This is a genomic window from Streptomyces sp. NBC_01334 (assembly GCF_035983595.1).
GTDB classification, from domain to species: domain Bacteria; phylum Actinomycetota; class Actinomycetes; order Streptomycetales; family Streptomycetaceae; genus Streptomyces; species Streptomyces coriariae.
On sequence record NZ_CP130718.1, the window covers coordinates 7,438,654 to 7,900,026 of the forward strand.

General features: G+C 71.5%; 364 protein-coding genes, 6 pseudogenes and 1 riboswitch (2 of these 371 cut by a window edge). Of the genes and pseudogenes, 199 read left to right on the forward strand and 171 right to left on the reverse strand.

The features are described 5' to 3' along the window. The 3 genes from OG736_RS33325 to OG736_RS33335 form a co-directional block, all read left to right on the forward strand. Window positions 1–385, forward strand: partial view of a copper amine oxidase gene (locus OG736_RS33325; protein ID WP_327185667.1) — the final stretch only. Its footprint begins 962 nt before the window's first position; 385 of the gene's 1,347 nt are visible here — the last part of the coding sequence; its start codon lies off the left edge, out of view; it ends in the stop codon at window positions 383–385. Between the two features lie 71 nt (window positions 386–456). Beyond that, window positions 457–1,725 (forward strand): DUF5919 domain-containing protein, encoded by a 1,269-nt coding sequence (locus OG736_RS33330; protein ID WP_327187771.1) that lies wholly within the window; start codon window positions 457–459, stop codon window positions 1,723–1,725. Window positions 1,726–1,834: 109 nt separating this feature from the next. After that, window positions 1,835–2,557 (forward strand): 3'-5' exonuclease, encoded by a 723-nt coding sequence (locus OG736_RS33335; RefSeq protein ID WP_327185668.1) that lies wholly within the window; start codon window positions 1,835–1,837, stop codon window positions 2,555–2,557. 150 nt (window positions 2,558–2,707) lie between these two features. On the opposite strand, the gene OG736_RS33340 is transcribed toward OG736_RS33335, so the two are convergent. After that, entirely contained in the window at window positions 2,708–3,571 is an 864-nt protein-coding gene (locus OG736_RS33340; protein ID WP_327185669.1) for a phosphotransferase enzyme family protein, read from the reverse strand. A gap of 176 nt (window positions 3,572–3,747) precedes the next feature. Here OG736_RS33340 and OG736_RS33345 point away from each other — a divergent pair, with 176 nt between their 5' ends. From OG736_RS33345 to OG736_RS33355, 3 genes are read left to right on the forward strand one after another with little or no spacing between them, the layout of a single operon-like run. Then, on the forward strand, window positions 3,748–4,683 hold the full coding sequence (locus OG736_RS33345) for a carbohydrate ABC transporter permease (RefSeq protein WP_442817105.1): 936 nt from the start codon (window positions 3,748–3,750) through the stop codon (window positions 4,681–4,683). Further along, window positions 4,680–5,513 carry a carbohydrate ABC transporter permease gene (locus tag OG736_RS33350; RefSeq protein WP_327185671.1) on the forward strand — a complete coding sequence of 278 codons (834 nt, stop codon included), beginning with the start codon at window positions 4,680–4,682 and terminating at the stop codon, window positions 5,511–5,513. The genes OG736_RS33345 and OG736_RS33350 overlap by 4 nt, the downstream gene beginning before the upstream one ends. Beyond that, complete coding sequence (locus OG736_RS33355; RefSeq protein WP_327185672.1) at window positions 5,513–6,787, forward strand: ABC transporter substrate-binding protein; 1,275 nt, start codon at window positions 5,513–5,515, stop codon at window positions 6,785–6,787. The genes OG736_RS33350 and OG736_RS33355 overlap by 1 nt, the downstream gene beginning before the upstream one ends. Before the next feature lie 9 nt (window positions 6,788–6,796). Here the strand turns inward: OG736_RS33355 and OG736_RS33360 are convergent, their stop codons facing one another. Beyond that, window positions 6,797–7,666 carry a DUF3152 domain-containing protein gene (locus OG736_RS33360; protein ID WP_327187772.1) on the reverse strand — a complete coding sequence of 290 codons (870 nt, stop codon included), beginning with the start codon at window positions 7,664–7,666 and terminating at the stop codon, window positions 6,797–6,799. 251 nt (window positions 7,667–7,917) lie between these two features. Between OG736_RS33360 and OG736_RS33365 the strand changes: the two genes are divergently transcribed. From OG736_RS33365 to mgt, 4 genes and pseudogenes are all read left to right on the forward strand, one after another. Beyond that, entirely contained in the window at window positions 7,918–8,610 is a 693-nt protein-coding gene (locus OG736_RS33365; RefSeq protein WP_327185673.1) for a response regulator transcription factor, read from the forward strand. Continuing rightward, window positions 8,607–10,220 carry a sensor histidine kinase gene (locus OG736_RS33370; protein ID WP_327185674.1) on the forward strand — a complete coding sequence of 538 codons (1,614 nt, stop codon included), beginning with the start codon at window positions 8,607–8,609 and terminating at the stop codon, window positions 10,218–10,220. Before OG736_RS33365 ends, OG736_RS33370 begins: the two co-directional genes overlap by 4 nt. Beyond that, entirely contained in the window at window positions 10,217–10,807 is a 591-nt protein-coding gene (locus OG736_RS33375; RefSeq protein WP_327185675.1) for a hypothetical protein, read from the forward strand. The genes OG736_RS33370 and OG736_RS33375 overlap by 4 nt, the downstream gene beginning before the upstream one ends. A 15-nt stretch (window positions 10,808–10,822) precedes the next feature. Continuing rightward, window positions 10,823–12,065, forward strand: a pseudogene (gene mgt, locus OG736_RS33380) (macrolide-inactivating glycosyltransferase). A gap of 231 nt (window positions 12,066–12,296) precedes the next feature. Here the strand turns inward: mgt and OG736_RS33385 are convergent. After that, complete coding sequence (locus tag OG736_RS33385; protein WP_327185676.1) at window positions 12,297–14,564, reverse strand: MMPL family transporter; 2,268 nt, start codon at window positions 14,562–14,564, stop codon at window positions 12,297–12,299. A gap of 483 nt (window positions 14,565–15,047) precedes the next feature. On the opposite strand from OG736_RS33385, the gene OG736_RS33390 reads away from it, so the two are divergent. After that, entirely contained in the window at window positions 15,048–15,596 is a 549-nt protein-coding gene (locus tag OG736_RS33390) for a DUF1697 domain-containing protein (RefSeq protein WP_327185677.1), read from the forward strand. On the opposite strand, the gene OG736_RS33395 is transcribed toward OG736_RS33390, so the two are convergent. After that, window positions 15,568–16,431 (reverse strand): transglutaminase-like domain-containing protein, encoded by an 864-nt coding sequence (locus OG736_RS33395; RefSeq protein WP_327185678.1) that lies wholly within the window; start codon window positions 16,429–16,431, stop codon window positions 15,568–15,570. The genes OG736_RS33390 and OG736_RS33395 overlap by 29 nt on opposite strands. Window positions 16,432–16,534: 103 nt before the next feature. Here OG736_RS33395 and OG736_RS33400 point away from each other — a divergent pair, with 103 nt between their 5' ends. Then, window positions 16,535–17,569 carry a ketopantoate reductase family protein gene (locus OG736_RS33400; protein ID WP_327185679.1) on the forward strand — a complete coding sequence of 345 codons (1,035 nt, stop codon included), beginning with the start codon at window positions 16,535–16,537 and terminating at the stop codon, window positions 17,567–17,569. A 26-nt stretch (window positions 17,570–17,595) separates the two neighbouring features. Next, window positions 17,596–18,195 carry a TIGR03086 family metal-binding protein gene (locus OG736_RS33405; protein ID WP_327185680.1) on the forward strand — a complete coding sequence of 200 codons (600 nt, stop codon included), beginning with the start codon at window positions 17,596–17,598 and terminating at the stop codon, window positions 18,193–18,195. Window positions 18,196–18,562: 367 nt separating this feature from the next. On the opposite strand, the gene OG736_RS33410 is transcribed toward OG736_RS33405, so the two are convergent. The 15 genes from OG736_RS33410 to OG736_RS33480 form a co-directional block, all read right to left on the reverse strand. Further along, the gene (locus OG736_RS33410; protein ID WP_327185681.1) at window positions 18,563–19,324 is read right to left on the reverse strand and encodes a sirohydrochlorin chelatase; all 762 of its coding nucleotides are present in this window, start codon (window positions 19,322–19,324) and stop codon (window positions 18,563–18,565) included. 6 nt (window positions 19,325–19,330) lie between these two features. Then, window positions 19,331–20,230 carry an ABC transporter permease gene (locus OG736_RS33415; RefSeq protein WP_327185682.1) on the reverse strand — a complete coding sequence of 300 codons (900 nt, stop codon included), beginning with the start codon at window positions 20,228–20,230 and terminating at the stop codon, window positions 19,331–19,333. After that, complete coding sequence (locus tag OG736_RS33420; protein WP_037733517.1) at window positions 20,217–21,029, reverse strand: ABC transporter ATP-binding protein; 813 nt, start codon at window positions 21,027–21,029, stop codon at window positions 20,217–20,219. Before OG736_RS33420 ends, OG736_RS33415 begins: the two co-directional genes overlap by 14 nt. Window positions 21,030–21,039: 10 nt before the next feature. Further along, window positions 21,040–22,152, reverse strand: coding sequence for an aliphatic sulfonate ABC transporter substrate-binding protein (locus OG736_RS33425; RefSeq protein WP_327185683.1), 1,113 nt, complete (start codon window positions 22,150–22,152; stop codon window positions 21,040–21,042). Window positions 22,153–22,387: 235 nt separating this feature from the next. Next, complete coding sequence (locus OG736_RS33430) at window positions 22,388–23,722, reverse strand: sulfate adenylyltransferase subunit 1 (protein ID WP_267021308.1); 1,335 nt, start codon at window positions 23,720–23,722, stop codon at window positions 22,388–22,390. Between the two features lie 2 nt (window positions 23,723–23,724). Continuing rightward, a complete protein-coding gene (cysD, locus tag OG736_RS33435; RefSeq protein WP_327185684.1) occupies window positions 23,725–24,663 on the reverse strand; it encodes a sulfate adenylyltransferase subunit CysD in 939 nt (312 codons plus the stop codon). Next, window positions 24,660–25,259: an adenylyl-sulfate kinase gene (cysC, locus tag OG736_RS33440; protein ID WP_327185685.1), complete on the reverse strand. Its 600-nt coding sequence runs from the start codon at window positions 25,257–25,259 to the stop codon at window positions 24,660–24,662. Before cysC ends, cysD begins: the two co-directional genes overlap by 4 nt. A 5-nt stretch (window positions 25,260–25,264) precedes the next feature. After that, window positions 25,265–25,975 carry a phosphoadenylyl-sulfate reductase gene (locus OG736_RS33445; RefSeq protein ID WP_327185686.1) on the reverse strand — a complete coding sequence of 237 codons (711 nt, stop codon included), beginning with the start codon at window positions 25,973–25,975 and terminating at the stop codon, window positions 25,265–25,267. Beyond that, complete coding sequence (locus OG736_RS33450; protein ID WP_307165989.1) at window positions 25,972–26,151, reverse strand: hypothetical protein; 180 nt, start codon at window positions 26,149–26,151, stop codon at window positions 25,972–25,974. The genes OG736_RS33445 and OG736_RS33450 overlap by 4 nt, the downstream gene beginning before the upstream one ends. After that, window positions 26,148–27,845 carry a nitrite/sulfite reductase gene (locus OG736_RS33455; RefSeq protein WP_327185687.1) on the reverse strand — a complete coding sequence of 566 codons (1,698 nt, stop codon included), beginning with the start codon at window positions 27,843–27,845 and terminating at the stop codon, window positions 26,148–26,150. Before OG736_RS33455 ends, OG736_RS33450 begins: the two co-directional genes overlap by 4 nt. Window positions 27,846–28,024: 179 nt before the next feature. Next, entirely contained in the window at window positions 28,025–28,108 is an 84-nt protein-coding gene (locus OG736_RS33460; RefSeq protein ID WP_309486338.1) for a putative leader peptide, read from the reverse strand. A gap of 150 nt (window positions 28,109–28,258) precedes the next feature. Then, window positions 28,259–28,831, reverse strand: a complete 573-nt coding sequence (locus OG736_RS33465) for a GNAT family N-acetyltransferase (RefSeq protein ID WP_327185688.1) — start codon at window positions 28,829–28,831, stop codon at window positions 28,259–28,261. 17 nt (window positions 28,832–28,848) lie between these two features. After that, window positions 28,849–30,168 (reverse strand): hypothetical protein, encoded by a 1,320-nt coding sequence (locus OG736_RS33470; protein ID WP_327185689.1) that lies wholly within the window; start codon window positions 30,166–30,168, stop codon window positions 28,849–28,851. Window positions 30,169–30,334: 166 nt separating this feature from the next. Continuing rightward, window positions 30,335–31,612: a GAF domain-containing protein gene (locus tag OG736_RS33475; protein WP_327185690.1), complete on the reverse strand. Its 1,278-nt coding sequence runs from the start codon at window positions 31,610–31,612 to the stop codon at window positions 30,335–30,337. 310 nt (window positions 31,613–31,922) lie between these two features. After that, window positions 31,923–33,572: an acyl-CoA dehydrogenase family protein gene (locus OG736_RS33480; RefSeq protein ID WP_327185691.1), complete on the reverse strand. Its 1,650-nt coding sequence runs from the start codon at window positions 33,570–33,572 to the stop codon at window positions 31,923–31,925. 124 nt (window positions 33,573–33,696) lie between these two features. Here OG736_RS33480 and OG736_RS33485 point away from each other — a divergent pair, with 124 nt between their 5' ends. Beyond that, the gene (locus tag OG736_RS33485) at window positions 33,697–34,878 is read left to right on the forward strand and encodes a YihY/virulence factor BrkB family protein (protein WP_327185692.1); all 1,182 of its coding nucleotides are present in this window, start codon (window positions 33,697–33,699) and stop codon (window positions 34,876–34,878) included. Between the two features lie 61 nt (window positions 34,879–34,939). Here OG736_RS33485 and OG736_RS33490 read toward each other — a convergent pair whose 3' ends face one another. Continuing rightward, on the reverse strand, window positions 34,940–35,782 hold the full coding sequence (locus tag OG736_RS33490) for an NmrA family NAD(P)-binding protein (RefSeq protein ID WP_327185693.1): 843 nt from the start codon (window positions 35,780–35,782) through the stop codon (window positions 34,940–34,942). A 104-nt stretch (window positions 35,783–35,886) separates the two neighbouring features. Here OG736_RS33490 and OG736_RS33495 point away from each other — a divergent pair, with 104 nt between their 5' ends. Both OG736_RS33495 and OG736_RS33500 read left to right on the forward strand, forming a co-directional pair. Continuing rightward, on the forward strand, window positions 35,887–36,834 hold the full coding sequence (locus OG736_RS33495; RefSeq protein WP_442817201.1) for an AraC family transcriptional regulator: 948 nt from the start codon (window positions 35,887–35,889) through the stop codon (window positions 36,832–36,834). Window positions 36,835–37,340: 506 nt separating this feature from the next. Continuing rightward, a complete protein-coding gene (locus OG736_RS33500; RefSeq protein WP_327185695.1) occupies window positions 37,341–38,015 on the forward strand; it encodes a helix-turn-helix domain-containing protein in 675 nt (224 codons plus the stop codon). A gap of 10 nt (window positions 38,016–38,025) precedes the next feature. Here the strand turns inward: OG736_RS33500 and OG736_RS33505 are convergent, their stop codons facing one another. Continuing rightward, the gene (locus OG736_RS33505; RefSeq protein ID WP_327185696.1) at window positions 38,026–38,421 is read right to left on the reverse strand and encodes a VOC family protein; all 396 of its coding nucleotides are present in this window, start codon (window positions 38,419–38,421) and stop codon (window positions 38,026–38,028) included. Window positions 38,422–38,731: 310 nt separating this feature from the next. Beyond that, window positions 38,732–39,364: a VOC family protein gene (locus tag OG736_RS33510; RefSeq protein WP_327185697.1), complete on the reverse strand. Its 633-nt coding sequence runs from the start codon at window positions 39,362–39,364 to the stop codon at window positions 38,732–38,734. Window positions 39,365–39,868: 504 nt separating this feature from the next. On the opposite strand from OG736_RS33510, the gene OG736_RS33515 reads away from it, so the two are divergent. The 3 genes from OG736_RS33515 to OG736_RS33525 all read left to right on the forward strand — a co-directional run bounded on the left by OG736_RS33515 (window position 39,869) and on the right by OG736_RS33525 (window position 41,808). Next, window positions 39,869–40,522 carry a ThuA domain-containing protein gene (locus tag OG736_RS33515; protein WP_327185698.1) on the forward strand — a complete coding sequence of 218 codons (654 nt, stop codon included), beginning with the start codon at window positions 39,869–39,871 and terminating at the stop codon, window positions 40,520–40,522. Between the two features lie 168 nt (window positions 40,523–40,690). After that, window positions 40,691–41,554, forward strand: a complete 864-nt coding sequence (locus OG736_RS33520) for an isocitrate lyase/PEP mutase family protein (protein WP_327185699.1) — start codon at window positions 40,691–40,693, stop codon at window positions 41,552–41,554. Next, the gene (locus tag OG736_RS33525) at window positions 41,551–41,808 is read left to right on the forward strand and encodes a hypothetical protein (RefSeq protein WP_327185700.1); all 258 of its coding nucleotides are present in this window, start codon (window positions 41,551–41,553) and stop codon (window positions 41,806–41,808) included. Before OG736_RS33520 ends, OG736_RS33525 begins: the two co-directional genes overlap by 4 nt. 245 nt (window positions 41,809–42,053) lie before the next feature. On the opposite strand, the gene OG736_RS33530 is transcribed toward OG736_RS33525, so the two are convergent. From OG736_RS33530 to OG736_RS33565, 8 genes are all read right to left on the reverse strand, one after another. Continuing rightward, window positions 42,054–42,266: a hypothetical protein gene (locus tag OG736_RS33530; RefSeq protein ID WP_327185701.1), complete on the reverse strand. Its 213-nt coding sequence runs from the start codon at window positions 42,264–42,266 to the stop codon at window positions 42,054–42,056. 30 nt (window positions 42,267–42,296) lie between these two features. Continuing rightward, on the reverse strand, window positions 42,297–43,364 hold the full coding sequence (locus OG736_RS33535; protein WP_327185702.1) for a LacI family DNA-binding transcriptional regulator: 1,068 nt from the start codon (window positions 43,362–43,364) through the stop codon (window positions 42,297–42,299). Window positions 43,365–43,683: 319 nt separating this feature from the next. After that, entirely contained in the window at window positions 43,684–45,276 is a 1,593-nt protein-coding gene (locus tag OG736_RS33540; RefSeq protein ID WP_327185703.1) for a glycoside hydrolase family 43 protein, read from the reverse strand. After that, entirely contained in the window at window positions 45,273–46,187 is a 915-nt protein-coding gene (locus OG736_RS33545) for a carbohydrate ABC transporter permease (protein ID WP_327185704.1), read from the reverse strand. The genes OG736_RS33540 and OG736_RS33545 overlap by 4 nt, the downstream gene beginning before the upstream one ends. Next, window positions 46,187–47,071, reverse strand: coding sequence for a carbohydrate ABC transporter permease (locus OG736_RS33550; protein ID WP_327185705.1), 885 nt, complete (start codon window positions 47,069–47,071; stop codon window positions 46,187–46,189). Before OG736_RS33550 ends, OG736_RS33545 begins: the two co-directional genes overlap by 1 nt. Window positions 47,072–47,081: 10 nt before the next feature. After that, window positions 47,082–48,413 (reverse strand): ABC transporter substrate-binding protein, encoded by a 1,332-nt coding sequence (locus OG736_RS33555; protein WP_327185706.1) that lies wholly within the window; start codon window positions 48,411–48,413, stop codon window positions 47,082–47,084. A 380-nt stretch (window positions 48,414–48,793) separates the two neighbouring features. Continuing rightward, complete coding sequence (locus tag OG736_RS33560) at window positions 48,794–49,888, reverse strand: LacI family DNA-binding transcriptional regulator (RefSeq protein WP_327185707.1); 1,095 nt, start codon at window positions 49,886–49,888, stop codon at window positions 48,794–48,796. 209 nt (window positions 49,889–50,097) lie between these two features. Continuing rightward, complete coding sequence (locus OG736_RS33565; RefSeq protein ID WP_327185708.1) at window positions 50,098–51,111, reverse strand: hydroxyacid dehydrogenase; 1,014 nt, start codon at window positions 51,109–51,111, stop codon at window positions 50,098–50,100. A 932-nt stretch (window positions 51,112–52,043) separates the two neighbouring features. On the opposite strand from OG736_RS33565, the gene OG736_RS33570 reads away from it, so the two are divergent. The 5 genes from OG736_RS33570 to OG736_RS33590 all read left to right on the forward strand — a co-directional run bounded on the left by OG736_RS33570 (window position 52,044) and on the right by OG736_RS33590 (window position 59,964). Beyond that, window positions 52,044–52,190 (forward strand): hypothetical protein, encoded by a 147-nt coding sequence (locus tag OG736_RS33570; RefSeq protein WP_327185709.1) that lies wholly within the window; start codon window positions 52,044–52,046, stop codon window positions 52,188–52,190. Between the two features lie 55 nt (window positions 52,191–52,245). Further along, complete coding sequence (locus tag OG736_RS33575; RefSeq protein WP_327185710.1) at window positions 52,246–53,769, forward strand: glycosyl hydrolase family 28 protein; 1,524 nt, start codon at window positions 52,246–52,248, stop codon at window positions 53,767–53,769. Further along, window positions 53,766–56,894, forward strand: coding sequence for an alginate lyase family protein (locus tag OG736_RS33580; RefSeq protein WP_327185711.1), 3,129 nt, complete (start codon window positions 53,766–53,768; stop codon window positions 56,892–56,894). The genes OG736_RS33575 and OG736_RS33580 overlap by 4 nt, the downstream gene beginning before the upstream one ends. A gap of 47 nt (window positions 56,895–56,941) precedes the next feature. Then, window positions 56,942–58,189, forward strand: a complete 1,248-nt coding sequence (locus tag OG736_RS33585; RefSeq protein WP_327185712.1) for an alginate lyase family protein — start codon at window positions 56,942–56,944, stop codon at window positions 58,187–58,189. 92 nt (window positions 58,190–58,281) lie between these two features. Continuing rightward, window positions 58,282–59,964 (forward strand): carboxylesterase/lipase family protein, encoded by a 1,683-nt coding sequence (locus OG736_RS33590; RefSeq protein WP_327185713.1) that lies wholly within the window; start codon window positions 58,282–58,284, stop codon window positions 59,962–59,964. 191 nt (window positions 59,965–60,155) lie between these two features. Here the strand turns inward: OG736_RS33590 and OG736_RS33595 are convergent, their stop codons facing one another. From OG736_RS33595 to OG736_RS33605, 3 genes are all read right to left on the reverse strand, one after another. Continuing rightward, entirely contained in the window at window positions 60,156–60,737 is a 582-nt protein-coding gene (locus OG736_RS33595) for a LacI family DNA-binding transcriptional regulator (RefSeq protein ID WP_327185714.1), read from the reverse strand. An 81-nt stretch (window positions 60,738–60,818) separates the two neighbouring features. Then, a complete protein-coding gene (gene mmuM / locus OG736_RS33600; protein WP_327185715.1) occupies window positions 60,819–61,760 on the reverse strand; it encodes a homocysteine S-methyltransferase in 942 nt (313 codons plus the stop codon). 134 nt (window positions 61,761–61,894) lie between these two features. Next, complete coding sequence (locus OG736_RS33605) at window positions 61,895–64,099, reverse strand: autotransporter (RefSeq protein WP_327185716.1); 2,205 nt, start codon at window positions 64,097–64,099, stop codon at window positions 61,895–61,897. Between the two features lie 387 nt (window positions 64,100–64,486). Between OG736_RS33605 and OG736_RS33610 the strand changes: the two are divergent. After that, window positions 64,487–64,609: pseudogene (locus tag OG736_RS33610) on the forward strand (alpha-N-arabinofuranosidase); the annotation flags it as partial. Window position 64,610: 1 nt separating this feature from the next. Continuing rightward, the gene (locus OG736_RS33615) at window positions 64,611–66,023 is read left to right on the forward strand and encodes an RICIN domain-containing protein (RefSeq protein WP_327185717.1); all 1,413 of its coding nucleotides are present in this window, start codon (window positions 64,611–64,613) and stop codon (window positions 66,021–66,023) included. Window positions 66,024–66,029: 6 nt separating this feature from the next. On the opposite strand, the gene OG736_RS33620 is transcribed toward OG736_RS33615, so the two are convergent. Next, the gene (locus OG736_RS33620; RefSeq protein ID WP_327185718.1) at window positions 66,030–67,712 is read right to left on the reverse strand and encodes a rhamnogalacturonan lyase B N-terminal domain-containing protein; all 1,683 of its coding nucleotides are present in this window, start codon (window positions 67,710–67,712) and stop codon (window positions 66,030–66,032) included. Between the two features lie 191 nt (window positions 67,713–67,903). Here OG736_RS33620 and OG736_RS33625 point away from each other — a divergent pair, with 191 nt between their 5' ends. Continuing rightward, window positions 67,904–68,950: a rhamnogalacturonan acetylesterase gene (locus OG736_RS33625; RefSeq protein WP_327185719.1), complete on the forward strand. Its 1,047-nt coding sequence runs from the start codon at window positions 67,904–67,906 to the stop codon at window positions 68,948–68,950. A 90-nt stretch (window positions 68,951–69,040) separates the two neighbouring features. After that, on the forward strand, window positions 69,041–70,792 hold the full coding sequence (locus OG736_RS33630; protein ID WP_327185720.1) for a DUF2264 domain-containing protein: 1,752 nt from the start codon (window positions 69,041–69,043) through the stop codon (window positions 70,790–70,792). Here the strand turns inward: OG736_RS33630 and OG736_RS33635 are convergent. Then, window positions 70,737–72,122 carry a hypothetical protein gene (locus tag OG736_RS33635; RefSeq protein WP_327185721.1) on the reverse strand — a complete coding sequence of 462 codons (1,386 nt, stop codon included), beginning with the start codon at window positions 72,120–72,122 and terminating at the stop codon, window positions 70,737–70,739. The two genes, OG736_RS33630 and OG736_RS33635, sit on opposite strands and share 56 nt — an antisense overlap. A 210-nt stretch (window positions 72,123–72,332) precedes the next feature. Between OG736_RS33635 and OG736_RS33640 the strand changes: the two genes are divergently transcribed. Continuing rightward, window positions 72,333–72,704, forward strand: coding sequence for a VOC family protein (locus OG736_RS33640; RefSeq protein ID WP_327185722.1), 372 nt, complete (start codon window positions 72,333–72,335; stop codon window positions 72,702–72,704). 219 nt (window positions 72,705–72,923) lie between these two features. On the opposite strand, the gene OG736_RS33645 is transcribed toward OG736_RS33640, so the two are convergent. Continuing rightward, a complete protein-coding gene (locus OG736_RS33645; RefSeq protein WP_327185723.1) occupies window positions 72,924–73,304 on the reverse strand; it encodes an antibiotic biosynthesis monooxygenase family protein in 381 nt (126 codons plus the stop codon). A 266-nt stretch (window positions 73,305–73,570) separates the two neighbouring features. Here OG736_RS33645 and OG736_RS33650 point away from each other — a divergent pair, with 266 nt between their 5' ends. Further along, window positions 73,571–74,380, forward strand: a complete 810-nt coding sequence (locus OG736_RS33650) for an isocitrate lyase/PEP mutase family protein (protein WP_327187773.1) — start codon at window positions 73,571–73,573, stop codon at window positions 74,378–74,380. A gap of 5 nt (window positions 74,381–74,385) precedes the next feature. Here OG736_RS33650 and OG736_RS33655 read toward each other — a convergent pair whose 3' ends face one another. Continuing rightward, window positions 74,386–74,991: a TetR/AcrR family transcriptional regulator gene (locus OG736_RS33655; protein ID WP_327185724.1), complete on the reverse strand. Its 606-nt coding sequence runs from the start codon at window positions 74,989–74,991 to the stop codon at window positions 74,386–74,388. A gap of 421 nt (window positions 74,992–75,412) precedes the next feature. On the opposite strand from OG736_RS33655, the gene OG736_RS33660 reads away from it, so the two are divergent. Then, the gene (locus OG736_RS33660; protein ID WP_327185725.1) at window positions 75,413–76,117 is read left to right on the forward strand and encodes a CatB-related O-acetyltransferase; all 705 of its coding nucleotides are present in this window, start codon (window positions 75,413–75,415) and stop codon (window positions 76,115–76,117) included. 87 nt (window positions 76,118–76,204) lie between these two features. On the opposite strand, the gene OG736_RS33665 is transcribed toward OG736_RS33660, so the two are convergent. The 11 genes from OG736_RS33665 to OG736_RS33715 all read right to left on the reverse strand — a co-directional run bounded on the left by OG736_RS33665 (window position 76,205) and on the right by OG736_RS33715 (window position 90,513). After that, the gene (locus OG736_RS33665; protein ID WP_327185726.1) at window positions 76,205–77,533 is read right to left on the reverse strand and encodes a jacalin-like lectin; all 1,329 of its coding nucleotides are present in this window, start codon (window positions 77,531–77,533) and stop codon (window positions 76,205–76,207) included. 119 nt (window positions 77,534–77,652) lie between these two features. Next, the gene (locus tag OG736_RS33670) at window positions 77,653–78,186 is read right to left on the reverse strand and encodes a hypothetical protein (protein ID WP_327185727.1); all 534 of its coding nucleotides are present in this window, start codon (window positions 78,184–78,186) and stop codon (window positions 77,653–77,655) included. A 159-nt stretch (window positions 78,187–78,345) separates the two neighbouring features. Continuing rightward, complete coding sequence (locus OG736_RS33675; protein ID WP_327185728.1) at window positions 78,346–79,152, reverse strand: ABC transporter permease; 807 nt, start codon at window positions 79,150–79,152, stop codon at window positions 78,346–78,348. Beyond that, window positions 79,152–79,955: an ABC transporter permease gene (locus OG736_RS33680; protein ID WP_327185729.1), complete on the reverse strand. Its 804-nt coding sequence runs from the start codon at window positions 79,953–79,955 to the stop codon at window positions 79,152–79,154. The genes OG736_RS33675 and OG736_RS33680 overlap by 1 nt, the downstream gene beginning before the upstream one ends. Continuing rightward, window positions 79,955–80,950: an ABC transporter ATP-binding protein gene (locus OG736_RS33685; protein WP_327185730.1), complete on the reverse strand. Its 996-nt coding sequence runs from the start codon at window positions 80,948–80,950 to the stop codon at window positions 79,955–79,957. The genes OG736_RS33680 and OG736_RS33685 overlap by 1 nt, the downstream gene beginning before the upstream one ends. A gap of 101 nt (window positions 80,951–81,051) precedes the next feature. Next, complete coding sequence (locus OG736_RS33690; protein WP_327185731.1) at window positions 81,052–83,925, reverse strand: glycoside hydrolase family 2 TIM barrel-domain containing protein; 2,874 nt, start codon at window positions 83,923–83,925, stop codon at window positions 81,052–81,054. Between the two features lie 12 nt (window positions 83,926–83,937). Further along, window positions 83,938–84,831 carry a carbohydrate ABC transporter permease gene (locus OG736_RS33695; RefSeq protein ID WP_327185732.1) on the reverse strand — a complete coding sequence of 298 codons (894 nt, stop codon included), beginning with the start codon at window positions 84,829–84,831 and terminating at the stop codon, window positions 83,938–83,940. Continuing rightward, the gene (locus OG736_RS33700; RefSeq protein WP_327185733.1) at window positions 84,828–85,793 is read right to left on the reverse strand and encodes a carbohydrate ABC transporter permease; all 966 of its coding nucleotides are present in this window, start codon (window positions 85,791–85,793) and stop codon (window positions 84,828–84,830) included. Before OG736_RS33700 ends, OG736_RS33695 begins: the two co-directional genes overlap by 4 nt. A 20-nt stretch (window positions 85,794–85,813) precedes the next feature. After that, complete coding sequence (locus OG736_RS33705; protein WP_327187774.1) at window positions 85,814–87,070, reverse strand: ABC transporter substrate-binding protein; 1,257 nt, start codon at window positions 87,068–87,070, stop codon at window positions 85,814–85,816. 795 nt (window positions 87,071–87,865) lie between these two features. Beyond that, window positions 87,866–89,119 carry an ROK family transcriptional regulator gene (locus OG736_RS33710; RefSeq protein ID WP_327185734.1) on the reverse strand — a complete coding sequence of 418 codons (1,254 nt, stop codon included), beginning with the start codon at window positions 89,117–89,119 and terminating at the stop codon, window positions 87,866–87,868. 149 nt (window positions 89,120–89,268) lie between these two features. Then, window positions 89,269–90,513: an FAD-binding protein gene (locus OG736_RS33715; RefSeq protein ID WP_327185735.1), complete on the reverse strand. Its 1,245-nt coding sequence runs from the start codon at window positions 90,511–90,513 to the stop codon at window positions 89,269–89,271. Window positions 90,514–90,662: 149 nt separating this feature from the next. On the opposite strand from OG736_RS33715, the gene OG736_RS33720 reads away from it, so the two are divergent. The 5 genes from OG736_RS33720 (at window position 90,663) to OG736_RS33740 (ending at window position 97,648) form a co-directional block, all read left to right on the forward strand. Then, complete coding sequence (locus OG736_RS33720) at window positions 90,663–91,982, forward strand: radical SAM protein (protein WP_020125387.1); 1,320 nt, start codon at window positions 90,663–90,665, stop codon at window positions 91,980–91,982. Window positions 91,983–92,298: 316 nt separating this feature from the next. After that, on the forward strand, window positions 92,299–93,798 hold the full coding sequence (locus OG736_RS33725) for a cellulose binding domain-containing protein (RefSeq protein ID WP_327185736.1): 1,500 nt from the start codon (window positions 92,299–92,301) through the stop codon (window positions 93,796–93,798). A 420-nt stretch (window positions 93,799–94,218) separates the two neighbouring features. Continuing rightward, window positions 94,219–95,367 (forward strand): ribosome small subunit-dependent GTPase A, encoded by a 1,149-nt coding sequence (gene rsgA / locus OG736_RS33730; RefSeq protein WP_327185737.1) that lies wholly within the window; start codon window positions 94,219–94,221, stop codon window positions 95,365–95,367. 362 nt (window positions 95,368–95,729) lie between these two features. Continuing rightward, window positions 95,730–97,139, forward strand: a complete 1,410-nt coding sequence (locus tag OG736_RS33735) for a bifunctional transcriptional activator/DNA repair enzyme AdaA (RefSeq protein ID WP_327185738.1) — start codon at window positions 95,730–95,732, stop codon at window positions 97,137–97,139. Further along, window positions 97,136–97,648 (forward strand): methylated-DNA--[protein]-cysteine S-methyltransferase, encoded by a 513-nt coding sequence (locus OG736_RS33740; RefSeq protein ID WP_327185739.1) that lies wholly within the window; start codon window positions 97,136–97,138, stop codon window positions 97,646–97,648. The genes OG736_RS33735 and OG736_RS33740 overlap by 4 nt, the downstream gene beginning before the upstream one ends. A 68-nt stretch (window positions 97,649–97,716) precedes the next feature. Here the strand turns inward: OG736_RS33740 and OG736_RS33745 are convergent, their stop codons facing one another. Together OG736_RS33745 and OG736_RS33750 are read right to left on the reverse strand one after the other, a co-directional pair. Beyond that, window positions 97,717–98,199: a DUF456 domain-containing protein gene (locus OG736_RS33745; protein ID WP_327185740.1), complete on the reverse strand. Its 483-nt coding sequence runs from the start codon at window positions 98,197–98,199 to the stop codon at window positions 97,717–97,719. A gap of 71 nt (window positions 98,200–98,270) precedes the next feature. Next, window positions 98,271–99,254, reverse strand: coding sequence for a helix-turn-helix domain-containing protein (locus OG736_RS33750; RefSeq protein WP_327185741.1), 984 nt, complete (start codon window positions 99,252–99,254; stop codon window positions 98,271–98,273). Window positions 99,255–99,704: 450 nt separating this feature from the next. On the opposite strand from OG736_RS33750, the gene OG736_RS33755 reads away from it, so the two are divergent. Beyond that, on the forward strand, window positions 99,705–101,933 hold the full coding sequence (locus tag OG736_RS33755) for a protein phosphatase 2C domain-containing protein (protein ID WP_327185742.1): 2,229 nt from the start codon (window positions 99,705–99,707) through the stop codon (window positions 101,931–101,933). 62 nt (window positions 101,934–101,995) lie between these two features. Next, window positions 101,996–103,738 carry a pyruvate dehydrogenase gene (locus OG736_RS33760; protein ID WP_327185743.1) on the forward strand — a complete coding sequence of 581 codons (1,743 nt, stop codon included), beginning with the start codon at window positions 101,996–101,998 and terminating at the stop codon, window positions 103,736–103,738. 24 nt (window positions 103,739–103,762) lie between these two features. Here the strand turns inward: OG736_RS33760 and OG736_RS47340 are convergent, their stop codons facing one another. Beyond that, entirely contained in the window at window positions 103,763–105,241 is a 1,479-nt protein-coding gene (locus tag OG736_RS47340; protein WP_442817106.1) for a helix-turn-helix domain-containing protein, read from the reverse strand. A 222-nt stretch (window positions 105,242–105,463) separates the two neighbouring features. On the opposite strand from OG736_RS47340, the gene OG736_RS33775 reads away from it, so the two are divergent. Together OG736_RS33775 and OG736_RS33780 are read left to right on the forward strand one after the other, a co-directional pair. Further along, window positions 105,464–106,087 carry a hypothetical protein gene (locus tag OG736_RS33775; protein ID WP_327185744.1) on the forward strand — a complete coding sequence of 208 codons (624 nt, stop codon included), beginning with the start codon at window positions 105,464–105,466 and terminating at the stop codon, window positions 106,085–106,087. A gap of 134 nt (window positions 106,088–106,221) precedes the next feature. Next, window positions 106,222–106,740 (forward strand): hypothetical protein, encoded by a 519-nt coding sequence (locus OG736_RS33780; protein WP_327185745.1) that lies wholly within the window; start codon window positions 106,222–106,224, stop codon window positions 106,738–106,740. Between the two features lie 467 nt (window positions 106,741–107,207). Here OG736_RS33780 and OG736_RS33785 read toward each other — a convergent pair whose 3' ends face one another. Beyond that, window positions 107,208–107,426 carry a hypothetical protein gene (locus OG736_RS33785; RefSeq protein ID WP_327185746.1) on the reverse strand — a complete coding sequence of 73 codons (219 nt, stop codon included), beginning with the start codon at window positions 107,424–107,426 and terminating at the stop codon, window positions 107,208–107,210. 279 nt (window positions 107,427–107,705) lie between these two features. Between OG736_RS33785 and OG736_RS33790 the strand changes: the two genes are divergently transcribed. Further along, entirely contained in the window at window positions 107,706–108,194 is a 489-nt protein-coding gene (locus OG736_RS33790) for an ATP-binding protein (RefSeq protein WP_327185747.1), read from the forward strand. A 133-nt stretch (window positions 108,195–108,327) separates the two neighbouring features. Here OG736_RS33790 and OG736_RS33795 read toward each other — a convergent pair whose 3' ends face one another. Both OG736_RS33795 and OG736_RS33800 read right to left on the reverse strand, forming a co-directional pair. Further along, window positions 108,328–109,392: a DUF2637 domain-containing protein gene (locus OG736_RS33795; RefSeq protein ID WP_062648878.1), complete on the reverse strand. Its 1,065-nt coding sequence runs from the start codon at window positions 109,390–109,392 to the stop codon at window positions 108,328–108,330. 314 nt (window positions 109,393–109,706) lie between these two features. Further along, window positions 109,707–110,555 carry a (2Fe-2S)-binding protein gene (locus OG736_RS33800; RefSeq protein WP_327185748.1) on the reverse strand — a complete coding sequence of 283 codons (849 nt, stop codon included), beginning with the start codon at window positions 110,553–110,555 and terminating at the stop codon, window positions 109,707–109,709. A gap of 156 nt (window positions 110,556–110,711) precedes the next feature. Between OG736_RS33800 and OG736_RS33805 the strand changes: the two genes are divergently transcribed. Next, on the forward strand, window positions 110,712–111,536 hold the full coding sequence (locus OG736_RS33805) for a GntR family transcriptional regulator (RefSeq protein WP_327185749.1): 825 nt from the start codon (window positions 110,712–110,714) through the stop codon (window positions 111,534–111,536). A 570-nt stretch (window positions 111,537–112,106) separates the two neighbouring features. Here the strand turns inward: OG736_RS33805 and OG736_RS33810 are convergent. Beyond that, window positions 112,107–112,892, reverse strand: coding sequence for a hypothetical protein (locus OG736_RS33810; RefSeq protein ID WP_327185750.1), 786 nt, complete (start codon window positions 112,890–112,892; stop codon window positions 112,107–112,109). A gap of 171 nt (window positions 112,893–113,063) precedes the next feature. Then, on the reverse strand, window positions 113,064–114,764 hold the full coding sequence (locus tag OG736_RS33815; protein WP_327185751.1) for a PucR family transcriptional regulator: 1,701 nt from the start codon (window positions 114,762–114,764) through the stop codon (window positions 113,064–113,066). A 383-nt stretch (window positions 114,765–115,147) separates the two neighbouring features. Here OG736_RS33815 and OG736_RS33820 point away from each other — a divergent pair, with 383 nt between their 5' ends. The 5 genes from OG736_RS33820 (at window position 115,148) to OG736_RS33840 (ending at window position 121,932) form a co-directional block, all read left to right on the forward strand. Beyond that, a complete protein-coding gene (locus tag OG736_RS33820) occupies window positions 115,148–116,038 on the forward strand; it encodes an FAD binding domain-containing protein (RefSeq protein ID WP_020125405.1) in 891 nt (296 codons plus the stop codon). Beyond that, window positions 116,038–116,637 (forward strand): (2Fe-2S)-binding protein, encoded by a 600-nt coding sequence (locus tag OG736_RS33825; protein WP_327185752.1) that lies wholly within the window; start codon window positions 116,038–116,040, stop codon window positions 116,635–116,637. The genes OG736_RS33820 and OG736_RS33825 overlap by 1 nt, the downstream gene beginning before the upstream one ends. A gap of 2 nt (window positions 116,638–116,639) precedes the next feature. Continuing rightward, entirely contained in the window at window positions 116,640–119,033 is a 2,394-nt protein-coding gene (locus OG736_RS33830; RefSeq protein ID WP_327185753.1) for a xanthine dehydrogenase family protein molybdopterin-binding subunit, read from the forward strand. 158 nt (window positions 119,034–119,191) lie between these two features. Continuing rightward, on the forward strand, window positions 119,192–120,649 hold the full coding sequence (locus OG736_RS33835; protein WP_327185754.1) for an NCS2 family permease: 1,458 nt from the start codon (window positions 119,192–119,194) through the stop codon (window positions 120,647–120,649). 86 nt (window positions 120,650–120,735) lie between these two features. Next, the gene (locus tag OG736_RS33840; RefSeq protein ID WP_327185755.1) at window positions 120,736–121,932 is read left to right on the forward strand and encodes an XdhC family protein; all 1,197 of its coding nucleotides are present in this window, start codon (window positions 120,736–120,738) and stop codon (window positions 121,930–121,932) included. On the opposite strand, the gene OG736_RS33845 is transcribed toward OG736_RS33840, so the two are convergent. The 11 genes from OG736_RS33845 to OG736_RS33895 form a co-directional block, all read right to left on the reverse strand. Beyond that, window positions 121,884–123,179, reverse strand: coding sequence for a lanthionine synthetase LanC family protein (locus OG736_RS33845; RefSeq protein WP_327185756.1), 1,296 nt, complete (start codon window positions 123,177–123,179; stop codon window positions 121,884–121,886). The genes OG736_RS33840 and OG736_RS33845 overlap by 49 nt on opposite strands. Before the next feature lie 38 nt (window positions 123,180–123,217). Continuing rightward, window positions 123,218–123,658: an SRPBCC family protein gene (locus tag OG736_RS33850; RefSeq protein WP_327185757.1), complete on the reverse strand. Its 441-nt coding sequence runs from the start codon at window positions 123,656–123,658 to the stop codon at window positions 123,218–123,220. 88 nt (window positions 123,659–123,746) lie between these two features. Next, on the reverse strand, window positions 123,747–124,514 hold the full coding sequence (locus tag OG736_RS33855) for a polysaccharide deacetylase family protein (protein ID WP_442817202.1): 768 nt from the start codon (window positions 124,512–124,514) through the stop codon (window positions 123,747–123,749). A gap of 97 nt (window positions 124,515–124,611) precedes the next feature. After that, a complete protein-coding gene (locus OG736_RS33860; RefSeq protein WP_327185759.1) occupies window positions 124,612–126,060 on the reverse strand; it encodes a family 43 glycosylhydrolase in 1,449 nt (482 codons plus the stop codon). A gap of 85 nt (window positions 126,061–126,145) precedes the next feature. Then, window positions 126,146–127,636 (reverse strand): family 43 glycosylhydrolase, encoded by a 1,491-nt coding sequence (locus tag OG736_RS33865; RefSeq protein ID WP_327185760.1) that lies wholly within the window; start codon window positions 127,634–127,636, stop codon window positions 126,146–126,148. A 353-nt stretch (window positions 127,637–127,989) separates the two neighbouring features. After that, window positions 127,990–130,209, reverse strand: a complete 2,220-nt coding sequence (gene katG / locus OG736_RS33870; RefSeq protein ID WP_327185761.1) for a catalase/peroxidase HPI — start codon at window positions 130,207–130,209, stop codon at window positions 127,990–127,992. A gap of 67 nt (window positions 130,210–130,276) precedes the next feature. Further along, on the reverse strand, window positions 130,277–130,714 hold the full coding sequence (locus OG736_RS33875) for a Fur family transcriptional regulator (protein ID WP_310434328.1): 438 nt from the start codon (window positions 130,712–130,714) through the stop codon (window positions 130,277–130,279). A 72-nt stretch (window positions 130,715–130,786) separates the two neighbouring features. Beyond that, the gene (locus OG736_RS33880) at window positions 130,787–132,025 is read right to left on the reverse strand and encodes a cysteine desulfurase-like protein (protein WP_327185762.1); all 1,239 of its coding nucleotides are present in this window, start codon (window positions 132,023–132,025) and stop codon (window positions 130,787–130,789) included. A gap of 264 nt (window positions 132,026–132,289) precedes the next feature. After that, on the reverse strand, window positions 132,290–132,973 hold the full coding sequence (locus OG736_RS33885) for a response regulator transcription factor (RefSeq protein WP_327185763.1): 684 nt from the start codon (window positions 132,971–132,973) through the stop codon (window positions 132,290–132,292). Beyond that, window positions 132,970–134,163 (reverse strand): sensor histidine kinase, encoded by a 1,194-nt coding sequence (locus OG736_RS33890; RefSeq protein WP_327185764.1) that lies wholly within the window; start codon window positions 134,161–134,163, stop codon window positions 132,970–132,972. Before OG736_RS33890 ends, OG736_RS33885 begins: the two co-directional genes overlap by 4 nt. Before the next feature lie 124 nt (window positions 134,164–134,287). Continuing rightward, window positions 134,288–136,504: an MMPL family transporter gene (locus OG736_RS33895; RefSeq protein WP_327185765.1), complete on the reverse strand. Its 2,217-nt coding sequence runs from the start codon at window positions 136,502–136,504 to the stop codon at window positions 134,288–134,290. Window positions 136,505–136,776: 272 nt separating this feature from the next. Between OG736_RS33895 and OG736_RS33900 the strand changes: the two genes are divergently transcribed. Further along, a complete protein-coding gene (locus OG736_RS33900; RefSeq protein ID WP_327185766.1) occupies window positions 136,777–137,925 on the forward strand; it encodes an SGNH/GDSL hydrolase family protein in 1,149 nt (382 codons plus the stop codon). A gap of 102 nt (window positions 137,926–138,027) precedes the next feature. Here OG736_RS33900 and OG736_RS33905 read toward each other — a convergent pair whose 3' ends face one another. Genes OG736_RS33905 through OG736_RS33930 form a run of 6 tightly spaced genes read right to left on the reverse strand, consistent with a single transcriptional unit; the run spans window position 138,028 to window position 145,891 of the window. Further along, window positions 138,028–139,674, reverse strand: coding sequence for an FAD-dependent monooxygenase (locus OG736_RS33905; protein WP_327185767.1), 1,647 nt, complete (start codon window positions 139,672–139,674; stop codon window positions 138,028–138,030). Then, window positions 139,671–140,528, reverse strand: a complete 858-nt coding sequence (locus OG736_RS33910; RefSeq protein ID WP_327185768.1) for a fumarylacetoacetate hydrolase family protein — start codon at window positions 140,526–140,528, stop codon at window positions 139,671–139,673. Before OG736_RS33910 ends, OG736_RS33905 begins: the two co-directional genes overlap by 4 nt. Beyond that, on the reverse strand, window positions 140,525–141,478 hold the full coding sequence (locus tag OG736_RS33915; protein WP_327185769.1) for a dioxygenase family protein: 954 nt from the start codon (window positions 141,476–141,478) through the stop codon (window positions 140,525–140,527). The genes OG736_RS33910 and OG736_RS33915 overlap by 4 nt, the downstream gene beginning before the upstream one ends. Then, window positions 141,475–144,363 (reverse strand): family 78 glycoside hydrolase catalytic domain, encoded by a 2,889-nt coding sequence (locus OG736_RS33920; RefSeq protein WP_327185770.1) that lies wholly within the window; start codon window positions 144,361–144,363, stop codon window positions 141,475–141,477. Before OG736_RS33920 ends, OG736_RS33915 begins: the two co-directional genes overlap by 4 nt. A 27-nt stretch (window positions 144,364–144,390) precedes the next feature. Further along, window positions 144,391–145,341, reverse strand: a complete 951-nt coding sequence (locus tag OG736_RS33925; protein WP_327185771.1) for an alpha/beta hydrolase fold domain-containing protein — start codon at window positions 145,339–145,341, stop codon at window positions 144,391–144,393. A 1-nt stretch (window position 145,342) separates the two neighbouring features. Continuing rightward, complete coding sequence (locus OG736_RS33930) at window positions 145,343–145,891, reverse strand: quercetin 2,3-dioxygenase (RefSeq protein WP_327185772.1); 549 nt, start codon at window positions 145,889–145,891, stop codon at window positions 145,343–145,345. A gap of 250 nt (window positions 145,892–146,141) precedes the next feature. Here OG736_RS33930 and OG736_RS33935 point away from each other — a divergent pair, with 250 nt between their 5' ends. After that, complete coding sequence (locus OG736_RS33935; protein ID WP_327185773.1) at window positions 146,142–146,978, forward strand: IclR family transcriptional regulator; 837 nt, start codon at window positions 146,142–146,144, stop codon at window positions 146,976–146,978. A 96-nt stretch (window positions 146,979–147,074) separates the two neighbouring features. On the opposite strand, the gene OG736_RS33940 is transcribed toward OG736_RS33935, so the two are convergent. Next, window positions 147,075–148,544 (reverse strand): MFS transporter, encoded by a 1,470-nt coding sequence (locus OG736_RS33940; protein ID WP_327185774.1) that lies wholly within the window; start codon window positions 148,542–148,544, stop codon window positions 147,075–147,077. Between the two features lie 304 nt (window positions 148,545–148,848). Here OG736_RS33940 and OG736_RS33945 point away from each other — a divergent pair, with 304 nt between their 5' ends. Further along, window positions 148,849–149,958: a winged helix DNA-binding domain-containing protein gene (locus OG736_RS33945; RefSeq protein WP_327185775.1), complete on the forward strand. Its 1,110-nt coding sequence runs from the start codon at window positions 148,849–148,851 to the stop codon at window positions 149,956–149,958. A 178-nt stretch (window positions 149,959–150,136) separates the two neighbouring features. Here the strand turns inward: OG736_RS33945 and OG736_RS33950 are convergent, their stop codons facing one another. From OG736_RS33950 to OG736_RS33960, 3 genes are all read right to left on the reverse strand, one after another. Continuing rightward, on the reverse strand, window positions 150,137–150,928 hold the full coding sequence (locus OG736_RS33950; protein ID WP_327185776.1) for a S1 family peptidase: 792 nt from the start codon (window positions 150,926–150,928) through the stop codon (window positions 150,137–150,139). A 294-nt stretch (window positions 150,929–151,222) separates the two neighbouring features. Further along, a complete protein-coding gene (locus tag OG736_RS33955) occupies window positions 151,223–154,042 on the reverse strand; it encodes a helix-turn-helix transcriptional regulator (RefSeq protein ID WP_327185777.1) in 2,820 nt (939 codons plus the stop codon). 223 nt (window positions 154,043–154,265) lie between these two features. Next, window positions 154,266–155,126 (reverse strand): helix-turn-helix transcriptional regulator, encoded by an 861-nt coding sequence (locus OG736_RS33960; protein WP_327185778.1) that lies wholly within the window; start codon window positions 155,124–155,126, stop codon window positions 154,266–154,268. 185 nt (window positions 155,127–155,311) lie between these two features. Here OG736_RS33960 and OG736_RS33965 point away from each other — a divergent pair, with 185 nt between their 5' ends. Beyond that, window positions 155,312–156,982 (forward strand): AMP-binding protein, encoded by a 1,671-nt coding sequence (locus OG736_RS33965; protein ID WP_327185779.1) that lies wholly within the window; start codon window positions 155,312–155,314, stop codon window positions 156,980–156,982. Next, on the forward strand, window positions 156,979–158,586 hold the full coding sequence (locus OG736_RS33970; protein ID WP_327185780.1) for an AMP-binding protein: 1,608 nt from the start codon (window positions 156,979–156,981) through the stop codon (window positions 158,584–158,586). The genes OG736_RS33965 and OG736_RS33970 overlap by 4 nt, the downstream gene beginning before the upstream one ends. An 89-nt stretch (window positions 158,587–158,675) precedes the next feature. Here the strand turns inward: OG736_RS33970 and OG736_RS33975 are convergent, their stop codons facing one another. Then, window positions 158,676–159,491, reverse strand: a complete 816-nt coding sequence (locus OG736_RS33975; RefSeq protein ID WP_327185781.1) for a hypothetical protein — start codon at window positions 159,489–159,491, stop codon at window positions 158,676–158,678. Between the two features lie 210 nt (window positions 159,492–159,701). On the opposite strand from OG736_RS33975, the gene gcl reads away from it, so the two are divergent. After that, window positions 159,702–161,486, forward strand: a complete 1,785-nt coding sequence (gene gcl, locus OG736_RS33980) for a glyoxylate carboligase (RefSeq protein ID WP_327185782.1) — start codon at window positions 159,702–159,704, stop codon at window positions 161,484–161,486. Between the two features lie 283 nt (window positions 161,487–161,769). Here gcl and OG736_RS33985 read toward each other — a convergent pair whose 3' ends face one another. The 4 genes from OG736_RS33985 to OG736_RS34000 form a co-directional block, all read right to left on the reverse strand. Continuing rightward, complete coding sequence (locus tag OG736_RS33985) at window positions 161,770–162,441, reverse strand: TIGR04222 domain-containing membrane protein (protein ID WP_327185783.1); 672 nt, start codon at window positions 162,439–162,441, stop codon at window positions 161,770–161,772. 134 nt (window positions 162,442–162,575) lie between these two features. Continuing rightward, window positions 162,576–162,824 (reverse strand): hypothetical protein, encoded by a 249-nt coding sequence (locus tag OG736_RS33990; protein WP_327185784.1) that lies wholly within the window; start codon window positions 162,822–162,824, stop codon window positions 162,576–162,578. Window positions 162,825–163,380: 556 nt separating this feature from the next. Continuing rightward, on the reverse strand, window positions 163,381–164,274 hold the full coding sequence (locus tag OG736_RS33995; RefSeq protein ID WP_327185785.1) for a 2-hydroxy-3-oxopropionate reductase: 894 nt from the start codon (window positions 164,272–164,274) through the stop codon (window positions 163,381–163,383). Between the two features lie 25 nt (window positions 164,275–164,299). Beyond that, on the reverse strand, window positions 164,300–165,121 hold the full coding sequence (locus tag OG736_RS34000; protein WP_327185786.1) for a TIM barrel protein: 822 nt from the start codon (window positions 165,119–165,121) through the stop codon (window positions 164,300–164,302). Between the two features lie 225 nt (window positions 165,122–165,346). On the opposite strand from OG736_RS34000, the gene OG736_RS34005 reads away from it, so the two are divergent. The 7 genes from OG736_RS34005 to OG736_RS34035 all read left to right on the forward strand — a co-directional run bounded on the left by OG736_RS34005 (window position 165,347) and on the right by OG736_RS34035 (window position 171,188). After that, window positions 165,347–165,631: a hypothetical protein gene (locus OG736_RS34005; protein WP_327185787.1), complete on the forward strand. Its 285-nt coding sequence runs from the start codon at window positions 165,347–165,349 to the stop codon at window positions 165,629–165,631. Further along, window positions 165,628–165,996 carry a helix-turn-helix domain-containing protein gene (locus OG736_RS34010; RefSeq protein ID WP_327185788.1) on the forward strand — a complete coding sequence of 123 codons (369 nt, stop codon included), beginning with the start codon at window positions 165,628–165,630 and terminating at the stop codon, window positions 165,994–165,996. Before OG736_RS34005 ends, OG736_RS34010 begins: the two co-directional genes overlap by 4 nt. A gap of 188 nt (window positions 165,997–166,184) precedes the next feature. Then, a complete protein-coding gene (gene uraD / locus OG736_RS34015) occupies window positions 166,185–166,694 on the forward strand; it encodes a 2-oxo-4-hydroxy-4-carboxy-5-ureidoimidazoline decarboxylase (RefSeq protein ID WP_327185789.1) in 510 nt (169 codons plus the stop codon). A gap of 8 nt (window positions 166,695–166,702) precedes the next feature. Next, window positions 166,703–167,128, forward strand: a complete 426-nt coding sequence (gene uraH, locus OG736_RS34020; RefSeq protein ID WP_327185790.1) for a hydroxyisourate hydrolase — start codon at window positions 166,703–166,705, stop codon at window positions 167,126–167,128. Window positions 167,129–167,132: 4 nt separating this feature from the next. Further along, entirely contained in the window at window positions 167,133–168,038 is a 906-nt protein-coding gene (gene pucL, locus OG736_RS34025) for a factor-independent urate hydroxylase (protein ID WP_327185791.1), read from the forward strand. A 138-nt stretch (window positions 168,039–168,176) separates the two neighbouring features. Continuing rightward, window positions 168,177–169,556, forward strand: a complete 1,380-nt coding sequence (locus OG736_RS34030; RefSeq protein ID WP_327185792.1) for an 8-oxoguanine deaminase — start codon at window positions 168,177–168,179, stop codon at window positions 169,554–169,556. A gap of 288 nt (window positions 169,557–169,844) precedes the next feature. Next, a complete protein-coding gene (locus tag OG736_RS34035; RefSeq protein ID WP_327187776.1) occupies window positions 169,845–171,188 on the forward strand; it encodes a nucleobase:cation symporter-2 family protein in 1,344 nt (447 codons plus the stop codon). Here OG736_RS34035 and OG736_RS34040 read toward each other — a convergent pair. Both OG736_RS34040 and OG736_RS34045 read right to left on the reverse strand, forming a co-directional pair. Continuing rightward, a complete protein-coding gene (locus OG736_RS34040; protein WP_327185793.1) occupies window positions 171,154–171,756 on the reverse strand; it encodes a 3'-5' exonuclease in 603 nt (200 codons plus the stop codon). The genes OG736_RS34035 and OG736_RS34040 overlap by 35 nt on opposite strands. Window positions 171,757–171,800: 44 nt before the next feature. Then, window positions 171,801–172,619 carry an AraC family transcriptional regulator gene (locus tag OG736_RS34045; protein ID WP_327185794.1) on the reverse strand — a complete coding sequence of 273 codons (819 nt, stop codon included), beginning with the start codon at window positions 172,617–172,619 and terminating at the stop codon, window positions 171,801–171,803. Between the two features lie 96 nt (window positions 172,620–172,715). Between OG736_RS34045 and OG736_RS34050 the strand changes: the two genes are divergently transcribed. Continuing rightward, the gene (locus OG736_RS34050) at window positions 172,716–173,567 is read left to right on the forward strand and encodes an NAD(P)H-binding protein (RefSeq protein ID WP_327185795.1); all 852 of its coding nucleotides are present in this window, start codon (window positions 172,716–172,718) and stop codon (window positions 173,565–173,567) included. Between the two features lie 292 nt (window positions 173,568–173,859). Here OG736_RS34050 and OG736_RS34055 read toward each other — a convergent pair whose 3' ends face one another. Next, window positions 173,860–175,212 (reverse strand): MFS transporter, encoded by a 1,353-nt coding sequence (locus tag OG736_RS34055; protein WP_327185796.1) that lies wholly within the window; start codon window positions 175,210–175,212, stop codon window positions 173,860–173,862. Window positions 175,213–175,427: 215 nt separating this feature from the next. Between OG736_RS34055 and OG736_RS34060 the strand changes: the two genes are divergently transcribed. Beyond that, window positions 175,428–175,823: a winged helix-turn-helix transcriptional regulator gene (locus OG736_RS34060; protein WP_327185797.1), complete on the forward strand. Its 396-nt coding sequence runs from the start codon at window positions 175,428–175,430 to the stop codon at window positions 175,821–175,823. Between the two features lies 1 nt (window position 175,824). On the opposite strand, the gene OG736_RS34065 is transcribed toward OG736_RS34060, so the two are convergent. The 4 genes from OG736_RS34065 to OG736_RS34080 all read right to left on the reverse strand — a co-directional run bounded on the left by OG736_RS34065 (window position 175,825) and on the right by OG736_RS34080 (window position 179,044). Beyond that, window positions 175,825–176,247: an acyl-CoA thioesterase gene (locus OG736_RS34065; protein ID WP_327185798.1), complete on the reverse strand. Its 423-nt coding sequence runs from the start codon at window positions 176,245–176,247 to the stop codon at window positions 175,825–175,827. Between the two features lie 59 nt (window positions 176,248–176,306). Further along, window positions 176,307–177,002, reverse strand: a complete 696-nt coding sequence (locus OG736_RS34070) for a hypothetical protein (RefSeq protein ID WP_327185799.1) — start codon at window positions 177,000–177,002, stop codon at window positions 176,307–176,309. Window positions 177,003–177,048: 46 nt separating this feature from the next. After that, complete coding sequence (locus tag OG736_RS34075) at window positions 177,049–177,648, reverse strand: histidine phosphatase family protein (protein ID WP_327185800.1); 600 nt, start codon at window positions 177,646–177,648, stop codon at window positions 177,049–177,051. A 187-nt stretch (window positions 177,649–177,835) separates the two neighbouring features. After that, window positions 177,836–179,044, reverse strand: coding sequence for a pyridoxal phosphate-dependent aminotransferase (locus tag OG736_RS34080; RefSeq protein ID WP_327185801.1), 1,209 nt, complete (start codon window positions 179,042–179,044; stop codon window positions 177,836–177,838). An 86-nt stretch (window positions 179,045–179,130) separates the two neighbouring features. Here OG736_RS34080 and OG736_RS34085 point away from each other — a divergent pair, with 86 nt between their 5' ends. Beyond that, entirely contained in the window at window positions 179,131–179,772 is a 642-nt protein-coding gene (locus OG736_RS34085; protein ID WP_327185802.1) for a winged helix-turn-helix transcriptional regulator, read from the forward strand. Window positions 179,773–179,872: 100 nt separating this feature from the next. Here the strand turns inward: OG736_RS34085 and OG736_RS34090 are convergent, their stop codons facing one another. The 3 genes from OG736_RS34090 to OG736_RS34100 all read right to left on the reverse strand — a co-directional run bounded on the left by OG736_RS34090 (window position 179,873) and on the right by OG736_RS34100 (window position 183,600). Beyond that, window positions 179,873–180,709, reverse strand: coding sequence for a hypothetical protein (locus OG736_RS34090; RefSeq protein ID WP_327185803.1), 837 nt, complete (start codon window positions 180,707–180,709; stop codon window positions 179,873–179,875). Next, the gene (locus OG736_RS34095; protein ID WP_020125460.1) at window positions 180,709–181,971 is read right to left on the reverse strand and encodes a VWA domain-containing protein; all 1,263 of its coding nucleotides are present in this window, start codon (window positions 181,969–181,971) and stop codon (window positions 180,709–180,711) included. Before OG736_RS34095 ends, OG736_RS34090 begins: the two co-directional genes overlap by 1 nt. Window positions 181,972–182,073: 102 nt before the next feature. Continuing rightward, window positions 182,074–183,600, reverse strand: a complete 1,527-nt coding sequence (locus OG736_RS34100; RefSeq protein ID WP_327185804.1) for an IucA/IucC family protein — start codon at window positions 183,598–183,600, stop codon at window positions 182,074–182,076. A 102-nt stretch (window positions 183,601–183,702) separates the two neighbouring features. Between OG736_RS34100 and OG736_RS34105 the strand changes: the two genes are divergently transcribed. Further along, window positions 183,703–185,268, forward strand: coding sequence for an IucA/IucC family protein (locus OG736_RS34105; RefSeq protein WP_442817107.1), 1,566 nt, complete (start codon window positions 183,703–183,705; stop codon window positions 185,266–185,268). Window positions 185,269–185,378: 110 nt separating this feature from the next. Then, entirely contained in the window at window positions 185,379–186,881 is a 1,503-nt protein-coding gene (locus OG736_RS34110; protein WP_327185806.1) for an amidohydrolase, read from the forward strand. Window positions 186,882–186,951: 70 nt separating this feature from the next. Here OG736_RS34110 and OG736_RS34115 read toward each other — a convergent pair whose 3' ends face one another. After that, complete coding sequence (locus OG736_RS34115) at window positions 186,952–187,623, reverse strand: formylglycine-generating enzyme family protein (RefSeq protein WP_327185807.1); 672 nt, start codon at window positions 187,621–187,623, stop codon at window positions 186,952–186,954. A 188-nt stretch (window positions 187,624–187,811) separates the two neighbouring features. Further along, the gene (locus OG736_RS34120) at window positions 187,812–189,116 is read right to left on the reverse strand and encodes a lysine N(6)-hydroxylase/L-ornithine N(5)-oxygenase family protein (RefSeq protein ID WP_442817108.1); all 1,305 of its coding nucleotides are present in this window, start codon (window positions 189,114–189,116) and stop codon (window positions 187,812–187,814) included. Between the two features lie 96 nt (window positions 189,117–189,212). Between OG736_RS34120 and OG736_RS34125 the strand changes: the two genes are divergently transcribed. Continuing rightward, a complete protein-coding gene (locus OG736_RS34125) occupies window positions 189,213–190,166 on the forward strand; it encodes a methionyl-tRNA formyltransferase (protein WP_327185809.1) in 954 nt (317 codons plus the stop codon). A gap of 97 nt (window positions 190,167–190,263) precedes the next feature. On the opposite strand, the gene OG736_RS34130 is transcribed toward OG736_RS34125, so the two are convergent. The 3 genes from OG736_RS34130 to OG736_RS34140 all read right to left on the reverse strand — a co-directional run bounded on the left by OG736_RS34130 (window position 190,264) and on the right by OG736_RS34140 (window position 193,512). Beyond that, window positions 190,264–191,265, reverse strand: coding sequence for an ABC transporter ATP-binding protein (locus tag OG736_RS34130; RefSeq protein ID WP_327185810.1), 1,002 nt, complete (start codon window positions 191,263–191,265; stop codon window positions 190,264–190,266). Window positions 191,266–191,269: 4 nt separating this feature from the next. Next, a complete protein-coding gene (locus tag OG736_RS34135; protein ID WP_327187777.1) occupies window positions 191,270–192,265 on the reverse strand; it encodes a FecCD family ABC transporter permease in 996 nt (331 codons plus the stop codon). A gap of 167 nt (window positions 192,266–192,432) precedes the next feature. Further along, the gene (locus tag OG736_RS34140) at window positions 192,433–193,512 is read right to left on the reverse strand and encodes a FecCD family ABC transporter permease (RefSeq protein ID WP_442817109.1); all 1,080 of its coding nucleotides are present in this window, start codon (window positions 193,510–193,512) and stop codon (window positions 192,433–192,435) included. A gap of 198 nt (window positions 193,513–193,710) precedes the next feature. On the opposite strand from OG736_RS34140, the gene OG736_RS34145 reads away from it, so the two are divergent. After that, on the forward strand, window positions 193,711–215,895 hold the full coding sequence (locus OG736_RS34145) for a non-ribosomal peptide synthase/polyketide synthase (RefSeq protein ID WP_327185812.1): 22,185 nt from the start codon (window positions 193,711–193,713) through the stop codon (window positions 215,893–215,895). An 87-nt stretch (window positions 215,896–215,982) separates the two neighbouring features. Further along, the gene (locus OG736_RS34150; protein ID WP_327185813.1) at window positions 215,983–216,186 is read left to right on the forward strand and encodes an MbtH family protein; all 204 of its coding nucleotides are present in this window, start codon (window positions 215,983–215,985) and stop codon (window positions 216,184–216,186) included. 91 nt (window positions 216,187–216,277) lie between these two features. Here the strand turns inward: OG736_RS34150 and OG736_RS34155 are convergent, their stop codons facing one another. From OG736_RS34155 to OG736_RS34165, 3 genes are all read right to left on the reverse strand, one after another. After that, window positions 216,278–217,348 carry an iron-siderophore ABC transporter substrate-binding protein gene (locus OG736_RS34155; protein WP_327185814.1) on the reverse strand — a complete coding sequence of 357 codons (1,071 nt, stop codon included), beginning with the start codon at window positions 217,346–217,348 and terminating at the stop codon, window positions 216,278–216,280. A gap of 82 nt (window positions 217,349–217,430) precedes the next feature. Further along, the gene (locus OG736_RS34160; protein WP_442817203.1) at window positions 217,431–219,218 is read right to left on the reverse strand and encodes an ABC transporter ATP-binding protein; all 1,788 of its coding nucleotides are present in this window, start codon (window positions 219,216–219,218) and stop codon (window positions 217,431–217,433) included. 56 nt (window positions 219,219–219,274) lie between these two features. Beyond that, window positions 219,275–221,023: an ABC transporter ATP-binding protein gene (locus tag OG736_RS34165; RefSeq protein ID WP_327185815.1), complete on the reverse strand. Its 1,749-nt coding sequence runs from the start codon at window positions 221,021–221,023 to the stop codon at window positions 219,275–219,277. Window positions 221,024–221,226: 203 nt separating this feature from the next. Here OG736_RS34165 and OG736_RS34170 point away from each other — a divergent pair, with 203 nt between their 5' ends. Beyond that, the gene (locus OG736_RS34170; RefSeq protein WP_327187779.1) at window positions 221,227–222,006 is read left to right on the forward strand and encodes a cobalt-precorrin-6A reductase; all 780 of its coding nucleotides are present in this window, start codon (window positions 221,227–221,229) and stop codon (window positions 222,004–222,006) included. A 7-nt stretch (window positions 222,007–222,013) separates the two neighbouring features. Here the strand turns inward: OG736_RS34170 and OG736_RS34175 are convergent, their stop codons facing one another. The 3 genes from OG736_RS34175 to OG736_RS34185 are packed head-to-tail and all read right to left on the reverse strand — an operon-like array spanning window position 222,014 to window position 224,957. Further along, entirely contained in the window at window positions 222,014–222,832 is an 819-nt protein-coding gene (locus tag OG736_RS34175) for an ABC transporter ATP-binding protein (RefSeq protein WP_327185816.1), read from the reverse strand. Further along, on the reverse strand, window positions 222,829–223,905 hold the full coding sequence (locus OG736_RS34180) for a FecCD family ABC transporter permease (RefSeq protein WP_327185817.1): 1,077 nt from the start codon (window positions 223,903–223,905) through the stop codon (window positions 222,829–222,831). Before OG736_RS34180 ends, OG736_RS34175 begins: the two co-directional genes overlap by 4 nt. Beyond that, window positions 223,902–224,957, reverse strand: a complete 1,056-nt coding sequence (locus OG736_RS34185; protein WP_327185818.1) for an ABC transporter substrate-binding protein — start codon at window positions 224,955–224,957, stop codon at window positions 223,902–223,904. The genes OG736_RS34180 and OG736_RS34185 overlap by 4 nt, the downstream gene beginning before the upstream one ends. A gap of 68 nt (window positions 224,958–225,025) precedes the next feature. Further along, a riboswitch (cobalamin riboswitch) is annotated at window positions 225,026–225,226 on the reverse strand. A gap of 105 nt (window positions 225,227–225,331) precedes the next feature. On the opposite strand from OG736_RS34185, the gene OG736_RS34190 reads away from it, so the two are divergent. Then, window positions 225,332–226,246 carry a HipA family kinase gene (locus OG736_RS34190; RefSeq protein WP_327185819.1) on the forward strand — a complete coding sequence of 305 codons (915 nt, stop codon included), beginning with the start codon at window positions 225,332–225,334 and terminating at the stop codon, window positions 226,244–226,246. Then, a complete protein-coding gene (locus tag OG736_RS34195) occupies window positions 226,243–226,530 on the forward strand; it encodes an Rdx family protein (RefSeq protein WP_327185820.1) in 288 nt (95 codons plus the stop codon). Before OG736_RS34190 ends, OG736_RS34195 begins: the two co-directional genes overlap by 4 nt. Before the next feature lie 22 nt (window positions 226,531–226,552). Here OG736_RS34195 and aceB read toward each other — a convergent pair whose 3' ends face one another. Together aceB and OG736_RS34205 are read right to left on the reverse strand one after the other, a co-directional pair. Continuing rightward, the gene (gene aceB, locus OG736_RS34200) at window positions 226,553–228,187 is read right to left on the reverse strand and encodes a malate synthase A (RefSeq protein WP_327185821.1); all 1,635 of its coding nucleotides are present in this window, start codon (window positions 228,185–228,187) and stop codon (window positions 226,553–226,555) included. Window positions 228,188–228,371: 184 nt separating this feature from the next. Beyond that, entirely contained in the window at window positions 228,372–228,983 is a 612-nt protein-coding gene (locus OG736_RS34205) for a nucleotidyltransferase family protein (protein WP_327185822.1), read from the reverse strand. Window positions 228,984–229,177: 194 nt separating this feature from the next. On the opposite strand from OG736_RS34205, the gene OG736_RS34210 reads away from it, so the two are divergent. Continuing rightward, window positions 229,178–229,492, forward strand: coding sequence for a DUF5955 family protein (locus OG736_RS34210; protein WP_327185823.1), 315 nt, complete (start codon window positions 229,178–229,180; stop codon window positions 229,490–229,492). A gap of 43 nt (window positions 229,493–229,535) precedes the next feature. Here the strand turns inward: OG736_RS34210 and OG736_RS34215 are convergent, their stop codons facing one another. Continuing rightward, window positions 229,536–230,333 carry an IclR family transcriptional regulator gene (locus OG736_RS34215; RefSeq protein WP_327185824.1) on the reverse strand — a complete coding sequence of 266 codons (798 nt, stop codon included), beginning with the start codon at window positions 230,331–230,333 and terminating at the stop codon, window positions 229,536–229,538. Between the two features lie 267 nt (window positions 230,334–230,600). On the opposite strand from OG736_RS34215, the gene allB reads away from it, so the two are divergent. Together allB and alc are read left to right on the forward strand one after the other, a co-directional pair. Next, window positions 230,601–231,938, forward strand: coding sequence for an allantoinase AllB (allB, locus tag OG736_RS34220; RefSeq protein ID WP_327185825.1), 1,338 nt, complete (start codon window positions 230,601–230,603; stop codon window positions 231,936–231,938). Between the two features lie 75 nt (window positions 231,939–232,013). Then, complete coding sequence (alc, locus tag OG736_RS34225; RefSeq protein WP_327187780.1) at window positions 232,014–233,135, forward strand: allantoicase; 1,122 nt, start codon at window positions 232,014–232,016, stop codon at window positions 233,133–233,135. Between the two features lie 166 nt (window positions 233,136–233,301). Here alc and OG736_RS34230 read toward each other — a convergent pair whose 3' ends face one another. Next, window positions 233,302–234,048 (reverse strand): SDR family oxidoreductase, encoded by a 747-nt coding sequence (locus tag OG736_RS34230; RefSeq protein WP_327185826.1) that lies wholly within the window; start codon window positions 234,046–234,048, stop codon window positions 233,302–233,304. A gap of 155 nt (window positions 234,049–234,203) precedes the next feature. On the opposite strand from OG736_RS34230, the gene OG736_RS34235 reads away from it, so the two are divergent. Then, window positions 234,204–235,025: an AIM24 family protein gene (locus tag OG736_RS34235; protein WP_327185827.1), complete on the forward strand. Its 822-nt coding sequence runs from the start codon at window positions 234,204–234,206 to the stop codon at window positions 235,023–235,025. 168 nt (window positions 235,026–235,193) lie between these two features. Here the strand turns inward: OG736_RS34235 and OG736_RS34240 are convergent, their stop codons facing one another. After that, complete coding sequence (locus tag OG736_RS34240; protein ID WP_327185828.1) at window positions 235,194–235,580, reverse strand: guanyl-specific ribonuclease; 387 nt, start codon at window positions 235,578–235,580, stop codon at window positions 235,194–235,196. Between the two features lie 110 nt (window positions 235,581–235,690). Next, window positions 235,691–235,891, reverse strand: coding sequence for a hypothetical protein (locus OG736_RS34245; RefSeq protein ID WP_327185829.1), 201 nt, complete (start codon window positions 235,889–235,891; stop codon window positions 235,691–235,693). A gap of 193 nt (window positions 235,892–236,084) precedes the next feature. Here OG736_RS34245 and OG736_RS34250 point away from each other — a divergent pair, with 193 nt between their 5' ends. The 3 genes from OG736_RS34250 (at window position 236,085) to OG736_RS34260 (ending at window position 239,404) form a co-directional block, all read left to right on the forward strand. Then, window positions 236,085–237,356 carry a histidine kinase gene (locus OG736_RS34250; protein WP_327185830.1) on the forward strand — a complete coding sequence of 424 codons (1,272 nt, stop codon included), beginning with the start codon at window positions 236,085–236,087 and terminating at the stop codon, window positions 237,354–237,356. An 84-nt stretch (window positions 237,357–237,440) separates the two neighbouring features. Then, window positions 237,441–238,121, forward strand: a complete 681-nt coding sequence (locus OG736_RS34255) for a response regulator (RefSeq protein WP_327185831.1) — start codon at window positions 237,441–237,443, stop codon at window positions 238,119–238,121. A 98-nt stretch (window positions 238,122–238,219) separates the two neighbouring features. Next, complete coding sequence (locus tag OG736_RS34260; RefSeq protein ID WP_327185832.1) at window positions 238,220–239,404, forward strand: cytochrome P450 family protein; 1,185 nt, start codon at window positions 238,220–238,222, stop codon at window positions 239,402–239,404. 60 nt (window positions 239,405–239,464) lie between these two features. Here the strand turns inward: OG736_RS34260 and OG736_RS34265 are convergent, their stop codons facing one another. Then, window positions 239,465–240,481: a Gfo/Idh/MocA family protein gene (locus OG736_RS34265; protein WP_327185833.1), complete on the reverse strand. Its 1,017-nt coding sequence runs from the start codon at window positions 240,479–240,481 to the stop codon at window positions 239,465–239,467. Between the two features lie 128 nt (window positions 240,482–240,609). Between OG736_RS34265 and OG736_RS34270 the strand changes: the two genes are divergently transcribed. From OG736_RS34270 to OG736_RS34335, 14 genes are all read left to right on the forward strand, one after another. Beyond that, window positions 240,610–241,347: a GntR family transcriptional regulator gene (locus OG736_RS34270; RefSeq protein ID WP_199876132.1), complete on the forward strand. Its 738-nt coding sequence runs from the start codon at window positions 240,610–240,612 to the stop codon at window positions 241,345–241,347. Window positions 241,348–241,542: 195 nt separating this feature from the next. Beyond that, the gene (locus OG736_RS34275) at window positions 241,543–242,547 is read left to right on the forward strand and encodes a sugar ABC transporter substrate-binding protein (RefSeq protein ID WP_327185834.1); all 1,005 of its coding nucleotides are present in this window, start codon (window positions 241,543–241,545) and stop codon (window positions 242,545–242,547) included. A gap of 29 nt (window positions 242,548–242,576) precedes the next feature. Next, complete coding sequence (locus tag OG736_RS34280) at window positions 242,577–243,626, forward strand: ABC transporter permease (protein ID WP_327187781.1); 1,050 nt, start codon at window positions 242,577–242,579, stop codon at window positions 243,624–243,626. Beyond that, window positions 243,623–244,432: an ATP-binding cassette domain-containing protein gene (locus tag OG736_RS34285; protein WP_327185835.1), complete on the forward strand. Its 810-nt coding sequence runs from the start codon at window positions 243,623–243,625 to the stop codon at window positions 244,430–244,432. The genes OG736_RS34280 and OG736_RS34285 overlap by 4 nt, the downstream gene beginning before the upstream one ends. A 298-nt stretch (window positions 244,433–244,730) precedes the next feature. Further along, window positions 244,731–245,879: an ROK family glucokinase gene (locus OG736_RS34290; protein WP_327185836.1), complete on the forward strand. Its 1,149-nt coding sequence runs from the start codon at window positions 244,731–244,733 to the stop codon at window positions 245,877–245,879. Window positions 245,880–245,951: 72 nt separating this feature from the next. Further along, a complete protein-coding gene (locus OG736_RS34295) occupies window positions 245,952–246,545 on the forward strand; it encodes a sugar kinase (protein ID WP_327185837.1) in 594 nt (197 codons plus the stop codon). A 147-nt stretch (window positions 246,546–246,692) separates the two neighbouring features. Next, complete coding sequence (locus OG736_RS34300) at window positions 246,693–249,527, forward strand: SCO1167/SCO6262 family helicase (RefSeq protein ID WP_327187782.1); 2,835 nt, start codon at window positions 246,693–246,695, stop codon at window positions 249,525–249,527. Next, complete coding sequence (locus OG736_RS34305; protein WP_327185838.1) at window positions 249,527–251,926, forward strand: SWIM zinc finger family protein; 2,400 nt, start codon at window positions 249,527–249,529, stop codon at window positions 251,924–251,926. Before OG736_RS34300 ends, OG736_RS34305 begins: the two co-directional genes overlap by 1 nt. Before the next feature lie 301 nt (window positions 251,927–252,227). Then, on the forward strand, window positions 252,228–253,490 hold the full coding sequence (locus tag OG736_RS34310; RefSeq protein WP_327185839.1) for a sulfite oxidase: 1,263 nt from the start codon (window positions 252,228–252,230) through the stop codon (window positions 253,488–253,490). A 223-nt stretch (window positions 253,491–253,713) separates the two neighbouring features. Further along, the gene (gene pcaDC / locus OG736_RS34315) at window positions 253,714–255,024 is read left to right on the forward strand and encodes a bifunctional 3-oxoadipate enol-lactonase/4-carboxymuconolactone decarboxylase PcaDC (protein WP_327185840.1); all 1,311 of its coding nucleotides are present in this window, start codon (window positions 253,714–253,716) and stop codon (window positions 255,022–255,024) included. Between the two features lie 43 nt (window positions 255,025–255,067). Further along, window positions 255,068–255,703: an MBL fold metallo-hydrolase gene (locus tag OG736_RS34320; protein ID WP_327187783.1), complete on the forward strand. Its 636-nt coding sequence runs from the start codon at window positions 255,068–255,070 to the stop codon at window positions 255,701–255,703. Window positions 255,704–255,742: 39 nt separating this feature from the next. Beyond that, entirely contained in the window at window positions 255,743–256,522 is a 780-nt protein-coding gene (locus OG736_RS34325; RefSeq protein ID WP_327185841.1) for an exodeoxyribonuclease III, read from the forward strand. A gap of 116 nt (window positions 256,523–256,638) precedes the next feature. After that, window positions 256,639–257,058: a DUF6278 family protein gene (locus OG736_RS34330; protein WP_327185842.1), complete on the forward strand. Its 420-nt coding sequence runs from the start codon at window positions 256,639–256,641 to the stop codon at window positions 257,056–257,058. 116 nt (window positions 257,059–257,174) lie between these two features. Next, window positions 257,175–257,918, forward strand: coding sequence for an amino acid ABC transporter ATP-binding protein (locus OG736_RS34335; protein WP_327185843.1), 744 nt, complete (start codon window positions 257,175–257,177; stop codon window positions 257,916–257,918). 48 nt (window positions 257,919–257,966) lie between these two features. Here OG736_RS34335 and OG736_RS34340 read toward each other — a convergent pair whose 3' ends face one another. Together OG736_RS34340 and OG736_RS34345 are read right to left on the reverse strand one after the other, a co-directional pair. Next, entirely contained in the window at window positions 257,967–259,517 is a 1,551-nt protein-coding gene (locus tag OG736_RS34340) for an alpha/beta fold hydrolase (RefSeq protein ID WP_442817204.1), read from the reverse strand. Window positions 259,518–259,615: 98 nt separating this feature from the next. After that, a complete protein-coding gene (locus tag OG736_RS34345) occupies window positions 259,616–260,362 on the reverse strand; it encodes a hypothetical protein (RefSeq protein WP_020125506.1) in 747 nt (248 codons plus the stop codon). 143 nt (window positions 260,363–260,505) lie between these two features. Between OG736_RS34345 and ggt the strand changes: the two genes are divergently transcribed. Further along, window positions 260,506–262,317, forward strand: coding sequence for a gamma-glutamyltransferase (gene ggt / locus OG736_RS34350; RefSeq protein WP_327185845.1), 1,812 nt, complete (start codon window positions 260,506–260,508; stop codon window positions 262,315–262,317). Between the two features lie 45 nt (window positions 262,318–262,362). Here ggt and OG736_RS34355 read toward each other — a convergent pair whose 3' ends face one another. Beyond that, entirely contained in the window at window positions 262,363–264,918 is a 2,556-nt protein-coding gene (locus tag OG736_RS34355; protein WP_327185846.1) for an ATP-dependent Clp protease ATP-binding subunit, read from the reverse strand. 453 nt (window positions 264,919–265,371) lie between these two features. After that, the gene (gene map / locus OG736_RS34360; protein ID WP_327185847.1) at window positions 265,372–266,142 is read right to left on the reverse strand and encodes a type I methionyl aminopeptidase; all 771 of its coding nucleotides are present in this window, start codon (window positions 266,140–266,142) and stop codon (window positions 265,372–265,374) included. A 32-nt stretch (window positions 266,143–266,174) separates the two neighbouring features. Between map and OG736_RS34365 the strand changes: the two genes are divergently transcribed. The 9 genes from OG736_RS34365 (at window position 266,175) to OG736_RS34405 (ending at window position 277,288) form a co-directional block, all read left to right on the forward strand. Further along, window positions 266,175–266,426: a helix-turn-helix domain-containing protein gene (locus OG736_RS34365; protein WP_327185848.1), complete on the forward strand. Its 252-nt coding sequence runs from the start codon at window positions 266,175–266,177 to the stop codon at window positions 266,424–266,426. Between the two features lie 141 nt (window positions 266,427–266,567). Further along, window positions 266,568–268,070 (forward strand): hypothetical protein, encoded by a 1,503-nt coding sequence (locus tag OG736_RS34370; protein WP_327185849.1) that lies wholly within the window; start codon window positions 266,568–266,570, stop codon window positions 268,068–268,070. A gap of 179 nt (window positions 268,071–268,249) precedes the next feature. After that, window positions 268,250–269,092 carry a nitrilase-related carbon-nitrogen hydrolase gene (locus OG736_RS34375; RefSeq protein WP_327185850.1) on the forward strand — a complete coding sequence of 281 codons (843 nt, stop codon included), beginning with the start codon at window positions 268,250–268,252 and terminating at the stop codon, window positions 269,090–269,092. Then, the gene (locus OG736_RS34380; protein WP_327185851.1) at window positions 269,089–270,372 is read left to right on the forward strand and encodes an aspartate aminotransferase family protein; all 1,284 of its coding nucleotides are present in this window, start codon (window positions 269,089–269,091) and stop codon (window positions 270,370–270,372) included. Before OG736_RS34375 ends, OG736_RS34380 begins: the two co-directional genes overlap by 4 nt. A 29-nt stretch (window positions 270,373–270,401) precedes the next feature. Next, complete coding sequence (locus OG736_RS34385; protein ID WP_327185852.1) at window positions 270,402–271,985, forward strand: PucR family transcriptional regulator; 1,584 nt, start codon at window positions 270,402–270,404, stop codon at window positions 271,983–271,985. 181 nt (window positions 271,986–272,166) lie between these two features. Then, window positions 272,167–273,009, forward strand: coding sequence for a nitrilase-related carbon-nitrogen hydrolase (locus OG736_RS34390; RefSeq protein WP_171400333.1), 843 nt, complete (start codon window positions 272,167–272,169; stop codon window positions 273,007–273,009). Between the two features lie 124 nt (window positions 273,010–273,133). Continuing rightward, window positions 273,134–274,537, forward strand: coding sequence for a dihydropyrimidinase (hydA, locus tag OG736_RS34395; protein ID WP_327185853.1), 1,404 nt, complete (start codon window positions 273,134–273,136; stop codon window positions 274,535–274,537). An 11-nt stretch (window positions 274,538–274,548) separates the two neighbouring features. Then, on the forward strand, window positions 274,549–275,568 hold the full coding sequence (locus tag OG736_RS34400) for a TIGR03842 family LLM class F420-dependent oxidoreductase (protein WP_327185854.1): 1,020 nt from the start codon (window positions 274,549–274,551) through the stop codon (window positions 275,566–275,568). 181 nt (window positions 275,569–275,749) lie between these two features. Continuing rightward, window positions 275,750–277,288: an NCS1 family nucleobase:cation symporter-1 gene (locus OG736_RS34405; RefSeq protein WP_327185855.1), complete on the forward strand. Its 1,539-nt coding sequence runs from the start codon at window positions 275,750–275,752 to the stop codon at window positions 277,286–277,288. An 85-nt stretch (window positions 277,289–277,373) separates the two neighbouring features. Here OG736_RS34405 and OG736_RS34410 read toward each other — a convergent pair whose 3' ends face one another. Next, window positions 277,374–278,042, reverse strand: coding sequence for a hypothetical protein (locus OG736_RS34410; protein ID WP_020125519.1), 669 nt, complete (start codon window positions 278,040–278,042; stop codon window positions 277,374–277,376). Between the two features lie 416 nt (window positions 278,043–278,458). Here OG736_RS34410 and OG736_RS34415 point away from each other — a divergent pair, with 416 nt between their 5' ends. The 4 genes from OG736_RS34415 (at window position 278,459) to OG736_RS34430 (ending at window position 283,559) form a co-directional block, all read left to right on the forward strand. Continuing rightward, window positions 278,459–280,285 carry a gamma-glutamyltransferase family protein gene (locus tag OG736_RS34415; RefSeq protein WP_327185856.1) on the forward strand — a complete coding sequence of 609 codons (1,827 nt, stop codon included), beginning with the start codon at window positions 278,459–278,461 and terminating at the stop codon, window positions 280,283–280,285. 176 nt (window positions 280,286–280,461) lie between these two features. Then, the gene (locus tag OG736_RS34420; RefSeq protein ID WP_327185857.1) at window positions 280,462–281,319 is read left to right on the forward strand and encodes an inositol monophosphatase family protein; all 858 of its coding nucleotides are present in this window, start codon (window positions 280,462–280,464) and stop codon (window positions 281,317–281,319) included. Between the two features lie 282 nt (window positions 281,320–281,601). After that, window positions 281,602–283,014 (forward strand): phytoene desaturase family protein, encoded by a 1,413-nt coding sequence (locus OG736_RS34425; protein WP_327185858.1) that lies wholly within the window; start codon window positions 281,602–281,604, stop codon window positions 283,012–283,014. Window positions 283,015–283,049: 35 nt separating this feature from the next. After that, on the forward strand, window positions 283,050–283,559 hold the full coding sequence (locus OG736_RS34430) for an O-acetyl-ADP-ribose deacetylase (RefSeq protein WP_327185859.1): 510 nt from the start codon (window positions 283,050–283,052) through the stop codon (window positions 283,557–283,559). Between the two features lie 141 nt (window positions 283,560–283,700). On the opposite strand, the gene OG736_RS34435 is transcribed toward OG736_RS34430, so the two are convergent. Continuing rightward, a complete protein-coding gene (locus OG736_RS34435; protein WP_327185860.1) occupies window positions 283,701–285,677 on the reverse strand; it encodes a M1 family aminopeptidase in 1,977 nt (658 codons plus the stop codon). 467 nt (window positions 285,678–286,144) lie between these two features. Between OG736_RS34435 and OG736_RS34440 the strand changes: the two genes are divergently transcribed. The 3 genes from OG736_RS34440 (at window position 286,145) to trhA (ending at window position 288,737) form a co-directional block, all read left to right on the forward strand. Next, window positions 286,145–286,666, forward strand: coding sequence for a hypothetical protein (locus OG736_RS34440; protein WP_327185861.1), 522 nt, complete (start codon window positions 286,145–286,147; stop codon window positions 286,664–286,666). Window positions 286,667–287,505: 839 nt separating this feature from the next. Next, window positions 287,506–287,838: a MerR family transcriptional regulator gene (locus tag OG736_RS34445; protein WP_327185862.1), complete on the forward strand. Its 333-nt coding sequence runs from the start codon at window positions 287,506–287,508 to the stop codon at window positions 287,836–287,838. Window positions 287,839–287,942: 104 nt separating this feature from the next. Beyond that, complete coding sequence (trhA, locus tag OG736_RS34450; protein WP_327185863.1) at window positions 287,943–288,737, forward strand: PAQR family membrane homeostasis protein TrhA; 795 nt, start codon at window positions 287,943–287,945, stop codon at window positions 288,735–288,737. A gap of 207 nt (window positions 288,738–288,944) precedes the next feature. On the opposite strand, the gene OG736_RS34455 is transcribed toward trhA, so the two are convergent. Continuing rightward, window positions 288,945–289,292 (reverse strand): hypothetical protein, encoded by a 348-nt coding sequence (locus OG736_RS34455; RefSeq protein WP_327185864.1) that lies wholly within the window; start codon window positions 289,290–289,292, stop codon window positions 288,945–288,947. 410 nt (window positions 289,293–289,702) lie between these two features. Here OG736_RS34455 and OG736_RS34460 point away from each other — a divergent pair, with 410 nt between their 5' ends. The 3 genes and pseudogenes from OG736_RS34460 to OG736_RS34470 form a co-directional block, all read left to right on the forward strand. Next, window positions 289,703–290,200, forward strand: a complete 498-nt coding sequence (locus tag OG736_RS34460; protein WP_327185865.1) for a hypothetical protein — start codon at window positions 289,703–289,705, stop codon at window positions 290,198–290,200. 1,047 nt (window positions 290,201–291,247) lie between these two features. Then, window positions 291,248–292,801 (forward strand): pectate lyase family protein, encoded by a 1,554-nt coding sequence (locus tag OG736_RS34465; RefSeq protein WP_327185866.1) that lies wholly within the window; start codon window positions 291,248–291,250, stop codon window positions 292,799–292,801. Between the two features lie 106 nt (window positions 292,802–292,907). Continuing rightward, a pseudogene (locus tag OG736_RS34470) lies at window positions 292,908–293,003 on the forward strand (IS5/IS1182 family transposase); the annotation flags it as partial. A 108-nt stretch (window positions 293,004–293,111) separates the two neighbouring features. Here the strand turns inward: OG736_RS34470 and OG736_RS34475 are convergent. Then, window positions 293,112–294,011, reverse strand: coding sequence for a TetR/AcrR family transcriptional regulator (locus tag OG736_RS34475; RefSeq protein ID WP_327185867.1), 900 nt, complete (start codon window positions 294,009–294,011; stop codon window positions 293,112–293,114). A 1,556-nt stretch (window positions 294,012–295,567) separates the two neighbouring features. Here OG736_RS34475 and OG736_RS34480 point away from each other — a divergent pair. Next, on the forward strand, window positions 295,568–299,803 hold the full coding sequence (locus OG736_RS34480; RefSeq protein ID WP_327185868.1) for a bifunctional nitrate reductase/sulfite reductase flavoprotein subunit alpha: 4,236 nt from the start codon (window positions 295,568–295,570) through the stop codon (window positions 299,801–299,803). A 178-nt stretch (window positions 299,804–299,981) separates the two neighbouring features. After that, on the forward strand, window positions 299,982–303,914 hold the full coding sequence (locus OG736_RS34485) for a glycoside hydrolase family 2 TIM barrel-domain containing protein (RefSeq protein ID WP_442817110.1): 3,933 nt from the start codon (window positions 299,982–299,984) through the stop codon (window positions 303,912–303,914). Between the two features lie 107 nt (window positions 303,915–304,021). Here the strand turns inward: OG736_RS34485 and OG736_RS34490 are convergent, their stop codons facing one another. After that, window positions 304,022–304,372, reverse strand: a complete 351-nt coding sequence (locus tag OG736_RS34490) for a DUF6980 family protein (RefSeq protein WP_327185869.1) — start codon at window positions 304,370–304,372, stop codon at window positions 304,022–304,024. Window positions 304,373–304,458: 86 nt separating this feature from the next. Between OG736_RS34490 and lpdA the strand changes: the two genes are divergently transcribed. From lpdA to OG736_RS34530, 8 genes are all read left to right on the forward strand, one after another. Continuing rightward, complete coding sequence (gene lpdA / locus OG736_RS34495; RefSeq protein ID WP_327185870.1) at window positions 304,459–305,871, forward strand: dihydrolipoyl dehydrogenase; 1,413 nt, start codon at window positions 304,459–304,461, stop codon at window positions 305,869–305,871. 130 nt (window positions 305,872–306,001) lie between these two features. Further along, window positions 306,002–307,288 (forward strand): hypothetical protein, encoded by a 1,287-nt coding sequence (locus OG736_RS34500; protein WP_327185871.1) that lies wholly within the window; start codon window positions 306,002–306,004, stop codon window positions 307,286–307,288. After that, entirely contained in the window at window positions 307,285–307,749 is a 465-nt protein-coding gene (locus OG736_RS34505; RefSeq protein ID WP_327185872.1) for a DUF7144 family membrane protein, read from the forward strand. The genes OG736_RS34500 and OG736_RS34505 overlap by 4 nt, the downstream gene beginning before the upstream one ends. Window positions 307,750–307,866: 117 nt before the next feature. Then, complete coding sequence (locus OG736_RS34510; protein ID WP_327185873.1) at window positions 307,867–309,357, forward strand: AlkA N-terminal domain-containing protein; 1,491 nt, start codon at window positions 307,867–307,869, stop codon at window positions 309,355–309,357. 9 nt (window positions 309,358–309,366) lie between these two features. Next, window positions 309,367–309,876: a methylated-DNA--[protein]-cysteine S-methyltransferase gene (locus tag OG736_RS34515; RefSeq protein WP_327185874.1), complete on the forward strand. Its 510-nt coding sequence runs from the start codon at window positions 309,367–309,369 to the stop codon at window positions 309,874–309,876. 204 nt (window positions 309,877–310,080) lie between these two features. After that, a complete protein-coding gene (locus OG736_RS34520; protein WP_327185875.1) occupies window positions 310,081–310,971 on the forward strand; it encodes an alkaline phosphatase family protein in 891 nt (296 codons plus the stop codon). A 5-nt stretch (window positions 310,972–310,976) separates the two neighbouring features. After that, on the forward strand, window positions 310,977–312,245 hold the full coding sequence (locus OG736_RS34525; RefSeq protein ID WP_327185876.1) for an MFS transporter: 1,269 nt from the start codon (window positions 310,977–310,979) through the stop codon (window positions 312,243–312,245). Between the two features lie 23 nt (window positions 312,246–312,268). Continuing rightward, the gene (locus OG736_RS34530; protein WP_327187785.1) at window positions 312,269–313,291 is read left to right on the forward strand and encodes a TolB family protein; all 1,023 of its coding nucleotides are present in this window, start codon (window positions 312,269–312,271) and stop codon (window positions 313,289–313,291) included. Between the two features lie 12 nt (window positions 313,292–313,303). Here OG736_RS34530 and OG736_RS34535 read toward each other — a convergent pair whose 3' ends face one another. After that, window positions 313,304–314,038 carry an SIR2 family NAD-dependent protein deacylase gene (locus OG736_RS34535; protein ID WP_327185877.1) on the reverse strand — a complete coding sequence of 245 codons (735 nt, stop codon included), beginning with the start codon at window positions 314,036–314,038 and terminating at the stop codon, window positions 313,304–313,306. 77 nt (window positions 314,039–314,115) lie between these two features. Between OG736_RS34535 and OG736_RS34540 the strand changes: the two genes are divergently transcribed. Next, the gene (locus tag OG736_RS34540) at window positions 314,116–314,316 is read left to right on the forward strand and encodes a type II toxin-antitoxin system VapB family antitoxin (protein ID WP_327185878.1); all 201 of its coding nucleotides are present in this window, start codon (window positions 314,116–314,118) and stop codon (window positions 314,314–314,316) included. Window positions 314,317–314,343: 27 nt separating this feature from the next. Here the strand turns inward: OG736_RS34540 and OG736_RS34545 are convergent, their stop codons facing one another. Together OG736_RS34545 and OG736_RS34550 are read right to left on the reverse strand one after the other, a co-directional pair. Then, complete coding sequence (locus OG736_RS34545; RefSeq protein WP_327185879.1) at window positions 314,344–314,844, reverse strand: NUDIX domain-containing protein; 501 nt, start codon at window positions 314,842–314,844, stop codon at window positions 314,344–314,346. 68 nt (window positions 314,845–314,912) lie between these two features. After that, window positions 314,913–316,001 carry an ADP-ribosylglycohydrolase family protein gene (locus OG736_RS34550; protein ID WP_327185880.1) on the reverse strand — a complete coding sequence of 363 codons (1,089 nt, stop codon included), beginning with the start codon at window positions 315,999–316,001 and terminating at the stop codon, window positions 314,913–314,915. Window positions 316,002–316,211: 210 nt separating this feature from the next. On the opposite strand from OG736_RS34550, the gene OG736_RS34555 reads away from it, so the two are divergent. Next, the gene (locus OG736_RS34555) at window positions 316,212–317,330 is read left to right on the forward strand and encodes a glycerate kinase (RefSeq protein WP_327187786.1); all 1,119 of its coding nucleotides are present in this window, start codon (window positions 316,212–316,214) and stop codon (window positions 317,328–317,330) included. Between the two features lie 7 nt (window positions 317,331–317,337). Here the strand turns inward: OG736_RS34555 and OG736_RS34560 are convergent, their stop codons facing one another. From OG736_RS34560 to OG736_RS34605, 10 genes are all read right to left on the reverse strand, one after another. Next, complete coding sequence (locus OG736_RS34560; RefSeq protein WP_442817111.1) at window positions 317,338–318,570, reverse strand: alpha/beta hydrolase; 1,233 nt, start codon at window positions 318,568–318,570, stop codon at window positions 317,338–317,340. A gap of 201 nt (window positions 318,571–318,771) precedes the next feature. Then, complete coding sequence (gene pssA / locus OG736_RS34565; protein WP_327187788.1) at window positions 318,772–319,590, reverse strand: CDP-diacylglycerol--serine O-phosphatidyltransferase; 819 nt, start codon at window positions 319,588–319,590, stop codon at window positions 318,772–318,774. Window positions 319,591–319,612: 22 nt separating this feature from the next. Continuing rightward, window positions 319,613–320,269, reverse strand: coding sequence for a phosphatidylserine decarboxylase (locus tag OG736_RS34570; protein WP_327185881.1), 657 nt, complete (start codon window positions 320,267–320,269; stop codon window positions 319,613–319,615). Between the two features lie 170 nt (window positions 320,270–320,439). Then, window positions 320,440–321,654, reverse strand: coding sequence for an acyl-CoA dehydrogenase family protein (locus tag OG736_RS34575; RefSeq protein WP_327185882.1), 1,215 nt, complete (start codon window positions 321,652–321,654; stop codon window positions 320,440–320,442). A gap of 2 nt (window positions 321,655–321,656) precedes the next feature. Further along, window positions 321,657–322,181 (reverse strand): MaoC family dehydratase, encoded by a 525-nt coding sequence (locus OG736_RS34580; protein WP_327185883.1) that lies wholly within the window; start codon window positions 322,179–322,181, stop codon window positions 321,657–321,659. 5 nt (window positions 322,182–322,186) lie between these two features. After that, on the reverse strand, window positions 322,187–323,146 hold the full coding sequence (locus OG736_RS34585) for an HpcH/HpaI aldolase/citrate lyase family protein (RefSeq protein WP_020125550.1): 960 nt from the start codon (window positions 323,144–323,146) through the stop codon (window positions 322,187–322,189). After that, window positions 323,143–325,170 carry an ethylmalonyl-CoA mutase gene (locus OG736_RS34590; protein ID WP_327185884.1) on the reverse strand — a complete coding sequence of 676 codons (2,028 nt, stop codon included), beginning with the start codon at window positions 325,168–325,170 and terminating at the stop codon, window positions 323,143–323,145. The genes OG736_RS34585 and OG736_RS34590 overlap by 4 nt, the downstream gene beginning before the upstream one ends. Window positions 325,171–325,187: 17 nt before the next feature. Next, window positions 325,188–326,525, reverse strand: a complete 1,338-nt coding sequence (gene ccrA / locus OG736_RS34595) for a crotonyl-CoA carboxylase/reductase (RefSeq protein WP_327187789.1) — start codon at window positions 326,523–326,525, stop codon at window positions 325,188–325,190. Window positions 326,526–326,956: 431 nt separating this feature from the next. Next, window positions 326,957–327,772 carry a TetR family transcriptional regulator gene (locus OG736_RS34600; RefSeq protein ID WP_200839964.1) on the reverse strand — a complete coding sequence of 272 codons (816 nt, stop codon included), beginning with the start codon at window positions 327,770–327,772 and terminating at the stop codon, window positions 326,957–326,959. Window positions 327,773–327,908: 136 nt separating this feature from the next. After that, on the reverse strand, window positions 327,909–329,714 hold the full coding sequence (locus tag OG736_RS34605; protein ID WP_327185885.1) for a 3-hydroxyacyl-CoA dehydrogenase family protein: 1,806 nt from the start codon (window positions 329,712–329,714) through the stop codon (window positions 327,909–327,911). Between the two features lie 435 nt (window positions 329,715–330,149). On the opposite strand from OG736_RS34605, the gene OG736_RS34610 reads away from it, so the two are divergent. Together OG736_RS34610 and OG736_RS34615 are read left to right on the forward strand one after the other, a co-directional pair. Further along, window positions 330,150–330,725 carry an adenylosuccinate lyase gene (locus OG736_RS34610; RefSeq protein WP_327185886.1) on the forward strand — a complete coding sequence of 192 codons (576 nt, stop codon included), beginning with the start codon at window positions 330,150–330,152 and terminating at the stop codon, window positions 330,723–330,725. A 245-nt stretch (window positions 330,726–330,970) separates the two neighbouring features. Then, the gene (locus tag OG736_RS34615) at window positions 330,971–332,098 is read left to right on the forward strand and encodes a tryptophan dimethylallyltransferase family protein (RefSeq protein WP_327185887.1); all 1,128 of its coding nucleotides are present in this window, start codon (window positions 330,971–330,973) and stop codon (window positions 332,096–332,098) included. A gap of 81 nt (window positions 332,099–332,179) precedes the next feature. On the opposite strand, the gene OG736_RS34620 is transcribed toward OG736_RS34615, so the two are convergent. The 3 genes from OG736_RS34620 to OG736_RS34630 form a co-directional block, all read right to left on the reverse strand. Then, window positions 332,180–332,578: a RidA family protein gene (locus tag OG736_RS34620; RefSeq protein WP_327185888.1), complete on the reverse strand. Its 399-nt coding sequence runs from the start codon at window positions 332,576–332,578 to the stop codon at window positions 332,180–332,182. Between the two features lie 56 nt (window positions 332,579–332,634). Next, window positions 332,635–334,212 (reverse strand): alpha/beta hydrolase, encoded by a 1,578-nt coding sequence (locus tag OG736_RS34625; RefSeq protein WP_327185889.1) that lies wholly within the window; start codon window positions 334,210–334,212, stop codon window positions 332,635–332,637. Window positions 334,213–334,385: 173 nt separating this feature from the next. Next, window positions 334,386–335,429, reverse strand: a complete 1,044-nt coding sequence (locus OG736_RS34630) for an Rv2578c family radical SAM protein (RefSeq protein ID WP_327185890.1) — start codon at window positions 335,427–335,429, stop codon at window positions 334,386–334,388. 201 nt (window positions 335,430–335,630) lie between these two features. Here OG736_RS34630 and OG736_RS34635 point away from each other — a divergent pair, with 201 nt between their 5' ends. The 5 genes from OG736_RS34635 (at window position 335,631) to OG736_RS34655 (ending at window position 342,664) form a co-directional block, all read left to right on the forward strand. Then, entirely contained in the window at window positions 335,631–336,074 is a 444-nt protein-coding gene (locus OG736_RS34635) for an SRPBCC family protein (RefSeq protein ID WP_054241614.1), read from the forward strand. Between the two features lie 153 nt (window positions 336,075–336,227). Then, a complete protein-coding gene (locus OG736_RS34640) occupies window positions 336,228–338,624 on the forward strand; it encodes an MFS transporter (RefSeq protein WP_327185891.1) in 2,397 nt (798 codons plus the stop codon). A gap of 154 nt (window positions 338,625–338,778) precedes the next feature. Beyond that, window positions 338,779–341,331, forward strand: a complete 2,553-nt coding sequence (locus tag OG736_RS34645; protein ID WP_327185892.1) for a SpoIIE family protein phosphatase — start codon at window positions 338,779–338,781, stop codon at window positions 341,329–341,331. A gap of 152 nt (window positions 341,332–341,483) precedes the next feature. Beyond that, a complete protein-coding gene (locus tag OG736_RS34650; protein ID WP_327185893.1) occupies window positions 341,484–342,209 on the forward strand; it encodes a class I SAM-dependent methyltransferase in 726 nt (241 codons plus the stop codon). Between the two features lie 101 nt (window positions 342,210–342,310). Further along, window positions 342,311–342,664, forward strand: a complete 354-nt coding sequence (locus tag OG736_RS34655; RefSeq protein WP_327185894.1) for a DoxX family protein — start codon at window positions 342,311–342,313, stop codon at window positions 342,662–342,664. Between the two features lie 75 nt (window positions 342,665–342,739). Here the strand turns inward: OG736_RS34655 and OG736_RS34660 are convergent, their stop codons facing one another. Further along, complete coding sequence (locus OG736_RS34660; protein ID WP_327185895.1) at window positions 342,740–343,726, reverse strand: sigma-70 family RNA polymerase sigma factor; 987 nt, start codon at window positions 343,724–343,726, stop codon at window positions 342,740–342,742. Between the two features lie 454 nt (window positions 343,727–344,180). Between OG736_RS34660 and OG736_RS34665 the strand changes: the two genes are divergently transcribed. The 6 genes from OG736_RS34665 to OG736_RS34690 all read left to right on the forward strand — a co-directional run bounded on the left by OG736_RS34665 (window position 344,181) and on the right by OG736_RS34690 (window position 350,398). After that, on the forward strand, window positions 344,181–345,014 hold the full coding sequence (locus OG736_RS34665; protein WP_327185896.1) for a M55 family metallopeptidase: 834 nt from the start codon (window positions 344,181–344,183) through the stop codon (window positions 345,012–345,014). Window positions 345,015–345,082: 68 nt separating this feature from the next. Beyond that, window positions 345,083–346,387, forward strand: a complete 1,305-nt coding sequence (locus OG736_RS34670; RefSeq protein ID WP_327185897.1) for a M20/M25/M40 family metallo-hydrolase — start codon at window positions 345,083–345,085, stop codon at window positions 346,385–346,387. Between the two features lie 14 nt (window positions 346,388–346,401). Continuing rightward, window positions 346,402–348,588 (forward strand): S9 family peptidase, encoded by a 2,187-nt coding sequence (locus tag OG736_RS34675; protein WP_327185898.1) that lies wholly within the window; start codon window positions 346,402–346,404, stop codon window positions 348,586–348,588. Then, entirely contained in the window at window positions 348,585–349,508 is a 924-nt protein-coding gene (locus OG736_RS34680; protein WP_327185899.1) for a S66 peptidase family protein, read from the forward strand. The genes OG736_RS34675 and OG736_RS34680 overlap by 4 nt, the downstream gene beginning before the upstream one ends. A gap of 69 nt (window positions 349,509–349,577) precedes the next feature. Next, complete coding sequence (locus OG736_RS34685) at window positions 349,578–349,826, forward strand: LapA family protein (RefSeq protein ID WP_327185900.1); 249 nt, start codon at window positions 349,578–349,580, stop codon at window positions 349,824–349,826. Between the two features lie 20 nt (window positions 349,827–349,846). Beyond that, the gene (locus OG736_RS34690) at window positions 349,847–350,398 is read left to right on the forward strand and encodes a GNAT family N-acetyltransferase (RefSeq protein ID WP_327185901.1); all 552 of its coding nucleotides are present in this window, start codon (window positions 349,847–349,849) and stop codon (window positions 350,396–350,398) included. Here OG736_RS34690 and OG736_RS34695 read toward each other — a convergent pair. Further along, window positions 350,370–350,717: a DUF6204 family protein gene (locus OG736_RS34695; protein ID WP_327185902.1), complete on the reverse strand. Its 348-nt coding sequence runs from the start codon at window positions 350,715–350,717 to the stop codon at window positions 350,370–350,372. The two genes, OG736_RS34690 and OG736_RS34695, sit on opposite strands and share 29 nt — an antisense overlap. Before the next feature lie 86 nt (window positions 350,718–350,803). Continuing rightward, on the reverse strand, window positions 350,804–351,154 hold the full coding sequence (locus OG736_RS34700; RefSeq protein ID WP_020125573.1) for a VOC family protein: 351 nt from the start codon (window positions 351,152–351,154) through the stop codon (window positions 350,804–350,806). A 155-nt stretch (window positions 351,155–351,309) separates the two neighbouring features. Here OG736_RS34700 and OG736_RS34705 point away from each other — a divergent pair, with 155 nt between their 5' ends. From OG736_RS34705 to OG736_RS34770, 14 genes and pseudogenes are all read left to right on the forward strand, one after another. Next, entirely contained in the window at window positions 351,310–351,810 is a 501-nt protein-coding gene (locus tag OG736_RS34705) for a phage holin family protein (protein WP_327185903.1), read from the forward strand. Window positions 351,811–352,052: 242 nt separating this feature from the next. Next, window positions 352,053–353,867 carry an NAD(P)/FAD-dependent oxidoreductase gene (locus tag OG736_RS34710; protein ID WP_327185904.1) on the forward strand — a complete coding sequence of 605 codons (1,815 nt, stop codon included), beginning with the start codon at window positions 352,053–352,055 and terminating at the stop codon, window positions 353,865–353,867. Between the two features lie 4 nt (window positions 353,868–353,871). Then, complete coding sequence (locus tag OG736_RS34715) at window positions 353,872–355,728, forward strand: transketolase (RefSeq protein WP_327185905.1); 1,857 nt, start codon at window positions 353,872–353,874, stop codon at window positions 355,726–355,728. After that, window positions 355,725–356,657, forward strand: coding sequence for a non-homologous end-joining DNA ligase (gene ligD / locus OG736_RS34720; RefSeq protein ID WP_327185906.1), 933 nt, complete (start codon window positions 355,725–355,727; stop codon window positions 356,655–356,657). Before OG736_RS34715 ends, ligD begins: the two co-directional genes overlap by 4 nt. A 291-nt stretch (window positions 356,658–356,948) precedes the next feature. Then, on the forward strand, window positions 356,949–357,233 hold the full coding sequence (locus tag OG736_RS34725) for a gas vesicle protein GvpO (protein ID WP_079073805.1): 285 nt from the start codon (window positions 356,949–356,951) through the stop codon (window positions 357,231–357,233). A 58-nt stretch (window positions 357,234–357,291) separates the two neighbouring features. Then, window positions 357,292–357,729, forward strand: a complete 438-nt coding sequence (locus OG736_RS34730) for a gas vesicle structural protein GvpA (RefSeq protein ID WP_327185907.1) — start codon at window positions 357,292–357,294, stop codon at window positions 357,727–357,729. Then, window positions 357,726–358,478 carry a GvpL/GvpF family gas vesicle protein gene (locus OG736_RS34735; protein ID WP_327185909.1) on the forward strand — a complete coding sequence of 251 codons (753 nt, stop codon included), beginning with the start codon at window positions 357,726–357,728 and terminating at the stop codon, window positions 358,476–358,478. Before OG736_RS34730 ends, OG736_RS34735 begins: the two co-directional genes overlap by 4 nt. A gap of 7 nt (window positions 358,479–358,485) precedes the next feature. Then, window positions 358,486–358,749 (forward strand): gas vesicle protein GvpG, encoded by a 264-nt coding sequence (locus OG736_RS34740; protein WP_327185911.1) that lies wholly within the window; start codon window positions 358,486–358,488, stop codon window positions 358,747–358,749. After that, complete coding sequence (locus OG736_RS34745) at window positions 358,746–359,459, forward strand: DNA primase (protein WP_327185912.1); 714 nt, start codon at window positions 358,746–358,748, stop codon at window positions 359,457–359,459. The genes OG736_RS34740 and OG736_RS34745 overlap by 4 nt, the downstream gene beginning before the upstream one ends. Beyond that, entirely contained in the window at window positions 359,456–360,655 is a 1,200-nt protein-coding gene (locus tag OG736_RS34750) for an SRPBCC family protein (protein ID WP_327185913.1), read from the forward strand. The genes OG736_RS34745 and OG736_RS34750 overlap by 4 nt, the downstream gene beginning before the upstream one ends. Beyond that, window positions 360,652–360,978: pseudogene (locus OG736_RS34755) on the forward strand (gas vesicle protein); the annotation flags it as partial. The gene OG736_RS34750 and the pseudogene OG736_RS34755, both read left to right, overlap by 4 nt. A 71-nt stretch (window positions 360,979–361,049) precedes the next feature. Further along, the gene (locus OG736_RS34760) at window positions 361,050–361,823 is read left to right on the forward strand and encodes a GvpL/GvpF family gas vesicle protein (protein ID WP_327185914.1); all 774 of its coding nucleotides are present in this window, start codon (window positions 361,050–361,052) and stop codon (window positions 361,821–361,823) included. Beyond that, window positions 361,820–362,008, forward strand: coding sequence for a gas vesicle protein (locus OG736_RS34765; RefSeq protein WP_142266908.1), 189 nt, complete (start codon window positions 361,820–361,822; stop codon window positions 362,006–362,008). The genes OG736_RS34760 and OG736_RS34765 overlap by 4 nt, the downstream gene beginning before the upstream one ends. Then, on the forward strand, window positions 361,990–362,289 hold the full coding sequence (locus tag OG736_RS34770; protein ID WP_327185915.1) for a gas vesicle protein K: 300 nt from the start codon (window positions 361,990–361,992) through the stop codon (window positions 362,287–362,289). The genes OG736_RS34765 and OG736_RS34770 overlap by 19 nt, the downstream gene beginning before the upstream one ends. Before the next feature lie 60 nt (window positions 362,290–362,349). On the opposite strand, the gene OG736_RS34775 is transcribed toward OG736_RS34770, so the two are convergent. The 3 genes and pseudogenes from OG736_RS34775 to OG736_RS34785 form a co-directional block, all read right to left on the reverse strand. Next, on the reverse strand, window positions 362,350–362,520 hold the full coding sequence (locus OG736_RS34775; RefSeq protein ID WP_020125589.1) for a hypothetical protein: 171 nt from the start codon (window positions 362,518–362,520) through the stop codon (window positions 362,350–362,352). A gap of 86 nt (window positions 362,521–362,606) precedes the next feature. Next, on the reverse strand, window positions 362,607–363,428 hold the full coding sequence (locus tag OG736_RS34780; RefSeq protein ID WP_327185916.1) for a class I SAM-dependent methyltransferase: 822 nt from the start codon (window positions 363,426–363,428) through the stop codon (window positions 362,607–362,609). A gap of 119 nt (window positions 363,429–363,547) precedes the next feature. Continuing rightward, a pseudogene (locus OG736_RS34785) lies at window positions 363,548–364,138 on the reverse strand (phosphatase PAP2 family protein); the annotation flags it as partial. A 68-nt stretch (window positions 364,139–364,206) separates the two neighbouring features. Between OG736_RS34785 and OG736_RS34790 the strand changes: the two are divergent. The 3 genes and pseudogenes from OG736_RS34790 to OG736_RS34800 all read left to right on the forward strand — a co-directional run. After that, window positions 364,207–364,866, forward strand: coding sequence for a histidine phosphatase family protein (locus tag OG736_RS34790; RefSeq protein ID WP_327185917.1), 660 nt, complete (start codon window positions 364,207–364,209; stop codon window positions 364,864–364,866). A gap of 79 nt (window positions 364,867–364,945) precedes the next feature. After that, window positions 364,946–366,565: an ABC-F family ATP-binding cassette domain-containing protein gene (locus OG736_RS34795; protein WP_327185918.1), complete on the forward strand. Its 1,620-nt coding sequence runs from the start codon at window positions 364,946–364,948 to the stop codon at window positions 366,563–366,565. An 84-nt stretch (window positions 366,566–366,649) separates the two neighbouring features. Then, a pseudogene (locus OG736_RS34800) lies at window positions 366,650–366,904 on the forward strand (DUF6158 family protein); the annotation flags it as partial. 390 nt (window positions 366,905–367,294) lie between these two features. On the opposite strand, the gene OG736_RS34805 reads toward OG736_RS34800, so the two are convergent. From OG736_RS34805 to OG736_RS34815, 3 genes are all read right to left on the reverse strand, one after another. Next, window positions 367,295–367,837 (reverse strand): type 1 glutamine amidotransferase domain-containing protein, encoded by a 543-nt coding sequence (locus OG736_RS34805; RefSeq protein ID WP_327185919.1) that lies wholly within the window; start codon window positions 367,835–367,837, stop codon window positions 367,295–367,297. A 76-nt stretch (window positions 367,838–367,913) separates the two neighbouring features. After that, entirely contained in the window at window positions 367,914–368,294 is a 381-nt protein-coding gene (locus OG736_RS34810) for a DUF2795 domain-containing protein (protein WP_327185920.1), read from the reverse strand. 78 nt (window positions 368,295–368,372) lie between these two features. Beyond that, window positions 368,373–370,169, reverse strand: coding sequence for a thiamine pyrophosphate-requiring protein (locus tag OG736_RS34815; protein ID WP_327185921.1), 1,797 nt, complete (start codon window positions 370,167–370,169; stop codon window positions 368,373–368,375). Window positions 370,170–370,427: 258 nt separating this feature from the next. Here OG736_RS34815 and OG736_RS34820 point away from each other — a divergent pair, with 258 nt between their 5' ends. From OG736_RS34820 to OG736_RS34835, 4 genes are all read left to right on the forward strand, one after another. Beyond that, window positions 370,428–371,222 carry an RNA polymerase sigma factor SigF gene (locus OG736_RS34820; RefSeq protein ID WP_327185922.1) on the forward strand — a complete coding sequence of 265 codons (795 nt, stop codon included), beginning with the start codon at window positions 370,428–370,430 and terminating at the stop codon, window positions 371,220–371,222. A gap of 154 nt (window positions 371,223–371,376) precedes the next feature. Further along, the gene (locus tag OG736_RS34825; RefSeq protein ID WP_327185923.1) at window positions 371,377–372,123 is read left to right on the forward strand and encodes a hypothetical protein; all 747 of its coding nucleotides are present in this window, start codon (window positions 371,377–371,379) and stop codon (window positions 372,121–372,123) included. Between the two features lie 295 nt (window positions 372,124–372,418). Then, entirely contained in the window at window positions 372,419–373,666 is a 1,248-nt protein-coding gene (locus tag OG736_RS34830; protein ID WP_327185924.1) for an aminotransferase class I/II-fold pyridoxal phosphate-dependent enzyme, read from the forward strand. After that, a complete protein-coding gene (locus OG736_RS34835; RefSeq protein WP_327185925.1) occupies window positions 373,663–374,724 on the forward strand; it encodes an MBL fold metallo-hydrolase in 1,062 nt (353 codons plus the stop codon). The genes OG736_RS34830 and OG736_RS34835 overlap by 4 nt, the downstream gene beginning before the upstream one ends. Window positions 374,725–374,923: 199 nt before the next feature. On the opposite strand, the gene OG736_RS34840 is transcribed toward OG736_RS34835, so the two are convergent. Both OG736_RS34840 and OG736_RS34845 read right to left on the reverse strand, forming a co-directional pair. After that, entirely contained in the window at window positions 374,924–375,553 is a 630-nt protein-coding gene (locus OG736_RS34840; protein ID WP_054241583.1) for a DedA family protein, read from the reverse strand. Further along, window positions 375,550–376,323, reverse strand: a complete 774-nt coding sequence (locus OG736_RS34845) for an MBL fold metallo-hydrolase (RefSeq protein ID WP_327185926.1) — start codon at window positions 376,321–376,323, stop codon at window positions 375,550–375,552. Before OG736_RS34845 ends, OG736_RS34840 begins: the two co-directional genes overlap by 4 nt. 84 nt (window positions 376,324–376,407) lie before the next feature. Between OG736_RS34845 and OG736_RS34850 the strand changes: the two genes are divergently transcribed. From OG736_RS34850 to OG736_RS34865, 4 genes are all read left to right on the forward strand, one after another. Continuing rightward, the gene (locus OG736_RS34850; protein ID WP_327185927.1) at window positions 376,408–376,809 is read left to right on the forward strand and encodes a hypothetical protein; all 402 of its coding nucleotides are present in this window, start codon (window positions 376,408–376,410) and stop codon (window positions 376,807–376,809) included. A gap of 82 nt (window positions 376,810–376,891) precedes the next feature. Beyond that, window positions 376,892–379,006: a phage holin family protein gene (locus tag OG736_RS34855; protein ID WP_327185928.1), complete on the forward strand. Its 2,115-nt coding sequence runs from the start codon at window positions 376,892–376,894 to the stop codon at window positions 379,004–379,006. A 141-nt stretch (window positions 379,007–379,147) separates the two neighbouring features. Beyond that, window positions 379,148–380,209 (forward strand): ATP-binding protein, encoded by a 1,062-nt coding sequence (locus OG736_RS34860; protein ID WP_327185929.1) that lies wholly within the window; start codon window positions 379,148–379,150, stop codon window positions 380,207–380,209. After that, entirely contained in the window at window positions 380,206–382,002 is a 1,797-nt protein-coding gene (locus OG736_RS34865; protein WP_327185930.1) for a vWA domain-containing protein, read from the forward strand. The genes OG736_RS34860 and OG736_RS34865 overlap by 4 nt, the downstream gene beginning before the upstream one ends. A gap of 22 nt (window positions 382,003–382,024) precedes the next feature. On the opposite strand, the gene OG736_RS34870 is transcribed toward OG736_RS34865, so the two are convergent. Together OG736_RS34870 and OG736_RS34875 are read right to left on the reverse strand one after the other, a co-directional pair. Further along, a complete protein-coding gene (locus OG736_RS34870; protein WP_327185931.1) occupies window positions 382,025–384,601 on the reverse strand; it encodes a VWA domain-containing protein in 2,577 nt (858 codons plus the stop codon). Continuing rightward, window positions 384,591–385,373, reverse strand: coding sequence for a tetratricopeptide repeat protein (locus OG736_RS34875; RefSeq protein WP_327185932.1), 783 nt, complete (start codon window positions 385,371–385,373; stop codon window positions 384,591–384,593). Before OG736_RS34875 ends, OG736_RS34870 begins: the two co-directional genes overlap by 11 nt. A 222-nt stretch (window positions 385,374–385,595) precedes the next feature. Between OG736_RS34875 and OG736_RS34880 the strand changes: the two genes are divergently transcribed. After that, window positions 385,596–386,021 (forward strand): OsmC family peroxiredoxin, encoded by a 426-nt coding sequence (locus tag OG736_RS34880; RefSeq protein ID WP_020125610.1) that lies wholly within the window; start codon window positions 385,596–385,598, stop codon window positions 386,019–386,021. Window positions 386,022–386,112: 91 nt separating this feature from the next. Here the strand turns inward: OG736_RS34880 and OG736_RS34885 are convergent, their stop codons facing one another. From OG736_RS34885 to OG736_RS34905, 5 genes are all read right to left on the reverse strand, one after another. After that, window positions 386,113–386,520, reverse strand: coding sequence for a hypothetical protein (locus tag OG736_RS34885; RefSeq protein WP_327185933.1), 408 nt, complete (start codon window positions 386,518–386,520; stop codon window positions 386,113–386,115). After that, window positions 386,517–388,250, reverse strand: a complete 1,734-nt coding sequence (locus OG736_RS34890; RefSeq protein ID WP_327185934.1) for a right-handed parallel beta-helix repeat-containing protein — start codon at window positions 388,248–388,250, stop codon at window positions 386,517–386,519. Before OG736_RS34890 ends, OG736_RS34885 begins: the two co-directional genes overlap by 4 nt. 143 nt (window positions 388,251–388,393) lie before the next feature. Then, complete coding sequence (locus OG736_RS34895) at window positions 388,394–389,215, reverse strand: SAM-dependent methyltransferase (protein ID WP_327185935.1); 822 nt, start codon at window positions 389,213–389,215, stop codon at window positions 388,394–388,396. A gap of 139 nt (window positions 389,216–389,354) precedes the next feature. Continuing rightward, window positions 389,355–390,218 carry a Sco1979 family transcriptional regulator gene (locus OG736_RS34900; protein WP_327185936.1) on the reverse strand — a complete coding sequence of 288 codons (864 nt, stop codon included), beginning with the start codon at window positions 390,216–390,218 and terminating at the stop codon, window positions 389,355–389,357. Window positions 390,219–390,327: 109 nt separating this feature from the next. Beyond that, complete coding sequence (locus tag OG736_RS34905) at window positions 390,328–391,176, reverse strand: helix-turn-helix domain-containing protein (RefSeq protein ID WP_327185937.1); 849 nt, start codon at window positions 391,174–391,176, stop codon at window positions 390,328–390,330. Between the two features lie 29 nt (window positions 391,177–391,205). Here OG736_RS34905 and OG736_RS34910 point away from each other — a divergent pair, with 29 nt between their 5' ends. From OG736_RS34910 to OG736_RS34920, 3 genes are all read left to right on the forward strand, one after another. Continuing rightward, a complete protein-coding gene (locus OG736_RS34910) occupies window positions 391,206–392,276 on the forward strand; it encodes an ADP-ribosylglycohydrolase family protein (protein ID WP_327185938.1) in 1,071 nt (356 codons plus the stop codon). An 87-nt stretch (window positions 392,277–392,363) separates the two neighbouring features. After that, window positions 392,364–392,669 carry a 4a-hydroxytetrahydrobiopterin dehydratase gene (locus tag OG736_RS34915; protein WP_327185939.1) on the forward strand — a complete coding sequence of 102 codons (306 nt, stop codon included), beginning with the start codon at window positions 392,364–392,366 and terminating at the stop codon, window positions 392,667–392,669. Window positions 392,670–392,796: 127 nt separating this feature from the next. Next, window positions 392,797–393,561, forward strand: a complete 765-nt coding sequence (locus tag OG736_RS34920; protein ID WP_327187790.1) for a class I SAM-dependent methyltransferase — start codon at window positions 392,797–392,799, stop codon at window positions 393,559–393,561. Here OG736_RS34920 and OG736_RS34925 read toward each other — a convergent pair. Then, entirely contained in the window at window positions 393,509–394,033 is a 525-nt protein-coding gene (locus OG736_RS34925) for a hypothetical protein (RefSeq protein WP_327185940.1), read from the reverse strand. The two genes, OG736_RS34920 and OG736_RS34925, sit on opposite strands and share 53 nt — an antisense overlap. Continuing rightward, a complete protein-coding gene (locus OG736_RS34930; RefSeq protein ID WP_327187791.1) occupies window positions 394,030–394,491 on the reverse strand; it encodes a hypothetical protein in 462 nt (153 codons plus the stop codon). Before OG736_RS34930 ends, OG736_RS34925 begins: the two co-directional genes overlap by 4 nt. 142 nt (window positions 394,492–394,633) lie before the next feature. On the opposite strand from OG736_RS34930, the gene OG736_RS34935 reads away from it, so the two are divergent. Together OG736_RS34935 and OG736_RS34940 are read left to right on the forward strand one after the other, a co-directional pair. After that, window positions 394,634–395,602, forward strand: a complete 969-nt coding sequence (locus tag OG736_RS34935; protein WP_327185941.1) for a helix-turn-helix transcriptional regulator — start codon at window positions 394,634–394,636, stop codon at window positions 395,600–395,602. Between the two features lie 39 nt (window positions 395,603–395,641). Further along, window positions 395,642–397,573, forward strand: coding sequence for a rhamnogalacturonan lyase (locus OG736_RS34940; RefSeq protein ID WP_442817112.1), 1,932 nt, complete (start codon window positions 395,642–395,644; stop codon window positions 397,571–397,573). A gap of 49 nt (window positions 397,574–397,622) precedes the next feature. Here OG736_RS34940 and OG736_RS34945 read toward each other — a convergent pair whose 3' ends face one another. Both OG736_RS34945 and OG736_RS34950 read right to left on the reverse strand, forming a co-directional pair. After that, window positions 397,623–400,301, reverse strand: a complete 2,679-nt coding sequence (locus tag OG736_RS34945; protein WP_327185942.1) for a cellulose binding domain-containing protein — start codon at window positions 400,299–400,301, stop codon at window positions 397,623–397,625. A 276-nt stretch (window positions 400,302–400,577) separates the two neighbouring features. Continuing rightward, window positions 400,578–403,493: a glycoside hydrolase family 48 protein gene (locus OG736_RS34950; protein WP_327185943.1), complete on the reverse strand. Its 2,916-nt coding sequence runs from the start codon at window positions 403,491–403,493 to the stop codon at window positions 400,578–400,580. 265 nt (window positions 403,494–403,758) lie between these two features. On the opposite strand from OG736_RS34950, the gene OG736_RS34955 reads away from it, so the two are divergent. The 4 genes from OG736_RS34955 to OG736_RS34970 all read left to right on the forward strand — a co-directional run bounded on the left by OG736_RS34955 (window position 403,759) and on the right by OG736_RS34970 (window position 409,291). Then, complete coding sequence (locus OG736_RS34955; RefSeq protein ID WP_327185945.1) at window positions 403,759–405,252, forward strand: cellulase family glycosylhydrolase; 1,494 nt, start codon at window positions 403,759–403,761, stop codon at window positions 405,250–405,252. Between the two features lie 154 nt (window positions 405,253–405,406). After that, entirely contained in the window at window positions 405,407–407,131 is a 1,725-nt protein-coding gene (locus OG736_RS34960; protein ID WP_327185946.1) for a glycoside hydrolase family 6 protein, read from the forward strand. A 312-nt stretch (window positions 407,132–407,443) separates the two neighbouring features. Next, window positions 407,444–408,409, forward strand: a complete 966-nt coding sequence (locus OG736_RS34965; protein ID WP_327185947.1) for a class I SAM-dependent methyltransferase — start codon at window positions 407,444–407,446, stop codon at window positions 408,407–408,409. A 162-nt stretch (window positions 408,410–408,571) separates the two neighbouring features. Further along, window positions 408,572–409,291, forward strand: a complete 720-nt coding sequence (locus OG736_RS34970; RefSeq protein ID WP_327185948.1) for an SDR family oxidoreductase — start codon at window positions 408,572–408,574, stop codon at window positions 409,289–409,291. 68 nt (window positions 409,292–409,359) lie between these two features. Here OG736_RS34970 and OG736_RS34975 read toward each other — a convergent pair whose 3' ends face one another. The 3 genes from OG736_RS34975 to OG736_RS34985 form a co-directional block, all read right to left on the reverse strand. Further along, on the reverse strand, window positions 409,360–410,196 hold the full coding sequence (locus OG736_RS34975) for an aldo/keto reductase (protein ID WP_327185949.1): 837 nt from the start codon (window positions 410,194–410,196) through the stop codon (window positions 409,360–409,362). A gap of 181 nt (window positions 410,197–410,377) precedes the next feature. Next, window positions 410,378–412,204: an AMP-dependent synthetase/ligase gene (locus tag OG736_RS34980; protein ID WP_327185950.1), complete on the reverse strand. Its 1,827-nt coding sequence runs from the start codon at window positions 412,202–412,204 to the stop codon at window positions 410,378–410,380. A 307-nt stretch (window positions 412,205–412,511) separates the two neighbouring features. Then, window positions 412,512–414,011, reverse strand: a complete 1,500-nt coding sequence (locus OG736_RS34985) for an MFS transporter (RefSeq protein WP_327185951.1) — start codon at window positions 414,009–414,011, stop codon at window positions 412,512–412,514. A gap of 126 nt (window positions 414,012–414,137) precedes the next feature. On the opposite strand from OG736_RS34985, the gene OG736_RS34990 reads away from it, so the two are divergent. Next, window positions 414,138–415,151, forward strand: coding sequence for an Lrp/AsnC family transcriptional regulator (locus OG736_RS34990; RefSeq protein WP_327187793.1), 1,014 nt, complete (start codon window positions 414,138–414,140; stop codon window positions 415,149–415,151). 165 nt (window positions 415,152–415,316) lie between these two features. On the opposite strand, the gene OG736_RS34995 is transcribed toward OG736_RS34990, so the two are convergent. Beyond that, window positions 415,317–416,228 carry a LysR substrate-binding domain-containing protein gene (locus OG736_RS34995; RefSeq protein WP_327185952.1) on the reverse strand — a complete coding sequence of 304 codons (912 nt, stop codon included), beginning with the start codon at window positions 416,226–416,228 and terminating at the stop codon, window positions 415,317–415,319. A gap of 182 nt (window positions 416,229–416,410) precedes the next feature. Between OG736_RS34995 and OG736_RS35000 the strand changes: the two genes are divergently transcribed. Further along, on the forward strand, window positions 416,411–417,403 hold the full coding sequence (locus OG736_RS35000; protein WP_327187794.1) for a bile acid:sodium symporter family protein: 993 nt from the start codon (window positions 416,411–416,413) through the stop codon (window positions 417,401–417,403). A 156-nt stretch (window positions 417,404–417,559) separates the two neighbouring features. Here OG736_RS35000 and OG736_RS35005 read toward each other — a convergent pair whose 3' ends face one another. Continuing rightward, window positions 417,560–418,477 carry a quinone oxidoreductase family protein gene (locus tag OG736_RS35005; RefSeq protein WP_327185953.1) on the reverse strand — a complete coding sequence of 306 codons (918 nt, stop codon included), beginning with the start codon at window positions 418,475–418,477 and terminating at the stop codon, window positions 417,560–417,562. 82 nt (window positions 418,478–418,559) lie between these two features. On the opposite strand from OG736_RS35005, the gene OG736_RS35010 reads away from it, so the two are divergent. Together OG736_RS35010 and OG736_RS35015 are read left to right on the forward strand one after the other, a co-directional pair. Then, a complete protein-coding gene (locus OG736_RS35010; RefSeq protein WP_327185954.1) occupies window positions 418,560–418,997 on the forward strand; it encodes a MarR family winged helix-turn-helix transcriptional regulator in 438 nt (145 codons plus the stop codon). 19 nt (window positions 418,998–419,016) lie between these two features. Next, a complete protein-coding gene (locus OG736_RS35015) occupies window positions 419,017–419,544 on the forward strand; it encodes an isochorismatase family protein (RefSeq protein WP_327185955.1) in 528 nt (175 codons plus the stop codon). Window positions 419,545–419,615: 71 nt separating this feature from the next. On the opposite strand, the gene fdhD is transcribed toward OG736_RS35015, so the two are convergent. Genes fdhD through OG736_RS35040 form a run of 5 tightly spaced genes read right to left on the reverse strand, consistent with a single transcriptional unit; the run spans window position 419,616 to window position 426,102 of the window. Further along, window positions 419,616–420,464, reverse strand: coding sequence for a formate dehydrogenase accessory sulfurtransferase FdhD (gene fdhD, locus OG736_RS35020; protein ID WP_327185957.1), 849 nt, complete (start codon window positions 420,462–420,464; stop codon window positions 419,616–419,618). A 7-nt stretch (window positions 420,465–420,471) separates the two neighbouring features. After that, entirely contained in the window at window positions 420,472–421,332 is an 861-nt protein-coding gene (locus OG736_RS35025; RefSeq protein WP_327185958.1) for a 2Fe-2S iron-sulfur cluster-binding protein, read from the reverse strand. Window positions 421,333–421,360: 28 nt separating this feature from the next. Then, window positions 421,361–423,184, reverse strand: coding sequence for an NADH-ubiquinone oxidoreductase-F iron-sulfur binding region domain-containing protein (locus OG736_RS35030; RefSeq protein WP_327185959.1), 1,824 nt, complete (start codon window positions 423,182–423,184; stop codon window positions 421,361–421,363). 4 nt (window positions 423,185–423,188) lie between these two features. After that, window positions 423,189–425,114, reverse strand: a complete 1,926-nt coding sequence (locus OG736_RS35035; protein WP_327185960.1) for a molybdopterin oxidoreductase family protein — start codon at window positions 425,112–425,114, stop codon at window positions 423,189–423,191. A gap of 16 nt (window positions 425,115–425,130) precedes the next feature. Next, window positions 425,131–426,102 (reverse strand): 2-dehydropantoate 2-reductase, encoded by a 972-nt coding sequence (locus tag OG736_RS35040; protein WP_327185962.1) that lies wholly within the window; start codon window positions 426,100–426,102, stop codon window positions 425,131–425,133. 288 nt (window positions 426,103–426,390) lie between these two features. Between OG736_RS35040 and OG736_RS35045 the strand changes: the two genes are divergently transcribed. From OG736_RS35045 to OG736_RS35135, 20 genes are all read left to right on the forward strand, one after another. After that, on the forward strand, window positions 426,391–427,728 hold the full coding sequence (locus OG736_RS35045) for an OFA family MFS transporter (RefSeq protein ID WP_327185964.1): 1,338 nt from the start codon (window positions 426,391–426,393) through the stop codon (window positions 427,726–427,728). Beyond that, a complete protein-coding gene (locus OG736_RS47345) occupies window positions 427,694–427,831 on the forward strand; it encodes an MFS transporter small subunit (protein WP_020125643.1) in 138 nt (45 codons plus the stop codon). The genes OG736_RS35045 and OG736_RS47345 overlap by 35 nt, the downstream gene beginning before the upstream one ends. Before the next feature lie 190 nt (window positions 427,832–428,021). Continuing rightward, complete coding sequence (locus OG736_RS35050) at window positions 428,022–428,969, forward strand: beta-ketoacyl-ACP synthase III (RefSeq protein WP_327185965.1); 948 nt, start codon at window positions 428,022–428,024, stop codon at window positions 428,967–428,969. 227 nt (window positions 428,970–429,196) lie between these two features. Further along, window positions 429,197–429,874 carry a GntR family transcriptional regulator gene (locus OG736_RS35055; protein WP_327185966.1) on the forward strand — a complete coding sequence of 226 codons (678 nt, stop codon included), beginning with the start codon at window positions 429,197–429,199 and terminating at the stop codon, window positions 429,872–429,874. Between the two features lie 195 nt (window positions 429,875–430,069). Continuing rightward, window positions 430,070–431,251, forward strand: a complete 1,182-nt coding sequence (locus OG736_RS35060; protein WP_142268154.1) for an ROK family transcriptional regulator — start codon at window positions 430,070–430,072, stop codon at window positions 431,249–431,251. Between the two features lie 139 nt (window positions 431,252–431,390). After that, window positions 431,391–432,962, forward strand: coding sequence for a sugar ABC transporter ATP-binding protein (locus OG736_RS35065; RefSeq protein WP_327185968.1), 1,572 nt, complete (start codon window positions 431,391–431,393; stop codon window positions 432,960–432,962). Further along, window positions 432,959–433,975 carry an ABC transporter permease gene (locus OG736_RS35070; RefSeq protein ID WP_327185969.1) on the forward strand — a complete coding sequence of 339 codons (1,017 nt, stop codon included), beginning with the start codon at window positions 432,959–432,961 and terminating at the stop codon, window positions 433,973–433,975. The genes OG736_RS35065 and OG736_RS35070 overlap by 4 nt, the downstream gene beginning before the upstream one ends. Before the next feature lie 17 nt (window positions 433,976–433,992). After that, on the forward strand, window positions 433,993–435,054 hold the full coding sequence (locus OG736_RS35075; protein WP_327185970.1) for a substrate-binding domain-containing protein: 1,062 nt from the start codon (window positions 433,993–433,995) through the stop codon (window positions 435,052–435,054). 504 nt (window positions 435,055–435,558) lie between these two features. Then, on the forward strand, window positions 435,559–436,767 hold the full coding sequence (locus OG736_RS35080) for a Gfo/Idh/MocA family protein (RefSeq protein WP_327185971.1): 1,209 nt from the start codon (window positions 435,559–435,561) through the stop codon (window positions 436,765–436,767). Window positions 436,768–436,788: 21 nt separating this feature from the next. Continuing rightward, window positions 436,789–437,787, forward strand: coding sequence for a sugar phosphate isomerase/epimerase family protein (locus tag OG736_RS35085; protein WP_327185972.1), 999 nt, complete (start codon window positions 436,789–436,791; stop codon window positions 437,785–437,787). 130 nt (window positions 437,788–437,917) lie between these two features. Beyond that, the gene (locus OG736_RS35090; protein WP_327185973.1) at window positions 437,918–440,416 is read left to right on the forward strand and encodes a carbohydrate-binding protein; all 2,499 of its coding nucleotides are present in this window, start codon (window positions 437,918–437,920) and stop codon (window positions 440,414–440,416) included. A gap of 14 nt (window positions 440,417–440,430) precedes the next feature. Further along, entirely contained in the window at window positions 440,431–441,816 is a 1,386-nt protein-coding gene (locus tag OG736_RS35095; RefSeq protein WP_327185974.1) for a ThuA domain-containing protein, read from the forward strand. A gap of 173 nt (window positions 441,817–441,989) precedes the next feature. Then, window positions 441,990–443,204 (forward strand): inositol-3-phosphate synthase, encoded by a 1,215-nt coding sequence (locus tag OG736_RS35100; RefSeq protein WP_327185975.1) that lies wholly within the window; start codon window positions 441,990–441,992, stop codon window positions 443,202–443,204. 209 nt (window positions 443,205–443,413) lie between these two features. Then, on the forward strand, window positions 443,414–444,388 hold the full coding sequence (locus OG736_RS35105) for an SCO3242 family prenyltransferase (RefSeq protein WP_327187795.1): 975 nt from the start codon (window positions 443,414–443,416) through the stop codon (window positions 444,386–444,388). 98 nt (window positions 444,389–444,486) lie between these two features. After that, window positions 444,487–445,596 (forward strand): sugar phosphate isomerase/epimerase family protein, encoded by a 1,110-nt coding sequence (locus OG736_RS35110; protein ID WP_442817205.1) that lies wholly within the window; start codon window positions 444,487–444,489, stop codon window positions 445,594–445,596. Further along, a complete protein-coding gene (locus OG736_RS35115; protein WP_327185976.1) occupies window positions 445,593–446,393 on the forward strand; it encodes an EboA domain-containing protein in 801 nt (266 codons plus the stop codon). The genes OG736_RS35110 and OG736_RS35115 overlap by 4 nt, the downstream gene beginning before the upstream one ends. Continuing rightward, entirely contained in the window at window positions 446,393–447,241 is an 849-nt protein-coding gene (locus tag OG736_RS35120; protein WP_327185977.1) for a TatD family hydrolase, read from the forward strand. Before OG736_RS35115 ends, OG736_RS35120 begins: the two co-directional genes overlap by 1 nt. Window positions 447,242–447,244: 3 nt before the next feature. Beyond that, window positions 447,245–448,414, forward strand: a complete 1,170-nt coding sequence (eboE, locus tag OG736_RS35125) for a metabolite traffic protein EboE (protein ID WP_327185978.1) — start codon at window positions 447,245–447,247, stop codon at window positions 448,412–448,414. Then, window positions 448,411–449,859 carry an alkaline phosphatase family protein gene (locus OG736_RS35130; RefSeq protein ID WP_327185979.1) on the forward strand — a complete coding sequence of 483 codons (1,449 nt, stop codon included), beginning with the start codon at window positions 448,411–448,413 and terminating at the stop codon, window positions 449,857–449,859. The genes eboE and OG736_RS35130 overlap by 4 nt, the downstream gene beginning before the upstream one ends. Before the next feature lie 70 nt (window positions 449,860–449,929). Beyond that, the gene (locus OG736_RS35135; protein ID WP_327185980.1) at window positions 449,930–450,976 is read left to right on the forward strand and encodes a sugar phosphate isomerase/epimerase family protein; all 1,047 of its coding nucleotides are present in this window, start codon (window positions 449,930–449,932) and stop codon (window positions 450,974–450,976) included. 226 nt (window positions 450,977–451,202) lie between these two features. On the opposite strand, the gene OG736_RS35140 is transcribed toward OG736_RS35135, so the two are convergent. The 4 genes from OG736_RS35140 to OG736_RS35155 all read right to left on the reverse strand — a co-directional run bounded on the left by OG736_RS35140 (window position 451,203) and on the right by OG736_RS35155 (window position 457,807). Further along, on the reverse strand, window positions 451,203–452,594 hold the full coding sequence (locus OG736_RS35140; protein WP_327185981.1) for an OFA family MFS transporter: 1,392 nt from the start codon (window positions 452,592–452,594) through the stop codon (window positions 451,203–451,205). Window positions 452,595–452,714: 120 nt separating this feature from the next. Next, a complete protein-coding gene (locus OG736_RS35145; RefSeq protein WP_327187797.1) occupies window positions 452,715–454,844 on the reverse strand; it encodes an acetate--CoA ligase family protein in 2,130 nt (709 codons plus the stop codon). Between the two features lie 19 nt (window positions 454,845–454,863). After that, entirely contained in the window at window positions 454,864–456,105 is a 1,242-nt protein-coding gene (gene frc, locus OG736_RS35150) for a formyl-CoA transferase (RefSeq protein ID WP_327187798.1), read from the reverse strand. 19 nt (window positions 456,106–456,124) lie between these two features. Continuing rightward, a complete protein-coding gene (locus OG736_RS35155; RefSeq protein ID WP_327185982.1) occupies window positions 456,125–457,807 on the reverse strand; it encodes a thiamine pyrophosphate-binding protein in 1,683 nt (560 codons plus the stop codon). Window positions 457,808–458,005: 198 nt separating this feature from the next. On the opposite strand from OG736_RS35155, the gene sucC reads away from it, so the two are divergent. The 3 genes from sucC to OG736_RS35170 all read left to right on the forward strand — a co-directional run. Then, window positions 458,006–459,136: an ADP-forming succinate--CoA ligase subunit beta gene (gene sucC, locus OG736_RS35160; RefSeq protein ID WP_327185983.1), complete on the forward strand. Its 1,131-nt coding sequence runs from the start codon at window positions 458,006–458,008 to the stop codon at window positions 459,134–459,136. 12 nt (window positions 459,137–459,148) lie between these two features. Further along, window positions 459,149–460,042, forward strand: a complete 894-nt coding sequence (gene sucD / locus OG736_RS35165; protein WP_327185984.1) for a succinate--CoA ligase subunit alpha — start codon at window positions 459,149–459,151, stop codon at window positions 460,040–460,042. A 114-nt stretch (window positions 460,043–460,156) separates the two neighbouring features. Further along, window positions 460,157–461,373: the 5' portion of an aldehyde dehydrogenase family protein gene (locus OG736_RS35170; protein ID WP_327185985.1), read on the forward strand. The gene runs 325 nt beyond the window's last position; 1,217 of the gene's 1,542 nt are visible here — the first part of the coding sequence; the start codon lies at window positions 460,157–460,159; its stop codon lies beyond the right edge, outside the window.

The following is a 461,373-nucleotide window of genomic DNA, read 5'->3' on the forward strand; positions in this document are numbered from 1 at the left end:
CGGCAAGAACAAGGACGGCCACGCCCGCTCCTACGAGCTCGTCCCCGGCGCCACCACCAAGTACTCGGGACGCCGGTTCACCCAGCACGACGTCTACTTCACCCAGTACAACCAGTGCGAGCAGTACGCCAGCAACAACGTCCGCGACTGCGGCAGCCCCCTGCACGGCACCTCCGTCGACAAGTGGGTGAACGGACAGACCCTCACCCACCCCGTGACCTGGGTGAACGTGGGCTTCCACCACATCGCCCGGGACGAGGACCAGCAGCCCATGCCGGTCCACTGGCAGGGCTTCTCGCTCGTCCCCAGGGACGTCACCGCTATGAATCCGCTCACTCCGTCCGCGCTGGCGGGACAGAACGGTCAGTCGAACAGCGGTAGTTGAGAAACGACCTGTCCATCCGGCTGCACCGCCCGCCGCTCCCGGAGTACCCTTCCTTGATCGTTGGGACGGGGATGCTCGGGGGAGCGGAAGGCGGTGCGCGGGTGGGCTCGGGAGGGCTGGAGCTGCCCCCTGGTGACGAGGGTCACGAGGGGGGCTCCGCAGACGTCCCGCCCGGCACGGTGTCCCTGGCCCGGCCGATGGAGACGAACGCCATCGGACCGGAGCTGGACTGGGACGCCGAAGCCTGGCGCGAGGTGCGCACCCGCGCGCAGCGGGCCGGCCGGGCCTACATCTGGCTGAACCTCGTCGAACAGCGGCTGCGCGCCGTCGTGGCCGCCGTGCTGCGGCCCATCTACGAACCCGTCCACGGCGACGAGTGGGTGGTCGCCGCGGCCGGACCCGCCGGCCAGGAGTGGGTGCAGCGCGCGGTCGCCGTACGCGAAGTCAGCCGCCGCAAGGGCTACTTGCTGGACCCGGCCGACGACAACGTCATCTCCTTCCTCACCCTGCCGCAGCTGCGCGAGCTGATGGTGCAGCACTGGCCGTGCTTCGAGCCGTACTTCGACGACCGCCGGGACGTCGAACTCGCCCTGGACGAGCTGGAGGTGACCCGCAACGTCGTCTCCCGCAACCGAGCCCTGTCCGAGGCCGTCCTCGGTCAGGCCGAGCGGGCCTCCGCGCGCCTGCTGGAGATGCTCGGCACCAGCGGCGACGTGCCCTCGGCGCGCCGGCTGCGCGTCGACGCCGTCGAGGACCTCGTCGGCGACCGGTACGCGGACGTGGTCGCCGTCCACTCCGACCGGGTGCGGCTGCTGCGCCGGTTCCCCGCCGAGGACATCTTCGACGGCGCCCGCCGCCTCGACGCCATCGGCATCGGCCTCAACCTGCTCGTGCAGAACTTCTCCGGCCGCCGCCTGGTCCGCCTCGCCGAGGCCGGCGCCCGTGTCCGGCTGCTCTTCCTCAACCCGGCCTCCAGCGCGGTCAAGCGCCGCGAGCGCGAACTCGGGATGAAGCGGGGCGAGTTGAGCCGTGCGGTGGAGATGAACATCCTGCACATGCGCCGGGTCCGCGCCCGGCTGCGCGACCCGGGCGCCTTCCAGATCCAGGTGTACGACGAGACGCCCCGCTTCACCGCCTACCTGGTCGACGGCGACGGCACCGACGGCATCGCCGTGATCCAGTCCTATCTGCGGCGGATGCGCGGCATGGAGGCGCCGGTGCTGGTGCTGCGCAACGGCAACCGGGTGGTCAAGCCGGGCGAGACCGATGACGGCGGACTTTTCTCCGCATACCGCGAGGAGTTCGAACTGGCCTGGGCGGACTCGCGGCCGGTGTCCTGAATTATCCGTTTGGCCGGGCGGGCAAGCGGAACGCGATCCTCTGATTGTCAGTGGTGCATGCGAGGGTGGAGACCACTGGGGGAAAGCACCACCAAGAAGGGGGGCCACCATGGCCTGGTACCGGGAGCTGCTTGTCGGCTTCGACCTGGAGACGACCGGGACGGACCCGCGCGAGGCGCGCATCGTCACGGCAGCCGTGATCGAGGTCAGGGACGGGCAGGTCCTGGGACACCGCGAGTGGCTGGCGGACCCGGGCGTGGAGATCCCGGCCGACGCCGTCGCGGTGCACGGGATCAGCAACGAGCGGGCCGCCGGCGAAGGCGCCCCCGCAGACCGGGTCGCCGACGCGATAGCCGACGTCCTCGCGGGCTACTGGCGCACCGGCGTCCCGGTCGTCGCCTACAACGCCGCCTTCGACCTGACCCTGCTCTCCGCCGAACTGCGGCGCCACGGCCTGCCCTCGCTGCGCGACCGCCTGGGCGGCCTGGATCCGGCGCCGGTCGTCGACCCGTACACCATCGACCGCTCGGTCGACCGCTACCGGCGCGGCAAGCGCAACCTCGAGGCGGTCTGCGCCGAGTACGGCGTCCTCCTCGACTCCGCGCACGACGCCTCGGCCGACGCCCTCGCGGCGGCCCGCCTCGCCCGCGCGATAGCCGGCCGCCACCCCAAGGTCGCGGCCCTCGGCCCGGCGGAGCTGCACCGCCGCCAGATCGAGTGGTACGCCGAGTGGGCGGCGGACTTCCAGAGCTTCCTGCGCCGCAAGGGGGACGCGGACGCGGTGATCGACGGCGCCTGGCCGGTGCGGGAGCCGGCGGAGAAGACCCTCTGACGCGCCCGCGACCCCGACCCGACCGCCTTCACCGGCCGTCGGACGGGGACCTCTCGGAGAGGGATCTGTCGGACGGGGAGCTGCCGCACGGGGACCCGTCGGCGTCCTTCCCGAGCCGGGCGGCGGCCCGCCACGCCCGCAGCACCCGGATCAGAACGGATACCACCGCACCGCCTCGTCCCCGTCCCGCAGCGACGCCACCCGGCGCCGGAACTCCGCCAGCGCCTTGGGGTCGGCGGGCGCGTGCTGGGCGACCCAAGCGCAGCTCGCGGTCTCGCGGGCGCCCCGCAGGACCGTGCAGCCCGCCCACTCCCGCACGTCCCAGCCGTAGGCCTCGGTGAAGGTGTCGTAGGCCTCTGCGGGCAGCCCGTACCGGTCGCGGGAGAGCGCCATGACCACCAGGTCGTGCTCGCGCAGATCGGCCGAGACGGTCTCCAGGTCGACCAGGACCGGGCCGTCGGGCCCGATGTGCACATTGCGGGGCAGCGCGTCGCCATGGATCGGGCCGGGCGGCAGGTGCGGGGTGAGCGCGGCGGCGGCCGTGGCGAAGCCGTCCCGGCGCTCGCGCAGATACGCCGCGTCCGCCGGGTCGATCGCGTCGCCCGCGAGCCGCAGCCAGCGCTCGACGCCCGACAGCAGATCACGCGCGGGCAGGCCGAAACCGGGGGTGGGCAGCTCGTGCACGAGACGCAGGAGTTCGGCCAGATCCCGTGGCTCGGCGGGCCGCACGGGGTCGGGCAGCCGGTGCCACAGGGTCACCGGGTGCCCCTCGACGAGCAGCGGCTCCGGCTCGGCGGCCCGCACCGCCGGGACACCCGCCCCGGCCAGCCAGGCGGCGACCTCCAGCTCGCGCCGGGCCCGGTCGAGGAGTTCGGCGTCACGGCCCACCTTCACCACCAGGTCACCGGCGGCGAACACCGCGTTCTCGCCCAGGGCGAGGAGCCGCGCATCCGCCACCGGGCCCGGCAGCACGTCCGCCGCGCCGAGTACGTCCCGCGCCCGTGCCTCGTCCATCGTCCGCCTCCGTGTGGTGCGCCGCCCGACCCCGCCGGCCGGCGTTGCGATCCGGCCATCCGACGGCCAGTGTCGCATTCGCACAGATCGGGCCGTGCGCACGGTCTCTTGACGGGGTACAGCACCTTCACGACCATGGCGGGGCCCGTCACAGCCGCGGGAAGGGGGCCGATCCGGTGTCGTTGGCGACCGAGAAGAGACGGACCGTGCGACGCGCGTCCGGTACCGGCCCGCCGCGCGGCACCACGGGCCACGGCGCGTGGTTCCTCGTCCTCCCCGCCCTGATCCCCGTGCTGGCCCTGAGCGTCGGCCCGCTGCTGTACGGGATCCTGCTGGCGTTCACCGACGCCCAGTCGGGCCGCACCGCGCCCACCCGGTGGATCGGCGTCCTCAACTTCTCCGACCTGCTGCACGACACGCTGTTCTGGGAGTCGTTCCGGATCGGCCTGGTCTGGGCGGTCGGGGTGACCGTCCCGCAGTTCCTGCTCGCCCTCGGCCTCGCCCTGCTTTTGAACGAGGACCTGCGGCTGCGCTGGCTGGCCCGCGCTCTCGCGATCATCCCCTGGGCGATGCCCGAGGTCGTGGTCGGCGTCATGTGGCGGCTCGTCTACAACCCGGACGCCGGCATCCTCAACGAGACCCTGCGCGACCTGGGTCTGGGGGAGGGGCGGGACTGGCTCAGCGGACTGGCGACCGCCCTGCCCGCGGTGATCGTCGTGGGCGTGTGGGCGGGCATGCCGCAGACGACGGTCGCCCTGCTCGCCGGCCTCCAGAACACCCCGAGGGAACTGCACGAGGCGGCCGCGGTGGACGGCGCGGGCTCCTGGCGCCGCTTCCGGACGGTCACCTGGCCCGCCCTGCGGCCCATCGCCCTCGCCATCACGGCCCTCAACTTCATCTGGAACTTCAACTCCTTCGCCCTGGTCTATGTGCTGACCAACGGCGGACCCGGCGGCCGCACCCGGCTGCCCATGCTCTTCGCCTACGAAGAGGCCTTCCGCTACGGCCAGTTCGGCTACGCGGCGGCGATGGGCTGTGTGATGGTCGCGGTGATCTCGGTGTTCCTGGCCCTGTTCCTGGTGGGCCGGATCAGGGGAGGTGACGACGCGTGAGGACCAGCCCCGCGGCCCGGGCCGGCCAGTACGCGGCCCTGCTCGGCTACCTCGTCTTCCTCGCCCTCCCCTTCCTCTGGCTGCTCTCCGTCGCCTTCAAGCCCGCGCGCGAACTGGGCAGCCTGCACCCCACCTGGATCCCGAAGCACCCCACCCTCGCCAACTTCCGCCAGGCGTTCGACGAACAGCCCCTGCTGCACGCCGCGTTCAACTCCCTGATCGCCGCGGTGAGCGCCGCCGTGATCGCGGTGGCCCTCGCCACCCCGATGGCGTACGTCATGGCCCGGCAGCGCACCCGGCTCGCGCGGGCCGCGTCCGGGTGGGTGGTGGTCAGCCAGGCCTTCCCGTTCGTGCTGGTGATCATCCCGCTGTTCCTGGTGCTGAAGAACCTGCGGCTGATCGACTCCGTGCCGGGGCTGGTGATGGTGTACGTGGTGTGGGCGCTGCCCTTCGCGCTGTGGATGCTCGTCGGATACGTCCGGGCCGTTCCCGTCGAGCTGGAGGAGGCGGCCGCGATCGACGGCGCCGGGCGGCTGCGGACACTGGTCTCGGTGACGGCGCCGCTGCTCGCTCCCGGGATCGTGGCGACGGCGCTGTTCGCGTTCGTCACGGCGTGGAACGAGTTCTTCTTCGCGCTGGTGCTGCTGAAGACCCCGGAGAAACAGACCCTGCCGGTCGTCCTGACCCACTTCATCGGCACGGAGGGCGTCGCCGACCTGGGCCCGCTGGCCGCCGCCGCCTTCCTCGCCACCCTCCCCTCGCTGGTCGTCTTCGCGATCGTCCAGCGCCGGATCACGGGCGGCATGCTCGCCGGGGCGGTGAAGAGCTGATGCGGACCAGAGCGCTGATCGTGGCCGTCCTGCTGCTGCTCGCGGGCTGCACCGCCGACGCCGGGGACGACGGTGGCCCCGTCACCCTCCGCTTCCAGTCCCTGGCGTGGCAGGAGGAGTCCGTCCAGGCCAACAAGGACCTGGTGAAGGAGTGGAACGCCACCCACTCCGACGTCAAGGTCGACTACGTACAGGGGAGTTGGTCGAGCGTCCACGACCAGCTGCTCACCTCCTTCGAGGGCGGCGAGGCCCCCGACATCATCCACGACGCCTCCGACGACCTCGCCGACTTCGCCTACGGCGGCTACCTCGCCGACCTGACCGGTCTGCTGCCCGCCCGTCTCACGTCGGACATCCCGCGGCGCAGTTGGGAGACGACGACCTTCGGCGACGGCGTCTACGGCGTGCCGTTCCTCCAGGAGCCGCGTGTCCTCGTCGCGAACGCCACCTGGCTGAAGCGCTCCGGGGTTCGGATCCCGACCCCCGAACACCCCTGGAGCTGGGCGGAGTTCCGGAAGATCACGCAACAGCTCAGCGGCGACGGGAAGTACGGCGTGGCCTGGCCGCTGAAGGAGCCCGTCTCCGCCACCCTCAACCTCTCCCTGTCGGCGGGCGGACAGCTCTTCCACCGGGGAGCGGACGGAAAGGTCACCGTCCGCTTCGAGGCCGGCGACGAGGTCGTACCGCGCACCGTCCACGACCAGGTCGACACCGACCGCAGCGCCTCGCCCACGACGCTGGGCAGCGGCGGCTCGGACACCCTGCCGGGGTTCTTCGGCGGCCGGTACGCGATGGTCCCGCTCGGCTTCTCCTACCGTCAGCAGATCGTGCAGCAGGCGCCCGAGGGATTCGACTGGCAGGTGCTGCCTGCCCCGGCGGGCGCCGACGGACTCGCCCAGGGGGTCAGCCCGCAGACGCTGTCCGTCGCCGAGGACAGCCCGCACAAGAAGGAGGCGGCGGCGTTCATCGACTTCCTGCTCCGGCCGAAGAACATGGTGCGCCTCGCGCTGGGCGACTGGATGCTGCCGACCGGCACGCAGGCCCTCGCCGACCCCGCCCTCCACACGACGAAGGACGACTGGGCGACCGGCACCGCCCTCGCCGAACACCTGCGCCCGGCGCCCGCCCAGTCCGTGCGGGGCTATGCCGAGTGGAAGGACAAGGTCGCCACCCCCGCGTTCCAGGAGTACTACAGCGGGGCGATCGGTCTCGGTGAACTGCGCGAGCGGCTCGAGGACGACGGCAACCTGGTGCTGGCGCGCTACCAGCGGTGAACGGCCGGTTCAGGGAACGGCGGGACCGGTGACCAGCTGCCCCTGGCCGTCGTAAGGCCAGACGTTGGGGACGCAGCCGTCCATGCCCTTGATCTGCTGCATCATCGCCGGGGCCGGTCTGCCCGGGCCGGGACAGCCGACGTGGCCGTGGCCGAGGAAGTGGCCCACCTCGTGGTTGACGATCAGCGCGCGATAGGCGGTGACGTCCTTGGCGTAGACCGGGGTGGCCAGCAGCCAGCGCTTGAGGTTGACCATGACGTTGTCGGCCACGTTGCAGTTGACCTCGCCGCCGGTGTCCAGTCCGTACTGCCCGCAGATCTTGTCCACGGTGCCGGGTGTGGCGACCCGTACGACGAAGTCGGTGGTCCCGCCGGAGACCCGCTGGAAGGCCGAGCGACCGTCCGCCGTCCAGCCGCGCCGGTCGCCCAGGATGATCTCCACCTGCCGGGCCACGACCGCGGCGGACAGGGAGAGGCCGTCCTCGACGTCGACCCGGTAGCGCAGGGCCGTGCCCTTGCCCACCTTGGCGCTCGAGCCGGAGGCGGTGGTGAAGGTGCCCGGGCCCGAGGCCGGGATGTCCGACTCGGAGGGCCCGGCGGTCCCGCTGCCGGATGCTCCGGTCGACGAACCGCCGGACGGACTGCCGGACGAACCGCCCGACGGACTGCCGGACGCACCGGTGGACGGACCGGCCGACGGGCTCCCCGAGGTGCCCGCCGCGGCCCCGGATCCGGCCGTCGGCCCGGTGGGGGCGGAACCGGACTCCCCGGATCCGCCCGGCTCGGCGGACGCGGTGGCGCGGCCCTCGGCCGAGGCCCCGCCCGCGCCGGCGGACGTCCAGCCCACGGCCGCGAGACCGGCGGCGCCCAGCACGGCCAGTGCGGCCGTCCCGCCCCACACCGAACCCTTCCGCACGCGTCGGCCGGAAGCGTGCGCGGGGCCGCTCCGACGGCGACGGGCGGAGGAAGGAGTTGCTCTGTGCGCGGTCATGGTTGTTCAGATTGTGATCGCCATGTGATCGGATCTGGCCCGAGCGATAACAAAATGGTAACGACCCGACCGGTTCCGTTTCATGTGATCATCCGGTAACAGTTCGCCGAACGGGCCGACGGCGTACGGATACTGAGCGCATGCCACGAGTTCTGCTGATCGAGGACGACCGCGCCGTGCGGGACGGCGTCGCCCTCGCGCTGCGCCGTCAGGGCCACGAGGTCGCCGCCGCCGAGACCGGGGAGGACGGCCTGAACCTGCTGCGGTCCTTCCGGCCCGACGTCGTGGTGCTGGACCTGATGCTGCCCGGCATGACCGGCCTGGACGTCTGCCGCAGGATGCGTGACCTGGACCAGACACTGCCGATCATCATGGCGACCGCGCGGGGTGACGACGAGGACATCGTTGTCGGCCTGGAAGCCGGCGCCGACGACTACGTGGTCAAGCCCGTGCCGGCCCGAGTGCTCCAGGCCCGGATCCGCGCCGTCCTGCGACGGGCGGCCGGCGCGCCCGCCGACGGCGGCATACCGAAGATCGACACCTACGGCGACCTGGCCGTCGACCGGGCCGGACTCTCGGTCACCTGGCAGGGGGAGCCGGTCGCCCTCGCCCCTTCCGAACTGCGACTGCTGCTGACCCTGTCGGCCTCGCCCGGCCAGGTGTTCAGCCGGCAGCAACTCCTCGAGGCGGTCTGGCAGCACAGCTACCACGGCGACGCGCGCCTGGTGGACGCCTGCGTCAAACGACTGCGCGCCAAGCTGGGCGAACCCCCGCGCGAGCCCCGCCACATCCACACCGTGCGCGGCTTCGGCTACCGGTTCGCCTCCCGGTGAGGCCCCTGGGAACGCGGGTCGGGACGCACCGACTGCGTGGTCTGCGCGTGCGGCTGGTGGTGGCGTTCGCGCTGGTCGCCGCTGTCACCGTCACCACCACCGGCGCGCTCACCTTCCGGGAGGCGCGCACCGGAGTGCTCCAGCAGAGCCAGGACACCGTGATCGAGTTGCTGCGCACCCAGGTCACCCGGCTCGCCCCCGAGCTCGTCCTGCCCGCCGGCCGGGACGAACTGCGCCGGTTCGCCGCCGAGGTGGCCGGCGCGGAGCCGTCGGGCGCCTGGCGCGTGCTGGTGGTCTACCGCGGTCTGGAGGCCACGTCCGTCCCCGACGACCCGTTCGAGGAGCTGACGCCCGCCCTGCGCGAGGCGGTCGACTCCCGGTCGGCCACCGTCTTCCAGCGGGTGAACCGCGCGGACCACACCGCACTCGTCGTCGGCATGTCGGTCGCCTTCACCTCCACCGTGTCGAGCAGTTGGCCCCTGTCCGGCCTCCAGGTGTTCCTGACGGTGCCGCAGACCACCGAACAGGCCTACGTGGACGCCCTGGTGACCGCCGTGGAGCGGGCCGCCGTCCCCGCCCTCGCCCTCGCCGTCCTGCTCGCGCTGCTCGCCGCCCGCGGGGTGCTGAGACCGGTACGCGCCCTGCGCGACGCCACCCGCAGCATCGCCGAGGGCCGACTGGACACCCGTCTCGCCGTCGACGGCTCCGACGAACTCGCCGAGTTGTCGCACACGTTCAACGAGACGGCCGCCGCCCTGGAGGAGTCGGTCGCCGAACTGCGCGGCATGGAGGCCCGCGCCCGGCGCTTCGCCGCGGACGTCTCGCACGAGCTGCGCACCCCGCTGGCGGCCATGTCGGCCGTCACCGACGTCCTCGACGAGGACGCGGCCGGCCTCGACCCGGACACCGCCACAGCGGTCCGTCTGATCAGCGAGGAGACCGTGAAGCTGGCCCGGCTCGTGGACGACCTGATGGAGATCTCCCGGTTCGACGCGGGCGCGGCCGTGCTGCATCTGGACGAGATCGACCTCGCCGAGTGCCTCCGGCGCACCCTCGCCGCCCGGGGCTGGACCGACACGGTGGAGGCCCGCCTGCCGGAGCCGGACGCGCTGCGCGGACGCGTCGACCCGCGCCGCCTCGACGTCGTCGTCGCCAACCTGGTCGGCAACGCCCTGCGGCACGGCGCCCGTCCGGTGCGGTTGAGCCTCCACGAGGGCGGCGGGGGCGAGGGGTCCGGCATCGGACGGCGGGCGGTCGTCGAGGTGCTGGACAGCGGGCCCGGTATCCCCGACGACGTGCTGCCCCATGTCTTCGAACGCTTCTACAAGTCGGACGCCGCCCGGTCCCGGACCGAGGGCAGCGGACTGGGCCTGGCGATCACCGAGGAGAACGTTCGGATGCACGGCGGCACGGTCCGGGCGGCGAACCGGCCGGAGGGCGGCGCCGTCTTCACGGTGGACCTCCCGCTGTGGCGGGACGAGCCGACGCCGGACGGCCCGACGCCGGACGAGCCGACACGGGACGAGCCGACACGGGACGAGCCGACACGGGACGAGCCGACACGGGACGAGCCGACACGGGACGAGCCGACACGGGAGGACCGAGCATGAGGGCCGTACGTCGAACCGCGCTGCTGTACGTCCCGGCTCTGTGGACGCTGGTCTCCTGCGGCATTCCGGCGACCGGCGTGGTGGAGGCGGGCGGACCCGCGCAGGGGCTCGTGCCGATGCTGCGGGTCTACCTCGTCGAAAACGGTTCCCTGGTCGCCGTCCCCCGCAGGCCCGCCGGCGTGGTCGACGCCGAGTCGGCGGTGATGAACCTCCTCGAGGGTCCGACGGACATGGAACGGGTGAAGCGAATGACCACGCTGCTGCCCCCGCTGACGGCCGCGCCGACATCCGCTCCGACACCCTTGGCGAGCGTGTCTCCCACCGCCGTTCCGCCCCACGGTTCCGCCGCCGAGGCTGCTGCGTCGGCCGCCGTGTCGGTGAACGCGCGAAGCAACGTGGTGTCGATCCATCTGCGGTATGTCACCGAGGAGTTGAGCGATCTCGCGGTGGCGCAGCTGATCTGTACGGCAGCGGAGGCGCAGCGCACCGCGGACGCCGGCACCGGCACGGAGGCCGTGACCGTGAAGGTGACGAACGCGCGCGGGCGGAGCGTCGAAGGATCCGACGAGCGCTGTCCCGAGGACTGACTCGCGCTATTCAAGTTGCACGAGACGTTTCGTCTCGCTTACGGTCGACGGTATGACCAGTCGCCCCGCTCATGTCGCCATGTTCTCCATCGCCGCCCACGGCCACGTGAACCCGAGCCTCGAGGTGATCCGCGAGCTCGTCGCGCGCGGGCACCGGGTGACGTACGCGATTCCGCCCGTCCTCGCCGAGAAGGTCGCCGATACCGGCGCCGAGGTCAAGCCGTGGAACTCCACGCTGCCCACGCCCGACGACGACCCCTCCGCCTGGGGCAGCACCCTCCTCGACAACGTCGAGCCCTTCCTCGCCGACGCGATCCAGGCCCTGCCCCAGCTGATCGAGGCGTACGACGGGGACGAGCCGGATCTGGTGCTGCACGACATCACCGCCTACCCGGCCCGTGTCCTCGCCCACCGCTGGGGCGTGCCGGCGATCTCCCTCTCACCCAACCTGGTCGCCTGGGAGGGCTACGAGGAGGAGATCGCCGAACCGATGTGGGCGGAGCCCAGGGAAACGGACCGCGGAAAGGCTTACTACGCACGGTTCCACGCCTGGCTGGAGGAGAACGGGATCACCGAGCACCCCGACCCCTTCGTCGGCCGCCCGGCCCGCTCCCTCGTGCTGATCCCCAGAGCGCTCCAGCCGCACGCCGACCGGGTCGACGAAAGCGTTTACACGTTCGTCGGCGCCTGCCAGGGCGACCGCGCCGCCGAGGGGGAGTGGACGCGCCCCGAGCGGGCGGAGAGAGTCGTTCTCGTCTCGCTGGGTTCGGCCTTCACCGACCGGCCGGACTTCTACCGGGAGTGCGTGCGCGCCTTCGGCGAGATGCCCGGCTGGCACCTCGTGCTCCAGATCGGCAGGCACGTCGACCCCGCCGCGCTGGGCACCGTACCCGACAACGTCGAAGTACGTTCCTGGGTACCGCAGTCGGCTGTCCTGAAGCAGGCCGACCTGTTCGTCACGCACGCCGGTGCGGGCGGCAGCCAGGAGGGGCTGGCCACGGCCACGCCGATGATCGCCGTACCGCAGGCCGTCGACCAGTTCGGCAACGCGGACATGCTCCAGGGGCTCGGTGTGGCCCGGCAGCTCGCCACGCCCGAGGCGACGGCCGAGACCCTGCGGGAAGCCGCCCTCGCCCTCGTCGACGACCCGGAGGTGGCCCGTCGGCTCAAGGTGATCCGGGCGGAGATGGCGGACGAGGGCGGCACCCGCCGGGCGGTGGACCTCATCGAGGCCGAGCTGATGAGGCGGCGGTCCTGAACAACCGTCCTGTAGCGCCCTGAACCGGCCCTCGACCGCTGTGGGACCGGTCCCGGACCGGATACGGATACCGGACCGGACACGGACAGCCGACCGGATACGGACACCGGGTGCCGGGCCGGATGACGGAACCCGGCCGGACGCAGAACCGGGCGTGAGTGAGGGCCCGTTGACTCCCCCGGGAGGTCAACGGGCCCTCGGTTCAGACCGCTTCAGCGCGCTTCGACGGCCTCAGACCCGCAGCGGCTCGCCCTCGTCGTCCCGGGCCACCGGCGCGAGCGCCTCGGGCGACTCGTCGTGCGTGAGGTCGGGCAGCCAGTGCAGCCACTTCGGCAGGTACCAGTTGCGCTCGCCCAGCAGCGCCATCACGGCCGGGAGCAGCACACCCCGGATGATCGTCGCGTCGATCAGCACCGCGGCCGCCAGGCCCACGCCCATCTGCTTCATGGACTGCATGGACAGCGTTCCGAAGATCGCGAACACGGCGACCATGATGACCGCGGCGCTGGTGACCACACCGGCCGTCGTGACCACACCGTGCTTGATGGCCTCGTTCGTCGAACGGCCCCGCATCCGCGCCTCACGGATCCGCGAGACCACGAACACGTGGTAGTCCATCGACAGGCCGAACAGGATCACGAAGAGGAACAGCGGCAGCCAGGTGATGATGGCGCCGACGCCCTCCGCGCCCACCAGCGAAGCGCCCCAGCCGTGCTGGAAGACGGCGACCAGGATGCCGTAGGCGGCCCCCACCGACAGCAGGTTGAGCACGATCGAGGTGATCGCGACCGTCAGCGAGCGGAACGACAGCAGCATCAGCAGGAAGGCGAAGACCACGACGAACGCGAAGACGGGAGCGACCGCTCCGGCCAGCTGGTCGTTGAAGTCCTTCGAACCGGCCACCTGACCGGTGATCGGCGCCTGGAGGCCGTCGACCTTGCCCAGCGTCGCGGGCCGCACCTCGTCGCGCAGCTTGTCCAGGCTCGTACCCGCCTTGTCCAGGTCGGAGCCGCCGACCAGCGGAACGTACACGTAGGCGATGTTCTGCGCGTCGTGCAGCTTGATCTCGACCGGACCGCGGGAGGCGCCCGAGCTGACCGCCTGCTCCTTGAAGTCCTCGAGCGCGGTCTTCACCTCGGCGGCGTTGATGTCGGCCGCCTTGACGATCACCTCGGCCGGTTCGGAGCCGCCCGGGAAGGCGTCGTTGACCCGGTTGTAGGTCTGCACGATGGGCAGCGAGTCGCCGAACTCCTGGTCCAGGGTGAGGTTCTGGGTCTTCATGCCGACCGCCGGAGCGGCGATCGCGAGCAGTACGCCGGCCGCCACGACCAGCGACACACCGGGCTTGGCGAGGACGACCTTGAGGACGGCGCTCCAGAACCGGCTGCCCTCGTCGGCGCGCCCGCCGTTGCCGTTCTTGCGGCGCTTCTCGGGGTGCAGGAACGGGATCCGGCCCTTCTCCACCCGCCGGCCGAGGAGCGACAGCAGCGCGGGCAGCACGGTCACCGAACCGACCATGGCGACCGCGACCACCATCAGGGAAGCCAGGCCCATCGCCTCGAACGTCGCGAGCCCGGTGAACAGCATGCCCGCCATCGCCACGCACACGGTGACACCGGAGACGATCACGGCACGGCCACTGGTCGCCGCGGCGATCCTGAGAGCGGTTTCCGGATCACGTCCCGCGGCCCGCTCCTCGCGCTCCCGGCGCAGGTAGAACAGGCAGTAGTCGACGCCGACGGCCAGACCGACCAGCAGCATCACGGAGCTGGCCGTGTCGTCCATCGGCTGGAAGTGGCTGACGATGCTCATCAGGCCCATCGTCGCCATGATCGCGGTGACCGCGAGCGCCACCGGCAGCAGCGCCGCCACCAGCGCGCCGAACGCGATCAGCAGAATGCCCAGGGCCACCGGCACGGCGGAGTACTCCGCCTGCTGGAAGTCGTCGCCGAACGCGTCGTCGAACGTCTTCATCATGCTGGCGCCGCCGATCTCCTCGATCCGCAGCGAGGAGTGGTCCTTCTGGACCCCCTCTACGGCCTCGAGAACCGGCTCGACCCGCTCGCCCGCGGTTTCGGAGTCGCCGCGCATGTCGAACTGCACGAGCGCGCTGCGACCATCCTGGGAGATCGTGTCCGAGTCGTAGGGCGAGGTCACGTCGGTGACCTTGCCGGTCTTCTCCACGGCCGCGACGACCGCCGCGACGGCGGCCTTGAAGTCCGCGTCCGTGGCCTTGAGGGAGCCGTCCTTCGACTGGACGAGGACGGTCTCACTGGCCGGCTCGTCGATGCCGGCGTCCTCGATGATCCGGGCGGCCGTGTGGGTCTCGCCCCCGAGCTGGTCGCTCTCCTTGACCTCGACCGTGCCCACCGCCGAGCCGATCCCCATGGCCAGGACGACGAACAGCACCCAGATGCCCACGGCGGCCCATCGGTGCCGGGCGCTCCAGCCGCCGGCCCGCGCGGCGAAGCCCCGCACCCGTATATCTCCGTTCCCCATGACGGGCCTGCCCTCTTGTGATGCGGTGGCAACCCCCTGCCGCCACCTTCAGATTCGAAGGTATGGGCTGGATAAGGCCATCTCGTCGTGCTGCCCGGTGAGGTGCCGGACACCCGAGTCCTCCCGTCGGACCCCGCCGTCTCACCGCTGGGGAGGACAGAGGTCCCCTACATCTATCCGGGGATCTCGGGGATGACGATCAGGGTGCGGGCGGTGATGCGGGCCGCCGGGACAGGCCGCCGGGACAGACCGACGTTCCGGGCTGCCGGTGCGAGTCGGTGGCGAGGGCCGACGGGCGGTTCGGGAGCCAAGGCCGGAATGGTGATTACGAAAGTCTGTTGAACAAGTCGTGAGCCTGTGGAGATGTCCGGCAGATGTTGCTCCGCATCCCGCCGATCGGCCAGAGTTTCGCCCGAAGCCCCACCCCGGCCGCGGCCGTCGTGCCCACCCCCACGGGGCACGACGGCCGCTTAAGGTGAGCGGATGACGACGACGTACGCGGCACTGCTGCGCGGCATCAACGTGGGCGGCAGCAGGAAGGTCCCGATGGCCGAACTGCGCACCCTGCTCGAGGGGCTCGGTCTCGGGGACGTCCGCACCTACCTCCAGAGCGGCCAGGCCGTCTTCTCCTCCGCGCACGGCGACGAGGAGCGCCTCGCCGCCGAGCTCACGGCGGCGATCGAGAAACACTTCGGCTTCGCCGTCGGCGTGATCGTTCGAGACCACGCCTATCTGCAAGCGGTTGCCGACGCTTGCCCGTTCCCGGCCGCCGAGCTGGAGGCCAGGCAACTCCACGCCACGTATTTCTCCACCCCCGTCGAAGCGGAGCGCTACGCCGGGATCGACCAGGCCGCCCACCTCCCCGAGGAGTTCCGCCTGGGCGACCGGGTCCTGTACCTCTACGCCCCCGAGGGCCTCGGCCGGTCCAAGCTCGCCGAGCAACTGTCGAAGCCGCGGGTGAACAAGGGGCTCATCGCCACCACCCGGAACTGGAACACCGTCGTCAAACTGGTGGAGATGACGCAAGCGTGACCGCGCGCAGGCCGTGGAAGGGCGCCAGGGAGAGGATCTCGCGGGGCACGACGAGCCGCGGATCGGCATAGAGCCGGCGGGCCTCCTCGTGGGTGCGGGCTGCGGCCACGGCGTCCACGAGGGCCAGATCGTCCTCGGTGAGCGAGTCGTGTTTCCGTAACCCCGACAGCCCCCAGCCGTCCCAGGGAAGCGGTTCCGTGCCGTTACGGGCGGCGAGGTCCAGGACCACACTGTTGAGCACGAGCGGCAGACCTCTGAGGCCGGGATCGGCCCACACCCCGAACGTCTCCGGGTCCGCCGCGCCCGCCCGGCAGGCCCGCCACGCCTGCCCGGCGACCAGGAAGCCGTCGCGCGGCACGTCCATCGGGGGCACCTGGTAGAAGTCGGCGGACACCTGAGCGTCGGCCAGCCGCCAAGTACCGTCCGGGAGGCGGTACTCGGTGACCCAGTGGTCGTCGTGGAAGCCCTCGACGAAGTAGGTCGCGTACCCGCCCCGGATCCGGGACGGCGTCCCGGTCGCCCGCAGCAGCGAGCACAGCAGCAGCGAGTAGTCCCGGCACGTGCCCACGAACTGCTCGTCGTACGACCGCCGTCGGGTGAGCGGGGCGTCCTTGCGCGCCCGCAGGATCCGCAGGATCCCGGTCACGTACCGGGACTCGGCGTCGTGGTGCAACCGCTCCTCGGGAATCTCGTACCCGACACGATCCCCCTCCAGTCGATGCACCATCAGATGACGTACGAGCAGCGTGAGTTCGCGAGGATCGGCGGGCAGGTCGGAGACATCCAGCTCGCCCGGGTCGCTGTACGGCGTCTGCCGCAGGCAGAAGTCGTCCATGCCCGGGACCCTTGTCCCTGCCCCAGGGACAAGGTCAACCTCGCGCGGAACGTTTTCCCACGCTCTTGACGGTGCGAGAACACGACTGTGCGAGGCTCGGCCCATGCGTTACATCATCATCGGGGCAGGGGCGATCGGCGGCGCTGTCGGCGGACGACTGGCGGAGGCCGGGCACGAGGTCGTGCTGGTCGCACGCGGCGCACACCGGGCGGCGCTCACGGAGGGCGGACTGCGGCTCAGGGTTCCGCAGGGCGAACGGACGTACCGGCTGCCCGTCGTCGACGGACCGGACGCGCTCGGCACACTGCGCTCCGACGACGTCCTCTTCCTCGCCGTCAAGACCCAGGACACCGAGGCGGCACTCCAGGTCTGGGGCCCCGCCCAGGTCGAGGGCGGCGGCACGGCCGCGGAGCGACTGCCCCTGGTCTGCGCGCAGAACGGCGTGGAGAGCCCGCGCCTCGCCCTGCGCCGCTTCCGGCACGTCTACGGCGTCTGCGTCTGGCTGCCCGCGACCCATGTCGAACCGGGTGTCGTCTCCGCCGCCGGCACCCCGCTCACCGGCATCCTTCACCTCGGCCGGTACCCGCACGGCACCGACGACACCGCCCGCCGTATCGCCGCCGACCTGGAGAAAGCGCACTTCGAGGCGCCGGTCGTACCCGACGTCTCCCGCTGGCAGTACGCGAAACTGCTGTCCAACCTCGGAAACGCCCTGGAAGCGGTCAGCGGCCCGGTGGACGACCCCGAGGCGGAGGCGCTGTACGCGAGGGTGCGGGCCGAGGGCGAGGCCGTGCTGCACGCCGCCGGGATCGTGTGGGCGAGCATCGAGGAGCAGCACGCCCTGCGCGGCGACAAGGTCACCCTCGTCCCGCTCGACGGCGCCCCGCGCGGCGGCGGCTCCTCCTGGCAGTCCCTCAGCCGGGCTGCGGGCAGCATCGAGGCCGACCACCTCAACGGCGAGATCGCACTCCTCGGCCGTCTGCACGGCGTACCGACCCCGCTGAACGAGTTGCTGCAACGGCTTGCCAACCAGTTCGCCCGGGAGCGGAGGGCACCCGGTTCCCTGCCGCTGCCGGAACTGACCCGACTGGCCGAGGGCCGGTCCGCCGGCGCTGTCGCGTTTGTTCAAGAGTCCTGAGCACCCCGCTGCCTAGCGTGGGACCCATGAAGTACGACGAGACGCACCAGTACATGTCCGAATGCGCAGCCGAGGCGTCGCGTGTCGCCCGCGGTGTCCCGGCGGCCCGGTTGAACGACCCGACGCACTGCCAGGGCTGGGATGTCCGCACCCTGGTCGACCACTGGGTCCTCTACACCTCCCACGGCCTCGAGCATCGCGCCCTGCGCAAGCAGCTCCCCGACGACCTCGTCGCCCGCGACTTCACCGCCGACCCGCAGTGGGCCGAGGCATACACCGACCAACTGGAGCGCGCGGTCGCGGCCTGGGCGGAGCCGTCCGTGTGGGAGGGCGAGGTCGACCTGGGAACGGCCGCGATGCCTGCCGCCGAGATCGCCGCGATGATCGTCAAGGAGATGGCGGTGCACGGCTGGGACGTGGCGGTCGCCACCGACCAGGAGTTCCGCATCTCGGACGACGCGGCCCGCTTCGTCCTCGACGTGGTCGAACGGCACGGCGACCTCTACCGCCAGTACGACGGCTTCGCTGCGGTGGTGCCGGTGGCGCAGGACGCCCCGGTGTTCGAGCGGGCGCTGGCAGCGAGCGGCCGCGATCCCCGGCAGGGCGCCGCACGCGTGAACGACTGAGCGATCACCTCGGGCCGACTGCTGCGGGGTGCCGGGTGAGGGTGCGGGTGCGGGGCGCACGCCGGTGCCTGATCGCGGCGGCGCACGCCCGGCCGTCGGGGCTGCCGATGACGCTGCACCGGGGAGGCAGGCGTTTCGAGACCGCCATCGCAACGGAAACCGGTACCGCAACAGAAACCGGCCGCGCCAGAAGACCGGCCGCGACAAATGCCGGTACCGCAACGAAACCGCTGTCGAAAGAGAAGCCGGTCCTGCAGCAGAAACGGGATGAGAAACAGAAGCCGGCACCGCCGCAAATACGGGATCAGACAGAAGCCGGTACCGAAACGGAAGCTTCCCCTCGCGGCACGAGAGAGCCCACCACGGGTCAGGCGCCGACGGCCGCCAGCGCCGGCGTACGCGCCGTGTCGTACCGTTCCAGCAGCACCCGCGCCACCTCCGGCGCCGGACCCAGCACGTCTGCCAGGACGTCTGCCGCGGCCGCGCCTCGCGCGATGCGGTCCGGCAGGAAGCCGGGGGCCAGGACGTACGGCGCGACGGCGACCCGCGAGCACCCCAGCGCCCGCAGTTCGCGGACCGCGTCCTCGGTGCGCGGGAACCCCGAGGGAGAACCGGCGGAGGCGAACGCAGGCCGCACGGCACACCAACCGGTGCGCCGCCACTCCCGCGCGATTTCTGCGATCACTGCGATCGCCTCCGGGTCCGTGGACCCCGCCGAGGCCAGCACGACCCCGGTCGAGGACTTGTCGGCGGGCGTCAGGCCGGCCTCGTACAGCCGTCGTTCGAGGACGGCGAGCAGCAGCGGTGACGGGCCGAGCACCTCGGCCTGTCTGATCCGCAGCTGCGCCGGAGCGTCCCGCAGGACCGCCGGGATGTCCGCCTTCGCGTGGAACGCTCGGGTCAACAGCAGCGGCAGCGCCACGACGTCACGGACGCCCTCCGCCGCCAACGACTCCAGCACCCCATGGACGGAGGGGATGTTGAAGTCCAGGAAACCGGTCTCTACCCGCAGGCCCGGCCGCAACGACCGCACCCGCCGCACCAGGGCGTGCACGGTCGCCGCGTGCCGCGGGTCGCGACTGCCGTGGGCAATCACCACGAGAACGGGAGGAACCGGATTCCTGTACATGGGACGTCAGCTCTTCACCAGCAGACCACGGCTGCGCAGCACCCACCGCTCCAGCGGACTGAAGATCAGCAGGTCGATGGCGATGCCGACGAACAGGATGAGCAGGATCGCCTCGAACACCATCGACATGTCACTGGCGTTGCGCCCGTTCTCCAGCAACTGACCGAGACCGACGCCGAGGTCGGGGAAGGACGCGATGATCTCCGCCGCCATCAGCGAACGCCACGAGAACGCCCAGCCCTGCTTCAGACCCGCGACATAGCCCGGCAGGGCGGCCGGCAACGTGATGTACACGGTTCCCTTCAGCCCCGTCGCGCCCATCGTGCGGCCCGCCCGCAGGAACAGCGGCGGCACCTGGTCGACGCCGGACACCAGCCCGTTGGCGATGGACGGCACCGCACCGAGCAGGATCACCGCGTACATCATCGAGTTGTTCAGACCCAGCCACAGCACGGCCGGCGGCACCCACGCCACCGACGGCAGCGACTGGAGACCGGACAGGATCGGACCGATCGCCGCCCGCACGAACTTCACGCGTGCCACCAGCAGACCCAGCGGGGTGCCGATCGCCAGCGCGAAGAGGAAGCCGAGCAGACCGCGCGAGACGCTGGTCCAGATGTAGCCGAGCAGCTTGCCCTCGAGCCAGGCGTCCTGAAGCGTCCGCCAGACGTCCACGGGGGAGACCAGCTTGGTCGGGTCGTCGACGATCTTGAAGGTGATCTGCCAGACGATCAGCAGCAGCAGGGTCGCCAGGATCGGCGGCAGGATCTTGTCGACGAAGGTCCGCCGAAAGGGCGTACGGCCGGTGGGCGCCACGACGTCCAGCGCGTCGAGCCCCGCCTCCACCCCGGCAAGCTCGGTGGTGGCCGCCTTCGTCACCGTCGTCTTCGTCTCAGTGCTGGCCATGACGGCGGATCTCCCCACGCAGGACTTCGGTGATCTCGATGGACAGTTCCGCCACCGGGGCGTCCTCGATCCGGCGCGGCTGCGGGATGTCGACCGTCCACTCGCGCGCCACCCGGCCGGGCCGGGAGGACAGCAGGACGACCCGCTGCGCGAGCCGCACCGCCTCCCGCACGTTGTGCGTGACGAAGAGGACGGACAGTCCCGTCTCCCCCCAGATCCGGGTCAGTTCGTCGTGCAGCACATCCCGTGTGATGGCGTCCAGCGCCGCGAACGGCTCGTCCATCAGCAGGATGTTGCTCTCCTGCGCCAGCGCGCGGGCCATCGCCACGCGCTGTCGCATACCGCCGGAAAGTTCGTGAACACGCTTTCCGTACGCGCCCTTCAACCGGACCAGCTCGAGGAGCTCCTCCGCCTTGTCGCGCCGCTCGGGCTTGGCGACTCCCCGGAGCTTCAGGGCGAGCTCGATGTTCTTGCCCGCGGTCAGCCACGGGAAGAGGGCGTGCTCCTGGAACATCAGCGCCGGGCGGCCGTCCGTCGTGATGGAGCCGGCGGTGGGCTCGTCGAGCCCCGCCACCAGGTTGAGCAAAGTGGACTTGCCGCAGCCCGAAGCCCCCAGGAGGGTGACGAACTCGCCGGGAGCGACATCGAGAGTGATGTCGTCCAGGACGAGCTGCTGCCCACCCGGCCCGGCGAAGGACTTCGAGACGTGCTCAAGCCGGGCCGCGTACTCCACGGACTCCGCGGACTCGGCGGCCTTGGCGAAGGTCGTGGCCATGGTCGTCACCTCCTGGGAACTCATCGGATTCCGATCAGCTGACGCCGAGACCGGCGTCGTCGACCGTGGACCCGCCCTCGGCCTTGAGGACCTTGTTCAGGATGCTCAGGTCGTAGATGCCCTTGAGGTCGGGCTTCTCCAGCAGACCCGCCTTGACCGCGTGCTCCGCCTCGGCGTTGAGCGTGGAGGCCAGCGGGTCGTTGATGAACTGGATCGACGTCCACGCCGGGTCCAGCACCTCGGTCGGCAGCGCCTTGCCGGAGTCAGCCTCCAGCTGCTTGTTCGCCGCGGCCTTGGCCGCCGCCGGGTTGGCGTTGATCCACTTGTTGGAGTCGACCGAACCCTTGAGCACCGCCTCGACGACCTTCGGGTGCTCCTTGAGGAACTTCTGCGACACGATGATGTTCGTGATCACGAACTTCTTGTCGGGCCACAGCGACGCCTCGTCGAGCAGCACCTTGCCGCCCTCGGCGACCAGCTTGGACGCGGTCGGCTCCGGCACCCAGGCACCGTCGATCGAACCGGCCTTGAACGCGTCCGGGGTCACCTTGTTGTCGCTGCGGACAACGGTGACGTCGCCCTTGCCGCTCTGCGCGTCGACCTTCCAGCCCTGGTCCGCGATCCAGTTCAGGAACGCCACGTCCTGCGTGTTTCCGAGCTGAGGCGTCGCGATCTTCTTGCCCTTGACGTCCTTGAGGGACTTGACCTTGTCCGGGTTGACGACGAGCTTCACGCCGCCGGACGCCGAACCGCCGATGATGCGCAGGCTCTTGCCGGCGGACTTGGTGAAGCCGTTGATCGCGGGGGAGGGACCGATCCAGCCGATGTCGATGGAACCGGCGTTCAGCGCCTCGATCTCGGAGGGGCCCGCGTTGAAGGTCGCGTACGACGCCTTGGTGGCGCCCAGCGCCTTCTGGAAGATGCCCTGCTCACGGCCGACCAGTGCGGTTGCGTGGGTCAGGTTGCCGAAGTAGCCGATCTTGACGGTGTCGAGTCCGTCGATCTTCTCCGATCCGGCGGCGACCTTCTCGTTGGCGTTGTCGTCCTTGGCGTCGGAACCGTAACCGCAGGCGGCGAGGGCGAGCAGGGGAAGGGCCGCCACGGCGGCGATGCCGCGGCGAAGAAGAACTGAGCGGTTGGCAGGCACGGGAGGGGTTCCTCTCGTTGGCCCGGCGGTCACGGATTTTCAGGTCGTGGCCGGGAAATCGGCAAAGGGTTTTCGTCGCTTCCGGGACGGCGGGTGGGGGGACGGGGCGCGCAGGCAGTGCGCGTACGTCAGAGCGCACATCGCGCCACTCCGCCCTGCCCGCTGCCGAGGGCGCCGCTGCCGACGCGGCCGCCCTCCTTCGCGAACGTGGAGTAGAAGTCGGTTGTGGTCATGTTCAGAAGTCCCAACCGTCGTCGTCGGACTCGTCCTTGACCGGCTCCGGCGACGCGAACGACTCGCCGACCATGCCCGCGGTGAGCGTGGTGCCGTCGGCCGGGTCGATCAGGATGAACGAGCCGGTGCGGCGGGAGTCGGCGTAGGAATCCACCGGAAGCGGTTCCGAGGTACGGATCTTCACGCGGCCGATGTCGTTGGCGACGAGCTGTCCCGGGTGCGGGTGCAGGGACAGGTCGTCGAGCGTGAGACGGGACGGGATGTCCTTGACGATCGCCTTGACGGTGCGGGTGCCGTGCTTGATCAGCACCCGGTGCCCGACGGTCAGCGGCTGGTCGGCCACATGGCACACGGTCGCCTCGACGTCCTGCGTGGTGGGCGGCGCGTCCTTGGTGGGCACGATCAGGTCGCCGCGCGAGATGTCGATGTCGTCCGTGAGCAGCACGGTCACCGACTGGGTCGTCCATGCCGCGTCCACCGGCTCGCCCAGCAGGTCGATGCCGGAGATCGTCGAGGTACGGCCGGACGGCAGAACCGTCACCGCCTCGCCCACGTGGAACGTGCCGGCCGCGATCTGGCCCGCGTACCCCCGGTAGTCCGGGTGCTCGGCGGTCTGCGGACGGATCACGTACTGCACCGGCAGCCGTGCGTGGCAGTGCGCCAGGTCGTGGCTGACCGGAACCGTTTCCAGGTGCTCCAGGAAGGTCGGCCCGCCGTACCAGTCCATGTTCGCCGACGGATCCACCACGTTGTCACCGGCGAGCGCCGAGATCGGGATCGCGGTGACCTCGGGAACACCGAGCTCGCTCGCGTACGCCGTGAACTCCTCGGCAATCTCTGCGAAGACGGTTTCCCTGTACTCGACCAGGTCCATCTTGTTGACGGCGAGAACGACGTGCGGAACCCGGAGCAGGGCCGCGATCGCCGCGTGCCTGCGGGTCTGTTCCACCACCCCGTTGCGGGCGTCGACCAGGATCACCGTCAGCTCGGCCGTGGAGGCACCCGTCACCATGTTGCGGGTGTACTGCACATGACCGGGGGTGTCGGCGAGGATGAAGCGGCGCCGGGGCGTGGCGAAGTAGCGGTAGGCCACGTCGATGGTGATGCCCTGCTCGCGCTCGGCGCGCAGGCCGTCGGTCAGGAGCGCCAGGTCGGGAGCTTCCTGGCCGCGGTTCGCCGAGGCGCGCTCCACGGCCTCCAGCTGGTCGCTGAGGATCGACTTGGAGTCGTGCAGGAGCCGGCCCACGAGCGTGGACTTGCCGTCGTCGACGGAACCGGCCGTGGCGAACCGCAGGAGGGTCGTTGCCGAGAGTTCCTCGGAGGTGATCGTGCTCATGCTTAGAAGTACCCCTCGCGCTTGCGGTCTTCCATCGCGGCCTCGGACATCTTGTCGTCGGCGCGGGTGGCGCCGCGCTCGGTGAGCCGGGAGGCCGCGATCTCGGCGATGACGTCGTCGAGCGTCACCGCGTCGGAGTCGACGGCGCCGGTGCAGGACATGTCGCCGACGGTCCGGTAGCGCACTAGGCGCTTCTCGACGGTCTCGTCGTCCTTCGGCCCGCCCCACTCACCGGCGGTCAGCCACATCCCGCCGCGCCGGAAGACCTCCCGGTCGTGCGCGAAGTAGATCTCGGGCAGTTCGATGCCCTCCCGGGCGATGTACTGCCAGACGTCGAGCTCGGTCCAGTTGGACAGCGGGAACACCCGCACGTGCTCACCGGGCGCGTGGCGGCCGTTGTAGAGGTTCCACAGCTCCGGGCGCTGGCGGCGGGGGTCCCACTGGGAGAACTCGTCGCGCAGGGAGAAAACCCGTTCCTTGGCGCGGGCCTTCTCCTCGTCGCGGCGTCCGCCGCCGAAGACGGCGTCGAACTTCTCGGACTGGATCTTCTCCGTCAGCGGCAGCGTCTGGAGCGGGTTACGCGTGCCGTCGGGGCGTTCGCGCAGCGCACCGCGGTCGATGTAGTCCTGGACGGAGGCCACGTGCAGGCGCAGCCCGTGCGCGGCGACGACCCGGTCGCGGTACTCGAGGACTTCGGGGAAGTTGTGCCCGGTGTCGACGTGCAGGAGCGAGAAGGGGACCGGGGCGGGGGCGAACGCCTTCAGGGCCAGGTGCAGCATGACGATGGAGTCCTTGCCGCCGGAGAACAGGATCACCGGGTTCTCGAACTCGCCCGCCACCTCGCGGAAGATGTGCACCGCCTCGGACTCCAGCGAGTCCAGGTGGCTGAGGGCGTACGGGCTGGCCGTGCCCTCCTCGGCCTCGGCGACGGTCGTCGTCATGCCAGTCCCCTCTCGGTGAGCAGGGCGTACACCGACGCCGCGGACTCCTGCACGGTCTGGTCCTGGGACTCGATCCGCAGGTCAGGCGACTCCGGGGCCTCGTAGGGGTCGTCGACCCCGGTCAGCCCGGTCAGCTCGCCTGCCGCCTGCTTCGCGTACAGGCCCTTCACGTCCCGGACCGAGCACACCTCGACCGGGGTCGCCACGTGCACCTCCAGGTAACCGGTTCCGCTCTCCTGATGGCGTTTGCGCACCGCTTCCCGGCTGTCGGCGTACGGTGCGATCACCGGGACCAGGGCCTTGACGCCGTTACGGGCGAGCAGTTCGGCCAGGAAACCGATGCGCTGCACGTTGATGTGCCGGTCCTCGCGGCTGAAACCGAGCCCCGCGGAGATGAACTCGCGGATCTCGTCGCCGTCGAGCACCTCGACACGGTGGCCCTCCTCGCGCAGTCGGCCGGCCAGCTCGTACGCGATGGTGGTCTTGCCGGCGCTCGGCAGACCCGTGAGCCAGACGGTGGCTCCGGTCGTCACGTGGTTCTCCCGGTTCGTTGAAGTGGGGGTGGGCGTGGGGGTGTTCGTCGAGTTCGAGGTCATCGCGGTCAGCCGTGCAGCCCGCACTCGGTCTTCGAGCGCCCTGCCCAGCGGCCGGCGCGCGCGTCCTCGCCCGCCAGGACCCGGCGGGTGCACGGGGCGCAGCCGACGGAGGCGTAACCGTCCATCAGCAGGGGGTTGGAAAGGACGCCGTGCTCGGTGATGTAGGCATCGACGTCGTCCTGGGCCCAGCGGGCGATGGGCGAGATCTTGACCTTCTGCCGCTTGTCGTCCCAGCCGACGACCGGAGTGCCCGCCCGGGTCGCGGACTCGTCGCGCCGCAGGCCGGTGGCCCAGGCCCGGTAGCCCTTGAGCCCCTCTTCCAACGGCTCCACCTTGCGCAACTTGCAGCACAGGTCCGGGTCGCGGTCGTGCAACTTCGGCCCGTACTCGGCGTCCTGCTCGGCGACCGTCCGGCGCGGGGTGAGCGTGATGACGTTGACGTCCATCACCGCCTCGACCGCGTCCCGGGTGCCGATGGTCTCGGGGAAGTGGTAGCCGGTGTCGAGGAACACCACGTCCACGCCCTTGCGGACCCGGGACGCCAGGTGCGCGACCACGGCGTCCTCCATCGAGGACGTCACGCAGAACTGCTTGCCGAAGGTGTCCACCGCCCACTGGAGGATCTCCAGTGCGGAGGCCTCCTCCAGGTCGCGGCCCGCCTGCTCGGCGAGCGCCTTCAACTCGTCGGTCGTACGGCCTTCCTGAAGCGTCGTCATATCCGGTCCCCTCCCGGGTCGGTGTGCTGAACGCCCCGGGCGAGCAGCCCGAGGAACTTCAGCTGGAATGCGCGGTTGCATGCCGCGCATTCCCAGGCGCCATGGCCCTGCTCGCTCGGACGCAGGTCCTCGTCGCCGCAGTAGGGGCAGTAGAAGGGTGCGGCCCGCTCGCTCATGAGAGGGCCTCCTCGCTGGCGCGCGTGGCCCAGACGGCGAACCGCTCGCCGTCCTCGCGCTCGTCCTGGAACCGCTTCAGTACGCGTTCCACGTAGTCCGGCAGTTCCTCCGAAGTGACCTTCAGACCACGGACCTTGCGGCCGAAACCGGCTTCCAGCCCGAGCGCGCCACCCAGGTGCACCTGGAAGCCCTCGACCTGCTCGCCCTGGTCGTTCAGGACCAGCTGGCCCTTGAGGCCGATGTCCGCGACCTGGATGCGGGCGCAGGCGTTCGGGCAGCCGTTGATGTTGATGGTAATCGGCTCGTCGAACTCCGGGATGCGGCGCTCGAGTTCGTCGATCAGTGCGGAGCCGCGCTGCTTGGTCTCGACGATGGCGAGCTTGCAGTACTCGATGCCGGTGCAAGCCATGGTGCCGCGCCGGAACGGAGAGGGCTTGGCGGTCAGGTCCAGCGCCTCCAGCGCCTCGACCAGCGACTCGACCTGCCCCTCCTCGACGTCGAGGACGATCATCTTCTGCTCGACGGTGGTCCGCACCCGGCCCGAGCCGTGCGCCTCGGCGAGCTCCGCGATCTTCGTCAGGGTGGCGCCGTCCACGCGGCCGACACGCGGGGCGAAACCGACGTAGAAACGGCCGTCCTGCTGGCGGTGCACACCGACGTGGTCGCGCCAGCGCTCGACGGGGGCGGCGGGCGCCGGGCCGTCGGCGAGCTTGCGCTCGAGGTACTCGTCCTCGAGGATCTGGCGGAACTTCTCCGGGCCCCAGTCGGCGACCAGGAACTTCAGGCGCGCCCGCGTACGCAGGCGCCGGTAGCCGTAGTCGCGGAAGATGCCGATCACGCCCGCCCAGACGTCCGGGACCTCGTCCAGCGGGACCCAGGCGCCGAGCCGGACGCCGATCTTCGGGTTGGTGGAGAGCCCACCGCCGACCCACAGGTCGAAGCCGGGGCCGTACTCGGGGTGCTCGACGCCGACGAACGCGACGTCGTTGATCTCGTGGGCGACGTCCAGGAGCGGGGATCCGGAGATCGCCGTCTTGAACTTGCGCGGCAGGTTGGAGAATTCCTTGCTGCCGATGAACCGGCGGTGGATCTCCTCGACGGCCGGGCTGCCGTCGATGATCTCGTCCTCGGCGATGCCGGCCACCGGCGAGCCGAGGATCGTCCGGGGCGTGTCACCGCAGGCCTCGGTGGTGGACAGGCCGACCGCCTCGAGGCGGTTCCAGATCTCGGGCACGTCCTCGATGCGGATCCAGTGGTACTGGACGTTCTGCCGGTCGGTGAGGTCGGCGGTGCCGCGCGCGAACTCCTGCGAGATCTCGCCGATCACCCTCAGCTGCTCGGTGGTGAGCCGGCCGCCGTCGATGCGGACGCGCAGCATGAAGTACTTGTCGTCCAGCTCCTCCGGCTCGAGGATCGCCGTCTTGCCGCCGTCGATCCCCGGCTTGCGCTGGGTGTACAGGCCCCACCAGCGCATCCGGCCGCGCAGATCGTTGGGGTCGATCGAGTCGAAACCCCGCTTGGAGTAGATCGTCTCAATGCGTGTCCGCACATTGAGACCGTCGTCGTCCTTCTTGAACTGCTCGTTGCCGTTGAGCGGGGTGAAGTGTCCCGCGGCCCACTGGCCCTCACCGCGGTGACGGCTCACCTTGCGGCGGGGAGTCGCGGCGGCAGGGTTCTGCGGGGTGGCGGCCATGGTTGATACGTCCTTCGGGACAGCGGAGGAGGTGTCGGCGCGTAGCGCCGTCCGGCAGGGGTGGTGGTCGGGAGACGGGCGGGCGGCTCTGACCTGCGCGCGCGGGCGCATGGAGCATACGTGCGCGTCATTGCGCAGGCGGGAGGCTCGAACGGAGATGTCGGCGGTGCTGCGGCTCGTCAGCTCGCCGGACAGATGGCGCTGGACATGCGGCCGAGGTCGACGTGCCGCCGACTCACCAAGGCAATTCCAGTTCCGGACATGGCGAAAGCGTGTCACGGCGATCTGGACACAGTCCAGCTTCGTCCGCGATGCGGACACCCTTGTCCCGAAATGTGAGACAGGGGTGTCGTCGATCACATGACCCGCGGGGCCTCTTGTCGGCGCAGGTCACAGGCGGTATGAGCGAGGAGTCAGGAGGGGAGGGCGCCTGGCCAGGGGCCCGGAGCGGACACCTCGGTCTGCTCCTCGACCTTGGTGTCGAACAGCTTGAAACCGCGTCGCTGATAGTTGTCCATGGCGTGCTCGCCGTCCAGGCTGCACGTGTGCAGCCACACCCGCTTGGTCTGCGGCACACCCGGCCAGCGGTCCGCGAGGTCCCACGCCCGGGCGGCGCCGTACGCCAGCAGGTGCCCGCCGATGCGCCGTCCCCTGAACGCCGGGATCAGACCGAAGTAAACGATCTCTACGGCACCGTCGTCCTGCGGCTCCAGCTCCACGTACCCGGCCGGCGTACCCCGGTCGTAGGCGACCCAGGTCTCGACCCCCGGACGCGCCAGATGCCCCTGCCACTGCGCGTACGTCCAGCGCAGCCGGTCGATCCAGCGGATGTCCCCGCCGACGGACGCGTACAGGAAACGGCTGAACTCGGGGGAGGGGACCTCGGAGCGGACGATCCGGACGTCGCCCTCGGGCGCGGCGGCCGGGAGGACGTCGTTCGGGTCGGTCTGCTCCAGGGACCAGGTGGTCACGGGGGTGTTGGTCATGCCCGTCAGGGAATCATCTACCCGGTTGTTCTGTCGATCGAGGCCAGTGGCAGCGCGAAGAGCGCTCGTCCCGACTGGGTCCAGACCTCGCCGGTCGCCTCCCAGTAGGAAAGGGATTCGGTCTGCGGGCTCCAGCAGCTGTGCGTTTCCTCGGCGCCGCACACGGCCGCCTCGGACCTGTCCGCCTTGTCGTCGTCGTTCTTGCCGGCGTCCTGCCGCCACAGCGTCCCCTGCCTGTCCCGCGGGCCGGCGGCACGGGTCACGTACCACTCCTCCCCGTACGACAGCACGCCCCGTACGCCCGTCACCTTCGTCTCGTACGCCTCCGAGGCCCGTACCCGGCCGGTGGCGCTCGTGGCGAGCAGCCCCTCGTGGCCGGGGGCGGTGCTGAAGGGGTAGCGCCACAGGCGGGCCTTGCGGTCGCCGTCGTCGAGCGTCCACTCCCCGGCGACCAGGCTGTCCGGCGCGGTGCTGCGGTCGAGGGAAACGGTTGCGGGGTGCGGGGCGTCGGAGTCCCCGTTGAGCGCATAGGAACCGATGGCCGGCAGTACGAAGCGGTAACCGTTTGCGGACCAGCCGCCCGGCACCCGGCCGACCGCCGCACTGGCGACGCCGGCCCGCTGGACCCGGTTCATGTCGTACACATAGAGCGCGGCCCGGTCCCCGTCGTCGGCGGTGACCAGCAGTTTGTCCTGGTACCAGACCATCCCGGAGACATGCGAGACCAGCCCCCGGTAGTCCCGCCCCTCGTCCACCGGGACCGCGAGCAGTGCCCAGGTGTAGGTGAGGTGGTTCAGGTCGCCCGCGTTCACGAAGCCGACCCGGGCCAGACCCCGGTCGGCGGCCGTGCCGCCGCTGCGCGACCAGCCGGAGAGGATCACCCGGTTCGAGCCCCAGACGCCGTCGTCGTCCGCGTCCCCCGAGGTGGTGACCGCGCCCGGTTGCCAGCCCTCGGTGTCGTCGGTGTTCCAGCAGTAGGCGCGCGAGGCCGCGGGGGAGACGGGCAGAGCCCTGCGCTCGGTGGCCGAGCAGTCGATCGCGTCCCGCAGGGTGCGGTCGGCGCCGTCCAGGACCGCGCCTACGCCGACCGGGCGCCCCATTCCGGCGGCGAGCCGGTCCAGGGAGGCCTGCGGTACCCGGTTCTCCGTGAGGCGCAGTTTTCCGGTCTCTGCCGAGTTCGTAAGCGGTTTCAGGTCCCCGGGCCCGTCGTCCGTGACCGTTGCCTGGGAGGCGCTGATCATGGTGGCGGCAGCGGTGAGCGCGAGGGCGGTTCCGGACAGGAACGCGCGCAGTGCCCTGCCTCGTCTGCGCCGGCGGTGTCGGCCGCGTTGCTTCATTTGCCCTCCCGAGGCGGGCCAACTGCGCCTGATGATCCGTACGTTGACCGAGGAGCAGGTGGGGTGACCCGTAGGGGGATGCTACGGCAGTCGGGCGCCCTGGGGGACGAAGACTCCGCAAATATGCGGAAGATGCCACCGGAAGGACTCGAGTGAACCATTGTTCCTACGGTGTCGCCGCCCGGTTTCTCACCACCGCGGGCGCGGTCGAATGCGGCAGCAGACCCTTCGGATCCGCGGGAAGGAGCACCTCGAGCTCGGCGTCCTCGCAGAAACGATACGGCCGATGTTCCAGAAAACCCCCGAGATACCGCCGCACCCGGGACATCTCGGCCCGCACCGTCACCGTACGGCCCGGGTCGCCGAACATGTCCTCGGCCAGGCCGGCCGCGCTGCGGCCGCCCCGGTCGGCCGCCAGCAGGTAGAGCAACTCGGCGTGCCGGGGACTGAGTTCGTGGGACCACGAACCCGCGCCTCCCGACACCGTCACCGACCAGCGCCGGGGCCGGGTCAGGTCCAGCACGATCCGGCTCGCGCCCTGCGGCGCCGACTCCGCGGTCTCGTCCACCGACCGCACCAGCCAGCCACCGGCCAGCGGCTCCATCGAGCACAGCCCCAGTGCCGGGAGCCAGCGGCGACCCGGCGACGGCGACTTGGGCAGTGCGATACGGCTCGCGTACGGCATCCCGGTCACCGCGGCCGTCCACCCGTCCCCGTCCACCACCGCCGCCCGGCCGCCCAGCCGGGCCAGCACCGGTGCCGCCACCGCGCGCAACCGCTCCAGTGACCCCAGGTGCCTCTCCCGCAACCTGGACTCGGCGAGCTTCGCCACCGAGTCGACCCAGGCGAGCGTGGCCGGATGCATCGTCTCCAGCGGCCCACTGACATCGACCACACCGAGCAGCCGGCCGTTGCGCGGGTCGGTGATCGGGGCGCCCGCGCAGGTCCAGGCCGCGTGCGAGCGCACGAAGTGCTCGGCGGCGAACACCTGCACGGGACGGCGCACCACCGCCGGTGTGCCCACGCCGTTGGTGCCGACCACGGCCTCGCCCCAGTCCGCGCCCAGCTCGAAGCCGAGCCCGTCGGCCTTGCGCAGCACGGGTCCGCAGCCCTCACGCCACAGCACCCGGCCCTCCTCGTCGGCGACCACCATGATGTGGTGGGCGACGTCCGCGACCGACAGCAGCCCTTCGCGCAGCACCGGGAGAACCTCCCGCAAGGGCGACTCCTCCCGCCTGCGCCGCACCTCGTCGGCGCTGAGCAGCCCCGCCCGGAAATCGTGGTCCGGGTCGACACCGCTGCGCAGCATCCGATCCCAGGACTGCTCGATCACCGGGCGCGGGGCGACGCGCGCCTGCTGACCGGCCAGCCGGGCGTCGCGCACCTCGTTGAGCACCCGCGCCGCCCGCGCGGCATCGACGGCCGCGAGCTGCGGCACGTTCATCGGTGGCATCACCACTGGGCCTCCCGGGAACACACAGTCGGACAACCGGATGTCAAGTTTCTGCGCCGACTGTTTCCGGTCTTGCTGAAGGCCCCATCTTGCCGTCCGCAGGTGACGGAGGGGCATAGTCCGGTCACAACCACCGACAAGTTGCAACCCCCTGCAACCCTGGTGAACATCCACAGGTTGTTTGAAACTTGAGCCACGCCGTCCCGAGCGGCGATTCTGGCCTCGCAGGGCCATTGCGGCGGGGGTGGTGCCGTGTCGGCGCAGCACCACCCCCGCTTCCTGTTCGCGCAGGCCGGCGCGGTCAGCAGCGGGGTTCGGCCCGCTCGACGATCGACGCCAGGTCAAGAGTGTGGGGCAGCGTCCCGAAGGCCGCGCCCCCGTCCCCGCCCAGCCGTGAGGCGCAGAACGCGTCGGCGACCTCCGGCGGCGCGAATCGTACGAGCAGTGCCCCCTGAAGCACCAGAGCGAACCGCTCCGCCAGCCGGCGCGCCCGTCCCTCGACGCCGTCCAGATCAGCCAGCTCCGTCAGCAGACTCTTGATCGCCTTGTCCAGCCGGTGATCGGCCCCGCGCGCCTGCCCCACCTCCTGGAGATAGGCGTTCAGCGCCTGCGGCTCCCGTCGCAGTGCGCGCAGCACGTCCAGTGCCTGGATGTTGCCCGCGCCCTCCCAGACCGAGTTCAACGGCGACTCGCGCACCAGCCGGGGCATCCCCGACTCCTCGACGTAACCGTTTCCACCCAGGCATTCCGACGCCTCCACCGCCACCGGCGCACAACGCTTGGTCACCCAGTACTTGGCCGCCGGAATCGCGATCCGCAGCAAGGCACGCTCCTGCTCCCCACCGTCGTCATAGGCCGCCGCGAGCCGCAGCGCGAGCACGGTCGCCGCCTCCGACTCCAGCGCGAGGTCGGCCAGAACGTTGCGCATCAGCGGCTTGTCGACGAGCTTCCCGCCGAACACCTCACGGTGGGTGCAGTGATGGATCGCCTGCGCCACCGCCTGCCGCATCAGCCCCGCCGAGCCCAGCACACAGTCGAGCCGGGTCGCCGCCACCATGTCGATGATGGTGCGCACTCCGCGCCCCTCCTCACCGACCCGACGGGCCCACGTCCCGTCGAACTCGACCTCGGCGGACGCGTTGGACCTGTTTCCCAGCTTGTCCTTGAGCCGCTGGAGTCGGAAAACGTTACGGGTACCGTCTTCCAGCACGCGCGGTACGAGGAAACAGGTGAGCCCGCCTTCGCCCCGGACAGGGGCTGCCTGCGCGAGCACCAGGAAACCGTCCGACATGGGCGCCGAACAGAACCACTTGTGACCGGTCAGTTCGTACGTCCCGTCCTCGGCGAGAGGAGCGGCGACCGTCGCGTTCGCCCGTACGTCGCTGCCACCCTGCTTCTCCGTCATACCCATGCCGAACAGCGCCCCGGCCTTCAGCCGGGCCGGCCGCAGCTCACGGTCGTAGATCGTGGACGTCAGCCGGGGCTCCCACTCGGCGGCCAGCTCCGGATCGGCGCGCAGCGCGGGCACCGCCGCGTGGGTCATCGACAGCGGACAGCCGTTGCCCGCCTCCACCTGGGTCCACACCAGGAAACCCGCCGCCCGGCGCACATGCCCGCCCGGCCGCACCCAGGCGTCCGTCAGATGGGCTCCGACCCCCTTGCCGAGCAGCCGGTGCCAGGCCGGATGGAAGTCGACCTCGTCGATGCGGTGCCCGTACCGGTCGTGCGTACACAGTTTCGGTGGATACTCGTTGGCCTGCACGGCCCACTCGTGCAGCTGCTCCGATCCGGCCGCCCGGCCGAGCGCCGACAACTCACCGTGCGCCTCGTCGAGCAGTTCCGGATCAAGATGCCGTTCCACGGCCGCCACCAGCGCTTGATCGGCGCCGTACACGTCGTACCCGGTCAGGGGCGGGGGCTGGTTGGTCACGGTGTGCGTGGTGCCTGCCATAGCCCGAACCTACCCCCGGGTACGACGGTCATGGCCACCCGGGAGCGCGCGTGCCGCTCCCCGACCCGGTGAAGTGGCCTTGCCGGAGGTGAGTGCAGCCCCGAACGGCGGATACCTTTAGGGCGTGCAGCCAGGAAGTCAGTCACCCGAGCAACCCGGGAGCCCCACCGGGCGTCTCCACCGGGCGCGTGCCCTTTACCGCAACGTTTCCAAGCGACGGACAGCCTGGCTGCTGTTGAAGGACACCACCAACACCTGCATCGAGTACCGCATCCTCGGTCTCGCCGCCGAAGCCGCTTTCTTCACGTTGCTGTCCGTGCCGCCGCTGCTGCTCAGCCTCATCGGACTGCTCGGCTACGTCGACGACTGGACCGGTACCGACACCATCACCAGCCTGGAGGCCAACCTCCTCGACGCCTCGCGCACGGTCCTCTCGGACAAGGGCGTCAGGCAGATCGCCCAGCCGATCCTCGACGACGTGATGAAGGGCGGCCGCCCCGACGTCATCTCCATCGGCTTCCTGTTCGCGCTCTGGTCGGGCTCGCGCGCGGTGAACGTCTTCATCGACACCATCACCGTGATGTACGGCCTCGACGGCGTGCGCGGCATCGTCAAGACGCGGCTGGTGGCCTTCCTGCTGTTCGTCGGGGCCCTGCTGATCGGCTCGGTCGCGCTGCCGCTGATGGTCGCCGGGCCGGACGCGGTGGTACGGATCGTCCCCTGGTCGACCACGGTGGTGCAGGTCCTGTACTGGCCGGTCGTGATCGTCCTGTCCATCGCGTTTCTGACAACGCTCTACCACGTCTCCGTACCTGTGCGCTCGCCGTGGATCGAGGACGTCCCCGGCGCGCTCGTCGCCCTCGCCATGTGGGTGCTCGGCAGTTTCCTGCTGCGCATCTACCTGACGAACACGATCGAGGGCGCCACGATCTACGGTTCCCTCGCCGCCGCCGTCGCCGTACTGCTCTGGATCGGCGTGTCCGCGTTCGCCGTGCTGGTCGGCGCAGCCGTCAACGCCGCGATCGACCGGGTCTGGCCGGCCGCCGCGACGGCCGCGGCCCGCGCCGCCAACGAACGGCTTCGGGAAGAGGAGGCCGCGGAGTACGTCGCCCGCATGGCGGCGATCCGTTCCCACGAGGACGACGACCCCGACGATCCCGACATGCCGTCCGAGTTTCCCGAGCGGTGGTCCCGCTTTCTTCCCCCGGAGGACGTGACGGGACGTTTCCGGACGCATGCGAAGAGTTCTCCGAAGGGCCACGTGGGAAACGGCGGAAACGGAGAGGAACAGCCCCCGGAGAGGTGAGGTCCCCGGGGAGCGAACCGAGGAGAAGCGAGGCCGCGGAGCGCTCCCGGAAACGCGGAACCTACGCTTTCCAGACGCCCGCCGCCGCCGCCGACTCCTTCGCGAACTCCGTGAAGTCACGCGGCTCGCGGCCGAGCACCTGTCGGACGCCGTCCGAGAGGTGGGCGTTACGACCGTCGAGCAGCGATTCGAACAGCTCCACCAGGAAAGCGACTTCCTCAGCGGGCACCCCGAACCCGATCAACTGCTCACCGTACTGATGCGCAGGTACGGGCGTGTACGTCAGCTCGCGCCCGGCTGCCCGCCCGACTTCCGCAACCGCTTCCCGGAACGTCAGCAGCCGTGGCCCGGACACCTCGAGGGCCTGGCCCACGTACCGGTCGCCCTCGGTAAGCGTTTTCACCACCACGTCGGCGACATCCCGCAGGTCGACGAACGGCTCCGGTACCTCCCCACCCGCGAACACCAGCTCGCCGCTCTGCCGAAGCCCCTCCACCAGCGGCCCCTCACTGAAGTTCTGCGCGAACCACGCGGCACGTACGACCGTCCAGTCCGCGCCCGACGCCCGCAGCGCCTCCTCGGTCGGCAGCGCCCGCTCCTCACCTCGCGAAGACAGCAGCACCAGCCGCCGCACCCCGAGTTCGACCGCCTCCCGGGCCAGCCGTCCCACCGCGTCGGCCGCGTCCGGAGCCCCCACGTCCGAGGGATACACCAGGTACGCCGCGTCCGCGCCGCGCAGCACGTCCGCCCATGTCGAGCCGTCGTGCCAGTCGAACCCCTGGGCCCGCGAGGCCGCCCGCACCGTCAGCCCGGCCGTCTCGGCCGCCTGCGCCACCCGGCTGCCCGTACGACCGGACGCGCCGGTCACCACCACCGTCATCCGCTGTGCCGTGTTCTGTGTCATGCGTTCAGTCAACTGCCGTACGCCGCACGGTCCCATCGCTGAACGGCTCATTCCCATAAGCGCGCGTCTACGCTGGCCGCATGGACGCTCCGCCACGCCCGAACATGCTCACGCGGGGGGACCCCCTTGCAGGCCTGCTGGAGGGTCCACGCGCGCGTGGCGCCCTCATGATCCGCGCGTGCTTCGACCCGCCCTGGGCCGTACGGGTCGAGGACCGCGCCCCGCTGACGGTGATGCTCATGGTGCGCGGCGAGGGCTGGGTCGTGCCGGACGAGGGGGAGGACGTCCGCCTGCGGGCCGGCGACCTAGCCATCGCGCGCGGTCCTGCCCCGTACACCTGCGCCGATGCCCCCGGCACGCCCCCGCAGGCGCTGATCCTCCCCGGCGGACGGTGCGCGTACCCCGACGGGCGCCTCCTGAACGGCTCCATGGACCTGGGCGTGCGCACCTGGGGCGACCGGCTGGACGGCTCCACTGTCGTCCTGATCGGCACGTACCTGATGCAGGGCGAGATCAGCGGCCGACTGCTGGATGCGCTGCCCCCACTGCTGTCGCTGACCTCCGACGTCTGGCGGTGCCCGCTCACCCCCCTGCTCATGGAGGAGATCATCCGCGACGAACCCGGTCAGGAGGTCGTCCTGGACCGCCTGCTCGACCTCCTGGTCATCGCCGCGCTGCGGGCCTGGTTCTCCCGACCGGAAGCGGCTGCGCCGGCCTGGTACCAGGCGCTGGCCGACCCGGTCGTGGGCCGCGTTCTGCGGCTGGTCCAGGACGACCCGGCGCACCCCTGGACCGTCGCTTCCCTCGCCGCGAAGGCCGGTGTCTCCCGGGCGGCCATGGCCCGCCGCTTCAGCGAGCTCGTGGGCGAACCCCCGATGACCTACCTCACCGGTTGGCGCCTCGCTCTCGCCGCCGACCGACTGCGCGACACCGAGGACACGATCGGCGCGATCGCCCGTCAGGTCGGCTACGGAAGCGCTTTCGCCCTGTCCAGCGCCTTCAAGCGGGTGTACGGCGTCAGCCCGCAGGAACACCGGACGCGGGTGGATTAGGGAGGACCCGGGGGAGTGCGCGCCACCTGAGCGGATGGACCACCTGGGCGGATGGCCCGGATGGCCCGGATGGACCGATGGGGACGGCAGGGCGCTGGCACGGCAGGCGCGGTGCCCTGCTGGGTGGGCGCATCGCGGAGGAGAGGCCGGGGAGGGCGAGGGAAACGCGTTTCCGGTCGCATTTCGGTCGCTGGCTGTAGCAAAGCCTGACGCTGTGCCTACGACGATCTCCGGATCGGGGCCGTGAAAGCGCTTGGTAGCCGGCGGTATGCGGTTTCCTCGCGGTGGCCGCGAGGGTCACTGCGGCGGTGTGTTTGTTGCAGCCGCCGGGTGGAGCGTCGGAGCGCCGCGACATGGGGGGAATCCGGTTTCCGGCCGGGTACCGGACGCTGCTGCACTGCACGGACGGCGGCCCTATCCACCCAGGAGACGTTGGTGGAAGCGGGACAGAAAGCGCAGCGGCTCCGTACCGGCGCCCCGGATCCCGGCGGCGTAGCCTGGCGTACATGTACGAGGAGCGGCCCTCCCGGCTGGTCGGAGCGGTGGTGTGGACGAACACGCCGTCCGCGGCATCCGGGGCGCTTCCCGTGCTCCCCGACGGCTGTATGGACCTGCTGTGGCGCGAAGGCAGATTGCTGGTCGCCGGACCGGACACCCGCGCTCACGTACCCGACGGCCCGCCTGTGAGCTGGGCGGGCATCCGCCTGTTCCCCGGCACCGCGCCCGCGCTGCTCGGCGTACCGGCCCATGAACTACGCGACCGCCGTGTCGAGTTGGCCGACCTGTGGACCGTAGCGGAGGTACGTCGCCTCACCGACCGGGTCGCCGCGGCCCCGCACCCGGCGGTGGCATTGGAGGAGCTGGCCCTGGAGAGGGCGGCGCCACCGGACCGGGCGCTGCGCCGACTGGTCGCCGCCCTCGCCGCAGGTCGGGCGGTGGCCGAGACGGCCGACGAACTAGGCCTCGGAGCGCGCCAGTTGCATCGCCGTTCGCTGTCCGCCTTCGGCTACGGTCCCAAGACGCTGGCCCGGATCCTGCGCCTGCAACGGGCTCTGGCGCTGGCCCGGCAGGGTGTGCCGTACTCGGACACGGCGAACCGGGCCGGTTACGCCGACCAGGCCCATCTCTCCCGGGAGGTGCGGGAGTTCACGGGCCTCACGCTGGGCGCCCTCCTGCGCTGAGCGGGCTGCGCTACTGAGGGAGCGGTGCGAACAGGTCGACGCCGTTGCCGTCGGGGTCGAGCACGACGGCGTAGCGCTGGCCCCAGAAGGCGTCCCACGGCTTCAGGTCGCCTCGGTGGCCGGCGCCCAGCAACTCCTCGTACACCGTGTCGACCTCGCCCGGTGTGTCACAGCGCAGCGCGAGCGAGGTCCGACCACCCCCGGACGGCCGCTGCCATCCCGGGTTGAACGAGCGGACGGTGTCCTCGGCGTCCAGCAACAGTCGCAGTCCACCGGGGAGTTCGGCCTCGGTGTGCGGCTCATGCTCGGCCCCCTCGGGAAACGCGAAACCGAGCCGACGGTAGAAGGAGACGGACGCGGCCATGTCGGATACGACCAGGCCGATGGCATCGAATCGTGGACTCATGGGGCAACGGTAGGCAGCACTGCCGCGGCTGGTCTTGAAAGAAACGGACACGCCCCCGGAAAACCGTTCCGTACACCCGGACGGCGCCGGTGGGCGGATGCCCGACGGGCGGACACGGAACCCCGCCGTCCCGATGGCCGGCTGAGCGTCGTTACCGATCACCTTCTCGGCCGCTGGCCACGAGGTCCGCACGAGGAGAGGCCGGTCGCCGTCGCGAGATGCACCGATGCCGACCTCGACCGTGCCGCTCTGCGTCCCTTGAGCGGCCGGGCGCGGACGGCTGCGCTTTCTGAGGGCGGGGGCTACCGGGTCAGCGGAAGGTCACCGGCCCGTTGGGTGTGTCCACCGTGAACGAGAATCCCGCCGGGCCCTCGGTGAGGGCGAGGTCGGTGCCGAGGGTGGTCAGCACGGGGCGGACCTCCTCGGGGTCGGGAGCGGTGGCGGTCAGCTCCAGCAGGGGGCTGACGGGCAGGCCTGAGGCGGAGGGATGGGTGGTGCTGCCCCAGTCGATGAGGAAGGGCACCAGGCCGGACGGATGTGGGGAGCCGCCGTCGGTCAGCCGCCATCGCAGCAGGGTGCCGTCGGGTCGACGCCGGCTCATCTCCCGTACGTCACCGGTGTCGTAGCCCCTCGAGCGGGCGGCCTCGACCGTCGCGTCCAGATCGGGCGGGCTGATGGCCCAGGTGATCGTCCGCGCGGAGGCGAGCGCGTCCACGCCGAAGGGACGCGGGTAGGAGGGCGTCGGCTGATCCGGATCCGGGCCGATGATCTCCAGATATGCGCGATGCCCCAGGTCGACCAGGTAGTTGCGGGTACCGAGCCCGACATGCACCCCGCCCGGCGCAGGGGCCATTCCCGTGCGCCGGGTGAACTCGGCGACCGTCGCCGCCAGATCGGGCGTTGCGAGGACGATGTGGTCGAGGCGTGCGGGAATGGTGTTCATCCTGCCCGAGCCTACGCGCCCGGTCTCCTGAACGGCCGCGCCGATGGAACGCCTGTGCGGCAGGCTGGGGTGCGGATTCCATGCGCTGCTCGGTACCCACGCCTCACCCGCGCGGCCGGCGCGGCTGCTGATCCGCGCTCGTCGTCGGTGACGGCCGGGGGCGAGCGGCGGCGGTCGGCGTCGGAAACCAGATGAAAGCGGTGGACTCGCTTGCACCGGTGCCTCCCGCGGAAGTATCGGGCCCCTCAGGGGAACCTGCGCGAACACGAGCAACCGGATACCACCCCTGCTCAGCAGCCGATCTGAGGTTCAGGTCTTCCGCGGCCTGGCGCGCCGACCGGACGATTGACGACGCATGCGCGCGGGTCTCACCCGGCCTGAGCGCCGACGTCCGGCTCAGGGCCGAGCCCGTCCCACCGATGCCGAGAACAACGCCCACCCTCGAAATTTTCGTCCTGATCATCTCCCTGGGACCCGAACTTCCTTCCGCCTAGGCTCGTCCCCATGACCGCCCGCCTGCTCGTGTACACCCGCACAACCGATTACCGCCACGACTCCATCCCGGACGCCATTGCCGCCGTACGCGGGTTGGGCGAGTTCGCCGTCGACCACACCGAGGACCCGGCGGCCCTGGAGGGCTCGCTGGACGGGTACGCGGCCGTGGTCTTCCTCTCCACCAGCGGCGAGGTGCTGACCACGGCAGGGCAGGAACGTCTCGCCGGTTACGTCGAGGCGGGCGGCGGGTTCGTCGGGGTGCACGCGGCGGCCTGCACCGAGTACGACTGGCCGTACTACGGCGAACTCCTCGGCGCCCGCTTCGCCCGCCACCCCGAGTACCAGTCGGGCAAGGTCGTGATCGAGGACCACGACCACCCCGCCACCCGCTCGCTGCCGGCCGTCTGGGACTTCACCGACGAGTGGTACGACTTCCGCGCCAACCCGCGCGGGCGAGTGCGAGTTCTCGCCGTCGCCGACGAGTCGTCCTACACGGGGGCCGGAATGGGAGCCGACCACCCGCTGGTCTGGTGCCGTGAGCAAGGCCGGGGACGCGTTTTCTACACGGCCCTCGGGCACGCCTCCCAGGCCTACGCCGACCCTCACTTCCGTGCCCATCTGGACGGCGGCATCGCCTGGGCGGCACGGCTTCGGGACCAGTGACGTTTCTCCGGTGAACCGGTTGCGCCATTGGGGTGAGCAAAGCCTTCACATGGAGGAAGCCGCGCGTCGACATAGAGATCCTTTTGTCTTCGTAAAGGGCTGTTGTGTCGCAACGGCTTTCTTGCACCTGGTGTGTTGACCCCTCGACTCCATTGGAGGAGCCGGACGGTGACTTACGGGAACAAGTTGCGGGAGCGGATCGCCGACCCGGGCACGACCCCGCTGATCGGCGTGTACGACATGTACTCGGCGTCGATCGCGGCGGAGCACTACGACGGGATGTTCGTCTCGGGCTTCGGCTTCGCGGCCTCGCACTACGGGCTGCCGGACATCGGTTTCATCGCGTGGCCGGACATGGTGGCGTTCGTCCAGCGGCTGCGGGGCGCGTTCCCGCAGCAGCACCTGCTGGTCGACATCGACGACGGGTACGTCGATCCGGAGGTCGCCTGTCATGTGGTGGAGGGCCTCGAGCGCATCGGGGCCTCGGGCGTGATCCTGGAGGACCAGAAGCGGCCGCGCCGGTGCGGGCACGCCGACGGCAAGCAGGTCCTGCCGCTGAACGAGTACCTGGCGAAACTGGAGATGGTGCTGGCCACCCGGCGCGACCTGGTCGTGGTGGCCCGTACGGACGCCACCGACGAGCACGACATCCTGCGGCGGGCCGCCACGCTGGCCGCCACCGACGCGGACGTGATCCTGGTCGACGGGGTCCGCACCGTGGAGTGGATCCGCCGGATCCGTGACGTGGTGGGGAACAAGCCGCTGCTGTTCAACCAGATCGCCGGCGGCAAGTCCCCCAGGCTCTCGCTGAGCGAACTGTCCGACCTGGGCGTGAACGTCGCGATCTACAGCACGCCGTGTCTCTTCGCGGCGCACGCGGCGATGGACTCCGCGCTCGCCGACCTCAAGCGCGCCGACGGCAGGCTTCCCGAGGTGGACGCGGCGAGCGGCATCGGCGTGCGGGCCTCGACCGAGCTGTTGGAGCGGAACATCGCGCGCCTGCGCACCGCGCCCGAGAGCTTGCACGCGTGAGCCCGGTCGCGCACCGGCTCGGGAAGGCGACGGTCCTGGTGGCCGCCCTGCTGGGCGCCGCCGCGGCGCCGGCGGTCGCCGAAGGCAGCCTGATCACCGTGATCGACAATTCGCACGCCGACTCGATCCTCGAGGTCGACCGGGCGGCCAACGTGCAGCAGGGCAGCAGCGGCACCGCGGGCAGCGACCACGACGGAAGCGCTGTCGACATGATGGAGGCGCTGGTCGGCGCGCCGGACCGGGGTGAGGACTGAGGCGAGGAGATCACCGGCCGGGAGTCACCGTGATGGTGGCGCCCGGCCTTCCGCAGTCTGTTACGACGATTTTCTCGGCAATCCGAGCGAGCGCTCCGCTGCCGGACGGGGCCCCCACGGTGAAGAAACGCATCGCAGCGGTGGCCACGGTGACGGCCGGGCGCACCGGCCGCGGCCGAGACGCTCGTGACGTGCCGACGCACGCGAGCGGCCCGGCCCGGGCGACCAGGTTGCCGAACGGGGTGTCAGTCCTCTTCGACGTCAGGGCGTCCGGCCTCGTCCAGCTCGACGTCTTCGGGCTCGTCGCCGGTCTCGTCACCGGGATCACTGACGGTGGCGTGAGCGGTGGCGTCCCGAGGGACGGCACCGAGAGTCGCGGCCTGGGCCGTCCCCATGACGGTGATGAGGACGGCGGACACAACGACGAACAGGACTGTGGCGCGCGTGCTGAGGTTCATGCCCGGAAAACGATCAGTAACGCCGAGAGGTCACCGTTTCACGTCTTTGCCCGTCGGCGGTGGAGCCGTGCTCGCCCGCTCCACGAGCCGCGTCGACAACTCCGTCCGCGTCCCCTCCGGGTGCTCGCCGTCCATCATCCGCAGCAACAACCGCAACCCCGTTGCTGCCATCTCCGCCAGCGGCTGGCGCACGGTGGTGAGAGCCGGGGTGGCCCATCGGGACTCCGGCAAGTCGTCGAAACCGACCACACTGACGTCGTACGGCACCCTCAACCCCCTTTCCGTCAGAGCCAGATAGGCACCGAGGGCCATGTGGTCGGAACAGACGAAGACCGCTGTCGGAGGTTCGGGCAGATCCAGCAGCTCATGCATACGCCGGTGCGCGACGGACTCGTCGAACCCGCCGTTGCGAAGGTACTCGGGGCGGTAACTGATTCCCGCCGACACCAGGGCCGAGCGGTAACCGGCCACCCGTGCGCTGCTGCACATCTTGCGGCGCGGGCCGGAGATCACGGCGATGCGTTCGTGGCCGAGCGCCAGCAGATGCTCGGTCGCCGTCACCCCGCCCTGCCAGTTCGCCGCGCCCACCGACACCACCCCGGGCGGCGGCTCGACCACCGGGTCGATCAGCACGAACGGGGTGCGGTGCTGCTCCAGCCAGGCGTACTGAGAGACCGTCAACTCCGTCAGGTTGAACAGCACTCCGGCCGACCCGCGCACGGTCAGCTTGTCCAACCAGCCGCGCTGCGGGCGGCCGACACGGGTGCGGGACAGGGCGGCGGAGACGACCACGTCCAGACCCGCGTCATGCGCCGCCTCCTCCACGCCGTGCAGCACCGCGCCCGACCAGGAGCTGTCCAGCGAGTGCACCACGAGGTCGATCAGCCTGGGCGGCTTGGTCGCGTCGAAGCGTGGTCTGCGTACATAGCCCAGCCGGTCCAGCGCTTCCGTCACCCGGCGTCTGGTCTCGGGAGCGACATCCTCCCTGCCGTTGACCACCTTGGAGGCGGTCGGTACCGACACCCCCGCCTCGCGGGCCACGACCGCCAGGGTCGGCCCAGCCGTCACGCTCGCACTCGCACTTGCCGTGCGCACCATCGGGAACCACCTCTCCGGCCCGCCCGAAGGCCAGCGAAAGTTCGACCAGCGCCCTTTCGGAGCCGATTCGGAAACAGACAGCTCACAGAAAGCGCTTGCTATCCTAGGTGTGCCTCGGCTTGACGTGAAGACTCCGGAAAACGCGGGATCTTGAGCGCAGGAACTTCCGAAACACCCGACGCTCGGCGCTGCTCGAGGGGACAGACGCCCGGGAACGAGGGCGGTCTGCAGCGGAGACGGTCGTCTGACGGGGCCGGGTGAGCCGAGTCGGCACATGCCGGCAGGGCCGCTGCCGTGGCTCCCGGACGGCACGGTGTCTTCATGCCGGGGTGCAGGCCAGCCGGAAGTCCCGGAAGTCGGCGGTGAAGGACGCATCGACCAGGTCCCGGACGTGGATCCCGGCCAGGGTGCCGGTGAAGCGCAGCCGGTCGCCGTGATCGTCCGACAGTCGGCCGGCGTCCAGTGGCGGACCGACCGGAGTGCGTACCCCGCCGCGCAGGTACCAGAACTGCGCCTCCGCCCCCGAAACCGTCACACCCAGAGTGACCGGCGCATTCGCGTCGACATCCACGACTGCCGCCTGTCGCGCACCCTTCTCGTCGCGCTCCACCAGACTGAGCACCGTCCGTCCCGCACCGCGCCACTGTTGACCGCGCTGCGGCTCGGCCGCAGGCTCCGCCCATGTCAGATCGAGGGAGAGGTACGCCTCCGCGTCATAGCGAAGGATGAGTCCCGCGGCCTGAGTGAAGGTCGACGGCACTGCCTGCAAGGTGACTTGGGCGGTGCAGCGGTGCTCGGTGAGACGCTGCGCGAGCAGGCTCTGCGTCCATCGCGACTCCGGACCGTGCCGCCCGCGCAGCCGGATCCAGCCGGGACGGGAGACGAGATCCGTCCAGGAGGGGTCCGGCGCTTCGCGCAGCGTGCTCCACGGCCAGCCCAACACAACCCGGCTATATGTCTGTTGGGCAACCTCGTACGTACTCGCTGGGCCCTCCACTTCGACCTCTGGATGCCAACAACCCTGCCGCAAACGGGGTTTGCCCTCCGTGTCCCAGGTCACCGCCTGGATCGCGGTCTCCCTGCCGAGGGTGCAGCGGAGGCCGCTTCCCGTGTGGAGGGGGCGGGCCGCGAGGTGGCTCAGGAACCACTCGCCGTCCGGCGTTTCCACCAGTTCGGCGTGCCCCGCCTTCTGCAGCGGCAGCTGCAGGTCGTCGCGTGACGTGAGCAACGGGCGGTCGTCGAGTGCGTAGGGCCCGGTGAGAGTACGGCTGCGGGCTGTACGGACACCGTGCTCGAAACCGGTTCCACCCTCGGCGACCACCAGGTGGTACCACCCGCCGTGGGCGAGCAACTTCGGCCCCTCGATGAGCTGTTCGTGCTGAAGGAGGAGATGGGTGACACCGAGCGGGGTGAGCGTTCCGCGGTCCAGTTCCGTCAGGACGATACCCGCGAAGCGCGCTCCGCCGGGGCGGTGGTCGTTCTGGAGGTTGAGCAGCCACAGACGGCCCCCCTCGTGGAAGAGGGCGGGGTCGAAGCCGTGACTCGCGACGCGGCGTGGCGGCGCCCAGGGGCCGGTCACGTCAGTGGCCGTGGTGACGTAGGTGTCCTGGTCGAAGTACGGCGTGCCGACGGACCGTACGACTGTGTAGACCACCCAGAAACGCTTGCCGTCCCAGCTCAGCGACGGCGCCCAGATGCCGCCCGAGTCGGGGACACCGGCCAACGTCCCGCCCGGAGCGGCACCTCGGACGTGGCCCGCGTACTCCCAGTGCGCCAAGTCACGTGATCGGTGGATCGGGATCGTCGGGAACCATTCGAAGGAACTGGTCGCCACGTAGTACCAGTCCCCGACCCGGATCAGGGAAGGATCGGGCGCGAAACCACGTATCACAGGGTTGTGCAGGACGGTCACTTCAGCGCCCCCAGCGTGACCCCGGTCCGCCAGTAGCGACGCATCGCGACCATCATGATCGCCATAGGCACGATGGACAGCAGTGCGCCGGTCAGCACCAGGCTCGTGAGGTCGACACCGGATTCCAGCCGCTTGCCGCTCCAGTTGTAGAGACCGATGTTGAGCGTCCAGTTCTCCTCACCGCGCAGCACGGTCAGGGGCAGGAAGAAGGCGTTCCAGGTGTTGACGAAGGCCAGCAGAAACACGGTCGCGCCGCCCGTGGTCATCATGCGTAGCACGATGCTGACGAAGATGCGCAGTTCGCCCGCGCCGTCGAGGCGCGCCGCCTCGAGGAGTTCGAAGGGGATCGTCGCCTCGGTGTACACCTTGGCGAGATACACGCTGAACGGATTGATCAGGCACGGGACCAGCATCGCCCACGGAGTGTCGACCAGGCCGATCTCCGAGAACAGCAGATACAGCGGCAGCGTGAGCAGGGCGATCGGGATCAGGAACGAACCCACCACACAGGCGAAGACCACGGCGCGACCCGGAAAATCGAAGCGGGCGAGGCCGTAACCGGTTGCGAGGGCGATCAGGGTGCCGCCGAACGAGCCGACACCTGCGTACAGAAGGGAGTTGGCAGTCCAACGGAGGAAGATGCCGTCCTCGTAGGTGAACAGCTGATGCAGGTTGTTCCACAGATGCATGCCGGAGAACCACAGGCCGTTGCTCTGAGAGAGCCCGGTGCGGTCCTTGGTGGCGGCGACGATCAGCCACCACACCGGGAACAGACTGTAAGCGCTTGCCAGGACCAGTCCCAGAAGGAGGAACCGCTGGCCGCCCTGCGAACGGGTGGCGAGGTCGGGGTCCGTACGGCGGCGCACCGCCGGCGCAGGGTTCCTCCGCGCGCGGTCTTCGGTGAGCGTCATCAGTCCGCCTCCCTCGAAGTCAGCCGGTAGAAGAGGAAGGAGGCGAAGCCCAGGATCAGCGCGAGCAGAACCGACAGGGACGCCGCGTAGTGGTAGTTGCCCGCGTTGAACGCCTGGTTGTAGATGATCATGATCGGGGTGAAGCTGTCGTTCACGGTCTGCGGAGTGACATTTCGAAACAGCGCGGGCTCGTTGAAGATCTGCAGCATCTGGATGACGGAGAGGAGCCCGGTAAGCACCAACGCCCCTCGCACGTAAGGCACTTTGATACTGCGGGCGATGCGCACCTCCGAGGCGCCGTCCAACCGGGCGGCCTCGAACAGTTCGCGCGGCACGGCCTGAAGCGCCGAGTAGATGATCACCATGTTGTAGCCGATGCCATGCCAGGTGAGCAGGTTGCCGATGGACGGCCAGACCATGGACGGCGAGAAGAAGTTCCAGTCGGCGCCGAGCAGTTTGCCCAGCGGGGTGAGCGGACCGACGTCCGGGCTGTAGAGGTTGATCCACACAAGGGCGGCAACCACCCCGGGGATCATGTACGGGACCAGCAACAGGATCCGGAACCGGCTCGCCGCCCGCGAGCTGAGCGCGTCAAGGAACAGCGCCAGAACCAGACTGACGAAGAGCATCACCGGTATCTGCACACAGGCGAACAGCACCACACGCAGGACAGAGCTGACGAACGCCGAATCGGCGAGGCCCTGCTGGTAGTTGTCCAGGCCGGAAAACTTTTCCGACGCGCCTCCCAGACCGAGCCCGGACTGCTGGGTGCGGAACAGCGACTGGTAGACGGCGTAGCCGATCGGCACCAGATACAGGAACACGAAGCCGAGTTGGAAGGGCAGCGTGAACGCGGCGCCCTTCCAGCGCAGGGAGTGAATCACCGGCTGCGCCTCAGCCTTCGACGCTGATACCGCGGGACTTCAGGTCGTTGACCGTCCACTCCTGCATATGTGCGAGCAGGTCGGTGACCTTCTGGTCCTTGTTGACGACCTTGGCCCAGCCGGCCTGCATCTCGGTGAACATCGCCGTCCAGTCCGGGCCGAAGGTCCAGTCGGTGGTCACCGTGTTCAGGCTGTCTTTCACGATCTGCTGGGCGGGTTCGTAGTTCGTGCCCAGCAGCTTGTCGGAGATCGCCTCGCCGACATAGACGTCGCTGTCGGCCAGCGCCGGCATCACGCCGTTGCCCGTGGTCGGGCTCGCCATGGTCTTGACCGCACCAGTGTCGGTGGACATCCACAGCGCTGCCTCGGCTGCCTGTTGCGGGCTCTTGCACTGCTTGGTCACCAGTGTCAGACCGCCGCTCTGGTTGGTGCCCGCGGGGGTCTTGGCCGCCCCGCCGGCGAACGCAGGCCAGGGCGAGAGCGCCCACTTGCCGAAGGACTTGGTGAAGTTCTGCACCATGCCGGCCATCTGCCAGGTGGAGATCTGCCGGGTCGCGGTGCCGCCGTTGTCGTAGTTGCGCTGCACGGCGGCGTAGTCGGCGAAGGAAAGCGTGGAGTTGAGGTCGTTGTCGACGATCTCCTGGATCACCTTCGCTGCCTTGAGGGTGCCCTCGTCCTGGAAATTCACTTTCCAGGAGTTTCCGTCGATCGCGTACCAGTGGGCGCCGGCCTGCATGGCGAGCACCTCGAGGGTGCTGGGGTCCTCGCCGGCGTAGTTGGTGATCTTGATGCCGTGCTCCTTCAGCGCCTTGCCGGCGGCTATGAAGTCGTCCCAGGTGGTGGGTGCCTTCAGGCCGTACTTGGCGAAGACGTCCGTGCGGTAGATGGTGAAGGCGGGCGCCGAACTGGTCGGCACACCGTAGACCTTGCCCTGCACCTGTCCGGCCGCCCAGGAGCCGGCGTTGAACTTGGCCTTGCTCGGTTCGACGTACTTCGTGATGTCGGCGAGCGCACCTTGTGACACCCAACTGGTCACGTATTCAGTGGTGTTCTGCACGAGGCAGGGCGCGTTGCCCGCCTTGACGGCGTTGGTCAGCTGCTTCTGCATGGTCAACTGGTCGGTGACCTTCGTGTACTTCAGCTGGATGTCCTTGTGGGAGGCGTTGAACGCCTTGACGACCGCCTCCTGCCCGTTGGCCCAGCCCCAGAAGGGAAGGGTGACCGGGCCGGACGCCGAGGAGTTCCCGTCGCCCGATCCGCCGCAGGCGGAGAGCAGACCTGTCAGCGCGATACCCGCCACGGTGGCGCGGGCGAACCTTCTCCGGGGGCTGGTGGAGTTCATCTGACCGTGATCCTTCGGAAAGTAGGCGTCTCGGAACGAGAGAACAGCGGCTCGGTACTGGCCGGGAACGGCGGCTGGAAGGCCGGACGACGTCGGCGTAGCGGAAGTTGTAGAAAACGGTTGCTGCGAAGGTAGGCCGACGGCTTCGGCCGTATCAAGGGGTGTGCAGGAAATTATTGCGCCGGTACGACGCGGTACAGCGTCGTGACGCATGGCGGAGAGAGCCCGTGGCGACCTGCAGAGAAGCAGCTCAGGGGCAGTTGTCTGCGGTGCTTCGAGGTCTGGGGCGGAGCTCTCGGAGAGCTCCGCACGCCATTGCATGCATGGGGTAAACGTTTACGAAAACTGATCGAAGAGCATGTCTCCGTCGACGCAGCGGCTCAGCGTTGCCGCTTCGGAGGTCGCACCGAGTCCCGTACGACGACATGGGTGCCCAGGACAAGGTGCTCGGCGTCTCCGCTCTTGCGCCGGGCGCCGCCCCCGGGACCCTGCCGACGGTCCGCCACCGCGCGCAGGGCGACCCGGCCCATCTCCTCGTAAGGGACGTGGACCGTGGTCAGTTGGGGAGTGAGCTGGGACGCCAGGGGGATGTCGTCGTAACCCGTGATCGACACGTCGTCCGGCACCCGCAGGCCTGCCCCGCGCAGCGCCTGCATGGCTCCCGCGGCGACGATGTCGGTGCCGGCGAGCACGGCGGTGAAGTCCGGCGTCTCATGGAGGGCCGCCTGCACCGCGGCGTACCCGTGCTCGTCGTCGTACGGACCGTGCCGCACCAGGCCCTGGTCGAACGGCACCCCGTATGCCTCGAAGGCTCGGCGGGCACCCCTCAACCTGCCCTGTGCGGTGGTGAGTTCAGCGTGGCCGGGCAGTACCAGGATCCGCCGGTGACCGGCCGAGAGCAGGTGGCTGGCCATGGCGTAGGCGCCGGACTCGTTGTCGTAGTCGATCGTCGTGGCCGGGACGTCCCCCTCCAGCGGCGGCCTGCCGACCAGGACCAGATGCGAGCCGGCCGCGTCCAGGGAACGGGCGAACCGGGCCATTCGCAGCTGGTACTCGTCGTAGTCGTAGGCGCCGCCGAGCAGGACGACGGCGTCCGCGCCCTGCTGGCGCATGAGGTTGACGAGGGCGAGTTCGCGTTCGGGGTCGTCGCCCGTGGTGCCGACGATCGACAGCCAGCCGCGCAGGGTGGCCGCACCCTCGACGCCCTTCGCCACGTGGGCGAACGCGGCACCGGTGATGTTGTTGATCAGTATCGCCACTGTCGGAGTACCACCGCCGGCCAGGGAGCGGGCGTGCGCGTTGGTGACGTAGTCCAGGTCGCGGACGACCTTCATCACGCGGCGCCGCAGCTCCTCGGAGACCGGGTAGTTGCCCGACAACACGCGGGAAACGCTTGCCACGGACACACCCGCGCGTTCCGCCACATCCCGTATGGTCGCCCGGCCGGCGTCACCCGTCGTCCTGCGCTGACTCACGTTGCGGCTCCTTCACTGTTCGTGGGCGCCGACGAGGGTGCCATGGAGGCCACGGTCGCGGACCTCGCCGTTGCCTGATCAGCACGGCAGGGGCCCGGCCCCCGTCGGTGCGGGAACCGTATCCCAAGGGTCCGCCAGGTGGATCGGCCTGTGGACAACCCCGGCCATCGCCGTGGCAAGAAGCGTCGGCAAGGGGGCGGACCTGCGGATCACGCCACCCGGGCCAGGTCAGCGTGCCGTACTTCGTGGGCGAGAGGCCGTCCGTCGGCAAGCCGTTCCAGCTCCTCGACGACGATGCGGCCGAGCCGTTCCAGCTCGTTTCCGAGGGAGCCGGCGATATGGGGGGTGAGAAACACGTTGGGCAACCGGTAGAGAGGAGAGCCCGCGGGCAGCGGTTCGGGTTCGGTGACGTCCAGGACCGCATGCAGTCGACCGGAGACCAGCTCGTCGGTGAGGGCGGAGTGGTCGACGAGGGCGCCCCGAGAGGTGTTGATCAGTACGCCGCCGTCACGGATCAGGGCGAGGCGGGCGCGGTCGAGCATGTGGCGGGTCTCGGGGATGTCGGGCGCGTGCAGGCTGACGATGTCGCTGTGTCGCAGAAGATCTTCCAGAGAGAGCAGCTGTGCGCCGAGTTCGACGGCCTCCGCCGGGTCCACGTACGGGTCGTGCAGGAGGACCTCGAAGTCGTAGGGGCGCAGCAGTTCCAGGAGGCGGCGCCCCACACGCGAGGCGCCGATGACCCCGATCCGGCGGCCGAGGTTGCCGGTGGTCGCGGTCTCGGCGGGGGTCGGCTGGGCGTGGGTGCGCCGGAAGCGCTCACGGTGGACGAAGGCGTCCTTTCCGGCGAGCAGGATCATCGCGAGTGTGTACTCGGCGACCGGGACGGCATTGCCGGTCACCGCGCTGGAGACGGTCACCCCTCTGCTCCACAGGGACTCTCCGACCAGGGAGCGCACCGAACCCGCGGCGTGCAGGACCGTACGGAGTCGAGGTGTCGCATCGAGGATGTCCGGGTCGAGGCGGGGACAACCCCAGCCGGTGATCAGGATCTCGGCGCCGGCCAGCGCCGCCGCCGCGGTGGGATCGGTGAAATCCCTTACGACGAGCGCAGGGGCGATCTCGGCCGACTGCCGTAGCCGGGTCACGAGCGGCGGCGGAAACAGCAGGGGAAGGTGCACCGGATCCATGGCGAACACGGCCCTGGGCAGCTGGGCGCTGGGCATGACTCTCCTGAGGTGCGCGTGGGAAACGTTTTCTGAAAGCGTCTTCTACCGTAGATCTGGCGCAGAGGCGGGGTCAATCAGTCGGGCGATCGCCGGGGCGGAAACCTTCGCGCGGCCACCGAGTAAATGGCCATCTCAGAGCGGTTGTTGAGGTGGCGCTTAGGGCCGGCATCCTTGGATGTGAGGGCAGGCGAGACCTGCTTCCGACCGGTGAGATACGCGGGGCACGAGGGGTGTGAGTGCCGTGTGGGTCTACGTGCGGAAGACGGGTGGGTCCACAACCGGTTGTCACGGTCTCGTCGAAAGCCGCGCACTGGGGCCGATCGTGGCGGCGGCACGCGCCGGTCGCCTCTGTTAAGGCTTCCCTTGGAGTGATCCCTTCGATCTCTGCAGGTCAATGGGCTGTAGTACGCGGCCGACGTGTCAACGGTTCGTGCGCAGGATCGCAGGTGGGCCGCGGGCAGAGTTTTCGAAAGTCTGCGGGGCCTCTTGACGGGCTACCGGGAGCGGAAGAAGCTCTGGCCACCGCTCGTAGCAAACGGTTCCTACCTGTTACTACGCCATCTCTTGCGACCGTAGCGCTCGTGTCCACCGAGTCCGCAACACTCACGCCCTCCCGCAACAGAAGCCGAGGCCCCCATGTGCTCCCACGCCGGTACTCCTCCCAGCCTCCGACACTTCCTCACCTTGGTCGCCGGTGGCGCAGGGGCCGGCGCGGCGGCGCTCAACGGGTGTGCGGTGCAGGTGTCGAGCGGAGTCAGGGGACCGGGCGAGAACGTCACGCTGATGGTCAAGCCCGACGACATCTCCCCGGAACTGATCAAGCGGGTCCAGACGGACATCGGGGTCAAGATCGCCACCGTCAGGTACGACATCACTTCGCCCCGCAACTTCTGCTCTCGCCCGACCGGTCCATGCTTGTCGTGGCCGTCATGTCCACCTACGTCAACGCGGCCGGCACACCCGTCACCAAGCTCCAGGCCGCGGCCTCGGTGATGTATGTCGTGTCCATCCTGCTGCTCTTCCTCGTCGCTCAGCGCGGCTTCGTCGCCGGGACGGCGACGTCCGGCCTCAAGTAGTCCGACGTTCAGCGTCTCGAAGTAACCCCTTACCGACCGTTGCAAGGAGTCATGCATGAACGCGCCCCTGTCCCGTCGCACCGCCCTCCAGGCGGCCGGCGCCACCGTGCTCGCCGCCGGTCTGTCCGGCGGTCTCATGGCCCCAGCGGCTCACGCGGACGACAACAACTCCGCTTCCAGGTTGCTCACGTATCCGCGCCCGGCCGCTCTGCCGACCAACACCAGCTTCAAGGTGCGTGTGCGCACCGCTCCTGACGGCGAGTGGCAGACACTCGACATCTACCGGCCTCAGCTGGAGGAGATCAACGCCACCACCGGTTCCGGCAAGGTCTACAACACCTCGATGGTGTACTTCGACTTCCGCGGTTCCGTGGAGTTGGAGGTCACCTACCTCAAGGGCGGAGCGACCAAGGCGAGAGTGCGGCCGGACGCGCTGGGCATCACGCCGGAACTCCTGGGAGACACCCTCCGGTTCACCCTTGACGAGCCGCGCGACATCGTCGTTCAGATCAATGACGAGATCTTCGACTGCCTGCACGTCATCACTAACCACATCGACCCGCACCCGCCCTGCGCCGACGACCCCGACGTGATCTACTTCGGCCCCGGCGTCCATACGGTCACCGGCAACGTCCTCACCGTGCCCAGCGGCAAAACCGTATACCTGGCCGGTGGCGCCGTCCTCACCGCCCAGATCTTCTTCAAAGACGTCGAGAAGGCCGCTCTCACCGGCCACGGCATGCTCCACGCCGGCCCCGGCGGGATCCTCTGCGAGGGCAGCAAGAACATCCGCGTCCAGGACGTCATCATCATGAATCCCAACGGCTACGCGGGCACGTTCGGCGAGAGCGAGAACGTCCACGTCAAGAAGGCTCGTTCGTTCAGCTCGAAAGGCAATGGAGACGGTTTCGACGTCTTCTCCTCGACCGGGATCGTCTTCGACGGCTGTTTCATGCGCAACTCCGACGACTGCTTCGCCATCTACGCCCACCGCTGGAACTACTACGGCGACACCCGCGACATCACCATCCAGAACTGCACCCTCTGGGCCGACGTAGCCCACCCCGTCAACGTCGGCACCCACGGCAACACCGATGCCCCGGAGGTGATCGAGAACCTCGTCATCAAGAACCTCGACATCCTCGACCACCGTGAGCCGCAGATGGGATACCAGGGCTGCATCGCTCTCAACCCCGGTGATTCCAACCTCATCAAGAACGTCCGCATCGAGGACGTACGGATAGAGGACTTCCGCTGGGGTCAGGTCATCCACATGCGGATCATGTACAACACGAAGTACAACACCTCGGTCGGCCGCGGCATCGAAGACGTCTACGTCAAGAACCTCAGCTACCGCGGCACCCACGCCAACCCGTCACTGTTCCTCGGCTACGACGCCGAGCACTCCATCAAGAACGTCACCTTCGAGAACCTGGTGATCAACGGGCAGGTCATCGCCGACTCGATGAAGAAGCCCAGTTGGTACTACACCACCGATGCCATGCAGTGGTTCTGCAACGAGCATGTGGCGGACCTCAGGTTCCTCACCACGGCAGAGGCGGAGGCGGCCGCGCAGTGAGCGACTTCAGCCGCCGAGGCCTGCTGAAGTCGTCCACGGCACTGCTGCTCGCCGCGGGCACGAACACCTTGTGCGTGACCGCGGCCCGAGCGGCGACCGAGGGGACGGCAGGCGACGGGTCCGCGTTCACCTTCACCCACCCCGGTCTGCTGCACAGCGCTGTTGACCTTGCACGGATGAGGTCCGCAGTCGACGCTAGACAATCACCTGTCCATGACGGATATCTCGTGCTTGCCGCACACAGTCGATCGCAGGCTGCATACACCATTCAGAACACCGGCCAGATCAGCTCCTGGGGTCGCGGACCCGCCAACTTCATGAACCAGGCCGTCGCCGACTCGGCCGCCGCCTACCAGAACGCTCTGCTTTGGGCCGTCACCGGAGTACGCGCGCACGCCGACAAGGCCCGCGACATCCTCAATGCCTGGACGGCCTCCCTCACGATGATCACGGGAGCCGACGGACCACTCGGCGCCGGCCTCCAGGTATTCAAGTTCGCCAATGCGGCCGAACTGCTGCGCCATACCGGCTATGACGGGTGGGCCGACTCGGACATCTCCCGCTGTGAGGAGTCCTTTCTGAACGTCTGGTATCCGGCCATCTCCGGATACATGCTCTACGCCAACGGCAACTGGGACCTGACCGCCATTCAGTCCATCCTGGCCATCGGTGTGTTCTGTGAGCAACGCACCCTTTTCGAGGACGCTCTGCGGTTCGCCGCAGCCGGCGCCGGAAACGGCAGCGTGGCCCATCGCATCGTCGCGGCGTCCGGGCAGGGGCAGGAGAGTGGTCGCGACCAGGGTCACGAACAGCTCGCCGTGGGCCTCATGGGCGACGCCGCGCAGGTCGCGTGGAACCAGGGCGTCGATCTGTGGAGCTTCGACGGCAACCGCCTTCTCGCCGGGGCCGAGTACGCCGCCCGCTACAACCTCGGTGGCGACGTCCCCTTCACCCCCGACCTCGACCGCACGGGCAAGTACATCAAGAAGACGGTTTCGGCGACCGGACGTGGCACCCTGCCTCCGATCTACGAGATGTACCACGCGCACTATGCCGGAGTTCGAGGCCTGGAAGCCCCCTACACGCGGGCGGCGGTCTTCCGTGGCACCGGCGGCGCACGAGTCGTCGAGGGCGGTAACGACGACCTGCCCGGCTGGGGAACCTTCGCCTACGCGGGCGCGACCGCCCCCGCCCCGACCGTCCCAGCATCCCCGGCCGGTGTCACGGCCGTGGGGGAGGAGCGGGCCGTCACGGTGTCCTGGCTGCCGTCCGCCTCGGCGACCAGCTATACGGTCCTGCGGGGCACTACTCCCGAAGGCCCCTTCGAGCGGCTCGCGACCGACGTCCGAAAGCCTGCGTACACCGACACCGGCGTACGCGCAGGGAGTACCTACCGCTACGCGGTCACTGCGGCCAACTCGCTTGGAGAAAGCGGGACTTCGAAGGTTGTCCAGGCTGCCGCCGGGCTGCCAGGGCCCTGGTCGACGACCGACGTCGGCGCTGTCGCGATCCCGGGTTCGGCCGCCTTCGACGGTGAGCGGTTCCTGCTGGAGGCTTCCGGCGACGCCGATTCCTGTCGCGTCGTGCACCTCCCTCTGCGAGGCGACGGCTCGGTCACCGCCCGGATCGTGTGGCCGCTCAGCTCCCAGTACTCCAAGATCGGTGTCACCGTCCGCGCCTCCCTGGACGCGGACGCGGCGCACGCCTCGATGCTGATCCAGGGGCTGCCGCTGCACACCTGGAGCGGCGTGTGGACCGTACGGCCGAGTGCCGGGCTGCTCGTCTCGGCGACCGGGAGTACACCCGTACCTCCGTCGCAGCGGGAGGCGATCACCAGCAGGGCCTCGTTCCCGATCTCCGACGTCGGCGTACTGCCGGAGTCCGCCACCCCGATCGAGGCTCCCTACGTCGAGGGCGCGGGCGACGGATACCGCTTGCGGGCGCCGTACTGGGTGCGGGTGACCCGGAAGGGGCGGCGCTGCACAGGGTCCATTTCGGCAGACGGTATGCAGTGGACCGTAGTCGGCACGACGGACATCCACGGTATGCCGCATATTGCATACGCTGGCCTCGCTCTCACCTCCTCCCTCGGCGTAGCAGAGGAGTATGCCGAGACCGGCACCGGCGCCTTCGACAATGTCAGTGTCACCGGGGCAAGCGGGGACGTCTGGCGCACGCCTCGTCCCACCCGCGCCACGGCCGACCTGGGCGCCGCCGTCGGCTCCGACGGCGTCCGGCTGACGTGGAGCGACTCCGACCTCTCCGCCCGCTACACGGTGCTGCGCGCACCACGAGCGCAGGGCCCCTATCGGCCGATCGCCACCTCAGTCGGTCCGGTCGGATTCGGCGCCCGCATCCGCTACACCGACGCGAGCGGTACCCCTGGGACGACATACCACTACGTCGTATCCAAGACCAACTCAGCTGGTCAGGGCCCCCGTTCGAGGTCGAGCAGCGCTGTCGCGCCGGCTCTCTCCGTGACCGCCGCCAGGGAGCGACGCGTCGCAGCCAAGCCTCTTCCGTCCCCTTGGACGTACAGCGACCTCGGTGATGTGGTTCTCGATCGGCGGGACTACGGAACTCTCGGCGCCGTGGCCGTCCTCACGCCCGGCGACACGGTGTACGACAACGGGACCTTCGTCGTACGCGGAGCGGGTGTCGATCTCAACGTCAACTCGCAAGGGATGACGGGACAGTTCGTCCGGCGCCCCATGTCCGGGGACGGCGAGATCACCGCGCGCCTGCTCTCCCGCGAGGGAGCGGCCATCGACCGGGTCGGTCTTCTGATGGCCAAATCCCTGTCGCCGTTCGATCAAGCGGCCGGTCTGATCGTCACCGGCGGCACGACCGCGCAGCTCATGCTGCGCCCCATGGTGGCCGGCGCCTCCGCATTCTCCGGCACGGTCGACGTCCGACTCCCTCTCCTCTTGAGGCTGAAACGCGTGGGAACCGCGTTCACCGCCTCCGTCTCCGTCGACGACGGCGTCACCTGGAGCGCCCTCGCCGAGGGCTCGATCCCCGGCTTCGGTGACGCCCCCTACCACGTGGGCCTGGTGGTCTGTTCCCGCAGCCCGCTGGCCCTCGGCACCGCACGGTTCAGCGAGGTGATCGTCACCTCGGCATAGCCGACCCGGGATCCCCCACGGATCCGTCACGATGGGAGCCGCACCCCATGAGCCGCACATCCCCCCACCACCTCGACAACCACCATGTGAGCCGCCGCGGACTGCTGAAGTCCGCCGGCGGTCTCACCGCCGCACTGGCCCTGGGCACGAGCGTCACCGACGTCACCACGGCGGACGCGGCGCCGGCTATCTTCACCCACCCCGGCATGCTGCACAACGCCGGGGACATCAATCGCGCGAAGGCCAGGGTCGCCGCGGGCACCGATCCCTGGCTGTCCGGCTGGAACAGACTGACTGCCAACTCCCACTCCCAGTCGAGCTGGACGCCCAGGGCGACAGCGACGATCATCCGCGGCGGCACAGGCGAGAACTACAGCCTGCTCTACAACGACATAGCCGCCGCCTACCAGAACGCCCTGCGGTGGCGGGTCGGCGGCACCGAAGCCAACGCGCAGTGCGCAGTACGCATCCTCAACGCCTGGGCGACCACGCTCACTTCAGTCACCGGAAACGCCGACCGCTTCCTAGCCGCCGGCCTCTACGGGTGGCAGTTCGCCAACGCGGCCGAACTGATGCGGGGGTACGACGGCTTCGACCTCGCCGCCTTCCAGGAGATGATGGCCAACGTCTTCTATCCGCTCAACAACAGTTTTCTGACCCACCACAACGACGCCTGCATCACCAACTACTGGGCCAACTGGGACCTCTGCAACATCGCCTCCATCCTGGCAATCGGCATCCTCAACGAGGACTCCGTCAAGTACGACCAGGCAGTCGCCTACGCCAAGTCCGGCGCCGGAAACGGTTCCGTCGCGCACGCCGTTCCGTACCTGTACACCGACGCGGACGGCTACGACCTCGGCCAGTGGCAGGAGTCAGGACGGGATCAGGGGCACACCGTGATGGGCATGGGGCAGCTGGGCGCGATCTGCGAGATGGCCTGGAACCAGGGCGACGACCTCTACTCCTACGACAGCAAGCGGTTCCTGAAAGCCGCCCAGTACGTCGCCAAGTACAACCTCGGCAACGACGTGCCCTTCACCACCTACACCTGGGGCAGCGGGCAGAACTGTGCGCAGAACTCCCAGACCGCCATCTCCGCCTCCTCACGCGGGCAGGTCCGTCCGGTGTGGGCGATGCTCCACTACCACTACAACCGACGCCTGTCCCTGGACGACAAGTACGTCTCCCAGATGTGCTTCTCCGTCGCCCCCGAGGGAGGCGGCGGGGACTACGGGTCCACCAGCGGCGGATACGACCAGCTCGGTTTCGGCACCCTGATGTACGCCAAATAGCCCTGCCGCAGGCTCGTGCACCGGAATACCGCGCGCTGTTGTGGTGCTCTGGTCATACCGGTGCGCGAGCGCGGCGAAGGGCTGGTGAGCAGATGGCGGCAGACCAGACGGACCAACGGGCCGAGGCCCAGGCGGATCCCGACCCCGATCCCGTCGTCACGACCCCCTACGGGGCCGTACGCGGGAGGCACGAGAACGGCATCGCCGCTTTCCGCGGGATCCCGTATGCGGCACCGCCCTTCGGTCCCCGCAGGTTCCGGCCGCCGGTGCCGCCCGAGCCCTGGAACGGGGTACGCGACGCGGGCGCCTTCGGCGCAACACCGCCGAAACCGCCGTACTCCGAGGCCTTCGCCCAGTACCTGTCCGACCCCGTCGTGGCGGGCGACGACTGTCTCAACCTCAACGTCTGGACACCCGAGCCCGGCCCCGCAGCCCGGCTTCCCGTCCTCGTCTGGCTGCATGGCGGCGCCCTGACCAGGGGGTCCTCGGCAGTGCCGGTGTACGACGGACGGAACTTCGCCCGCGATGGAATCGTTTTCGTCTCGATCAACTACCGGCTGGGGGTGGAGGGCTACGGACTGTTCCCGGACGCCCCCGCCAATCCCGGCCTGCGTGATCAGCTTGCCGCCCTGGAATGGGTGCACCGTTCGATCAGGGCCTTCGGCGGTGACCCCGACAGGGTCACCCTGGCGGGACAGTCCGCCGGAGCCATCAGCACCGGAGCCCTGATCGCGGCCCCGCAGGCACAGGGCCTGTTCCGGCGGGCCATCCTCCAGAGCGGACCGCCGGAGGCCTTCGAACGGGACAAGGTCCGGCGCATGGTCCGCCGCATGGCGACCCGGCTGAAGATCCCCGCCACCGCCGAGGCCTTCGCCGCCGTCGACCGGGATCTGCTGTTGCGTACCCAGGCGGAGGTCGGAAGGCTCAGCAGCCCCGTCCTGGGCGGGCCCGCCTTCGGCATCATCGTCGACGGCGACCTCGTGCCGCGCGACCCCCTGCAGGCACTCGTCGACGGGGACGCGGCCCCCGGCGTCGACCTGCTCCTGGGCTGGACTCGCGACGAGTACCGGCTGTGGCTGGTCCCTGGCGGTCTGATGGAGCGCGTCGACCGACTGGGTCCCGTCGCCCTCGCCGGCGCCATGGCCCGCTGTCACTGCGGCCACGAGGTGCCGCGCGGCTACCGCGTCCTGCACCCCGAGGCCGGCACCGCCGAGATCGTCGGCCAGATGGTCACCGACAACCTGCTGCGCGGCCCCCTGCAACGGCTGGCCGAGGCCCGCCCCGGGGCGTCGTATGTGTACGAGTTCGCCTGGCCCTCGCTGAAGCCCGGTCTCGGCGCCTGCCATGCCCTCGAGCTCGGTTTCGTCTTCGACACCGGCGAGACGGCCGAGTCCGCGAAACTCGCCGGGGGCGGCGCGCCGCAGGAACTCGCCGACGCGATGCACGGGGCGTGGACGCGGTTCGTGGCTACGGGCGACCCCGGGTGGGAGGCCTGGGGGCCGGCGCATCCCGTCCGGATCTTCGGCGAGGTGGACGGCGGGCGGTACTCGGAGGAGGGTATTGCGCACGAGGTCGACGGTATGTCGTATACCGCATACGGACTGCGCGATCGTGAGCTGGCTCTGTGGACCGCGGAGGCAACAACCGCTGCGTCAGGAGAACCCGTCGACGACACGGCGGCGCCGGACCCGCTGCTCGGCAGGACGCTTCGCGGCCCGGAGCTCAGGTCCGCGGTGCGCCGACTGCGCCGGGCCGGGGGAACCAGGGGACGCTGACCGCCGGGCCACTTCGGCCCTCGGAAGCCGGTACGCGACTCCCCTTTCTCGCGCAGGGGCACCGGCGGGTGCTCTTCCTCGGGGGCAAGCCGGACCACACGACGGCGCCGGGACGTGAAAGCGGTTACGCAGAAGCCCATCGGGCGCGGGGCATCGATGCGGATCCGGCGCGCTGGTCCTGCACGGCGACGTCACCCGCGACTGTGCGCGACCAGGGCGAAGGCGCCGCCCTCGTTGTCGTACTCGACGACTGTCACGGGCGCCCCCGGGCTCAATGGCGGCCGTCCGCACAGGACCAGCCGTGAGCCGACGAAGGCGAGCGAGTCAGCGATACGGCGGGTGCGCCGGCGGTATTCCGGAGTGTCTGCGGTCCCGCCCACCAGGATGACGGCGGCGGCCCGCTGGGCACGCGTCGTTTCCACGAAGTCCGGCTCGCGCCGTACGTCGCCCTCCGTGCTGCACACCAGGCACAGGTGCCCGAGCCGGTGCGCCTCGCGTTCCACGCCGCCGGGCGCCATCTGTGCGAACGACGGTCCGGTGATGTCCTCCAGCACGAAGGCCGGCGTCGGCGTCCCGGCCCCCGCGATCGCCTTGGCACGCGCGTCGGCGACGTAGTCCAGCTCGCTCACGGCCCGAAGGACCCGTCGGCGGGTCTCCGCGCTGATCGGATACAGGCCGCCGAGCACCCGCGACACGGTCGACGCGGACACTCCCGCTCGGGCCGCCACATGCCGGCTCGTGCTGCGCGCCGCGTGAGCGGTTTTCCTTGTCATGACGCCCTCCCCCCGGGGAAATCCGGCAGCAACCGTTTTCCCCGAGCGGAGGCCAGCAGCGGTGGGCGGGAGGCCAGGGGGCTATGCGGAGGTCAGTGTCCGGGCGATGGATGCGACCGCCTCCGGACCGACCCGGCAGCAGCCGCCGATCAGGCGTGCCCCCGACTCCCGCCAACCCAGGACCTGTTCGGCCGTGAACGTGGACCGGCCGTTCCAGGCGCGGGCTTCCGCGTCCCACACCTCGCCGCTGTTGGGGTAGACCACGACCGGCTTGCCCGTCACCCGAGCCGCGGTCGTCACGGCGGCTTCCACGTCTTCCGGGGCGCAGCAGTTCACCCCGACCGCGATCACCTCGTCCGCGTCGGCGGCCAGGGCGAACGCCTCGTCCAACGGCTGCCCCGCACGCGTACGGTCACCGGCGATCGAGTACGACAGCCAGGCCGGCACGCCGAGCCCGCGTACCGCGCGCAACAGTGCCTCGGCCTCATCGGCGTCGGGAACCGTTTCCAGCGCCAACACATCGGGCGACGCGGCGGCCAGGACCTCCAGCCGGGGACGGTGGAAACGTTCCAGTTCCGCGATGCTCAGCCCGTAGCGGCCCCGGTACTCGGAGCCGTCCGCGAGCATCGCTCCGTACGGCCCCACCGAAGCAGCCACCCACAACGGGTGGGCGAGGCCCTTGTTCCGGGCCTGCCTGGCGGCCTCCTGGGCCAGTTCCACGCTCAGCGCCAGCAGCCGGGCGGCCTCGTCGTGGTCGATGCCGCGCTTGGCGAATCCCTCGAACGTGGCCTGGTAGCTGGAGGTGATCGCCACGTTCGCGCCCGCCTCGAAGTAGGCGAGGTGCGCCTGGGTGATCGCCTCGGGCTGCTCGGCGAGCAACCGTGCCGACCAGAGTTCGTCACTCAGGTCGTGCCCGGCGGACTCCAGCTGGTTGGACATACCGCCGTCAAGGACGACGGCTCCGGCGGCGAGAGCCGTGGTGAGGGAGGTCTCGGCGGGGGGAGCAGGGATGTCGCTGGTCATGTCACGACGCTAGTCGAACGAGCGGCAGACGGTCGGATCTGTCCGGTGAATGAACAGAGTGACCACGATATGGGATGCGAGAAGGCGGCCAGGCCCACGCTCGCTTCCTCCAAGCACGGGTGTCGCGCGCCGGCTCATCGCCCGTGTGCCGAGTGCCGTCCGCCGCGGCGGCGCCCGTCGACCCGTGTGCGCTTGGTCGCGGGGACCAGCAGTCCGCCGAGCAACCCGGCTGCCAGCACATACGGCCACCAGCCGAACGCGCCGCTCTCGGCCGCGCTCGCACGGCGCGTCTCGGCTGCCACGGACCCCGACGAGGCCTGTCCGGGCGCGCTCGCCGACGGGCTCACGGCTGTCGCAGTGAGGACGACGTCGTTGCCGTCCCCGCCCTTGTAACTGATCCGGTAAACGGTGTCTGCGAGCTTCACCTCGGCTCCCTCGCGCAGCTGGTCGAAGGTGCCGGTCGTGGGGGTGTCCCCGGCGTGGTTCAGCACGGTGATCTCCCGGGCGGAGGAGTTTCCGGCCGCGGGGGAATCCTTGCCGGAAGCGCTACCGGTTCCGGTCGAGGCGGAGGATCTTCCGTGCGGGGTACCGGCCCCGGGTGCCGCGGTGGCCGTTCCTGCCGCGGACAGGTCGAGTCCACCGCCCAGGGTGACCTTGCCGCCCACCTTCAGGGGCTTGTCCGTCAGGACCAGTTGTCCCTTGTCGTTCTGCGAGTAGGCGCCGGTCACGGTCAGCCCGCCCGTGACCACACCCTCGTTCGTCACGGCGCCGCTCACGGTTCCCTTGCCGCTGAGTGCGCTCGTCACCCGTAGTGCCGAGCCACCGGTGTCCAGCCGCGCTCCCGCCGACGTCAGCCGGACCGCCCTGCTGTTGGCGAGAGTCGCCCCGTCCCTGAGTGCCAGGGTTCCGTGCTCGACCGTCGTCGTCCCCGTGTACGTCACCGCGGTGCCCGTGAGAGTCGTCGTAGCCGCTCCGGACTGGATGAGCGAGCCGCTGCCGCCGAGCCGGGAAAGGGAGATCGCGGTCTTCGTGTTGCGCACGACGAGAGTGCCGTCGTTCACGATCCGGCGCCGGTCGGTACCGGTGAGCAGGGAGCCGTCTCCCCGCGCCGACCCCAGCCGCAGGACAGCCCCCTCTCGCACGGTCGTCGAACCGTCGTAGTACTGCGCGGCCGCGAAGGTCACGTCGTTGCCTCGGGTCCCGGCGATGACGACGTCACCGGCGCCGGGCACGGCCAGGGTGTCGTGGTACTTGCCGCCGCCGATCGGCGCACCCAAGGTGACCGGCCCGTCGTAGTCGAAGGTCAGCAGGGACCGCCGTCCGGCGGCCTCGTGCAGGTTGACGTAAACGGTGTCCTTTGTTCCCGGCATGAAGATCTTGTGCGTGGTGCCGTCGCCCCACTGCACGTCGGCGCCCTCGATGTTGGTGCCGCGTTTGTTCAACTGGTGTGCGATGGGCCGCCAGTTGATGTCCGGGTCGCTGAGCGAGGGGCGGGCGTCGCCGCCCTGGTCGCTGTAGCTGTACTGCCCGGTGAGGACGACCTTGCTGCCGGGGCGCGAGTGGACGTTGACGTCGCTGCCGTACTCCCGCTGATAGAAGTCCTGCCGTAGCGTGATCGTCTGGTGGAGCGGGGTGTCGATGATCCAGGAGCCCTGGTTGATGATCGCCCGGGCGTTGGGCAGCGACACCGGGTACTCGGGGCGGCCGACCGCCATCCCGGTGCCGTTGTCGATGACCCCGGAGAACGGGTGGGTGCCCGCCAGGTCGAGGGTGCCCCACATGCTGCGGGGCTGGGTGACGAGGCCGGAGCCGCTGATCGTGCCGATGTTGAACGTGCGGGTCAGCGAGAGCCGGAGCGTGCCGTCGACGCGGACGTTGAGCTGATTGAGCCGGTAGCCGGGAGTGTCGTAGGGGAAGTGCCCGATCAGCCCTGTACCCCCGCCGGTGCCGTACTGGAGGGTCGTCCCACGCTCCACGATGATCGCGGGCGGGTCGGGGTTGCCGACCGTCGTGTAGGGATGGTTTCCGCCCTGTGTGCCTACCACCTGCCGCTGGCGTTCCTCGGGCAACGTGAAGTCGCTGTCCTTGCGCAGGACCAGTGTTCCGCCGCCGCGCACGGTAAGTGTTCCCCGGCCGCGGAAAACGCCGTCGTAGGTTGTCGTCCCGGAGGGCACGGTCACCACGGTGTCGCCGGCGAGCGTCACGTCCCGGTTCGCGAGAACGTCGGCGGTGACGTCCCGGGCGTCGGCGGCCACGGCGGGGGGAGCGGTGGCCACGAGGGCGGCGACGGTCGTGAGGGCAGCGACGACCGCTGCTGAGGTGTGGAGAGGGCTGCGCACGTATCGGAGACGCTTCGGCGCGACACCGATAACAGAAATTTGCTCCCTCGGGCGTCGACGGGGGCTCGTCCCACCCGGAAAACCACCTTCCCGCCGGAAACTTCCGGAAAGGGCTTTCCATCAAGTCCCGTCCGACCCGTTGACCTGCCTGTAACACGCCCTTACCTTTTCGGCGTTCGTCATTCCACTTGCCGTTCGTAGTTCCGAACGTCCCTCTCTCGAGAGGCAGCCGCGTGCACCTCGATCCGCTCGTATCCCGCCGCCCCGCCCCCCAGGCGCATCCCGACCGCTCCCGCGAGGACCGGAGCACGGCGATTCCCCTCTCCTCCATGGGCAATCCATGAATCTGGGAGCCGGGCAAGTCCATTTGCTCATGAAGTACTTCGCCTCGGCGACGCTCCGTTGAACGACCCCGGCCGACACACCCGGATCCAGGCATTCGGCCCGCACCCGGACGGCACCCCCGACTTCGGCGTCCCCGTCGCCGACACCGTGAAGGAGAGTGCGTGAGATGAGACGTGCGTACACGACCCTGCTCGCCCTGTGTCTCGTGCTGATGGGCGCTCTCGCGACCGCGGGACCCGCCCAGGCGGCGTCCGTGACGATCGTCAACGGCACTCAGTTCAGCGACAGTTCCGGCAGCCCCGTACACGCCCACGGCGGCGGAGTTCTCAAAGTCGGCTCCTACTACTACTGGTTCGGCGAGAACCGCAACGCCGACAACACCTTCCGGTACGTGGACGCCTACCGCTCCACGGACCTGAAGAACTGGGAGTTCCGCAACCACGTCCTGACCCAGTCGAGCGCCTCCGAGTTGGCCGGCGCCAACATCGAACGCCCGAAGGTCATGTACAACGCGTCCACCGGCAAGTTCGTGATGTGGATGCACAAGGAGAACGGAACCGACTACAGCGAGGCCCGAGCGGCAGTCGCCGTGTCGGACACCGTCGACGGAAACTACACTTGGCAGGGCAGCTTCCGTCCGCTCGACCAGCACATGTCCCGTGACATCACGGTCTTCGTGGACAGCGACGGCGCCGGATACATGATCTCGGCCGCACGTGAGAACTACGACCTCCAGATCTACCGGCTCACCGCCGACTACACCGGTATCGCAAGCCTGGTCGCCGACCCCTGGCACGGCGGCCACCGCGAGGCGCCGGCGCTGTTCAAGCGGGGCGGTGTCTACTTCATGCTCACCTCGGGCGCGACCGGCTGGAGCCCCAACCAGCAGCAGTACGCCACGGCGACCTCGCTCGCCGGCCCCTGGTCGGCCATGGCGAACGTCGGCGACTCGACGGCGTACGGCTCGCAGACCGCGTACGTGCTGCCCGTCCAGGGCACTTCGGGGACCTCGTACCTCTACCTGGGCGACCGCTGGGGCAACTCCTTCGGCGGGACCGTCAACGACTCCCGGTACGTCTGGTTGCCGCTGACCTTCCCCACGACCACCTCGCTGTCGATGTCCTGGTCACCCGAGGTCACCGTCGACACGGCGGCTGGAACGGTTACCGGAACGAGTGCCACGTACAACACGCTCATCGCCCGGCACAGCGGCAAGTGCGCGGATGTCACGAGTCAGTCCCTCTGGGCAGGTGCCCAGATCAAGCAGTACGACTGCAACGGCGGTAGCAACCAGAAGTACTGGTTCAAGTCCGTCGGAAGCGGTTACTACCAGTTGGTCGTCAGAAGCAGCTCTCTGTGCGTGCAGGAGAACGCGAGCTCGGTCAGTCAGGAGAACTGCGACACGGCAGCCACCGGTCAGCAGTGGTCGCTGACGACTTCCGGCAGCTACGTCAACGTCAAGTCCCGTGCGAGCGGCGAGTGCCTGGACGTGAACGGCGCGTCCACCGCCAACTCCGCCGCTCTCATCACCTACACATGCAACGGAGGAACCAACCAGCAGTGGACGCGCGGAACCTGATCTGCGTCAGGCGAGAAGGTCGATCGCGTCGATCGACGTGCCCGCGCTGAGGTAGGAGGTCGTCCCCGAACCGCTCACCACGTTGATCTTCAGCACGTTGTACTGGCCGGTGTCCGTGAGCCATGCGCTCGCCGGAACGCTGTAGGTGAACGTGTAGTTGTTGCCCCGGTAGGACCCGTTGGTCAGGGACCGGGTGCTCGGCTGGGTGGGCGGGGAGGGGATGGCCGAGGTCCAGGTGTCGTTCACGACGACCTGCGGCCGGCCGTTGGCGTAGGCCGTCGTCACACCGATGCGCAGGGTGTGCGCGGCGGCGGCCTGGGCCGCGGTGAGCTTGAAGTACACGAGCAGACCGCTGTTGACGTCCTTCCAGATGTAGCAGGGGAACGCCGAGGTCTCGCTGCCGCTGCCGATCACCACGTTGCCGGTCCAGGCGGCTGCCCGGACGTCCGACGGGTGCGCGTACGTCATCAGGTCGGCGTTCTTGAAGCCGCTCGGCGTGCCGGTCCAGTCGTTGATCCGCCAGATCGCGCTCGCGTTGCCCGGGTCGTTCGAGGACGGGATCGCGATCGAGTTGAGGGTGGTCGTCCCGCCGGCGGATACGGTCACCTGCGTACTGTATACAGCCAGTTCGCTCTTGTGGACGGTCAGTGTGTACGTCCCCGGGAGCACCCCGGTGATCGAGAAGTAGCCGTCGGACGACCGTGCCGAACCCCAGTACTGCGCGGCCGAGTTGGCCAGCCCGACTGTGTACGGGTACGCCGTGTTGCGTCCCGTGATGCCGACTCCCGCGACCCGGCCCCGGCCGCTCGCCGCGACGTAGCCGGAGATGCCGAGAGAATCCGCCCACGAGGTGGTCAGGGTGCCCGGAAACAGTGACGAGGAGGGGGCGCCGCCGTCGGTGAAGGCGATGACGTAGGGGCCCTGGAGGCCGAAGCGCTGCTCCTCGGTCTGGTTCTGGCCGTAGTACAGGATCTCGTACAGGCCGCCGCCGTCGGCGCTCTGGTGACGCAGGAGGGAGCGGTAGAAGGGGCCGCCCGAGGCCTTCTCGTGGTTGCTGCGCACGATCCAGAGACCGACGCTGCCGGTCGTCCAGCCGATGTAGTTGTAGTCGATGACGCGCAGCTTGGAGTAGTGCTTGGAGCGGGTCTGGCCGTCGGACTTCGCGAAGACGTCGGAGGCCTCGACGGTGCTGGTCGTGTACGTGTAGGAGTCGGGCTCGTCGTTGAGGAACAGGCCCGCCTTGACGCGCACGATGTAACGGGTTGCCGAAACGGACGTGTCGGCCTTGTTGGTCCACAGGTAGACGTTGTTCTCGCCGCTTCGGGCCGCGTAGTAGTGCTTCAGCGTGCCGTGCGTGACCGAGATCAGGATCGTCGAACCGGACTGCGTGATCGTCACGGTGGAACTTCCGAGGCCCGACTCGATGTGCGAGTTCATGCCGCCGTAGCCCTGGTATTCGGTTCCCCTGTAGGTCAGAGAGGTCAGGTCGCCGGTGGACTTGCTGACCTTGAAGACCAGGTTGGCGCCGGTGTCGACGACGTAGTTCGAGCCGTCGTCGGTGTAGCCGAAGGCTGCTGCGGCGGCCGGTGCGGCGAGCGGCCCGGCCAGGGCGGCCGAGCCTGCTGTGGCCGCGGTGCCGAGGACGAAGGTGCGGCGTCGGATCGGCCGGTGGTTCTCGGATCCGGACATGGGGGTGCCTCCTTCGGGAGGTGTGGGGGTGCGGGTGCCTGAGAGAGTGACAGTTGAATCGATTTCGCGAAAGGGCTTTCACTCGCTGGAGGTTGGCAATCTCGTGAAATCCGTCCCAGGTCTAGAAAGCGCTTGCCAGAGACGGTACGGTCCAGCCGCCAGCCCCTGTTGCCGTGACGGAGGAGCCGCAAGTGAGACGTTTCAACATTGCCGTGCTGGCGGCGCTGACCCTGGCCGCCGGTCTGACCGCGGTACCCGCCGCTCAGGCGCACGGCGGTCGCGCACCCCTCGGCATCGACAACTGCACCGAAACCGCGTGCCACTTCGACGTCCCGCCCGGCACCTACGACGTCGAGGTCGTGCTCGGTGGCGACGTCGAGTCGAGTACCGGCATCAGCGGAGAGACCCGGCGCGCCCTGCTCCCCGAGACTGCCGCTCCCGCCGGCGAACGTGTGGTTCGCAGCTTCACGGTGGACGTCCGCACCCCTGAGGGCGAGCCGACGGGTGCGGCCGGAACCGCCGGTCTGGACCTGGCGGTAGGCGGCTCGGCGCCGGCCCTGGCCGACATCAGGGTCACCCGGGCCCGGCACGTACGGCAGGTCTTCCTCGTCGGTGACTCCACTGTGTGCGACCAGCCGGGGGACCCGTACACCGGGTGGGGCCAGCAGTTGCCGCAGTATCTGCGCAGGGGAGTCTCGGTCGCCAACTATGCCGATTCCGGCGAGAGTACGGTCACCTATCTTGGGAACCCGCTGCTCTGGGCGACGGTTCAGCCGCTGATCCGTCCCGGCGACCTCGTCCTGGTCCAACTCGCCCACAACGACAAGACGACCGACGAGGTGACCTATCGGGCGAATCTCGAGACACTGGTGGCGGGAGTGAGGGAGAAGGGCGGTCGGCCGGTCCTGGTGACCCCCATCGTGCGCCGGTGGTTCAATGCCGACGGCACGCTGAACAACGGAACCGCCCTACTGGTCAACGGACTCGGCGTCGACCACCCGGCAGTGATCCGCTCGGTCGCCGCCACCCAGGCGGTTCCACTGATCGATCTCACCGCCAAGACCAAGGCGCTGGTGGAATCTCTGGGCGTCGAGGGCTCCAAGGCGCTCTACCTCTACAACGAGAAACGCGACAACACACACACCTCCGTGCACGGAGCAACGGTTTACGCGGGCCTGGTCCGCGACGAACTCGTCGCCCAGCATCTGGTGCCGAGGGGCACCGTGCGGGTGGGATGAACGCCTGGGGGCGCCCCGACCGGAACCGGGACGCCCCCAGGTCCTGGCACCACCAGGCTCCGCACCGGCCGCGAAGGAAAGAAACAGCAGATGCACCTGCCCCCGCCCGACCTCGCCCGCAGCCCCCGCACCGGCTACACCCGAGCCCACTGGGAGGCCGCCGCCGACGCGCTGCTCGCCGCGGTGGAGCCGTACGCCACCGAGGATCGCGCTCTCTACCACTTTCCCGGCGACCGGGAGAGCTGGTCGGGCCACCTCTCCGACGGCCTGGAAGGGTACGCCCGCACATTGCTGCTGGCGGCCTTCCGTCGTGACGAGACGGCCCTGGAGCGTTACGCAACCGGTCTCGCGGCCGGTGTCGGCGGAGTCTGGCCCCGCATCGAGGACCGCGGTCAGCCCCTCGTCGAGGCCGCGTCGATCGCCCTCGCGCTGCGACTGACCCGTCCGCTGCTCTGGGACCGCCTCGACGACGGCGTCCGACAGCGCGCCGCGGCCTGGCTCGGAGACGCGCTGACCGCCGAGGCCTGGCCCTGCAACTGGGAGTTGTTCCCGGTGACGGTAGGCGGTTTCCTGGAGTCCGTCGGCCACGAGCCGGAGGCCTCCCGCAAGGCGATCGACCGCGGGTTGGAACGCATCGAGCAGTGGTACGTCGCCGACGGCTGGTACAGCGACGGCGCCGGCCGTGCCTTCGACTACTACAACGGCTGGGCGATGCACCTCTACCCGGTCCTGCACGCCTGGCTGGCCGACGACCCCGAGCTGCTCACCCTCTACGGCGGCCGGCTCAGCACCCATCTCGACGACTATGCACGCCTGTTCGGTGGTGACGGCGCCCCCCTGCACCAGGGCCGTTCCCTCACCTACCGCTTCGCCACCACCGCCCCCCTGTGGCTGGGCGCCCTGACCGGCCACACCCCGCTCCCCGCCGGCGAGACCCGGAGCCTCGCCTCGGGAGCGCTGAAGTACTTCCTGGAACGCGGTGCGGTCGACGAACGCGGTCTGCTGACCCTCGGCTGGCACGGACCCGACGAGTCGGTCCTCCAGGGCTACTCGGGACCGGCCTCCCCCTACTGGGCGAGCAAGGGTTTCCTCGGGTTGTTGCTTCCACCGGAACACGAGGTGTGGACGGCGACGGAGGAGCCGGGGCCGGTGGAGCGGGAGAACGCGGTCACCCCCCTTGCTGCTCCCAACTGGCTTCTGCAGTCGACGAGTTCGGACGGGCTGGTTCGCCTGCACAACCACGGCAGTGAGGACGTCCGCTACGACCCGTACTACACAAGGTTCGCGTACTCCACGGTCACACGGCCGCTGGACGCGCCATCGGACAACGTCGTCATGGTCGGCGGCGACCCGCGTCGCGAGGGCATCGTCCCGCTCGGAGTGGGAGCGGACTGGGCGGCCTCCCGGTATGTGCTGAGCTCCGGGGCCGAAGTCACCAGCCTGGTGGTGGCCGAGGGTGCGGTGGAGGTACGGGCCCACCTGGTGGCCGGCGCGGAGCCGGGAACGGAAGTGCACATCACGGGTTGGGCACCGGTGGAAGGCGGGGACGAGCGGGCCGAGCTGGTGCCCGTGCACGGGCTGGCGGGCACGTCCCCCCTGTCGGGTGTGCTGGGCGAAGGCCCTGCGACTCTCTTCGTCGCGCTGGCCCGCCTCACGTCCGAGCCGGACCCCCTGCCCCTCCGGGAACTGGTGTCCGTGGAGGTGCAGAGGGTGGATGCCGACAGCGTTCACGGCGCGTACGACCTGAGCGTCCGCATGTCGACGGGTTCGGAACGCCGTTTCCGCTTCACGGCTTCAGACGCGCAATCCGCAACGTCGTCGTGGTCGGTGAAGCCCCGGTGAGCGGTTTTGCGTAGGACGGTGTCACGGGGGCGTACGCCCAGGTCAGCGTCCCGTCCTTGAGAACCGCGAGGTCGCCCGTGATGCGGGTGCTCACCACCTTGTCCGGGCTCTGGAACTTACCGTTCCAGTCGACGAGACGCAGGTGGGTGCCCGTGAAGGTGCCGGTGCAGGTGCCGTCGGCGCACTTGGCGCCCTTCAGGGATTCCCAGGAGACGAGGAGGCGGTCCTTGCCGTAGGGGGCGACATGCACGTTGACGTTCTCCGTGCCGACGGCGCTGGTGAGGTAGACGGCCTTCCCCGGACCGGAGCTGCGGTTCTTCATGAACGCCAGCGCGACCTGATGGGTGCTCGTCTGCGGTTTCACGGTCCAGCCGCGGCCACTGGCGTCGTCCGGGTTCTTCTTGGCCGAGGCGGCGCCGCGGGATGCGAAGGCGGTTACGTAACGGCCGGTGGACGACTTCACGAGGTCGCCGGTACGGCCGGGGAAGGTGCCGCCGCAGTATCCGGCCCAGCACTGCTCGCGCTGCACCACGGGGGCGGTGTCGGGAGCCCCGATGCCGGTCGAGACGAACAGCCCGGAGCGCCAGTCGTCGAAGCACAGGGAGGTGAAGGCGCCGGTCGTCTCGGCGTGCAGGGCGATGCCCTCGTTGTGGCTGCACCCCCAGCTCCAGCCCCCGGTGAGCTTCGCCCCCTTGGCGCTCAGGTACGCCATCTTGTCCCCGTAGTGCCCGTCGGCGAAGCCACCGGCTCCGTGCACGACGAAGTAGGCGCCGTACTTCGTGCCGTTCCAGGTCAGTTGCCCGTCGAGCAGCGGTGCGGTGTCGTGGGAAGCGGTTCCGGTGAGTTTCGTGAGGAAGGTCCGCCTGCCACTCGTGTAGCGGACGATCGCGGCCGCCGTCTCCTTCCACTTGTTCGTGTCGGCGACTCGAGTGAGCAGTGCGAAACCGTCGTTGTGCGCGACCAGGCCACCGACCTCCTTGGCGCCCTTGACGACCGTGTCGGCGCCCGAGCGTTTCCCGGCAGCGGTGAGCGGGGTGACGTGGACGCCGTCCGCCGCCGGCCAGGCGACGCGGAGCGTGCCGTTCGGCGCCACCGCGGTCGTCGTCCGCGTCCACTCCCGGGTGTTGTTGTAACCGGCCGACAGGTAGGGGAACTTGGCGGCGAGCGTGACGGCGGTGGTGGTGGGGGAGAGATTCGGGGAGGTCGTCGCAGCCCCGGCGGTGCCCCACCAGGCGCCGGCGAGCACCCCCGCAGCCGCGAGGGCGCCGATCGCGGGCTTGCGGGCCGCGCGCATTCGGCGGTGGCGCGTCGTGCCTCGTGCAGTTGTCATGGCCGGTGGTCGCCGCTGGGCAGGAAAAGGTTGCCGTGCCGGGTGGGCAGGGATGGAACCGGTGTGGCGAGTGTGGCTGATGTGGCCAGGGTGAGACCGGAAGGGGCCCGGCCTGGCGGACCCGGCTCGGTCGGCGCGCCTCGATGAGTGCGTGCCGGGGAGGAGGAATCTCCGTTGCCCTGCGGGAACGGAGTACAGAAGAATCCGCGTATGACTTCTGCACTCCGTCACGTGACGATCGACAGCTCCGATGCCTACGCCCTGGGCAGCTTCTGGTCCGAGGTGTTCGGCCAGCCTCTCCACGAGGACGACAAGCCGGGCGACGAGGAGGCGTTGATCGAGGGCGCGGGCATGCTCTTCGTCACCGTCCCGGAAGCCAAGAGCCGGAAGAACCGCATTCATTTCGATCTCCAGCCGCAGGACCGCACCCGCGAGGAGGAGGTCGAGCGTCTGCTCGCGCTCGGCGCCACACTGGTCGACGACCGCCGTAGGCCCGACGGCACGGGTTGGGCGGTCCTCGCGGACCCGGAGGGCAACGAGTTCTGTGTGGAGCGCAGCGCGGCAGAGAGGGCCGCAGGCTGAGGCGGCGGCCACAGGGCACGAACACGGACGGCTGCTGGCCAGTAGCGGGTCAGAGAAGCGTTGCCCTGTGAGCGGCCGCTGGGCGTGAGCCTTCGACACTGGTTGATGAAGAACACCGCACCAGGCGCTTGCTCTCGTTGTCATCGATCTCGGGGCCGCGTACTCGTTCTGCTCCCAGGGACAGCCCGGCGGGGCGGTCCCTGGGGTGCCTTCGGCTGGTCAGACCGCTGTCGGGCCTTGTGGGGCCTCCGCTCGGACGAACCCGTGGCTCCGCTCCACTTTCGCCACATGCAGCGTGTAGCTCTGGTACCACTCGACTTGCCCGCGCCTCTGCGCCGCACGGTGCTCGGCGTTGCAGCGCCACTCCGTGAGGGCGTCGGCATCGCGGAAATATCCGACGGTGATGGACAGCCCGCCAGGAGTCTGCGCGTGGTCCATCCCCAGGAATCCGGGGACGTCCTTCACCAGGTCTTCCATGCGTGCGTTGGTCTCGCTGTAGCCGCTCCGGTTCTGGGTTCGCACCGTAGTGAAGACAGCCACGTAGTAGGGGGGTTCGTAGGCCTCGACAGGCGCAACAGGCGCTTCCGAGTGATTGCTCATGGCGTCACCGTAGGGCGGGATGCGCCCGACGATCCAGCGTCTTTCCTGAACGGGTGACATAAGAGATCGGGCTCTCGGTTCAAAGCTGTGAGAGCTCGGGTGAGCGTTGCCTGACGCGGCACCAGCTGCCAGGCCGGGGCCGGCGAGGAAGGAGAATCCGCCGGAAACGGTTCGCTGGGAAAGCTCGCAGGAAACAGCCCGACGGAAACAGATCAGCGGGAACAGTTCGGCGGCGGCCGAAGGGACGCGCCCCTAGCGTGGACCGCATGCGTGCACTCAGGGCGACCTCGAACCCCTTCGCCGACCTTCACCACGCCGAAACCCCCCTGCTCCTGCCCAACGCCTGGGACCATGCCACCGCGACGGCCATGGCGCGAAAGGGTTTCCGGGCGATCGGCACGACGAGTCTCGCGGTGGCGGCGGCGGTGGGGCTGCCGGACGGAGCGTCGGCCACTCGCGACGAGACCCTACGGCTCGCGCTGATTCTGGGTTCGCAACCGTTTCTCCTCTCGGTCGACGCGGAAAGCGGTTTCAGCGAAGATCCCGACGAGGTGGGCGAGTTCGCCCGTCAGCTGGCGGCGGTGGGTGCGGTCGGCATCAACCTGGAGGACGGCCTGGGGTCGGTCGACCGGCATGCAGCGAAGATCGCCGCGGCCAAGGCCGCCGCGCCCGGCCTCTTCGTCAACGCTCGTACGGACACGTACTGGCTCGGCGAGCAGGGCGAACGCGGGGAACGCGGCGGAGCCGAAACGCTGTCTCGCCTCGACGCCTATCAACAGGCGGGCGCGGACGGGGTCTTCGTCCCGGGGCTGACCGATGCGGGCGAGATCGCGGCGCTCGTCGCACGACTGGACGTCCCCCTCAACATCCTGTATTCGCCGACCGGCCCCACGGTCCCCCAACTCGGGGACCTGGGGGTGAGTCGTATCAGCCTCGGCTCGTTCCTGTACCGGCGAGCGATGGGCGCGGCGCTCGACGCCCTCGACGAGATCCGGGAGGGGCACAGGCCGGGTGGCCGTACGCCGGCGTACGAGGACATACAGAGAAGGGGCGCTGACGCAGCACGCCATGTCTGAGGGCGTCAGCTACCGGCGTCGCCGGGGTCCGTCTCTCGCGGCCAGTGGATCAGGGCCATGTGCAGGGCGTCGATCGCCTTGTCCCACGACCGCTGCACGTCCCGGGGCGCACCGAAGCCGCCGGCGGCCTCCAGCGTGCAGTACCCGTGAAAGGTGCTGCGCAGCAGGCGGACGGCGTCGGTGAGGTCAGGTTCGTCGAGGTCGTAGGCGCGGAGCATCCCGTAGGTGATCTCGGCGGTCCGGCGCGGAGCGGGGGACTCGGCGGCCAGTTCCCGGTCGATCTCCTGGTCGATCCGGATCTGGGTGGCGGCGTACCGGCCCGGGTGCCGGAGGGCGTACTCCCGATACGCCCCCGAGAAGGCGACCAGCGCCTCCTTGCCGGCGAGTCCCACGACGGCCACGGCGATCCGGTCGATCATCTCGCCGCCGACCAGCAGCGCGAGCCTGGTCCGTAGTTCCCGGAGGCTTCTGACGTGCGAGTACAAGCTCGCGTCCTTGACTCCGAACCGTCGGGCCAGCGCCGAAATGCTGACGTTGTCGAAACCGACTTCGTCGGCCAGCTCCGCGGCGGCTTCGACGAGGCGGTCGGTGGTGAGGCCGACTCGTGGCATGGGGACCGCCTTGCGTGCGCTCGGGCCTGGAGGTATCAGGCAGGATCCTAAGGGTTTCGCAGGTGGGACAGCGGACGGCGGGTGGAGACGGCGGGTGGAGAGCCCACCCCGGGGTGGGCCCAGGGCGCCTGGAACCGCTCCGTAACCGCTTTCCTGCTCCGGCCCAGCTCATGTCGCCGGGCCGGGCCCAGGGCCTGCAACGGCGGACGGGTACCGCCGGTCCCCCTCAGCATCTCCTCTGCCCACCCAAGAAATGACGGGCACCGAACGGCAGGCGCTGGGAGCATGATCGGCACACGGACCCCGGAGCTCAGCCGCACAGCCCAGGACCCACCCCCAGAGCCCAGTCCCCAGCCCCGGACCCCGGACTCGGCGCCCAGTGCCGAGGCGTCGGCCCCCGAGCCCCACGAGGACGCATCGCATGCCTGTGCCCGCAGACCCCGCCGCCCTGCACCCCATGCCCGAGCAGCCGCGGGTCGTGCTGCTCAGGGCGCTGGTGAAGTCCCCGCTGATCGAAGTCGGGGAGTACACGTACTACGACGATCCCGACGACGCCACCGCGTTCGAGACGCGCAACGTGCTCTACCACTACGGTCCGGAGAAGCTGGTCATCGGCAGGTTCTGTGCGCTGGGGACCGGAGTGCGGTTCCTCATGAACGGCGCCAACCACCGTATGGACGGCCCCTCCACCTTCCCCTTCCCCACCATGGGCGGTTCCTGGGCCGAGCACTTCGACCTGCTCACCGGCCTGCCGAACCGCGGGGACACCGTGGTCGGCAACGACGTGTGGTTCGGTTACGGCACGACGGTGATGCCCGGCGTCCGGATCGGACACGGCGCGATCATCGGCGCCGGGTCCGTGGTCACCGCCGACGTGCCCGACTACGGGATCGTCGGCGGCAACCCGGCCCGTCTCATCCGTACCCGTTACAGCGAAGCGGACGTCGCCCGGCTGCTGGCGGTCGCCTGGTGGGACTGGCCCGCCCGACACATCACCGACCATGTACGGACGATCATGTCCGGCAGCGTCGACGACCTCGTGGCCGCCGCGCCGAGCTCCGCAGCCCCGCACGCCCCTGCCCCGGAAACCGTTTCCCCGAAGGCATCCCCACGAGGGCCCGCCTAGCCCGCCGGGCGCCTGGGCGCACGTTCTGGCGCAGGACTCCGGCGGAGACCTACTGGGACGGGGCGAGGACAGGGACACGGACGAGGCTCAGCTGATCGGCGCGTACAGCACGCCCAGCTTGTCCACCTCGTCGCCACCTCGGCCGGTGAACCCGACGATCTGCCAGCCGGACGGCGCAGTGAAGGTGGTGGCGTCGGTCGTCGCCGTGCCGGAGGACAGTGTGCGGCTCTTGTCGGTCGTGAAGGCCGCCGAGAAGATCCTGGTACGGCCGTCCTTCTGGCCCTGCGTCAGCTTCACCGAGGTGAGGTGTTCGCCCGTCGCCAGCGTCAGCGATGTCGCCGTGCCGCCCGTGCCGCCGTGGGTGAGGGTCGTACCGCCGTCGTGGGTCAGTGCCACCGCGTCGAGGCGCGCTCCACCCCGCAGGGTCAGGGTGCGCGGGGCCGGGGTGGCCGGCAGGTCGTCAACGTCGTTGAACGCGGTACCGTGCGGGCCGCCGAGGAAGTCGCTCGCCCGCAACGCCGAGTTGAGGGTGTAGGAGAAGTCGACCGTGTGCGGGAAGTGGTCCGACAGGTTGCCGCCTGCGGAGTCCAGGAACGACGCCCACTCGTTGTTGTAACGGGTTGCGTTGAGGCTCAGGAGCTTGCTGCCCCGGTAGAAGACCTTGTCCACGACCTCGCAGTCGTTGGTCGGCGCGGTCGTCGGGCAGAGCAGTGCGTCCGTGCCCTGGGTGGGCCGCGTGCCGCCCTTCACCCGCTGTACCCACGCGTCCGTCAGGCCGTTCTCGTCGGCGAGGGTGCGGATGTTGTCGCCGGCGCGGGTGTAGCGCGTGTTGGTGTCGCCCATCACGAGCACCGCGTTGCCGGACGAGTTCGCCTGGATGAAGTCCGACAGCTGCTCGATGTTGGCGCGGCGGGCGGCCAGCGCGTCGTCCGTGTCGTCCGCGTTGGTGTGCACGTTGTAGAGGTCCACGAAGACGCCCTCGGCCAGCCGGACCCGGGACAGCGTGAAGCCCTTGGGCGTAAGGCAGTTGGTTCCCGTGCAGTTGTTCCAGCGCACCCGCTCGAAGTCTTCGAAGGCGTAGTCCGAGAGCGTGTTGAGGCCGTCGCCGATGGCCGCGCCGCCACTGGTCGCGGTGCGGTACGGATGGTTGTCACCTGCGTAGAGCGCCGCGTGGTAGTTGAAGTCCTCCTGGACGTTGACGATGTCGTACGCGGCCAACCGCGGTGAGATCAAAGGGGTGTTGGTTGCCGGGTGGCCGGAGCTGAGGCCCTCGGGCAGGCCCGCGACGTTGTACGTCAGGACGTTGAAGGTGCCGGACGTGGCGGCGGTGGCCGCCTGGGCGGGGGCTGCGGCGGTCGCGGTGAGGCCGGTGAGGGCCAGGACGCCGGCCGCCAGGGTGCCGATGAGTCGTCTCATGTGAGGGTGTCTCCGGTGGGGGAAGAGCGGCGAAGGAGCTGAACAAAGCTCAGATTGAGGCCGCCCGGAGTGACACACAAGGGCTGTTGAGGAAACAGTGAGTGCGGTGGAGAAAACGCTTACCCCCTCTGGTTCTGCTTGCTCTGCTTGTTCTCTTTGCGTTGCTTGCGGCGCTCCCTCCGGGACCGGTACGACTCCTCCAGCTTCCCGACCGGCGCCTGTACGTGTCCCGGCTCCCGCTCGTCGTTTCCGCCCGCGCAGCTCCACACCGCCTGCCCGTCTTCCTGGCCCGGGTGCATCCCGAGCCGGTGCTCGGCGCAGACGGGCCACACCTGCCACAGGCACTCCAGCACCGTGTCCTGCGCGGCTTCGGCGACAGCCGCGAGCGCGGTGCCGGGCTCGGCACCCGCGTCCGGGGGCAGGTCGTTGCCGTGCCAGCGGCCGTCGGGCAGGGCGACGTACACGTGCTCGGCCGCATGCCCGTCGTCGGCCGACTCCTCCGGCCAGGCGGGCAGCGCCACCAGGCGCAGGGGGCCGCGGTCCGGCAGATGGGCGCTCAGGTCGTGGTTGACGAGGGCCAGCGCCTCGTCCCACACCGGGTACTCGCCGGGCTCGACCGTGCGGGGGCGGGGTGTGCCGAAGGAGTCGTACATGAGGCCATCGTGTATGAGGCACCGCCTCGACGGAACTTCAACAACGCGGCGTTGCTCCTCAGGAGGCGGACAAGGGGGTGCGGATCGCCAACTCGGTGATCGGCATCTCCAGGCCGAGGTCGCTCCGACCGGGCGGGGGCCGGCTCGGCGCTGTGCCGGTCACCCGTTCACCCCCGTGTAGTGCCCCAGACTCCACCGCCACAGCAGCCGCGAGCCGAGGTACGTCAGCAGGCCCAGCAGCGGGGAGGCCGCCGCCAGCCAGTAGGGGACTCCGGTGCCGTGGCCGTGGCCGGTGAGCACGGCGGCCGGGAAGTACGCGACGAACGCGAGGGGCAGGCCGTACGTCAGGAGGCCGCCCACGGCCCTGGGCAGCACGTTGAGCGGGTAGCTGCCGAACGTGCCGAGGAGCTCCTCCAGCCAGCGGCCCCAGTAGTCGGCGGTCGGGAAACGCAGGGCGGCGGAGGCGACCGCCGTGAACAGGGCGGCCTCCAGCAGCATGCCGCCGAGAACGGCCGCCACCAGGTAGGAGATCCGGCCGGCCGTCCAGTCGAGGTGACTGCGGCCGAGTGCCGCCACCATCAGACCCACGGCGACGGTCAGATCACCGATGGCGTTGGTGGGAAACACGCGCAGCTGGACCTGGAGATGCACCGGCAGCGGTCGCACCAGGCAGACGTCGATCTGGCCTTCCTGGATGAAGTAACCGATTCCGTGCATGCGGCCCAGGAAGAGGACGAACAGACCGTGGGCGAGCATCCGGGTCGCCGGGATGAGCAGCACGTCCGAGCTGTCCCAGCCGCCCATCCCGCTGAAGCGGGTCAGCAGCACGGTCGCGAACACGATCACCGAGACCTGCCAGACGGCGCCGATCGCGACCATCATCAGGAACTCGGAACGGTATTCCAGCTGGGCGCGGAAGTTGAGACGTGTGATGCGCCATGCGAGGCGTACGGCTTTCAAGGGCATCAGCCTCCTTGGGAGATGACCCGCCGGGCGGCGAGTCGCCACACCAGCCGGGTGAACAGGGCCAGCGCCGCCACCCAGGCGGCCTGCACCAGCAGCGCGGGGACGGCGTCCGACAGCGGGATGCGACCGACGTAGAGCGACAGCGGAACGCTCAGCGTGGCCTGGAACGGCAGGAAACCGCTCAGCGTGACGAACCAGTCGGGGAAGAACCACAGCGGCGCGTACACCCCGGACAGCAGGTTCTGCGCGAAGATCAGGATGAGCATCGCCGCGTTGTTGCGCAGGGTGAAGAAACACAGTTGATCGATGGCCAGCATGACGTAGTACAGGATCCACTGGCCGAGCAGGAGGCTCAGTGCGAACACCGCTGCCGCGGCGGCCGACCCGGGCGGCTCCACCACCCCGGCAGCGAGGCAGACGGTGAAGCCGGTCAACGCCCACGCCAGACCGTACAGTTGCTCGCCCAGTGCCCGCAGGGCGTAGTAGCGCTGGGGCGACAACGGGCGCAGGTACCAGTAGACGATGGTGCCGAAGTGCATGTGCTGGATCACGGTGTCCCGGGCCGCGTACTGGTCCAACTCCCTTAGCCGGGAAGCCAGTACGGCCAGCACGGCGTAGGTGACCGCCTGATCGCGGGTCATTCCCGCGGTGGTCCCCGTGTGGGCGTACAGCCCGTGCCACAGCGACGCCACCAGCACCACCTGGACGGCCAGTCGCAGCAGGGCGGCCGTCATCCGCGGTGGGGTGTGCAACTCGCCGAGCGGGGTCACCCGGGCCGTGCGCCAGGCGTTCAGGACCGCCATCACGCGTCCCCGGCCTGCACGTACGCGGCCCGCATGACGTCCTCCAACTCGGCTTCGTCGAGGGCGATGTCGGTGACCTCGTACCGTTCGATGACCGATTTCAGCGCCTGGTGCACCGTCGGCGCGCCGGGTCCGTCCGGTCCGAACACCACGCGGGAGCCGTCGTGTCGCAGCACCGCGATTCCCGGCGGGGCCACGACCTCGGCGTGCGGGTCGGCGAGGGTGGCCCGTACCTGCCAGGTCGAGCCGAACCTGCGACGGATCTCGTCGAGGGTGCCGTCCAGGACCAGCCGGCCGTGGTTGATCAGCACCACGCGTTCGGCGAGCCGCTCGACCTCCGTCATGTCGTGCGTGGTCAACAGGACTGTCCGGCCGCGCTGTTCGACCTGGTGGCGCAGGAACTCGCGGACCTGTTCCTTCACCACCACGTCCATCCCGATCGTCGGCTCATCGAGGAAGACGACGGGTGGGTCGTGCAGCAGAGCCGCCGCGAGGTCGCAGCGCACGCGCTGGCCGAGGGAGAGGTGGCGCACGCGGGTGTCCCAGAAGGAGGACAGGTCGAGCAGGGCGTCGAACTCCCCGAGGCGATCCGTATGTTGGGCCTTCGGTACCTCGTAGATGTCCCGCAGGATGGCGAACGACTCGCGCACCGGCAGGTCCCACCACAGCTGGGTGCGCTGCCCGAAGACGGCGCCGATGTTGCGGGCGTTGCGCTCCCGCTCCCGGTACGGCACCACACCGGCGACGCGTGCCTCGCCGGAGGTCGGGGTGAGGATGCCGGTGAGCATCTTGATGGTGGTGGACTTCCCGGCGCCGTTCGGGCCGAGCAGGGCGAGGAGTTCGCCGGCGCCCACGTCGAAGGTGATGTCGCAGACGGCGTGCTTGGCGACCCGCTCCGGGTTGACCAGGGAGCGCAGGCCGCCGGCGAGGCCGGGGCGGCGGACAGTGGTGTGGAAGGTGCGGGAGAGATCGCGTACTTCGATGCTGCCGATCACTTGTTCAACCTCCAGTGCAGCGCGGCCGGCCGGCTGGGGGAGCCGGCCGGCCGCGGGAGACGTCATCACCGTGTCGGAATGTCGATCAAACGGTCAATCGATTAATCGATCTGCGAGAACACGAAGGAGAACTCGACGGGTTCGGCGTTCAGGAAGTACCGCGGGAGCGGGCCCGGGCCGCAGGACTGGGAGCCGATGCCGTGCAGGCCGTGGTCGAGGTTGACCCAGACCGTGTCGCCGGGTGTGAGGTCGGTCAGGTGCCGGGCCGCGTCCAGCTGTTCGGTCGTCCAGCGTCGCGCGGAGAACCAGAACTCCGGGTCGCCCTCGATCCGCAGTCCGCCGAGCTCCGCCCAGCGGACATCGGCCCGGGCGCCGTTCTCCTGCGGGCGCACGTACGGGGTCTGCAACTCCTCGATGCTCGCGTCCCACTGGCCGAGCATGGCCGCGGCGCCGGTGTCCGGGTAGGCCTCGCCGGGGCCGCCGCCGAACCACTGCGCGTGTCCCGCGGAGGACGCCAGCCCGAAACGGATGCCGATCCTGGGCAGCGGAAGCGTCCAGTGGCCGTCGGGTCCGACGGAGACGGTCAGCCTCAGCCGTGTCCCGTCCGACGTCCAGCGGTACACGGTGCGCAGGCCCGCCTCCCGGGCGGCCGGTGCCACCCGGGTCCGTACGGTCAGCGCGTCGTTCCCCGACTCGACGTAGTCCAGGCGGTGTTGCATGCGATGCAGTCCGAAAGTGCGCCACAGCACGCCGTATCGCGTGTCGTCCTGCCAGGGCGCGCCGTCGTCGTTGTCGGTCGGCGCCCGCCACACATCCAGACGCAGCCCGGTCACGTCGACGCCGCCGATCGATTTCGGTTCGCCGGTCCGCGCGTCGAAGGCACCGGGGCCGAGCGTGATCAGCCGCTCACCGGCGACGGGCCTCTCCGAGGCGGCGACGGTCACGGGTGCGCGTGGGGCGACGGTCTCCTGGCCCCACGCCACCACATGACCCCTGGGCGCCCACGGGGTGTCCTTCGCCAGCAGCGCGCGGACCGTCCACTGGACTTCGGCGCCCTGACCTTCGGGGCCCGCCGGGAGCGTGATCTCGGCCGACTCCCCGGGCGCGAGGGGCCCGACCGTGAGTCCCCTCGCCCCGGTGGGAAACCCATCCACCTGGTGGGAGAACTCGAACTCCAGATGGGAGAGGTCCGAGAAGTCGTACGCGTTGGTGACCCGTACCGTCCTGCCTGTGCCGTCGCCCTCGATACGGACCGGCTCGATCACCTTCTTGTACTCGACCAGGCCCGGCGACGGCCTGCGGTCGGGGAAGACCAGACCGTCGCAGACGAAGTTGCCGTCGTGCAGCTCCTCGCCGAAGTCGCCACCGTAGGCGTAGCCCAGCCCGGGGTGCTTGATGCCGTGGTCGATCCACTCCCAGACGAAGGCGCCCTGGAGGCGTTCGTGCGCCTCGAAGATCCGCTGGTAGTCGGCCAGTCCGCCCGGCCCGTTGCCCATGGCGTGGGCGTACTCGCAGAGGATGAACGGCAGTCGGCGTCGCTTCCGGGTGCCGCCGTCCAGGCCCTTCCCTATCCGTTCCACCTCGTCGTGGAAGGCGTACATGCGCGAATAGACGTCCGTGTCGCGGCAGTCGATGTCGCCTTCGTAGTGCACGAGCCGCGAGTCGTCCCGGTCGCGGATCCACGCCGCCATCGCGGTGAGACCGCGCCCGGTGCCGGCCTCGTTGCCGAGGGACCAGATGACGACCGACGGGTGGTTCTTGTCCCGTTCGACCATGCGGGCGGCACGGTCGAGGAGCGCGGGGGTCCAGCGGTCGTCGTCGACCGGGTTGCCCCGCCAGTCCTGCTCGACGAAGCCGTGGGTCTCCAGGTCGCACTCGTCGATCACCCACAGCCCGTACTCGTCGCACAGGTCGAGGAAGGCCGGGTGGGGCGGGTAGTGCGAGGTGCGGACGGCGTTGATGTTGTGCCGCTTCATCAGCAGCACGTCCGCGCGCATCGTCTCCGGGTCGAGGGCCCGGCCCGTCTCGGGGTGCCACTCGTGCCGGTTGACGCCCTTGAAGAGGATCGGCCGGCCGTTGACCTTGATCAGGCCGTCCGCGAGCGCGACGGTACGGAAACCGATACGCAGGGGTATCCGCTCGCCCTCCGTCACCAGTTCACCGTCGTACAGCGTGGGCGTCTCCGCCGTCCACGGCTGAACGGGTACCGTAACCGCTTCCCCGGTCTCGGCATCGATGTCCAGAGCCGGCACGGACACCCGCCCGTCGACATCGGAGTCGACGCGCAGGGTGCCCTCACCAGCGACATGGTCGTACGAGGCGTGCACGAAGAAGTCGAGCGCGCTGCCCGCCGGGCGGTGCAGCAGGGTGACGTCACGGAAGATGCCCGGCAGCCACCACTGGTCCTGGTCCTCCAGGTACGAGCCCGCCGACCACTGGTGGACCCGGACCGCGAGGACGTTGCCCGTCGGCCGGAGCAGGTGCCCCACCGCGAACTCGTGCGGCACCCGCGAGCCTTTGAACTCGCCGATGTCCCTGCCGTTCAGCCAGACACGGGCGCAGGACTCCACACCGTCGAAACGGAGAACGAAACCGCCTTCGGAAACGTCGGGCCATCCCTCGGGCAGGTCGAAGACCTTCAGGTGGTCGCCGGTCGGGTTCTCGGTCGGCACCCGGGGCGGGTCGACCGGGAAGGGGTAGAGATGGTTGGTGTAGACGGGTGACCCGAAGGCCCCGTCGCCCTGGAGGACCCAGTGGCCCGGCACCGCGACCTCGGCCCAGCCTCCGGCGTCGTAGCCGTCCTCGGCGAACGAGTCGTCCTCGGCGTCGGCGGTCGCCGACACGCGCAGACGCCAACTTCCGTTGACCGAGAGTGACTTTGCGTCCGATGAGGCGTACCAGGCGCGGGGCGGAAGGGCCCCGCTGCCGGGCGAGACGTTTTCGACGTAGTCGACGGCGGTGGCGCGGAAGGACATCGGTCTCCTGGGTCAGCCCTTGATACCGGTCTGCGCGATCCCCTGGACCAGCCAGCGCTGGAGGAAGAGGAACACGAACACCAGGGGGAGGATGGAAAAGGCGGTGGCCATGAAGATCAGGTGGAAGACGACGGTCTGGTTGGTCATGTAGTTGGAGAGCGCGACCTGGACGGTCCACGAACTCGGATCCTGGCCGATGACCAGCGGCCACAGGAAGGAGTTCCAGCCGTTGATGAAGGTGATGGTCGCCATCGCCGCGAAGAAGTTCAGCGAGTTGGGCACCACGATGCGCCAGTACGCACCCCAGTAGCCCAGTCCGTCCACCCGCGCCGCCTCCTCCAGCTCCTTGGGGAACCCCAGGAAGTACTGCCGGAATAGGAAACAGGTGAAACCGCTGAACAGGCCCGGAATGATGAGACCCCGGTAGGTGTCCACCCAGCCGAGCGACGACACCAGGACGAAGCTCGGGACGAAGGTGACCGCCGTCGGGACCATCAGGGTGCCCAGGACGGCGTAGAAGACCTTGTTGGCGTGCCGGTAGGGGATGCGGGCGAGACCGTAGCCCGCGAGGGAGCACACCAGCAGGACACCGACGGTGTGCAGGGTGGCCACCACCGCGGAGTTCCACAGGGACTGGCCGAACGGCACCGTCTCGTCGGTGAACAGTTCGCTGATGTTGCCCCACTGGATGTCCGTGGGGAAGAACTTCCAGTTCTCTCCGGTGATGTCGGCGTCGGTGGAGAGGGCGTTGCGGATCAGCAGGTAGAACGGGATGAGGAAGAGGAAGCCGGCGATCCCGGTGGCGATGTAGAGGCCGGTGGAGCTCATCACGCCGCCGCGACCGCCGCGGCGGGGCTTGTCCGACGACGGCGCGGATTCCCGTACTTCGGGCGTCGTGGTGGTCACTTGGACTCCTCCCCCCTGCCGAAGCCCAGGAACTTGCCCTGGAGCAGGGTCACGGCGCAGATCAGCACGGTCAGGATGACCGCGCCCGCGCTGCCGGAACCGTAGTCCTGGCTCTCGCCCAGGGCCTTGTAGTACAGCTCGACGAGGGGCGGACGACCCCACGTGGTCTTCGACAGCAGGTTGTAGAACTCGTCGAAGGCCTGGTACGCGGCGATGAGCAGCAGCAGGATCACCGCGGTGGACGTGGCGCGCAGTTGGGGCAGGGTGATGTACCGGAAGGTCTGCCAGCCCGGCTTGGCGCCGTCGATGGCGGCGGCCTCGTACAGCTCGCCCGGGATGTTCTGGAGCGCGGCCAGGAACAGGATCATGTAGAAGCCGGACTGGAGCCACAGCCGTGCGGTGACGATGACGAACCAGTACCAGGGCGGGCTGGGGTCGGCCAGCCAGGCGATGTTCTCGATCCCGAACCAGCCGAGGACCGTGTTCATCATGCCGAAGCGGACGCCGCTGAAGATGGACATCTTCCAGATCAGCGAGGCGGCCACATAGCTGCACGCGGTCGGCAGGAAGAAGACGGAGCGGAAGAACGCCCGCATGAAGCGCAGCCGGTTCACGAGCAGGGCCAGGCCCAGCGACAGCGCCCAGGTGGTGGGCACGATGAACGCGGCGAAGACGGTGAAGGTGCCGAGCGAGCCGACGAAGTCGTCGTTCGTCAGCATGTACGTGTAGTTCTCGAAGCCGACGAACTTGTCGGGCGTGACGGTGAAGCGGGCCTCGAAGAAGCTGAGCCAGAGGCTCCAGAGGATCGGCGCGTAGACGAAGATCGCCAGGCCGATGAGGAACGGCCCCGTGAAGAGCCAGAAGTTGAAGGTGGGGCTGCCCCGCAGAGCCCGCCGCGGCCTGGCCGGTGTGGCCTTCGCCGCGGCGGGGCGCGCGAGGTCGCGCGTCTTGGTCGTCGACATGTCGTGTTCCGTCCCGCGGCCTATCCGAACAGCTTCTTGAGTTCGCGGTTGACGGCCGTGTCGGCCTTGTCGAGCGCGGCCTCCGGGTCCATGTCCTTGCGGACGCTGTTGGCGAAGACGTCCTCGAGCGAGGTGCGCATGGCCTGCGTCCAGCCGATGTTGTCGAAGTGCCCGAACTCGTTGAAGAGCCGGACGCCTTCGGCGGCGTTGCCCGACTTGAGCTTGGTGGCGGTCTGCGCGAGCGAGGTGCGCGGCGGAATGTGGAAGCCGAAGTCGGTGGCCCACTCCTCCTGGTACTTCTTCTGGTCGATCCACAGCCACTTGACGTATTCCTTGGCGGCTTCGACGTTCTCGCCCTTGGCGTTGACGAACATCGACCACCCGCCGTTGTAGACCGACTGCTTGCCCGAGTCGATGGTCTTCGGGAAGGGGAAGACCCCCCAGTCGTCGCCGAGTGCGGCCTGGATCCCCGGCATCGCCCACATGCCGCAGAACTGGATGGCACACAGGCCCTGGTTGAGCGAGGAGGGGTCCCAGGACTCGGTCGGAGCGCCGAGGAGGAGGTCGCCGCTGGTGAACAGCTTGCGCATCTTCTTCAGGCCCTCGATGACGCCGGGGGTGTGGTAGGCGATCTCGTTCTTGTCGGTGAGGTGGTCGGCGCCGGCCGACCAGATCATCGTGTCGATGACGTTGTGCAGGTCGTTGCCCATGTACAGGCCCTTGACCTTGCCGGTGGTGAGCTTGGCGGCGGCCTCCGCCAGTTCGTCGAGCGTGGTCGGCACCTCGACCTTGGCCTTCTCCAGCATCGACTTGCGGTAGAAGAAGAACTGCGGGTCGTCGATCATACGGACGCCGTAGATCTTGCCGTCCACCGTGTGCGACTTGATGTCGGCCGGGTTGAAGTCGTCCTTGACCGGCGTGACGATGTCGGTCAGGTCCGCCACCTGACCGCTCTTGATCAGCTGGATCTGCGGGTGGAACTCGAAGAGGTCGGGCGCGTTCTTGGTGAGCAGGGTCGCGAAGAGCTTGCTCTCGAAGTCGGCGCTGGTGATCCACTGCGTGGTCACGGCGGCCTTGTCGTAGGCCTTCGCGTACTTCTTGATGGCCTGCTCGGTGCCCTGTTCGCCGTACGCGTGGAAGTACTGCGTGAGGCCGATGCCCGAACCGGATCCGCCACCGCGGCCGTTGTTGCCGCCGCAGGCGGCGAGCGTGCCGGCGGCGGCCATGCCCGCGGCGGCTCGGAAGAGGGACCTGCGGGACCAGTTGCTGTTGCTCATTGCCGACATGGCGACGTCCTTGTCTCGAAGTACGGCTACGGCTCTGTGGCTCGGCGCAGGTGGCTCAATTCCTGTCGCGGAGCGGGACGTTAACCTTCGGCTAAGCCTTCGGCAAGGGGTTGGACGAAGTCTGTTCGAAGCGTTGTGTTCGGTTCGGAATGGCGAACGAGAGGGGCCGCGGCAAAGGGTGTGGCGTGACTGCCGCAGGGGTGACGCGGGCGCTTGGCAAAGAGGTTGAGGGCCGCCGGTGTCAGGGCCGGCGGCCCTCGGTCAGTGGGGTGCTTCCGGCGGCTGTCGCCTGGTCAAGGCCCTGCCGGCCGCGCGGGTGCGGCGGTGCGGGATCACTTCCGAGCCGTCGACGACCGTTCGGTCGCCGGCGTCGGGACACTCGCCGTCCGTCCGGCCGGCGCGCTGTCCGCCGGCGTTCGGCAACCGGCGCCGGGAGCCGTCACCGGCGTGCGTTGACGGTCGCCTCGGCCACCGACTGCCGACCGGCGTCTGTGCGGTGGCGCTCCTGGGTGCCTTCTTCGCGTCGCACGACAGGACTGCTGCTCGCTGCCGCCCGCGCGGGGACGCCGGCACCGCCGACCGCGTCGGCGGGCAGCCGATTGCGAGAACGCTTTCCGGCAAGTGCTCCGTCACGGCAGGCGAATCGCCGGGATTCTCGGAGTTTTCTCGGGCGGAGGGCGGAGGGCGGAGGGCGGAGGGCGGAGGGCGGAGGGCGTACCGGCGTTGTCGGTGCGCGCAACACTGCATCCCTTCCGTCGTCGTGAAGGTGGTGCGGTTCCGCATGGATCATGCGGGTGGTGCGGTACGGCTCCTCGCACCGGCGAAAACGGTGCGCTTGGCGTTTCTCTGACCGACCGACTGCAACGCCCCTTCGAGCGCGAACGTCGCCGCGCCCAGACAGGCCGGGTCGGTGGGGATGGGGGAGAGGACGATCCGGTTGGCGGCCAGCGGCCGCTTCAGCGCGTGCCGGGCGACTGCCTCGCGCACCTCGTCGAGGAGGGGTTCGCCGAGCCGCGCGGCGACCCAGCTGCTCAGGACGACCACCTCGGGGTTGAGCACGTTGACCAGGTTGGCGATGCCCGCGCCGAGGTAGCGGGCGGTGTCGCGGACGACCTTGACGGCCACCGGGTCGTTCGCCGCGACCCCGGCGGCCAGGGCGTCGATGGTGGCCGTCTGGTCGTCGGGATGCAACAGCGGGCTCCGCGGGCTGAGTTCACGCAGGTTCTGCATGATGCCGGGCGCGCCGACGTACGTCTCCACACAGCCGTGGTTGCCGCAGCGGCACAGCCGCCCGTCGAGCACGAGCGTGGTGTGCCCCCACTCGCCGGCGCTGTTGCTGACGCCCCGGTGCAGCCCGCCGCCCAGGACGAGACCGGCCCCGACTCCCGTGCCCAGGTTGACCACCACGGCGTCCCCGTGCCCGCGCGCCGCCCCGAACCACAGCTCGGCGACCGCGCCCGCCCGCAGCGGGTTGTCCAAGTACAGGGGGTACGCGATGTGTTCGGAGAGCAGGTCGAGCAACGGCACGTCGTGCCAGTCCCAGTTGGGCGCGTACTCGGAGATGCCGGTGGCCCGGTCCACCTGCCCCGGCACGCTCACCCCGACGCCGAGCACCCGGGCGGCCTCGACCCCGGCCTGCGCGACCACTGAACCGGCGGCCGCGGCGACATGACCGACCACCTGCTCGGGGCGGCTCTCGCCGGGCCGCATGTTCTCCTCGGCGCGGGCCAGCACGTTCAGCGCGAGGTCGAAGAGCTCGACATGGACGTAGGTCTCCGCGATGTCCACGCCGATCAACGCGCCCCCCGACGCGTTGACGGCCACGAGGCCCCGCGGGCGGCCACCCGCCGAGTCCTCGAACCCGACCTCGGTGATCATGCGGAGGTCGAGCAGCTCGCCGACGAGGGTGGCGACGGTGGCGAGCGAGAGACCGGTGGCGGCCGCGAGCTCCTGCCGGGAGGTGGGCGAGGCGGCGATGATCTGACGCAACACCTCGTAGCGGTTCGCGGTGCGGATGTCCCGTGATGTGCCGCGCTTCATGCAGCGTGCCCCCTCATCCCTTCCGTGCCCTTCCGTGGCGGGCGGGCCCGCACTGCGACGGCACCGGCGCCGCGCCAGGCTATGGGCTGCCGAACCGTTCGACAAGGGGTTAGGAAAGGGGCTTTATAAAGTCGCCCGGACTCGCGCGCTCAGCCTGCCAGCACGTCCCGCACGAAGGCGTTGGTGAACTTGCCGGCCGGATCCAGCACCCGCGCGAGGGCCGTGAAGTCGTCGATCCGGGGATACCGTGCGTGCACCACGCCGGCCGGCATCTCGAACACCTTGCCCCAGTGCGGCCGCGGCTCGAAGGGCTCCAGCGCGGCTTCCACCGCCCGCACCACCGGGAGCACGGCGGCCGTGTCCTCGACCCAGGTGAAGTGCAGCGCCACGGTGTCGCGTCCGTAGGAGGGACTCAGCCACTGCTCGTCGGCGGCCACCGTACGCACCTCGCAGACCTGGAGCACGGGGGCGACTGTCTGCCGGATACCGTCGATCGCATACAGCGCCTCGGTGGCATGCCGGCGCGCCAGCAGGTACTCGCTCTGCAGCTCGTTCCCGCTGCTCGGGGTGAACTCCGCCCGGAAGTGCGGCAGCCGCTCGTGCCACGGCCCCGGCACCCCGAACTGCTCGGTGCAGTTGACCGCCGGCATACCCGGTACCGGATGCAGCGCCTCCACGGCAGGCGTCGCCCACGGGAAGTCGGCGAGGGGCTCGTCCGTGCGCCGTTTCAGCCACACCTGCCGGAAGCCGGGCGCGCCCCAGTCGGTGAACAGGCTGACGCTGTACGCGGCCCCCGCGACGGTCTCGAAGTCCAGCCCGTCCAGGGGCAGTTCGGTGAACGTGTGCTGCTCGACCTCATAGCCCGGCTGCAGGTCGAGGACGAGCGCGGTGACCACCCCGAGAGCGCCCAGCGAGGTGACGGCCCCACCGAACCGCCGGTCGCCGCGTCCGATGACGACGGTCGAGCCGTCGGCGGTGACGATCTCGACCTCCCGTACGGCCGAGGCGAGCGAGCCGTTGCCGACCCCCGACCCGTGGGTACCGGTGGCCACCGACCCGGCGACCGAGATGTGCGGCAGGGAGGCCATGTTCGGCAGCGCGAGCCCGCGCTCGTGCACGCGGCGCGCCAGCTCGGCGTACCGGACCCCGCCCGCGACCCGCACGGTCCGGGCCGCCGTGTCGACGTCGACCTCACCGGCCAGCGCGCCCAGCGACAGCAGCACCCCGTCGGCGCCGGGCTCGGCGATCTCGTTGAACGAGTGCCCGCTGCCCAGCACCCGCACCCGCCCGCTCCCCGCCACCAGCGAGCGGAGCGCGTCGAGAGAGCGCGGACGGTGCAGTTCGCCGGCGGCGAAGGTGATGTTGCCGGCCCAGTTGGTAACGGTTTCGGTCATGCGACTGCTCGCCCCTCCCGAGGAGATCGAGAACCCGGAATTCCCAGGTGGAACCTACCTTGCCCGCAACACGAGGCCCCCGCCCCCACCCCCGCGCGGCCGGGGGCATACCGTGAGGAGTCGTACGCCTGAGCCGGGAGGAGAGACGGATGGACAGCCGTACCGCGCTGGTCGAGGATCTGATGGAGCGGTTTCCGCATGTTCCGCGGGAGGCCGTCTTCAAGGAGGACCTGCTGCGCGGAGGCGTGGCCTTCGACCCCTCCGCCCTGAGTGACAACGAGTCGGGCGAGGTCAAACCGAAGTCCTACTTCATCTTCTCCTTCGACCACGGCACCCTGCCCGAGCTGGGCGAGGCCGCGCTGCGCCGCCCGCCGGAGGAGATCATCCTCACGGGAGGCCCCTACGACCTGCGGCGGACGGTCGTCTCGGTCCGGGTGAATCCGTCCTCCCCGTACCGCGTCGCGGCGGACGACGAGGGTCTGCTCGGGCTCTACCTCGACGGAAAGCGCATCGCCGACGTCGGCGTGCCGCCGATGCCGGAGTACTACCGGCACAAGCTCTCCAACGGGAAGTCCGTCATGGAGGTCGCCCCGACCATCCAGTGGGGTTACCTGATCTATCTGACCGTTTTCCGGGTGTGTCAGTACTTCGGCGCCAAGGAGGAGTGCCAGTACTGCGACATCAACCACAACTGGCGCCAGCACAAGGCGGCCGGCCGGCCGTACACGGGAGTGAAGGACGTCGAGGAGGTCCTCGAGGCCCTGGAGATCATCGACCGGTACGACACCCAGAAGGCGTCCACCGCCTACACCCTCACCGGCGGCGCGATCACCAAGACCGTCGCCGGCCGGGACGAGGCCGACTTCTACGGTCACTACGCCAAGGCCATCGAGGAGCGCTTCCCGGGCCGCTGGATCGGCAAGGTCGTCGCCCAGGCGCTGCCCCGCGACGACGTGCAGCGCTTCAAGGACTACGGGGTGCAGATCTACCACCCCAACTACGAGGTGTGGGACCGCCGGCTGTTCGAGCTGTACTGCCCGGGCAAGGAGCGCTACGTGGGCCGCGACGAGTGGCACAAGCGGATCCTCGACTCGGCGGAGATCTTCGGCGCGCGAAACGTGATCCCCAACTTCGTCGCGGGGGTGGAGATGGCCGAGCCGTTCGGTTTCACCACCGTGGACGAGGCCATCGCCTCCACCACGGAGGGTCTGCGTTTCTTCATGTCGCAGGGCATCACGCCGCGCTTCACCACCTGGTGCCCGGAGCCCACCACCCCGCTGGGCAAGGCCAACCCGCAGGGTGCGCCGTTGGAGTACCACATCCGGTTGCTGGAGGCCTACCGCGCCACCATGGACGAGTTCGGTCTCTCCTCGCCTCCCGGCTACGGACTGCCCGGACCCGGCCGCGCGGTGTTCTCCGTCAGTTCCTTCATGGACAGCCTTCCGGCAGAGGACTCGGCGACCGTATAGTCCGCGCAACGGTCACCACGGTCCGCGGAGCAGCCCGCGCAAAGGTCCGTGAAAAAGTCGGTGAAACCGATGTCGAAACATGGCGTCGGTAGTGAACACAGGGCGGTCCGCGTCCGTACTTGAGGCCGGAGTACCGGGCGCGGCCGCCTTCTCGTCGTCCCGTTCGACTGTCTGTCCTGCTGTCCTGACATGACATCTGAACAGGGCGCTTGTCAGTTGTGTTGGAAACGTGAAAAGCTCTGCCCCTGCCGCGAGGTTCCCCCCAACTCCATTGCCGTCATGGTGAGTTGACCTCGCTTGTGGATGCAGGAGACTCATGCCCGACCTGCCGACCCCGAAGGACGCCGCCGAGGCCGCGCTGTTCTCCGAGTGCTGGGACGCCGTCCTGTCGTACGCCGATCTGTGTACGTCCGGCTCGACCGCGGCGAACCAGCTGGCCCGTGAGGCGTTCGCACTCGGCATACGCGAGGCCCGCGCCGCCGAGGACGGTACCGCACGAGGTGCCGGCCGCCGCTCGTCCCGGCTGCCCCGGATCCCGCTGCTGCTGACCGCCGTACGCACCACCGCCGCCGCCTGGGAAGCCCGGGGACAGGGCCACAAACTCGACCCCGACCTGCGCCTGTGGCTCAACTCCGACAAGGCCGCACGCTACGTCGGACCGCCCCTGAGCCGTCCCATCGCCCTGCGCGGACTGCGTGACATGCAGGAACCGGACGCCGCTCTGCTGTGGCTGGCCGAGGTGGAGGCGCTGCCGCTGCAGGCCGTGGTCCGCAGGCAGGGCCTCGACCCGACCGCCGCGGTGGAGGAGCTGAACCAGGTCCGCGGACTGTTCCGGGACCGCTGCCACCGCAACCATCTCGACACGCCGATGGACGCGGAGTGCCGCAGCTACGTCCGGCTCCTGGACGCCGTCACCCGCTCGCCCGCCGCCGACACGCCCCCCGACCTCTCCCGCCACCTCGCCACCTGCGTGGAGTGCGCGGAGGCCGCCGCCTGTCTGCGGCTGCACGGAGGCGGCCTGCCCGCCGCCCTCGCCCAGGGCGTCATCGGCTGGGGCGGCCTGGCCTACCTGGAGCGCCGCCGCCGGGCCGCCGAGGTGCGCCTCGGCCCCGGCCGCCCGGACGCGCCGGACGCCGTGGGAGCCGCGGAACAGGTCGCCGCGAGCAGGGCGCGCGTGCTGCGCGGCGGCATGCTCGCCGCCGCGGTGCTGGTCTCCGTGGTGGCACTCGCCGTGTCGATGATGCCCGGCGACACCGGCGGCGGCAGCGGCGGCGAGAACGTCGCCCAGGGCAACCCCGCGGACAGCACCCCGGTGGCCGGTCCCGGCTCCGTCCTGCCGTCGGCGGATCCCGTCACCTCCGCCGCGCCGTCCTCGTCCCGCCCGGCGGCGTCCGCGAGCGGTACGCCCTCGGCGACGGGCGGCGACGACGCCGGGAAGCCCGACCCCGAGCCCCAGGGCACCTCCTCGGCCACCGCCGGTGCCGGGGGGAGCGAGGAGGAGGCGGCCTGCGAGGTCACGTACGACCTCGTCAACCAGTGGCCCGACGGCTTCCAGGCCACCGTCACCGTCACCACCGCCGTGACGCTCGACGCCTGGCGCGTGGCCTGGTCCTTCCGCGACGGCCAGAAGGTCGACCAGATGTGGGACGCGAGCCTCGCCCAGAACGGCTCACGGGTCACCGCGACCGCCGCCGACTACAACCGGTCCGTCTCCGCGAACGGCACGCTCACCTTCGGTTTCCTCGCCTCCTGGCAGAACAAGAACAGCGCGCCGTACGCGTTCACCCTCAACGGGCAGACGTGCACGAGCTCTTGACGCACCACGGCTGAACCGGGCACCGACGGAAGCGGAGCGCAGAGGGAGAGGGAGGCGGGAACCCCGCCTCCCTCTCCCTCTGCGGGTCCGAGGACTCTGTGCGTGAAGGACGATCCAGGGGCAGGGCGCAGCCGCGTCGGCCACGCGCGCGTGGCGATGTCGGCGAGTGGGCCGGAATTGGGTGGCAACCGGCTTCCTGCGCCCCTATCCTGAGTGAGCTTTGAGCGGGGCCGACGGCCGCGCTGTCAGTCGTGTGAGGAACATGAGGAACGGGAGGTGTGACCGATGACTGTCGCCGAGAAGGGTGCTGTTCGCAGCGACCAGACGTTCGTTCACTCCACCTCCGCGGTCTCCGGCTGACCACTTCTTCCGCCTCGCGTACGCGAGCGCTGCCGGGGCCGCCCCTGTGAAGGGTCCCCCTTGCATTTCTCCTCCGTCTCCTCCACCTCCCTCTCCTCCTCTTCGGCTTCGCCGCTGCCTCTCGCCGCGTACGGCTGGGACGCCGACCGGGAGACCGAGTTCGCCCCCTACGCCGAGCGGGGCCTGCTGCCCGGCCGCGTGGTGCGGGTCGACCGTGGGCTGTGCGATGTCGTCACCGCGGCGGGCATCGTGCGCGCCGACACCGAGTTCGTCGTTCCCCGTGACCCGCTGAAGGTCGTGTGCACGGGCGACTGGGTCGCCGTCGACCCCGAGGACGCCGATCCGCGGTACGTACAGACACTTCTGACGCGCCGTACGGCCTTCGTACGTTCCACCTCCTCCAAGCGGTCCGAGGGACAGATCCTCGCCGCCAACGTCGACCACGCCGTCGTCGCGATGTCCCTGGCCGTCGAACTCGACCTCGGCCGCATCGAGCGGTTCGTGGCGCTGGCCTGGGAGTCCGGTGCCCAGCCCGTCGTCGTGCTCACCAAGGCCGACCTGGTGCCCGACCCGGTCGCGCTGTCGTACCTCGTCGAGGACGTCGAGGCGAGCGCGCCCGGCGTGCCCGTGCTCACCGTCTGCGCGCGCGACGGCGACGGCGTCGAGGAGCTCGCCGCGCTCCTCGGGCGGGGCACCTCCGTGCTGCTCGGGGCGTCCGGCGCGGGCAAGTCGACGCTCGCGAACGCGCTCGTCGGCGAGGACGTGATGGGCGTCCAGGCCACCCGCGACATGGACGGCAAGGGGCGGCACACCACCACCACCCGCAACCTGCTGTCGCTGCCCGGCGGGGGCGTCCTCATCGACACACCCGGACTGCGCGGCGTCGGCCTCTGGGACGCCGGCACCGGGGTCGGACAGGTCTTCTCTGAGATCGAGGAGTTCGCCCGGGACTGCCGGTTCCACGACTGCGCGCACGAGTCCGAGCCGGGGTGCGCGGTGCGGGCGGCCGTCGAGGACGGGCAGCTGCCGACGCGCCGGCTGGAGAGCTACCACAAGCTCGTCCGGGAGAACCAGTGGATCGTCGCCAAGTCCGACGCCCGCATGCGCGCCGACGTCCGCCAGGACTGGAAGCGCAAGCAGGCAGCCGGCCGGGCCGCGGGAGAGGCGAAGCGAGGGCGCGGGCCGTGGCGACCCGCCCCTCCGCGGTAACACGTGCCTGTTCCGGTAACGCTTGCCGGACCGGCACTGCGTGGGCGGTCCGGCACTGCGTGGGCGGTCCGGCACTGCGTGGGCGGTCCGGTAACGCTTGTCGGGTTCGGTAAAGGCGCGCTTGTTCCGGAAAACGTCGCCCGGCTGTTCCCGTAACGCTTGCCGGTCCGGTAACGCACGTCTGTTCCGGTAACACTTGCCGGTGGTCCGGTAGCGCGTGCGTGGTCCGGTAACGCACGCCTGTTTCGGTAACGCTTGCCGGTGGTCCGGTAACACGTGCCTGCTCGGCAACCTGTTTCCGGTCCAACGTCACGTCCGATTTCCGCTAGCACCGTTTCTCCCGGGCGCGAAGACTGGAGTCCATGACGGACCAGGACACGCAGTACGAGGCGGTCCGCAGCAGGGACGCCCGCTTCGACGGCGAGTTCTTCTTCGCCGTCGAGACCACCGGCATCTACTGCCGGCCCAGCTGCCCCGCCGTGACGCCGAAACGCCACAACGTGCGCTTCTTCGCGACGGCCGCCGCCGCGCAGGGCTCGGGTTTCCGGGCCTGCCGACGGTGCCGCCCGGACGCCGTGCCGGGATCGGCCGACTGGAACGCGCGTGCCGACGTCGTCGGCCGGGCCATGCGGCTGATCGGTGACGGCGTCGTCGACCGGGAGGGTGTCACCGGGCTCGCCGTACGGCTCGGCTACAGCGCCCGTCAGGTGCAGCGGCAGCTCACCGCCGAGCTAGGCGCGGGACCGGTCGCCCTGGCCCGGGCGCAGCGCGCGCACACCGCGCGGGTCCTGCTCCAGACGACGGGCCTGCCGGTCACGGAGATCGCCTTCGCGTCCGGGTTCGCCAGCGTGCGCCAGTTCAACGACACCGTCAGGACCGTGTACGCGACGACCCCGACCGAACTGCGGGCCGCCGTCCGTGCGACCCGCCGCACCGCCACCCCGTCCGCGGGGATCCCGCTGCGGCTCGCCCACCGGGGCCCGTACCACGCGGGCACCGTGTTCGACCTGCTGCGACGGGAGGCCGTGGCCGGGGTGGAGGAGGTGAGCGGGCCGCCCGGCGGTCGCACCTACCGCCGGACGTTGCGGCTGCCGTACGGCACCGGGATCGTCGCCGTCGACGAGCGGGCGGGTGACCCGGGCCGGGCCTCGGCCGTGCACCCCGGCGGGTGGCTCGACGCCCGGCTGCATCTCACCGATCCGCGCGACCTCACCACCGCCGTCCAGCGGCTGCGCAGGCTGCTCGACCTCGACTCCGACCCGTACGCCGTCGACGAGCGGCTCGGCGCCGATCCGAGGCTCGCCCCGCTGGTCGCCGCCCGGCCCGGGCTGCGTGCGCCGGGTGCCGCTGATCCGGAGGAGTACGCGGTGCGGGCGGTCGTGGGGCGGGCGGCGGCCGAACGGCTCGTTCGCGCCTACGGCAAGGCCCTCGACGCGCCCTGCGGGACCCTCACCCACCTCTTCCCCGAACCGGCCGTCCTGGCGCAGTCCGGATCCGAGTCCGGGTCCGGGTCCGGGTCCGAGGGGCCGCTGGGAGTCCTCACCGCCGCCCTCGCCGACGGCACCGTACGGCTGGACCCGGGCGTCGACCGGGACGACGCCCAGGAGGCGCTGCTCGCGCTGCCCGGGCTGGACGCCCGTACGATCGCGGAGATCCGTGCCCGTGCCCTCGGCGACCCCGACGTCGTGCCGCCCGGCGTGGACGTCCCCGACAGCTGGCGCCCCTGGCGCACCTACGCCCTGCACCACCTGCGCGCCGCGGAGGAACGATGACCGACCTGACGTACTGGACCAGCGTGGAGAGCCCGCTCGGCCCTCTGCTGCTCACCGCCGACGCCGACGCCACGCTGACCTCCCTCTCCGTGCCCGGACAGAAGGGCGGACGGACCGTCCAGGACGGCTGGCGGCACGACCCCGGGCCCTTCCGCTCCGCCGAGGAGCAGCTCGCCGCCTACTTCGCCGCCGACCTGAAGGAGTTCCGGCTGCCGATGCGCAGTGACGGCACCGAGTTCCGCGAGCGCGTGTGGGCCGCCCTCGACTCCGTGCCCTACGGCGCGACCACGACCTACGGCGAGATCGCGGCCCGCGTCGGCGCCTCGCGGATGGCCGTACGGGCCGTCGGCGGGGCGATCGGGGCGAATCCGTTGCTGATCGTGCGCCCCTGCCACCGGGTGATCGGCGCGGACGGCTCGCTGACGGGATACGCGGGCGGGCTGGAGCGCAAGGTGCGGCTGCTCTCGCTGGAGGGCTCGCTCGAGGAGCCGTTCCGGACTCTGGCCTGATCGAGGGGCCGCCGCCGGGGCGTGTCATCCCCGGAACCGTCACCCCAGAACGGCCATCCCCGGAACGGTCATCCCCACAGAACAGTCCCCAGCCATGCCCCCATGATCAACAGGCAGGTGAACAGCTCCGTGAGGACGCTGGAGCCGCCCGAGCGCATCGCCGTGCGCAGGGCCGCCCGGGCTTCGCCGTGACGGCCCAGGCGGAGACGTTCGGAGAGATAGATGCCGCCCATGAAGCCCGGGATCGCGCCGATCACGGGGATCAGGAAGAAGCCGAGGAACGCGCCGAGCCCCGCACAGGCCGCCATCCGGGGGGTCGCGCCGCTCTCCCGCAGCCGACGGGGCGGCAGCGTCCAGCGCACCACCTGCGACAGGAACAGCGTGACCGTGGCGCCGACCAGCACGACCCAGGCGGCCGGCTGCGGATCCTCCAGCGCCCACCACAGGACCGCGGCCCACACCAGCCACGACCCCGGCACACCGGGCACCAGCACTCCGCACAGGCCGAGCAGAATGACCACTCCGACCAGCAGGAGTTGACCCACTCCCATCTGCCCAGAGTGCCCGAGTCAGGGAGAACCCGCAGGTCAGCCGTACGGCATCGGGCCGCTGACGGGTACGGTCAGTGCTCCCGGGCCACCCAACCCCGTTCGTATGCGTGCCAGCCCAGTTGCAGCCGGGTCGTCACTCCTGTCAGCTCCATCAGCCCCTTCACCCGGCGTTGCACGGTCCGCAGCCCGAGGTCGAGCTGCTTGGCCGCGCTCGCGTCGGTCATCCCGGCCAGCAGCAGGGACAGGATCTCCAGGTCGGTGGGGTCGGGACCGTCCGGGGCCTGCTCGACCACACCGGCCGCGCCGAGGCGCAGCGGCAGCGCCTCCCGCCACACCGACTCGAACAGGCCCGACAGCAGTTCCAGCAACCCGCTGGCGTGCACCACCAGCGCGGCGGGCTCCGCCGAGCGGCCGGTCAAGGGCACCAGGGCGAGCGAGCGGTCGGCGACGACCAGCTTCGTCGGCACCCGGTCCACCACCCGCACCTGTTCGTCCCGGCGCAGCGCGGCGGTCAGCTCCGCCATGCCGTCCGGCTGGTCGAGCACGGCCCGCTCCAGTACGACGCGGTAGCGCACCCCGCGGGCCGTTGCCCGCTCCTCGGCGTCGTTCTCGCCGCCGGTGACGGCCACCGGGGTGCCGGTGACCAGCGCGCACACCTCCTCGCTCGCCCCGAGCTGGATCTGGAGGAAGCGTTGGGAGACGGCGGCGGCGCCCGTCACCACCTCGACCAGGTCGTGCACCGCCGGTTCGGCCGCCGCCGCCCGGTACTCCTCGGCGAGCAGGGCCGCCGCCAGCTCCGCCTTCTCCAGCTCGTGCCGCTGCTGGGTGAGCAGCGCCCCCAGGGCGACGCCCGGAGGCGCGGCGACCCAGCGGCCGGGGCGACCCGAGGACTGCGCGGCGAGACCGTGCCGCTCCAGCCGCCGCAGCGCGCGTTCGGTGTCGTGCTCGCCGAGCGCCAGCCGACGCGCCAGGTCCGGCACGTCGGCGGCGCCCACGGACACCAGCGCCCGGTACGCCGACTCGTGCGTCCCGTCCAGCCCTATCGCTCCCAGCATCGGGTGCTTCCCTCCTTCTGACGTCCCGTGAATGGCGGGAAACAGCCACGGCGTAAACCCGCCGCCGCACATCATCGCCGTACCGTCGGTCACTCTGCCAAGGTGTGGCCACGGCGGAAACACGTGATCATCCACTGATCATCCACAGCGGAGGTCCAGGAGCGCCGTGCAGACTCGGGCCGGTCGGCCACAACGCCGCGGCGCGGAAACCTTTCGAGAACGTGATCCGGGCTCATGACGCGCAGGGGCGCATAGGGGATATGGGCCTGGGTCACCCCATGTCGCCGGGCGGTTCTCCCGTGGGGGGTGGAACCGCCCGGCGACCTTTGTCGTGCCGTGCTTCGCACTGGCGTTCAGGACGTCACTCGGTCCGCTGTTCGACACACGTGTGGTGGCGCATTTTCCGGATGCCCCGTTTTCATCCGGCCCGCGCAGTGGACAATCGGGGGCATGAGCCAGCAGGGGGGAAGGCCCACCGGTCACGAGGACGACTGGTGGGGGCAGCTGTACGACGACGCCACCGAGGACACGGGGTCCGCGCGCACCGCAGACTCCCTGGACGACCGTTTCGCCTCGGCCGCCGGAGCGGTGCGCTCGGGTGGTGCGGCCGGTGCGGCGGAGAACGCGGGTACGCCGGACGACGTCGGCGGTCCCGGGTCCACGGCGGCCCCGCGGCACCCGAAGGACGCGGGCGACACGGGGGACCGGACGGGCGGCGCGGATGTCCCCGGCGGCGTGGGCCCGTTGCCGGCACCCCGTGCCGAGCGGTCCGGTTCCGCCGGGCAGACCGACTGGTGGACCTCGTCGGCCGCCACGACGGCGGGGGCGTCCCCGTCTCCGGAGGCAACCGTTCCGCTGCCTCGGAGCCGACCGGCCGCCGATTCCGCCACCGAGTCCGCCCCGGGGCGGGACGCCGGGTGGGAGACCCCGTGGGATGCCGGGCCGGATCCCGAGCAGGCTGCTGGTGCTGGTGTCGGACGCGACGGCGACGAGCGCGAGGGCTGGAACGACGAGCCTGGCACCGGACGGGACTCCGGACCGGACTTCTGGCGGGACGGCGGACGGGATTCCGGACGGAACTCCGCGCGGGACGACATCGGGCGCAGTCCAGAGCGTGACGTCGGCGAGCGGGATGTCGGCGTCCGCGCAGGCGCCGTGGGGACGGACCAGGGTGCCGGCCCGTCGGGGCGGCACCGCGCTCCCTGGGAGCCGCCGGCGGACACACCCGCCGGTCCGACGAACCTCCTGCCCCGCCCGCTGCCACCGGGATTCGCCGAGCGGCCGCCCCGCGACCCCGCCCGCTCCACCGCCGACGGCCTCACGTCGACGGAGACACCCCCCGACGCCGCCGAACCTCCGCCGCCGTCCACCCCGCCCGCACTGCCGACGACCTCACCTGCCGAGCAGACGACCTCACCCGCCGGGCAGACGACCGCGCCCGCACCCGGTGAGGGCACCGGGCCGGCCTCACCCGCCGCGCCGCCCCCACCGCCCGCGATGCCCCCCGTGCCGGCCCACGCGCCGCCGCCCCCACAGGCCCCCACCGCCTCCGTCGACGGGTCGGCGGCCCCCCTCTACGCGACGAATCCCGCGCCCGCCCCCGAACGCGAGCCGGACTCCGAACGCGCCCCCGTCTCCCCGAACACCTCCCCACCGGACCATCCCCCCACCGTCCCCAGCCTCTCCGCCCTGCCGGCCGTCCCGCCCCTGTCGACCTCCAAGGACTACGTCGGTTCGGGGCCGCCCACCTACGACGCCGAGCCCACCGCTCTTCCGCCCGCGGACCCGGACGACCTCGCCGACCTGGTCGCCGACACCGTCCTGGACGGGGCCCGGTACGGAGTCTGGGCGCTGCGGGCCGCCTCGGTGCGGGGGGACTCCGCGCGGTACCGGGGGGAGCCGCGCCGTGACTCGTTCCTCACCGCCCGCTTCGGTGCGGGGGAGCAGGCGCTGATCCTGGTCGCGATGGCGACCGGTGCCCGGGCGACCCCGGGCGCGCATCGGGCGGCCGCTGAGGTGTGCCGGTGGATCGGGCGGGCCGTGGGCCGCAGTCACGTCCGGCTCGCGGAGGACATGCGGGCGGCCAGGCGCGGAGACCTGAAGTCGGGCCTGCACCGGCTCACCGACCGCAGCCTCGGCCGGCTCCGCGCCAGCGCCGCGGAACAGGGCCTGGAACCGGAGGAGTACGCGGCCACCCTGCGCTGTCTGCTCCTGCCCGCCGACCCCGCCTGCCGTACGCGCGTCTTCTTCGGCGTCGGCGACGGCGGACTGTTCCGGCTGCGCGACGGTGTGTGGCAGGACATCGAGCCGCAGGTGGGCGAGGTGGCGGGCGCACCGGTCGTCGGGTTCGGCTCGCTGCCCGCCGAGACCCCCGAGGGCGACCGGCTCACCATGGACCTGGGCATCACCACACCGCCGAACCCCTACGACCCGGACCCCGAACCGCCCCGCGAGCCCTTCCGTTTCAGAGCCTCCGTAGCCCGCCCGGGTGACACGCTGCTGATGTGCACGGACGGCCTGGCCGAACCCCTGCGCGGGGAGCGGGAGCTGTCCGCGTACCTGGCGGGACGCTGGTCGGGTCCCACTCCGCCCGGTCTCGCCGCCTTCCTCGCCGACACCCAGGTGAGGGTGAAGGGCTACGCCGACGACCGCACGGCGGCGGCCGTCTGGGAGGCGTAACCGAGTCGCCGCGGCCACTGTGGAGTCAGGGACCCGAGGAGACCGAAGGGGTGCGTCGATCCATGGCCAAGCAGAACGTCGCGGAACAGTTCGTGGACATCCTCGCCCGCGCGGGAGTGCGGCGCCTCTACGGTGTCGTGGGGGACAGCCTCAACCCCGTGGTGGACGCGGTGCGGCGCAACCCCGCCATCGACTGGATCCACGTCCGGCACGAGGAGACGGCTGCCTTCGCCGCCGGCGCGGAAGCCCAGATCACCGGGAAACTCGCGGCCTGTGCGGGGTCCTGCGGACCCGGCAACCTCCATCTCATCAACGGCCTCTACGACGCCCACCGCTCCATGGCCCCCGTTCTGGCCCTGGCCTCGCACATTCCGTCCAGCGAAATCGGTCTCGGCTATTTTCAGGAAACCCACCCCGATCAGCTGTTCCGCGAGTGCAGCCACTACAGCGAGCTGATCTCCAGCCCGAAACAGATGCCCCGGCTGTTGCACACCGCCATCCAGAACGCGGTCGGGCGCAGTGGCGTCAGCGTCGTGTCGCTGCCCGGTGACATCGCCGACCAGACGGCCCCCGAGAAAGCCGTCGAAACCGCTCTCGTCACCGCCCGGCCCACCGTCCGCCCCGGCGACGCCGAGATCGACGCGCTGGTCGCGATGATCGACGCGGCCGACAAGGTCACGCTGTTCTGCGGCAGCGGCACGGCCGGCGCGCACGCCGAGGTCATGGAGTTCGCCGGGAAGATCAAGTCGCCGGTGGGGCATGCGTTGCGCGGCAAGGAACACATTCAGTACGACAATCCGTACGACGTCGGGATGAGCGGCCTCCTCGGCTACGGCGCCGCCTACGAGGCCACCCACGAGTGCGACCTGCTGATCCTGCTCGGAACGGATTTCCCCTACAACGCCTTCCTCCCCGACGACGTGAAGATCGTCCAGGTCGACGTGCGCCCCGAACACCTCGGCCGACGCTCGAAACTGGACCTTGCCGTATGGGGCGACGTACGGGAGACCCTGCGCTGTCTCATCCCGCGGGTGCGGGCCAAGGAGAACCGGCGATTCCTCGACCGGATGCTGAAGAAGCACGCCGACGCGCTGGAGGGGGTGGTGAAGGCCTACACGCGGAAAGTGGAGAAACACGTTCCCATCCATCCGGAGTATGTCGCCGCCGTCCTCGACGAACTCGCCGACGAAGACGCCGTGTTCACCGTCGACACCGGTATGTGCAACGTCTGGGCGGCCCGCTATCTCACCCCCAACGGCCGTCGACGTGTCATCGGTTCCTTCTCGCACGGCTCCATGGCGAACGCGTTGCCCATGGCGATCGGCGCCCAGTTCACCGACCGCCGCCGGCAGGTCGTGTCGATGTCCGGCGACGGCGGATTCGCCATGCTGATGGGCGACTTCCTGACGCTGGTGCAGTACGACCTGCCGGTGAAGGTCGTGCTCTTCAACAACTCGTCGCTGGGCATGGTCGAGTTGGAGATGCTGGTCGCCGGACTGCCCTCGTACGGCACGACCAACAAGAACCCCGACTTCGCCGCCGTCGCCCGCGCCTGCGGTGCCCACGGTGTGCGCGTCGAGAAGCCCAGACAGCTGGCCGGCGCACTGAAGGACGCCTTCCGGCACAAGGGCCCGGCCCTCGTCGACATCGTCACCGACCCCAACGCCCTGTCCATCCCGCCGAAGATCAGCGCCGAGATGGTAACCGGCTTCGCCCTCTCCGCCTCGAAGATCGTTCTCGATGGCGGAGTGGGCCGGATGCTCCAGATGGCCCGCTCCAACCTGCGCAACGTGCCCCGGCCGTAGGACGGTGCCGGCCGGTCGGGGCTGTCAGTCGCCGGTCGGGACCCACTGACGTTCACCGTTCTCGGTGCCGTACCAGTAGCGCGGCAGCCCCTTGATACCGCTCGTGCGGAACGGGCGGCCGCGGTCGTCGATACGGACCGTGCCGGTGCGGCCCTGGGACGACCAGTCCAGTTCGAGGTACCAGTCGCAGGCACAGGTCTCGGTCCGTGCCGTGACCAGCAGCACCTCGGGGTCGGTGCTGGACACGCGGTAGGGCAGGCTCACCGCCGGGATCGGCGTGCCCGCGTCGTTGCCGGCGACCGAGTGCGCCACGGGACGGTCCTTGTCCAGGTCGACCGCGAAGTAACGCTTGCTGAGAGAACCGCCGCAGCCCTGGTCCATGGCGTACGCGGTGCCCGGCACGGGTGCGGCACGACCGACGACCCGCACGCGCAGCGCCGTCAGCACGACGGCCGTGGAGTTGCGGCCCTGGACCGAGATCTCCACGTTGGTCTCCCGCCCGTGCACCGCTCCCTGGGCGGTCGCCCAGGGGCCGGCGTCCTGTTCCGCCGGAGGTGGCGGAACCTGTGTCGGCGGCTTGTCGATGACGTAGTCGTGACCGCAACCGAGCGCCCAGACCTGTGAGTCGACGGTCCAGGCGAGCGGTACGCCCGACGCGGGTTCCGAGGCCTTGCCGCCGGCCGGGGAGGTGTCCGGGGCGGGGGAGCTCCTCGCGGGGCGGGCGGATGGGGAGGCGGTGCCCGGTGTGGGTGAGGTGGTCGAGCCGGCGCCCGGTGCAGGGGAGTGGGTTGAGTCCGTCGTCCGGGGCACGGCCGGGGCGGAACCGGCGGATCGGCCGACGTCGCCGGAGGCCGAGGGGCGGCCGCCGCCGGGCAGCGCGGACAGCGTTCCCAGGGTGGCGAGCAGCGCGCAGGCGACACCGAGGGCGACCGTGGTGCGCCGACGGCGGTACCAACGGCGCGGCGGTACCTGTTTCCCGTCCGGTTTCCGAGCCTGCGTGTCTGCCGTAGGCCGGCCTTTCGCTTCTGCCGGTGTTTCGGAGGGTTTCGCGGTCGCCGAGGACGTTGCGGTTTCCGATGTTTCCGGCGCCCCAGTTGTTACTGGCTTTTCCCGAGTTGCCCGCGTTACCGGTAACGCGGCCGTTCCCGGTGTTTCCGACCGCTCGTAGGCCTCACGTGTTTCCCGGGCTGCCGGTGTTTCCCCGGGTTCCGGTGCCTCCGAAGTCGCCGTGGTCCGGGCCCGCTGGCGGGCCGCCACCGCTCGCAGCCATCGCCGGTGCAGTTCGAGGCGTTCCTCCGGTGCCGCCCCGCAGAACTCCGCGAGCCGTTCGACGGGAGCGAAGTCCTGTGGAACCGCTTCCCCGGCGCAGTACCGGTGCAGCGTCGAGGTGTTCATGCCCAGCCGGCGAGCCAGGGAGCCGTAACTGCGCTCCGTGCGCCCCTTCAGTTCCGTCAGAAGCGCCGCGAACTCCGTCACATCGGCCACACCGTCGTCGGTCGACACCGTTCTCCCTGTGTTCGTCCGGCCCGGCGGTCATCCCAGGCACTCATATACCTGCACGTCAGATGGGCTGGGATGGTTCCACCTCGGCCGATCGGGCGCTGACCGTTGCACCGGGCCGCCCAGACCGCCGATGCTCTTGGTGTCGCACCGACCAGGGCCGACCGACCAACCGGCGTCGTGGTGACGACCCACAGCCATGCACTCACTCACGGGGGACCACCCATGTCCAAGCGCACCCGAGCCGGCACGCTCACCGCACTCACGGCCGCGGGCCTCGCCCTCGGTACCGTACTCGCCGTACCGGCGGGCGCCGCCGCTCCGCGGCCGCCCGGTTTCCTCTCGGCCGCCGACCTTCCGCCGCACCCCAGCTCGTCCTGGACGGCAGGCAAGGTCACCGCCGGCGCGTCCCCGGAGGTGGAGGTGGACCGTTGCCTCGGCATGGCGCTGGGCGACGGCCGGGACTCCTGGTACCGGGACTTCCGGACCGACCTCGACACGAGCGCCCGCCAGGTGAGCGTCGAGCTGTCGAGCGTCAGCGCGGCGAAGGGCCGGTTCGCACGGGTCAACCAGGACATCAAGTCGTGCCCGGCGTGGATCGAGCAGGCCGACCCGGAGGTCGAGGCCACGCTCAAGGACTACGGCAAGCTCAACGTGGAGGAAGGCGCCCACGTCTACGGCCTGCACACCGAGACCTCCTGGGGCGCGACCGACATCCGCCTCCTCTCGGTCGGCCGGGACGGTACGACGGTGACGGTCGTGGACTGGGGCCAGCTGGGCGACTTCGGCGACGCCCCGGTGAAGGCCTTCAAGAAGACGACCGTCACGGCCGTCAACAAGCTCCACTGACATACGACCACCGAGGAAGAACCGGGGCCGCCGCCCTCCCGCCACGGGGGTCGGGAGGGCGGCGGCCCCGTACGACCACACAGCCACCGGTCAGGCCGGACAGGCCGCACACACGACACACGGGGAACACGTACATGACCAGCAACAACAGCACGACCGGCGACAACAGCACGACCGGCAAGGGCGGCGCGACCCGTCTCCGTACCGCCCGCCGCCGTACGGCCGTGGCCGCCGGCCTCGCGCTGGCCCTCGGTCTCGGGGTGACGGCGCAGGCCTCCGCCGGCAGCCCGCGCAGCGTGAGCGGCAAGCCGTCCGACAACATCACGCGCATCGCCGACTTCTACGGCGCCTACATCGACGCGGTGACCGACGAGGGCGGCGGCAAGCTCGCGGACGAACTCCGCAAGCACTACCTCACCCCCGCCTTCCAGAAGGAGTTGGCGGCCTGGGAGGACAAGAACCACGCCAACGGCGTCCTCCAGGCGCAGAACGTCCCGCTCGCGTGGAAGGTCACCGACAACGGCACGGCGAACTACACGGAGGCCGTCGTCACGCTCACCTGGGGCAGCGAGACCACGCAGCTCATCGTCGACATGACCCGCGGCACCCACAAGATCTTCCACATCGGCACGAAGGGAGTCGAGGCCGGCTAGGTCGCCGCCGCCCCGACGCAAGCGGTATCGGCTGGCCGGACGCCGGTACCGCGGCACGGGCGGCACAGGTCGTGGTGGAGTGCCGGGAGGCCAACAGTTCGATCATCGATCCGTCCAACCCTCTTCCCTGCCGTGGCCGTTCGCGCACCGGCGGATTCCGGCCAACCTCATCGGCCGCGCGAGGGCGCGCTCGGCGCGGCGGCGCGGTGCGGGTCGGCGGACGACGCGGTGGGGGCGGTGCCTGCTGCCCCACTCTTCTCCGCATACGGCCAGGTAGACAGGGGCGGGTCGGTAGGCGGCCCGATCCCCGGCGGTCGGCGCGCCGCCTGAGCGCGTAGCTACGGAGGCGGCCGGGGCGGCGGCCGTATCGCACCGCGGACACGCCGGCTCGCTCCCGCGCGCGAGGGAGGTGAGGGTCAGGTGCCGTTGCGCGGGGGCACGCCCCCCGGAGGCACATAGGCGGCGTCCTACGGCAGCCCCTTCGCCCGGAATCCGGGGCCGATCGCCGCCTCCGCCCGGCGGCCCGCCCTTTGCGCCAGTGCCTGCCCCGCCGAGCGGAACCGGCCCGTCGACCAGGGCTTTCCCCGCCGGGCGCCGGGCGCGGCGGGATCAGGGGCGGCGTGCACGGCCCGGTCCACCGGCAGCGGCTCGTCCGGCTCGGGCCACGCCGGCGTCGCCGGCGGCACAGGGGCCACATGCAGTGCGGGACGTACGAACCGTCACAGCGCTCGCTCCGGACGCGCTCGGGCGAGGGTGGGACGCGTCGTGTGCGGCCCCTCCCGGACGGCCCGAACAGTGCCGTCGTACGGTCCCGTTCCCGGCGGAGTCCTGGGCTCCCGCTGGAACATGGCCGAACACCCGGGCGTCGATGATTCGACATGACTGGCGCGGTGTCGACCGGGCAAGGATCCCCGTGAACGTGTTCGAGCAGGAGGGGAACCCACATCGACACGCGGGCGGGGGTCATGGAGAGGCAGGCACGGGGAAGCGGTCCGACGGCGATCGCGGGCACCTCGGCGACGAGACAGGCGGGGGAGAGCAGGGCCGAGGACATGGCGGAGCAGGACAGGGCGTCGCAGCTCAGTCGCCGACTCGGACGGGCCGACCTGCGGGCGGTGCCCGAGACACGCCGGGCGCTGAGGGAACTGTTGCGGGGCTGGGGGAGGCCGGGGCGGTCGGAGACGGCGGAACTGCTCACCAGTGAACTCGTCACCAACGCGCTCGTGCACACCGACGACGACGCGGTCCTGACGGCCACCGTCTCACCGTCCGGCCTGCGGGTGGAGGTGCGGGACTCCGTGGCCCACCGTCCCCGGCCGAGGGTGCCGAGCGCCGACGAGGCCACGCACGGCCGGGGTCTGGTCCTGGTGGAGTCCCTCGCGGACACGTGGGGTGTACGGGCGCAGGGCGGCGGCAAGGTCGTCTGGTTCGAACTGGGCGCCGGAGCCGCGTGAGCGAAGACAGCCGGGCGACCGACCGTTGACCGACGGTTGCCGAGCGCCTGGCGCCGAGCGCCGAGCAACGAGCAACGGGAAGGGGGCGCGACCTCGGCGGTCGCGCCCCCTTCCCATGACATCTGATCGTTCGTCAGCCGAACTGCTGCTCCAGGTCCTTGAGCTTGCGCTCCAGGGAGTCGAGGCGCGGCAGGGCCATGGTGTCGTCCTCCGCGGTGAGGTCGACGGTGATCGAGGAGTCGGCTCCGTGGCGTACGGGCTGAAGGGAGTGCCGTGAACGTACGGGCAGCTGCTCCGCCGAGTTCGCTATGGCAGGCTCCGCTGAGACCCGCTCGGCCGTGGCCGGTTCCAGGGCGGCCGGGGCCTCCACCGGACGGCCACCGCCGCCACCGCGGCCGGGGAAGCGGGGGCCGTGACCCCGGCTGATCGCCTTCAACTGCGCCCGTTCGACGCGGTGCTGCTCGCGGCGGCGCAGCTTCGTCTCTTCCTTGCGGGCCTTGTCCTCACGCACCTCGTCGACGGCCTCGTCCAGGCTGCGCACGTTCTCGAGCAGCATCAGCGACCAGGCCTTGTAGGTCTCGCGGGGGGCACGCGCCCAGCGCACGACGCGGATCTGCGGGAGCGGACGGGGCACGAGACCCTGCTCGCGCAGCGCGGCCCGGCGGGTCTGCTTCAGGGCCCGGTCGAAGAGTACGGCCGCCGAGAGGGACATGCCGGAGAAGAACTGCGGCGCGCCGTCGTGACCGAGGCCCCTGGGCGCGTGCACCCAGTTGAACCAGGCGGCCGCGCCCGCGAACGTCCACACGAGTATCCGGGAGCCGAGGGCCGCGTCGCCGTGACTGGCTTCGCGCACCGCGAGCACGGAGCAGAACATGGCCGCGCCGTCGAGGCCGAACGGGACCAGGTACTCCCAGCCGTTGGTCAGGCCGAGGTTCTGCTGGCCGAAGCCGACCAGGCCGTGGAAGGAGAGGGCGGCGGCAACGGCCGCGCAGCAGAACAGAAGAACGTAGGAGGCAGTGCCATATATGGCCTCCTTGCGCCTGCGGCGCTCCTCGGTACGCTCCCACGAATCGTCCGCGCTCGCGTTTGCCCCGGAGGAGCGCTTGCCGCGCGCGAGCACCGCCACCGCCGCCAGCATGCCCAGGAGCAGTACGGCGCCGGGAAGCAGCCAGTTCAGCGATATGTCGGTCAATCTCATCAGGGGTCCCTTGCATTGGGATAGGGCGTAACGCCCGCCATAGTGGCGCAATCCCGCCGTCCCTCAGGGGGTTTCGGGGCAAGAGGCCGCCAAGGAAGTGCAAGGGGATGCCCAGGGCGACGTTCTGCTCGAACTGCCGCTTGAGGGGCGGGAGTTGAGTTCGAATAAGACTACCCGTACGGGTGGTTCCTCGGAAAGTTCCCGGGGCAAGTGAGGAAATTGTGAATTGCCTGTAACCCTGGGAGGAGTCTCGTCCGGGTGATCTTACGGGACGCCCGGCGGCGCCCGGCCCCCGGGGGGCACCTGAGGCCGCCTCAACTGGCGGCGGCCGCAGTGAGCTTGGTGACGCGGTCCGTGTCGCAGGTGCGCGGGCAGGTGGCGCAGGTGTCCTCGGGGCGCAGTGTGTAGAACATGCAGCAGCTCGCCCGGTCCCGGGTGGGCAGCGTCTCGCCGTCCGGTCCGGTCAGCTCGCGGAAGGACGCCGCGCCGACGTACGGCCGGGTGGCGCCCGGCAGGAGGAGCTCCAGTTCCCGTTGCGCCCGGTCCTTCTCGCCCTCGCCGAGCAGTTCGGCGACGTACCAGAGGCTCTCGACGATCTCGTCGGTCACCATGCCCCACAGGGCCCGGCCGCGGCGTCGCGCGGGTGGTCCGAACCCGGCGAGCACCGGCTCGTGGTGCTCGGCTATCGCGGCCCGCACCTCCGCCCGCAGCGCCTCCTCGTCCGGGACCACCCGGGCGCCGGTCAGCAGTGCCGCCGGATCGCCCGGCAGGCAGGCGAAGGAGGTGGGCGGCCGGACGGCCATCCGCATGCCGTCGCCGGTGCGGTCGTACGAGACATGCGTCACGGGGAGGCGGGGCACCCGGCGGTGCAGGAACCAGGGGACGGTGATCAGCAGGCAGGCGGGCCAGGAGTACCGGTGCAGCCCGAAGCTGGCCACGACGTCCGGGCGGGCGGACTGTCCGTAGTCACGGACGACCTGGGCGTCGTCCCAGGCGAGGAAGGCCTCCAGTGCCGCTCCGCCCTCCGCGAGGTCGGCCGCCGTGACCCATCCGCCGCCTTGCGGAAACGGTTCCCGGTGTTCCAGCTCCGTGACGGTCAGGCCGGGGAAGACCTCCGCGAGGCGGGCGTAGGCCTCCGCTGTGGCCGACGGGGCTGTGGGCATGCCGGGACCGCCGTTTCGAGAGGAACTAAAGGTAAGCCTTACCTTACTCAGTATCGTCGGGATTTGAACTGACGGCCAGTACGCCTAAGGTGCTTGACGGACGAGTAACAACCCGCCGTAATGACCCCAAGTACCGACAAGGCCGGAGGAGGCCCCGTGGAGCAGGGTGCGCAGGGCTCCACCGGTACCGGAACCCCGGCCGTGCCGGGGGCCGAGGGCCGTGCCCGGGTCCCGGCGCAGTCACGGGGGTCAGCCGGGTACGGCGAGGACGCGGACCGGGAGAGATGCGGTCCCGCGGGCGCCGCACGCGGTGAGCACACGCACAGCGAGACCCCTGTCCCGCGCCCCCGGCCGGTGGTGCAGCGTTCCTCGGTGCGCGGCCAGATCCTCGACGCCCTGCGCACCGCGCTCGTCGCCGGGGAACTGCTGCCGGGCGAGGTGTACTCGGCGCCGGTCCTCGGTGATCGCTTCGGGGTCTCCGCGACGCCGGTCCGCGAGGCCATGCAGCAGCTCGCACTGGAGGGCGCCGTCGAGGTCGTCCCGAACCGGGGCTTCCGGGTGATCGTGCGGGGCAAGCGCGAGCTGGCCGAACTGGCCGAGGTGCGCGCGCTGATCGAGGTTCCCGTGATGCTGCGGCTCGCCCGTACGGTGCCCGCCGAGCGCTGGGCGGAGCTGCGGCCGGTCGGCGAGGCGACCGTGCGCGCGGCGGCCTCCGGCTGCCCTGCCACGTACGCGGAGGCCGACCGGGTCTTCCACCGGGCGGTGCTCGCCCTGTCCGGCAACGAGCAACTGGCCGGCGTCGCCGAAGATCTGCACCGACGCTCGCAGTGGCCGCCGGCCGGCGGTTCGGTGCGGCGCGGGCGCGCGGATCTGATGGCCGACGCGGCGGAACACATGGCACTGCTGGAAGCGCTGACGGCCGGCGAGCCGGACCGGGCGCAGGCGCTGGTGCGCGGGCACTTCACCGGCACACGCGGCTGAGCCGACCACTGCCGGGCGGCGACCCTGCCGCCCGCGGCCCGATCAGCGCCAAAAGCACCCGCGCCGCGCGCCGCCCCGCCCACGCGTCGCCACCCCTGCGTCGCCCCGCCCGAGAGGTGGCCCGCCCGCGGTGCGCGCAAGACCTCGTCGGCCGGCTGCGCAGAGGCCTTGTCCGCTCGGGCTCCCCAGGGAGTCGGCCTGCTCGGGCCGCCAGAGGGTCACGGCCCCTCGGACCGTGCGAGGGTCTCGTCCACGCGAGCCGTGAAGAGACCTTGTCGCTCCGGGGGCGTGAAGGCGCCTCGCCCCCTTGGGCCTTGGGAGGTCACGTCCCCTTGAGAACCTTGTAAGGGCCTTGTCCGCTCGGGCCCAGAGGAGGCGCCCACCGTCCGAGCCGCGAGAGCGTCACGTCCTCTTGACGCGTAGAGAGCTCTCGCCTGCTCGGGCCGTGCGAGCGTCACGTCCCCTCAAGTCGTGAAGGGGGCCTCGCCCGCTCGGCCCGTCAAGAGGCCCCGCTCCCTCGGGCCTTGAGCGCGCTGCCTCCTTCACCCGCCCCCTGGCGGGGCCTTGTCCTCAGACTCCGGACGGGCTGGGTGCCGGCGGTGGGGCCAACTGCCGTGCCAGCCAGGTCGGTACGCCGCCCAGGAGCCGGAACAGCCGTCGCGCCTCCTCCCGCAGCCGCGAGGCCTCCGGGTCGACCTCAGCGTCCGCCAGTGAGGCGAGCGCCGGGGCGGTGCCCACCAGGTAGCCCAACTCCTCGCGGATGCGCAGGGATTCGGCGAAGCCGTGCCGGGCCTCCGCCACCTCGCCGTCGCGCAGGGCGAGTCCGGCGAGGTGGCGCCAGGTGAAGGACAGCAGCAGCAGGTCGGAGTGGGCCGCGGCGGCGGTGTGGGCGCGCCGGTACGCGGCCCTCGCGGCCTGCGGGGAACGTGAGATGTTCTCGGCGAGCAGACCCCGGCGGAAGTCCAGCAGCGCCCGTCCGGGCGCGTCCGGCGGGATCAGCGCCGCCGCCCGGCCGAGCGCGGCCCGCGCCTCGTCCACCCGGTCGCGCACCCCGTGCAGCGTGGCCGCGTAGGCAAGTTGCCCTCGTTCACAAGCGGCCGCGCCGCGCTCCTCGTCGTCGTGGGCCAGCGCCTCCGCCGTGCGCAGCGCGTCCTCGGCGTCCTGCCAGCCCTGCTCGGTGTACAGACACCGTTCCACGAGCAGCGCGGCCCGCTGGACCGAGCCCGCCGCGCTGTCGGGCGGCAGCAGAGCCGCCGCGTCGGCCCAGCAGGCGCGCGAGCGCAGCCGCCATACCGCGGTCTGGAGGGGATCGTCACCTGAGGTCGTTCCGGTACCAGACATGGCGGTGTACGCCACGTTGCCCTCCCCGAGCGCGCCGTCGAGCTTTGAGTGGTGGCCGCATCTCAGCACGAATCGCGGGACCGGGCCAAGGGGGCGGGTGAAGGATTTCACAAAGTCGTGGGACTCCGCGCCCCAAAGGCTCCGACAGGTGGTGACCCAGGGATGGTGACCGGTGTCGCCTCGGTGTCAGCTCATCCGCAGCGCAAGGAAGAAATCGAGCTTGTCCTCCAGCCGCGAGAGGTCACGGCTCGTCAACTGCTCGATCCGTCCGACCCGGTAGCGCAGCGTGTTGACGTGCAGGTGCAGACGGGACGCGCACCGGGTCCACGAACCGTCGCAGTCCAGGAACGCCTCCAGGGTCGGGATCAGCTCCGCGCGGTGCCGTCGGTCGTAGTCGCGCAGCGGGTCCAGGAGACGGGCGGTGAACGCTTTCCGCACATCGTCCGGGACGAACGGGAGCAGCAGCACGTGCGAGGCCAGTTCCTGGTGGCCCGCGGCGCAGACCCGGCCGGGGCGGGCGGCGGCCACCCGCCGGGCGTGCCGTGCCTCCTCCAGGGCCCCGCGCAGCCCCTCCGCCGAGTGCACGGCCGCGCTGACGCCCAGCGTGAGCCGCCCGTCGCCGTCGAGGCCGGAGGACAGCGGCTCCCGAACAGTGGCCAGCAGCGCGTCGGCGAGGAGGCCGGTCTCGGAGCCGTCGTGCTCGCTCGACACCGCCGGCAGCGGGACCAGGGCGATGGCCTCGTCGCCGGTGTGGGCCACGGCGATGCGGTCGGAGGGCTCGGGTCCGGTGGCGAGCGGGTCGACCAGGATCTCCTCCAGGAGCGACTGGGCGACCGGGCCTGCCTCCAGCCCGCCGTCGTCCCACTCGACACGGGCCACGACCACCTGCCAGTGCGGGGCGGCCCCCAGCCCCGGCAGCAGCACCGGCGCGGCCACCCGCAGGCGGGCCGCGATCTCCGCCGGGGCAGCGCCCGTCTGGACCAGCTCCAGCACCTCCTGTGCGAGCCGCCTGCGCACCGTGCGCGCGGCGTCCCGGCGGTCCCGCTCGACGGCGATCAGCTGAGTGACGCCCTGGAGGAGGTCGAGGCGCTCGTCCGCCCAGTCCCCGGCGTCCGACTCGACGGCCAGCAGCCAGTCCGACAGGACGCTCTCGCGCACGTCCCGCGGTGCCTGGGCGGCCTGTGAGGTCCGTGGGGCCTGCGCGGCGCGGCCGCCGCTGCCGATCGGGAACAGCGAGTAGGTCGTCTGGCCCATGATCACCCGGTGCGGTCCGCGTCGCCCGGTGCGGACGGCCGCCAGGTGCTCCGCGGCCAGCTTCGCGCACGCGTCGGGCGGCAGGCCCGGGCCCGCGACCTTGGGGCCGGCGATGAGCCGTCCGGTGGGGGACAGGACCCAGGCCCGCAGGTCCAGGTCGGAGCCGAGCAGGTCCAGGACCACGTCCGGGCCGCCGCCCGCCGGGCCCGAGGTCATCATCCGGCGGTGCCGGTCCACGACGGCCGCGAGGTCCCCGGCGCGCTCGCCGGACACCTGCCGTACGACGTGCTCGGTGATCGTCGCGAAGGCCACCGACTCGTGCACCGCGAACAGCGGGAGACGGTGCCGGGCGCAGGCCACGGCCAGGTCCTCCGGAACGGCCCCCAGCTCCGCCTCACCGGCCGCGAGCGCCGCCACCCCGGCCTGCACCAGGATCCGCACGAACGGCTCGGAGTCCGCCGCGTCCCGGCGCCACGCCAGGCCCGTCAGCACCAGCTCACCCCCGGAGAGGTAGCGGCTGGGGTCGCGCAGGTCGGTGGTCATGACACCCCGTACCGTGCGGTCCAGCTCGTCCTCGCCGCCGAGGAGCCTGAGGCCCAGCGCATCGGTGTCCAGCAGTGCGCGCAGCCGCATCTCGTCGCCGCCGTTCTTTGTCTCGAAAACTACGATGAATCCCGAAGGACGTGGTGGGAGAGGACCCGCCGTCGGCCCCGCCCCGGGGAGTCCGACCCGCGCGGCGGACAGTCACGAACCGCATTCTTCGGTGGCCAGGTCGTTTCCTACGTTTCCACAGGAAAACGAGGAGGTTACCGAGGGCCTCCGTTCATACGAATCTACAAGATGCCTGGGCCGACCAGCCAACTCCTTCATGGTTTCCGTGACTGACCCGGTCGGAGCAAGGCGCTGTGTACTGGCCTCACTCCGCGTGAACACCACATGAACGAGCCGGGCCCGCCGCACCCGATTCTGGCTCGATACGACTCACGAGACTCAAGAGACGAAGAAGAGAGCCGGTCATGGACTTCCTTCGCCCCGCCAGCTGGGAGGACGCGCTCGCCGCCAAGGCCGAGCACCCCACCGCTGTGCCGATTGCGGGTGGCACCGACGTGATGGTCGAGATCAACTTCGACCACCGGAGGCCCGAGTACCTGCTCGACCTCAACCGCGTGGGTGACCTCTACGAATGGGAGGTCGGCGAGGAGAGCGTGCGGCTCGGCGCCTCCGTCCCCTACACCCGGATCATGGAGAACCTGCGCGCGGAACTCCCGGGCCTCGCCCTCGCCTCGCACACCGTGGCCTCCCCGCAGATCCGCAACCGCGGCGGCGTCGGCGGCAACCTCGGCACCGCGTCCCCGGCCGGGGACGCCCACCCCGCCCTGCTGGCGGCCGGTGCCGAGGTCGAGGCGGAGTCCGTGCGCGGTACCCGCCGGATCCCGATCGACGCCTTCTACACCGGCGTGAAGCGCAACGCGCTCGCCCCCGACGAGCTGATCCGCGCCGTCCACATCAAGAAGGCCGACGGCCCGCAGCAGTACTCCAAGGTGGGTACCCGCAACGCCATGGTCATCGCCGTCTGCGCCTTCGGTCTCGCACTGCACCCGCAGTCCCGGACCGTCCGCACCGGCATCGGCTCGGCCGCGCCCACCCCCGTCCGGGCGAAGACCGCGGAGGACTTTCTCAACGCGGCACTCGAAGAAGGCGGTTTCTGGGACAACGGAAAGATCATCGCCCCGTCGGTCGCCAAGCAGTTCGCGGACCTGTGCGCCGCCGCCTGCAACCCCATCGACGACGTCCGGGGGACGGCGAGTTACCGACGGCACGCGGTGGGCGTCATGGCCCGCCGCACGCTGACCTGGACGTGGGAGTCGTACCGCGGCCCCCGCCGCACCGCAAAGGGAGCCGCGTGATGCGCGTCAACTTCACTGTCAACGGACGTCCGCAGGAAGCCGACGACGTGTGGGAGGGCGAGAGCCTGCTCTACGTGCTGCGGGAGCGGCTCGGGCTACCGGGCTCGAAGAACGCCTGCGAACAGGGCGAGTGCGGCTCGTGCACCGTGCGACTGGACGGCGTCCCGGTCTGTTCCTGCCTGGTCGCCGCCGGGCAGGCCGAGGGCCGCGACATCGTCACCGTCGAAGGCCTCGCGGACTACGCCAAGCAGCGCGCCGGGCACGGCGGTTGTGGAACCGGTTCCTGCGGCACGGCGGGCGCCTCCCCCTCCCTCGACGGGGCCGACGGCCGGCCCACCCAGGCCGCCGACTCCCACACCGGTGAGGGAACCGAACTCGCCCCGATCCAGCAGGCGTTCATCGACGCAGGCGCCGTCCAGTGCGGCTTCTGCACTCCGGGGCTGCTGGTCGCCGCCGACGAGATGCTGGAACGCAACCCGAACCCGAGCGACGCGGACATCCGCGAGGCGCTCTCCGGCAACCTGTGCCGGTGCACCGGATACGAGAAGATCATGGACGCGGTCCGCCTGGCGGCCACCCGTCAGGGAGAGGCGGTCTGACGATGCCTTCCAACGGCGCTCCCCTCGGCACTCCCACCAAGGTCACCCAGGCCTCCCGGACCAAGGGCGGCATCGGCGAGTCCACGCTCCGCCCCGACGGCACCCTCAAGGTCACCGGCGAGTTCGCGTACTCGTCCGACATGTGGCACGAGGACATGCTCTGGGGCCAGATCCTGCGCTCCACGGTCGCCCACGCGGAGATCGTCTCCATCGACACGTCCGAGGCCCTCGCCCTGCCCGGTGTCTACGCCGTGATGACGTACGACGATCTGCCGACGGACGTGAAGAACTACGGCCTGGAGATCCAGGACACCCCGGTCCTGGCCCACGGCAAGGTCCGCCACCACGGCGAGCCGGTCGCGATCGTCGCCGCGGACCACCCCGAGACCGCCCGCCGCGCCGCCGCGAAGATCAAGGTCGAGTACCGCGAGCTGCCCGTCGTCACCGACGAGGCCTCGGCGACCGCGCCGGACGCGATCCTGATCCACGAGGGCCGCGACGACCACCACGTCGGTCACGTCCCGCACCCGAACATCGTCCACCGCCAGCCGATCATCCGGGGCGACGCGGCCGCGGCCGCCGCGCGCGCCGATGTCGTCGTCAGGGGCGAGTACACCTTCGGCATGCAGGACCAGGCCTTCCTCGGTCCCGAGTCCGGCCTCGCCGTGCCCGAGGAGGATGGAGGCGTCCACCTCTACATCGCCACCCAGTGGCTGCACTCCGACCTGCGCCAGATCGCGCCCGTCCTCGGCCTGCCCGAGAGCAAGGTGCGGATGACGCTGTCCGGCGTCGGCGGCGCGTTCGGCGGCCGCGAGGACCTGTCGATGCAGATCCACGCCTGTCTGCTGGCCCTGCGCACCGGAAAACCCGTCAAAATCGTTTACAACCGTTTCGAGTCCTTCTTCGGCCACGTCCACCGCCACCCGGCGAAGCTCTTCTACGAGCACGGCGCGACCCGCGACGGCAAGCTCACCCACGTCAAGTGCCGGATCGTCCTCGACGGCGGCGCGTACGCCTCGGCCAGTCCGGCCGTCGTGGGAAACGCCTCCTCGCTCGGCATCGGTCCGTACGTCGTCGACGACGTCGAGATCGAGGCCATCGCCCTCTACACCAACAACCCGCCCTGCGGCGCGATGCGCGGCTTCGGCGCGGTTCAGGCGTGCTTCGCCTACGAGGCGCAGATGGACAAGGTCGCGGCCGAACTGGGCATGGATCCGGTGGAGTTCCGCCGGCTCAACGCGATGGAGCAGGGGACCCTGCTGCCGACCGGGCAGCCCGTCGACTCCCCGGCGCCGGTCGCCGAGATCCTGCGCCGGGTCAAGGCGATGCCGCTGCCCCCGGAGCGCCAGTGGGAGAGCAGCGAGGGCGCGGACGTACGGCAGCTGCCCGGCGGTCTGTCCAACACCACGCACGGCGAAGGCGTCGTACGCGGAATCGGTTACGCGGTCGGCATCAAGAACGTCGGTTTCTCCGAGGGTTTCGACGACTACTCGACCGCCAAGGTCCGTATGGAGGTCATCGCCGGCGAGCCCGTCGCGACCGTCCACACGGCCATGGCGGAGGTCGGCCAGGGCGGTGTCACCGTCCACGCGCAGATCGCCCGCACCGAGCTGGGTGTCTCGCAGGTGACCATCCGGCCCGCGGACACGCAGGTGGGCAGCGCCGGCTCGACCTCGGCCTCCCGGCAGACGTACGTCACCGGCGGCGCCGTCAAGAACTCCTGCGAGCTCGTCCGGGAGAAGGTCCTGGAGATCGGCCGCCGCAGGTTCGGCTCCTACCACCCCGCCTGGGCCACCGCCGAGCTGCTCCTGGAGGGCGGCAAGGTCGTCACCGACGGCGGTGAGGTCCTCGCCGACCTGGTCGACGTGCTCGAGGACGGATGCGTCGAGGTCGAGGCGGAGTGGCGGCACCGGCCCACCGAGCCGTTCGACCTGCGTACCGGGCAGGGCAACGGACACGTCCAGTACTCCTTCGCCGCGCACCGCGCCGTCGTCGAGGTCGACACCGAGCTCGGTCTGGTGAAGGTCATCGAGCTGGCCTGTGTCCAGGACGTCGGCAAGGCGCTCAACCCGCTGTCCGTGATCGGCCAGATCCAGGGCGGCACGACCCAGGGGCTGGGCGTGGCGGTCATGGAGGAGATCATCGTCGACCCCAAGACGGCGAAGGTCAGGAACCCGTCGTTCACGGACTATCTGATCCCCACGATTCTCGACACGCCGACCATCCCGGTCGATGTGCTCGAACTCGCCGACGACCACGCCCCCTACGGGCTCCGTGGCGTCGGCGAGGCACCCACCCTGTCGTCCACCCCGGCGGTCCTCGCGGCCATCCGGAACGCGACCGGGCTGGAGCTCAACCGCACGCCGGTACGTCCGGAGCACCTCACCGGAACGTGACCCCACGGGGTCCGATCAGGGTGTCGTCCGGGGGTGCCGCACCCCCGGACCACCCTCCCCTTGTTCGTCTCGGGCCGTCCCCCGGGTCGTCCATTCCCAAATCCCGCGACCAGCCGAAGGCGCACGCGGGTGTCCCTTTGAACCTTGGGAGATGGCCCATGACCCAGCAGTCACTGGAGCCGAGGACCACAGCCGAAGACGCGGGCGAAGGCACCCGCGTCCCGGCCGGACGGTCCTGGCTCGATCGGTACTTCCACATATCCGAGCGGGGATCCACGGTCGCCCGCGAAGTGCGTGGCGGCGTCACCACCTTCATGGCGATGGCGTACATCCTCCTGCTCAACCCCCTGATCCTGTCCGGCAAGGACGCGGCCGGGGACACCCTCGGTCCGCAGGCGCTGATCACCGCAACCGCTTTCGCAGCGGCTTTCACCACGCTGTTGATGGGCTTCTTCGGCAAGGTGCCGCTCGCGCTCGCCGCCGGGCTCTCGGTCTCGGGCGTCCTGTCCTCCCAGGTCGCCCCGGAGATGACCTGGCCGCAGGCGATGGGCATGTGCGTGCTGTACGGCGTCGTCATCATGCTGCTGGTCGTCACCGGCCTGCGCGAGATGATCATGAACGCGATCCCGCTCGCGCTCAAGCACGGCATCACCATGGGCATCGGTCTGTTCATCGCGCTCATCGGTTTCTACAAGTCCGGCTTCGTGCACCAGGGCGAGGCGACCCCGGTCACCCTCGGCCCGGCGGGCGAACTCGCGGGCTGGCCCGTCCTGCTGTTCGCCGGCACGCTGCTGCTGATCTTCATGCTCCAGGCCCGGAACATCCCCGGCGCCATCCTCGTCGGCATCGTCGGCGGCACGGTCGTCGCCGCGGTCCTCAACGCCACCGGGGTCGTCGACCCGAAGCAGTGGGCGGCCGGCGCTCCCGAACTGCACGGCAGCGCGGTCTCGATGCCCGACTTCTCGCTCTTCGGTGACGTGGAGTTCGGCGGCTGGGGCGAGGTCGGCGCGATGACCGTCGGCATGATCGTCTTCACGCTCGTCCTCGCCGGCTTCTTCGACGCGATGGCCACCATCATCGGCGTCGGCACCGAGGCCGGGCTCGCCGACGACAAGGGCCGGATGCCGGGCCTGTCCAAGGCGCTGTTCATCGACGGCGCCGGCGGAGCGATCGGCGGGGTGGCGGGCGGCTCCGGCCAGACCGTGTTCATCGAGTCGGCGACCGGCGTGGGCGAGGGAGCCCGTACGGGTCTCGCCTCGGTCGTCACCGGCGCCTTCTTCGCGGCCTGTCTGTTCTTCACCCCGCTCACCGCGATCGTCCCGCAGGAGGTCGCCTCCGCCGCTCTGGTCGTCATCGGCGCGATGATGCTGATGAACGCCCGCCACGTCGACTGGGCCGACCGGGCGACCGCGATCCCGGTGTTCCTGACCGTCGTCCTGATGCCGTTCACGTACACCATCACCACCGGTGTCGCCGCGGGCGTCATCTCCTACGTCGCCATCAAGGCGGCGCAGGGCAGGGCGCGGGAGATCGGCGCCTTCATGTGGGTCCTGACGGCGATCTTCCTCGTCTACTTCGCCCTCAACCCGATCGAGAGCTGGCTGGGCGTGCACTAGCACTCCGGCCCGACGGGCGCCCGCCCCCGCACCACCGCACTTCGCACCACCGTCCTCCACGCAACCGCAGTCAAGGAGACCGAGAGATGCTGGACATCGCCGAGGAGCTGAACCGGTGGGTCGAGCAGGGCCGTGACTTCGCCGTGGCCACCGTGGTGGCCGTCGGCGGCAGCGCGCCCCGCCGGCCGGGCGCCGCCCTGGCGGTGGACGCCGACGGAACGGCGATCGGCTCGGTCTCCGGTGGCTGCGTGGAGGGCGCGGTGTACGAGCTGTGCCGGCAAGCGCTGGAGGACGGGGAGTCCGTCCTCGAACGCTTCGGCTACAGCGACGACGACGCCTTCGCCGTCGGGCTCACCTGTGGCGGGATCATCGACATCCTCGTCACCCCGGTACGGGTCGGTGACCGGGTCCGGCCGGCGATCGCGGCCGGTCTGGAGGCCGCGGCCTCCGGCGGGGCCACGGCGCTGGCACGGATCGTGACCGGCCCGGCGGACCTCGTCGGCCGAGCGCTGGTCGTCCGCCGCCGTGAGGCTGACGAAAACGGTTCCCGCAACAGCGCCCCTTACGACGGCGGTTTCTACGAAGGCGGCTTCGGCGCCCATCCGGAGCTGGACCGTACGGTCGCGGCCGAGGCCGGCGCCTTTCTCGACGCCGGGCGCACCGGCACCCTGGAGATCGGCGAGCAGGGCTCCCGCTGCGGGGCGCCGCTCACGGTCCTGGTCGAGTCGTCCGTCCCGCCGCCCCGGATGATCGTGTTCGGCGCGATCGACTTCGCGTCGGCACTCGTGCGGGTCGGCAAGTTCCTGAACTACCGCGTGACGGTGTGCGACGCGCGTCCCGTCTTCGCGACCGAGGCCCGCTTCCCGGAGGCCGACGAGATCGTCGTCGAGTGGCCGCACCGGTACCTGGAGCGCACGGAGGTGGACGCGCGGACCGTGCTCTGCGTCCTCACCCACGACGCCAAGTTCGACGTCCCCCTGCTGCGGCTGGCGTTGCGGCTCCCGGTCGCCTACGTCGGCGCGATGGGCTCCCGCCGCACCCACCTCGACCGCAACATCCGGCTGCGTGAAGTGGGCGTGACCGAGCTGGAGTTGGCCCGCCTGCGGTCCCCCATCGGCCTCGACCTGGGGGCCCGTACGCCCGAGGAGACGGCGCTGTCGATCGCCGCCGAGATCGTGGCCGACCGGCGCGGTGGCAGCGGGGTCTCACTCACCGGCGCGCACACGCCCATCCATCACGACGCGACCTCGGTGCCGACGGGCCGGATCGGCTCGGTGGCCTGAGCCGCCGCACCGCGCACGGCCGGCTGGTCCGGCCAGGTGAACGCGTAGCGCGGGTCGCCGCCCCGGCTCAGCCGGACGTGGCGCAGCAGTTCGCGCGCGATGCCCGCGTTGCCCATCGCCCAGCCGGTCTGCGGTTCGAGGCGGTCCGGGGCGGGCCGGTGCGCGAGGTTGGACCAGCGCGCGCCGACCGCGTCCCGGGTCGCGCGGGAGACGAGGTCCGCCACGAGCGTCCGGGCGAAGCCGGGGGAGTCGCCCTGCTCGGCGATCCGGTCCGAGGCCAGCGCCAGCACCCCCGCCGTTCCGCAGCAGCGGCCGTTGTTGTCCCAGAACCCGGGCCGCAGCGGGCGCGGCAGCCCGGACCGGGTCACGGTGTGCCAGCAGCGGTCGGCGAGCTCTGCCCACGCGGGATCACCGAGCACGTCCCGCAGCAGCCGGAAGACCTGGGCGTCGCCGGCCGGTCCGTGACACCAGCCGTAGCTGTACCGCTCGACCACGTCGGGCCGGTGGTGCGGGTCGGAGTGCGGCACGAGGAATCCGTCAGGACCGTCCTCGTTTCGGGCGACGACGTCCGCGACGCCCGCCCGCCCGAGCTCCACCAGGTCCGTACGGCCGGTGGCGGTTCCGACGGCGGCCAGGGCGTACGCGATCCCGAGCGTGCCGTGCGAGACATGGTGCAGCCGGGCCGGCGCCCCGAGCTTGAACTCCCAGGTGACACCGCCCTCTCGGGTGGGCTCGGCGGTTTCCAGGTACGGCTCCAGCGCCCGCACGGCGAGGTCGGCGTCGCCGGCCGCCAGTGCGCCGAGGCCGATGCCCGCGTTGCCGCCCATCAGTTCGAACAGCACGCCCCAGCGCACTCCGTCGAAGTGCGACCGCACCCGCTCCAGGGCGCGGTCGGCGGCGGCGCCGGCGGTGTCGTCGCCGAGTTCGCGGTGGACGGTCCGCAGCATGAGGGCGATGCCGGTCAGCCCGAAGTACAGGGAGTGGTCCGGGTGGTCGTCGACGGCGTCCGCGAGGCTGCGGGCGGCGCGCAGGGCGGTGTCGGCCCAGGAGTCGTCGCCGAAGTGCCGCCAGGCCTCCAGGAGTACGGGTACGACCCCGGCCGTGCCTTTGTAGAGCTGCGGATCGATCGTGTCGTCCGAGGGTCCGACCGGCCAGCCGAGCCCGCCGCCCCCGGTGTCACGGGCGGTGCCCCGCAGCCAGCGCAGGGCGTCCACCGCGAGTTCCTCGATGTCGTCGGCTGCCGTCATGCCCCCAGCCTGGCACGGGCCTTGCGACTCTCGCACCGTCACCGGCCGCGGAGCAGCCGGTTGACCGCGCGCCCGAACACCGAGCGGGCCGTGGTCCGCAGAAGGGGGTCGAAGAGGGACGGGAGAAAGCGCACGCGCAACTCCTCCCGCCAGAGCACCCGGGTCCGCCCGCCGGGGCCCGGCAGTACCTCGATCTCGGCCCAGCCCAGGACGACCCGGCCGCGTTTCTCCAGCCGGCACCGGCCCGGCTCGTCCTCGGACGGCGGCTGCCACACGGTCACCTCCATCCGGTCGGCGAAGGCGAACGGGCCGAGACCCGAACGCGCCACGAAAACCGTGCCCTCACGGGTCGGCGCGGGGGTGAGCACGGCGACGTGGGTCAGCGGTACCACGTCACCGTGCCGGGACCACTGCGTCAGGCGACGCCAGGCGTCGTCCAGGGAGAGCGGTACCGTGCGTTCGAGCTGGAAGAAGACCACGCGCTGATCGTAGGGAGCAGAAGCCGTCCGACGGCGGATTACCCTCCGGCTCACAGGTTCGGACTCACCTTCGCGTGTGCCGGCCGGGTCAGCGGTAGACGTGCCCGGGCACCGCCGTCCCCGGCGCCAGCAGTTGGGGAACCGTCACGAAAACGTATCCGCGCCCTTTCAGCGCGTCGATGATCCCCGGTACGGCCGGCACGGTCCCGTCGTAGATGTCGTGCAGCAGGATGATGCCGTCCCGGTCGGCCTGGGCGAGCACCCGGCGTTGGATCAGTGCGGAGTCGGTCGTCGTGTAGTCCTTGGCGGTCACCGTCCACAGCACCTCGGCGAGGCCCAGTTCGCGGCAGATCTCGTGCACGGTCTCGTCGGTGCGGCCCTGCGGCGGACGCATCAGGGTGGGGCGCCGGCCGGTGAGGCGCTCTATCTCGTCGTTGGGGCGCTGGAGTTCCTCGCGTATCTCCCCCGGCGCGATCCTGGTGAGGATCTTGTGGTCCCAGGTGTGGCTGGCCACCTCGTGTCCCTCGGCGGCCATGCGGGTGACGAGCTCCGGGTACTTCTCGATGTGCCGCTCGCCCAGCAGGAAGAAGGTCGCCGGGACCTGTTTCTCCTTCAGGATGTCGAGCAGGCGGGCCGAGTTCTCGCTCGGGCCGGCGTCGAAGGTGAGGGCGATGCACTTCGCCTCACGACAGTCGACGGTGCCGAAGCGGGCGGCCTGGGTGGTGGCCGCGGGGCGGGCGCGGGCGGTGCTCGGGTGCGTGATGTCGGCGCCGCCGCAGGCGGTCAGCGTGACCGCCAGGCAGATGGCCGCCGCCGAGATGGCAACGGCCCGCAACCTGGCCCCCGTTTTCTTCATCTTCCTGGTCAGAGAAGGCATGTCGCGACTATACATAGAGCGTATACACCCTATGTATAGTCTCGGTCGTCATGCGCTCCTCAGGCCGGGCAGGGCCCTATTGGGCGTAGAACGTCGCGTCTCCCTTGTCCGTGGCCGTGCTCGGCGTCTGCACGTACAGCACGTAGTTGTAGTGACGGACATAGCGCCCGGCGTAGTTGTACGACTCGTACGAGACCCCCGCGGAGTCGGCGAGACCGGCCCGCCGGTAGAAGCTCGCGTCGGACGCGAACGCCGACGTGCCGTCGCTCTTCTCCAGCCACACCTCGAAGTTCTTGTGCCGCAGGTAGTAGCCCGGGAAGTTGGCCGACTCCAGGGAGACCGTGCCGGTGCCCGCGAGACCGGTGACCACCCGGAACTGCGAGTCGGCGAGCGGGCTGACCCCGGCCTCGATGCGGGCGCGGTACTCCCAGTGCCGGACGAACCGGTCCGCGTAGTTGTACGAGGAGAAGCGCTGGGGGGTGACCCCGTCGGCCACCGGGATGCCGAAGTCGGGGGTACCGTCCGCCTTCCAGTACACCTTCTGCACGCGGGTACGGCGGTTGGGGTCGTTCAGCGGGTCACCGGTGATGTCCTTGTAGCTGCGGTCGTGGTAGACGAGGATGTCGGACTTGCCGTCCTCGGAGACCGTGAACGAGTTGTGGCCCGGCCCGTACTGCGAGGTCGAGGCGTTCGAGGTGAAGACGGGCTGCGTCCCCTTGGTCCAGGACGCGGGGTCGGTCAGGTCGGCCGTCGCGGAGGCGGTCAGCATGCCCAGGCAGTAGTTGGCGTCGGTCGCGCTCGCCGAGTAGGTCATGAAGACCTTGCCGCCGTGCTGGATCAGCGCGGGACCCTCGTTGACCTTGTAGCCGATCGTCTCCCAGGAGAGCGTCGGCTGCGAGATCTCCGTCGGAGTCCCCGAGATCGTCCAGGGGTTGGTCATCTTCGCGATGAACAGACTGGTGTTGTTGTCCTCGGACGGGTTGCGCTGCGCCCAGGCGAGATAGCGGACGCCGTTCACCACGAACGTGGTGGAGTCCAGCGAGAAGCTCTCCCACGTGGTCTTGATCTGGCCCTTCTCGGCCCAGGTCGCGGTGAGCGGGTTGGTGCCGGTGCCTTCGAGGACGTACATCCGGATCGCCCAGACGTCGGTGGTGGACCCGGCCGCGAAGTACACGTACCACTTGCCGTCGATGAAGTGGATCTCCGGCGCCCAGATGTGGGCGCCCATGACCCCGCTGCTGTGCTTGGTCCAGATGGTGACCTCCTGGGCCGTCGACAGGCCCTGGATGGTCGTCGCCCGGCGCAGCACGATGCGGTCGTACGCGGGGACCGTGGCGGTGAAGTAGTAGTAGCCGTCGGTGTGCTTGAAGATGTGCGGATCGGCGCGCTGCTCCGCGATCGGGTTGGTGTACGTCACCGCGGGGGAGTCGGGCACGGCGGCCTGGGCGGGGGCGCCCACACCGGTGAGGACGGCCGCGAGGGCGACGAGGCCGGCCAGGATCAGCCGAACGGCGTTGCGTCTCAAGGGAGTTCTCCTGACGGAGGGAGTGGGGAGGGAAGGACGGGGAGGAGGAAGGGGGAAGGGGAGGAAGGGCGAGAAGGTGCCGGGCTCAGCTGGTGGGCACGAGGCGCCACTGCTGGCAGGTGTTGTTCAGCCACGTCCACTGCCGTACGTCGGTGCCGTTCGCGGTCCCGCAGTCGGCGACGTCGGCGACCTTGCCGCTGTTCTCGTTCACGAGCCGGACGTAGTCGCCGGTCGCGGTGAAGACGGGACGGAAACGCTGGCACTTGTTGTTCAGCCATGACCACTGGCGCAGGTCGGCGCCGTCGGCGGTGGAGCAGTCGGCGGTGTCCAGCACGCCACCGGTGGCCACGTTCACCAGCCGGCTGGTGTCGTCACCCTGGTCCTCGATCCGCCACTTCTGGTTGGTCCCGCCGGTGCAGGTCCACTGGAGGATGTTCGTGCCGTTGGCCGTGGAACCGCCTTCGACATCGAGGCACTTGCCGCTGTTGCGGTTGACGAGGGTGTACGAGGTCGGGGTGACCGCCGTCTCGCCGGACGGGCCGGGGAGCGTCGTGCCCAGGGCGACGGGGGTGCCGAAGTTCGGGGTGCCGTCGGCGTTCCAGGTGAACTTCTGGGCGCGGGTGGTCCGGCCGTTTCCGCAGCCGCCGCTCGCGGAGGAGTTGGCGTGGTAGACGATCCAGTTCTCGGTGCCGTCGGGTGAGGTGAAGAAGCCGTTGTGGCCCGGGCCGTAGACGCCGGCTGTGTCGTTGCGCTGGAAGACGGGCGTCTGTTTCTTGGTCCAGGACGCCGGGTTCAGCGGGTCACTGCCCGTCAACTCCAGTTGGCCGAGCTTGTAGTCGGCGGTCTGGCAGTAGCTGGCGGAGTAGCTGAGGAAGGTGCGGCCGTTGTGGTACAGCGGTTCCGGGCCCTCGTTGACGGGCGCGCCCACCCGTTCCCAGTCCAGGGTGGGGCTGGAAATCACCGTGAACGTGTTGCTGGACAGCGTGTACGGGTTGCTCATCGGCGCGATGACCAGGCTCTGCGCGCTGCCGTTCACGAAACCGCTTCCGACGAGATACAGGTTTCCGTTGGCCTGGAGCACACTGGCGTCGATCAGCCAGCCGCCCGGTGTGAGGTTGGAGCCGGTGAGGGAGCCCTTGTAGGTGTAGGGGCCCAGCGGGTCGGTGCCGGCGCTCTCCAGGACGTGGGTGCGCTGGGAGTCGCAGCAGGCGGTGCCGCCCTGGCCGGCCGAGTAGTACAGGTACCAGTGACCGTTGAACCGGTGGATCTCCGGCGCCCAGATGTTGGTGTTGCGGGTCGAGGTGGTGTCCGACCACACCTGCACGGTGGGCGCACTGGCGAGGCCCGCCAGGGTCGGCGCCTTGCGCATGCCGAGGACGCCCGTGAACGTCGTGGTGATCAGGTAGTAGTTGCCGTCGTAGAACTCCAGCCAGGGGTCGGCGCCCTTGGCCGACTTCAGCGGGTTGGTGTACGGGCGGCCGTCGGCCGCGGCCACCGGCTGGGTCGCCGCCACCAGGGCGACGAGGAGGGCCAGGACGCAGACGAGCAGGGGTCTGCGGCGGTACTTCCGAGGCATACAGGACCGTCCCTTGTCCGTGAAACTGCCTGTCCGGGATTTCGAACATGGTTCGTAACTTCGGCCAGAAGATAGGGGGCCCGCATGTCCTCGTCAATGGTTTCGACAGCCTCACCGGCACCGGCAACCCGTCGGGCAACAGCCGTCACCGCACGGCCGGGCGGCGGCGCAACGCGCCAGGGCGCCCGGCCCGGTCGCTGTGGACCGGGCCGGACGCCCTGGATGTGCCGGCCGTGTTTCTGCCGTTGTGCCGCAGTTCTGTTGTTCCTGTTGTTCCTGTTGTTCCTGTTGTTCCTGCTGGTCGTGCTGGCCCAGCTGGTCCTGCTGTTTCCGATCCTCCGGGGAGGCCGGGATCAGATCAGGTCGAACCGGTCGAGGTTCGAGACCTTGACCCACGCGGCGACGAAGTCGTTCACGAACTTCGCCTTCGCGTCGTCGCTCGCGTAGACCTCGGCGAGCGCGCGCAGCTCCGAGTTCGAGCCGAAGACGAGGTCGGCGCGGGTGCCGGTCCACTTGACCTCGCCCGTGGCGGCGTCGCGGCCCTCGAAGGTGGTCTGGTCCGAGGACGTCGACGACCACGTCGTACCCAGGTCGAGCAGGTTGACGAAGAAGTCGTTGGTCAGCTTGCCCGGCGTGTCGGTGAAGACGCCGTGCGAGGACTGGCCGTGGTTGGCGCCCAGCACGCGCAGACCGCCGACCAGGACGGTCAGTTCGGGGGCGCTCAGGGTCAGCAGGTTCGCCTTGTCGAGCAGCAGGAACTCGGCCGGCAGGCGGTTGCCCTTGCCGAGGTAGTTGCGGAACCCGTCGGCGGTCGGCTCGAGCGCGGCGAACGACTCGACGTCCGTCTGCTCCTGCGAGGCGTCCACGCGGCCCGGGGTGAAGGGGACCTCCACGGCGTGACCGGCGTCCTTGGCGGCCTTCTCCACGGCGGCGGCACCACCGAGGACGATCAGGTCGGCCAGGGAGACCTTCTTCGCGCCGGAGTTGAACTCCTGCTGGACGCCCTCCAGGACGCGCAGCACCTGGGCCAGCTCGTCCGGGTTGTTGACCTCCCAGCCGCGCTGCGGCTCGAGGCGGATGCGGGCGCCGTTGGCACCGCCGCGCTTGTCGCTGCCCCGGTGGGTGGAGGCCGACGCCCACGCGGTGGACACCAGCTGCGAGACGCTCAGCCCCGAGTCGAGGACCTTGGCCTTGAGCGCCGCGATGTCCTCGGCGCCGATGACCTCGCCCTCGGCCTGCGGCAGCGGGTCCTGCCACAGCAGGGTCTCCGCCGGGACCTCCGGGCCGAGGTACAGGGACTTCGGGCCCAGGTCACGGTGGGTCAGCTTGTACCAGGCGCGGGCGAAGGCGTCCGCGAACTCGGCCGGGTTCTCGTGGAAGCGGCGCGAGATCTCGCCGTAGATCGGGTCGAAGCGCAGCGCCAGGTCGGTGGTGAGCATCGTCGGGAGCTTCTTCTTCGACGGGTCGTGCGCGTCGGGGATGATCGCCTCGGCGTCCTTGGCCACCCACTGCTTGGCGCCGGCCGGGGACTCCGACAGCTCCCACTCGAAGCCGAAGAGGATGTCGAAGAAGTCGTTGCTCCACTGGGTGGGCTTGGAGGTCCAGGTGACCTCCAGACCGCTGGTGATGGCGTCGCCGCCCTTGCCGGTGCCGTAGGAGGACTTCCAGCCCAGGCCCTGCTGCGCGAGGGCGGCGGCCTCGGGGTCGTCGCCGACGTGGTCCGCCGGACCGGCGCCGTGGGTCTTGCCGAAGGTGTGACCACCGGCGATCAGGGCGACGGTCTCCTCGTCGTTCATCGCCATGCGGCGGAACGTCTCGCGGATGTCGCGGGCCGACGCCAGCGGGTCCGGGTTGCCGTTCGGGCCCTCGGGGTTGACGTAGATGAGGCCCATCTGGACGGCGCCGAGCGGGTTCTCCAGCTCACGGTCGCCGGTGTAGCGCTGGTCGTCGAGCCAGGTGGTCTCCGGGCCCCAGTACACGTCCTCGTCGGCCTCCCAGACGTCCGCGCGGCCGCCGCCGAAGCCGAAGGTCTCGAAGCCCATCGTCTCCAGCGCGACGTTGCCCGTGAGGATCATGAGGTCGGCCCAGGAGATGGACTGGCCGTACTTCTTCTTGACCGGCCACAGCAGACGGCGGGCCTTGTCGAGGTTGGCGTTGTCCGGCCAGCTGTTCAGCGGGGCGAAGCGCTGCTGACCGCGACCGCCGCCGCCACGGCCGTCACTGATGCGGTAGGTGCCGGCGCTGTGCCAGGCCATCCGGATCATCAGCGGGCCGTAGTTGCCGAAGTCGGCGGGCCACCAGTCCTGCGAGGTGGTCAGCACCTCGGCGATGTCCTGTTTCACGGCCGCCAGGTCGAGGGCCTCGAACGCCGCGGCGTAGTCGAACTCCGCGCCGAGCGGGTTCGCCACGACGGGGTCCTTGGCGAGGATCTTCAGGTTGAGGCGCTCCGGCCACCACTGGCGGTTGCCGCCGCCCTGGGTGGGGTGCGCGGCGCGACCGCCGTGCGCGACCGGGCAGCCACCTGCCTCCGCCGCCTTCGAGTCGGTCACGATCGCATCATGGTTCTCGGTCATGGGGGAATCCTTCTGGGCTGGTCGGATCACATGCTCAGGTACCGCAGGCGTCGGGTCCCGCGGGCGCTCAGGTGCTGGGGGCGGTGGAACAGTCGGGGCACAGGCCCCAGTAGATGACCTCGGCCTCGTCTATGGCGAAGCCGCGGTCGTCCGAGGCGGTCAGACAGGGGGCGTGCCCGACGGCGCAGTCGACGTCGACGACCGCGCCGCAGGACCGGCAGACGAGGTGGTGGTGGTTGTCCCCCACGCGTCCCTCGAACCGGGCGGGGCTGCCCGGGGGCTCGATGCGGCGCACCAGCCCGGCCGTGGTCAGCGCGTGCAGGGCCTCGTACACGGCCTGGAGGGAGATGTGGCCCACGCGGCCGCGCACCCCCGTGGCGATCGCCTCGACACCGAGGTGGTCGCCCTCCCGGACGGTCTCGAGCAGGGCCACACGGGCGGCCGTCACCCGCAGGCCGACACCGCGCAGCTCCTCGGCGGTGGTCGGTGTACGGGGTGCTGTCATGGCGTCGAACCTACTTCATAAACACGAACCATTCAAGAAAACGAACGGTGCAAGTCTGGGAAACGGCACACGTCAGAGAAACGAGGCGAGCCCGTCGAGGAGCCTGTCTACGTCCTCGGTGTCGTTGTAGGGCGCGAGCCCCACCCGCAGCGCGGGATCGTCGAGCTTCAGCGCGGTGAAGGCCTCGTAGGCGTAGAACGAGCCCGCCGGGGCCACGACACCCCGTGTGGCGAGATGCGCCTGTGCCTCGCGTGCGTCCCGGCCCTCGAAACTCATCAGAACGGTCGGGGTGCGGTCCTGCGCCCTCGAGTGGACGGTGACGGCGTCGCCCAGCGCGCGCAGCCCCTCCTCCACCCGGGCGCGCACCACGTTCTCGTGCTCGTGCAGGGACCGCAGCGACCGCGCCAGCCGCTCCCTGCGCGACCCCGCCGTCCCCGGGGCGTCCCCGGGCACTCCCGGCCGCCCCGGCTCGATCGGGTCGAGCGCGGCCAGGAAGTCCACGGCGGCGGTGGCGCCGGCCAGGATCTCGTAGGGCAGCGTCCCGAACTCGAAGCGCTCCGGCACGGTGTCCGGCGACGGCAGCAGCTTGTCCGGTACGAGCGCTTCGAGGACGTCGGGCGAACCGGCGAGCACCCCGCAGTGCGGACCGAGGAACTTGTACGGCGAGCAGACGAACAGGTCGGCTCCCAGTGCGGGCACGTCCACCAGGTGATGTGCGGCGTAGTGCACCCCGTCCACGAACACCACGGCGCCCACCTCGTGCGCCCGGTCCGCGATCCGGCGCACCGGGGGCCTGGTGCCCAGCACGTTCGAGGCCGCCGTCACCGCGACCAGCCGGGTCCGGGCCGACAGCGCCCGCTCGTAGGAGCCGAGGTCGAGTTCCGTGGTCGCGCCGTCGATCTCGATCCAGCGGACGGTGACCCCGGCGCGCTCCGCCGCCTGGATCCAGGGGCGCACATTGGCGTCGTGGTCGAGCCGGCTGAGGACGATCTCGTCGCCGGGCCGCCAGCCCTTGGCCAGCGTCCGGGAGAAGTCGTACGTGAGGTGGGTGGCGCTGCGCCCGTGCACGACGGCTGTCTCCGGCACGCCCAGCAGGTCGGCGTAGGCGGCCCGGAAGCCGGCGACGGCCTGTTCGGCGTTGCGCTCGGACGCGCTGACCAGCCCCCGGTTGGACAGCGGACCGGTCATCGTGCTGGTGACGGCCTCGGCGACGGGGGTGGGCGTCTGGGTCCCGCCCGGTCCGTCGAAGAAGGCGAGACCCTGTGCGAGGGACGGGAAGTGCGCCCGGAGGGCGGCGACATCGATGGCCATGGCCCGACTCTGGCACCCGGGCCCGCGGCCCACCAGGGAGCCACGACCGGCTCTCGCGGTCCGTCGTGTCGCGAGGGGCTGGACGGGAGCGAAGACTTCGGCGCGGCCGTGGTGATCGCGGGGCCGGCCCCGACCCGGGCCGAGGCCGCGCACCTCGCGCACGACCCGGCGCGCTCCACGCCCTGGCCCGCGAGGGAGAGCGGACCGACGACCTCCTCTTCGGGCCGCTCGCCCCGCGGTGCCGTGGTCATCGGAGTGCCGCGGTCAGTCGCGCTGTCCCGGGGGCGGTTTCACCAGCCCGCTCCGGTACGCGACGACGACGAGCTGGGCGCGGTCGCGGGCGTCGAGCTTGGTCATGGCGCGATGGATGTGACTGCGTACCGTCAGCGGGCTCAGGAAGAGCTCGGCGGCGATCTCCGCGTTGGACCTGCCGTACGCGGCCAGGGCCATCACCTCGCGCTCGCGGTCGGTCAGGGCCTTGAGGACGTCGGGGAGCGCGGGGACGTCGTCGGTGTCCGGGCCGGCCAGGAACCGGGTGATGAGGGCCCGGGTGGCGAGCGGGGAGAGGAGGGAGTCACCGGCCGCCACGGTGCGGATGCCCGACAGCAGGACCTCGGGGCTGACGCCCTTGCCGAGGAAGCCGCTCGCGCCCGCGCGCAGCGCCTTCGCGACGTTGCGGTCGTCCTCGAAGGTGGTGAGGACGAGGATCCGGGTCCCCGACAGCTCCGGCCGGGCGCAGATCGCGGCGGTGGCCGCCACTCCGTCGACGTTCGGCATCCGGATGTCCATGACCACCACATCGGGCCGGTGCGTCTCGGTGCGGTCGACGGCTTCCTGCCCGTCGGCGGCCTCCGCGACGACGGTCATGTCCGCGACCGACTCGATGAGGATGCGGAAGGTGGCCCGGAGCAGGGCCTGGTCGTCGGCGAGCAGGACACGGATGGTCATGAGGCGGGACTTTCGTCGGGACGGTCGAGCGGAAGGGTGCAGGCGACCTCGAAGCCGCCCCGCGGGCGGTGACCGGCGTGGAAGGTGCCGCCGGCCGCCGCGGTGCGCTCGCGCATGCCGAGCAGCCCGAAGCCGCGCCCCGGACCGGGCACGGGTGCGGGACGGCCGGGGACGGTGTCGTTGGTGACGGTCAGGGTCAGGTAGTGCGGGGTGTGGGCGACCCGGACCCGCGCGGTGCGGGTCGCCGCGTGCTTGCTGACGTTGGTGAGCGCTTCCTGGACGATCCGGTAGGCCGTCAGGTCGAGGACGGGGGGCAGCGGGCGCGACGGGCCCTCGACGGTGACGGTCACCTCCAGGCCGGCCGCCGAGCAGGCGTCGACCAGGTCGGGCAGCTGCCCGAGTCCCGGTGCGGGCGTCAGGTCGGTCGCGGGGTCGGTGTCCTCGCGCAGCAGTCCCACGGTCGCCTTGAGCTCGCGCAGCGCCGCGGCCGTCGTCTCCGGAAGCCTGCCGATGATCTCGAGGGCCTTGCCGGGGTCGGCCCGTGCGAGGTGGGCGGCGGTGCCGGCCTGGGCGTCGGCCAGGGTCAGATGGTGGGCGACCACGTCGTGCAGCTCCCGCGCGATGCGCATCCGTTCCTGGATCACCCGGTGCCGTGCCTCCTCCTCGCGTCGGCGGTCGGCGTGCTCGGCACGGGCCACCGCGTACTCGCGACGGACCCGGACGTAGGCGCCGAAAGCCGCGGACATCAGCACCCAGGCCGCCGGGTTGACGATGGACAGCATCGGCGAGTCGTGGAACGAGGGGACGAACAGACCGGTGACGGCGATGCCACCGGCCGCCGTCAGCGCGCTGTTCCGGGCGGCGCGGCGAGAGGTCCGCACGCTCGCCGAGTACTGCGCCCACAGGAGCGGCCCCATCACCAGCGGTGTCAGGAGGTAGCCGAGGGCACCCTGGCCCATCGTGCACAGCAGGGTGACGGCGAGGACCGGAAGGGGGCGGTCCAGGCGCCGGTGCAGGGCGGCGCAGGCGACGACGGACAGGGCGACACCGGGCCACAGGTCCGGCGTCTCGGGCATCACCGCCCGGGTGAGGACGACACCCGAGACGGTGAAGACGGACAACAGGACCAGCGTCGTCGCCTCGACGGCCCTCGGGCGGGTCGCTGCCCGGCGCTGCCAGCTTGTGCTCATCACGCTCCGAGACGTTCAAAGGCAGACATACTCACACACCCTCGGCCACGGCGCCGTGCTGTCCGGCGCCTTGGCCCGGGGCGGGTGGGGAAGGGGTCACCGGGGACGCACCCGGGGCCGGACCTCAGGTGCGGGCCGGTTCCTGCGGCGCGGGCTCGCCCCCCACCCGTCCGGCGGCGGGCACCGGCGGCACGGTGAGCCCGACGCCCTCGACGTCGACCCGCGGCAGCAGCCGGTCGAGCCACCCGGGCAGCCACCACGCCCGGTCGCCGAGCAGGGCCAGCACCGCGGGGACGAGCGCCATACGGACGACGAAGGCGTCGAACAGCACGGCGACGGCCAGACCGAAACCGATGGTCTTGATCATCGACTCGGCGGCGCCGACGAAGCCGGAGAAGACCGCGATCATGATCACCGCCGCCGCGACGACCACCCGCGCACTGTGCCGGAAACCGGTGACGACCGCCTGGGGAGCCCGGTCCCCGTGGACGTACGCCTCCCGCATCCGGGCCACCAGGAACACCTCGTAGTCCATCGCCAGGCCGAAGACGATGCCCACCAGGAAGATCGGCATCAGGCTCATGATCGGACCGGTCTGCTCCACCCCCAGCAACTCCGCGCCCCAGCCCCACTGGAAGACCGCCACGACCGCGCCGAGGGCGGCCAGCACCGACAGCAGGAACCCGAAGGCGGCCTTGACGGGCACCAGCACGGACCGGAAGACCACCAGCAGCAGGAGCAGCGCCAGGACGACGATGACGGCCAGGTAGGGGACGAGCGCGTCCTGAAGGGCCTGCGCCACGTCGACGTTCATCGCGGTGCTGCCGGTGACCTCGAAGGTCGCCCCCGTCTCCCGTTCGAGACCGGCCCGTTCCGCGCGGATGGCCCTGACCAGGTTCTTGGTGTCCTCGGTGTTCGGACCGGCGGTCGGGACCGCCGAGAACAGCGCGGTGTCACCGGCCTCGTTGAACCGCGGGGCGGAGACGGACACGACCCCGCGGGTCGCGCCGATCTCCCGGGCGATCGACTGCGCGGCCGCCTTCGGTCCGGCCGCGCCCCTGACGTCCGCGACGATCGTCAGCGGCCCGTTGAAGCCCGCGCCGAAGCCGTCCGCGAGCGCGTCGTAGGCGCGCCGTTCCGTCGACGAGACCGGCTTGGACTCGTCTCCCGGCATGCCCAGCTCCAGGTCCGCGGCGGGCAGCGCCAGCACGCCGAGGCCCACGACAGACGCCACCAGCACGGCCACCGGGCGGCGCAGCACGAACCGAGCCCACCGCGAACCGCCGTTGTCGGCCGGCCGTTCCGCGCGGCCGACCTTGCGCGCCGCGCGGGAGAGGACGGCCTCGGGCCACATGCCGAGCAGGGCGGGAACCAGGGTGAGAGCGATCAGGACGGCGACGACCACGGCGCCCGCGGCGCACAGGCCCATCTTGGTCAGCATCGGAACGCCGACCACCGACAGGCCGGCCAGCGCGATGACGACGGTGAGACCGGCGAAGACCACGGCGGAGCCGGCCGTGCCGACGGCGAGCGCGGTCGCCTCGCGCGGGGCGTGGCCGCCCGCGCGTTCCTCCCGGTAGCGGGAGACCACGAAGAGGGCGTAGTCGATGCCGACCGCGAGGCCCAGCATCGTGGCGAGCGTGCCGGTGGTCAGGGACAGGCCGAAGGCGCTGCCGAGGGCCATGATGGACGCCATGCTGATTCCGACGCCGATGACGGCGGTGAGCAGCGGCAGGCCGGCCGCCGCGAGCGAGCCGAAGGTGATCAGCAGGACGACGGCGGCGAGGACGATGCCGATGGCCTCCGAGGAGCCGCCCGCCGCGGGCTGGGTGGCCAGCGCGGTGCCTGCGACCTCGACCGTGAGGCCGGAGGCGCGGGCCTTGGCGACGGTCGTCTCCAGGGCCGTCCTGTCGGCGTCGGTGAGGTCGTCGGCCTTCACCTTGTAGCTCACCGTGGCGTAGGCGGTCGAGCCGTCCTTGCTCACCGCGCCCGCCTCGAACGGGCTCACGACACTCGCGACCTGCGGTTCTTCGGCCGCCTCGGTCACCAGCGCGTCGACGGCGGCGCGGTGGCCGGCCGCGGTCACCTGCCGGCCGTCGGGCGCGACGAACACGATCCGCGCGTCGGCACCGTCGGCGTCCGAGCCCGGGAACCGCTCTCCGATGAGGTCGAACGCCTTCTGCGCCTCGATGCCGGGCATGAAGGAGGTGCCGTCGTCGGAGGCGGCGGGAGCCTTGGCGGCGCCGAGTCCGACGGCACCGAGGATCACCGCCCACAGCAGTGTCACGAGCCGGCGCCGCTGGAAGGCGGTCCGGCCCAGCCGGTAGAGCAGGGTAGCCACGGGAAAGGGATCTCCAGGTCTGGGTTCGGGTGGACGACCAGCCTGGCTCGTGGGGGTGCTCCGGGGCATCGTGCCCGTGTGGGCACTCCCGCCTGGTGCCGGTGTATGAGCCGACGCTCCGCCGTCCTCCTCCAGGAGGACCCCCGCGTACCGCTCGGGCAGGAGGCCCGGGACCGTTCGTGGACCGACGCGACGAATTACGCGACGAATGCCGGACAGAGGACTACGACTGACCTGACCTGACCTGACCTGTGCCGTCGAGAGGTCCTCGCATGCATTCCGTACTCGACCGCGCGCTCGACTGTGTCGTCGGCGCGCTCGGGAAGACCACCGATACGACCGGAGTCACCCTGCACCGTTCCCCGGACACGGGACGGGCGCGGCTGGCCGACCGGGCGTTCGACTTCAACAGCGCCGTGCCGTCCGGAGTGCGGTTGGAGATGCTCACGGACGCCACCGAGCTCGAGCTCGACGCCCGGCTGACCGTGGTCCTCCCCCTGGGCATGCCGTCCACCGGCAGCGCCTTCGACCTGGTGGTCGACGGTGAACTGCGCGAACCGGTGGTGGCGACGGAACAGAGCCCGATCGACCCGGCCTTCTTCGACCCCGCCACCGGCTCGCCGGAGGCCGGACCGGCCGAGCCCGCGACCGTGCGCTTCCGTATCGGCCCGCGGGCCGGCGAGCGACGTGTGGAGATCTGGCTGCCCGTCACCCCGGCCGTCACGCTGATCGACGTCCGAGTCCCGGACGGGGCGTCGGTGCGTCCGGCTCCGCCGAGCGGCCCCCTGTGGGTGCACTACGGCAGCTCCATCAGCCAGTGCTCGGACGCGGACCGCCCGACCGCCACCTGGCCGGCCGCCGTGGCCCGCTCGGCCGGCCGGTCCCTGGTCAACCTCGGCCTCGGCGGGCAGTGCCAGCTCGACCCCTTCATGGCCCGTGCCGTCCGCGACCTGCCCGCGAGCGCGATCAGCCTCGAACTGGGCATCAACGTCCACAACGCCGACAGCATGCGGGAACGGGCCTTCGTCCCGGCCTTCCACGGTTTCCTCGACACGATCCGCGACGGGCACCCGTCCACACCGGTCCTGGTCATCAGCCCCATCGTCTGCCCGGCCGCCGAACAGCGGCCCGGTCCCACGCTGGTGGGCCCCGACGGGATGGTCCGCACCGTCGACCGCCCCGTCGAACTCGCCCTCGGCGCCCTCACGCTCGCCCGCATCCGCGCGTTGCTGAGCGAGCATGTCGAGCAGCGTCGCAAGGACGACGACGACCGGCTTCAACTCATGGACGGGACAACGCTGTTCGGGCCGGATGACGTGGCCGACCTGCCCGACGGCCTGCACCCGAACGCGGCCGGCTACGCCCGTATGGCCGAGCGCTTCCTGCCACTTTCCTTCGGTGGGGCAGGCGCGTTCGGGTGACCGGGAGGCGGTGGCGGGGGCGACTCCCTCGCGTGATGCCGACCTTCACGTGCGGGTGCGGCACCCGGGCACGACCGCCCGTGGCAGCGGAGCACGCGATGATCACACGACGTCAACTGTGTTGCCAGGCAGGGGTTCTGGCGGCGACGCGCCGCGGACGACATCGAGCACGTCCCCGGCCTGTGTGCCGTCCGCACCCCGCCACGCGATGTGCTGGTCGGGCCGGATCAGCAGCATCGGGGCGCCGTAGCGTTCGCGCGGGACCAGGCCGGTCAGGTCGACGGTGGTGAGGGGGACGCCCCGGGCCGCGGCCTCCTTGGCGAAGGCGGCGCGGTCGGGCTCCCTGTCGCCGGCCAGGAGGAGCAGCGTCAGACCGTCGCCGAGCAGGTCGTAGAGGGAACGGCCGTCGGGGAGCCAGCTGTGCGGCAGCCGGGCGCCCGGGAAGGACAGGCCGTGATAGCTGCGCGGCACCAGGGGCGGGATCGCGGAGCCGTCGTCGACGACGACGGGGGAGGAGGCGTAGTGCTGGCCGAGTACGAGGCCCTCGCTGTGGAACTCGCCCGCCTTGGCCTGGAGGGCGGCCGCGGTCCGCGCACGGCGGCGACCGGCCTCGGGCGTGTCCCCGAGGAGTGCGGGGTCGGCGAAGGACGGGGCGAGCAGCCTGTCCTGGGCGGCACTGCCGGCGATGATCTGCTGAGCCACCGGGCGCCGTTCGCTCTGGTAGCTGTCCAGCAGCTCCGCGCCGCCCCAGCCCTGGAGGACCGCGGCGAGCTTCCAGCCGATGTCCACCGCGTCGCCGACACACGTGTTGAAGCCGTGCCCGCCCCACGGGGGGTTCAGATGGGCGGCGTCGCCCACCAGGAAGACACGGCCGCGCCGGTAGCGGTCTACCAGGAGCATACGGGCGGTCCAGGGGTCGGTCGCGAGCACCTCCACGGGCCAGGGGTGCCCGGCGCCGACGAGAGCGCGTACCAGCGCCTCGGGTGCCACCGGGTGGTCGGGGTCGGTCCGCTGGACGATGGCCCACCACCGGTCGTCCAGGTCGAGACGGCCCATGAGACCGGAGGCCTCGGGGCTCACCACCCAGTACTGCACCGCTCGGTCCAGACCGACCGCCTCGCCCAGACCCGGTGCCCGGAAGACGATGCTGAGGTTGGGCCGTTCACCGGACGAGCCGGCGTAGACCGCTCCGACGGCCTGCCTGCTGACTCCGCCGCCGCCGTCACAGCCCAGCAGATAACCGGCCGTGAGCACGCGGACGGAGCCGTCGGCGGCGGCGACCGTGGCGCGCACGGCGTGTTCGTCCTGCTCGACGGCGGTGACCCGACGGCCGGTCAGGCAGGTGACCGAGGGCAGTCCGGCGACCGCCGTGCGCAGGAGCCGCTCGACGACCGGCTGCGGGACCTGCTGGCCCGGCTCCGCCCAGCGCTCGTCGCGGCCGTCGTACAGGCCGAACACATTGCGGAACCGGGTCAGTTCGGTGCCGAGCAGCCCGGTGCAGAAGATGACGTCCTGGGACCAGGCCACGGGCAGCGGGGCGGCGGCGCGCAAGCGGTCGGCCAGGCCCCAGCGGCGGAAGTGCTCCATGGTGCGGATGCTGGTGGTCTTGGCCCGCGGCCGGTCGTCGTCGACGGTGGTGCGCGGTTCGACGAGCACGACGGCGATGCCGCGGCGGCCGAGCTCGACCGCCGCGGCGAGACCGGACGGCCCGCCGCCGGCGATCAGCACCTGGACGGTCGTCCCGGTCACGCGCCGGACCTCGCGGACGCGTCGGTGACGGGCGTACGCAGCGTCCCGAGGCGGTCGACCTCCACCTCGACGACGTCACCGGAGCGCAGCAGGCGCGGCGGCGTACGGACGTAGCCGACGCCCTCCGGGGTGCCGGTGGCGATCACGTCCCCGGGATGCAGGGTCAGGGTGGCGCTGATCCGCGACAGCAGCTCGGGAACCCCGAAGATCATGTCGCGGGTGTTCCCGTCCTGCATGACCTCCCCGTTGACGCGGGTGACCAAGCGCAGCCCGTCGGCGAGGCTGCCCGCCTCGTCGGCGGTGACGACCGTCCCGATCGGGCCGCTGAGATCGGCGTTCTTGCCCAGCGTCCACTGGGCGGTGAGCTTCTGCGCGGTACGGGCGGTGAGGTCGTTGAAGACGGCGTAGCCGAGGACTGCGGCCTCGGCCTCCTGCTCCCCGGCGTCGCACAGCCGGGCACCGACGACCGCCGCGACCTCGCCCTCCCAGTCCAGGCCCGGTTCGTTCGCGGGCACCGGGACCGGCACGCCGCTCACCGACAGGGAGGCCGTCCAGCGGCCGAACAGGGTGGGGTGCTCCGGTGCCCGGAAGCCGCCCTCGGCCGCGTGCGCACGGTAGTTGAGACCCACGCACAGCACCCGCGCCGACGCCGGTACCGGCGGGGCGAGGGTCACCTCCGCCGACGGGACCGTGCCGTGGCGGACCGCGCGGGCCCGCTCGAGCCAGTGGGGGAGGTCCGCGTAGAAGTCGTCCACGTCCGTGAGCGGGGTGACCCGACCGTCCACGACGACGCCGACCACGATCCGCCTGCGGCCGGATTCCCGGCCCGCATCCACCATGCCGACGAGCTTCATGCGCGCGTGCCTCCTGTTTCCTCCGCGGGTGCCGCGGCCAGACGGATGTCGAACTCGGCCGCCAGGAACGGTCCGTCCATGCCGAACCGACGAGCCGTGTCCTCGTCGCCCGGTGCGAAGGGCGCGATGAGCGCGTCCTTGACGGCGAACGCCGCGTCGGAGCCGAGGTAGGGGTCGTCGGCGGCGAACACATGGGTGGTGAGCGACCGGTGACCGGCCGCCTCCACCCGCAGGTGGACATGGGCGGGGCGCATCGGGTGACGGCCGAGCGCCCGCAGCAGCTCGCCCACCGGGCCGTCGGTCGGCACCGGGTAGCTGGCGGGCTTGACCGTACGGAACCAGTAGGCGCCGTCGGGACCCGTGGTGAACAGACCGCGCAGATTGCCGTCGGGCTGCTCGGCGTCCTGGCTGTCGTACAGACCCGTGTCGTTCGCCTGCCAGACGTCCAGCACGGCGCCGGCCAGTGGACTGCCGTCGCAGTCGGTGATGCGGCCGTGCACCACGGCCCGCTCCCCGCGCCGCAGCTCGGGGCCCTCGGCGATCCAGGCGCCCATCGGGCGGGGCGGCGCCGGCGAGTGGAAGGGGCCCTCGACCGAGCTGGGCGTCATGGTGACCGGGCCCGTGTGGTTGACCTCGTCCACGGCCGAGGTGAGGCCCAGCATGTCGGAGAGCAGGATGAACTCGTTGCGGCGTTCGGTGCAGGCCCGGCCCGTGCGGACCAGGAAGTCCACCGCGCGCAGCCACTCGCCCTCGGAGGGCCGGGTCTCCCGCACGAAGGCGTGCAGATGGGTCACGAGGCCGCCGATCAGCTCCCGCAGCCGCTCGTCGTCGCCGCGGACGGTGGAGAGGACCTGTCGCAACAGGGCGTCCGGCCCGGGGTCGTGAGCGGAGCCGGGGCCCACCGCCCCTCCCGCGGGGGCGGGTCGAGCCGTACCGGTGGTGTCGGTCATGAGGTCGCTCCCGTGGGCGTCAGGGCGGCGTCCGGTGCCGCACAGCCGTAGGTGTGGGTGCCGGCCCCGGCGTGGTGCCGGGCGCCGTCGGGCAGGACGACGTGCGCGGTGGTGCCGGGCGGCACGGTGACGGAGAGGTGGAAGCGGCCGTCCTCGATGTGCCAGGACGAGCGGATCGGCCCGTACGGCGAGCGGTGTTCGGCCCGGGCCCGGGTCAGGCCCCCGCCGGGGCGGGGCGCCACGGTGAAGCGGCGGTAGCCCGGAGCGTCCTCGTCGGGCCTGATCCCGGCCGTGCAGCGGTGCAGGAAGGAGACGACCGCGCCCTTCGAGTAGTGGTTGAGGGAGTCGTGCGGGGTGCCGTCCGCGCCGACGCCGTCCCAGTGCTCCCAGACGGTCGTCGCGCCCCGGTCGATCATGTGGAGCCAGGACGGGGCCGTGTCCTGGAGCAGCAGCTCGTAGGCGACGTCCAGATGTCCGGAGTCCGCGAGCACGGGCAGCAGATCCGGGGTGGCGAGGAAGCCGGTGCCCAGGTGCGTGTCCGCGGCGCGGACGAGTTCCACCAGCCGTTCGGCGGTTTGGGCCCGCAGTCCGGCCGGGACCAGGTCGAAGGCGAGCGCCCGCACATGGTGGGCCTGGGTGTCCGGGCGCAGCGAGCCGTCGGCCGCGAGGAACTCCGTCCGCCAGGCGGCACGCACCCGCTCGCTCAGTTCCCGGTAGCGGTCGGCGTCCTCGTCGCGGCCCAGGACACGGGCGATGCGCGCCGCCAGCCGGGTCGAGTGGGCGTAGTAGGCGGTGGCGACGTCCGCCTTGTCCAGGGCCGCGTAAGCCGCCAGGTCGCCGACCTTCTCACCGGGCACGAGCCACTCGCCCCAGTGGAACCCGGTGTCCCACAGATACCGCTCGTGCCGCGCCGGGCGGGCGGAGCGCCGGATCCGGTCCGGGTGCCGCTCCTCGCGGGCGGCCCGTTCGACCCGGCCGAGCCAGGCGGTCATGGCAGGCCACAGCTCCTCCAGGATCCCCGGGTCGCCGTAGGCCAGGTACAGCTGCCAGGGCACGATGACCACCGCGTCGCCCCAGCCGGCCGAGCCGTTGAGATGCGCCACCGGCCCCTTGGGCCCCTCGGTGCGGCAGGCCGGCGAGATGTTGGCGACGGTGCCGTCCGGCCACTGGTCGGCGGCGACGTCGCGCAGCCACTTCGCCGAGAAGCCCGACACGTCGTAGAGGAACGCGGCGGTCGGCACGAACAGCTGCCAGTCCCCGGTCCAGCCGGCGCGTTCGCGGGTCGGGCAGTCCGTGGGGATGTCGCAGACGTTGCCGCGCAGACTCCACCGGGCGGCCTCGTGCAGCCGGTCGACCCGCTCGTCGTCGCAGTCGAACCAGCCGGTCCGCCGCAGGTCGGAGTGGACGACCACACCGCGCAGGTCGTCGGCGGTCAGCTCGCCGGGATGACCCTCGACGCGGACGTAGCGGAAGCCGTGCGTGGTGTGCCGCGGTTCGAAGGCCTCGCCGGGCCGGCCGGCCGAGACGACCCGGTCGATCTGGCCGGCCGGGAGCGGCTCGGGCAGGAACGGCATGTCCACGCGGAGGTGATCCGTCGTCACATCGCCGTCGGGGCCCAGGGACTCGCCGTGCGTGAGCGTGAGACGGGTGCCCGCCGGACCGAGGTCGGTCAGCCGCACCCAGCCGTTGATGTTCTGTCCGAGGTCGAAGACCTGCCGGTCGGGGTGCGGGCGGGTCACCGAGACCGGGGCGAGTTCCTCGACGCGCCGCACGGGCGGGGCGGGTGAGGCGACCAGCCCGGCATGTCCGTGGTCGGCGACCTCCACCGGCGTCCACGCCGAGTCGTCGTACCCCGGCAGGTCCCAGCCGACGGGGGTGCGACGCAGGTCGGTGAACTGCCCCGCGATCAGGTCGGCGGCCACGACCGGCCCCGGAGACCAGCGCCAGTGCCGGTCGGTGGACACGACGGACGTGGTGCCGTCGGCGTGCTCGAGGTGCAACTGCGCCAGGAACGAGACCCGCTCGCCCCACTGGTCGTGGGCCCGGGTGACCCCGACCTGGCCGCGGAACCAGCCGTCGGAGAGCACCGCCCCCAGCGCGTTCTCGCCCTCCCGCAGCAGCGCCGTCACGTCGTACGCCTGCACCTGGAGATGTACGTCGTACTGCGTGAACCCCGGTGTCAGCTCGGCGTCCCCGACCCGCTCCCCGTTGAGGAAGACCTCGTAGAGACCCTGCGCCGTGGCGTAGAGCCGGGCCCGGCGGACCGGGGAGCCCGCGGTGAACGCGGTGCGCAGCAGCGGAGCGGGCCGGTGCCCGACGGGCGGGACGCCGGGTCCGCCGGACGTGCCAGGGCCGCCGGGGCCGCTGGGTCCGCTGGGTCCGCTGGGTCCGCCGGATGTGCCGGGGCCGCCGGGGCAGCCGGACACGGGTTCGCCAGGTGTGCCGGGCGCACCGGCCTCGTCGGACACGGGTGCACCAGGCACGCCGGGTTCACCGGGCAGGCCGGGCACACCGGCTGGGACGGGCCCACCGGTCTCGCCGGGTACGACGGGCTCGATCCACCGTGCCTGCCAGTCGGTGGGATCCAGCAGGCCGGTCTCGAACCAGGCCTCCCGCGACCACGCGCTCTCGCCGAGGTCGGTCCAGACCTTGACCCGCCAGGTGATCCGCTCCCCGGAGCCGGGCGGTGGCCCCCCGTACGGCACGTGCGTGCTCTCCGCGGAGTCGACACGGCCGGAGTCCCAGCCCGTGCTCGTGCCGATGCGGTACGCGAACTGCTCGCGCGAGCCGGGCGGCAGCCACCAGGACAGCCGGGGGCGGCGGTTGCCGAGGCCCAGCGGCTGTTCCAGCTCGTCGGCACGCAGACAGGTGGGAGCGGCGTTCATACAGGTGACCAAACGTTCGAGGGGGAGTCAGGCCGGGGCGGGAAGCCCGAGAGGGCCGCAGACCTGGGTGGCGAACTCCAGGGCTTCGGCGAACACGGGATCCGGATCGGGCAGCCCGGCCCAGAGGTGGTCCGCGTCGTCGACCAGGCGCAGGCTCACCCGGCACCCGTGGGCGCGCAGGGCCGCGGCGAGCTGTTCGCTCTGCCCGCTGGGGACGAACCGGTCGGCGGTGCCGTGGGCGAGCAGGAAGGGCGGGGCGGCGGCGGACACATGGCTCACCGGGCTCGCCGCGGCGGCGCGTTCCGGTGCCGCCGGTACGGGCGCGCCGATGAGCAGCGCCTCCCGGGAGTCCACGGCGTCCGGGGCGCTCACCGCGTCGGGCCGGGACTGGCGCTGCATGGTGCGCAGGTCCGCGGGCCCGTACCAGTCGACGACCCCGGCGACTCTCACGCCCGGACCGGGCTCGCCGACGTCGCCCTCCCACTCGGGCCTGCCGTCGGTCAGCGCGAGCAGGGCCGCGAGATGACCGCCCGCGGACTCGCCCCACAGCACGACCCGTCCGGCGTCGATCCCCAGCTCGCCGGCGTGCGCGCGCAGCCAGCGCAGCGCGGCCTTGCCGTCGTGCAGCTGGGCCGGGAAGACGGCCTCGCCGCTGAGCCGGTAGTCGAGGGAGGCGACCGCGAAGCCCGCCCGGACGAGCCGGTCGAACGGACCGACCGCCCACCCGGCGAAGGCCGGGCCGAACTGGTCCCGCCGTCCGGTCCGCCAGCCGCCGCCGTGCAGGAAGACGACCACCGGGGCCGGGTGCTCCGGGTCACGCGCGGGGCGGTACAGGTCGAGCAGCAACGGCCGGAATCCGGGCGGCGAGCCGTACTCGACCCCCCGGAGCACGCGGGTGCCGGCGGACGTGGTCTGCTCCGCCGGAAGCGGGGCTGCCGGAACGGGAGAAGCCGGAACGGGGGAAGCGTTCGCGTCCATGTCAGCCGTCCAGGGGACGGAGGTCGAACCGGAACTCCTGCCGGTGCTCGCGGGCGACCCGGGCCAGCTGCTCGTGGGAGGGGATGTACGGCGGGTGCGGAATCTCCGACGAGTCCGTGCGGGTCCCGGCCTCGCCGAAGAACCGCTCGAAGCCGCCGCTGGACGCGCCCATGATCTTCGTGTCGTCCGCCTCGACCCGGAAGGTGTGCAGACAACCGGCGGGCACGTAGCCGAAGTCGCCGGGCTTCAGAAGCTTCTCGTACGTCTCGCCGTCGCCGTCCTGGATCCACACCCGGGCGCGGCCGGACAACAGATAGAAGGTCTCGTGCACGTCGGCGTGGCTGTGGGTGGGGATCGCGTCGCCCTTGGGAGCCGCGTAGGTGAACAGGCCGAACTGGCCGTCGGTCTCGTCCTTGCTCAGCAGAACGGTGATGAGGGCGTCGAACAGGTGGGATCGCTCCCCCTCTCCGGCTTCCAGGAAGAAGGGCACCGGCTTCCCCGGCAGGGCGAGGCGCTTCGCACCGCCGCTCTGGGCGAACTCCGCAGTCATGGGGTCTCCTCGGAAATCTGGTCGGCTCTGCCCGAGGCGGGCAACCCGTCGGGACGGGCGACCCGTCGAGGGGGCGACCCCTCGAGGTCGGCCGGGAGAACGGGTGCCGAATCGAGGGGGCCGTAACGACGGGGTGCCGTAAGGATGGGGCCGCCGCCGACGTCCCACCAGGCGGAATTCCATTGAATGGCATGCGATCGAAACCTGGACGCAACGCGTTTCTGGTCACCGGGTGGGTCACACTGCACGGGTGACGAACAACGCGGGCACGTCCGGTGCCGCCGCCCGGGGAAGACGGCCGCCACAGGGCGAGCCGGTGATCGACCGTGCGTTCGCGCTGCTCACGGCCTTCTCCGAGGACCGTCGCTCGATGACCCTCGCCGAGCTCAGCCGCGTCACGGACACGCCGCCGAGTACGACGCTACGCCTGGCCCGGCGGCTCGTGCACTGGGGCGCTCTGGAGCGGGACGCCGACGGCCGCTACGTCGTGGGCCTGCGGCTGTGGGAGGTCGCCTCGCTCGCACCGCGTGCGCACGGGCTGCGCAGGGTGGCGCTGCCGTACATGGAGGATCTGTACGAGGCGACCCACCAGCACGTCCTGCTGGCCGTACGGGACGGCACGGACGCGCTGCTCGTCGAGCGGCTGTCGGCCCACACCGCCATCGACGTGCTGTACCGGGTGGGCGGCCGGCTGCCGCTGCACTCCACGGGCGTCGGTCTGGTGCTGCTGGCGCACGCCGAACCCGACTTCCAGGACGAGATCCTCGGGCAGGCCCTGACGCACGAGCCCGAGGGCGTACCGCTGTCCTCCGCCGCGCTGCGGCGTTCCCTCGCCGAGATCCGCAGCACCGGGGTGGCCGTCGTCAACCGCGCGGAGCCCGTCCCGCTGCACGCCGTCGCGGCACCCGTGCGCGGGGCCGAAGGCGAGGTCGTCGCGGCGCTGTCGGTCGTCGTGCCGGCCGGCCACGCCGAGCCCCGCGTGCTCGCCCCGGCCCTGCGTGCCACGGCCCGGGCCCTGTCCCGCAGCCTCGGCGCGGTCACGGCCCCGCCGGCTCCGGCGCAGGGCAGCCTCCGCCGACGGCAGTGAGGCCGGTGGCGGAGCCGTGAGCGGATCCGCGCGAGGCGATGGCGTCGCCCCCCGCCCGGGGACTCGGCGGGGGGCGACGGTGGCGGTGCGGCTCGGTCAGGCGGCGGCCGGGGTCGCGTCGCTCTCCGGATCCCGCAGTGCCGGAATGAACAGGGACACCGCCAGCGCCGCCAGCAGGATCAGCGCTCCGGTCCAGAAGACCCAGGTGTAGCCCCCGTCCAGGTAGAACGCGGTGCCCTTGAGGACCGTGCTGTGCGCGGCGAGGACGGCGAAGCACACGGCGGGGACGACCGTGCCGAAGAAGTTGAAGAGCATCTGCATCAGGCCGCTGCCCTGCCCCTGCTCCTCCACCGAGACCACGCCGAGGACCAGCACGGGAGCGATGGAGACGATGAGGCCGGTGCCGAGGTTGGCCAGACACGCCGTCAGGACGAGTTCGGTGGCATCGGCGTGGAAGAGGCCCATCAGCCCGTATCCCGCCGCGCCCAGCCCCAGTCCGATCCCCCACAGCAGGCGGGCGTCGGCCTTGCGCAGCAGGCGGCCGGCGGCGAATCCGGTGCCCAGCATGACCAGGTTCCAGGTCAGGCCGATCCGCGCGTTGTGCGTGCTGGTCCAGCCCAGTCCGTCGGAGACCCCGGGGATTGCGGGGTAGAGGGCCAGCAGGATGCCCATGGAGGCCATCGCCAGCGCGGTGGCCTGGCCCACGGCCGCGGCGCTGACGGTCAGCGCGACCGGCCGCCGGCCGAGCACGCGCAGATCGAGGATCGGATGGGCGCTGCCGCGCTCGACGAGGACGAAGACCACGAGCGCCAGCAGCCCGCCGGCCGTCCAGCCGAGGGTCGCGCCGCTCGTCCAGCCCCGGCTCCCGCCCTGGCCGACCGCGTACACCACGGCCGTCAGGCCACCGCCGAGCAGCGTTCCGCCCAGCCAGTCGAAGCCGTTCTGGAAGTCGTGCCGCGGGGTCTCGGGCACCAGCAGGGCCACCAGGACGAACGCCACCGCGGTCGCCCCGGCGATGAACCACAGCGCGGCCCGGTATCCCCCGGCGTCGATCAGCCAACCGGCGAGCAACGGCCCCACCACACCCACCAGACCCATGCTGCCGCCGAGGATCGCGCTGGCCTGCTTCACCATCCGGGCGGGGAAGAGGTCCCGCACGGCAGGGAAGGACAGGGCGGCGAACGGGGCGTAGCAAGCGGCGATGCCCCGGCCGACCAGCAGCAGCCAGAAGCTGCCCGCCATGGCCGCGATGATGTCGCCGACGACCCCGAGACCGATCATGGCGAGCATGATCCGCCGCCTTCCGTACCGGTCACCCGCCTTGATGACGAACGGGATGAGCAGGGTGGACACCATGGTGACGATCAACGAGAACCAGGCGACCTGGGTGGTGTGGAAGCGTTGCGCGATGTCGGCCGTCGTGTTGGCCGTGACGATGCCGGCGACGGCCAGCAGCTGCGTCGGCCAGATCAGGGCCACCAGCAAGGCCACCAGACGGCGGTTCCAGCGTTCGGAGGTCCGGGCGGACGATGCCGTGAGCGAGGGGCTTGCAGACGTCGATGTCACGCAGCCGCTCCTTTCGCGAGCCGGGCGGGAAGGGCAGAACGCTCGGGAGCGGCACGTCCGACCCATGGCGGTCGGCCCCCCACGAGGCGTGCGGCAAGAATGAGCGCCCGCCGCCATGGCCACCAGGCAGATTTCCATTGAATGGCACGCGACCGAAACGTGGCCGCAACGCGGGATCGACGACCGGGCGAGTCCACCCGGTCCGGCGCCGACGGCCTTCTTCCGCCCTTCCGTCCACCGTCGGTCCGCACCCGCGGCTGCGTTGCGGACGAAAGGTGTCCGCAAGCCCCGCTACGTTGCGTACATGACGAAGACGACCCACCCGGCAGGCCCCGTGCTCGGCGCTCGTGCCCTCAATCGCGCCACCCTCGACCGGCAGTTGCTGCTGCGGCCGGCGTCGATGTCCGCCGGGGACGCCGTGGAGCATCTGCTCGGGCTCCAGGCGCAGAACGTGAAGCCGCCGTACTACGCGCTGGCCGCCCGTCTCGACGGCTTCGTCCCCGAGGAGCTGTCGACGCTGATGGCCGGCCGTGAGGCCGTGCGCATCGTCAGCATGCGTTCCACCATCCACACCCACACCGCCGACGACTGCCTGACGCTCCGGCCGTTCGTCCAGCCCGCCCGCGACCGTGAGCTGACGTACTTCCGCAAGGGCCTCACCGGAGTCGACCTCGACCGGCTCGCCGTCCTCGCCCGCGGCCTCGTCGAGGCCGAGCCGCGCACCATGAAGCAGCTGCGCGAGGCGCTCTCCGTCGAGTGGCCGGACGCCGACCCCCAGTCCCTCGCGGTCGCCGCCCGCTGCCGGCTGCCCCTCGTCCAGGTCACCCCGCGGGGGCTGTGGGGCAGGAGCGGGCAGGTCGCGCTCACCACCGCCGAGCACTGGCTGGGGCGGCCCGCGCAGAGCGCCCCGACGGCGGACTCCGTCGTCCTGCGCTATCTGGCCGCCTTCGGCCCGGCCTCCGTCAAGGACATGCAGACCTGGGCCGGCCTGACCCGGTTGCGCGACGCCTTCGAACGCCTGCGCCCGGAACTCCTCACCTTCCGCGACGAGCACGGCGTCGAGCTCTTCGACCTGCCCGACGCACCCCGCCCCGACCCGCGGACCCCGGCCCCGCCCCGCTTCCTCCCCGAGTTCGACAACCTCCTCCTGTCCCACGCCGACCGCACCCGGGTCGTCCCGGCCGAGTACTGGGGCCGCTCCTGGCAGGGCAACCAGGCGTACTGCACCCTCCTCGTCGACGGCTTCCTGGCGGGTGTGTGGAAGCTGGAGCAGGACGCCCTGGTCATCGAGCCCTTCGGCACCCTCACCGAGGCCCAGCGGCAGGACGTGGCCGCCGAGGGCGAGCGGATGCTGGCCACCATGCACCCGGGGCAGCCCCACGACATCCGGTTCGGCACCGTCGTACGGTCGTGACCACCCGCGCTCCGCCCGCAGCACACGCCGGGCAGACGAGAAGCCCCCACCGGGGACCGGTGAGGGTTCGGACCTTGGATAGGGGGCGCTGCGGGCCGCTCGTGGAGGCTCGCAGCGCCCCCCGGTCTTTCCCTGAGGGGTGCTCAGGAGTTCTCGGAGACTGCTACGCGGTGACGGGCTACGAGTTGACCTGCGTCGTCACCAGGCTGGAGAAGGTGGTCAGCCGGGTGTACACACCCGGGTAGCCGGCCTCCGCGCAGCCCTCGCCCCAAGAAGTGATCCCTGCCAGGACGCCCCCGATGAGCAGGGGACCGCCGCTGTCGCCCTGGCAGGTGTCTACGCCGCCGGATGTGTATCCGGCGCAAACCATGTCGGTCGCGACGAAGTCGGAACCGTAGGAGCTCTTGCAGCTGGTGTCGGACACGATCGGGACGGTCGCGGTCCGCAGCTGGTTGGAGGAGCTGCCGTTCTCCGAGGTGGTGCCCCAGCCGATGATGCGGGCGGTGGTGCCGGCCGCGTACACGCCGGTCTGGGACGAGGAGACGTACGACGCCGTGGTGTACGGCATCGACGTCGACAGGGTCAGGACGGCCACGTCGTCACCGTTGGTGGCGTCCGTGTAGCTCGGGTTGATCCAGATCTTGCTGACCCGGCTGACCGTGCCGTTGGTGCCGTTGAGGTAGGTGCGCCCACCGACGACACGCACACTGCTCGTGGTCTCGCCGACCATACAGTGGGCGGCCGTGACCACCTTGGTCGCCGAGACGAGGGTGCCGCCGCAGAACTGGTTCTGCGAGGCGTCCGTGATCTGCATCATGAACGGGTACGTCGTGGTCGTGGTCGTCGTGCCGCCGACGATCGGCTGCGGTGCTGCGACAGCGGTGGGGGCGCTGAGCAGTGCGGTCGCCGCCGCCGCGGCGGTCGCCGCGAGGACGGCGGCGGTCTTCTTGAACCGGTTGAGCCCGAACATGGATCTCCTCGGTGGGGGATTGCCGGTGGGGGGTCGCACGGGTGTGGGGGGTTACACGGGGGTCGCGGGACCGACCCCCGTATGCCCGGGCGAGCGGCACGTCCCTTAAGCTAGGACCCGGCACCCGCTTCCCCCAATGAGGGAACCCCCTAAGGGAGTTGGGGCAGGGAAAACCCTCGGTCGGCTCAGGCGAGCCACAGTCGCCGCCGAGGGGGCGCTCAGAGAACCCGCGCGCGGGGCACAGCACCCGCTGAGGGCGGGGAACCCTTCAGGGGCAGTTAACCCGCGGATTCCTCACTTCGCGTGACGCCCCGCCGCCAGTCGGACGATGTCCACCCGCGAACGGATCCCCAGCTTGCGGTAGACCCGGGTCAGGGTCGCCTCGACCGTCTTGACGCTGATGAACAGACGCGCGGCGATCTCCCGGTTGGTCGCGCCCTCCATGACGAGCGCGGCGACCTGACGCTCCATCGAGGCGAGCCCCTCCAGCGCGTCGGACGGGGGAGCCGTCTGCGGGGGCACGGCGACCGTCTCGGGCGCGGCCGCCGCGACCGCCGCGTCCACCTGGCGCAGCCAGGGCAGCGCCCGGCACCGCCGGAACAACCGCGCCGCCTCGTCGTACGACGTCGGGCCCGGCCGCCCGGTGCGCAGCATGGCCAGCGCGAACGCGGCCCGCGCCTCCTCCAGGCCGTACCCCAGCTTGGCCAGCCGGTCCTGAACGGACGTCAGCCGGGACAGCGCCGCCTCGTGGTCGCCGCGGGCGGCCCGCACCAGCGCCTCCGCCCGGTCCAGCACGGCCAGCACGCTCTCCCGGCCCAGCCGGAGCGCGTGCTCGCGCGTCACGTCGATGACGTCCTGTGCCTCGCCCGGCTCGCCGACCCGGACCAAGGCCTCGGCGAGGTCGCCCTGCCAGCGGCCCCGGGCGGGGTCGGTGATGCCCAGTCCCTGCTCCAGCTCCCGCACCCGGCGCAGCGAGCCGACCGCGCCCGCCGCGTCCCCGGCCACCAACTGGGCGTGGCCCAGCGCGGCCAGCGCGCGCGAGACGTACATCTGGTCGCCGTCCTCCTCGGCCTTACCCGCCGCCTCCCGGGCCAGTGCCAGCGCCCGGTCGACGTCACCGCCGGAGGCCTCGGCGAGGGAGGCCAGCATCGCGGAGGCCCCCAGGCCGATGCCGGAGTCCCGGGCCAGCCGGAGGCTCTCGCGGGCCAGGTCGAGGGCGCGCCCGCAGTGCCCGGAGCGCAGTTCGGTCTCGGCGAGGAAGCGCTGGAAGTGCACCTCGCTCTCGACCATGCCGCGCCGACGCACCTCGCGCAGCAGCGCGGTGATGGTCGACCGGGCCTCGGGAAGCTGATCGCTCATCAGCAGCCAGCGGAACCGGGCCGCCCCGACGCCGTTGTGATGGCACGCCACGTAGGGGTCCTGGGGTTCTCGCAGGGCCCGCTTGATGGTGGTCGGGGCGTTCGGGTGGCCCATCAGGGTCTCGGTCGAGGCCTGGAAGGAGAGCGCCATCAGCTCGGTGCGCCGGTCGTCCCCGCGGGCCGCAAGGTCGGCCGTGTGCGCGGCCTCCTCGCGGGCCTCGGCGAAGTCGCCCTCGACGATCAGCTTGCGCCAGGCCAGCCGGTAGTGGACCAGGGCGAGCAGCCGCGGGTCGTCACCGGCGTCGGCGAGGGCCTGCGGGAAGACGGCGTCGACCTCGCCCAGGGACTGCCCGGCGGCCTCGATCACCACTTCCCAGGCCCGGATCCGCTCGGCGGGCACGGTCGCCCGGGTCAGCACCTCACGCGCGATGTCCCGGGCGAGGTCCACCTCGCCGGCGGTGATCGCGTCCTCGGCGGCCTGGAGCCGCCGGTCGTCCGGGGCGGGGGCGCCGTCCGGCGGGGTGTGCCGGGCGGCCAGCAGCCCGAGGGAGGCGGCGACCGAGGGGGCGCCCCGGTCGCGGGCGAGCGCGGCGGCCTCGGCGAGCCGGGCGGCGACCTCCGGGTCGGTGCCGGTGGTGGCCAGCGCGAGGTTGCGGGCCCGCTCGATCGGATCGGAGGCGGCGGTGGACAGCGCGGCGTGCGCGGCCCGGCGCTCCTGGGCGGGCGCCTCCGCGTACAGCGCGGCCGAGATCAGCGGATGCGCGAAGCGTACGGCCGGCCCCTCGGGCTCCGTCGCCAGCAGCCCGAGGGCCGCCGCCTGCGCGGTCTCGGCCTCGGCGTTCTCACGGCCGGCCGCGTGCAGCAGGGCCAGCGTGGGGCGGGCGCCGGCGCTGGCCACGAGCAGGGTGCGGCGGGCCTCGTCGGACAGCATGTCGAGGCGGCTGAGGACCAGGGCGCGCAGCGAGGTCGGCACCGGCAGGGGCTCGCCGGGCCGGGGCGGCGTCGGGCTCTCGCCGAGGGCGCGGCCCAGTTCCAGGGCGAAGAGCGGGTTGCCGCCGCTGGTGCGGTGGATCTCCCGCATCGTCGAGCGGGGCAGGTCGGTGTAGCCGCGGTGGTCGAGCAGCGCGGAGACCTGGGCGCGGGAGAGGGGGTTGAGCCGGACGGCGAGGGTGTCGGGCGGGGACGCGCGTAGATGACGGTCGTACTCCTGTTCCTCCGTCCGCACCGCGCACAGCAGCTGGACGGGGGTGTCGCCGAGGCGGCGGGCGGCGAAGCCGAGGAGTTCGGCGCTGGCCGAGTCCAGCCACTGGAGGTCGTCGGCGACGAGCAGGACGGGACCCGCGGCGGCGAGCGCGCGCAGGGCCGACAGCACGGCCAGACGCAGGGCCAGGCCGTCGCGTTGCAGAGTCGATTCGCCTCGGCCGGTGAGCGCCGACTCCAGGGCCGTGCGCTGGGCGACGGGCAGCTTGTCCGAGATCTCGTCCAGCACGAGGCCGAAGAGGTCGGCCAGAGCCAGGAAGGGGAGATGGGATTCGGACTCGGTCGCCGAGCAGCGCAGGACGGTGCGGGCCGCCTCCCCGTAATCCGCGGCCAATGCCCGCAGCACGGTCGACTTTCCTATTCCGGCCGGGCCGTGCAGCAGCACACTGCCGCCGCGCGTCAGCTGGTCACGGGCGGCCGTGAACAGCTCGTCCCTGCCGATGACCAGGTCGGGGCGGCATCTGGCAGGCTCCTTGAAGTCCCGTCGCACGGTCACCGCTCCCCTCCGAGTGTCGTGTCCGGGCCAAATTCTAGGCAACGTCCCTTTGAAATTCGGAGACACGGCGTGGTGAGGCATATAACAACGTGACGCATAGGGAAATTCATGGAGACGATGAATGAATGGTCTCTTGTCGTGAGGGGCCTCCCTGGCTTGATGTCGTCGCTGCTCCCCCGCATCTTGCACCGCCCGCGCTACGGGCATGTTGCGCGCCCCGCGATCAGGGCAGCAGGCCCGCCCTCCGGGCCGCGACCACCGCCTCTCCCCGGGTGCGCGCGCCCAGCCTGCGCATCGCCGACCTCAGATAGCCCTTGACCGTCTCCGGCCGCAAACCCAGCCGCTCGGCGGCCGCCGCGTTCGTCGCCCCTGCCGCCACCCACGCCAGCACGTCCAGCTCACGGGGGGCCAGGGCGACCGGTTGCCCCGCCGGCCGCTCCGCAGGCCTCGACGCCAGCAGCCCGCAGACCCCGAGGAGTTCGGCGCGCAGGGCCGGATCGGCGATCCGCGGGGCCAGGGCACGCAGGGCCGTGTGCGCCTCACGCACCTGTTCCCAGCCGGCCCCCGCCCCGGTGTCCGGACCGGGCCCCGCGCCTGCGTTGCCCGGCCGGGCCGCCGTCAGCAGGTCCCGCGCCTCGTCGCCGACCACCAGCGCCTGCTCCACGTCCCGCGCCGCCTGCACGGCCGCGGTCAGCGTGCGGTCGCCCAGCGGCTGGGCCGTGCGCAGGGCGCCGTACAGCACCCCGCGCACCCGGCGCCGTACGACCACCGGGATCGCCAGCACCGAGCGCAGGCCCTCCTCCGCGACGGCCGCGTCGTACTCGTGACTGATCTGCCGGGAGAGGGAGTAGTCGGTCACCGCGCACGGGCGGGCCAGCGCCACCGCCTTGCCGCCGAGACCGTTGCCGGAGGTCACCGCCAGTCCGCGCAACGCGAGACCGGCCGCGCCGCTGAACTCGCTGATCCGCATCCGCTGCCGCCCCGGCTCCACCAGACCGCCGAAGGCGACCGGCAGCCCCGTCGCCCGCCGCAGCCGCGCCAGCGCGCCGCGAATCTCCACCGTTCCGGCCGCGTCTGCCGCCACGTTCTCGCCCTTTCCGCGCGGCTTGGTGCCGCACACCCCCGTCCGGGGGTAGTGAGACCTGCATCACGGATTACACGATGGCAGAGAGCCGCCCGGCAATGGTCCGGCACCACGGGAGTGAGCCGCAGGGGCTGAGCGAGCCCCGGAGGCGCCGACCGAGCAAGCCAAGAAAGCACGGAGGACAGATGACGACGGCGACGGAGCGTTTCCGCGGAGCCCGCGACTTCCTGCTGGAACACCGCGAGGACTACACAACCGCTTACGAGCATTTCGAGTGGCCCCGCCCGGAGCGCTTCAACTGGGCCCTCGACTGGTTCGACGTCATCGCCGACGGCAACGGGCGCACCGCCCTGCACATCGTGGAAGAAGACGGTTCCGAAACCCGTCTCAGCTTCGCCGAACTGTCGGAGCGCTCCGACCGGCTCGCGAACTGGCTGCGCGGGCGCGGTGTCGCCGCCGAGGACCGGATCCTCGTCATGCTCGGCAACCAGGCCGAACTCTGGGAGACCGCGCTGGCCGCGATGAAGCTGCGGGCCGTCGTCGTCCCGGCCACTCCGCTGCTCGGCCCCGCCGACCTCACCGACCGCGTCGAACGCGGCCGCATCCGGCACGTCCTCGTCCGCACCGAGGACACCGGCAAGTTCGACGCGGTCCCCGGCGACTACCGGCGCATCGCGGTCGGCGGCGCACCCGAGGGCTGGCAGCGGTTCGAGGACGCCTACACGGCCCCGGCCGGCTTCACGCCCGACGGCCCCACCCTCGCCGACGACCCGCTGATGCTCTACTTCACCTCCGGTACGACCGCCCGCCCCAAGCTGGTGGAACACACCCACACCTCGTATCCGATCGGGCATCTGTCGACGATGTACTGGATCGGGCTCCGGCCCGGCGACGTGCACCTCAACATCTCCTCGCCAGGCTGGGCCAAGCACGCCTGGTCCAACCTCTTCGCCCCCTGGAACGCCGAAGCAACCGTTTTCATCCACAACTACACCCGCTTCGACCCGGCCCGGCTGATGACCGAGATGGACCGGGCGGGGGTCACGACGTTCTGCGCCCCGCCCACCGTCTGGCGCATGCTCATCCAGGCCGACCTCACCCAGCTGCGCACCCCGCCCCGTGAGGCGGTGGCCGCGGGCGAGCCGCTCAATCCCGAGGTCATCGAGCAGGTGCGGCGCACCTGGGGGGTGACCGTCCGGGACGGTTTCGGGCAGACCGAGACGGCCGTGCAGATCGCCAACAGTCCCGGACAGGACCTGAAGACCGGCTCGATGGGCCGGCCGGGCCCCGGCTACCGGGTGGAGCTCCTCGACCCGGTGTCGGGCGCGCCGGGTGCGCAGGAGGGCGAGATCGCGCTGGACCTGGCGTCCCGGCCGGTCGGCCTGATGACCGGTTACCACGGCGACGCCGACCGCACGGCGGAGGTGATGGCAGGCGGTTACTACCGCACCGGCGACATCGGCAGCCGCGACGAGAACGGTTACCTCACCTACGTCGGCCGGGCCGACGACGTCTTCAAGGCCTCCGACTACAAGATCAGCCCCTTCGAGCTGGAGAGCGCGCTGCTGGAGCACGAGGCGGTCGCCGAGGCGGCCGTCGTCCCCGCCCCGGACGAGCTGCGCCTCGCCGTGCCCAAGGCCTACGTCGTGCTGGCCGAGGGCTGGGAGCCGGGCCCCGACACCGCGAAGGTTCTGTTCGAGCACTCCCGCGAGGTCCTCGCCCCGTACAAGCGCGTGCGCCGCCTTGAGTTCGCCCCGCTGCCCAAGACGGTGAGCGGCAAGATCCGCCGGATCGAGCTGCGGGAGGCGACCGAGGCGGGCTCGCCGGACGAGTACCGCGAGGAGGACTTCCGGTGAGCGGGGCGTCGTACGCGCACGGGACGAGCGCGACCGCGCTGCTCGGGGACACCATCGGCGACAACCTGGACCGGACGGCGGACCGCTGGCCGGACCGCGAGGCGCTGGTCGACGTGCCGTCCGGGCGGCGCTGGACGTACCGCCGATTCGTCGAGGACGTCGACCGGCTGGCGTACGCGCTGCTCGCGAGCGGGGTCGCCAAGGGCGACCGGGTGGGCATCTGGGCGGTCAACTGCGCGGAGTGGGTGCTCGTCCAGTACGCCACCGCCCGGATCGGCGCGATCATGGTGAACATCAACCCGGCGTACCGCACGCACGAGGTCGAGTACGTCCTCCGCCAGGCCGGGATCTCCGTGCTGTTCGCCTCGCTCAGCCACCGGACGAGCGACTACCGGGCGATGGTCGAGCAGGTACGCGGCAGATGCCCGCAACTGCGGGAGACCGTTTACCTCGGTGATCCGAGCTGGGACGCCTTGCTGCGGCGCGCAACACCCGACCTCGACGAGGCCTTCCGCACCCGCAGAAACGAGTTGTCCTGCGACGACCCCGTCAACATCCAGTACACCTCGGGTACGACGGGCTTCCCCAAGGGAGCCACCCTCTCCCACCACAACATTCTCAACAACGGTTACTTCGTGGGTGAGTCGATCGCCTACAGCGAGCAGGACCGGATCTGCATCCCGGTGCCCTTCTACCACTGCTTCGGCATGGTGATGGGAAACCTGGCGGCCACCTCGCACGGCGCCTGCATCGTCGTCCCGGCCCCGTCATTCGACCCGAAGGCCACGCTGGAGGCGGTCCAGCAGGAGCGGTGCACCTCCCTGTACGGCGTGCCGACCATGTTCATCGCGGAGTTGAACCTGCCCGACTTCGCGACCTACGACCTCTCCTCCCTGCGCACCGGCATCATGGCGGGCTCGCCCTGCCCGGTCGAGGTGATGAAACGGGTGGTCGCCGAGATGAACATGGCGGAGGTGTCTATCTGTTATGGCATGACCGAGACCTCGCCCGTCTCCACCCAGACCCGTCGCGAGGACGATCTGGAGCATCGCACCGGCACCGTGGGCAGGGTCCTGCCGCACATCGAGGTGAAGGTCGTGGACCCGGTGGACGGCGTGACCCGGCCGCGCGGCCTCGCGGGCGAGCTGTGCACCCGCGGCTACAGCGTGATGCTCGGATACTGGAACGAGCCCGAGAAGACCGCCGAGTCGATCGACGCGGGACGCTGGATGCACACCGGGGACCTGGCGGTGATGCGTGAAGACGGTTACGTCGAGATCGTCGGCCGGATCAAGGACATGATCATCCGGGGCGGGGAGAACATCTACCCGCGCGAGATCGAGGAGTTCCTCTACAGCCACCCGGGGATCCGGGACGTGCAGGTCGTCGGCGTCCCGCACGAGAAGTACGGCGAGGAGGTCCTCGCCTGTGTGATCCCGGCCGACGCGGCGGACCCGCTGTCGCTGGAGGAGTTGCGCGCCTACTGCGAGGGCCGGCTGGCGCACTACAAGATCCCGAGCAGGCTGCGGATCATGGAGGCCTTCCCGATGACCGTCTCGGGGAAGGTACGGAAGATCGAGCTGCGCGAGGGGTACGGCGTTTAGCGGGGTTTCCGTGCCTGGGGCTACTCGGGTTGCTCGGGCCACCCCGACTGCTCGTGTTGTCCGGGTTTCTTACGGCGATGGCCTTCGCCTCAGGCGTCTCCGGCGTCGAGGGCGTCGGCCATCGCGTTGACCGGCTGCGGGGTGCCCGTCAGGTCCAGCACGAAGAGCGGTACGCGCAGCTGGTCGGCGCGGGCGCGGGCCTCCTCGGCGTATCCGGCCAGGGAGAAGTAGACGCAGTCCGCGGATTCCGTCATGGCCGTCAGCCACAGGCACTCCACGTCCCGCAGTGAGGCCGGGCGCACGCTGGGGTCCACCTGTGCCACGAGCCCGCGGGCGGCGAGGCCGATGCCGGAGGTGGGCCGTTGATCGGCCCGCCGGATGTCCCCGTGCCCGAGCCAGTTCAGATAGAGCGCGGCGGCCGTGACCGCGTCACGGGCGGTACGGATGGCGACGGGTCGAAAGGCACGCCGTTGTGCTGCCGGTGCCGGTGCCGGTGCCGGTGCCGGTGCCGGTGTTGGTGCAGGTGGGGATGACGGCGGCGGTGTCGGCGTCGACGTCGGCGCGGTTGTCCCGGGCCCCGTCCTCTGCCCCGGCTCTGGCCCTGGCTCCCGCTCGGGTCCCGGCCCCTGCTCCCGCTCGGGGGCCGGGTCGGTCACCGGGATCCGCATCACCGCTCCGCAGGCGCAGCCCAGTTCAGGGTGCGGCCACTGGTGCCGGCGGTGGCAGGCGGGGCAGCGCAGGGCGACCCACTCGTCGTCCCACGCCCGGTGCACGACGGTCGTCGGCGCCGTCCGCCGGTCGAGCACAGGCGTGACGGGAGCACCGCACGCGCACGGGTAGCAGGGCGCGGTGTAGAGGCGCTCGCGCCGGCAGGCCGGGCAGCGCACCGGCACGCTCTCGGGCATGGCCCCATCGTCCTCCTCCGGCCTCCGCTTGTCCGTCTCTTGACGACCTTCGCGTCCCCACTTACATTGCTTCCAGATAGTAGAAAATATTTTCCGCATCACGGAAGTGAGCGGAACGCTGTACACCGATGGAAGGGCTCACCGCGGGGCGCGACGGGAGAGCGAATCCGACAGCTAGAGCAGCTGAAGCAGTCGAAGCAGGAGTAGCCCATGGCTCGTATGACCGCTGCCCGCGCGGCAGTCGAGATCCTCAAGCGCGAGGGCGTCACCAGCGCGTTCGGTGTCCCCGGCGCGGCGATCAACCCCTTCTACGCGGCGCTCGAGGCTTCCGGCGGGATCAACCACACCCTCGCCCGTCATGTCGAGGGCGCCTCGCACATGGCCGAGGGCTACACCCGTACCCACCCGGGCAACATCGGGGTCTGTGTCGGCACCTCCGGTCCGGCCGGCACCGACATGATCACCGGGCTGTACTCCGCCATCGGCGACTCCGTCCCGATCCTGTGCATCACGGGCCAGGCCCCGACCGCCGTGATCCACAAGGAGGACTTCCAGGCCGTCGACATCGCCTCCATCGCCAAGCCGGTGACCAAGATGGCGGTCACCGTCCTGGAGGCGGCCCAGGTGCCCGGCGTCTTCCAGCAGGCCTTCCATCTCATGCGTTCCGGCAGGCCGGGCCCGGTCCTGGTCGACCTGCCGGTCGACGTCCAGCAGGCGGAGATCGAGTTCGACGTGGACACGTACGAGCCGCTGCCCGTCTACAAGCCGGCCGCGACCCGTGCGCAGATCGCGAAGGCGCTCTCGATGCTGAACGCGTCCGAGCGTCCGCTGATCGTCGCGGGCGGCGGTGTCATCACCGCCGACGCCGCCGAACTCCTCCTGGAATTCGCTGAGTTGACCGGAACTCCGGTCATCCCGACCCTGATGGGCTGGGGTGCGATCCCCGACGACCACGAGCTGAACGCCGGCATGGTCGGCCTCCAGACCTCGCACCGCTACGGCAACGCGACGTTCCTGGAGTCCGACTTCGTCCTCGGTATCGGCAACCGCTGGGCCAACCGCCACACCGGCCGCATCGACGTCTACACGGCCGGCCGCACCTTCGTCCACGTCGACGTCGAGCCCACCCAGATCGGCAAGATCTTCGCCCCGGACTACGGGATCGCCTCGGACGCGAAGGCGGCTCTGGAGCTCTTCGTCGAGGCGGCGAGGGAGTCGAGGGCGGCGGGCACGCTTCCCGACCGTTCCGCGTGGGCGGCCGCCGCGCAGGAGAAGAAGGCGACCCTCCAGCGCCGTACGCACTTCGACGACATCCCGATCAAGCCGCAGCGCGTCTACGAGGAGATGAACAAGGCCTTCGGCCCGGAGACCCGGTACGTCACCACCATCGGACTCTCGCAGATCGCCGGCGCCCAGATGCTGCACGTGTACCGGCCGCGCCACTGGATCAACTGCGGCCAGGCGGGGCCCCTCGGCTGGACGATCCCGGCGGCACTGGGCGTGGCCAAGGCCGACCCGGAGGCGCAGGTCGTGGCCCTGTCCGGGGACTACGACTTCCAGTTCATGATCGAGGAACTGGCGGTCGGCGCGCAGCACAAGATCCCTTACGTCCATGTCCTCGTCAACAACTCCTACCTGGGGCTGATCCGGCAGGCGCAGCGGGCGTTCGACATCGACTTCCAGGTCAATCTGGAGTTCGAGAACATCAACTCGCCCGAGCTGGGCGTGTACGGCGTCGACCACGTCAAGGTCGCCGAGGGCCTCGGCTGCAAGGCGATCCGGGTGACGGACCCCGCCGAGTTGGGGGCCGCCTTCGAGCAGGCCAAGAAGCTGGCCGCCGAGTTCCAGGTGCCGGTCGTCGTGGAGGCGATCCTGGAGCGTGTCACCAACATCTCGATGAGCGGCACCAACGACATCGGCAACGTGGTGGAGTTCGAGGAACTCGCCACCGAGCCGGGGCATGCGCCGACGTCGATCAGGACGCTGAAGGTCTGAGGCGGGAGGCGGGAGGACTGAGGCTGAGGGGCCGGGGCTGAACGGCTGATGCCGAAGGCCCGAGGCCGAACAGCTGATGCCGAAGGTCTGATGGCGGAGGTCTGATGCCGAGGCCCGTCGTCGCGAAGGGGCGGCCCGTCCTGTGGGACGGGCCGCCCCATTCCGCGATTTCCGTATGCGCTTTCCCGAAAGGCGTTGCCGTGCGCAAGTCCGGTAGGCGTTTGCTGAACCCGTTTCCAGAACCCGTTTCCTGAGCCCGTTTGCTGAGCGTGTTTCCGGGGGTTCAGTCCGAGCCGCCGCCGCCCCCACCGCCGCAGCTGTACATCACCCCGCCCGTGCCACCGCCCCGCGGTGAGCGTCGGTGGAACCCCTTGTCCGCCACCTCGGCCCGGGCGATCAGGCCCGCCCGCAGGGCGAAGCGCGCCGCCAGAACGCTCAGGGCGGATTCGCCGTGCAGCGCCACCGCCATCAGGACGTCGTCCGTCGACAGCCCCTTCCTGCCGGCCGGCAGGGGGTGTCCGTCCCGCAGGGCGCGCAGAGCGCGTCGAGCGGCGCGGGTCCGCCGCGGCGGAAGGGAGCGCAGCATCCCGGCCGCCACCAGCCCGGCCCGCAGCCCGGACAGTGCCTCCCGCACATCCGGCCGGTCCTCCAACTCCGTGGAGCTCGCGGGCCGTTGCAGCGCCGCGTAGACCGCCTCGGGCAGGGCGTCCAGAGCGGGCAGGGCATCCAGGGCGTCCTGGGTGGGCCGGCCGTCTCCCGCGTCCCCGGCCGACGGCGCCCCTGTCGCCCTCGGCGCCCCCGTCGTCCCCGTCGCCCGGATCCTGCCCGGCCGGCCCGCGTCGACCAGCCCCCTCAGCTGCAGGGCGAGCGCGGCCACCGTGACCGCCGCCCGCGGACCGCCCCGCAGCAACGCGACCTCGTACGGCCCCAGCCGGACCGATGTACCACCGCTCATGTCCTCACCCCCGGAGCGAGGCCCGCCGCCCCCGTGTCGGCGGGCCCCGCGTGACCACAATGTGCCCTTGCCGGGGGGCGGTTGAAGCCTCTTGAACAGATTTCAGAGGTTGATTTGAGCTTGGCGGGCCCGGTCTACTCCTCGTGTCGGTGCCCGTGCTCCTCCGACAGTCCCGGCCAGTCGTCGGGGCCGCCGCCCTGCCACTCGATCAGGTCGTTCTCCTCCACCTCGATCCGGTCCAGGTCGGCCAGGCGGAGGATCTCGACGACGTCGTCGAGATGGGAGGCGAGCCCGAGAACGGTGTCACCCGAGGTGACCCGTCGGGACCCGTCCAGTGCCGGAGGGTGGACCACGATGTGTGGATATTGCGGCGAATTGTTCATATTCGTATTCATATCCGGACCGGCGCCCTTGTCCACAGGGCAACGCGCGGCGCTCCCTCGTCGGTCCTGCTGACGGGGGAGCGCCGGTGCATGAATGGCCGTCCGACGGCGCGAGGCTGGGCGCGACAGGACGTTCGCGCCGCCGGACGGTGCTTTCGGGGTGGGGGCGAGGGGTGGGGGTGTGGTGGGGTCGAGGTGGGGGCAGGGACCGCGGCGGGTTGCGACGGAGCCGGGAGCGGGCTTCCCTCAGGTCGAGAAGCGGGCCCCGTCCCTTCACCACCGCACTGGCTCGCACGCCGCCGCGGTCCTCGCCCTGCCCGCGCCCGTGTCCGGCGACCACCCCTCATCCGGGTCGCGCGGCACGGCCGCGGGCCGCGCGTACGAAGTCGTGACTCACCGTCAGGACCTGTACGCGAGCTCGGTGTTCTCGGTGTTCGGTTGTCGTCCGCCGGTGTCGGGCGAGCCGGGCGGCAACAGGTTGCAGCAATGGTTTCCGGGCGGCGTCGCCGCCTGGGCGCGACAGGACAGATGTCAGCGACGGCGCCGCCCGGAAGTCTCAGAGTCTCGCGCCCGAGAGGCGCTCGACGGCCCGCAACAGGGCCGAGTGGTCCAGTCCGCCGTCGCCCTGCGCGCGCAGGCTCGCGACCAGCTGGGCGACGACCGCGCCGACGGGCAGGGCCGCGCCGACGTTGCGGGCGGCGTCCGTGACGATGCCCATGTCCTTGTGGTGCAGGTCGATCCGGAAGCCCGGCTTGAAGTCACGGGTGAGGAAGTTGTCCTTCTTCCGGGCCAGCACGGTCGAGCCGGCGAGTCCGCCGCCCAGGACGTCCAACGCCGCCTTCAGGTCCACGCCCGACTTCTCCAGGAAGACCACGGCCTCGGCGCACGCCTGGATGTTCACGGCGACGATCAGCTGGTTGGCGGCCTTCACGGTCTGGCCCGAGCCGTGCGGACCGCACAGCACGATGGTCCTGCCGAGCGCCTCGAAGAGGGGCTCCGCCTCGTCGTAGTCGGCCTGTTCGCCGCCCACCATGATGGACAGCACGGCCTCTACGGCGCCGGCCTCACCCCCGGACACGGGGGCGTCGAGCACCCGGATGCCCTTGTCCCTCGCCGCCCGGGCCAGGTCGATCGAGGTCTGCGGGGTGATCGAGGACATGTCGATCAGAAGCGCCCCGGACCGCGCGTTCTCCAGGATGCCCTCGGGCCCGTAAGCGATGGCCTCGACCTGCGGTGAGGCAGGCACCATGGTGATCACGACGTCGGCGTCGCGCACGGCCTCGGCGATGGACCCCGCGGCGCTGCCGCCGGCGGCGGCCAGCCGGTCCAGCTTGTCCTGCTCCAGGGTGAAGCCGGTGACGTCGTAACCCGCCTTGAGCAGGTTCTCGGACATGGGCGAACCCATGATGCCGAGGCCGATCCAGGCGATCTTGGGAAGTGCGTTGCTCATCGGGGGTGCCTCTCGGTACGGGGGATCAGCGGGGCAGCCAGTCGAAGGCCTCGGCGCTCGGCCGGTCGCCCGGCTTGTACTCGAGGCCGACCCAGCCGTCGTATCCGGCCTTGCGCAGCCGGTCGAGGAGGTCCTCGAGGGGGAGTGAGCCGGTGCCCGGCGCGCCACGGCCGGGGTTGTCGGCGATCTGCACATGGCCGGTCCGCGACGCGTAGCGCTCGATCACCGACGGCAGGTCCTCGCCGTTCATCGACAGGTGGTACAGGTCCATCAGGAACTTCGCGTTGCCGAGCCCCGTCGCGTCGTTGACCTTGTCGACGATCCCGATCGCGGCCGGCGCGCTGACCAGCGGGTAGCGGGGCGACTCGGGCCGGTTCAGTGCCTCGACGAGCAGGATCGCGCCGATCCGGTGCGCGGCCCGGGCCGCGAGGACCAGATTCTCCAGCGCCAGGGCGTCCTGCTCGGCCGGGTCCACACCGTCGAGACGGTTGCCGTACAGCGCGTTGAGCGCGCGGCAGCCCAGCAACTGCGCGAAGCCGGCGGCCACGTCGATGTTGGCGCGGAACCGCTCCGACTCCTCACCGGGCAGCGACAGGGCGCCGCGGTCGGGCCCCGGGAGCTGTCCGGCGTAGAAGTTGAGGCCGGTGAGCTGTACGCCCGCGTCCTCGATCGCCTTCTTCAGGGCGTCGAGTTCGGACGGCTCGGGGGTGGGGGAGTCGATCCAGGGCCACCACAGCTCGACCGCGGTGAAGCCGGCCGCGGCGGCGGCCGCGGGGCGCTCCAGGAGCGGGAGTTCCGTGAAGAGGATCGACAGGTTGACGTTGAAGCGCTGGTCTTCGAAGCCCATAGGGGTTCCGCGCTCCCTTCCGTGTCGAGTGTTTCCGTATTGCGGAAGTTATTTTCTGCTTATTGGAAGATTGCCGGTCGGTCGGGCGGCTTGTCAAGGGGATGAGGGGGTGCCCGAGCCCGACCGAGGTGGAATCCCGAGTCCGGGGTGATCGTCCGTCCGGTCCGTTAAGGTCGGGGTCCGGGCGCCGAAGGTCCGGTCCCGTTCAGAGAGGTGTGGGGCGCGATGCGACTGAAAGTGGAGTTCACCACCGAGCCCTTCGACCTCGACGAGGCACCCGCGCACGCGCTGGTCGCCCGTGAGGTGATCGAGGCGGCCGATCTGGACACGGTGGACGTCGGGCCGTTCGGCAACACCGCGGAGGGGGCCGCCGACGCCGTGCTCGCCGCCGTGGACGCCCTGCTGCGCAAGTCCCTCGGCGCGGGCGCCACCCGCATCTCGCTCCAGGTCAACGTCATCGGGGACGCGGACCGGGACACGGCCGGCGATGTCGTCGGGGAGGGTGTGTGAGCACCTCCGGTGACGAGGCCTTCATCGCGGCCGTGAAGCCGCTGATCGACGCGATGGGCGGGGAGATGATCCCGCCGGACGAGGCCGGCGTCGACGACGTCGTCCTGGCCTGGGAGGGCGCCGACGCCGTCGCCGTACGCCTGCCCCAGCTCGCCGACTCCCTCGATCACATCCTCGCCGCCATGGAGCGCAGGAAGGGCAGACCGCTGGCCGACCTGGACCGCAAGGCCAAGCAGGAGGTCGTACGGATACTCGAGGCGCGCGGCGCCTTCTCCGTACGGCACGGCGTGGAAACCGTGGCGAGCGCGCTCGGGGTGAGCCGCTTCACGGTCTACAACTATCTCAACCGGGAGAAAGAGGCCTGAGCGGTCTCCTGGGGGCGTCCCCGAGGACGATCGGGGGCGGATGGCGGGTCGCTGGTGGGCCGGTGGGGGGCGGCCGGGTTTCGTTACCCGGAATTTTCAACAAAGTGTTGACGTGATGTCGCGGACAGGCGTTAGCTGGCCGCAGCCCGCTCAAGCACGAAGGCCGTCTCGCGGCCACGGAGGCTCCCGTGACTTCGACTTCCCCACCCCCGGGCCTGGCCCGGTTCAACGACCTCGAGGAGTCCGTGGCCCGCGCCGCGCTCCACGAGGCGTGCGCCTCCACGGCGTGGGCCACCCGACTGCTCGCGGCCCGCCCCTACGCCACCGTCGCCGACCTCTGCACCGCCGGCGACGCCGCCATGGCCGGCCTGACCGCCACGGACCTGGCGGAGGCGATGGCCGGGCACCCGCCGATCGGCCGTCCGAAGCCCGGCGACCCGACCTCGGCCCGTGAACAGCGCGGCATGGCCGGCGCCTCCGAGGAGCTCCGGGCCGAGATGCTCGAACTGAACCTGGCCTACCAGGAGAGGTTCGGCCATGTCTTCCTGATCTGCGCCACCGGTCGCACCGGCGAGCAGATGCGCGACGCGCTCAAGGAACGGATCGGCAACGCGCCGGAGCAGGAACGGGAGGTCGTCCGCGTCGAACTGGGCAAGATCAACCGTATCCGCCTCGCCCGACTCGTCGAAGAGGACTGACACACCCCATGAGCACCAGCAGCACCGCATCGGTGTCCACCCACATCCTGGACACCTCCGTCGGCCGACCCGCCGCGGGAGTCGCCGTCCACCTCTCCGCCCGCCCGGGACGGGGTGCCCGGCCCGGGCAGGAGGGGGACTGGCGGGCGCTCGGCGGTTCCGCGACCGACGCGGACGGCCGCTGCAAGGACCTGCCGGCGCTGCCGGAGGGGACCACCCATGTACGGCTCGACTTCGCCGTGGAGGCGTATTTCGAGCGATCCGAGAAGAAGCAAGCCGATGCGCAGCAGGACGCCCCCGCGAATCGGGACAGCGGTCCCACGCCAGTGTTCTTCCCGGAGGTGGCGATCACCTTCGCCGTCGTGCCCGGCGAGCACTACCACGTACCGCTGCTGCTCAACCCGTTCGGCTACTCCGTTTACCGAGGGAGCTAGCTAGATGCCCACCTACCTGGGACAGAACCAGTACGGCAAGGCCGAGAACCGAGTCGTCAAGATCACGCGGGACGGCACCACCCACCACATCAAGGACCTCAACGTCTCCGTGTCGCTCAGCGGCGACATGGACGAAGTCCACTACTCCGGCTCGAACGCCAACGTGCTGCCGACCGACACCACCAAGAACACGGTGTACGCGTTCGCCAAGGAGCACGGCATCGAGTCCGCCGAGCAGTTCGGCATCCACCTCGCCCGCCACTTCGTGACCTCGCAGGAACCGATCAGGACCGCGCGGATCCGCATCGAGGAGTACAGCTGGGAGCGGATCGTCACGCCCGGCGAGGACGAACACTCCTTCGTCCGCCAGGGCCAGGAGACCCGCCTCGCCCAGATCACCTACGACGGCTCCTCCTGGGAGGTCCTCTCCGGGCTCAAGGACCTGACCGTCATGAACTCGACGAACTCGGAGTTCTGGGGCTACGTCAAGGACGAGTACACGACGCTGCCCGAGGCGTACGACCGCATCCTGGCGACCGAGGTGTCCAGCCGCTGGCGCTTCAACTGGTCGGACGACGCCCAGCAGGCGCCGGACTGGGAGGAGTCGTACGCCCAGATCAAGCAGCACATGCTGCTGGCCTTCGCGCAGACGTACTCCCTCTCCCTGCAGCAGACCCTGTACGCCATGGGCGCACGGATCATCGACCACCGCGGCGAGATCGACGAGGTCCGCTTCTCGCTCCCCAACAAGCACCACTTCCTGGTGGACCTGAAGCCGTTCGGGCTGAAGAACGACACCGCCGACGGAGCCGTCTACTACGCCGCCGACCGTCCCTACGGCCTGATCGAGGCCACCGTTCTGCGGGACGGCTGCGAGGCGAAGATCCCGGTGGACCTCACCAACCTCTGAACCGCCCCTCTGACCAGCTCCCTCTATTTTCGGCACCCGTGGCCGGCGAGCCCGCGCCTCACCGGCCACGGCACTCAAACTCCCAGGGTCCTGCCGTGCCCTCTCCACCAGAGTCCACTGAGTGAAAAGGACGACACCATGGCAGCAGACCGGCGCACCGTCATCGAGAACTGTTCGATCGCGACCGTCGACGCTCAGGACACCGAGTACGCAAACGGTCACGTGGTTCTCGCCGGCAACCGGATCGAGTCGCTCGGCGCGGGCAGGGCCCCGGACGGCCTGGAGGACGTCGAGCGCCGCATCGACGCCACCGGGCACCTGGTCACCCCGGGCCTGGTCAACACCCACCACCACTTCTACCAGTGGATCACCCGGGGCCTGGCCACCGACCACAACCTCTTCGACTGGCTCGTCGCCCTCTACCCCACCTGGGCGCGTATCGACGAGCAGATGGTCCGCGCGGCCGCCCAGGGCTCGCTGGCGATGATGGCCCGCGGCGGCGTCACCACCGCCATGGACCACCACTACGTCTTCCCGAAGGGCTCCGGCGACCTGTCCGGCGCGATCATCGGCGCCGCCCGCGACATGGGCGTCCGCTTCACCCTCGCCCGCGGTTCCATGGACCGCAGCGAGAAGGACGGCGGGCTGCCCCCGGACTTCGCCGTCGAGACCCTGGAGGGCGCCCTCGCCGCCACCGAGGAGACCGTCCGGCAGCACCACGACGCCTCCTTCGACGCGATGACCCAGGTCGCCGTCGCTCCTTGCTCGCCCTTCTCCGTCTCCACCGAACTGATGCGGCAGGGCGCCGAGTCGGCCCGCCGGCTCGGTGTGCGTCTGCACACCCACGGCTCGGAGACGGTCGAGGAGGAGAAGTTCTGCCACGAGCTGTTCGGCATGGGCCCGACCGACTACTTCGAGTCCACCGGCTGGCTCGGCGAGGACGTGTGGATGGCCCACTGCGTCCACATGAACGACTCCGACATCGACGCCTTCGCCCGGACGGGGACGGGTGTCGCCCACTGCCCGTCGTCCAACGCCCGGCTGGCGGCCGGCATCGCCCGGGTCCCCGACATGCTGAAGGCCGGCGTCCCGGTCGGCCTCGGCGTCGACGGCACGGCCTCCAACGAGTCCGGCGAACTCCACACCGAGCTGCGCAACGCCCTGCTCATCAACCGCCTCGGCGCACACCGCGAGGCCGCCCTGAACGCCCGTCAGGCACTGCGCCTCGGCACCCACGGCGGCGCCCGGGTCCTGGGCCGCGCCTCGCAGATCGGCTCGCTGGAGCCGGGCAAGCTGGCCGACCTGGTGCTGTGGAAGCTGGACACCCTCGCCCACGCCTCCATCGCCGACCCGGTGACCGCCCTGGTCTTCGGCGCGGCCGCCCCCGTCACCGCCTCCTTCGTGAACGGCCGTCAGATCGTCGAGGACGGACGCCTGTTGCACGCCGACGAGGACGCGATCGCCCGCTCGACGCGGGAAGAGGCGCAGCGGCTGGCGCGCATCGCCGCACAGGGCTGAACACGCCTGCTCCGTGAGGGACTCGGTCCCCGCGGGCACCGAACTCCGGTCGAGGGGGACGGCCCTCGACCGGTAGCCGTGGCCGGGGCGCGCGTGGAACGCGCGTGCCCCGGAACGGTTCCCCACCGTCCCCGTTTCCGAGTACCTCCGGCTTCCAGGTACTTCCGCACCGCCGCACCACCTCCCTGACACCCGCGTCAGAGCCGACGTGTACCCGACCGGAGGAGAGCCGCCGTGTCCCCGCATGCAGTCGACCACCCCGTCGACGAGAAACTCCCCGCACTGAGAATGGCGACGAGCGGCCTCCAGCACGTGGCCGCCATGTACGCGGGCGTCGTCGCCCCGCCCCTGATCGTCGGCGCGGCCGTAGGCCTCACCGGCACTGAACTCACCTTCCTCACCGGCGCCTGCCTGTTCACGGCCGGCCTCGCCACCTTCCTCCAGACCCTGGGTGTCTGGAAGATCGGCGCCCGCCTTCCCTTCGTCAACGGCGTCACCTTCGCCGGGGTCGCGCCCATGACGGCGATCGTGGCCGCCACGGACGACAAGCGGGACGCCCTGCCCGTCATCTTCGGCGCGGTGATCGTCGCCGGTCTGCTGGGCTTTCTGGCCGCGCCCGTCTTCTGCAAGGCCGTGCGCTTCTTCCCGCCAGTCGTCACCGGGACGGTGATCACCCTGATCGGCGTCTCCCTGCTCCCCGTCGCCTTCGGCTGGGCGCAGGGTCCCGCCCCCGCGGCACCGGACTACGGTTCGACGACGAACCTGGGCCTGGCGGCGGCGACCCTCCTGATCGTGCTGCTCCTGCGCCGCTTCACGCGCGGCTTCGTCAAACAGATCGCCGTACTGCTCGGGCTGCTCGCCGGCACGCTCGTCGCGATCCCCTTCGGTGTCACGGACTTCGGCCCGGTGGCCGACGCGGACGTCATCGGCTTCCCGGCCCCCTTCCACTTCGGCGCCCCGCAGTTCCAGCTCGCGGCGATCCTGTCGATGTGCGTGGTCATGGTGGTCTCGATGACCGAATCCACCGCGGACATGCTGGCGTTGGGCGAGATCGTCGAACGCCCGGCGGACGAGCGGACCATCGCGGCCGGACTGCGCGCCGACACCCTGGGCTCGGCGCTCAGCCCCGTCTTCAACGGCTTCATGTGCAGCGCCTTCGCCCAGAACATCGGGCTGGTCGCGATGACGAGGATCCGCAGCCGCTATGTCGTCGCCACCGGCGGCGGCTTCCTCGTCCTGATGGGCCTGTGCCCGATGGCCGCCTCACTCATCGCCGTCGTACCCCGACCGGTCCTCGGCGGCGCCGGCGTCGTCCTGTTCGGGTCGGTCGCCGCCAGCGGCATCCAGACCCTGGTCCGGGCCGGCCTGGAGAAGGACAACAACGTCCTGATCGTCGCCGTCTCCCTGGCCGTCGGCATCATCCCGATCACCGCGCCGGACTTCTACCACGCCTTTCCGGAGACGGCGAAGATCGTCCTGGACTCCGGCATCTCCACGGGCTGCCTGGCCGCGGTCCTGCTCAACCTGGTCTTCAACCACGTCGGCCAGGGGCGGAACGCGGCGGACGTGACCCACCCGATGGAGGCGGGGGAGGAGATCACCGGCGCGTCCCGGGCCCCGGCCACGCCATGAGGTTCGCGAGCAACTCGGCCTGTTCGACGGCGTCGTCCAGCGCGTGATGCGTGTGAGGACGCCTCGGCAGCAGATGCGCCGGCATCGTCCGCTTCGCCACCGCCCGCAGCGGCAGCCCCGCCTTGGTGGCGTACAGCGTCTTCATGTCGAGGCAGCCGGAGTGCCCGAAGGGGCTCTCCCCGGTGAAGCGGATCAGGTACCAGTACAGGAACGTCCAGTCGTACGACGCCGGATAGCCGCACATCACCGGCTGCGCGTCGCCGCTCACCTCGCGCACCCAGCGGGTGAACTGGGCCAGCACCAGGGCGGGTTCGAGACCCTCCACGACCAGACGATCCCGGTCGAGCCCGCTCACGGCCAGCGCCTCGGGGGCGAACTCGTCGCTGATCGGCCGCAGTTCACGGTAGAAGGTCTGCCGGGTGGGGTCGGCCGCGGTGAACCCGTCGGCGTCCTGCCGCCCGGCGACCGCCGCGCCCAGGCTCAGCAACGAGTACGGTCCCGGTATCGGACCGTCCGCCTCGACGTCGACGGAGAGGTAGAGGCTGGGTTTCACGCGTCGTACTGCCATGGGACCGGAGCATCGCAGGTCCGCGCGGCTCTCCGCATCCGAATTCACCTCTGCCGGAGCGCCTGGCAGGGTGTGGCCCGGGGCAGCCGCCCGGTGAAGAACGCGCCCGGCGGGACACCCATCAGGGTGCGGAAGTCGGCCGTCATGTGCGACTGGTCGTAGTAGCCGGTGGCGGCGGCGAGTTCGGCCCACGGGGCGGAGGCCGCGTGGGTGAGGACGTGGCGCAGCCGGTCGATACGGGCGTAGTGCTTGGGGGAGACACCTACGCCGTCGGCGAACAGGTTGCGCAACTGGCGTTCGCTCACCGCGAGTTCGCGCGCCACGTCCCGTACGGGGGCGGGGGTGCGGTACGGACGGGTCGACAGGGCGTCGACGGCGGCCCGCAGCAGCCGTTCGCGCGAGCCGTCGCCGGCGGGCGGGAGCAGGTCCGCCAGACGTGCCGTGATCCCGTTCCGCTCGACCCCGGTCAGCTCGCGGGCGAGGCGTCGAGCCGTCCCGGTCGGCAGGTCGCCGAGCGGGACGACCCGGCCGACGAGATCCACCGCCGCCACGCCGAACAGCGGGCCCACCACTCCTGGTTCCAGGCGCAGTTGGACACACGACACCGACCGCTTGTGCAGGTCCGTGTGGTACGAGGCACGGGTGCGCGGGCCCACCACCAGGGTGTCGCGGCGGCCGTTCCCCTCCTCGCGGACGACCACCTTCGTGTCCGTGTCCGGCACATGCGCGAAGGCGTCGTCGAAGGGGCCATCGACCGTGACCGCCCCGATGCCGGTGAACCACGGACGCAGCGCGGAGGGGACGGGCATGGCCCGCTCGGACGGGGACGACGGATCTGCCGGAAGCGCGGGGCTGTTCGTCACGCCTCCACGGTAAGCGCGTCCCGGGTTCCCCCGGGCGGCCGAAGCGTGCCGGAATTTCCTAGAGACGCGGCGGGGGCGGACGTCAGCGTGGTCGACATGATTCTTGTGACCGGTGCCACGGGCACCATCGGCAGCGAACTCGTACGACACCTCGCCGCGCGCGGCGAGAAGGTGCGTGCCCTGACCCGCGACCCGGCGAGGTCGCAGCTGCCCCCGGAGGTCGAGGTGGCACGTGGGGACTACCTCGACCGCTCCTCCGTGGAGGCGGCGATGTCCGGAGTGACGGCAGCCTTCCTGGTGGGTCTGCCGGGACCGTCCGTGCAGCACGACGGCGCCCTGGTGGCGGCCGCGCGGGCCGCGGGCGTGCGGCGGCTGGTCAAGCTGTCCGCGATCGCCACCGGGGACCCCGAGGTGGGTCCGAGCGGGGAGTGGCATGTCGCCGGCGAGCGGGCCGTCCGGGAGAGCGGGGCCCGGTGGGTGGTGCTCCGGCCCTCCTCCTTCGCCTCGAACACGCTCGGTTGGGCGCAGGCGATCGGCGCCGGCGAGCCGGTACCGAACCTGAGCGGCGACGGGCTCCAGGGCGTCGTCGATCCGCGGGACGTGTCCGAGGCGGCGGCCGTGGCCCTGCTCGACGAGCGGTGGGCGGGGCGGACGTACACGCTGACCGGACCGGAGACCGTCAGCGTGCCCGGCCAGGCCGCTGTCCTCACGGATGTCCTCGGCCGGCCGGTGACGACACACGACCTCGCCCCGGACGAGGTGCGCGAGCACCTCCTCGGCTGGGGGCAGGACGAGGCCGTCGCGGACGGAATCGCGCGGGGCTCCGCGTACGTCCGCCGAGGCGGGAACGCCGTCGTCACCGAAGACGTGCCGGAACTCCTGGGGCGTCCGGCGCGGACCTACCGCGAGTGGGCACGCGACCACCGGGAGGCCTTCGGCGCGGCATGAGGCCCCGGGGGCGGCCGAGCAACCGGGCCCCGGACCCCACCGCTCACCCGCCCCCCGGGCCTTCGCCCCGCCGGACGCGCCGCCGGGCCTTCGGCCGGGCCGGTTTCGCTCCGCCGGGCCGTCGGCCCGCCGAGCGCGCCTCGCCAGGCCTGCGCTGCGCCGGGCTCGTGACATCGGCCCCTGCCGCGGTCGGCCTCGGCCTCGCTGGGCCCCGCGGCACTCGCCGCTCTCAGCCACCGGCCCCCTCAGCCCCGGCCGCTCGGCGCCCGCCGACTCTGATCCACAGGCGCCCTCAGCCCCTGTCTCCCTCCGGGCGCCTCGTCCGGAGGGTCGCTGCTGCGAGTGCCAGTGCCGTTGCTGCGATCAGTGAAGCCACCCGGAATGCCAGCTGGTAGCCCTCCGCCGTGGCCGGCAGGAGTTGTGTGCCCCCGCCGAGCAGGTCGTCCGTGTGGCTCGCGGCCAGGGTCGACAGGACCGCGAGGCCGAGCGAACCGCCCACCACCTGAGTGGTGTTGAAGAGGCCGGAGGCCAGGCCGCCGTCCTCCTGACGGGCTCCCGACATGGCCAGTCCGGTCAGCGCGGGCATCGCGGCGGCGAAACCGGCGGCCATCAGCAGCATGGGCGGGAGGAAGTCGGCGGCGTAGGAGCCGTCGGCCGGTGCGCGGCTCAGAAGCGCCATTCCCGCCGTGATCAGCACCAGACCGCCGAGCAGGACGCGGTACGGGCCGAAGCGGCCGATGGTCCGCGCGGACAGGACCAGCATCAGCAGGCCGATCAGGACCGGCGCGGGCAGGAACGCCGTACCGGTCGCCAACTCGCTGTATCCGAGGACGCGTTGCACGTACAGCGCGCCGATGAACTGGAAGCCGAACATCGTCGCGATCATCAGCACCTGGACGGCGTTCGCCCCGCTGAGCAGCCGGGAGCCGAACAGCCGCAGGCGCAGCAGCGGGCGTGCGGCCCGGGCCTGGCGCAGGACGAACGCCGTGAACAGGGCCGCGGCGAGCAGGGCCAGGAGCGCGGTCGCGGTCCCGTCGCGGCCGCCGACGCCGACGATGACGTACACGGTCAGCATGAGCGCGCTCGTGACCAGAGCAGCGCCCGGGTAGTCGGCGCCCTTGCCGAGCCCGGCGCCGTTCTCCGGAGCGAGGACACGGACGGCCGCGAGCCAGGCCACGATGCCGATCGGCAGGTTGATGAGGAAGATCCAGTGCCAGTTGACGAGTTGGGTGAGCGCCCCGCCCAGGAACGTGCCCAGCGCGCCGCCCGCCGCGCCGACCGCGCTGAACACCGCGATGGCGCGGGCCTGTTCACGCGGCTCGGGGAAGAGGGTCACGAGCATGCCCAGGACCACCGCCGAGGTCATCGCCCCGCCGACACCCTGCAGTGCACGTGCGGCGATGAGCATCCCCTGGCTGCCGGCGACCCCGCACAGCACGGACGCCGCGGTGAACACCGCGAGGCCCGCCGTGAACATCCGCTTGCGTCCCACCAGGTCGCCGAGCCGGCCGACCAGCAGGAGCAGACCGCCGAAGGGGATGAGATACGCGTTGACGACCCAGGCCAGCCCCGGCGCGCTGAACCCGAGGTCGCTCTGGATGGCGGGCATCGCCACGGTGACGATGTTGCCGTCCAGGATCGTCATCAGGGTTCCCGCGCACAGGACGACGAGGGACGCCCAGCGGGAGTAGGTTCGTTGCGATGCCGATGTGTGTGTCGGTGTCGGTGTCGGTCTCGGGGACTCGGCGATGGCCGTCATGGCGGCGTGGCCTCCACATTCTCCTGGGGAACCCTTGGTGCACGACTTGTAACGGGGACCATCGTGGATAACCATGGAGAACGGCATAAGGAGGCACTTCGATGTCCCAGGGGAACACCGGTGTTACCTCGCAGGTCGTGAACGCGCACGCCTGCCCGGTGCGAGAGGTTCTTGACAGGGTCTCGGGGAAGTGGAGCGTGCAGATCCTCGTCGCGGCGGCGCACGGCCCCATCCGTTTCACGGAGCTGGAGCGCAGTATCGAGGGCATCAGCCGCCGCATGCTGACGCTCACCCTGCGCAACCTGGAGCGCGACGGGCTCGTCACCCGCACGGTGCACCCGACGGTGCCGCCCAAGGTCGAGTACGAACTGACCCCGGTGGCACTGGAGTTGCACGAGACCCTGCAACGTCTGACGAACTGGGCCGAGCGCAACAGGGTCTACATCGCCGAGGCGCGGGCGGCCTACGACACCGAGCGGGAAGCGGAGCCGGTCTGAGCTAAAGCCCGAACAGGCCCGGATCCACGGCCAGTTCCTTGAAGTATGCCGTCGGATCGGCCACCATCCGGCGTTCCTTGAGGTCCAGCAGTCCGCCGACCGAGGAGAGTTGGGCGGACACGGTGCCGTCCGCCTTGCTGATGGTCTGCTGGATCCGGAACGTCTTGCCGCCGCCCCACTCGAAGACGCAGGTCACGTCGACCTCGTCGCCCGCCAGCAGTTCGCGTTGGTAGCGGATGGTCGTCTCCAGGGCGACCGGGCCCACCCCCTTGGCGAGCAGGCCGGCCTGGGTGATGCCCGCGGCCTGGAGCAGTGACCAGCGGGCGTGCTCCGCGTAGTTGATGTACACGCTCTGGTTGAGGTGCCCCTGCACGTCGGTCTCGTATCCGCGTACGGTGATCCGGACGGAGAACGGCTCGCTCACGGTGTCCCCTTCTCGCTTTCTCGATGTCGGTGCCCTGCCCATTGATCTTGGCATGTCCCTCACACCCGGCGTGGGGAGGCCAGCAGATAGCGCGCTCGCGTGCGGGGATCGGTGTGCTCGCCGGCCTGCCAGCCCGCCTTCTCCAGGGTGGCCGCGCAGGCGCGCAGTGTCGTGTCGTCCGGTCCGTGCACGGCGACCGCCTCCGGCTGCGGGGTCGCCCGCACCCGGTAGCCGTCGGTGCCCCGCGGCCCGGCGGGACGGTGGCCGGCCGCCTCCAGGGCCAGCGCGGCGGCCCGCACGAGGTGGGTGCGCTCCCAGCCGCACGGCCGGTCCGTGCCTCCGTCCGGGTTGGTCATCCGGCGCAGCTCGATCAGGCCCTGCCAGGCGCTGTGCACCTCGCGGGCCCGGGAGGGAGCGGCGGTCGGCCCGCTGTCCTCCTCGCCGCCGACGCGCGCGGCGAAGACGCCGGTGTCCGCCGCCGGCGGTTCGGGAGCAGCCTGCGGAGCGCCTGCTGCGGTGCCTGCTCCAGCGCCTGCCGGAGCGGCTTCGGGTACGGCCTCGGGCGCCGTGACGGCCTTTCGTGTCCGGTGCCCCGCCGGTGTCAGGAAGTGGTCGTGCGGCGGGCGCGGGTGCCGGAAGGCGAGCCCGTGCCGTACCAGCGCCGCCAGCTGTGTCTGCGTGCCCCGCAGCCGCCCGGTGACCGGGTCGGCGGCGTCGATCACACGCCGTTGGGCGGCGGTCGGCGGTCGTGTCACGGCGTGCTCCCTTCGAGTGCCGCCCCGGCGGGGGCTTCATCGAAGGCTACGGCCCGGGTCTGACATTCCAGGCGGCGATCACCGGCCGCCCGTGCTCCGTGCCCAGCCGGCACAGCGTCCCCGTCGCCAGCTGGAACAGTGCTCCGGCCGACGCCGGCAGTCCGAGTCGGCGGGCGGTCAGCACCCGCAGGAAGTGTCCGTGCGCCACCAGCACCACGCTGTGCCCGGCGTCGGAGTGCGCCGCGTCGACCAGGGCCAGCACCCGGTCGGCCCGCTCACCGACCTGCTCGGGCGTCTCGCCCGGATGGTCGGGCGGGCCGGGCGGGACCCCGTCCGTGAACAGGAACCAGTCCGGCCGCGTCCGCTGGATGTCGGCCGTCGTGATGCCCTCGTACCCGCCGTAGTCCCACTCCCGCAGGCCGACGTCGACCCGGGCCTCGTGCAGTCCGATCAGCTCCGCCGTCTCCCGCGCGCGCTGCGCCGGGCTGACGAACGAGGCCCCGATCCGCTGCGCACGGATCAGCGGCACCAGCCGTCGTGCCTCGTCCCGGCCGTGCTCGGTGAGCGGGACGTCCGTCGATCCGGTGTGCCGGCCCGAGCGTGACCATTCGGTCTCCCCGTGCCGCACGAGAAACAGGTCGCCCACGCGCGCGTGCCCCTTCCTGCCGTGCCTCCCAGCACCGTGACACAGGACCTGGGCGTGCGCACGTCAGCGCTCGGCTACGTGCGGGAGAAGCGTCGGCCCGGGAAACCCCGTCGGGCGAGGTCAGTCCGAGCTCCTCGGCCGCGCGCTCGGCCTCGCCGGTTCGCCCGCGGGCCCAGGGCCCCGCCCCCTACTGGCGGTACCCGCTCAGGAACCGCCCGATCCGGCCGATCGCCGCCTCCAGGTCGTCCGCGTGCGGCAGGGTCAGGATGCGGAAGTGGTCGGGGGTCGGCCAGTTGAAGCCGGTGCCCTGGACGACCTGGATCTTCTCCCTCAGGAGCAGGTCCAGGACGAACTTCTCGTCGTCGTGGATCGGGTGCACCTTGGGGTCGATGCGGGGGAACGCGTACAGCGCGCCCTTGGGCTTCACGCACGACACGCCCGGGATCTCGTTGAGCTTCTCCCAGGCCGTCTCGCGTTGGTCGTAGAGCCTGCCGCCCGGCACCGTCAGCTCGTGGATGGACTGGCGGCCGCCGAGCGCCGCCTGGATGGCGTACTGGGCGGGCGCGTTGGCGCACAGGCGCATGGAGGCCAGCATCGTGAGCCCCTCCAGGTAGTCCTTGGCGTGCTGCCTGGGGCCGGTCACCACGAGCCAGCCCGAGCGGAAACCCGCCACCCGGTACGTCTTGGACAGGCCGCAGAAGGTCAGGACCACCAGGTCGGGCGCGAGCGCGGCGGCGGAGTGGTGGACGGCGTCGTCGTAGAGGATCTGGTCGTAGATCTCGTCGGCGAAGACCATCAGACCGTGCCGGCGGGCCAGGTCGAGGATGCCCTCGATGATCTCCTTCGGGTAGACCGCGCCGGTGGGGTTGTTGGGGTTGATGATGACGACGGCCTTGGTGCGGTCGGTGATCTTGGACGCCATGTCGTCCAGGTCCGGGTACCACTCGGCCTGCTCGTCGCAGAGGTAGTGCACCGCCTTGCCGCCGGCGAGGGTGGTGACCGCAGTCCAGAGGGGGAAGTCCGGGGCCGGGATCAGCACCTCGTCGCCGTCCTCGACCAGGGCCTGTACGGCCATCGAGACCAGCTCCGACACGCCGTTGCCGAGGAACACGTCGTCGACGCCGACCTCCAGGCCCCGGTCCTGGTAGCGCTGGGCCACGGCGCGGCGGGCGGAGAGGACGCCCCGCGAGTCCGTGTAGCCGTGCGCCCGGGGGAGCATCCGGATCATGTCCTGGAGGATCTCCTCCGGCGCCTCGAAGCCGAAGGCCGCGGGGTTGCCGGTGTTCAGGCGCAGCACGCTGTGGCCCGCCGCCTCCAGCGCGTCGGCCTGCTCGATCACCGGGCCGCGGATCTCGTAGCAGACCTCGCTCAGCTTGTTCGACTGCCGGAACTCCATGCGCGCTCGCCCCTCCGGTTCGTGTGTTGCTTGGTTTTACCAAGTTCCAGCTTGGAAAGTCCAACGACATGTCTAGACTGCGTGCCATGTCACCTCGCCGAAGCTACGACCAGTACTGTTCCGCCGCCCGTGCGCTCGACACCGTCGGCGACCGCTGGACCTTGCTGATCGTCCGGGAGCTGCTCGCCGGCCCGCGCCGTTACACGGACCTGCACGCCGATCTGCCGGGGGTGAGCACGGACGTGCTCGCCTCACGGCTGAAGGACATGGAGCGGGACGGGCTCGCCACCCGACGCCGGCTGCCCCCGCCGGGCGCGGCCTACGTGTACGAACTCACCGCACGCGGGCGGGGATTGCTGCCCGTCCTGCAGGCCCTGGGGGAGTGGGGTGAAGGCGAACTCGGGGAGCGGCGGCCCACCGACGCCCTCCGCGCGCACTGGTTCGCGCTGCCGCTGCTGCGCAGGCTCGACGGCGAGGTGTCCGGGAGCGTGGGCCTCGTCGAAGTCCGGCTCGACGAAGGGGTCTTCCACCTGGACGTCGGCGCGGAGGACGGGCCGGTGTACGGCGACGGGCCCGCGCCCGGGGAGCCCGACGCGCGACTCGTCCTCGACACGGACACCTGCACGGCCGTCGCGCAGGGCGGGTTGGGCGTGCTCGACGCGGTACGGGCCGGGCGGATCGAGGTCGACGGCGACGGCACCCTGGCCAAAGCGCTGCGGGAGGCCTGAGCGGGCGGGTAGGGGGTGTCACGGACGGCGGGGCGCAGCGCATGACGGAAGGCCCGCCGCTGTGCCGCGGCGGGCCTTCCGGTGAGGCGTCAAGTGAGCGTCAGGCGACCGGCGGTACGTGCCGTGGGCGTCCCGAACCCCGGGTCAGCGTGTATCCGCCGATCCCGGCGAGGGCGGCCAGCACCGCGCCGATCGCGGTCCACACCCAGCGGTCGGACCACCAGCCGGACGCCCAGCCGTCGTCCGGCTCGATGCTCGACAGCACGGCCGTGGCCGACGAGTCGTCGGCGTCGTCCTCCTGCGCCGGGGACGTGACGGCGATGCCCGGAACCAGGGGCTCCGCCAGCGAGCCGTCCACGGCCGCGGCGCCCCCGATGTCCTTGGAGTCCACCCGCAGTTCCGTGCTGACCGGCAGGCCCAGGTCGGCCGCCTCGAGGTCGAGAGCCGTCAGCCGGACGTAGTACGTGCCCGGCAGCGGGTCGTCGGCCCACGGCTCCGACCAGGCGCGGACCGTGCGCAGCACACAGGCCAGTTCCACCGAGGCCGTGCCCTGGCCGGCGGTGCGCGTCTGGGCGCCGTACTGGCAGGCCTGACGGCGCCGCAGACCGTCGTACACGTCGACCTGCCAGGTCTGCGTGGTGTGGGTCCGAGGCAGCTTCACCGTCGCCTTGACGGTGGGGCGTTGCCCGGAGTCCGCCGGGAACGACCAGTAGAGGTAGTCGCCCGCGGACCCGCTCGCCGTCGCCGTCTGCCCCTGGTCGATCTCCGTCGCCGTACGGAACGACGTGCCCGCCTCGGTCGGCGCGGAGCTGTCGTCGGAAGGGCTCGCCGACGGGGTGGAGTCGGCCGCGGCCGGTGCGGCCGCCGGTCCGAGCGCCAGCCCGAGCACCGGCCCCAGCGCCAGCAGGGTGCTGCTCAACACACGTGTGATTCTCATCAGTTGGTCCTCCAGACCGCGACCCGCCAGCGGGACACCCAGCCCCACAGCACACCCGCGAGGAAGCCGAACAGCACCAGGACACCCAGCAGCCACCAGCCGCGGCCGAGGCCGAAGGAGGCCACGTCGCTCGCCTGCGAAGGGCCGTCGACCACGTCCACGGTCAGCTCCAGCGGCATGCCCGGCGTGGTCTTCACCCCCGAGGCCGCCGAATAGGAGTTGGTGACCTGCACGCACACCGTCTCGGCGGGCGCCTCGTCCTCGTCGCTCTCCGCCTTCGGGTAGCGCAGACCGGTCGAGATGACGTCGGTACGGCCGTTGCCGGCCGCCTCGCCGCGCACGATCTCCCGGCCGTGCACCGTGACCGCCCGCAGCAGCACCCCGTAGTCGGGGTTCATGGTCCGGTCCGCCGACACGCTCACCGAGGCGCGCAGCTCCTGGCCCGGCTCGACGTCGACCTTGTACCAGCGCTCCTGGCCGAACTCCTCGCGGTCGGTGTACAGCCCGGACTTCAGGGCCGGGGCCGCGGAGCAGGAGGCCGCGCCCTCGGTGGCGACCGGCGTCACCACGGGGTCGGCGGCCCGGTCGACCAACTGGTTGACACGGTCGGTGAGTTCGTCGGTGTGCTCCACCGAGGTGTAGGTGCCGCCGGTCGCCTCGGCGATGCAGCTGAGCTGCTGACGCATCTTGACGTTGGGCACCAGGCCGAGGGTGTCGATCGTCAGGCCGATGCCCTTCGCCGCGATCTCACGGGCCACCTCGCACGGGTCGAGCGGAGCGCAGGTGTCCTCGCCGTCGCTGATCAGCACGATGCGCTTGGAGCCCGTGCCGCCGTCGAGGTCGTCGGCGGCCTTCAGCAGGGCCGGGCCTATCGGCGTCCAACCGGTCGGCGACAGGGTCGCCACCGCGGTCTTGGCCTCCGTCCGGTCCAGCGGGCCGACCGGGTAGAGCTGCGCGGTGTCCTTGCAGCCCGTTTTCTGGTCGTCGCCCGGGTAGTTGGCGCCCAGGGTGCGGATGCCCAGGAGAACGTTCTCCGGGGTCGCGTCCAGCACCTCGTTGAACGCCTGCTTGGCCGCGGCCATCCGCGTCCCGCCGTCCATGTCCTTCGTCCGCATCGAACCGCTGACGTCGAGGACCAGGTCGACCTTGGGCGCGGTGGCGGTGGTCTCGTCGGCGACCGCCCCGGCCGGGAACGCGATCCCCGCCGTGAGCGCGGCGAGCAGGGCGCAGACGCCCGCCGCCAGCCGTTGTGTTCTGATCATCGGCGGATCCTATTGATCGGAGGCGTCCGGCCACAAAACGGCGGGGGAACCGGTTTCGACATCCGGGCCGGACCTCGTCCCCGGCCGGCGCTCGTCACCGGCTCAACGTGCGTCCCCGGTCAGCGGGTTGGGCAACCGGGCCCACTGGTCCCCGGGCACCCCCGCCGACAGCCGCATCAGCGTCAGCGCCTTTGCCGGAAGCGGTTCCTCGCACAACGCCACGAGGTCCGGTGAACGCGGGAGATCCCGGACGGCCGTCTCCAGGGCCGCCCGCAGCGTCGGGCGGCTGCCCGCCGTCCCGGCCAGCGCGCCCGCCACCAGGGACCCGAACAGCTTGCGCCGCAGCGCGGTCACGCCGTCCGTGCGGATCCGCTCGGGCAGTTCGTCCGGCAGCGGGATGCCGTGCCGGGCCAGTCGGGCCGGACTGACCCGGATGTCGGCCAGGTCGCGATAGACCAGCCGCAGCGGGGCGCCGGACGCCGACAGCACGACCAGCAGGTTCTGGCCGTGCGCCTCCAACGCCACGCCCAGCTCCAGCAGCCGCAGCCCGACGGTGAGCGCGAGACGGGCGAACTCCGCCAACCAGGCCGGGGAGGCGGGAAGTTCGGTACCGGCGAGGGCGGCGACCGGGACGACGTGTTCGCCGGGCGCCCCGAACACGCGCGGCGACTCCCGGAACACGGCCGCCAGATCGGGGGAGTTCGCGGTGGCCGCGCCGAGGGTCCGGGTCATGTGCAGCAGGCCGTCCGTGTGCGGAGTCAGGGTCTCCGCGAACGCCGAGAGGGCCGCGGAGGCGGCGATGGAGCCGACGGAGATGTCCCGCACGGAGGAGGTCAGGCGGGTGCTCAGCGCGGTCTTGACGTGCGGGCCGTCAACGAGGGCGAGGGTGCGCAACGACATCAGAGGATGCGCGCCGGTCTCCCGTTCGCAGGTCCGCTTGAGCACGTGCGCCGCCTGCCACGGATGCACCGGGATCACCAGCCGCGTTCCGTCGCGCAGCTCCCGTGGCCACTCGCCCGACACCAGGCACTCGTCGGCCGGCACCGGCAGCAGCCCCAGCCGCACGCAGGGCCGGTGCTCGGGTCCGTACGCCAGCTGCTCGGCCACCGAGAAGCCGGGCCGCGCACGGCAGTTGGGATGGTAGGGATGCCCGTCGACCACCCGCTGCTCCCACTCCCAGTCGTGCACCGGCCACTCGCCCGGATCCTTCAGGGCGGCGAGGCCGGGCTCCTGCCCGGCCCGCGACAGCGCCAACGACGCCACGCTGTGGCCGAGTTCGGCGGCGAAGCCCGCGCCGTGCGGCACGGCGAGCTCCGTCATCAGCCGCGCGGGATCGTCGTACGCCACGCCGTCCAGCCGCACGTCCGCCACATAGGCGGCGGTCGCGTACGGATCCGCGCGCGGGCCGTGCAGACGGCGGCCGTCGCGCAGCCGCAGCAGGCTCTCCCCGCCGGACCCCCCGCGGTGCGCGATCCACGGCAGGGGCTCGTGGACGAGCGCCCGCCACAGCCGGGTCAGCACGGCCGCCCTCGCCCCGGGCAGCGCGGCCGTGTACCGCGGGCCGAGGAAGGGGCGTACGGCGGCCAGTTCCGTGGCCAGCTCGGCCTCGGCGGTGGGGGGACGGTGCACGGGTGGGCTCCTGAGGGTGCGGGTACGACGTCACGGAGGGGCTTGTGACGACGCGATAATGATCGTCTCCGCCCGGAAGAACCGTAGGGAACCAGGGAACCAGTGGATCGCGTGGACCTCATCCCCCCGCCCGCCGAGGCCGCGGCGTCCGCCGACGGCGTCGCCGAGCGCGCCGACGCCTACGCGGCTGCGCCGCTGCTCAACTGTCTGCTGCGGGAGGTCGCCGAACCGCTGCCCGGCCCGCCGGGCGGCGACGGCCGGTTCGTGTACCGGCTGCCCGGCGACGGGTCGCCCGGCGGCGCCCGGCTGCTGCGCGTGCGCGGCACCCGGCGGCCCGCCGAGCCCGAGGTGTACACGGCGGGCGCCTGGCACCGCCTCGGCCATGCCGCGCTCGTCGGGCTGGTCGCCGAGGTGCTGCGCGGGCACACCGGGCCGGCCGGCCAGGAACTGCCCGCCGAGATGACCGACAGCAGGGACGTGGTCGCCGCGATGCTCACCGCACGCGCGCGGGCCACCCCGCCGCCCGGCCTCTACCTGCGCTCCGAGCAGTCGCTCCTCACCGGCCATCCCCACCATCCGGCCCCCAAGGCGCGCGGCGGCGGCCCGCCGGCCGGCTGGCTGCCGTACGCCCCGGAGGTCCACGCCCGCTTTCCGCTGGTCCTGCTGGGGCTGCGCGAGGACGCGGTCGTCGAGGAGGGCGACACCTGCGCGCTGGACGCCCTCGGCACGGCCCCGCCCGGCTACCGGCTGCTGCCCGCCCACCCCTGGCAGCTCGAGCTGGCCGGCCGGGAGCTCGCGCCGGCCTTCGCCGACGGCCGCCTGGTCCGGCTCGGCGCGACCGACTTCGAGGCCTGGCCGACGGCCGCCGTGCGGACGGTCTACGCACCCGAGCGGGATCTCTGTCTGAAGTTCAGCCTCGACGTCCGCATCACCAACGACATCCGCCGGCTGTGGCGGCACGACCTGCTGAAACTGCGCCGGACCGACGAGGCGGCGGTCCGGGCCTTCGCGGCGGGCGCCGGCTCCGCGGCGCGCCGCCCGGCCCCGGCGGTCTGGCTGAGCGACCGCGGCTACCGCACCGCGGACTTCGCCTTCGAGGCGCTCGCGGTCCTGGTCCGCGACGGGCTGGCGGACGCTCTGCCGCCCGGCGCGACCCCGCTGCTCGCCGCGGGACTCGTGGAGGGCTTCGACGGCAGCCCGTTGGCCGCCGCGGCGGACCCGGCGGCCTGGTGGGAGGCCTATCTGGCCGTCGTCGTCCCCCCGGCGCTGACGGCCTTCGCGGACCACGGTGTCGTCCTCGAGGCGCATCTTCAGAACACGCTCATCGCCGTGGACGCCGACGGCACCCCCGTGCAGGCCCTGTTCCGGGACGCCGAGGGCGTGAAACTGCTGCCGGACGTGGAGCGGTCGGCCGGCTGGGAGCGGCTGGTGTACTGCCTGGTGGTGAACCATCTGTGGGAGGTCGCGGCGGCGCTCGCCGAACGTCACCCCGGCTTCGACCCCTGGCCCGCCGTACGCCGTGAACTGGGCCGCCACGACCTTCCCGAGGCCGCCGCCCTGCTGACCGCGCCCACCCTGCCCGGCAAGACGAACCTGCTGCTGCGCTGGACGGGCGCGGACGGCGCCGACGCCCGCTATCTGCCGCTGCCCAACCCGCTCCTCCGGTGAGGCCGAGGCCGATCGGGGGACGGAGAAGCGATCATTGGATAAGGTAAGCCTAACTTTACCTTGACGGGTTCCGGGGTGTCGAGAGACGCCCGTCGCAGAGGGAGGCTCCCATGGCGGACCACGCAAGCGCCGCGCTGACGCTCGACCGGGTGCGGCTCGGCGCCGGCGGGCCGCTCACCCGGCTGCGGATCGCGGACGGCAGGGTCACCCATGTCGTCGCGGAGGCCGCGACCGGGGGACGCGCGGGGGAGGCCGACGGCGGGCGGGTCATCGACCTGGACGGCCGGGTGCTGCTGCCGGGCCTGTGGGACGCCCACGTCCACATGGCGGAGTGGGCGAGCGCCCGGCACCGTCTGGACCTGGCCGGAACCGCCTCCGCGCGGGCGGTGGCCGACCTGGTGCGGGAACGCGGCGGCGCGACGCCCGACGGCACGGTGCTCTTCGGATACGGGTTCCGGGACGGGCTGTGGCCCGACGCCCCGCACAAGCGGCTCCTCGACGCGGTCCTGCCCGACCGGCCGGTCGCCCTGGTCAGCGCCGATCTGCACGCCGCGTGGCTGAACTCGGCCTGTCTCGCCCTCGTCGGCCGGGGCGACCACCCCACCGGCCTGGTCAGGGAGACCGAGTGCCACGAGGTCCTGTCCGCGCTCCCCAAGGCGCCGGCCGCGGTGGTCGACGGCTGGATCGCGGACGCCTGCGAGGCCGCCGCCGCACGCGGGGTCACCGGTGTCATCGACTTCCAGTTCGGCGACACGGTCGCGGACTGGGAGCGGCGCTCGGCCGCGGGCCGGCCGGCCGTGCGGGTGGCGGCCGCGATCTACCCGAGCCGCCTGGACGCGGCCGTGGAGCGTGGGCTGCGTACGGGGGACGAGGTCGGCGCGCCCGGCGGCCTGGTACGGGTGGGCCCGCTGAAGCTCTTCACCGACGGCTCGCTCAACACCCGTACCGCGCTGTGCCGTGATCCCTATCCGGGGCTGGAGGGCACGGACGGTTCCCACGGCATCGAGGAGACGTCACCGCACGAGCTGGTGCGGCTCATGCGGCGGGCCGCCGCGCACGGTGTCGAACCCGCGGTGCACGCCATCGGCGACCACGCCAACACGCTGGCCCTGGACGCCTTCGAGGCGGTGCGCTGCCGGGGCCGGATCGAACACGCGCAGCTGCTGAGCCCCGAGGACCTCCCGAGGTTCGCTCGCCTGGGCGTCACGGCGGGGGTGCAGCCCCGGCACGCGACGGACGACCGTGACGTGGCGGACCGGCACTGGGCCGGACGCACCGGACGCGCCTTCGCCTACGCCGATCTGCTCGCCGCCGGGGCCCGGCTGGAGTTCGGTTCCGACGCCCCGGTGTCGGCCCTCGACCCGTGGCTCGCCATCGCGTCGGCCGTCGGCCGGACCGACGACGAACGCCCCGCCTGGCACCCGGAGCAGCGGCTGTCCGTCCAGGACGCGCTGGTCGCGGCGGCCCGCGGACGCCGGCTCATCCGGGTCGGCGACCCGGCCGACCTGGTGGTCGTCGACGTGGACCCGTCGGGGGCCGGCCCGGACGCCCTGCGCGAGATGCCCGTGCACGCCACGATGACGGACGGCCGCTGGACCCATGGACCGTACTGAGCGCAGAGCGGGCGGCGCGGCCCCGCGCCGCCCGATGCGTCCGCGGGCGGAGGCCGACGCGAACCGGTCGTCACACGTGGGAACGCGCGATGCGGAAACCTACGTCGTCGACCTGGAAGGTCGGGTGGCTGCGGCGCCGCGCGGAGGCCCGGCAACTCCACTGCTCGTCGAACCAACCACCGCCGCGGAGCACCCGGTAGGTGCCGTAGACCTCGGCGTCGTAGACGTCCCAGCACCAGTCCCAGACGTTGCCGAGCATGTCGTGAAGTCCCCACGAGTTGGGGCGTCTGCCGCCCACTTCGTGCATGCGTTCGTGCGAGTTGCCGCGGTACCAGGCGATCTCGTCGAGCTCCCCGTAACGCGGCCCGGCCGTACCGGCACGGCAGGCGTGCTCCCATTCGGCTTCGGTCGGCAGCCGGTACCCGTCGGCGGACGCGTCCCACTCGATCCCTTCGTCGTCGGCGCCGAAGCGGTACGCGGGCGTGAACCCGTCGCGCCGGGAAAGGGAGTTGCAGAACCTCGCCGCATCCCACCAGGAGACGCACTCGACGGGCAGCCGGTCCCCGTGGGCGTTACTCGGCCGCCGGCCTGTGATCTGTGCGTACAGCGCCTGGGTGACCGGGACTGCCGCGAGTTCGTAGGGCGCAAGCTCGACCGACCAACTGCGCTGTGTCCGCCGGTCCGACAGTGTCACCTGCCCCGGCGGGACGGCGATCATCTCGTTCCCCGTCATCACGTCCATGATCAGGAGATCCTAAACGACCGGCCGCAGCGAGACGGCCGAGTCGAGTCCGTGCTTCCGGTGCGACGCGCCGCCGAGCGCGTCGTCCCGGGGCGGGGCGCCGACCCCTCGGGCGGACGCACGAAAACCCGGGCGGACCCCGGGCCCGGAAGGGACCGTATCCTCCGGGCCCGGGGAGTTCGGGTGGGTCAGGCCGTCGGGCTTCCGGCCAGTACGGAGCGGTGGATCTCCTCCGCCCGGACGGCGACGGTCGACAGCAGGGTGCTGGTCAGCCCGTGGGTGTGCTCGGTTCCGCCCTGCAGATAGAGGCCGGCCGTCACCTCCGGCACGGTCTCCACCCGGTGGTCCCGGCCCACGCGGACCGCGTCCCCGTCGTCCCGGAGGCAGAGCTTGGCCGCCTCGCCGAGCAGCGACGCCAGATCGCGCGGGCGGTATCCCGTGGCGAGCACCAGCACGTCGGCGGCGAGCACCTGCCGCTCACCGGTGGGCAGGAACTCCACGGCGACCTCCAGACCGCCGTCCGGACCGGGGTCGACGGCGCGGACCCGCGAGACGTTGAGGAAGCGCAGCCGCTCCCGGCCCGCCACCTTCTCCCGGTACGAGGTGGCGTACAGGGCCTCGATCAACTCCATGTCGACCACCGAGTAGTTGGTGGAACGGTGGTAGTCGATCAGCGACTGCTTGACTTCGGAGGGCGCCGAGAAGTAGACGTCGACCGCCTCCGGGTCGAAGATGCGGTTCGCGAACGGGCTGTCGTCGGCCGGGGTGTAGCCGTACTTGGCGAAGACCGAGCACACCTCGGCCTCGGGGAAGGTGCGGTGCAGATAGTCCACCGCCTCGGCGGCGCTCTGGCCGGCGCCGAGCACGACGGCCCGCCGTACCGGCTCGCCCGCCTCGCCCAGTCGCGTGGCGCGGGGGATCAACTCGCTGTTGTGCCACACGCGTTCGGCGAGGTCCAGACCCGGCGGCACATGCGGCTCCAGCCCCATGGCCACGCTGACGTTGCGGGTCCTGCGGGTCACGGTCTCGCCGGAACCGGTGTCACGGCAGGTGACGTCGAAGAAGGCCACCTCGCCGTCCTCGTCGCGCACCGGGTCGACGGAGACCACCTCGCTGCCGTACGAGACCAGGTGGGAGACCCGGGCGGCGGCCCACTCGAAGTACTCGTGGAACTCCATCCGCAGCGGGAAGAGGGTCTTCTGGTTCAGGAAGTCGATCAGTCTGCCCCGCTCGCGCAGGAAGCAGAGGAAGCTGTAGTCGCTCGTCGGATTGCGCAGGGTGACAAGGTCCTTGAGGAAGGACACCTGCATGGTGGCGTCGTCGATGAGCATGCCGCGGTGCCAGCCGAAGCGCGGCTGGCGCTCCAGGAACAGGGCGTTGAGGCGGCGGTCCGCCGGAAGGTTTGTGTTGTGCTCCTCGACCGCTATGGACAGAGCGAGATTTGATGGACCGAATCCGATTCCGATGACGTCGTGGATGACGTCGGTACCCATGAGCGGTGACTTCACCTTGGCATCGCCTCCTCAGGCAGGCCCATGCTAGATAAGGTAAGGCTTACCTTGCAATGAGTCGTTGAAGGGAAGGACGTCATGCGGGTCGTCATGCTCGGCTACCAGACCTGGGGTCACCGCACGCTTCAGGCGCTGCTGGACTCCGACCACGAGGTCGTCCTCGTCGTCACCCATCCGAAGAGCGAGCACGCCTACGAGAAGATATGGGACGACAACGTCGCCGAACTCGCGGAGAAGAACGACGTCCCCGTCCTGCTGCGCAACCGTCCCGACGACGCCGAACTCCTGGCCGCGGTGGCGGACGCCCGGCCGGACATCATCGTCGCCAACAACTGGCGGACCTGGCTGCCCCCCGAGCTGTTCGACCTGCCGCCGCACGGCACCCTCAACATCCACGACTCGCTGCTGCCGTCGTACGCGGGTTTCTCGCCGATCATCTGGGCTCTGCTCAACGGCGAGGCGCGCGTCGGCGTGACCGCGCACCGGATGAACACCGAACTCGACGCCGGGGACGTCCTGGTGCAGCGTTCGGTGCCGGTGGGGCCCACCGACACGGCGACCGACCTGTTCCACCGGACCGTCGACCTCATCGCGCCCATCGTGCGGGAGTCGCTCGACCTGATCGCCTCCGGCCGGGACGCCGGCCAGTGGGTGCCGCAGGACCGTGCCCGGGCCAGCTTCTTCCACAAGCGGTCGGCGGAGGACAGCCGGATCGACTGGAGTTGGCCCGCGGAACGGCTGGAACGGCTCGTGCGGGCCCAGTCGGACCCGTACCCGAACGCGTACGCCTACCACCGGGGTCAGCGGCTGAGGATCGTCTCGGCGGCAGTGTCGCAGGGGTGCTACGGCGGCACGCCGGGCCGGATCTTCATCCGGGAGGGGGACGGCGTCGTCGTGGTGGCGGGCGCCGAGTCCTGGTCGGGCCGCTGCCGGGGTCTCCTGGTGAAGCGGGTGCGCACCGACGACGGCACCGAGTACGCGGCCGCCGACTGGTTCCGCACCATGGGCGGGTATCTGACGTCGCGGCCCTGAGGACCTGGACCTGGACCGGAACCTGAGCGGGAGCGGGAAGGCGAACGGCTGAACCGGACGGGTCCCCGGCCATGCGGGGCGGGGGCCCGTCGCCGGGTCAGTCGACGATCGCCGCCGGCCTCGCGTCCTCGGCCGGGACCTCGCCGTCGTGGTGGTGCCGGCCCAGCGGGATGACCAGCGGAGTCCCGCTGACCGGGTCGGGGGTGATCCGGCAGCGCAGGTCGAAGACGTCCTCGACGGTGGCCTCGGTGACCACCTCGGCGGGCGGGCCCTCGGCGACGATCCGGCCCGCCTTCATGGCGATGACGTGATCGGCGTACCGGCACGCCTGGTTGAGGTCGTGCAGCACCATCACCACCGTGCGTCCCTCACGCCGGTTGAGGTCCGTGATCAGGTCCAGCACGTCGATCTGGTGGGCGAGGTCGAGATAGGTCGTCGGCTCGTCCAGGAGCAGGACGGGGGTGCCCTGGGCGACGGCCATCGCGATCCACGCGCGCTGCCGCTGGCCGCCGGAGAGCTCGTCGACCGGACGGTCGGCGAGGTCGGTCAGACCGGTCGCCGCCAGCGCCCCGTGCACGGCCTCCTCGTCCGCCGCGGACCACTGCCGCCACCAGGTCTGGTGCGGTGAGCGGCCCCTGCCCACCAGGTCGAAGACGGTCAGCCCCTCCGGCGCCACCGGCGTCTGCGGCAGGATGCCCAGGGTGCGCGCGAGTTCGCGGGTCGGCACGGACCGCAGGGCGACCCCGTCCAGCTCCACGACGCCCTGGCGCGGTGTCAGCAGGCGGGCCAGCGCGCGCAACAGGGTCGACTTGCCACAGGCGTTGGCCCCGACGATGGCGGTGATCCGGCCGGTCGGCACGCTGAGGTCCAGATCCTCCACCACCGACCTTCCGTCGTAGGCGAGATGCAGGCTCCTGGCCCGCAACTCCGGCCCTGAGGACGGTGGGTGAGAGGTGCCCGGGCCCGGGCCCGTGCCCGGGCCCGTGGCGTTCGCGTCGGCGCCGGACGGGAGAGGGGTGCCGGCGCCGGACGGGCGCGGAAAGCCCGCGCCGGTCTTCGGCTCGGTCGGCCGCGGGGTGCGCGGGTCGGTGGTCGACATGGGATCAGCCTCCAGAGCCCGCGCGGTTGGCGCGGATGAGCAGCCACAGCAGGACCGGCGCGCCCAGGGCGCCGGTGACGATCCCGACCGGCAGTTCCGTCCCGGGGATCGCCTCGCGGGCGAGGAGATCCGAGCCGAGGACGACCAACGCGCCGGTGAGACCGGAGACGATCGGGGGTGGCGACGCGGTGCCCGCCAGCCGCTGGGCGATCTGCGGACAGGCCAGGGCCACGAAGGCCACCGGACCGGCCGCCGCCGTGCCGAAGGCGACCAGCCCCACCCCGGCCAGCAGCAGGGCCAGCCGGACCGGCTGGACCGGCGTGCCGAGCCCCGCGGCCACGTCGTCGCCGAGCTGGAGGGTACGCATCCAGCGGCCCATGGCCAGGGTGACCGGCAGCAGCACGGCCATGGCGAGGGCCAGCGAGTCCACCTGGTCCCAGGTCCGGCCGTTGAGGTTGCCGACCAGCCAACCGATGGCCTCCTGCGCCTGGAACCGGCTGCCGCGCGCCACGAGGAAGTCGGTGGCGCTGGTGCAGATCCAGGACACGCCGATGCCGACGAGGATGATGCGGTACCCGGTGGTGCCGCCCTTCCAGGCCAGCGCGTAGACGAGGAGCGCGGTCGTCAGGGCGCCCAGCAGCCCCAGCGTCGACAGCCCGAGGCCGCCGGTCCAGCCGAGAACCACGGCCGCCACCACGGCCGTTCCGGCGCCCTCGGTCAGCCCGATCATGTCGGGGCTGGCCAGCGGGTTGCGGGTCATCGTCTGGAACACGGCCCCGGAGACGCCGAACGCGATGCCGACCAGCAGCCCGGTCAGCGCGCGCGGCAGCCGCAGATCCTGTACGACGACGACCGTGCCGGGGTCGCCCGCGCCACCGAGCGCCTTGACGACGTCGGTGAAGGGCACGGGGTAGTCGCCGAGGGTGAGGCCCCAGCAGAACAGCAGGAACGCGCCCGCGGCGACGAGCACGCCGGTCAGCACCAGGCGCGGGCGCAGCATGCCGGAGACCGGGGGAAAGGCCAGCCGGAACGGCCGGCCGTGCAGCGCGGGGTGCGCGGGGACGGTGGGGGACGCCTCGACGGCCGGTGCGGCCGGGGACTGCGCTGTGGCGGGCGACTGTGCTGTGGTCGGGGACTGTGCTGTGTCCGGGGACTGTGCGGGCACGCTCACACCTCCGCGAGCTTACGGCGGCGGACCAGGGCGATGAAGAACGGGCCGCCGAGGAAGGCGACGAGGACGCCGGCCTGGATCTCGGTGGGCCGGGCCAGCGTCCGGCCGAGGATGTCGGCGGACAGCAGCAGTACGGGCGCGAGGGCGGCGGACAGCGGGAGCAGCCAGCGGTGGTCGGGGCCGATCCCGGCGTACTGGGCGAGCACCCGCGCGATGTGCGGCACGACCAGGCCGAGGAAGACCACGGGACCGATGACGGCGACCGACGCGCCGGTCAGCAGCATCACCGCGGTGACCCCCTGGAGGCGGACCAGGCCGAGCCGCCGGCCCAGCGAGGCGGCCACGTCGTCGCCGAGGGCCATGCTGTTGAGGGCGGGTGCGCAGGACAGGGCGAGGACGGCCCCGACGGCGAGGAAGGGCAGGATGCGCAGCAGTTCACCGGAGTCCTGGTCGGCCAGTGAGCCGGCCGACCAGAAGCGGTAGCGGTCCAGGGCGTCCTGGTCGGTCAGCACCACGGCACTGGTGAGCGACGACAGCAGCGAGGTGACGGCGACCCCGGCGAGCGCCAGCTTCACGGGCGTGGCACCGGAACGGCCCAGCCGCCCCAGGGAGAAGACCAGGACGCTCGCGGCGAGCGCTCCGCCGAACGCGAACCACACATAGCCGTAGAGCGATCCGACCCCGAACACCGCGACCGCCAGCACGATCGCGAAGGACGCCCCGGCGCTGACGCCGAGGATGCCGGGGTCTGCGAGCGGGTTGCGGGTGAGGGCCTGCATCAGCGCGCCGGACAGGCCGAGCGCGGCGCCCGTCGTCAGGCCCAGCAGGGTGCGGGGGACCCGAACCGACCAGACGATGTTGTCGACGAGGCGGCTCGGCGGACGGCCCAGGACCGCGCGGACCACCTGGTCGAGGGGGACGTTCAGCGCGCCCAGTGCCACGGACAGCAGGGACAGGGCGATGAGGAGGGCGACGACGAATGTCACCAGCGCCGCGGTGCGAAGCCTTCTGCCTGAAGCCACTTGCCGGTCTCCATGTCGCGGTCCGGGGGTCTCGCCGGGGTGCCGTCGGGTCATCGCCCCTCGCGCAGACCCCTGTTGGCGGACCACCGGACAATCCTGTCAGCAGGTTAGGTGAGCATAACCTCAGCCAAGGTGACTTGGGCCCGTGGTTCCGGAAGGGGGCTATCAAGTAAGGCAATGCTTACCTTACTATTCGAGCGGTCGCGGCTCCGCTGAGCCGTTCCACACCGCACCTGGGAGGCACGGGCAGCTGTGTCGGGCAACACGCGTTCTTCTGCACAGGCGACGGCGACGGACTACTGGCGGCGGCGGTTCGCCGCACCGGTGCCGCAGCCCGCACTGCCGCTGGACTTTCCGCACCCGCCCCGCCAGGAGGGGACGGCGCCGCGCGCGCGGCGCGCCGCCGCGCTGGGGATGACCGCCGACGGGATGACCGGACTCGCCGCCCTGGTGGCCCTGCTGCACCGCTACGGCGGTGCCGCCGCGACCGGGACGGCGGTGGCGCACGAGGGGCTGCCGCTGCGCGTCGCGGTCGACGGCGACACCCCGTTCGCCGAACTGTGCGCACGGGTCGGGGCGGCGCGCGCCGAGGCCGCGGAGCACCGCCTGGCGACCGCCGAACTGCTGGACCTCCTCGCCCCCGAACCCTTCCGCGGCGGCGGGCTGTTGTGCGCCACGGGCTTCGGCGACGCGCCCTGGGACGAGGGCGGCCCGCTCGACCTGGCCCTGACCGTGGCCGACGGGGAGGTGTCGGCGGACTACCGCACCGACCTCTTCGAACCCGCCACCGTCGACCGGATCCTCGGCCACTACCGCACGCTCCTCGCCGACGCCCTCGCGCGCCCGGCCACCCCGGTCGCCGACCTCGAACTCCTCGACGACGGGGAACGGCACCGGATCCTGCACGACTGGAACGACACCGCGCACGACGTACCCGCGCTCACCTGGCCGCGGATGTTCGCCGACCAGGTCGCCGCCCGCCCCGACGAGGTGGCCCTCGTCCACGAGGACGTCCGCCTCACCTACGCCGAACTCGACGCGCGCGCGGCCCGGCTGGCGCACGCGCTGGTGGCCCGGGGCGCAGGTCCGGAGACCGTGGTCGCCCTCGCCGTACCGCGCTCGGCCGACATGATCGTCGCGGAGGTCGCCGTCCTGAAGGCGGGCGCGGCCTATCTGCCGGTCGACACCGACTACCCGGCCGACCGCATCGCCTACATGCTCGCCGACGCCCGGCCGGTCTGCCTCGTCACCACCGCCGAGATCGTGCCCGACCTCCCCCCGGACATCGATGCGCTGGTCCTCGACGCCCCGGACACGATCGCCGAGCTGGCCGCCCGCCCCGCACAAGGTCCCTCGGCCGCGGACGGGTTGACGGCCGCGCACGCGGCCTACGTGATCTACACCTCCGGCTCCACCGGCCGCCCCAAGGGCACGGTGCTCTCGCACGCCGGTGTGGCGGGGCTGGTCGCCACGCAGCGGGAGCGCTTCGGGATCGGCCCGCACAGCCGGGTCCTGCAGTTCGCCTCGCCCAGCTTCGACGTGGCGTTCTGGGACCTGTGCCTCGGACTGCTGTCCGGCGGCCGGCTGGTCGTCGTGCCCGCCGACCGCCGGGTTCCCGGCGCGCCGCTCGCCGACTACGCGAACGAGCACGGCATCACCTTCATGATCCTGCCGCCCGCCCTGCTCGCCGCCATGCCGGACGACGTGCAACTCCCGCCGCAGGCAACGCTGCTGGCCGGTACGGAGCGGGTGTCCCCCGAGCTGGTCGGCCGGTACGCGCGCGGCCGGATGATGTTCAACGCCTACGGCCCGACCGAGGCCACCACCAACTCCACGCTGGGCCTGTGCGATCCGGACACCCCGCCCGGCACCATCGTGCCGATCGGCGTGCCCGACCCCGGGACCCGCGCCTACGTCCTCGACGACCGGCTGCGGCCGGTCCCCGCCGGTGTCACGGGAGAGCTCTATCTCGGCGGCGCCGGTCTCGCCCGCGGCTACCTGGGCCGCCCCGGTCTGACCGCCGAACGCTTCGTCGCCGCCCCCGACGCCCTCGCCGCCGCGCCCGGCGACCGGCTCTACCGCACCGGCGACCTGGTGCGCTGGAAGGCGGACGGACGACTGGAGTTCCACGGCCGCGTGGACAGCCAGGTCAAGATCCGCGGCTTCCGCATCGAGCCCGGCGAGATCGAGTCCGTCCTGCGCTCCCACCCGGCCGTCGACCAGGCCGCGGTCGTCGTCCGCGAGGACCGCCCCGGCGAACGGCGCCTCGCCGCCTACGTCGTGCCCTCGCTGGACGCCGGCCCGGACACGGACGCCGAGGCCGGAGTCGCCGACTGGAAGGACCTGCACGAACTGCTGTACTCCGCGGCGGGTTCGGAGGGCTTCGAGGAGAACTTCGCCGGCTGGAACAGCATGTACGACGGGCTGCCCATCCCCCTCGCCGACATGCGCGAGTGGCGGGAGGCGACCCTCGACCGGATCCGCGCCCTGCGGCCCCGGCGCGTCCTGGAGATCGGCGTCGGCTCCGGCCTGCTGCTGTCCCGGCTCGCCCCGGACTGCGAGGCGTACTGGGGCACCGACCTGTCCGAGGAAGCCGTACGGGCCCTGGACGCCCAGGTGTCCGCCGTCCCCGGCCTCGCCGGCCGGGTCACCCTGCTGGCCCGGCCCGCGCACGACCTCGCCGGGCTGCCCGAGGGCCACTTCGACACGATCGTCGTCAACTCCGTCGTCCAGTACTTCCCCGGCGGCGACTATCTCACCGGCGTGCTGCGCTCCGCCGCCGCGCTGCTCGCGCCCGGCGGCGCCCTCTTCGTCGGCGACGTACGCAACCTGCGGCTGCTGCGCACCCTGAGCGCGGCCGTCGAGGGCGGGCGGGTGCGGGAGCAGGGGGACGAGGCGGAGGCGGACAAGGAGGCCCTGCGCGCCGCCGTGGACCGGGCGCTCGCCTGGGAGGGCGAACTCCTCGTCGACCCCGACTACTTCACCACCCTCGACGGCCTCACCGCCGACATCCGGATCAAGCGCGGCACGCACCACAACGAACTCACCCGGTACCGCTACGACGTGGTCCTGCGGCCGCGGGCCGACGGGGGCGCGGAGGTGCCCGAGTCGCCCTGGCCCGCGCTCGGTTCGGTCCACGCCCTCGACACCCTGCTCGCCGGGCACCCGGACCGGCTGCGCGTCACCGGCATACCCAACGCCCGGCTCGCCGACGACCTGGCCGCGCTCGACGCCCTCCGGGACAGCAGCAGACCGGCCGACGCGACGCACGGAGTGGACCCCGAGTCCCTCCACGAGAGCGCCGCCCGGCACGGCTACGAGGCGACGCTCACCTGGAACGGGGACGCCGAGGACGGCAGCCTGGACGCCGTGTTCGCGCCCGCCGGGGACGACCTCGCGGCCCCGTACCGCCCCGGCGGCGGCCGGCCGCTCACCAACCGTCCGGCACCGTTCCGCAACGTCACCGCGCTGATGACGGCCCTGCGCCGACACGCCGCCGCGTACCTGCCCGACTACATGGTCCCAGCCGCGTTCGTCCCGCTGGACCGGCTGCCCGTCACCCCCAGCGGCAAGCTCGACGCCGCGGCCCTGCCCGTGCCGGACCTCACCCGGACCGGCGCCGGACGGGCCCCCGGCACGGACCGCGAGCGGCTGCTGTGCGATCTGTACGCGCGGGCGCTGAGGGTGCCCTCGGTGGGTGTCGACGACGACTTCTTCGCGCTCGGCGGCGACAGCATCGTCGCCGTCCAGCTCCTCGTCCTGGCCCGCCGGGCCGGCCTGGAGCTGACCCCGCGCGACGTCTTCCGCCACCGCACGGTCGCGGAGCTGGCCGGCGCCGCCCGCACCGCCGCGGCCGGTGCCGTGGACGACAGCTCCTGGCAGCTGAGCGAGGACGAACTCGTGTCCCTGCAGGGAGAGTCCGCCGTCACCGTCGAGGAGACGCTGCCCCTCGGTCCGCTCCAGGAGGGCTTCTTCTTCCACGCCCTGATGGACGGCGCCGAACACGACACGTATGTCGTGCAGCAGGTCGTCGAGCTGTCCGGACCGGTCGACGGCGCCCTGCTGCGCCGGGCGGCGCAGCGGCTCCTCGACCGGCACGCCCCGCTGCGCGCCTGCTTCCGGCAGACGCCCGACGGCCGCCCCGTCCAGATCGTCGCCACCGGTCTCGAACTGCCCTGGCGCGAGGTGGACCTGGCCGCGCAGGACGATCTCGCGGTCCGGCGAGCCCTCGCCGAGGCCGTCGCCGCCGACGAACGGGCGATCCGCTTCGACCTCGCCCGGCCGCCCCTGGTCCGCTGCGCCCTGATCCGCTTCGGGGACGAGCGCAGCCGACTGGTCCTGACGTTCCATCACATCGTCGCGGACGGCTGGTCCCTGCCGATCCTGCACCGCGAACTGCTCGCCCTGTACGGCGACGACCCGGCGCCCCTGCCCGAAGTCGCCCCGTACCGCGGCTACCTCCGCCGGATCGCCGGCGCCGACCGCGAGGCCGCACGGGCCGCCTGGCGCACCGCGCTCGCCGGCGTCGAGGAGCCCACCCGGCTGGTCGAGGTCCCGGCGCCCGCCGGGCCCGTCGAGCCCGCGCAGATCCGCGTGGAGCTGTCCGAGCGGGTCACCGCCCGGCTCGCCGCCCGCGCCCGGGAGCGCGGGGTGACTCTCGGCACCCTCGTGCAGGGCGCGTGGGGACTGCTCGTCAGCCGCATGACGGGCCGTCAGGACGTGCTGTTCGGCACCACCGTGGCCGGCCGCGACGCCGCCGTCGACGGCATCGAGTCGATGATCGGCCTGTTCATCAACACGCTGCCCACCCGGCTGCGCTGGAACCGGGGCGACACCCTCGGCGGGCTGCTGGAGCGGCTCCAGGAGGAGCAGAGCGCACTGCTCGACCACCAGCACCTCGGACTCGCGGACATCCAGCGGGCCGCCGGGCACACCGGGGGCGGCGAACTCTTCGACACGCTCGTGGTGTTCGAGAACTACCCCGGCGGCGACGGCGCCCCGGGCATCACCGACCCCACCGGCACGATCGCCGTCGCCGGGCACGCCTTCCACGACGCCGTGCACTACCCCCTCGCCCTCATCGTCAAGCCCGGCCGCCGTCTCGACCTGCGACTGAAGCACCACGCGAGACGCCTGGACGCCGACGCCGCGCAGTCCCTCGCCGACCGCCTCACCCTGGTCCTCGAGGCCCTGGCCGACGACCCCGACGCCCGGGTCGCCGACCTCGAACTGCTCACCCCGCGCGAGCGGGCCCGCGCCCACCCGGCGGGGGAGTCCCGGCCGGTGCCGGCCACCACGCTGGCCGCCGCGTTCGCCGCCCAGGCCGCGCGCACCCCGGACGCCACCGCCGTCGTCCTCGACGGCACGACCCCCCTCACCTACGCCGAACTGGACGCGCGAGCAGAGCAGTTGGCCGTCCGCCTGCGGGCCCGGGGGGCGGGCCGCGAGCGGTTCGTCGCGGTCGCCGTACCGCGTTCGGCCGAGCTGATGGTGGCGCTGCTCGCCGTCCTGAAGTCGGGGGCCGGCTATCTGCCCCTGGACCTGGACTACCCGGCCGAGCGGCTCGCGTACATGCTGACCGACTCGGGGGCGACCACGGTCGTTTCGACGGCACGGGACGCGGGACGGCTGCCGTCGGTCGAGGGCCTCGACGTGATCGACGTCGACGACGCGACCGGCGTGGCCGCGGCGGCGGGCGACCTCCCGCCGGCCGCCCCCGTGGAACCGGCCCGCCCCGACGACCCCGCCTACCTCATCTACACCTCCGGTTCCACCGGCCTCCCCAAGGGCGTCGTCGTCACCCACCGCGCCATCGTCAACCGGCTGGCCTGGATGCAGGGCGAGTACGGCCTCGACCCCGGTGACCGGGTGCTCCAGAAGACGCCGTCGAGCTTCGACGTGAGCGTCTGGGAGTTCTTCTGGGCGCTGTGCGAGGGCGCCGCCGTCGTCCTCGCCGCGCCGGACGGACACCGCGACCCCGCCTATCTGGCCCGCCTGATCCGGGCCGAGGGCGTGACGACGATGCACTTCGTGCCGTCCATGCTGGAGGCGTTCCTCGCCTCGGACGAGGTCACCGCCGACCCCACGTGGGCGGGCGGCCTGCGCCGGGTGTTCAGCAGCGGCGAAGCCCTGTCCGGAGCCGCGGCCCGCCGCTGGCACGACCTGACCGGGGTGCCGCTGCACAACCTGTACGGCCCCACCGAGGCCGCCGTCGACGTGACGTACCACGCCTACGACGGCGCGTCCGACACCACCGTGCCCATCGGCCGGCCCGTGTGGAACACCGGCCTGCGCGTCCTCGACCCCTGCCTGCGCCCGGTCCCCGACGGGGTGCCCGGCGAGCTGTACCTGACCGGCGTCCAGCTGGCCCGCGGCTACCACCGGCGCCCCGCGCTCACCGCCGACCGGTTCGTTGCCGACCCGTACGCCGGCGAACCCGGCGCCCGTATGTACCGCACCGGTGACCTGGTGCGCCGCCGGCCCGACGGCACCCTCGACTACCTCGGCCGCACCGACCGGCAGGTCAAGCTGCGCGGCAACCGGGTCGAACTCGGCGAGATCGAGGCCGCGCTGACCCGCCGACCGACCGTCGCCCGGGGCGCGGTCGTCGTCCGCGACCAGCGCCTCGTCGCCTACGCGGTCCCCGCGGCCGGAACCGCCGTCGACCCCGCCGAACTGCGTGCCGCCCTCGCTGACGCGCTGCCCGCGCCCCTGGTCCCGGAGGCGTACGTCGTCCTCGCCGACCTCCCGCTCACCCCCAGCGGCAAGCTCGACCAGGCCGCGCTGCCCGCCCCCGAGGCCGAGCGGGCCGCCCGCCGGGCACCCGCAGGACCGCTGGAACGCCGGCTCACCGAGATCTTCGCGGCCGTCCTCGGCATCGAGGACGCCGGCCCCGACGACGACTTCTTCCGGCTCGGCGGCGACAGCATCAGCTCCATCGGCGTCGCCGGCCGGGCCCGGGCGGCCGGCCTGGACCTGAGCCCCCGCGACGTGTTCACCCACCGCACCCCCGCGGCCCTGGCGACGGCGGCCGCAGCGGTGACGGCGGCCCCGAGCGCCGGCCGGGCCCCCGCCGCCCCCTTCACCCTCACCGACGCCGAACGCGCCCGCGTCCGCGCCCTGGCCGCCCCGGCCGCCGTCGCCGACGTGTGGCCGCTGGCCCCCCTCCAGGAGGGCCTGTTCTTCCACTCGGCGTACGACGAGGGCGCCCTGGACGTCTACACCGTCCACGAGACGTTCGACTTCGCGACCCGGCTCGACACCGGACGGCTGCGCGCCGCCGTCCGCACCCTCCTCGCCCGCAACCCGGGCCTGCGCGCCGGCTTCACCAGCGAGGGCCTCGACCAGCCCGTGCAGTTCATCGTCGAGGACCCGGAGGTCCCGCTCGAGGAGGTCGACCTCTCCCACCTCCCCGCCGCCGAACAGGACCTACGTCTGCGGGAGTCGACGGACGCGGAGCGCGACCGGCGGTTCGACCTCTCGGCGCCCCCGCTGTTCCGGCTGCTCCTGTTGCGCCTGGGCGCGCAGCGCGGCGACCGGCTCGTCATCGGCCGTCACCTGATCCTCTGGGACGGCTGGTCGGCCTGGCTGTTCCTCGACGAGCTGTTCGCGCTCTACGAGACGGGCGGCGAGGCGAACGCCCTGCCCGAGCACGGCAGTTACCGTGACTACCTGACCTGGCTCGAGGAGCAGGACGACTCGGCCGCCACGGCCGCCTGGCGCGCCGCCCTGGCCGGTCTCGACGAGCCCACGCTGCTGGCCCCGGCCGCGGCCGACGGCCTCGAACCGGTCATCCCCGACCAGCTCGACATACGCCTGTCCGCCGAGCTCGGCGACCGGCTGCGCGAGACGGGCCGCGCCCACGGTCTGACCCTGAACACGCTCCTCAACGCGGCCTGGGGGCTCACCCTCGCCTCCGCCACCGGACGCCCCGACGTGGTGTTCGGCACCACCGTGGCCGGCCGGCCCAGCCAGGTCCCGGACGTCGGCGACATCATCGGGCTCTTCCTCAACACGGTCCCCACCCGGATCGTCCTCGACCCCGCCGAACCGGTCCTCGCACTGCTCCGCCGCATCCAGGGCGAACGCCTCGACCTCATGCCGTACGAGCACCTCAGCCTCGGCGTGCTCCAGGCCGAGACCGGACACCGCAGGCTCTTCGACACCCTGTTCGTGCTGCGCAACAACGACACCGAGGAACGGCTGGCGGACCTGCGCACCCGGCACGGCGCCACGGCCGTCGCCAACGTCGACGCCACCCACTACCCGGCCAACCTCGTCATCACCCCGGGCCGCCGGATCGCCGTCACCCTCACCCACCGCCCCGACCTCGTCCCGGCCGACCGGGCGCGCGCTCTCCTCGACCGGTTCGCGCTGCTCCTCGACCGCCTCGGCGCCGACCTCACGGTGCCCGTCGGGTCCCTCGACCCGCTGCTGCCCGCCGAACACGAGGCGCTGCGCGCGGAGTCGGCGGCGAGCCGGGTGCCCGACCCCGAGGACACCATCGCCGACCTGCTGGCCGCGCAGGCCGGACGCACCCCGGACGAGCGGGCCCTCGTCTTCGGGGAGCGCACCCTGACCTACGCCGAGCTCGACGCGGCCGTGAACCGCATGGCCCGGCTGCTGATCGACCGGGGCGCCGGCCCCGAGCGGGTCGTCGCCCTCGGCCTGCCGCGCTCCCTGGACATGGTGGTCGCGCTCTTCGCGGTCCTGCGCACCGGTGCCGCCTACCTGCCGCTGGAGCTGGACCATCCGGCCGACCGGCTGTCCCTGATGCTGGCCGACGCCCGCCCGCTCCTGCTGCTCACCACCCGGGCCGTCTCCGCCACGCTGGACGGCGACATGGCCCGTGTCCTGCTCGACGACCCGGCCACCGGGAGCGAGCTGGCCGGGCTGTCCGAGGCCCCGGTCCGGCTCCGCTTCAGCCTCGAACACCCCGCCTACGTCATCTACACCTCCGGCTCCACCGGCCGCCCCAAGGGCGTCGTCACCCCCTACCGGGGCCTGACGAACATGCAGCTCAACCACCAGAAGGAGATCTTCGCCCCGGCCATCGCCTCGGCCGGCGGGCGGCGGCTGCGCATCGCGCACACCGTGTCCTTCGCCTTCGACATGTCGTGGGAGGAACTGCTCTGGCTGGTCGAGGGCCACGAAGTGCACGTGTGCGACGAGGAGTTGCGCCGCGACGCCGAGGCGCTGGTCGCCTACTGCGAGCGGCACCGCGTCGACGTCGTCAACGTCACCCCGACCTACGCCCGGCTGCTGATCGAGCAGGGCCTGCTGACGGGCCATGTGCCGCCGCTGGTGCTGCTGGGCGGCGAGGCCGTCCCGGAGGCGGTGTGGACGGCCCTGCGCGACACCGAGGGGACGTACGGCTACAACCTGTACGGGCCGACCGAGTACACCATCAACACCCTCGGCGGAGGCACCCTCGACAGCGAGACGCCCACCGTCGGCCGCCCCATCCGCGGCACCCGCGCCCACATCCTCGACGCCTGGCTGCGCCCGGTGCCCGACGGCGTGCCCGGTGAGCTGTACATCGCCGGCATCGGCCTGGCCCGCGGCTACCTCGGCCGGCCCGCGCTGACCGCGGAACGCTTCGTCGCCGACCCGTTCGGGGAGCCCGGCGAGCGCATGTACCGCACCGGCGACCTGGTGCGCCGCAACCCCGACGGCAACCTCGACTTCCTCGGCCGCACCGACGACCAGGTCAAGATCCGCGGCTACCGCATCGAACCCGGCGAGATCGAGACCGCCCTCAGCCGTCACCCGCTGGTCGCCCAGGCCGCCGTCGTGGTCCGCGACGAACGCCTCGTCGGCTATGTCGTGCCCTCCGGCGCCGACTCCGAGGAGCGCTCCGCGGCCGAGGCCGCGCAGGTCGGGGAGTGGCAGGAGATCTACTCCGACGAGTACGAGGAGATCGGCACCGCCGTCTTCACCGAGAGCTACGACGGCTGGGACAGCTCCTACGACGGGCAGCCCATCCCTTTCGAGGAGATGCACGAGTGGCGCGAGGCCACCCTCGCCCGCATCCGCGCGCTCGAGCCTCGCCGCATCCTCGAGATCGGCGTCGGCTCCGGCCTGTTGCTGTCCCGGCTCGCCCCGGAGGCGGAGGCGTACTGGGCGACCGACTTCGCCGCCCCCGTCATCCGCAAGATCGGTGAGGAGGTACGGCGCGACCCGGCCCTCGCGGCCAAGGTCGAACTGCGCTGCCGGCCGGCCGAGGACCTGAGCGGTCTGCCCACCGGCTACTTCGACACGATCGTCATCAACTCCGTCGTCCAGTACTTCCCGAGCGTCGACCACCTCACCGCCGTACTGCGCGGCGCGATGGACCTGCTCGCGCCCGGCGGCGCCCTGTTCGTCGGAGACGTCCGCAACCTGCGGCTGGCCCGCACCTTCCACACCGAGATCCAGCGCGCCCGCGGCACCGCCGAGGCCGACCTGGAGGCGGCGGTGGAGCGCGGCCTGCGGCTGGAGAAGGAACTCCTCGTCGACCCCGACTTCTTCACCACCCTCGGCTACGGGGTCGACCTGCGCACCAAGCGCGGCCACCACCACAACGAGCTGAGCCGGCACCGCTACGACGTCGTCCTGTACGCCGGCGAGCCGGACCTACGGCTGGACGGTGTGCCGGTGGTCGACTGGGCCACGGCCGACACCATCGGCGAACTCGTGCGCGGGGACTGGTCCGGCGCCGAGAGCATCGGCGCACTGCTGGGCGGCAACTGGTCAGCGACCGGGGGCACCGGCAGGCACCCGCGCGGCGAACGGCCCGCGGGCCTGCGTCTGACCGGCGTGCCCGACGGCCGTACCCGCGCAGCGGGCGTCGACCCGGAGCACCTGTGCGAACTCGGCGCGGCCGCCGGATACCGGGTGCTGACCACCTGGTCGGCGCGGACCGGAACGTTCGACGCGGTGTTCCTGGCGACCGCCACGGCCGAACCGCGCCTCACCGGCGGCCTGTTCCGCGCCGGCGGCGGCACCCATCCCTACGCCAACGACCCCACCGCCGCCCGCGAGGCGAGCGCCCTGGTGCGCCGGCTGCGCGAGGACCTGGGCCGCGAACTGCCCGACTACATGGTCCCGGCCGCCTTCGTCACCGTCGACGGCCTGCCCATGAACGCCAACGGCAAGCTCGACGTGCGCGCCCTGCCCGCCGCCGAGCCCGCCGTCGCCCTCGGTGGCGGACGCGGCCCGCGCACCCCGCGGGAGGAGGTGCTGTGCAGGCTGTTCGCCGAGGTGCTGGGGCTGCCCGAGGTCGGCGCCGAGGACAACTTCTTCGACCTCGGCGGACACTCGCTGCTCGCCACCCGGCTGGTCAGCCGCGCCCGCACCGAACTGGGCGCCGAACTCGCCATCCGTGACCTCTTCGAGGCGCCCACGCCGGCGCTGCTCGCGGGCCGCGCCGACCTCGGCAAGCCCGCCCGTCCCCCGCTCACGGCGGTCGCGGAGCGGCCCGAGCGCATCCCGCTGTCCGCCGCGCAGCGACGGCTGTGGCTGGTGGAACGCCTCACCGGCTCCCCGGCCGAGGACACCGGCGGGGGAGCGGCCTACAACTTCCCGCTCGTCCTGCGGCTGCGCGGACGACTCGACGTGCCCGCGCTGCGCGCCGCGCTGCGCGATGTGACGGCACGGCACGAGTCACTGCGCACCCTGGTCGCCGAACACGAAGGCGTGCCGTTCCAGCGGATCCTGTCCGCCCGGGAGGCGGAGCCCTCGTTCACCGTGACCGACTGCGCCGAGGACGACCTGCCGCCGCTGATCTCGTCCGCCCAGCGCCGCCCCTTCGACCTGACGCGGGAACTCCCGCTGCGCGCCGAGGTGTTCCGGCTCACGGCCGAGGAGCACGTGGTCGCGATCGTGCTGCACCACATCACCACCGACGAGTGGTCCGACCGGCCGTTCCTGGCCGACCTGAACACCGCGTACGCGGCCCGCACGGCTGCCGTCGCCCCCGACCGGGCGCCGCTGCCCGTGCAGTACGCCGACTACACCCTGTGGCAGGACCGGCTCCTCGACCAGCTCGGCGAGCGCCAGCTCGGCTACTGGCGCGAGGCGTTGCGCGGACTGCCGGAGGAGCTGGCGCTGCCCCTGGACCGGACCCGTCCGGCCGAGCCCACCGGGCGCGGCGGCACCGTACGCCGCGCCGTGCCGGCGGAGACCGGCCGGGCCCTGCGCGAGCTGTCCGCCGCCACCGGCACCAGTATGTTCATGCTGCTCCAGGCCGCCACCGCGGCGCTGCTGCACCGGCTGGGCGCGGGAGACGACATCCCGCTCGGCGCCCCCATCGCGGGCCGCACCGACAGCGAACTCGACGACCTGGTCGGCTTCTTCGTCAACACCCTCGTCCTGCGCACCGACCTGTCCGGCCCGGACGGCACCGAGCTGACGTTCCGTCAACTCCTGTCCCGGGTGCGGGAGTCGTCCCTGGCCGCCTTCGAGCACCAGGACATCCCCTTCGACCGCGTCGTGGAGGCCGTCAACCCGCCCCGGGTGGCCGGCCGCAACCCCCTCTTCCAGGTCATGCTCGGCTACCACCACCGCCCCGACGGTGACCCGGAGACCCTGCTCGGGCTGCCCGCCGACTGGTACGACATGGACACCGGCACGGCCAAGTTCGACCTCGACTTCACCTTCGTCGACGAGTCGGACGCCTCCGGGCGCATCACCCTCCTGCTGGAGTACGCCACCGACCTGGCCGACCCCGGCACCGCGGAGCTGCTCGCCGAACGCCTCGCCCTGCTGCTCGAACGGGCCGTCGGCGCCCCGGACGCCCCGCTCGCCGGCCTCGACATCCTGACGCCGACCGAGCGCGCGAACGCCGTCGGCGCCTGGAACGACACCGCCCACCCGGTCGAGACCCGCTCCGTCCCGGAGATCCTCGCCGACACGGCCCGCCGCCACCCCGAGCGCACCGCCCTGGTCACCGGCCCGGCCGACGCCCCCCGCCGGACCACCTTCGGCGGACTCCGGGCCCGGGTGGACGAGCTCGCGGCGCGCCTGCGCGCCCACGGCGTCACGCCCGGCACGGTCGTGGGGCTCGCGCTGCCCCGCGACGAGATGGTGCCCGCCCTGCTCGGCGTCCTCGCCGCCGGGGCCGCCTATCTGCCCCTCGACCCGGAACTCCCGGCCGACCGGCTGCGGTTCATGCTCACCGACGCGGCACCCGTCTGCCTGCTCACCACCACCGCGCTCATGGACCGCCTCCCCGCAGCCCCGGCCGTGCCGCGGCTGCGCCTCGACGCCCCGTGGCCGGCGGCCGAACGGACCGCGGACGGCCCGCCGCCGCACCCGCACGAGGCGGCCTACACCATCTACACCTCGGGCTCCACCGGCCGCCCCAAGGGCGTCATCGGCACCCACCGCGGCCTGAGCAACCTCTACGCCTCCCACCTGCGCGACCTGATCGAACCGGCCGTCCGCGACACCGGACGGGACGCGCTGCGCGCCGTCCACGCGGCCTCCTTCAACTTCGACGGCTCCTGGGAACCGCTGCTCTGGCTGCTCGCCGGCCACGAACTGCACGTCGTCGACGAGGCGACCGTGCTCGACCCGGCCGCCCTGCTGAGCCGGCTCACCGACGCGGCGATCGACTTCGTCGACCTGACCCCCACCTACCTGCGCGAACTGCTCCACCACGGCTTCCTGGCCGCCGACGGCCCGCACGCCGTCCCGGCCGTCATCGCCGTCGGCGGCGAGGCCACCCCGCCCGCCCTGTGGCAGCGCCTCACCGCCCTGCCCGGCACGGCCGTGCACGACCTGTACGGCCCCACCGAGTGCGCGGTCGACGCCTACGGCTGGCACCACGGCGAGGACGACTGGGCCGCCCCGCTGGACAACATCCGCGCCCACGTCCTCGACGAGCGCCTGCGGCCCGCCCCCGTCGGCGTGCCCGGCGAGCTGTACCTCGCGGGCGAGGGCCTGGCCCGCGGCTATCTGGGCCGCCCGGCGCTGACCGCCGAGCGGTTCGTCGCCGACCCGTTCGGGGAGCCCGGCGAGCGCATGTACCGCACCGGGGACCTGGTGCGCCGCCGCGGCGACGGCACGCTCGTCTTCCTCGGCCGGGCCGACGGCCAGGTCAAACTGCGCGGCTTCCGTGTCGAGCTCGGCGAGATCGAGGCCGCGCTGACCGGGCACCCCACCGTCTCGGCCGCCGCGGTCGTCGTCCGCGAGGACCGGCCCGGCGCACCGCGACTGGTCGCCTACGTCGTCGCGGACCGCGTGAGCGGGACGGAGCCCGACCCGGCCGCCCTGCGCGCGCACACCGCCGCCGCGCTCCCGGAACACATGGTGCCCGCCGCGTTCGTCGCCCTCGACGCGCTGCCCCGCACCGTCAACGGCAAGCTCGACACCGCCGCGCTGCCCGCCCCCGACCCCACGACGGCGGCCCCCGCCGGCGGACGCCTGCCCCGCACCCCGCGCGAGGAACTGATGTGCGCGGAGTTCGCCGCCGTCCTCGGCGTCGAACGCGTCGGACCCGACGACGACTTCTTCGCGCTCGGCGGCCACTCGCTCGTCGCCATGCGGCTGGTCAGCCGGATCCGCACGGTTCTCGGCGCCGCCGGGGGAGGGGTGTCCCTGCGCGCGGTCTTCGACGCGCCCACGCCCGCGCGGCTCGCCGCCCGCCTCGACGCGGACCGCGCGGCGGTCCGTCCCGCGCTCGACGCCGGACGCCCGCTGCCCGAGCGGCTGCCGCTGTCCTTCGCCCAGCGGCGGCTGTGGCTGCTGCACCAGGTGGAGGGCCCGAACCCGGCCTACAACATCCCGGCCCTGTGGCGGCTCACCGGCACCCTGGACCGGGCCGCCCTGGAAGCCGCCCTGAACGACGTCGTCGCCCGGCACGCGCCCCTGCGCACCGTGTTCCCGGCGGTGGACGGAGTGCCGTACCAGCACGTCCTGGACCCGGCGCAGGCCCGCGTCCGGCTCGACACCGCACCTTGCGCGGACCTCGCGGCGCAGGCCGCCCACCCCTTCGACCTCGCCCATGAACTCCCGCTGCGCGCGGTGCTGTTCACGACGCCGGCACCGGGCGACGGCACCGACGGCGGCGGCGCTGCCGAGCCGCAGGAGCACGTCCTGCTCCTCCTGCTGCACCACATCGCCACCGACGAGTGGTCCGACCGTCCGCTGCTCGCCGACCTCGGCACCGCCTACGCGGCCCGCACGGCCGGCCGGGCCCCCGACTGGGCTCCGCTGCCCGCGAGTTACTCCGACTACACCCTCTGGCAGAGCGACCTCCTGGCGGAGACCGGCGACGGCCTGCTGGCCCACTGGACCGAAGCCCTCCGCGGGCTCCCGGCCGAACTGACGCTGCCCACCGACCGGCCGCGGCCGGCCGAGTCCAGCGGGCGCGGCGGCACGGTCGGCTTCACCGTCCCGCCCCGCCTGGAACGCGCCCTGCGCGCCCTCGCCCGCGACCACGGCGTCAGCATGTTCATGGTCGCCCAGGCGTCCGTGGCCGCGCTGCTGCACCGGCTCGGAGCGGGCGACGACCTCCCGCTCGGCGCCCCGGTCTCCGGCCGCGACGACGAAGCCCTCGAGGACCTCGTCGGGTTCTTCGTCAACTCCCTGGTCCTGCGCACCGACCTGTCGGGCGATCCCACCTTCGCCGGCCTGCTCGCCCGCGTCCGGGAGACCGACCTGGCCGCCTACGAGCACCAGGACCTGCCCTTCGAACGGCTGGTGGAGGCGCTCAACCCCGAACGCTCCCTCGCCCGGCACCCGTTGTTCCAGGTGATGGTCGTCCACCTCGCGGGCCAGGGCGACAGCCCCGCCCTGCCCGGGCTGACGGCCCGCCGGGAGAGCGTGGGTCAGGACACCGCCAAGTTCGACCTCAGCTTCGACTTCGTCGAGCAGGGCGACGGCGGCGGCATCCAGGGCTGGATCGAGTACAGCGCCGACCTCTTCGACGAGTCCACCGTCGAACTCCTCGCCCGGCGGCTCGAATCGCTCCTGGAGCAGGTCGCCGCCGACCCCGGCCGCCGCGTCGGCAGCCTCGACGTGCTGCGCGACGACGAACGCGCCCTCGTCCTCACCGAGTGGAACGACACCGCGCGGCCCGTCCCCGGTCTCACCCTGCCGGAGCTGTTCCGCGCGCAGGCCGCCCGCACCCCCGAGGCCACCGCGGTCGTCCTCGAGGACACCGCCCTCACCTACGCCGAACTCGACCTGCGGGTGGAGCGTCTCGCCCACACCCTCGCCGCGCACGGGGCGCGGGCCGAGGCCACCGTGGCCGTCGCCCTGCCGCGCTCCCTCGCCCTCGTGGTGGCGCTGCTCGCGGTCCACCGCGCGGGCGCCGCCCATCTGCCCCTCGACACCGGTTACCCGGCCGAGCGGCTCGCGTACACGCTCACCGACGCCCGCCCGGTCTGCCTGGTCACCACCGAAGGGGTCACCCTCCCGGACACCGGCGTGCCCACCCTCACGGTGGACGCCGACGGCGCCCCCGACCGCCCGGCGCACGCGCCCCTGCCCACCGCCCACGACCCCCGTTACCCCGCCTACGTCATCTACACCTCCGGCTCCACCGGCCGCCCCAAGGGCGTGACGGTGCCCCACGAGGGCATCGCCAACCGGCTCCTGTGGATGCAGGACACCTACCGTCTCGACTCCGGCGACCGGGTCCTCCAGAAGACCCCCGCCGGGTTCGACGTGTCGGTGTGGGAGTTCTTCTGGCCGCTCGTCACCGGCGCCACCCTGGTCGTGGCCCGCCCGGAGGGCCACCAGGACCCGGCCTACCTCGCCGACCTGATACAGCGCGAGCGCATCACCACGGCCCACTTCGTGCCGTCGATGCTGCGTGCCTTCCTCGACGAACCGACCGCGGCCGGGTGCACCGGACTGCGCCAGGTGATGTGCAGCGGCGAGGCACTGCCCGCTCCGCTGGCCGCCCGCTTCCACCGGACCCTGCCGGGCAGCCGTCTGCACAACCTGTACGGCCCGACGGAGGCGTCCGTCGACGTCACCGCCCACGAGGTGCCCGCCGATCCGGCCTCCGTGCCGATCGGCCGCCCGGTGTGGAACACCCGCACCTACGTCCTGGACGCCGCACTCCGCCCGGTCCCGCCCGGTGTGGCCGGCGAACTGTACCTGGCGGGCGTCCAGTTGGCCCGCGGCTACCTGGGCCGCCCCGGCCTGACCGCCGAGCGGTTCGTCGCCGACCCGCACGCCGACGGGCCCGGCGCCCGTATGTACCGCACCGGGGACCTGGCCCGCTGGACCCGGGACGGCACGCTGGAGTACCTCGGCCGCGCCGACGACCAGATCAAGCTGCGCGGCTTCCGGATCGAGCTCGGCGAGATCGAGACCGTCCTCGCGGCGCACCCGTCCGTCGACCACGCCACCGTCGTCCTGCGCGACGCACACCTGGTCGCGTACGTCGTCACGGCCGGTGACGGCACGCCGGTGAACGCGACCGCGCTGCGCGCCCACGCCGCCGCCGTGCTGCCCGACCACATGGTCCCGGCCGCCGTCGTCGCCCTCGACACCCTCCCGCTCACCCCCAACGGCAAGCTGGACCGCCGGGCGCTGCCCGCCCCCGACTTCGCCGCCGAGGTGACCGACACCCGGCCGCGCACGGCGCTGGAGGAGACTCTCGGCGCGCTCGTCGCGGACGTCCTCGGCCTCGAACGGGTCGGTGTCGAGGACGACTTCTTCTCCCTCGGCGGCGACAGCATCGTCGCCATGCAGCTGGTCGCCCGGGCCCGCGCCGCCGGGCTGGCGTTCAGCCCCCGTGACGTGTTCCGGCACAAGTCCGTCGCGGGCCTGGCCACCGTGGCCGCCCCCACCGGCACCGTCCCCGCCGACGGGGACCCCGACGACACCGCCCTCCTGCTCGACCTCACCGACGACGAGCGCGCCGAACTCGCCGCCCTGCCGGCCGGGACCGAGGTCCTGCCCGTCTCGCCGCTCCAGGCCGGCCTGCTCTTCCACGCCGCCCTCGACTCCGGCGAGGAGGGCCCCGACGTGTACACCGTCCAGGTCTCCTACGACCTGGAAGGACCGCTGGACGCCGACCGGCTGCGCGCCGCCGGACAGGCGGTGCTCGACGCGCACGAGAACCTGCGCAGCGGCTTCCGGCACCTGTCCTCCGGGCGGCCCGTCGCCGTCGTACCGCGCACCGCCGTACTGCCCTGGCGGCAGCTCGACCTCACCGGCCCGGACACCGACCGGACCGACGACCCGGACGCGTGGACCCGGCTGCTCGGTCAGGAGCGGCGTCGCTTCGACCCCGAACGCCCGCCGCTGCTCAGGCTGTTGCTGGCCCGGCTCGGCCCGGACCGGCACCGGCTCGTGCTCTCGCACCAGCACCTCCTGCTGGACGGCTGGTCGCTGCCGCTGCTCACCGCCGAGCTGTGGGCGCGCTACGAGGGCCGCACCCCCGCCGCGCCGGCCCCGTACCGCGAGCATCTGCGGCTGCTGGCCGCCCAGGACCCGGCCGCCTCGGCCGCCGCATGGGCCGAGGTCCTCGGCGGTCTCGCCGAACCCACCCGGCTCGCGCCCGTCGACGCCGACCGCGCCGCCGCCGTGCCGCACACCCACACCGTCGAACTGGACGCCGTCCGCACGGCGGAGCTGGAGGCGTTCGCCCGGCGTCGGGGCGTCACCCTGAACACCCTCGTCCAGGCAGCCTGGGGTGTTCTCCTCGGCCGGCTCACCGGACGGGAGGACGTGGTGTTCGGCGCGACCGTCGCCGGCCGCTCGCCCGAGCTGGCCGGGGCCGAGTCGATGATCGGCCTGTTCATCAACACCGTGCCCGTCCGGGTGCGGGTCCGTCCGCAGGAGAGCACGGCCGACCTGCTCGCCCGGCTCCAGGACGAGCAGTCCCGGCTCATCGCCCATCAGCACCTCGGCCTCGCCGACATCCAGCGGGCCGCCGGACTCGGCGAACTCTTCGACACCCTGGTGGTGTTCGAGTCGTACCCGGTGACCGAGGCGGACGGGGAAGGCGCCGGACCGCGCGTCACGGTCCGCGACCACGAGGACTCCACCCACTATCCGTTCGCGTGGGCCGTCGAGCCCGCGGAACGGCTGCGGCTGACCGCCGAGTTCCGCCCCGACCTGTTCACACCGGCCACCGTACGGCGGATCACCTCCGCCCTGACCGCCCTGCTCACCGACATGGCGGCCGACCCCGACCGCCCGGTCGGACGGCTCGACCTGCTGGGCCCCGCCGACCGGCACACCGTCCTTCGGACCTGGAACGACACCGCGCTGCCCGAACCGGCGGACGAGCGGCCGGGCACCGTGCCCGCGCTGTTCGCCGCCCGGGCCGCCGCCGCACCGGACGAGGTCGCCGTCACCGACGGCTCGGTGACCTGGACGTTCGCCGAACTCGACGCCCGCACCGACCGGTTGGCGCGAACCCTCGCCGGACACGGCGCGGGCCCCGAGCGGATCGTGGCCCTCGCCCTGCCCCGCACCGCCGACCACATCGCCGCGATCCTCGCCGTGATGAAGGCGGGCGCCGCCTATCTGCCCCTCGACCCCGACCTGCCCGGGTCCCGGCTCACCGGCATGCTCGACGACGCCCGCCCGGTCCTGCTCCTGGCCACCGAGGAGACCGCCCGCGCGCTGCCCGCCAACGAGATCCCGGTGCTGCTCCTCGACGCCCCGACCGACGCCCCGACCGACGGACTCCCGGAGGCGGATCCCACCCCTCCCGCTCCCGACCACCCCGCCTACGTCATCTACACCTCCGGCTCGACGGGCCGCCCCAAGGGTGTCGTCGTCACCCAGCGCGGTATCGCCAACCTCTTCCACAGCCACCGCCACGACCTGCACGAAGTGGCCCGGCGCCGCACCGGACGCCGGCACCTGCGCGTCGGGCACGCCTGGTCCTTCTCCTTCGACGCCTCCTGGCAGCCGCAGCTGTGGCTGCTGGACGGCCACGCCCTGCACATCGCGGACGACGAGACCCGCCGCGACCCCGAACTCCTCACCGCCTTCGTCCGGGACCGGGGCATCGACTTCATCGAGGTCACCCCGTCGCTGCTGGCCCAGATGGCGGACAGCGGGCTGATCGGCCCCGAGGGCGACTGCCCGCTCTCCCTGGTCGGCTTCGGCGGCGAGGCCGTACCCCCGTCGCTGTGGGCACGGCTGGCCGCGCTGCCGGACACCGATGCGGTCAACCTGTACGGCCCCACCGAGGCCACCGTCGACGCCCTCGTCGGCCGGGTCCGCGACAGCGCGAGCCCGGTCGTCGGACGCCCCGTCCACCACTCGCGCGCCTATGTGCTGGACACCGCGCTGCGCCCGGTCCCGCCCGGTGTCACCGGCGAGCTGTACCTGTCGGGACCGGGTCTGGCCCGCGGCTACCTCGGCCGGCCGGACCTGACCGCCGAGCGCTTCGTGGCCGACCCGTTCGGTCCGCCCGGGGAGCGCATGTACCGCACAGGTGACCTGGCCCGCTGGACCGAGGACGGCCTGCTGGAGTTCGCCGGCCGCACCGACGACCAGGTCAAGATCCGCGGCTACCGGGTCGAACTCGCCGAGATCGAGGCCGCATTGGACACCCACCCGGCCGTCGCGCAGACGGTCGTCGTGGCCCGCGAACACCGGCCGGGAGTACGGCAGCTCATCGCGTACGCCGTCGTCCCGGACGGTACCGAGGACCCGGCCGCCCTGCGCGCCCACGCCGCCGCCGCGCTGCCCGACTACATGGTCCCGGCCGCCGTGGTCGTCCTGGACCGGCTGCCGCTGCTCTCCAACGGCAAGCTCGACCGGGCCGCCCTGCCCGCCCCGGACTTCACCGCCGCGGGCGGCGGCCGGGCCCCTGCGAGCGACGCCGAGCGCACCCTGCGCGACCTGTTCGCGGACGCCCTCGGGCTGCCCGCCGAGGCGGTCGGCACGGACGACGACTTCTTCACCTTCGGCGGCGACAGCATCGTCGCCATGCAACTCGTCGCCCGGGCCAGGGCCGGCGGCCTGCGGGTCACCCCCCGTCAGGTCTTCCAGCACCGCACCGTCGCCGCGCTCGCCGCCGTCGCCGTCCCGCTCGGCGCCGACGAACGGCACGCCGCTCACGACGACGGCACCGGCACCGTCCCGCTCACCCCGATCATGCGCGCCCTGCTCGAACGCGGCGGCCCCATCGCGGCCTACCACCAGGCGGCCCTGGTCCGCACCCCGGGCGACCTGACCGGGCCCGCACTGCTGGCCGTGCTCACGGCGCTCGCCGCCCGGCACGACATGCTCCGTGCCCGGCTCGTCCGTGACCCGGAGTGGACCCTGCGGGTTCCCCCGGCGCAGGAGACCGACGTCAGCACCTGGCTCACCCGGGCCGACGTGCGCGGCGCGGACGAGGCCGCCCTGCGCGCCGCCGTCTCCGCCCACGCCGCGACGGCACGGGCCGGGCTGGACCCGGAGGGCGGGGCGATGGTGCGGGCGGTCTGGTTCGACGCCGGGCCCGGGCAGCCCGGACGGCTGCTGATCCTCGTCCACCACCTGGTGATCGACGGCGTCTCCTGGCGCGTCCTGCTGCCCGACCTCGCCACCGCCTGGGCCGCCGTCCGCACCGGCCGCCCCGCCGAACTGGCGCCCGTGGAGCTGTCGTTCGCCCGCTGGTCACGGCTGCTCGGGACCCGCGCAGGCGATCCGGCGGCCGAGGACGAGCTGCCGTGGTGGACCTCCGCCCTCGCCGAGGGCGCCGGCCTTCCCCTGGCCCGCCCGCTGGACCCCGCCCGGGACACGGTCGCCACCACCCGCTACCTCTCGCTGACCCTGCCCGCCGACCTGACCGGCCCGCTGCTGAGCCGGGTCCCGGCCGCCTTCGGCGCCACCGTCAACGACGTCCTGCTCACCGCGTTCGCCCTCGCGATCGCCGACTGGCGGGCCCGGACCCCGGGTGCGCGAGGACCGGGCGGACCCGTCCTGGTCGACCTGGAGGGCCACGGCCGCGAGGAGGAACTCGCGGGCGGCGCCGACCTGTCCCGTACGGTCGGCTGGTTCACCAGCGTCGTGCCCGTACGACTCGACCCGGGCGAGGCCGACCTGGCGGACGCCTTCACGGGCGGCCCCGCGCTGGACGAGGCCCTGGCCCGGATCCGCGCCCACCTCGCGGCGCTGCCCACCTCCGGGATCGGACACGGCCTGCTGCGCCGGCTCAACCCCCGGACCGGCCCCGGGCTCGCCCGACTCGGCGAGCCGCAGATCGAGTTCAACTACATGGGCCGCTTCGAGCACCCGGAGGCCGTCGACTGGTCCTACGCCCCCGAGGACGACGCCGCCGACCTCGACGCGGACCCCGGCATGCCGATGTCCCACGCCCTCACCCTCAACGCCCTCACCGAGGACCGTCCCGAGGGGCCGGAACTGAGCGCCCACTGGGCGTACGCGGCCGAACTCCTCACCGAGGACGCCGTACGGGACCTGGCGAGGACCTGGTTCCGGGCGCTGGAGGCGCTGGTACGGCGGGCGTCCGAGTCCCGCCCTTAGCCACGGCCCCACGGCCACGACCACGACGACCACAACGAGCACGCCAACAACGGCAGCGGATCAGACCAGAAAGACAGGGACCCCGACATGAGCAACCCGTTCGAGAACCCCGACGGCGTCTACTCCGTCCTCGTCAACGACGAGGGCCAGTACAGCCTGTGGCCGGACTTCGTGGACGTCCCGGCCGGCTGGACCGTCGCGCACGGCCCGGCCGCCCGACAGGAGTGCCTGGACCACATCGAGACCCACTGGACCGACCTGCGGCCCAAGAGCCTCGTCGACGGCGCCTGAGCCCGGCGGCGCCTGACGAAGGGGGCGGCCCGCACGGGCCGCCCCCTTCGTCAGGCGTTTCGTCATGCGTTTCGTACTGCCGTGGAACCGGTCAGGACGCCGGCTGCTCCACCTTGGTGTCGGTCTTGCCGTCCACCGCCGCGGCGAGCTGCGGCACCAGGCGGTCGATGACGTAGGGGAGGCTCAGCACGGTCGACAGCGACACCGCGTTCCCGTAGTCGCCGGTCTCCTGGATGAAGACCTCACGGCCCTGCTTCACCACGTTCAGGTCGGAGTAGATCTTGTCGCTGTGCAGCTTGGTGACCGCCGTGGTGAGGTCCGGCACGATCCACACGGCGACGTCCTGGTCGAGCAGGTCGAAGCGCTCCTTGCTGATGTTGGCGCCGAACGTGTCCCCGATCACCTTGTCGAGGTCCTTCGGCAGCGAGAAGCCGAGGCCGGACAGGATCCGCGAGCGGGTGTCCTGGCTGCCGTAGACGAACGTGCCCTCGTACGGGGTCGCCATGACGGCCGTGGCCCCGGCGAAGGCGGGGTTGGCCTTCTTGGCCGTCGCGAACTTGTCCTCGACGCCCGACACGAGCGTCTTGGCCTCGGTCTCCTTGCCGAGCGCCTTGCCGATCTCCTCGGTCTGCTGCTGCCACGGCACGCCGTAGTCGTTGTACGCCTTCGGCTGGGCGACCACCGGCGCGAACTTCGACAGGCTCTCGTACTGGGCCTTGGTCAGGCCCGAGTACACGGCGAGGATGAGGTCGGGCTTCAGCGCGGCGATCTTCTCCACCTGGGGGCCGGTGCCGGTGTCGGTGAGGACGGTCGGCGCCGCCGCGCCGCCCAGCTTGTCCTCGGCCCACGGGCCGACGGCGCCCTTGTAGCCGCCGAGCCACTCGGTCGTGCCGACCGGCACCTTGCCCAGCGCGAGGACGGCGTCCTGGTCGGTGAGACCGACGGTGACGATCCGCTTGGGCTCGGACTCGATCGTCGTAGTGCCGTACTTGTGGTCGAGTGTCACGGGGAAGGCGCCGGCGGCGGACGAGGAGTCCGACCCCTTCGCGTCGGAGGACGAGGAACCGGAGTCGGAGTCGCCGCAGCCGACCGCCGCGACGGCGAGCAGGACTACGGAGGCGAGCAGGCCGGACAGCCGTGAGGCTCTGAGGGCGCGGGGCATCGGATGATCCTTCTGTTCGTCGCGGTGCGTTCGGCGGGGGGTGGCCGGTTCCGGGGCGGGGGGATGGCGGGCAGGGCTCTCGTCAGGGGCCGTCCGGGGCGGGGGAGCGGCTGCCGGACCAGGCGTGCCACAGCGTGGCGTACGCGCCGTCGGCGGTGAGCAGTTCGTCGTGCGTGCCGCTCTCCACGACCCGGCCGTCGCTGAGGACGACCACCCGGTCGGCGGTGGCGGCCTGGCTGAGCCGGTGCGCCACGACGAGCGCCGTACGGCCCCGCAGGGCCTGCTCGGCGGCCTCGTCGAGCTGGCGGGCGCCCGAGCTGCCCGCTTCGGCGGTCGCCTCGTCGAGGACCACGACCGGCGGGTCGGCCAACAGGAGGCGGGCCAGCGCGAGTTGCTGGGCCCGGTCGGCGGTGAGCCGGTGTCCGCCGTCACCGACGACGGTCTCCAGGCCCTCCGGCAGCGCCTCGGCCCAGCCGAGGGCGCCCACCGTGGCCAGCGCCTCCCGCAGCTCCTCGTCGTCCGCCCCGGGGCGGGCCAGCCGCAGGTCGTCGGCGAGCGGTCCGGCGAAGACGTGCACCTCCTGCGTGACGAGCCCCACCAGGCGGCCGGACTCGTCCGGTTCGACGCCGCCGACGTCGATCCGTCCGCTCTCCGGCCGGTGCAGCCCCGCCACCAGCTTCGCGAGCGTCGTCTTGCCCGCCCCGGTCGTACCGACCAGCGCGACCCGTTCCTTGGGCCGGATCTCCAGATCGACGCCGTGCAGCACCGGGCGGCCGGGCACGTACGCGTGGGAGACCGCGGTCAGCGTCACGGCCGGGGCGCCGGCGGCGGTCGAACGGTCGTCCGCGCGCTCGGCGAACGTGGGCGCAGGCTCGTCCACCACCCCGACCAGCCGGGCCAGTCCCGCCGTCGCCGACTGGGCGTCGTCGAGCAGGACGAGCGCGGTGTTCACCGGTCCGAAGAGGCTGTGGAAGTACAGCGCGGCGGCCGTGGCGGTGCCGACCGAGGCGGAGCCGGAGCGCACCAGGAGGAACCCGGTGACCAGGACGGCGCTGAGGCCCGCGTACTCGGCGATGTGCAGACGGCTGTAGAAGCGCAGCACCAGCTGCACCCCGCGCAACGTCAGTTCCACCGAGGCCCGCGAACGGTCGGTGACCCGCCGGGTGTGGTCGGCCTGAAGCCGGTACGCCCGTACGGTCCGCGCCCCGCCGATGGTGTCCAGCAGCTGCTGCTGCTGGGCCCCGGTGGCGATGCGCTCCTTGGCGTACAGGGGCACGGCGTTGCGCACGTACCACCGCGCGGTGTGCGCCTGTACGGGCAGGGCGACGAGCGCGGCCAGCAGGAACCGCCAGTCCAGCAGGGCGAGCGCGCCCAGGGTCAGCACGATCGACAGCGCGGAGCGCGCCAGCTCGGGCAGGGCGCCGCGCACCGCGTCGGCGACCCGGGACACGTCCCGGGTGACCCGGGCGTTGAGGTCGCCGGAGCCCGCCTTCTCCAGCCGCCCCAGCGGCAGGGAGAGCGCACGCTCCACGAACAGCTCGCGCAGCCGGGCTAGCACGGTCTCGCCGAGCCGGGACACCAGCGACATGCCCAGCGCGGTCGTGACGCCCTGCACCACGGCGACCCCGGCCAGCGCGAGGACGGGCAGGGTGAGCGCGTCGGGGGAGCGCCGCTCGGTGACCACGTCGACGATGTGACCGAGCAGGGGCTGGGTGAGCAGCCCGACGGAGGTGGCGAGCACCATCAGCCCGAACCCGGCCCAGGCCAGCCCCCGATGCGGCCGCAGCAACTCACGCACCGCCGCCCGGGTACGAGCGGGACTCGCCGTCGGCAGCAGGGCCCGATCGGGTTCCACCTGCCCGGCCTCCACCTGTCCCGCCTCCGCCCGGGCGGCTTCCGTCTGCCCGGCTTCCGTCTGTTCCGTCGTCACGCCAGCACCGCCGTCCGGTAGGTCGCGTCGGCCTGTACGAGTTCGGCGTGGGTGCCTTCGGCGCCGACCCGGCCGCCGTCGAGGAGGACCACCCGGTCGGCGACGGCGAGCAGCGCCGGGCTGTTGGTCACCACGACCGTGGTGCGGCCTCGCCGGATCTCGCGCAGTCCCTCGGCGATGCGTGCCTCGGTCACCGCGTCCACGGCCGTCGTCGGATCGTGCACGACCAGGACGGGCGGCCCGGCGCGCAGGGCACGCGCCAGCAGGACGCGCTGGCGCTGACCGCCCGACAGGGACCGGCCGCCCTCGCCGACACCGGTCGCGGCGCCGTGCGGCAGGGAACGGGCCACCTCGTCGGCGTGGGCGGCGGCCATGGCGTGCTCCGTCCGGAGATCCGCCGTGCCGTCCGCCGCCCCGTCCGCCTCACCGCGGTGCGCCGGGCCGCTGCGCGGATCCGCCTGCGGAGTCACGTTCGCGGCCAGCGAGCCGTCGAACAGCACGGCGTCATGGGCGGCCACCAGCACCGCCGCCCGCAGCCCCGCCGGATCGAGTCGGGTCAACGGCACTCCGTCCAGTTCGACCGAACCCGAATCCGGGTCGGTCTCCCGGCCCAGGCAGCGCAACAGGGCCTCGGCGGACGCCGGATCCGTCACGGCGATCCCGGTCAGCCGACCGGCCGGCAGGTCGAGGTCGACGCCGTCCGGCCCGCCGAGCCGCACCCCGCGCAGCCGCAGTTCCCCGCGCACCGGGTCCGGCACCGGGTCCTGGCCGCCCACCACGGCGGGTTCCGCGGCGAGGACCTCCGCCACCCGGGCAGCCGAGGCCCGGCCCTGCGCCAGTTCGGCGTTGACCCAGGCGAACGTCTCCAACGGCCCCAGCAGGAACAGTGCGAGACCCACCGCGGACACCAACTGCCCCAACGTGAGCGAGCCGTCGAGCGCCAGCCGACCGCCGACCAGCGCTATCAGCGCGATGAACCCACCGGTCAGGGCGAGGACGAGCCCGGTCTGCCAGGACTCGGCACGGGCCGCGCGCAGGGTGGCCGCGAGCGAGGCGCGGCTGGTACGGCGGTACCGCTCGACGGCCGCCTGCTGAGCGCCCAGCCCCTTCAGCACCCGAAGCCCGGCCACCAGGTCGGCGGCCACTCCCGAGGCGTGGGCGGCCCGGTCCTGCTCGGCCTCGCTGCGACGCTCCAGCGGCTTGCTCAGCAGATGCCCCAGCCACAGCAGCACCGGCGTGCCCAGCAGCACGATCAGCCCGAGCGGCACGGACGTCAGCAGCAGCCACACGGCGCTGGCGGTGATGCCGGCGGCCGCCCATATCCCGCTCATCAGCGCCATGTTCACCGCGCCGACGCGCTTGGCGTCCTCGGTCGCGACGTTGGCCAGCTCGCCGGGCAGCCGTCCCTCCTCGGCGCCGCCGCGGGCGTCGAGCACCCGGCGCACGATCGCCAGGCGAAGGGTGTGCGCGGCCTCTTCGGCACCGCGCTCACCGGCCCGCGCGCCCAGCCGGAAACTCCACGACAGGGCCACGTACATCACGGCCAGGACGACCAGCCAGAGGGCGAGCCGCCCGGCGTCCTGCCCGGCCACGGCCTGGTCGATGACGACACCGATGAGCACCGGTACCAGGGCTTCCCCCAGTTGGTGCACACACCCAAGCGCCGCGCCGAGACCGACGCGGCGCGCCTGCCCCCTGACCGAGCGCGTCAGGACGTCCCGCCCCGACTGTTCCCCTGATCTCACCAGCCACCCTCCGGAAACCGGTCAACTTAGGCAAGGCTACTCTAAGTGAAGGCGGGCGAGTCAATGCCCTGGCGGACCGCGCACCGCGTGGCGCGCTCCCGGGGCACGACGCCGGCCGGCCGGGCCGGGACCGGTGTGCTTCAGTGGGCGCCGTGACCATCCCCGGCCGCGCCCCCCTGCTCTCCGGAAGGGACCGGACTCTCGTGCACGTACTGATCCTGGGCGGGACCACCGAGGCCCGTCGCCTCGCCGAACTCCTGGCGGCCGACGCCGTGCCCGGGATCCGCGTGACGACCTCCCTGGCCGGACGGGTGGCCGCGCCCCGGCTGCCGCCCGGCGAGGTACGCGTGGGCGGCTTCGGCGGGGCCGAGGGGCTCGCCGCGTGGCTGGACGAGCAGGCGGTCGACGCGCTCGTCGACGCCACCCACCCCTTCGCCGGGACCATCAGCCTCAACGCGGCGAAGGCCGCGGCCCACGCCCGTGTTCCGCTGCTCGCGCTGCGCCGTCCGGGCTGGGTCCCGGTGGCGGGCGACGTCTGGCACGAGGCCGGTTCCCTGGCGGAGGCCGCCGAGCTGCTGCCCTCGCTCGGCCGACGGGTGTTCCTCACCACCGGGCGGATGGGGCTGGCCGCCTTCGCCGCCCTGGACGACCTGTGGTTCCTCGTACGGTCCGTCGACGCACCCGAGGAGCCGGTCCCGTCCCGCATGGAGCTGCTGCTCGACCGCGGGCCCTTCACGCTCGACGGGGAGCGCGAACTGCTGCGCCGTCACCGGATCGACGTCGTCGTGACCAAGGACAGCGGGGGAGCGGCCACCGCCCCGAAACTGACCGCCGCCCGTGCGGCGGGGCTGCCCGTGGTCGTGGTGCGCCGACCGCCGGTCCCCGCGGGCGTCCGGGTCGCGGCAGGGCCGGAGCAGGCCCTGGAATGGATCGGGAACGCCGAACGGGGAGGGCCGGACGAGGCGGGGAGCAGCGGGCGCTGATGCCGTGTCAGGGAGTCGGTGCGGCGCCCAGGAAGCGTATGTGCGGGCGGCCGTCGGGGCCGTCGGCGGTGACGGTGGCCCGGACGCCGTAGACGTCGGCGACGACGGCCTCGGTGAGGACGTCGTGCGGGCTGCCGCAGGCCACCACGCGCCCCTCCTTGAGGACGACGAGCCGGTCGCAGTACATCGCGGCCAGGTTGAGGTCGTGCAGCGCGACGACGCTGGTGACCCGGAGTTCGGTGATCAGGTCCAGCAGGGCGAGCTGGTGCCGGATGTCGAGGTGGTTGGTGGGCTCGTCCAGGAGGAGTTCGCGGGGTTCCTGGGCGAGGGCGCGGGCGATCTGGACGCGTTGGCGTTCGCCACCCGAGAGGGAGTGCCAGGGCCGGTGGGCCTTGTCGGCGAGCCCGGTGCGCGCCAGCGCGGAGCGGACGGCCTCCTCGTCGGCGGCGGTGGCGGCCGCCCAGGCGCGGCGGTGCGGGATGCGGCCGAGGCGTACGACGTCGTGGACGCTCAACGCGAGCTGGGTGTCGGCCTGTTGCTCGACGACGGCGATGCGCCGGGCGACGGCGCGGCGGCTCACCCGGGCCAGCGGGCGGTCGTCGAGGGTGACGACGCCGGAGTCCGGGGCGAGCACACCGGCGAGCAGCCGCAGCAGGGTGGACTTGCCGGAGCCGTTCGGGCCGAGCAGGCCGGTGACGGCGCCGGGGCGTGGCGTCAGGCTGACCCCGTCGAGGATCAGGGTGCCGCCGGCGGCCCGGCCGACCCGCTCGGCGCGCAGCCCCTCGGAACCGGTCGTCTTCGAGTCGGCCGTCTCCGAGCCGGTCATCGGGTGCCCTTCGCGCGGTACAGGACGGCAACGAACGCCGGGACGCCGATGAGGGAGGTCACCACGCCCACCGGCACCTCCTGCGGGTCGAGCACGGTGCGGGCCAGGGTGTCGACCCAGACCAGGAACACCGCGCCGGTCAGGGCGGTGGCGGGCAGCAGCCGGGTGTGGCCGGGGCCGGTGAGGACGCGTGCGGCGTGCGGGAGCACCAGGCCGACGAAGCCGATCGCCCCGGCCGAACTCACCAGGGCGGCGGTGAGCAGCGCCGTGGTGCACAACAGCACCAGACGGGTGCGGGCCACGGAGACACCGAGGGAGAGGGCCGCGTCCTGCCCGAACGCGAACGCGTCCAGGGTCCTGGCGTGACCCAGGCAGACCGCCAGCGCCACGACCAGCGCGGCCGCGCCGACGGTCACGTCCGTCCAGTCGGCGCCGCTGAGCGAGCCGAGCAGCCAGAACAGGATGCCGCGGGTGGTCTCCGCGTCGGCGGCCGTCATCACGACGAAGGAGGTGAGCGCGGAGAACAGCTGCATGGCGGCGACACCGGCGAGGACCACCCGGTCCGTGGTGCCGCCGAGGGTGTGGCTGAGCAGCAGTACCAGCGCGAAGGAGACCAGCGCGCCGAGGAACGCGCCACCGGAGACCGACAGGAGGCCGCCGCCCGCGCCGAGGACGACGACCAGCACCGCGCCGGTCGAGGCGCCGGAGGAGACCCCGAGGACGAAGGGGTCGGCGAGCGGATTACGCAGCAAGGACTGCATCACGGCCCCGCACACGGCGAGGCCGGCGCCGCACACCGCGGCGAGCAGGGTGCGCGGCAGCCGCAGGTTCCACACGATGCCGTCCCGCAGCGGCGTCAACTCCGCCTGTCCCCAGCCGAGATGGGCCGCGACCGCGGACCACACGTCACCGACGGCGATGTCCGCGGGGCCGATGGTGATGGCCACGGCGACCGAGGCGCACAGCAGCGCGAGACCGGACGCCCACAGCAGCGCGCGGCGCAGTCCGCCCACGGCCGACGCCCCGGACGCCGACGTCCTGGACGCCCCGGACGCCGACGGCGCGCCGGTCATCCCGCGAGGCCGTGGCTGCGCAGCGCCGCCGCCACCTTCTCGATGCCCTCGACGGTCCTGACGGTCGGGTTCATGGCCTGTCCGGACAGCAGCACGTACCGCTTCTTCTTCACCGCGGTCATGTTCCTGGTGACCGGGTTCGACTCCAGGAACTCGATCTTCTTGGCGGCGGTCTCGGCCGTCTGCTGCTTACGGGTCAGGTCGCCGATGACGAGGAGGTCCGGGTCGCGGTCGGCGACCGTCTCCCAGTTGACCTGGGGCCACTCCTCCTCGGTGTCGTCGAAGGCGTTCTTGGCGCCGAGCGCGTCGGTGACGATGCCCGGTGCGCCGCAGCAGCCCGCGAGATACGGGGACTGGGAGTTGGCGAACCAGTACATGAGGGTCACGCCCCGGGCGTCGAGGCCGGCGGTGGCCCCGGTCACCCGGCTCTTCAGCCCGGCCACGAGCCGCTCGCCGCGCTCCCGGACGCCGAAGACCTCGGCCAGGTCGCGGACTTCGCCGTAGACCGAGTCCATGGTCAGCGGCTCGGTGCGGACGCCGTCGCCGTCACCGCTGTTGTCCTTGCCGACACAGTCGGAGGGGGAGAGGTACGTGGGCACGCCGAGCTTCTCGAACTGCTCGCGCGGGGCGACCCCGCCCTTGCCGAGGGTGGAGGCGAAGGAGGCGGCGACGAAGTCGGGTTCGGTGTCCAGGACCGTCTCGAAGGAGGGGGCGTTGTCGGCGAGGCGCTTCACCTTCGCGTTGGCCTTCTCCAGGCCCTTCGCCACCGGGTCGGTCCAGGTGGCGGTGCCCACCATGCGGTCGGCCAGCCCGAGGGAGAGCATGATCTCGGTCGTGCCCTGGTTGAGGGAGACGGCCCGCCGCGGAGGGCTGTCGATCGCCACCTGCTGCCCGCAGTTGTCGAGACGGACCGGGGGGCCGGCGGCCCCGTTCTTCCCCGCCGAACCGGAGGAACCCGCCGGGCCGGAGGAGCCGCAGCCGGCCAGCAGCAGGACACCGGCCAGGAACAGAACGGCAGGCCGGGCAGAACGGACGGGACGTGCGAACGGCACAGGGATTCCTTCGGCGTCGAGGGCTCAAGCGCGAAGCCCGGTCGTACGGTGCTCCCCCCGCCCGTCTCACGGCGGCGGGGGTGCCAGCAGGTCTTCGGACTCGGGGTCACCCGGACGAGGCGCCTTCCCGGACCGCTCACGCCGTCCAGTGGCCGTTGCCCCGCCCGTCGCCCTCACCGCTGCGCGTCAGCTCCGGATTCGCACCGGATTCCCTGACCCGTACACACTCGCGTGCGCACATGGGTTCGACTGGCCTTGGCAAGCTACCACAGCCGCGGAGGCCGCCCGCGGGCCTTTCCGCGCGCCGGCTCGCGCCCTCTCGTCGGCTGTCGGGCCCTGGTTACTATGCTCATTCAGGCCAGAGGGAGAGAGTCATGTTGACCGAGGTCACAGCGACCCGCTACCTCGCTCCGCTGCGGGCGGGCGGCTCCGTGCCCGCCGTCGTCGAGGCCGACGACCTGGGCACCTACGTCGTGAAGTTCACCGGCTCCGCGCAGGGCCGCAAGGCGCTCGTCGCCGAGGTGATCGTGGGCGAGCTGGCCCGTGCCCTCGGGCTGCGCTTTCCCGAACTGGTCCTGGTCCGGTTCGACCCGGCGATCGCGGAGCGGGAACCGCACCAGGAGGTACGGGAGCTGCACGCCGCGAGCGCGGGGCTCAACCTCGGGATGGACTTCCTGCCGGGTGCGGAGGACTTCACGCCGGAGGTCGCCGAGGCCTTTCCGGTGGAGCCGCTGGAGGCCGGGAGGATCGTCTGGCTGGACGCCCTGACCGTCAACGTCGACCGGACGGTCCACAGCTCCAACCTGATGGTCTGGCCGACGTTCGGCATCGTCCCGCCCCGGCTGTGGCTCATCGACCACGGCGCCGCCCTCGTCTTCCACCACCGCTGGGACGGCGCCGACCCCGAGAAGCGCTACGACTTCCGCCACCACGCCCTCGGCCGCTGCGCCCCGGACACCCGGGCGGCCGACGCCGAGCTGGCGCCCAGGGTGACCGAGGAGCTGCTGCGCCGGATCGTGGCGGAGGTGCCGGACGCCTGGCTGACCGGCGAGGCGGGGTTCGCGACCCCGGACGCGGTCCGGGAGGCGTATGTGCGCTATCTCCACGCGCGGGTGCGGGCTTCGGCGGCCTGGCTGCCCACCGACTTCCCCGCCCCGGAGGAGCTCGCCGCCGACGAGGCGCGGCGCGCGGCGAGGACACGGCAAGGACGGCCCGACTGGCTGAAGCGGGTCCCCGACCTGCACGGCAAGCCGGCCGCGGAACAGGATTGGTCGGTGCACCTCGGATGAGCGAACTGAGCGACGCGGGCGGACGGGTCGAGATCGAGTACTGCACCCAGTGCCGCTGGCTGCCGCGCGCGGCCTGGCTGGCGCAGGAGCTGCTCACGACCTTCGAGGCCGAGTTGACGGAGCTCGCCCTGAAGCCCGGCAAGGGCGGGGTCTTCGTCGTCCGGGTGGACGACGAGGTGATCTGGGACCGCCGCGAGCAGGGCTTCCCGGAGCCGACCGCGGTGAAGAAGCTCGTACGTGACCGAGTGGCCCCGGGTCGGTCCCTGGGCCACTCGGACAGGTGAGCCTTCCGGCCGGTGCCGGTGCTCAGCCCTGGAGCTGCTCGTACGCCGGCAGGGTGAGGAAGTCCGCGTAGTCGTCGTCGAGGGCGACGGTCAGCAGCAGGTCGTGCGCCTGCTGCCAGTGGCCGGCCGCGAAGGCCTCCTCGCCGATCTCCGCGCGGATCGCGGCCAGCTCCCCGGCGGCGACCTCACGGGCCAGCTCGGGCGTGGCCTTCACGGTGGTCCCGTCGCGCTCGAACTCCACCCCCGCGTTGATCCACTGCCAGATCTGCGAGCGGGAGATCTCGGCGGTGGCCGCGTCCTCCATCAGGTTGAAGATGGCGACCGCGCCCAGGCCGCGCAGCCAGGCCTCGATGTAACGGATGCCGACCTGCACGGCGTTGACCAGTCCCGGGTAGGTCGGCCTGGCCTCCAGCGAGTCGACGGCGATCAGGTCGGCCGCCTTGACGTCGACGTCCTCGCGAAGGCGGTCCTTCTGGTTCGGCCGGTCGCCGAGCACGGCGTCGAAGGAGGCCATGGCGATCGGCACCAGGTCCGGGTGGGCCACCCACGACCCGTCGAAACCGTCGTTCGCCTCGCGGTCCTTGTCCGCCTTGACCTTCTCGAAGGCGACCTTGTTGACCTCCTCGTCGCGGCGGGACGGGATGAAGGCCGCCATGCCGCCGATCGCGTGTGCGCCGCGCTTGTGGCAGGTGCGGACGAGGAGTTCGGTGTACGCCCGCATGAACGGGGCGGTCATCGTGACCGCGTTGCGGTCCGGGAGGACGAACTTGGCTCCGCCGTCACGGAAGTTCTTGACGATGGAGAACAGGTAGTCCCAGCGGCCGGCGTTCAACCCGGAGGCGTGGTCGCGGAGTTCGTACAGGATCTCGTCCATCTCGTACGCGGCCGTGATCGTCTCGATGAGCACGGTGGCGCGGACGGTGCCCTGCGGGATGCCGACGTGGTCCTGCGCGAAGACGAACACCTCGTTCCAGAGGCGGGCCTCCAGGTGCGACTCCGTCTTCGGCAGGTAGAAGTACGGGCCCTTGCCGAGGTCGAGCAGGCGCTGGGCGTTGTGGAAGAAGTAGAGGCCGAAGTCGACCAGGGCGCCGGGGACCTGACGGCCGTCCGCGTCGACGAGGTGACGCTCGTTCAGATGCCAGCCGCGCGGGCGCATCACGACCGTGGCGAGCTCGTCCGCGTCCTTCAGGGCGTACGACTTGCCCGACCTCGGGTCGGTGAAGTCGATGTTCCGGGTGTAGGCGTCGGCCAGGTTGATCTGACCGAGGACGACGTTCTCCCAGGTCGGCGCGGAGGCGTCCTCGAAGTCCGCGAGCCAGACCCGGGCGCCCGAGTTGAGGGCGTTGATGGTCATCTTGCGGTCGGTCGGGCCGGTGATCTCGACCCTGCGGTCGTCCAGGGCCGCGGGGGAGGGGGCGACCCTCCAGGAGTCGTCCGCGCGGATCGCCGCGGTCTCCGGGAGGAAGTCCAGGGTGGAGGTGCGGGCGATCTCGGCGCGGCGCTGCGCACGCCGGGCGAGGAGCTCGTCGCGGCGCGGGGTGAACCGGCGGTGCAGCTCGGCCACGAAGGCGAGCGCCGCCTCGGTGAGGACCTCCTCCTGCCGCGGCAGGGGCTCGGCGTCGACGATGGCCAGCGGGGACGGCGCTGGTGCGGACATGAGCGGTCACTTCCTTCAGCGGTGGCACCGGGTGCCGGTCGAACCGAGTACGGCGGGCGGGGCCCCGGACGGGCCGGGTCCCTTCTGATCAGTGGATACTAGTTTCCTCATCGTGGAACTTCAATGATTTGTTGATGTCGAGATTCTCCGCGTCGAGGCAAGGTGGCGCTCAGTGCCAGGCTCCTCACTCAAGGTGCGCGAGATCCTGCGGGGTGTCGATGTCGAAGGGCCGGGCCACGTCCCCGCACTCGACGAGCCTGATCGCCTCCTCGTGCTCCTTCAGATAGGCGCGTGCCCCGCGGTCGCCGGTGGCAGTCGCCGCGATGTCCGCCCAGTGGTCGGCTCCGAACAGGACGGGGTGGCCGCGTGCGCCGTCGTAGGCGGCGCAGACGAGCGAGGACTCGTCCTCGTACGCGGCCAGCACCCGGGTCACGGCCTGCGGCCCGATGCCGGGCTGATCGACGAGAAGGACCAGCGCGGCCCGCGCCCCCGTCCCGGCGAGCGAGCCGAGCCCGGCCCGCAGTGATGTGCCCATGCCCTGCTCCCACGCCGGGTTCGGCACGAGCACGCACCCCTCGAGCCGTGCCCGCTCCCGTACGGTGTCGGCGGCGGCCCCGAGCACCACATGCACCCGCGCGCAGCCCGCCGTGCGCAGCACCTCCACCGCGTGTTCGACCAGCGGCCGTCCCCGGTGTTCGAGCAGGGCCTTGGGGCGTCCGCCGAGCCGGCGCCCGCCGCCCGCCGCGAGGAGCAGGCCGGTCACCTGGTCCGCGGCCCGGTCTTCCTTGTGCGTCATGAGTCCTGCATACCTGACGTGGCGTCGGCCGTGCGGTTCCGTGGGGCTGAATTTCGGTCCGCGCAGTGGCGCACGCCGCGTCGGGTGGCGTTTACTGACCCGCGCGTCCTCCGGTGCCCGGTGCCGGTACCGCGGGGCTGCGGGGCGGCTGAGCGCGCACGCGCGCTCAGTGGAGCGCGCGTGGGGGGAGAGCTGTGTTGCGGAGCTTGAGGCAGAGGGCAGTGACCGGCAGCGACGAGGATCCGAGGGTGGCGGAACTGCGGACCGCGGTGTCCCGGCTGCGCCGCGAACTCGCCACGTATCCGGTCGAGTTCCCGGACCGGGCGATCGCCGAGGACGAACTCGCCGCGCTCGCCGCGATGGTGACCCACGGGGTCCCCGAAGTTCCCCGGTTACGCCGCTCCTTGCTGCTGATCGCGGGTGCGATCGGCTCGGTCAGCGCACTGGCCCGGAGTCTGTCGGAGGTGCGCCGGGCCGTGGAGCTGTTCGGAGAGACACCGCGCCGCTGAGCCCCGGCGGGCGCGCTCGGACGTGGTGCGGCGAGAGCCCGCCCTAGACCGCGGGGCCGGAGCTCGTCAGTGCCTGTGACAGTTCCACCGCGACCTGGCGCAGTACCGGCACGATCTTCTCCGTGGCCGACTCCGTGACGCGGCCCGCCGGGCCGGAGATGGAGATGGCCGCGGGCGTGGGGGAGTCCGGCACCGGCACCGCCAGGCAGCGCACGCCGATCTCCTGCTCGTTGTCGTCGACCGCGTAACCGGACTGCCGCACGTCCGCGAGGGCCGCGAGGAAACCGTCCGGGGTGATGATCGTCTTGTCCGTGGCGGCGGGCATGCCGGTGCGGGCGAGCAGGGCGCGCACCTCGTCGTCCGGGAAGCCCGCGAGCAGGGCCTTGCCGACCCCCGTGCAGTGCGGCAGGACCCGGCGGCCGACCTCGGTGAACATCCGCATCGAGTGCTTGGACGGCACCTGCGCCACGTACACGATCTCGTCGCCGTCGAGCAGCGCCATGTTGGCCGTCTCGCCGGTCTCCTCGACCAGGCGGGCCAGGTAGGGGCGGGCCCAGGTGCCCAGCAGCCGGGCGGCGGACTCGCCGAGCCGGATCAGCCGAGGGCCCAGCGCATAGCGGCGGTTGGGCTGCTGGCGGACGTAACCGCAGACCACCAGGGTGCGCATCAGGCGGTGGATGGTGGGCAGCGGCAGCCCGCTGCTCGCGGACAGCTCGCTCAGGCCGACCTCGCCGCCCGCGTCCGCCATCCGCTCGAGGAGATCGAAGGCGCGCTCGAGGGACTGGACCCCGCCGCTGGCGGACTTGGCGGAGTCGGTGGTGCTGGCGCTGGACGTCGGCACGGCGCGTTCCTTTCGAAACTGGCGGAAGGGCTGAAGCCTACCCGGCGGTCGGTTGACTCCTCGCTTGCGCGTAGTTAGATTCTGCTGTCCGGAATCGTAATTCCATTATGTGGAAACGTCCAGAGTGTCGGGGGTGGGTGCACTCTGGGGAGTGGGCCCTTGACGGCGCGAGGGCAGGAGGGGAAGACTCCTTCAACAGAACGTTGAATTCCGTTACGTGGAAGTTTCTCCGGCGTAACCGGAGGAGAACGGAAGAGAGGGGCCCGGGTGTCCGAGGCTGAACTGGTGCTGCGTTCGACGCGCGTCATCACTCCCGAGGGGTCACGGCCCGCCGCGGTCGCGGTCGCGGCAGGCAGGATCACGGCGGTACTGCCGTACGATGCCCCCGTCCCGGAGGGGGCCCGGCTGGAGGACTTCGGCGACGACGTCCTGCTGCCCGGTCTGGTCGACACTCATGTGCACGTCAACGATCCCGGCCGCACCCACTGGGAGGGCTTCTGGACCGCCACCCGCGCGGCGGCGGCCGGCGGCATCACCACCCTCGTCGACATGCCCCTCAACTCCCTCCCGCCGACCACCACGGTCGACCACCTCCGGGTCAAGCGGGAGGTCGCCGCCGACAAGGCGCACATCGACGTCGGCTTCTGGGGCGGAGCCCTGCCCGACAACGTCAAGGACCTGCGCCCGCTGCACGAGGCCGGCGTCTTCGGCTTCAAGGCGTTCCTCTCCCCGTCGGGCGTGGACGAGTTCCCGCACCTCGACCAGGACCGGCTCGCCCGCTCCCTCGCCGAGATCGCCGGATTCGACGGCCTGCTGATCGTGCACGCCGAGGACCCGCACCACCTCGACGCCGCCCCGCAGCGGGGCGGCCCCCGGTACGCCGACTTCCTGGCCAGCCGTCCCCGCGACGCCGAGGACACCGCCATCGCGAACCTCGTCGCGCAGGCGAAGCGCCTCCACGCGCGCGTGCACGTGCTGCACCTCTCCTCCAGCGACGCGCTGCCGCTGATCGCCGCCGCCAAGGCGGAGGGCGTCCGCGTCACGGCCGAGACCTGCCCGCACTACCTGACCCTGACCGCCGAGGAAGTCCCCGACGGCGCCAGCGAGTTCAAGTGCTGCCCGCCCATCCGCGAGTCCGCCAACCAGGATCTGCTCTGGCAGGCCCTGGCGGACGGCACGATCGACTGTGTGGTCACCGACCACTCCCCGTCCACGGCCGACCTCAAGACCGACGACTTCGCGACGGCGTGGGGCGGCATCTCGGGCCTCCAGCTGAGCCTGGCGGCCGTGTGGACGGAGGCCCGCCGACGGGGCCACGGCCTCGAGGACGTCGTCCGCTGGATGTCCGCACGCACGGCCGACCTGGTGGGCCTCTCCCACAAGGGCGCGATCGAAGCGGGCCGCGACGCCGACTTCGCCGTCCTCGCCCCCGACGAGACCTTCACCGTCGACCCGGCGGCGCTCCAGCACCGCAACCGTGTCACGGCGTACGCCGGGAAGACCCTGTACGGCGTCGTGAAGTCCACCTGGCTGCGCGGCGAACGCATCGTCTCGGACGGCGAGTTCACCGAGCCGAAGGGCCGGCTCCTCACCCGCACCCCCTGAGCCGAAGGAGTGCCCGACCTGCCCGTTCCCCTGTCACCCGCACCCGCACCGGCCGACTCCCGAAAGGCAGACCTGATCACCGTGACGGCGATAGAGAGCTTCACCGGCGACGCGAACCCCTACGGCGGCGGCGACCCGTACGCGGACTACCGCACCGCCGACTTCCCCTTCACCCGGTTCGTCAACCTCGCCGACCGGCAGCTCGGAGCCGCGGTCGTCGCCGCCAACGACGAGTTCTTCGCCCAGCGCGAGAACCTGCTGGTGCCCGGACCCGCCGAGTTCGACCCGGAGCACTTCGGGCACAAGGGCAAGGTGATGGACGGCTGGGAGACACGCCGCCGCCGCGGTGCCTCCGCCGACGACCCGTGGCCGACCGACGAGGACCACGACTGGGCGCTCGTCCGCCTCGGCGCGCCCGGGGTGATCCGGGGCATCGTCGTCGACACGGCGCACTTCCGCGGCAACTACCCGCAGGCGGTGTCGGTCGAGGGCGCCTCGGTGCCGGGCTCGCCGTCCGCCGAGGAACTCCTCGGCGACCATGTGAAGTGGACGACGCTGGTCCCGCGCACGCCGGTCGGCGGCCACGCGGCGAACGGTTTCTCCGTGTCGGTGGAGCAGCGCTTCACCCACCTGCGGGTCAACCAGCACCCCGACGGCGGCATCGCCCGCCTGCGCGTGCACGGGGAGGTCGTGCCCGATCCCGCGTGGCTGGCGGTGCTCGGCACCTTCGACGTCGTCGCCCTGGAGAACGGCGGCCGTGCCGAGGACGCCTCCAACCTCTTCTACTCGCCGGCGAGCAACACCATCCAGCCCGGCCGCTCCCGCAAGATGGACGACGGCTGGGAGACCCGCCGCCGCCGCGACCGGGGTCACGACTGGATCCGCTACCGCCTGGCGGCCCAGGCGCGGATCCGCGCGCTGGAGATCGACACGGCCTACCTGAAGGGCAACAGCGCGGGCTGGGCCTCGGTGTCGGTGAAGGACGGCGAGAGCGGGGAGTGGACGGAGATCCTCCCGCGCACCCGTCTCCAGCCCGACACCAACCACCGTTTCGTCCTGCCGTCCTCGGCGGTCGGCACGCACGCGCGCGTGGACATCTATCCCGACGGCGGCATCTCCCGTCTGCGCCTGTTCGGCTCCCTCACGGAAGCGGGCACGGCGGCGCTGACGGCCCGCCACCAGGAACTCGGCGGCTGAGCCGACCGCCACCGCCGTGCACACCCCGGGCGCGAGAGGGGTGTGCACGGCGGTGGCGACGCGTCGGCGGCCGCCCTCCCGCGCGAGCCTCGCCCGATCCCGATCCCGATCCCGATCCCGACCCGGATGCGGACTCCGACCCGGATGCGGATGCCGATCCGGATCGCTAGGCGGCGTGCCCGCCGTCCACGGCGAACTCGGCGCCCGTGACGTACGCGGCCCCCGCCAGGTGCGCGACCGTCGCGGCCACCTCCTGTGCCGTGCCGAAGCGGCCCAGCGCGGTCATCGTCGCCTGACCGGCCGCGTACGGGCCGTCCGCCGGGTTCATGTCCGTGTCGATCGGCCCGGGGTGGACGAGGTTCGCGGTGATCCCGCGCGGGCCCAGCTCCCGGGCGAGGGCCTTGGTCAGACCGATCAGGGCCGACTTGCTCATCGCGTACAGGGTCCCGCCGGGGCCGGGCACCCGCTGGGTCATACAGGTGCCGATCGTGATGATCCTGCCGCCCTCCGCCATCCGCCCGGCGGCCGCCTGCGAGGCCAGGAACACCGCGCGCACGTTCACCGCGAGCACCCGGTCGACGTCGGAGAGCCCGAGCCCCTCCAGCGGTCCGAGGACGCCGACGCCCGCGTTGTTCACCAGCACGTCGAGGCCGCCCAGCGCCCGGGCCGCACGGTCCACCGCCCCGGCCGCCTCCCCGGGGTCCGCGGAGTCCGCGCGCAGCGCCACCGCCCGCCGTCCCAGTGCCTCCACGGCCGCCACGACGTCCTCGGCCGCCTCCTTGCCGTTCACATAGGTCACCGCCACGTCCGCGCCCTCCCGGGCGAGCCGCAGCGCGGTGGCCGCTCCGATGCCGCGGCTGCCGCCGGTCACGAGGGCCACCTTGCCGTTCAGGGTTCTGTCGGTCGTTGTCATGGGTCCATCCCAGCGGCCGGCGCCCCCGCGCGCTGGCGGCGAACGGACGTCGAGACCGCCCGGGGCGACAGGACGGTGCCGGACGCGCGGGCGTGCGGATCGTGCGTTCCGCGCAAGAGCGGAACTCTTTCCTCCGCCTGCCGCGTTCTCCCCATGTGACCCTTCAGCAAGAGATCGTCGGCAACGCCATGCAGATGGCGGTCGTCAACCTGTCCCCCGGCCAAACCGTGTACTGCGAAGCCGGAAAGTTCCTGTTCAAGACGGTCAACGTGAGCATGGAGACGCGTCTCGGCGGCCCGTCCGGCGGGGGTGGCGGGCAACCCCAGGGCGGCTCGTCCGGCGGTGGCATGGGCGGCATGCTGCGCCAGGCCATGGGCACGGCCATGCAGGTCGGCCAGCGTGCCCTCGCGGGCGAGTCGCTGGCGTTCCAGTACTTCACCGCCCAGGGCGGAGAGGGCACGGTCGGCTTCGCGGGCGTGCTCCCCGGTGAGATGCGCGCCCTGGAGCTGGACGGCACGCGCGCGTGGTTCGCCGAGAAGGACGCGTTCGTGGCCGCCGAGTCCACCGTCGAGTTCGGCATCGCCTTCCAGGGCGGCCGCACCGGGATGAAGGGCGGTGAGGGCTTCGTCCTGGAGAAGTTCACCGGACGCGGCACGGTGATCATCGCGGGGGCCGGCAACTTCATCGACCTCGACCCCGCCGACTTCGGGGGCCGTATCGAGGTCGACACCGGCTGCGTGGTCGCCTTCGAGGAGGGCATCCGGTACGGCGTCCAGCGGGTCGGCGGTCTCAACCGCCAGGGCGTCATGAACGCGGTGTTCGGCGGCGAGGGCCTGTCCCTGGCCACCCTGGAGGGCAGCGGCCGCGTCATCCTCCAGTCCCTCACCATCGAGAGTCTCGCCAACGCCCTGAGGAAGGCCCAGGGCGGCGACAAGCAGGGGCCGACCGGCGGGGTGTTCTCGACGAACGCGGGCTGAGCCGCGGGCGCCGGGGCCGGTCCGGTCCGAGGAGCAGCGCCGGCACACCGGCGGCCTGCGCGCCGCGCCGGGCGGCTCCGTCCGGACGTGCCTCGCCCCGCGGCATGGAGACGTGGGGGGTCCGCGGGGCGAGGGTCTGTGGATCGGACGGGCGAACGGTGCCGTCGGTCAGCAGCCGTAGTTGATCAGCTTGAAGGTGACGTAGTGGTCCGCGGTGTAGTAGTCCTCGGCGGACTTCTTCCCGGTCACGATGCGGCGCGCGCCGCGCGTCGAGGAGCCCGGGGTCTTCACCGTGTACTCGTGGTAGTAGCCGGACGTCTGGCTGGGCAGGACGCCTTCCCGGTTCTGGAACACCGCTCCGTCCTGCGAGTACGGGAACGGCCCGCCCGCATCGATCAGGTCGAGCGTGTCGTACGCCTGGGAGGGCAGCTTCGTGTAGCAGACGCTGCCGACGGCGGCGTGGGCCGTGGTGGCGGAGACGGCGCCGCCGACGAGGAGGGCGGACAGGACGGCCGCCGACGTGACGGTACGAGTGATCCGTGGGGGGAATCTCATGGCCTCATGATGACGCGCGTAGACAGTGTCATGTCAATGACAAGGCGCGGGAATTTGCCTTCGGGTCCGAGAAGTTTTCACGGCGTTAACCGGAGTCCGGCCTCCTGCGCTCAGCCCGGTTTCCGGCTCTCCGCGGCGGCGAACAGGGCGAACGCCAGCACGATCAGCGCGACGCTCGCGTACACCTCGTAGCCGTCGAGGAAGCCGAGGCGCTGCACGAGGCCCACGTGCCAGCGGGTGAACTCGTGCAGCAGGCCCAGGACACCCTGCACCAGGGCGAGAAATCCGAGTAGTCCCAGCAGTTCCTTCATGCTCGTGACTCTCGCCCCGCGGAGCCCGCGCGGACCATCGGCCGGCGGGCGGGACCTGTGCGACGGAAGGCTGCGGACCGGCGGTCCGGCCGCGCCGAAAGTAGGCGGCGCCGCGACGTGGGTCGGTCCTTCCCCGCCTTCGGTAGGGGATGCGCGTCCACGGGGAGGTGTCGCGGTCCCGCGCTGCGTAGATTTGTCGACCGTGAGGGCAGACGACAGCACGGCACCGGCGGCACCCGGGCTCACGGGGCGTCGATGGCTGCTGCCGTCGGCCGTGGTCGCGGAACTCGCCCCGGACGCCGGGCGCCCGGGCCGGCCGCACCGGCGCACCGCGCGCGACTGGATCGTCGACTTCCTCTGTTTCCTCGTGGCCGTGGCCGTGGGCCTGACGGTCGCGGACTCCTTCCCCGGCGAACGGGACCTCCCCGAGGTCGTCGCCGCGGCCGACCAGCTCCTGGGCGCCCTCGCCTGCGCGGCGGTCTGGCTGCGCCGCCGGTGGCCCCTCGGCCTGGCGATCGCGATGGTCCCCCTCGGCTTCCTGGCGACCACCTCGGCCGGCGCCTGCACGGTCGCCCTCTTCACCCTCGCCGTGCACCGGCCGTTCCGGTACGTGGCCTGGGTGGGCGGTGCCCAGGTGGCCCTGATCCCGCTGCTGGCCTGGGCCCGCCCTGACCCCACCCTGGCGTACGGGCCCTCGGTGGCGTGGAGCGTGCTGTTCACCGTCACGGCCATCGGCTGGGGCATGTTCGTCCGGTCCCGGCGGCAGCTGATGCTGAGCCTGCGCGACCGCGCCCGGCGCGCCGAGACGGAGGCCCGGCTGCGCGCCGAGCAGGCACAGCGGCTGGCCCGCGAGGCCATCGCCCGGGAGATGCACGACGTGCTCGCGCACCGGCTGACCCTGCTCAGCGTGCACGCGGGCGGGCTGGAGTTCCGCCCGGACGCGCCCCGCGAGGAGATCGCGCGGGCGGCGGGCGTCATCCGCGAGAGCGCCCACGAGGCCCTCCAGGACCTGCGGGAGATCATCGGCGTCCTGCGGGCCGCCGAACCGGACGACGCCGGCCGCCCCCAGCCGACGCTGGCCGCCCTGGACACCCTGGTCGCCGAGTCCCGCGAGGCCGGCATGAAGGTCACCCTCGACCAGCGCGTCACCGACGCCGGAGCCGTCCCCGCCTCCGTCGGCCGCACCGCGTACCGCATCGCCCAGGAGTGCCTGACCAACGCCCGTAAGCACGCCCCGGGCGCGGAGGTGGCGGTCACCGTCACGGGCGGCCCCGGCGAGGGCCTCGACGTGAGCGTGCGCAACCCGGCCCCCGTGGGCGAGGTACCGCCCGTTCCCGGCTCCGGCCAGGGCCTGATCGGCCTGACCGAACGGGCCACCCTGGCCGGGGGTCGACTGGCGCACGGGACGTGGGGGGACGCGGGATTCGAGGTACGGGCGTGGCTGCCGTGGCGGGCGACGCCCTGACGGGGGCCGGGAGTGACCGCCCCGGCCGGCCCGTTCGTCGCGAACCGTGAACCCGCCCGCCCGCCAAGTGATTACGTGAGGTCCATGACTGCGATCAGACTCCTCCTCGTCGACGACGATCCCCTCGTGCGGGCCGGCCTGGCTTTCATGATGGGGGGCGCCGCCGACATCGAGATCGTCGGTGAGGCCGCCGACGGGAGCGAGGTCGAGGGGCTCGTGGAGCGCACCCGCCCCGACGTGGTCCTGATGGACATCCGGATGCCGTCCGTGGACGGACTCACCGCCACGGAACGGCTGCGCGGACGCGAGGACGCCCCGCAGGTGGTGGTGCTCACCACCTTCCACGCCGACGAGCAGGTACTGCGTGCGCTGCGCGCGGGGGCCGCCGGGTTCGTCCTCAAGGACACCCCGCCCGCCGAGATCCTCGACGCCGTGCGCCGGGTGGCGGCCGGTGACCCCGTCCTGTCGCCCACGGTCACCCGGCAGCTGATGGACCACGCGGCCGGTACCACGGCCGACACCCGGCGTACGCACGCGCGCGTGCGTCTCGCGGCCCTCGGCGAGCGCGAACGCGAGGTGGCCGTCGCGGTCGGCCGGGGACTGTCCAACGCGGACGTCGCCGCGGAGCTGTTCATGAGCGTCGCCACCGTCAAGGCCCACGTCTCCCGGGTCCTGGCCAAGCTCGGCCTCAACAACCGGGTGCAGATCGCCCTGCTGGCCTATGACGCGGGGCTCCTGGAGGAGGGAGCGGACGGGCCCGGGTGACGGGCCGCGAAGAAGGCGGCACGGCGGGCACCGGTCGGGCGTCCCGCTCGTTGCCGTCATGACGGAGGAACTGCAGTCATGACCGGAGGGGGAGGGGCATGACCGAGGTGATCGACCTGGGGGAGTTCGGCGACGGCTTCCGGAGGAACCCGCATCCGGTGTACGCGCGACTGCGCGAGCGTGGCCCGGTGCACCGGGTGCGGCTGCCCGTGCCCGACGCGCACCATGTGACCTGGCTCGTCGTGGGGCACGAGGAGGCGCGCGCGGCGCTCGCCGACCCCCGGCTGGCCAAGGACTCCGAACGGATAGGCGTCACGTTCCTCGACGAGCAGCTGATCGGCAAGCACCTGCTGACCGCGGACCCGCCGCGGCACACGCGCCTGCGCGCGCTGGTCTCCCGCGCCTTCACCGTGCGCCGCGTGGAGGAACTGCGGCCGAGGATCCGGCAGATCACCGACGGCCTGCTCGACGCGATGCTGCCGCACGGCCGCGCCGACCTCGTCGAGTCGCTCGCCTACCCCCTGCCCCTGACGGTCATCTGCGAGCTCCTCGGGGTCCCCGAGGCGGACCGCGCGGCGTTCCGCGAGCTGTCGAGCGAGGCCGTCGCGCCCACCGGCGCGGAGACCGAGTACGACGCGTTCGTGCGGCTCGGCACGTATCTCACCGAGCTGATCGAGGACAAGCGCTGCGCCGGCCCGAGCGGTGATCTGCTGGACGACCTGATCCGCACCACCGCGCGGGACGGCGACCGGCTCTCGCCCGGCGAGCTGCGCGGCATGGCGTTCGTCCTGCTCGTCGCCGGACACGAGACCACCGTCAACCTGATCACCAACGCCGTCCACGCCCTGCTGACCCACCCGGACCAGCTGGCCGCCCTGCGCGCCGACATGGCCCTCCTCGACGGCACCGTCGAGGAGGCCCTGCGCTACGAGGGGCCGGTGGAGAACGCCACGTACCGGTTCGCCGCCGAACCGCTGGAGATCGCCGGCACCTCCGTCGCCCAGGGCGAGGCGGTGATGATCGGCCTGACCGCGGCCGACCGCGACCCGGAGCGCTATCCGGCCCCCGACGGCTTCGACATCCGCCGGGACAGCCGGGGCCACCTGGCCTTCGGGCACGGCATCCACTACTGCCTGGGCGCCCCGCTGGCCCGACTGGAAGCCCGCACGGCGATCCGGTCCCTGCTCGACCGCACCCCCGCCCTGGCCCTCGACGGCCCGCCCGGCGACTGGCTGCCCGGCCCCCTGATGCGCGGGATGCGCAGCCTCCCGGTGCGCTGGTAGCACGGCGGGCGCGCCGTTCCACGTGCCGGCCGGCCCCGGTGTTTCCGAGGCCGGCCCCGCTCAGCCCGTCCCGGAGGTCGCCGGGATCTCCGAGAGCCACACGGCCCTCCGGTCTCGCCGGGACACCTCGCAGGCCTCGGCTATCCGGAGCGCCTCGAGTGCCTCACGGCCGTCGCAGGGGTTGGCCCGCTCGCCCCGCACCACGTCCACGAAGGCGTTCAGCTCCGCCGTGTAGGCGGGCTCGAACCGCTCCAGGAACCCGGTCCACGGTTTGTCCGCGGCCGGTGGACCGGTGGGTTCGGTGGACGCGATCGGGGTGCGGTCGTCCAGACCCACGACGATCTGGTCGAGCTCTCCGGCCAGTTCCATGCGGACGTCGTAGCCCGCCCCGTTCAACCGCGTCGCCGTCGCCGTGGCGAGGGTGCCGTCGTCGAGGGTGAGGACCGCGGCCGCCGTGTCCACGTCCCCCGCCTCGCGGAACATCGCGGGCCCGGCGTCGGAGCCGGCGGCGTACACCTCCGTCACCTCGCGGCCGGTCACCCAGCGCAGGCAGTCGAAGTCGTGCAGGAGCGCGTCCCGGTAGATCCCGCCTGACACCGGCAGCCAGGCGGCCGGCGGCGCGGACTGGTCGGAGGTCAGCGCCCGTACGGTGTGCAGCCGCCCGAGCCGCCCCGAGAGCACCGCCTCCCGGGCCCCGGTGTACCCCGCGTCGAAGCGGCGCTGGAACCCCATGTGAAGGATCGTTCCGGCGCTCTCGACCTCGGCGATCGCCGCTAACGTGCCCGCCAGATCCAGGGCGATCGGCTTCTCGCAGAAGACCGGAAGCCCGGAGCGTGCTGCCCGACCGATCAGTTCGGCGTGGGCCGACGTGGCCGTCGTGATCACCACGGCGTCCACGCCCCAGCGGAAGATCTCGTCCACCCCTGGGGCGGCCGTCTCGCCCAGCCGATGCGCGAGCTCCTGGGCCCGCGCGTGGTCCGCGTCCGTCAGGATCAGGGATCCGACCTCGCGGTGACGGCTGAGTGTGTTCGCATGAATGGTGCCTATGCGGCCCGTCCCGATGACCCCGATGCGCATGAGACAAAGGTGCGTTGCGGGCCGGGCGCTGTCAATGCGTATGTCCGGACAACCGAACTACACAACTTCCCGTCAACCGGTCACGGAGCTACGCTCGGGCCGTGCCGAAACCAGAAGTGGACCCGACCGTGCAGCTAGAACTACGTGTGGACCGAAGTTCTCCGGTGCCTTTGTACTTCCAGCTCGCCCAGCAGCTGGAGGCCGCGATCGAGCACGGATCGCTGACCCCCGGCAGCCTGCTGGGCAACGAGATCGAGCTCGCCGCCCGGCTCGGCCTGTCCCGGCCGACCGTCCGCCAGGCGATCCAGTCGCTCGTCGACAAGGGCCTGCTCGTCCGCCGCAGGGGCGTGGGGACGCAGGTCGTGCACAGCCAGGTCAAGCGCCCGCTGGAGCTCAGCAGCCTCTACGACGATTTGGAGGCCGCCGGGCAGCGTCCGGCGACGACGGTGCTGGTCAACACCATGGTCCCGGCGTCCGCCGAGGTCGCGGCCGCGCTCGCGGTGGCCGAGGGCAGTGACGTGCACCGGGTGGAGCGGCTGCGCCTGGCGCACGGGGAACCGATGGCGTACCTGTGCAACCATCTGCCCTCCGGCCTGCTCGACCTGGACACCGGGCAGCTCCAGGCCACCGGCCTGTACCGGCTGATGCGGGCCGCCGGGATCACCCTGCACAGCGCCCGCCAGTCCATCGGCGCCCGCGCCGCCACCACCGCCGAGGCCGAGCGGCTCGCCGAGGAGGAAGGCGCCCCCCTGCTGACGATGCAGCGCACCACCTTCGACGACACCGGCCGGGCGGTGGAGTTCGGCGACCACATCTACCGGCCGACCCGCTACTCCTTCGAGTTCCAACTGCTCGTCCGCCCCTGAGACCCGTCTGTGCGATCGGCCCGCCTTGGTCGCATTGTCCAGACAATGTGGCCGGATGTCCGGACAAGGCGAGTGATGGACGGTCCCCGGCCCGTATGTGCGTGATCCCTGTGTTCGATAATGGGTCGTTTGTGTCCGGTGAGAGGTCACCGGACGCGGGCGTTCGACGGAACACAGCAAGAAGGGCACCGCCTCGTGGCACGGTTTCGGACCTGGGCAGGGATCGCTTTGGCGGGGGCACTCACCGTGTCCCTGGCAGGGTGCAGCGCGACCGGCGGCAAACGCGCGGAGGACGCCCGCAAGGCCGCGGCGGCCCACGGCGGGGCCGCGGTGGACACGCCTCGCTGGACTTTCGCGATGATCACCCACTCGGGTGACGGGGACACCTTCTGGGACATCGTCCAGAGCGGCGCGGAGCAGGCGGCCGACAAGGACAACATCAACTTCCTGTACTCCCACGACGACGAGGCCCAGCAACAGGCCCAGCTCGTCGACGCGGCGGTGGCCAAGAAGGTCGACGCGATCATCGTCACGCTCGCCAAGCCGGACGCGATGAAGGCGGCCGTGGCCCGCGCCGAGAAGGCCGGCATCCCGGTGATCACGGTGAACTCGGGTTCGGCCGAGTCGAAGGCGTTCGGCGCGCTCGCCCACATCGGCCAGGACGAGACGATCGCCGGCGAGGCCGTCGGCGAGGAGCTGAACCGCCGGGGGCGGGGGAACGTGATCTGCGTCCTGCACGAGCAGGGCAACGTCGGCCACGAGCAGCGCTGCGCCGGCGTGGCGAAGACCTTCGCCGGCAAGGTCGAGAACCTCTACGTCAACGGCACCAACATGCCCGACGTGCAGTCCGCGATCGAGGCGAGGCTCCAGGCCGACACCTCGGTCGACGCGGTCGTCACCCTCGGTGCCCCGTACGCCGACACCGCCGTGCAGGCCGGGCGGGGTGCCGGCAGCAAGGCGGAGATCGACACCTTCGACCTCGACGCCAAGGTGGCCGCGGGGCTGCGGGACGGCACGCTCGGCTTCGCCGTCGACCAGCAGCCGTACCTCCAGGGCTACCAGGCCGTCGACCTGCTGTGGCTGTACAAGTACAACAGTGATGTCCTCGGCGGCGGCAAGCCGGTCCTCACCGGCCCGCAGATCATCACCGAGGACCAGGCTGCGGCGCTGGCGGAGTACACCGAGCGGGGCACCCGATGAGCGCGGTGACGGACAAGGCGACCGAGGACATGGTTCCGAAGAGTCCGAACGCTCGCCGGACATCTGACGAAAGGTTTCTTCAGGCCTCGCCCCTGCGCCGGCTGCTGGGCCGCCCGGAACTGGGCTCCGTCGTGGGCGCGATCGCGGTCTTCGTCTTCTTCGCGCTGGCCGCCGACAGCTTCCTGCGCGTCGGCAGCCTCAGCACGGTCCTCTACGCGTCCTCGACGATCGGCATCATGGCCGTCCCGGTCGCGCTGCTGATGATCGGCGGCGAGTTCGACCTGTCGGCCGGGGTCATGGTCACGTCCTCGGCGTTGATCTCGTCGATCTTCAGCTACCAGGCGACGGCGAACGTCTGGGTGGGCGTCGGAGTGTCCCTGCTGGTCACCCTCGCCATCGGCGCCTTCAACGGCTTCCTGCTCACCCGTACGAAGCTGCCCAGCTTCATCGTCACGCTGGGCACCTTCCTGATGCTGACCGGCGTCAACCTCGGCTTCACCAAGCTGATCGACGGCACGGTGTCGACGAAGACCGTCGCGGACATGGAGGGCTTCCGGTCCGCCCGGGACGTCTTCGCCTCCACCCTCACGATCGGCGGCGTCGACTTCAAGGTCACCGTCCTGTGGTGGATCGCCCTGGTCGCGGTCGCCTCATGGGTCCTCCTGCGCACCCGCGCCGGTAACTGGATCTTCGCGGTGGGCGGCAACAAGGAAGCCGCCCGCGCGGTCGGCGTCCCGGTGACCCGGACCACCGTCGGCCTCTACACGGGCGTCGCCCTGGGCGCCTGGATCTCGGGCCAGCACCTGCTCTTCTCGTACGACGTCGTCCAGTCCGGCGAAGGCGTCGGCAACGAGCTGATCTACATCATCGCGGCCGTCATCGGCGGCTGTCTGATCACCGGCGGACACGGCAGCGCGGTCGGCTCGGCGGTCGGCGCGCTCCTCTTCGGCATGACGAGCAAGGGCATCGTCTTCGCCGAGTGGAACCCGGACTGGTTCACGTTCTTCCTCGGAGCGATGCTGCTCCTCGCGACCCTGCTCAACGCCTGGGTCCGCAAGCGCGCGGAGGCCTCCAAGTGACGGCGACGCACGAAGCGAAGGAGACCGCGGTGCGCACGGCACTCGTCGAGCTGTCCGGTGTCGGCAAGCGGTACGGCAACGTCCGCGCCCTCGAAGGGGTCTCCCTGGAGGTCCACGGCGGCGAGATCACCTGCGTCCTGGGCGACAACGGCGCGGGCAAGTCGACCCTGATCAAGATCGTCGCGGGACTCCACCCGCACGACGGAGGGGTACTGCGTCTCGACGGCGAGGAGACCGCCCTGTCCTCCCCGCGCGAGGCCCTCGACCGCGGGATCGCGACGGTCCACCAGGATCTTGCCGTGGTCCCGCTGATGCCGGTGTGGCGGAACTTCTTCCTGGGCTCCGAGCCGCGCAAGGGCACCGGCCCCTTCAAGCGCCTGGACGTCGGCCTCATGCGCAGGACCACCCGCGAGGAGCTGCTGCGGATGGGCATCGACCTGCGCGACGTCGACCAGCCGATCGGCACCCTCTCGGGCGGCGAACGCCAGTGCGTGGCGATCGCGCGGGCCGTGTACTTCGGCGCGAAGGTCCTCGTCCTGGACGAGCCGACGGCGGCGCTCGGCGTCAAGCAGTCCGGCGTGGTCCTCAAGTACGTGGCGGCGGCCCGGGACGCGGGTCTGGGCGTTGTGCTGATCACCCACAACCCGCATCACGCGTACCTGGTGGGGGACAGGTTCGTCCTGCTGCGGCGGGGCGCCATGGTGGGCGCTCACACACGTGACGGGATCACCCTGGAGGAGCTGACGCGCCAGATGGCGGGTGGCAACGACCTGGACGACCTCCGCCATGAGCTGCGGCGGACCTAGTCCTCTGCGGCGGGCCTGGTCCTGGCCGTGCGGACCGGGTCGCAGGGCGGTGGCGGGACCGTTCCGCGCCGGTGAGCGGGGTCCGGCGCGTGCCTCTGCGGGGCGTCGCAGGCACGCGCCGGACCCCGCGTCCGCGGCATCGTCCGCCCGGGAGGCCCCAGGGGATCCCGGGGCCGCGCCGACGTCCGGCCGTACCGGGTGCGACCGGCCACGACGCGTCCGGGCACGGCAGAGGCCGCCCGCCCCCGCCGCCGCCCGGCTCGGCACCCGGCGGGAGGGTGAGGCAGAATCGGCGGCGATGAGCACCTACGGCAACTTCACCGCCCCCATCGGCTCCCGCCGCGCGCCCGCACTCCGCACCGTGGGCACGAGGGAGCGCCGATCGCACCTCACCGCACCCCGCGTGCCGACGGTCGGCATCGACATCGGTGGCACCAAGGTGATGGCGGGGGTGGTCGACGCCGACGGCAACATCCTGGAGAAGGTCCGCGCGGAGACGCCGGACAAGTCCAAGAGCCCGAAGGTCGTCGAGGACACGATCGTCGAGCTGGTCCTGGACCTGTCCGACCGCCACGACGTGCACGCGGTCGGCGTCGGCGCGGCGGGGTGGGTGGACGCCGACCGCAACCGCGTCCTGTTCGCGCCCCACCTGTCGTGGCGCAACGAGCCGCTGCGCGACCGCCTCTCCGGCCGTCTCGCGGTTCCCGTCCTGGTGGACAACGACGCCAACACCGCCGCCTGGGCGGAGTGGCGCTTCGGCGCGGGCCGTGGCGAGGACCACCTCGTCATGATCACGCTCGGTACCGGCATCGGCGGCGCGATCCTGGAGGACGGTCAGGTCAAGCGCGGCAAGTACGGCGTCGCCGGCGAGTTCGGCCATATGCAGGTCGTGCCCGGCGGCCACCGTTGCCCGTGCGGCAACCGCGGCTGCTGGGAGCAGTACAGCTCCGGCAACGCGCTGGTCAGGGAGGCCCGTGAACTGGCCGCCGCCGACTCCCCGGTGGCGTACGGGATCATCGAGCACGTCAAGGGCAACATCGGCGACATCACCGGCCCGATGATCACCGAGCTGGCCCGCGAGGGCGACGCCATGTGCATCGAGCTGCTCCAGGACATCGGCCAGTGGCTCGGCGTCGGCATCGCCAACCTGGCCGCCGCCCTCGACCCGTCCTGCTTCGTGATCGGCGGCGGCGTCTCGGCCGCCGACGACCTGCTGATCAGCCCCGCGCGGGACGCGTTCAAGCGCCAGCTCACCGGCCGCGGCTACCGCCCCGAGGCCCGTATCGTCCGCGCCCAGCTGGGCCCCGAGGCCGGTATGGTCGGCGCGGCCGACCTGGCCCGCCTGGTCGCCCGCCGCTTCCGGCGCGCCAAGCGCCGCCGCGTGGAGCGCTACGAGCGCTTCGAACGGTTCACCGACGCGGCCCGCCGCACCCAGGACACGGCGTGACCGCCGCACCGCCCCGCACGACCCAGGACACCGCATGACCGCCGCACCGCCCCGCACGACCCGGGACATCGCATGACAGCATCGCTGCCCCGCCAGGCCGCGCCCCCCGACGAGCCGCACCGCCCGCCGGAGGACCGCCGGCACGTGATCCGCCGCAGGGCGCTCACCCTGCTGATCATCGTGCTGCTCATCGGCGTCCCGGCCGGCTACCTGGTGATCTCCGCCAACCAGAGCCGCGACAGCGGCAAGGACAAGGAGGCGAAGTACTCGGCGACCGGCCTGACCGAGGGCTGGCCGTCGAAGGTCCAGCGCCGCCTGTACCAGGTGCCGATCCCGCACCCGTCGAACCAGGTCGCCTACTACGAGACGAACAACTGGAAGACCAGCCGTCTGTACGCGCAGTTCCAGACCACACAGGTGGGACTCGACGAGTTCCTCGCCGGCATCGGCGTCAGCAGGGCCGACCTGAAGAAGGGCGAGATCACCATCAGCGCCCGCGACCAGGAGGTCACGGGCTGGAAGTTCACGGGCCCCGGCTCACGCCCCGGGGACGACTTCGGCATCGTCCACGAACAGAAGAAGCCGATGCCGACGCTGGACGTGGTGGTGAACACCGGCAACGCGATATACCCCTTCGTCTACGTGGTCTCCCGCACGGTCCCCTGACCGGTCCCGCCCCGCCCGGAAGGCCGTGACCGGGCCGGAACGCCGTGACCCGGCCGGCCGCCGGGACCGATTGTCAGACCCCGCCCGTAGAGTCGAAGACGACTGATCCGACATGCGGGCGGGAGGTGGACACACGGCATGAGCGTCATGGCCGACGGCACGGCCGCGGCGGAGCCCGGCTCCGTCTCCGTGCGACTCGCCGCCGTCTTCCTGCCCGCGCCCCTCCCGCGCGAGGGCCGCGTCGCCTTCTGGGACCCGGCGGACGGCCCGCTGCCCACCACGGCGGACGCGGAGCACACGGAGCTCACCGTAGTCCGCCGCCACGGCTCCGCCATCCGCCGCGGGCAGGCCCCCGCCCTGTCCCTGCCGCTCGACAAGGCGCTCCCGCTGCTCGTGCGGGCCCGCCGCGACCCCGCCGCCCACCCGGCGACCGCCTGCTGGGGCGCGGCCGCGCTGCACGCGCTGCGGCTCACCGCCCGCGGCCGTCTGCTGCCCGGCCTGACGCCCACGGGACACGACGCCTGGCGGGCGGGCCCGCTGGACCCGGAGGACATCGCCCATCTGCGCGCGGTCGCCGCCGCGCTCCCGCACGAGGGCCACGCGGTGCCCCTCCCCGGCCCCGGGCCGCTCCTGCTGCCCCGGCCCGAGGCCCTGATGCGGTCCTTCCTGGACGCCGTGGCGGACACCCTGCCCCGCACCCCGGCCGCGCCGCACGCGTGCGGGAAGCCCTTCGCCGACCGCCGGCCCCAGCGGCTGCCCGGCGCGCACGACTGGGCCGCGGAGGTCGCCGCCGGCATGGACGCGGGCGTGCGGATCTCGCTCCGCCTCGACCTGTCCGCCTACGACATGTTCGACCGGCTCGACGACGGCGAGCGGGCGCGCCGGGCGGGTGCCGCGATCGTCCAGGTGCACAGCCTCGCCGACCCCACCCTGATGACCGACGCCGCGTCCCTGTGGGCGGGCGAGGCCGACGCCGCCTTCGGGGCACGCGCACGCGTGGACGCCGCCCTCGCCGTACGGCGCGCGGCCCGCGTCTGGCCGCCGCTCGCCCGGCTCGCCGAACAGGACGCGCCGGACGTCCTGGCCCTGTCCGAGGACGAGCTGAGCGATCTGCTCGGGGTGGCGGCCACCCGGCTCGCGACGGCCGGGGTCGCCGTGCACTGGCCGAGGGACCTGGCGCAGGACCTCAGCGCGGCCGCGGTGGTCAGGACCGCACCCGGCTCGGCGACCGACGGCACCGGCTTCTTCGAGAGCGAGGAACTGCTCCAGTTCCGCTGGCAGCTGGCGCTCGGCGGCGACCCGCTCAGCGAGGCCGAGATGGACACCCTGGCGGAGGCCCACCGTCCGGTGGTCCGCCTCCGTGACCAGTGGGTCCTGGTCGACCCGGCGCTCGTACGCAAGGCCCGGAAGCGGGAACTGGGCCTGCTCGACCCGGTCGACGCCCTGTCCGTCGCCCTCAGCGGTACCGCGGAGGTCGACGGCGAGAGCGTCGAGGCGGTGCCCGTGGGCGCCCTGGCCGCCCTGCGCGACCGCCTCACCGCCGGCGTGCACCCCGCCGATCCGCCGGCCGGTCTGCACGCCACCCTGCGCGACTACCAGCTGCGCGGACTGGCCTGGCTGGACCTCATGACCTCCCTCGGCCTCGGCGGCTGCCTCGCCGACGACATGGGCCTCGGCAAGACGATCACCGTCATCGCCCTGCACCTGAAGCGGGCCCGCACCGAACCGACCCTGGTGGTCTGCCCGGCCTCCCTGCTGGGCAACTGGCAGCGCGAGATCAACCGCTTCGCGCCCGGCGTCCCGGTCCGCCGCTTCCACGGCCCCGACCGCAGCCTGGCGGACCTCGGCGGCGGCTTCGTCCTCACCACGTACGGCACGATGCGCTCGGCGGCGCCCACCCTCGCCGGGCAGCCCTGGGGCATGGTCGTCGCCGACGAGGCCCAGCACGTGAAGAACCCCTACTCGGCGACGGCGAAGGCCCTGCGCACGATCCCGACCTCCGCGCGCGTGGCCCTGACCGGCACCCCCGTCGAGAACAACCTCTCCGAGCTCTGGGCCCTGCTCGACTGGACGACACCCGGACTTCTCGGCCCCCTGAAGTCCTTCCGCGCCCGGCACGCGCGCGCGGTCGAGAACGGCGAGGACGACCAGGCGGTGGAGCGCCTGGCCCGGCTGGTCCGCCCGTTCCTCCTGCGCCGCAAGAAGTCCGACCCCGGAATCGTGCCCGAGCTGCCGCCCAAGACCGAGACCGACCATCCGGTCCCGCTCACTCGCGAACAGGCCGCGCTGTACGAGGCGGTGGTGCGGGAGTCGCTGCTGGCCATCGAGACGGCGGACGGCATCGCCCGGCGCGGCCTGGTGCTGAAACTGCTGGGCGCGCTCAAGCAGATCTGCGACCACCCGGCCCTGTACCTCAAGGAGGAGACCACCTCCGTCGGCGACGCCCTGGCCGCCCGCTCCGGCAAACTCGCCCTGCTGGACGAGCTGCTGGACACCCTGCTCGCCGAGGACGGCTCGGCCATCGTCTTCACGCAGTACGTCGGCATGGCCCGCCTGATCACCGCCCACCTCACCGCCCGCGCGGTCCCGGTCGACCTGCTGCACGGCGGCACCCCGGTCCCCGAGCGGGAGCGCATGGTGGACCGCTTCCAGGCCGGTGCGACCCCGGTGCTCGTCCTCTCCCTGAAGGCCGCCGGCACCGGCCTCAACCTCACCCGCGCGGGCCATGTCGTCCACTTCGACCGCTGGTGGAATCCCGCGGTGGAGGAACAGGCCACCGACCGCGCCTACCGCATCGGCCAGACCCAGCCGGTCCAGGTGCACCGCCTCATCACCGAGGGCACGGTCGAGGACCGCATCGCCGAGATGCTCCAGGCGAAGCGCGCCCTGGCCGACGCGATCCTCGGCTCCGGCGAGTCGGCCCTCACCGAACTCACGGACCGCGAACTGACCGACCTGGTCAGACTCCGGAGGGAGGCGTGATGGGGGAGACGGAGAAGGCCGAGACCGCCGCCGACACCGCCGCTGCCGTCGCGGCCGGGGAGCAACGGGAGAAGGGCGCCGGCCCGGCCGACGAGGCTCGCCGAGCGCTGCGGGCGGCTCGGGAGCGCTCGCAGGAACAGGAGCCGACACAAGCACCCCGCCGACCGTCGCAAGCACCGCCGCACGGAGCACCGTCGCACGACTCCACGGCGCGGCCCGGCGATCCCGCCCCCAGGCCCGCCGACGCGGCCCGCGCGGCGCTGCGGCGCGCGGCGGAATCCGCGTCGGCGGTGGAGTCTGCGTCCGTGGTGGAGCCTGCGCCCGTCGGCGACGCGGCGCGAGCGGTGCTGCGGCGTGCGGCGGAATCCGTGTCGGCGGCGGAGCCCGCGTCCGGCGTGGAACCTGCGCCCGGCGTGGAACCTGCGCCCGCGGTGGGCACCGAGACCGCGGCCGACCCCGAGACCGTCGTGGCGGACTCGCCCCCCGGGGAAGCCGCCCCGGCCGCCGACGCCGACCCCGTAGCGCCCCCCACTCCGCCGGCGAGGGCCTCGTCGGCGGAGTCCTCCCCGGCCGATACGTCGTCGACGGAGGTCTCGTCGGCCGTTGCCTCGCCGGTGGCCGCCGAATCGCGCGCCCCGCAGACCGGCGCCGGCTCGCGCCCCGGGGACATCGCGCGGGAGGCCCTGCGTGCCGCTCGCGCCGAGGCGCGCCAGAACCCGGCCGAGACCCGGACCCGGGCAGGCCGACGGACCCCGCGCGGCGACGCAGGTCTGCGCCCACGCCCCGACGCGCGCCCCACCGAATCCCGGCGGCACCCCGCCGCACCCGACCAGGTGGCCGACGAACGGGCGCGTGCCGTACGGGAGTTGCTCGCGGGCGCCTTCCAGATGCCGTCGGAGGATGCGGCCGAAGCCGAGCCCGAGCCCGAGCCCGAGCCCGAGCTCAAGGCCGAGCCCGAGCTCAAGGCCGAGCCCGAGTCCAGGGCCGAGCCCGAGTCCAGGACCGATCCCAGGGCCGAGCCCGGGGCCGCCACCGGCAACGTGCCGACGGCCGAGGGAAGTTCACCCGACGCTGCGGCCTCCGTGATGCCCCTCGGCGGCGGACCTTCCCTGCCTCCCGAACCGCCCCGCACCCCCCGCTCCATGGCCGCCCCCGCGCGGGACGGCGACCACCGCCGTACCTTCCCGGCCTTCCCGCCGCGCACCGGCGGGAACTTCGCCGGGACGTGGTGGGGCAACGCCTGGGTCACCGCGCTGGAGGAGGGCGCCCTGGACGCCAAGCGCCTGACCCGCGGGCGCGGTTACGCCGAGCAGGGAAACGTGGACGCGATCACCGTCACCCCCGGGCTCGTGCTGGCGTACGTGCAGGGCAGTCGCCCCCGTCCCTACCGCGTCCAGGTACGGCTGCGCACCCTCGGCGCCGAGGACTGGGAGCGCTTCCTGGAGGCCGCCGTCGAGCGCCCCGGGCACATCGCCGCGCTGCTCGACAAGGAGATGCCCGAGTCCCTCGCCGAGTGCGGGGTGCCGCTGCTCCCCGGCCCCGGCGACCTCGAGCCGCAGTGCAGCTGCCCCGACCGCGGTCACCCCTGCAAGCACGCCGCCGCCCTCTGCTACCAGACCGCGCGGCTGCTCGACGCCGACCCGTTCGTGCTGCTCCTGCTGCGCGGCCGGGGCGAGCGCGAGGTGCTCGACGCGCTGTCCCGCCGCAACGCCACCCGCGCGGCCCGTGCCGCCCAGGAGCAGGAACCGGAACCTCTGCCGGGCGTCCGGGCCGCCGAAGCCCTCGCCGAGCGCCGGCTCCCGCCGTTGCCCGCCCCGCTGCCCGTGCCCCCGCACCCCGAGCAGCCCCCGGCCTACCCGTCCGCGCCGAACGGCCCCGACTCCTTCGCGCTGGACCACCTCGCGACCGACGCGGCCGCCCGCGCCCACGCCCTGCTGGTCACCGGCCAGGACGAGATCGGCGAACTCACCCTCTGGCGGGACGCCGTACGGCTCGCCGCGTCCCGACCCGGTTCGGGGCTCACCGTCACCACCCGCGCCCTCTACGCCGCGCTCGCCTCAGCCGTCGGCCGCACCCCTGTCGAACTGGCCCGCGCGGTGGCCGCCTGGCGGCAGGGCGGGCCGGACGGGCTCACCGTCCTGGAGGAGACCTGGGACCCGCCGGCCGGCCGCTTCGACCGGGCGCGGCCGCTCCTCCTCGCCGCCGACCTCCCGGCCTTCCGCCCGCGCCGCAACCACCTCACCCACCCCCGCGGCCACGTCCAACTCCGCTTCGGCCGCGACGGGTTGTGGTACGCCTACGAGTCCGAACCGGGCCAGGAGGACTGGTGGCCGCGCGGCACCCCCGACCCGGACCCGGTGGGCGCGCTGACCGGTCTGGGCGGCTCGGACGAGCTCTGAGGCGCCCGACCCGATCGGCCCGCAGAGCGCCCGGCGGAGCCGGTCAAGGGCCGCCGGTTTCCGCGCCCCGCGGCCGCCCAACTAGCCCGAACCGCTCCCCACTTCTCCGCCCGCCTCGTACGATGGCGCCCGTGACTCTCGACGACCACCGCCCCGCCCCGCGGTACCGCGCACTGCTCTCGCGCGGCTGTTGTTGATCCTCACCTCACCCCCCTCCGCCCTCCTGCCGTGGACGCGCCGCGCCTTCTGACGCCCTGATCGCGTCCCGGTCCAGGCGCCCCGCTCCCGGAAAGGCCGGTCCATGCCCACGTCTCCCACGCCCGAATCCGCCTACGACCGCCGCAGACTGCACCAGTGGCTGGCCGGCGAGGCCCGCGCCGACGGCGTCTCCCGGCGCGATCTGCTCCGCCTCGCCGCCGCCGCCGGCCTCGCCACCGCCGCGGCCCCGGCGTTCTCCGCGCCGGCCGCCGCGGCGACGTCACCCGGTATCGTCAAGGCGCTCCCCGACGACCGGTTCACGGTCCGGGGCACCAACGCCGAGACGAAGTTCGCCTCCCTCGCCGGGACCGGCTACCACACCCCCGTCGACCACTTCTTCGTCCGCAACCACACCTCCACGCCCGTGCTCGACGCCGCCGACTGGACCCTCACCGTCCACGGCGACGGCCTCACCCACGCCACCCCCGTCGAGTTCACCCTCGACGACCTGAAGAAGTTCCCCGCGGTCACCCGCACGGCGTTCGTGGAGTGCGCGGGCAACGGCCGCAGCTTCTTCACCTCCCAGCAGGGCCAGACCGTCAGCGGCACGGCGTGGACGCTGGGCGCGATCGGCACCGCGCGCTGGCGCGGGGTCCGCCTCGCCGACGTCCTGCGACGGGCGGGGCTCTCCCGGCACGCCGTCGACGTCCTGCCCCGCGGCCTCGACCCCGACTACGTCACCGCCGACGGCACCGACCTCGGCCGGGTCCGTCGTCCCCTGCCGGTGTCCAAGGCGCTCGACGACGTCCTCCTCGCCTACGAGATGAACGGCGAGCCGCTGCCGTACGACCACGGCTTCCCCGTACGCGTCCTGGTGCCGAACTGGATCGGCATCGCGTCGATCAAGTGGGTGGGCGACATCGAGGTGTCCGCTCAGCCCCTCTACTCGCCCTGGAACACCGACTTCTACCGGCTGTTCGGCAGCGCCCACCCCGACGGCGGCAGCGCCCCGCTGACCCGGCAGACCGTCAAGAGCGCCTGGGAGCTGCCCTGGGACGCGAGCCTCGGGGCGGGTGCCGTGCACCGTCTGACCGGACGCTCCTGGTCAGGGGCCGGCGCGGTCGTACGCGTCGACGTCAGCACCGACGGAGGGACCCGCTGGCGGCGTGCCCGGCTGCACGACGCCCCGCGCCGCGCGGGCTGGGTCCGCTGGTCCACCGACTGGCGCCCGTCGGCCCCGGGCGGGTACACCCTGCTGGCCCGGGCCACCGACAGCACCGGCCGCACCCAGCCCGACACGACCGTCCCGAACACCCAGGGCTATCTGTTCGACGCCGTGGTCCGGCACCCCGTCCGGGCGGTGTGAGGGGAACGCGCGTGCGGCGGACAGGCGTCGGCCGAGGTTTCGGGACGGGTTTCGCAGGGTCCGTCTGTACGATGCACGCGCATCGGGTCTCACGGACCGCCCGGCGCGGGCAGGTGAAGCCCGGTGCAGAGGATCTTCGCGGGGCTGCCACAACCTGGGACGGCTTGCACGGGGTTCCGACCCAAGCGCGTGAGAAATTGTGAGATGTGGGAGCGTGAACCGGGTGAGCGAGAGTACGACCAACACCCTGCAATACCGCTTCGACGGGCCGGAGGACGCCCCTGTCCTGATCCTGGGCCCCTCACTGGGTACGACATGGCACATGTGGGACCGTCAGGTTCCCGAGCTGGCCCAGCAGTGGCGGATCTTCCGCTACGACCTGCCCGGCCACGGCGGCGCCCCGGCCTACCCGGTCGGCTCGGTCTCCGACCTGGCCGGGCGGCTGCTCGCCACCCTCGACGGGCTCGGCGTGCAGCGCTTCGGCTACGCGGGCTGCGCGTTCGGCGGCGCGGTCGGAGTGGAGCTGGCGCTGCGGCACCCGGAGCGGGTCGCCTCCCTCGCGCTGATCGCGGCCTCGCCGCGGTTCGGCACGGCCGACGAGTTCCGGCAGCGGGGCGTGATAGTCCGCACGAACGGTCTGGACCCCATCGCCCGCAGCTCGCCCGACCGCTGGTTCACCACCGGCTTCGCGGCCGCGCAGCCCGCGATCACCGAGTGGGCCGTGCAGATGGTGCGCACCACCGACCCCGGCTGCTACATAGCGGCCTGCGAGGCGCTCGCCGCCTTCGACGTGCGGGCCGAGATCGGTCTCGTGGGTGTGCCTACCCTGGTCCTCGTCGGCTCGGACGACCAGGTCACCGGCCCCGCCGAGGCGCGCACCCTGGTGGCCGGCATCCCGGACGCCCGGCTGGCCGTCGTACCGGGCGCCTCGCACCTGGTCCCGGTGGAACAGCCCGCGGCCGTGACCGACCTGCTGGTCCGCCACTTCTCCACCGCCTGGCAGCCCGCCTACGACTCCGGCACCGGGCAGACGGCCGTGCCGGGCATCCCCGTCAGGGCGGTCCTGACCGTGCCCCAGCAGCCTCCGCAGCCGGTGGCCATCGCGGAGATCGCGCCCGCCCCCGTCCTCGAACCGGTGCAGGCCATGGGCCGCCCCGATCCGTACGACGCCGGTCTGAAGGTGCGCCGGGAGGTCCTCGGGGACGCCCATGTCGACCGGGCGCTGTCGCAGGCCGACGACTTCTCCGGGGAGTTCCAGGAGTTCATCACCCGCTATGCCTGGGGCGAGATCTGGGACCGGCCCGGCCTCGACCGGCGCTCCCGCTCCTGCGTCACGCTCACCGCGCTGGTCGCGGGCGGCCACCTGGAGGAGCTCGCATTCCACATCCGCGCCGCGCTGCGCAACGGCCTCACCCCGGACGAGATCAAGGAGGTCCTGCTCCAGGCGGCCGTCTACTGCGGCGTACCCGCGGCGAACAGCGCGTTCAAGGTGGCACAGCAGGTCATCCGGGAGGAGACCACCCCCACCGAGTGAGCCCCGCACCGGACGCGGGGGCAGGATGGATCTCATGACGGCTCTGAAACTCACCAAGAAGTCGCACGCGTGTGTGCGCCTGGAGAAGGACGGGCGCACGCTCGTCCTCGACCCGGGCGGATTCAGCGAGGCGGACGCCGCGGTCGGGGCGGACGCGATCCTGGTCACCCACGAGCACCCCGACCACTTCGACGAGACGCGGCTGCGGGCGGCCCTGGAGGCCGACCCGGCCGTCGAGATCTGGACCCTGAGGTCCGTCGCGGAGAAGCTCTCCGCCGCGTTCCCCGGCCGGGTGCACACGGTCGGCCACGGCGACACGTTCACCGCCGCGGGTTTCGACGTCCAGGTCCACGGTGAGCTGCACGCCGTCATCCACCCCGACCTTCCGCGCGTCACCAACGTCGGCTTCCTCGTCGACGAGGGCCGCGTCTTCCATCCCGGAGACGCGCTCACCGTCCCCGGGCGCCCGGTGGAAACCCTGCTGGCCCCGGTCCAGGCCCCCTGGAACAAGATCTCCGAGGTCATCGAGTACGTCCGCGAGGTCCGGCCGCAGCGCGTCTACGACATCCACGACGCCCTCCTCACCGACCTCGCCCGCCCGATCTACGACACGCACCTGGGCAACCTGGGCGGTGCCGACCACGGCCGGCTGGCGCCCGGGGCCTCCGCCCAGGTCTGAGCGAGGGCGTTGTCGGACCCGCCGGGTAGGTTGTGAGGCATGCGTATCGCGACCTGGAACGTGAACTCGATCACCGCCCGCCTGCCGAGGCTGCTGGCCTGGCTGGAGAGCAGCGGCACCGACGTGCTGTGCCTCCAGGAGGCCAAGGTCGCCGAGGCGCAGTTCCCGCTCGACCAGCTGCGCGAACTGGGCTACGAGGCGGCGGTGCACGCCACGGGCCGGTGGAACGGCGTGGCGGTGATCTCCCGCGTCGGCCTGGCGGACGTGGTCAAGGGCCTGCCCGGCGACCCCGGCTACGACGGGGCGCCGGAGCCCCGCGCCATCTCGGCGACCTGCGGCCCGGTCCGCGTCTGGTCCGTGTACGTGCCGAACGGGCGCGAGGTGGACCACCCGCACTACGCCTACAAGCTCCAGTGGTTCGAGGCCCTCAAGGCCGCCGTCGCGGGCGACGCGGCGGGCAGCCGGCCCTTCGCGGTGATGGGCGACTACAACGTGGCGCCGACCGACGACGACGTGTACGACGTGGCCGCCTTCGAGGGCCTCACCCATGTCACCCCAGCCGAGCGCGCCGCCCTGGCGTCGCTGCGCGAGGCCGGCCTGTCGGACGTCGTCCCGCGCCCCCTGAAGTACGACCACCCCTTCACGTACTGGGACTACCGCCAGCTCTGCTTCCCCAAGAACCGTGGCATGCGCATCGACCTGGTGTACGGCAACGAGCCGTTCGCCAAGGCCGTCAAGGACGCATATGTCGACCGCGAGGAGCGCAAGGGCAAGGGCGCCTCGGACCACGCTCCGGTCGTGGTCGACCTCGAGGTGTAGCGGGAGCCGGTGCCCGTCCGTCTACGCGCGATGCCCGCCCGGACCGGGATCGCGGCCCTCGGCAGGTGCCAGCGCGCCTGTGGTGCGCACGCCGGTGCGAATGTCACGCTGGGCTTATGAACATCCCTTTCCTGGGCAACAGGAGCAAGAAGTACCGTGCGGCGGTGCTCGCCGAGGACCCCGAGGGGATCGCCGAACTCCTCTCCGAATGCGAGCTGTTGCGTTCCCAGGCGGCCCGGGAGGGGATCGGACTCGACGACACGGCCGCCTCGTTGGAGGCACTGGACCAGCTTCCGCCGCGCTGGCGCGAGGACGAGGAGACCCTGCCCTGGTTCGGTCACGACGCCGGGCTCTACCTGGGGACGGTCGTCGTGCGTACGGTGCCCGGTTCCGTCTGGGTGATCTGGCCCGGCGGGGAACCCGTCGTCCGGCTGGCGTCCGGCCGGGAGGTCGACGTGGTCACCGCAGGGCGCGAGTGGGCCGCGACCGGGACCCCCGAACTGTCCCAGCTGTACGCCGAGGTGGCCGAGAACTGATGTACGAGCGCGTAAATACGGCTAATGACAGAAAAGTGCGTGTCGTGCCTCAACTGCACTCTTGTGTGGATAGTTTGCGGCAACCACGACACAGCTGAAAGTGAGTAGGGCTGCGCATGGCCGTCGATCCGTTGATCGAGCTGCGTGACGTCAACAAGTACTTCGGGGAGCTGCATGTCCTCCAGGACGTCAACCTCACCGTCGGCAGGGGGGAGGTGGTCGTGGTGATCGGCCCTTCGGGGTCGGGGAAGTCGACACTGTGCCGCGCGATCAACCGGCTGGAGCCCATCCACTCCGGTTCGATCACGCTCGACGGACAGCCGCTGCCCGAGGAGGGCAAGGCGCTGGCGGGACTGCGTTCCGAGGTCGGCATGGTCTTCCAGTCCTTCAACCTGTTCGCCCACAAGACGGTCCTGCAGAACATCTCGCTGGGCCAGGTGAAGGTACGCAAGCGCAAGAAGGGCGAGGCGGACCGGCGCTCCCGTGAACTGCTCGACCGGGTGGGCCTCGCCGACCAGGCCGACAAGTTCCCCGCCCAGCTCTCCGGAGGCCAGCAGCAGCGCGTGGCCATCGCCCGCGCCCTCGCCATGGACCCCAAGGCGCTCCTGTTCGACGAGCCCACCTCCGCCCTGGACCCCGAGATGATCAACGAGGTCCTGGAGGTCATGCAGCAGCTCGCCCAGGAGGGCATGACCATGGTCGTGGTCACCCACGAGATGGGCTTCGCCCGCTCGGCCGCCAACCGGGTGATCTTCATGGCCGACGGTCGTATCGTCGAGGACCGCACCCCCGAGGAGTTCTTCACCGACCCGCGCAGCGACCGCGCCAAGGACTTCCTGTCCAAGATCCTCAAGCACTGAGCGACGGCGCCAGCCGCAGAGCCCACCCGCCCCGGCGGCGGCCGGAGATCACTGCCCGCGCAGCGGAACCGACACGTACGACGGGTCGTTCGCCGGCGAGGAGAAGGTCAGCCGCGCGCCGGACGGGTTGTGCTCGATGTAGAGCGGGTCGACGGTGTCGACCACCAGGGCGAGCCGGTGCCCCGCCGGGACGTCGTAGGCCGTGGAGAACAGGTCCAGGTCGAGACCGAACGGCCGGCCCGGTGTGTGCCCGTGGAAGGTGTACGGCGCGTTGGCGACCAGTCTGCCGAGGCCGAGCGGCCCCACGTCGTAGAGGTAGGCGACGAGGGTGCCGCTCTCCTCGGTCGGGGTGACGGTGGTGTGCACCTTCGCGGTGCCGCGCACCTGCTGGGCGGTGGGGTACTTCCCGGACTGCCACACGGCGGCCCAGCGGCGGGGGAGCAGGGGGATCGCGGCCATCGGGGGCAGCTTCGCCACCTGGTCGAGGATGCTGGACAGGAAGACGATCCCGCCGTCGGCGCCCGAGTCCACGTTGGTGTGGATCGTGGGGGAGCCGGCGAGAGCGATCTTGTTCCGGGTCGCGTTCACCGACTTCCAGTCCGGATATCCCTCGTATCCGCTTGTGGAACGGGATTTGAGCCGGACGGGCTGCTCGCGGTCGATGCCGTTGTCCTCGCCCTTGAGGTAGTGGTCGAACCAGCGCTCGGTGTCGGTCCACACGTCGTTGGGCACCCCGAACAGACCGGTGAGCTCGGCGGTCGCGTGGTCGCCTGGGCGGAACTCCAGCCGCTTCGGGCCGGTCAGCCGCTCGTAGAGGGCGGCGGACTGGTTGGGCGGGAAGATCGTGTCGCCCCAGGCGCCGGCGAGCATGATCGCCGCGCCGTTCTTGTTGAGCTGGTCCAGGTAGGTAGCGGGGGAACGTTTCTGCCCCCAGGCGACGATGTCCTTCTCCTTCGACAGGTCGGAGGAGTAGAAGGCCGAGAAGACCTCCCGGGACTCGGCGCTCCGGCGACCGGTGACCGTGCCCACGGTGTCGAGCACGGCGGCGGCCTGGACGTGCTGGGTGCGGCCGGAGTAGATCGAGTCGATCAGGTCGCCCCAGCCGCTGAGCGAGGCGACGGCCTTGACGCGCGGGTCGTGGGCGGCGGCCAGCAGGCTGATCCCGGCGCCGTACGAGACGCCCGCCATGCCGATGTGCTCCGGGTCGCTCGGGGTGTTCGCGAGTGCCCAGTCGACGACCTTCGCGGCGTCGGCGACATCGTGCGGCCCGGCCACGTCGATCTCGCCGCCGGACTGCCAGAAGCCGCGCACGTTGTAACTGAGCACGACATACCCGGAGTCGGCGAGCCGCTGCGCCTGGGCGAGGTACTCGACCTGCGGGAAGCCCCAGCTCGTCGGCAGCACGATCAGTGGGTGGCGGCTGCCGTCGGCGCCGGTGGGGGTGACCACGTTGGCCTTGAGGACCGTGCCGCCGTCCCCGGCGATGTCGACGTACCGGACCCCGCCGGCGGCGGCCTGCGCGGTGGGTGCCAGGCCCAGTACCCCGCCGGCGACCAGGGTCGCGGAGACGGCGCCCATGGCGGTCGTGCGAAGGGCCATGCGGTGCGGTCGTCCCACGGGTCACTCCTCTTGCCTGCGCCATCGCAAAGTGACCCGACGGTAACCGCTGTGCCCCGCCCGAGGTAACCGTCGGTAAGTTACGTCGCAGTAACAATTGTCGTGTCCGGCAGGGGTGCCTGCGCCGCCCGGGTCACGTCCGCGACCAGTTCGACCACGTCGGGGCCGTACACCTGGGAGTTGATGACCTTCAGGAGCAGCACGAAGGAGTCGTACCCGTGTTTGCGGGCCAGCCGTTCGTGGTTGCGGACCAGGTAGCGGGTGGCGGCCTGGTTGTTGATCGCGCGCTGGCCGCAGAACAGGAACACCGGCCGCGCCTCGCGCCGCCGGCCGGCGGTGAGCCGGGCCAGCAGGACGTACTCGGTGACGCCCGGTTCCATGCGGTGGTGCTCGCTGCCTATCTGGAACGCCAGTCGGTCCGGGCCCGGTTCCCGGTCGGTGTTGATGCGTACCCCGGGCAGCATGGCCTGGATGTGGGCCGCCATCCGCCGGTTCGAACCCGGGCCGCCGACACAGAACTCCGTCCGCTCTCCGAAGCCCTGTCGGGCCGCGTCCTGGGTGACCACCTCGGCGCCCGCGCCGCAGTCCTTGATGAGCGCGGCGAGTTCCAGGAGCGCGAACACGTCGTGGCGGTGCACCGCGAGGTCGGGGCTGCCCGCGTCGCGGTTGACGACCAGCAGGCACTCCGAGTTCTCGGGCAGCCCGAAGAAGGCCTGCTTGCGCCGGAGTCTGCGCTTCCACAGGTAGGTGCGGGTCAACCAGCCGAGCGCGGCGCTGATGCCGGCCGCGACCACGCCCAGGACGATGTTGCGCACGTCGTCGTTCATGGGCGCGCATGGTAGCGGGCGAGCACGGCCGGGGCGTACCCGTGTTCGAGGTGTGGCGTTCGTATGACAGTGCCCGGAAGGAGGCTGTCAGGGTCCCGTGAATGTGGTTACGCTGCGCGGACGGTCCTGGACTGGAGGTACGGATGCGTCGCCCTGTCGCGCGGAAACTGTCGGTCCTGGCGGTCTCGGCCGCCGTGGTCACGGTGGGGGCCGCGGCGCCACCCGCCGCTGAGAGAGCCACTGTTGCGAAGGTCCCGGTCGCCGTCGGCTACGGCGGTGCGGTCGCCAGCGTCGACGCGGACGCCTCCGCGGCCGGCATCGAGGTGCTGCGCAAGGGGGGCAACGCCGTCGACGCGGCCGTCGCCACCGCCGCCGCCCTCGGCGTCACCGAGCCCTACTCCTCCGGTATCGGCGGAGGCGGCTACTTCGTCTACTACGACGCCGAGTCCCGTGCGGTGCACACCATCGACGGCCGTGAGACCGCGCCGCTGACCGCGGACTCCGGTCTCTTCCTGGAGAACGGCAAGCCGCTCGCCTTCGCGGACGCCGTCAGCAGCGGCCTGGGCGTCGGCACGCCGGGGACCCCCGCCACCTGGGCGACCGCGCTGAAGGAGTGGGGCAGCGAGAAGCTCGGCACGGTCCTGAAGCCCGCCCAGCGCATCGCCCGCGAGGGCTTCACCGTCGACGACACCTTCCGCACCCAGACCGCCGCCAACGAGACCCGCTTCCGCTACTTCCCCGACACGGCGAAGCTGTTCCTGCCCGGGGGGCAGCTCCCCGTCGTGGGCTCGACGTTCAAGAATCCCGACCTCGCCCGCACCTACGAGGAGCTGGCGCGCAAGGGTGTCGGCGCGATCTACCGCGGCGACCTCGGCGAGGACATCGTCTCCACGGTGAACAAGCCGCCCGTGGACCCGGGTTCGGGCTGGAACGCCCGGCCGGGCGAGCTGTCCGCCAAGGACCTCGCGGCCTACCGGGCCAAGCTCCAGGCGCCCACGAAGACCTCCTACCGCGGCCTGGGCGTCTACTCCATCGCCCCCTCGTCCTCGGGCGGCACGACGGTCGGCGAGGCCCTCAACATCCTGGAGAGGACCGACCTCTCGAAGGCGAGCGAGGTCCAGTACCTGCACCACTACCTCGAAGCCAGCCGGATCGCGTTCGCCGACCGCGGGCGCTGGGTCGGCGACCCCGCCTTCGAGGACGTCCCCACGAAGCAGCTGCTGTCGCAGAAGTACGCCGACTCACGCGCCTGCCTCATCAAGGACGACGCGGTCCTCACCAGCCCGGTGGCGCCCGGCGACCCGCGCCACCCGGCCGCCTGCGACAAGGGCGGCACGGCGGCGCCGACGACGTACGAGGGCGAGAACACCACGCACCTCACCGTCGCCGACAAGTGGGGCAACGTGGTCTCCTACACGCTCACCATCGAGCAGACCGGCGGCAGCGGCATCACGGTGCCCGGCCGCGGCTTCCTCCTGAACAACGAGCTGACGGACTTCTCCTTCGCCCCCGCCAGCCCGGCCGTCCACGACCCGAACCTGCCCGGCCCGGGCAAGCGGCCGCGCTCGTCGATCTCGCCGACGATCGTGCTCGACCGCCACGACAAGCCGGTGGTGGCGCTGGGTTCGCCCGGCGGCGCGACCATCATCACCACCGTGCTGCAGACCCTGACCGAGTTCCTCGACCGCGGACTGCCGCTCGTCGACGCGATCGCCGCCCCGCGCGCCAGCCAACGCAACGCCGCGCAGACGGAGTTGGAGCCCGCGCTCTACGACGACACCAGCCCCGACGGGCTGCGGGCCCGGCTGGAGGCCATCGGGCACTCCTTCAAGCTCAACCCGGAGATCGGCGCGGCGACCGCCGTGCAACGGCTGCCGAACGGCAAGTGGCTGGCCGCCGCCGAAACCGTACGACGCGGCGGCGGCTCGGCACAGGTGGTGCGTCCGGCGCCCTAGGGCCCGGAGCAGCCAGATCGGGCGTCCGATCTCGAGCGTCGGGCGTCAGAGCCCAGGGGCGGGTGGTTCGCCGGTACGCGTACGGAACGCGAGCCTCCCGTCCTCGACCTCCACCGTCACCCGGTCGCCCTCCTCGACCCGCCCGTCGAGGAGCAGCCGGGACAGCTGGTTGTCGACCTCGCGCTGGATCGTGCGGCGCAGCGGGCGGGCGCCGTACTCGGGCTGGTAGCCGCGCTCGGCGAGCCAGTCGACGGCCGCGTCGGTGAACTCGGCCGTGACGCCCCGGGCCTGCACCAGCCGCCGCGTCCGTTCCAGCAACAGGTCGGTGATCCGCCGCAGTTGCTCACCCGTGAGCTGCCGGAACACGACGATCTCGTCGATCCGGTTGAGGAACTCCGGCCGGAAGTGCTCGCGCAGCGGCCGCAGGATCTGTTCGCGTCGCGCCTCCTCGTCGGCGTCCGCGCCACCCGCTCCGAAGCCGATGCCGGCGCCGCGCCGGGTGATCGCCTCCGAACCCAGGTTGCTGGTCATCACGATGACCGTGTTGGTGAAGTCGACCGTGCGCCCCTGGGAGTCGGTGAGCCGGCCGTCGTCGAGGACCTGGAGCAGGATGTTGAAGACATCCGGGTGCGCCTTCTCCACCTCGTCGAGCAGGAGCAGGGAGTACGGGTGGCGGCGGACGGTCTCCGTCAGCTGCCCGGCCTCCTCGTGGCCGACGTAGCCCGGCGGAGCGCCGACCAGACGGCTCACCGTGTGCCGCTCCTGGTACTCGCTCATGTCGAGCCGGACCATGCGCTCCTCGCTGCCGAACAGCGACTCGGCGAGGGCGCGGGCCAGTTCGGTCTTGCCGACGCCGGTCGGGCCGAGGAACAGGAAGCTGCCGATCGGCCGGTCCGGGCTGGCGAGCCCGGCGCGCGAGCGCAGCACCGCGTCCGCGACGACCCGTACGGCCTCCTCCTGGCCCACGACCCGCTCGTGCAGGTGCTCCTCCAGGGCGAGCAGGCGGTCCTTCTCCTCCTGGGTGAGGCTGGCGACCGGGATGCCGGTCTGGCGGGACACCACCTCGGCGATCGCCTCCGCGGTGACCTCCAGATGCCGGCCCTCGTCGGAGGTGACCTCACCGGTCGCGTCCGCGATGCGTTGCTTCAACTCGACGATGCGGTCGCGCAGCCGGGTGGCCTGCTCGTACTGCTCGTCCGCGACCGCCTGGTCCTTGTCGCGGGCCAGTTCCTCGGCCTCGCGCTCCATCGCCCGTACGTCCGTGCCCTTGGTGCGGGCGCCGAGCCGCACCCGGGCGCCGGCCTGGTCGATCAGGTCGATCGCCTTGTCGGGCAGGCGGCGGTCGGTGAGGTAGCGGTCGGACAGCTCCACGGCCGCGACGAGCGCCTCGTCGGTGTAACGGACCTGGTGGTGGGCCTCGTAGCGGTCGCGCAGCCCGCGCAGGATCTCCAGCGCGTCCGCGACGGACGGCTCCGGGACGAGGATCGGCTGGAAACGACGGGCGAGCGCCGCGTCCTTCTCGATCCGCCGGTACTCCTCCAGCGTCGTCGCGCCCACGATGTGCAGCTCGCCTCGGGCCAGGGCCGGCTTGAGGATGTTGCCGGCGTCCATCGACCCGCCGCCCTCGCCGCCGCCGCCCGCGCCGACGACGGTGTGCAGCTCGTCGATGAAGACGATCAGCTCGTCGGAGTGGGCGCGGATCTCGTCGACGATGGTGGTCAGCCGCTCCTCGAAGTCGCCGCGGTAGCGGGTGCCCGCGACCACCGCCGTCAGGTCCAGGGAGACCACGCGCCGCGCGACGAGGACGTCCGGCACGTCCCCGTCCGCGATCCGCTGGGCCAGTCCCTCCACGATGGCGGTCTTGCCGACGCCGGCGTCACCGATCAGCACCGGATTGTTCTTGCCGCGCCGGGAGAGCACCTCGATGGTCTGCTCGATCTCGTCCTCGCGGCCGATCACCGGGTCGATCCGGCCCTGACGGGCCAGCTCGGTGAGATCGGTGCCGTACTTGTCCAGGGTGGGTGTACCGGTGGGCCGCTGCCGGTCGCCGGGGCGAGTCGTCTGCGAGGTGTCCGGGGGCTCGCTCGGCAGGCCCGCGGCGGCGAAGCGGGCCGCGTTGAGGATGTGCCCGGCCGCGGAGTCCGGGTTCGACGCGAGGGCGCTCAGCACGTGCTCCGGGCCGATGTAACCGGCCCCGCGCGAGCGGGCCAGGTCGTGCGCGTCCAGCAGGGCGCGTTTGGCGGCCGGGGTCAGCGACAGCGACGTGGGCGGTGGCACCTCGCCCGGCGGGTGCTGGACCGGGCCCGAGCGCTCGTCGATCTCCGACGCGAGGGACTCGGGGTCGGCGCCGGCCTGGCTGAGCAGAGTGCGGGTCGGCTCCGCGCCGAGGGCCGCGCGCAGGAGATGCTCGGTGTCCAGGTCGCGGCTGCCGTGCTCGGCCGCGTACTGGGCCGCGCCGCGCACGAGCTCCCTGGCGGGCCGGCTGAGGAGCTGGCCGATGTTGATCTGCCGAGGGCCGGGGCGGGGCCCGCCGAAGAAGCGGGCCAGGAACTCGCCGAAGGGGTCGCCGTACCCCTCCGGGCTGGAGAAGCCGCTGGTCATGGCGTTCCGTTCGATCGACTTGCGCTGCCGGTGCGGACGGGTGCCCTGTCCGTGCCGGGCTACACCACGATGGCACGATCCGCAGACCGCGGCATGTCCTGGGACCGTACGGCGGCCGCGGGTCGTGCGTGGGCGGTCGCCCGTGGGGCGGGGCCGCAGACCGGTACGGCCCTGCGTCTGCCGGAGAGGCGGCTGCGGGTGGTGCGTGGGCGGCGGTGCCTACGGGGCGGGGCCGCAGATTGCTACGGCCCAGCGCCTGCCGGAAAGGCGGCCGCGGGCCGTGCCAGGGCGGTCGTCCGGCGGAGCGGCGGGGCCGCAAGTTGGAATCGCCCTGCGTCTGCCGGCGGCAGCGGCCGCGGGCCGCGCGTGTTGGGTGACGCCTACAGGGCGGGGCCGCAGATCGCTACGATCGATACGGCCCGCGCCCGTCGGAGGCCCGTCGGCGGAACGGTCCTACCGGCGCTCGGTGAGGACCCTCGGTCCGCTTTCCGTGATCGCCACCGTGTGTTCCGCGTGGGCCGCCCGGGAACCGTCGTTCGTGCACAGCGTCCAGCCGTCCGGCGCCTCGTGGTAGCCGTCCTTGCCGCTCGCGATCAGCATCGGTTCGATCGCGATGACCATGCCGTGGCGCAGGGGATAACCCCGGCCCGGGCGGCCCTCGTTGGGGACAGCGGGGTCCTCGTGCATGTGGCGGCCGATGCCGTGGCCTCCGAAGCCCTCCGGGATGCCGTAGCCCGCCGTCCGGCACACCGTGCCGATCGCGTGCGCGATGTCGCCGATGCGGTTGCCGACGACCGCCGCCTCGATACCGGCCGCGAGGGCCCGCTCTGCGGTCTCGATCAGCCGGACGTCCGCCGGGCGCGGCGTGCCCACGATGAAGCTGATCGCGGAGTCGCCGGCCCAGCCGTTCAGCGCGGCGCCGAAGTCCGCCGAGAGGAGGTCGCCGTCGCGCAGCCGGTAGCCGGTGGGGATGCCGTGCACGATCGCGTCGTTCACGGACGCGCAGAGCACCGCAGGGAAGGGCGTCGTGGCGAAGGACGGGCGGTACCCGAGGAAGGGGGACGTCGCCCCCGCCTCCCGCAGCACGTCGTGTGCCAGTTCGTCCAGTTCCAGCAGGGATACGCCCACGTCGGCGGCCTCGCGCACGGCTGTCAGTGCCCGTGCGACGACCTGTCCCGCTTCGTACATGGCCTCGATCGATGTGTCTGTCTTGAGCTCCACCATGCCAATTACTATACCGGTATTAGAATGGTGGCATGGTGCGTACCCCCCTCACCCCGGAAGAGCGCGAACGCGGCGAACGACTCGGTCGGTTGCTGCGCGAGGCCCGTGGCGGCCGGAGCATGGCCGACATCGCGGCGAGCGCCGGCCTCTCCGCCGAGACCCTTCGCAAGATCGAGACCGGCCGCGCCCCGACGCCGGCGTTCTTCACCGTCGCCGCGCTCGCCCGCGTGCTCGGTCTGTCGATGGACGAGTTGGCGGGGCTGTGCGTGCCCGCCCCCGCGTGACACCCTGGGGTCGCTGTCCGCGCCCGTTCGGGATCGCGCACAGGTCGTCGCGTCGGTTTCGAAAACTGGCTGTAGCCGCGCTGTAACACGGTTGGTGTTTTCTACGAACCGGAGTGTTCCGGTCGGGGCGGGAGTCGAGCGATGGCTGTGGATCAACTCCCGGGCCGGGTACGGGAGTTCGCGAGCTACCTGAACGGACTGCTGTCGCGCCTCGATCAGGGCGCCGGCTGGTGCGCCGTGTTCTGGCAACGCGATCCCGACGGCATGCAGGCCTGCCTCGACGGGCGCGAGGTGCCGCCCTGGGACGTGGTGGAGGCGGTGCTCCAGGACCTCGCCGCCGAGTACGGGACCGCGGTCGCCGCGCAGCAGGCGGAGCGAGTCCGGCCCCTGCACGCCGCCGCCCTCGCCGCCCACGACGCCCGGCCCGGTGGCCGCGACGCCCTCGGGGACCGGCTCGACGTGATGCTCCGCGAACAGCGTTACGCCGCCGAACGGCTGGCCGAGCTGGGGCGCAGGCTCCCGTCCGCGGTCACCCACGAGCAGGCCGAGGCCATCCGTCTCGACCTCGCCTGGGCCCACGACGACCATGAACGGGCCACCGCGCGCTGCGCCGAACTCCGCTACCGGATGGCGGAGTCGGACCGGCTCCCGTCGTCGGGCGCGAGCCCCGGGGCCGCCGCGCCGCACACCTCCGCAGCCGACCCCGCGCACGAGACGGCTGCCGGGTACGACGCCCGTGCCGGACACGAGGCTCCTGCCGGGTACGACACTCCTGCCGGGTACGGCACCGCCGGGTCCATGGCCGGAGCGCCGGTCGACGCGTACGAGGCCGAGGCGCCGACGGCCGAAGCCCTCGCTTCCCGGCCGGCTCCCGACGAGGACACCCCCGCCCCGGCCGTCGTCCCCAAACAGCGCAAGCGCCGCCGCGGCAGCGCCCGTTTCGCCGGTATGGCCGAGGAGGAGGACGCCGCCTCCCTCGCCGTACCGCCCGCCGCCGAACCGGTGGCGCCCGCGCCCGCCCCGACCGGGCGCCGCACCCCGCGCGGCGCCCGCTTCGCCGGCGCCGCCACCGAGAAGGCCGAGCGGTCCGAGCCGCGGCGCGAGCCGCTGGACACGGCGGCCCGGCGGGAGACCGTCGAGACGGTCGAACGGCTGGTACGCCTGCGCGGCGAAGGCCGCAGCGGAGAAGCGCACGCCCTGCTCGTCGAGCTCGCCTACTGGCCGGCCGCCCGCATTCCGCTGCTGGCGGCCGAACTCCAGCGCGCCGGGCTCACCGCCGACTGGACCACCCTGCTCTGGGAGGCCGCCTCCCTCCCCGCCGACCGGCTCGTCGCCGCGGCCGACGCGCTGGTCGCGGTGGGGCGCACGGCGGACGGCGAGCAGATCCTGCGCCAGGGCGTCGCCCGGCCGGCCACCGAGATCGGGCAGGCCGTCCTCGGCCTGGTCGAGGAGGGCCGGCGACGCGAGGTCAGCGCGCTGCTCGACGCCTACGTCCGGGTCCGCACCCCCGAGGAGGCCGCCCGCAGCGTCGCCCCGGCCCCGGGGACCCTCGTCCCCCTCGTGCTGGAGGCCGCCCGGACGGTCTCGGAGGAACGCCACTGGGACCTGGTGCACGCCCTCAGGGTCGCCGGCTTCACCGCCTGACCCGGGCCACCCCTTACGCCGTACGCCCGGCGACTCACCCACCGGAGTGTGAAACGCGATCGACTCGGCGGGTTAACGACGATGGTCTTGGCAAGCCCGTCCCGGAGGCTTACGTTCGTCCCTCTACGACCTTCGTCTACGGGCGTAGAGGCTCTGACGTCCCGTCGAAGGAGCAGCTCATGGCCAACGTCGTACGTGCCGCACTGGTCCAGGCCACCTGGACCGGCGACACCGAGTCCATGGTGGCGAAACACGAGGAGCACGCCCGCGAGGCGGCCCGCCGGGGCGCGAAGATCATCGGGTTCCAGGAGGTCTTCAACGCTCCCTACTTCTGTCAGGTCCAGGAGCCGGAGCACTATCGCTGGGCCGAACCGGTCCCCGACGGGCCGACCGTACGTCGTATGCAGGAGCTCGCGCGCGAGACGGGCATGGTCGTCGTCGTGCCGGTCTTCGAGGTCGAGCAGTCCGGTTTCTACTACAACACCGCCGCCGTGATCGACGCCGACGGCTCGTACCTCGGAAAGTACCGGAAACACCACATCCCGCAGGTAAAGGGTTTCTGGGAGAAGTACTACTTCAAGCCCGGCAACATCGGCTGGCCCGTCTTCGACACGGCCGTCGGCAAGGTGGGCGTCTACATCTGTTACGACCGGCATTTCCCGGAGGGCTGGCGGCAACTCGGTCTCAACGGCGCGCAGCTGGTCTACAACCCGTCCGCCACCCACCGCGGCCTCTCCGCCCACCTCTGGCAGCTGGAGCAGCCCGCGGCCGCCGTCGCCAACGAGTACTTCGTCGCCGCGATCAACCGGGTCGGCGTCGAGGAGTACGGGGACAACGACTTCTACGGGACGTCGTACTTCGTCGACCCGCGCGGGAAGTTCGTCGGCGAGGTCGCGAGCGACAAGGACGAGGAACTCGTGGTCCGTGACCTCGACTTCGACCTGGTCGAGGAGGTCCGGCAGCAGTGGGCCTTCTACCGCGACCGTCGTCCCGACGCCTACGAGGGGCTGGTGCGGCCGTGAGCGACCTCCACGCCCGTCACCGCAAGGTCCTGCCGGACTGGCTCGCCCTCTACTACGAGGACCCACTGGAGATCACCCACGGCGAGGGCCGGCACGTCTGGGACGCCGAGGGCAACAAGTACCTCGACTTCTTCGGCGGCATCCTCACCACCATGACCGCGCACGCGCTGCCCGAGGTCACCAAGGCGGTGAGCGAGCAGGCCGGGCGGATCATCCACTCCTCGACGCTCTATCTCAACCGGCCCATGGTCGACCTCGCCGAGCGCATCGCCCACGTCAGCGGCATCCCCGACGCCCGCGTCTTCTTCACCACCTCGGGCACCGAGGCCAACGACACCGCGCTGATGCTCGCCACCACCCACCGGCGCAGCAACACCGTCCTCGCGATGCGCAACAGTTACCACGGCCGTTCCTTCAGCGCGGTCGGCATCACCGGCAACCGCGGCTGGTCACCGACCTCGCTGTCCCCGCTCCAGACGCTCTACGTGCACGGCGGGGTACGCGGACGCGGCCCGTTCGCCGGCCTCGGCGACGCCGAGTTCATCGAGGCCTGTGTCGAGGACCTGAAGGACCTGCTCGGTCACACCCGCCCGCCCGCGGCCCTGATCGCCGAGCCCATCCAGGGGGTCGGCGGGTTCACCTCGCCGCCGGACGGACTGTATGCGGCATTCCGGGAAGTGCTGAACGCATACGGGATCCTGTGGATCGCCGACGAGGTGCAGACCGGCTGGGGCCGCACCGGCGAGCACTTCTGGGGCTGGCAGGCGCACGGCCGCAGCGGACCGCCGGACATCGTCACCTTCGCCAAGGGCATCGGCAACGGCATGTCCATCGGCGGCGTCATCGCCCGCTCCGAGATCATGAACTGCCTGGACGCCAACAGCATCTCCACCTTCGGCGGCACCCAGGTCACCATGGCGGCCGGCCTCGCCAACCTCTCCTACCTGCTGGAACACGACCTCCAGGGCAACGCCCGGCGGGTCGGCGGCCTGCTCATCGAGCGGCTGCGGGCCGTCGCCGCCCAGGACCCCGGGGTACGGGAGGTGCGCGGGCGCGGCCTGATGATCGGCGTCGAGCTGACGAAGCCCGGCACCGACCTGGCGGACCCGGACCGGGCGGCCGCCGTGCTGGAGGCGGCCCGCGCCGGCGGGCTGCTGATCGGCAAGGGCGGCGGCCACGACACCAGCGCCCTGCGGATCGCCCCACCGCTGTCCCTCACCGTCGCGGAGGCCGAGGAGGGCGCCGCGATCCTCGAAGGCGCGCTGAGGAGCACGCAGTAGCGCAGGCCTGAGCAAGGGAACACAACACCATGACCATCACCCTGGAGCCCTGGGGGCCCGTAGAACCCCTGGAACCCGCCCTGTCGGTCCGTCAGGTCCTGGCCCTGGAACGGGTGCTGGCCGGGGAACCCGAGGTGGTGGCCGGTGCGGGCCAGCTCGACCGGCCGGTGCGCTGGGTGCACGTCGCCGAGGCCGCGGACGTCGGCGTGATGCTCAGCGGCGGGGAGATGGTCCTCACGACCGGAGTGCTGCTCGCCGGCGACGAGAACGCGCAGACCGAGTACATCCAGTCCCTGCACCGCGCGGAGGCCGCCGCCGTGGTGCTGGGACTGGGACGGGCGTTCCCCGCCCCGCCGGACGTGATGCGGCGCGCCGCCGAGCGGTGCGGACTGCCGATGGTCGTACTCCACCGACCCTTCCCCTTCGCCGAGTTGACGGAGGTGGTCCAGTCCCGGCTGGTCCAACGGAAGTTCGCCGCCGTCAGCCTGTCGGAGGCCGTACGGACCGCCCTCACCGGTCTGATCACCGCGGGCGCGCCGCTTCAGCTGCTGCTCGACGAGGTCGCCCAGCACGCCGCCTGCCCCGTGGTGGTCACCAACCTCGCCCACCGGGTGCTGGCGACCGCGGGGGAGCGGTCGGCGGTCGACGACGTGCTGCGGGACTGGGAGCGCATCGCCCGCCAGGCCGGCGGCAGCGAGGGCGACGGCTGGATCCGCGCCGAGCTGGGCGGACGCGGCGAGCGGTGGGGACAGATCATGCTCTGCGGCCACCGTGGCGACACCGCCGGCGGACGGCTCCTCGCCGACCGGGCCGCCGAGGCCCTCGTCCTGCACCGCATGCTCGGCGGCACGTCCGCCCACACCTGGGAGGAGCAGTCCGCACAGAGCCTGCTCACCGACCTGGTCTCCGGTGTCGTGCCGGCCAGGCAACTGCTGCCCCGGGCCCGGGCGGCGGGGCTCCCCGTCAACCGGCGCACCTTCGTCCCCCTGGTCGTCCGTGACGGCGATCCCGCCCAACTGGAGCGCATGCTGCGCCTGTTGGGCATGCCCGGGTTGGTCGCCGAGCTGGCCGACGGGGCCACCGCCGTGCTGCTCAGCCTCGCCCGCGACCAGGACGCCCAGGCGCTCACCGCGCACTTCGCCGCCCGGCTGCGGACCGAGTCCGGGGAGAGCCGTACGGTCGTCGCGGCGGCCGCCCCGCGCATCGTCTGGGACGACGTGTCCGCCGGGCTGCGCGAGGCCCAGCATGTCGCGGACGCCGTGGCCGACTCCTCGGCCGCCCTCGACCTCCCGGCCGTCGTCCGCCTCAAGGACGTCCATCTGCGCGGCCTGGTCCGGCTGCTGCGGGACGACCCGCATGTGCAGTCCTTCGCCGAGCGGGAGCTGGACGGGTTGCTGTGCGCGGCCGGGGACGACCTCCTCGCCGTGCTGCGGACGTATCTGGCCACCGGCCGCAACAAGTCCCGCACCGCCCAGCTCCACCACGTCTCGCGGCCCGCGCTGTACCGCCGGCTGGAGGCGATAGAGGGACGGCTGGGCGTGGACCTCGACGACTTCGAACAGGCCGCCTCGGTGCACATCGCGCTTCTCGCGCACGACGCGCAACAGGGCTGACCGCAGACGGTCGGCAACAGCCAGGAAACATGGAACGACCAGGGAAAACGGTGGTGAAACATGGGTCCGGAAAGACGTGACACGGTGGCACGCCGGACGCCCGCAGGCGTGACACCGTGCAACTCAAAGCAGGCTCGCCGGCTTCCTAGGCTCCTCGTACACCGAGCGACCGGAGGTCCCGATGAGCAGAGTGATCCGTGCCGCCGTCTTCCAGACGGCCTGGACCGGCGACAAGGAATCGATGATCCAGGTCCACGAGCAGGCGGTCCGCGACGCGGCCGCGCAGGGCGCTCAGGTCCTGTGTTTCCAGGAGCTGTTCTACGGACCGTACTTCTGCCAGGTCCAGGACCCGCAGTTCTACGAGTACGCCGAGCAGATCCCGGACGGCCCGATCGTCAAGCGTTTCCAGGCGCTCGCCAAGGAGCACGGCATCGTCCTGGTGCTGCCGATGTACGAGGAGGAGCAGCCGGGCGTCCTCTACAACACCGCCGCCGTGATCGACGCGGACGGTTCGTACCTCGGCAAGTACCGCAAGCACCACATCCCGCAGGTAAAGGGTTTCTGGGAGAAGTTCTACTTCCGTCCCGGGAACGTGGGCTGGCCCGTCTTCGAGACGGCCGTCGGCAAGGTGGGTGTCTACATCTGCTACGACCGCCACTTCCCGGAGGGCTGGCGCGCGCTGGGGCTGGAGGGCGCCGAGATCGTCTTCAACCCGTCGGCGACCTCGCGTGGTCTGTCCGCGTACCTGTGGCAGCTGGAGCAGCCGGCCGCGGCCGTCGCCAACGAGTACTTCGTGGGCGCGATCAACCGGGTCGGGGTCGAGGAACTCGGCGACAACGACTTCTACGGGACCTCGTACTTCGTGGACCCGGAGGCCCAGTTCGTCGGCGAGGTGGCGAGCGACAAGGAGACCGAACTCGTCGTCCGCGACCTCGACATGGCCAAGCTGCGCGAGGTCCGCGACCGCTGGCAGTTCTACCGGGACCGCCGCCCGGAGGCCTACGGCCCGCTGACCGCACCGTAAGACCCGAGGCCCCCGCGTCCCTCTCCGGGGCGCGGGGCAGCGTCCGTGTGCGGCTCCGCCGCGGGGCGCGACCGGCCTCGAACGACCCGCACGTCACGACCACAACCCAGCGGAGCGTCCACGCATGAGCACCCGTACCGTCATCCGCGGCGGCCTCGTCGTCACCGCGTCCGACGAGATCCACGCCGACGTCCTGATCGAGGACGGCCGTGTCGCCGCCCTCGCCGCCTCCGGTACCACGGCCGCCGAGGCCTGGACCGCCGAGAAGGTCATCGACGCCACCGGGAAGTACGTGATCCCGGGCGGAGTCGACGTCCACACCCACATGGAGCTGCCCTTCGGCGGCACCTTCGCCTCCGACACCTTCGAGACCGGCACCCGGGCGGCCGCCTGGGGCGGCACGACGACCATCGTCGACTTCGCCGTGCAGAGCGTCGGACGCAGCCTGCGCGACGGGCTGGACGCCTGGCACGCGAAGGCCGAGGGCAACTGCGCCATCGACTACGGCTTCCACATGATCGTCTCCGACGTGAACCAGGACACGCTGAAGGAGATGGACCTGCTGGTGGAGGAGGGCGTCACCTCCTTCAAGCAGTTCATGGCCTATCCCGGCGTCTTCTACAGCGACGACGGTCAGATCCTGCGCGCCATGCAGCGCTCCGCCGAGAACGGCGGACTGATCATGATGCACGCGGAGAACGGCATCGCCATCGACGTCCTGGTCGAGCAGGCGCTGGCCCGCGGCGAGACGGATCCGAGGTACCACGGCGAGGTCCGCAAGGCCCTCCTCGAGGCCGAGGCCACCCACCGCGCCATCAAGCTCGCGCAGGTCGCGGGTGCTCCGCTGTACGTGGTGCATGTATCGGCGATGGAAGCGGTTGCGGAACTGGCCCGGGCGCGCGACGAGGGGCTCAACGTCTTCGGCGAGACCTGCCCGCAGTACCTGTTCCTGTCGACGGACAACCTCGCGGAACCCGACTTCGAGGGCTCGAAGTACGTGTGCTCGACGCCGCTGCGGCCCAAGGAGCACCAGGCCAAGCTGTGGCAGGGCCTGCGGACCAACGACCTCCAGGTCGTCTCCACCGACCACTGCCCCTTCTGCTTCGTGGGCCAGAAGGAGCTCGGCCGGGGCGACTTCTCGAAGATCCCCAACGGTCTGCCGGGGGTCGAGAACCGGATGGACCTGCTGCACCAGGCCGTCGTCGACGGGCACATCAGCCGCCGCCGCTGGATCGAGATCGCCTGCGCCACCCCGGCCCGCATGTTCGGCATGTACCCGAAGAAGGGCACCATCGCCCCGGGCGCCGACGCCGACGTCGTGATCTACGACCCGCACGCCGAGCAGATCGTCTCCGCGGACACGCACCACATGAACGTCGACTACTCGGCCTACGAGGGCAAGCGGCTCACCGGCCGTGTCGAGACGGTCCTGTCGCGGGGCGAACTCGTCATCACCGAGCGGGAGTACACCGGACGCGCCGGTCACGGCGTCTACACCCCGCGCTCCACCTGTCAGTACCTCAACTAGGAGCAGCGCACATGGACTTCGGACTCGTCCTGCAGACCGACCCGCCGGCCTCGAAGGTCGTCGAGCTGATGAAGCGCGCCGAGGGCAACGGCTTCACCTACGGCTGGACCTTCGACTCCGCCGTGCTCTGGCAGGAACCGTTTGTGATCTACAGCCAGATCCTGGCGAACACCAGCAGGCTGACGGTGGGCCCGATGGTGACCAACCCGGGCACCCGCACCTGGGAGGTCACCGCCTCCACCTTCGCCACCCTCAACGACATGTTCGGCAACCGCACCGTGTGCGGCATCGGCCGCGGCGACTCCGCGATGCGCGTCGCGGGCCGTGCCCCGAACACCCTCGCCCGGATCAGCGCGGCCATGAAGGTCATCAGGGCGCTCGGATCGGGCCAGGAGGCGGACCTCGGCGGCACGGTCGTCAAGTTCCCGTGGATCAAGGAGGACGCCCGGCTCCCCGTCTGGATGGCCGCGTACGGCCCCAAGGCGCTGAAGATGACCGGCGAGGAGGCCGACGGCTTCATCCTCCAGCTCGCCGACCTCTACCTCACCGAGTACATGGTGAAGGCCGTCAAGGACGCCGCCGTCGCCGCCGGCCGTGACCCCGCCGAGGTGAAGATCTGCGTCGCCGCCCCGGCGTACGTCACCGAGGACGACTCGCCCGAGGCGCTCGCCCACGCGCGTGAGCAGTGCCGCTGGTTCGGCGGGATGGTCGGCAACCACGTGGCCGACCTCGTGTCCAAGTACGGCGCGCACTCCGCCGCCGTACCGGACGAACTGACCGACTACATCAAGTCCCGTGAGGGGTACGACTACTCGCACCACGGGCGCGCCGACAACCCCGACACCGCGTTCGTGCCCGACGAGATCGTCGACCGGTTCTGCATCGTCGGACCGGTCGAGAAGCACATCGAGAAGCTCGAGGCGCTCCGTGCGCTGGGCGTGGACCAGTTCGCCGTCTACGACATGCACGACGCCCAGGAGGCCACCATCGACGCCTACGGGGCGCGGGTGATCCCGGCCGTCAACGGCTGACGTACTCACGACCGCCGTACGGCGCACGCACCGCCGTACGGCGTCGGAGTACCGCAAACCGCAGGAACCGCTCGACTCCCCATCCCCCCACTCCAGTTCTCCCCTCCTCCGACGTCCCGGGGGAGGGGGCCGGAGCCCGCACGGCCTTTCCGGATCCGCCCCTCGTTTGATTGGCCTGCCCATGACCGACACCGCTCCCACGGCCATACCGCCGACTTCTCAAGTCACCCTCGCCGACGGCCGGGTGGAGATCGCCCCTGGTTCGCCGCAGCCCAGCGGCCCCTACGCCAACGAGGACCTGCTTCCGGTCCCCGTGGAGAAGCGCACCTGGACCACGTACAACTTCTCCGCGCTGTGGGTCGGCATGGCCCACAACACGGCGTCGTGGACGCTCGCCTCCGGTCTGATCGCCGTCGGCATGGACTGGAAGCAGGCGGTGCTCACCATCGCCCTGGCCAACGTCATCGTGCTGGTCCCGATGCTGCTCACCGGGCACGCGGGGCCGAAGTACGGGATCCCCTTCCCGGTCTTCGCCCGCGCCTCCTTCGGCATCCGAGGCGCCAACCTGCCTGCCGTCGTACGGGCGTTGGTGGCCTGCGGCTGGTTCGGCATCCAGACCTGGATCGGCGGCGAGGCGATCTACTTCCTCGCCGGGAAACTGATCGGAAACGGCTGGAGCGACGCCGGTGAGATCGGCGGCTACGCCTGGACGATGTGGCTGTCGTTCGCGATCTTCTGGGCGATCCAGGTCGCGATCATCTACCGGGGCATGGAGACGATCCGGCGTTTCGAGAACTGGGCGGCGCCCTTCGTCCTGGTCGGCGCGCTGGTGATGCTGATCTGGATGAGCAACAAGGCAGGCGGTTTCGGCCCGTTGCTCGACCAGCCGTCCAAGCTCGGCTGGGGCGCCGACTTCTGGAAGCTGTTCTGGCCGTCCCTGATGGGCATGATCGGTTTCTGGTCGACGCTGTCGCTGAACATCCCGGACTTCACGCGGTACGGAAAGTCGCAGAAAGCGCAGACCTGGGGGCAGGCGCTCGGCCTGCCGACCACCATGACGCTGTTCGCGCTGCTGTCGGTGATGGTCACCTCCGGTTCGCAGGCGGTGTACGGCGAGACGATCTGGGATCCGGTACAGCTCGCCGCCAAGACCGACAACGTCTTCGGCCTGCTGTTCGCGCTGGTGACCGTGCTGGTGGCGACCCTGTCCGTGAACGTCGCCGCCAACCTGGTCTCGCCGGCCTTCGACTTCTCCAACATCGCGCCCCGGAAGATCAGTTTCCGTACCGGCGCCCTCGCCACCTGTGTCCTCGGGGTGCTGATCTTCCCGTGGAAGCTGTACTCCGACCCGCAGGGCTACATCTTCACCTGGCTCGGGCTGGTCGGCGGTCTGCTGGGCACGGTCGCCGGCATCCTCATCGCCGACTACTGGATCCTGCGCCGCGGCAAGCTCGACCTGGCCGATCTGTACCGCACGGGCGGCCGTTACTGGTACGACGGCGGCTGGAACTGGCGGGCCGTGGTGGCCTTCGTGACCGGCGGAGTGCTCGCCGTCGGCGGCGCCAGCTTCAAGCCGCTGGTCGACGGACGGCCGATCCCGGCGCTGGAATCCCTCGCCGACTACGGCTGGGCGGTCGGGCTCGGCACCTCGATGGTGCTGTACCTGGTCCTGATGCTGCTGCTGCCCGCACGGCAGGAAGAGCACGCGGACGCCGTCTGACGTGTGGCGCGAGAACGGCCGGAGGAGCGACTCGGCTCCTCCGGCCATCTCGTGTCCCGGTCCGTGCGGTGCGCGGCGGGAGCGCTCAGCTCTTCTGGCCGTTCGACAGGGCGGCCACCACTTCCTTCGCGGCCTTGATCGCACCCTTGTTGATCTCGTCGGTGCTGGGCGCCTTCTTCGTCTCGAAGTCGCTGCCGTTGTAGTTGACGATCACCAGCGCGTTGGACACCCGGGCGATGACGACGCCCTCACGGGTCTGCTGCTTGTCCTCGGTCGTGAGGTTCACCACCGAATAGGCCTCGTTGCCGAGCCCCGGGACCGCGCCGCCGCCGCTCTTCTCGCCGGTCCGCTCCTTGTACGACGTCTGTGCCGCGTCGTCCGACTCCGTGATCTCGAAGGAGACGTCGAGCCACCGGTAGTCGTATCCCTTGAGCGCGTTCCAGGAGCAGGTCCGGCGCAGATCGGTGTCCGTGGAGGGGATCTCCTTGCCCGCCGTCTTGGCGCCCGGCACGAGTGCGGTGACCGTCTTCGCGGCGATGCTGGTGCACGGGGCGGGCGCGGCGGCGTACGTCTTGGACACGGCCGTGGAGGAGGGGCCGGACGCCTTCTCGGACTGGGTCTTCTGCGTGTCCTTGGCCGCCGTGTCCTGCTTTTCGGTGAGCGGGCCGGACGACATCGCCCAGCCCGCGCAGGCGAGCACGACCACGGGGGTCAGGCGCGCGGTCAGGGCGAGCGGCAGTGGGAGTGAGCGCACGGCGCACTTTCGTGGGGGACGGTGCGGACGGAGTCCGCAGTGCGGACAGGGGACGCCAGTGTCACACGACTCCCTGTGGGGCGGAAGTGTGAACTCGCTCCGTGGCTGCGCGGTGACGAAGGGGCCCGGCCCAACCGGGACATCACGGCCCTTCCTGAGACATCTTCACGAGACGCCTTCGAGCGGGACTCTCATGCGACACCCCATACGACACCTTCTTGCGGCCGCCTCGTAACGGCACCCTCTTGCGGCTTCCTCACGCGGCCCCTTCACGCGGCCCCTTCACGCGGCCCCTTCACGCGGCTTCTTCACGGAGCCTCTTCACGAGGCTTCTTCACGGGGCATGGGACGGTGCGGGTGCCCGCCGGGTGGGTACGTACGATCCCGGGAACGGCCGCAGCGCAGTGAGGAGCCCCGTGTTCACCACCCGCCCCACCCTCCAGGGCACCTTCGGCATGGTGTCGTCCACGCACTGGCTGGCCTCGCAGTCGGCGATGGCCGTCCTCGAGGGCGGCGGCAACGCCTACGACGCCGCCGTGGCCGGGGCCTTCGTGCTGCACGTCGTCGAACCGCATCTCAACGGGCCCGCGGGCGAGGTGCCCATCCTGCTCGCCCCGGCAGGCGGCGAGGTGCGCGTGCTGTGCGGGCAGGGAGTCGCGCCGGCGGGCGCGACCGTCGCCCGCTACCGGGCGCTCGGCCTGGACCTCGTACCCGGCACCGGACCGCTGGCCGCGGCCGTGCCCGGCGCGTTCGACGCCTGGATGCTCCTCCTGCGCGACCACGGCACCAAGTCCCTCGACGAGGTGCTGACGTACGCCATCGGGTACGCCGAACACGGGCACGCGCCCGTGGAGAACATCGGCGCGACCGTCGAGACCGTACGGGAGTTGTTCGAGACGGAGTGGACCTCTTCGGCGGAGGTGTACCTGCCGGGCGGGAGGCCGCCGCGCCCGGGCGCGCTGCTGCGCAACCCCGCCCTCGCCGCCACCTGGAGGCGCCTGCTCGCCGAGACCGCCGGGGCGGGCGACCGGGAGGCGCGGATCGAGGCCGCACGAGAGGTGTGGCGGACCGGGTTCGTCGCCGAGGCCCTCGTCCGGCAGGCGGCTCGGCCCACCCTGGACACCAGCGGGGAGCGCCACACCGGCACGCTCACGGCCGCCGATCTCGCCGCCTGGTCCGCGTCCTACGAGGCGCCGGCGACGTACGACTGGAACGGCTGGACGGTGTGCAAGGCCGGCCCCTGGAGCCAGGGCCCGGCCCTCCTCCAGCAGCTCGCCCTGCTCCCGCCCGAGCTGCCCGCGTACGGCTCCGCCGACTACGTCCATCTCCTCATCGAGGGCTGCAAGCTCGCCATGGCCGACCGCGAGGCCTGGTACGGCGACGCGGGCGAGGTCCCGTTGGGCGAGCTGCTCGCCGCCGGCTACAACGCGGAGCGGCGTGGGCTGATCGGCGACAAGGCCTCGTACGAGCTGCGGCCCGGCAGCCCCGGCGGCCGCACCGCGCGGTTGAGCACGCACGCGTACGTGGTCGCCACCGACGACCCCGCCTTCAACCCCCTGGGCGCCGGCGAGCCGACGGTCGCCAAGCGCACCACGTCCCCCGTGCCGGGCGAACCCGAGGTCGGCGCCGAGGGGGCCACCCGGGGCGACACCTGCCATCTCGACGTCGTCGACCGCTGGGGCAACATGGTCGCCGCCACGCCCAGCGGCGGCTGGCTGCAGTCCAACCCGGTCGTGCCCGAGCTGGGCTTCCCGCTCGGCACCCGGCTCCAGATGACCTGGCTGGAGGAGGGCCTGCCGAACTCGCTGACGCCCGGCCGCCGCCCCCGCACCACCCTCACCCCCTCGATCGCGCTGCGCGACGGGGTGCCGGTGCTGGCGTTCGGCACACCCGGCGGCGACCAGCAGGACCAGTGGCAGCTGCACTTCCTGCTGGCCGTCGCGCTGCGCGCGCGGGTGCGCGGCGGTCTCGACCTCCAGGGCGCGATCGACGCCCCGAACTGGCACAACGACGCCTTCCCCGGCTCCTTCTACCCGCGCGGCATGCGGCCGGGCAGCGTCACCGTGGAGTCCCGGATGCCGGCCGGGGTGGTGGAGGAGCTGCGGCGACGCGGCCATGACGTGACCCTGGGCGACCCGTGGTCCGAGGGCCGGCTGTGCGCGGTCGCCCGCGACCCGGAGACCGGGATCCTGCTCGCGGCCGCGAACCCGCGCGGGATGCAGGGATACGCGGTGGGTCGCTGAGGCCGGGCGCGGCTCGGGTCGCCGGCACGCGTGCGGGGCGGGCTGCTCACGCACGCGTGCGGGGCGGGTTGCTCACGCGGGAGAGCGGAGGGATGCGTTCCTGTTCTTCATCCCGATTCCACCCGGGATGCACCGGGCAGGTGGGGATTGTCAGTGGGGCGTGCTCTCATGGAGGCATGATCGAAGACACGGAAACCATCGACGAGTTTCTCGCCCGCCACTCGGCCGACGTGGAGGAAGCGGTCCGCAAGGCCGCCGCGGCCGAGATCATGCCCCGCTTCCGGCAGCTCGGCGCGCACGAGGTCGACCAGAAGAGCGGACCGCACGATCTGGTGACGGACGCAGACCGCAATGCCGAGCTCTACCTCACCCGGGCCCTCGGCGCCCTTCTGCCCGGCTCGGTCGTCGTCGGCGAGGAGGCCGTGCACGCCAACCCGGCCACGTACGAGGCGATACAGGGCGACGCGCCGGTCTGGATCGTCGACCCCGTCGACGGAACACGGCAGTTCGTGCACGGCGACGACGGCTTCTGCACCCTCGTCGCGCTCGTCCGGCACGGCGTCCTGCTCGCCTCCTGGACCTACGCCCCGGCCAGGGACCAGCTGGCCACGGCCGTCCGCGGCGGCGGCGCCTTCCTGGACGGCGAGCGACTGTTCGCCGGCCCGCCCGAGCCGGGCCGCGACCTGGTGGTGGCCACCTCCCACCCCGACTACACGACCGACGAGCAGAAGAGTGCCCTGCTGGGGCTCTGGACGGACGGGGTCGCACCGCGCGCGTGCGGATCGGCCGGGCTCGAGTATCTCGCCATAGCCCGGGGTGAGTTGGACGCCACGGCGTTCTCCTGGGAGGCGGCCTGGGACCATGCGGCCGGGCTGCTGCTGGTGGAGGAGGCGGGCGGCGCCCATCTCACCCTCGACGGCGGACCGTTCCGGGTCACGGGCGGCAACTCCCTGCCCTTCACGGCGGCCCGGGACGCGGCGACGGCCCGTCGCGTGGCGGGACTGCTGTCGGGCGCCGGACCTCAGCCGAGGTGAGGCGGGCCGGGGAGGTTCCCGCCCCGGGAACGCGACGGGAGCGCAGCCACTCCGGCCGCGCGCGAGCGAGTCACCGCTGCGTCGAGAGACCCTGGGCCGCGTCCGGCCGCCGACGCACAGGATCCTCCGGCGGATGCCCCCTGGGCACGGTTCGATCGAGGCATTCGGGGATGTATCGAGGGCCCCGCGCCGCAGGTGTTGTCGTACCCCCGGCATATCCTGATCGTGGTGGCCGCCGGTCTACGGAGGTCACCGGCTGACGAAGGGGTCGAAGTGCCGTCGATGCTCGATGCGGTCGTGGTGGGAGCGGGGCCCAACGGGCTGACCGCGGCGGTGGAGCTGGCCAGGCGTGGCTTCTCCGTGGCGCTCTTCGAGGCGCGGGACACCGTGGGCGGAGGAGCCCGCACCGAGGAGCTCACCCTGCCGGGCTTCCACCACGACCCGTGCTCCGCCGCGCACCCCCTCGGCATCAACTCACCCGCGTTCCGCGCACTGCCCCTGGAGCGCTACGGCCTGGAGTGGCTGCACGCCGAGCTGCCCATGGCCCACCCCTTCCTCGACGGCAGTGCCGCGGTGCTGTCGAGATCGGTCGCCGAGACGGCCGCCTCCTTCGGGCCGCGCGACGCGGGCACGTACCGTCGGCTGGTCGAGCCCTTCCTGCCCAAGTGGGACACCCTGGCCCGCGACTTCATGTCACTGCCGCTGACCGCGCTCCCGCGCGACCCGGTCATGCTGGCCCGTTTCGGCCTGGTCGGCCTGCCGCCGTCCAGCTGGCTCACCCGCCGCTTCCGTGACGAGCGGGCCAAGACCCTCTTCGCCGGACTCGTCGGGCATGTCATGGCCCCGCTGAGCGGTTTCGCCACCGGCGCCATCGGCCTGGTCTTCGCCCTCGCCGCGCACGCCCGCGGCTGGCCGGTGGCCCGCGGCGGCTCCCAGTCCATCTCGGACGCCCTCGCCGCCTACCTCGAGGACCTCGGCGGCAGCATCCACACCGACTACGAGGTCAAGCGCCTCGACGACCTGCCCCCGGCCCGCGCCTACGTCTTCGACACCTCGCCCACCGCGCTCGGCCGCATCGCCGGCTTCGGCAACTACTACGAGGGCTACCGGTACGGACCCGGCGTCTTCAAGATCGACTACGCGCTCGACGGTCCGGTCCCGTGGACCGCGAAGGAGGCCCGCGCCGCCGGGACCGTGCAGATCGGCGCGGACAGCGCGGAGATCGGCGCCGCTCTCAGAGCGGTCTCCCGGGAGGACCGGGCGCCCGACCGGCCCTTCATGATCACGGTGCAGCCCGGCGTCGTCGACCCCGGCCGCGCCCCGGCCGGCCGGCATGTCTTCTGGGCGTACGGCCATGTGCCGAGCGGCTGGACCGGCGACCTCACCGACGCCATGGAACGCCAACTGGAGCGATTCGCCCCCGGGTTCCGTGATCGCGTCCTCGCCCGGGTGACTGCGGGCCCGGCCGAACTCGCCGCCCGCAACGCCAACTACGTGGGCGGGGACATCGCCTCCGGGGCGGTCTCCGGGCTCCAGATCCTGCTGCGGCCCAAGCTGACGCCGTTCCCATACGCCACTCCGCACCCGGCCGTCTTCATCTGCTCCTCGGCCACCCCGCCCGGCCCGGGCGTGCACGGCATGTCGGGCCACAACGCGGCGAAGGCCGTATGGCGCAGGCTGCGGCAACAAGGGTGAGCGGCCGTCCGCTGCTTGTTGGTATACACGCAGGCATGACCACGATCACGCTCGTCCAGGGCGACATCACCCGGCAGTCCGTGGACGCCGTCGTCAACGCGGCCAACTCCTCGCTGCTCGGCGGCGGTGGCGTCGACGGAGCCATTCACCGCCGGGGCGGCCCCGCGATCCTCGCCGACTGCCGACGGCTGCGCGCCTCGCAGTACGGCAAGGGCCTGCCCACCGGCCGGGCGGTGGCCACGACCGCGGGGGAACTGGACGCCCGCTGGGTGATCCACACCGTGGGCCCCGTGTACCAGGTCTCCGGCGGCGACCCCGCCCTGCTGGCCTCCTGTTACCGCGCATCCCTGGAGGTCGCGGACGAGCTGGGCGCGCGTACCGTCGCGTTCCCGGCCGTCTCCACAGGGGCGTACGGCTGGCCGATGGCGGATGCCGCCCGTATCGCGGTCGAGGCGGTGCGCGCGGCGGAGACGGCGGTCGAGGAGGTGCGGTTCGTGCTGTTCGACGAGCAGGCGTACCAGGTGTTCGCCGAGCTGATCGGCTGACCGGAGGGCTCTAAGGCCGGAAGCCGGAAGGTCGGTGACCGGTGACCGGTGACCGGTCACCGGCGACGGGACCGCGGGGACGCCGGAGGGCGCCCCCGCGGAACCTGTGGCCGGTGAAGGGGGCCGGTGGCCCGGGCCGGGTCAGCCCTCGATGCGGTGGGTGGTCCAGAACGACGTCAGGTCCGTGGTCGTGGCGGCCTGGGCGGCAGCCTTGAACTCGGCCGTGGTCGAGACGCCGTACCAGTGCGCAGTGGCGTAGTCCTTCAGCAGCTTGGTCATCGCGGTCTCGCCGATGAGCCGCCGCAGGTCGTGCAGGGCGCACTTGCCGTAGCCGTAGACGACGGTGGAGTACCGGGAGGAGTGGGTGTCCCAGTAGGCCATCGAGTTGGTGATCTTCTCGGCCGACGAGGCCCACGAGACGCTGCTCCAGCAGCTGGTGCCCGTCTTGCCCAGCGCCAGGTCGGTGGCGTAGTCGGTGAACGACTCGTCCAGCCAGGGGCTGTTGTACTCGTCGTCGCCGACGATCCCGTACCACCACTGGTGGCCGATCTCATGGGTCAGCGCCGTGGTGCTGACCAGGTCGAGTACGAAGCCGGGGTATTCCATGCCGCCGAACCAGAAGTTGTTGTCTATGACGGCGTCCAACTCGCCGTACGGATAGGCGCCGAAGCGGGCGGCGTGGGCGTCCACGGCGGTCTTGGCGGTGGTGAGCATCGACTGGGCGTTGGCCGAGCTGATGCCGGTGACGGAGTAGACGTTGATCGGGGTCCCGGCGGTCGAGGTGCCGGAGATCTTGCTGAACGGGCCGGCCGCCCAGGCGAAGTCACGGACCTTGGTCGCGGTGGCCGTGGTGACGGTGCGGCCGCTGGTGCCGGCGGCGTCGACCGAGGCGCCGGTGGCCGGCACCAGGAGGGTGGTCGGATGGTCGAGGGTCACCCTGAAGTCCGCGGCCAGCGAGTAGAACGACTCGCCGTTGTTCGTGTACGGGTCCAGGTGCCAGCCCGCGCCGTCCTTCACCGCCAGCAGGGGCAGCGCGTTGCCGATGAAGCTGAACGCCCCGTCGTAGCCGAACCGGTCGGCGCCGCTGGGCACGGTGATGCCCAGATCGAAGCCGATCGTGGCGCTCTGCCCCTGGGCGAGGGGACTGGCGAGGGTGATCTGGAGGGCCGTGCAGCCCACCGACAGGGCGCCCGCGGTGCCGCCGGTGAGGTTGCTGACCGCGATCGGCATCGACGTGCAGGTGCCGTGGTAGTTGTCCCAGAGCCGCAGATACACCTCGCTGAGCGCGGTCGCGGAGGCGTTGGTGAAGGTCGCGCTCTCGTGACCGGTCCAGACCGTGCCGGCCGTGTTGCTGGTCAGGCTGACGGTGTACGAGGGTGCCGCCGGGGTGCGGGTGGCGTCGGCGGGGGGAGCGGTGTCGCCGGAGGTGTTCAGCGCGAGGTCGTCGAGGACGAAGCTCGACTGGAGGCTGGAGTCCTCGGTGCCGGTGAAGGCGAGGCTCACGGTCTGACCCACGAACGCCGACACGTCGAACGACTTCTGGACGTAGCCGGTGTTCTTGTCGAGGTTCGAGTACGTGGCCAGTGTCGTCGTGCCGATCTTGGCCGTCAGCTTGTCGTACGCGGTGGACGAGGTCGTCTCGGCCGTGTCGATGTGCAGCCAGAACGTGAGGGTGGCGGCGGCGCATCCGGACGGGATCGTGACGCTCTGCGAAAGCGTGTCGGTGTGGGTGCTGCCCACGCCGTCCAGCCAGGCGAAGGCGGTGCCGCCGTGGGCACTCTGGCCGGTGCGGCTGGTGATCACACTGGTCGAGGACTGGGTCCACGGCGAGGTGCCGCTCTCGAAGCCACCGTTGGTGATCACCTGGGCCGGGGTGCAGGCGTCGGCCGCGGCAGCCGCCGTCGCGGGCGCGACAGCCGCGTTCCCGGGCGTGGCGACGTTGGTGGAGGCGATGCCGTCCGGTGCGCCGGCTGCCGCCGGGGCGGCAGCCGGCGCGGCCGCGACCGAGGCGGCCCGCTCCGGCGTGGCTGCCGCGGGCGTGGCGGGGAGCGAGACGGCGGCCAGTGCGGCGAGGGTGAGCGCGCTCGCGGCGACGGCCTTGCGGGGGGTGGGTCTCACACGTGGCTCCTTTGCGGCGGCCGGGATTCCGGCCTGCTCGGTGGCTGTCCCTGACGGCGTGGGTGTACCGGAGGGCGGTGCGCGACGGCTGCCGGAAGCCTGACAGATTTGACGCGGGCATGCCATCAGGCACGGGTAAAGGGTCCACCCCGGAACCGGACCCGACGCCCCCGCTCGCGGCCTCCGAGGTCTCCGCGTGCCGCCCTGGAGGGTGCGCCTTGTGTGCCCCGAGGGGTGGTGGCGTCATCGACCCCGGGGTGTAGCCGTTGAACTCGTCTGCCGGAGCGCGCTCGGCTGTGGTCGGAGCGATCCGCGGCCGCGACCGGAGTGATCCATGGCCGCGTCCGGAGCGACTCATCGCCGCGTCCGTACTTCCGTGCGACCGGGCCGACGGCCCTGTGGGAGTCGGCTCGCATCGGAGGGAGGGGGGTTTTGAACGTGTTCAATTGCGGGCGTAGGCTACCCCCATGAGCGACCGAGCCGCCCTGGTGAAGGGCATCCGCGCATGGTTGGGCTTCTTCGTCGTCTGTCTGGTGCTCAGCGGGGCCACTGCCTTCCCGCTGGTGCACGAACTGCGCTGGACCGAGGAGCTGTTGGGTCACCTTTCCGTCCCCGAGCATCTGCCCGGCCTCATGGAGTGGATCGAGCGTGTCCGGCACGGGCTCGACACCGCCGACGCCGACTACCCCTTCCTCCTCTACGGAACGGACTGGCTGGCCTTCGCCCATCTCGTCATCGCCGTCGCCTTCTACGGCCCCTACCGCGACCCGGTCCGCAACATCTGGGTCGTCGAGTTCTCGATGATCGCCTGCGCCGGGATCATCCCGCTCGCGCTGATCTGCGGACCGCTCCGGGGGATTCCCTTCTGGTGGAGCGTGACCGACATGTCGTTCGGGGTGTTCGGAGTGATCCCGCTGTATGTGGTGCGGCAGAAGATCAAGCGGTTGGAGTCGATGGCCGTCGGCGATCCCGCACCGGCCGTTGCCTGAGCGCGACCGTCGCTCACGTTGGCCGACCGTCAGGAGGCGGTCGTCGTGCGGCCGCCCGCCCCTGCCGTCGAGGAGTGACTCGGGGCCCGGAGTCGTACCTCACCACCGAGCGCACGAAAATCTATGCCGACGAGAGTAGACATTGGGCGATGGCGTGGTTATGGTTTCTCTCGTAGCCCAGAGAGACAGCAGGACCGGCAGACACGAACTGCCGGGTAGCAGTACCGCAGTTGCAGTTCGCAGGACGGTGCGGTGGTGGAGTTTCGAAGCCAGGGTTGTCGCAGGACGGCGACGGGGCTGACGACCGGACCGGGTGGCCCGCAGTGATCAGGGGCCGCCGTGAGCAGTGCCGCAGTGGCAGTACCCAGTAGTACCCAGCAGTGCAGTCAGTGAGCGGTACCTCGGTGAAGGCGTCGGCTGCGGGCGCGCGCACCGGGAGGTTCGGCAGTGGGGTTCCAAGCCAGAGCAGACGCAGGACGGGCGACGGGGCTGGCTGCCGAAAGAGTGGCGCTGCCACAGGCCACCGAGCAGTTCGCGTCACCAGCAGTACGCAGTCCCCGATTGGCAAGCAGTTGATCAACCAGGGAAGAACGGAGGAGCCGAACGCCATCAGGATCGCCCGGGCGTAAGTCTTGAGCCCGGGTACCGCAGGACATCGACAGTGAGGTGGTCTCCGGTCAAGCAACCGCGATCCCAGCACGCCCGACTGCATCCCGGTCGGGTCTGCGGAAACAGAAGGCCGGCGCAGTAGAAGGGCCGGCGGATGGTGTAGCAGTTCCTTCGGGCCCTGGCGCCGTACGGTGCCAGGGCCCCTCTACGCGTTCCACAGAGAGGTGCAAGTGACAGCAGACGACTCCTACGACCGTCTCGACGACGATGACTACCCCGCCTACACCATGGGCCGGGCCGCCGAGATGCTCGGCACCACGCAGGGCTTCCTCCGCGCCATCGGCGAAGCCCGCCTGATCACCCCGCTCCGCTCCGAGGGCGGACATCGCCGCTACTCCCGCTACCAGTTGCGGATCGCCGCCCGCGCCCGGGAACTCGTCGACCACGGGACCCCCATCGAGGCCGCCTGCCGCATCATCATCCTCGAAGACCAACTCGAGGAAGCCCAGCGCATCAACGCCGAGTACCGCCGCGCCGCCTCCGGGCAAACGGCCGGCATCTGACCCGCAGCAGCCAGCAGCCGGCAGCCGGCGGCCAGCACCCGAAGCCCTCAGCCCGCAGCGACGCGCCAGTCCGCACTGATCAGCCGATTCGAGAATACGAGCGCATGATCGCCGAAGATGCTCAACCGCCGGTACACGGACGGGAATCCCAGCCCGGCCCCGAAGCCCCGCCCGACGTCCCGCTCGCCCCGGCGGTCGATGCGCCTGCCGGTACAGCCGGCCGGCTGACCGCCGCCGTCGGGCTCGAAGGCGGGGTGGATCGTGCGGCGGCCGTCCTGAAGCCCCGGCTGCGCGGGTGGCTGCACGCCGGTGTGTTCCCCCTGGCGCTGGTCGGCGGGATCGTCCTGATCGCCGTCTCGCGCTCGGCGGCGGCGGTGGCGGCCTGCTCGGTGTACGCGCTGTCGGCCTGCCTGCTGTTCGGCACCAGCGCGGTCTACCACCGCGGCACCTGGGGCCCGCGCGGGGAGGCGGTCCTGCGGCGGCTGGACCACGCGAACATCTTCCTGATCATCGCCGGCACCTACACCCCGCTGGCGGTACTGCTGCTGCCCGCGGGTCAGCAGCGGGTGCTGTTGGCCGCGGTGTGGGCAGGCGCTCTGGTCGGCATCGCCTTCCGCATCCTGTGGATCGGCGCTCCCCGCTGGCTGTACACCCCGTGCTACATCGCCCTCGGCTGGGTGGCCGTCTTCTACCTGCCGGACTTCGCCCGCACCGGCGGCATCGCGGTTGTCGTACTCGTCATCGCCGGCGGCCTGCTCTACACCGCGGGCGCCGTCGTCTACGGACTCAAGCGCCCCGACCCCTCACCGTCCTGGTTCGGCTTCCACGAGGTCTTCCACGCCCTGACCATCGCCGCCTTCACCGCGCACTACACGGCCATCCTCCTGGCAGCCACCTGACCGCGTCGACGGTCGGCCACGGCCGCTGTTTCCCGGGACTCACGGGGCATTGGCGTCCGTAGCACCGCAGTGTCTGGTTCACATCGGCAGTGACGGCAGTGACGGCAGTGACGGCGCAGACGGCAGCGACGACCGTCCTGTGCCCACCGCCGGGTCCTGGCGCCGGAGGAGTCCGGGTGGGCCCGCCCGCCCCTGCTCCTGGTGGGATCAGGCGTGGCTGAGGATGACGAGCAGCGCGGTGCCCTCTGCGAGGAACTGGGCGACGAGCGCCGCCTGCCGTACCCGCAGGGCCGGGGCGGCCACGGCGATGAGGAAGGCCACAGCGCCGACGCCCGCACTCCATGCGAACAGCCAGCCGGGCAGCGCGGGGGTGCACTGCTCGCCGTACGTCAGACACCGCCCCGCCCGCTCCGAGGTCAGCGTCGACACGGCGGTCGCCACGACTGCCGGTACGAACAGGAGGGCGGCCACGGCGGCCCACCGCCGTGTGCGGTCCGTCGGCGACGCGGACTGGACCGGGGGAGCGGGGACGGAGGTGGAGGTGGATGCGTTCATGCCTCCATCCCATCCGGGCGGCCGCTGCCGCACAGCCGTCCGGCTACTCAGATCCCGGGTGCCGCGTACTCAGGCGGTAGGCGGACTCCCGCCGTTGCGTGCCGACCGGGCGGGCACATCGGTTCGACACACAGTGAGCGGTGCACTCTTCCCCCTCCGGTCCGAGACCGCGCTCACCCTGCGCTGACGCCATCCGCTGTCTCGGGTTCGCTGCTCGAGGACATCCGTAGGGGGCCGGGGCGAGTGGCGCCCGCCCGAGGTGTCGGGACGGCTCGTGGCACCAGGTGTTCGAAGACCGCCCGTCCTCTGGCGAACGCGCGTAGAGGTCGGGCACCATCTCCCTGCACTGCCTTCACCGTCTGCACAGCCATTCCACAGGAAGCACGGTCGTCCGCAGGAAGGGTTCCTTCATGAAGTTCCGCTCCGCACTGACCGCCCTCGTGCTCGTGGTCGCCCCCGGCGTCGCCGTCCTCGGCACTGCGACCGACGCCTTCGCCGTCACCAAGGTCAGTCACGCCACGGCCACCTCGATGTTCCGCGAGGTGGGTATCACCTGGTCCTCGTCCGGCAACTGCTCCGACCGCAACAACTCCACCTGTACGTCCTTCGAGCAGCTGAACCTGTCCACCGCCCAGGGTGCGCAGACGCTGAAGCGGGCCACCGGCTGCGCGCTCAACATCACCGGCGGCACGGAGACCGGCCACGCGAGCGGCACCTACTCGCACTGGAACGGCTACAAGCTCGACTACGGCAAGAACACCTGCGTCACCAACTACATCAAGAGCGCCTTCACTTACATCGGCCTGCGCGGCGACGGCGCCCCGCAGTACCGCTCGGGCTCCGGCAACGTCTACGCCGACGAGGGCAACCACTGGGACGTCCTGTACTACAACTGCGGCGGTTGCTGAACGCGTTGTCGGAAGTCCGGTGCGCCGCCCCGGACGCGCAGTTCCTGCGCCCCCGCGGACGCCGCGGAACCGCACCGGACTTCCCCGAGCGAACATCGAGCATTGATCAGCGGTGAGTGTTGTCGTGCGGTCGAGCCGATCTGGCCCGGCATCGGCATCGGCATCGGCATCGGCATGCGGGTCAGGGGTCGCCCGCGCCCGCCCGCCCGCTGGGCCGGGCGGACGAACAAGGGGGGTGCGCCGGTACCGAGCTTCGACTCCAGGCGCACACGGCGAGGCCTTCGGCGGCGTGGGCAGGACTCCATCTAGCCATCGTGTGTTCATGTATGTGAACTGTGGAGCAGGTTGAGCAGGGCGCCAAGGATGCGAGGGTCCATCGCCCTCCATGGCGTTCAGTGCCGCCGGGGCGTCCGATCGGGTAGCAGTGAGAGTTCGACAGATCGATCGACGTTCACATACTTGTCACCCCGTGGCGACCGCCCTATCCTCGCGTGGAGAAAGCGCTTTCCCGGCACCTGTTGACCGTGCCGGGGGAGCGGCCCGCGGTATTGGCCGTGGAGCAGCCCGCGCGCCGCAACCGATCCGGCGCAAGGCTGGCCAGGGCTGACCGTACCGAGGTGCCGACGCGCCAGGACTCCGGGATGCGCTCCGGGGCGCGGACGCATCGCGCTCGTCGCCGTGGCCGCGGCGGCGGGCACCCGCACCAGGGGCCGGCCGGGGCCTTGACGGCTCCGTTCCCCCGTCGTCCCGCTCTCCGCGGCGTTCCCGCCCGCGTCGCCTCGGCATGCATGCGTCCCGGCCTGGTCCCGACCGCGTCGCCCGCATGGCCTTCGCGCCGCAGACATCACAGCGGCACCGCCCGCACCACATCGGCATCACCGTCCCTTCCGGCCCGTGGCGCATACGGCATCCGCACCGGGTCGGCAGAGGCCCGCTTCAGTACCCGCATGGCATGAACATGGCATGGGTGCGCGACCTCGACGGCCCCCGGATCCGGGTACCGACTGCGCCGCACCCCCGTACGCGATGACGAAAGACGAGGCAAGGATGAGAAAGCCAGTCGCTCTGCGACTCTCCGCGGCACTCGGCACGCTGGCCCTGGCGGCTGCGACAGGCGTGGTCCTGTCCATGCCCACCGCGTCGGCGGCCAGCGCCGGCGCGACCGGATACGCCACCCAGAACGGCGGCACCACCGGCGGCGCCGGCGGGACGACGGTCAAGGCCACCACGGGCACCCAGATCCACGAGGCCCTGTGCGGCCGGGCCAGTACCAGCACCCCGATCACCATCCAGGTCGAGGGGACCGTCACCGTCGGCAACACCGCGAAGGTGTCGGGCGCAGGCTGCAACACCGCCGCCGGCGTGATCGAACTGAAGGGCATCAGCAACGTCACGCTCGTCGGCGTCGGCAGCGGAGCCGTGTTCGACCAGATCGGCATCCACATCCGCCAGTCCAGCAACATCATCGTCCAGAACGTGACCGTCCAGAACGTGAAGAAGTCGGGCTCGCCCACCTCCAACGGCGGTGACGCCATCGGCATGGAGTCCGACGTGCACAACGTCTGGGTCGACCACGCCACGCTGATCGCCTCGGGCGGTGAGTCGGAGGGCTTCGACGGCCTGTTCGACATGAAGGACGGCACCCAGTACGTGACCCTGTCCTACAGCATCCTGCGCAACTCGGGCCGCGGCGGTCTCGTCGGCTCCAGCGACAGCGACCTCGCCAACGGGCCGGTCACCTTCCACCACAACCGGTACGAGAACATCGACTCCCGCACCCCCCTGCTGCGCGGCGCCACCGCCCACATCTACAACAACTACTACGTCAGCCTGAACGAGTCGGGCATCAACCCCCGGGCCGGCGGCAAGGCCAAGGTCGACAACAACTACTTCAAGGACTCCAAGGACGTCCTCGGCACCTTCTACACCGACCTGCCGGGGTACTGGCAGGTCAGCGGAAACATCTTCGACAACGTGACCTGGTCGGCGCCGGGCGAGGACAACAACCCCGCAGGACCGAACCCGACGTCGAACACGACCGTCGGCATCCCCTACGCCTACAGCCTCGACGCCGCCACCTGCGTGCCGTCGATCGTGACCGCGACCGCGGGCGCCAACAACGGCCTGAAGGTGTCCGACGGCAACTGCGCCGCGACGACACCCACCGCGACCGCCACTTCGACTCCCACGTCGACCGCCACCGCCACGCCGACCGCCACCGCGACCTCGACGCCCGGCGGGACCAACCTGAGCATCGGCGCCGACTCCGACGGTTCCAGCAAGGCGTCCGGCACCAGCTACGGCAACGTCCGCGACGGCGACACGAGCACCTACTGGTCACCGGCCGGCTCGACCGGCTCCATCTCGATCAAGTGGGGCTCGGCCACCACCGTCTCCAAGATCAACATCCGGGAGGCCTCCGGTGCCACCGGCAACATCGGCTCCTGGCGGGTGTTCAACGCCGACACCGGGGCGCAGCTGACCTCGGGCAGCGGAGCGGGCACCATCTCCTTCGCGTCCACCTCGCTGAAGAAGGTCACCTTCGAGATCACGGGCTCGAGTGCCACCCCGAGGGTGGCCGAGTTCGAGACCTACGCCTAGGAGCTGTCCGGCCGATCGTGTGGCCTCCGCCTGATCAGCTCGTCGTCCCGGCCATGGCGCGGGGGAGGGAGCAGGGGAGGGGGAGGGGGCGGGGGAACGCGGTGATCTGTCGGACGCGGAGCAGGAACGGCTGCGACCGTTCCTGCCCGTGAGCAGCGGCCGGTGCGGGCCGTGGCGCGACCACCGCCAGGTGATCGACGGAAATCCCGGCGGGGTCCTGAGGGGTTCCGGCCGCGGTCCGCAGAGGGATCCTCGCGGGGCCCCGGGAGGGATCCTGGCGGGGTCCGGGGAGGGATCCTGGCGGGGATTCCTACGCCCTGAGGTCGTCCGGGGGCCGGTATTCGGCCCCCAACCCCATGCGGGTCACGCTTTCGTGCATCAGCAGTTCGAACATCGGCTCCTGGTCGGTGATCAACGGGGTCAGGTGCTCGAAGACTTCCAGCGCCACCTGTCCGTAGAGAGTGCGCCAGCACGACAGCATGACGACCAGTGCGCCGAGCGGCATTTCCACGCCCGTGGCGGCGCGGTAGTCGGCGATCTGCCGGCGCATCCGTGGGGTGAGGTCCTCGTCGGCCAGGATGGGGTAGGGGCGAGCCGCCCACAGCCGCATGTGCTCGGCTCCCCAGAGGGCGGCGAGGTGCCGGATCCACTCGGCGGTCACATCGGTGTGGGTCACACCGGCGGCCACGGTGGGCGTGCCGAAGAGCAGACGGAACTCCTGGCGATGCGCCAGGGCCCAGTGGCGGAACACCCGGGCCGGGGCGATCAGCCGGGCCGCGAAATCCGTTTCACGCTCGCCCTCGATGGCCTCCCGCAACTGGTCCGTGAGCTCGGCGACGATGTCCCGGGCCGTGCGCCGCACGATGTCCCCGAGATCGGCGAAGTGCCGGTAGAGAGCCGCCGGGGTCACCCCCACCCGACGGGCGATCTCGGCGAGCGTCAACGCCTCCACACCCTGCCGGGTGATGACCTCCCGCGCCGCCGCGCGGACATCCCTCGACATCTGCAGGCGCAGCCGTTCGCGGCGCGTGGGAGCAGGCATCGTACGGTCGTCCTCCTCCGGACGCTCACGCAGCACGACGAACACGTTGACGGTCCTCACGTCACCACCGCCGGTGATGTACTGCGTGCCACCGTGCTGCGCCGCGTTGCTCTGCCCCGGCACAGCGGTCGCCGTCGACGTGCTCGCGTGCCCCACCTCGCCGCTCACCGCGGGCCCCGGCTTTCCCGGCCGATGCTGATGTTGAGGTCCCCGTTCAGGGTGATGTGCTGGGTCCCACCGTCGCGGGCGATGTTGTGCTGCAAGCAGCTTCGCCGGGACCGGGACCGGGACCCGGGCCGCTGACCGGGCTCCCGCTCCGTCGTACCGGCCCCCGCGTTGTCCGCGGCCGCCCGACCGAGTCGGCCCGACCCGACGCGCACCGTCTCGACCACTTCCGTCTCGACCCGCGCCGTCTCGATTCGCACCGTGTCGACTCGCTCCGGCTTGTCCCGTGTCGCCTTGACCGGCTCCGCCTTGACCGGCTCCGCCTTGACCTGCTCAGGCTTGACCTGCTCAGGCTTGCCCCGAGGCGCCTCACCCTGCGCCGCTGCGCCCCGTCCCCTGGTCGATTCCTCCTGGCCGGCCCGGCCCGTGAACCGCAGTCGTGCAGAACGCCAGACGTCTGTCGCCACGGCCCCCGCCATCGCCGTTCCGCCGGCTGTCGCCAGCCCCCACAACGTTTCCGTGAGCACTGTTTCTCCTGTCGCGCCCGCGGCACCGCGTGTGCCGCTGCCCGAGAAACGTTCAGGGGCATGACCAAGTAACGGGCCGTAACTTTGCAGAGGGTCGTTGCTGGGTGTGCGAGGAACGTGCGTACCGGCTCGGCGTACGCCGGCTCGCCGGGGGCGCACGCACGTACCGGGCTTCCGGCACAGATGGCCGGTGGTGGCCGGTAGTGGCTGAGGCTGATGGTGGCGGCGCACTGCGTGCGAGCGAGCCCTGGTGGCGCACAGGGAGACGGCAGGGCTGGGGTCGAGTTCGTGTCCGCAGTCATCAGCGCGGGGCCGGTGACGCCGGTCGCCGTCCCGCGGCCGAGTCGTCTGCCCAGCAGTCGCAGAGCGGGCCCCGCGCAGCCCGGAACCCGACCGCTCGCGCAGCGGGCTGGAACGTAACCGCTTGTGAAACCCAAACCTGTTCCGCGCAACGGCTCGCAACCGGTTGTGATGCCGGAACCTGTCCCCGCGCAACGGGTCCGTAACCGGTTACGTGCGCCCCCGGGCCCCGTCCCCGCACAACAGGTCCGTAACCGGTTACGTGCGCCCTCGGTCCTGTCCCCGCGCAACGGGTCCGTAACCGGTTTCGCGCGCCCTCGGTCCTGTCCCCGCGCAACGGGTCCGCAACCGCCTACGTGCGCCCCCGGGCCCCGTCCCCGGACAACGGCGACGTAACCGCATACGCCCGCCCCCCGGGCCCCGTCCCCGCACAACAGGTCCGTAACCGCTTACGCCCGCGCCCGCACCCCGTCCCCGCACAACGGCACCGCAACCGCCTACGCGGCCGAAACCCGCCCCCGCACCGTCACGGAACGTGCTCGCTCGCGCCCCGGGTAGCCTGCCCTCCTGCGGGCGGCAGCGGCTCGCTCACATCAGCCCGCCCCCCGGTGTGCGCCGGGCTTAACTCCTGGCGGCCGGTCCGGGAGACACCTGTGTAATGCACGGTTCGTACCGTCAGAGAGGCTTGCAGAGGCTCTCACCAGGCTGATCGTCAGAAGGAAAGGGGCGCCCGTGGCCGCGTTGGACCCGCGGACCGACAACGCGACCACGACGAAGGTGCGCACGGTCTGCTCGTACTGCGGTGTGGGCTGCGGCATGCTCCTCGACATCGGCCGCGGACCGGACGGGCGCCGTACGGTCCTGAAGGCGTCCGGCGACAAGCGGCACCCGGCGAACTTCGGCCGACTGTGCACCAAGGGCGCGACCACCGCCGACATGCTCGCCGCGCCCGGCCGGTTGGCCGGCGCGCTCGTCCGCCCGGACCGCGGCGCGGAACCCGAGCCTGCCCCCGTGGACGAGGCGATCGCCGAGACGGCACGACGGCTGCGGGCGATCGTCGACGAACACGGCCCCGACGCGGTCGCCCTCTACGTGTCCGGTCAGATGAGCCTCGAGGCGCAGTACCTGGCCAACAAGCTGGCCAAGGGCTATCTCCGTACCAACCAGATCGAGTCGAACTCCCGACTCTGCATGGCAAGCGCCGGAACCGGTTACAAGCTTTCTCTCGGTGCCGACGGCCCGCCCGGCTCCTACGAGGACCTCGACAAGGCGGACGTCTTCCTCGTCATCGGTTCCAACATGGCCGACTGCCACCCGATCCTGTTCCTCCGGATGATGGACCGGGTGAAGGCGGGCGCCAAGCTGATCGTCGTCGACCCGCGCCGCACCGCCACGGCCGCGAAGGCCGACCTGTTCCTCCAGGTCGCGCCGGGCACCGACCTCGCCCTCCTCAACGGCCTGCTCCACCTCCTGCACGAGAACGGCCACACCGACCCCGACTTCGTCGCCGCGTACACCGAGGGCTGGGAGGCCATGCCGGAGTTCCTCGCCGACTACGCGCCCGCGACGGTCGCCGAGATCACCGGCATCCCGGAGGACGACCTCCGTGCGGCGGCCCGGCTGATCGGCGAGGCGGCGGAGTGGACCAGCTGCTGGACCATGGGCCTCAACCAGTCCACGCACGGCACCTGGAACACCAACGCGCTCATCAACCTCCACCTCGCCACCGGCGGGATCTGCCGCCCGGGCAGCGGCCCCTTCTCCCTCACCGGCCAGCCCAACGCCATGGGCGGCCGGGAAATGGGTTACATGGGCCCGGGGCTGCCAGGCCAGCGCTCCGTCCTCGTCGACGGCGACCGTGCCTTCGTCGAGGAGCTGTGGGGGCTCGAGCCGGGCACGATCAGGGCCGACGGCGTCGGCAAGGGCACCGTCGAGATGTTCCGGAAGATGGCCGAGGGCGACATCAAGGCCTGCTGGATCATCTGCACCAACCCGGTCGCCTCCGTCGCCAACCGCAGGACGGTCATCGAGGGGCTGGAGGCCGCCGAGTTCGTCGTCGCGCAGGACGTCTTCGCCGAAACCGAGACAAACGCTTACGCCGATGTTGTCCTGCCGGGCGCGATGTGGACCGAGACCGAGGGCATCCTCATCAACAGCGAGCGCAACCTCACGCTCGCCCGGCCCGCCGCCGACCCGCCCGGCGAGGCCATGGCGGACTGGCGGCTCATCGCGGCCGTCGCCCGCGCCATGGGTTACGAAAGCGGTTTCACCTACGACACCGCAGAGCAGGTCTTCGAGGAGATCAAGCGCGCCCACAACCCGCAGACCGGTTACGACCTGCGCGGAGTGACCTACGACCGGCTGCGTGCCACCCCCGTGCAGTGGCCGGCGGCCGCCGCCGACGGCCCTGACCGCAACCCGATCCGCTATGTGAACGACGACGGCTCGCTCACGTTTCCCACGGCTTCCGGCCGCGCTGTCTTCCACCCGCGTCCGCATGTCCCGCCCGCCGAGATGCCGGACGACGACTACCCGTTCTTCCTGAACACCGGCCGCCTCCAGCACCAGTGGCACACCCTGACGAAGACCGCGAGGGTCGCCAAGCTCAACAAGCTGGATCCCGGCCCGTTCGTGGAGGTGCACCCCGAGGACGCCGCCGCGCTCGGCATATCCGACGGCGACTCCGTCGAGGTCGCCTCGCGGCGCGGCCGGGCCGTGCTGCCCGCCGTCGTCACCGACCGTGTCCTGCCCGGCTCCAGTTTCGCGCCGTTCCACTGGAACGACCTGTTCGGCGAGTACCTCAGCGTCAACGCGGTCACCAGCGACGCCGTCGACCCGCTGTCCTTCCAGCCCGAGCTGAAGGTGTGCGCGGTCTCCCTGACGAAGGTGTCGACACCGGTTACCGTGCAGCCGCCGGCCACGGAGGCGCCGACGCCGGAGTACCCGCTCGGCAGCGCACCGGGCACCCGGACCCCGGTGCCGGAAGGGCCCGGCGCCGTGCTCGTACCGACCGCCGTCCTGCCCGCCGCCGCCGAGGTCTTCGGTCTGCGCCCCGCCCCGCCGCCGGTCCTGACCGAGCGCGAACGGCAGTACCTGGTCGGTTTCCTCGCCGGGATCCCGGCCGGCGCTCCCGGGGTACCGGTGCTGCCGGCGGACGTCCCCTTCAGCCCCGAGCACGCGCTGTGGGTCAACGGCACCCTCGCCGGCATGTACTCCCGCACCGCCACCGCCACATCGCCGCAGCCCCCGGCGCGCCGGGTCGTCATCCTGTGGGCCTCGCAGACCGGCAACGCCGAGGACTTCGCCACCACCACCGCCGAGCGGCTCACCGCGGGCGGTCACCCGGCGTCCCTCGTCGCCATGGACGAGGCCGACCCCGCCGCGCTGCCCTCCGACGCCGACCTGCTGCTGATCACCAGCACCTTCGGCGACGGTGACGCCCCCGACAACGGCGCCGGCTTCTGGGACGGCCTGGACGCGCTGGACACCGGCCGTCTGGAAGGCCACCGCTACGCCGTCCTCGCCTTCGGGGACTCCTCGTACGACGACTTCTGCGGGCACGGCCGGCGGCTCGACCGTCGGCTGGACGAACTCGGCGCGGTCCGGCTGGCCCCCCGCACCGACTGCGAGCCGGACTACGAGACGGAGGCGGAGGCCTGGCTCGACCAGGTGGCCACCGCCCTGAAGGAGGCCACGGAACCGGTGCCCGCGGCCCCGGGCGGCGGCCAGGTCCCGGCCACCGGGGTTCCTGCCACCCGGGTTCCTGCCACCGCTCAGGCACCGGTGACCGTTACGGAAGCCGTTTCCGTCGCTGTGCCGAAGGCGCCCGCCGCGCCCCGCCCCAAACGCCCCGCTCCCGTCACCGCGCGCCTGACCGGCAACCGGTTGCTGAGCCTGCCGGGCTCCGGCAAGGAGGTCCGGCGCTTCACCTTCGACACCCGCGACAGCGAGACCCCGCTCGTCTACGAGGCGGGCGACGCCCTGGGCGTACGCCCCCTCAACTCCCCGGACGTGGTGGCGGAGTGGCTGAGCGTCACGGGCCTCGACGCGCACGCGCCCGTGCAGGTGAACGGCGTCGGTCAGGTCGCTCTCGGGGAGGCCTTCCTGCGTCACCTCGACATCACCCGGATCACCCCGGCCCTGCTGCGCTTCACCGCCGACCGCACCCGCGACCCGCGTGAACTGCGCAAGCTGCTGCGCCCCGACAACAAGGACGAGCTGGCGAAGTGGTCCTGGGGCCGCCAGGCCGTCGACGTGGCCGCCGAGTTCGGTGTCCGCGCCGACGCGCAGGAGTGGGCCGAGTTGCTGGGGCGGCTGCAGCCGAGGCTGTACTCCATCTCGTCCAGCCCGCTGACCGACCCCCACCTCGTCTCGCTCACCGTCTCCGTCGTGCGGTACGAGAACCTGGCCGGCCGTCCCCGGCAGGGCGTCTGCTCGCCCTTCCTGGCCGACGCCGAGCCCGGCACCGAGGTGGCCGTCCATGTGCAGCGCTCCCCGCACTTCCGTCCGCCGGCCGACCCGGCCACCCCGATGGTGATGGTCGGCCCCGGCACCGGCGTGGCGCCCTTCGTCGGCTTCCTCCACGAGCGCCGGGCGCGTGGGCACCGGGCTCCCAACTGGCTGTTCTTCGGCGAGCAGCACCGGGCGACGGACTTCTACTACGAGGAGGAGCTGGCCGCCCTCCTGGACGACGGCACCCTCGCCCGTCTGGACACCGCCTTCTCCCGCGACCAGCGCGCCAAGGTCTACGTCCAGGACCGGATCCGCGAGCACGGCTCGCACCTGTGGTCCTGGCTCCAGGACGGCGCCCACTTCTACGTCTGCGGCGACGCCTCCCGGATGGCCAAGGACGTCGACCTGGCCCTGCGCGACGTCGCGGTCCTGCACGGCGGCCTGAGCGAGCCGGAGGCGGCGGCCTATGTGAAGCAGCTCGCCTCCGACAAGCGGTACGTGCGGGACGTGTACTGACGGGAGTCACCAAAAGGCCCGTGGGAGGCGCGGGCACCAAGTGGCGTTGCGCCGAAGAGAGTTGATATTCGGTCATCGCGGCGCGTCTATGTTCGTTTATTCAACAGGAGTGGACAAGATCTGACGCACCCTCCGTCCGTGCGAAGCCGCACGGGTCGCCCCGAGGAAGGTCGTGGTCATGTCGCACCCGCATGTGTCGTCCATGGACCGGCCGGACCGCCCCCAGTGGGTGGAACCGGACCACCCCCGGCGGACGGCCGTCAGCCGTCGTCGTCTGCTCGAAGGGTCGGCCGCCGTCCTCGGCGCGCTCGCCCTGTCCGCGCCGTCCACCGCCCACCGGGCCGTCGCGGCGGACGGCACCCCGGAGTGGAACGGCGCCATCGACGTCTTCCGGCTCGGTACCGAAGCCCCGCACACCACCCTCATGCCGTACGCGGATCTCGCCCAGGCCCTCGCCGCCGACCGCACCCGCTCGCCGTACCGGCTGAGCCTCGACGGCACCTGGAAGTTCGCCCACGCGGACCGTCCCGACGACCGGGACCCCGACTTCCACCGCACCGACGTCGACGACAGCGGCTGGGACGCCATCCCGGTTCCCGCCGCCTGGCAGTTGCACGGTTACGACCGCCCGATCTACATCAACATCACCTACCCGTGGTGGGGCGCCAACGGGCTGGGGGAGGAGGCACAGCCGCCGGCCGCCCCCACCCGCTACAACCCCGTGGGCCAGTACCGGCGTAGCTTCACGGTCCCGCGCGGCTGGGCGGGACGGCGGACGTTCCTTCACTTCGAAGGGGTCAAGTCCGCCCACTACGTGTGGATCAACGGCGAGTTGGTCGGTTACCACGAGGATTCCTACGACCCCGCCGAGTACGACATCACCCCGCACCTCAAGCCGGGCACCAACCAGATCGCGGTGGAGGTCTACCGCTACTCGGACGGCGACTGGCTGGAGGACCAGGACATGATCCGGCTGAGCGGCATCTTCCGCTCGGTCTACCTGTACTCCACACCGGCCGTGCACCTGCGTGACTTCAGGCTGGACACCCCGCTGAGCGATGACCACAAGGCGGCCCGGCTGTCGGTCACCGCGAGCGTGCGGGACTACGGCGGACAGGGTGCCGGCCGCTACTCCGTCGAGACACAGCTCTACGACGCGGGCGGGCACCCGGTGTGGCCCCGGCCCCTGCAACAGGCCGTCGCGCTCGGCGCCGGGGAGGAGACGGCCGTACAGGCCGCGAAGGCCGTGCCCGCGCCGCGCCTGTGGTCGGCCGAACATCCGTACCTCTACACCGCCGTGCTCCGGCTGCGCGACCCGTCCGGAAAGGTGATCGAAACCCTTTCCCACCGCGTGGGCCTGCGCGAGTTCGCGCTCCAGGACGGACTGATGCGCATCAACGGCAAGCCGGTCTCCTTCCGGGGCACCAACCGGCACGAGATGCACCCGACCCGCGGCTCGGCCCTCACCCGCGCCGACCTCGTCGAGGACATCGGGATCATCAAGCGGCTGAACATCAACACCGTCCGCACCTCGCACTACCCCAACAACCCGCTCTGGCTGGAGCTCGCCGACGAGTACGGCCTGTACCTCGTGGACGAGACCAACCTCGAGACCCACGGCATCCGCAGCGAGTACCCCGGCAACCACGCCGAGTGGACGACGGCGTGCGTGGCCCGCGCCCAGAACATGGTCCACCGCGACAAGAACCACGCGTCGGTCGTCATCTGGTCCCTGGGCAACGAGGCCGGCGGCGGCACCACGTTCAACGCCATGCACGACTGGATCCGCTCCTACGACACCACCCGCGTCATCCAGTACGAGGGCGACGACCGCCCGGGGATCAGCGACATCCGCTCCGAGATGTACGACACCCCCGCGCGCGTCGAGGCGCGGGCCGGGGACACGAGCGACACCCGGCCGTACGTGATGATCGAGTACTCCCACGCGATGGGGAACTCCAGCGGGAACTTCAAGAAGTACTGGGACCTGATCCGCCGTCACGACGTGCTCCAGGGCGGTTGGATCTGGGACTTCGTCGACCAGGCCCTCGACTGGCCCACCCCCGTCCGCAAGCTGTTCACCGAGGCGGGGCCCGCCGCACTCGGGGGCGAGCTCATCGCCTCCAGCGGCACCTTCACCCGCGAGGAGGGGGTCTCCGGCGGAACCGTTTTCGCCCGCGACACATCGTTGGACCTCACCGGCTCCCTCACGCTGGAAGCCTGGATCACCCCGCACGTAACCGGTTACCACCAGCCGATCCTCGCCAAGGGCGACACCCAGTACGCCCTGAAACAGACGAACAGGACCCTCGAGTTCTTCATCTACGGCAGCGGCCAGTGGATCACCGCGAGCTGGGCACTGCCGGGCGACTGGACCGGCACCGAGCACCAGGTCGCGGGTGTCTTCGACGCGGCGGCCGGCACGCTGACCCTGTACGTCGACGGCGCGGTCCGGGCCACCCGCACCACCACGGTGCGCCCCGGCAACAACACCGCGCCGCTGTCCCTGGCCACCGACGTCGACAACCCGACCCGGGAGTTCAGCGGCACCGTCCGGCGGGCACGCGTGTACGCCCGGGCGCTGAGCGCGGCCGAACTGGCCTCCGCCGACCGCGGTCCCGGCGACGACGGCGTACGGTTCTGGTTCGACGCCGCCACCGTCGGCCTCACCGAGAAGCGCCCCCGCGAGAAGTCGTTCCGCGCCTACGGGGGCGACTGGGGCGACAACCCCAACGACGGTGCGTTCTCCGGCGACGGCATCGTCACCGCCGACCGCGGGGCCACCGGCAAGTCCGCCGAGGTCAAGCGCATCTACCAGGCCGTGGGTGCCGCCCCGGCCTCCGGCGGCCTGCTCGCGCCCGGAGCCGCGGTCACCCTCACCAACGAGTACCTGTTCACCAACCTCCGTGAATTCGACGGACATTGGGAACTCGTACGGGACGGGGAAGTGGTCCGGCGCGGAAAGCTGAGCCGTGCCCAGCTCGATGTGGCCGCGCTGTCGAGCAAGGACATCACGGTGCCCTTCGAGCTGCCGGACCATCCGGCGCCGGGTGCCGAGTACTTCCTCCAACTGTCGTTCACCACCAGGGAGAAGACGCAGTGGGCGAAGTCCGGCTTCGAGGTGGCGCGCCAGCAACTCGCCGTCGACGCCGGGAGCCCCGCCGTCACGCCCGTGCCCCTGGCCGGCGTCCCGGCGCTCAGTCACCGGGACAGCGCCGGGTCGGTCACCGTCAAGGGCGGGAACTTCTCGGTCACCGTCGACAAGAAGACCGGCGTCATCACCTCCTACGAGGCCCACGGCACCCGGCTGATCTCCTCGGGACCGGCCCCCAACTTCTGGCGTGCCCCCACCGACAACGACCGGGGAAACGGGCAGCACACCCGCAACCAGACCTGGCGCGACGCCGGCGCGCGTCGCAAGGTCACCGAGGTGAGCGTGCGGGCGCTGCGCGACCGGGCCGTGGAGATCAAGGTGGCCGGCACGCTGCCCACCACGACGGAATCGACGTACACCACCACCTACACCGTTTTCGGAAACGGTGAGATCAAGGTCGACAACACCCTGCACCCGGGCGCCGCCTCCTTGCCGTACATCCCGGAGGTCGGCACGCTGCTGTTCCTGCCCGCCCGCCTGGAGAAGCTGCACTACTACGGCCGCGGTCCCGAGGAGAACCACTGGGACCGCAACGACGCCACCGACGTGGGCCGGTACTCCGGCACCGTCACCGGGCAGTGGACCTCCTATCTGCGGCCCCAGGAGAACGGCAACAAGACGGACGTGCGCTGGGTCGCCCTCACCGACGGCGACGGCAACGGCCTGCTGGTCTCCGGCGAGCCGCTGCTGGAGTTCAACGCCTCGCACTTCACTCCCGAGGACCTGTCCGTCGGAGCCCGCCACGACTACCAGCTCACCCCTCGCAAGGAGGTCGTACTGCGCCTGAACCACCGGCAGATGGGCGTCGGCGGTGACAACAGCTGGGGCGCGCACACCCACGACGAGTACAAGCTGTTCGCCGACCGCGACTACGCGTACACCTACCGGCTCCGGCCGTTGACCGACGTGGACAGGGCGACGTCCGCGTCGCGGCGGCCAACGGCAACCTCCGAGTAACCGCTTCCACCGCTTCCACCGCTCCACCCCTGCCGGCGGTACGGACCGGGTACGGCAACGCATGCCGGACCCGCGTGCCCGTACCGTCGGCGCGCCTCTCCGACGCCTCAGCGAGAACGCGGCAGGTCTTCGCCGGGCGACCGCGGGTCGGCACTGCCTTCGCGCAGCCACCGGTCGTCCTCGAACTCCGGCGGCACCTCGTCCTCCCAGGGATCGATCCCCCGTTCCTCGAGCGCGTCGAACCACCGGTCCCGTCGCGACTCCGGCAGACGCGCGCCGCACCACGGACAGAAGGCGATCTCCCGGGAGGCCGTCCCTCCGTCGTGGACGATCAGCCCGTACTCCCGGAACTTCGGTTCGAACCGCACCAGCGCGTCCGGGCAGGCGAAGACGTCGGGGTGCGCTTGGCATCGCAGGTCGGCCTGGCGGGTCATCTCGGCGCAGCAGTGATCGATCACTCACACATTCTCCCCGTCGGCGCGCGAGAATCGGAACGGCAGCACGCATCACCCGTATCGCACTCCACGGAAAAGGAATCGAATCCATGACCGAGCAGGACGAACGCTTCGACGTCGTGGTCCTAGGCGCCGGTCCGGGCGGCTACGTCGCCGCGGTCCGCGCCGCCCAGCTGGGCAAGCGCGTCGCCGTTATCGAGGAGAAATACTGGGGCGGCGTCTGCCTGAACGTGGGCTGCATCCCCACCAAGGCCCTCCTGCGCAACGCCGAGCTCGCCCACATCTTCACCCGTGAGGCGAAGACCTTCGGGATCAAGGTCGACGGACAGGTCTCCTTCGACTACGGAGAGGCGTACCGCCGCAGCCGCAAGGTCGCCGACGGCCGGGTCAAGGGCGTCCACTACCTGATGAAGAAGAACAAGATCACCGAGTTCGACGGCCGCGGCGCTTTCGTCGACGACCACACCCTGCGGGTAACCGGTTACGACGGGGAGACCCGCACCCTCGGTTTCGACCACTGCATCATCGCCACCGGCGCCACCCCCAAGCTGCTCCCCGGCACCAAGCGCAGTGCGCGCGTGGTGACGTACGAGGAGCAGATCCTCGCCGACGACCTTCCGCAGTCGATCGTCATCGCGGGCGCCGGCGCCATCGGCATCGAGTTCGCGTACGTCCTGCACAACTACGGTGTGAAGGTCACGATCGTCGAGTTCCTGGACCGGGTCGCGCCCCTGGAGGACGCCGAGGTCTCCGCCGAACTGGCCAAGCAGTACCGCAAGTTGGGCATCGACGTGCTGACCTCCACCCGGGTGGAGTCCATCGACGAGTCCGGTCCGCGGGTCCGCGTCACGGTCACCGGCAAGGACGGCGCCCAGCAGGTCCTGGAATCCGACAAGGTGCTCCAGGCGATCGGCTTCGCCCCGAACGTCACCGGCTACGGCCTGGAGAACACGGGCGTGCGGGTCACCGAGCGCGGCGCGATCGACGTCGACGGCCGCTGTCGCACCTCCGTCCCGCACATCTACGCCATCGGCGACGTCACCGCGAAACTGATGCTCGCGCACGCCGCCGAGGCCATGGGCGTCATCGCCGCCGAGACCCTCGCCGACGCGGAGACCATGGAGCTGGACTACGCCATGATCCCGCGCGCCACCTACTGCCAGCCCCAGGTCGCCAGCTTCGGCTACACCGAGGCCCAGGCGCGGGAAAAGGGTTACGACGTCAAGGTGGCGAAGTTCCCGTTCACCGCGAACGGCAAGTCGCACGGCCTCGGCGACACCACCGGTTTCGTGAAACTGATCAGCGACGCCAAGTACGGCGAGCTCATCGGCGGTCATCTGATCGGCCCCGACGTCACCGAGCTGCTCCCCGAGCTGACGCTCGCCCAGCAGTGGGACCTCACCGTCCACGAGGTCGCCCGCAACGTCCACGCCCACCCGACGCTGGGCGAGGCCGTCAAGGAGGCCGTGCACGGCCTGGCCGGGCACATGATCAACATGTAGCGGCCCTCCGCGGACGGGGTCGTTCACCCGAACGGCCCCGCCTCGCTCGCCGTCGCCGCACGGCCGGGATGTGCTGGCATCCACCGGACCGACCCCGGGCCGGACCCGACCGACGGCGAGGGAGTCCGCCATGCCGGAAAGCGGTGTTCCCCCCGACGCGGAGCTGGACGCACTCAAGGCCCGGATCGCGGCACTGGAGGAGGAGCGCACCCGTCGTCCCACCCACCACCGGGTCCGCTCGTTCTTCGCGGTCGTCCTCATCGTCCTCGGCTGCGTCCTGGCCCCGCTGGGCCTGGTGGCGGCCTGGACCTCGAGCATCGTGGGCGACACCGACCGCTACGTCGACACCGTCCGCCCGCTGGCCTCCGACAAGGACGTCCAGAACGCGGCCGCCACCCGCGTCACGGACGCGGTGATGGGGCGCCTCGACCTCACCGCACTCCTCCAGGACGCCGTCCCGGCCCAGCGTCCCCTGCTGGAGAAGGCCCTCGGCAGGCTCGGTCCCTCGCTCGAGAGCGCGATCCGCAGCTTCGTGCACGACAAGGCGCAGGCGGTCGTGGCCTCCGACGCCTTCGAGAAGATCTGGACCGACGCCAACCGCAGGGTCCACAGTGCCGTCGAGAAGGCCCTCACGGGCAGCGGCGGCGGCGCGGTGAAGATCGAGAACGACACGGTCACGGTCGACCTCGCGCCGGTCGTCGACCAGGTCAAGCAACGGCTGGTGGACTCCGGGATGACGGTCGCGGGGAAGATCCCCGAGATCCACACGAACTTCACGGTCGTCAGGTCCGAGGACATCGGCAAGGTCAAGACCTACTTCCGGCTGCTCCAGCTGGCCGGTTTCTGGCTGCCCGTCATCGCGGTCCTGCTGGTCGCGGCAGGCGTCCTGCTCTCGGCGCACCGCCGCCGCGTCCTGATCGTCGCCGCGCTCTGCTTCGCCTTCGCCACGCTCCTGCTGGGCGTCGCGCTGACCGTTTTCCGGGTCGTCTACCTGGACGCTCTCCCGGCCGGTGTCTCCCAGCCGGCCGCCGGGTCCGTGTACGACACGCTCACCCGTTTCCTGCGCACCTCCGTGCGGTCGGTGATCGCCCTCGGTGTGGTGATCGCGCTCGCCGCCTGGCTCACCGGGCCCGGCCGCCATGCCGCTCTGGTGCGGCGGCTCTGGCACTCGGGCATCGGCGCCGTGCGCGCGACCGCCGACCACGCCGGACTGCGCACCGGCCCCGTGGGCCCGTTCGTCGACCGCTACCGCACCTGGATCACCTGGATCCTGGCCGCGGGAGCCGTCCTGGCCTTCGTCCTGTGGCCGTATCCGACCGGCTGGGTCGTGGTCGGCCTCGCCCTCGCCCTGCTCTTCGCGCTGGGGATCGTCGACTTCCTCGCGACCCGGCCCCGCCGAAAGGACAGCCCCGCATGAGCTCGCACTCCCCGACCGGAGAGCCGCACGGTGAGATCGGCACCTCCTGGTCCACGCCCCCCGGCGGCCCGTCCCGGCCCGCCGCGCACGACGGCCTGGCCGGCGGCGTCGTCTTCGCCGGTGTCCTGCTGCTGTGCAGCGGTGTGCTCGCGGTTCTCCAGGGCATCGCGGCCATCGCGAAGGACGACATCTACGCCCGTGTGGGCTCGTACGCCTACGAACTCGACCTCACCGGCTGGGGCTGGATCCACCTCGTCCTCGGTGTCGTCGCGGCGGCGACCGGCGCGGCCCTCCTCAAGGGCGTGACCTGGGCGCGCTTCGCGGGCATCTTCCTCGCCGCGCTGAGCCTGGTCACCCAGTTCCTGTTCCTGCCCTACGAGCCGCTCTGGTCGATCGTGGTCATGGGGATCGACGTGTTCGTGATCTGGTCGCTGGCGTCGTGGCCGGAGAGGACGGGCTGAGGCCGGCGCCACGGCGTCCCGGCGCCCCCACGGGGAGCCTGCGGGCGGTGCCGGCCGGGCGAGGCCGATGTCGGATTCTCGCCAGCGCCGGATCGGCGACTGGCCGATGCTGGACGTATGCAGAACGGGATGTACACCGATCGCGAGCGCTGTGTGCGCGCCGTGCAGTCCAAGGACGCGCGGTTCGACGGCTGGTTCTTCACGGCGGTCCTGACCACCGGCATCTACTGCCGGCCCAGCTGCCCGGTCGTGCCGCCCAAGCCGCGGAACATGGTCTTCCACCCGAGCGCCGCCGCCTGCCAGCAGGCGGGCTTCCGCGCCTGCAAGCGCTGCCGGCCCGACACCACACCGGGCTCCCCGGAGTGGAACCAGCGCGCCGACCTGGTCGCCCGCGCCATGCGGCTGATCGCCGACGGTGTCGTCGACCGTGAAGGCGTGCCCGGACTCGCGGCCCGCCTCGGCTACAGCACCCGCCAGGTCGAACGCCAACTCCTCGCCGAACTCGGCGCGGGCCCGCTCGCGTTGGCCCGTGCACAGCGCGCACAGACCGCTCGCCTGCTCATCGAGACGACCGAACTGCCCATGGCGGAGGCCGCGTTCGCGTCCGGCTTCGCCTCCATCCGCACCTTCAACGACACCGTGCGCGAGGTCTTCGCGCTCTCCCCGAGCGAACTGCGCGCCCGTGTGCCGCGCAAGAACCCCTCGGCCCGCCCCGCCACGCCCGGCACGCTCGCCCTGCGCCTGCCCTTCCGGGCCCCGCTCAACCCGGACAACCTCTTCGGGCACCTCGCCGCGACCGGCGTCCCGGGGGTCGAGGAGTGGCGGGACGGCGCGTTCCGCCGCACGCTCCGGCTGCCGTACGGGCACGGCATCGTGGCGCTCACCCCGAACCCCGACCACATCGGCTGCCGCCTCACCCTCAGCGACATGCGCGACCTCACGGTCGCGATCAGCCGCTGCCGGCGCATGCTCGACCTGGACGCCGACCCGGTCGCCGTCGACGACCAGCTGCGCACCGATCCGCTGCTCGCGCCCCTGGTGGGCAAGGCCCCCGGCCGCCGGGTGCCCCGCACGGTCGACGAGGCGGAGTTCGCCGTACGTGCCGTGCTGGGCCAGCAGGTCTCCACGGCGGCCGCCCGCACCCACGCGGCTCGTCTGGTCATCGCGCACGGTGAACCGGTCGACGACCCGGAGGGCGGCCTCACCCACCTCTTCCCGACCTCCGAGGCGCTCGCCGCCGTCGACCCCGACACGCTGGCGATGCCCCGCACCCGCCGCACCACCTTCACCACCCTCGTCGGACAACTCGCCGACGGAACACTGAACCTGGGCGTGGAGAGCGACTGGCCGAAGGCGCGCGCCCTTCTGCTCGCGCTGCCCGGTTTCGGACCCTGGACGGTCGACGTCATCGCGATGCGCGCCCTCGGCGATCCCGACGCCTTCCTCCCCACCGACCTCGGAATCCGGCGCGCCGCGAAGGAGCTGGGCCTGCCCTCCACCCCGGCGGCGCTCACCGCCCGTGCCGCGGGCTGGCGCCCCTGGCGGGCGTACGCCGTCCAGTATCTCTGGGCGACCGACAGTCACCCGATCAACTTTCTCCCCGTGTAAGGAACTTCAGTGAAACAGCACACGATCGTCGACAGCCCGTACGGCCCCCTCACGCTCGTCGCCGACGACGGCGTCCTGTGCGGCCTCTACATGAACGGACAGCGCCACCGCCCGCCCGAGGAGAATTTCGGCCCTCGCGACGACACCCTGTTCGGGGACGCGGAGGAGCAGCTGGAGGCCTATTTCGCAGGCGAGCTGAAGGAGTTCAGCCTCGAACTCCGCCTGCACGGAACCCCGTTCCAGCGCTCCGTATGGGACGGGCTGCGGAAGATCCCGTACGGCGAGACCCGCACCTACGGCGAACTCGCCGAAGCCCTCGGCAATCCGACCGCCTCCCGCGCGGTGGGCCTCGCCAACGGCAGGAACCCCATCGGCATCATCGTGCCCTGCCACCGCGTGATCGGGGCCGGCGGCGGCCTCACCGGCTACGGCGGCGGCCTGGACCGCAAGCGGCGCCTGCTGGACTTCGAGGGCGGCACCGCCCCCGGCGACACGGCCCTCTTCTCGCTCGAGGCGTAAGGACTCGTGTCCCCGTGACGGCCGTCGAGCAGGTGGGCGGGGGTTCCCGCTGTACATGACCTGTGCATGACCTGTGCCTGGGGGGACCTTTGCCCGGTGGGGCCCACCGTTCGTCCGGCCTTCACCCAGGCCCGGTCCGGGGCTCCTAGGGTTTGCGGCGCTGCCCCCCCCCGCACGTCCGTCACTTCTGTCCGGAGGACAGTCATGGCCGCCGTCAAGGCTTCCCAGCGCAACCGACGCCCCCTCGCCGCACTCACCGGGGCCGTCGCCCTCACCGCCACGTCGATCGGCGTGTGGACCGTCACGGCCTCCACCGCCGAGGCGGCCGCTCTCCCGACCCCCGACCACGTGGTGGTCGTGGTGATGGAGAACCACGCCTACTCGCAGGTGATCGGGAGCTCCAGCGCCCCCTATCTCAACAACACCCTCAAGGCGGGTGGCGCCGACCTCACCCAGTCATACGGTCTCACCCACCCCAGCGAGCCGAACTACTACATGCTGTTCTCGGGCTCCAACCAGGGCCGTACCGACGACAGTTGCGTCTCGGTCGGGTCGCTCTCCAAGCCGAACCTCGCCTCGGAGCTGATCGCGGCCGGCAAGACCTGGGCCAGCTACAACGAGTCGCTGCCCAGCCAGGGCTCCACGACGTGCAGCAGCGGCAACTACGCCCAGAAGCACAACCCGTGGTTCGGCTTCTCCAACGTGCCGACGAGCACCGCGAAGACCATGGCGCAGTTCCCGACCGACTACACGACCCTGCCCAAGGTCTCCTTCGTCGTACCGAACCTGTGCAGTGACATGCACGACTGCTCGGTCTCCACGGGCGACACCTGGATCAAGAACAACCTGGGCGCCTACGCCACCTGGGCCAAGACCCACAACAGCATCCTCGCCGTCACCTTCGACGAGGACAACAAGCTGTCCGGCAACCGCATCCCCACCGTTTTCTACGGGCAGCACGTCACTGCCGGCAGCTCCAGCTCCACCACCTACAACCACTACAACGTCCTGCGGACCGTGGAGGACCTGGCGGGTCTGTCCGCGCACGCGGGCAACGCATCCTCGGCGTCCGACATCACCGGCATCTGGAACTGACGCCCGTGTATCTCGCGGACTCCCGCAGTACCAAGTCCGTCGCCGCCCCGGACTCCCGTCCGGGGCGGCGCCCGGCCGCCGTGCCCTCCACCGTGCTGGCCCTGGGCGCCGTCAGCCTGATCACGGACGTCTCCTCGGAGATGGTCACCGCCGTCCTGCCGCTCTACGTCGTCGCGGGCCTCGGCCTGTCACCGCTCGGGTTCGGGCTCCTCGACGGCATCAACAACGGCGTCGGGGCCCTGGTCCGGCTGGCCGGGGGCCATCTCGCCGACCGGGGAGGCCGTCGGCACAAGGTGGTGGCCGGCCTCGGCTACGGCCTGTCGGCGTTGTGCAAGCCGTTGCTGCTGCTCGCCCACACCCTCCCCGTGATCAGCGCCGTGCTCGCCGCCGACCGCACCGGCAAGGGGCTGCGCACGGCCCCCCGCGACGCGATGATCTCGCTGGCCACCGAACCCCGCCACCGGGGACGGGCGTTCGGGGTGCACCGGGCCATGGACACCACCGGCGCGCTGCTCGGCCCGCTGGTCGCCTTCGCCGTGCTGCGGGCCACCGTCGACGGCTACGACGCGGTCTTCGCGGTCAGCGGCTGTGTCGCCGTGCTCGGAGTCCTGGTGCTGGTGCTCTTCGTGCCCCGCCACATCGTCCCCGCCGGCGCCGTGCAACCACCCGAACCGGCCCGGCCGGTACTCCGGGACGCGCTCGGGCTCCTGCGCCGCCCCGAGCTGCGCGGGATCACGATGTGCGCGACCCTGCTGGGCCTGACCACCGTCAGCGACTCCTTCCTCTATCTGCTGCTCCAGCGCGAAGGGGCCCTGCCCGCCCATCTCTTCCCGCTGCTGCCGCTGGGCACCGCCGCCGTCTTCCTGCTGCTCGCGTTGCCGCTCGGCGCACTCGCCGACCGCGTCGGCAGCCGCCGGCTCTTCCTGGCCGGCCACGGCGTCCTGCTGCTCGGCTACGTCCTGGTGCTCTCCCCCTGGCACGGCGCGCCTGCCGTGGTCGCCGTCCTCGTCCTGCACGGCACCTTCTACGCCGCCACCGACGGGGTCCTCGCGGCCGCCACCGCCGGCGTCGTACCGGACCGTCAGCAAGGAGCCGGTCAGGCACTGGTCGGCACCGGCCAGGCACTGGCCCGCTTCACCTGCTCGCTCGCCTTCGGCGCGGCCTGGAGCCTGTGGGGCGGGCGCACCGCCCTCGCCGTCACCGCCGTCGCACTGGCCGTGAGCGCCGTCGTGGCCTCGTTCGTCCTCCGAACCACCGATGAGGTGCCCGCATGACCCGCATGACCGGCATGACCGGCATGACCCGGACGAACCGCCTGATGGTCCTGCTGGTCGCCGTGGTGCTGCTCGGCGCGGTCGGCACCGGCTCGGTGCTGTACGCAGCCCACCGGTCGGGTCTGCGGGACGAGCAGCAGGCCGACGGTCCGACCGTGCGGGCCGGTGCCGTCTCGCTCCGGCCGACGTCCGGCCGCCGGCTGCTGGTGCGCAACCTGGCCTGGGGCCCGCATCGCGACGAGATCGCCACCGTGCCCGCCGACGACCCGCAGGGGCCGCGCACCGCGTCCGGCGTCAAGTGCCTGCGCTTCCACGCGGCGGCCGGCACCGGCATCTGCCTCCAGGCGGTGCACGGCGCGCTGGAGGACACCTACCGGGCGGTGGTGCTCGACGCGCACCTGCACGAGCTGCACCGCTTCCCGGCGGCGGGCATCCCCACCCGCGCCCGGGTCTCCCCCTCCGGCCGTCTGGTGGCCTGGACGGTCTTCGTCAGCGGAGACTCCTACGCCGGCACCGCCTTCTCCACCCGTACCGCCGTCGTCGACACCCGGACCTGGGCCGTCGACGACAACCTGGAGACGTTCCGCATCGTCAAGGACGGCCGGACCTACCGCGCGGCGGACGTCAACGTCTGGGGGGTCACCTTCGCCGACGACAACCGCTTCTACGCCACCGTGGCGACCGGCGGCCGGACCTACCTGGTCCGCGGCGACCTCGCCGCCCGCACCCTCACCACCGTGCACGGCAACGTGGAATGCCCCTCGCTCTCACCCGACGGCACCCGGATCGCCTACAAGAAACGCGTCCAGGGAGCCTCGCCCGACGCCCCCTGGCGGCTGTACGTCCTCGACCTGCGCACCCTGAAGGAGACCGCGACCGCCGAGCCGCGCAACATCGACGACCAGGCTCTGTGGGCCGACGACTCCACCCTCGTCTACGCCCTTCCCGGCGACTACGGCTCGGACCTGTGGACCGTCCCCGCCGACGGCAGCGGCGCGGCCCGCACCCTCATGACCTCCGCCGTGGCCCCCGCCTACCTGGGGTGACAGGACGTACCGTCAGAGCTCCGTCCGCGTCAGCTCCCGCAACAGCCTCGGCAGCGCCGTCCCGATCGGCTCCCGGACGACGTCGTCGGCGATCTCGTCGTACGGCGTCGGCTCGGCGTTGACGATGACGAGCCGGGCCCCGTGGTCGGCGGCGACGCCGGCCAGCCCGGCGGCGGGCTGGACCTGCAGACTCGTGCCGACGGCGACGAAGACCTGGCAGGCCTTGGTGACGGCGACGGCCTCGCCCAGCACCACCGGGTCGAGCCGCTCGCCGAACATCACCGTGGCCGACTTCAGGATCCCGCCGCACGCCAGGCACGCCGGGTCCTCCTCACCGGCCTCGACCCGCGCCAGCGCGTCCTCCATGGGCCCCCTGGTGTGGCACCGCGTGCACACCACACTCCGCGCGCTGCCGTGCAGTTCGAGCACCTTGCGCACGGGCATCCCGGCGAGCTGGTGCAGCCCGTCCACGTTCTGCGTGATCACCCGCACCGGCACCCCGGACCGCTCCAGCTCGACCACGGCCCGGTGCGCCGCGTTCGGCTCGGCCGTCAGGGCCCGATTGCTCCGCCGCATCCGCCACGACCGCCGCCGGATCTCCGGATCTCCCATGTAGTACTCGTACGTGACGAGCTTCTCCGCCTCGGGATCCTTCCGCCACAGCCCGTTGGGGCCGCGGTAGTCGGGGATGCCGGAGTCCGTGGAGACACCGGCCCCGCTGAGGATGGCGACGAGAGGCTTGCTCATGTGTTCGAGCGTAGGGCCGGGAGGCACGGGGTCGCGAGCCTATATCGCGGCGCCCCGGCCGGTGTTACCGTCCCCGCATGGCCAAGGTCGATGTCTCGCTCGACGCCGAACTCGTCGTCGAAGTCATGGTGCTCACCGGTGTGGGCAACCCCCGGGACGCCGTCGAACTGGTCGTGCGCGACTACATCGAGCGCGGCCATCGCACGGAGGCCAGGACCGCCGTCCGGGACGAGGCCCTGCGCGAGGTGGACGGCAAGCCGCGCGACGTCGAGGGCTGAGCGGGCCGGGGGTCGGCGGGCCGCGGGTCAGCGGGCGGGACGGCCGTTCTCCAGCTCCGCCGTCGTCGAGCCGTCCGCGAGCGCGTCCAGGGCGGCCAGGACACGTGGACCCAGCGCGCCCAGCAGGTAGTCGGTGAGCTCCTCGCGCGGGACCAGCCGCCAGGACAGCAACTCCGACTCCTGGAGCCGGATCGCCTTGCAGTCGTCCGCGCCGAGGACCCCGCCGTCGTACACGTACGCCATCAGCGGCGGCCGGTCCGGGCCGAGCACCCAGTCCACCGCGAGCAGCCGGCCCAGCTCGCGGTCGAGACCGATCTCCTCGAGCGTCTCGCGGCGCGCGGCCTGCCGGGGGCTCTCGCCGGTGTCGGACTCGATCGTGCCGCCCGGCAGCGCCCAGCCCGCCCGGTAGTTGGGCTCGACGAGCAGGACCCGCCCCTCGGCGTCCCGGAAGATCGCGGCGGCGCCGGCCAGGACACGGGGCAGGGAGGCGATGTACGCCGCGAAGTCGGGCGTGCCGGGGATGCTCATCCGGCAAGGGTAAGGGCGGCCGGCGAAGGGGTGCCGACGAAGGGGTGCCGGGCCGGCCGCGTACCGGCTCAGATCTCCGCCGGGCCGTCCCGCTCCCCGACCAGCCGCAGTGTCCGCCGCGCCAGCTCGCTGATGCGGACGCCGTCGAAGCCGAACACCGCGCTGCGCACGGTGTCCTCCAGCGGTTCCGTCCACCGCGGCGGGATCGCCGATGCGCCGGTCAGGACACCGGCCACCGAACCGGCCGTGGCGCCGTTGGAGTCGGTGTCCAGGCCGCCGCGCACGGTGAGCGTGACGGTCCGGGTGAAGTCGCCGTCGCCGTACAGCAGCCCGGCGGTGAGGACGGCGGCGTTCGGGACGGTGTGGATCCAGCCCAGGCCCGCCGTCTCCTCGCTCACCGTGGCGAGCGTGTCCTCCCAGGTCATGCGGGTGTCGTGGAGGGAGGCGACCCGGCGCACGGTCCGGGCCAGCCGGCTGCTCGCCGGGACGACGGCCAGCGCCTCGTCCAGCGCGTGGCGCACCGTCGGCGCGGTGAACGCCGCGGAGACCAGCGCCGCCGCGAACATCGCGCCGTACACGCCGTTGCCGGTGTGCGAGAGCACCGCGTCCCGGCGGGCGAGGGAGGCGGCGCGGCGGGGGAGCCCCGGGCAGGTCCAGCCGTAGATGTCGGCGCGGATCAGGGCGCCGATCCACTCCTGGTACGGGTTGTCGTACGTCGCCGTCAGCGGCGGCTTCAGCCCGGCCGTCAGGTTGCGGTAGGCGGCCCGCTCGGCGGTGAACGTCTGGAGATACGGCAGCCGCAGCAGCCACAGGTCGCCGACCTGCTCGGTACTGAAGCCGAAGCCGTGGGTCTCCAGGAGGTCGAGCCCGAGGATCGCGTAGTCGACGTCGTCGTCGCGGCAGCTGCCGTGGATACGGCCGCGCACACACTCCCGCCACTCCGGGCGCAGCCGAAGGCCGTCCTCCTCGGTGGCCGGCTCGGGCAGGTAGTCGGTCAGCGGCAGCGCTGCGGCCCGCCGCAGATAGCGGTCGATGCGCTCGCGCGTCCACAGGTCGCCCTGCTCGACCGGTTTGCCGAGCATGTTGCCCGCGATCCGGCCCAGCCAGCCCCCGAGGACGCGGTCGGCGAGCTCCGGCTCGCCGCCCACAGGGGTCATGGGTCCGGTCTACCCGATTCCGGTGACACCCGCGAGGGTTGCGACGGCCCACAGCCGCCGCTCAGGGTTGTTCCAGGGTCCGGGCACCGCATGACGGCGGGGCCGCCTTCCGGTTAAGGTCGCAGCGGCGCGACTGGCCCTGACGTGCGCGGGGCCCGGAGAGCAAGGGGATGCAAGGTGACGGACGCTCCAGCGCGGGGCACCCGACGGGTGCTCGTGGCCGCGGACAAGTTCAAGGGGTCGCTGACGGCGGTGGAGGTCGCCGAGCGGGTGACGGCCGGGCTGCGCCGGGTCGTGGCGGACCTCGAGGTGGAGGCCCTGCCCGTCGCCGACGGCGGTGACGGGACCGTCGCGGCGGCGGTCGCGGCAGGCTTCGAACGCCGGGAGATACGGGTCGCCGGGCCTCTCGGGCAGGAGGTGACCGCAGCGTTCGCGGTACGCGGCGACACCGCGGTCGTGGAGATGGCGGAGGCGAGCGGCCTGCAGCGGCTCCCGGCCGGCGTCTTCGCGCCCCTCACGGCCTCGACGTACGGCTCGGGCGAGCTGTTGCGGGCCGCGCTGGACGCGGGAGTGCGGACGATCGTCTTCGGGGTCGGCGGCAGCGCCACCACGGACGGCGGCGCCGGCATGCTGTCCGCGCTCGGCGCGCGGTTCCTCGACGAGGACGGCGAGCCGGTGGCTCCGGGCGGCGGCGGTCTCGCGGAGCTGGCCCGCGCCGACCTGTCGGGGCTGGACCCCCGGCTGGCCGCCGTGGAACTGGTCCTGGCGAGCGACGTCGACAACCCGCTGACCGGCCCCAAGGGCGCAGCGGCGGTGTACGGCCCGCAGAAGGGCGCCTCGCCGGACGACGTGGAGACGCTGGACGCGGCGCTCACGCACTATGCGGAGGTACTGGAGACGGCGCTCGGGTCGAAGGCGGCGGAGTACGCCGCCGCGCCGGGCGCGGGCGCCGCGGGCGGCATCGGCTACGGGGCGCTGCTCGTCGGCGCCCGCTTCCGCGCCGGCATCGAGGTCATGCTCGACGTGCTGGGCTTCGCGCCGGCGCTGGAGCGGGCCGAGCTGGTGATCACCGGTGAGGGCTCGCTGGACGAACAGACCCTGCACGGCAAGGCTCCCGCGGGCGTCGCCGCGGCAGCCCGGGCGGCCGGCAAGGAGGTCGTCGCCGTCTGCGGTCGCCTCGCCCTGCCCCCGGCGGCGCTGGGCCGGGCCGGAATCCGCCGCGCCTATCCGCTGACGGATGCCGAGCCGGACATCGCCAGGTGCATATCGGACGCCGGGCCGATCCTGGAGCGGGTGGCGGAACAGATCGGCCGCGACTTCCTGAGCTGAGCGGAGGCTACGGCAGGGGGATCAGTTCGCCGTCGGTCTCCCTGAAGTAGCTGCCGTTGGCGAGGCCCTCCACCTTGCTGTGCTTGAACCACTGCTTCGAGAAGTGATGGACGGTCTTCGCGGTGGTCTCCCAGACCAGGGAGTGACCCGCGCCGGCAAGGCAGAACATCAGCGTCTTCGGTCCCTTGACGGCGTCGTAGAGGGCCGGCACGGAGAAGCGCAGGATGTCCGGGAACGTCGCGGGGCTGTTCGCCGTCCGGTCCAGCTCCCCGTACGCGATGAGTACGGGGACCCTCTTGCCGAGCACCCGCGTGCCGACCGGGTTCTCGTACGCCGCGGTCTGGCTGTTCCAGCCCCACGAGTACGTGTTCCGGTACCGCAGGACACCCTCGTACACGCCCGGTGCCTCCTCGGGGCCCCACTTGCCGGCGAGGGGGTCGTCCTGCACGCAGGCGTCCCACACACGCTCCTCGATGCCGGGCTCCCACAGGGTGGGGGTGCTCGCCAGCGACGCCTTGAACCCGGTCTTGCCGGCGACGTGCATCGGGAAGCCGAACAGGTTGGGCGGCAGGGACACGGGCAGTGTCGATACACCGGACGGGCGTCCGAAGGGATCGGCGGGGTTCCCCGACCACCGCCCCTTCGGCGGGAACACCGGGGCGAGCAGGAACAGGCTCTCGACGTCCTCGGGACGGCGGAGCGTGTAGGGGCCCATGACGAGCGCGGCCGCGGACCAGCCGACAAAACGAATCGGCTTGTCCAGGCCGGGCACGGCCCTGATGTACTTGACCACCGTTTCGAGCTCTGCCGCCTCGCTCTCCGTGTTGCCCAGCTCGTGCGGGTACGGGGGCTGGGCGGAGCAGGGTTCCGGAAGCGGATGGGGGACGAGGACCGCTTGTTGCTGCGTCGGGTTGGCGTTGCACGGCTCGTCCATCACCTTCGGGCGTGGTGACCGGCCGGACCCCTGGAGATCCATGATGAAGACGTCGTAACCGTCCTGCGCGAGTTCCTGGGCCCAGCTGTAGCGGGTGGCGTGCCCGTTGGGCACCGGCGCCAGGTCGAACCCTGCCAGTGCCGGGACGCTTCTGCCGTGCAGCATGAGGACCGGCTTGTGCGGGTTGCTGCCGTGGGTGCCGTCGTACTCCCGGACGGGGAGCAGCACCGGGTCTCCGAAGTTCGCGGGGATCTTCGAGATGTGCGGCACCAGATGTTCCTTGAGGACGAGTGAGGCCATGGCCATCTCCCGAAGGGTGCAAAGGGGGTGATTCTCGTACAATCCCCCCTGCTTCTACCGTCCTCTTCTTCCTCACGCTCTGCAACCGCGCGTGGATCGCCGGTAGTTGACGGGGCAAGGGCACACGACGGACGTCCTTGAACGCAAAACGGGTGCGGCCCGGACCTTCGAGGTCCGGGCCGCACCCGTCGAGCGGTGGAGCGAGGGTCAGGGCAGCTGTGCCGCCCGCGCCTCGCGCCGGTTGTCGCGGAAGTTGTTCACCCGGCGGGCCGTGGCGAACAGCGGGATGACCGCGCCCATGACGAGCTGCAGCGCGCAGCCGGTCTGGAGCAGGAGCTGACCGCTCGGGGCGTCGAACGCCCAGGCCGCCAGCAGGCCCATCGACAGCACGATCCAGCAGAGCATCGCGCCGGCGAGGCGGCCCCGCGGCTTGGGGTACTCGACCCGGCTCACCATCAGCCACGCGGTGCCGATGATCGCCATGAGCGTGGCGACGAACGGCAGCTCGAGGAGCACGATCGAGACGACCGTCAGCGCGCCGAACGGCGACGGCATGCCCTGGAAGGTGCCGTCCTTGACGGTGACGCACGAGAATCTCGCGAGCCTCAGCACCACCGCGAGCAGCACCACGATCGCCCCGACCGCCGCCACCCGCTGGTGGGCGTCGTCGGCGACCATGCCGTAGACCAGGACGAAGTACGCCGGGGCCAGACCGAAGCTGATCAGGTCCGAGAGGTTGTCCAGTTCCGCGCCCATCGGGGACGAGCGCAGCTTGCGTGCGACCAGGCCGTCGAACAGGTCGAAGACCGCCGCGCACAGCATCAGGATGACCGCCGTGGCCGCGCTGTGGCGGGCCATGCCGGATTCCTGGCTGCCGGTGAGGTGCGGGATCAGGATGCCGGTGGTGGTGAAGTACACCGCCATGAAGCCGCACGTTGCGTTGCCGAGGGTGAGGGTGTCCGCTATCGACAGGCGGAGAGAGAGGGGCATCTCCTCCTCTTCGTCCACCTCGTCGGCCTCGGGCACCCAGCCCGCCTGGGTCTCCGGGTCAATCACGGTCAATGCGAGTCACCCCTGCCACGGTCTTCTGCCCCACCTCGACCGCGACGTCCACGCCCTCGGGGAGGTAGATGTCGACACGCGAACCGAAGCGGATCAGGCCGATCCGCTCGCCCTGCTCGACCTTCGTGCCCTCGGGGATGTAGGGGACGATGCGGCGGGCGACGGCTCCGGCGATCTGGATCATCTCGATGTCACCGAGCTCGGTGTCGAAGTGCCAGACGACGCGCTCGTTGTTCTCGCTCTCCTTGTTGAACGCCGGCACGAACCCGCCGGGGATGTGCTCGACCGACGTCACGGTGCCGGCCAGCGGCGCGCGGTTGACGTGGACGTTGAGCGGGCTCATGAAGATCGCGACCCGGGTGCGTCCGTCCTTCCACGGCATGATGCTCTGCACCACACCGTCGGCGGGGGAGATGACCCGGCCCGAGGCGATCTCGCGCTCGGGGTCGCGGAAGAACCACAGCATGCCCGCCGCGAGAGCGCTGGCGGGCACGGCGACGGCCTTCGCGGCACCCGAGCGGCGGGCGCGCAGCAGGCTGACGGCTGCGGTGGCGACGGTCGGCAGAAGCCACGGCGATGCTCCGCGCGCGAGGCGTGCGCCTACCAGGCTGTCGCGGTGTGCAGAGGTTTGGCTGTGGGGCATGGATGACCTTCGTAGCGGATGATGCCGCGCTTCGACGGGGGGACGGCGGCTTTCCGCGATCGTAGCGGTTCGGGGCCACAACTGGGTAAGCAAGGAAGCCGAGTCGACGGCAGAGGGAAGTTGACGGGGTGTGATCTTCTTCTCGAAGAAAACACCCCCAACCCGGACAATCAGCCTTGGAACCGGTACTCCTCGAGCAACCTGCGCCCGATGATCATTTTCTGGATTTCTGCGGTGCCTTCACCGATCAGCAGCATCGGGGCCTCGCGGTAGAGGCGCTCGATCTCGTACTCCTTGGAGAAGCCGTAGCCTCCGTGGATCCGGAAGGCATCCTCCACGACCTCCTTGCAGTACTCGGAGGCGAGGTACTTCGCCATCCCTGCCTCAAGGTCGTTTCGTTCCCCGGAGTCCTTTTTGCGTGCGGCGTTCACCATCATGGCATGGGCGGCCTCGACCTTGGTAGCCATCTCGGCGAGCTTGAACTGGATCGCCTGGTGCTGGGCGATCGGCTTGCCGAAGGTGTGACGCTGCTGGGCGTACGAGACGCCCAGCTCGAAGGCACGCTGGGCGACGCCGCAGCCACGGGCCGCGACATTGACGCGACCCACCTCGACCCCGTCCATCATTTGGTAAAAACCTCGGCCGGTGACCCCGCCGAGCACCCGATCGGCGGGAAGGCGCAGGCCATCCATGATCATCTCGGTGGTGTCCACCCCCTTGTACCCCATCTTGTCGATCTTGCCCGGGATGGTCAGGCCGGGGCGGACCTCACCGAAGCCGGGTTCCTTCTCGATCAGGAAGGTCGTCATCGACTTGTGCGGCTTGGCGGCCGCCTCTTCGGGGGAGTGTCCTTCGTCACTTCGGACCAGAACGGCCACCAGCGACGACGTGCCGCCGTTCGTCAGCCACATCTTCTGGCCGTTGAGGACGTACTCGTCGCCGTCCTTCACCGCCTTCGAGGTGATCGCGGACACGTCCGAGCCGAGAGCCGGCTCCGACATGGAGAAGGCGCCGCGGACGTCGCCGGCCGCCATCCTCGGCAGGAAGTGGTCCTTCTGCTCCTGCGTGCCGTGCTGCTTGAGCATGTACGCCACGATGAAGTGCGTGTTGATGATGCCGGAGACAGACATCCAGCCGCGGGCGATCTCCTCGACGCACAGCGCGTACGTCAGGAGCGACTCGCCCAGACCGCCGTACTCCTCGGGGATCATCAGACCGAACAGGCCCAACTCCTTGAGGCCGTCGACGATCTGCTGCGGGTACTCGTCGCGGTGCTCCAGCCCGGTCGCGACCGGGATGATCTCCTTGTCCACGAAGTCGCGGACGGTGGAGAGGATCTCCTGCTGGATGTCGGTCAGACCGGCGGTCTGGGCGAGGCGCGCCATGGCTACTTCTCCGTCTTTTCCGAAGGGTCGTTCAGCTCCGGGCGGCCCGGCTGCTCACCGCCGCGCTCCTTGATGTACGTCTCGGTCGGCACCATCACCTTGCGGCGGAACACGCAGACCAGGGTGCCGTCCTGCTTGTAGCCCTTCGTCTCGACGTAGACGATCCCGCGGTCGTTCTTCGACTTCGACGGCCACTTGTCGAGCACGGTCGTCTGCCCGTAGATCGTGTCGCCGTGGAAGGTCGGCGCCACGTGCTTGAGCGACTCGATCTCCAGGTTGGCGATCGCCTTGCCCGAGACGTCCGGCACGGACATGCCGAGCAGCAGCGAGTAGATGTAGTTGCCCACGACGACGTTCTTGCCGAAGTCGGTCGTCCGCTCCGCGTAGTTGGTGTCCATGTGGAGCGGGTGGTGGTTCATGGTGAGGAGACAGAACAGGTGGTCGTCGTACTCCGTGACCGTCTTGCCCGGCCAGTGCTTGTACGTCGCCCCGACCTCGAACTCCTCGTAGGTGCGTCCGAACTGCATGGCGCTCAGCCCTCCGGGATCTCGAACTTGCTGGTGCGCTGCATGCCGGCGGCGCGGCCCTTGCCGGAGATGACCAGCGCCATCTTGCGGCTGGCCTCGTCGATCATCTCGTCGCCGAGCATCGCCGAGCCCTTCTTGCCGCCCGCCTCGGACGTGTAGTAGTCGTACGCGTCCAGGATCAGCTCGGCGTGGTCGAAGTCCTCCTGCGACGGCGAGAAGATCTCGTTGGACGCCTCGACCTGGCCCGGGTGCAGCACCCACTTGCCGTCGAAGCCGAGCGCGGCAGCACGTCCGGCGACCTCGCGGTAGCCGTCGACGTTGCGGATCTGCAGGTAGGGGCCGTCGATCGCCTGGAGGTCGTTGGCGCGGGCGGCCATCAGGATCTTCATGAGGATGTAGTGGTACGCGTCCGCCGGGTAGCCGGGCGGCTGCTCGCCCACGACCAGCGACTTCATGTTGATCGACGCCATGAAGTCGGCCGGGCCGAAGATGATCGTCTCGACGCGCTGGGAAGCCGTGGCGATCTCGTTGACGTTGTTGAGGCCCTGCGCGTTCTCGATCTGCGCCTCGATGCCGATGCGGCCGACCTCGAAGCCCATGGTCTTCTCGATCTGCGTCAGGAGCAGGTCCAGCGCGACGACCTGCTGGGCGCTCTGCACCTTGGGCAGCATGATGCAGTCGAGGTTGGGTCCCGCGCCCTCGACCACCGTCACGACGTCGCGGTACGTCCACTCGGTCGTCCAGTCGTTGACCCGGACCACCCTCGTCTTGCCCGTCCAGTCGCCCTCGTTGAGGAACTTGACGATGGTGTGCCGTGCCTCGGGCTTGGCGAGCGGCGCGCACGCGTCCTCGAGGTCGAGGAACACCTGGTCCGCCGGGAGGCCCTGCGCCTTCTCGAGGAAGCGGGGGTTGCTGCCCGGGACCGCGAGACACGAGCGGCGGGGACGCAGACGGTTGACGGTCATGCGGGGACCTCCAGGGGGTCGAGCTTGTTCGCTTTCCGGATCTCGTCGACGATGCGGCCGATGATTCCGGTGATGTCGAAGTCCTTCGGGGTGAAGACCGCGGCCACGCCGGCAGCCCTGAGCTGTTCGGCGTCTCCATTCGGGATGATGCCACCGGCGATCACCGGGATGTCTGTGGCACCGGCCACACGCAGCCGTTCGAGGACGTCCGGCACCAGCTGGGCGTGCGAGCCGGAGAGGATGGACAGGCCGACGGCGTGCACGTCCTCCTCCAGCGCGGCGTCCACGATCTGCTCGGGCGTCAGCCGGATGCCCTGGTAGACCACCTCGAAGCCGGCGTCCCGAGCGCGTACGGCTATCTGCTCGGCGCCGTTGGAGTGCCCGTCCAGGCCCGGCTTGCCGACCAGGAAGCGCAGCTTGCCGACGCCCATGTCCTTCGCGGTCACATCGACCCGGCGGCGGACGTCGGCCATGGCCGAGCCCTCCTCGGCCGGGACCGCCACCGGCGCCGACGACACACCGGTCGGGGCGCGGAACTCGCCGAACACCTCGCGCAGCGCCCCGGACCACTCGCCGGTCGTGACCCCGGCGCGGGCGCACTCCAGGGTGGCCTCCATGAGGTTGGCGGTGCCCTTGGCGGCCTCCTTCAGCTTCTCCAGCGCCTTGCACGGGCGCGGGTGGTTGAAGGGCGGCTGGTAGCGCGTGTCGCGCCAGTTCTCCAGGGAGGCGATGACCCGGGCCTCGACCGCCGGATCGACCGTCTGGATGGCCGTGTCGAGATCCGCGGTGAGCGGGTTGGGCTCGGTCGTCTCGAAGACGTTGACGCCGATGATCTTCTCCTGCCCGGACTCGATCCGGGCCCGGCGCTCGGCGTGCGAGGAGACGAGCTGCGACTTGAGGTAGCCGGACTCGACGGCGGCCATCGCGCCGCCCATCTCCTGGATCCGCTCGATCTCCGTGAGGGACTCCTCGACCAGCTCGCTCACCTTGGTCTCGATGACCTTCGAGCCCTCGAAGATGTCCTCGTACTCCAGCAGGTCGCTCTCCAGGGCGAGCACCTGCTGGATGCGCAGCGACCACTGCTGGTCCCAGGGGCGGGGCAGGCCGAGGGCCTCGTTCCAGGCGGGCAGCTGCACGGCACGCGCGCGTGCGTCCTTCGACAGCGTCACGGCGAGCATCTCGAGGACGATCCGCTGGACGTTGTTCTCCGGCTGCGCCTCCGTCAGGCCCAGGGAGTTGACCTGGACGCCGTAGCGGAAGCGGCGCTGCTTGGCGTTCTCGATGCCGTAGCGCTCGAGGGTGATCCGGTCCCAGATGCGGCCGAAGGCGCGCATCTTGCACATCTCCTCGACGAACCGGACGCCCGCGTTGACGAAGAAGGAGATACGGGCGACGACATCGCCGAACTTCTCGGCCGGCACCTGTCCGGAGTCACGGACGGCGTCCAGCACGGCGATCGCCGTGGACATCGCGTACGCGATCTCCTGGACCGGCGTGGCCCCGGCCTCCTGCAGGTGGTAGCTGCAGATGTTGATCGGGTTCCACTTCGGGATGTGGGACACCGTGTACGCGATCATGTCCGTGGTGAGACGGAGGCTCGGCCCCGGCGGGAACACGTGCGTGCCCCGGGACAGGTACTCCTTGACGATGTCGTTCTGGGTCGTGCCCTGGAGCAGGGTGATGTCCGCGCCCTGCTCCTCGGCGACGACCTGGTAGAGCGCCAGCAGCCACATGGCGGTGGCGTTGATCGTCATCGAGGTGTTCATCTGCTCCAGGGGGATGTCCTGGAACAGCCTGCGCATGTCACCGAGATGGGCCACCGGCACGCCGACCCGGCCGACCTCGCCGCGGGCGAGGACGTGGTCGGAGTCGTAGCCGGTCTGGGTGGGCAGGTCGAACGCGACCGACAGACCCGTCTGGCCCTTGGCGAGGTTGCGCCGGTACAGCTCGTTGGACGCCTCGGCCGTGGAGTGACCGGCGTACGTGCGCATGAGCCACGGCCGGTCCTTCTGACGCTCAGTCATCAATGACCCCGGGTGTCTCAGATGTTGCGGAAGCGGTTGATGGCGTCGATGTGCTGGGCGCGCTTCTCCTCGTCGCGCACACCCAGACCCTCCTCGGGGGCCAGCGCGAGAACACCGACCTTGCCCTGGTGGAGGTTGCGGTGCACGTCGTAGGCGGCCTGCCCGGTCTCCTCCAGGGAGTAGACCTTCGACAGCGTCGGGTGGATCTTGCCCTTCGCGATCAGCCGGTTGGCCTCCCAGGCCTCGCGGTAGTTGGCGAAGTGCGAGCCGATGATCCGCTTCAGGGACATCCACAGGTAGCGGTTGTCGTACTCGTGCATGTAGCCGGAGGTCGAGGCGCAGGTGGTGATGGTGCCGCCCTTGCGGGTGACGTAGACCGAGGCGCCGAAGGTCTCGCGGCCGGGGTGCTCGAAGACGATGTCGATGTCCTCGCCGCCGGTGAACTCGCGGATGCGCTTGCCGAAGCGCTTCCACTCCTTCGGGTCCTGGGTCCGCTCGTCCTTCCAGAACCTGTAGCCCTCGGCGTTGCGGTCGATGACCGCCTCGGCGCCCATGGCCTGGCAGATGTCGGCCTTCTCGGGGGATGAGACGACACAGATCGGGTTGGCGCCGCCGGCCAGGGCGAACTGCGTGGCGTAGCTGCCGAGTCCGCCGCTGGCGCCCCAGATCAGGACGTTGTCGCCCTGCTTCATGCCGGCGCCGTTGCGGGAGACGAGCTGCCGGTAGGCGGTGGAGTTGACGAGGCCGGGGGCCGCCGCCTCCTCCCACGACAGGTGGTCCGGCTTCGGCATCAGCTGGTTGGACTTGACCAGGGCGATCTCGGCGAGGCCGCCGAAGTTGGTCTCGAAGCCCCAGATGCGCTGCTCGGGGTCGAGCATCGTGTCGTTGTGGCCGTCCGACGACTCCAGTTCCACGGACAGACAGTGCGCGACGACCTCGTCGCCCGGCTTCCAGGCGTTGACGCCCGGGCCGGTGCGCAGGACCACGCCCGCCAGGTCGGAACCGATGACGTGGTACGGCAGGTCGTGCCGCTTGGTGAGCTCGCTGAGCCTGCCGTAGCGCTCCAGGAAGGAGAACGTCGACACCGGCTCGAAGATCGAGGTCCACACGGAGTTGTAGTTGACCGAGGAGGCCATGACGGCCACCAGGGCCTCGCCCGGACCGAGCTCGGGCAGGGCCACCTCGTCCAGGTGGAGGGACTTGCGGGGGTCCTTGTCGCGGCTCTCGAGGCCGGCGAACAGCTCTGCCTCGTCCTTGTGCACGGTGATCGCGCGGTAGGACTCGGGGAGCGGCAGAGCGGCGAAGTCGTCCGGCGTCGAGTCCGGCGACTGGATCGCGTCCAGGATCTTCTGCATGGTCACGGTGTTGCCTCCGGCGGTGAGCGCCCTGAGGGCGGGGCGCTGAGGGTTACGTCGGTGCTGCTGAGGGTTTGGGGTGAACGTGCCGTCGGTTCGGCGGATGTGCTGTTCGGCAGCGCTTTGTGGCGCGGGAGGTTGCCTGTGACGCAGGCGTCCGGGCGCGCAAACCATGAGCTTGCGGGGACAGCCGACGTACGAAAGGTCTCTGCACGCCGGCCGCCCGGACACCTTCAACGTATGACACCGCGTGTCACCCCGCAAGGCACTGAGTGCCAGAACTTGGTCTCAGCTGAAATCTTTACGTAACAAATGAGCGATGATCGATCGAACGGGCTCTGAAATGTGCGCGAAAAGGGGCTCTGACATGCCAAAACGGCCACCCGGTGGGGTGGCCGTCGTCACAGCGTGAAAGGGGTTCCGAGGGGTGCTCAGCGCTCCTTGAGAGCCTGCTCGATGGTGCGCATGACCTCGTCCAGCGAGGCGTCGGTGCGGGCGACCGTCACCAGCACCTCGCCCTGGGCGGAGACCGCCGCCGGGGCCGGCTGAGGGGCGCCCGCGCTGCTGCGGCCGGCTCCTATGCCCGTCCCGAACGTCTTCCGCACGATCGCGAAGGCATGGTCGAGCTGGGTCTCGACGTCGCCCTGGCCGCCGGCTCTGAGCCAGCGCCGCAGCACGTGGTTGTGGGCGGTGACCACGGCGGACGCGGCGACCTCGGCGAGCAGCGGATCGTCGTTGGCGTCGTCGTCGTGGGCGTGCTCGTCGAAGTGCCCGAGGAGGTAGCGGGTGAAGAGGCGCTCGTAGCGGGCCACCGACGCGATCTCCGCCTCGCGCAGGGTGGGCACCTCGCGCGTCAGCTTGTAGCGGGCGACCGAGATCTCCGGCCGGGCCGCGTACATCTTCATGACCTCCTTGATGCCGCGGCACACCGTGTCGAGCGGATGCTCGTGCGCCGGGGCCGCGTTGAGCACGGCCTCCGCCCGGATCAAGGTGTCGTCGTGGTCGGGGAAGATCGCCTCTTCCTTGGAGCGGAAGTGGCGGAAGAAGGTCCGGCGGGCGACTCCGGCCGCGGCCGCGATCTCGTCGACCGTGGTCGCCTCGTACCCCTTGGTCGCGAACAGCTCCATCGCCGCGGCCGCCAGTTCTCGGCGCATCTTGAGTCGCTGGGCTGCCGCTCGGCTGCCCGCGGCACTCTCCGGCGCGTCGGGCGTGGCTGGTGTACGTGAGGACCTGGCGGGCTGGGGCATGACCCGAACGTACTGCATGTGCGCAGCTCGGTGCGCCTGTCCGGGGTTTCCCCCGCCCTCGGTGGGCGGGGGCCCGAGGGCGGGGTCGAGCAGCCCGCCCCAGTCCTCGTCCGCGCGGAGCCGGTCGCCGATGCCCTCAGCGGCGGGCATATTCGCGGAAGCCGCGGCCGGTCTTGCGGCCGAGGCAGCCCGCGGCCACCAGGTGCTCCAGGAGCGGGGCCGGGGCCAGGCCCGGGTCCCGGAACTCGCGGTGCAGCACCTTCTCGATCGCCAGGGAGACGTCGAGGCCGACGACGTCCAGCAGCTCGAAGGGGCCCATCGGGTAGCCACCGCCCAGCTTCATCGCCGCGTCGATGTCGTCGAGGGACGCGTAGTGCTCCTGGACCATCTTGATCGCGTTGTTGAGGTACGGGAAGAGCAGCGCGTTCACGATGAAGCCCGCGCGGTCTCCGCAGTCCACCGCGTGCTTCTTGATCCGCCCGCACACCTCGCGGACCGTCGCGTGGACGTCGTCGGCCGTCAGCACCGTACGCACGACCTCGACCAGCTTCATCGCGGGCGCCGGGTTGAAGAAGTGCATCCCGATCACGTCCTGCGGGCGCGAGGTGGCGCGGGCGCAGGCGACGACCGGCAGGGAGGAGGTCGTCGTGGCGAGGACCGCGCCGGGCTTGCACACCTTGTCCAGCGTCGCGAACAGCTGCTGCTTGACCTCCAGGTCCTCGGCGACCGCCTCGAGCGCGAGGTCGACGTCGGCGAAGGCGTCGTAGGAGCCGGCCGGGGTGATCCGGTCCAGGATCTGGGCCGCGTTCTCCGCGGTCAGCCGGCCCTTGTCGACCGAGCGGGAGAGCGACTTGCCGATCCGGGCCTTGGCGGTCTGCGCCTTCTCCTCGCTGCGGGCGGCGAGGACGACGTCGTAGCCGGCCTTGGCGAAGACCTCGGCGATGCCGGAGGCCATGGTGCCGGAGCCGGCGACACCGACCGAACGGACCGGACGGCCGGGGGCCGCGCCGTCGCCGGACAGGGGGGTCAGCGCGTCCGGGACGACCGTCGCGCTGTTCGGGGCGTCGTAGGTGTAGAAGCCGCGGCCCGACTTACGGCCGGTCAGGCCCGCCTCGCTGAGCTGCTTGAGGATCGGCGCGGGGGCGTGCAGCCGGTCGTGGGACTCGGCGTACATGGCCTCCAGGACCGTACGGGCCGTGTCCACGCCGATCAGGTCGAGCAGGGCGAGCGGGCCCATCGGCAGTCCGCAGCCCAGCCGCATCGCGGCGTCGATGTCCTCACGGGAGGCGTACCGGGCCTCGTACATCGCGGCGGCCTGGTTGAGGTAGCCGAACAGCAGGCCGTCGGCGACGAAGCCGGGGCGGTCGCCGACCGCGACCGGCTCCTTGCCGAGGTCGAGGGCGAGGTTGGTGACGGCGGTGACCGCGGTGGGCGCGGTCAGCACCGAGGAGACGACCTCGACCAGCTTCATGGCCGGCGCCGGGTTGAAGAAGTGCAGGCCCAACACCCGCTCCGGACGCGCCGAGTCGGCGGCGAGCCGGGTCACGGAGAGCGCGTTGGTGCCGGTGGCGAGGATGGTCTCGGGCCGCACCAGCCCGTCCAGCTCGCGGAAGATCTGCTGCTTGATCTCGTACGACTCCGGCGCCACCTCGATGACGAGGTCGGCGTCGGCCGCCGTGCGCAGGTCGGTGGAGACACGGACCCGGGCCAGGACCGCGGTGCGCTCCTGCTCGGTGATCCGGCCGCGCTGCACGGCGCGGGCGGTGGAGGCCTCCACCGCGGCGAGGGACCGCGCGGCCTGGGCCTCGCTGATGTCGATGCCGATCACCTCGCGACCGGCCTTCGCCAGGACCTCGGTGATGCCGGTGCCCATGGTGCCGAGGCCGATGACGGCGATCGTCCGGAGCGGGGACAGAGGGGTGTCGGACAGGGGAGCGACCATCGCGGGACTCCAGAAATGAGGTGACGACTGGGAACGCGCCCGGGTGCGCCGAACGGCCTCTGCGAGGCTTGGGCGCACCGGATGCGGTGAAGGATTCGCGGGTGTTGCCGGGCTGACGAGCGCACACGCCCGGTGCCGTCGCCGAGGGCGCGCACACGCCCGGAGCGAACGGAAGATCCGACCGGCCCTGTCCCGTGGCCGGGTCGTACAGCGGTACCTGTGGTACCGAACCGACTTCTCGCGGCGACTGCGTCACCAGGCCACCACGAGGAGGTGAAGCGAGTGATTGACTCGCTCGTATGAGCTTAACCGGTGGGTAACGAGCGCGCCAGCCCCTGGGACTGTGACCTGTTTCGCTCGAACGGCCCACCCGGCCGCGCGGGCCAGGTGCCCGGTTTGCGCCTCCGCGCCCAGCCCAGCCCCTACGCTCGGCACATGGACGAAGAGTTGCGATCACTCACGGAGCGCTTACGGCGCGAGTCCGGCGCGACGGCGGCGTACGAGCGGCTGGCAGGTGTCGCGGACCACGACCTACTGGCCGACGTGCTCACCGAGTCGGGGCAGCCCCTCTGGGCACGCGAGCTGGCCGCCTTCCGGCTGGGCTGCGCCGGGGACCGGCGCGCCTTCGAGGCCCTCGTCCTGCTGCTCAACCACCGGGATCCGCCGCGCTGCGCCTCCGCCGCCCACGCGCTGGCCCGCCTCGGCGACCCCCGCACCGCCCGCGCCGCGGCCGCCCTGGCCACCAACGAACTGCGTGTCGCCTACGCTCTGCACCCCGTCCGGCTGCTGGTGGAGCTGCGCGCGCCCGAGTCCGTGCCCGCGCTGATCACCACGCTGCGGCGACGCCTGAGCCCGCACGACCCCTATCGCCGGGTGGCCCTCGCCTGCGTGGAGGGGCTGGGCACGCTGGGCGACGGCCGCGCCCGCCCGGTGCTGAACGACGCCCTCGCCCATCCGGTGCTCGCGGAGGCGGCCGTACACGCGCTGGCGCGGATTCCCAGGCAGCGCTGAGCCGCCGCCGGACCGCGGACGCCGCGTCCGGCACCCGACCCGCCCCGGCGTCAGCGGTCCGCACGCATGCGGAAGCAGGGCGTGCCGAAGCATGACGGTCTGTCGCCCATTAGTTCGAGATTCGAATAACTTCGCGATGGGAAGATCGCCTTCCGCCGGACTGCAGAGGGTCGGCGCGCCCGTCGGGCGGCTGCCGAAGTGACCGCGGACGAGCCGGATCAGTCCGGCTGTGGAGGGTATAGGCCGTGACCAGCACACAACTGCCCGATGAGATATCAGTCCTGAGATCGCCTCAGGATCCGACCAAGACATTCGGGCAGTTCCTGGAAGACAAGTGGTCGGCGGTCTGCGGGGGTCTGGGAACAGACCTGTGGGAGACGGAGAGTGTGCTCCAGGACCTGCGGGAGGCACTCCACCCGTGGGGCGAGCGGCCCATGGGAACGCGATGCGATCCGCCTTCGTTCGTCTCGGCCGACGGTTTCCCCGCCGAACTCTCCGTCAGTTGGAAGGCCGGCCGGCCCGAGGTCCGCATCCTGTTCGAGTCGCTCGGCTCCGACGGCACCCCGCTCGGCTGCCAGGAGGCCGGCCGCGAGCTGACGCGAAGACTCGCCGGGCGACCCGGGACGGACATCGCGCGATACCTGGATGTCGAGGACCTGTTCCTCACGTCCGCCCCCGATCGCTACCGGGCCACCATCTGGCACTCCCTGGCCTGGCGGCCGGGGGAGCGGCCCCACTACAAGGTCTACCTCAACCCGCAGGTGCACGGCCTGGACCGCGCGTACGACGTCATGACGCAAGCCATGCACCGGCTGGGCCTGGCGGAAGCCTGGGAACCGGTGGCGCGGCGCGGCGAGGAACTGGCCGGTCGGGGACACGAGTTGGAGCTCATGGCCCTCGATCTGGACGGCGGCGGCACCTCCCGGGTGAAGGTGTACTTCCGGCACCTCCCCATGCCGATGGACGAGCTGGACACCGTGGCGGCCTTGGCGCACCGCCACGACCCGGCCCGGGCGGCCCGGGCGCGCACCGTGATCTACGGGCGGGACGGCGGCGCCGTGAGCAACGAGCCGATGACCTGCCTGGCCTTCCGGGAGGGCGTGCCCGGTCCCGAGGAGGCCAACGTCTACCTGCGGCTGCCGAACAACACCCGCACCGACGCGGAGGCAGCCGTACGCATCGCCCGGCTCATGGAGCTGGAGGGGATCGACCCGCGTCCGCACGCCGAGGTTCTGCGGCGGTTGACGGCGGAGCTGCCGGAGGGCGCCGGGCAGCTGCAGGAGTTGTGCAGCTACCGGACGATCTCGCAGGACCTGCCCGCGGACATCGGTCTGTACCTGCGGTTCAACACGTACGCCGACCCCGCGATCTGACCCTGAACCACAGATGACGGCCCCTCCACAGCCGCTCCGGCACCCGCGTGCGGGCTCCGTCGGCGGGGCCGGTCGGCGGGGTCAGTCGCCCACCACCGCGAACGCCTCGATCTCCATCAGGAAGTCCGGGTGGACCAGGGCGGCGACCTGTACGGCCGAGGCGGCGGGGAGGCGGTCGTCGGGTATGTGGGCGGTGCGGGCCGCGCGGATCGCGGGCATGTGGGCCATGTCCGTGACGAAGTAGGTGAGTTTGACGACGTCGTCGAAGGTCGCGCCGGCCGCGGCGAGGCAGCGGCGCAGGTTCTCGAAGACCTGGCGGGCCTGGGCCTGCGGGTCGCCCTCGCCGACCAGCCTGCGGTGTTCGTCGAGCGGAAGCTGACCGGCGACGGCCACGAAACGGCCGGTGCCCATGACGACATGCGAGTACTGGGCCGCGGCGGCGACTCCGTCGGGGGCGGGAATCCTGGTCGGTTCGCTCATGCGTCCATGGTGGACCACGGGTCCGACAACGCCCCCGACGGGTCGGTGATCACCGCTCAGCCACGGAACCCCAGCAGCCCGTGCAGCGTCGAGCCGTGGGCGGTGGGCGAGGCGGTCTTCGAGGCCGACGGCTTCGGGTCGGGCTGCGCCTTGCACACCGCGTCGACCCCGCCGGTCCCGCGCGGCACCGTGCCGTCGGCCAGGTACGCCGCCAGGTGCTTGTCCAGGCAGGTGTTCCCGCTCAGCGTGATGCCGTGGTTCTGTCCGCCCTCCTCGACGACGAGGCTCGAACCGCGCAGCAGCGCGTGGACCGTCGCGCCGCCCTCGTACGGGGTGGCCGCGTCGTTCGTCGCCTGGAACAGCAGGGCCGGCGGCAGCTCGCCGTTGGTGAGGTTCACCGGCCCCACGGACCCGGTCGGCCAGAACGCGCACGGCGCGTTGTACCAGGCGTTGTTCCAGGTCATGAAGGGGGCCTTCGCGTACACCGACCAGTTGTCCGTGCGCCACTCGTCCCAGTCGCGCGGCCAGAAGGCGTCACGGCACTGCACCGAGGTGTAGACGCTGTAGCCGTTGTCCCCGGCGGCGTCGACGGCGGCGAAGTTCCCGTACGCCGCGACCAGCGGGGCGGTGTCCTTGCGGTTCGCGTACGCCGCGAACGCCTCGGCGAGATGGGGCCAGTAGCCGTTGTAGTAGCCGCCGGGCAGGAAGGTGTCCTCCAGCTCCGAGGCGCCCACCCTGCCGCCGGCCGGCCTGGCCGCGAGGGCCGCCCGCATCGCGTACCACTTGGTCTCGACCTGTTCCGGGTCGGTGCCGAGCCTGTACGTCTTGTCGTTCCTGGCGATCCAGGCCATCAGGGCGCGGTGCCGGTCGTTGAAGGCCAGGTCCTGGGTGAGGTTGTCCTCGTACCAGACGCCCGTGGGGTCGACGATCGAGTCCAGGACCAGGCGCCGTACCCGCTGTGGGTAGAGCTTGGCGTACACCGCGCCGAGGTAGGTGCCGTACGAGTAGCCGAAGTAGTTCAGCCGCCGCGCACCGACCGCGGCACGGATCGCGTCCATGTCCCGCACGGCGCTGACGGTGTCGATGTACGGCAGCACGCGCGCGTATTTCTTGGCGCAGGCCGTCGCGAAGGACCGCGCGCGGGCGACGTTGGCCTTCTCGATCGCCGCGGTGCTCGGCACGGAGTCCGGGCGCACGGCGGCGAAGTGACCGGGCGCGCAGTTCAGCGCGGGCGTGCTCTTGCCCACCCCGCGCGGGTCGAAGCCGATGACGTCGTACTGGGCCGCGACCGCCTTCGGCAGCGCCGAGGCGACGAATCCGGCGAGGCTCAGCCCCCGGCCGCCGGGGCCACCGGGGTTGACCAGGAGCGGGCCCTGGTACCTCTTCGCGGTGTGCGGGACGCGGGAGAGCGCCAGCGTGATCCGCTCACCGCCCGGCTGCGCGTGGTCGAGCGGCACCTTCAGGGACGCGCACTGGAGCTTCGGCTGCCCGGTGGTGCCGCAGTTCTTCCAGGAGAGCGCCGCGGGGCGGGCGGGCGCCGCGGCGGGTGAAGGGCTCGCGGCGGCGGGCACGGCGGTGACCGTCCCGGCCACGACGACGGCGGCAGCGCACAGCACGGCTGCGCGTTGGTTCATGGAGTGCTCCAGAGGCGACGAAGGGGCCGGAGGTGGTCGGACCGCAGGTCACGGCCCTCGCCGCATCGTCCCGAAATGAGCGTCCGTCAGAACCTGTTCCGCCGTTGATTGACCCGATCGGGTAGCCGGATGCGCTCGAACGCGCTCAGATCGACGGGCTCGGATCGACGCGCTCAGATCAGCGAGAGCTGCGTCGGCCCGGACCCGGTCGGCTCCTCCTCCGGCTCGGGCCGTGGGATCCGGCGCGGCATCCCCGCGCGCGTGGGGCCGATCCCGTACTCCTCTGCCAGCTCGTGGACCTGACGGGTGATCCGCCGCTGGTACCACTTCGGGGCGTAGGCGCCGTCCGCGTACAGCCGCTCGTACCGGCGCACCAGGTAGGGGTGGTGCTGCCCGAGCCAGGCCATGAACCACTCGCGGGCGCCGGGGCGCAGATGCAGCGCGAGCGGGGTGACCGAGGTGGCCCCGGCGGCCGCGATCGCCCGCACGGTGGCGCGCAGCTGGGCCGGCTCGTCACCGAGGAACGGGATCACCGGCGCCATCAGCACTCCGCAGCCGATCCCGTGGTCGGTGAGGGTCCTGACGACGTCGAGGCGCCGCTGGGGAGCGGGCGTGCCCGGTTCCACGGTGCGCCACAGCTCGGTGTCGGTGAAGCCGACGGAGACCGAGACGCCGACGTCGGTCACCTCGGCGGACTGCCGCAGCAGGTCGAGGTCGCGCAGGATCAGGGTGCCCTTGGTCAGGATCGAGAAGGGGTTCGCCCGGTCGCGCAGGGCGGACAGGATGCCCGGCATCAGCCGGTAGCGGCCCTCCGCGCGCTGGTAGCAGTCGACGTTCGTGCCCATCGCGACGTGCTCCCCGTGCCAGCGGGGCGAGGCCAGCTGGCGCCGCAGCAGCTCCGGCGCGTTCACCTTGACGACGATCTGGGTGTCGAACCCGGTCCCGGTGTCGAGGTCGAGATAGCTGTGCGTCTTGCGGGCGAAGCAGTACACACACGCGTGCGTGCAGCCCCGGTAGGGGTTCACCGTCCACTCGAACGGCATCCGGGAGGCCCCCGGCACCCGGTTGAGGATCGAGCGGGCCCGGATCTCGTGGAACGTGATGCCGGCGAACTCGGGCGTGTCGAACGTCCTGGTCGTGACCGCGTCCGCGCCGAACAGCGCGGCATCGGCCGGCCGGTCGTGACGGGTCTCCACGGTGAGGTTGTCCCAGCGCATGACGCCTCCTCGGTAGTACTGGCCCCACAATAGAACATGTGTTCCCATGATCGTGCGAGGAACCTTTCGGGAACCGATTTCGATCGCCCCGCGATCGCTTCCGGGACCCCGATTTGGGCGGCCGTGGACCGGGGTGGTTGGCTTGCCCCGAACCTGAGGAACCCCGAACAACCCTGAGCAACACAGACGTGGAGGAACCCCATGGCGCAGGTCGAGGCCACCACCGAGCGGGTCGTCGCCGCGGATCCGGAGAAGGTGTTCGACACCATCGCCGACTACAGCGGCGCGCGCGGGAAGCTGCTGCCCGAGCACTTCAGCGAGTACGAGGTGCGCGAGGGCGGCGACGGCGAGGGCACCCTCGTCCACTGGAAGCTCCAGGCCACCAGCAAGCGTGTCCGTGACTGCCTCCTGGAGGTCGCCGAGCCGACCGACGGCGAGCTCGTCGAGAAGGACCGCAACTCCTCGATGGTCACCGTCTGGCGCGTCACCCCGGCGGGCGAGGGCAAGTCCCGCGTCGTCGTGACCAGCACCTGGAACGGCGCCGGCGGCGTCGGCGGCTTCTTCGAGAGGACGTTCGCGCCCAAGGGTCTCAACCGGATCTACGACCTGATCCTCGCCAACCTCGCCACCGAGGTCGAGAAGTAGAGCAACACCCGTGCGCCCCGCGCGCGTTGACTCCCCTCACCGGTTCGAGTGGATCTCCCTTGTGACCGGGATGGCGCCGTAACCCGTCGCGCTTGCTCGTAGTTGTCGCTTTACGCGGGAATTGCGTGGCAGGCGCGACGAGGGGAGCGGCACATGGGCGGGACCACGCCGGCACGGGACGAGCCCTTCGCGGCACCTGCCGCGAAGAGCCGGCCACCGATGCCGGCCGGCCCGCCCGAACCCGGCCGACGCCGGGTGCGGCTGATCTTCTTCGCCCTGATGCTCGCCCTGCTCCTCGCGGCCCTGGAGCAGATGATCGTCGCCACCGCCCTGCCGAAGATCGTCGGCGAACTGCACGGCCTGGACCGGATGTCCTGGGCGATCACCGCCTACCTGCTCACCGCCACCGTCGGACTGCCGGTCTACGGCAAACTCGGCGACCTCCTCGGCCGCAAGGGCGTCTTCCAGTTCGCGATCGTGGTCTTCGTCATCGGCTCCGCGCTCGCCGGGCGGGCCCGGACCATGGACCAGCTGATCGCCTTCCGCGCGGTCCAGGGCGTCGGCGCGGGCGGACTCATGATCGGCGTACAGGCGATCATCGCGGACATCGTGCCGCCCCGGCAGCGCGGCCGGTTCATGGGCCTCGTCGGCGCCGCCTTCGGCCTCGCCTCGGTCGCCGGACCGCTGCTCGGCGGCTACTTCACGGACCACCTCTCCTGGCGCTGGTGCTTCTACGTCAACGTCCCCTTCGGCCTCCTCACCCTCGCCGTCGTCACCGTCGTGCTGAAGCTGCCGAAGCCGACGGCGAAGCCCCGATTCGACGTCCTCGGCGCCCTGTTGCTCGCCGCCGCCTCCACCTGCCTGGTCCTGCTCACCAGTTGGGGCGGCACCCGGCACGCCTGGGACTCGGGCGTCATCCTCGGCCTCGGCGCGGGAGCGGCCGCCGCGGCCGTCCTGTTCCTCGCCGTGGAGCGCGCCGCCGCCGAACCCCTCATCCCCCTGCGGTTGTTCAGGGACGCCGTCTTCAACGTCACCGCGCTGGTAGGCCTGGTGATCGGCGTCGCGCTGTTCGGCGCCGCGAGCTATCTGCCGACCTTCCTGCAGATGGTCGACGGGGCCACCGCCACCGAGTCGGGGCTGCTGATGCTGCCCATGATGGGCGGCATCGTGGGCGCCTCGGTCCTCTCGGGGCAGCTCATCACGCACACCGGCCGCTACAAGGTCTATCCCGTCCTCGGCAGCGCCCTCGCCGCCCTCGGCATGTGGCTGCTGTCCCGGCTGGAGGTCGACACCCCCCGGCTCCAGTACAGCCTCTGGATGGCCGTCCTCGGCGCCGGTATCGGGCTGGTGATGCCCGTGCTCGTGCTCGCCGTGCAGAACTCCGTGCGCCCCGCCGACCTCGGCACCGCCACCAGCGCCAACACCTACTTCCGGCAGATCGGCGGCAGCGTCGGCGCCGCGATCTTCGGCACGCTCTTCGCCGACCGCCTCACCGACGCCCTGCACACCCGCCTGCCCGCCCGCACGGGCAGCGGCCTCCCGGACCCCGAGTCCCTCACCCCGCAGCTCGTCCACGCCCTGCCCCCGGAGCTGCGCGACACCTACATCCGCGCCTACGCCGACGCCATGCCGCGGATCTTCCTCTACCTCGTGCCGGTGCTGCTCCTCGGCCTGCTCATCGCCTTCTTCCTCGAGGAGAAACCGCTGGTGTCCCACCACACCGCCGGAGCGGAACCCGCGCCCGGCAACACGACGGTCCCGCAGGCCCTCGCGCTCCACGCGCCGCAGACCGCCGGCGTCCCCGTCCGCGGCACGGTGCGGCACCCCGACGGGACCGTGGTGCTCCGCGCGGCGCTCACGCTCATCGACGTGACCGGGCGGCAGATCGGCCGGGACGCCTGCGGCGAGGACGGTCGGTTCGCGCTGGCCGCGCCCGGCTCCGGGGCGTACGTCCTGATCGCCGCCGCCGGCGGCCACCAGCCGCGGGCCGTCTCCGTCACCGTCGGCGAGCGCCCCGTCGAACTGGACGTCGTCCTCGGCGGCGCCGGACGCCTCGCCGGGAGCGTGGTCACCGCCGACGGCTCCCCGGTGCGGGAGGCCACCGTCACCCTCACCGACGCGCACGGCGAGGTCGTCGCCGGCACCCGCAGCGGGCGCGAGGGCGGCTACGTCCTCACCGAACTCGTCGCCGGGGAGTACACCCTCGCCGTCGGAGCGCCCGCCTTCCGTCCGGCCGCCGTTCCGGTCAGCGTCCAGGCCGCCCGGGAGACCCGCCAGGACGTCGAACTCGCCGGCGGGGCCCTGCTGCGCGGCACCGTCCGGGCCACCGGCGGCCGGCCGGTCGAGGACGCGCGCGTGACCCTCCTGGACGCGGCGGGCAACGTCGTGGACACCCTCACCACGGGCCCCGACGGCGCCTTCCGCTTCGTCGACCAGTCCTCAGGCGAGTACACCGTCATCGCCGCCGGTTACCCGCCGGTCGCCGCCGTCCTCCAAGTGGCGGGCGGCGGACGCACGGAACGCGACCTCCAGCTCGGCCACGAGGACTGATCCCGTCGCGAGCGGACGCCGGGACGGGCGGCGTACCCCGGCGCGCCCGGCCGAAACCAATTCCAGGATTGCCGCACATGCCGACGGACGTGCGCCGTACGGTGGTGACGGCGGGACAGATCTTGCACAGCTCTGGGGAGAGAGGGCCTGGGCCATGGACCGTGGCACCGAGAGGGACGCACCTCCCAGCCGCGGAGCCGGCAGCGACCCGGCCGGCACGGCGGGCGAAGCGAGCTGGGAGTCCCCCCGCCCGGAGGGTGGGGGAGAGTCCGTCGACGCCGGGCGCGTCCCCCTGGCCGTGGTCGTGGTGGACCGCGAGGGACTCGTCTCCCACTGGAGCACCGGCGCACGCCGGATCTTCGGCGTGGTCAAGGAGGAGGCGATCGGCCGGCCCGCGATCGACCTGCTCCCCGTCTCCGGGGCACTCCCCGAGCCGGACGACGATCTTCCGTACGGCGGGTACGACGACTACGGGGACTACGCGGCCTGCGACGGACTCGGGCCCGGCCTCGACTCTTCCCTCGACCGGGGCCTCGGCTACCCGGCCGCCGGACGGGCCCGGCTGACCGTGCCCGGCCGGGACCGCGACGGTGGCCGGGCCGACGTGCTGTGGTGGGCGTACCCCCTGGTCGGGCCGGGTACGGAACGGCTGCTGGTACTGGCCGCGGACGCGGCGGCACTGCACCAGGACGAACCGGCGGACCCTCTGGCCGTCGAACGCATCGCGCCCGCCTTCGCCCTGCACACCGACTTCCCCGGCGCCGCGGAACTCGCCCGGCGGCTGCCCGAGATCCTGCCGAGCATGAGCGTCGGCGAAGGCGCCCGCATCGTCGCGCAGATCCTCGAACTCGGTTACCCGGTACTGGAGTTCAGTCAGAACGACCGGGTGCCCGTGACCCCCGACTGGGGAGTGGCACGGCGCGTCGAGCGCCGAGCACGCCGCGAGCGGGCCGCCCGCGTCGCCGCCGAAGGGATGCCCGTACCGCAGGAGCTCGTCGACGAGGGCGAGGACCTCGAATACGTCGCCGTCCGTGAGCGGCTGGAGTTCCTCAACGAGGTGAGCGGGAAGATCGGCACCTCTCTCGACCTCTCCCGCACCATCCTCGAGGTCAGCAGAGCCGTCGTCCCGCGCTTCACCGACGTCGCCGGCACCTATCTGCGCGAACAGGTCGTCGCCGGGGAGGGATTCCCCGACGGCGTGCCGGACACGACCACCATGTGGCACCGGGTCGCCGTCGAGCACACCGACGAACCCGGCCGCTGGGACGACGTCGTACCCGTCGGCGAGGCCATGCCGTTCCCCGCGCACACTCCGTTCTTCCAGTGCATGACGACCGGACAGCCCGTCCTGGTGCCGCGCATCAGCGAGCAGATGGGCCACGCCATCGCCTCGCAGTTCGAGAAGCGCGACATCCGGCCCCTGATCACCGGCCGTTCCATGCTGGTCGTCCCGCTCAAGGCACGGAACGTCGTCCTCGGCTTCATGATCCTGCTGCGCCACCCCGAGCGCGCGCTCTTCAACGACATGGACCGGGTCACGGGCGCCGAACTCGCGGCCCGCGCGGGCCTCGTGCTCGACAACGCGCGCATGTACACCTACCAGGAGAGCGTCGCCGAGACCCTCCAGGACAGCATGCTGCCGCACATCCCGCCGCGGATGGCGGGCTGCGACATCGCCACCCGCTATCTGCCGGGTACGTCGCTCGGGCGGGTCGGCGGCGACTGGTTCGACTCGGTGAAGCTGCCCGGCGCGCGCACCGCCCTCGTCGTCGGCGACGTCATGGGGCACGGGCTCAACTCGGCCGCGATGATGGGACAGTTGCGGACCGCCGTGCAGACCATGGCCGCCCTCGACCTGCCGCCCGCCCAACTCCTGCGCAATCTAGACGACTTGGCGCAACGGCTCGGCGACACCCACCTCGCGACCTGTCTGTACGCCGTCTACGACCCGATCGAGGGTGAGCTGCACCTCGCCAACGCGGGCCACATCCCACCCGTGTTGGTGCGTGCCGTCGACGGCCGCAGCGAACTCCTCGACCTGCCCACCGGAGCGCCCATCGGGGTCGGCGGGGTGCCCTTCGAGGCGGTACGCGTGCGCGTGGAGCCGGGTGACCGGCTGGTGATGTGCACCGACGGGCTGGTGGAGGTGCGCGGCGAGGACATCGGCGTAGGGCTCGCGACCCTCTGCGAGTCCGCCGCGCACCCGGCCGCCTCGATGGACGACGCCTGCGACACCATCATCCGCGCCCTCAACACCCGCGGCGGCCGCAAGGACGACGTGGCCCTGCTCCTGGCCCGCCTCAACGGCATCGAGCCGGACGACGTCGCCGAGTGGCGGTTCCCCCTCGACCCGGCGCAGGTCGGCCGGGCCCGCGCGGTGGTCCGCGAACAGCTGCACGACTGGGGTCTGGCGAAGTCGGCCGACACCGCCGTGCTCATGGTGAGCGAGCTGGTCACCAACGCCGTACGGCACGCCCGCCGCAGCCCCGTGGCCCTGCGCCTCGTCCGCGGCGACGCACTGCTGTGCGAGGTCGAGGACGACGACCACGAACTGCCGACCCTGCTGAGCGCCGGTCCCGGTGACGAGGCCGGGCGGGGGCTGCGCGTGGTCAGTGTGCTGGCCCGCGAGTGGGGCACCAGCCGTACGGGAGCGGGGAAGTCCGTGTGGTTCGAGCTGACGCTGCCGCGCCGCCCCGCGGGGCGCTGAGCACGACCGGCCGGGATGCGCCGGACGGCGGACGGATCTCGAACGCGGCGTGAAGGAAATGCGCACCACGCTTGTCGCGCCGACCGGGGAGCGATAGACCGTACTCGCCCGTCACTTGAGGCGGATCGGCCTTGCATTCTGGGGAGTTGTGCATGAGCGTGACGAGTCGATACCGGGAGGCGTGGGAGGGCTTCTGGCGCGAGGCTCCGGAGGAACCGGGCAGTGTCTTCTGGGACGCCGACCCGAAGGTGACCGCCGCCCTCCACCTCGCCCTCTTCGAGCCCCATCTCGCCGACCCGGGGCTGGCGTTGGTGGACCTCGGCTGTGGCAACGGCACCCAGACCCGGTACTTCGCCGACCGCTTTCCGCACGTCGTGGGCGCCGACCTGTCCGCCGCGGCCCTCGACCACGCCCGCCGCGCGGACCCCGCCGGACAGGCCGCGTACCGGCTGCTGGACGCGGCCGAGAAGGGCGCGGCCGAGACGCTGCACGCCGAACTCGGCGACACCAACGTCTATATGAGGGGTGTCCTGCACCAGTGCGAGTCCGACGACCGGCAGCCGCTGGTGGACGGGATCGCCGCGCTGCTGGGAGAGCGCGGCCGGGTCTTCCTCGTCGAACTGTCGGAAGCCGCCCGCCCCGTCCTCGGCGGACTGGCGCAGAGCCCGGCCGGCCCACCGCCGAAGCTCGCGCCGATCTTCCGGCACGGCATCGCCCCCGGCGAAGTGGCCGACGACGCGGTGCCCAGGTATCTGCGCACCGCCGGTCTCACGGTTCTGGCCTCCGGTGAACTGCCCCTCGTCACGACCGAGTTCGCCCCCGACGGCACCTGGATCGAGCTGCCGTCGAAGTGGCAGGTGGCCGCCCGCGTCGAGTGACCGTCGTCACATCGAATGCGGCTCCTGCGGCTGTCACACTTCCGCGGCGCACCGTGTCAGGGGTTCAGGAACGCACGGAAACCCCTTGAGGAGCTGCTGAGATGTTCACCGACCACTCCACCGCCTACGTCGTCGTCACCGCCGTCGGAGCCGTCATGGCGGGCTTCTCCGCCGCCTCGATCTTCCTCGGCGCCGAGTGGACGGTGAAGCCGCTGGCCGACTACGGAGTGCCGCGCTCGTGGTGGCCGTGGCTCGGCGCGGCCAAGGCCGCGGGCGCGGCCGGTCTGCTGGCCGGACTGTTCGTGCCCGTGGTCGGCGTGCTCGCCGCGATCGGTCTGGTCCTGTACTTCCTCGGCGCCGCCGCCACCGTGCTGCGGGCCCGCTGGTTCGCGCACCTGCCGTTCCCGCTGGTCTACGCGGCACCGGCGGTGGCCTCGCTGGTGCTGGCGTTCTGAGAACGGGCGAGCGACGGGTGGGGGGCCGACCGGGAACTCCGGTCGGCCCCCCACCTGTTCGTCAGTCCTCGGCGCTCACGGGCGCGGTGTCGACGGGTCCGGCCCCACGGGTTCGGCCCCGACGGTGTCGAGCACCGCCACCTCGATGTCGTCCAGCCGCTCCCGGTCCGCCACCACGTCGATCCTGGTGATCCCGCCCTCCGCGAGCGTGAACAGCAGGACCAGCCGCAGCCTGCCGTGCGGCGCCATCGCGAGGCCGACCCGGCCGTCGAGCAGGGCGAGGCCGGTGAACCGGGCCCGGCCGGTCGCCGCCATCGCCCCCTCGGCCACCGGGCGGGCACCGCTGACGGTGACGGGCTCCGGCGTCGGGACGACGAAGCGGTCGGCGGTGAGGACCACGTCCGGGTGCAGCAGGGCGAGCAGCGCCTCGAAGTCGCCGCCTCTCGTGGCGGCCAGGAACGCGTCGGCGACCTGGCGTTGCCGGGCCCGGTCGGCGACGGCCGTGGGCACGGCGGGGCCGGGGCCGGCGGTGTCGGGAGCCCCGCCGCCCCGGCCGACGGGCGCGCCGCCCCTGACGCGGCGGCGCGCCCGGCTGGCCAGTTGCCGTGTCGTGGCCGGAGTCCGCTCGATCATCGGGGCGATGGTGTCGAACGGCACGGCGAACAGGTCGTGCAGCACGAACGCCAGCCGCTCGGCCGGGGCGAGCGTGTCCAGCACGACCAGCAGCGCCACCCCGACCGAGTCGGCGAGCAGCGCCTCCTCCTCGGGGTCGCCGCCCTCCGCCGTCCCGACGGCGGGCTCGCTCACCTGGGCGTCCAGCGGCACCTCGGGCCGCGTTCTCCGGGCGCGGAGCATGTTCAGGCACACCCGGCCGACGATCGTGGTGAGCCACCCGCTGAGGTTCTCCACAGCACCGATGTCCGCCCGGGCCGCCCTGAGCCAGGTCTCCTGAACGGCGTCCTCCGCCTCGCCGAGCGAGCCGAGCATGCGGTAGGCGACGGCACGCAGATGAGGCCGGTCGGCCTCGAAGTGCTCCGGTGGCAGGGCGGTGTACGTGGTCATGGCCGGGTCCCCGTTCGTGTCACTGCGGTGCGGGTGTGCGTGCCCAGATCACCACACGCGCGGGGTCAGCCGCATCGGAGTCTCCTCGGACGAAGAGGCACCCCTGGGCGCGCGGTTGTGCGGCAGCCCGGCCAACAGGACGGGCGGACCGGAGGAGTTGGTGACCACCGAGAAGGCCGGGACCGCGCCGACCGGCCCGGACGGCCGGTGTGGGGTCGGCCGGGTCGGCCGGGTCGGCCCGCGGGCTCGGGGACGGGGGCGGTCATGCGGTCGGTCACGGAGCATGGCCCGGGGGATTTTCGAGGACGGGTCGAACGCGGGGCGGGCGCGAGGCGGGCGGCGGTCGGAGGCGGTGGTCGCCGTGGGGGAGCTCCCGTGCGAGGGGAGTCGCTCCCCGGAAAACCCGGGGGCGGCCCGATAGGCTCGGGTCTCCTTGAGAGGACGGGGGCCGGACGTGAAGATCCTCATCAGCGCCGACATGGAGGGCGCCACGGGCGTCACCTGGCCGGCGGACGTACTGCCCGGGGCGCCGGAGTGGGAGCGGTGCCGGTCGATGTTCACCTCGGACGTCAACGCCGCCGTGCTCGGCTTCTTCGACGGCGGGGCGGACGAGGTCCTGATCAACGAGGCCCACTCGACCATGCGCAACCTGCTCCTCGAGCAGCTCGACGACCGGGCGGAGATGCTCACCGGCCGGCACAAGTCCCTCTCCATGGTCGAGGGCGTCCAGCACGGGGATGTCGACGGCATCGCCTTCGTCGGCTACCACGCGGGCGCCGGCATGGAGGGCGTCCTCGCCCACACCTACCTGGCCAACTCCCTCACCGGTGTCTGGCTGAACGACGTACGGGCCAGCGAGGGGCTGCTCAACGCGCACGTGGTCGCCGAGTACGGGGTGCCGGTCGTCCTCGTCACCGGAGACGACGTGGCCTGCGAGGACGCGCTCGGGTACGCGCCCGAGGCGTTGAAGGTCGCGGTCAAGGACCACGTCTCCCGGTACGCGGCCGTGTGTCGCACCCCGGCCCGCACGGCCGCCGACATCCGGGCGGCGGCGAAGGAGGCGACCCAGCTGGCGATCCGTCAGGAACCGCTGAGCGGTGGGCCGTTCACGGTCGCCGTGGAGTTCGACGCCGAGCACCTCGCGATGGCGGCCACCGTCGTGCCCGGCGTCGCCCGGGTCGGCGAGCGGAAGATCGCGTACACCAGCGGCACCATGTACGAGGGCATCCGTACCTTCAAGGCGGTCACCACGATCGTCTCGGCCGCGATCGAGGAGCAGTATGGCTGAGGAGCAGCACCCGGGGCACGGGCGGGAGCGGCGGCAGGGGCCGGGGCGACGGCGGAGGCGGGAGCGGCATGGCTGACGCGCAGGCGCGGGACGAGGTCGTGCGGTTCACCTCCGATCTCATCCGCATCGACACCACCAACCGCGGCGGCGGCGACTGCCGGGAACGGCCCGCCGCCGAGTACGCCGCCGCGCTGCTCGCCGAGGCGGGCATCGAGCCGGTGCTCCTCGAACGCACCCCGGGGCGGACCAACGTCGTCGGGCGGATCGAAGGCACCGACCCGGCCGCGGACGCGCTGCTCGTCCACGGTCACCTGGACGTGGTTCCCGCGGAAGTCGCCGACTGGAGCGTCCACCCCTTCTCCGGGGAGGTGCGTGACGGGGTCGTGTGGGGGCGCGGCGCCGTCGACATGAAGAACATGGACGCGATGATCCTGGCCGTGCTGCGGTCCTGGGCCCGGCAGGGCGTCCGGCCCCGGCGCGACCTCGTCGTCGCCTTCACCGCCGACGAGGAGGCCAGCGCCGAGGACGGCTCCGGGTTCCTCGCCGACCGGCATCCGGGACTCTTCGAGGGCTGCACCGAGGCCATCGGCGAATCCGGGGCGTTCACCTTCCACGACGGCGCCGGGCGCGAGATCTACCCCATCGCCGCGGGTGAGCGCGGCACCGGCTGGCTGAAACTCACCGCACGCGGGCGCGCCGGACACGGCTCCAAGGTCAACCGGGAGAACGCGGTGACCCGCCTGGCCGCCGCCGTCACGCGCATCGGCGAGCACGAATGGCCGCTGCGGCTCACCCCGACCGTCCGTGCCGCCCTCACCGAACTCGCCGCGCTGTACGGCGTCGACGCCGACCTCCACGACGTGGACGGTCTGCTGGCGAAGCTCGGCCCGGCGGCCGCCCTGGTCGAGGCGACCGTCCGCAACAGCGCCAACCCGACCATGCTGGGCGCCGGTTACAAGGTCAACGTGATCCCCGGGGAGGCCGTCGCCTTCGTCGACGGCCGCTATCTCCCCGGCGGCGAGGACGATTTCCGCGCGACGATCGACCGCCTCACCGGGCCCGACGTCGACTGGGAGTTCCACCACCGCGAAGTCGCTCTCCAGGCACCGGTGGACGCCCCGCTCTACGCCCGTATGCGGGCCGCCGTGGAGGAGTTCGCGCCCGAGGGGCACGTGGTGCCGTACTGCATGTCCGGCGGCACGGACGCCAAGCAGTTCTCGCGGCTCGGCATCACCGGCTACGGCTTCGCACCGCTGAAGCTCCCGGAGGGCTTCGACTATCAGGCCCTCTTCCACGGTGTCGACGAACGGGTCCCGGTGGAGGCGCTGCACTTCGGCGTCCGGGTACTCGACCGCTTCCTGCGAACGGCCTAGCGAACGGGGAGAATGTGCAGGTCCTGCCGTACGGTTCCTGGCCCTCGCCCATCGACGCGACCCTCGCGGCCACGCACGACGGGCGCCCCGAGTACGTCTGCTTCGTCGGCGACGAGGTGTGGTGGACCGCGCCCCGGCCGGCCGAGCACGGCCGCCGCACCCTCGTCCGGCGCCGGCCCGACGGTACGGAGGAGTCCCTCCTGCCCGCCCCCTGGAACGTCCGCAGCCGGGTCGTCGAGTACGGCGGACAGCCGTGGGCCGCCGGCGTGTACGACGGGCGGCTCCTCGTGGTGTTCGTGCACTTCGCCGACCAGCGGCTGTACGTGTACGAGCCCGGGTCCGAGTCCGCGTCGGGTGGTGGGCCGCGCCCGCTGACTCCCGTCTCGTCCGTGGGTGGCGGACTGCGCTGGGTGGAGCCGCAGTTGCTGCTGGAGCGGGGCGAAGTGTGGTGCGTGCTGGAGGAGTTCACGGGCGAGGGGCCGACCGACGTGCGCCGGCTGCTGGCCGCGGTGCCGCTGGACGGCTCGGCCGCCGACGATCGCGCCGCCGTGCGCGAACTCACCGACGACCGGCGCCGGTTCGTCACCGGGGCCCGCCTGTCGTCCGACGGCCGCCGGGCCGCCTGGCTGGCCTGGGACCATCCCTCGATGCCGTGGGAGGGCACGGAGGTGGTCGTCGCCGACGTCGGGGGTGACGGCACCCTGAGCGGCGCCCGGGTGGTGGCCGGCGGGCCGGGGGAGTCGATCGCCCAGGTCGACTGGATGCCGTCGACGGGATACGGGCGACAGCTGCTGGACGACGGTCGACGGTCTGTGGTCGACGACGGACGGTTGGCGGTCGTCGGTGAACCGTCGACGATCGACGGAGGGCGGTCGACGGGCGACCCAAGGCAGTCGACGGGCGACGGCGGGCGGTCGACGATCGACGGTCGACGGTCCACACGCGACCGAGGACAGTCGCCGTACGACGGACAGCAGTCCGCAGGAGACTGTCTTCTGTATACGAGCGACCGAAGCGGCTGGTGGAACCTGTACCGCGACCACCAGCCCGTCTGCCCCCGCGAGGAGGAGTTCGGCGGAGCCCTGTGGAAGCTGGGGCAGCGCTGGTTCGCGCCGCTGGAGAGCGGACTCGTCGCGGTCGTGCACGGTCGGGGGGCCACCGTGCTCGGGATCCTCGACCCGGAGACCGGGGAGCTCGTCGACGCCGCCGGACCGTGGACGGAGTTCGCGCCCACCCTCGCGGTGCAGGGGGAACGCGTCGTCGGCGTCGCGGCCAGTCCGCGCAGCGCGTACGAGGTGGTGGAGCTGGACGCCAGGACCGGCCGGGCCCGGGTGGTCGGAGCCGCGCACGACGACGCGGTGGACCCGGCCTACTACCCCGAGCCCCGGATCCGTACCTTCACCGGTCCCGACGGCCGTGACATCCACGCGCACGTCTACCCGCCCCACCACCCCGGACAGGCCGCGCCCGGCCACGAACTGCCGCCCTACGTCGTGTGGGCGCACGGCGGGCCCACCGATCGCGCCCCGCTCGTACTGGATCTGGAGATCGCCTACTTCACCTCCCGGGGCATCGGGGTCGCCGAGGTCGACTACGGCGGCTCCACCGGGTACGGGCGGGAGTACCGGGAGCGGCTGCGCGAGCAGTGGGGCGTGGTCGACGTCGAGGACTGCGCGGCCGTCGCCCTGGCGCTCGCCGACGAGGGCAGCGCCGACCGCCGGCGGCTGGCCGTGCGGGGCGGCAGCGCGGGCGGCTGGACCGCCGCGGTCTCGCTGGCCGGCACCGACGTCTACGCCTGCGGCACGATCCGCTACCCCGTGCTGGACCTGGTGGGCTGGGCGACGGGCGAGACCCACGACTTCGAGTCGCGCTACCCGGACAGTCTCGTGGGGCCCCTCGCGCAGGTGCCCGCCCGGTACGCGGAACGCTCGCCGATCGAGCACGCCGACCGGATCACCGTGCCGTTCCTGCTCCTCCAGGGGCTGGACGACGTGATCTGCCCGCCCGCCCAGTGCGAGCGGTTCCTGGCCCGGCTGGCCGGGCGGCAGGTGCCGCACGCGTACCTGGCGTTCGAGGGGGAGGGGCACGGGTTCCGGCGGGCGGCCACGATGGTGCGCGCCCTGGAGGCCGAGCTGTCGCTGTACGCTCAGGTGTTCGGGCTGTGCCCGCCCGGAATTCCCAGGTTGGAGCTTGTGCGGTGAAGGAACTCGTGCGGCCGTCCCGGCTCGCCCCCGGCGCCCGGGTCGCGGTCGTCGCGCCCAGCGGGCCGGTGGCGGAGGAGCGGCTGGAGGCCGGCCTCGACCTGTTGCGCGGCTGGGACCTCGACCCGGTGGTCGCCCCCCATGTGCTGGACCGGCACGACCGGCTGCCGCACCTCGCGGGCACCGACGCCGACCGGGCCGCCGACCTCCAGCGGGCCTGGTGCGACCCGGGCGTCGACGCCGTGCTGTGCGCACGTGGCGGCTACGGTGCCCAGCGGATCGTCGACCTGCTCGACTGGGACGCGATGCGGGCGGCCGGACCGAAGGTGTTCGTCGGCTTCAGCGACAGCACCACCCTGCACGAGGCGTTCGCCCTCCGCCTGGGCCTGGTCACGTTGTACGGGCCCGCGGCCGCGGGCATCGACTTCATCAAGAGCGCCCGGGGGCAGGAGCACCTCAGGGCCACCCTGTTCGCCCCGGAGACCGTCCGCACACTCGCCTCCACCGGTACGGCGATCGCCCCCGGCCGGGCGCGGGGCGTCACCCTGGGTGGCTGCCTGGCGCTGCTGGCCACCGGCTACGGCACCCCGCACACCCGGGCCGGCACCCGCGGCGGGCTGCTGCTGATCGAGGACGTCGGGGAACGGCCGTACAGCGTCGACCGGGCACTCACCCAACTCCTGCGCACCGGCTGGCTCGACGGCGTCGCGGGTGTCGCGCTCGGCTCCTGGGACAGGTGCGGCCCCTACGAGGAGCTGCGCCCGGTCCTCGTGGACCGGCTCGGCTGCCTCGGCGTCCCCGTCGTCGAGGAGCTCGGGTTCGGTCACTGCGAGGGGGCGCTCACCGTGCCCTTCGGCGTGCCCGCCGTGCTCGACGCCGACGAGGGCACGCTGACCCTCGACACCCCCGCCCTGCGCTGACTCCCGGCCGCCTCACCCGGGGGCGCGCCTCACCGTGCGTGAGCGCGGTGCAGGGCTCACGCTGGTCGTATGAGTCCGAAGACCTCGAAGGCGTCCCGGAGCGGTGGCAGGAACGAAGCGCTGACGCCGGGCCGGATCGTCGTCCTGGCGCTCGCCGTCCTCACCCTGGTCTTCATCTTCCAGAACACCCGCCCCACGAAGATCCGGCTGCTGATCCCCGAGGTGACGGTGCCGCTGTGGACGGCGCTCCTGGCGATGTGGGTCATCGGCGTCCTGTGCGGCGCCTCCTTCGCGTATTTCAAGAAAAGGCGCAAGTGACCTCGTCGTAGGCTGTCCCGATGCCGCACACCGCATCCCGATACCTCGCCGAGGGCCCCCGCGTGGGCATACGCCACTTCACCTACGAGGACGGGCCGGAGTTCACCGCCCGCGCGCGGGAGAGCAAGGATCTGCACCACCCGTGGCTGTTCCCGCCGGCCACCGCCGCCGCGTACACGGCCTACGCGGGCCGGCTGATCGAGGACCCGTCGAAGGCCGGCTTCCTCGTGTGCACCCTGGACGACGGGGCGGTCGCCGGGTTCGTCAACATCAACAACATCGTCGAGGGCGGCTTCCAGTGCGGCGCGCTGGGCTACGGCGCCTTCGCGCACGCGGCCGGGCGCGGGCTGATGCGCGAGGCGCTCGACCTGGTGGTGGGCCACGCGTTCGGACCGATGCGGCTGCACCGGCTGGAGATCAACGCGCAGCCCGGCAATGTCGCCTCGATCGCCCTGGCCCGCGGCTGCGGCTTCCGCCGGGAGGGCTTCTCCCCGAAGATGATCTACGTCGACGGGGACTGGCGGGACCACGAGCGGTGGGCGATCACCGCCGAGATGCGGACTTGCGGTTGATCTTCATCGTGTCGAGGTCGGTGACCGTCGACCGCAGCCCGGTGAAGCCGTGGCCGAGCTCCCGCAGCGTCGCCTCGGCGCGCTCCTCGGCGAACGCGCCCGCCATCTCCTCGCCGTCCGCCGCGTCCGACACCACCACGTAGCGCATCGAGAAGTGCTTCAGCGGCGACGGCTCGTACGACAGCGTGCCCTCCTCGGTGAACCGCATGCTCGTCAGGCCGTGGTCGGCGGCCTCGGCGAGGAGACGGGTCCGGCCCTCGTCCGTGAGGCCGTCCCAGGTGCCCCGGACGATCACCCGGTAGGTGTGCTGCTCACTCACTGCCGCTCCTTCGCGCCTGTTGTCGAACGCCCGACTCTACGTCCGCGACCACCCGCCGCCCACGGAATTTCGTCGGGCCCGGCGCCTCACGAACCGCGCCGGTCGACGTACTCGTACACCGCCCCGTCCGGGTGCCGGGCGATCAGGTTGCGGCCCACCGGGGTCGGCACCGGGCCGGCGATGACGTCCGCGCCCAGCTCGGTGAGGGTCCGGTGGGCCTCCTCCACGTCCGCGACGGCGATCGTCGCGGCCACCTTGCGCAGCAGCTCCAGCTCGGCCGGAGGCCCGCTCATCAGCAGGAAGCAGCCGACCGCGGCCACTTGCACACCGCCCCGCTCGAAGCGGAGCGCGCCGGTGCCCGCCAGCCGCTCGTAGAAGGAGACCGAGGTCTCCAGATCATCGACACAGACACGCAGTGTGGCTCCCAGAATGTCCATGCGGACGAGCCTAGTTGGGGCGGCCGCGGTGAGGTGATCCCTTCACCCGATCCCCGCCCGGCCCCCTCCCTGGCCCGCTTCTCGATCCGCTCCCCGCCGCTCCGGCAGGCGGGTCCGTGGAGTTAAGCGTCCATGACAGCGGGTACCCGAGGTCCATGGAGCGCATGGATCACCTGGAGCATCTGGACAAGCATCTGGTCGACGAGCTGGCGCAGGTGGCGCGCGAGACGATCCGCGAGGAGCTGCGCGAGCAGACCCGCAAGCAGCGCCGCACGGCCATGCTCTACGCGGCGTCCGGCGCCGTCGCCCTCTATGCGGGCGCGGCCGTCGCACTCGCGGTGGGGCTCGCCCTCGGCATCGGTCTGCCGGACTGGGCCGCGGCGCTGATCACCGCCGCGATCCTCGCAGTCGTGGCGTACCTGCTGCGCGGCGCCGCCAAGCCGCACGCGTCGTCCCCGCCCACGGCCGGGCTCGAGGCCGCACCGGGCAAGGGCCCCGGCCGGGTCATCGGCGGTACGCCGCCGGCCGGGCCGCCCGGTGGTACCGGGCTGCCGTACCCGCCGATGCCGCCGACCGCGCCCGGCGCCCAGGTGCCGGAACCGGGCGGGGCGCCGCGCGCCGACGACATCGATCCCGAGAGCCCGCACCGGGCCTGACGGGCGGTACGCGTCCGCCGAAGTGACGTATCCGCGTCACGTGTTCGGCATCCGGGCGGCCCCGCGGCACACGCTGCCGCGGGGCCGCCCGGTGCGTGAGGGCGCACCCCGGTTCCTCCGGGGCCGTCGCGCTCCGGACACCGGGCGCCCGGAGGGGACACCGGAGAACGTTTGGCGACTCCTGCCAGGGGGACGCGGAAACCTTCGTACGACAACCGTCCGAACTCCTTCGGAGGCCCACCGTGAGGCGTCCCCGCATCGTGATCGTCGGAGCCGGCTTCGCCGGGTACCGGACGGCCCGGACCCTGGCGCGGGCGGCCAAGGGCCGGGCCGACATCACTCTGCTCAACCCGACCGACTACTTCCTGTACCTGCCCCTGCTGCCCCAGGTGGCGGCCGGCATCCTCGAGCCGCGCCGGGTCACCGTCTCCCTGTCGGGGACCCTGCGCGAGGTGCGGCCGGTGCTCGGCGAGGCCGAGCACGTCGACCTCGACGCGCGCACCGTCCACTACACGAACCCCGAAGGGGACCAGGGCACGCTCGGCTACGACCGGCTCGTGCTGGCCGCCGGCAGCGTCAACAAGCTGCTGCCCGTCCCCGGGGTCGCCGAGCACGCGCACGGGTTCCGCGGCCTGCCCGAAGCCCTCTACCTGCGCGATCACCTCACCCGGCAGGTGGAGCTGGCGTCCTCCGGCATGAACGCCGAGGAGTGCGCGGCGCGTTGTACGTTCGTCGTGGTCGGCGCGGGTTACACCGGTACCGAAGTCGCCGCGCAGGGACAGCTGTTCACCGACGCCCTGGTCCGCGCCCACCCCCTGCGGCGAGGCATCCGGCCGCGCTGGCTGCTGCTCGACCTCGCGTCGCGCGTACTGCCCGAGCTGGACGAACGGCTCTCCCGCACCGCCGACCGGGTGCTGCGCGCGCGGGGCGTCGAGGTGCGCACGGGGACCTCCGTCAAGGAGGCCACCCGCGACGGAGTCCTGCTGACCGACGGCGAGTTCGTCGACACCCGCACCCTGGCGTGGTGCGTGGGCGTACGGCCCGATCCCCTCGCGGAGTCGCTCGGGCTGCCCATGGAGCGCGGGCGGTTGCTCGTCGAGCCGACGCTTCAGGTGCCGGGCAGGCCCGAGGTGTTCGCGTGCGGTGACGCGGCCGCGGTACCCGATCTGGAGCGGCCCGGGGAGTACACCCCGATGACCGCGCAGCACGCCTGGCGGCAGGGCAAGGTGGCCGGGCGGAACGTCGCCGCCTCTCTCGTCGAGGGCGGCGGCGCGGCCGGTCTGCGGCCCTACCGGCACAGGGACATGGGATTCGTCGTGGACCTGGGCGGGGTGCAGGCCGCCGCCAATCCGCTCGGCGTCCACCTGTCCGGCCCCGCGGCCGGCGCCGTCGCCCGTGGTTACCACCTCGCCGCCATGCCCGGCAATCGGGTGCGCGTGGCCGCCGACTGGCTGCTGGACGCCGTGCTCCCGCGGCAGGACGTCCAGTTGGGCCTGGTCCGGTCCTGGTCGGTACCGCTGGACACCGCGTCGCCGGAACTGGCGCGGGTACCCGGGGACCACCGGCACGAGCCTGCGGCCTCCGGCCCCGGCGCGGCCACCGAGGAGGACGTGAACGCCGGGAACGACGCGGACGGTACGGACGACCGGAACGCGTACGGCACGAACGCGTACGGCGAGAACACGGACGACAGGAATGAGGGGATCGACGTGAAGGACGTGAACGACGTGAACGACGTGAAGGACGTGAAGGACGTGAAGGACGGGGACAAGGCGACCGACGGGGCCGGCGAGCATCACCCCTCCCCGGAGGACGGCTCCCAGTCGATCACCTCGCCGACACCCGAGGTGGGACGGCATTCGGGCGGTGAGGAGGGGTCCCGTGTGGGGCAGTCGTCGCCGGAGGAGGGCTCCCAGTCGATCGACTCGCCGACGCCCGAGGTGGGGAGGCACAGCTCCGGGCCTGCGACCGCACGGAAGGACGGGACCGCCGAGGACGAGCCCGCCCCCGGCCCCGTCGAGCGCGGTGACGCCCGCGACGCGAAAGGGGACCGGTAGCCAGATGGACACCGCCGAACTCATCGAACTCGGACAGCAGTTGCGGGTCGACAGTGTGCGTGCCTCCGCCGCCGCGGGGTCCGGGCATCCGACGTCCTCGATGTCGGCCGCGGATCTGATGGCCGTACTGTTCGCGAACCACTTCCGCTACGACTTCGACCGCCCGGCGCACCCGGGCAACGACCGCTTCGTCCTCTCGAAGGGCCATGCCTCCCCCCTGCTGTACTCGGCCTACAAGGCCGCCGGGGCCATCGACGACGAGGAGCTGCTGACCTTCCGCGCACTCGGCAGCCGGCTCGAGGGACACCCCACCCCGCAACGGCTGCCGTGGGTCGAGACGGCCACCGGCTCGCTCGGCCAGGGGCTTCCGGTGGGCGTCGGCATCGCGCTGGCCGGGAAGCGGCTGGACCGCATCGGCTACCGCGTGTGGGTGGTGTGCGGGGACAGCGAGCTCGCCGAGGGCTCGGTCTGGGAGGCGGCCGAGCACGCGGGTCACGAACACCTCGACAACCTCACGGTGATCGTCGACGTCAACCGGCTCGGCCAGCGCGGACCCACCCGGCACGGCCACGACCTCGGCGCCTACGCCCGCCGCTTCCAGGCCTTCGGCTGGCACACGATCGAGATCGACGGACACGACGTGGACGCCGTCGACCGCGCCTACGGCGAGGCGGCCTCCACCCTGGGGCAGCCCACCGCGATCCTCGCCCGCACCCTCAAGGGCAAGGGCGTGAGCTCCGTAGAGGACCGCGAGGGCCTGCACGGCAAGCCGCTGCCCGACGCCGACGAGGCGATCGAGGAACTGGGCGGCATCCGTGACCTGCGGGTCGACGTGCACGAGCCGGCCGACGCCCGCATGCTGCACTCCGTCCCGACCGGGCCCCTCGTGCTGCCCAGCTGGGAGGGGGAGGACCGCGAGAAGGGCGTGGCGACCCGCGACGCCTACGGCAAGGCCCTCGCCGCTCTCGGCGCCGCCCGCGAGGACATCGTCGCCCTCGACGGCGAGGTGAGCGACTCCACCCGCGCCGAGGCCTTCGCCAAGGAGTACCCCGACCGGTTCTTCGAGTGCTACATCGCCGAACAGCAGCTCGTCGCCGCCGCGGTCGGCCTCGCGACACGCGGCTGGGTGCCGTACGCCTCGACGTTCGCGGCCTTCCTGACCCGGGCCCACGACTTCGTCCGGATGGCCGCGGTCAGCGGGGCCGGCATCAACCTCGTCGGCTCGCACGCAGGGGTCGCCATCGGACAGGACGGGCCCTCGCAGATGGGTCTCGAGGACCTGGCGATGTTCCGGGCCGTGCACGGCTCGACCGTGCTGTACCCGTGCGACCCGCACCAGACCGCCCGGCTCGTCGCCGCCATGGCCGGTCTGGACGGTGTCCGCTATCTGCGCACCTCACGCGGCGCCGACCCGGTCCTCTACGGGCCGGACGAGGAGTTTCCCGTCGGCGGCAGCAAGGTGCTGCGTTTCTCCGACCGGGACCGGCTGACGATCGTCGCGGCCGGCGTCACCGTGCACGAGGCGCTGAAGGCCGCCGAGGCGCTCGACGGCGAGGGCATCGCGGCCCGGGTGATCGACCTGTACTCGGTCAAGCCCGTCGACCGGGCCACGCTGCGCCGGGCGGCCGAGGAGACCGGCCTGCTGCTGAGCGTGGAGGACCACCACGAGCAGGGCGGCCTCGGGGACGCGGTCCTCGACGCCTTCCTCGACGGGCGGCCGGTGCCCCGGCTGGTGCGGCTCGCCGTCCGGACGATGCCCGGCTCGGCGAGCCCGGCCGAGCAGCTGCACGCCGCGGGCATCGACGCCGAGTCGATCGCCGCGTCCGCCCGGCTGCTGGTGGAGCAGGCGATCGCGCCGTGAGCGGTGACGCCGTGCGGAAGGTCCGGGTGGGCCGCCGCAGCGTCGAGGTCCACCGGCCGGACAAGGTGCTCTTCCCGGGCGGCGCGCAGGCGAAGCAGTACACGAAGGGCGACCTGGTCGCGTACTACCGGTCGGTCGCCGCGTTCATGGTTCCGCAGCTGCGGGGCCGTCCGCTGATGCTGGAACGGCACCCGGACGGGATCGACGGGCCTCGCTTCATGCAGAAGAACACCCCCGAGCACTACCCGGAGTGGATCCCGCGCGCCGAGGTGGCCAAGGAGGACGGCACGGTCCGTCACACCGTCTGCGACGAGTCCGCCACCCTCGCCTACCTCGCCGACCAGGCGTGCGTCACCCTGCACCGCTGGCTGTCCCGGGTCGGCCGGGTCGACCGTCCGGACCTGATGGTCTTCGACCTCGACCCGGCCGACGGCTCCGGCTTCGCCGCCGTCCGGGAGGCCGCCGAGTGGCTCGGCGAGCTCCTCGACCAGCTGCGGCTGCCGTCGGCCCTGATGACGACCGGCTCGCGCGGTCTGCACGTCGTCGTCCCGGTCGACGGGCACGACGACTTCGACACGGTGCGCGGCTTCGCCCGGGACGCCGCCGAACTGCTCGTCGCCGAGCACCCCGACCGGCTGACCACGGCCGCCCGCAAGAAGGACCGCGGCGACCGGCTCTACCTGGACGTGCAGCGCAACGGTTACGCGCAGACCGCCGTCGCCCCCTTCACGGTGCGCGCGCTGCCCGGGGCGCCCGTCGCGACGCCCCTCACCTGGGAGCAGCTGCACGATCCGGAGCTCGGCCCGCGCCGCTGGACCATCGCCGACGCCGCCGAGCAGGCCCACGCCCGTCCCTGGTCGGCGCTGACGGGCCGCGGGCGCGCCCTGGGCCCGGCCCGGCGCCGGCTCGACGCACTCCGTGCGGCGTGAAGGTTTGGCCAAGAGCCTTTGGGCCACCCGGAAGAAGAGGTGGCCATGGTGAACACAAAAAGCTCAGCACAGTCACACACGTCACGTAATGCACATAACAAGCACGAATCACCTGCATCACACGATTCGCAAAGTTCAGGAACCTCACGGAGTGCGGAGACCTCAGGGACCTCGCGCGCTTCACAGGGTTCACCGCGACCGGCTCAGAGACCGAAGAGACCGCAGAGATCACCACGTTCGCAGAGTCCGCAGAGTTCGCGAACTCCGACGAGCGAGAAAGGCAAGGACGACGTGGCGGACGACCGGCCGAGCCCCATGGAGGTGCTGCGCGAGGCGCGCGCCCAGCTCACGGAGCTGACGGGGATGACCGCCGAGAGCGTCTCGTCCTTCGAGCAGACGGAAGACGGCTGGTCCCTGGAGGTCGAGGTCCTGGAGCTGTCCCGCGTGCCCGACACGATGAGCCTGATGGCGAGCTACCAGGTCGAGCTCGATCCCGGTGGCCAGCTCACCGGCTACCGGCGCGTTCGCCGCTACGAGCGCGGACGCTCCGACGCACATCGGCCGGGCGGCCGCTAGGCCGCCGGCCCGCAGTCGTTCCCGATCATCCAATCCCAGACAAGGAGGCGCGGTCGACATGACCGTTGTTCCGGCCCAGCAGTCCGGCGGTGGAGGCGGCTCAAGCGGCCTCTACGACGTGCTGGAGCTCGTCCTCGACAGGGGTCTCGTCATCGACGCGTTCATACGGGTCTCCCTGGTCGGTATCGAGATCCTCAAGATCGACGTACGGGTCGTGGTGGCCAGCGTCGACACCTACCTGCGCTTCGCCGAGGCGTGCAACCGGCTGGACCTGGAGGCGGGGCCGCGCAAGAGCCCGGGCCTGCCCGACCTGGTCGGCGAGATCACCGAGTCCGGCGCGCGCGGCAAGTCCAAGGGCGCCCTGTCCGGCGCCGCGGAGACCATCTCCGGCGCCTTCAAGCAGGCCCGTGACGAGGGCTCCGAGCAGGAGGAGCGGGCCTCCAGGCCGCGAGCCCGCAAGAGCACGACCGCGCGCAGGAAGGAGGAGCAGGAGTGAGCACCTACGTGTACGGCATCGTCGCGAGCTCGCACCCCGACCTTCCGGACGGCCTGGCCGGTGTCGGCGAGCCGGCCCTGCCGGTGCGCGTCCTGAAGGAGGGCGCGCTGGCGGCGGTCGTGAGCGACGCCCCCGAGGGGCTGCGGCCCAAACGCAGGGAGCTGCTCGCCCACCAGACCGTGCTCGCCGAGGCGGGCGCCGAGGGCTGCGTGCTGCCCATGCGGTTCGGCAGCGTCGCCCCCGACGACAGCTCCGTCACCGGGGTCCTCGCCGAGCGCACCGAGCACTACGAGGAGCGCCTGCGGGCCCTCGAGGGCAGGGTCGAGTACAACATCAAGGCCTCGCACGTCGAGGAGGCCGTCCTGCACCAAGTGATGGCCGAGAGTCCTGAACTGCGGGGCCTCGCGGAGGCCAACCGGCAGGCGGGCGGCGGCAGTTACGAGCAGAAACTGCAGCTCGGCGAGATGGTGGCCGCCGCGGTGAAGGCCAAGGAGGCCGAGGACGCGGCCGACGTGCAGCAGAACCTCGAGCCGCTGGCCGCGGCCACCAGTGTGGGCCCCGAGTCCACCGGCTGGCTGCTCAACGTCTCGTTCCTGGTGGACCGCGACTCGGCGGCCCGGTTCCTGGAGGCCGCGGAGGAGCTCCGCAAGGGCCGTCCGCACCTCGAACTGCGTGTCAACGGGCCGCTGCCGCCGTACAGCTTCGTCGAACCCGGCCCGGCCGAACCGGCGGGCACCAGCTCGGAGTAGGTGCGCCATGGGACTCATCTCGGAGGTGCTGCTGTTGCCGTTCGCCCCGGTGCGCGGCAGCGGCTGGGTGATCGAACAGGTGGTCAAGGAGGCCGAGCGGATCTACTACGACCCCGCCACGGTCCGGGCCGAACTGGGGCGTCTGGAAGAGCGGTTGGACGCCGGCGAGATCACGGAGGAGGAGTTCGACGAGCAGGAGGACGAGCTCCTCGACCGACTGGAGAGCGCGACGCGCAGAAGCGCGGGGACGGACGACGGGTGGACAGGATGAACCGAACGGCATTGGGCCTCGCGGTCGGGGCCGGGTATCTCCTCGGACGTACCAAGAAACTGAAACTGGCCTTCGCCGTCGGCTCCTTGGTGGCCGGGAAGCGGCTGAACCTGACCCCCAAGGGCATCGCGGACCTGGTCTCCCAGCAACTGCAGAACAACCCGCAGTTCAAGGAGATCGGGGACCAGCTGCGCCAGGACCTGCGCGGGGTCGGCAAGGCCGCCTCCGGCGCCATGGTCGAGCGGCAGATCGACGCGCTCGCGGACCGGCTGCACGGCCGCACCGCCGAGGTGCGCGACCAGCTCGAGGGCGTCGTGCCGGGTGAGGACGCGGACGACGAGGCCGAGGACGAGGCGGACGAGGAGTACGAGGAGGAGCCGCAGGACGCCGAGGAGGACGAGGAGCCTCAGGACGCCGCCGCGGAGGACGAGGACGAGGAAGAAGAGGAAGAAGAGGAAGAAGAGGAACAGCCCAGGAAGACGGCGGCGAAGAAGGCACCGGCGAAGAAGACGGCCAAGAAGGCGCCCGCGAAGAAGGCCCCCGCGAAGAAGACCCCTGCCAAGAAGGCGCCCGCCAAGAAGGCCGCGGCCCGCACGCCGGCCGCGAAGAAGACCGCGTCGGCCCGCAGGACGGGCACGAGCACCGCAGCGAAGACCGCCTCGGGTACCGGTTCCCGGGCCCGGCGGCCGAAGGGAGGCGGTGACCGATGACCGAGACCCTCGGATCCGCCAAGTCCGCGACCTCCGCGGCAGGCAAGGAGGCGGGCGGCAACCCGCTCTCCGGACTGGCTCACAGCGAGGCCGCCGACCGGCTCAAGGAAGAAGTGCAGGAGTACTTCGCCGCGCAGGCCACGCGCCTGCTGGCCGGTGTCGGCCACAAGCTCGGGGACACCACGGCCAAACTGAACGACATCGCCGAGGGCAACAGCCCGGGCTTCGCCAAACTCGCCCTCGAAGGCGGTCGCAAGGTCGCCGAGGGCAAGGGACCGCTGCGCACCGCGCTGGAGCTCGGTGCCTCGCGGGCCAAGGACAAGGTGACCAGCGCGTTCAAGAACCTCGGTGGCAAGGGCGGCAAGGGCAAGAAGAGCGCGGGCAAGAAGCCGACCGTGATCATGGAGACGATCGACGTCGGCGTGCCGCTGCGCACCGCCTACGACCAGTGGACGCAGTACCAGGATTTCAGCACTTTCGCCAAGGGCGTCAAGAGCGCGAACCGCGCCGACGACACCACCAGCGACTGGCAGGCGAAGGTCTTCTGGTCCAACCGCAGCTGGAAGGCGAAGACCACCGAACAGGTGCCGGACGACCGGATCGCCTGGACGTCGGAGGGCGCCAAGGGCACGACGAAGGGCGTCGTCTCCTTCCACGAGCTCGGCGAGAACCTCACCCGGATCCTGCTGATCATCGAGTACTACCCGACGGGTCTGTTCGAGAAGACCGGCAACATCTGGCGCGCCCAGGGCCGCCGCGCCCGCCTCGACCTGAAGAACTTCGCCCGCTTCATCACCATCAAGGGGGAGGCGGAGGACAGCTGGCGCGGTGAGATCCGCGACGGCGAGGTCGTCACCTCCCACGAGGACGCGGTCGCCCAGGAGGAGGAGGAGAACGAGGAGAACGAGGAGAACGGCGAGCCCGAGGAGGGTGCCGAGGCGCGGGATGCCGAGGACACCGCCCCGGAGGACGATGAGGAGTACGAGGACGAGGGCCCGTACGCCGAGGACGAGGAAGTCGAGGACGAGGAAGCCGAGCCCGAGGGCGAGTACGAGGAGGAGGACGAAGCCGAGGAGGGCGAGCCGGAGGCCGCCGAGGACGAGTACGAGGAGTACGACGAGGAGGAGCCCGAGGAGGAGCCCGAGGAGGAGCCCCGGGCCGAGGACACCCGTGAGAAGGCCAGGGCCCGACGATGAGCATGCCGAGCCGGATGCCGGAGCCGTACGGCCAGGGCGGCGGAGCCAACCTCGCGGACATCCTGGAACGCGTCCTCGACAAGGGCATCGTCATCGCCGGCGACATCCGGATCAACCTGCTCGACATCGAACTGCTCACCATCAAGCTCCGCCTCATCGTCGCCTCCGTCGACAAGGCCAAGGAGATGGGCATCGACTGGTGGGAGGACGACCCGGCCCTTTCCTCCGGCGCCCGCCGCAACGAACTGGCGCGTGAGAACGCCGAGTTGCGAGAGCGGCTGGCGCGGCTGGAGGAACTGGAACTGGGCCGCGCCCCGGAGGAGAGCCGCGCACTGAAGAAGGGCCGGACCCCGAGTGAGAGCCGCGCCCCCAAGGACGTCCGAGAGGAGTCACCATGACCGGACTGCGGTACGTGTACGCCGTCTGCCACCCCCTCGGCGCGCCCCTCCAGGCCGACCTGCCGGGGGTGGCGGGCGATCCGCCCCGACTGCTCACCCACCGCGGCCTGATCGCCGTGGTCAGCCATGTGCCGGAGCGGGACTTCGCCGAGGAGCCGCTCCGCCGCCGCCTGGAGGACCTGGACTGGCTGACGGAGACCGCCCGCGCCCATCAGCAGGTGATCGACTCCCTCACGGCCGTCACCACCCCGCTGCCGCTCCGGCTCGCCACGGTGTTCCGGGACGACAGCGGGGTCCGCGTGATGATGGAGGAGCGCGAGGAGGACTTCCGGCGCGTCCTGGACCGGCTCGCGGGGCGGGTCGAGTGGGGGGTGAAGGTCTACGTCGAGCCCGAGGCGCAGGAGGCCGAGCAAGCCGTGACGAAGCCGGCTTCGGGCCGGGACTACCTGATGCAGCGGCGCTCGAAGGCCCGGGCCCACGACGACACCTGGCAGCGTGCCGAACGGTTCGCCGGAAATCTCCACGAGACGTTGTCCGCGCACGCCGAGGACGCCCGCCTCCACCCGCCGCAGAACTCCGCCCTTTCCAAGGCGTCCGGACAGAATGTGCTGAACGCCGCCTATCTCGTTCCGCGCGCGGAGTCCGAGGAATTCGTGGAAATGGTGGACCGCACCAAGGGGGAGGAATCCGGAATGCGTGTCGAACTCACGGGGCCATGGGCGGCCTATTCCTTCGTGGAGTCCGCCGGTGAGCCGGGGGAGGGCTCATGACCGTGGTGGAGCGCCGTGAGGTCGCCCTCGTCGACCTGCTCGACCGGCTGCTGGCCGGCGGGGTCGTCATCACCGGGGACATCACGCTGCGCATCGCGGACGTCGACCTCGTCCGCATCGACCTCAACGCGCTGATCAGCTCCGTCAATGAGCAGGTACCGTCGCCATGGGGGGATTCGCCGTGACCGAACGCCGCAACCATCTCGACCTCGAGCCCGACACCGTCGAGCGCGATCTGGTGAAACTCGTGCTGACCGTCGTGGAGCTGCTGCGCCAGCTGATGGAACGGCAGGCGCTGCGCCGCTTCGACACGGGCGACCTGAACGAGGAGCAGGAGGAGCGGATCGGGCTCACCCTGATGCTGCTCGACGACCGCATGACCGAGCTGCGCGAACGCTACGGACTGCGGCCCGAGGACCTCAATCTGGACCTCGGGCCGCTGGGACCGCTGCTTCCCCGGGAGTGAGTCGCTCACGCCCGGGGAAGCGGGTGTTGCTTTATTGCCTTATTGCTTCGGCGCCTCGGTTCACCACCTGTACCAGCGACCCCTGCCTCCCGCGGAAGTGGTTCCGCGAGCCAGGAAGCCGATCAGCCAGAGGACGAGGACCGCGAGTGCGATCCACCAGAGCAACTTCACCGCGAATCCGGCGCCGAAAAGAATCAGCACCAGCAGCAGAACCAGCAGAACGGGAACCATAGTGTCAACCTCCTGCAATGCGTGTTTCCCGGATTGCAGGAATCATTCGCGCTTCATTTGCTGATGGTCCGCGATTCGTCCGCGGATCAGCCGGACTTTCGGCACAGGATCTCCGCGTGCAGGACGCTGAACCAGCCGTCCTCCCGCCGTCCCCACTCCCGCCAGGCCTCCGACACGGCGTGCAGTTCGTCCGCCGTGGCGTGGCCGCCCCGGGTGGCGCGCTCGGCGTACGCCGAAGCCACGGTGCGGTCGGCCCACAGGCCGCTCCACCAGGCCCGTTCCTCGGCGGTGCTGAAGGTCCAGGTGGCGGAGGTGGCCGTGATGTCGGTGAATCCCGCGGTCAGCGCCCAGGACTTCAGCCGGCGCCCGGCGTCCGGTTCGCCGCCGTTGGCCCGGGCCACCCGGCGGTACAGGTCCAGCCAGTCGTCCATCCCGGACGAGGCGGGGTACCAGGTCATCGCCGCGTAGTCCGAGTCGCGGACGGCGACGTAGCCGCCCGGCTTCGTCACCCGCAGCATCTCGCGCAGCGCCTGCACGGGGTCGCCCACGTGCTGGAGCACCTGGTGGGCGTGGACGACGCAGAAGGTGTCGTCCGGGTAGGCCAGGGAGTGCACGTCGGCGACCGCGAAATCGGTGTTGGCCAGACCCCGCTCGGCGGCCGTGGCCCGCGCCTGCTCCAGGATCCCCGGCGCATGGTCGACGCCGGTGACGTGCCCGTCGGGGACCAGGGCGGCCAGGTCGGCGGTGATGGTGCCGGGGCCGCAGCCGATGTCCAGGATCTTCATGTGGGGCTTCAGCGAACCGAGCAGGTAGGCCGCGGAGTTGGCGGCGGTCCGCCAGGTGTGCGAACGCAGCACCGACTCGTGGTGTCCGTGCGTGTAGACGGCCGTCTCCTGTGCTTTCGGCATGGCTCTACCTCTTCTCGACGAACCGGATCCCCGGGTCCCCCACGGTACGCCGATGCTCGAATGGTGAGACCGATTGTCTTGGGATGTGGGCTGACGGCTCGTCAGTCGCCCTCCGTGCCCGGCCGGCTCCGCCGACGGAGGCGCGCGGCGTGCCGGACGGTGAACGCGGCGCCGACGCCCAGTGCCGCGCCCGCGAGCACGTCGCTCGGGAAGTGGACGCCGGTATACACCCGGGACATCGCCACCGAGAACGCGACCGGCGCCACCACCGCGCCCCAGGCCGGCGACTCCAGGGCGATTCCGGCCGCGAAGGCCGCCGCCGACGCGGAGTGACCGGACGGGAAGGAGGTGGTGATCGGCTGCCGCTTCAGCCGCCGCCCCAGCGGCACCGCGTCCAGCCCGGGCCGGGACCGGCGCACCGAGCGCTTGCCGACGGTGTTGATGGTGAGGGACGCCAGGCCGAGGGAGGCCAGCCCACGCACGGCGGCGCGGCGGGCCCGGGGCGTGCCGGACACGGCGAGGGCCGCCGCCGTCGCGAACCAGAGCACGCCGTGGTTCGCGCTGCGGCTCAGTCGCGGCAGGATCGGTTCGGCGGCCGGCCAGTGCCGCTCGGCGGCGAACACGAACACCTGGTCGTCGAGGGCGAGAAACAGATCGCGCAGGCCGTGCCGGCCGGGCTTCAGGACGGTGAGATCGACGTCGGGCATCATGCGCTGCGGGTACCCTGAAGTGGCCGTTTCTTGTGCGGGGGCGGCTTTCGACATCGGAGGGTCACTGCATGCGCCTGCTGCTCGTCCGCCACGGCCAGACCCCCACGAACGTGGACTACCTCCTCGACACCGCCGTCCCCGGCCCCGGCCTCACCGCACTCGGCGCACAGCAGGCCGCCGCCCTGCCGCAGGCCCTCGCCGACGAGGACATCGAGATCCTCTACGCCTCCACCCTCGTGCGCACCCAGCTCACCGCCGCCCCGCTGGCCGCCGCCCGCGGCCTCGACGTCCTCGTCCGCGACGGCATCCGGGAGATCTCCGCGGGCGATCTGGAGATGGCGTCCGGCAACTCGGAGCACGGCGAGATCTACATGCGCACGGTGTTCGCCTGGGCGGCGGGCGACGTCGGGCTGCGCATGCCGGGCGGGGAGAGCGGCGCCGAGTTCCTGGCGCGGTACGACGCCGTGGTCGCCGAGGCCGCGGCGAGCGGCGCGGGGACCGTCGCGATGGTCAGCCACGGCGCCGCGATCCGCGGCTGGGCGGCCACCCGCGCCGACAACGTCGACGTTCCCTTCGCCGCGGTCAACCGCCTCGCCAACACCGGCACCGTCGTCCTCGAGGGCTCCCCGGCCGACGGCTGGAAGGCCCTGTCCTGGGCGGGCGCGACGGTCGTGCCCGCAGGCGAGGGCGGCCCGGCGGGGCAGCCGGTGGCGGGCGCCGGCGGCTGACGGTCGGCGGCGCGCTTCCCCGGCCCGCCGCGCATAACGGTTTGCCGCATCCCGCGGGCGGACCGCAGAATGCGTCCCCATGGGACACCTGGAAGCCGCGCACCTCGAGTACTACCTCCCCGACGGGAGGGCGTTGCTCGGCGACGTGTCCTTCCGGGTGGGAGAAGGGGCCGTGGTGGCGCTGGTCGGACCCAACGGCGCCGGCAAGACGACCCTGCTGCGGCTGATCTCGGCCGAGCTGAAACCGCACGGCGGGACCGTCACCGTGTCCGGCGGCCTCGGCGTGATGCGCCAGTTCGTGGGCTCCGTGCGGGACGAGACGACCGTCCGCGACCTGCTGGTGTCCGTGGCCTCGCCCCGCATCCGTGAGGTCGCGCGGGCCGTCGACAAGGCCGAGCACGCGATCATGACCGTCGACGACGAGGCCGCGCAGCTCCAGTACGCGCAGGCCCTCTCCGACTGGGCCGAGGTGCGCGGGTACGAGGCCGAGACGCTCTGGGACATGTGCACCACGGCCGCCCTCGGCGTCCCCTACGACAAGGCCCAGTTCCGCCTCGTCCGAACCCTCTCCGGCGGCGAGCAGAAGCGGCTCGTGCTGGAGGCGCTGCTGCGCGGCACCGACGAGGTGCTGCTGCTCGACGAGCCGGACAACTACCTCGACGTGCCCGGCAAGCGGTGGCTGGAGGAACGGCTGAAGGAGACCCGCAAGACGGTCCTCTTCGTCTCCCACGACCGCGAACTCCTCTCCCGCGCCGCCGAGAAGATCGTCTCCGTCGAGCCCGGCCCGGCCGGCGCCGACGCCTGGGTGCACGGCGGTGGTTTCGCCACCTACCACGAGGCCCGCCGCGAACGCTTCGCCCGCTTCGAGGAGCTGCGCCGCCGCTGGGACGAGAAGCACGCCCAGCTGAAGAAGCTGGTCCTGAGCCTCCGTCAGGCCGCCTCCATCAGCCACGAGTTGGCCTCCCGCTACGCCGCCGCCCAGACCCGACTGCGCAAGTTCGAGGAGGCCGGTCCGCCGCCGGAGCCGCCCCGCGAGCAGGACATCACGATGCGCCTCAAGGGCGGCCGCACCGGCGTCAGGGCGGTCACCTGCAAGGGACTGGAGCTCACCGGTCTGATGAAGCCCTTCGACCTGGAGGTCTTCTACGGCGAGCGGGTCGCCGTCCTCGGCTCCAACGGCTCGGGCAAGTCGCACTTCCTGCGGCTGCTGGCCGGCGACACCGTGACGCACACGGGGGAGTGGAAGCTCGGCGCGCGTGTGGTGCCCGGGCACTTCGCCCAGACCCACGCCCACCCCGAGCTCCTGGGCCGCACCCTCCTGGACATCCTGTGGAGCGAACACTCCCAGGACCGGGGCGCGGCCATGTCCCGGCTGCGCCGCTACGAGCTGACCCAGCAGGCCGAACGGAGCTTCGACCGGCTCTCCGGCGGCCAGCAGGCCCGCTTCCAGATCCTGCTGCTGGAACTGCAGGGCGTCACGGCCCTGCTCCTCGACGAGCCGACCGACAACCTCGACCTGGAGTCCGCCGAAGCCCTCCAGGAGGGTCTGGAGGCCTTCGACGGTACGGTCCTCGCCGTCACCCACGACCGCTGGTTCGCCCGTTCCTTCGACCGCTACCTGGTCTTCGGCAGCGACGGCCGGGTCCGGGAGACCCCGGAGCCGGTGTGGGACGAGCGGCGCGTGGAGCGGGCCAGGTAGGGAGCCGGCCCGCACGGAGGGCCCGGGGGCCGGAATGTTCGTACAGTGGAGGCGGAGACGTGCTCCCGGGGGTACCCGAACCGCATGGACGAACACGACGAGCGGGGCATGACCATGACCGGAGTCGACCCGGACCGGCTGGACGACCAGCAGCTGATGAAAGAGCTGGAGACGATCCACCGCACGCGCCACGACACCCTGCTGTACGGCTCGAACGACGCCCTGCGCGCCCACAACGGTCGCATGGCCCAGCTGGAGGGCGAGTACCTGCGCCGTAACCCGCGCCGCTTCGTCTCGCCGGGCCGCACCCGGGACGGGGCGAGGGAACGGGCCGTCGGAGTCGACGAGGTCCGCTCGCGCCGGACTCCGGCCGGGCGCAGGGCGCCCGGGGAGGGCGGCGGTCCGGCGGGCACCCCGGTCGGCAAGTGGGGTCCGGGACGCCCGGGAACGACGAGCGGCCCCGGCGGGACCTGAGCCCACCGGAGCCGTCCGACCGCTTGCGGTCTCTCGGGTCCCTCGCGGTTTCCTCCGTCTGGTGCGGTGCTCTGGTGCGGTGCTCTGCGATGCCTGTGGGCGTCCGGATGTCTGTGGGTATCCGGTCGGTCGCAGACTGTCTACAGTGTCCCGCAGACCGCAGACCGCAGACCGCAGACCGCAGACCGCAGACCGCAGACCGCAGACCGCAGACCGCAGACACTCGGTCGTCGGCTAACGGTCGTCGGTCAACGGTCAGCGCGCTTCCTGTGTGAACACGTCCAGGAACGCCTCGCAGAAGGCCTTCAGATCGTCCGGCTTGCGGCTGGTGACGAGCTTGTTGGGGCCGTGGTCGCAGATCTTCACCTGCTCGTCGACCCAGGTGGCGCCCGCGTTGCGCAGATCCGTCGCGAGGCTCGGCCATGAGGTCAGGACCCGGCCCCGTACGACGTCCGCCTCGACGAGGGTCCACGGGGCATGGCAGATCGCGGCGACCGGCCGGCCCTGCTCGAAGAAGTCCTTGACGAACGCCACGGCCTTGCCGTCGGTGCGCAGGAAGTCGGGGTTCGCGACGCCGCCCGGCAGGACCAGCCCGCCGAAGGACTCCGCGGACGCTTCACCGACGACCTCGTCCACCGAGAACGTGTCCGCCTTGTCGAGATGGTTGAACGCCTGGATCTCGCCGGATTCGGTCGACACCAGGACGGGCTCGTGGCCCGCGTCCACCGCCGCCTGCCAGGGGTCGGTGAGCTCGACCTGCTCGACGCCTTCGGGTGCCGTCAGAAACGCGATGCGCATGAGGTTCAACGTCCTTTCCGTGTCCTTGCGGCCCTTACGTCAGTGGGCCCGTTCCCGTCGGCCGGGTCCCGCGCCGTCACCGGCCGCTCCCGACCAGCGCCTCGGCCAGCTCCTGGACATTGGTGTAGCGGTCCTTGCCCGGCAACTGCCGGACCGCATCCACCAGCGCGTCCGGCGCGTTCTTGCGGCGCAGACCCACGGCCAGCGCGCTCGCGCCCGCGGGGAAGGAACTCCGTACCAGGGTCCTTGCCAGCTCCAGCCGCACGGTCTCCAGCGTCGCCCGGGAGCTCCCGGGCACCACCGGCCCGCCCCAGATCTCGGGGTCGTCCTCGGCGGACGGCTCGGGGTCGTGCCACTCCTCCACCCGCGTGGGGTGTCCGGACCTCAGCAGACCCTGCAATTCGTGCTTCATCTCGTCGTCCCGGTGCACGCTCAGCCGGTCGCTGCCTCGCTGCATGTCTCTCCCTCCGGGTCTTCGTCGGTGTCGGTGGCCACCGCGTACCCGAGGACAGGGAGCCGACACGGGGTCGCCGGGCTACTTCTCCTGCCGCCCCGGCAGGAACTCCTGCACCTTCGCCCTGAAGCCCTGCTTGATCATGGAGCCCCGGTCGGGGTCGCCCTTGAGGGCCGAGGCGACCGTGGCCTCGATCTGCTCCCAGGTGGCGTGCGGCGGGACCGGAGGCACGGCCGGGTCGGTGAGGAACTCGACGACCGCGGGGCCGTCCGCCTCGAGGGCCGTACGCCAGCCCGGCTCCACGTCCTCCGGCCTCTCCACCCGCACCCCGGTCAGCCCCAGGGAGCGGGCGAACGCCGCGTACGGCACGTCCGGCAGCTCCTGCGAGGGCAGGAACGACGGGGCGCCGCCCATGGCGCGCATCTCCCACGTCACCTGGTTCAGGTCGCGGTTGTTCCACACCGCGACGACCAGCCGCGGGTCCGGCCAGCGGTCCTGGTACTTGGCGGCCGTGATCAGCTCCGCGAGTCCGTTCATCTGCATCGCCCCGTCCCCGACCAGCGCGATCACCGGCCGGTCCGGATGAGCGAACTTCGCGCCGATCGCATACGGCACGCCGCAGCCCATCGTCGCCAGCGTGCCGGAGAGGGAACCGCGCATGCCGGGGCGCATCGTGAGGTGGCGGGCATACCAGTTCGCCACCGAGCCCGAGTCCGAGGTGACGATCGCGTCCGGCGGGAGCAGCGGGGACAGCGTGCGGGCCACGTACTCCGGGTTGATCGGGTCGGCCGACAGCCGCGCCCGCCGGTCCAGCACGTCGTCCCAGCGCCGTACGTTGTCACAAACGGTTTCGAACCATTCCCGGCCGCGTTCCTCGCCCCTGATCATCGGGATCAGCCGGCGCAGGGTCTCCCGGGCGTCGCCGACGAGGTTCACCTCGTACGGGTAGCGCATCCCGATCATGTGCGGATCGATGTCGATCTGCACGCCCCGCGCCTTGCCGAACTCCGGCAGGAACTGCGTGTACGGGAAGGACGAGCCGATCGTCAGCAGGGTGTCGCAGTCGCGCATCAGCTCGTAGGACGGCCGGGTGCCGAGCAGGCCGATCGAGCCGGTGACGTAGGGGAGTTCGTCGCTCAGCGCATCCTTGCCGAGCAGCGCCTTCGCGACGCCGGCGCCGAGCAGTTCGGCGATCCGCTCGACCTCGTTCCGGGCGCCGGCGGCGCCCTGGCCGATCAGGATCGCCACCTTGTCACCGGAGTTGAGGATGTCGGCGGCCGCGCGCAGGGACTCCTGCGACGGGATCGTCGTCCCACCGCTCAGGCCGAGACTGGACGGCACCATCTTGAACTCGTGGGTGGGCGCATCGTAGGCCAGTTCCTGCACGTCGCCGGGGATGATGACCGCGGTCGGGCAGCGGCGGGCGCAGGCCGTGCGGATCGCCCGGTCCAGGACGTTCGGCAACTGCTCGGGGACCGTCACCGTCTCCACGAACTCCGAGGCGACGTCCTTGAACAGCGTGTGCAGGTCCACCTCCTGCTGGTACGAGCCGCCCATCGCCGAGCGGTGCGTCTGGCCGACGATCGCGAGGACCGGCACATGGTCGAGTTTCGCGTCGTACAGGCCGTTGAGCAGGTGGATCGCACCCGGCCCCGAGGTCGCCACGCACACCCCGAGGCGGCCGCTGAACTTGGCGTAGCCGACCGCCTCGAAGGCGGACATCTCCTCGTGCCGCGACTGCACGAAACGGGGTTCGTCCCCCGCCCGGCCCCAGGCGGCGAGCAGGCCGTTGATGCCGTCGCCGGGGTAACCGAAGACCTGCTCCACCCCCCACTCCCGCAGCCGCTGAAGGACGTGGTCGGAGACCTTGACGCTCATGGAAGTGACCTCCTGGGCAGGGGACATGGACACGATGTGAAGGTCGTGTCCCGTTCCGTGTGACCCCTGGGGCCGCCGGAAAACCTGGGCGGGAGTTTGGCGGGGGTAGTCCGGGGCAGGCGCGCCACAGTGCTTCGGACCGGAGGCACGTCCGTGGGAGGCAGCGACTTCGCGCCCCCGGGCGGTCCGGTCGGGCTGCTGTCGTGCTCCCTCGGTGACCGGCCAACCCAGAGCACTTCCGAGGAGTTGCCACACCCCATGCCGAACAGAGCGAACGCGAAGCGCCATCCGCACGACGACGCCCCCGACACCGCCGACGCCTTCCGCAGGCTCGCCGCCCTGCCCCCGGGGCCCCAGCGCGACACGCTCCGCTCCCAGATCGTCGAGGCCTGGCTGCCCATGGCCGACCGTCTCGCCGGCCGTTTCCGCAGCCGCGGCGAAGCCTTCGACGACCTGCGTCAGGTCGCCGCCCTCGGCCTGGTCAAGGCCGTCGACCGCTACGACCCCGAACTCGGAAACGCTTTCGAGAGCTACGCCGTCCCCACCGTCACCGGCGAGATCAAGCGGCACTTCCGCGACCACATGTGGACCCTGCACGTGCCGCGCCGCGTCCAGGAACTGCGCAACCGGGTGCGCTTCGCCGACCAGGAACTGGCCCAGACCGTCTCCGGGCGGCGGCCCACCGTCGCCGAGATAGCCGAGCGCGCGCAGCTCAGCGAGGAGGACGTGCGCATCGGGATGGGGGCGCTGGAGAGCTTCACCGCGCTGTCGCTGGACGCGGAACTGTCGGGCGGCGAGGACGGCTACTCGCTCAGTGACGTGCTGGGGGCGGTGGACCCGGCGCTGGGCACGGTCGTCGACCGGGAGGCCGTCAGGACACGGCTCGCCGCGCTTCCCGAGCGGGAGCGGGCGATCTTGTACATGCGGTTCTTCGAGGACATGACGCAGAGTCGGATCGCGGAGCGGCTGGGCATCTCGCAGATGCATGTGTCGCGGCTGATCAACCGGTGCTGCAACCGGTTGCGGGAACAGGTCATGCACGACGTGGCGTAGCAGGAACCCGCAGGGCGGGGGCGGCGGTCACCCGGTTGGTGGCCTGTTGTCCCGCCAATGGCGTCCGGCCGCGCGCGGCCGGCGGGTCCTCGGGCTCTGATGGCTGTGGGGTGGCAACGCCCCGCCCGCAGCCGTCGGCCGAAGGAACCGTCCCATGCGTCGCACCGCTCACCTCCTCTCCACCCTCGCCGTGGCCGGCGCCGTCCTGGTGGCCGTCGGTCCGGCGGCGTTCGCGGACCCGGCGGCGGAGGTCAGCCCGGGCAGCGTCGCCCCGGGCGGCAGCGTCACCGTGTCCGTCTCCTGCGGCCCCCTCGGCGCCACCGCGCCCGAAAGCCTCGACGCCACCTCGCAGGCCTTCGCCGAGGGCACTGTCAAACTGAGCAAGGTCCCCGGCGCCGACGGCGCGCAGTCCGGGCCCGCCTACCAGGGCACCGCCCGCATCGCGCCCGCCGCCGATCTCGAGGTGAGCCCGGAGGCGGTCGGACCCGACGCCGCCTGGACCGTCGACGGCAGCTGTCCGGCGGCGCCCGGCGGACAGGGCAAGCCGTGGAGCGCGACGCTGGACGTCGCCCGTGGCGTCCCACAGCCGTGCGGGTCCGCGTCCGCCGCGTCCTGCGCCACCGGCCGGCCGTGTCCGCCGGAGCAGGGCACCTCCTCGGGGCACACCGACACCTGCCGCACCGTCGAGCCGTGCGCCCCGCCCGAGTCCCAGCCCCGTGCCGCCGCGTCCCACGAGGCCGGTTGCGCCCCCGCCACCGTCGGGCACGGTGTGCAGGCCGGTGAGGGCGGCGCCTTCACCGACTCCGTCCCCGCGCTCGCCGCCGGTGGCCTGCTGATCGCCGGCGCGCTCGGCGCCGCCGTGCACCGGCTGCGCCGCCGGGACCCCGAGAGCGGCGTCTGACCCGCCGGAGGGCGGGTCCGGCCCGGGCTGTGACCGGCGCAACGTGCCCGACGGCCATGGGGTGCGGTCCCACGGGGTACTCAGAGCCCAGGGGCACGACCGGCCCCGTACGAGCGCCCGGCCCCCGCACGGCCGCCGGGCCCCGCACGGGACGCGACGCCCCGCCCGGCCCACGACGACGTCCGACAGCCGGGTGCGGCACCGCGCCACGGGCATGGCACCGGGCACGGCACCAGGACCAGGCAGGACACCAGGACCAGGCAGGGCATCGGGGACGGACTGCGCGGAGGACGGCATGCGGCGGACGGCAGTGGAGGACCACGGGCCCGTACGCTACGGCCCGCCACTGCCCCTGGACGGCCTGCCGGTGCTGCCGGAACTCGTCTCGGTGCTCGCCCGGGCCGCCGGCCGCGCCGACGCCGAGCCGGTCGGCGGCGGCCCCGACCTGCTCGATGCCGCCCACGGCTACTGGGAGCGGCGTGGGACCCCCGCCGAGCCGGGACGCATCGTGGCCGGCCCCGGCGCCCCCGCCCTGCTGCTCGCGCTGACGGCCGCCCTGGGCGGCGACGTCCTGGTGCCCCGGCCCTGCGCGGCCTGGTGGGCGCCGTACGCCCGGCTGCTGGGGAGACCCGTCTTCCATGTGGCGACACCCGCCGAGTGCGGCGGCGTCCCGGACCCCTACGCCCTGCTGGAGACCGTGCGCCGGGTGCGCGCCGAGGGCGGCGACCCGCGGCTGCTGGTGCTGTCCGTCGCCGACGACCCCACCGGGACCGTGCCGCCGCCCGAGGTGCTGCACGAGGCGGTGGAGGCCGCCGCGGGCGAGGGCCTGCACCTGGTCAGCGACGAGACCTGGCGCGACACGCTGCACGCCCCGCAGGACACCGTGCTGGTCAGCCCCGCCGAGATGCTGCCCGAGCAGGTCACCGTCGTCAGCGACCTCGCCGGTGCGCTGCTGCCCACGGGCTGGCCGGCGGCCGTCGCCCGGTTCCCCGCCTCGGCCGTCGGCGACGACCTGCACGCGCGTGTGCTCGACGTCCTCACCGCGCTCGGCGCGCGCGTGGCCGCTCCGGTCGCCGCCGCGGCCGCGTACGCCCTGACCGAACCCGAGCCGGTCACCGCGCGCGTCGCTGCCGCCGTACGACTGCACGCGCGCGTGGCGGACGCCGTGCACGCCACCGTGGTCGCAGCGGGCGGCCTCGCCCTCCCGCCCCGGGCCGGCCGTCACCTGTACGTCGATCTCGGTCCGCTGCGCACCGCGCTTGCCGCGCACGGCGTCGGCGACGCACAGGACCTGGAGGACTTCCTCGCCGCCCGGCTCGGGATGCCCGCGCCGGGCGGACACCGCTTCGGGGACGAGCTCGGTGCCCTGCGCGTCCGGCTCTCCACGGGCATGCTGCTGGACGGTACGGACGCGCAGCGCACGGAATGCCTCACGTCACCCGCACCGTTGGAACTGCCACACGTGCAACGCGCGTTGATGCTCTTGAGGTCGGTCTTCGACGATCTCCGTGACGACGCTCAGCGATGGGAGCCTCCTCGATGACGCAGCAGTCCGAGTCGACCACCACCGGCACGGTGACCACCGAGAACGCCGACGCCCCGGCCCCCCTGGCCCCGCTCGCACCCGCCGCCCCGCCGCTCGCCGAGCCCCGCCCCCTGGGAGAGCGGCGGGTGTGGCCGCGGACCTTCCACGACCGGCTGACCTCACCCCTGCCCAACCTCAAGGCCTTCGCCCGGTTCGCCCGCGAGGGTTCCGTGCGGCCCGGCAGGGACGGCCTCGCCGACATTCCCCGGCTGCCCTTCGCACCCGCCCCGCTGCCCCGGGTGGACGCCCGCACGGTCGCCGTCTCCTGGGCGGGGCACGCCAGTTGGGTGGTGAGCGTCGGCGGCCTCACCGTCCTGACCGACCCGGTCTGGTCCCGCCGCATCCTCGGCACCCCGGCCCGGATCACTCCCGTCGGCGTCCCCTGGGAGGCGCTCCCGCGCGTCGACGCCGTCGTCATCAGCCACAACCACTACGACCATCTCGACGCCCCCACGCTGCGCAGGCTCCCGCGCGACACGCCCGTGTTCGTGCCGGCCGGGCTCGGACGCTGGTTCCTGCGCCGCCGGTTCACCCGGGTCACCGAGCTGGACTGGTGGGAGGCGGCCGAACTCTCCGGCGTGCGCTTCGACTTCGTGCCGTCCCACCACTGGTCCAAGCGGTCCCTCACCGACACCTGTCACTCCCTCTGGGGCGGCTGGGTGCTCACCGACCCCGACGGCCGCCGCGTCTACTTCGCCGGTGACACCGGCTACGGTCACTGGTTCTCCCGGATCGGACAGCGCTACCCGGGCATCGACCTCGCCCTGCTGCCCATCGGCGCCTACGACCCCCGCTGGTGGCTCAGCGACGTCCACTGCGACCCGGAGGAGGCGGTCCGCGCCACCCTCGACCTCGGGGCGCGGCGCATGGCCCCGATGCACTGGGGCACGTTCGTGCTGTCCGCCGAACCCGTCCTCGAGCCCCTCACGCGCGTGCGCGCGGCCTGGGAGAAGGCGGGGCTCGACCGGGACGACCTGTGGGACCTGCCGGTGGGAGGCGCACGGGTACTGGAGTGACGCGGGTACCGGAGCCGTACGGGTGCTCAAGTGACGCATGTACTGGAGCAGTACGGGTACCGGAGAGGCTCGCGTACCGGAGCACCTCGGGTGCGGGAGCGGCACGTGTACCGGTGTGGCAGGCGTACGGGTGTGAGACCGGTCCGGCACACCGCGGCTGCCGTACCGGCACGGGCGCCGGACCGGCACGCCTCCCGGACTACGCGGCCCTGGTTCCCCGGGCCCGGCGCCACAGGCTCGGGGCCGCGCTGATCACCACGGTCAGCGCGACCGCCGCGACCACGCCCTCCCAGGGCTCGGGGAACAGCGAGCCGCCGAGGATCCCGATCAGCTGGTAGGTCACCGCCCAGGCCAGGCACGCCGGGAGATTGCCCCGCGCGAAGCGGCGCAGCGGCCACTCCGCCATCAGACAGGCCAGCATCACCGGTATCCGGCCCGCAGGCACCAGTCGGGACAGCACCAGTACGGCCGTGCCGTGGTGGGCGAGTTTGTCCTGCGCCTGCTCGAGCCGCTCCTCGGGAGCCCGCGAGCGGATCGCCTCCAGCCAGCGCGAGCCGTTCTTCGACCGCATCCCGCGCCGCCCCAGCCAGTACAGCGCCGCGTCCCCGCAGAACGCCGCGAGCGACGCCGTCAGGAACACCATCGCCAGCGCGAACGGCACCGTCTGATGGACGGCGACCGCCGCCGCCGTACTGACCAGTGCCCCCGTCGGCACCACCGGGACCAGCGCCCCGATCAGCACCAGGAGGAACAACGACGGATAGCCGAGGGCCTGCTGCGTGGCCTCCGTCGGCACGACCGTCACGGTCGCGGCGAGCCACCACTTCACCGGGAGACCTCCGGGCGCACACTCTCGCCGTGCCCGAGCCGGTGCACCACGACCCCCGGCGCGCGTTCCGCCGCGAGCCGTACGAACTCCTCGCCGGGAGCATGGAATTCATGGGGGCGCACGGCGTCCATGCCGATCGGCCAGTACGTGCCGTAGTGCACCGGCACCGCGGTGCGCGGCGCCAGGCGGACCAGTGCCTCGGCCGCGCGCCCCGCGTCCAGGTGCCCCTCGCCGAGATGCGGCCCCCAGCCGCCCACCGGGAGCAGCGCCACGTCGACCGGCCCGACCTCCTCGGCCATGTCGTCGAACAGGCCGGTGTCCCCGGCGAAGTACGTCCGGGCCTCGCCCTCGACGACGTACCCGAGCGCGGGGGAGCGGTGCCGTCCGACCGGCAGCCGGCGCCCGTCGTGGCGCGCGGGCACGGCCCGTATCCGCACGTCGCCGACGGTGGTCTCGTCCCCCGGTGCCATCTCGCTCAGCCGCAGATGCCGCAGGCGGCGCAGCCCGGGGACGGCGCGCGGCGCGCCCCGGGGCACCAGCAGGCGCGTGCCCGGCGCAAGGAGCGCCAGCGAGGGCACATGCAGATGGTCGGCGTGCAGGTGGGAGACGAGCGCCACGTCCGCGCGCCGGGCGCCGGGCGGGGGCAGCGCGCCCCGGCGGCGGCGCAGATGCGCGAGGCGGCGCGCGAACAGGGGATCGGTGAGCACGCGTACGTCCGAATCCTCGACCGTGCAGGTGGCGTGCCCCCACCACGTGATCTCCACCGCCACCTCTTTGCCTCCTTCGCGCGACTCCCCCGAAGCCTACGGGCAGGAGTAGGGTCGGCGGCGAAACCCGGAGGTGAGGGGGACGCCATGGGACCGGTGCGGGTCACGGCGATCGCGAGTCTGACGCCGCTCGAGGAACTGGACGCCGATCCCTTCCTGGTGGACTCCCGCAGCCAGCACGCGATGTGCGCGCGGTGGGCCGCCGAGCGCGGATACGTCGTCAGCCGGGAACTGCTGGTCAGCGGGCTGCGCGCCGACCACTGCGTGCTGTGGGACGGCATCCGGGCCGGCGTCGACCTGTTCGTCGCGCCCAGCCGCCGGGTGCTGGAGAGCGCGCTGTCGTCCGTGGAGGAGTTCTCCGCGGAGTGCGCGCGGCGCGGTGTGCGGGTGGAGACGGTCGGCAGCGCCGAGCCCGCCTACGACGCGCAGATGAAGGCCCGGGTGCACCGGCGACTGTCGATGCCGACGGCCGGCTACGACGGGCGGTAGCCCCGGGGTGCCCGTCACCGCGATATGACAGGGTGGAGGGCGGCCCCCGGGCGTCGGGGCCGGAACGTGAGGTGTACGGGGCGTGCGTGGGGTGCGGTGGCGGCGGGCCGTCAGTCAGGCCGGGCGGAGCGCCGCGGTGTGGGGCGTCTCCACGCTCACGATGCTGGTGCTCGCGGGGATCCTGCCCGACTTCCGGCTCCAGTCCGCCGACGGCGCCAGCGCCACCACCATCGCCAGGACCGCAGCCGTCGGCGCCGGGGTGTTCGGTGTGCTGTCGGCCCTGGCCTGGCCCCTGCTGGTGCGCCTGCTGTTGCTCGTACCGGCGCTGGTCCTCGGCCTGCTGGTGTTCTTCCTCAACGGCTCGCTGCTGCTGCTCGCCCTGCGCCTGAACCCCTCCGGGCAGAGCGAGGCCGCCCCGGAGACCGCCGTGATCGTCGCCGCCGTGATGTCCGCCGTCGCCTCCGCGACGGGCGGCGCCCTGGCCGTACGCGACGACGACGCCTACCGCCGCCGCCTGTACCGGCTCGCCGACCGCCGCCGAAGAGGCGGCGCCGCCTGCCCCGCCACGCCCGGCACCGTCTTCCTCCAGCTCGACGGCGTCGGCCACGACGTGCTGGCCGCGGCGGTGCGCAAGGGACTGATGCCGACCGTCGCCGGATGGCTGGGCAGCGCCCCGCAACAGGGCCGTGGGCAGGGCCGCGCGGGCGGCGGCGCCCCTCGCGCCAGCCACCGGCTCACCCGGTGGCACACCGACTGGTCCAGCCAGACCGGCGCCAGCCAGCTCGGCATCCTGCACGGCAGCAACCACGACGTGCCCGCCTTCCGCTGGTACGAGAAGGACACCGGGGAGGTGATGGTCTGCAACCGCCCCACCAGCGCCGCCGAACTCCAGCGCCGCGCGGTCGAGCGCACCGGTGACGGCGGACTGCTGTCCGCCGACGGCGCGAGCCGCGGCAACCTCTTCGGCGGCGGAGCGGACGAGCAGGCCCTCGTGCTGTCCATCGCCGCCCGCCGGCGCAGCCGGGAGACGCGGTCCAGGGCCGGCTACTTCGCCTACTTCTCCGACCCGGCCAACGCCGTGCGCACCGCGCTGTCGTTCGTCGCCGAGGTCGGCCGCGAGACGGGCCAGTCCACCCGCGCCCGGCTGCGCAAGGAGCGCCCACGCGTCGGACGCGGCGGCCTCTACCCGCTCGTCCGCGCCTTCGCGACCGTCGTCGAACGTGACGTCGTGGTGGCCGCCGTGATGGGCGACATGCTCGCCGGCCGCACCGCCGTCTACGCCGACCTGGTGGCGTACGACGAGGTCGCGCACCACTCCGGGCCGCTCGGCCGGGACACCGAGCAGGTCCTCGGCCGCCTCGACCGGGCGCTCGCGCTGATCGAGAACGTCGCCGAGCACGCGCCCCGCCCCTACCGGATCGTCGTCCTGTCCGACCACGGCCAGAGCCCCGGCGAGACGTTCCACACCCGCTACGGCCTCACCCTCGGCGACCTGGTGCGGGCCGGCTGCGGGCTGCCCGTGCCGCGCAAGGCCGAACGCACCCACAGCGGCGCCGAGGCCCGGGCGGCCGTCCGCGCGGCGCTGCGACGGCCCGTCGAGGAGAGCGGCGAACGCCACCGCCCGACCGGCCGCCGCTCGGAACCGATCGTGCTGGCCTCGGGCAACCTCGGCCTGATCTCGTTCCCGGACGTGCCGCACCGGATGAGCAAGGAGGAGATCGACGCCCGCCATCCCGCCCTGCTCACCACCCTCGCCAACCACCCCGGCGTCGGCTTCCTCCTCGTCCGCAGCGAGGAGCACGGCGGGGTCGTCCTCGGCGCGTACGGCGCGGAGATACCGCTCGACCGACTCGACCGGACGCCCGGCCCGCTGGCCGCCTTCGGGCCCGGAGCCGCCGACGCCGTGCGCCGCACCCACTCCTTCCCGCACACCGCCGACATCATGGTCAACTCCTTCCACGACCCGGCCGACGGCGAGGTCCTCGCCTTCGAGGAGCAGATCGGCTCCCACGGCGGCCTCGGCGGCGCCCAGGCCAGGCCGTTCCTGCTGTCCCCGCTCGCGCTGTCCGCACCCGTCGAGGACGACGAGGAGCTGATCGGCGCGGAGCATGTGCACCGCGTCCTGCGCCGCTGGCTGCGCGAGTCCAACGGGCCCCAGGTACCGCTCGAGACGGCGCCGGAGGAGCGCGCCGCCTGAAATTGGGCTGCGCCGGAGGAGCGCGCCGCCTGAAATTGGGCTGCGCCGGAGGAGCCGTACGCACACACTGTCCGTACCGGTCCGGTCGTCCGGATCCCGCGCGCTCGCGCCCCCTTCCGCATCTCTCGAGGAGCCTCTGCTTTGCAGGCTGCCGTCACGGTCACGCCCTCCCGTATCCCCGAACTGCTGCTCGGTCTCGCCACCGTGCGGCCGGTGTTCCTCTGGGGCGCCCCCGGTATCGGAAAGTCCTCCCTGGTCAGGGACTTCGCCGAGTCGCTGGGGCTGGAGTGCGTGAGCCTGCTCGGTACCCAGCTCGCGCCCGAGGACCTGATCGGCGTCCCCCAGATCCGGGACGGGCGGTCGGTGTTCTGCCCGCCGGAGGCCATCGCCCGTGACGAGCCGTACTGCCTCTTCCTGGACGAGCTGAACGCGGCCACGCCCGACGTCCAGAAGGCGTTCTACTCCCTCATCCTCGACCGGCGGATCGGCAACTACGAGCTCCCCGAGGGCTCGATCGTCATCGGCGCCGGGAACCGGGCCACGGACAACGCGCTCGCCCGGCCCATCGCCTCCGCGCTCGTCAACCGCCTCACCCATGTCCACCTCGAGGCGTCCGCGAAGGACTGGCTGACGTGGGCCGCGAACAACGACATCCACCCGTGGGTCCTCGACCACCTCACCGACCGGCCCGACCACCTGTGGTCCAAGCCGCCGAAAACCGAGGAACCGTTTTCCACCCCCCGTTCCTGGCACATGCTCTCCGACGCACTGCACTCCTTCGGGCCCGACGTCGACGAGGACACCCTCACGGTGCTGGCGCACGGCACGCTGACGCCCACGCACGCCACCGCCTTCCGCGGCTACGTCAAGATCGTGCGCAGCCGGTACGGCATCGAGGCCATCCTCAAGGGCGAGGCCCCCTGGCCGCGCCGGGTCGAGGACCGTGACCTGCTCTACTACCTCGCCGACTCGTTCCGCGGCCGGCTCGTCAAGGAACTCCCCGCCGTCCGGGAGCACATGTCGGCGAAGGGCCGGCAGACCGCGTACCGCGCCAAGTCGCTGCTCGTGCAGCTCGCCGAGATATCCGTCGAGGTCGCCCAGACCGTCATCGCCTCCGACGCCGACGGCAACCCGGTGCTGCCCGCCTGGTTCCTGGTCGAGGCGGCCCGGGACATGCCCCGCCTGGTGGAGGCACGCCGGTGAAACGGGAGGACCGCGACAAGAAGAAGCGGGACCTCGCCGCTGAGGCGTTCGAGGCCGGGCGGCTGGCGCTGCGCGGCAACCCGGCGCTTGCCGCCGTCGACTTCGACACCTGCCGCCGCGAGGAGTGCACCCTGGCTCCCCGCGACGGACTCGTCCGCGCCGACTCCAACGGCACTCTGCACGCCCACGCCACCCGGCTCGCCGACCCCGACCTCTGGGCCTGGTCCCTCGCGCACGCCGCCCTCCACCTCGGCTTCGGACACCTCCCGGCGGCCCCGGGCGAGCGTGCCCAGCCCGACCGGTACGACCTCGCCGCGCGCTGCATGGTCGTCAACCGCTTTCTGCTGACGTTTCCGGTCGGCCGCGCCCCCGACGAGCTGCCGCTGTCGTACCCGGGCGGTGACGAGGAGCAGCTCGCCGCCCGCTGGCGGCGCACCGGGCTGCCGGCCGCCTACGAGCACTGCGGCACCGCGGGGACGGCAGCCGACCAGGTGCTCGTGCGGTGGACCTGGTCCGGGCGCCGGATACCGGACTGGCCGCTGGCCTTCGCCACCGCCCTGACCCGGACCGTGTCCGCCGCGATGGACATGGCGGGCGGCCGCCGCGCCTCCCTCCACGGCGAGGTGACCCCCCTGCGGCCCTGGGAGCGGGCGCTGAGCTGGTTCGTCTCGTCCTACCCCCTGCTCGGCGGTCTCGCGGCCGGCATCAAGCTCGTCGCCGACGCCGAACTCGCCCGCGCGCACGGCATCTCGATCGCCGCCGTGAACGCGGAGGCGGGGGAGATCTACATCAACCCGCTGCGCCGCTACGAGGACGAGGAGTGGCGGTTCGTCCTCGCCCACGAGATGCTGCACGCCGCCCTGCGCCACGGCGACCGCTGCGGCACCCGAGACCCCTACCTCTTCAACGTCGCCTGCGACTACGTCGTCAACGGCTGGCTGCGCGAGATGCAGGTCGGCACCATGCCCGAAGGGCTGCTGTACGACGCCGAGTTGGCGGGACTGTCCGCCGAGGAGGTCTACGACCGCATCACCGTGGACCTGCGCCGGATGCGGCGACTGGCCACCCTGCGCGGCAAGGGCCTCGGCGACATTCTCGGCGCCCCGCTCGGCCCGCCCTGCGACTATGTCGACCTCGACGGCTTCTACCGGCGCGGTCTCGCCCAGGGCCTCGAGCTGCACCAGCGCCAGGAACGCGGCTTCCTGCCCGGCGGGTTGGTGGAGGAGATCCGTGCCCTCAGCCACCCTCCGCTGCCCTGGGACGCCCGACTGGCCCGCTGGTTCGACGAGTTCGTGCCGCGCCCCGAGCCGGTGCGGACCTACGCCCGTCCCGCGCGCCGGCAGGCCTCCACACCCGACATCCCGCGTGCCGGCCGCTGGTTGCCGCCCGAGGAGATCGCCCGCTGCACCTTCGGCGTCGTCCTGGACACCTCCGGCTCCATGGACCGCACCCTGCTCGGCAAGGCGCTCGGCGCCATCGCCTCGTACGCCGAGGCCCGCGACGTCCCGGCCGCCCGCGTCGTGTTCTGCGACGCGGCCGCGCACGACGCAGGCTATCTGCCGGTCACCGAGATCGCCGGCCGGGTCCGTGTGCACGGCCGCGGCGGTACGGTCCTCCAGCCCGGCATCGACCTGCTGCACCGCGCCGACGACTTCCCGCCGGGCGCGCCGCTGCTCGTCATCACCGACGGCTGGTGCGACGTGCTGCGGGTACGGCGTGAGCACGCGTACCTGATCCCGCAGGGCCGGCGACTGCCGTTCACCGCGCGGGGGCCCGTGTTCCGCGTGCGGTGAACGACTCGCCGTACCGGGCGCGTCAGTGGCGGGCCCAGTGTCCGGAGCGGACCCTCCCGAAGTCGTTCATCAGATGGACCGCGGGGCCGCCGAAGCCGCCCCCGGGGGAGTCGGTGAAGGACACCACGGTGCCCAGGGAGTCGGCCAGCGACATGAACTTGCTGAGGGTGACCCGGTCGTCGCGGAACTCCTGGGCCGGATGGTGGGCGTGTGCCGCCTCCAGCGCCTTCAGGTGGCGTTCGAGGCGGCGCTTGGCCGCTTCCTTGTCCCGTTCGTACAGGTCGTCCAGCGCATGGAAGGTCACCTCGCTCGTCCACAGTCCGATGCCGTGCACCAGGACCGTCTCCGCGGCGAGGGAGGTGTCCCGCGCCAGGTCGAACTCGTGCCGACGGCTCTCGCGGGCCAGGGTGTCCACGTACTGCACGGTCGCCGTCCCCAGCGCGGACGGCTCCCGGCCGGTCGGCACCCGTACCTCCAGGACCACCCAGTAGGTCTCCTCGAAGGCGAGGTCGGGTGCGAAGATCCGCATGCCCTTCTCGGCGGTGATGATGTCGGGCAGGGCGTCGGCGCCGTAGTCGCTGCGGGCGCGCTCGGCTGCCTGCCGGGCCTGCTGGAACACCTCTGCCCGGGCTCTCGGGTCGGTGACCGGGTCGTGCCCGTACACGTGCCGGATCTCCACCGCCGGGTCGATGTCCAGCCGGAGCTGGATGTCGACCGCGGCCAGGTGGTCGCGTCGGCCGAGGTCCTCCAGCAGATCGGCCTTGACCTGCTCGGGCCGGGTGACGAAGGTCGAGTGTCCGCCGGCCACCCCGGCGAGCGCCGACAGTTCGGGCATGCGCGCGTCGGAGCCGAAGCCGAAGCACGACACGGTGAAGCCGCTGCGCACCCGGGCCCCGATGTTCCTGCGGATGTTGACCCAGTCCCGTTCGCCGGAGTTCGGGGAGCCGTCGGACAGGAGATACAGGCAGTTGACGGTGCGCCCGCTCACCGCGTTGCGGCTGATCTCGTCGATGCCGTACTGCACCCCGAGGTTGATGTCCGTGCCGCCGTCCGCCTCCAGTCCGGAGACGACCGACGCGAAGCTCCCCGACCGCTCCAGTTCCTCCTTGGTGGCCGCGGGCAGGACGGTGCGCACCCGGTGGTCGAAGGTGATGATGCCCAGGCAGTCGGTGGGACGCAGCTGTCCGTAGATCGTGTGCAGCGACGACTTGACGGTGTCGAGCTTCTCGCCGTGCATCGAACCGCTGGTGTCCACGACGAAGACGAAGTTGACGGGCAGCGGTGCGGAGGCGAGAGCAGGGTCCGCGGGCGTCGGGCCGGCCTTGAGGGCGATCTCCACGAAGTGGGTCGTCGCCTCGTGCGCCTTGAACTCACCCGTCACCGCGGTGAGTCCATGACTGACGGCGATGGCCTCCCCGCTCCGCGGTCCGGGAACCTGCCCGTCCCGGGACACCACGAAGTCGTCGAACCTGATGTGCTCCTGCCCGACGATCACGCCCTGCTCGATGAGTTCCTTCACCCCGAGCGCGGAACGGGTGCCGAAGGCGTTGTTGCGGCGCACGTAGAGGCCGTCGTGGGGGAGGGGACGGGAGATGTCGCGGGGGGTGTGGGGACGGCCGGGGGGACCGGCCGGCCACCCGGCGGAAGCGGGCGTCGAGGGGGGCGGCAGCATGAAGTCGGCGTCCGGCCGGAGGAAGTCGGGGAGCGGTGCCGAGTCATGGGAGGGCTGCGGGCTGGCGTAGCTGGGCGGCGGCGCGGCCTGGGCCCTGTAGGAGTCGGTGTAATAGGTGGGCTCGCTGTCGCCGTCGAAGGGCAGGCAGCGGTCCTCGACGGGCGCGGCGTGGGCAGCCCCTGCAGCTTGCGGGGGCGGGTTCTGGGCGGCCCGGCGGCCCCTCGGCATCAACCGGTCCGACAGTCCGGTGTCCGAGGACTCGTCTCGAAGTTCGGCAGAGGAACGCCAGGTGGCCTCGGGCGCCGTGGGCCACGGCCGGATCACCAGCCCCTGCCGCAACCAGTGCCACAGGGGTTCGTCGGGACTTCCCGGGGGCGGAGTCGTGACGTCGCGATGGATCACGACGGTGAACCCGTCCGACGGCGCGTACAACGGGTCGAACGCCGTCGTCAGGGTGGGGGCGGCCGACAGACCGCGGGCTTCCGCGAACGCCCGGCACTCCGCCTCCCGCCCACTGTGACGGTGACGGGACAACCATCCGCGCCCCGGTGCCGACGGTAACCGGGTGAGCAGCAGCGCCGGGCCCGGCAGCGGCGGCCCCGGCACGGGCGCGGTCCCTCCCGCGCCCGTGCCGCACATCACCAGCACGCCCCGGGCCCGCAGGAAGTTGGACAGGACCTCGCCGTTCGGCGGCGACGGTGCCGGGGCCCCGTCGCCGGGATGGACCAGGACGACAGCGCCGGGCCGGTTCGCGACGAACGCGTCGACCTCCTCGGGTGTCCGGGCGATCATCGGGGCCGGTGACCCTGACCACCGGGACTGCCGCCGGAACCTCCTCTCCCATGCCTCGCCGGTGCCGTCTCCGGCGAGCGGCCCCACGTACAGGACCGTCTCCGCGCTCGCCGCGGCGTTCGGTTCAGTCGGCATGCACACCCTCCGTGGTTCTTGTGGGAAGCGGACAGCGCGTCTCGAAACCGGTCCGGGTACGCATCCCGCCGTCGAACATGTTCTCGGCCCGCAACCGCCGCAACCACGTGTCGAGTTCGGCGCTCAGCCCGGTGCTCTCCCCGGCCAGCCGCACCGCCTGGTCCCGCTGCGCCGGATCGTTGCCGAGCAGCAGAAGCATGATCTTCAGGGCGAGGGCGTGCGGGCTGCGGGCGTCCAGGCCCAGTGCCTCGTCGGCATAGCGGGCGGCCCCCTGCTGGTTTCCCCGGGCGAGGGCGATCCGGGCCTTCCAGTACCAGAACTCCTCCGACTCCCGGTCCAGACGTGACGCCTCCAGCGCACGCTCCGCCGGCTCCGGCTCGTTGCGCTCCACATGTCTGCGCACGGTGGTGAGCGACCGCTCGACACCGGTCGTTCCGGCGGCACGCGGTGCCCGGCGGGAGCCGCCCGTGGCCACCCGGGCCGCGATGAACAGCACGGCCAGCAGGAACACCAGGAGCATGCCGACGAGCACGACGAACTGCTGGACGCTCTTGCTCTCGGCGAGCGTGGCGAAGATACCGAGGATCGCGACGGTGAAGGTGAGCACGATGACAGCGCCGAAGAGGGCGGTCGCCTGGGTCGCGGTGAGCGCACGGAACATCTTGTTGCGGATGATGTCGCGCACGAAGTCCCGGTAGAGCAGGTACAGCACACCGAGCGCGACGCCGCCAAATCCCGCTATGCCCCCGAGGACTTGGAAGAGTTCGAGCATGTATGGACTGTATGGCTTCACCATGTCGCCCGTCAGGACTTCCGAGGGCAGTGATGCCCGGCTGTGATATCCGGCCGAAACGGGCGAAGCCCCGGCGACGCGCCCGGCGGTGGCCGCCCTGTCCGGTGGGTGGATCGACGCCGGGTGTGATCGGATGGGTGCAAGGCATCCGTCCACGGAACCGCCCGCTGTCTCCACCGTCACAGTTCGAAAGGATTCGTCGTGGCAACCACGCGCTCCGCACACACCGTCTGGGAAGGCAACCTGCTCGAGGGCAACGGGGTCGTGACCTTCGACTCCTCCGGCATCGGTCAGCAGCCGGTGTCGTGGCCTTCGCGCGCCGAGCAGGCCAACGGCAAGACCAGCCCGGAGGAGCTGATCGCCGCCGCCCACTCCAGCTGCTTCTCCATGGCGCTGTCGCACGGCCTGGCCGGTGCCGGCACGCCGCCCACCAAGCTCGTCACGTCCGCCGACGTCACCTTCCAGCCGGGAGAGGGCATCACCGGCATCCACCTGACGGTGGAGGGCACCGTCCCCGGCCTCGACGACGACGCGTTCGCCGCCGCCGCCGAGGACGCCAAGAAGAACTGCCCGGTCAGCCAGGCGCTCACCGGCACGACCATCACCCTGTCGGCCAAGCTCGCCTGAGCCGCCGCGTCGGGTCCGGGGCGCGGGAGCCGTACGAGGCCCCCGCGCCCCGTCGTGCCGTCAGGACCACGCCGGGCAGGGCCGCCCCGGGTCAGACGAGTCCCGTCAACCCCCGGATCGCGGACTGCGCCCACTCCTGCGCCCCGACCGCCGTCCCGGCCGCGAGGCCGGTCGCGACGGGCGCCAGGGCTCCCTTGAGCATGGTCACCGAGCGGCGGAGCCTGCCCGGCTCGGGCGACTCCGGGCCGGTGATCTCGGCGAGCACCTCCTGGGCCGCGCTCTCGGCGTCCTGGCGCTCCTGGTCGCCGAGCCCGGCCGCGGGCAGCTGCCGGAGCAGCTCGGTCACCAGCGTCGCGAGGGCCTCATGTCCCGGGGCGACCGTGTTGTTGAGCTGCTGGTTCTGGGTCGCCGTCTCGTTGTTCCAGGCGAACTGGGAGTTCGACACACCCCCGTTGAACACCGGACCGTCGTAATGGTGCACCTGCTGCGGGTCGTTCATCGGCCGACTCCGTCCTGATCGCTCTCGTTGTTCTCGTTGTTCTGGTCGGTCTGCTGCTGGATGACGTTGGTGTTGTTCCACGCCAACTGGGCGCTGTGGACCGCCTCGACGAAGACCGGCCCGTGGTAGTGGTTGACGATCGTCGGCGGCGGGGGCGGCTCCGTGATCTCCTTGACCGGCAGCGACGTCCGGAGTTCGACCAGTTTGACGCGGCCGTTGTGCTGCACCGCCACTCCCGTCGCCCCGGTCACGGCGCAGCCCGCCAGTCGGCCGCCGCAGGCGTCGTCGCAGAGCAGCCCCGTGGCCGCGCAGTCCTCGAAACGGCTGTCGGCGACGTCCAGATACGCGGAGCCCGTGCCGCACAGGCCGTACGACTCCGCGCCGGTGACGGTGAGGTGCCGTGCGACGAGCCGCGCCGTGCCGAACGCCAGGGCCCCACCGGTGCTCACGGCGGAGACCTCGCTGTCGTGCACGTGCAGCTGCGCCTCCTCGCCGGCGCCGAACCCCAGCAGCCCGCGCTCCGCCGACACCCTTCTCAGGGTCACCCGGGACTGGCCGACGGCGGCCACGGCGGCCATGTCGAAGTCGAGGATCCTCGCGTCGGTGAGCTCGGCCGTCGTACCGCCGTTGCCCCGCGTCTCCAGGCCGAACGGGCAGCGCTCGACGCGGACCTGCGCGAACTCGGCCTTGCTCTCGTCCCAGACCCGCAGTGCGACGCCGGTCAGGTCGCGCACGTCGACGCGGGTGAAGTGGCCTCTGGCCTTGTCGGTGACGGCGATGCCGACATTGCCCGCCGAGACGCGGCACCCGGTCACCCGTGGGGCACCGCCCCGGGTCGACAGCACCGCGACGTTTCCCGCGCCGGTGATCTCGCAGTCCTCGAACGTGCCACGGCCCGAGTCCTGGACGTGGATGCCGGTGTCGCGGCAGTCGGCGAACACACAGCCGCGCACCGTCGGGTCGGCACCGCTCGCCACCAGGACCCCGTTCTCGGCGTCGGTGACGCGGGTGCCCTGCACGGAGCCGCGGGACTGCTCGATGAAGGCCAGACCCGCCAGGTGCGTGGCGACGACCGTGCACCCCTCGACGGTCAGCTCCGCCCGCGTGTCCGCCATCACGGCCGCCTGCTCGGCGCCGGTGACCTCGCACCCGACGAGGTGGGCCCAGGCGTCGCTGACGCGTACCCCGTGGATCCGGCTGCCGTCGAACCGGCTGTCCCGGACCAGCACCCGGGCGTTCTCGATCACCGCGAGCCCGTTGTCGGCGGCGTCGGTGAACCGGCACCGCTCGACCTGCCCGGCGGCGCCGGCGAAGACGGTCCGGCCGTACCGGAACTCGCTGTCCGTCAACGTCACGGAGGTGCCCGGCCGGGCGTGCGCACAGACCCCGTTGTGCGCCCGGATCGCCACCCGGTCCAGGGTGAGGGTTCCCGCGTGGCAGTCGACGACGCCGGCGTCGGCGTCCCGGCCGACCAGCACCAGGCCGCGGACGGTGACCGAACCCGAGACGTCGAGCACGGTGCCGCGGGGAACGCTCACCACCACGGAACCGGCGTCACCGAGCGCGGCCAGCTCGATCTCGCCCCGGACGGAGAGCCGTTCCTCGTAGTGGCCGGGAGTGATCTCCACCCTCGCGGCCCGGCCCCGCGCGGTCGCGGCGCGCAGCGCGGACCCGATGTCGGGGTGGGTGCCACGACCCCCGTGCGGCGCGACTACGTACCTCTTGACCATGCCCGCGTCCCCCGCAGCGCCCGCCCGTGACGAATCGTCGACTCCCGGTCACCGATGCTACCGGAGGGGTCGATGGCGCCGGGGGTGCAGGCGGTGGCCTCCACCCGACCTCCCCCTGGCCGCGGACGCGCCCCGGTAATGGTTCAGGGCTTCCGGGCGACCCCCGCGTACACCGGCACGATGCCCTCCGCCTGGACCGCCACGTCCTCCGGCTCCGGGCGCCAGCCGGAGACCGGGATGACGCCCGGTCCGAGCAGCTCCAGGCCCTCGAAGAAGCGGGCGAACTCGGCCAGGGAACGCGGGTAGAAAGGCGTTCCGCTGCGCCGGAAGTTCTCCGCGGCCTTCTCGATGGCCGCAGGGTTCAGGTCCGGCGTCACCTGGGAGAGGATCAGCCAGCTGCCCGGCGCGAGCGCGGCGACGTACTTCTTCAGCAGGCCGTGCACGTCGTCGCCCGCCGGGTCGTCGCCCAGGTAGTGGGTGAGCGCCACCAGCGACAGCGCGACCGGCCGCGTGAAGTCCAGGGTGTCGGCGGCCCGGTGCAGCAGCGTGTCGAGGTCGCGGACGTCGGCGTGCGCATACCGGGTGGAGCCCTCCGCCGAACCGTGCAGCAGGGCCTCCGCGTGCCGCAGCACGATCGGGTCGTTGTCCGCGTACACGACCTTGGACTCCGGGGCCACTTCCTGCGCCACCTGGTGCAGGTTGGGTTGGGTGGGGATGCCGGTGCCGATGTCGAGGAACTGGCGTATCCCGGCCTCGGCGGCCGTGCGGACGGCCCGCTGCATGAACCGTCGGTTGGCCCGCGCCCCGCGCAGCACCGTGCCGTCCACGGCGAGGATCCTGCGGGCCAGCTCCTCGTCGACGGGGTAGTTGTCCTTGCCGCCCAGCCACCAGTCGTAGACGCGGGCCGGATGCGGCCTGCTGGTGTCGATGCGGGCGGGTGCCTGCTCGGCCTCGTATCCGGTCACGCGGGTCTCGCCTCCAGGAGAGTCAGGAGCCAGGGGTCAGAAGTCAGGAGCCAGTGCTCGGGAGCCAGGGGTCAGGATCCAGGGGTCAGGAGTCAGGGGCCGGGAGTCGGGAAGAGGCCCGGCGGGCGACGGGACGTGCTCAGAGGCTTTCGCGGGCGTCCCGCAGGATCTTCTTGGTGTGCTGCGCGGACGCGGCGTGGGTCGTCATGTGGTCGAGGACCTCCAGGTGCGCGGACACCTCTTTGCGATCGTCGAGGTACAGCGCGCCGGTCAGGTACTCCGTGACGACCATGTCGGGCAGTTCGGGCTCGGCGAAGCGGAACAGCGAGAACGGCGCGGACGTCCCCGGATGCGGGCCGGCCGCGAACTCGGAGACCTGCAGGGTGACCCGGTCGCGCTCGGCGAACTCCACGAGCCTGTCCAGCTGTTCGGACATCACGGCGGCGTCCACGCTCACCGGACGGCGCAGCACCGTCTCGTCCATCACCACCCACAGATGGGGCGGGTCGCCGCTCTCCAGCAGCCGCTGGCGAGCCAGGCGCAGCGACACATGCCGCTCGATCGACTCCGGGGTCGTCTGGCCGACGGTCCCGGCCTCCAGTACGGCGCGCGCGTAGGCCTCCGTCTGGAGCAGCCCGGGCACGAAGTGCGGCTCGTACGAGCGGATCAGCCGGGCCGCGCCCTCCAGGCTCACGTACAGGCTGAACCACTCCGGCAGCACGTCGTGGTAGCGCTGCCACCAGCCGGGCCGGTTCGCCTCCTCGGTGAGCGAGACGAACGCCTCGGCCTCCTCGTCGCCGACGCCGTAGGCCTCCAGCAGCACCTGCACATAGGGGACCTTCAGGGCGACGTCGGCCGTCTCCATGCGCCGCACGGTCGCCGGGGCCACGCGCAGGGCGCGGGCCGCCTCCTCGCGGCCGAGGCCGGCCGCCTCACGCAACTCCTGGAGCCGCCTGCCCAGTACCACCTGGCCCACCGTGGGTGCGGGCCGTCGTTCACTCACCCCACGTCTCCCCTACGCCTCGAGGCACGCGGGCCAGTGTGCCACGTTCCGGCGTCACTCTCACGGGAACGGAGTCGAACATTCATCTGGATTCTGATCTGAGGTGACGTCAGTTGACGAGCGAGTGGAGGTACTTGACCGTGGCCGGATCCGCCGGGAGGAACGTCTCGACGGCCAGCTCGGCGACCGTCACGTCCATCGGGGTGTTGAAGGTGGCGACGGACGAGATGAAGGAGAGCACCCGCCCCTCGTGCTCGATCAGCATCGGCAGCGCGAAGTGCTGGACGGGATCGGCGGGTTCGTCCACGGGCCCGCCTGCCGTCGCCGGCCCGTCCTCCGCCACCGGGTACGCGGCGACCTCCTCGTACAACTCCCGCAGCGGTGCCGAGCGGTACAGGGCGATCTGCCGCTCCATCTGCGCCAGCAGGTGACCGCGCCACTCACGCAGGTTGCGGATGCGCGGTGCGAGACCCCGCGGGTGGAGGGTGAGGCGCATCGCGTTGAGCGGCGGCGCGAGCAACGACTCCGGGACGCCCTCCAGCAGCATCGTGATCCCACGGTTGGCCGCCACCACGTCGTACCGCGCGTCCATCACCAGCGCCGGATACGGCTCGTAGCCCTGGAGCAGCCGCTCCAGACCCGCGCGCAGCGCGTCCAGCGCCGGGTCGTCCAGCGGGGTCTGCGGGTAGTGCGGGGCGTAACCGGCCGCCAGGAGCAGCGCGTTGCGCTCACGCACCGGCACGTCGAGGTGCTCGGCGAGCCGCAGCACCATCTCCTCGCTGGGCCGGGACCGGCCCGTCTCGACGAAGCTGATGTGCCGGGCCGAGGAGTCGGCGCGCAACGCCAGCTCCAGCTGGCTCATCCGCCGCCGCTCCCGCCAGCCCCGCAGCAGCGGGCCGACGCGCTGGCCTGCGGGGGCGGCGGAGGAGGCGTTCGTACTGGGCGGGACAATGGTCATACGCAAGACCGTAGTTGAGGAGCGCTTGGATGAACGACTGGCGGAAGTCTTCCCTGGAGTCGACGGCGGTGTACCGCGCCCGGGTACGGGGCTGCCTCCTCGGCGGGGCGCTCGGCGACGCCCTCGGCTACGCGGTCGAGTTCTCCTCCCTCGACCGGATCCGCGCGGCCCACGGACCGAGGGGCCTGACCCGGCTCGTGCCCGACGACGAGGGCGTGGTCGGCCGCGTCAGCGACGACACCCAGATGACCCTGTTCACCGTCGAGGGCCTCCGTACGGCGGCCAGGAGGGCCCGGCTCAAGGGGATCGGCGGAGCGGAGACCGCCCTGGTGCGCCAGGCCTACGGCCGCTGGCTCGAGACCCAGCAGCGGCCGGGGCCGGCCGACGGGGTCACGGGCGGCCTCCTCGCCGAACGCTGGCTGTACGCCCGCCGCGCCCCCGGCAACGCCTGCCTGTCCGGGCTCGCCCAGAGCCACGTTCCCGACCCGCGGGCCGAGCTGAGCGGTGCGCCCGGGCCGGTCAACCCCGGCTCCAAGGGCTGCGGCACCGTGATGCGCTCGGCGCCGTTCGGTCTGGCCCACCCCTGCGCCGACTTCGCCTTCGGCATGGCCGCCCGCTGCGCCCAGACGACCCATGGCCACCCGACCGGCTACTACGCGGCCGGAGCCCTGGCCGCGATCGTGGCGCACCTGACGCGGGGGGAGTCCGTCGAGGGCGCCACCCTGCGCGCCCTGCGGCTGCTAGGCCGCCACCCCGGCCACGAGGAGACGTCGGCCGCCCTGGACCGGGCCCTCGACCTGGCCGCCGAGGGCGACCCGAGCCCCGAGAAGGTGGAGCGGCTGGGCGCCGGCTGGGTCGCCGAGGAGGCGCTCGCCATCGGGGTCTACGCGGCGCTGGTCACGCACAGAGTGGAGGACGCCCTGCTCCTGTCCGTGAACCACTCCGGCGACAGCGACTCCACGGGTTCGATCTGCGGCAACATCCTGGGCGCGCGGCACGGCGACGGCGCGCTGCCGCACGAGTGGCTGGAGCAGGTGGAGGGCCGGGCCGTGATCGCCGCGCTGGCGGACGACCTGGCGGCCGAATGCCTGCGCGACTGAGCCGAGAGCCGCACTGGTGACCAGGGCCGTCACGGCCTTCCTGTGGCACGCTGGACAGGTACGCGACATCAGGAAGGGAGCCGTGCCATGGCCGTCGAACCGCTGTCGCAGAAGGAGATCGAGGACCGGCTGTCCGAGCTGCCCGGCTGGTCCCTGGACGGCGACCGCCTCACCCGCGCCTACCGCCTCGACTCCCATTTCGCCGCGGCCGCCCTGGTCGTCCATGTCGCGCGGATCCAGGACGAGCTCGACCACCACTGCGAGCTCACCCTCGGCTACAACACGGTGTCCCTCGCCGTGAACACCCACAGCGCGGGCGGCACCGTCACCGACCTGGACGTCGAACTCGCCCGCCGCGTGGAGGCCGTGGCCCCCGCGCACGGAGCCCGCTGACCTGCGCCGACTCGCGCCGACCCGCGCGACGGACGGGGGTGCAGGCGGGGCGGGCCGCGCGGGCCCGTACGAGCAGGGGGCGGTGGTCGGAGGTCGGCGGTCGGTGGTCACGGAACGGGGGGCGCGGGTGCTGGACTACGACGAGGAAGCCGAACGCTACGACGCCTGGCGCGGCGGCGAGCCCAGGGCGGCGGCCGCCGCGGAGGGCGTCCTCGGTCTCGTGCCGGCCGAGGCGCGCAGCCTGCTGGACGTGGCCTGCGGGACGGGCATCGTCACCCGGCGCCTCGCGGCCGGGCGGCCCGGCCTGCGGGTGACGGGCCTGGACCGGGCACCGGCCATGGTCGGCCACGCCGCCGCCCGGTTGCCCGGAGCGGTCGTCCTCGCCGACGGCCGCCGACTCCCCTTCCGGGACGGGGAGTTCGACGCCGTGAGCAGCGTGTGGCTGCTGCACCTCGTCGAGGACGCCACGGACGCGCGGCGGATAGTCGCCGAGTGCGCCCGGGTGCTGCGGCCCGGCGGGGTGTACGTCACCACCGTCGACAAGGGTGCCTCCCACAACGTGGGCAGCGACATCGATGTCGTGCTGTCCTCGCGCCCGCACCGCCCGGCCTCCGACACCGCGGCGCTGGTGGAGTCGTACGCCGTCGGAGCCGGCCTGGTCCCGGCCGGGCAGGCCCGTTTCGCCGGGCGGGGGCAGGGCCGCAGCCCGCGCCGGGCCATCGCGGACCTGCGCCGCGGCTGGTTCGTCACCCTGCCGCCCGGTCACCCCCTGGCCGACGGGTTCGCCGCCCGCCTCGCGGACCTGCCCGAGCAGGACCGGCCCCGCCCGGACCCCGCGTTCACGCTGAGGGCGTTTCGGAAACCGGTTCCCGGTTCGCTTCCGGACGGCTGAAGTCCATGACCCAGTTGGTCAGCCAGGTCTCCCCGCCGTCCAGCGAGAAGGCCTGCTCCCAGCGGGCGGACGTGTCGCACACCCCGGACCAGACGAACCGGGCCCGCACGTCCTTGCCGTCGTGCGTGTCGTCGCCGTAGAACTCACCGCGGTCGCGACGGCCGCCGTGGTGTTCGTCGGCGTCGCCGAAGCCGCCGGTCATCGGCGGGAACAGCCTGCCGCTCCGGCTGGACGACCAGTTCAGCGACCACCGGCCGCTCTCCCGGTCGAAGAGCCTCAGCGTCAGCCCCTTCGCTCCGAGGTGCGGCATGTCGATCTCGTCGATGTTCGCGGCCCCGTCGAACAGCGGCCGGCAGTGGGCCGTGGACGAGAACTCCTCCCAGTCGCTGTCGGGGTCGAGGAACTCGGTGCGCCGGCGGTGCCGTACCTCCCACGCGCCGTGGAGGAAGTCGAAGTCGTGCGGGCTGCTCATGAGCGGTCCCCGGTCGTTCCCTCGGACAGGGAATCGGTCAGGTAGGCGTCGAGGTCGGGGACTCCGGATGCGCGGCAGGCCAGCATGTGCCGTACCCACGCGTCCCGTTCGTGCAGGATCGGCGGCAGTTCCCAGACGCAGCCGATCCAGGGCCGGTCGGTCGTCACGAAGTGGCTCGGGTCGTCGTCCGGGCAACCGAGCACCGGCTGGCCCGCGGCCGCGCCCCGGAAGTGCAGGACGTTGTCCCACACCCAGCTGTAGGCGTTGAGGTAGGCGCCGTCGTCGCCGCCCCGGTGCAGCACGACGAAGGTGGCGGGCGGCGTCCCGTCCGGCGCCGGCAGCAGCTCGGGAAGGATCGCGTACGCCGCCCGCTCCACCTCGGGCGCGATGCCCGCCGGGTCGGAGGTGACGTGGTATCGCTTGATCCACCGTCCCGCCACCTCGATCGGCGGGGGCACCGTGAGCAGTTTCTCCGCGAAGGGGAGCGTGGGGGAGGGGGATGGGGAGGGGGAGGGGCCGAGGGGACGGAGATCGGGGGAAACAGGGGAAACAGAGGTCATGGGCAGGACGCTAGGCCGGCTTCACTGACATCCTGTGTCAGTGAAGTCCAGCCGACTCGTGTCGATCCTGCTGCTGCTCCAGACCCGGGGCCGGATGACCGCCGCCCAGCTCGCGGAAGAGCTGGAGGTGTCGGTGCGTACCGTCTACCGGGATGTGGAGGCACTGGGCGCGGCGGGTGTCCCGCTGTACGGCGACGCCGGTCATGCCGGCGGCTACCGCCTGCTCGACGGTTACCGCACCCGTCTGACAGGACTGACCGCCGACGAGGCGGAGGCCCTCTTCCTGGCCGGCGTCCCCGGCCCCGCCGCCCAGCTGGGCCTCGGTCCGGTTCTGGCCGCCGCGCAGCTGAAGGTCCGCGCCGCGCTGCCGCCGGAACTGCGGGCGCACGCGGACCGGATCAGCGGCCGCTTCCACCTGGACGCTCCCGGCTGGTACACGGACGCGGGGGCGGACGAGACGCCGTATCTGGCGGCGGTCGCCGACGCGGTGTGGAACAACAGGATTCTGCATACCGTATACCGTCGCTGGCGTGAGCCCACCGACGTCGAACGCCGGCTCGAGCCCTACGGCCTGGTCCTGAAGGCGGGACGCTGGTACGTCGTCGCCGGCCCTGGACCACGCACCTTCCGCGTCGACCAGATCCTCGAACTCACCGCCACCGAAGAGGTGTTCACCCGGCCGGACGACTTCGACCTGGCGGCCCACTGGACGGCGTACCAGCAGGGCTTCCACGAGCGGTTGTACCAGGACAGGGCGGAGGCGCTGGTGCGACTGGCCCCGGGAGTGACCCTCGCCCGTGCGGTGCGTCTCGACGGGCCCGCCGGGGCGGACGGCTGGACGGTGGCCAGGGTCCCCATCGAGTCCCTCGAGCACGCCCACGCCGAATTCCTGCGGCTGGGCGCGGACATCGAGGTGCTGCAGCCGCCGGAACTGCGTGAGCGGATCGCCCGGACGGTGACAGAACTGGCCGCCGTGTACGGCAACTCGCCTGTGGGCGGCGGCAACTGAGAGACGGAACCTGTCCGTCCCTCCCTGGAGGTACGTCTCGTGCAGCACCCGCATCCGCACCCGCCTTCCCATCCGCACCCGGAGCCTCATCCGCACGCGGATCCCCCTTCGCGCAGGCACCGCAGACGAAGGGTCGTCCTCTCCGCGCTGACCGCCACCGCGGCTCTGGTCGGCGCCGGACTGACCACGCTCGGCGCCGGCACGGCCGAGGCCGCCACGGCCCGCCAGGTGGAGGCCCTCGACCGGGGCGTCGTCAGCGTCCACACCGACAGCGGCAACCTGGTCAGCTGGCGCTGGCTCGGCACCGACCCCGACAGCGTCTCCTTCAACGTCTACCGGGCCGGCACCAAGGTCAACTCGACCCCGGTCACCGGCTCCACGAACTACTTCCACTCCGGCGCCCCGTCCCAGGCCGACTACACGGTCCGCGCGATCGTGAACGGCGTCGAACAGGCCGACTCCGTCCACGCGATCCAGTTCCGCACCGGTTACAAGGACGTCCCCGTCACCCCGCCGGCCGGCGGCACGACCCCCGACGGCGTCGCCTACACCTACGAGGCCAACGACGCCTCCATCGGAGACCTGGACGGCGACGGCGCCCTGGACATCGTCCTGAAGTGGCAGCCGACCAACGCGAAGGACAACTCCCAGTCGGGCTACACCGGCAACACGATCGTCGACGGCGTCAAGCTCGACGGCACCCGCCTGTGGCGCGTCGACCTCGGCCGCAACATCCGCTCCGGCGCCCACTACACACAGTTCCAGGTGTACGACTACGACGGCGACGGCAAGGCCGAGATCGCCATGAAGACCGCCGACGCGACGGTGGACGGCACGGGCGCGGTGATCGGCAGTTCCTCCGCCGACCACCGCAACACCAGCGGCTATGTGCTGTCGGGCCCCGAGTACCTGACCATGTTCAACGGCCAGACCGGCAAGGCGATGAGTTCCGTCGACTACGTCCCGGCCCGCGGCACGGTCTCGTCCTGGGGCGACTCGTACGGCAACCGCGTCGACCGCTTCCTCGCGGGAACCGCTTACCTGGACGGTTCCCGCCCCTCGCTGATCATGGCACGCGGCTACTACACGCGTACCGTGATCGCCGCCTGGGACTGGCGGAACGGCGCCTTCACCCGCCGCTGGACCTTCGACACCAACTCCTCCAGCAACACCGGCAAGGGCTACGACGGCCAGGGCTCGCACAGTCTCTCCGTCGGGGACGTCGACGGCGACGGCAAGGACGAGATCGTCTACGGAGCCATGGCGGTCGACGACAACGGAAACGGCCTGTGGACGACGAAGACGGGACACGGCGACGCCCAGCACCTCGGCGACCTCGACCCCTCGCACGCCGGCCTCGAGTACTTCAAGGTCTCGGAGTCGACCGGCCAGCCCGCCGAGCTGTACATCAACCCGGCCAACGGCACCGTCAACTGGAAGCTGGCCGCCTGCTGCGACAACGGCCGCGGAGTCGCCGGTGACATCTGGGCGGGCAACGACGGTGCCGAGGTCTGGTCGGCCTCCGACACCTCCATCCGCGACGAGGCGGGCGCGACCAAGGGCCGGGAACCGTCCTCCGTCAACTTCCTCTCCTGGTGGGACGCCGATCCCGTCCGCGAACTCCTCGACGGCACCCACATCGACAAGTACGGCACGTCCTCGGACACCCGCCTGCTGACCGGCTCGGGCGTCCACTCCAACAACAGCACCAAGGCGACCCCGTCGCTGTCCGGCGACATCCTCGGCGACTGGCGCGAGGAGGTCATCTGGCCGACCAGCGACAACACGGCCCTGCGCATCTACTCGACGCCTTACGAGACGACGACACGCATCACGACCCTGCTCCACGACACGATGTACCGCACAGGGCTGGCCTGGCAAAATACTGCCTACAACCAACCCCCGCACCCGAGCTACTTCCTCGGCAACGGTATGCAGACGGCGCCCCGCCCGACGGTCTACACGCCCTGAGTGAGCGAGGGGTGCGCGTCCCGGTCCCCGGGGCGCGCACCCACGGTCGTCAGCTCACCGTGCAGCTCTGCTCACCCAGCTTGAACGCCGCCGGTTTCGTGTTCGATCCCGACCAGCCTCCCGTGAAGCCGAAGCTCACGGACGAACCGGCCGCCACATTGGCGTTCCAGCTCACGTTCTTCGCCGTCACCGTCGAACCCGACTGCGTGTAGTCGGCGTTCCACAGTTGTGAGACGGTCTGGCCGTTCGGGAAAGCCCAGTTGAGGTTCCAGCCGGACCAGGCGCTCGTGCCCGTGTTGGCGAGCTTGACGTCCGCCTGGAAGCCCCCCGACCACTGGTTGGTGATGGTGTACGTCACCGCACAGGCACCGGTCGGTGGGGGGTCGGTGGGATCTGTCGGGTCCGTGGGATCCGTACCCCCGTCCCCGCCGCCGGTGTCGGAGGTGTCGCCGTAGATGACGCCCCGGCCGTTCGTCGAGACATAGACCCGCCCGTACACCCTCGGGTCACCCGTGATCGCCGCGCCCGTCCAACCCCACTGATGGACATCGTCGTTGACACGGGTCCAGGTCACGCCCTTGTTGGTCGAGCGGAAGATGCCACGCACCCCGGCGATCTTGGCGCTGGTGTAGAGGGTCTGGTACGACGCTCCCGTCGCCGCCTTGCCGAAACCGATCGTGTCGGCCTGCTCGACTCCCGACAGCTTGGTGAAGGTCGCGCCGGAGTCCGTGGAGTGCCACAGCCCGTACGCCCCGTCGCTCGCCCCGCCCGCCAGCCAGACATCCCCCTTCGTGCCCGGCAGCGCCTTGAATCGCACGCTGTCCCCACTGGGCAGACCGGTCGCCGCGGACCCGGTGAAGGTCGCTCCACCGTCCGAACTCACGTAGAACTTGCCCGACTTGAACCCGTAGAAGGTCTTGGGGTCGACCCGGTCGGACTCGACGATCGCGTCGGCCGGGATCCCGCTCGACGCCTGCCACGAGGTGCCGAAACCGGTGGTGTACTGCACACCGGCGCCCGCCGGGCTCCAGACGAAGCGGCTGCCGTCCGCCGCCGCGGCGACCGTCCCGCCACCGCTGACCCCCGAAGGGTCCGTCCCCGCGAACCAGTTGGCGCCGTTGTCCGTCGAGAACGCCACGTGCGGACCCGAGTCCAGGTTGCCGACGCGCACCACGGTGTTCGGGTTCGACTCGGCGTAGTCCAGGCTCGTCGTCGACGTGAAGTTCGGGGAGGTGAACATCATCGACGGCACCTTCGTCAGGTCCGTGTGGCGGAAGCCGCCGATGTCGCCCAGCGCGCTGAGCAGCGGAGCGCCTGAAGGAGGAGAGGCGATGTCCAGGACCGCCGTCTCCTCCAGCCCCTGCACCATCGGCTTGATGGTGAACTGGCCCCCGCTGTCCCAGTCGGCCAGGTTCTCCGTGCCGTAGACCGTCGCCCCCGTGCCGTACATCATGCGGCTGGAGTTGAACGGGTCGATCTCCAACGCCTCCGTCATCCAGCCGAGTTTGGGCGTCTGCTCCGGCGGCGACGGGTTGGCGCCCCAGGTCAGCCACGGCGACGACGAGACATCCATCGTGTACCGGTTCGCGCGGTTGGGATACGACGTGTAGTCCCACGCCTTCGTCCAGGTGCCACCACTGTCCGTCGAACGGAAGATCTGGGTGTCCGGCCACCAGGAACTGTAGGCGGTGGCCATGACGGTGCCCGGCTTCTGCCGGTCGATCGTCAGCCCGCTGAAGCCGTAGTACGTGTCGGCCTCCGCCACCGGACTGATGTCCGTCCAGGTCCCGGTCGCCGTCGCGTATCTCCACAGCCGGCCCTTGCCGCCGTCGTACGGCCCGCCCTTGTCGCTGTATGCGATGTACAGATAGCCGTTGACGGTATCCAGTACACCCTTGTGCGCCAGGTATCCCGTCGGCTGCCCGGCCAGCCGGGTCCAGGTCGCGCCCGCGTCCGTCGACCGGTACACCGCGTTGTCCTTGTCCGCCACGCCGACGTAGATCGTCTTCGTCGCGGTGCCGGACGTCCCCGTGGACTCGTCGAAGGTGACCCAGACGATGCCCTGGTTGTCGGAGGCGTACCCGCTGGTGTCGGTCGGATCCTGCTGGTAGTTGCCGACATTGGGGAAGTTCGTCACCTGCGACCAGGTGACTCCCGAGTCCGTCGACCGCCACAGGCCCTTGCCGCTCGGCGCGCCCAGATACAGCACGCTGTTCCTGTTCGGGTCGACCGCCAGGCGCTCGCCCATGCCGCGGCCGGGCATGTTGCCGCCCAGCTTGTAGGGCAGGTCCGTCTTCTGCCAGCTCGCGCCCCGGTCGGCGGAGCGCAGCACGGCCCCGTTGCCCGGATCCCAGCTGTTGGTGTACGTGCCGACCGCCGCGTACACCTTGTTCGGGTCGACGGAGTCGGAGGCCAGACTCACCACGCCCGTGTGCCCCCAGTCCGCCCAGCCGACCGAGTCCAGCAGCGGCGTCCAGGTCTTGCTCGACTCCTGCCAGCGGTACGCGCCGCCGATGTCGGTGCGGGCGTAGGCGAGGTTCTTCTCCTTGCGGTTGAAGACGATGCCGGGCACGAAGCCGCCGCCGTCGATCCGGGCGTTCTTCCAGGTGTACGACTCTGCGGCCAGCGTCGTCTGCGGGCTGCCGTCCGCGGCCAGTACGGGCGGACTGCCCGCGATCAGGCCGGCGGCGAGCGCCGACACGGCCATCAGGATGCCGGTTCTTCGCACGGTGGGGGTCCTTCCTCGCGAAGCCATGTGTGCGGGGGGATACGGGACGTGCGACTGCCGGGCGGCCCCTGTGCGGTAGGGGGCCGCCCGGCCTGGGCCCCGCCGTCAGGTGGCGGGGCCACGTACGCGAAACCTCGAGCGACCGCGCCGACGGGCGGTGCCACCCCGCGCCCCCGAGCCCCGAAGGGGCGACCAGGGGGCGCGGGGAGCTGCGTGACCGGCCACATCCGGCCCGCAGACGAACGCCGTCCGACGCGCGGAGCGCTCAGCGGGGGCCTATTCGAGAAGCTCCGCGTACGAGCCCATGGCCAGGGCGATGTCCGCCTGGGCCCAGAAGCGGTGGTACGTGAACACGGGTGCGGCTCCGCCCGCGAGATAGCTCTCGATCTTCGACCAGGCCGGGTCGTTCTTGTAGAAGGACCGCAGCGAGGCGAAGGTCGAGGAGGAGTTGATCGCGTCGCCGTTCGGCATCTTGCCGCTGAAGGTGCTCGGGACGTACACGCCGTCGTCGAAGCGGTTGTAGTCGGCGCGGGTCTCCGGCACCGCGATGCCGAGGGCGTCCTGGTTGTTGGCCCACATACCGTCCAGGAGAGCCTTCGCGGTCGTCTTCGCCTCCGTGTCACCGGACTTGGCGGCGTAGTACGTCAGGGTCTTGGCGTACGCGGCGGCCACGCCGACGTCGTTGGTGTAGTCGGCGACGGTGACGTGAAGTCCCGTGTTGGCGCCGGGACTTGACGCGTTCCAGGTGTCGGGCTGGCCGGACCACTGGAGCGTGGAGGGGATCAGGAAGCTGCCGTCCGGGTTGATCGTGGTCTTGGACAGCGCCCAGTCGACCCACTTGTCGAGGACCGCCTTGGCGCTCGCGTTCCCCGTCTGCTGGTAGTACTCGGCGACCCGCTCCATGGACCACGCCTGGAAGCCGAACCACTGGTTGGACGGCGGGTCGTGGTAGACGGGCTGCTGGTCGTAGTACATGCCGTAGAAGGTCGACGTGCCGGTCGGGGGAGTCGCGTAGCGGCCCGCCCAACTGTTCGTCGCCCCACCCGCGATGGCGCCTTCGCTGGACTGCAGCCAGCGGTAGAACTCCATCTGCCGGGACAACGACTTCGCCCAGTCCGCCTGGCCCGTGGCCGACTTGGGCTTCAGGTCGGCGTAACTGCTGAGCGCGTAGGCGGCGAGGGGGTTCTGGTAGCCGCCGTGGGTGTGGCTGGACCCGATGCGCCAGGCCCAGCCGGCGCTGGTGTCCGTGGCGCCGCCCCAGGCGTAGTACCAGGACATCAGGTAGTGCGAGGCGTCCTTGCCGGTGCCGGCCGCGCAGGCGGTCGGTCCGACGCAGTTGCCGATCTTCTTGAAGTACTTGTCGTACATCGAGTAGCGCAGGTAGTCGCCCATCTTCGCGGCCTTGCCGACGGTCGCGGAGACGTCGCTGCCCTTGCCCTGCGCCTCGGCCCAGATGTCCGCCCAGTACGCGGCCTGCACGGCCCGCGCGTCGGCGTCGGGGGCGTTGGTGAACTTCCACTGCTTGGCGTACGAGGCGTCGCCGGTGAACAGGTCCAGATACCCGTTCGTACCGCCGTACTTGAAGGCGTCGCAGGTCGGCTGCGGCACCGTCTCCCACACCGACTCCTGCGAGCCGCGCTGGAAGGTGTTGATGTACGACGGGCCGGTGTCGGTCGGGCCGGCCTCGCACTTGCCGGGCGCGTTGCCGTAGCCGTAGGTGTTGTCGACGTCCTGAAGCCAGTGCATACCGTAGACGTCGTCCGTACCGTATGCGGTCTTCAGTTCACCGGCTATGGGATCCGACCCCACGGACACACCGGTGTCCAGCTTCGCCGGATACTCGTTCGGAGTGTCCAGCTCGGGCGCGTACGTCGCCGGCTTCGAGGCGTTGTAGAACGAGTTGGTCGGCTGGTCGGCGTGGGTGGGGATCATGTACTTCTCCATGATGTCCCAGGCGCCGTTGAACTTGGTCCAGTCGCCGGTGATCTTCCCGTACATCGCCTGCAGCCAGAGAAGGTAGCTGTAGGCCTCGGAGGTGGTCTCGTGCCCCTGGTCCGGGGCCTCGACGATCAGTGTCTCGACCGAGTGGTACGGGATGCCCTCGGGGGAGAAGTAACCGTTTGCCGGGTTGGTGATCTTGCCGTAGAGGTCGAGGAACCGGGCGTCGTACGCCTTGGTGCCCGCGATCTCGGTGGCCGTGACCGAGGCCTTCGCATGCCCGGTGGCCGTCGACTCGAAGGTCGCGGCGCCCGTGCCCGAGGCGTTGGCCGTGATGGTCACGTTCTGGGCGGCGCTCCAGTTGGACGGCGTGAAGGTCAGGCTCGCGCCGCCCGTCACCGTCAGGCCCGTGTTGCCGGTGGTGCGAGCGGTCGTGACGGTCACGTTGGCCGACGGCTGGGTCGACAGCTTCAGCGAGTAGGTGCCCGTCTTGCCCTGCTGCACGGCGAGTTGGTTGGTGGAGGCGACCACGGCCGGTCCCGAGGCGACCGTGATGCCGACCGGGGTCGACGACGCAGAAGCGCCCAGGCTGTCGTACGCTTTGGCGACCAGAGAGTGACTGCCCACGGACAAGCCGGAGGCGGACAGGGTGTACGGCGAGCTCGTGTCCGTACCCAGCAGGGTCGTGTCGTCATAGAACTCGATCTTGCTGATGGTCGCGCCGTCGGCGGCCGCGGCGGTCGCCGCGAGCGGCACCGCGTTCCCCTGCGTGTAGACCGCGCCCGCGGTCGGGCTGGTCAGCACGGTGACCGGCGGCTGGTGCGCGCCGACACACGGGGTGCCGTTGACCGCGAAGCTCGCGGGAGCGGCGTTCGTCCCGCTGTAGGTGAACTGCCCACCCGTGCTGACCGCGGCTCCGGCGGCGATCGTCCCGTTGTAGGAGGCGTTGTTCACCGTGATCTGCTGACCGGACTGCGACCAGCTGCCGTTCCATCCGTTCGTCAGCTTCTGGTTGCCGGCGTAGGAGTACGTCAGGGCCCAGCCGCTGATCGGGTCGGTGCCCCGGTTGGTGAGGGTGAGGTCTGCGGTGAAGCCGGAACCCCAGTCATTGGTCTTGTAGTCCACGCTGCACTGAAGTACCGCCGCCTGGGCGGGAGTTGTGCTTGTGCTCAGCATGGCGAGGGGAAGCGCGAGGGCCGCCAGAGCGGCGGTCCACAGGCGCCGCGCCCCGCGGCGTCTGCGTGAGGGATCCATGGTGCTGGTTCCTCCTTGCGGCTCGGAGAAGTGGGGGAGGAGCAACAAGCCTTGAACCAGTGGGAGCGCTCCCATAGTGGGGATGGGGGTGGGGGCGGTCAAGATGCTTGAAGAGTCGAAAAGATTCGACGAGGGACGTTGAGGGAAAGTCAGTGACGCCTCTGTTCTTTGCCGACACTTGGCGCTAGCTTCGAGACACCAGTGGGAGCGGTTCCATCAGTCGACGCGTCGGTTCATGACGCGCCTGAGCTGCAAGGAGTCGCTCATGCGACACCCCCCGCGTTCAGTACTTTTAGCCGTGGCCGGCACGGTCGCCCTCGTTGCGGGCGCCCTGTTACCGGTCGTCACGGCGCAGGGAGCCGTGCCCGCGTGCACGGTCGAGTACTCGGTCACCAGTCAGTGGGACACCGGCTTCCAGGGCGCCGTGAGGTTCACCAACAATGCGGCAGCCCTGAGCAGTTGGAACCTCACCTTCGACTTCGCGGACGGCCAGAAGGTCACTCAGGGCTGGAGCGCGAAGTGGTCCCAGTCCGGTACGACCGTCACCGCCGCGAACGAGAGCTGGAACGGCTCCCTGGGTACCGGCGCAAGCGTCAGCGCGGGCTTCATCGCCTCCACCTCGAGGACGAACGCCGCACCGACGACGTTCAAGCTCAACGGCACGACCTGCAACGCCGACTCCGAGCCGACCCCCACGCCCACCCCCACCGCACCCCCCACGACGGATCCGCCGGACACCGGTGACGGGCCGCCCGCACTGCACGTCTCCGGAAACAAGCTCGTGGACGCCGGCGGAAACACCCGTCGTCTGCTCGGCGTGAACCGTTCCGGCGGCGAGTTCATGTGCGTACAGGGGCGCGGCATCTGGGACGGACCGGTCGACGACGCCTCCGTCGAGGCGATCGCCGACTGGAACGTCGACACCGTGCGCATCCCGCTCAACGAGGAGTGCTGGCTGGGCCTTTCGAACATCAACTCCGCCTACGGCGGCACCAACTACGTCAACGCCGTCAAGGAGCTGGTGGCCCGCGTCGAGGCGCACGGCATGACGCCGATCGTCGAACTGCACTGGAACTACGGTCAGTACACGGGAAATTCGGCCGGCTGCTCGGATGTGCACGCCAGCTGCCAGAAGCCGATGCCCGACATGCAGTACACCCCGTCGTTCTGGACCTCGGTGGCCAACGCCTTCAAGAGCGACCAGGCCGTCGTGTTCGACCTGTTCAACGAGCCCTACCCGGACCGCGCCACCTCCACGACCACCCAGGCGTGGCAGTGCTGGCGGGACGGCGGCACCTGTCCCGGCATCGGGTACGAGGTCGCCGGTATGCAGGATCTCGTCGACTCCGTACGGGCGACCGGAGCCAGGAACGTCATCCTGGCCGGCGGGCTCGCGTACTCCAACGACCTGAGCCAGTGGCTGACGTACAAGCCCACCGACCCGACCGGCAATCTGGCCGCCGCGTACCACGTCTACAACTTCAACACCTGCGCCAACGAGAGCTGCTGGAACTCCACCCTCGCCCCCGTCGCTGCCCAAGTGCCGCTCGTGGCAGGGGAGATCGGGGAGAACACCTGCTCGCACGGTTTCGTCGATCAGGTCATGAAGTGGTTCGACGACCGCGGCCTGTCGTGCCTGGGCTGGACCTGGAACACCTGGGACTGCTCCACCGGTCCGTCCCTGATCTCCGGCTACGACGGGACGCCCACGGCGTACGGGGCCGGCCTGCGCGACCATCTGCGCGCACTCGACGGATAGGCGCCACGGGACCGATCAGTCGGACCGACCAGTCGGGTCGATCAGCCGGGTCGATCAAGCCGGGCCGAAACCGGTCTGTTCGAACCCGATCGACGGCCGATCGGAAACACCGAAGAAACGGACACCACCCGCAACCGAGAAGGAACCCGCACTCATGAGCCGTAGCAGAACAGCGGTACTCGCCGCGCTGGCGCTGGTCGCCGGCGCCTCCGGGACGGCGCTCGCCGTCGTCCCCGGCGATCCGGGCATCGCCGCCATCCCGTGCAGCGTCGACTACAAAGTGCAGAACGACTGGGGCAGCGGCTTCACCGCCGCCGTCACTGTCACCAACAACTCGGCCGCGAAGTCGAGTTGGTCGGTGAAGTGGGCGTACGCCGGCACCCAGAAGGTCACCAACGGGTGGAACGCGAAGATCACCCAGGCCGGTACGGCGGTCACCGCCAACAACGAGACCTACAACGGGACGCTGGCGACCGGCGGTTCGGTCAGCTTCGGATTCCAGGGCACCTACAGCGGCACCAACGCGATCCCGACCACGTTCACCCTCGACGGCGTGACCTGCAACGTCGACAGCGGTACCGGGACCCCGACCGACCCCGGGACCCCGACGGACCCCGGCACCCCGTCCACCAAGGTCGACAACCCCTACGTCGGCGCCAAGGTGTACGTGAACCCCGAATGGTCGGCGAAGGCCGCCGCCGAGACGGGCGGCAGCCGCATCTCCAGCCAGCCGACCGGCGTCTGGCTCGACCGTATCGCCGCCATCAACGGAGTGAACGGCGGCATGGGGCTGCGCGCCCACCTCGACGCGGCCCTCGCCCAGAAGGGCAGCGGTGAGGAAGTCGTCCAGCTGGTCGTCTACGACCTTCCCGGACGTGACTGCGCCGCCCTCGCCTCCAACGGCGAACTCGGCCCGACGGAGATCGACAAGTACAAGACGCAGTTCATCGACCCCATCGCGACGATCCTCGCCGACAGCAAGTACGCCGGCCTGCGGATCGTCACCACCATCGAGATCGACTCGCTGCCCAACCTCGTCACCAACACCGGCAGCCGGCCCACCGCCACCGCGGCCTGCGACACCATGAAGGCCAACGGCAACTACGTGAAGGGCGTCGGCTACGCGCTGGACAAGCTCGGCGCGATCCCCAACGTCTACAACTACATCGACGCCGGTCACCACGGCTGGCTCGGCTGGGACGACAACTTCGCCCCCTCCGCCCAGCTCTTCTACCAGGCGGCCACCGCCGAGGGTGCGACCGTCGACGACGTACACGGCTTCATCACCAACACGGCCAACTACAGCGCCCTGAAGGAGAACAACTTCACCATCAACGACTCCGTGGCCGGCAAGTCGGTCCGCGAGTCCAAGTGGGTGGACTGGAACCGCTACGTCGACGAGCAGTCGTACGCCCAGGCCTTCCGCAACCAGCTGGTGACCACCGGCTTCAAGTCGAACATCGGCATGCTGATCGACACCTCCCGCAACGGCTGGGGCGGCACCGCCCGGCCCACCGGCCCGGGCGCCACGACCAGCGTGGACACCTACGTCGACGGCGGCCGCTACGACCGCCGCTTCAACACCGGCAACTGGTGCAACCAGTCCGGCGCCGGCCTCGGTGAGCGTCCCAAGGCGGCTCCGGCCGCCGGGATCGACGCGTACGTGTGGATGAAGCCGCCGGGCGAGTCCGACGGTGCCAGCTCCGCCATCGCGAACGACGAGGGCAAGGGCTTCGACCGGATGTGCGACCCGACGTACACGGGCAACCCCCGCAACAACAACAACATGTCGGGCGCGCTGCCGAACGCGCCGCTGTCCGGACACTGGTTCTCGGCCCAGTTCCAGCAGTTGATGCAGAACGCGTACCCGCCGCTGTAGGTCCGTGGCCGATACGCGAGTCGCTCCGCACGACATCGAGGTGAGACGAGATCGAGGTGAGATGACGGTGAGGTGAGCGACGGTGATCCGTCGGGGTCGGGGGACGGTCCTCCCGGGCCGACCGACCCCGGCGGTCGCGAACTCCACCGGTGAGCAGTTCCTGTCCGGTCGCTCCAGCTCGTCGGGAGCGGCCGGACAGGCTCGATCCGGTTTGCCGTCGGCGTCACGCCTTTTGCCGCACCGGCAACAAAGGTGGCCCCGGACCGGTGCGTCGGCGCACGCTGACGGCACACCGGACGAGAGGCTGACACCATGGCGCACCACCCACACGAGCCCCGCGACGACCGGCACACCCCGGGCCAAGGCCACGCCCCTGGTGCTACGCACGGTGACGGTCAGGGTCACAGTCACGGCCATGGACACGGCCAGGACACCGACATCGACTGGGCCGAGATGGCCCCGCATCTCGAAGCGCAGGCCGAACTCTTCACTCCCATGTACGAGCGGGCGCTGTCCTGGCTCGGGAGGGAGGTGACCGAGCCGGGGCTGATCGTGGACGTGGGCAGCGGTCCGGGGGTCGTCTCCTGTCTGTTCGCCGAGACGTTCTCCGGTGCGCGGGTCACGGCGGTGGACGGTTCCGCGCCGCTGCTGGAGCGGGCGCGGCAGCGAGCCGACCGGCTCGGGTACAGCGACCGTTTCGACACCTTGGCCGGTGAACTTCCCGATGTGTTGGCCGAGTTGGACTACCCGGCCGACCTGTTGTGGGCCGGCCGCAGTCTGCACCACCTGGGCGACCAGCGCGCTGCTCTGGCCGCCTTCGCGGAGCGCCTCGCGCCCGGCGGCACGCTGGCGATCATGGAGGGCGGTCTGCCGACCCGGTTCCTGCCGCGGGACCTCGGTTTCGGGCGACCCGGCCTGGAGGCACGGCTCGACGCGCTGCAGGAGGAGTGGTTCGCCCGGATGCGGGCCGACCTGCCCGGCTACGTCGAGGAGGCCGAGGACTGGGCGGCGCTGCTCGGCGCGGCCGGTCTGAAGCACGCCCGCACCCGCAGCTTCCTGCTCGACCTGTCCGCGCCCGCCTCCGACCGGGCCCGCGCCTATGTCGCCGCGTCCCTGTCGCGGCTGCGGGACGTCTTCGGTGACGCCCTGGGCTCCGATGACCGCGCCGTGCTGGACCGGTTGCTCGACCCGCAGGACGAGGCGGGCGTGCACCGCAGGGCGGACGTGTTCGTGCTCGCCGCGCATACCGTGCACACCGCGGTGAAGCCGGTCCAGTAGACGGCCCGAGTCCCAAGTCGGTCTGACAGGGCTTGACTTGGAGAGTGCTCCAAGTGATGGACTGCGTGCCGCGCATCGTACGTCGAGCAACGAGCAGCCACCGACACGGTACGGCCGACGTACGCAGCCAGGACGCGCAGCCGACGCAATGGGGGGCACACCATGAGCAACGTCTCGGGCACTTCGGATGCTCCGGTCGCACTGATCACCGGCGGCGGCAGCGGCATCGGTGCCGCCGTCGCGCGGCAGCTGCTGGCCGCCGGGTACCGGGTCACGGTCACCGGCCGCGGCGAGGAGCGGCTGCGCGCCTTCGCCGCGGAACTCGGCGAGCCGAAGGGGCTGCTGACGGTGGCCGGGAATGCCGCCGACTACGACTGTGTACATTCGGCGGTCGCCCGTACGCTCGATGCATACGGGCGACTGGATACAGTCGTCGCGAACGCGGGGACCGCCACCCACGATTCGGTCGCCGAGGGTGACCCGGCCGGATGGACCGACATGGTCCTGACGAACGTACTCGGACCCGCGCTCCTCATCCGTGCGTCGATCGACGCGCTGAAGGAGACCCGGGGACGGATCGTGCTGATCGGCAGTGTCGCCGGCTTCGTGCCCACCCCGGGCAACATCTACGGGGCGACGAAGTGGGCGGTGACCGGCCTCGCGGAGAACACCCGCCGCCAGGTCACCGAGTGGGGGGTCGGCGTGACGCTGATCGCGCCCGGCCGGGTCGAGACCCCCTTCTGGGACAGCTACGGCAGCCTGCCGCCCGGGCAGCTGCTGACCGCCGACCAGATCGCCGACTCCGTCGTGTGGGCCATCGGGCAGCCGGCGGGCGTCGACATCAACACCGTCGTCGTACGGCCGATCGGCCAGCCCAACTGACCGGCCTGCCGACACGTCGAGGGCGCCCCCCGGATCGGGGGGCGCCCTCGACGCATGCGGGGGAACCCTCAGCCGACGTCGAACGTCGCCGGGTCCGGACCGATGCGCCGGTCCTCGTTGAGGGCGCTGATCGCCGCCAGGTCCTCGGTGTCCAGGCTGAAGTCGAACACGTCGATGTTCTCCTTGATCCGCGACGGCGTCACGGACTTCGGGATCACGACGTTGCCGAGCTGGAGGTGCCAGCGCAGCACGACCTGTGCCGGGGTGCGGTTGTGCTTCTGGGCGATGGCCACGACCGCCGGGACCTCGAGGAGGCCCTTGCCCTGGCCGAGCGGGGACCACGCCTCGGTGGCGATGCCCTGCTCCGCGTGGAACTCGCGCGAGGCGTGCTGCTGGAGGTGCGGGTGCAGCTCGATCTGGTTGACGGCGGGGATGACCGACGTCTCGCCGATCAGCCGCTCCAGATGCGCCGGCAGGAAGTTGGACACGCCGATGGCGCGCACCCGGCCGTCCGCGAGGAGCTTCTCGAACGCCTTGTACGTGTCCACGTAACCGTCGCGGGAGGGCAGCGGCCAGTGGATGAGGTACAGGTCCAGGTAGTCCAGGCCGAGCTTCTCCAGCGAGGTGTCGAACGCGCGGAGCGTCGAGTCGTATCCCTGGTCGCTGTTCCAGAGCTTGGTGGTGACGAAGATGTCGTTGCGGGGCACGCCGGAGGAGGTGATGGCCTTGCCGGTGCCCTCCTCGTTGCCGTAGATCGCCGCTGTGTCGATGCTGCGGTACCCGGCCTCCAGCGCGGTGGAGACCGCCTGCTCCGCCTCGTCGTCCGGCACCTGCCAGACACCGAAGCCCAGCTGGGGCATCTCCACGCCGTTGTTGAGGATGATCGGGGGGACCTTGCTGCTCACGAGCTCTTGATCCTTCGGTTGTCCGTCAAAGTGGTACTCCCATCGTCAACGATCACGGCGAGTGATGCATTCCTGACCCCCGAATTCGTCTCGGGAGCCGGTTTGGGGAGCCGGCTTCCGGAGCCTGCCTTGCCCGTTTCGGGAGCGGTCGGAAACGTGTTCCACGTCGCCGCCGGAAGCCTTACGAGCGGTACAGCGCGTCGACCTCGTTCGCGTAAGCGTTTTCGATGGCCTTGCGCTTCAGCTTCAGCGACGGGGTCAGCAGTCCGTGCTCCTCCGTGAAGGGCTGGGCGAGGATGCGGAACGTGCGGATCGACTCGGCCTTCGAGACCAGCGTGTTGGCCGCTACGACGGATCGGCGCACCTCCGCCTCCAGATCGGGGTCGCTCACCAGCTCGACCGGGGTCAGCTGCGGTTTGTTGCGCATCTGAAGCCAGTGCTCGACGGCCTCCTGGTCGAGGGTGACCAGAGCGGCCACGAACGGCCGGTCGTTGCCGACGACGATGCACTGGTTGACCAGCGGATGATCACGCACCCGCTCCTCCAGCAGCCCCGGCGAGACGCTCTTGCCGCCGGAGGTCACCAGGATCTCCTTTTTGCGGCCGGTAATCGTGAGGTAACCGTCTTCGTCGAGTGATCCCAGGTCACCGGTGGCCAGCCAGCCGTCGTGCAGGGTCTCGTCGGTGGCCTTGGGGTTGTTGAGATAGCCCTGGAACACGTTTCCGCCGCGCAGCCAGATCTCGCTGTCGTCCGCGATGTGCACGGTCATGCCGGGGATCGCCTGGCCGACCGTGCCGTATCTGGTGCGTCCGGGCGGGTTGGCGGTCGCGGCCGCCGTCGTCTCGGTCAGGCCGTAGCCCTCGTAGATCTGCACACCCGCGCCGGCGAAGAACAGGCCGAGCTTGCGGTCCATGGCCGAGCCGCCGGACATGGCGTGCCGCACCCGGCCGCCCATCGCCGCGCGCACCTTGGAGTAGACGAGCTTGTCGAACAGCTGGTGCTGCATCCGCAGACCCGCCGAGGGGCCCGGTCCGGTGCCCCAAGCCTTCGCCTCGACCGCCTCGGCGTAGTTCACGGCCACGTCGACGGCCTTCGCGAACGGTCCCGCCTTGCCTTCCCGCTCCGCCTTGCGGCGCGCCGCGTTGAACACCTTCTCGAAGATGTACGGCACGGCCAGGAAGAACGAAGGTCTGAAAGCGGCCAGGTCGGGGAGCAGGGCGGCCGCGTGCAGCTGGGGCTGGTGGCCGAAACGGACCTTGCCGCGGATCGCGGCGATCTGCACCATCCGCCCGAAGACGTGCGCGAGCGGCAGAAACAGCAGGGTCGCGGCCTCGTCGCCCTTCTTCGAGTGGAACACCGGCTCCCAGCGTTCGATGACCGTGTCCGCCTCGAACATGAAGTTGCCGTGCGAGATGACACAGCCCTTGGGCCGGCCGGTCGTGCCCGAGGTGTAGATGATCGTCGCGGTCGAGTCGGGGGTAACCGCTTCCCGGTGCCGGTGCACCACGTCGTCCTCGATGGCGGCGCCGGCGTCGTACAGCTCCTGCACGCAGCCCGAGTCCAGCTGCCACAGCTGCCGCAGCCGGGGGAGGCGGTCGATGACGGTGGCGATCGTCATCGCGTGGTCCTCGTGCTCGACGATCGCGGCCGTGCACTCGGCGTCGTAGAGCATCCAGAAACACTGCTCGGCCGAGGAGGTCGAGTAGACCGGTACCACCTGGGCGCCGATGGTCCACAGGGCGAAGTCGAAGAGCGTCCACTCGTAACGGGTGCGGGACATGATCGCGACGCGGTCGCCGAAGCGGATGCCCTGCGCGAGGAGACCTTTGGCCAGGGCGAGGACCTCGTCGCGGAACTCACCGGCGGTCACGTCCCGCCACTCGCCCCCCTCGTCCTTGCGGCCGAGAGCGACGTAGTGCGGGTCCTCCTGGGCATGCCGGAACACGACGTCGGCCAGACCGCCCACCGGCGGTGCCAACGCCAACGGAGGGTTGGTGAACTCGCGCAAACCCGCACCCCGCTTCTCATGGCCGCACAGCGCCGTGAAAGCTACCCCACCCGACGGCGGGAGGGGAGGGGGGCGGAAAACGAGTGATGCTCTCGTCTGCGCTGGTCAGTGCCGGAAAATGGGCTCACATGGGGAAGGGTCGGACAGAAAACTGACGGAAGAGTAAGTTTCGGCACCGTAATCTCCACCGAATCTGCCCGTACCGCTTACTCTGCCCGCCCCTTCCCACGGCGGTCACGGTCCGCGTCACCCAACCCCTGCTGTCGAGACCACGGGCGGGGGGCTTGTGCCACGACCGGGGGCTCCGTCACGGCCGGGGGGCCGCTCCTTCCTTCGACGGCGCGGTCGCATCCGTTTCCCCTGTGCCGGCCACGGCCGCGGGTGGTGTCCTGACCAGGACGAGGACGAGTGCCGCGGCGACCAGGCCCGCACAGCCGGCCGTCACCAGCGCCGCGTCGAGCCCGGAGGCGAACGCGGACCGCAGGGTGTGCTCGGAGAACGTGCCCCGCAGCGCGCCGGCGCCACCGCCCGCCAGCGCGTGGGAGGCGTCGTGCGGGAGGGTGTCGGTCATCCGGGCGGTCACCACGGTGCCGAATACCGCGACCCCGAGCGCGTACCCGAGCTGCCGTACGGTGTTCACGGCCCCGCCCGCCATCCCGGCCCGCGCCGGTTCCACCGCGGCCAACGCGGCTCCGGCCACGGTAGGCGCGACGAAACCGGTTCCTATGCCCACCAGCACGAACCCGGGCACCAGCGCCGTCCAGTCCGAACGGGCGCCGAGCACGGCCTGGCAGAAACAGCCCGCGCCGATCAGCAGGAGTCCGCCACCGATGGTCAGCCGGGCAGAAACGCCATGGAACCGCTTCCCCACCACGACCGCCGTGACCATGGCCGCCACCGTCATCGGCAGCAGCGTGAGCCCACCGCGCACCGGGCTCATCCCCAGCAGCGTCTGCATCCAGATGGACAGGTACGGCGTCACACCGAACGCCACGCCGTTGAAGGCGAGCGCGCCCACCATCACCCCCACGAACGCGGGCCGGCGCAACAGCGACAGGTCGAGCAGCGGATGCGCCGCCCGCCGCTCCGCCAGCACGAAGCACACCAGCGCGAGCGCGGCGAGCCCGAACGAGGTGAGCGTCGCCGACGCCGTCCAGCCGTCCTCACCGGCCCGTACGACGGCGTACGCCGTCCCGCCCGCGAAGACCGCGAAGGTCGCCGTGCCCGCCCAGTCGACCCGCATCCCGCGCGGCCCCCTGGACTCCGGCACCGCCTTCAGCGTCAGCCACACCGCGACCACGCTCACCGGAAGGTTCACGTAGAAGATCCATCGCCAGCCGGGCCCCTCGGTCAGCAGCCCGCCCAGCACCGGCCCGACCGCCGCGGCCGCGCCGCTCACCGCGCCCCACACCCCGAGCGCGGCCGACCGCTGCCGGCCCTGGTAGACCGAGCCGAGCAGCGGCAACGTCGTCGCCAGCATCGCGGCCGCCCCCACCCCCTGGAGGGCCCGAGCAGCGACGAGGGTGTCCGGCCCGCTCGCCAGCCCGCACAGCAGCGACGCCGTCGCGAACACCACCACTCCCACCACGTGCACCCGGCGGCGCCCCAGGATGTCGGCGGTGGCCCCGGCCCCCAGCAGCAGCGCGGCCAGCGCGAGCGCGTAGCCGTCGACGACCCACTGCAGATCGCTCAGCGAGGCGTGCAACGCCCGCGCCATGTCCGGCAGCGCCACGATCACGATCGTCACGTCCAGCAACAACATGAACGTGCCCAGGCACACCGCTGTCAGGGGCCCCCATGTGCGCATGTTCTTCTCCTCGATATTTCCTCTGCGATGGATGCGAAGCGCTCCGTACGATGGACGAGACGCGGCCGATCACCGTGGTATCCGGTGCCCAGCCGACGGAATCCGACGGGGGAGAGTGCAGTGGAGATGGAATTCCACGCCGATGGCAAGCTGGACGGACTGGATCTCCGGTTGCTCTCGGCGCTGGAGGTGGACGGGCGGGCTTCCTTCAGCAGACTCGGCGGGGTCCTGGGCGTCTCCGACCAGACGGTCGCGCGCCGCTTCCGCCGGCTCAGCGCCGAGGCCGGCCTGAGGGTCGTCGCCCTCCGGGACGCGGAACGCCTCGGCCAGGACCAGTGGATGCTGCGGCTGCGCTGCGTACCCGACAGCGCCACGGTCATCGCCGACGCGCTCGCCAAACGCCCCGACACCTACTGGATCGGGCTGGGCTCCGGTGGCACCGAGATCGTCTGCATGACCCGGCCCCGCCATCCCGGCGACCACGACGACCTGCTCCTCGGCAAGCTCCCGCGCACCCCGAGCGTCGTGGAGATCCGCGCCCAGCAACTCCTCCACCGCTTCTACGGCGGGCCGACCGGCTGGTTGCGGAAGTTCGGGGCGCTGGACGAGGAGCAGATCGCCGCCCTCACGCCGCGCCACGACGCGAACGCGTCGGCGGGGCTGACGGGGCCGGGGCTGACGGGACCGGCCCGGATCGAACCCGAGGACGAGCCGCTGCTCGCCGTCCTGGAACGCGACGGCCGGGCCACCTATCCGGAACTCCAGCGCGCCACCGGTCGCTCCGAGTCCGCCGTCAAACGCCGCCTGGCCGCCCTGCTCGCCTCGGGCGCCGTCTACATCGACGTCGAGTACCACTCCGAGTTCCTCGGCTACCCCCTGGCCGCCGTCCTCTGGATCACCACGGCGCCCTCCGCCATGCACGAGGTCGGGCAGGCGCTCGCCACCCACGACGAGATCGCCTTCGCCTCGGCCACAGCCGGACCCTCCCACATCGTCGTCACGGCGGTGGTCCGGGGCACGGCGGGTCTCTACGCCTACCTCAGCGGGCCTCTGGGGCGCCTGGAGGGCGTCCAGCACGTGGAGGCGACGCCGTTCATGCGACGGGTGAAGCAGCTGACGTATCAGCATGCTGGGCGGTAGGCGGTAGGCGGTAGGCGGTAGGCGGTAGGCGGTAGGCGGTAGGCGTAGGGCGGGCGGCGGGCCTGCCGTAGGCGGTATGTGGGATTCGGTATGCAATGTGCGGCATGCCGCATTTCGGTGCGCCGCATACCGGATACGGCATGCCGCACGCGGTATGCCGACGGTTCAGCCGGCGCCGCCTCCCGGCGGGTCGAGCCGTCGACCGGACCCTGCCGCCCGGCGGTGCAGTCGGTCGCCGCCCGCCAGGATCGCTGCCGCCAGCGCGTCCGCAGCACCCTGGGCCGAGGTGCGTCTGTGTCCGTGCACCAGCACGAAGTCGACCTGCCCCAGCTCCGGCAGCCCAGCCCGCTCCGGGACCCGCACCAGGCCCGGCGGGATCAGGCCTCGCGAGTGGGCCATCACGCCGAGGCCGGCCCGGGCCGCCGCGATGAGGCCGTTGAGACTGCCGCTCGTGCATACGATCCGCCAGGCCCGCCCTTGCCGCTCCAGCGCCTCCAGGGCCAGGGCGCGGGTGATGCCAGGAGGCGGGAACACGATGAGCGGGACCGGGCGGTCGGCGTCCAGGCGCAGCCTCTCCGCGCCGATCCACACCAGCCCGTCGTGCCACACCAACTCCCCCCGAGGATCCTCGGGACGTCTCTTGGCCAGCACCAGGTCCAGTTTCCCGGCGGCGAGTTGTTCGTGCAGGGTGCCCGACAGCTCCACCGTCAGTTCGAGGTCGACCTCGGGATGGTCGTAGCGGAAGCCCTCCAGGATCTCCGGCAGCCGGGTCAGTACGAAGTCCTCGGAGGCGCCGAAGCGCAGCCGACCGCGCAGCCGGGTGCCGGTGAAGAACGCCGCAGCCTGCTCGTGGACGTCCAGGATCCGGCGCGCGAACCCGAGCATCGCCTCGCCGTCCTCCGTCAGCTCCACGGAGTGCGTGTCCCGGGTGAACAGCGCCCGCCCGGTGGCGTCCTCGAGGCGTCGTACGTGCTGGCTGACCGTGGACTGACGCAGCCCGAGCCGCCGCGCGGCCTGTGTGAAGCTCAGGGTCTGGGCGACGGCGAGGAAAGTACGCAGATGGGAGGGCTCGTACACGAGCGCCACAGTAGTCCGTCGGAGGCTTTGTTTATCGCAATACGTGATGACAGTGAGAGCGGTATACCGGATTCCCGATCACGACGCGGAGGAGGACGATGGGGAGGGGCTCCCCGAGCCCGGACGCACGCCCATCGAACCGCACGTGGAGCACCGTGAAACGCCTGCACTGGCCGAGTTGGATGCCGGTCGACCCGTACATCCTGCTGTTGCTCGGCACCGTCGGGTTCGCGGCGCTGCTCCCGGCGCGCGGCGCCGCCGCCGATGTGGCCTCGGGCGCTTCCACCGCCGCGATCGCCTTCCTCTTCTTCTTCTACGGCGCCCGACTGTCGACCCGTGAGGCACTGGACGGGCTGAAGCACTGGCGGCTCCACGTGACCGTCCTGGCCTGCACCTTCCTGATCTTCCCGCTGCTCGGCCTCGCCGCGCGCGGCCTCGTCCCGGTGTTCCTCACCCACCCGCTCTACCAGGGGCTGCTCTTCCTCACCCTCGTGCCGTCGACCATCCAGTCGTCGATCGCCTTCACCTCCATCGCCCGGGGCAACGTGCCCGCCGCGATCTGCGCGGGCTCCTTCTCCTCGCTGGTCGGCATCGTCGTCACCCCCCTGCTCGCGGCGGCCCTGCTCGGCAGCAGTGGCGGTGGTTTCTCCGCGGACTCGCTGGTCGAGATCGTGGTCCAGTTGCTCGTGCCGTTCGTCGCGGGACAGCTGCTGCGCCGTTGGATCGGCGGGTTCGTCGCGCGGCACAAGAAGGTGCTCGGGCTCGTCGACCGAGGCTCGATCCTGCTGGTCGTCTACACGGCGTTCAGTGAGGGCATGATCCAGGGCATCTGGCACCAGGTCAGCGCCGTACGGCTGGGTGGGCTGCTCATCGTCGAGGCCGTTCTGCTCGCCGTGATGCTCGTCCTGACCTGGTACGGCGGCAAGGCGCTGCGGTTCAACCGCGAGGATCGCATCGCCATCCAGTTCGCGGGCTCCAAGAAGTCCCTGGCCTCCGGGCTGCCGATGGCGAGCGTCCTGTTCGGCGCGCATGCGTCCCTGGCGGTGCTGCCGCTGATGCTCTTCCATCAGATGCAGCTGATGGTGTGTGCGGTCATCGCCAAACGCCGGGCGAGGGATCCGCTGGAGGCGTCCCGGGAACCTGCCGACGAGAGGGCGCCGGCGGCTGCGACGTGAGATTCTCGCCGGTCGCCGCTCGCCGGTCGCCGCTCGCCGGTCGCCGGTCGCCGGTCGCCGGTCGCCCGTAGACAGTCGGCGGTGGTCCGTGGGTGCGCGCGGGGCGACGATATGCAATGTGCGGTCGACCGCATCCTGACCTCCGTCGACCCCAGCTCACGGCACCAGGACGACCTTGCCCGAATTGGCGCGTGACTCGATCGTCGCGTGCGCCTCGGTGGCGTCCTCCAGGGCGAATTCCTTGTGCACGACGGCTTTCACCACCCCCTCCGCGAACAGCTGCCACAGCTCTTGGCGCCACCGCTCGTACAACTCCGGTTTCCCGCGCGCGATGTGGGCCATCTGGAAGCCGATCACGGACTTGGCGCCGACCAGCAGGTCGTATGCCTGGACCGTCCCGCCCCCGGAGCTGTACGCCACGAGTCGTCCGCCGGGCGCGAGGGACGCGATGGCGGGCGTGAGCAGCTCGCCGCCGACCGCGTCGAGCGCGTAGTCGACGCGGACGCCCCAGTCGTCCTGGTCGTAGGTGATGACGTCGTCGGCCCCCAGCGCCCTCACGAAGTCGGCCTTCGAGGGGTCGGACACGGCGCCCACGACGCGGGTCGCGCCGCGCGTCCGCGCGAGCTGTACGGCGAGGTGGCCGACCCCGCTCGCCGCCGCGGTGACGAGGGCCGCCTCGCCCGGCTCGGGTCGGGCGGCCGTGAGGGCGCCCAGCGCGACCAGGCCGCTGCGTACCAGGGCGACCGCGTCGACCGCGCCGGCGTCGTCCGGGACGGGGGAGGCCATGACCTCGTGCAGGAGCGCGAAGTCGGCGTAGCCGTGGCCGAAACACAGGCCGGTCACGCGATCACCCACCCGGAATCGGCTGACCCCGCCCCCGACGGCCACGACCTCCCCGGCGATCTCGCCCCCGAGAGGAATCGGTTCCGCGGCCTCAGCGACCTTACGGACGACGGGAAGGGTGGCGCCGATCGCCTCGCAGCGCACGAGGAGTTCGCCGGAGCCCGGTTCGGGGACAGGTGCCTCCTCCAGGAACAGGGGGCCGCCGGTGGAGCCGTATCGGACGCGGCGCATCACACCTCCAGGACTCATTGGGAGTCCCAACGGTATCCTGAAGGTCATTGGGGCGTCCAATGAATTGTCGTAGGGTGTGACCATGCCCGAAGCACCCCTCTCCGCCATTCGCTCGCTGCCCAGCTGGCTCCTGGGCCGGGCCGCCGGCCGGGGTCGCGCACTGGTGGCCGAGGCCCTCGCCGTCGAGGGCCTCAAGATGTGGCACCACGTGGTGCTCTCCGCCGTTCGTGACCTCGCCCCTGTCGCCCAGGCCGACCTCGGTCGCAGTGTCGGACTCGACCCCAAGGACCTGGTCGGCATCCTGAACGACCTGCAACTCGCGGGACTCGCGGTGCGTGAACCGGATCCGAACGACCGCCGGAAGAACGCGGTGTCACTCACCGAAGAGGGACGACGGCTGCTCCGGCGCTGCGAGAAGGCCGCCCGGGAGGCGAACGAGGCGTTGCTCGCCCCGCTTTCCGCCGCCGAATGCGACCAATTCATGGGCATGTTGATCCGGATTTCCGGTACGGAGGGCTGACGGCGGATAACGTTCCGTCATGACCGCAGCTCTTCCACTCGTCCCCGCGCGCAGCGCCCTCGTCCTCGTCGACCTGATGGACCGCATCGTCGCGTTGCCCCTGGAGCCCCACAAGGGAAGCGAAGTACTGGCCGTCGCAGAGGAGTTGGCGGCGGGGTTCCGATCGGCCGGCGCGCTCGTCGTCCTCGTCCGCGTCGAACGTCCCGGCGTCACCGAGCAGCCGCCCGGCAGCGGGTTGGTCCAAGGGCTCTACCAGGACGGTGACTTGGAGATCGTCAAGCGGACGATCGGCGCCTTCCAGGGGACCGGCCTGGACGATCGACTCCGCGAACACGGGGTGACGACCCTCGTCTTCGGCGGCATCGCCACCAACCTCGGCGTCGAGTCGACCGCCCGTGCCGCCGGTGACCTCGGCTACGACCTGGTCTTCGTCGAGGACGCGATGGCCGCTCTCACCCGGGCCGAACACGAGGCTTCGGTGAAGCTGGACTTCCCTCGACTGGGGACCGTGGCGCGCGCGACCGACGTGCGATTCACGAGCGGCTGAGGCGGGACCCCGCGGCGCAGGGGGCGCTCCCCGCCGGCCGGGGCCCCGCCGCCGTGCCGCGGGGAACCGGGTCAGCCCTGGGCGGCCGCGGTCCGCAGGGTGATGCGGCCCTCACCCGCGTACACGTTCATGGAACTGCCCCGCAGGAAGCCCACCAGCGTCAGCCCGGTCTCCGCGGCCAGATCCACGGCCAGGGAGGAGGGCGCCGAGACCGCCGCGAGCATCGGGATGCCCGCCATCACGGCCTTCTGCGCCAGCTCGAACGAGGCCCGGCCCGACACCAGCAGGATCGTCCGCGACAGGGGCAGGTCCCCGTTCTGGAGGGCGCGGCCGACCAGCTTGTCGACCGCGTTGTGCCGTCCCACGTCCTCGCGTACGTCCAGCAGCTCGCCTTCCTCGGAGAACAGCGCCGCCGCGTGCAGCCCCCCGGTCCGGTCGAAGACCCGCTGGGCCGCGCGGAGCCGGTCGGGGAGGCTCGCGAGCAGTTCGGGTTCGATCCGGAGCGGGGGAGAGTCGGCGATGGGCCACCGGGCCGTCGTACGGACCGCGTCCAGGCTCGCCTTGCCGCACAGGCCGCAGGAGGAGGTGGTGTAGACGTTCCGCTCGAGGGTGATGTCGGGCATCGTCACGTCGGGGGCCGTCCGGACGTCCACCACGTTGTAGGTGTTGGATCCGTCGACCGTCGCGCCCGCACAGTAGACAATATTCAGCAGATCGGATGCGGCGGCCAGTACGCCTTCGCTGACCAGGAAACCGGCCGCCAGCGCGAAGTCGTCACCGGGCGTGCGCATGGTGATGGCCAGGGGCTTGCCGTTGAGCCGGATCTCCAGTGGCTCCTCGGCGACCAGGGTGTCCGGCCGGGCGGAGACCGCCCCGTCCCTGATGCGGATCACCTTGCGTCGTTCGGTGACTCGTCCCATGTCGTGATCAGCCCCGGTTCTGTACGTGCTGGTAGCCGAAGCGGCCCTTGATGCAGAGATTCCCGTGGGTCACGGGGTTGTCGTGCGGTGAGGTGACCTTCACGATCTCATTGTCCTGCACATGGAGCGTGAGGTTGCAGCCCACCCCGCAGTAGGCGCACACGGTCGTGGTTCGGGTCTGTGCTGATTCATCCCAGTTTCCGGCCGCTCGGCGGTCGTACTCGGACTTGAACGACAGTGCTCCGGTCGGGCACACCTCGATGCAGTTCCCGCAGTACACGCACGCGGATTCGGTCAGCGGGGCGTCGTGCTCGACGGCGATCCGGGCGTCGAAACCGCGTCCCGTGACAGAGATCGCGAAGGTGTTCTGCCACTGGTCACCGCAGGCGTCCACGCACTTGTAGCAGAGGATGCACTTGTCGTAATCGCGTACATACAGATCGTTGTCGATCTTCGGTTCCTCGTTCAGCCGGGCCGCGTCGGCGCCGAATCGATCCGGCTTCGCGTCGTACTCCTTGATCCATTCCGCAACCATCGGTGTCGTGGACAGGTCGACCGAGGACGCGAGCAGCTCGAGAACGATCTTGCGGCTGTGCCGGGCGCGCTCGGTGTCGGTACGGACGTCCATGCCGGACTCCGCCCTGCGGGAGCACGCCGGCACCAGGGTCCGGGAGCCCTCGACCTCCACGACGCAGACCCGGCAGGCGTTCTTCGGGGTGAGCGTGTCGCCCTGGCACAGGGTCGGGACGTCCTTCCCGGCGGCCCGGCAGGCGTCGAGGATCGTCGATCCCTCGGGAACCCTGGCTTCCTGCCCGTCGATCGTGAACTCCACCAGCCGTCGTGGCACTCCCAGCGGTATCGCGGTCACAGGGCGGCTCCTGTGCGGACGGTCTCGGTCATTCGTATGCCCCCAGACGGTCGATGGCGGATTCCACGGCGTTCCAGGCAGTCTGGCCCAGGCCGCAGATCGAGGCGTCCCGCATGGCGCGCCCGACCTCGCGCAGCAGGGCGATGTCGGTGGCGGCGTCGGAGCCGGTCCGTTCCACGATCCGGTGCAACGCCTCTTCCTGCCGTACGGTCCCGACCCGGCAGGGCACGCACTGCCCGCACGACTCGTCCCGGAAGAACTCGGCGATGCGCAACAGCAGTCGGGGCAGCGGGACGGTGTCGTCGAAGGCCATCACGACCCCGGAACCGAGCGTCGTGCCCGCCTCCCGGGTCCCCTCGAAAGTCAGCGGGATGTCCAGTTCGTCGGGCCGTACGAAGCCGCCGGCCGCGCCGCCGAGGAGTACGGCGCGCAGGTTCTCGCGCACCCCGGCGAGGGTGAGGAGTTCGCCCAGCGTCGCTCCGAAGGGGAGTTCGTACACGCCGGGGTGCTCGACGCTGCCCGACACGCAGAACAGCTTGGGGCCGGTGGACCCGGTCGTGCCGATCGCCGCGTAGGCCGGAGCGCCCATGGTGAGGATCGGCAGGACGTTGACCAGCGTCTCCACGTTGTTCTCGACCGTCGGCTTGCCGAACAGGCCCTTCTCCACGGGGAACGGCGGTTTCGAGCGTGGCTCGCCCCGGTACCCCTCGATGGAGTTGAACAGGGCTGTCTCCTCGCCGCAGATGTACGCGCCGGCGCCTCGCCGGATCTCGATGTCGAAGGCGTAGCCCTGGCCGAGGACGTCGTCGCCGAGGAGACCGCGAGCGCGTGCACAGTCGACCGCATATTGCATACGGTGCAAGGCGCGCGGATACTCGCCGCGGAGGTACAGGTACCCCTTGTGCGCGCCGACCGCGTACGCCGCGACCGTCATCGCCTCCACCAGCGCGTACGGGTCGCCCTCCATGAGCACGCGGTCCTTGAAGGTGCCCGGCTCGGACTCGTCCGCGTTGCACACCAGGTAGTGCGGATGGTCGGGCTGGGACGCCGTGGCCTGCCACTTGCGTCCGGTGGGGAAGGCGGCGCCGCCGCGACCGAGCAGGCCGGAGTCGGTGACCTCGCGGATGACCCCGGAGGGGCCGAGCGCGAAGGCGCGGCGCAGGGCCGTGTAGCCGCCGTGAGCCCGATAGTCGTCGAGCGACGACGGATCGACCACGCCGACCCGGTCCAGCAGGATCAGCGACGGGTCCCCTGCCTGGGGCACCGCGGCCGCCGCCGGTTCCTCCTCGGGCGCCGAGTCGGGGGCGCTCGCGGCGAGTACGGCCGCGTCGACGCTCGCCGGCGCCGACACCGCCGTACGCACCGGATCGCCGGCTCTGACGGCGAGTGCGGCCGGGGCGCGCTCGCACAGGCCGAGGCAGGGGCTGCGCTCGACGGACACCCCACTGCCACTGCCCAGACGTGACTCGATCCCGGAACACAGCGCGGCGGCGTCCGCGGCGGCGCAGGCGAGGTCCGTGCACACGTGGAGCACGGTGGCCGGCCGCGGCTCGACCGAGAACATCGCATAGAAGGTGGCGACGCCGTAGGCCTCCGCCGGGGGCACGGTAAGGCGGCGGCACAGATAGTCGAGGGCGCCCTCGCTGATCCAGCCGATTCGGTCGTTGATCGCGTGCAGTCCCGGCAGCAGCAGGTCGCGGCGGTCCCGGGCCTCTCGTCCGCCCCGCGCCCACCGCAGGTCCGCGTCCGAACGGTCGGCGCCCTCCCACGAGGACTCCGGTGGACCGAACACGGCGTCCACGGCTGCCCGTTCGTCGTCCGTCGGCTTGCTGTCACCGAAGTGCAGGTCCACGACATCACCTCACACAGGTCGGGGCCGGGAGCTTCTCGATCCGGATCGCCGACGCTTTGAACTCCGCCGTCCCCGCGATCGGGCAATTCGCCTCGATCGTCAGTTGGTTGGTGTCCACCTCGTCGGGAAAGTGCATGGTCATGAAGGCGAGGCCGGGCCGCAGGGCGGTGTCGATCCAGACCGGAGCGACCACGGAACCGCGCCGTGAGCTCACCCGGACCTCCTCGCCGACGACGATCCCGTAGTGCTCCGCGTCCTCCGGGCACAGCTCGACGTACTCGCCGCGGCGCAGTGGGGAAGCGAAGCTCCCGCTCTGGACACCGGTGTTGTAGGAGTCGAGTCGCCGACCGGTCGTCAGCCGGATCGGGTACTCCTCGTCCGTGAGGTCGACCGGCGGATCGTGCCGGACGATTCCGAACGGCGCTCTCCTGCCTCGTCGTTCCGGTTCCTTCTCCCACAACCTCCCGTGCAGGTACGCGGGTTCGAGTTCCTCGGTGCTCGGGCACGGCCACTGGATGCCCTGATGATTCTCCAGCCGGTCGTACGTCATTCCGTAGTGGTCCGGGGACACCGACCTGAGCTCGTTCCAGACGGCCTCGGCGTCCGGGTACTTCCACTCGTGACCGAGCCGTGTCGCCAGGTCGCAGAGGATGTCGATGTCCTCGCGCGCCTCGCCGGGCGGCGACACGGCGCGCCGCACGCGCTGAACTCTCCTCTCACTGTTGGTCGTTGTGCCGTCGGTCTCCGCCCAGCCGGCCGTGGCGGGCAGCACGACGTCCGCCAGCTCGGCGGTCTTCGTGAGGAAGATGTCCTGCACGACGAGGAAGTCGAGGGACCGCAGACGGCGTACGGCCTGCTCGCTGTCCGCCTCCGACTGCGCGGGGTTCTCGCCGATGCAGTAGACGGCCTTCAGCGAGCCCTCCGCCATCGCCTCGAACATCTCCGTGAGGTTCAGTCCGTAGTGCGGCTGGATGACGGTGCCCCAGGCGGACTCGAACCTCAGCCGGGCCTCGGGGTCGAGGATGTCCTGGAACCCGGGGAGGCGGTTGGGGATCGCGCCCATGTCGCCACCACCCTGGACGTTGTTCTGTCCGCGCAGCGGCTGAAGGCCGGATCCGTAGCGGCCCACGTGGCCGGTCAGCAGCGAGAGATTGATGAGCGCGCGCACGTTGTCTGTGCCGTTGTGGTGCTCGGTGATGCCGAGCGTCCAGCACAGTTGGGCACGTTCGGCGCGGGCGTAGGCATGCGCCAACTCCCTTATGGCGGCGGCCGGTACGCCCGTCACCTTCTCCGCGAGGGACAGTGTCCAGGGCTCCACGAGCGCCTTGTACGCCTCGAAGTCACTGGTCGCGCGTTCCACGAACGCCTCGTTGGCGAGACCCGCGTGGATGATCTCGCGGCCGATCGCGTGCGCCATCGGGATGTCCGTGCCGACGTTGAGGCCGAGCCAACTGTCCGCCCACTCGGCGGTCGACGTCCGGCGCGGGTCGACCGCGTACATCCGGGCGCCGTTCCTGACCCCCTTCAGCACATGCTGGAAGAAGATCGGATGCGCGAAACGCGCATTGGACCCCCACATCACGATGACGTCGGTGTGCTCGATCTCCTCGTACGACGACGTCCCGCCACCGGAGCCGAAGGCCGCCGACAGGCCGGCGACGCTCGGCGCGTGGCAGGTCCGGTTGCACGAGTCGACGTTGTTGGTGCCCATGACGACCCGGGCGAACTTCTGCGCCACATAGTTCATCTCGTTGGTCGCGCGGGCGCAGGAGAACATGCCGAACGCGTCGCGGTTGCGCTGGAGGCCCCGCGCGGTGCGCTCCAGGGCCTCTTCCCAACTCGCTTCGCGAAAGGCTTCGTTGCGCGAGTCCCTGATGAGCGGTCGGGTGAGCCGGGTGTAGGTCTTCGGGGTCCGGTCGCGTTTCCTCATACGTGCTCCCCAGCGATCATGCGGCGCTCCTCAGCGCGAGCAGGTCCGAGATGGCGTGCACGGTGCGCAGGGTGGGCACCTCCACGCCGGTGATCTCCGCCAACTCGACGACGGCCGCCAGGAGCACGTCGAGTTCGAGCGGCTTGCCACGCTCCAGGTCCTGGAGCGTGGAGGTGCGGTGGTCGCCGACCCTCTCCGCGCCCGCGAGCCGGCGCTCGATGGAGACGCCCACCTCGCAGCCCAGGGCCTCGGCGACCGCGAGCGTCTCGCGCATCATCGTCTCGATGACCTGGCGGGTGCCGCCGTGCAGACACATCTGCCGCATGGTGGCGCGGGCCAGCGCGCTGATCGGATTGAAGGAGATGTTGCCCAGCAGCTTGAGCCAGATGTCGTTGCGCAGGGCCGGTTCCACCGGGCACTTCAGCCCGCCGGCCTGCATGGCCTCGCTGAAGGCCAGACAGCGCGTCGAGACGCTGCGGTCGGGCTCGCCGACGGAGAAACGGGTTCCTTCCAAGTGGCGTACGACGCCCGGCCCTTCGAGCTCGGTGGCCGCGTAGACCACACAACCGACGGCCCGTCCGGGCGCGAGCACCGCACTGACCGCGCCGTCCGGGTCCACACTCTCGATGCGCAGTCCGTCGTAAGGGCCGTCGTGGCGGTGGAAGTACCACCAGGGGATGCCGTTCTGGGCGGCGACCACCGCGGTGGAGCCGTGCAGCAGGGGCTCGATCAGCGGCCCGCACGCCGCGTACGAGTGGGCCTTGAGGCCCAGGAAGACGAAGTCGACCGGGCCGATCTCGCCCGGGTCGTCGGTGGCGTGGGCGCGGGCCGTGAAGTCGCCGCGCGGACTGAGCACCCGCACCCCGTCCCGCCTCATGGCCGCGAGATGCGGTCCACGGGCGACGAGATGCACGTCGGCGCCGGCGCGGTGGAGCGCTGCGCCGACGTAGGCGCCGATCGCACCGGCGCCGAGGACTGCGACTTTCATTGCGGGGGAGCTCCGTTCGGTCGAGGGTACCGAGGAACTGTCGAATCCTGTCGACGAAATATTGTCTACAGTATGGAGGATGGGGCGGCAAGGGTGCGCGCAGCGTTCGAGACGGTTCGCGGCAGGCCCGGGGGTGGCGTCGGAATGGGCGAAGTCCGGCAACGAGCGCGGAAGCGGTGACGGAAACCGGCCGGTCCGACCGTTCGGCGCAGGCTGGATACCGTTCACCGCATACCGTCGACGCGCCGCCTTTTCAACGCCCGCGCCGGTTCCTACCGTTCAGGACTCATGAGTCCCCCTGTCGCACCGGCCGGTTGGAGCCGCTGGCTCGTCCCCCCGGCCGCTCTCTCGGTCCATCTCTCCATCGGCCAGGCCTACGCGTGGTCCGTGTTCAAGCCTCCGCTGGAATCCTCGCTCGGCCTCAGTGGCACCCAGAGCGCGCTCCCGTTCCAGCTCGCCATCGTCATGCTCGGCCTGTCCGCCGCCTTCGGTGGCACGCTGGTCGAGCGCAACGGACCGCGCTGGGCGATGACGGTCGCCCTGGTCTGTTTCTCGTCCGGTTTCCTGATCTCCGCGCTCGGAGCCGCCACCGAGCAGTACTGGCTGATCGTCCTCGGCTACGGCTTCGTCGGTGGAATCGGCCTCGGTATCGGTTACATCTCGCCCGTCTCCACATTGATCAAGTGGTTCCCGGACCGGCCGGGTATGGCCACCGGCATCGCCATCATGGGCTTCGGCGGCGGCGCACTCATCGCCTCGCCCTGGTCGGCGCAGATGCTGGAGTCGTTCGGATCCGACAGCTCCGGCATCGCCCTCGCGTTTCTCGTACACGGGCTTTCGTATGCGGTATTCATGACGCTGGGTGTCCTGCTGGTGCGGGTACCGCGCGGCGCGCAACCGGTCGCGGGCGGGACCAGCGTCGTCGAGGGCGTCCAGGTCTCGGCGAGCAGGGCGGTGCGCACTCCGCAGTTCTGGTGCCTGTGGGTCGTGCTCTGCATGAACGTGACCGCGGGAATCGGCATTCTGGAGAAGGCCGCCCCGATGATCACGGACTTCTTCGCCGACACCTCCACCCCGGTCTCGGTGTCCGCGGCCGCCGGCTTCGTCGCCCTGCTGTCCGCGGCGAACATGGCGGGCCGCATCGGCTGGTCGTCGACCTCCGACCTGATCGGACGCAAGAACATCTACCGGGTCTACCTGGGTGTCGGTGCCCTGATGTACGCCCTCATCGCGCTGATCGGCGACTCGTCGAAACCCCTGTTCGTGCTGTGCGCGCTGGTGATCCTCTCCTTCTACGGCGGCGGTTTCGCGACGATCCCCGCCTATCTCAAGGACCTGTTCGGGGCCTACCAGGTCGGCGCGATCCACGGGCGGCTGCTCACCGCCTGGTCCACCGCCGGCGTGCTCGGGCCGCTGATCGTGAACTGGATCGCCGACCGGCAGGAGGACGCCGGAAAGCACGGCTCGTCCCTCTACACCCTGTCCCTGTTCATCATGATCGGGTTGCTGGCCGTCGGCTTCGTCGCCAACGAACTCGTCAGGCCCGTCCACGCCCGCCACCACCACGTCCCCGCCCCGAGGGAGGCCGCCGATGTCGAACGACAGCAGCCCGAGTCCGCAGCCTGACAGGCGCCCGCTGATCGCCTTCGCCTGGCTGTGGGTGGGCGCACCGCTGGCCTACGGGCTCTATGAGCTGGTACAGAAGGCGACGCAGCTGTTCACCAAGTAACCGGGTAGCCGTGTTTCTCGGGGGGCCGGTGGGCGGCGGGTATGCGTTCGGCGGATGCTCGGGCGTCCGAGGGCTATGGGGAAGCCGACAACCCGGGAACGCGTTTCCTGTTGCTTCACGCGCCCTCGTACCCGTGAGTCACTGATCAGACTGGTGGATCCCGCTACCCAAGGCAACGAGGGGACCCCCCATGAACGGCTCGCGCATCGCCGCCGTCGGCCACTACCAGCCCGCCAAGGTGCTCACCAACGAGGATCTGGCGGGCCTGGTCGACACCAGTGACGAGTGGATCAGGAGCCGGGTGGGCATCCGCACGCGCCACATCGCCGGCCCCGACGAGCCCGTGGACGAGCTGGCCGCGCACGCCGCGGCCAAGGCGCTCGCGGCGGCAGGCCTGGCGCCGAGCGACATCGACCTGGTGCTGGTCGCGACCTCCACGGCCGTCGACCGCTCGCCGAACATGGCAGCCCGGGTCGCCGCCCGCCTCGGCATCCCGCAGCCGGCCGCGATGGATCTCAACGTCGTCTGCGCCGGTTTCACCCACGCGCTGGCCACCGCCGACCACACGGTCCGCGCGGGCGCCGCGACCCGTGCCCTGGTCATCGGCGCCGACAAGATGTCCGAGGTGACCGACTGGAGCGACCGCACGACGTGCGTGCTCGTGGGCGACGGAGCGGGCGCCGCCGTGATCGAGGCGTGTCCCGACGGCGTGGAGCCCGGCATCTCACCGGTGCTGTGGGGCTCGCTGCCCGAGATGGGACACGCGGTGCGTATCGAGGGGCAGCCGGCACGGTTCGCGCAGGAGGGCCAGAGCGTCTACCGCTGGGCCACCACCCAGTTGCCGCCGCTGGCGCGACAGGCCTGCGAGCGGGCGGGCCTCACCCCCGCGGACCTCGCCGCCGTCGTCCTGCACCAGGCGAACCTCCGCATCATCGAACCCCTCGCGCAGAAGATCGGCGCCGTCAACGCGGTGGTCGCGCGTGACGTCACCGAATCGGGTAACACGTCCGCCGCCAGCATCCCGCTCGCCTTCTCCAAGCTCGTCGAGCAGGGCGCCGTCTCCACGGGGGACCCGGTACTGCTGTTCGGCTTCGGCGGCAACCTGTCGTACGCGGGACAGGTCGTGCGCTGCCCGTGAGCGGGGGCGGGAGGCGGTCGCGGGTGGATTCGCGCGGGTGGGGCGCGGCGTAGTGTGACGCGATCGACTGTGCCCGGCTCTGGCTACTGTGCGCCGTAGACTGTAGACGAAAGACAATCGATACTCGGCTGTAGACAGTCGATCGGCTGCGGACAGCCGAGTACGTCAATCGATATGTGGCTTTCCGGTCGCAGTTGCCCGGTGCTGCCCAGGAGGGGGACCGACCGATGTTGTCGACAGGACTGCCGCAGGGCGCGGTGCCCAAACTCGAACGCCCCGGCCCGCTGCGCGACCGCGTCTACGAGGCACTGCTCGAACTCATCACCACCCGGGCCCTCCAGCCCGGCCAGCATCTCGTCGAGAGCGAACTCGCCACGCACCTCGGCGTCTCACGGCAGCCGGTGCGCGAGGCGCTCCAGCGGCTGAACACCGAGGGCTGGGTGGACCTCAGGCCCGCCCAGGGCGCGTTCGTGCACGAGCCGACCGAGGACGAGGCGGATCAACTCCTCACCGTGCGCACGCTGTTGGAGGCGGAGGCCGCGCGGCTCGCCGCGGCGCACGCGGACAAGGCCGGCATCGAGGCCCTGGACGAGATCCTGGCCCAGGGCATGCTGGCCGTGGCCGGTGACGACGTGGACACCGCAGTCGCCCTGAACGCCCGCTTCCACGCGAAGATCATCGAGCTCGCGGGCAACGCGGTGCTCGCCGAACTGGCGGCCCAGGTGGACCGCCGGGTGCGCTGGTACTACACGCCGATCGCCCGGCAGCGCGGTCACCAGTCCTGGATCGAGCACCGCGACCTGATCGCGGCGATCGCCGCCCACGACGAGCAGTCGGCCACCCGGCTGATGCGTGAACACACCGAGCACACCCGGCGTTCGTATCACGACCGCCCCAAGTCCTGAGCCTGCTCGGGACAGGTGTCTCACCGGGCTTCGACCGGTTTCGGGTACGTCGCATCCGCTCTTTGTCCTGTGAGTGGAGAAAGTTGACGGCAATCCGTGCACAGCTTCTTCCCAGGTTCGGCAGGCGCTGCTACGTTCCCTTCGAAAGCGCGACACCGGTGGCCGAACTGAGGCGGGGAGGGGCTCGTGAGACGTATGACGGCGCGACCCGCGAACGCCCATCAGGCCCGTCTGCTCAAGCTGTTGCGGGACGGCGGCCCCAACTCCCGAGCCCAACTGGGTGATCAGGTCGACCTGTCGCGGTCCAAGCTGGCCGTGGAGGTGGACCGGCTCCTGGAGACGGGACTGGTCGTGGCCGACGGACTCGCCGCCTCGCGCGGCGGCCGCCGCTCCCACAACGTCCGGCTCAACCCCGGGCTGCGCTTCCTCGGCGTCGACATCGGCGCGACCTCGGTCGACGTCGCCGTCACCAACGCCGAACTGGAGACCCTCGGACACCTCAACCAGCCCCTCGACGTACGTGAGGGTCCGGTCGCGGTCTTCGAGCAAGTCCTGTCCATGGCCGCGAAGTTGAGGGCGACGGGACTCGCCGAGGGCTTCGACGGCGCCGGCATCGGCGTACCCGGGCCGGTTCGTTTCCCCGAAGGCGTGCCGGTGGCACCGCCGATCATGCCCGGCTGGGACGGCTTCCCCGTGCGGGAGGCGCTCAGCCAGGAGCTGGGCTGCCCGGTGATGGTCGACAACGACGTGAACCTCATGGCGATGGGGGAGCAGCACGCGGGTGTCGCCCGAACCGTCGCCGACTTCCTCTGCGTCAAGATCGGCACCGGGATCGGCTGCGGCATCGTCGTCGGCGGCCATGTCTACCGCGGTACGACCGGCAGCGCGGGCGACATCGGGCACATCCAGGCGGTGCCCGACGGCCGGCCGTGCGCCTGTGGCAACCGGGGTTGCCTGGAGGCCTACTTCAGCGGTGCGGCCCTGGCCCGGGACGCGCTGGAGGCGGCCCAGCAGGGCCTCTCGGCGGAACTCGCGGCACGGCTGGCGACGAACGGCGGCCTCACCGCCGTCGATGTCGCCGCCGCGGCGGCCGCGGGAGACGCCACCTCGCTGGAGATGATCCGCGAGGGTGGCAACCGTGTCGGCCAGGTCATCGCCGGACTCGTCTCGTTCTTCAACCCCGGCCTGGTGGTGATCGGCGGTGGGGTGACCGGCCTCGGCCACACCCTGCTCGCCGCGATCCGCACCCAGGTGTACCGCCAGTCGCTGCCCCTGGCGACCGGCAACCTACCCATTGTCCTCGGGGAGTTGGGCCCCACCGCCGGTGTCATCGGCGCGGCCCGGCTGATCAGCGACCACCTCTTCTCGCCCGCCTGAGCCGCTACCCGCACGGTCTCACAACACAGCTTGTCGCTCCGCCCTGCCCTGCTCCACCCTGCTCAGCCCTGCTCTGCCCTGAGAACAACGACTTGTTCTGCCCTGACTCCGGCCCGCACGTCCGCCGAGGGGAACCCACATGGCAACAGAACCACCCCTGCTCAGCATGTCCGGCATCACCAAGTCCTTCCCCGGAGTACGGGCGTTGGACGGCGTAGACCTCGCCGTCCAGGCCGGTGAGGTGCACTGTCTGCTCGGCCAGAACGGTGCCGGCAAGTCCACCCTCATCAAGGTTCTGGCCGGCGCCCATCAGCCAGACGACGGCGTCATCCGCTGGCAGGGCGACCCCGTCACCCTGCGCTCCCCGATCGCCGCCATGCGCCTCGGCGTCGCCACCATCTACCAGGAACTCGACCTGGTGGAGCACCTGTCGGTGGCCGAGAACGTCCACCTGGGACATGAACCCACGGCCGCCGGATTCGTCGTACGGGGCAAGGTGGCGCGCGCCTCGACGGGCGCCCTGCTGAAGCGACTCGGGCATGCCGAGATCGATCCCGCCCGGCTGGTGGGGGAGTTGTCGGCGGCGCAACAGCAGATCGTCTCCATGGCGCGTGCGCTCTCCCACGACGTGCGGCTCATCGTGATGGACGAACCGTCCGCCGCGCTCGACCCGGACGAGGTCGACAACCTGTTCCGTATCGTCGGCGACCTGACCGCCGACGGAGTGGCCGTCGTCTACATCTCGCACCGGCTCGAGGAGATCCGCCGCATCGGCGACCGCGTGACCGTACTGAAGGACGGCCGCGCGGTGGCGGGCGGGCTCCCGGCGAAGACGACGCCGACCCGTGAGGTCGTCGCGTTGATGACGGGGCGCAACGTCGAGTACGTCTTTCCCGAGCGTCCGTCGGGTGACGTGGTCGCCGTCACGGACAGTGCCGCAGGAGTGGCCGGCGTCGGTGCCGGGTCCGCCGCCGGGACACCCGTGCTGGAAGTGCGGGGGCTGGCTCGGGAGGGTGAGTTCGCATCCCTCGACCTGACCGTGCGGCCCGGGGAGATCGTCGGGCTCGCCGGGCTGGTCGGCTCGGGGCGGTCGGAGATCCTGGAGACGATCTACGGAGCGCGGAAGCCGAGTGCCGGTCAAGTCCTCGTCGACGGCAAGCCGTTGCGTCCAGGCAGTGTGCGGGCGGCTGTACGGGCGGGGCTCGGACTGGCCCCCGAGGAACGCAAGGCGCAGGCCCTGCTGATGCTGGAGTCCGTCACCCGCAATGTCTCCGTCTCCTCCATGTCCCGCTTCTCGCGCGGGGGTTGGATCGACCGGCGTGCCGAACGGGGGGCGGCGCGGGCGGCGACGCGTGAGCTGTCGCTGCGCCCCGACAATCCGTCCGTCCCCGTGCGCACGCTGTCCGGCGGCAACCAGCAGAAGGCGGTCCTGGCCCGCTGGCTGCTGCGTGGCTGCCGGGTCCTGCTCCTCGACGAGCCGACGCGCGGCGTCGACGTCGGTGCCCGCGCCGAACTGTATGCAGTCGTCCGTCGACTGGCTGACGAAGGCCTCGCCGTGCTGCTGGTCTCCAGTGAGGTGCCCGAGGTGCTCGGCCTCGCCGACCGGGTGCTGGTGCTCCGCGAAGGCCGCGTCGTCCACACGGCGCCTGCCCGTGAGCTGGACGAACACCGCGTACTCGATCTCGTCATGGAAGGAAGCCCGGCGTCATGACGCAGCCCGTCTCCCCACCGCGGGACAGCACCGACAAGGTGCCGCAGATCCCGCTCCCCGCCTGGCGCACCGCAGTGGCCCGCGCCGACGTCCGCACCCTCTCCCTGCTCGGCGTGCTCGCCGCGCTCGTCGTGATCGGCGGGATCACCAAACCGGACGAGTTCCTCGACACCCGCAACCTGCAACTCGTCCTCACCCAGGGGTCCGTGATCGGCGTCGTCACCGTCGGGATGACCTTCGTCATCACCTCCGGGGGCATCGACCTCTCGGTCGGCGCGATCGTCGCGCTGGCCTCGGTGTGGGCGACCACGGTCGCCACCCAGGAATACGGTTTCGCGGGCATCCTCTTCACGGCGGTGATGGTCGGCCTGGGCTGCGGCCTGGTCAACGGTCTGCTCATCGCCTACGGCGGGATGGTGCCGTTCATCGCGACGCTCGCCATGCTGGCCTCCGCCCGCGGACTGGCCCTCCAGCTCACGGACGGCCGGACGCAGATCGTGACCGTGGACGGCGTCCTCGACCTGGGCGAGCGTGACGCCTATGTGCTCGGTGTCCCGCCGCTCGTGATCGTCTTCGCGATCGTGACGGTCATCGGCTGGTTGGTGTTGAACCGCACCACGTTCGGTCGCCGCACCGTGGCCGTCGGCGGCAACGCGGAGGCCGCCCGGCTCGCCGGCATCGACGTACGCCGCCAGCGGCTGTACCTCTACCTGCTGTCCGGCCTGTGCTGCGGCATCGCCGCCTTCCTGCTGATCATCCTGTCCGGCTCGGGACAGAACACCAACGGCAACCTCTACGAACTCGACGCCATCGCGGCCGCGATCATCGGCGGCACGCTGCTCACCGGGGGGCGCGGCACCATCACAGGCTCCGTGCTCGGCGTACTGATCTTCACCACGATCACCAACATCTTCGCCCTGAACAACCTGCAGAGCGACGTCCAGCAGATCGCCAAGGGCGCGATCATCGTCGCCGCCGTGCTGGTCCAGCGCCGTACCGCGAGCACGACCTGAGGAAAGGGTTCACCGTCATGCCGGAGCCGACACCGTTCACGAACCGCTTCACCAGTCGCAGAGGAATGCTCTTCGGGGCCGCCGCAGTCTCGGCCGGGACCCTCCTCGTGGGTTGCACCAGCAACGATTCCAAGGACGAGGAGCCGGCCGCGAACGACCAGCCGGCCGCCGACGACAAGCCCGGCAAGCAGGTCACCATCGGCTTCGCCGGACCACAGGCCGACCACGGCTGGCTCAACGCCATCAACGACAACGCGGAGAGCCGCGCGAAGAAGTACTCCGACGTGACGCTGGAGATCACCGAGGGCTCGAACGACACCGCCCAGCAGATCGGCCAGATCGAGACGCTCATCAACAAGAAGGTCGACGTCCTGGTCGTGCTGCCCGCCGACGGCAAGGCCCTCACCCAGGTCGGCCTGAAGGCGATGCGCGCGGGCATCCCCGTCGTCAACCTCGACCGGATCTTCAACACGCCTCAGGCGTACCGGTGTTGGGTCGGCGGCGACAACTATGGGATGGGTCTCAACGCCGGGCACTACATCGGGGAGAAACTCAAGGGAAAGTCCGATGCCCGCGTGATCGAGCTGGCCGGTCTGGACAACCTGGAGCTCACCAAACAGCGCACCCAGGGCTTCGACGACGCTCTGAAGAACTACCCCAACATCAAGAAGGTCGCCCGACAGGCCGCCGAGTTCACGGTCGAGTCCGGGCAGGCCAAGATGGCCCAACTGCTCCAGGCGCAGCCCAAGTTCGACGCACTGTGGAACCACGACGACGACCAGGGTGTGGGCGCGCTGCGTGCCATCGAGCAGGCCGGACGTGGCGACTTCCTGATGGTCGGCGGAGCGGGCGCCCTTGCCGCCTTCCAGGCGATCAAGCAGGACAACGGTGTCCTGAAGGCAACCGTTCTCTACCCGCCGACCATGGCCGCCTCCGCCATCGACCTCGCCCGGGCGCTCGGTCAGGGCAAGGGCGTCGGCGGTCTCGCCGAGTACGAGATCCCTGCCTCGATCACCCTCTACTCGGCGGTCGTCGACAAGACCAACGTCGACCAGTACATGTCCACCGGCTTCAAGTAGGGCGTGCTCTTTCCGGAGGACGGTCGCACGCCACCCGGTTCGGCAGCGGTACACGGGCCATCGGCTACGGGATACGAAGTACGGGATACAGCCGACGAGGGGGCGGGCACGGGTTCCGCGCGCCGGGCACTCGGCCGAGCGGCCTGAACCGCACGCGCGGTGCGGAAGCCACCGACTTCCGTGAGGTTCGTCCCGGCTCCGCACGGCGCATGCGCGGTCGTCAACTCTTCCTGTAGGGGGCCACCGGATCTGGGGACGGTGCGGCTTCCGACGGGTCGTATCCACCGCATGCACCGCATCGGCCCCGTCGACCGGGAAGGTCCGGCCCGACGAGCCTGCCGCGCCCGAGCGAGCCCCGTCCGAGCCGAACCCGCACACCGGGCGGCATCAGCCCCGTCCGGCGGCACCAGCTCCCCCTGGGGATCCGCCGGACGGCCCGGGCTCTTGTGCCGCCCGACGGCGTCCCACCCCCCACCGTGCCACGACGACAAGGAGGACAACCGTATGGAACAGCCGCAGCGGTCAGCAGGACCGGAGGCGGGCAAGCAGCCGCTCCGTGTGGGGATGGTCGGTTACGCGTTCATGGGCGCCGCCCACTCCCAGGGCTGGCGCACCGCGGGCAGAGTCTTCGATCTTCCCCGCCGTCCGGTCCTCGCCGTGATCTGCGGCCGCGATCCCTTCGCCGTGCGGGCAGCGGCGGACCGGCACGGCTGGGCGGCTACCGAGACCGACTGGCGTGCTCTGATCGCCCGGGACGACGTCGACCTCGTCGACATCTGCACCCCCGGCGACTCCCACGCCGAGATCGCTGTGGCGGCGCTGGCCGCCGGCAAGCACGTCCTGTGCGAGAAGCCCCTCGCGAACACCGTCGAGGAGGCCGAGACCATGGCCCGCGCAGCCGAAGCCGCGCACGCGCGGGGTCAGTTGGCGATGGTCGGCTTCAACTACCGCCGCGTCCCGGCGACGGCCCTGGCCCGGCGGATGGTCGCCGAGGGCCGACTGGGAACACTGCGCCATGTCCGTGTGACGTACCTTCAGGACTGGCTGGTCGACCGCGAGTTCCCGCTGACGTGGCGACTGCGCAGGGAACTGGCCGGCTCCGGCTCGCTCGGCGACCTGGGCGCGCACATCGTCGACCTCGCCCAGCACCTGGCGGGGGAGCGGCTCGCGGGAGTCTCCGCGATCACCGAGACCTTCGTACGGCAGCGGCCGTTGCCCGGTGGTCCGACGAGCGGCCTGAGCGCTGCCTCCGCCGACGGCACCGGCACGGTCACCGTGGACGACGCCGCCCTGTTCACCGGTCGCTTCACCTCCGGCGCGCTCGCCTCCTTCGAGGCGACCCGGTTCGCCACCGGACGCAAGAACGCCCTGCGTCTCGAACTCAACGGCGAACGCGGCTCGTTGGCCTTCGATCTGGAGCGCCTCAACGAGCTCTGGTTCCACGACGCCACCGAACCGAGCACGCACGCCGGCTTCCGCCGCATCCTCGTCACCGAGCCCGACCACCCCTACCTGAACGCGTGGTGGCCGCCGGGCCACGGGCTGGGCTACGAGCACACCTTCGTCCATCAGGTCCGCGACCTGGTGCACGCCGTCGCCGAGGGCAGCAGCCCCGAACCGTCCTTCGCCGACGGGCTTCAGGTTCAGCGCGTTCTGGCGGCGGTCGAGGAGAGCGCCGAGAAGAACTCCGTCTACACCCCGATAGCGGACTGAGGACCAAGGAGGGCCTGGAGCATGCCGCGTACGTTCACACTCTTCACCGGTCAGTGGGCCGACCTGCCCCTGGAGGAGGTCTGCCGCCTCGCTCGCGACTTCGGTTACGACGGGCTCGAACTCGCCTGCTGGGGAGACCACTTCGAGGTCGACAAGGCGCTCGCGGATCCCGGGTACGTCGAGTCCCGTCACCAACTCCTGGACAAGTACGGGCTGAAGTGCTGGGCCATCTCCAACCACCTGGTGGGGCAGGCGGTCTGCGACGCGATCATCGACGAACGCCACCAGGCCATCCTGCCCGCCCGTATCTGGGGCGACGGCGAACCTGAGGGCGTCCGACGGCGAGCCGCCGCCGAGATCGCCGACACCGCCAGGGCCGCGGCCGCCTTCGGCGTCGACACGGTGATCGGCTTCACCGGCTCCGCCATCTGGCACCTGGTCGCCATGTTCCCGCCCGCGCCCGAGTCGATGATCGAGCGGGGCTACGAGGATTTCGCCGAGCGCTGGAACCCCATTCTCGACGTCTTCGACACGCAGGGAGTGCGGTTCGCGCACGAGGTGCACCCCAGCGAGATCGCATACGACTACTGGACGACCGTACGCACGTTGGAGGCGGTCGACCGTCGACCGGCTTTCGGCCTCAACTTCGACCCGAGCCACTTCGTGTGGCAGGACCTCGACCCGGTCGGCTTCCTGTGGGACTTCCGCGACCGCATCTACCACGTGGACTGCAAGGAGGCCCGCAAGCGTCTGGACGGCCGCAACGGGCGCCTCGGCTCCCACCTGCCCTGGGGCGACCCGCGACGCGGCTGGGACTTCGTCTCCGCCGGCCACGGCGACGTCCCCTGGGAGGACGTCTTCCGCATGCTGCGCTCCATCGACTACCAGGGCCCGATCTCCGTTGAGTGGGAGGACGCCGGGATGGACCGGCTACAGGGCGCCCCCGAAGCCCTCGCTCGCCTCCGGGCCTTCGACTTCGAGCCGCCCTCCGCGTCCTTCGACGCGGCGTTCGGCAACTGAGCCGGCTGAGCGACCCGAGGCGACCGAGCCCCCCACAGGCTCACCTGACTGTTCATCCGTCACCGGGATGACGGCGCATCCCGGCATTCGCGCACCCGCCCGTACAACCAGCCCCACTCTGGAGGCATCCGTGCACGGGAACGACCCCACCACCGGCACCCGCAGAGCCGAGACCCGCGGACGACGTCCATCGCTGCGCAGAGCCGTCGCCCTGCTGAGCGGCGTCCTGCTGGCCGGCGCGTCGCTCACCCTCACCGCACCCCGGGTCGGCGCAGCCGTCGCCGACCCGGTGGTCGCGGCAGCCGAGGACTTCCAACAGGTCACCCTCGCCAAGGGCGAGGCCGAGGTAGGCGAGCCCATGTCGCTCGCCGTGCTGCCCGACCGCTCCGTCCTGCACACCTCACGCGACGGCGAACTCCGGCTCACCGACGCCGCCGGCAACACCCGACTGGCCGGCAAGCTCGACGTCTACTCCCACGACGAGGAGGGCCTCCAAGGCATCGGAGTGGACCCGGAGTTCGCAGCCAACCGCTTCATCTACCTCTACTACGCACCGCCGTTGAGCACCCCCGCGGGCGATGCCCCCGAGACCGGGACGGCTGCCGACTTCGCTCCCTTCGACGGGGTCAACCGCCTTTCCCGCTTCGTGCTCGGGACGGACGGGACGCTCGACGTCTCGAGCGAGACGAAGATCCTCGACGTACCGGCCTCACGCGGCCTGTGCTGCCACGTCGGCGGCGACATCGACTTCGACGCGGCAGGGAACCTCTACCTGTCCACCGGCGACGACAGCAACCCCTTCCAGTCGGACGGCTTCACGCCCATCGACGAGCGCGACAACCGCAACCCCGCGTTCGACGCCCGCCGTTCCTCCGGCAACACCAACGACCTGCGCGGCAAGATCCTGCGCATCAAGGTGAACACCGACGGCTCGTACGCCGTCCCGGACGGGAACCTGTTCGCGCCCGGTACGGACAGGACACGGCCCGAGATCTACGCGATGGGTTTCCGCAACCCGTTCCGTTTCAGCGTGGACAAGGCCACCGGCATCCTCTACGTCGGCGACTACGGCCCCGATGCCGGCGCGGCCGACCCGGCTCGCGGACCGGCCGGTCAGGTCGAGTTCGCACGTGTCACCGGGCCCGGGAACTTCGGGTGGCCGTTCTGCACGGGCGACAATGATCCGTATATTGCATACGATTTCGCGACCGGTGTGTCCGGAGCGCCCTTCGACTGCGCCGCCCCGAAGAACACCTCGCCGCACAACACCGGCCTCACCGACCTGCCCCCGGCCCAGCCCGCCTGGATTCCGTACGACGGCCCGTCGGTGCCCGAGTTCGGCGACGGTTCGGAGTCCCCGATGGGTGGCCCCGTCTACCACTACGACGCCTCGCTCGACTCGCCGGTGAAGTTCCCGGAGGCCTACGACGGGAACTTCTTCGCCGGAGAGTTCGGCCGGCGCTGGATCAAGCGCATCGCCGGCGCCGCGAACGGCGCCGTGCAGTCGATCAACGCCGTCCCGTGGACCGGTACCCAGGTGATGGACATGGCGTTCGGGCCCGACGGGGCGCTGTACGTCCTCGACTACGGCACCGCCTGGTTCGGCGGTGACGAGCACTCCGGTCTGTACCGCATCGAGAACGCCACGGACGGCCACTCCCCGGTCGCCCAGGCCGCAGCCGACCGCACATCGGGACAGGCCCCTCTGAAGGTACGTTTCTCCTCCGCCGGAACGACCGACCAGGACGGCGACGCGCTCACCTACAACTGGGACTTCGGCGACGGCGGCACCTCGACGGCGGCCAACCCCCCGCACAAGTACAAGAAGAACGGCACGTACACCGCGACCCTGACCGCCGAGGACGGCTCCGGCCGTACCGGCAGCGCGAGCGTGCGGATCGTGGTGGGGAACACGGCGCCGAAGGTGGTGCTGGAAACACCGAAGGACGGCCAGTTGTTCAGTTTCGGTGACGCGATCCCGTTCAAGGTGCGGGTCACCGACCCCGAGGACGGCAAGGCGATCGACTGCTCCAAGGTCGAGGTCACGTTCGTCCTCGGCCACGACAGCCACGGTCACCCGGTGACGTCGGCAACCGGTTGCACCGGCACCCTCCAGACCAGCGCCGACGGCGGCCACGACGAGGACGCCAACATCTTCGGAGTCCTCGACGCCGAGTACACCGACGGCGGAGGCGGCGGCCAGGCCCCGCTCACCTCGCACGACCAGAACGTCCTTCAGCCCCGCCACCGCCAGGCCGAGCATTTCGGCGACTCGTCCGGCGTCACGGTCATCACCAAGGACGTCGCCCACGGCGGCAAGACGGTCGGCGACATCGACAACGGTGACTGGATCTCCTTCACGCCGTACGTCCTCGGCAACGCCAAGAAGGTCACGGCACGTGTCTCCTCGGGCGGCGCGGGCGGAACGCTGGAGATCCGCGCCGGCTCGCCGACCGGCACCCTGCTCGGCAAGGCCACCGTCCCGGTGACCGGCGGCTGGGAGGCCTTCCAGGACGTCAGCGCCGACCTGTCCCGCGCCCCGAGCGGCACCACCACGCTCCACCTCGTCTTCAAGGGCGGCGCCGGCGCTCTCTTCGACGTGGACGACTTCACCTTCACGACCGGCTGAGAGGAGGGCACGTGATGTCGTATGCAACCCGCCGACTGGCCACCGTCGTCGTGGGCGCGGCGCTGCTCCTCGGCAGTGTCTCGGGCCCGGCTGCCTCGCACTCCGGGGACAGCGGGAGCAAGGGCACGGGGAAGGGAAACAGCGGGAAACGGGTGCTGGTCTTCTCCAGGACGGCCGGCTTCCGGCACGACTCGATCCCGGACGGCGTCGCTGCGGTGCGGGAGCTCGGCGCGACGGGCGGCTTCGGTGTCGACGCCACCGAGGACGCGGGCGCGTTCACGCCGGGGAACCTGCGGCGCTATCAGGCCGTCGTCTTCCTGTCGACGACCGGGGATGTCCTGGATCCCGCACAGCAGGCCGCCTTCGAGGGCTACATCCGGCACGGCGGCGGTTATGTCGGGGTCCACGCGGCGGCCGACACCGAGTACGACTGGGAGTTCTACGGCGGCCTCGCCGGCGCCTGGTTCCAGTCGCATCCGGCGATCCAGCCGGCGACGGTCGACGTCGAGGACCGGGCCCACCCGGCGACCTCGGGGCTCGCCCGCACCTGGAACCGCACCGACGAGTGGTACAACTACCGCTCCAACCCGCGCGAGCGGGCGCACGTCCTGGCCTCGCTCGACGAGCAGTCGTACACGGGCGGCACCATGGACGGCGACCATCCGATCGCCTGGTGTCAGAACTATCAGGGCGGCCGCGCCTTCTACACCGGAGGCGGCCACACGAAGGAGTCCTACGCGGATCCTGCATTCCGTAGACACCTGCTGGGCGGGATACTGTATGCGGTCGCCGATGTGCAGGCCGATTGCCGACCGGAGAACGGATACCGTCCACTCTTCGACGGCACGTCTCTCGACGGCTGGCAGCAGGCCGGACCCGGCTCCTTCACCCTCTCCGACGACGGCACACTGACGTCCACCGGCGGAATGGGTCTGCTCTGGTATGCCGGTCGTGGCTTCGGGGCGTACTCCGTGAAGCTCGACTGGAGGACCACAGCCGCCGGCCCGAGCGACCCCGGCGACGACAACTCCGGTGTGTTCGTGGGCTTCCCGCCGTCGGACGACCCGTGGTCCGCCGTGAACAACGGCTACGAGATCCAGATCGACGCCACCGACGTCCCGGAGAAGACCACCGGGTCGGTCTACGGTTTCCGGTCCGCCGACCTGAAGAAGCGGGACCGCGCGCTGAACCCGCCGGGGGAGTGGAACACGTACGAGATCCGGGTGGAGGGCGAACGTCTGCGCGTCTGGCTCAACGGCGTGAAGATCAACGACTTCACCAACACCGATCCGGCGCGGAGTCTGCGCGACGGGCACCTCGGCCTCCAGAACCACGGAGCCGACGACATGGTGTCCTTCCGTGACGTCCGGATCAGGGAACTGCCCGGCCAGGGCCACTGAACGGCGGCGGGCGGGGGACGCCGTACCCCCGCCCGCCGTCACCACCCCGGCCCCGCGCCGCCCCGAACTTGCAAGCGGTTGGGGCCCGTTCGTCTTCCTCTCCCTTCCTCTCTCTTCTTCATCCTTCCTCCCGCCTCGTACTCCGGGGTTCGCGCACGACAAGGAGGCTGCCCATGTCCGCGTCCCTTTCCCGTCCCCCGCGCGTCGGCGTCTGGCTGATCGGGGCCCGCGGTTCCGTGGCCACCACCGTGGTCGCGGGGTGTGCCGCCGTCACGGCCGGCCTGCACCCGCCGACGGGCCTGGTCACCGAGACGCCCGCCTTCGCCGACAGCGGCTTGCCCACCTTGTCCTCCCTCGTCTTCGGCGGGCACGACACGACCGACTGCCCCCTGCCCAAACGCGCTGAGCAACTAGCGGCCGGTGGAGTTCTCCCGGCGGGCCTCCCCGCGGCAGTCGAAGCCGAACTCAGCGCTGTCGATGGGGAGATCAGACCCGGAGGCCCTGTTCCGGGAGACACCCGCAGCGACGGGCGGCTGATCGACGAGTTCGCCGCCGACATACGCGACTTCGTACGGCGCCGCGGTCTCGCACGTGCGGTGGTGGTGAACGTGGCCTCGACCGAACCGGCGGCGACCGGCTCCGAGCTGCCACCGAGCTCCCTCTACGCCGCCGCGGCCCTGCGGGCCGGCTGCCCGTACGTGAACTTCACCCCGTCCACGGGACTGCACCACCCCGCGCTGGTCCCCGTGGCGGAGTCGAGCGGGCTGCCGTACGCCGGCCGTGACGGCAAGACCGGGCAGACGCTGCTGCGTTCCGTCCTGGGGCCGATGTTCGCCCAGCGGGCACTGGCCGTCCGGGCCTGGTCCGGCACCAACCTCCTGGGCGGCGGTGACGGAGCCGCCCTGGCCGATCCGGCAGCCGCCGAGGCGAAGAACGCGGGCAAGGAACGCGTCCTCGCCGACACGCTCGGGACCGCTCCCGAGGGCCGGGTCCACATCGACGACGTTCCGGTACTGGGGGACTGGAAGACCGCCTGGGACCACGTCGCCTTCGACGGCTTCCTGGGCACCCGCATGATCCTGCAGACCATCTGGCAGGGCTGCGACTCCGCGCTCGCGGCACCACTCGTCCTCGACCTGGCCCGCCTCGCCGCCCGGGCCCACGAAGCCGGCCTGTCCGGCCCGCTCGGCGAACTCGCCTTCTTCTTCAAGGACCCCGTGGGCGATGCGCCGTCGGCCCTGGCGGATCAGCACGCCCGACTGGAGCGGTTCGCCCGACGGCTGAGGGGCGACGGGGGAGCGGGCGACGGGAGTGGCGGGACCGGCGGACGCCAGACAGCCGGGGTGCTGCGCGATCACACGAGGTCGGGCGAGGAGGCGGCGGGATGAGCGGCGGCGATGCGGTGCGTGGAGTTCAGGGGCGAGCGGTCGCGGCGGCCACCGTGCCGGACGGAGGGATGTCTGCGGAGGCCGGTGCGACGGGCCGTTGTGTGGGTCAGGGGGCCGGGGTGTCGGACGGGAGGGTGGGGTCGCAGGCCGGCACGTCGGACGGGTGGGCGGGTGCGGAGACCGGTACGCCGGGCGGGCCGGCCGACGCGGTGGCCGGTGCCGCGGAGCGGAACCGCGCACGCGTGCGGGCCTGGGCCGAACTGCTGCGGGTGCCCGCCCTGTTCACCGTCCCCGGCGACGCGCTGGCGGGCGCCGCCGCGCTCACCCGGTGCCCCGATCACCGGACCCTGCTCGCCATCGGCTCCTCCTGCTGTCTCTACGAGGCCGGCATGGTTCTCAACGACTGGGCGGACCGCGCGGAGGACGCCGCCGATCGCCCCCATCGCCCTCTCCCCTCCGGCCGCGTGAGCCCCGCCGCCGCCTTCACGGCGGCCTGCGCCTTCACCTTCGCCGGTCTCGCCCTGGCCGCCCGGGCGGGCCGCCCTGCCCTGACGATCGCGGCTCCGCTCGCGGCCACCGTCTGGTCCTACGACCTGGCGCTGAAACACACGCTCGCAGGCCCGTTCGCCATGGCCGCCGCCCGTGGCCTGGACCTCCTCCTCGGTGCTGCGGCCACCGCGGGACGCGCACGCCCGGCCCTCCCCTCCGCCGCGCTCCTGGCCACGCACACGCTCGCGGTCACCACTCTGTCCCGCCAGGAGACCCGCGAGGGCACGCCGACGGCAGCCCTGGCAGCCCTGGCCACGACAGGCGCACTGACCTGGCTGGTGCAGCGTCGGCCGACACCCGGCCCGCCACCGGACCGACGCTCACCCGACGGGCAGGTACACGGTCATCGTGGGAGGCCAGAGCCAGGATCCGCACGGCGTTCACCCGCGCCGCTGACCGCAGCGCTCGCCGCCACCTACGCCGGCACCACGGCCCGCTCCTACCTGCACGCGTCTCTCAACCCGTCCCCTCCTCTCACCCAACAAGCCGTCGGCGCCGGCATCCGCGGCACCATTCCCCTCCAGGCCGCTCTCGTCGCCCGCTCGGGAGCCACCACTGCCACCGCCACCGCGCTGCTCACGGCCGCCCTGGCGCCGGTCGCCCGGAGACTCGCGAGGCGGGTGAGCATCACGTGAATTCCGGACCTGCGAGCCGCGAAAACGGCGGCGCCGAGAAGGCCCCGAACGCGATCACCCCGCCCCCGCACCCGCCCTCGCCCCGGCCCCTGGCATCGCTGCCTTCGCCCCCGCCTTCGCTCCCGCTCCGCTTCGGCTACGGCACGAACGGCCTCGCCGATCTCCGCCTCGACGACGCCCTCGCCCTGCTCTCCGACCTCGGCTACGCCGGTGTCGGACTGACGCTCGACCACATGCACCTCGACCCGTTCGCCCCGGACCTCGCCCTCCGCGTCCGACACCTCGCGCACCGACTGGACGCCCTCGGGCTGGACGTCGCCATCGAGACCGGCGCCCGCTATGTCCTGGACGCGCGTCGCAAGCACGGCCCCTCCCTCCTGGACCCGGAGCCGGACGATCGCGCCCGCCGCGTCGACCTGCTGCTCCGCGCCGTCCGGATTGCCGGGGACCTCGGCGCGCACGCCGTCCACTGCTTCAGCGGAACCCTCCCGCCAGGCACGGCGGCGGAGACCGCATGGCAGCGCCTCGCCGATACTCTCGCCCCCGTCCTGGACGCCGCCGCGTCCGCGGGCATCCCCCTCGCCGTCGAACCCGAACCCGGTCACCTGCTGGCCACCCTCGCCGACTTCCACCGGCTCCGCCGTGCTCTGGACGACCCGGCGTCCCTCGGCCTCACGCTCGACATCGGCCACTGCCAGTGCCTCGAGTCACTCCCGCCTGCCGACTGCGTACGCGCGGCGGCCCCATGGCTGCGTCACGTCCAGATCGAGGACATGCGCCGCGACGTCCACGAACACCTTCCCTTCGGGGAGGGCGAGATCGACTTCCCGCCCGTCCTGGCCGCTCTCGCCGACACCGGCTACCGCGGGCTGACGGTGGTCGAACTGCCCCGTCACTCCCACGCCGGCCCCCACCACGCCGAAGCCTCCCTGCCGTTCCTCCGCCACGCGGCGGCATCCGCTCAAGTCACCGTCACCGACCACGCCGATCCGAAGCCGCCCTGCTCCCCGGTCCCGACCACCGGCACGACCGCCCGCACGACCGTCGTCCCAACCGCCGTCCCAGCCCTCGGCCTTGCCGTCGGGTCTCCCGACCGGCAGCGGCCACCTGCCGTCGTCCCACTCCCGAGCCGCCCGTCCCGGGCAGCCAACCTGCCCGTCGCGCCACCTGGCGAGCCCTCCGCCACCCCAGAAGGGAGTACTCCATGACCCACCCCCACGCCGCCCCGGCAATCCCGGAAGCGGAACGCGCGGGCACCACCCCGGCCCGCACGCCGCTCGACGTCCTGCACCGCCACCTCGACACCCATCTCGAGGCGCCCGCCCGCGTCTGGTTCCGCCGAGCTCTCGACGAGGCCGCCGCCCACCCGGGCACCCATGGCCCCATCTCGGTGTGGGAGTTACGTCTCGCCGAGGCCGGGCGCCGTTGCGGCGGTCGTCACGCCGACGCCGCCCGCGTGCTCATCCTCCGCGCGGCCCGCGCCGACCCTGAGTCCCTGGCCCGCGTGTACTTCCAGGGCACGGCCGAGGAACGTCGCGCGGTCCTGCACGCGTTGCCCCACCTCGTGTCAGGGCCCGATGCCCTCCCGCTGGTCGAGGACGCCCTGCGCACCCATGACACCCGGCTCGTCGCGGCCGCCGTCGGCCCCTACGCCGCCCGTCACCTCGACGCCCACGCCTGGCGCCACGCCGTCCTGAAGTGCCTCTTCGCCGGAGTGCCCGTCACCGAGGTGGCGGGCCTCGAACAGCGCGCCCGCGCAGACGCCGAACTCGCCCGCATGCTCGGCGACCACGCCACCGAACGCACCGCCGCGGGCCGTCCCGTACCCCGCGATCTGCACCGCGTCCTGACTCTGACCGGTCTGCCCGACCCGACGGCCCTGCCCGACCCGAACGCCGTTACGTCGGCCGACTCGGGCGCACCCATCCCAGACCTCCACCGCACGGACCCCCCTGGCGCGGGCAGTTCCCACCGCCCGGCCCACCCCCACGGCAAGGAGTCCTGATGCGCATCTTCGACCCCCACATCCACATGACCTCGCGCACCACCGACGACTACGAGGCGATGCACGCGGCCGGTGTCCGGGCCGTCGTCGAGCCGGCATTCTGGCTGGGACAGCCCCGTACCTCGACCGCCTCCTTCCTCGACTACTTCGACTCCCTTCTCGGCTGGGAACCGTTCCGGGCCGCGCAGTACGGCATCGCCCATCACTGCGCGCTCGCCCTCAACCCCAAGGAGGCCAACGACCCGCGCTGCGCGGCCGTCCTGGAGGAGCTGCCGCGCTATCTCGTCAAGGACCACGTCGTGGCCGTCGGCGAGATCGGCTACGACTCGATGACCCCCGCCGAGGACACCGCCCTGGCCGCCCAGCTCCAGCTGGCCGCCGACCACGCCCTGCCCGCCCTCGTGCACACCCCGCACCGAGACAAGCTCGCCGGACTGCGCCGCACCCTCGACGTCGTCCGTGAATCCGCCCTGCCGCCGGACCGGGTCCTGCTCGACCACCTCAACGAGACCACCGTGAAGGAGGCGAAGGACGCCGACTGCTGGCTGGGCTTCTCCGTGTACCCCGACACCAAGATGGACGAGACCCGCATGATCGGGATCCTCCGCCTGTACGGGCCGGAGAAGGTCCTCGTGAACAGCGCCGCGGACTGGGGCAGGAGCGACCCGCTCAAGACCCGAAGGGTCGCCGACCTCATGCTCGCGTCGGGCTTCACCGAGGACGAGGTCGATCTCGTCCTGTGGCGCAATCCCGTCGCCTTCTATGGCCTCAGCGGCCGACTCGCCCTGGAGGTGACCGCCCCCGACCCCACCCACGAGGGCAATTCCATCCTGCGCGGCGGGGAGTGAACGATGCGCTTCCGTCACCCCGACGGCACCACCGTCCACCTCGCCTACTGCACCAACGTGCACCCCGCCGAGACCCTCGACGGCGTCCTCGCCCAACTCCGCGACCACTGCGAACCCGTCCGGCGCCGCCTCGGCCGTGACCGGCTCGGTGTCGGGCTGTGGCTCGCCAGGGATGCCGCCCGGGCCCTGGACACCGACCCGTCGGCCCTGCGCGGCCTGCGCACCGCACTCGACCGGCGGGGCCTCGAGGTCGTCACCCTCAACGGATTCCCGTACGAGGGGTTCGGCGCCGAGGAGGTCAAGTACCGCGTGTACAAGCCCGACTGGGCAGACGCCGAACGCCTGGAGCACACCACCGCACTGGCCCGTGTCCTCGCCGGACTTCTCCCCGACGATGTCACCGAAGGCACCATCTCCACCCTCCCGCTCGGATGGCGCACCGCCTGGAACGCGGCACGCGCCGCGACGGCGCACTCCGCCCTGCGCACCCTCGCCGAACGCCTGGACGCGCTGGAGGAGCTGACCGGCCGCTCCGTCCGGGTCGGCCTGGAACCGGAACCCGGCTGCACCGTCGAGACCACCGCCGACGCCCTCGCCCCGCTCGCGGCCGTCGGCCACCCCCGTATCGGCGTCTGCGTCGACACCTGCCATCTCGCCACCTCCTTCGAAGACCCGCTCACCGCCCTGGACGCGCTCGCCGAAGCCGGCGTCCCCGTCGTCAAATCCCAGCTGTCGGCCGCCCTGCACGCCGAACGCCCCCGTCTCCCCGCCGTCCGCGAAGCCCTCGCCGCGTTCGACGAACCCCGCTTCCTGCACCAGACCCGCACCCTCACCGCCACCGGCCTGCGCGGCACCGACGACCTCGGCGAGGCACTCGGCGGCACCGCTCTGCCCGACACCGGACCCTGGCGCGCCCACTTCCACGTCCCGCTGCACGCGGCCCCCGCCGCGCCCCTCACCTCCACCCTCCCCGTACTCAAAGCCGCGCTGACCCGCCTGGTCGGCGGGCCGCACCCGCTGACCCGTCACCTCGAGGTCGAGACCTACACCTGGCAGGCACTCCCACCCGAACTGCGGCCCCGCGCCCGAGCCCAGCTCGCCGACGGCATAGCCGCCGAACTCGCCCTGGCACGTGACCTCTTGACCGACCTCGGCCTCAAGGAGCTCCCATGACCAGCCCGGCGTCCGGCGACACGGGGCCTCAGGACCGGCCCGGACTCCACGCCCACGCCTCTGCCCCCAAGACGCCAGTGCCCCTGCTCGTCCTCGACGTCGTCGGTCTCACCCCCCGTCTGCTCGATCACATGCCCCACCTGAAGACCCTCGCCCGGGCGGGCTCCCTCGCACCGCTCGGGACCGTCCTGCCGGCCGTCACCTGTGCCGCGCAGTCCACCTTCCTCACCGGCACGCTCCCCGCGGAGCACGGCATCGTCGGCAACGGCTGGTACTTCCGCGAGCTCGGCGACGTCCTGCTGTGGCGTCAGCACAACGGTCTCGTGGCCGGTGACAAGCTGTGGGACGCCGCCCGGCGGGCGTATCCCGGGTACACGGTCGCCAACGTCTGCTGGTGGTACGCCATGGGCGCCGACACCGACTACACCGTCACCCCCCGTCCGGTCTACTACGCCGACGGCCGCAAGGAACCCGACTGCTACACCCGCCCGGCGTCCCTGCACGACGAACTCACCGAGAAGCTCGGCACCTTCCCCCTCTTCCACTTCTGGGGACCGGGCGCGGACCTGGTCTCCAGCCGGTGGATCATCGACGCGACCCGCCACATCCTGCGCACCCGCAACCCCGACCTGGCCTTGTGCTACCTCCCTCACCTCGACTACGACCTCCAGCGCTTCGGCCCCGACGACCCCCGCTCCCTCCGGGCGGCCGCCGCCCTGGACACGGCCGTGGCCCCCCTTCTGGCCGATGCCCGGGCCCAGGGCCGTACCGTCGTGGCGCTGTCCGAGTACGGCATCACCCGGGTGAGCAGGCCCGTCGACATCAACCGCGCCCTGCGCCGCGCGGGCCTGCTCGAGGTGCACACCCAGGACGGCATGGAGTACCTCGACCCGATGGCGTCCCGTGCCTTCGCCGTGGCCGATCACCAGCTCGCCCACGTCTACGTGCGCCGACCCGAGGACCTGCCCCGTGTCCGGGAGGTGCTGGAGGAACTGCCCGGTGTCGGTGAACTCCTCGGCGACGAGGGCAAGAAGAAGCACGGTCTCGACCACCCGCGCTCCGGTGAACTCGTCGCCGTGGCGGAGCCGGACGCCTGGTTCACGTACTACTACTGGCTCGACGACGCCCGCGCGCCCGACTTCGCGCAGCTGGTGGAGATCCACCGCAAGCCCGGCTACGACCCGGCCGAGCTGTTCATGGATCCCCTCGACCCCTATGTGAAGGTCAAGGCGGCGGGTGCGCTGGCCCGAAAGAAGCTCGGCCTGCGCTACCGCATGGCGGTGGTGCCCCTCGATCCGTCACCTGTTCGGGGCAGCCACGGACGTCTTCCCGCGAGCGACGACGACGGTCCGCTCCTCATCTGCTCCACCCCCCGTTCGCTCGGCGACCGCGTCGCGGCCACCGACGTGAAAGCACTGCTGCTCCAACTGGCCGGTCTGTGCTGACCGGTTGCCGACTGTCACAAGTGAAGCACTCACCACTGACAACGCCCTCCGATCCCGAGGAGTTCCAGACATGAGCCGCATGTCCGACATCGACCCCGAACTCACCCACCGCCTGACCAGACGAGGCATGCTCGGCGTCGCCGCGGGAGCCACCGCGGCCGCACTGCTGGGGGCCGCCGCCTCGCCCGCAGGCGCGGCACCCGCCACCGGCACCGGTGCCTCCACCTCCGGCCGCGGCCGTCCCGTCCTGCCTCCCGGTCGGCTCGGCATCCAGCTCTACAGCCTGCGCGACAAGGTCTCCACGTTGGGCTTCGCCCCCGTCTTCGCCGAGTTGAAGAAGTACGGATACGACGAGGTCGAGTTCGCCGGCTACACCCAGGGCTCCGCGGGCCCCATCACCCTTGCCCAGCTCAAGCGGCTGGCACGCAACCACGGACTGACGCCGATCGGCAGCCACGTCGGCTACTACGCCGAGGACCCGAACGCCTACACCTTCGCCCAGAACCTCACCAAGGTCCTCGACGATGCCCAGGCCCTCGGCCTCAAGCACATCGGCACCGCCTCCGGGCCGTTCCGCTACGGCTCCACCGTCGACGCGTGGAAGCGCGCGGCCGAGGAGTTCAACACGTACGGAGCGGCGGCGCGGGCCCGCGGCATGAAGTTCTACCAGCACAACCACTCCGACGAGTTCGGCTTCGCGACCGACAACCCCAAGGTCCGTCTCTACGACGTACTGCTCGCCGAGACCGACCCCGACCTGGTGTTCCTGGAGATGGACATCTTCTGGGCGTACGCCGGCCAGTTCCGCTTCTCGAAGCGGGCCGACGGTACGGCCGCGCCCTTCGAGCCGCTGGACTACGTCCTGCGGCAGCCGCATCGCTATCCGCTCTTCCATGTCAAGGACGGCGTCAGCGACCCCTCGAACCAGTTCGGGTACCGGATGACCGACGTCGGGGACGGAGACATCGACTACCAGCGGTTCATCTCCGCCGTGACCCGGCTGCGCGGCGAGCGGTCGGCCCACCACTGGCAGGCCGAGCACGACAACCCGGTCGAGTCGTTCGCCTTTGCACGGAAGTCGAGCGCGCACCTGCACTCGTTGCGCGAGAAGTGCTGAGCACCTGACGCCACCTGCGCTGACCGGGCGCACGCGCGCGTGGAGGCCCACCCCGGCAGATGACGGGGTGGGCCTCCACGCGCGCGTGCGTCGTCAGCCAGCGGGCCGGGGCCGAGCAGCCGAACCACTCGCCCCTGACATCGCCCGCCCGGATCACGCCGAACCGCGCGAGCCCCAGGACGACGATGACGAAGAGCTGTCGGCCGCGAGGGGATCTGTCGTCATGTCAGGCCGTTTCCTCGCCGAGCGGATGAGGGTTGGGGACGATTCGACGACCGGCCGTCGGCCTGCCCGGTGCCTTCAGGAAGAGCGCCAGTACCGAGGAGGCGAGCCCGATGCAGCCCGCCAGGACGAACGCGCCCTCGTAGTCCCACACGCCGACCACGATCGAGCCGACTCCGGAGCCCACGAGGCCCGAGATGAGCTTGGAGCTGTAGACCATGCCGTAGTTGCTGGCGTTGTTGTTCTCACCGAAGTAGTCCGCGGTCATTGCGGCGAACAGCGGGAAGATCGCGCCGCCGCCGAAGCCGGAGACCATGGAGCAGAACAGGAAGAACGGCATGCTGCCCATCTGGCCGGAGACCAGCACACCGAACTGTGCGGTGCCGAGCACCAGGCAGACGATGATCAGGGTGTGGCGGCGTCCGTAGCGGTCGGAGATCCAGCCGATGATGCCGCGCCCGGTGCCGTTGACGATCGCCTTCAGGGACATGGCCGTGGCCACGATCCCTCCGGCGAAGCCCATGTCCTTGCCGAACGGCACCTGGAAGGCGATACCGAAGATGTTGATCCCGGCCGTGCACAGCAGACAGAACCACATCATCCACAGGACGGGCGTACGCGCTGCCTCCTTGGGGGTGTACTGCTTCACCGCCGGCGGGTTCTTCTGCAGAGCCCGGCGGATCTTCGGGTCGTCGGTGAGCTTGAGCGGGTCGACGTGCGCGGGCCACCAGTTCTTCGGCGGGTCCTTGAAGAACCACCCCGCGAAGGCCACGACGGTGCAGCAGGTGAGGCCCACCATCACCAGTACGCCCTTGTAGTTGCTCAGGTCCATGTACGACGTGAACAGGAACACGAAGGGCACCGAGCCGTAGGCGAAACCGCCGTTGACCATGCCGGTCTTGCCGCCCTTGCGCTCGGGGTACCACTTGCCGACCATGTTCACGCAGGTCGCGTAGACGAGGCTGGCGCCGATGCCGCTGCACATGCCGAAGCCGAGATAGGCGACGGCGACATGCGGCGCGTACGCGAGGGACAGATAGCCGAGGACCGTGCCCAGCGCGCCGAGCATCATCGCGTACCGCGCGGGCAGCCTGCCGCTCTCCCGCAGCTGCCCGGCCGGGAAGGCCACGGCCGCCTGGAAGAACACCCAGACGCCCATCAGCCAGAAGATGTGCCCACTGCTCCACAGGTGAGCATCGTGCAGCGTGTCCTCGGCCGACGTGAACGCGTACTCCGAGGAGCTGATGCCCAGCATGCCCATCCAGGGAAAGAGCACCATGGTCCAGCGTGGTCGCCCCATGATGTCCCGGTCGCTCTCGCCGATCCGGTACACACGGCCGTTGCGGTCCGTCACCTCCCGATAAGGGAGGGACGGGGAGTAGTCGGTGGTTGTCATCGCTCAGCACCCCTTGCGTCGAAAGTTCTGGCCAGCGCCCCCTGTCCAATGCCTTTCGTGTGCGCTCGGGACCCGGGCCGGCCGACGCGCACCGTCGGCCGGCCCCGCGCCTGGGTCACGTCATGAACCGCCCCCCAACAGTCCCGCCGCACGCGCCCACCGGTACTTGGCGCCGAGCACCGCCACCGGCTGCTCGGTCGTGTACGGGTAGGCCACGACGCCCCGTTCGTAGAGGTACTGGCAGGCCTCCTCGACCTCGACGTCACCCGCGAGCGACGCCACGACGGGCTTCTCCACGCCGCGTTCGCGGAACTCGCCCACCACGCGCGCGGTGAGCTCCGCGAAGACCATCGGGGGAGTGACGATCGTGTGCCAGTAGCCGAGCACCAGCGCGTGGATACGCGGATCCTCGAGCCCCAGCCGGATGGTCGCCTCGTACGTCGACGGCGGCTCGCCCCCGGTGATGTCGACCGGGTTGCCCGCCGCCCCGAAGGGCGGGATGAACGCGCGGAACGCCGTGTCGAGATCCGGCGGGATCTCCATCAGGGTGAGGCCGTTGTCGGTCACGGCGTCCGACAGCAGCACACCGCTGCCGCCCGCGCCCGTGATGATGACGATGTTGTCGCCCTTGGGGGTGGGCAGCACCGGCAACCCGCGCGCGTACTCCAGCATGTCTTTCAGCCCCGGCGCTCTGATGACACCCGCCTGGCGGAGGATGTCGTCGTAGACGGCGTCGTCGCCCGCGAGCGCCCCGGTGTGCGAGCCGGCCGCCTTCGCGCCCGCCGCCGTACGGCCCGCCTTGAGGACGACGATCGGCTTCTTCGGTACGGTCGCCCGCGCGGCCTCGACGAAGGCGCGGCCGTCCTTGAGGTCCTCCAGGTGCATCGCGATGCAGTCGGTGTGTGGGTCCTCGCCGAACCAGGTCAGCAGGTCGTCCTCGTCGAGGTCCGACTTGTTGCCGAGCCCGACGATCGCCGACACGCCCGTCTTCGTGGTGCGTGCGAAGCCCAGGACGGCCATCCCGATGCCACCGGACTGCGAGGTCAGCGCGACCCCGCCCTTCACGTCGTACGGCGTGCAGAACGTGGCGCACAGGTCCTGCCAGGTCGAGTAGTAGCCGTAGATGTTCGGTCCGAGCAGCCGGACGCCGTGGCGCTCGCCGATGGCCACGATCTCTTCCTGGAGGGCGTGCTCGCCGGTCTCCGCGAAGCCGGACGGGATCAGCACCGCGTTGGGGATCCCCTTGCGTCCCACCTCCTCCAGGGCCGAGGCCACGAACTTGGCGGGAATCGCGAAGACCGCCACATCCACCTCTCCGGGAACGTCGGTGACACTCTTGTACGCCTTGCGGCCCAAGATGTCATCGGCCCGGGGATTCACCGGATGGATGTCCCCGGCGAAACCGCCGTCGACGAGGTTGCGGATCACCGAGTTGCCGATCTTGCCCCGCTCGTTGGAGGCACCGATCACGGCGACGGAGCGCGGCTCCATCAAGCGCCGCATCGAGGTGAGGATCTCCGCGCGCGTGTGGCGTCGGCGCGCAGTGACCGGCGTGTCGGAAAGGATCACGCGGATGTCCGCAGCGATCGCGCCCTCGGCCGTGGCGATCACCGGGTTGAGGTCCACCTCGGCGATCTCCGGGAAGTCCGCGACCAGCCGGGACACCCGGCGGATCTGCTCGGCGACCGCCCACCGGTCCACCCCGGCCTGCCCGCGCACGCCCCGCAGGACCTTCGCCGCCCGGATCGAGTCCAGCATGGACAGCGCCTCGTCGGCGTCCACCGGAGCCAGCCGGAAGGTGACGTCCCCCAGCACCTCGACGAGCACCCCGCCGAGCCCGAACGCCACGACCTTGCCGAACGTCGGATCCGTGACCGCCCCGACGATGACCTCCTGGCCCTTCGGCAGCAGTTCCTGGATCTGTACGCCCTCGACCCTGGCCCCGGCGTCGTACGCACGCGCGTTCTCGACGATCCGGTGGAACGCCGCCCGTACGTCCGACGCGCCCTCCACGCCGACGATCACTCCGCCCGCGTCGGTCTTGTGCAGGATGTCCGGCGAGACGATCTTCATCACCACGGGGCCCCCGAGGCGCGCCGCGTACGCGACGGCCTCCTCGACGTCCCTCGCCAGCTCCTCGCCGGGTACGGCGATCCCGTACGCGTCGGCGATCACCTTGCCCTCGGGCGCGGTCAGCGCGGTCCGTCTTTCGGAGCGCACCGTGTCGAGCAGCGCACGCACCCTGAGCATCCGGTCCTTGGCCGTCACGTCAGATCACCCCGTTCGACTTGAGCAGGCGCAGCTCCTCGTCCCCGAGGCCGAGTTCGCCGACGTAGACCTCTTCGTTGTGCTCGCCGAGCAGCGGTGAGACGGTCACCTCGACGGGGGAGTCGGAGAGTTTGAGGGGGCTGCCCACGGTCACGAACTCGCCGCGCCGCGGGTGCGGAACACGGACCACCATCTCGTTGGCGACCAGCGACTCGTCCTCGATGATCTCCTTGGTGGACAGGATCGGCCCGCACGGGATGTTGTGGGTGTTGAGCCTCTCCAGCACCTCCCACTTGGGCAGGGTCGAGGACCATTCCTCGATCAGCTGGAACATCTTGCCGAGCTTGGGCAGCCGGGCCTCGGGCGTCGCCCACTCGGGGTCGTCGGCCAGCTCGGGCCGGCCGATCAGCTCACTGAGCGGCTGCCAGCCGACGGGCTGCACGATGACGTACACGTAGTCGTTGGGGCCGCCGGGCGCGCACTTGACCGCCCAGCCGGGCTGGCCGCCGCCGGACGCGTTTCCGGATCGGGGAACCTCGTCGCCGAAGTCGTCGTTGGGATATTCGGCGAGCGGTCCGTGTGCCAGGCGTTGCTGGTCCCGCAGTTTCACCCGGCACAGGTTGAGCACGGCGTGCTGCATGGCCACGTTGACCCGCTGCCCGCGCCCGGTGTTCTCCCGCTGGTACAGCGCCGCGAGGATCCCCGCCACGGCGTGCACACCCGTACCCGAGTCCCCGATCTGGGCCCCCGTCGCCAGCGGCGGTCCGTCCTCGAAACCGGTGGTCGACATCGACCCGCCCATGGCCTGCGCGACGACCTCGTACGCCTTGAAGTTGGTGTACGGGCCGTCCCCGAACCCCTTGATGGAGGCATAGACGATCCGCGGATTGATCTCCTGGATGCGGTCCCAGGTGAACCCCATGCGGTCGACCGCGCCCGGACCGAAGTTCTCGACCATGACGTCGGAGCGCCGGATCAGCTCGGTGAGGATCTCCTTGCCGCGTTCGGTCTTGGTGTTGAGGGTGATGCTCCGCTTGTTGCAGTTGAGCATCGTGAAGTAGAGGGAGTCGACGTCCGGGAGGTCGCGCAACTGCCTGCGCGTGATGTCACCGGACGGCGCCTCCAGCTTGACGACGTCCGCGCCGAGCCAGGCGAGCAGCTGGGTCGCGGACGGGCCCGACTGGACGTGCGTCATGTCCAGGACGCGGATGCCTTCGAGAGCCTTGGTCGCCGTTCCTGTCATCCCTGTCATCGGGGACACCTCACTTGTACATCGTCTGGTTCATCGTTCCGGGGGCGTACGCGTCGGGGTCCACCCAGACGTTGATCAGCGAGGGCTTCCCGGACTCACGGGCGCGCCGCAGGGCGGGGCCGATGTCGGCGGGGTCGCGCACCTCCTCGCCGTGACCGCCCAGCATCTGGGCGAACTTGTCGTAGTGGACGTCGCCGAGGGTGTTGCCGACCCGCTCGCGCTCCAGGCCGTACTTGGCGGCCTGGCCGTAACGGATCTGGTTCATGGAGGAGTTGTTGCCGACGATGCCGACGAAGGGGAGGCCGTAGCGCACGAGGGTCTCGAAGTCCCACCCCGTGAGCGAGAACGCGCCGTCGCCGAAGAGGGCGACGACCTCCTTGTCGGGCCGTGCCTGCTTGGCCGCCAGCACGAACGGGACGCCGACGCCTAGGGTGCCCAGCGGCCCCGGGTCCATCCAGTGGCCCGGCGACTTGGGCTGCACGACCTGACCGGAGAAGGTGACGATGTCGCCGCCGTCGCCGATGTAGATCGAGTCCTCGGTGAGGAAGTCGTTGATCTCGCCGACCAGGCGGTAGGGGTGGATGGGCGAGGCGTCCGACCGCAGGTGCGGCAGCCGCTTTTCGATGGCGCTCTGCTCGGCCGCGCGCAGCTCGTCGAGCCACTCCTTGCGCCTGGACGCGCCGCCGTCGATGCGCCCGGAGGCGGCCTCGGCCACCGACTTCAGCACCAGTGAGGCGTCGCCGACGATCCCGAGGTCGATGTCGCGGTTCTTGCCGACAGTGCGGTAGTCGAGGTCGATCTGGACGACCGTCGCGTCCGGGGAGAGCCGCTTGCCGTACCCCATGCGGAAGTCGAAGGGCGTGCCGACGATCACGATGACGTCGGCGTTGGAGAAGGCGTAGCGGCGGGACAGCTGGAAGTGGTGCGGGTCGCCGGGGGGCAGGGTGCCGCGGCCGGCGCCGTTCATGTAGGCGGGGATGTTCAGGGTGCGCACCAGCTCGATGGCGGCTTCGGTGCCCCGGGTCGTCCACACCTGGCTGCCCAGCAGGATCGCGGGCTTCTCGGCGTGCACGAGCAGGTCGGCGAGCTTCTCGACCGCCTCGGGGTCGCCGGCCGAGCGGGTCGAGGCGCGATAGGCGCCGGGCCGCGGCACCCGGGCCTTCGCCACCGGCACCTTGGCGTCGAGGACATCGCGCGGGATCTCCAGGAAGGCGGGTCCGGGCGCTCCGTGGTAGCACTCGCGGAACGCCATCGACACCATGTCCGCCGCGCGCGCCGTGTCCGGCACGGCTGCCGCGAACTTGGTGATCGGCGTCATCATGTCGACGTGCGGCAGGTCCTGGAGGGACCCCATCTTGTGCTGGGTGAGCGCTCCCTGGCCGCCGATCAGCAGCATCGGGGACTCCGCGCGGAAGGCGTTGGCGACACCGGTGACGGCGTCGGTGGTGCCGGGTCCTGCCGTGACGACCGCGCAGCCGGGCTTGCCGGTGATGCGCGCATAGCCGTCGGCGGCGTGGGCTGCGACCTGTTCGTGGCGTACGTCGACGACTTCTATGCCCTCGTCGACGCAGCCGTCGTAGATGTCGATGATGTGGCCGCCGCACAGGGTGTAGATGCGGTCGACCCCCTCTGCCTTGAGTGCCTTGGCAACGAGATGACCACCGGAAATCACGTCCTGGGTGTCGTCGGGCATGGCGAAGTCCCGTCCCTTCGTAGGGGGGTGGAAGGCTCTCGCGGTACATTGCATACAGTCGACGAATACTGTATGAAGCTTGTTATCCCGCATCCGGTGGGTGGTGTCCAGGGGGCGTGCGGCACTTTCGGTCATCGGAGTTCGGCCTCGCGACGGCTCGGTGGACTTCGGGATTCGACTTCACAGACGGGAGCCGAGATGGACCTGTACGAACACCAGGCAAGGGAACTCTTCGCGGAGCACGGCATCCTGGTCCCCCGGGCAGAGGTCACCGACTCGCCCAAGGAGGCACGCGGGATCGCTCGTCGGCTCGGTGGGCGAGCGGTGGTGAAAGCCCAGGTCAAGACAGGTGGCCGGGGCAAGGCGGGCGGCGTCGGGATTGCCGCCGACCCGGCCGCGGCCGAACTGACGGCACGGCAGATCCTCGGCATGGACATCAAGGGACACACGGTCGGCACGGTGATGCTGGCCCAACCCGTGGACATCGAGGCGGAGTTCTACGTCGCCTATGTGCTGGACCGCGCGGTCGGCCGCTTCCTCGCGATCGCCTCCGCCGAGGGGGGCATGGAGATCGAGGAGGTCGCCGCCACCCGGCCCGCGGCGGTCGCCCGTATCCCCGTCGACCCGGCGGAGGGCGTCACCTCGGCGAAGGCCGGCGAGATCGCCGCCGCGGCCGGACTGCCCGCGCAGACCGCGGACGTCCTCGTCCGGCTGTGGCAGGTGCTGATCCGGGAGGACGCCCTCCTCGTCGAGGTCAACCCGCTCGTCCGCACCCGGCAGGGACAGATCCTCGCCCTCGACGGCAAGGTCACCCTCGACGACAACGCGTCCTTCCGGCAGTCACGTTGGGGAGCGGAGGCCGCCGAGCACGGTGACCCGCTGGAGGCGGCGGCCGCGGCCAAGGGCCTCAACTACGTGAAACTGGAAGGCGAGGTCGGGATCATCGGCAACGGCGCCGGACTCGTCATGTCGACCCTCGACGTCGTCGCCGGCTGCGGCGCCCGCCCGGCCAACTTCCTGGACATCGGCGGCGGCGCGTCCGCCGAGATCATGGCGGACGGGCTGTCGGTCGTGCTCTCCGACCCGGCCGTGAAGTCGGTCTTCGTCAACGTCTTCGGCGGCATCACCGCGTGCGACGCGGTCGCCGAGGGCATCGTGCGCGCCCTGGACACCGTACGGCTGACCAAGCCGCTCGTCGTCCGGCTCGACGGGAACAACGCGGCCCGGGGGCGGGCGATCCTCGACACCCACCGGCATCCGCTGGTCCAGCAGGCTACCACCATGGACGGCGCCGCCCGCCGTGCCGCCGAACTCGCCACCGCAGTCTGAGGAGACGACGCCATGGCCATTTACCTCACCAAGGAGAGCAGGGTCCTCGTCCAGGGCATGACCGGCGCCGAAGGTATGAAGCACACCCGGCGCATGCTCGCCGCCGGCACGAACATCGTCGGCGGCGTCAACCCGCGCAAGGCGGGCCGGGCCGTCGACTTCGACGACCGTGCGGTGCCCGTCTTCGGGTCGGTCGTCGACGGTATGCAGTCGACCGGCGCCGATGTGACCGTCGTCTTCGTGCCGCCCCCCTTCACCAAGGCCGCCGTCGTCGAGGCCGCCGACGCGGGGATCGGTCTCACCGTCGTCATCACCGAGGGCGTCCCGGTCCACGACTCCGTCGCCTTCACCACCCATGCCGCCGCACGCGGAACGCGCGTCATCGGCCCCAACTGTCCCGGCCTGATCACCCCCGGCCAGTCCAACGCGGGCATCATCCCGGCCGACATCACCAAGCCGGGCCGCATCGGCCTGGTCTCCAAGTCCGGCACGCTCACCTACCAACTCATGTACGAGCTGCGTGACATCGGCTTCTCGACCTGTGTCGGCATCGGCGGCGACCCGGTCGTCGGCACCAGTCACATCGACTGCCTGGCCGCCTTCGAGGAGGACCCCGACACCGAACTCGTCGTCCTCATCGGTGAGATCGGCGGCGACGCGGAGGAGCGAGCGGCCGCCCACATCCGCGAGCACGTCACCAAGCCCGTCGTCGGCTACATCGCCGGCTTCACCGCGCCCGAGGGCAAGACCATGGGACACGCGGGCGCGATCGTCTCCGGTTCCTCGGGGACCGCGCGGGCGAAGAAGGCGGCGCTGGAAGCGGCGGGGGTACGGGTGGGCGCCACACCGACCGAGACCGCGCGTCTCGCGCTCGCCGTCCTGGACGAAGGGGCCCGACGCCGCTGAAGCACGACGGCTCGTCACCCGACGGAGCCGGGTGCCCGGCCGGCGTCCTCCGTGGCCACGCACCTCCCGCCCCACCTCCCGCCCCGACTGTGCACCGAGAGCGGAGCAGCCCACATGGCAACCACCCTCACCCTCAAGTCCGGCACGTCCTGGCCCGACACCTGGCGGCGGTGCCTCGCCGTCGCCCCCGAGGCCTTCCGTGACGACCGTGTCCTCAACCTCTGGAACGCCTCCTGGCAGGCCGACGGCCGGACGCTGCCGGCCACCAGCCCGGTCGACGGCACCCCGATCGCCGGCCCGCCGCGACTGGACGGGGTCACCGCCCACCAGGCCGTCCGCGCCGGTCTGGATCAGCACCGCGCCTGGCGGCACGTCCCGCTGGAGGAGCGGCGCGCCCGTATCGCGGCCACCCTCGACGCCCTCGCCGAGCACCGCGAACTCCTCGCCCTCCTCCTCGTCTGGGAGATAGGCAAGCCCTGGCGGCTCGCGCAGGCCGATGTCGACCGGGCCGTCGACGGCGTGCGCTGGTACGTCGACGGCATCGAACCCATGCTGGACGGGCGGCCACCGCTGGACGGCCCGGTGTCCAACATCGCGAGCTGGAACTACCCGATGAGCGTGCTCGTTCACGCTTTGCTGGTCCAGGCACTGGCAGGCAACGCGGTCATCGCCAAGACCCCGACCGACGGCGGTGTCGCCTGTCTGACGCTGGCCTGTGCGCTCGCCGCACGCGAGGGCGTCCCGATCACCCTCGTCAGCGGCAGCGGCGGCGAGCTGTCCCGGGCGCTGGTCCGGGCGCCCGAGATCGGCTGTGTCTCCTTCGTCGGCGGCCGCGACACCGGCGCCGCGGTGGCCACGGCCGTCGCCGACCTCGGCAAGCGGCACGTACTCGAACAGGAAGGACTCAACACCTGGGGCATCTGGAACCACTCGGACTGGGACACCCTCTCGGCGGTCGTGCCCAAACTCTTCGACTACGGCAAACAACGGTGCACGGCGTATCCGCGATTCGTCGTCCAGCGATCCCTGTTCGACGATTTCCTGGCGGCCTACCTCCCGGCGGTGCGCACGCTGACCCTCGGGCACCCGCTGGCCGTGGAGGAGGGCGACGATCCGTATCCCCGACTGGACTTCGGGCCGGTGATCAACGCGGCCAAGGCCAAGGACCTGCACGACCAGATCGCCGAGGCCATCGACCGGGGCGCGGTCCCGCTGCACCGCGGCAGGGCGGCCGACGCCCGCTTCCTGCCCGGCCAGGACACCTCGGCGTACGTCCAGCCCGTCACGCTCCTCGGACCACCGCCGTCCTCTCCGCTGCACCACGCGGAGCC

Excerpts from the sequence above, each read along its gene's own strand:
- OG736_RS33445 (WP_327185686.1), bottom strand. The coding sequence starts at position 25,975 with ATGACGACGCTTCAGGAAGGCCGTACGACCGACGAGTTGAAGGCGCTC.
- OG736_RS34280 (WP_327187781.1), top strand. The coding sequence starts at position 242,577 with ATGGTTCCGAAGAGTCCGAACGCTCGCCGGACATCTGACGAAAGGTTT.
- OG736_RS34655 (WP_327185894.1), top strand. The coding sequence starts at position 342,311 with ATGTTCACCGACCACTCCACCGCCTACGTCGTCGTCACCGCCGTCGGA.
- OG736_RS34120 (WP_442817108.1), bottom strand. The coding sequence starts at position 189,116 with ATGGGTACCGACGTCATCCACGACGTCATCGGAATCGGATTCGGTCCA.
- OG736_RS34960 (WP_327185946.1), top strand. The coding sequence starts at position 405,407 with ATGAGCCGTAGCAGAACAGCGGTACTCGCCGCGCTGGCGCTGGTCGCC.
- OG736_RS34620 (WP_327185888.1), bottom strand. The coding sequence starts at position 332,578 with ATGAGCGAACCGACCAGGATTCCCGCCCCCGACGGAGTCGCCGCCGCG.
- OG736_RS34500 (WP_327185871.1), top strand. The coding sequence starts at position 306,002 with ATGCCGGAAAGCGGTGTTCCCCCCGACGCGGAGCTGGACGCACTCAAG.
- OG736_RS34585 (WP_020125550.1), bottom strand. The coding sequence starts at position 323,146 with ATGACCGTCAACCGTCTGCGTCCCCGCCGCTCGTGTCTCGCGGTCCCG.
- OG736_RS34965 (WP_327185947.1), top strand. The coding sequence starts at position 407,444 with ATGGCGCACCACCCACACGAGCCCCGCGACGACCGGCACACCCCGGGC.
- OG736_RS33430 (WP_267021308.1), bottom strand. The coding sequence starts at position 23,722 with ATGAGCACGATCACCTCCGAGGAACTCTCGGCAACGACCCTCCTGCGG.
- OG736_RS34430 (WP_327185859.1), top strand. The coding sequence starts at position 283,050 with ATGACCACGATCACGCTCGTCCAGGGCGACATCACCCGGCAGTCCGTG.
- OG736_RS33645 (WP_327185723.1), bottom strand. The coding sequence starts at position 73,304 with ATGAGCAATCACTCGGAAGCGCCTGTTGCGCCTGTCGAGGCCTACGAA.
- OG736_RS34545 (WP_327185879.1), bottom strand. The coding sequence starts at position 314,844 with ATGAGCATCCCCGGCACGCCCGACTTCGCGGCGTACATCGCCTCCCTG.
- OG736_RS34440 (WP_327185861.1), top strand. The coding sequence starts at position 286,145 with ATGAGCGACCGAGCCGCCCTGGTGAAGGGCATCCGCGCATGGTTGGGC.
- OG736_RS34005 (WP_327185787.1), top strand. The coding sequence starts at position 165,347 with ATGCGACTGAAAGTGGAGTTCACCACCGAGCCCTTCGACCTCGACGAG.
- map (WP_327185847.1), bottom strand. The coding sequence starts at position 266,142 with ATGGTGGAGCTCAAGACAGACACATCGATCGAGGCCATGTACGAAGCG.
- OG736_RS34150 (WP_327185813.1), top strand. The coding sequence starts at position 215,983 with ATGAGCAACCCGTTCGAGAACCCCGACGGCGTCTACTCCGTCCTCGTC.
- OG736_RS34660 (WP_327185895.1), bottom strand. The coding sequence starts at position 343,726 with ATGACCACGTACACCGCCCTGCCACCGGAGCACTTCGAGGCCGACCGG.
- OG736_RS33335 (WP_327185668.1), top strand. The coding sequence starts at position 1,835 with ATGGCCTGGTACCGGGAGCTGCTTGTCGGCTTCGACCTGGAGACGACC.
- OG736_RS34245 (WP_327185829.1), bottom strand. The coding sequence starts at position 235,891 with ATGAAGGAACTGCTGGGACTACTCGGATTTCTCGCCCTGGTGCAGGGT.
- OG736_RS33930 (WP_327185772.1), bottom strand. The coding sequence starts at position 145,891 with ATGACTGCGGAGTTCGCCCAGAGCGGCGGTGCGAAGCGCCTCGCCCTG.
- OG736_RS47345 (WP_020125643.1), top strand. The coding sequence starts at position 427,694 with ATGTCGAACGACAGCAGCCCGAGTCCGCAGCCTGACAGGCGCCCGCTG.
- OG736_RS35005 (WP_327185953.1), bottom strand. The coding sequence starts at position 418,477 with ATGCGCCGCGTCCGATACGGCTCCACCGGCGGCCCCCTGTTCCTGGAG.
- OG736_RS33675 (WP_327185728.1), bottom strand. The coding sequence starts at position 79,152 with ATGCCCTTGAAAGCCGTACGCCTCGCATGGCGCATCACACGTCTCAAC.
- ccrA (WP_327187789.1), bottom strand. The coding sequence starts at position 326,525 with ATGCAGAAGATCCTGGACGCGATCCAGTCGCCGGACTCGACGCCGGAC.
- OG736_RS34195 (WP_327185820.1), top strand. The coding sequence starts at position 226,243 with ATGAGCGAACTGAGCGACGCGGGCGGACGGGTCGAGATCGAGTACTGC.
- OG736_RS33845 (WP_327185756.1), bottom strand. The coding sequence starts at position 123,179 with ATGACGGCAGCCGACGACATCGAGGAACTCGCGGTGGACGCCCTGCGC.
- OG736_RS34325 (WP_327185841.1), top strand. The coding sequence starts at position 255,743 with ATGCGTATCGCGACCTGGAACGTGAACTCGATCACCGCCCGCCTGCCG.
- OG736_RS33390 (WP_327185677.1), top strand. The coding sequence starts at position 15,048 with ATGACGACGACGTACGCGGCACTGCTGCGCGGCATCAACGTGGGCGGC.
- OG736_RS33595 (WP_327185714.1), bottom strand. The coding sequence starts at position 60,737 with ATGACAAGGAAAACCGCTCACGCGGCGCGCAGCACGAGCCGGCATGTG.
- sucD (WP_327185984.1), top strand. The coding sequence starts at position 459,149 with ATGGCCATTTACCTCACCAAGGAGAGCAGGGTCCTCGTCCAGGGCATG.
- OG736_RS34580 (WP_327185883.1), bottom strand. The coding sequence starts at position 322,181 with ATGCAGTTCGGACGCACCTACGAGGAGTTCGAGGTCGGGGCGACGTAC.
- OG736_RS33460 (WP_309486338.1), bottom strand. The coding sequence starts at position 28,108 with ATGTCCGGAACTGGAATTGCCTTGGTGAGTCGGCGGCACGTCGACCTC.
- OG736_RS34870 (WP_327185931.1), bottom strand. The coding sequence starts at position 384,601 with ATGCCGACTGAACCGAACGCCGCGGCGAGCGCGGAGACGGTCCTGTAC.
- OG736_RS35115 (WP_327185976.1), top strand. The coding sequence starts at position 445,593 with ATGACCCACCCCCACGCCGCCCCGGCAATCCCGGAAGCGGAACGCGCG.
- OG736_RS34040 (WP_327185793.1), bottom strand. The coding sequence starts at position 171,756 with ATGGCAGTACGACGCGTGAAACCCAGCCTCTACCTCTCCGTCGACGTC.
- OG736_RS33710 (WP_327185734.1), bottom strand. The coding sequence starts at position 89,119 with ATGAAGCGCGGCACATCACGGGACATCCGCACCGCGAACCGCTACGAG.
- OG736_RS35010 (WP_327185954.1), top strand. The coding sequence starts at position 418,560 with ATGCCCGAAGCACCCCTCTCCGCCATTCGCTCGCTGCCCAGCTGGCTC.
- OG736_RS34135 (WP_327187777.1), bottom strand. The coding sequence starts at position 192,265 with ATGCTGCGCCCGCGCCTGGTGCTGACCGGCGTGCTCGTCGCCGCGGGC.
- OG736_RS33480 (WP_327185691.1), bottom strand. The coding sequence starts at position 33,572 with ATGGCAGGCACCACGCACACCGTGACCAACCAGCCCCCGCCCCTGACC.
- OG736_RS34155 (WP_327185814.1), bottom strand. The coding sequence starts at position 217,348 with ATGCCCCGCGCCCTCAGAGCCTCACGGCTGTCCGGCCTGCTCGCCTCC.
- OG736_RS34180 (WP_327185817.1), bottom strand. The coding sequence starts at position 223,905 with ATGACCGGCGCGCCGTCGGCGTCCGGGGCGTCCAGGACGTCGGCGTCC.
- OG736_RS33865 (WP_327185760.1), bottom strand. The coding sequence starts at position 127,636 with ATGCCTCGGAAGTACCGCCGCAGACCCCTGCTCGTCTGCGTCCTGGCC.
- OG736_RS33780 (WP_327185745.1), top strand. The coding sequence starts at position 106,222 with ATGACCAGCAACAACAGCACGACCGGCGACAACAGCACGACCGGCAAG.
- lpdA (WP_327185870.1), top strand. The coding sequence starts at position 304,459 with ATGACCGAGCAGGACGAACGCTTCGACGTCGTGGTCCTAGGCGCCGGT.
- OG736_RS33900 (WP_327185766.1), top strand. The coding sequence starts at position 136,777 with ATGCATTCCGTACTCGACCGCGCGCTCGACTGTGTCGTCGGCGCGCTC.
- OG736_RS35145 (WP_327187797.1), bottom strand. The coding sequence starts at position 454,844 with ATGCTCAGGGTGCGTGCGCTGCTCGACACGGTGCGCTCCGAAAGACGG.
- OG736_RS33890 (WP_327185764.1), bottom strand. The coding sequence starts at position 134,163 with ATGAGCACAAGCTGGCAGCGCCGGGCAGCGACCCGCCCGAGGGCCGTC.
- OG736_RS33715 (WP_327185735.1), bottom strand. The coding sequence starts at position 90,513 with ATGACCGAAACCGTTACCAACTGGGCCGGCAACATCACCTTCGCCGCC.
- OG736_RS33340 (WP_327185669.1), bottom strand. The coding sequence starts at position 3,571 with ATGGACGAGGCACGGGCGCGGGACGTACTCGGCGCGGCGGACGTGCTG.
- OG736_RS33705 (WP_327187774.1), bottom strand. The coding sequence starts at position 87,070 with ATGAGCAACAGCAACTGGTCCCGCAGGTCCCTCTTCCGAGCCGCCGCG.
- pucL (WP_327185791.1), top strand. The coding sequence starts at position 167,133 with ATGCCCACCTACCTGGGACAGAACCAGTACGGCAAGGCCGAGAACCGA.
- OG736_RS34820 (WP_327185922.1), top strand. The coding sequence starts at position 370,428 with ATGCCGAACAGAGCGAACGCGAAGCGCCATCCGCACGACGACGCCCCC.
- OG736_RS33885 (WP_327185763.1), bottom strand. The coding sequence starts at position 132,973 with ATGACCATCCGTGTCCTGCTCGCCGACGACCAGGCCCTGCTCCGGGCC.
- OG736_RS34610 (WP_327185886.1), top strand. The coding sequence starts at position 330,150 with ATGGACGAAGAGTTGCGATCACTCACGGAGCGCTTACGGCGCGAGTCC.
- OG736_RS34575 (WP_327185882.1), bottom strand. The coding sequence starts at position 321,654 with ATGGCGCGCCTCGCCCAGACCGCCGGTCTGACCGACATCCAGCAGGAG.
- cysC (WP_327185685.1), bottom strand. The coding sequence starts at position 25,259 with ATGACCTCGAACTCGACGAACACCCCCACGCCCACCCCCACTTCAACG.
- OG736_RS34850 (WP_327185927.1), top strand. The coding sequence starts at position 376,408 with ATGGGACCGGTGCGGGTCACGGCGATCGCGAGTCTGACGCCGCTCGAG.
- OG736_RS34510 (WP_327185873.1), top strand. The coding sequence starts at position 307,867 with ATGCAGAACGGGATGTACACCGATCGCGAGCGCTGTGTGCGCGCCGTG.
- OG736_RS33700 (WP_327185733.1), bottom strand. The coding sequence starts at position 85,793 with ATGTCGACGACCAAGACGCGCGACCTCGCGCGCCCCGCCGCGGCGAAG.
- aceB (WP_327185821.1), bottom strand. The coding sequence starts at position 228,187 with ATGTCCGCACCAGCGCCGTCCCCGCTGGCCATCGTCGACGCCGAGCCC.
- OG736_RS33385 (WP_327185676.1), bottom strand. The coding sequence starts at position 14,564 with ATGGGGAACGGAGATATACGGGTGCGGGGCTTCGCCGCGCGGGCCGGC.
- OG736_RS34375 (WP_327185850.1), top strand. The coding sequence starts at position 268,250 with ATGGCCAACGTCGTACGTGCCGCACTGGTCCAGGCCACCTGGACCGGC.
- OG736_RS33510 (WP_327185697.1), bottom strand. The coding sequence starts at position 39,364 with ATGAACACCATTCCCGCACGCCTCGACCACATCGTCCTCGCAACGCCC.
- OG736_RS33665 (WP_327185726.1), bottom strand. The coding sequence starts at position 77,533 with ATGAGACGACTCATCGGCACCCTGGCGGCCGGCGTCCTGGCCCTCACC.
- OG736_RS33840 (WP_327185755.1), top strand. The coding sequence starts at position 120,736 with ATGCTGGACATCGCCGAGGAGCTGAACCGGTGGGTCGAGCAGGGCCGT.
- OG736_RS34465 (WP_327185866.1), top strand. The coding sequence starts at position 291,248 with ATGAGAAAGCCAGTCGCTCTGCGACTCTCCGCGGCACTCGGCACGCTG.
- OG736_RS33585 (WP_327185712.1), top strand. The coding sequence starts at position 56,942 with ATGAGCCGCACATCCCCCCACCACCTCGACAACCACCATGTGAGCCGC.
- OG736_RS34230 (WP_327185826.1), bottom strand. The coding sequence starts at position 234,048 with ATGACAACGACCGACAGAACCCTGAACGGCAAGGTGGCCCTCGTGACC.
- OG736_RS34915 (WP_327185939.1), top strand. The coding sequence starts at position 392,364 with ATGGCCGTCGAACCGCTGTCGCAGAAGGAGATCGAGGACCGGCTGTCC.
- OG736_RS34715 (WP_327185905.1), top strand. The coding sequence starts at position 353,872 with ATGGACACCGCCGAACTCATCGAACTCGGACAGCAGTTGCGGGTCGAC.
- OG736_RS33475 (WP_327185690.1), bottom strand. The coding sequence starts at position 31,612 with ATGAACGTGCCGCAGCTCGCGGCCGTCGATGCCGCGCGGGCGGCGCGG.
- OG736_RS34190 (WP_327185819.1), top strand. The coding sequence starts at position 225,332 with ATGTTGACCGAGGTCACAGCGACCCGCTACCTCGCTCCGCTGCGGGCG.
- OG736_RS34775 (WP_020125589.1), bottom strand. The coding sequence starts at position 362,520 with ATGGTTCCCGTTCTGCTGGTTCTGCTGCTGGTGCTGATTCTTTTCGGC.
- OG736_RS33455 (WP_327185687.1), bottom strand. The coding sequence starts at position 27,845 with ATGGCCGCCACCCCGCAGAACCCTGCCGCCGCGACTCCCCGCCGCAAG.
- cysD (WP_327185684.1), bottom strand. The coding sequence starts at position 24,663 with ATGACGACGACCGTCGCCGAGGCCGAGGAGGGCACGGCCAGCCCGTAC.
- OG736_RS34290 (WP_327185836.1), top strand. The coding sequence starts at position 244,731 with ATGAGCACCTACGGCAACTTCACCGCCCCCATCGGCTCCCGCCGCGCG.
- OG736_RS34110 (WP_327185806.1), top strand. The coding sequence starts at position 185,379 with ATGGCGGACCACGCAAGCGCCGCGCTGACGCTCGACCGGGTGCGGCTC.
- OG736_RS34690 (WP_327185901.1), top strand. The coding sequence starts at position 349,847 with ATGCCGCACACCGCATCCCGATACCTCGCCGAGGGCCCCCGCGTGGGC.
- OG736_RS34910 (WP_327185938.1), top strand. The coding sequence starts at position 391,206 with ATGAACGACTGGCGGAAGTCTTCCCTGGAGTCGACGGCGGTGTACCGC.
- OG736_RS35015 (WP_327185955.1), top strand. The coding sequence starts at position 419,017 with ATGACCGCAGCTCTTCCACTCGTCCCCGCGCGCAGCGCCCTCGTCCTC.
- OG736_RS35070 (WP_327185969.1), top strand. The coding sequence starts at position 432,959 with ATGACGCAGCCCGTCTCCCCACCGCGGGACAGCACCGACAAGGTGCCG.
- OG736_RS33450 (WP_307165989.1), bottom strand. The coding sequence starts at position 26,151 with ATGAGCGAGCGGGCCGCACCCTTCTACTGCCCCTACTGCGGCGACGAG.
- OG736_RS34805 (WP_327185919.1), bottom strand. The coding sequence starts at position 367,837 with ATGCGCATCGCGTTTCTGACGGCACCCGAAGGCGTCGAGCAGGTCGAG.
- OG736_RS34560 (WP_442817111.1), bottom strand. The coding sequence starts at position 318,570 with ATGGCCATGGCCTCACTCGTCCTCAAGGAACATCTGGTGCCGCACATC.
- OG736_RS35050 (WP_327185965.1), top strand. The coding sequence starts at position 428,022 with ATGAACGGCTCGCGCATCGCCGCCGTCGGCCACTACCAGCCCGCCAAG.
- OG736_RS33615 (WP_327185717.1), top strand. The coding sequence starts at position 64,611 with ATGAGACGTGCGTACACGACCCTGCTCGCCCTGTGTCTCGTGCTGATG.
- OG736_RS33505 (WP_327185696.1), bottom strand. The coding sequence starts at position 38,421 with ATGAGTCCACGATTCGATGCCATCGGCCTGGTCGTATCCGACATGGCC.
- OG736_RS34885 (WP_327185933.1), bottom strand. The coding sequence starts at position 386,520 with ATGAACGACCCGCAGCAGGTGCACCATTACGACGGTCCGGTGTTCAAC.
- OG736_RS33975 (WP_327185781.1), bottom strand. The coding sequence starts at position 159,491 with ATGCCCGAGAGCGTGCCGGTGCGCTGCCCGGCCTGCCGGCGCGAGCGC.
- OG736_RS34175 (WP_327185816.1), bottom strand. The coding sequence starts at position 222,832 with ATGACCGGCTCGGAGACGGCCGACTCGAAGACGACCGGTTCCGAGGGG.
- OG736_RS33500 (WP_327185695.1), top strand. The coding sequence starts at position 37,341 with ATGTACGAGGAGCGGCCCTCCCGGCTGGTCGGAGCGGTGGTGTGGACG.
- trhA (WP_327185863.1), top strand. The coding sequence starts at position 287,943 with ATGATCGCCGAAGATGCTCAACCGCCGGTACACGGACGGGAATCCCAG.
- OG736_RS33545 (WP_327185704.1), bottom strand. The coding sequence starts at position 46,187 with ATGACGCTCACCGAAGACCGCGCGCGGAGGAACCCTGCGCCGGCGGTG.
- OG736_RS34985 (WP_327185951.1), bottom strand. The coding sequence starts at position 414,011 with ATGCGCACATGGGGGCCCCTGACAGCGGTGTGCCTGGGCACGTTCATG.
- OG736_RS33410 (WP_327185681.1), bottom strand. The coding sequence starts at position 19,324 with ATGTACAGGAATCCGGTTCCTCCCGTTCTCGTGGTGATTGCCCACGGC.
- OG736_RS34205 (WP_327185822.1), bottom strand. The coding sequence starts at position 228,983 with ATGACGCACAAGGAAGACCGGGCCGCGGACCAGGTGACCGGCCTGCTC.
- OG736_RS34295 (WP_327185837.1), top strand. The coding sequence starts at position 245,952 with ATGACAGCATCGCTGCCCCGCCAGGCCGCGCCCCCCGACGAGCCGCAC.
- OG736_RS35035 (WP_327185960.1), bottom strand. The coding sequence starts at position 425,114 with ATGAGGAAACGCGACCGGACCCCGAAGACCTACACCCGGCTCACCCGA.
- OG736_RS34765 (WP_142266908.1), top strand. The coding sequence starts at position 361,820 with ATGACCGTGGTGGAGCGCCGTGAGGTCGCCCTCGTCGACCTGCTCGAC.
- OG736_RS34825 (WP_327185923.1), top strand. The coding sequence starts at position 371,377 with ATGCGTCGCACCGCTCACCTCCTCTCCACCCTCGCCGTGGCCGGCGCC.
- OG736_RS33830 (WP_327185753.1), top strand. The coding sequence starts at position 116,640 with ATGCCTTCCAACGGCGCTCCCCTCGGCACTCCCACCAAGGTCACCCAG.
- OG736_RS35155 (WP_327185982.1), bottom strand. The coding sequence starts at position 457,807 with ATGCCCGACGACACCCAGGACGTGATTTCCGGTGGTCATCTCGTTGCC.
- frc (WP_327187798.1), bottom strand. The coding sequence starts at position 456,105 with ATGACAGGAACGGCGACCAAGGCTCTCGAAGGCATCCGCGTCCTGGAC.
- fdhD (WP_327185957.1), bottom strand. The coding sequence starts at position 420,464 with ATGGGACGAGTCACCGAACGACGCAAGGTGATCCGCATCAGGGACGGG.
- OG736_RS33750 (WP_327185741.1), bottom strand. The coding sequence starts at position 99,254 with ATGCTGGGAGCGATAGGGCTGGACGGGACGCACGAGTCGGCGTACCGG.
- OG736_RS35140 (WP_327185981.1), bottom strand. The coding sequence starts at position 452,594 with ATGACAACCACCGACTACTCCCCGTCCCTCCCTTATCGGGAGGTGACG.
- OG736_RS34370 (WP_327185849.1), top strand. The coding sequence starts at position 266,568 with ATGGCTGTGGATCAACTCCCGGGCCGGGTACGGGAGTTCGCGAGCTAC.
- OG736_RS34990 (WP_327187793.1), top strand. The coding sequence starts at position 414,138 with ATGGAATTCCACGCCGATGGCAAGCTGGACGGACTGGATCTCCGGTTG.
- OG736_RS34540 (WP_327185878.1), top strand. The coding sequence starts at position 314,116 with ATGGCCAAGGTCGATGTCTCGCTCGACGCCGAACTCGTCGTCGAAGTC.
- OG736_RS34130 (WP_327185810.1), bottom strand. The coding sequence starts at position 191,265 with ATGTCGACCACCGACCCGCGCACCCCGCGGCCGACCGAGCCGAAGACC.
- OG736_RS34425 (WP_327185858.1), top strand. The coding sequence starts at position 281,602 with ATGCTCGATGCGGTCGTGGTGGGAGCGGGGCCCAACGGGCTGACCGCG.
- OG736_RS34955 (WP_327185945.1), top strand. The coding sequence starts at position 403,759 with ATGCGACACCCCCCGCGTTCAGTACTTTTAGCCGTGGCCGGCACGGTC.
- OG736_RS33825 (WP_327185752.1), top strand. The coding sequence starts at position 116,038 with ATGCGCGTCAACTTCACTGTCAACGGACGTCCGCAGGAAGCCGACGAC.
- OG736_RS34600 (WP_200839964.1), bottom strand. The coding sequence starts at position 327,772 with ATGCCCCAGCCCGCCAGGTCCTCACGTACACCAGCCACGCCCGACGCG.
- OG736_RS33640 (WP_327185722.1), top strand. The coding sequence starts at position 72,333 with ATGACTTCTGCACTCCGTCACGTGACGATCGACAGCTCCGATGCCTAC.
- OG736_RS33530 (WP_327185701.1), bottom strand. The coding sequence starts at position 42,266 with ATGAACCTCAGCACGCGCGCCACAGTCCTGTTCGTCGTTGTGTCCGCC.
- OG736_RS34485 (WP_442817110.1), top strand. The coding sequence starts at position 299,982 with ATGTCGCACCCGCATGTGTCGTCCATGGACCGGCCGGACCGCCCCCAG.
- OG736_RS33650 (WP_327187773.1), top strand. The coding sequence starts at position 73,571 with ATGCGTGCACTCAGGGCGACCTCGAACCCCTTCGCCGACCTTCACCAC.
- OG736_RS35085 (WP_327185972.1), top strand. The coding sequence starts at position 436,789 with ATGCCGCGTACGTTCACACTCTTCACCGGTCAGTGGGCCGACCTGCCC.
- OG736_RS33985 (WP_327185783.1), bottom strand. The coding sequence starts at position 162,441 with ATGAGCGGTGGTACATCGGTCCGGCTGGGGCCGTACGAGGTCGCGTTG.
- OG736_RS33795 (WP_062648878.1), bottom strand. The coding sequence starts at position 109,392 with ATGAGATTGACCGACATATCGCTGAACTGGCTGCTTCCCGGCGCCGTA.
- OG736_RS34795 (WP_327185918.1), top strand. The coding sequence starts at position 364,946 with ATGGGACACCTGGAAGCCGCGCACCTCGAGTACTACCTCCCCGACGGG.
- OG736_RS34605 (WP_327185885.1), bottom strand. The coding sequence starts at position 329,714 with ATGGTCGCTCCCCTGTCCGACACCCCTCTGTCCCCGCTCCGGACGATC.
- OG736_RS35080 (WP_327185971.1), top strand. The coding sequence starts at position 435,559 with ATGGAACAGCCGCAGCGGTCAGCAGGACCGGAGGCGGGCAAGCAGCCG.
- OG736_RS34780 (WP_327185916.1), bottom strand. The coding sequence starts at position 363,428 with ATGCCGAAAGCACAGGAGACGGCCGTCTACACGCACGGACACCACGAG.
- OG736_RS34260 (WP_327185832.1), top strand. The coding sequence starts at position 238,220 with ATGACCGAGGTGATCGACCTGGGGGAGTTCGGCGACGGCTTCCGGAGG.
- OG736_RS34095 (WP_020125460.1), bottom strand. The coding sequence starts at position 181,971 with ATGATCAGAACACAACGGCTGGCGGCGGGCGTCTGCGCCCTGCTCGCC.
- OG736_RS34365 (WP_327185848.1), top strand. The coding sequence starts at position 266,175 with ATGGTGCGTACCCCCCTCACCCCGGAAGAGCGCGAACGCGGCGAACGA.
- OG736_RS33515 (WP_327185698.1), top strand. The coding sequence starts at position 39,869 with ATGACCGCCCGCCTGCTCGTGTACACCCGCACAACCGATTACCGCCAC.
- OG736_RS33330 (WP_327187771.1), top strand. The coding sequence starts at position 457 with ATGCTCGGGGGAGCGGAAGGCGGTGCGCGGGTGGGCTCGGGAGGGCTG.
- OG736_RS33535 (WP_327185702.1), bottom strand. The coding sequence starts at position 43,364 with ATGGTGCGCACGGCAAGTGCGAGTGCGAGCGTGACGGCTGGGCCGACC.
- OG736_RS34905 (WP_327185937.1), bottom strand. The coding sequence starts at position 391,176 with ATGACCATTGTCCCGCCCAGTACGAACGCCTCCTCCGCCGCCCCCGCA.
- OG736_RS35100 (WP_327185975.1), top strand. The coding sequence starts at position 441,990 with ATGTCCGCGTCCCTTTCCCGTCCCCCGCGCGTCGGCGTCTGGCTGATC.
- OG736_RS35060 (WP_142268154.1), top strand. The coding sequence starts at position 430,070 with ATGACGGCGCGACCCGCGAACGCCCATCAGGCCCGTCTGCTCAAGCTG.
- OG736_RS33570 (WP_327185709.1), top strand. The coding sequence starts at position 52,044 with ATGTCCACCTACGTCAACGCGGCCGGCACACCCGTCACCAAGCTCCAG.
- OG736_RS34330 (WP_327185842.1), top strand. The coding sequence starts at position 256,639 with ATGAACATCCCTTTCCTGGGCAACAGGAGCAAGAAGTACCGTGCGGCG.
- OG736_RS34760 (WP_327185914.1), top strand. The coding sequence starts at position 361,050 with ATGACCGGACTGCGGTACGTGTACGCCGTCTGCCACCCCCTCGGCGCG.
- OG736_RS34335 (WP_327185843.1), top strand. The coding sequence starts at position 257,175 with ATGGCCGTCGATCCGTTGATCGAGCTGCGTGACGTCAACAAGTACTTC.
- ggt (WP_327185845.1), top strand. The coding sequence starts at position 260,506 with ATGCGTCGCCCTGTCGCGCGGAAACTGTCGGTCCTGGCGGTCTCGGCC.
- OG736_RS34650 (WP_327185893.1), top strand. The coding sequence starts at position 341,484 with ATGAGCGTGACGAGTCGATACCGGGAGGCGTGGGAGGGCTTCTGGCGC.
- OG736_RS35040 (WP_327185962.1), bottom strand. The coding sequence starts at position 426,102 with ATGAAAGTCGCAGTCCTCGGCGCCGGTGCGATCGGCGCCTACGTCGGC.
- OG736_RS33735 (WP_327185738.1), top strand. The coding sequence starts at position 95,730 with ATGACGGACCAGGACACGCAGTACGAGGCGGTCCGCAGCAGGGACGCC.
- OG736_RS33720 (WP_020125387.1), top strand. The coding sequence starts at position 90,663 with ATGGACAGCCGTACCGCGCTGGTCGAGGATCTGATGGAGCGGTTTCCG.
- OG736_RS33990 (WP_327185784.1), bottom strand. The coding sequence starts at position 162,824 with ATGAACAATTCGCCGCAATATCCACACATCGTGGTCCACCCTCCGGCA.
- OG736_RS34925 (WP_327185940.1), bottom strand. The coding sequence starts at position 394,033 with ATGAGCAGCCCGCACGACTTCGACTTCCTCCACGGCGCGTGGGAGGTA.
- OG736_RS34520 (WP_327185875.1), top strand. The coding sequence starts at position 310,081 with ATGGCCGCCGTCAAGGCTTCCCAGCGCAACCGACGCCCCCTCGCCGCA.
- OG736_RS34140 (WP_442817109.1), bottom strand. The coding sequence starts at position 193,512 with ATGACCCGACGGCACCCCGGCGAGACCCCCGGACCGCGACATGGAGAC.
- OG736_RS34640 (WP_327185891.1), top strand. The coding sequence starts at position 336,228 with ATGGGCGGGACCACGCCGGCACGGGACGAGCCCTTCGCGGCACCTGCC.
- OG736_RS33995 (WP_327185785.1), bottom strand. The coding sequence starts at position 164,274 with ATGAGCAACGCACTTCCCAAGATCGCCTGGATCGGCCTCGGCATCATG.
- OG736_RS33920 (WP_327185770.1), bottom strand. The coding sequence starts at position 144,363 with ATGAACGCCGCTCCCACCTGTCTGCGTGCCGACGAGCTGGAACAGCCG.
- OG736_RS34505 (WP_327185872.1), top strand. The coding sequence starts at position 307,285 with ATGAGCTCGCACTCCCCGACCGGAGAGCCGCACGGTGAGATCGGCACC.
- OG736_RS33635 (WP_327185721.1), bottom strand. The coding sequence starts at position 72,122 with ATGACAACTGCACGAGGCACGACGCGCCACCGCCGAATGCGCGCGGCC.
- OG736_RS34255 (WP_327185831.1), top strand. The coding sequence starts at position 237,441 with ATGACTGCGATCAGACTCCTCCTCGTCGACGACGATCCCCTCGTGCGG.
- OG736_RS34055 (WP_327185796.1), bottom strand. The coding sequence starts at position 175,212 with ATGACGATCCTGGACGGCAACATCGTCACCGTGGCGATGCCCGCCATC.
- OG736_RS33690 (WP_327185731.1), bottom strand. The coding sequence starts at position 83,925 with ATGTCCTTCCGCGCCACCGCCGTCGACTACGTCGAAAACGTCTCGCCC.
- OG736_RS34035 (WP_327187776.1), top strand. The coding sequence starts at position 169,845 with ATGGCGACGAGCGGCCTCCAGCACGTGGCCGCCATGTACGCGGGCGTC.
- OG736_RS34455 (WP_327185864.1), bottom strand. The coding sequence starts at position 289,292 with ATGAACGCATCCACCTCCACCTCCGTCCCCGCTCCCCCGGTCCAGTCC.
- OG736_RS33365 (WP_327185673.1), top strand. The coding sequence starts at position 7,918 with ATGCCACGAGTTCTGCTGATCGAGGACGACCGCGCCGTGCGGGACGGC.
- OG736_RS34730 (WP_327185907.1), top strand. The coding sequence starts at position 357,292 with ATGACCGTTGTTCCGGCCCAGCAGTCCGGCGGTGGAGGCGGCTCAAGC.
- OG736_RS33755 (WP_327185742.1), top strand. The coding sequence starts at position 99,705 with ATGAGCCAGCAGGGGGGAAGGCCCACCGGTCACGAGGACGACTGGTGG.
- OG736_RS34750 (WP_327185913.1), top strand. The coding sequence starts at position 359,456 with ATGACCGAGACCCTCGGATCCGCCAAGTCCGCGACCTCCGCGGCAGGC.
- OG736_RS35120 (WP_327185977.1), top strand. The coding sequence starts at position 446,393 with ATGCGCATCTTCGACCCCCACATCCACATGACCTCGCGCACCACCGAC.
- mmuM (WP_327185715.1), bottom strand. The coding sequence starts at position 61,760 with ATGACCAGCGACATCCCTGCTCCCCCCGCCGAGACCTCCCTCACCACG.
- OG736_RS34300 (WP_327187782.1), top strand. The coding sequence starts at position 246,693 with ATGGCCGACGGCACGGCCGCGGCGGAGCCCGGCTCCGTCTCCGTGCGA.
- OG736_RS34115 (WP_327185807.1), bottom strand. The coding sequence starts at position 187,623 with ATGGACGTGATGACGGGGAACGAGATGATCGCCGTCCCGCCGGGGCAG.
- OG736_RS33555 (WP_327185706.1), bottom strand. The coding sequence starts at position 48,413 with ATGAACTCCACCAGCCCCCGGAGAAGGTTCGCCCGCGCCACCGTGGCG.
- OG736_RS35075 (WP_327185970.1), top strand. The coding sequence starts at position 433,993 with ATGCCGGAGCCGACACCGTTCACGAACCGCTTCACCAGTCGCAGAGGA.
- OG736_RS33745 (WP_327185740.1), bottom strand. The coding sequence starts at position 98,199 with ATGGGAGTGGGTCAACTCCTGCTGGTCGGAGTGGTCATTCTGCTCGGC.
- sucC (WP_327185983.1), top strand. The coding sequence starts at position 458,006 with ATGGACCTGTACGAACACCAGGCAAGGGAACTCTTCGCGGAGCACGGC.
- OG736_RS34815 (WP_327185921.1), bottom strand. The coding sequence starts at position 370,169 with ATGAGCGTCAAGGTCTCCGACCACGTCCTTCAGCGGCTGCGGGAGTGG.
- OG736_RS33405 (WP_327185680.1), top strand. The coding sequence starts at position 17,596 with ATGAAGTACGACGAGACGCACCAGTACATGTCCGAATGCGCAGCCGAG.
- OG736_RS33790 (WP_327185747.1), top strand. The coding sequence starts at position 107,706 with ATGGAGAGGCAGGCACGGGGAAGCGGTCCGACGGCGATCGCGGGCACC.
- OG736_RS34745 (WP_327185912.1), top strand. The coding sequence starts at position 358,746 with ATGAACCGAACGGCATTGGGCCTCGCGGTCGGGGCCGGGTATCTCCTC.
- eboE (WP_327185978.1), top strand. The coding sequence starts at position 447,245 with ATGCGCTTCCGTCACCCCGACGGCACCACCGTCCACCTCGCCTACTGC.
- OG736_RS33965 (WP_327185779.1), top strand. The coding sequence starts at position 155,312 with ATGACGACGGCGACGGAGCGTTTCCGCGGAGCCCGCGACTTCCTGCTG.
- OG736_RS34875 (WP_327185932.1), bottom strand. The coding sequence starts at position 385,373 with ATGCTCGAACTCTTCCAAGTCCTCGGGGGCATAGCGGGATTTGGCGGC.
- hydA (WP_327185853.1), top strand. The coding sequence starts at position 273,134 with ATGAGCACCCGTACCGTCATCCGCGGCGGCCTCGTCGTCACCGCGTCC.
- OG736_RS33375 (WP_327185675.1), top strand. The coding sequence starts at position 10,217 with ATGAGGGCCGTACGTCGAACCGCGCTGCTGTACGTCCCGGCTCTGTGG.
- OG736_RS33680 (WP_327185729.1), bottom strand. The coding sequence starts at position 79,955 with ATGGCGGTCCTGAACGCCTGGCGCACGGCCCGGGTGACCCCGCTCGGC.
- OG736_RS33835 (WP_327185754.1), top strand. The coding sequence starts at position 119,192 with ATGACCCAGCAGTCACTGGAGCCGAGGACCACAGCCGAAGACGCGGGC.
- OG736_RS34630 (WP_327185890.1), bottom strand. The coding sequence starts at position 335,429 with ATGCGCTGGGACAACCTCACCGTGGAGACCCGTCACGACCGGCCGGCC.
- katG (WP_327185761.1), bottom strand. The coding sequence starts at position 130,209 with ATGACCGAGAACCATGATGCGATCGTGACCGACTCGAAGGCGGCGGAG.
- OG736_RS35045 (WP_327185964.1), top strand. The coding sequence starts at position 426,391 with ATGAGTCCCCCTGTCGCACCGGCCGGTTGGAGCCGCTGGCTCGTCCCC.
- OG736_RS34240 (WP_327185828.1), bottom strand. The coding sequence starts at position 235,580 with ATGAGATTCCCCCCACGGATCACTCGTACCGTCACGTCGGCGGCCGTC.
- OG736_RS34085 (WP_327185802.1), top strand. The coding sequence starts at position 179,131 with ATGTCACCTCGCCGAAGCTACGACCAGTACTGTTCCGCCGCCCGTGCG.
- OG736_RS33775 (WP_327185744.1), top strand. The coding sequence starts at position 105,464 with ATGTCCAAGCGCACCCGAGCCGGCACGCTCACCGCACTCACGGCCGCG.
- OG736_RS33875 (WP_310434328.1), bottom strand. The coding sequence starts at position 130,714 with ATGACAGCACCCCGTACACCGACCACCGCCGAGGAGCTGCGCGGTGTC.
- OG736_RS34390 (WP_171400333.1), top strand. The coding sequence starts at position 272,167 with ATGAGCAGAGTGATCCGTGCCGCCGTCTTCCAGACGGCCTGGACCGGC.
- OG736_RS34705 (WP_327185903.1), top strand. The coding sequence starts at position 351,310 with ATGGAGCGCATGGATCACCTGGAGCATCTGGACAAGCATCTGGTCGAC.
- OG736_RS33495 (WP_442817201.1), top strand. The coding sequence starts at position 35,887 with ATGCTCACGCGGGGGGACCCCCTTGCAGGCCTGCTGGAGGGTCCACGC.
- OG736_RS33950 (WP_327185776.1), bottom strand. The coding sequence starts at position 150,928 with ATGTTCGGGCTCAACCGGTTCAAGAAGACCGCCGCCGTCCTCGCGGCG.
- OG736_RS34790 (WP_327185917.1), top strand. The coding sequence starts at position 364,207 with ATGCGCCTGCTGCTCGTCCGCCACGGCCAGACCCCCACGAACGTGGAC.
- OG736_RS34305 (WP_327185838.1), top strand. The coding sequence starts at position 249,527 with ATGGGGGAGACGGAGAAGGCCGAGACCGCCGCCGACACCGCCGCTGCC.
- OG736_RS34535 (WP_327185877.1), bottom strand. The coding sequence starts at position 314,038 with ATGAGCAAGCCTCTCGTCGCCATCCTCAGCGGGGCCGGTGTCTCCACG.
- OG736_RS34830 (WP_327185924.1), top strand. The coding sequence starts at position 372,419 with ATGCGGCGGACGGCAGTGGAGGACCACGGGCCCGTACGCTACGGCCCG.
- OG736_RS33620 (WP_327185718.1), bottom strand. The coding sequence starts at position 67,712 with ATGTCCGGATCCGAGAACCACCGGCCGATCCGACGCCGCACCTTCGTC.
- OG736_RS33925 (WP_327185771.1), bottom strand. The coding sequence starts at position 145,341 with ATGGACGCGAACGCTTCCCCCGTTCCGGCTTCTCCCGTTCCGGCAGCC.
- OG736_RS34460 (WP_327185865.1), top strand. The coding sequence starts at position 289,703 with ATGAAGTTCCGCTCCGCACTGACCGCCCTCGTGCTCGTGGTCGCCCCC.
- OG736_RS33725 (WP_327185736.1), top strand. The coding sequence starts at position 92,299 with ATGCCCGACCTGCCGACCCCGAAGGACGCCGCCGAGGCCGCGCTGTTC.
- OG736_RS34405 (WP_327185855.1), top strand. The coding sequence starts at position 275,750 with ATGACCGACACCGCTCCCACGGCCATACCGCCGACTTCTCAAGTCACC.
- OG736_RS33855 (WP_442817202.1), bottom strand. The coding sequence starts at position 124,514 with ATGAAGAAAACGGGGGCCAGGTTGCGGGCCGTTGCCATCTCGGCGGCG.
- OG736_RS33420 (WP_037733517.1), bottom strand. The coding sequence starts at position 21,029 with ATGAGTTCCCAGGAGGTGACGACCATGGCCACGACCTTCGCCAAGGCC.
- OG736_RS33660 (WP_327185725.1), top strand. The coding sequence starts at position 75,413 with ATGCCTGTGCCCGCAGACCCCGCCGCCCTGCACCCCATGCCCGAGCAG.
- OG736_RS33910 (WP_327185768.1), bottom strand. The coding sequence starts at position 140,528 with ATGAAGCTCGTCGGCATGGTGGATGCGGGCCGGGAATCCGGCCGCAGG.
- OG736_RS34570 (WP_327185881.1), bottom strand. The coding sequence starts at position 320,269 with ATGCCCCACAGCCAAACCTCTGCACACCGCGACAGCCTGGTAGGCGCA.
- OG736_RS34700 (WP_020125573.1), bottom strand. The coding sequence starts at position 351,154 with ATGGACATTCTGGGAGCCACACTGCGTGTCTGTGTCGATGATCTGGAG.
- OG736_RS34740 (WP_327185911.1), top strand. The coding sequence starts at position 358,486 with ATGGGACTCATCTCGGAGGTGCTGCTGTTGCCGTTCGCCCCGGTGCGC.
- gcl (WP_327185782.1), top strand. The coding sequence starts at position 159,702 with ATGGCTCGTATGACCGCTGCCCGCGCGGCAGTCGAGATCCTCAAGCGC.
- OG736_RS33470 (WP_327185689.1), bottom strand. The coding sequence starts at position 30,168 with ATGAAGCAACGCGGCCGACACCGCCGGCGCAGACGAGGCAGGGCACTG.
- OG736_RS35000 (WP_327187794.1), top strand. The coding sequence starts at position 416,411 with ATGCCGGTCGACCCGTACATCCTGCTGTTGCTCGGCACCGTCGGGTTC.
- OG736_RS33820 (WP_020125405.1), top strand. The coding sequence starts at position 115,148 with ATGGACTTCCTTCGCCCCGCCAGCTGGGAGGACGCGCTCGCCGCCAAG.
- OG736_RS33575 (WP_327185710.1), top strand. The coding sequence starts at position 52,246 with ATGAACGCGCCCCTGTCCCGTCGCACCGCCCTCCAGGCGGCCGGCGCC.
- OG736_RS35135 (WP_327185980.1), top strand. The coding sequence starts at position 449,930 with ATGAGCCGCATGTCCGACATCGACCCCGAACTCACCCACCGCCTGACC.
- OG736_RS34645 (WP_327185892.1), top strand. The coding sequence starts at position 338,779 with ATGGACCGTGGCACCGAGAGGGACGCACCTCCCAGCCGCGGAGCCGGC.
- OG736_RS33630 (WP_327185720.1), top strand. The coding sequence starts at position 69,041 with ATGCACCTGCCCCCGCCCGACCTCGCCCGCAGCCCCCGCACCGGCTAC.
- OG736_RS33760 (WP_327185743.1), top strand. The coding sequence starts at position 101,996 with ATGGCCAAGCAGAACGTCGCGGAACAGTTCGTGGACATCCTCGCCCGC.
- OG736_RS34835 (WP_327185925.1), top strand. The coding sequence starts at position 373,663 with ATGACGCAGCAGTCCGAGTCGACCACCACCGGCACGGTGACCACCGAG.
- OG736_RS34770 (WP_327185915.1), top strand. The coding sequence starts at position 361,990 with ATGGGGGGATTCGCCGTGACCGAACGCCGCAACCATCTCGACCTCGAG.
- OG736_RS35055 (WP_327185966.1), top strand. The coding sequence starts at position 429,197 with ATGTTGTCGACAGGACTGCCGCAGGGCGCGGTGCCCAAACTCGAACGC.
- OG736_RS35130 (WP_327185979.1), top strand. The coding sequence starts at position 448,411 with ATGACCAGCCCGGCGTCCGGCGACACGGGGCCTCAGGACCGGCCCGGA.
- OG736_RS34340 (WP_442817204.1), bottom strand. The coding sequence starts at position 259,517 with ATGGCCCTTCGCACGACCGCCATGGGCGCCGTCTCCGCGACCCTGGTC.
- OG736_RS34385 (WP_327185852.1), top strand. The coding sequence starts at position 270,402 with ATGACCATCACCCTGGAGCCCTGGGGGCCCGTAGAACCCCTGGAACCC.
- OG736_RS33400 (WP_327185679.1), top strand. The coding sequence starts at position 16,535 with ATGCGTTACATCATCATCGGGGCAGGGGCGATCGGCGGCGCTGTCGGC.
- OG736_RS34810 (WP_327185920.1), bottom strand. The coding sequence starts at position 368,294 with ATGCAGCGAGGCAGCGACCGGCTGAGCGTGCACCGGGACGACGAGATG.
- OG736_RS35095 (WP_327185974.1), top strand. The coding sequence starts at position 440,431 with ATGTCGTATGCAACCCGCCGACTGGCCACCGTCGTCGTGGGCGCGGCG.
- OG736_RS33490 (WP_327185693.1), bottom strand. The coding sequence starts at position 35,782 with ATGACACAGAACACGGCACAGCGGATGACGGTGGTGGTGACCGGCGCG.
- OG736_RS34060 (WP_327185797.1), top strand. The coding sequence starts at position 175,428 with ATGTCCCAGGGGAACACCGGTGTTACCTCGCAGGTCGTGAACGCGCAC.
- OG736_RS34400 (WP_327185854.1), top strand. The coding sequence starts at position 274,549 with ATGGACTTCGGACTCGTCCTGCAGACCGACCCGCCGGCCTCGAAGGTC.
- OG736_RS33395 (WP_327185678.1), bottom strand. The coding sequence starts at position 16,431 with ATGGACGACTTCTGCCTGCGGCAGACGCCGTACAGCGACCCGGGCGAG.
- OG736_RS33880 (WP_327185762.1), bottom strand. The coding sequence starts at position 132,025 with ATGGCCATCGATGTCGCCGCCCTCCGGGCGCACTTCCCGTCCCTCGCA.
- OG736_RS34530 (WP_327187785.1), top strand. The coding sequence starts at position 312,269 with ATGACCCGGACGAACCGCCTGATGGTCCTGCTGGTCGCCGTGGTGCTG.
- uraH (WP_327185790.1), top strand. The coding sequence starts at position 166,703 with ATGAGCACCAGCAGCACCGCATCGGTGTCCACCCACATCCTGGACACC.
- OG736_RS34310 (WP_327185839.1), top strand. The coding sequence starts at position 252,228 with ATGCCCACGTCTCCCACGCCCGAATCCGCCTACGACCGCCGCAGACTG.
- OG736_RS33415 (WP_327185682.1), bottom strand. The coding sequence starts at position 20,230 with ATGGCCAGCACTGAGACGAAGACGACGGTGACGAAGGCGGCCACCACC.
- OG736_RS33590 (WP_327185713.1), top strand. The coding sequence starts at position 58,282 with ATGGCGGCAGACCAGACGGACCAACGGGCCGAGGCCCAGGCGGATCCC.
- OG736_RS33800 (WP_327185748.1), bottom strand. The coding sequence starts at position 110,555 with ATGCCCACAGCCCCGTCGGCCACAGCGGAGGCCTACGCCCGCCTCGCG.
- OG736_RS34355 (WP_327185846.1), bottom strand. The coding sequence starts at position 264,918 with ATGACCAGCGGCTTCTCCAGCCCGGAGGGGTACGGCGACCCCTTCGGC.
- OG736_RS33945 (WP_327185775.1), top strand. The coding sequence starts at position 148,849 with ATGACGAAGACGACCCACCCGGCAGGCCCCGTGCTCGGCGCTCGTGCC.
- OG736_RS33740 (WP_327185739.1), top strand. The coding sequence starts at position 97,136 with ATGACCGACCTGACGTACTGGACCAGCGTGGAGAGCCCGCTCGGCCCT.
- OG736_RS34050 (WP_327185795.1), top strand. The coding sequence starts at position 172,716 with ATGATTCTTGTGACCGGTGCCACGGGCACCATCGGCAGCGAACTCGTA.
- OG736_RS34635 (WP_054241614.1), top strand. The coding sequence starts at position 335,631 with ATGGCGCAGGTCGAGGCCACCACCGAGCGGGTCGTCGCCGCGGATCCG.
- OG736_RS33465 (WP_327185688.1), bottom strand. The coding sequence starts at position 28,831 with ATGACCAACACCCCCGTGACCACCTGGTCCCTGGAGCAGACCGACCCG.
- OG736_RS33565 (WP_327185708.1), bottom strand. The coding sequence starts at position 51,111 with ATGCCCAGCGCCCAGCTGCCCAGGGCCGTGTTCGCCATGGATCCGGTG.
- OG736_RS33670 (WP_327185727.1), bottom strand. The coding sequence starts at position 78,186 with ATGTACGACTCCTTCGGCACACCCCGCCCCCGCACGGTCGAGCCCGGC.
- OG736_RS34685 (WP_327185900.1), top strand. The coding sequence starts at position 349,578 with ATGAGTCCGAAGACCTCGAAGGCGTCCCGGAGCGGTGGCAGGAACGAA.
- OG736_RS33815 (WP_327185751.1), bottom strand. The coding sequence starts at position 114,764 with ATGCGGCTGCGCGCACTGCTGGACACCGATGCGCTGGGCCTCAGGCTC.
- OG736_RS34090 (WP_327185803.1), bottom strand. The coding sequence starts at position 180,709 with ATGAGAATCACACGTGTGTTGAGCAGCACCCTGCTGGCGCTGGGGCCG.
- OG736_RS34125 (WP_327185809.1), top strand. The coding sequence starts at position 189,213 with ATGCGGGTCGTCATGCTCGGCTACCAGACCTGGGGTCACCGCACGCTT.
- OG736_RS34080 (WP_327185801.1), bottom strand. The coding sequence starts at position 179,044 with ATGGAGTTCCGGCAGTCGAACAAGCTGAGCGAGGTCTGCTACGAGATC.
- OG736_RS34420 (WP_327185857.1), top strand. The coding sequence starts at position 280,462 with ATGATCGAAGACACGGAAACCATCGACGAGTTTCTCGCCCGCCACTCG.
- OG736_RS34000 (WP_327185786.1), bottom strand. The coding sequence starts at position 165,121 with ATGGGCTTCGAAGACCAGCGCTTCAACGTCAACCTGTCGATCCTCTTC.
- OG736_RS33355 (WP_327185672.1), top strand. The coding sequence starts at position 5,513 with ATGCGGACCAGAGCGCTGATCGTGGCCGTCCTGCTGCTGCTCGCGGGC.
- OG736_RS34950 (WP_327185943.1), bottom strand. The coding sequence starts at position 403,493 with ATGGATCCCTCACGCAGACGCCGCGGGGCGCGGCGCCTGTGGACCGCC.
- OG736_RS34030 (WP_327185792.1), top strand. The coding sequence starts at position 168,177 with ATGGCAGCAGACCGGCGCACCGTCATCGAGAACTGTTCGATCGCGACC.
- OG736_RS33655 (WP_327185724.1), bottom strand. The coding sequence starts at position 74,991 with ATGCCACGAGTCGGCCTCACCACCGACCGCCTCGTCGAAGCCGCCGCG.
- OG736_RS34345 (WP_020125506.1), bottom strand. The coding sequence starts at position 260,362 with ATGAACGACGACGTGCGCAACATCGTCCTGGGCGTGGTCGCGGCCGGC.
- OG736_RS34670 (WP_327185897.1), top strand. The coding sequence starts at position 345,083 with ATGGCTGACGCGCAGGCGCGGGACGAGGTCGTGCGGTTCACCTCCGAT.
- OG736_RS34890 (WP_327185934.1), bottom strand. The coding sequence starts at position 388,250 with ATGGTCAAGAGGTACGTAGTCGCGCCGCACGGGGGTCGTGGCACCCAC.
- OG736_RS35065 (WP_327185968.1), top strand. The coding sequence starts at position 431,391 with ATGGCAACAGAACCACCCCTGCTCAGCATGTCCGGCATCACCAAGTCC.
- OG736_RS34265 (WP_327185833.1), bottom strand. The coding sequence starts at position 240,481 with ATGCGCATCGGGGTCATCGGGACGGGCCGCATAGGCACCATTCATGCG.
- OG736_RS34590 (WP_327185884.1), bottom strand. The coding sequence starts at position 325,170 with ATGACTGAGCGTCAGAAGGACCGGCCGTGGCTCATGCGCACGTACGCC.
- OG736_RS34625 (WP_327185889.1), bottom strand. The coding sequence starts at position 334,212 with ATGAACCAACGCGCAGCCGTGCTGTGCGCTGCCGCCGTCGTCGTGGCC.
- OG736_RS34550 (WP_327185880.1), bottom strand. The coding sequence starts at position 316,001 with ATGACCCCTGTGGGCGGCGAGCCGGAGCTCGCCGACCGCGTCCTCGGG.
- OG736_RS34970 (WP_327185948.1), top strand. The coding sequence starts at position 408,572 with ATGAGCAACGTCTCGGGCACTTCGGATGCTCCGGTCGCACTGATCACC.
- OG736_RS33915 (WP_327185769.1), bottom strand. The coding sequence starts at position 141,478 with ATGACCGACACCACCGGTACGGCTCGACCCGCCCCCGCGGGAGGGGCG.